Source organism: Tenacibaculum sp. TB-56, assembly GCF_059716275.2.
The window spans coordinates 2,419,558-2,763,087 of sequence record NZ_CM201367.1; the positions used below are offsets into that span (position 1 = coordinate 2,419,558).

Annotated in this window: 318 protein-coding genes, 2 tRNA genes, 1 other RNA gene, 10 pseudogenes and 2 riboswitches (1 of these 333 only partly in view); of the genes and pseudogenes, 164 read left to right on the plus strand and 167 right to left on the minus strand. The window is 32.4% G+C overall.

The features are described 5' to 3' along the window. Together AC3VI6_RS11595 and AC3VI6_RS11600 are read left to right on the plus strand one after the other, a co-directional pair. Positions 1–763, plus strand: partial view of a TonB-dependent receptor plug domain-containing protein gene (locus tag AC3VI6_RS11595; RefSeq protein WP_497706304.1) — the 3' end only. The gene continues 1,109 nt to the left of window position 1, outside the view; the window shows 763 of its 1,872 coding nt (coding positions 1,110–1,872); its start codon lies off the left edge, out of view; its stop codon occupies positions 761–763. A gap of 3 nt (positions 764–766) precedes the next feature. Continuing rightward, on the plus strand, positions 767–1,837 hold the full coding sequence (locus tag AC3VI6_RS11600; RefSeq protein ID WP_497706305.1) for a YncE family protein: 1,071 nt from the start codon (positions 767–769) through the stop codon (positions 1,835–1,837). 63 nt (positions 1,838–1,900) lie between these two features. Here the strand turns inward: AC3VI6_RS11600 and AC3VI6_RS11605 are convergent, their stop codons facing one another. Further along, positions 1,901–2,314, minus strand: a complete 414-nt coding sequence (locus tag AC3VI6_RS11605; protein WP_497706306.1) for a thiol-disulfide oxidoreductase DCC family protein — start codon at positions 2,312–2,314, stop codon at positions 1,901–1,903. Positions 2,315–2,463: 149 nt separating this feature from the next. Here AC3VI6_RS11605 and AC3VI6_RS11610 point away from each other — a divergent pair, with 149 nt between their 5' ends. Genes AC3VI6_RS11610 through AC3VI6_RS11625 form a run of 4 tightly spaced genes read left to right on the plus strand, consistent with a single transcriptional unit; the run spans position 2,464 to position 6,784 of the window. Then, positions 2,464–3,174 carry an ABC transporter ATP-binding protein gene (locus AC3VI6_RS11610; RefSeq protein WP_497706307.1) on the plus strand — a complete coding sequence of 237 codons (711 nt, stop codon included), beginning with the start codon at positions 2,464–2,466 and terminating at the stop codon, positions 3,172–3,174. Between the two features lies 1 nt (position 3,175). Then, complete coding sequence (locus AC3VI6_RS11615; RefSeq protein WP_497706308.1) at positions 3,176–4,405, plus strand: ABC transporter permease; 1,230 nt, start codon at positions 3,176–3,178, stop codon at positions 4,403–4,405. 2 nt (positions 4,406–4,407) lie between these two features. Beyond that, positions 4,408–5,652 (plus strand): ABC transporter permease, encoded by a 1,245-nt coding sequence (locus AC3VI6_RS11620; protein ID WP_497706309.1) that lies wholly within the window; start codon positions 4,408–4,410, stop codon positions 5,650–5,652. Positions 5,653–5,674: 22 nt separating this feature from the next. Further along, positions 5,675–6,784, plus strand: a complete 1,110-nt coding sequence (locus AC3VI6_RS11625) for an efflux RND transporter periplasmic adaptor subunit (RefSeq protein WP_497706310.1) — start codon at positions 5,675–5,677, stop codon at positions 6,782–6,784. Between the two features lie 248 nt (positions 6,785–7,032). On the opposite strand, the gene AC3VI6_RS11630 is transcribed toward AC3VI6_RS11625, so the two are convergent. From AC3VI6_RS11630 to AC3VI6_RS11655, 6 genes are all read right to left on the minus strand, one after another. Continuing rightward, positions 7,033–9,261 (minus strand): M1 family metallopeptidase, encoded by a 2,229-nt coding sequence (locus tag AC3VI6_RS11630; RefSeq protein WP_497706311.1) that lies wholly within the window; start codon positions 9,259–9,261, stop codon positions 7,033–7,035. A gap of 73 nt (positions 9,262–9,334) precedes the next feature. Next, the gene (locus AC3VI6_RS11635) at positions 9,335–9,826 is read right to left on the minus strand and encodes a DUF6702 family protein (RefSeq protein ID WP_497706312.1); all 492 of its coding nucleotides are present in this window, start codon (positions 9,824–9,826) and stop codon (positions 9,335–9,337) included. A 30-nt stretch (positions 9,827–9,856) separates the two neighbouring features. Next, the gene (locus AC3VI6_RS11640) at positions 9,857–10,654 is read right to left on the minus strand and encodes a carboxypeptidase-like regulatory domain-containing protein (protein ID WP_274635221.1); all 798 of its coding nucleotides are present in this window, start codon (positions 10,652–10,654) and stop codon (positions 9,857–9,859) included. Positions 10,655–10,729: 75 nt separating this feature from the next. Continuing rightward, positions 10,730–11,539, minus strand: coding sequence for a carboxypeptidase-like regulatory domain-containing protein (locus tag AC3VI6_RS11645; RefSeq protein WP_497706313.1), 810 nt, complete (start codon positions 11,537–11,539; stop codon positions 10,730–10,732). After that, entirely contained in the window at positions 11,536–12,354 is an 819-nt protein-coding gene (locus AC3VI6_RS11650; RefSeq protein ID WP_497706314.1) for a carboxypeptidase-like regulatory domain-containing protein, read from the minus strand. The genes AC3VI6_RS11645 and AC3VI6_RS11650 overlap by 4 nt, the downstream gene beginning before the upstream one ends. Before the next feature lie 4 nt (positions 12,355–12,358). Beyond that, positions 12,359–13,132, minus strand: coding sequence for a carboxypeptidase-like regulatory domain-containing protein (locus AC3VI6_RS11655; RefSeq protein ID WP_497706315.1), 774 nt, complete (start codon positions 13,130–13,132; stop codon positions 12,359–12,361). Positions 13,133–13,347: 215 nt separating this feature from the next. Between AC3VI6_RS11655 and pepE the strand changes: the two genes are divergently transcribed. Then, positions 13,348–14,055, plus strand: coding sequence for a dipeptidase PepE (gene pepE / locus AC3VI6_RS11660; protein ID WP_497706316.1), 708 nt, complete (start codon positions 13,348–13,350; stop codon positions 14,053–14,055). 221 nt (positions 14,056–14,276) lie between these two features. Here pepE and AC3VI6_RS11665 read toward each other — a convergent pair whose 3' ends face one another. The 6 genes from AC3VI6_RS11665 to AC3VI6_RS11690 form a co-directional block, all read right to left on the minus strand. Next, positions 14,277–14,939 (minus strand): hypothetical protein, encoded by a 663-nt coding sequence (locus tag AC3VI6_RS11665; RefSeq protein ID WP_497706317.1) that lies wholly within the window; start codon positions 14,937–14,939, stop codon positions 14,277–14,279. A 213-nt stretch (positions 14,940–15,152) separates the two neighbouring features. Continuing rightward, entirely contained in the window at positions 15,153–16,043 is an 891-nt protein-coding gene (gene folD, locus AC3VI6_RS11670) for a bifunctional methylenetetrahydrofolate dehydrogenase/methenyltetrahydrofolate cyclohydrolase FolD (protein ID WP_497706318.1), read from the minus strand. 397 nt (positions 16,044–16,440) lie between these two features. Continuing rightward, complete coding sequence (gene ffh, locus AC3VI6_RS11675; protein ID WP_028892076.1) at positions 16,441–17,769, minus strand: signal recognition particle protein; 1,329 nt, start codon at positions 17,767–17,769, stop codon at positions 16,441–16,443. Positions 17,770–17,988: 219 nt separating this feature from the next. After that, positions 17,989–18,456, minus strand: a complete 468-nt coding sequence (msrB, locus tag AC3VI6_RS11680) for a peptide-methionine (R)-S-oxide reductase MsrB (protein WP_497706319.1) — start codon at positions 18,454–18,456, stop codon at positions 17,989–17,991. Beyond that, positions 18,453–18,932 (minus strand): alpha/beta hydrolase, encoded by a 480-nt coding sequence (locus AC3VI6_RS11685; protein ID WP_497706320.1) that lies wholly within the window; start codon positions 18,930–18,932, stop codon positions 18,453–18,455. Before AC3VI6_RS11685 ends, msrB (AC3VI6_RS11680) begins: the two co-directional genes overlap by 4 nt. After that, positions 18,925–19,326: a hypothetical protein gene (locus AC3VI6_RS11690; RefSeq protein WP_497706321.1), complete on the minus strand. Its 402-nt coding sequence runs from the start codon at positions 19,324–19,326 to the stop codon at positions 18,925–18,927. The genes AC3VI6_RS11685 and AC3VI6_RS11690 overlap by 8 nt, the downstream gene beginning before the upstream one ends. Before the next feature lie 132 nt (positions 19,327–19,458). Here AC3VI6_RS11690 and AC3VI6_RS11695 point away from each other — a divergent pair, with 132 nt between their 5' ends. Together AC3VI6_RS11695 and AC3VI6_RS11700 are read left to right on the plus strand one after the other, a co-directional pair. Then, the gene (locus AC3VI6_RS11695) at positions 19,459–20,268 is read left to right on the plus strand and encodes a M48 family metallopeptidase (RefSeq protein WP_497706322.1); all 810 of its coding nucleotides are present in this window, start codon (positions 19,459–19,461) and stop codon (positions 20,266–20,268) included. A 65-nt stretch (positions 20,269–20,333) separates the two neighbouring features. Beyond that, the gene (locus AC3VI6_RS11700) at positions 20,334–21,629 is read left to right on the plus strand and encodes an MFS transporter (RefSeq protein ID WP_497706323.1); all 1,296 of its coding nucleotides are present in this window, start codon (positions 20,334–20,336) and stop codon (positions 21,627–21,629) included. Position 21,630: 1 nt separating this feature from the next. Here AC3VI6_RS11700 and AC3VI6_RS11705 read toward each other — a convergent pair whose 3' ends face one another. The 7 genes from AC3VI6_RS11705 to thrA (AC3VI6_RS11735) all read right to left on the minus strand — a co-directional run bounded on the left by AC3VI6_RS11705 (position 21,631) and on the right by thrA (AC3VI6_RS11735) (position 32,296). Continuing rightward, entirely contained in the window at positions 21,631–23,253 is a 1,623-nt protein-coding gene (locus AC3VI6_RS11705; protein ID WP_497706324.1) for an RluA family pseudouridine synthase, read from the minus strand. Between the two features lie 43 nt (positions 23,254–23,296). Beyond that, complete coding sequence (locus AC3VI6_RS11710; protein ID WP_497706325.1) at positions 23,297–25,069, minus strand: AMP-dependent synthetase/ligase; 1,773 nt, start codon at positions 25,067–25,069, stop codon at positions 23,297–23,299. Positions 25,070–25,141: 72 nt separating this feature from the next. Next, positions 25,142–26,914 carry an AMP-dependent synthetase/ligase gene (locus AC3VI6_RS11715; RefSeq protein ID WP_497706326.1) on the minus strand — a complete coding sequence of 591 codons (1,773 nt, stop codon included), beginning with the start codon at positions 26,912–26,914 and terminating at the stop codon, positions 25,142–25,144. 90 nt (positions 26,915–27,004) lie between these two features. Then, positions 27,005–28,285 carry a threonine synthase gene (thrC, locus tag AC3VI6_RS11720; protein WP_497706327.1) on the minus strand — a complete coding sequence of 427 codons (1,281 nt, stop codon included), beginning with the start codon at positions 28,283–28,285 and terminating at the stop codon, positions 27,005–27,007. A gap of 10 nt (positions 28,286–28,295) precedes the next feature. After that, on the minus strand, positions 28,296–29,225 hold the full coding sequence (locus tag AC3VI6_RS11725) for a homoserine kinase (protein ID WP_497706328.1): 930 nt from the start codon (positions 29,223–29,225) through the stop codon (positions 28,296–28,298). Beyond that, complete coding sequence (locus AC3VI6_RS11730) at positions 29,222–29,851, minus strand: class I SAM-dependent methyltransferase (RefSeq protein ID WP_497706329.1); 630 nt, start codon at positions 29,849–29,851, stop codon at positions 29,222–29,224. The genes AC3VI6_RS11725 and AC3VI6_RS11730 overlap by 4 nt, the downstream gene beginning before the upstream one ends. Positions 29,852–29,854: 3 nt before the next feature. Further along, positions 29,855–32,296, minus strand: coding sequence for a bifunctional aspartate kinase/homoserine dehydrogenase I (gene thrA, locus AC3VI6_RS11735; protein WP_497706330.1), 2,442 nt, complete (start codon positions 32,294–32,296; stop codon positions 29,855–29,857). 487 nt (positions 32,297–32,783) lie between these two features. Between thrA (AC3VI6_RS11735) and AC3VI6_RS11740 the strand changes: the two genes are divergently transcribed. Together AC3VI6_RS11740 and AC3VI6_RS11745 are read left to right on the plus strand one after the other, a co-directional pair. Next, positions 32,784–33,329 (plus strand): DUF7010 family protein, encoded by a 546-nt coding sequence (locus AC3VI6_RS11740; RefSeq protein ID WP_147862357.1) that lies wholly within the window; start codon positions 32,784–32,786, stop codon positions 33,327–33,329. Positions 33,330–33,476: 147 nt separating this feature from the next. Continuing rightward, the gene (locus tag AC3VI6_RS11745; RefSeq protein ID WP_497706331.1) at positions 33,477–34,490 is read left to right on the plus strand and encodes an alpha/beta fold hydrolase; all 1,014 of its coding nucleotides are present in this window, start codon (positions 33,477–33,479) and stop codon (positions 34,488–34,490) included. A gap of 334 nt (positions 34,491–34,824) precedes the next feature. Here the strand turns inward: AC3VI6_RS11745 and AC3VI6_RS11750 are convergent, their stop codons facing one another. After that, complete coding sequence (locus AC3VI6_RS11750; RefSeq protein ID WP_497704953.1) at positions 34,825–35,880, minus strand: IS110 family RNA-guided transposase; 1,056 nt, start codon at positions 35,878–35,880, stop codon at positions 34,825–34,827. Positions 35,881–36,119: 239 nt separating this feature from the next. Here AC3VI6_RS11750 and AC3VI6_RS11755 point away from each other — a divergent pair, with 239 nt between their 5' ends. Further along, entirely contained in the window at positions 36,120–36,851 is a 732-nt protein-coding gene (locus AC3VI6_RS11755; protein WP_497706332.1) for a DoxX family protein, read from the plus strand. A gap of 62 nt (positions 36,852–36,913) precedes the next feature. On the opposite strand, the pseudogene AC3VI6_RS11760 reads toward AC3VI6_RS11755, so the two are convergent. Then, positions 36,914–37,879, minus strand: a pseudogene (locus AC3VI6_RS11760) (IS110 family RNA-guided transposase). 350 nt (positions 37,880–38,229) lie between these two features. On the opposite strand from AC3VI6_RS11760, the gene AC3VI6_RS11765 reads away from it, so the two are divergent. Then, positions 38,230–38,727 (plus strand): hypothetical protein, encoded by a 498-nt coding sequence (locus AC3VI6_RS11765; RefSeq protein ID WP_497706333.1) that lies wholly within the window; start codon positions 38,230–38,232, stop codon positions 38,725–38,727. Positions 38,728–38,771: 44 nt separating this feature from the next. Here AC3VI6_RS11765 and AC3VI6_RS11770 read toward each other — a convergent pair whose 3' ends face one another. Together AC3VI6_RS11770 and AC3VI6_RS11775 are read right to left on the minus strand one after the other, a co-directional pair. Continuing rightward, positions 38,772–39,950: an aspartate aminotransferase family protein gene (locus AC3VI6_RS11770; protein ID WP_497706334.1), complete on the minus strand. Its 1,179-nt coding sequence runs from the start codon at positions 39,948–39,950 to the stop codon at positions 38,772–38,774. A 5-nt stretch (positions 39,951–39,955) separates the two neighbouring features. Then, a complete protein-coding gene (locus tag AC3VI6_RS11775; RefSeq protein WP_497706335.1) occupies positions 39,956–41,599 on the minus strand; it encodes an OstA-like protein in 1,644 nt (547 codons plus the stop codon). A 138-nt stretch (positions 41,600–41,737) separates the two neighbouring features. Between AC3VI6_RS11775 and AC3VI6_RS11780 the strand changes: the two genes are divergently transcribed. Further along, positions 41,738–43,171 carry a pyridoxal phosphate-dependent decarboxylase family protein gene (locus AC3VI6_RS11780; protein ID WP_497706336.1) on the plus strand — a complete coding sequence of 478 codons (1,434 nt, stop codon included), beginning with the start codon at positions 41,738–41,740 and terminating at the stop codon, positions 43,169–43,171. Positions 43,172–43,199: 28 nt separating this feature from the next. Here the strand turns inward: AC3VI6_RS11780 and AC3VI6_RS11785 are convergent, their stop codons facing one another. The 5 genes from AC3VI6_RS11785 to AC3VI6_RS11805 form a co-directional block, all read right to left on the minus strand. Then, entirely contained in the window at positions 43,200–43,733 is a 534-nt protein-coding gene (locus AC3VI6_RS11785) for a DUF1572 family protein (protein WP_497706337.1), read from the minus strand. Between the two features lie 34 nt (positions 43,734–43,767). Continuing rightward, the gene (locus tag AC3VI6_RS11790) at positions 43,768–45,039 is read right to left on the minus strand and encodes an adenylosuccinate synthase (protein WP_497706338.1); all 1,272 of its coding nucleotides are present in this window, start codon (positions 45,037–45,039) and stop codon (positions 43,768–43,770) included. A gap of 25 nt (positions 45,040–45,064) precedes the next feature. Beyond that, a complete protein-coding gene (locus tag AC3VI6_RS11795; RefSeq protein ID WP_028892056.1) occupies positions 45,065–45,514 on the minus strand; it encodes a Fur family transcriptional regulator in 450 nt (149 codons plus the stop codon). Positions 45,515–45,676: 162 nt separating this feature from the next. Next, positions 45,677–47,893, minus strand: a complete 2,217-nt coding sequence (locus AC3VI6_RS11800) for a RelA/SpoT family protein (RefSeq protein WP_497706339.1) — start codon at positions 47,891–47,893, stop codon at positions 45,677–45,679. A gap of 455 nt (positions 47,894–48,348) precedes the next feature. Beyond that, on the minus strand, positions 48,349–49,272 hold the full coding sequence (locus AC3VI6_RS11805) for a sterol desaturase family protein (protein WP_497706340.1): 924 nt from the start codon (positions 49,270–49,272) through the stop codon (positions 48,349–48,351). 123 nt (positions 49,273–49,395) lie between these two features. Between AC3VI6_RS11805 and rpsF the strand changes: the two genes are divergently transcribed. The 3 genes from rpsF to rplI are packed head-to-tail and all read left to right on the plus strand — an operon-like array spanning position 49,396 to position 50,499. Next, positions 49,396–49,737 carry a 30S ribosomal protein S6 gene (rpsF, locus tag AC3VI6_RS11810; protein ID WP_028892049.1) on the plus strand — a complete coding sequence of 114 codons (342 nt, stop codon included), beginning with the start codon at positions 49,396–49,398 and terminating at the stop codon, positions 49,735–49,737. A gap of 3 nt (positions 49,738–49,740) precedes the next feature. Beyond that, on the plus strand, positions 49,741–50,037 hold the full coding sequence (rpsR, locus tag AC3VI6_RS11815; RefSeq protein WP_028892048.1) for a 30S ribosomal protein S18: 297 nt from the start codon (positions 49,741–49,743) through the stop codon (positions 50,035–50,037). A gap of 15 nt (positions 50,038–50,052) precedes the next feature. Then, positions 50,053–50,499: a 50S ribosomal protein L9 gene (gene rplI, locus AC3VI6_RS11820; protein WP_274635017.1), complete on the plus strand. Its 447-nt coding sequence runs from the start codon at positions 50,053–50,055 to the stop codon at positions 50,497–50,499. A 482-nt stretch (positions 50,500–50,981) separates the two neighbouring features. Here rplI and lysA read toward each other — a convergent pair whose 3' ends face one another. The 3 genes from lysA to AC3VI6_RS11835 all read right to left on the minus strand — a co-directional run bounded on the left by lysA (position 50,982) and on the right by AC3VI6_RS11835 (position 54,852). After that, positions 50,982–52,187, minus strand: coding sequence for a diaminopimelate decarboxylase (gene lysA / locus AC3VI6_RS11825; protein WP_497706341.1), 1,206 nt, complete (start codon positions 52,185–52,187; stop codon positions 50,982–50,984). Positions 52,188–52,470: 283 nt separating this feature from the next. Next, positions 52,471–53,709 (minus strand): peptidase T, encoded by a 1,239-nt coding sequence (pepT, locus tag AC3VI6_RS11830; RefSeq protein ID WP_497706342.1) that lies wholly within the window; start codon positions 53,707–53,709, stop codon positions 52,471–52,473. A gap of 72 nt (positions 53,710–53,781) precedes the next feature. Beyond that, positions 53,782–54,852 carry a DUF3810 domain-containing protein gene (locus tag AC3VI6_RS11835; RefSeq protein WP_497706343.1) on the minus strand — a complete coding sequence of 357 codons (1,071 nt, stop codon included), beginning with the start codon at positions 54,850–54,852 and terminating at the stop codon, positions 53,782–53,784. Between the two features lie 127 nt (positions 54,853–54,979). On the opposite strand from AC3VI6_RS11835, the gene dnaB reads away from it, so the two are divergent. The 4 genes from dnaB (at position 54,980) to bshA (ending at position 60,037) form a co-directional block, all read left to right on the plus strand. Further along, positions 54,980–56,494 carry a replicative DNA helicase gene (dnaB, locus tag AC3VI6_RS11840; protein ID WP_274635283.1) on the plus strand — a complete coding sequence of 505 codons (1,515 nt, stop codon included), beginning with the start codon at positions 54,980–54,982 and terminating at the stop codon, positions 56,492–56,494. A 147-nt stretch (positions 56,495–56,641) separates the two neighbouring features. Further along, complete coding sequence (locus tag AC3VI6_RS11845) at positions 56,642–57,826, plus strand: asparagine synthetase B (protein WP_497706591.1); 1,185 nt, start codon at positions 56,642–56,644, stop codon at positions 57,824–57,826. A 61-nt stretch (positions 57,827–57,887) separates the two neighbouring features. Beyond that, positions 57,888–58,733, plus strand: coding sequence for a transketolase (locus AC3VI6_RS11850; RefSeq protein ID WP_497706344.1), 846 nt, complete (start codon positions 57,888–57,890; stop codon positions 58,731–58,733). Positions 58,734–58,882: 149 nt separating this feature from the next. Continuing rightward, a complete protein-coding gene (gene bshA, locus AC3VI6_RS11855) occupies positions 58,883–60,037 on the plus strand; it encodes an N-acetyl-alpha-D-glucosaminyl L-malate synthase BshA (RefSeq protein ID WP_435254883.1) in 1,155 nt (384 codons plus the stop codon). 29 nt (positions 60,038–60,066) lie between these two features. Here bshA and AC3VI6_RS11860 read toward each other — a convergent pair whose 3' ends face one another. The 3 genes from AC3VI6_RS11860 to AC3VI6_RS11870 all read right to left on the minus strand — a co-directional run bounded on the left by AC3VI6_RS11860 (position 60,067) and on the right by AC3VI6_RS11870 (position 61,291). Further along, complete coding sequence (locus tag AC3VI6_RS11860) at positions 60,067–60,519, minus strand: ferritin-like domain-containing protein (protein WP_497706345.1); 453 nt, start codon at positions 60,517–60,519, stop codon at positions 60,067–60,069. 73 nt (positions 60,520–60,592) lie between these two features. Next, positions 60,593–60,793 (minus strand): hypothetical protein, encoded by a 201-nt coding sequence (locus tag AC3VI6_RS11865; protein WP_497706346.1) that lies wholly within the window; start codon positions 60,791–60,793, stop codon positions 60,593–60,595. Between the two features lie 24 nt (positions 60,794–60,817). Further along, positions 60,818–61,291 (minus strand): hypothetical protein, encoded by a 474-nt coding sequence (locus AC3VI6_RS11870; RefSeq protein WP_299001644.1) that lies wholly within the window; start codon positions 61,289–61,291, stop codon positions 60,818–60,820. A gap of 157 nt (positions 61,292–61,448) precedes the next feature. On the opposite strand from AC3VI6_RS11870, the gene AC3VI6_RS11875 reads away from it, so the two are divergent. Beyond that, positions 61,449–62,489, plus strand: a complete 1,041-nt coding sequence (locus tag AC3VI6_RS11875; RefSeq protein ID WP_435254881.1) for a helix-turn-helix domain-containing protein — start codon at positions 61,449–61,451, stop codon at positions 62,487–62,489. An 18-nt stretch (positions 62,490–62,507) separates the two neighbouring features. Then, positions 62,508–63,305, plus strand: coding sequence for a patatin-like phospholipase family protein (locus tag AC3VI6_RS11880; RefSeq protein ID WP_497706347.1), 798 nt, complete (start codon positions 62,508–62,510; stop codon positions 63,303–63,305). Between the two features lie 40 nt (positions 63,306–63,345). Here the strand turns inward: AC3VI6_RS11880 and AC3VI6_RS11885 are convergent, their stop codons facing one another. Beyond that, positions 63,346–63,975 (minus strand): SOS response-associated peptidase family protein, encoded by a 630-nt coding sequence (locus tag AC3VI6_RS11885; RefSeq protein ID WP_497706348.1) that lies wholly within the window; start codon positions 63,973–63,975, stop codon positions 63,346–63,348. A gap of 247 nt (positions 63,976–64,222) precedes the next feature. On the opposite strand from AC3VI6_RS11885, the gene AC3VI6_RS11890 reads away from it, so the two are divergent. The 4 genes from AC3VI6_RS11890 to AC3VI6_RS11905 all read left to right on the plus strand — a co-directional run bounded on the left by AC3VI6_RS11890 (position 64,223) and on the right by AC3VI6_RS11905 (position 66,858). Beyond that, positions 64,223–64,384 (plus strand): DUF1328 domain-containing protein, encoded by a 162-nt coding sequence (locus AC3VI6_RS11890; protein ID WP_299010422.1) that lies wholly within the window; start codon positions 64,223–64,225, stop codon positions 64,382–64,384. Between the two features lie 310 nt (positions 64,385–64,694). Further along, the gene (locus AC3VI6_RS11895; protein WP_497706349.1) at positions 64,695–65,243 is read left to right on the plus strand and encodes a hypothetical protein; all 549 of its coding nucleotides are present in this window, start codon (positions 64,695–64,697) and stop codon (positions 65,241–65,243) included. A 173-nt stretch (positions 65,244–65,416) separates the two neighbouring features. After that, positions 65,417–65,917 (plus strand): Dps family protein, encoded by a 501-nt coding sequence (locus AC3VI6_RS11900; RefSeq protein WP_497706350.1) that lies wholly within the window; start codon positions 65,417–65,419, stop codon positions 65,915–65,917. 53 nt (positions 65,918–65,970) lie between these two features. After that, the gene (locus AC3VI6_RS11905) at positions 65,971–66,858 is read left to right on the plus strand and encodes a mechanosensitive ion channel family protein (protein ID WP_497706351.1); all 888 of its coding nucleotides are present in this window, start codon (positions 65,971–65,973) and stop codon (positions 66,856–66,858) included. 35 nt (positions 66,859–66,893) lie between these two features. Here the strand turns inward: AC3VI6_RS11905 and aroB are convergent, their stop codons facing one another. Next, positions 66,894–67,952, minus strand: coding sequence for a 3-dehydroquinate synthase (gene aroB, locus AC3VI6_RS11910; protein WP_497706352.1), 1,059 nt, complete (start codon positions 67,950–67,952; stop codon positions 66,894–66,896). A 103-nt stretch (positions 67,953–68,055) separates the two neighbouring features. On the opposite strand from aroB, the gene AC3VI6_RS11915 reads away from it, so the two are divergent. The 15 genes and pseudogenes from AC3VI6_RS11915 (at position 68,056) to AC3VI6_RS11985 (ending at position 82,518) form a co-directional block, all read left to right on the plus strand. Then, positions 68,056–69,219 carry a proline dehydrogenase family protein gene (locus AC3VI6_RS11915; protein ID WP_497706353.1) on the plus strand — a complete coding sequence of 388 codons (1,164 nt, stop codon included), beginning with the start codon at positions 68,056–68,058 and terminating at the stop codon, positions 69,217–69,219. Then, positions 69,219–69,527 (plus strand): LETM1 domain-containing protein, encoded by a 309-nt coding sequence (locus AC3VI6_RS11920; protein ID WP_497706354.1) that lies wholly within the window; start codon positions 69,219–69,221, stop codon positions 69,525–69,527. Before AC3VI6_RS11915 ends, AC3VI6_RS11920 begins: the two co-directional genes overlap by 1 nt. Before the next feature lie 228 nt (positions 69,528–69,755). Next, positions 69,756–71,525, plus strand: a complete 1,770-nt coding sequence (gene typA, locus AC3VI6_RS11925) for a translational GTPase TypA (protein ID WP_274634993.1) — start codon at positions 69,756–69,758, stop codon at positions 71,523–71,525. A 330-nt stretch (positions 71,526–71,855) separates the two neighbouring features. Next, on the plus strand, positions 71,856–72,713 hold the full coding sequence (gene hisG / locus AC3VI6_RS11930) for an ATP phosphoribosyltransferase (protein WP_497706355.1): 858 nt from the start codon (positions 71,856–71,858) through the stop codon (positions 72,711–72,713). A 47-nt stretch (positions 72,714–72,760) separates the two neighbouring features. Continuing rightward, on the plus strand, positions 72,761–74,050 hold the full coding sequence (gene hisD / locus AC3VI6_RS11935) for a histidinol dehydrogenase (RefSeq protein ID WP_497706356.1): 1,290 nt from the start codon (positions 72,761–72,763) through the stop codon (positions 74,048–74,050). Next, positions 74,043–75,101: a histidinol-phosphate transaminase gene (gene hisC / locus AC3VI6_RS11940; RefSeq protein ID WP_497706357.1), complete on the plus strand. Its 1,059-nt coding sequence runs from the start codon at positions 74,043–74,045 to the stop codon at positions 75,099–75,101. Before hisD ends, hisC begins: the two co-directional genes overlap by 8 nt. Positions 75,102–75,111: 10 nt before the next feature. Next, positions 75,112–76,244: pseudogene (hisB, locus tag AC3VI6_RS11945) on the plus strand (bifunctional histidinol-phosphatase/imidazoleglycerol-phosphate dehydratase HisB). Between the two features lies 1 nt (position 76,245). Then, positions 76,246–76,827 (plus strand): imidazole glycerol phosphate synthase subunit HisH, encoded by a 582-nt coding sequence (hisH, locus tag AC3VI6_RS11950; protein ID WP_497706358.1) that lies wholly within the window; start codon positions 76,246–76,248, stop codon positions 76,825–76,827. 50 nt (positions 76,828–76,877) lie between these two features. After that, on the plus strand, positions 76,878–77,597 hold the full coding sequence (gene hisA / locus AC3VI6_RS11955) for a 1-(5-phosphoribosyl)-5-[(5-phosphoribosylamino)methylideneamino]imidazole-4-carboxamide isomerase (protein WP_497706359.1): 720 nt from the start codon (positions 76,878–76,880) through the stop codon (positions 77,595–77,597). Between the two features lie 32 nt (positions 77,598–77,629). Next, positions 77,630–78,382, plus strand: a complete 753-nt coding sequence (hisF, locus tag AC3VI6_RS11960; protein WP_497706360.1) for an imidazole glycerol phosphate synthase subunit HisF — start codon at positions 77,630–77,632, stop codon at positions 78,380–78,382. Beyond that, positions 78,379–78,967: pseudogene (gene hisIE, locus AC3VI6_RS11965) on the plus strand (bifunctional phosphoribosyl-AMP cyclohydrolase/phosphoribosyl-ATP diphosphatase HisIE). Before hisF ends, hisIE begins: the two are co-directional and overlap by 4 nt. Before the next feature lie 18 nt (positions 78,968–78,985). Continuing rightward, positions 78,986–80,143: a class I SAM-dependent methyltransferase gene (locus AC3VI6_RS11970; protein WP_497706361.1), complete on the plus strand. Its 1,158-nt coding sequence runs from the start codon at positions 78,986–78,988 to the stop codon at positions 80,141–80,143. A 10-nt stretch (positions 80,144–80,153) separates the two neighbouring features. Next, positions 80,154–80,723 carry a Crp/Fnr family transcriptional regulator gene (locus AC3VI6_RS11975; protein ID WP_497706362.1) on the plus strand — a complete coding sequence of 190 codons (570 nt, stop codon included), beginning with the start codon at positions 80,154–80,156 and terminating at the stop codon, positions 80,721–80,723. Positions 80,724–80,800: 77 nt separating this feature from the next. Further along, positions 80,801–81,475 (plus strand): type 1 glutamine amidotransferase domain-containing protein, encoded by a 675-nt coding sequence (locus AC3VI6_RS11980; RefSeq protein WP_497706363.1) that lies wholly within the window; start codon positions 80,801–80,803, stop codon positions 81,473–81,475. Positions 81,476–81,594: 119 nt separating this feature from the next. Then, positions 81,595–82,518 (plus strand): EamA family transporter, encoded by a 924-nt coding sequence (locus AC3VI6_RS11985; RefSeq protein ID WP_497706364.1) that lies wholly within the window; start codon positions 81,595–81,597, stop codon positions 82,516–82,518. On the opposite strand, the gene AC3VI6_RS11990 is transcribed toward AC3VI6_RS11985, so the two are convergent. From AC3VI6_RS11990 to AC3VI6_RS12035, 10 genes are all read right to left on the minus strand, one after another. Next, positions 82,493–83,308, minus strand: coding sequence for a DUF1853 family protein (locus AC3VI6_RS11990; protein WP_435254866.1), 816 nt, complete (start codon positions 83,306–83,308; stop codon positions 82,493–82,495). The genes AC3VI6_RS11985 and AC3VI6_RS11990 overlap by 26 nt on opposite strands. Before the next feature lie 6 nt (positions 83,309–83,314). Next, positions 83,315–83,818 (minus strand): OmpH/Skp family outer membrane protein, encoded by a 504-nt coding sequence (locus AC3VI6_RS11995; RefSeq protein ID WP_299010358.1) that lies wholly within the window; start codon positions 83,816–83,818, stop codon positions 83,315–83,317. A gap of 67 nt (positions 83,819–83,885) precedes the next feature. Then, positions 83,886–84,794 (minus strand): tRNA (adenosine(37)-N6)-dimethylallyltransferase MiaA, encoded by a 909-nt coding sequence (miaA, locus tag AC3VI6_RS12000; RefSeq protein WP_435254865.1) that lies wholly within the window; start codon positions 84,792–84,794, stop codon positions 83,886–83,888. Further along, positions 84,795–85,610: an ion transporter gene (locus AC3VI6_RS12005; RefSeq protein WP_299001689.1), complete on the minus strand. Its 816-nt coding sequence runs from the start codon at positions 85,608–85,610 to the stop codon at positions 84,795–84,797. A 32-nt stretch (positions 85,611–85,642) separates the two neighbouring features. Then, positions 85,643–86,740, minus strand: coding sequence for an exonuclease domain-containing protein (locus tag AC3VI6_RS12010; protein WP_497706365.1), 1,098 nt, complete (start codon positions 86,738–86,740; stop codon positions 85,643–85,645). 31 nt (positions 86,741–86,771) lie between these two features. Next, on the minus strand, positions 86,772–87,437 hold the full coding sequence (locus AC3VI6_RS12015) for a YggS family pyridoxal phosphate-dependent enzyme (RefSeq protein ID WP_497706366.1): 666 nt from the start codon (positions 87,435–87,437) through the stop codon (positions 86,772–86,774). 28 nt (positions 87,438–87,465) lie between these two features. Continuing rightward, complete coding sequence (locus AC3VI6_RS12020) at positions 87,466–88,704, minus strand: DUF1015 domain-containing protein (protein ID WP_497706367.1); 1,239 nt, start codon at positions 88,702–88,704, stop codon at positions 87,466–87,468. 3 nt (positions 88,705–88,707) lie between these two features. Further along, positions 88,708–89,661, minus strand: a complete 954-nt coding sequence (locus AC3VI6_RS12025) for a D-2-hydroxyacid dehydrogenase (protein ID WP_497706368.1) — start codon at positions 89,659–89,661, stop codon at positions 88,708–88,710. A gap of 76 nt (positions 89,662–89,737) precedes the next feature. Continuing rightward, the gene (gene serC, locus AC3VI6_RS12030) at positions 89,738–90,802 is read right to left on the minus strand and encodes a 3-phosphoserine/phosphohydroxythreonine transaminase (protein ID WP_497706369.1); all 1,065 of its coding nucleotides are present in this window, start codon (positions 90,800–90,802) and stop codon (positions 89,738–89,740) included. A gap of 54 nt (positions 90,803–90,856) precedes the next feature. Then, entirely contained in the window at positions 90,857–91,918 is a 1,062-nt protein-coding gene (locus AC3VI6_RS12035) for an acyl-CoA reductase (RefSeq protein ID WP_497706370.1), read from the minus strand. Positions 91,919–91,988: 70 nt separating this feature from the next. Between AC3VI6_RS12035 and AC3VI6_RS12040 the strand changes: the two genes are divergently transcribed. After that, positions 91,989–92,339: a 4Fe-4S dicluster domain-containing protein gene (locus AC3VI6_RS12040; RefSeq protein ID WP_028892008.1), complete on the plus strand. Its 351-nt coding sequence runs from the start codon at positions 91,989–91,991 to the stop codon at positions 92,337–92,339. Between the two features lie 87 nt (positions 92,340–92,426). On the opposite strand, the gene AC3VI6_RS12045 is transcribed toward AC3VI6_RS12040, so the two are convergent. After that, entirely contained in the window at positions 92,427–95,114 is a 2,688-nt protein-coding gene (locus AC3VI6_RS12045) for a TonB-dependent receptor (protein ID WP_497706371.1), read from the minus strand. A 181-nt stretch (positions 95,115–95,295) separates the two neighbouring features. On the opposite strand from AC3VI6_RS12045, the gene ychF reads away from it, so the two are divergent. Both ychF and AC3VI6_RS12055 read left to right on the plus strand, forming a co-directional pair. Then, positions 95,296–96,387 carry a redox-regulated ATPase YchF gene (gene ychF / locus AC3VI6_RS12050; RefSeq protein ID WP_497706372.1) on the plus strand — a complete coding sequence of 364 codons (1,092 nt, stop codon included), beginning with the start codon at positions 95,296–95,298 and terminating at the stop codon, positions 96,385–96,387. 80 nt (positions 96,388–96,467) lie between these two features. After that, positions 96,468–97,142: a DUF2461 domain-containing protein gene (locus tag AC3VI6_RS12055; RefSeq protein ID WP_497706373.1), complete on the plus strand. Its 675-nt coding sequence runs from the start codon at positions 96,468–96,470 to the stop codon at positions 97,140–97,142. Here AC3VI6_RS12055 and AC3VI6_RS12060 read toward each other — a convergent pair. Continuing rightward, positions 97,139–98,476 (minus strand): MATE family efflux transporter, encoded by a 1,338-nt coding sequence (locus AC3VI6_RS12060; RefSeq protein ID WP_497706374.1) that lies wholly within the window; start codon positions 98,474–98,476, stop codon positions 97,139–97,141. The genes AC3VI6_RS12055 and AC3VI6_RS12060 overlap by 4 nt on opposite strands. An 89-nt stretch (positions 98,477–98,565) precedes the next feature. On the opposite strand from AC3VI6_RS12060, the gene AC3VI6_RS12065 reads away from it, so the two are divergent. Genes AC3VI6_RS12065 through AC3VI6_RS12080 form a run of 4 tightly spaced genes read left to right on the plus strand, consistent with a single transcriptional unit; the run spans position 98,566 to position 101,198 of the window. Continuing rightward, the gene (locus AC3VI6_RS12065; protein ID WP_435254855.1) at positions 98,566–98,952 is read left to right on the plus strand and encodes an acyl-CoA thioesterase; all 387 of its coding nucleotides are present in this window, start codon (positions 98,566–98,568) and stop codon (positions 98,950–98,952) included. Between the two features lie 36 nt (positions 98,953–98,988). Then, positions 98,989–100,107 (plus strand): DEAD/DEAH box helicase, encoded by a 1,119-nt coding sequence (locus tag AC3VI6_RS12070; RefSeq protein ID WP_497706375.1) that lies wholly within the window; start codon positions 98,989–98,991, stop codon positions 100,105–100,107. Beyond that, positions 100,108–100,728 carry a trimeric intracellular cation channel family protein gene (locus tag AC3VI6_RS12075; protein ID WP_497706376.1) on the plus strand — a complete coding sequence of 207 codons (621 nt, stop codon included), beginning with the start codon at positions 100,108–100,110 and terminating at the stop codon, positions 100,726–100,728. 8 nt (positions 100,729–100,736) lie between these two features. Then, entirely contained in the window at positions 100,737–101,198 is a 462-nt protein-coding gene (locus tag AC3VI6_RS12080; protein ID WP_497706377.1) for a MaoC family dehydratase, read from the plus strand. 48 nt (positions 101,199–101,246) lie between these two features. Here AC3VI6_RS12080 and AC3VI6_RS12085 read toward each other — a convergent pair whose 3' ends face one another. Continuing rightward, positions 101,247–101,678, minus strand: a complete 432-nt coding sequence (locus tag AC3VI6_RS12085; protein ID WP_274633654.1) for a hypothetical protein — start codon at positions 101,676–101,678, stop codon at positions 101,247–101,249. Positions 101,679–101,995: 317 nt separating this feature from the next. Continuing rightward, entirely contained in the window at positions 101,996–103,207 is a 1,212-nt protein-coding gene (locus AC3VI6_RS12090) for an RsmB/NOP family class I SAM-dependent RNA methyltransferase (RefSeq protein ID WP_497706378.1), read from the minus strand. A gap of 61 nt (positions 103,208–103,268) precedes the next feature. On the opposite strand from AC3VI6_RS12090, the gene AC3VI6_RS12095 reads away from it, so the two are divergent. Further along, positions 103,269–105,800 carry a DUF559 domain-containing protein gene (locus AC3VI6_RS12095; RefSeq protein WP_497706379.1) on the plus strand — a complete coding sequence of 844 codons (2,532 nt, stop codon included), beginning with the start codon at positions 103,269–103,271 and terminating at the stop codon, positions 105,798–105,800. A gap of 9 nt (positions 105,801–105,809) precedes the next feature. Here the strand turns inward: AC3VI6_RS12095 and nhaA are convergent, their stop codons facing one another. The 5 genes from nhaA to AC3VI6_RS12120 all read right to left on the minus strand — a co-directional run bounded on the left by nhaA (position 105,810) and on the right by AC3VI6_RS12120 (position 111,663). Then, a complete protein-coding gene (gene nhaA / locus AC3VI6_RS12100) occupies positions 105,810–107,147 on the minus strand; it encodes a Na+/H+ antiporter NhaA (protein WP_497706380.1) in 1,338 nt (445 codons plus the stop codon). 115 nt (positions 107,148–107,262) lie between these two features. Next, a complete protein-coding gene (locus AC3VI6_RS12105) occupies positions 107,263–108,735 on the minus strand; it encodes a hypothetical protein (protein ID WP_497706381.1) in 1,473 nt (490 codons plus the stop codon). Positions 108,736–108,790: 55 nt separating this feature from the next. After that, the gene (locus tag AC3VI6_RS12110; RefSeq protein ID WP_497706382.1) at positions 108,791–109,408 is read right to left on the minus strand and encodes a hypothetical protein; all 618 of its coding nucleotides are present in this window, start codon (positions 109,406–109,408) and stop codon (positions 108,791–108,793) included. Between the two features lie 109 nt (positions 109,409–109,517). Continuing rightward, positions 109,518–110,327, minus strand: a complete 810-nt coding sequence (gene fdhD, locus AC3VI6_RS12115; RefSeq protein WP_497706383.1) for a formate dehydrogenase accessory sulfurtransferase FdhD — start codon at positions 110,325–110,327, stop codon at positions 109,518–109,520. A gap of 148 nt (positions 110,328–110,475) precedes the next feature. Further along, a complete protein-coding gene (locus AC3VI6_RS12120) occupies positions 110,476–111,663 on the minus strand; it encodes a class I SAM-dependent methyltransferase (RefSeq protein ID WP_497706384.1) in 1,188 nt (395 codons plus the stop codon). 132 nt (positions 111,664–111,795) lie between these two features. Here AC3VI6_RS12120 and AC3VI6_RS12125 point away from each other — a divergent pair, with 132 nt between their 5' ends. Then, positions 111,796–112,659 (plus strand): outer membrane beta-barrel protein, encoded by an 864-nt coding sequence (locus AC3VI6_RS12125; RefSeq protein ID WP_497706385.1) that lies wholly within the window; start codon positions 111,796–111,798, stop codon positions 112,657–112,659. A 70-nt stretch (positions 112,660–112,729) separates the two neighbouring features. Here AC3VI6_RS12125 and AC3VI6_RS12130 read toward each other — a convergent pair whose 3' ends face one another. Continuing rightward, complete coding sequence (locus AC3VI6_RS12130) at positions 112,730–113,416, minus strand: hypothetical protein (protein ID WP_497706386.1); 687 nt, start codon at positions 113,414–113,416, stop codon at positions 112,730–112,732. Then, the gene (locus tag AC3VI6_RS12135) at positions 113,400–114,317 is read right to left on the minus strand and encodes an ATP-grasp domain-containing protein (protein ID WP_497706387.1); all 918 of its coding nucleotides are present in this window, start codon (positions 114,315–114,317) and stop codon (positions 113,400–113,402) included. The genes AC3VI6_RS12130 and AC3VI6_RS12135 overlap by 17 nt, the downstream gene beginning before the upstream one ends. Before the next feature lie 397 nt (positions 114,318–114,714). Here AC3VI6_RS12135 and AC3VI6_RS12140 point away from each other — a divergent pair, with 397 nt between their 5' ends. Beyond that, positions 114,715–115,377 carry a PAS domain-containing protein gene (locus AC3VI6_RS12140; protein WP_497706388.1) on the plus strand — a complete coding sequence of 221 codons (663 nt, stop codon included), beginning with the start codon at positions 114,715–114,717 and terminating at the stop codon, positions 115,375–115,377. A gap of 34 nt (positions 115,378–115,411) precedes the next feature. On the opposite strand, the gene prmC is transcribed toward AC3VI6_RS12140, so the two are convergent. Together prmC and AC3VI6_RS12150 are read right to left on the minus strand one after the other, a co-directional pair. Continuing rightward, a complete protein-coding gene (prmC, locus tag AC3VI6_RS12145) occupies positions 115,412–116,275 on the minus strand; it encodes a peptide chain release factor N(5)-glutamine methyltransferase (RefSeq protein ID WP_497706389.1) in 864 nt (287 codons plus the stop codon). Between the two features lie 42 nt (positions 116,276–116,317). Beyond that, complete coding sequence (locus tag AC3VI6_RS12150; RefSeq protein WP_497706390.1) at positions 116,318–116,809, minus strand: GNAT family N-acetyltransferase; 492 nt, start codon at positions 116,807–116,809, stop codon at positions 116,318–116,320. Positions 116,810–116,861: 52 nt separating this feature from the next. Here AC3VI6_RS12150 and AC3VI6_RS12155 point away from each other — a divergent pair, with 52 nt between their 5' ends. From AC3VI6_RS12155 to AC3VI6_RS12190, 8 genes are all read left to right on the plus strand, one after another. Then, positions 116,862–117,326, plus strand: coding sequence for an LEA type 2 family protein (locus AC3VI6_RS12155; protein WP_408035676.1), 465 nt, complete (start codon positions 116,862–116,864; stop codon positions 117,324–117,326). 4 nt (positions 117,327–117,330) lie between these two features. Then, positions 117,331–118,377, plus strand: a complete 1,047-nt coding sequence (ribD, locus tag AC3VI6_RS12160; RefSeq protein ID WP_497706391.1) for a bifunctional diaminohydroxyphosphoribosylaminopyrimidine deaminase/5-amino-6-(5-phosphoribosylamino)uracil reductase RibD — start codon at positions 117,331–117,333, stop codon at positions 118,375–118,377. Continuing rightward, the gene (locus AC3VI6_RS12165) at positions 118,370–118,981 is read left to right on the plus strand and encodes an HAD family hydrolase (RefSeq protein ID WP_497706392.1); all 612 of its coding nucleotides are present in this window, start codon (positions 118,370–118,372) and stop codon (positions 118,979–118,981) included. The genes ribD and AC3VI6_RS12165 overlap by 8 nt, the downstream gene beginning before the upstream one ends. Beyond that, a complete protein-coding gene (locus AC3VI6_RS12170; RefSeq protein ID WP_497706393.1) occupies positions 118,978–119,841 on the plus strand; it encodes an EamA family transporter in 864 nt (287 codons plus the stop codon). The genes AC3VI6_RS12165 and AC3VI6_RS12170 overlap by 4 nt, the downstream gene beginning before the upstream one ends. Next, positions 119,841–120,455, plus strand: a complete 615-nt coding sequence (locus tag AC3VI6_RS12175; RefSeq protein WP_497706394.1) for an IMPACT family protein — start codon at positions 119,841–119,843, stop codon at positions 120,453–120,455. Before AC3VI6_RS12170 ends, AC3VI6_RS12175 begins: the two co-directional genes overlap by 1 nt. 87 nt (positions 120,456–120,542) lie before the next feature. Further along, positions 120,543–120,908, plus strand: a complete 366-nt coding sequence (locus tag AC3VI6_RS12180) for a hypothetical protein (protein WP_497706395.1) — start codon at positions 120,543–120,545, stop codon at positions 120,906–120,908. Positions 120,909–120,972: 64 nt separating this feature from the next. Then, positions 120,973–122,016 carry an OmpA family protein gene (locus AC3VI6_RS12185; RefSeq protein ID WP_497706396.1) on the plus strand — a complete coding sequence of 348 codons (1,044 nt, stop codon included), beginning with the start codon at positions 120,973–120,975 and terminating at the stop codon, positions 122,014–122,016. A 76-nt stretch (positions 122,017–122,092) separates the two neighbouring features. Then, on the plus strand, positions 122,093–123,364 hold the full coding sequence (locus tag AC3VI6_RS12190; RefSeq protein WP_497706397.1) for a metallophosphoesterase: 1,272 nt from the start codon (positions 122,093–122,095) through the stop codon (positions 123,362–123,364). Positions 123,365–123,381: 17 nt separating this feature from the next. Here AC3VI6_RS12190 and cysM (AC3VI6_RS12195) read toward each other — a convergent pair whose 3' ends face one another. After that, entirely contained in the window at positions 123,382–124,257 is an 876-nt protein-coding gene (gene cysM / locus AC3VI6_RS12195; protein WP_497706398.1) for a cysteine synthase CysM, read from the minus strand. A 282-nt stretch (positions 124,258–124,539) separates the two neighbouring features. Between cysM (AC3VI6_RS12195) and rpsA the strand changes: the two genes are divergently transcribed. The 5 genes from rpsA (at position 124,540) to AC3VI6_RS12220 (ending at position 131,026) form a co-directional block, all read left to right on the plus strand. Beyond that, on the plus strand, positions 124,540–126,291 hold the full coding sequence (gene rpsA, locus AC3VI6_RS12200; protein ID WP_299001783.1) for a 30S ribosomal protein S1: 1,752 nt from the start codon (positions 124,540–124,542) through the stop codon (positions 126,289–126,291). 132 nt (positions 126,292–126,423) lie between these two features. Then, positions 126,424–127,818: a phosphoglucosamine mutase gene (gene glmM, locus AC3VI6_RS12205; RefSeq protein WP_497706399.1), complete on the plus strand. Its 1,395-nt coding sequence runs from the start codon at positions 126,424–126,426 to the stop codon at positions 127,816–127,818. Between the two features lie 123 nt (positions 127,819–127,941). Further along, entirely contained in the window at positions 127,942–129,408 is a 1,467-nt protein-coding gene (locus tag AC3VI6_RS12210; protein ID WP_497706400.1) for an aminotransferase class V-fold PLP-dependent enzyme, read from the plus strand. A gap of 1 nt (position 129,409) precedes the next feature. Continuing rightward, positions 129,410–130,465 (plus strand): M14 family zinc carboxypeptidase, encoded by a 1,056-nt coding sequence (locus AC3VI6_RS12215; protein WP_497706401.1) that lies wholly within the window; start codon positions 129,410–129,412, stop codon positions 130,463–130,465. A gap of 81 nt (positions 130,466–130,546) precedes the next feature. After that, positions 130,547–131,026: an Lrp/AsnC family transcriptional regulator gene (locus tag AC3VI6_RS12220; protein WP_274633680.1), complete on the plus strand. Its 480-nt coding sequence runs from the start codon at positions 130,547–130,549 to the stop codon at positions 131,024–131,026. Between the two features lie 57 nt (positions 131,027–131,083). On the opposite strand, the gene AC3VI6_RS12225 is transcribed toward AC3VI6_RS12220, so the two are convergent. Both AC3VI6_RS12225 and AC3VI6_RS12230 read right to left on the minus strand, forming a co-directional pair. Then, complete coding sequence (locus AC3VI6_RS12225) at positions 131,084–131,773, minus strand: pseudouridine synthase (protein ID WP_497706402.1); 690 nt, start codon at positions 131,771–131,773, stop codon at positions 131,084–131,086. 4 nt (positions 131,774–131,777) lie between these two features. Continuing rightward, positions 131,778–133,055 (minus strand): multidrug effflux MFS transporter, encoded by a 1,278-nt coding sequence (locus tag AC3VI6_RS12230; RefSeq protein ID WP_497706403.1) that lies wholly within the window; start codon positions 133,053–133,055, stop codon positions 131,778–131,780. A gap of 469 nt (positions 133,056–133,524) precedes the next feature. Here AC3VI6_RS12230 and AC3VI6_RS12235 point away from each other — a divergent pair, with 469 nt between their 5' ends. Continuing rightward, entirely contained in the window at positions 133,525–133,671 is a 147-nt protein-coding gene (locus AC3VI6_RS12235; protein ID WP_497706404.1) for a hypothetical protein, read from the plus strand. Positions 133,672–133,712: 41 nt separating this feature from the next. On the opposite strand, the gene AC3VI6_RS12240 is transcribed toward AC3VI6_RS12235, so the two are convergent. The 6 genes from AC3VI6_RS12240 to AC3VI6_RS12265 form a co-directional block, all read right to left on the minus strand. Further along, positions 133,713–134,030 carry a GNAT family N-acetyltransferase gene (locus AC3VI6_RS12240; RefSeq protein ID WP_497706405.1) on the minus strand — a complete coding sequence of 106 codons (318 nt, stop codon included), beginning with the start codon at positions 134,028–134,030 and terminating at the stop codon, positions 133,713–133,715. A 106-nt stretch (positions 134,031–134,136) separates the two neighbouring features. Next, complete coding sequence (locus AC3VI6_RS12245) at positions 134,137–135,009, minus strand: pirin family protein (protein WP_497706406.1); 873 nt, start codon at positions 135,007–135,009, stop codon at positions 134,137–134,139. Between the two features lie 15 nt (positions 135,010–135,024). Next, positions 135,025–135,369 carry a hypothetical protein gene (locus AC3VI6_RS12250; protein ID WP_299001969.1) on the minus strand — a complete coding sequence of 115 codons (345 nt, stop codon included), beginning with the start codon at positions 135,367–135,369 and terminating at the stop codon, positions 135,025–135,027. A gap of 167 nt (positions 135,370–135,536) precedes the next feature. Continuing rightward, positions 135,537–136,136 (minus strand): Crp/Fnr family transcriptional regulator, encoded by a 600-nt coding sequence (locus AC3VI6_RS12255; RefSeq protein WP_299001967.1) that lies wholly within the window; start codon positions 136,134–136,136, stop codon positions 135,537–135,539. A 41-nt stretch (positions 136,137–136,177) separates the two neighbouring features. Next, positions 136,178–136,732 carry a DUF4251 domain-containing protein gene (locus tag AC3VI6_RS12260; protein ID WP_497706407.1) on the minus strand — a complete coding sequence of 185 codons (555 nt, stop codon included), beginning with the start codon at positions 136,730–136,732 and terminating at the stop codon, positions 136,178–136,180. Positions 136,733–136,796: 64 nt separating this feature from the next. Next, entirely contained in the window at positions 136,797–137,363 is a 567-nt protein-coding gene (locus AC3VI6_RS12265) for a 1-acyl-sn-glycerol-3-phosphate acyltransferase (RefSeq protein ID WP_497706408.1), read from the minus strand. A 106-nt stretch (positions 137,364–137,469) separates the two neighbouring features. Here AC3VI6_RS12265 and AC3VI6_RS12270 point away from each other — a divergent pair, with 106 nt between their 5' ends. Then, positions 137,470–138,849, plus strand: coding sequence for a DNA recombination protein RmuC (locus AC3VI6_RS12270; RefSeq protein ID WP_497706409.1), 1,380 nt, complete (start codon positions 137,470–137,472; stop codon positions 138,847–138,849). Between the two features lie 67 nt (positions 138,850–138,916). Here AC3VI6_RS12270 and glyA read toward each other — a convergent pair whose 3' ends face one another. Then, the gene (gene glyA / locus AC3VI6_RS12275; RefSeq protein ID WP_497706410.1) at positions 138,917–140,191 is read right to left on the minus strand and encodes a serine hydroxymethyltransferase; all 1,275 of its coding nucleotides are present in this window, start codon (positions 140,189–140,191) and stop codon (positions 138,917–138,919) included. A 166-nt stretch (positions 140,192–140,357) separates the two neighbouring features. Here glyA and fahA point away from each other — a divergent pair, with 166 nt between their 5' ends. Beyond that, positions 140,358–141,635, plus strand: coding sequence for a fumarylacetoacetase (gene fahA, locus AC3VI6_RS12280; protein ID WP_435254821.1), 1,278 nt, complete (start codon positions 140,358–140,360; stop codon positions 141,633–141,635). A gap of 131 nt (positions 141,636–141,766) precedes the next feature. Here the strand turns inward: fahA and AC3VI6_RS12285 are convergent, their stop codons facing one another. Together AC3VI6_RS12285 and ytxJ are read right to left on the minus strand one after the other, a co-directional pair. After that, positions 141,767–143,323: a DEAD/DEAH box helicase gene (locus AC3VI6_RS12285; RefSeq protein WP_435254820.1), complete on the minus strand. Its 1,557-nt coding sequence runs from the start codon at positions 143,321–143,323 to the stop codon at positions 141,767–141,769. Between the two features lie 70 nt (positions 143,324–143,393). Beyond that, a complete protein-coding gene (gene ytxJ, locus AC3VI6_RS12290; protein WP_497706411.1) occupies positions 143,394–143,786 on the minus strand; it encodes a bacillithiol system redox-active protein YtxJ in 393 nt (130 codons plus the stop codon). A gap of 152 nt (positions 143,787–143,938) precedes the next feature. Here ytxJ and clpB point away from each other — a divergent pair, with 152 nt between their 5' ends. Next, the gene (gene clpB, locus AC3VI6_RS12295) at positions 143,939–146,548 is read left to right on the plus strand and encodes an ATP-dependent chaperone ClpB (RefSeq protein ID WP_435254818.1); all 2,610 of its coding nucleotides are present in this window, start codon (positions 143,939–143,941) and stop codon (positions 146,546–146,548) included. 45 nt (positions 146,549–146,593) lie between these two features. On the opposite strand, the gene AC3VI6_RS12300 is transcribed toward clpB, so the two are convergent. Continuing rightward, a complete protein-coding gene (locus tag AC3VI6_RS12300) occupies positions 146,594–147,316 on the minus strand; it encodes a DUF6503 family protein (protein ID WP_497706412.1) in 723 nt (240 codons plus the stop codon). Between the two features lie 135 nt (positions 147,317–147,451). Next, on the minus strand, positions 147,452–148,087 hold the full coding sequence (locus AC3VI6_RS12305) for an OmpW/AlkL family protein (RefSeq protein ID WP_435254816.1): 636 nt from the start codon (positions 148,085–148,087) through the stop codon (positions 147,452–147,454). Between the two features lie 120 nt (positions 148,088–148,207). Here AC3VI6_RS12305 and smpB point away from each other — a divergent pair, with 120 nt between their 5' ends. The 5 genes from smpB (at position 148,208) to AC3VI6_RS12330 (ending at position 151,648) form a co-directional block, all read left to right on the plus strand. Further along, on the plus strand, positions 148,208–148,663 hold the full coding sequence (gene smpB, locus AC3VI6_RS12310; protein ID WP_274633697.1) for an SsrA-binding protein SmpB: 456 nt from the start codon (positions 148,208–148,210) through the stop codon (positions 148,661–148,663). A 3-nt stretch (positions 148,664–148,666) separates the two neighbouring features. Next, positions 148,667–149,563 carry a UbiA prenyltransferase family protein gene (locus AC3VI6_RS12315; protein WP_497706413.1) on the plus strand — a complete coding sequence of 299 codons (897 nt, stop codon included), beginning with the start codon at positions 148,667–148,669 and terminating at the stop codon, positions 149,561–149,563. Then, positions 149,550–150,131 carry a Maf-like protein gene (locus tag AC3VI6_RS12320; RefSeq protein WP_497706414.1) on the plus strand — a complete coding sequence of 194 codons (582 nt, stop codon included), beginning with the start codon at positions 149,550–149,552 and terminating at the stop codon, positions 150,129–150,131. Before AC3VI6_RS12315 ends, AC3VI6_RS12320 begins: the two co-directional genes overlap by 14 nt. Before the next feature lie 54 nt (positions 150,132–150,185). Then, positions 150,186–151,136, plus strand: a complete 951-nt coding sequence (locus tag AC3VI6_RS12325; RefSeq protein ID WP_497706415.1) for a transketolase family protein — start codon at positions 150,186–150,188, stop codon at positions 151,134–151,136. Between the two features lie 110 nt (positions 151,137–151,246). Beyond that, entirely contained in the window at positions 151,247–151,648 is a 402-nt protein-coding gene (locus AC3VI6_RS12330; protein ID WP_497706416.1) for an outer membrane beta-barrel protein, read from the plus strand. A gap of 269 nt (positions 151,649–151,917) precedes the next feature. Here AC3VI6_RS12330 and AC3VI6_RS12335 read toward each other — a convergent pair whose 3' ends face one another. Further along, positions 151,918–152,823: an FKBP-type peptidyl-prolyl cis-trans isomerase gene (locus tag AC3VI6_RS12335; RefSeq protein WP_497706417.1), complete on the minus strand. Its 906-nt coding sequence runs from the start codon at positions 152,821–152,823 to the stop codon at positions 151,918–151,920. A gap of 79 nt (positions 152,824–152,902) precedes the next feature. Between AC3VI6_RS12335 and hslR the strand changes: the two genes are divergently transcribed. Continuing rightward, positions 152,903–153,292, plus strand: a complete 390-nt coding sequence (gene hslR, locus AC3VI6_RS12340; RefSeq protein ID WP_408035716.1) for an Hsp15 family ribosome-associated heat shock protein — start codon at positions 152,903–152,905, stop codon at positions 153,290–153,292. A gap of 26 nt (positions 153,293–153,318) precedes the next feature. Continuing rightward, positions 153,319–153,822 carry a phosphoribosyltransferase family protein gene (locus tag AC3VI6_RS12345; protein ID WP_497706418.1) on the plus strand — a complete coding sequence of 168 codons (504 nt, stop codon included), beginning with the start codon at positions 153,319–153,321 and terminating at the stop codon, positions 153,820–153,822. On the opposite strand, the gene AC3VI6_RS12350 is transcribed toward AC3VI6_RS12345, so the two are convergent. Then, positions 153,814–154,332, minus strand: coding sequence for a shikimate kinase (locus AC3VI6_RS12350; protein ID WP_497706419.1), 519 nt, complete (start codon positions 154,330–154,332; stop codon positions 153,814–153,816). The two genes, AC3VI6_RS12345 and AC3VI6_RS12350, sit on opposite strands and share 9 nt — an antisense overlap. A 107-nt stretch (positions 154,333–154,439) precedes the next feature. Here AC3VI6_RS12350 and AC3VI6_RS12355 point away from each other — a divergent pair. From AC3VI6_RS12355 to AC3VI6_RS12380, 6 genes and pseudogenes are all read left to right on the plus strand, one after another. Beyond that, positions 154,440–154,514: transfer RNA gene (locus tag AC3VI6_RS12355), tRNA-Lys, on the plus strand. Between the two features lie 35 nt (positions 154,515–154,549). Continuing rightward, positions 154,550–154,636 (plus strand) — tRNA-Leu (locus tag AC3VI6_RS12360). Positions 154,637–154,757: 121 nt separating this feature from the next. Then, a complete protein-coding gene (locus AC3VI6_RS12365) occupies positions 154,758–155,549 on the plus strand; it encodes a carboxypeptidase-like regulatory domain-containing protein (protein WP_497706420.1) in 792 nt (263 codons plus the stop codon). A gap of 82 nt (positions 155,550–155,631) precedes the next feature. After that, positions 155,632–157,065, plus strand: a complete 1,434-nt coding sequence (locus AC3VI6_RS12370) for a GFO_1087 family putative carboxy terminal peptidase (RefSeq protein WP_497706421.1) — start codon at positions 155,632–155,634, stop codon at positions 157,063–157,065. Positions 157,066–157,173: 108 nt separating this feature from the next. After that, a pseudogene (gene purL, locus AC3VI6_RS12375) lies at positions 157,174–160,841 on the plus strand (phosphoribosylformylglycinamidine synthase). A gap of 614 nt (positions 160,842–161,455) precedes the next feature. After that, entirely contained in the window at positions 161,456–161,881 is a 426-nt protein-coding gene (locus AC3VI6_RS12380) for a helix-turn-helix domain-containing protein (protein WP_497706422.1), read from the plus strand. 169 nt (positions 161,882–162,050) lie between these two features. Here the strand turns inward: AC3VI6_RS12380 and fabG are convergent, their stop codons facing one another. From fabG to AC3VI6_RS12420, 8 genes and pseudogenes are all read right to left on the minus strand, one after another. Further along, positions 162,051–162,797, minus strand: a complete 747-nt coding sequence (fabG, locus tag AC3VI6_RS12385; RefSeq protein ID WP_497706423.1) for a 3-oxoacyl-[acyl-carrier-protein] reductase — start codon at positions 162,795–162,797, stop codon at positions 162,051–162,053. 181 nt (positions 162,798–162,978) lie between these two features. After that, positions 162,979–163,852: pseudogene (sucD, locus tag AC3VI6_RS12390) on the minus strand (succinate--CoA ligase subunit alpha). A 74-nt stretch (positions 163,853–163,926) separates the two neighbouring features. Continuing rightward, positions 163,927–164,847, minus strand: coding sequence for a UDP-3-O-(3-hydroxymyristoyl)glucosamine N-acyltransferase (locus tag AC3VI6_RS12395; protein ID WP_497706424.1), 921 nt, complete (start codon positions 164,845–164,847; stop codon positions 163,927–163,929). 41 nt (positions 164,848–164,888) lie between these two features. Then, complete coding sequence (efp, locus tag AC3VI6_RS12400) at positions 164,889–165,455, minus strand: elongation factor P (protein WP_497706425.1); 567 nt, start codon at positions 165,453–165,455, stop codon at positions 164,889–164,891. Positions 165,456–165,500: 45 nt separating this feature from the next. After that, a complete protein-coding gene (gene lpxA, locus AC3VI6_RS12405) occupies positions 165,501–166,286 on the minus strand; it encodes an acyl-ACP--UDP-N-acetylglucosamine O-acyltransferase (protein ID WP_435254802.1) in 786 nt (261 codons plus the stop codon). A 1-nt stretch (position 166,287) separates the two neighbouring features. Next, positions 166,288–167,679 (minus strand): bifunctional UDP-3-O-[3-hydroxymyristoyl] N-acetylglucosamine deacetylase/3-hydroxyacyl-ACP dehydratase, encoded by a 1,392-nt coding sequence (locus AC3VI6_RS12410; RefSeq protein ID WP_497706426.1) that lies wholly within the window; start codon positions 167,677–167,679, stop codon positions 166,288–166,290. Continuing rightward, complete coding sequence (lpxD, locus tag AC3VI6_RS12415; protein ID WP_497706427.1) at positions 167,672–168,712, minus strand: UDP-3-O-(3-hydroxymyristoyl)glucosamine N-acyltransferase; 1,041 nt, start codon at positions 168,710–168,712, stop codon at positions 167,672–167,674. The genes AC3VI6_RS12410 and lpxD overlap by 8 nt, the downstream gene beginning before the upstream one ends. Positions 168,713–168,777: 65 nt before the next feature. Beyond that, positions 168,778–170,010: an HD domain-containing protein gene (locus AC3VI6_RS12420; RefSeq protein ID WP_497706428.1), complete on the minus strand. Its 1,233-nt coding sequence runs from the start codon at positions 170,008–170,010 to the stop codon at positions 168,778–168,780. A gap of 185 nt (positions 170,011–170,195) precedes the next feature. Here AC3VI6_RS12420 and porX point away from each other — a divergent pair, with 185 nt between their 5' ends. The 4 genes from porX to AC3VI6_RS12440 all read left to right on the plus strand — a co-directional run bounded on the left by porX (position 170,196) and on the right by AC3VI6_RS12440 (position 173,887). Further along, the gene (porX, locus tag AC3VI6_RS12425) at positions 170,196–171,743 is read left to right on the plus strand and encodes a T9SS response regulator signal transducer PorX (protein WP_497706592.1); all 1,548 of its coding nucleotides are present in this window, start codon (positions 170,196–170,198) and stop codon (positions 171,741–171,743) included. 73 nt (positions 171,744–171,816) lie between these two features. Continuing rightward, positions 171,817–172,230, plus strand: coding sequence for a tRNA (adenosine(37)-N6)-threonylcarbamoyltransferase complex ATPase subunit type 1 TsaE (gene tsaE, locus AC3VI6_RS12430; protein ID WP_497706429.1), 414 nt, complete (start codon positions 171,817–171,819; stop codon positions 172,228–172,230). 4 nt (positions 172,231–172,234) lie between these two features. Beyond that, a complete protein-coding gene (locus tag AC3VI6_RS12435) occupies positions 172,235–173,431 on the plus strand; it encodes an alanine dehydrogenase (RefSeq protein ID WP_497706430.1) in 1,197 nt (398 codons plus the stop codon). Between the two features lie 84 nt (positions 173,432–173,515). Then, complete coding sequence (locus AC3VI6_RS12440; RefSeq protein WP_497706431.1) at positions 173,516–173,887, plus strand: DUF4258 domain-containing protein; 372 nt, start codon at positions 173,516–173,518, stop codon at positions 173,885–173,887. On the opposite strand, the gene AC3VI6_RS12445 is transcribed toward AC3VI6_RS12440, so the two are convergent. The 3 genes from AC3VI6_RS12445 to AC3VI6_RS12455 are packed head-to-tail and all read right to left on the minus strand — an operon-like array spanning position 173,884 to position 177,113. After that, the gene (locus AC3VI6_RS12445; protein WP_520436294.1) at positions 173,884–174,510 is read right to left on the minus strand and encodes a YdeI/OmpD-associated family protein; all 627 of its coding nucleotides are present in this window, start codon (positions 174,508–174,510) and stop codon (positions 173,884–173,886) included. The two genes, AC3VI6_RS12440 and AC3VI6_RS12445, sit on opposite strands and share 4 nt — an antisense overlap. Next, on the minus strand, positions 174,477–174,902 hold the full coding sequence (locus tag AC3VI6_RS12450) for a VOC family protein (protein WP_497706433.1): 426 nt from the start codon (positions 174,900–174,902) through the stop codon (positions 174,477–174,479). Before AC3VI6_RS12450 ends, AC3VI6_RS12445 begins: the two co-directional genes overlap by 34 nt. A gap of 12 nt (positions 174,903–174,914) precedes the next feature. Next, a complete protein-coding gene (locus AC3VI6_RS12455) occupies positions 174,915–177,113 on the minus strand; it encodes a RecQ family ATP-dependent DNA helicase (protein ID WP_274634182.1) in 2,199 nt (732 codons plus the stop codon). Positions 177,114–177,451: 338 nt separating this feature from the next. On the opposite strand from AC3VI6_RS12455, the gene tatC reads away from it, so the two are divergent. From tatC to lptB, 3 genes and pseudogenes are all read left to right on the plus strand, one after another. Beyond that, entirely contained in the window at positions 177,452–178,273 is an 822-nt protein-coding gene (tatC, locus tag AC3VI6_RS12460; protein WP_435254794.1) for a twin-arginine translocase subunit TatC, read from the plus strand. Further along, a complete protein-coding gene (locus AC3VI6_RS12465) occupies positions 178,248–178,595 on the plus strand; it encodes a carboxymuconolactone decarboxylase family protein (RefSeq protein ID WP_028891915.1) in 348 nt (115 codons plus the stop codon). Before tatC ends, AC3VI6_RS12465 begins: the two co-directional genes overlap by 26 nt. A gap of 87 nt (positions 178,596–178,682) precedes the next feature. Next, positions 178,683–179,418: pseudogene (gene lptB / locus AC3VI6_RS12470) on the plus strand (LPS export ABC transporter ATP-binding protein); the annotation flags it as partial. Between the two features lie 534 nt (positions 179,419–179,952). Here lptB and AC3VI6_RS12475 read toward each other — a convergent pair. Next, entirely contained in the window at positions 179,953–180,702 is a 750-nt protein-coding gene (locus AC3VI6_RS12475; RefSeq protein WP_497706593.1) for a CDP-alcohol phosphatidyltransferase family protein, read from the minus strand. Positions 180,703–180,889: 187 nt separating this feature from the next. Here AC3VI6_RS12475 and AC3VI6_RS12480 point away from each other — a divergent pair, with 187 nt between their 5' ends. Both AC3VI6_RS12480 and AC3VI6_RS12485 read left to right on the plus strand, forming a co-directional pair. Further along, the gene (locus AC3VI6_RS12480) at positions 180,890–181,786 is read left to right on the plus strand and encodes a YheT family hydrolase (protein WP_497706434.1); all 897 of its coding nucleotides are present in this window, start codon (positions 180,890–180,892) and stop codon (positions 181,784–181,786) included. Between the two features lie 69 nt (positions 181,787–181,855). After that, complete coding sequence (locus tag AC3VI6_RS12485; RefSeq protein WP_497706435.1) at positions 181,856–183,043, plus strand: lipoprotein N-acyltransferase Lnb domain-containing protein; 1,188 nt, start codon at positions 181,856–181,858, stop codon at positions 183,041–183,043. Here AC3VI6_RS12485 and aroQ read toward each other — a convergent pair. Both aroQ and AC3VI6_RS12495 read right to left on the minus strand, forming a co-directional pair. Next, complete coding sequence (gene aroQ / locus AC3VI6_RS12490; protein WP_497706436.1) at positions 183,020–183,436, minus strand: type II 3-dehydroquinate dehydratase; 417 nt, start codon at positions 183,434–183,436, stop codon at positions 183,020–183,022. The genes AC3VI6_RS12485 and aroQ overlap by 24 nt on opposite strands. A gap of 96 nt (positions 183,437–183,532) precedes the next feature. Next, positions 183,533–184,024: a hypothetical protein gene (locus tag AC3VI6_RS12495; protein WP_497706437.1), complete on the minus strand. Its 492-nt coding sequence runs from the start codon at positions 184,022–184,024 to the stop codon at positions 183,533–183,535. Between the two features lie 98 nt (positions 184,025–184,122). Here AC3VI6_RS12495 and AC3VI6_RS12500 point away from each other — a divergent pair, with 98 nt between their 5' ends. Next, positions 184,123–185,046, plus strand: coding sequence for a tyrosine recombinase (locus AC3VI6_RS12500; RefSeq protein ID WP_497706438.1), 924 nt, complete (start codon positions 184,123–184,125; stop codon positions 185,044–185,046). A gap of 20 nt (positions 185,047–185,066) precedes the next feature. Here the strand turns inward: AC3VI6_RS12500 and ffs are convergent. Beyond that, an RNA gene (gene ffs, locus AC3VI6_RS12505) (signal recognition particle sRNA small type) lies at positions 185,067–185,165 on the minus strand. A gap of 175 nt (positions 185,166–185,340) precedes the next feature. Between ffs and AC3VI6_RS12510 the strand changes: the two genes are divergently transcribed. From AC3VI6_RS12510 to AC3VI6_RS12525, 4 genes are all read left to right on the plus strand, one after another. Continuing rightward, positions 185,341–185,862 (plus strand): DUF4199 domain-containing protein, encoded by a 522-nt coding sequence (locus AC3VI6_RS12510; protein WP_497706439.1) that lies wholly within the window; start codon positions 185,341–185,343, stop codon positions 185,860–185,862. A 78-nt stretch (positions 185,863–185,940) separates the two neighbouring features. Next, a complete protein-coding gene (locus AC3VI6_RS12515; protein WP_497706440.1) occupies positions 185,941–186,897 on the plus strand; it encodes a glycosyltransferase family 2 protein in 957 nt (318 codons plus the stop codon). A gap of 33 nt (positions 186,898–186,930) precedes the next feature. Then, positions 186,931–188,640 carry a phospho-sugar mutase gene (locus AC3VI6_RS12520; protein ID WP_497706441.1) on the plus strand — a complete coding sequence of 570 codons (1,710 nt, stop codon included), beginning with the start codon at positions 186,931–186,933 and terminating at the stop codon, positions 188,638–188,640. Beyond that, entirely contained in the window at positions 188,640–190,466 is a 1,827-nt protein-coding gene (locus AC3VI6_RS12525) for an ABC transporter ATP-binding protein (protein ID WP_497706442.1), read from the plus strand. The genes AC3VI6_RS12520 and AC3VI6_RS12525 overlap by 1 nt, the downstream gene beginning before the upstream one ends. 34 nt (positions 190,467–190,500) lie before the next feature. Here the strand turns inward: AC3VI6_RS12525 and AC3VI6_RS12530 are convergent, their stop codons facing one another. Genes AC3VI6_RS12530 through AC3VI6_RS12555 form a run of 6 tightly spaced genes read right to left on the minus strand, consistent with a single transcriptional unit; the run spans position 190,501 to position 196,195 of the window. Beyond that, positions 190,501–191,928: a CCA tRNA nucleotidyltransferase gene (locus AC3VI6_RS12530; RefSeq protein ID WP_497706443.1), complete on the minus strand. Its 1,428-nt coding sequence runs from the start codon at positions 191,926–191,928 to the stop codon at positions 190,501–190,503. 4 nt (positions 191,929–191,932) lie between these two features. Further along, entirely contained in the window at positions 191,933–192,484 is a 552-nt protein-coding gene (locus tag AC3VI6_RS12535) for an L-threonylcarbamoyladenylate synthase (RefSeq protein WP_497706444.1), read from the minus strand. Beyond that, positions 192,474–193,436 carry a stealth family protein gene (locus AC3VI6_RS12540; protein ID WP_497706445.1) on the minus strand — a complete coding sequence of 321 codons (963 nt, stop codon included), beginning with the start codon at positions 193,434–193,436 and terminating at the stop codon, positions 192,474–192,476. Before AC3VI6_RS12540 ends, AC3VI6_RS12535 begins: the two co-directional genes overlap by 11 nt. Before the next feature lie 56 nt (positions 193,437–193,492). Next, positions 193,493–194,452, minus strand: a complete 960-nt coding sequence (locus AC3VI6_RS12545) for a stealth family protein (protein WP_497706446.1) — start codon at positions 194,450–194,452, stop codon at positions 193,493–193,495. Between the two features lie 8 nt (positions 194,453–194,460). Further along, complete coding sequence (locus AC3VI6_RS12550; RefSeq protein ID WP_520436301.1) at positions 194,461–195,363, minus strand: ATP-grasp fold amidoligase family protein; 903 nt, start codon at positions 195,361–195,363, stop codon at positions 194,461–194,463. Between the two features lie 16 nt (positions 195,364–195,379). Next, entirely contained in the window at positions 195,380–196,195 is an 816-nt protein-coding gene (locus AC3VI6_RS12555; RefSeq protein ID WP_435254780.1) for a 2,3,4,5-tetrahydropyridine-2,6-dicarboxylate N-succinyltransferase, read from the minus strand. Positions 196,196–196,314: 119 nt separating this feature from the next. Here AC3VI6_RS12555 and ruvX point away from each other — a divergent pair, with 119 nt between their 5' ends. The 7 genes from ruvX to AC3VI6_RS12590 all read left to right on the plus strand — a co-directional run bounded on the left by ruvX (position 196,315) and on the right by AC3VI6_RS12590 (position 201,383). Next, on the plus strand, positions 196,315–196,725 hold the full coding sequence (gene ruvX / locus AC3VI6_RS12560; protein WP_299001870.1) for a Holliday junction resolvase RuvX: 411 nt from the start codon (positions 196,315–196,317) through the stop codon (positions 196,723–196,725). 57 nt (positions 196,726–196,782) lie between these two features. Continuing rightward, positions 196,783–197,367: a peptide deformylase gene (def, locus tag AC3VI6_RS12565; protein ID WP_497706448.1), complete on the plus strand. Its 585-nt coding sequence runs from the start codon at positions 196,783–196,785 to the stop codon at positions 197,365–197,367. A 29-nt stretch (positions 197,368–197,396) separates the two neighbouring features. Beyond that, complete coding sequence (locus AC3VI6_RS12570; RefSeq protein WP_299001866.1) at positions 197,397–197,819, plus strand: DUF5606 family protein; 423 nt, start codon at positions 197,397–197,399, stop codon at positions 197,817–197,819. A 3-nt stretch (positions 197,820–197,822) separates the two neighbouring features. After that, complete coding sequence (gene mazG / locus AC3VI6_RS12575) at positions 197,823–198,602, plus strand: nucleoside triphosphate pyrophosphohydrolase (protein WP_497706449.1); 780 nt, start codon at positions 197,823–197,825, stop codon at positions 198,600–198,602. Positions 198,603–198,797: 195 nt separating this feature from the next. Further along, positions 198,798–199,523 carry a (S)-benzoin forming benzil reductase gene (locus AC3VI6_RS12580; protein ID WP_497706450.1) on the plus strand — a complete coding sequence of 242 codons (726 nt, stop codon included), beginning with the start codon at positions 198,798–198,800 and terminating at the stop codon, positions 199,521–199,523. Positions 199,524–199,635: 112 nt separating this feature from the next. After that, on the plus strand, positions 199,636–200,736 hold the full coding sequence (locus AC3VI6_RS12585; RefSeq protein ID WP_497706451.1) for a GmrSD restriction endonuclease domain-containing protein: 1,101 nt from the start codon (positions 199,636–199,638) through the stop codon (positions 200,734–200,736). A 2-nt stretch (positions 200,737–200,738) separates the two neighbouring features. Then, positions 200,739–201,383 carry an MAE_28990/MAE_18760 family HEPN-like nuclease gene (locus AC3VI6_RS12590; RefSeq protein ID WP_497706452.1) on the plus strand — a complete coding sequence of 215 codons (645 nt, stop codon included), beginning with the start codon at positions 200,739–200,741 and terminating at the stop codon, positions 201,381–201,383. A 61-nt stretch (positions 201,384–201,444) separates the two neighbouring features. Here AC3VI6_RS12590 and priA read toward each other — a convergent pair whose 3' ends face one another. The 3 genes from priA to AC3VI6_RS12605 form a co-directional block, all read right to left on the minus strand. Then, the gene (gene priA, locus AC3VI6_RS12595) at positions 201,445–203,892 is read right to left on the minus strand and encodes a replication restart helicase PriA (protein WP_497706453.1); all 2,448 of its coding nucleotides are present in this window, start codon (positions 203,890–203,892) and stop codon (positions 201,445–201,447) included. 220 nt (positions 203,893–204,112) lie between these two features. Beyond that, the gene (locus AC3VI6_RS12600) at positions 204,113–204,334 is read right to left on the minus strand and encodes a VF530 family protein (protein ID WP_497706454.1); all 222 of its coding nucleotides are present in this window, start codon (positions 204,332–204,334) and stop codon (positions 204,113–204,115) included. Between the two features lie 18 nt (positions 204,335–204,352). Next, positions 204,353–204,898: a TlpA family protein disulfide reductase gene (locus AC3VI6_RS12605; RefSeq protein ID WP_497706455.1), complete on the minus strand. Its 546-nt coding sequence runs from the start codon at positions 204,896–204,898 to the stop codon at positions 204,353–204,355. Positions 204,899–205,118: 220 nt separating this feature from the next. Between AC3VI6_RS12605 and gcvT the strand changes: the two genes are divergently transcribed. Beyond that, positions 205,119–206,201, plus strand: a complete 1,083-nt coding sequence (gene gcvT / locus AC3VI6_RS12610; RefSeq protein ID WP_497706456.1) for a glycine cleavage system aminomethyltransferase GcvT — start codon at positions 205,119–205,121, stop codon at positions 206,199–206,201. A 62-nt stretch (positions 206,202–206,263) separates the two neighbouring features. Here the strand turns inward: gcvT and AC3VI6_RS12615 are convergent, their stop codons facing one another. Then, positions 206,264–206,698 (minus strand): hypothetical protein, encoded by a 435-nt coding sequence (locus AC3VI6_RS12615; RefSeq protein ID WP_497706457.1) that lies wholly within the window; start codon positions 206,696–206,698, stop codon positions 206,264–206,266. 140 nt (positions 206,699–206,838) lie between these two features. Continuing rightward, complete coding sequence (lon, locus tag AC3VI6_RS12620) at positions 206,839–209,295, minus strand: endopeptidase La (protein ID WP_497706458.1); 2,457 nt, start codon at positions 209,293–209,295, stop codon at positions 206,839–206,841. Between the two features lie 228 nt (positions 209,296–209,523). On the opposite strand from lon, the gene AC3VI6_RS12625 reads away from it, so the two are divergent. Then, the gene (locus tag AC3VI6_RS12625; protein ID WP_435254771.1) at positions 209,524–210,210 is read left to right on the plus strand and encodes a tetratricopeptide repeat protein; all 687 of its coding nucleotides are present in this window, start codon (positions 209,524–209,526) and stop codon (positions 210,208–210,210) included. Between the two features lie 31 nt (positions 210,211–210,241). Here the strand turns inward: AC3VI6_RS12625 and AC3VI6_RS12630 are convergent, their stop codons facing one another. The 4 genes from AC3VI6_RS12630 to AC3VI6_RS12645 all read right to left on the minus strand — a co-directional run bounded on the left by AC3VI6_RS12630 (position 210,242) and on the right by AC3VI6_RS12645 (position 214,823). Then, a complete protein-coding gene (locus AC3VI6_RS12630) occupies positions 210,242–210,856 on the minus strand; it encodes a LysE family translocator (protein ID WP_497706459.1) in 615 nt (204 codons plus the stop codon). Between the two features lie 3 nt (positions 210,857–210,859). Next, positions 210,860–211,894: a quinone-dependent dihydroorotate dehydrogenase gene (locus AC3VI6_RS12635; protein ID WP_497706460.1), complete on the minus strand. Its 1,035-nt coding sequence runs from the start codon at positions 211,892–211,894 to the stop codon at positions 210,860–210,862. Between the two features lie 64 nt (positions 211,895–211,958). After that, a complete protein-coding gene (gene pheT, locus AC3VI6_RS12640) occupies positions 211,959–214,385 on the minus strand; it encodes a phenylalanine--tRNA ligase subunit beta (protein ID WP_497706461.1) in 2,427 nt (808 codons plus the stop codon). A gap of 144 nt (positions 214,386–214,529) precedes the next feature. Next, positions 214,530–214,823 carry a hypothetical protein gene (locus tag AC3VI6_RS12645; RefSeq protein ID WP_435254766.1) on the minus strand — a complete coding sequence of 98 codons (294 nt, stop codon included), beginning with the start codon at positions 214,821–214,823 and terminating at the stop codon, positions 214,530–214,532. Positions 214,824–214,924: 101 nt separating this feature from the next. On the opposite strand from AC3VI6_RS12645, the gene AC3VI6_RS12650 reads away from it, so the two are divergent. The 7 genes and pseudogenes from AC3VI6_RS12650 to AC3VI6_RS12680 all read left to right on the plus strand — a co-directional run bounded on the left by AC3VI6_RS12650 (position 214,925) and on the right by AC3VI6_RS12680 (position 221,672). Beyond that, positions 214,925–215,551, plus strand: coding sequence for an NUDIX hydrolase (locus tag AC3VI6_RS12650; RefSeq protein ID WP_497706462.1), 627 nt, complete (start codon positions 214,925–214,927; stop codon positions 215,549–215,551). Positions 215,552–215,609: 58 nt separating this feature from the next. After that, positions 215,610–216,413 carry a lysophospholipid acyltransferase family protein gene (locus AC3VI6_RS12655; protein WP_299001816.1) on the plus strand — a complete coding sequence of 268 codons (804 nt, stop codon included), beginning with the start codon at positions 215,610–215,612 and terminating at the stop codon, positions 216,411–216,413. Positions 216,414–216,444: 31 nt separating this feature from the next. Further along, positions 216,445–217,533, plus strand: a pseudogene (locus AC3VI6_RS12660) (M42 family metallopeptidase). Between the two features lie 135 nt (positions 217,534–217,668). Next, positions 217,669–218,988, plus strand: coding sequence for a phosphoribosylamine--glycine ligase (locus AC3VI6_RS12665; protein ID WP_520436308.1), 1,320 nt, complete (start codon positions 217,669–217,671; stop codon positions 218,986–218,988). Then, positions 218,973–219,449: a GNAT family N-acetyltransferase gene (locus AC3VI6_RS12670; RefSeq protein ID WP_497706464.1), complete on the plus strand. Its 477-nt coding sequence runs from the start codon at positions 218,973–218,975 to the stop codon at positions 219,447–219,449. Before AC3VI6_RS12665 ends, AC3VI6_RS12670 begins: the two co-directional genes overlap by 16 nt. Continuing rightward, positions 219,442–219,984 (plus strand): NUDIX hydrolase, encoded by a 543-nt coding sequence (locus AC3VI6_RS12675; protein ID WP_497706465.1) that lies wholly within the window; start codon positions 219,442–219,444, stop codon positions 219,982–219,984. Before AC3VI6_RS12670 ends, AC3VI6_RS12675 begins: the two co-directional genes overlap by 8 nt. 77 nt (positions 219,985–220,061) lie before the next feature. Then, a complete protein-coding gene (locus AC3VI6_RS12680; RefSeq protein WP_497706466.1) occupies positions 220,062–221,672 on the plus strand; it encodes a class I SAM-dependent methyltransferase in 1,611 nt (536 codons plus the stop codon). 212 nt (positions 221,673–221,884) lie between these two features. Here the strand turns inward: AC3VI6_RS12680 and AC3VI6_RS12685 are convergent, their stop codons facing one another. Both AC3VI6_RS12685 and AC3VI6_RS12690 read right to left on the minus strand, forming a co-directional pair. Then, a complete protein-coding gene (locus tag AC3VI6_RS12685) occupies positions 221,885–224,389 on the minus strand; it encodes a PIG-L family deacetylase (RefSeq protein ID WP_497706467.1) in 2,505 nt (834 codons plus the stop codon). Positions 224,390–224,490: 101 nt separating this feature from the next. Further along, complete coding sequence (locus AC3VI6_RS12690; RefSeq protein ID WP_497706468.1) at positions 224,491–225,918, minus strand: ATP-dependent DNA helicase; 1,428 nt, start codon at positions 225,916–225,918, stop codon at positions 224,491–224,493. Between the two features lie 103 nt (positions 225,919–226,021). Here AC3VI6_RS12690 and AC3VI6_RS12695 point away from each other — a divergent pair, with 103 nt between their 5' ends. The 3 genes from AC3VI6_RS12695 to AC3VI6_RS12705 are packed head-to-tail and all read left to right on the plus strand — an operon-like array spanning position 226,022 to position 228,118. Then, positions 226,022–226,756 (plus strand): hypothetical protein, encoded by a 735-nt coding sequence (locus AC3VI6_RS12695; RefSeq protein WP_497706469.1) that lies wholly within the window; start codon positions 226,022–226,024, stop codon positions 226,754–226,756. Beyond that, positions 226,731–227,561, plus strand: coding sequence for a DUF3822 family protein (locus AC3VI6_RS12700; RefSeq protein ID WP_497706470.1), 831 nt, complete (start codon positions 226,731–226,733; stop codon positions 227,559–227,561). The genes AC3VI6_RS12695 and AC3VI6_RS12700 overlap by 26 nt, the downstream gene beginning before the upstream one ends. Next, a complete protein-coding gene (locus AC3VI6_RS12705; protein ID WP_497706471.1) occupies positions 227,561–228,118 on the plus strand; it encodes an RsmD family RNA methyltransferase in 558 nt (185 codons plus the stop codon). The genes AC3VI6_RS12700 and AC3VI6_RS12705 overlap by 1 nt, the downstream gene beginning before the upstream one ends. Positions 228,119–228,177: 59 nt before the next feature. Here AC3VI6_RS12705 and AC3VI6_RS12710 read toward each other — a convergent pair whose 3' ends face one another. Then, entirely contained in the window at positions 228,178–229,800 is a 1,623-nt protein-coding gene (locus AC3VI6_RS12710) for an ABC-F family ATP-binding cassette domain-containing protein (protein WP_497706472.1), read from the minus strand. Between the two features lie 177 nt (positions 229,801–229,977). Here AC3VI6_RS12710 and AC3VI6_RS12715 point away from each other — a divergent pair, with 177 nt between their 5' ends. Together AC3VI6_RS12715 and AC3VI6_RS12720 are read left to right on the plus strand one after the other, a co-directional pair. Then, positions 229,978–231,339 (plus strand): hypothetical protein, encoded by a 1,362-nt coding sequence (locus tag AC3VI6_RS12715; protein ID WP_497706473.1) that lies wholly within the window; start codon positions 229,978–229,980, stop codon positions 231,337–231,339. A 120-nt stretch (positions 231,340–231,459) separates the two neighbouring features. Further along, positions 231,460–233,274, plus strand: coding sequence for a DEAD/DEAH box helicase (locus tag AC3VI6_RS12720; RefSeq protein ID WP_497706474.1), 1,815 nt, complete (start codon positions 231,460–231,462; stop codon positions 233,272–233,274). 63 nt (positions 233,275–233,337) lie between these two features. Here the strand turns inward: AC3VI6_RS12720 and AC3VI6_RS12725 are convergent, their stop codons facing one another. The 8 genes from AC3VI6_RS12725 to AC3VI6_RS12760 form a co-directional block, all read right to left on the minus strand. Beyond that, a complete protein-coding gene (locus AC3VI6_RS12725) occupies positions 233,338–234,168 on the minus strand; it encodes a prohibitin family protein (protein ID WP_497706475.1) in 831 nt (276 codons plus the stop codon). A gap of 34 nt (positions 234,169–234,202) precedes the next feature. Beyond that, the gene (locus tag AC3VI6_RS12730) at positions 234,203–235,111 is read right to left on the minus strand and encodes a cation diffusion facilitator family transporter (protein ID WP_497706476.1); all 909 of its coding nucleotides are present in this window, start codon (positions 235,109–235,111) and stop codon (positions 234,203–234,205) included. A gap of 69 nt (positions 235,112–235,180) precedes the next feature. Further along, the gene (locus AC3VI6_RS12735; RefSeq protein WP_497706477.1) at positions 235,181–236,869 is read right to left on the minus strand and encodes a TonB-dependent receptor plug domain-containing protein; all 1,689 of its coding nucleotides are present in this window, start codon (positions 236,867–236,869) and stop codon (positions 235,181–235,183) included. Beyond that, entirely contained in the window at positions 236,757–237,335 is a 579-nt protein-coding gene (locus tag AC3VI6_RS12740) for a carboxypeptidase-like regulatory domain-containing protein (protein WP_497706478.1), read from the minus strand. The genes AC3VI6_RS12735 and AC3VI6_RS12740 overlap by 113 nt, the downstream gene beginning before the upstream one ends. 100 nt (positions 237,336–237,435) lie before the next feature. After that, positions 237,436–237,774: a hypothetical protein gene (locus AC3VI6_RS12745; RefSeq protein ID WP_497706479.1), complete on the minus strand. Its 339-nt coding sequence runs from the start codon at positions 237,772–237,774 to the stop codon at positions 237,436–237,438. Between the two features lie 42 nt (positions 237,775–237,816). Continuing rightward, on the minus strand, positions 237,817–238,209 hold the full coding sequence (locus tag AC3VI6_RS12750; protein ID WP_299003061.1) for an acyl-CoA thioesterase: 393 nt from the start codon (positions 238,207–238,209) through the stop codon (positions 237,817–237,819). A gap of 66 nt (positions 238,210–238,275) precedes the next feature. Continuing rightward, on the minus strand, positions 238,276–240,294 hold the full coding sequence (locus tag AC3VI6_RS12755; protein ID WP_497706480.1) for a VWA domain-containing protein: 2,019 nt from the start codon (positions 240,292–240,294) through the stop codon (positions 238,276–238,278). A gap of 82 nt (positions 240,295–240,376) precedes the next feature. Continuing rightward, entirely contained in the window at positions 240,377–240,784 is a 408-nt protein-coding gene (locus AC3VI6_RS12760; protein ID WP_497706481.1) for a group III truncated hemoglobin, read from the minus strand. 136 nt (positions 240,785–240,920) lie between these two features. Here AC3VI6_RS12760 and AC3VI6_RS12765 point away from each other — a divergent pair, with 136 nt between their 5' ends. The 3 genes from AC3VI6_RS12765 (at position 240,921) to AC3VI6_RS12775 (ending at position 243,086) form a co-directional block, all read left to right on the plus strand. Then, the gene (locus AC3VI6_RS12765; RefSeq protein ID WP_497706594.1) at positions 240,921–241,451 is read left to right on the plus strand and encodes a Crp/Fnr family transcriptional regulator; all 531 of its coding nucleotides are present in this window, start codon (positions 240,921–240,923) and stop codon (positions 241,449–241,451) included. 287 nt (positions 241,452–241,738) lie between these two features. Then, positions 241,739–242,278 carry a TPM domain-containing protein gene (locus AC3VI6_RS12770; RefSeq protein WP_497706482.1) on the plus strand — a complete coding sequence of 180 codons (540 nt, stop codon included), beginning with the start codon at positions 241,739–241,741 and terminating at the stop codon, positions 242,276–242,278. A gap of 163 nt (positions 242,279–242,441) precedes the next feature. Next, a complete protein-coding gene (locus AC3VI6_RS12775; protein WP_497706483.1) occupies positions 242,442–243,086 on the plus strand; it encodes an alpha/beta hydrolase in 645 nt (214 codons plus the stop codon). Between the two features lie 54 nt (positions 243,087–243,140). Here AC3VI6_RS12775 and AC3VI6_RS12780 read toward each other — a convergent pair whose 3' ends face one another. Further along, positions 243,141–244,106, minus strand: a complete 966-nt coding sequence (locus AC3VI6_RS12780; RefSeq protein ID WP_497705913.1) for an IS110 family RNA-guided transposase — start codon at positions 244,104–244,106, stop codon at positions 243,141–243,143. A gap of 460 nt (positions 244,107–244,566) precedes the next feature. Here AC3VI6_RS12780 and AC3VI6_RS12785 point away from each other — a divergent pair, with 460 nt between their 5' ends. Then, a complete protein-coding gene (locus AC3VI6_RS12785; RefSeq protein WP_497706484.1) occupies positions 244,567–245,010 on the plus strand; it encodes a hypothetical protein in 444 nt (147 codons plus the stop codon). Between the two features lie 335 nt (positions 245,011–245,345). Here the strand turns inward: AC3VI6_RS12785 and AC3VI6_RS12790 are convergent, their stop codons facing one another. Continuing rightward, positions 245,346–246,401, minus strand: a complete 1,056-nt coding sequence (locus AC3VI6_RS12790; RefSeq protein WP_497704953.1) for an IS110 family RNA-guided transposase — start codon at positions 246,399–246,401, stop codon at positions 245,346–245,348. Between the two features lie 255 nt (positions 246,402–246,656). On the opposite strand from AC3VI6_RS12790, the gene AC3VI6_RS12795 reads away from it, so the two are divergent. From AC3VI6_RS12795 to AC3VI6_RS12805, 3 genes are all read left to right on the plus strand, one after another. After that, positions 246,657–247,661, plus strand: a complete 1,005-nt coding sequence (locus AC3VI6_RS12795) for a redoxin domain-containing protein (protein ID WP_497706485.1) — start codon at positions 246,657–246,659, stop codon at positions 247,659–247,661. Between the two features lie 236 nt (positions 247,662–247,897). After that, positions 247,898–249,367, plus strand: a complete 1,470-nt coding sequence (locus AC3VI6_RS12800) for a hypothetical protein (RefSeq protein WP_497706486.1) — start codon at positions 247,898–247,900, stop codon at positions 249,365–249,367. A gap of 159 nt (positions 249,368–249,526) precedes the next feature. Continuing rightward, on the plus strand, positions 249,527–251,791 hold the full coding sequence (locus tag AC3VI6_RS12805; RefSeq protein WP_497706487.1) for an AAA family ATPase: 2,265 nt from the start codon (positions 249,527–249,529) through the stop codon (positions 251,789–251,791). A 337-nt stretch (positions 251,792–252,128) separates the two neighbouring features. On the opposite strand, the gene AC3VI6_RS12810 is transcribed toward AC3VI6_RS12805, so the two are convergent. Continuing rightward, positions 252,129–253,184: an IS110 family RNA-guided transposase gene (locus tag AC3VI6_RS12810; protein WP_497704953.1), complete on the minus strand. Its 1,056-nt coding sequence runs from the start codon at positions 253,182–253,184 to the stop codon at positions 252,129–252,131. 193 nt (positions 253,185–253,377) lie between these two features. On the opposite strand from AC3VI6_RS12810, the gene AC3VI6_RS12815 reads away from it, so the two are divergent. Together AC3VI6_RS12815 and AC3VI6_RS12820 are read left to right on the plus strand one after the other, a co-directional pair. Beyond that, positions 253,378–254,865: a S41 family peptidase gene (locus AC3VI6_RS12815; protein WP_497706488.1), complete on the plus strand. Its 1,488-nt coding sequence runs from the start codon at positions 253,378–253,380 to the stop codon at positions 254,863–254,865. A 166-nt stretch (positions 254,866–255,031) separates the two neighbouring features. Next, the gene (locus tag AC3VI6_RS12820) at positions 255,032–255,673 is read left to right on the plus strand and encodes a hypothetical protein (RefSeq protein WP_497706489.1); all 642 of its coding nucleotides are present in this window, start codon (positions 255,032–255,034) and stop codon (positions 255,671–255,673) included. A 338-nt stretch (positions 255,674–256,011) separates the two neighbouring features. Here AC3VI6_RS12820 and AC3VI6_RS12825 read toward each other — a convergent pair whose 3' ends face one another. After that, positions 256,012–257,067: an IS110 family RNA-guided transposase gene (locus AC3VI6_RS12825; protein WP_497704953.1), complete on the minus strand. Its 1,056-nt coding sequence runs from the start codon at positions 257,065–257,067 to the stop codon at positions 256,012–256,014. A gap of 187 nt (positions 257,068–257,254) precedes the next feature. On the opposite strand from AC3VI6_RS12825, the gene AC3VI6_RS12830 reads away from it, so the two are divergent. The 7 genes from AC3VI6_RS12830 to AC3VI6_RS12860 all read left to right on the plus strand — a co-directional run bounded on the left by AC3VI6_RS12830 (position 257,255) and on the right by AC3VI6_RS12860 (position 262,307). Then, a complete protein-coding gene (locus AC3VI6_RS12830; RefSeq protein ID WP_497706490.1) occupies positions 257,255–258,022 on the plus strand; it encodes a hypothetical protein in 768 nt (255 codons plus the stop codon). Between the two features lie 244 nt (positions 258,023–258,266). After that, the gene (locus AC3VI6_RS12835; RefSeq protein ID WP_497706491.1) at positions 258,267–258,824 is read left to right on the plus strand and encodes a DUF5655 domain-containing protein; all 558 of its coding nucleotides are present in this window, start codon (positions 258,267–258,269) and stop codon (positions 258,822–258,824) included. A gap of 2 nt (positions 258,825–258,826) precedes the next feature. Then, positions 258,827–259,243 (plus strand): SRPBCC family protein, encoded by a 417-nt coding sequence (locus tag AC3VI6_RS12840; RefSeq protein ID WP_497706492.1) that lies wholly within the window; start codon positions 258,827–258,829, stop codon positions 259,241–259,243. Continuing rightward, on the plus strand, positions 259,240–259,563 hold the full coding sequence (locus AC3VI6_RS12845; RefSeq protein WP_497706493.1) for an ArsR/SmtB family transcription factor: 324 nt from the start codon (positions 259,240–259,242) through the stop codon (positions 259,561–259,563). The genes AC3VI6_RS12840 and AC3VI6_RS12845 overlap by 4 nt, the downstream gene beginning before the upstream one ends. 145 nt (positions 259,564–259,708) lie before the next feature. Then, entirely contained in the window at positions 259,709–260,377 is a 669-nt protein-coding gene (locus AC3VI6_RS12850; protein WP_497706494.1) for a hypothetical protein, read from the plus strand. A gap of 791 nt (positions 260,378–261,168) precedes the next feature. Then, positions 261,169–261,435 carry a transposase gene (locus AC3VI6_RS12855; RefSeq protein ID WP_497706495.1) on the plus strand — a complete coding sequence of 89 codons (267 nt, stop codon included), beginning with the start codon at positions 261,169–261,171 and terminating at the stop codon, positions 261,433–261,435. Positions 261,436–261,467: 32 nt separating this feature from the next. Beyond that, the gene (locus AC3VI6_RS12860) at positions 261,468–262,307 is read left to right on the plus strand and encodes an IS3 family transposase (protein ID WP_497706496.1); all 840 of its coding nucleotides are present in this window, start codon (positions 261,468–261,470) and stop codon (positions 262,305–262,307) included. A 148-nt stretch (positions 262,308–262,455) separates the two neighbouring features. Here the strand turns inward: AC3VI6_RS12860 and AC3VI6_RS12865 are convergent, their stop codons facing one another. Further along, a complete protein-coding gene (locus tag AC3VI6_RS12865; protein WP_497704953.1) occupies positions 262,456–263,511 on the minus strand; it encodes an IS110 family RNA-guided transposase in 1,056 nt (351 codons plus the stop codon). A gap of 323 nt (positions 263,512–263,834) precedes the next feature. Between AC3VI6_RS12865 and AC3VI6_RS12870 the strand changes: the two genes are divergently transcribed. The 3 genes from AC3VI6_RS12870 to AC3VI6_RS12880 are packed head-to-tail and all read left to right on the plus strand — an operon-like array spanning position 263,835 to position 264,994. Then, complete coding sequence (locus AC3VI6_RS12870; RefSeq protein WP_497706497.1) at positions 263,835–264,209, plus strand: hypothetical protein; 375 nt, start codon at positions 263,835–263,837, stop codon at positions 264,207–264,209. A gap of 33 nt (positions 264,210–264,242) precedes the next feature. Further along, positions 264,243–264,785 (plus strand): DUF2975 domain-containing protein, encoded by a 543-nt coding sequence (locus AC3VI6_RS12875; RefSeq protein WP_497706498.1) that lies wholly within the window; start codon positions 264,243–264,245, stop codon positions 264,783–264,785. Between the two features lie 2 nt (positions 264,786–264,787). Next, positions 264,788–264,994, plus strand: coding sequence for a helix-turn-helix domain-containing protein (locus AC3VI6_RS12880; RefSeq protein ID WP_497706499.1), 207 nt, complete (start codon positions 264,788–264,790; stop codon positions 264,992–264,994). A 53-nt stretch (positions 264,995–265,047) separates the two neighbouring features. Here AC3VI6_RS12880 and AC3VI6_RS12885 read toward each other — a convergent pair whose 3' ends face one another. Next, positions 265,048–266,013 (minus strand): IS110 family RNA-guided transposase, encoded by a 966-nt coding sequence (locus AC3VI6_RS12885; protein WP_497705913.1) that lies wholly within the window; start codon positions 266,011–266,013, stop codon positions 265,048–265,050. A 354-nt stretch (positions 266,014–266,367) separates the two neighbouring features. On the opposite strand from AC3VI6_RS12885, the gene AC3VI6_RS12890 reads away from it, so the two are divergent. Together AC3VI6_RS12890 and AC3VI6_RS12895 are read left to right on the plus strand one after the other, a co-directional pair. Further along, the gene (locus AC3VI6_RS12890; RefSeq protein WP_497705926.1) at positions 266,368–266,778 is read left to right on the plus strand and encodes a hypothetical protein; all 411 of its coding nucleotides are present in this window, start codon (positions 266,368–266,370) and stop codon (positions 266,776–266,778) included. Further along, positions 266,768–266,941, plus strand: coding sequence for a hypothetical protein (locus AC3VI6_RS12895; RefSeq protein WP_497705925.1), 174 nt, complete (start codon positions 266,768–266,770; stop codon positions 266,939–266,941). Before AC3VI6_RS12890 ends, AC3VI6_RS12895 begins: the two co-directional genes overlap by 11 nt. 336 nt (positions 266,942–267,277) lie before the next feature. Here the strand turns inward: AC3VI6_RS12895 and AC3VI6_RS12900 are convergent, their stop codons facing one another. Continuing rightward, entirely contained in the window at positions 267,278–268,333 is a 1,056-nt protein-coding gene (locus AC3VI6_RS12900) for an IS110 family RNA-guided transposase (protein WP_497704953.1), read from the minus strand. A gap of 258 nt (positions 268,334–268,591) precedes the next feature. Between AC3VI6_RS12900 and AC3VI6_RS12905 the strand changes: the two genes are divergently transcribed. Next, a complete protein-coding gene (locus AC3VI6_RS12905; protein ID WP_497706500.1) occupies positions 268,592–269,575 on the plus strand; it encodes a YwqG family protein in 984 nt (327 codons plus the stop codon). Positions 269,576–269,740: 165 nt separating this feature from the next. Next, complete coding sequence (locus AC3VI6_RS12910; protein ID WP_497706501.1) at positions 269,741–270,517, plus strand: DUF6090 family protein; 777 nt, start codon at positions 269,741–269,743, stop codon at positions 270,515–270,517. A gap of 51 nt (positions 270,518–270,568) precedes the next feature. Here the strand turns inward: AC3VI6_RS12910 and AC3VI6_RS12915 are convergent, their stop codons facing one another. Next, entirely contained in the window at positions 270,569–271,534 is a 966-nt protein-coding gene (locus AC3VI6_RS12915) for an IS110 family RNA-guided transposase (RefSeq protein ID WP_497705913.1), read from the minus strand. A gap of 373 nt (positions 271,535–271,907) precedes the next feature. On the opposite strand from AC3VI6_RS12915, the gene AC3VI6_RS12920 reads away from it, so the two are divergent. Together AC3VI6_RS12920 and AC3VI6_RS12925 are read left to right on the plus strand one after the other, a co-directional pair. Further along, positions 271,908–272,141, plus strand: coding sequence for a hypothetical protein (locus tag AC3VI6_RS12920; protein ID WP_497706502.1), 234 nt, complete (start codon positions 271,908–271,910; stop codon positions 272,139–272,141). Positions 272,142–272,455: 314 nt separating this feature from the next. Next, the gene (locus AC3VI6_RS12925) at positions 272,456–273,379 is read left to right on the plus strand and encodes a hypothetical protein (protein ID WP_497706503.1); all 924 of its coding nucleotides are present in this window, start codon (positions 272,456–272,458) and stop codon (positions 273,377–273,379) included. 344 nt (positions 273,380–273,723) lie between these two features. On the opposite strand, the gene AC3VI6_RS12930 is transcribed toward AC3VI6_RS12925, so the two are convergent. Further along, a complete protein-coding gene (locus tag AC3VI6_RS12930) occupies positions 273,724–274,779 on the minus strand; it encodes an IS110 family RNA-guided transposase (protein WP_497704953.1) in 1,056 nt (351 codons plus the stop codon). 281 nt (positions 274,780–275,060) lie between these two features. Here AC3VI6_RS12930 and AC3VI6_RS12935 point away from each other — a divergent pair, with 281 nt between their 5' ends. The 5 genes from AC3VI6_RS12935 to AC3VI6_RS12955 all read left to right on the plus strand — a co-directional run bounded on the left by AC3VI6_RS12935 (position 275,061) and on the right by AC3VI6_RS12955 (position 278,685). After that, the gene (locus tag AC3VI6_RS12935) at positions 275,061–275,441 is read left to right on the plus strand and encodes a DUF1905 domain-containing protein (protein WP_497706595.1); all 381 of its coding nucleotides are present in this window, start codon (positions 275,061–275,063) and stop codon (positions 275,439–275,441) included. Positions 275,442–275,580: 139 nt separating this feature from the next. After that, positions 275,581–276,105, plus strand: a complete 525-nt coding sequence (locus AC3VI6_RS12940) for an endonuclease III domain-containing protein (RefSeq protein WP_497706504.1) — start codon at positions 275,581–275,583, stop codon at positions 276,103–276,105. A 219-nt stretch (positions 276,106–276,324) separates the two neighbouring features. Further along, on the plus strand, positions 276,325–276,651 hold the full coding sequence (locus AC3VI6_RS12945) for a hypothetical protein (RefSeq protein ID WP_497706505.1): 327 nt from the start codon (positions 276,325–276,327) through the stop codon (positions 276,649–276,651). Between the two features lie 395 nt (positions 276,652–277,046). Next, positions 277,047–277,301, plus strand: coding sequence for a hypothetical protein (locus tag AC3VI6_RS12950; RefSeq protein ID WP_497706506.1), 255 nt, complete (start codon positions 277,047–277,049; stop codon positions 277,299–277,301). Between the two features lie 268 nt (positions 277,302–277,569). Further along, complete coding sequence (locus AC3VI6_RS12955; RefSeq protein ID WP_520436318.1) at positions 277,570–278,685, plus strand: DKNYY domain-containing protein; 1,116 nt, start codon at positions 277,570–277,572, stop codon at positions 278,683–278,685. Positions 278,686–278,774: 89 nt separating this feature from the next. On the opposite strand, the gene AC3VI6_RS12960 is transcribed toward AC3VI6_RS12955, so the two are convergent. Both AC3VI6_RS12960 and AC3VI6_RS12965 read right to left on the minus strand, forming a co-directional pair. Then, a complete protein-coding gene (locus AC3VI6_RS12960; protein ID WP_497706508.1) occupies positions 278,775–279,065 on the minus strand; it encodes a chaperone modulator CbpM in 291 nt (96 codons plus the stop codon). A gap of 1 nt (position 279,066) precedes the next feature. After that, positions 279,067–279,976, minus strand: a pseudogene (locus tag AC3VI6_RS12965) (DnaJ C-terminal domain-containing protein). 111 nt (positions 279,977–280,087) lie between these two features. On the opposite strand from AC3VI6_RS12965, the gene AC3VI6_RS12970 reads away from it, so the two are divergent. Together AC3VI6_RS12970 and AC3VI6_RS12975 are read left to right on the plus strand one after the other, a co-directional pair. Next, positions 280,088–280,447, plus strand: a complete 360-nt coding sequence (locus AC3VI6_RS12970) for a hypothetical protein (RefSeq protein ID WP_497706509.1) — start codon at positions 280,088–280,090, stop codon at positions 280,445–280,447. A 2-nt stretch (positions 280,448–280,449) separates the two neighbouring features. Further along, positions 280,450–280,815 (plus strand): YchJ family protein, encoded by a 366-nt coding sequence (locus tag AC3VI6_RS12975; protein ID WP_497706510.1) that lies wholly within the window; start codon positions 280,450–280,452, stop codon positions 280,813–280,815. A gap of 119 nt (positions 280,816–280,934) precedes the next feature. On the opposite strand, the gene ilvA is transcribed toward AC3VI6_RS12975, so the two are convergent. The 6 genes and pseudogenes from ilvA to AC3VI6_RS13005 all read right to left on the minus strand — a co-directional run bounded on the left by ilvA (position 280,935) and on the right by AC3VI6_RS13005 (position 288,730). Further along, complete coding sequence (gene ilvA, locus AC3VI6_RS12980) at positions 280,935–282,200, minus strand: threonine ammonia-lyase IlvA (protein WP_497706511.1); 1,266 nt, start codon at positions 282,198–282,200, stop codon at positions 280,935–280,937. A 4-nt stretch (positions 282,201–282,204) separates the two neighbouring features. Then, entirely contained in the window at positions 282,205–283,707 is a 1,503-nt protein-coding gene (ilvC, locus tag AC3VI6_RS12985) for a ketol-acid reductoisomerase (protein ID WP_497706512.1), read from the minus strand. Between the two features lie 24 nt (positions 283,708–283,731). Continuing rightward, a complete protein-coding gene (ilvN, locus tag AC3VI6_RS12990) occupies positions 283,732–284,259 on the minus strand; it encodes an acetolactate synthase small subunit (RefSeq protein ID WP_497706513.1) in 528 nt (175 codons plus the stop codon). Between the two features lie 6 nt (positions 284,260–284,265). Further along, positions 284,266–285,999 (minus strand): biosynthetic-type acetolactate synthase large subunit, encoded by a 1,734-nt coding sequence (gene ilvB / locus AC3VI6_RS12995; RefSeq protein WP_497706514.1) that lies wholly within the window; start codon positions 285,997–285,999, stop codon positions 284,266–284,268. A 163-nt stretch (positions 286,000–286,162) separates the two neighbouring features. Beyond that, a pseudogene (gene ilvD, locus AC3VI6_RS13000) lies at positions 286,163–287,841 on the minus strand (dihydroxy-acid dehydratase). Between the two features lies 1 nt (position 287,842). Beyond that, positions 287,843–288,730 (minus strand): branched-chain amino acid transaminase, encoded by an 888-nt coding sequence (locus tag AC3VI6_RS13005; RefSeq protein WP_497706515.1) that lies wholly within the window; start codon positions 288,728–288,730, stop codon positions 287,843–287,845. A 901-nt stretch (positions 288,731–289,631) separates the two neighbouring features. Here AC3VI6_RS13005 and AC3VI6_RS13010 point away from each other — a divergent pair. The 10 genes from AC3VI6_RS13010 (at position 289,632) to AC3VI6_RS13055 (ending at position 300,631) form a co-directional block, all read left to right on the plus strand. Further along, positions 289,632–290,243: a GNAT family N-acetyltransferase gene (locus tag AC3VI6_RS13010; RefSeq protein ID WP_497706516.1), complete on the plus strand. Its 612-nt coding sequence runs from the start codon at positions 289,632–289,634 to the stop codon at positions 290,241–290,243. After that, positions 290,240–291,418: an argininosuccinate synthase gene (locus AC3VI6_RS13015; protein WP_497706517.1), complete on the plus strand. Its 1,179-nt coding sequence runs from the start codon at positions 290,240–290,242 to the stop codon at positions 291,416–291,418. Before AC3VI6_RS13010 ends, AC3VI6_RS13015 begins: the two co-directional genes overlap by 4 nt. Positions 291,419–291,421: 3 nt before the next feature. Continuing rightward, a complete protein-coding gene (argC, locus tag AC3VI6_RS13020; RefSeq protein ID WP_497706518.1) occupies positions 291,422–292,399 on the plus strand; it encodes an N-acetyl-gamma-glutamyl-phosphate reductase in 978 nt (325 codons plus the stop codon). Positions 292,400–292,409: 10 nt separating this feature from the next. Beyond that, positions 292,410–293,207 carry a pyrroline-5-carboxylate reductase gene (proC, locus tag AC3VI6_RS13025; protein ID WP_497706519.1) on the plus strand — a complete coding sequence of 266 codons (798 nt, stop codon included), beginning with the start codon at positions 292,410–292,412 and terminating at the stop codon, positions 293,205–293,207. Then, on the plus strand, positions 293,207–294,334 hold the full coding sequence (locus AC3VI6_RS13030; protein WP_497706520.1) for an aspartate aminotransferase family protein: 1,128 nt from the start codon (positions 293,207–293,209) through the stop codon (positions 294,332–294,334). The genes proC and AC3VI6_RS13030 overlap by 1 nt, the downstream gene beginning before the upstream one ends. Next, positions 294,331–295,269 carry a Rossmann-fold NAD(P)-binding domain-containing protein gene (locus tag AC3VI6_RS13035; protein WP_497706521.1) on the plus strand — a complete coding sequence of 313 codons (939 nt, stop codon included), beginning with the start codon at positions 294,331–294,333 and terminating at the stop codon, positions 295,267–295,269. Before AC3VI6_RS13030 ends, AC3VI6_RS13035 begins: the two co-directional genes overlap by 4 nt. 136 nt (positions 295,270–295,405) lie before the next feature. Next, positions 295,406–296,182 (plus strand): acetylglutamate kinase, encoded by a 777-nt coding sequence (argB, locus tag AC3VI6_RS13040; protein WP_497706522.1) that lies wholly within the window; start codon positions 295,406–295,408, stop codon positions 296,180–296,182. Beyond that, complete coding sequence (locus AC3VI6_RS13045) at positions 296,179–297,240, plus strand: M20 family metallo-hydrolase (protein WP_497706523.1); 1,062 nt, start codon at positions 296,179–296,181, stop codon at positions 297,238–297,240. The genes argB and AC3VI6_RS13045 overlap by 4 nt, the downstream gene beginning before the upstream one ends. A gap of 80 nt (positions 297,241–297,320) precedes the next feature. Continuing rightward, on the plus strand, positions 297,321–298,595 hold the full coding sequence (argH, locus tag AC3VI6_RS13050; RefSeq protein ID WP_497706524.1) for an argininosuccinate lyase: 1,275 nt from the start codon (positions 297,321–297,323) through the stop codon (positions 298,593–298,595). Between the two features lie 161 nt (positions 298,596–298,756). Then, positions 298,757–300,631 carry a tetratricopeptide repeat protein gene (locus tag AC3VI6_RS13055; protein WP_497706525.1) on the plus strand — a complete coding sequence of 625 codons (1,875 nt, stop codon included), beginning with the start codon at positions 298,757–298,759 and terminating at the stop codon, positions 300,629–300,631. A 223-nt stretch (positions 300,632–300,854) separates the two neighbouring features. Here the strand turns inward: AC3VI6_RS13055 and AC3VI6_RS13060 are convergent, their stop codons facing one another. From AC3VI6_RS13060 to AC3VI6_RS13105, 10 genes are all read right to left on the minus strand, one after another. Then, positions 300,855–301,853 (minus strand): DUF4302 domain-containing protein, encoded by a 999-nt coding sequence (locus tag AC3VI6_RS13060; RefSeq protein ID WP_497706526.1) that lies wholly within the window; start codon positions 301,851–301,853, stop codon positions 300,855–300,857. After that, positions 301,831–302,148 (minus strand): DUF4302 domain-containing protein, encoded by a 318-nt coding sequence (locus AC3VI6_RS13065; RefSeq protein WP_497706527.1) that lies wholly within the window; start codon positions 302,146–302,148, stop codon positions 301,831–301,833. Before AC3VI6_RS13065 ends, AC3VI6_RS13060 begins: the two co-directional genes overlap by 23 nt. Positions 302,149–302,168: 20 nt before the next feature. Continuing rightward, on the minus strand, positions 302,169–303,071 hold the full coding sequence (locus tag AC3VI6_RS13070; protein ID WP_497706528.1) for a substrate import-associated zinc metallohydrolase lipoprotein: 903 nt from the start codon (positions 303,069–303,071) through the stop codon (positions 302,169–302,171). A gap of 18 nt (positions 303,072–303,089) precedes the next feature. Beyond that, positions 303,090–304,577, minus strand: coding sequence for a RagB/SusD family nutrient uptake outer membrane protein (locus tag AC3VI6_RS13075; RefSeq protein WP_497706529.1), 1,488 nt, complete (start codon positions 304,575–304,577; stop codon positions 303,090–303,092). Positions 304,578–304,589: 12 nt separating this feature from the next. Then, positions 304,590–305,006, minus strand: a complete 417-nt coding sequence (locus AC3VI6_RS13080; protein WP_497706530.1) for a hypothetical protein — start codon at positions 305,004–305,006, stop codon at positions 304,590–304,592. An 88-nt stretch (positions 305,007–305,094) separates the two neighbouring features. Next, positions 305,095–307,980, minus strand: coding sequence for a SusC/RagA family TonB-linked outer membrane protein (locus tag AC3VI6_RS13085; protein WP_497706531.1), 2,886 nt, complete (start codon positions 307,978–307,980; stop codon positions 305,095–305,097). Positions 307,981–308,344: 364 nt separating this feature from the next. Beyond that, positions 308,345–309,460 carry a 3-isopropylmalate dehydrogenase gene (leuB, locus tag AC3VI6_RS13090; protein ID WP_497706532.1) on the minus strand — a complete coding sequence of 372 codons (1,116 nt, stop codon included), beginning with the start codon at positions 309,458–309,460 and terminating at the stop codon, positions 308,345–308,347. Between the two features lie 10 nt (positions 309,461–309,470). Further along, complete coding sequence (leuD, locus tag AC3VI6_RS13095) at positions 309,471–310,052, minus strand: 3-isopropylmalate dehydratase small subunit (RefSeq protein WP_497706533.1); 582 nt, start codon at positions 310,050–310,052, stop codon at positions 309,471–309,473. Position 310,053: 1 nt separating this feature from the next. Then, positions 310,054–311,436, minus strand: a complete 1,383-nt coding sequence (gene leuC / locus AC3VI6_RS13100) for a 3-isopropylmalate dehydratase large subunit (RefSeq protein WP_497706534.1) — start codon at positions 311,434–311,436, stop codon at positions 310,054–310,056. Beyond that, on the minus strand, positions 311,436–312,611 hold the full coding sequence (locus AC3VI6_RS13105; protein WP_497706535.1) for a 2-isopropylmalate synthase: 1,176 nt from the start codon (positions 312,609–312,611) through the stop codon (positions 311,436–311,438). Before AC3VI6_RS13105 ends, leuC begins: the two co-directional genes overlap by 1 nt. Before the next feature lie 132 nt (positions 312,612–312,743). Here AC3VI6_RS13105 and AC3VI6_RS13110 point away from each other — a divergent pair, with 132 nt between their 5' ends. After that, on the plus strand, positions 312,744–314,306 hold the full coding sequence (locus AC3VI6_RS13110; protein WP_497706536.1) for a hypothetical protein: 1,563 nt from the start codon (positions 312,744–312,746) through the stop codon (positions 314,304–314,306). Between the two features lie 113 nt (positions 314,307–314,419). Here the strand turns inward: AC3VI6_RS13110 and metF are convergent, their stop codons facing one another. The 4 genes from metF to AC3VI6_RS13130 all read right to left on the minus strand — a co-directional run bounded on the left by metF (position 314,420) and on the right by AC3VI6_RS13130 (position 320,236). Next, a complete protein-coding gene (metF, locus tag AC3VI6_RS13115) occupies positions 314,420–315,376 on the minus strand; it encodes a methylenetetrahydrofolate reductase [NAD(P)H] (protein WP_497706537.1) in 957 nt (318 codons plus the stop codon). Between the two features lie 228 nt (positions 315,377–315,604). Next, positions 315,605–318,259, minus strand: coding sequence for a methionine synthase (gene metH, locus AC3VI6_RS13120; RefSeq protein WP_497706596.1), 2,655 nt, complete (start codon positions 318,257–318,259; stop codon positions 315,605–315,607). 124 nt (positions 318,260–318,383) lie between these two features. Further along, positions 318,384–319,412 (minus strand): homocysteine S-methyltransferase family protein, encoded by a 1,029-nt coding sequence (locus AC3VI6_RS13125; RefSeq protein ID WP_497706538.1) that lies wholly within the window; start codon positions 319,410–319,412, stop codon positions 318,384–318,386. A 50-nt stretch (positions 319,413–319,462) separates the two neighbouring features. Beyond that, positions 319,463–319,567: riboswitch (SAM riboswitch) on the minus strand. A 165-nt stretch (positions 319,568–319,732) separates the two neighbouring features. Beyond that, positions 319,733–320,236, minus strand: coding sequence for an ecotin (locus AC3VI6_RS13130; RefSeq protein WP_497706539.1), 504 nt, complete (start codon positions 320,234–320,236; stop codon positions 319,733–319,735). A 351-nt stretch (positions 320,237–320,587) separates the two neighbouring features. Between AC3VI6_RS13130 and AC3VI6_RS13135 the strand changes: the two genes are divergently transcribed. The 3 genes from AC3VI6_RS13135 to AC3VI6_RS13145 all read left to right on the plus strand — a co-directional run bounded on the left by AC3VI6_RS13135 (position 320,588) and on the right by AC3VI6_RS13145 (position 321,644). Then, positions 320,588–320,896: a hypothetical protein gene (locus AC3VI6_RS13135; protein ID WP_497706540.1), complete on the plus strand. Its 309-nt coding sequence runs from the start codon at positions 320,588–320,590 to the stop codon at positions 320,894–320,896. 20 nt (positions 320,897–320,916) lie between these two features. After that, a complete protein-coding gene (locus tag AC3VI6_RS13140) occupies positions 320,917–321,087 on the plus strand; it encodes a hypothetical protein (RefSeq protein ID WP_520436331.1) in 171 nt (56 codons plus the stop codon). 98 nt (positions 321,088–321,185) lie between these two features. After that, the gene (locus AC3VI6_RS13145; RefSeq protein ID WP_497706542.1) at positions 321,186–321,644 is read left to right on the plus strand and encodes an SRPBCC domain-containing protein; all 459 of its coding nucleotides are present in this window, start codon (positions 321,186–321,188) and stop codon (positions 321,642–321,644) included. Positions 321,645–321,704: 60 nt separating this feature from the next. Here the strand turns inward: AC3VI6_RS13145 and cysM (AC3VI6_RS13150) are convergent, their stop codons facing one another. From cysM (AC3VI6_RS13150) to msrB (AC3VI6_RS13235), 18 genes and pseudogenes are all read right to left on the minus strand, one after another. Beyond that, complete coding sequence (gene cysM / locus AC3VI6_RS13150; RefSeq protein WP_497706597.1) at positions 321,705–322,592, minus strand: cysteine synthase CysM; 888 nt, start codon at positions 322,590–322,592, stop codon at positions 321,705–321,707. Positions 322,593–322,611: 19 nt separating this feature from the next. Next, positions 322,612–323,355: a serine O-acetyltransferase EpsC gene (epsC, locus tag AC3VI6_RS13155; protein ID WP_497706543.1), complete on the minus strand. Its 744-nt coding sequence runs from the start codon at positions 323,353–323,355 to the stop codon at positions 322,612–322,614. A 23-nt stretch (positions 323,356–323,378) separates the two neighbouring features. Next, positions 323,379–323,711: a 2Fe-2S iron-sulfur cluster-binding family protein gene (locus AC3VI6_RS13160; protein WP_497706544.1), complete on the minus strand. Its 333-nt coding sequence runs from the start codon at positions 323,709–323,711 to the stop codon at positions 323,379–323,381. After that, positions 323,711–324,766: an NAD(P)/FAD-dependent oxidoreductase gene (locus tag AC3VI6_RS13165; protein WP_497706545.1), complete on the minus strand. Its 1,056-nt coding sequence runs from the start codon at positions 324,764–324,766 to the stop codon at positions 323,711–323,713. Before AC3VI6_RS13165 ends, AC3VI6_RS13160 begins: the two co-directional genes overlap by 1 nt. A gap of 7 nt (positions 324,767–324,773) precedes the next feature. Next, positions 324,774–325,349 carry a precorrin-2 dehydrogenase/sirohydrochlorin ferrochelatase family protein gene (locus AC3VI6_RS13170; protein ID WP_497706546.1) on the minus strand — a complete coding sequence of 192 codons (576 nt, stop codon included), beginning with the start codon at positions 325,347–325,349 and terminating at the stop codon, positions 324,774–324,776. Beyond that, complete coding sequence (cobA, locus tag AC3VI6_RS13175; protein ID WP_497706547.1) at positions 325,349–326,116, minus strand: uroporphyrinogen-III C-methyltransferase; 768 nt, start codon at positions 326,114–326,116, stop codon at positions 325,349–325,351. Before cobA ends, AC3VI6_RS13170 begins: the two co-directional genes overlap by 1 nt. 15 nt (positions 326,117–326,131) lie before the next feature. Further along, positions 326,132–328,234 (minus strand): annotated as a pseudogene (locus AC3VI6_RS13180) (ferredoxin-like domain-containing protein). Between the two features lie 125 nt (positions 328,235–328,359). Continuing rightward, complete coding sequence (gene cysN / locus AC3VI6_RS13185) at positions 328,360–329,607, minus strand: sulfate adenylyltransferase subunit CysN (protein WP_497706548.1); 1,248 nt, start codon at positions 329,605–329,607, stop codon at positions 328,360–328,362. A gap of 80 nt (positions 329,608–329,687) precedes the next feature. Further along, the gene (gene cysD / locus AC3VI6_RS13190) at positions 329,688–330,593 is read right to left on the minus strand and encodes a sulfate adenylyltransferase subunit CysD (RefSeq protein WP_497706549.1); all 906 of its coding nucleotides are present in this window, start codon (positions 330,591–330,593) and stop codon (positions 329,688–329,690) included. A 10-nt stretch (positions 330,594–330,603) separates the two neighbouring features. Next, entirely contained in the window at positions 330,604–331,212 is a 609-nt protein-coding gene (locus AC3VI6_RS13195) for a phosphoadenosine phosphosulfate reductase domain-containing protein (RefSeq protein ID WP_497706598.1), read from the minus strand. An 11-nt stretch (positions 331,213–331,223) separates the two neighbouring features. Next, positions 331,224–331,478, minus strand: coding sequence for a DUF2061 domain-containing protein (locus AC3VI6_RS13200; protein WP_408035845.1), 255 nt, complete (start codon positions 331,476–331,478; stop codon positions 331,224–331,226). 117 nt (positions 331,479–331,595) lie between these two features. After that, complete coding sequence (locus AC3VI6_RS13205; RefSeq protein WP_299002628.1) at positions 331,596–332,003, minus strand: RrF2 family transcriptional regulator; 408 nt, start codon at positions 332,001–332,003, stop codon at positions 331,596–331,598. Between the two features lie 23 nt (positions 332,004–332,026). Further along, on the minus strand, positions 332,027–333,193 hold the full coding sequence (locus AC3VI6_RS13210) for an O-succinylhomoserine sulfhydrylase (RefSeq protein ID WP_497706550.1): 1,167 nt from the start codon (positions 333,191–333,193) through the stop codon (positions 332,027–332,029). Between the two features lie 102 nt (positions 333,194–333,295). Next, on the minus strand, positions 333,296–336,694 hold the full coding sequence (thrA, locus tag AC3VI6_RS13215; protein WP_497706551.1) for a bifunctional aspartate kinase/homoserine dehydrogenase I: 3,399 nt from the start codon (positions 336,692–336,694) through the stop codon (positions 333,296–333,298). 131 nt (positions 336,695–336,825) lie between these two features. Then, positions 336,826–338,118, minus strand: a complete 1,293-nt coding sequence (locus tag AC3VI6_RS13220) for an O-acetylhomoserine aminocarboxypropyltransferase/cysteine synthase family protein (protein WP_497706552.1) — start codon at positions 338,116–338,118, stop codon at positions 336,826–336,828. 132 nt (positions 338,119–338,250) lie between these two features. Further along, a riboswitch (SAM riboswitch) is annotated at positions 338,251–338,363 on the minus strand. Between the two features lie 184 nt (positions 338,364–338,547). Next, positions 338,548–340,113, minus strand: coding sequence for a protein adenylyltransferase SelO (locus AC3VI6_RS13225; RefSeq protein ID WP_497706553.1), 1,566 nt, complete (start codon positions 340,111–340,113; stop codon positions 338,548–338,550). A 6-nt stretch (positions 340,114–340,119) separates the two neighbouring features. Continuing rightward, the gene (gene msrA / locus AC3VI6_RS13230; RefSeq protein WP_497706554.1) at positions 340,120–340,650 is read right to left on the minus strand and encodes a peptide-methionine (S)-S-oxide reductase MsrA; all 531 of its coding nucleotides are present in this window, start codon (positions 340,648–340,650) and stop codon (positions 340,120–340,122) included. A gap of 2 nt (positions 340,651–340,652) precedes the next feature. Further along, the gene (msrB, locus tag AC3VI6_RS13235; RefSeq protein WP_435255619.1) at positions 340,653–341,099 is read right to left on the minus strand and encodes a peptide-methionine (R)-S-oxide reductase MsrB; all 447 of its coding nucleotides are present in this window, start codon (positions 341,097–341,099) and stop codon (positions 340,653–340,655) included. A 271-nt stretch (positions 341,100–341,370) separates the two neighbouring features. Between msrB (AC3VI6_RS13235) and AC3VI6_RS13240 the strand changes: the two genes are divergently transcribed. After that, complete coding sequence (locus AC3VI6_RS13240; protein WP_497706555.1) at positions 341,371–342,096, plus strand: DUF542 domain-containing protein; 726 nt, start codon at positions 341,371–341,373, stop codon at positions 342,094–342,096. 29 nt (positions 342,097–342,125) lie between these two features. Here AC3VI6_RS13240 and AC3VI6_RS13245 read toward each other — a convergent pair whose 3' ends face one another. Continuing rightward, complete coding sequence (locus AC3VI6_RS13245) at positions 342,126–343,409, minus strand: acetyl-CoA hydrolase/transferase family protein (protein WP_497706556.1); 1,284 nt, start codon at positions 343,407–343,409, stop codon at positions 342,126–342,128. Positions 343,410–343,530: the final 121 nt, after the last annotated feature.

Here is a 343,530-nt window from a genome sequence, read left to right on the forward strand (position 1 = left end):
TGTTAAGTTAAGAAAGGATTTTAATTCTGATTATAAGGTTCCGTTTGTTTATGCTGCTGGCATAAAAGTAACACCTATTTCAAAATGGTATGTAAGAGTTAACGGATCGAAAAATTATAGAGTACCAACATATAACGACTTGTTTTGGCCAGGGCAAGGAAATGAAAATTTAATCCCAGAAACCTCTATTCAAGGAGAGGTAGGGTTAGGCTACTCAAACAAAGGTTTAAACTTTGATGTTGGAGCTTATATGATTAATACAGAAGATAAAATTGTATGGACTCCTTCTGGCGATCCAAACAGACCAGGAGTTTGGACTCCAATCAATTTAAATGAAACTCAGAACAAAGGTATAGAAGCTAGTTTGAGTTATAAAGTTCAAATAGGAGAATATAAATTTAATGCAAGCTCTAATTACTCTTATGTTTTAGCGAAAGACAGCGAGACAGACAAGTATTTAACTTTTGTGCCTAAACATTTGTTGAATAATAACTTATCGGTAAACTATAAAAAAGTGAATTTGTTTGCTCAGTCACTTTTTAATGGAACTGTGTATACTACAGAAGACAATTCTAATGATTTTGTTGTTCCTAGCTTTTTTATAGTTAATGTGGGGACTGAGTATGAAATCCTTCAAACTCAAAAAAAACAATTACTATTAGGTATTAAGGTAAACAATGTATTAGGAGAGAAGTATATGGTTATGCCTAGGAGGCCTATGCCACAAAGAAATTTTAACATAAACATCAATTATAAATTTTAACAAATGAAAATAACTAAATTATTAGGAGTATTATTCTTAGGAGGTATCCTTTTTACATCATGTAGTGATGATGAAGCACCTAGTTCACCTAAAGTAGATTATGGAAACGGAATTTTGATAAGTGGTGAAGGTACTCAATCTGTTTCAGGGTCTGTTACTTTTGTATCTAACGATTTATCAGTTGTAGAGAATACAATTTATAAAAAAGTAAATAATGCTGAGTTTGGAGAGTACGTTCAGTCTATAGCATTTGACGACGATAGAGCTTATATAGTAGCTGATAACCAAAATACAGTAACAGTAGTAGATAAAAATACTTTTGAGAAGGCAGGAATCATTACAACAGGGTTATCAACACCAAGATATATGACTGTAGTAGGTAATAAAGGTTATGTAACTAACTGGGGAGCTACAGATAACGATAACGATGATTTTGTTGCAATTGTAGATTTAAACTCTTTAGTAGTAGAAGAAAAAGTAGAAGTAGCTTTAGGGCCAGAAAGAATTATTGCTAAAGACGGGAAATTATATGTTTCTCACTTAGGAGCATTCGGATCTAACAACAAAGTAGTTGTAATTGATATCGCTACAAAATCAGTAGTAAAAGAAATAACAGTTAAAGACAATCCAGATGAATTGTATTTAGACAGTTTAGGTAATTTAGTAGTTTTATCTCAAGGAAATACCGTTTATGATGAAAACTGGAATGTAATAGAAAATACATTAGCTGCCATTTCTTTTATAAATACAGCTAGTAATGAAGTTGTTTCAGAATTAGTATTCAATGAAGGAGAGCACCCTTCTCAAATGGTTTTAGAAGGTAATGATATTTATTACAATTTAGGAAATAGCATTTATAAAACAGATGTGAATGCTACTACTTTACCCGCATCTGAATTGTTCATTACAGATGCAGGATACCTTTATGGTTTAGGAGTAAGGAATAACGAAGTTTTTGTATTAGATGCTAACTTTTCAGGTAATAGTAAATTGGATATTTATGATTTATCAGCTAAAACTAAAAAAGATACGAAAGAAGTTGCTTTAGGAGCTTCAAAAATTTATTTTAATTAAGTCGTCCTCGAAAAAGGGAAATATTGCTATGTATAAGCTCACCAATTTGGTGAGCTTATTTTTTTATAAAAACTTTTCTTGGATTTCTTTAGAAGGAATCATACAAGCTTCTTTTTTTCCAAACCACTTGTAACGATTTTTAGCAATGTAATCGTATACAATGTTTCTGAGAGCCTCTGGAAAGACCAAAACAACTTGCGTTAATTTCCATATTCCGCCAAAATCATTCATAATTTTTAAGGCAGCAGTAGATTTAATATAATAAGCAACTGAAGGTTCATATAAAATAATAGAATCTATTTTTGACGTATCAACTCCTAGGTATTTAGTAATTTCCTTTCCTATGTCAGATTGAAGAGAGGTAAAAACAAACTGATTTTTAGTGTCATACTTTATTACTTTTAGCACACTATCGTTGCAGAAATTACACACACCATCAAATAAGATTACTTTTTTATTGCTAGGTATATTGTTCATTTATAGGTTTTTGTAAAAAAATAAAAGATTATATTGTAACATTATTCAAAAGTAAGCGTCTTGTAAGAAAGTAAATAGCGATTTAACAATACTTTAGGAAGTAATTAGGTAAATCAGTATGTACTTTTATTTAAAAATTAACTAAAACTATGATTCGAATAGAAAATCTTCACAAATCTTATCCTATAGGAAAAGACTCACTTCATGTTTTAAAGGGATTGAATTTACATATAAAAGAAGGAGAATTTGTATCTATTATGGGATCTTCAGGTTCTGGTAAGTCTACCTTATTAAATATCGTAGGTTTGTTAGATACGCATGATGAAGGAAAATACTACTTAAACGGACAGTTAATTGAAAACTTAAATGAAAAGAAGGCTGCAGTATTGCGTAATAAATTTTTAGGTTTTGTTTTTCAATCATTTAACCTAATTTCATATAAAACTGCTTTAGAAAATGTTGCTTTACCATTATATTATAAAGGTATAGGAAGAAAAGAACGTTTAGAAATAGCTATGGAATATCTAGAAAAAGTTGGTTTAAAAGACTGGGCAAATCATTTACCAAATGAACTTTCTGGAGGTCAAAAGCAGCGTGTAGCTATTGCTAGAGCATTGGCAACAAAACCTAAAGTTGTATTAGCTGATGAGCCAACAGGAGCATTAGATTCTGCAACAACCGATTCTGTAATGGACTTGTTGACAGAGATTAATAATGAAGGAATGACCGTTTTTGTAATTACCCACGAGGAGGAAGTAGCTGAACAAACTAATAGAATTGTTCGTTTAAAAGATGGAGTTATCATTAGTGATGAATTAACAGAAATGGCAACCAAAGCAAAAAACTCTAAAGCGGTATAATATGTTTGATATAGATCGTTGGAGAGAAATTTTTCAAAGTATAAGCAAGAACAAGCTACGTTCTGTTTTATCAGGATTTACTGTTGCTTTTGCCATTTTACTTTTTACCTTATTATTCGGAATTGTATCAGGATTACAAAATCAGTTTAAAACTGCTTTTGCTGATGATGCAACCAATGCGATGTTTGTAAGAGTATGGAAAACTTCAAAACCGTATAAAGGCTTACAAACAGGAAGAAGAATACAGCTAAAGAACAAAGATTTTGATTATGTTAAAGAGGAGTATGAAGATAAAATTCAACATTTAACTGCACGAATATTTAAGAGCGTAAACATAACGTACAAAAACAATCAAAATAATTATCAGTTACGAGCAGTTCATCCAGATCATCAGTTTTTAGAGAAAACAATTATAGATGAAGGAAGATATATTAACGAGTTAGATTTAAAAAATAACGCAAAGGTTATTGTTATAGGTCGTCTTGTTAAGCAAGATTTATTTGGAGAAAAACCAGCTTTAGGAAAAAGAGTTAATGTTGATGGGATTTCGTATAAAGTAGTCGGAATATTTTCTGATGAAGGAGGAGATAATGAAGAGCGTTTAACTTATATGCCTGTTTCCACTGCTCAAAAATTATATGGAAACAATGATTATATCAGCCAAATAAATATAGGTTATGATCCAAAATTAAATTTAGATCAAGCTATTACATTTGGAAATCGTTTAGAAAGAGATTTACGCGAAAAGTTAGATATTCACCCGGATGATCAAAGTGCTTTATCGGTTAGAAACATGGCAGAAGCAAACAAAGGAATTAACCAGTTTATGTTTGCCTTGTATTTCATCGTAATTTTTGTGGGATCTGGAACTTTAATTGCAGGAATTATAGGAATTAGTAACATCATGATTTTTGTGATTAAAGAACGTACTAAAGAGTTTGGAATCCGTAAGGCATTAGGAGCAAAACCATCTTCAATAATTGGTATGGTAATTCAAGAATCAATCTTAATTACAACCATTGCAGGATATTTAGGTTTAAGTTTAGGAACTTATATATTAAGCGCTATAGGTGATAGTCTTGAAAAATACTTTATCAAAGATCCAAGTGTGAGTCCTGGTATTGTAATAGGAGCTACTATTATTTTGATTTTATCAGGATTAATTGCTGGATACTTACCAGCAAAAAAGGCAGCACAAATTAAACCAATTGTAGCATTAAGAGCAGATTAATTATGAAGTTTTTATTTGATTCAGACACTTGGCAAGAAATTTACGGAAGTATTCGTAAAAATAAATTGAGAACGGGTATTACCATTGTTGGGGTACTATGGGGAATCTTCATTTTAGTAGTGTTATTAGGGGCTGCTCGTGGTATGGAGAATAATTTTAAAAGAATATTTGGAGATTTTGCAACCAACAGTGTTTTTGTGTGGACGCAGAGAACCGATATGCCTTTTAAAGGCTTTCAAAAAGGAAGAAGATTTAGCTTAACATTTAAAGATATTGAAGTTCTTGAAAAAGAATATGCTAAAGAAATAAAGTTATTAGCTCCTAGAAATCAAACAAGCGGGACTATTGTTAAGGATTTTAAAACTGGTGATTTTCAGGTAAGTGGAGATTATCCAGTGTTAGATCGCGTACAGAAGAAAGATCTTATGTATGGACGTTTTCTTAATCAAAATGATATAAAGAATAACTCCAAGGTTTGTGTAATATCTGAAGATATGTACAAACAACTGTTTGATAAGAAAGAAATGCCTGTAGGGCAATATGTTAAAATTAGCAACGTAAATTATAAGGTTGTAGGGGTATATAAACCTTCCAACACCATAGATATTGATGGAGATACCGCTTATATTCCGTTTACAACTTTTCAAAAAGTATACAACACATCCAATAAAGTAGATTGGATGATGATTACAGCTAATGAAGGAGTAGATATCAAACAAATGGAAAAAGATATCTTATTAACATTAAAAAGCCTGCACAAAGTACATCCAGAAGATAAACGAGCTTTTGGTAGTGTGAATTTAGGTGATCAGATAGATAAGTTAATGGGCTTTTTAACAGGAATGCAGTTTTTAACCTGGTTTGTAGGAATTGCAACCTTAATAGCGGGAGTTTTTGCGATTGGTAACATCTTATTAATCACCGTAAAAGAGCGTACTAAAGAAATCGGAATACGAAGAGCTTTAGGAGCAACACCCAAAAGTATTAGAAGACAAATCGTGCTAGAGTCGGTTTTTTTAACCACAGTAGCAGGAATGTTAGGAATTATTTTTGGAGGACTCGTACTATTCCTATTAGATTTTACGGTAGGAACTGGTGATGATCCTACATTAGTAAATCCAACCGTAAATATACCCATAGTAATGTTGGCATTTTTCATATTAGTTGTTTTAGGAACATTAATAGGGTTAATACCTGCATACATGGCAACAGTAGTAAAACCAATCGAAGCATTAAGAGAAGAATAAAAAAAGAAATAATCAATTAATCATGAGCAAAAGAGCAAAAATTATTTTAGGAATCGTAGCACTATTATTTGTAGTCATCCTAATTTGGTTAGGAAAGAAAAATCAAAAAAGTGTGGTTACTTACGAAACGGAAAAACCATTTAAAACAACTATTGTAAAAAAAGCAGTAGCCACAGGAAAAGTTGTTCCTTTAGAAGAAGTTGAAATCAAACCTCAAATAGCAGGAATTATAGATAAGATTGTGGTTGAAGAAGGAGCCATTGTAAAAGCAGGGGATTTGTTAGCAACGGTAAGAGTTGTTCCTAATGAGCAATCGTTACAAAGTGCAAAAGGGCGAATTAATTCTGTGCAAATTCAGTTGAACAATGCTCAAATTCAATACGAAAGAAATAAAAAACTTTTTGATAAAGGAGTTATTTCTAGTCAAGAGTTTGAAAACTCACAATTATCGTATAACCAAGCAAAAAATGATTTGAGAAATGCTCAAAACGATTATCAAATCATTAAAAAAGGTTCTGTTGGTTCAGCAGGAGCGAATACGAATATTAGAGCAACAACTTCTGGTATGGTGGTAGAAATTCCAGTAAAGAAAGGATACCAAGTTATTCAATCTAATAATTTTAACGAAGGTACTACCATTGCTACAATTGCAGATATGGAAAAGATGATTTTTGAAGGACAAGTTGATGAGTCTGAAGTAGGGAAGTTGGTAAAAGGATCTAACATTGAAGTTTCTTTAGGAGCTATTGAAAATAAAAAGTTCCCTGCGGTATTAAATTTTATTGCACCTAAAGGAACTGAAGAAAACGGAGCAGTACAGTTTAAAATTAAAGCAGATGTAAGCCTTGACGATAATTATTTTGTTAGAGCAGGGTATAGTGCCAATGCAGATATTGTTCTAGAAAAGAAAGACAGTGTTTTATCTATCAAAGAATTATTATTACGTTTTGATAAGAAAACTGAAGAACCATATGTAGAGGTGAAAAAAGGAGATGATGAATTTGAAAAGCGTGAACTTAAATTAGGAGTTTCAGACGGAGTAAACATTGAAGTGTTAGAAGGTGTTACTGCCGATGACGAGATCAAAATATGGAACAAAGCATCGAAAGATGATGAAAAGAAAAATAACTAAGAAATTAGATAAGTAAAATAATCAATGAAGCAGTTCTTTTTAAGAGCTGCTTTTTTTGTTTTAAGTTCATGAATAGTTGACTGTGGTGTGTTGGAAAAGTTTGTTTAAGCTATCGCAAAAGAAATAAGATGTATCTTTAATGTTTATCACTAATCAAGTACTTAATTTAAAGAAAAATTAAACCTCTTATTTAGAGGTATAAAAAAAGCAGCTATTAAAGCTGCTTTTCTTTTAATCTATATTCTAGATTAGTTTTTTGTTTTGTTTTTGAAAGCATCAAACTTGTTAGTCGTTTGCTTTGGCCAACTGTTGTTAGAAGTATCAATATCGGCTGTTTCTAAATCTGGATCTACAACAAAGCTTTTAATTTCTTTTGAAGAAGTAAATACTCTAAACACTTGATGCTCATTTTTATTCCATATTTGAGCAGGAAAAGTTTGACGCTCTTTTGTTCCGTCAGCATAAGTCATTTCAAGAATAATAGGCATTACTAATCCTCCAGGTTTTTCAAACTCAACTTCATAAATGTACTGAGGTAATTCTTTTAAGCTAGCTTTTTTGTCTTTCGGTAAACTGTTGATATACGCTTCTACTTCAGACTTATCAGCATCTTTTTTATCAGTAGTTAAGTAGACTAATTTTCCTAATTGAGCAAAGTAAGAAGGATACTGTGCTTGTAACTTCTTTGTTTCTTCGTTAGGTTTGTTAGTTAAATATAAAGGCTTCACTTCTTTAATACCTATATCAGTATAATCAGTTGTGTAGAACCAACCTCTCCAGAACCAATCTAAATCCATACCCGAAGCGTCTTCCATAGTTCTAAAGAAATCAGCAGGAGTAGGGTGCTTGAACATCCATCTTTGTGAATAAGTTCTAAAAGCGTAATCAAACAATTCAGGTCCCATAATGGTTTGACGCAACATGTATAAACCAGCAGCTGGTTTTGTGTATGCATTTGGTCCGAAATTATGAACGTAATCACCTTGAGACATGATAGGGCTTAATTTACTTTGATCTAAGCTCATGTAACGAACAATGTCTTTTGGTAAGTTACCTGTATTAAAGTTTGGATCGTAATCTAATTCAGCTAAAATTTCTACAAAAGAGTTTAATCCTTCATCCATCCATGTCCATTGACGCTCATCAGAGTTTACAATCATAGGGAAGAAGTTATGACCAATTTCGTGTGTAATTACACCAATCATTCCGTTTTTAACTCTATCAGAATACGTTCCGTCAGGGTTTGGACGTCCGTAATTAAATGAAATCATAGGGTATTCCATTCCTTGGCGTTTTGCATGTACAGAAATTGCCTTAGGATACGGATAATCAAAAGTCATTTTAGAATACTCTTCTAAGGTGTTTGCAACCACACGAGTTGAGTGCTCTTCCCATAACGGATTTCCTTCTTTTGGATACATAGAAACTGCCATTACAGTTTTACCGTTAATGTTAACAGCCATAGCATCCCAAATATATTTTCTTGAAGAAGCAAACGCAAAATCACGTACTTGGTTTGCTTTAAAGTGCCAAGTTTTTGTTTTAGTAGTACCTTTTTTTTCGTTTTCTTCAGCTTCTTTTTGAGAAACGATAAATACTGGGTTTTTAAAAGATTTTCTAGCCTCAGCCCAACGGTTACGTTGTTCTTTTGTTAATACATCTTTTTCGTTTTGTAAAACACCTGTAGCTTCTAAAATATGATCTTCAGGAACCGTAATTTTTACATCGTAATCACCAAATTCAAGAGCCCATTCACTACGCCCCCAAAATTGCATGTTTTGCCATCCTTCTACATTGTCATACACACATAATCTTGGGAAAAATTGAGCAATTGTATAGTTTTTATTTCCATCAGGGAATAATTCAAAACCAGAACGCCCACCATCTTCTACAGAGTTGTTAATCAGGTAATTCCACTTGATTTTAAACTTGAAAATTTCACCTGGAGCTAAAGGTTTTGGCAAATTAATACGCATCATTGTACGATTAATAGTGTGAGATAAATCTCTACCATCAGCATATTTTACTGCTTCTATTTTAAAACCAAAATCTTTTGGTTTGTCCATATTCTCTGCAACGAACTTATCTGGAGTTTGAAAACCACTCGCTTTTTTAGATTGGGCTAATGGAGATTTAGAATCTGGAGCTCGCATATTTTGATCTAGCTGTAACCATAAATACTCTAAATGATCTCTAGAATTGTTGTGGTATGTAATATCTTCTTCACCATAAAGTTTGTTAGCAGCTTCATCTAAACGCAAATCCATTACATAATCAACTTTTTGTTGCGTGTACGCATGACCAGGTGCACCAGAGGCGGTACGTTGATCGTTTGGAGTTGCTAGTACATCTTTTAACTGTCGGAATTTGTTTTGATCAGTATGACCTTGTTGATGCTCTTTTTTAGGTGCCTCTTGGGCAAATAAAGAAGCTGATACAAAGAGTGCTGAAAATAGTAGCGTAGAATATCTTCTCATTGTGTGCTTATTGATTTTTTTGAATAAATAAGCGGAAAGTTAATGAAAACTTATTATTAAAAAAATGTAAATGTTAAAACTTTAACAAACCTTTATCATTAGTATTAGACAAGAATAAACTTTTTCGTTTTTTATTGACGGTAGCCTTTATCAAATTTTGTTGATCTGGAAAGTGATCAACTAAAACATCATTTTGAATTTCGATAGAAGTTGGTGTTTCAACATTTTCTATTTCTAAATAAAAATAAACAATATCACCATCGTATTCTTTTCCAATGAATTTATAAGAAGTTTCTTGATTGTTGATAGTTACTTTAAAATGTTGTTGTAAGTATTTGTAAAAATAATCATCAATACTAGAAAGCTGATTTTTAGAAGCTATTTGTAAATTAGTGTTGTAGTCTTTATTAATGGCTAATTCTATATCATCCATAAAAATATTCATAATCATTTGAACGCTTTTTGAGTCTTCTTTATATTCTATTTCAGTTAAAGCAACGTAGTATTTATGTAGTGTAAACGATAGTAACGGAAGTACTAAAAGGATGATAATAACTTTTTTCATGGAGTATTTTAAAACAATTATTGCGCCAAATTACTGTTTTTTGATAATTTCTAAATAGCTAATGTGCTCTTTTCTTAAAATTTTAATAACCTCTAATACTTCACGGTTTTGATATAGTTTTTCAATACCTAACGGATTACAGTATTCAAGAAAATGGTAATAATTATTTACAGGAATTTTTAGTTCAACAAAAAAGAAATCTTCCCCTAATTCATTTAATAGTTTAGCTGGCAAACTTTCTTTAAAAGCTAATTCTTTACGAAGTTCTTGTATTTTTTCTGAGTCTTTTACAGGGAATGTATTGGTAGTTCCAAATCCTTCAAAATCTTTAGTAGGATCAACTCTAACTACATTGGGTTTTACATGTAAGCTAATATGATCATCGGAAGCATAGTTGTTATAATTTACTTTAGAAAAATCAGTAGCGTTGCTAGCGATTTCTAGATTTTTATCACGTTTTACTTTTCGTAAATCTTTGGTAAGCTCTCCTGAAAGTTCGTTGTTTCGTAGTAAAATTTCATCTAACTCATAATCTTGTTTTTCTAAAGTGGTTCTTTTTCGGTAGGTATTAAAATCTTCTTTGGTAAGAGTTTCAAAAATAGTTTTATATCCGATAGAGGTATATCTTATTGAATCGTTAGGTTTAGCAAAAATTCGATACTCACCATTTTCGTTAGAAAAAGTAGCTTGATTTGTAGAAAAATTAACAATATGAGCGTTTTCTAAAACACCATTTTCATCATAAACAATTCCGAAAAGTGTTTTTCGCTCTTCTTGTGAGAATGCAACTTGTGATAAAAGAAGTAAGGCTAAAAGAAATCGCTTCATAATGGTAAGTGTTGTAGGTTAGTGCTTACTTATAAAGGTACAAAATATTTTAAAATCAGATATTTAAATTCTGGACTACTGTTGGTTTGGTTTATAATTTTGCGGGTTTAATTTTTTAAATTCATCAGATTTTAATTTTAAAAAAGAAATCATAGTTATTTCATCAGCTAAAAATGAAGAAGAAAAATCATTGGTATTTTCAATAAAGTATATAAACCTTGTAAGATCTTCCGATATAATTTTTAATTCATGTAGTATATAAACTCGATAATTGTTACGTATATGTTGTATTCTCTTTTCAGTATCCTCAATAGCTTTTTCTTTTTTTAGCTTTTTTAGTCTACCTGATATGGAGTTAATAATATAATCTGTTGACAAAATAAAACCGAAACCTTCAAGTTTTAAAGGGCGTCCACCCATTCCTGTGTATAAACGCCTTTCGGCAGGAGTTAGAATTCTTGAGCCAGCGTAAGGAAGGTTTAAACTTTCTGCATTAATCTCTTTTTCAGTTTTAATATGTTTAGTGTCAGAAGAAATATATCCAAGTAAGTTATGCTCTTTTATTTCAACTTCATCAAGCTCTATTGCTACTTTTTTAAGTTCAATTTTGTTTTGTTGTATACCAAAATGCTTTGAATCAACTTTAAAAATTTTCGTTTCATAACCTACAAATGATATTTGTAAAGAGTCGTTTGGTTTTGCTAAAATCCTAAATTCACCATTATCATTCGTAAAAGTACCTTGTTTGGTGTTTAAATTGATAATATGAGTGTTTGATACAGCACCAATTTCATCATAAATTGAGACGTATAAAAAAGTTCTTCGTTCTTGGGATAGAATTTTAATAGATGAAACAAAACATAGTATAATTAATAGTTTCTTCATTCTTTTTCATTAATAATGTTTAAATAACTGACACTTTCTTTTCGCAAAATTTCGATTAGTTTTAAAACGTTTCCATCTTTATATAATTTTTCAATACCTAGCGGATTGCAGTATTCTAAAAAATGTAGGTACTTATCTTCAGGAATTTTCAATTCTTCAAAGAAGAAGTGTTCTCCAAATTCTGAGAGAAGCATTTTAGGAAAACCTTCTTTAAACTTTATCATTTTTCGAGTTCTTTTTTTTTGTTGAGCGTATTTATCAAGACCAGAACTAAAACCTGTACCCGCACCTGCAAAATTAGCTGTAGGATCAGTAGTTCTTATCATACTAGGAGGTTTAGATCTATCAACTTCGTCAATTTCTAAAATTACTTTTTCACTAAAATCAATCATAGAAAAATCTAGAGCGCTTTTAGCTTTATCCAAGCCAATATCTTTAGGAGTTTGTTTAGCATCTATAGCAATAAAACCTATTAAGTTGTGTTTTTTTACTTCCACTTCATCTAGTTCAATAGCTGTTTTTTTAAGTTCTATTGTATGTTTTTCAATTCCGAAGTGAGTCGTTTCAACTTTAATAATTTTCGTTTCGTAGCCTACAAATGAGACTTGTAAAGAGTCGTTGGGTTTAGCTAAAATCCTAAATTCACCATTATCATTCGTAAAAGTACCTTGTTTGGTGTTTAAATTGATAATATGTGCATTGGGTACAGATGCTACTTCATCGTGAACCGATGCATATAAGAATTTTCGATTTTCTTGAGCGGTTATTTGTAAGGTAAGTAATAAAAGTAAAGTGATGGGTAGTTGTTTTATCATGCAATTATTTTTGAGAGAGTCTTATATTTTCATTTTCTAATAGATAAGGAGAGTGTTTGCTGTTTTCAATTAAAACGGAAGTTAATTCAAGAACTTTATCCTTTCGATACAGATTGATAATACCTTTAGAAACACAACTTTCTAAAAATGAATTAATATGTTCTTCTTTAATTTTTAGTTGTCTTATAAAAAAGCCATCTGTATAATGTTTTCGGATGTTAGCTATGTTTTGATCTTCTATTTTTAGTTTTTTTAGTAGTTTTTTCTTTTTATTATTTCCGTTAAGTGCGTTTACAAGTCCAGAGAGTCCTATTGTTATTCCCGATTCAATTTTTATCGTTTTATCATCTTTAGGTTTTACGTTGGCGTAGGGGAGCTTTAATGTTTTAGCGTTTACTACAGGGGCATTGGTAAGAATATCATCATCTGTTTCAAAAATTCCTCTTTTTCTTTCTAAAACAACTTCATCTAGCATATGAGTTTTACTATCAACATAAATAACAATGTTTTTAGCTTTTATGTTTTCTTCACTCACAGTAATTTCTTTGTACTCTAAATTTAGATGAGAAATTAATAGTATGTTATTTTCTTCTGCTAAAATTTCAAATTGTCCGTTTTCGTTTGAAATAGTTCCTAAAGCTAGTTTTTTGTTGATGATATGCACATCTTGCGTAGGAATACTGTCGATAAAAACAGTTCCTTTGATAATTTTAGGAGGATTCTGTGCAAAAACGACACAAGAAAATAGCGTAAAAAGAATAAGTAAAAAGTTTCTCATATCACAAATAAACCACCTACTTGTCTTAAAAATGTTTTAATGACATGGTAAATTTTTGTTAATTTGAAAAATAATAGCACTAATTACCTTTTGAAAATTTAGAGCTGACACTAAGAATAATAGCGTTTAAATCAGATGAAACCAATATGTTTAAAATTATTATTTTAAACATGTAAGGTTACATTTGACCGTTGAAAAGCAATTAAAAATATCAAATGAAAAAACTTATCGTAGCAAGTACATCTACAGTACATGGAAGTGGATATTTAGCATATATTTTACCAACGTTGGTAGACTTTTTTAAAGAAGCGTCTACAGTTTTGTTTATTCCGTATGCACGTGCAAGTGGTAAAACCTATGATGAATATACTGAGATAGCTCGTAAGGCTTTTGCTACCATTAATAAAGAGGTAAAAGGGATTCATGAGTTTGATAATCCGAAAGAAGCAATACAGCAAGCGGAGGCAATTTTTACAGGTGGAGGTAATACGTTTGAATTGGTAAACCAACTATATAAAAATGATATTATTCCTGCTTTAACCAAAGTAGTTGAAAATGGAACTCCGTATTTAGGTACGAGTGCTGGTAGTAATATTTGTGGAGTAACGATGATGAATACCAACGATATGCCTATCGTGTATCCACCAAGTTTTAAAACTTTAGGGTTTATTCCATTTAATATTAATGCGCATTATTTAGACCCGAATCCAAATTCTACACATATGGGAGAAACTAGAGAAACCCGTATTAAAGAATATCATATTTTTAATGAAACGTCTGTATTAGGCTTACGAGAAGGAAGTTGGCTAGAAGTTAACGGAGACTCAATTGTATTGCGAGGAAACTATACAGCACGTTTATTTGAACAAAACAAAGAAGCGGTAGAGTTGGAGAGTGATAAAGAGATTAGTCAGTGTTTTTAATACAATTTAACAGAGAATAATTTACAAAGGAAATCTTCAAACTGCTGTTTGGAGTTTTTTTTACTTATAGTGTTATGATTATTTTATTTAAATAGTTGTTTTATTGATTGAATATGTGTTGTTTGGTTGATAATGAAAGCAAAGAATATTAGTAGAAAGTTTATAATTTAACTTAACATGTAAAATTTTCTTTTATTACTCATTATAAATTGAAGTTTGAGTTAACTCCATAGTTTTTTTAGTTTGTGCCAAAAACTTGAGTTATTTATAACTTTTTTTGACTTCAAAGGGGCAGTAATATTTCTTTCTGGATGAAGGTAGAAGTTTAAAAACTCTTCCTTTTCAACAAAATACTGTCCAAATCCCCATCTTTGGTCAGTAGAAGATATAAGGGCAGAGGTTAATTCAGCAATAGAAGCACTAATAATAGCACCACAAATATTTATAACTTTGTCCTTTTCATCTGAACGATGTAAAAACCAAGATCTGTTTATTTTTTTTGCTTTTTCAAGTTTATCTTCTAGATTAAGAATAGTCTTGGTTTCATTCTTATACGTATTTAATTTCCACCAAGGATTATCAGGGGAAGTTTCGGGGTCAAATATTACATCATAATCAGTTTTTATAACACCAGAAACTCCTTTAATAGAAAAGATGAGTAATTGATTTTTTTTCCATTCAAATATATCTGTTAAATCAACTTCGTGATAAGATTCCTTATTTTCAACTTCATCATAGTTTAGAATATGTATTTGAAGTTTAATTTTTTCTTTTAATTGAATTATATTTAGAGAGGAGTTAATGTATTTTTCAGACAGGTTTATTATCTCTCCAAAAGTAACTTCGGTATTTTCAGTTGGTATTATTTTTATAGTAGAACTCATAGTATTTTTTAAATGCTTATTTTATATAAACACTTTTAGTGTCCTTATATGTCCTAAAAAGGAAGTATAAATGTAATTATTGCAATTTTTAATTAGAGCTAGCTAATATAGCAAAAAAGGGTAATTAAATAGTAGAGTAAGAGAAATGTATAAGCTGTTTTCTATAAAAAAAGACCGCTTAAAAGCAGTCTTTTTTATATGTGAGTTGTATGGTTATACTAACTTATTTTCTTGTTTTCGTTCACAGGCTAATAAGGTGTTTTTTAATAGCATTGCAATCGTCATAGGGCCTACACCACCAGGAACAGGAGTAATGTGCGATGCTTTTTCAGCTACTTCGTTAAAAGCAACATCACCAACTAGTCTGAATCCGTTTTTCTTAGAAGCATCCGCAACACGTGTAATTCCTACATCAATAACTACTACATCTTCTTTTACCATATCACTTTTTAAAAACTCTGGAATACCAATAGCAGCTACAATAATATCTGCTTTTTGAGTAATTTCTTTTAAGTTTTTAGTTCTACTATGTGTTAAGGTAACGGTAGCGTTTCCTACTTTTCTTTTTTGAGATAATAAAATACTCATTGGGCTTCCTACAATATGGCTACGACCAATTACTACAACATCTTTACCAGAAGTTTCAATGTTGTAACGGTCTAATAACTCTAAAATACCAAAAGGAGTTGCTGAAATAAAAGTAGGAAGGTTTAAGGTCATTTTACCAACATTCATTGGGTGAAAACCATCTACATCTTTATCAGGATCAATCGCCATTAAAACTTTTTGCTCATCAATATGATCGGGTAGAGGAAGCTGTACGATAAAACCATCAATATCATTATCGATATTTAAAATAGCAATTTCGTTTAATAATTCTTCTTCAGTAGTTTCTTCAGGAAGACGAAGTAAAGTAGATTCAAACCCAACACGCTCACAAGCTTTAACTTTTGCGTTTACATACGTTAAACTAGCACCATCGTTACCAACAATAACAGCTGCTAGGTGAGGAGTTTTTTTGTCATTTGCTTTTAATTCTGCTACTTCTAAAGCAATTTCTTCTTTAATGTCTGCTGATGTTTTTTTACCGTCTAGTAAAATCATAGTCTTGTTAAGTTTTCAGTATACAGTTTTCAGTATACAGTGTTGTAATTGTTGTGTTGTTATATTCTAAATTTATCAGGATTGATAATCATATAATTGATTAGTTTCCCAACTTCTTCGCTTTTATTTTTAATAGTAATATTTTAAAAGTTCTTTCAGTAGAAGTGTTATTTTAGTTCAAATACTATATGTCAGTTCGAGTATCGACCGCAGGGAGATGTATCGAGAACCAGTTCCAAATGTCTCGATACAATTTATCTTCCTTTTAGTCAGAAAAATCACTCGACATGACATGGAGAGAACTTAATAGTTTTAAAACTCATATAAACTGCTTACTGAAGACTTAATTACTTGTAGACTAAAAAAAAAGACAGGCAAAGCCTATCTATTTTTTATATTATCTCATACCTTTCATCATTTGCATCATTTTTCTTCCGCCACCACCTTGCATCATCTTCATCATCTTGCTCATTTGGTCGAATTGTTTCATCAACTGATTTACTTCTTGAACCGAAGTTCCTGATCCTTTTGCAATCCTTTTTTTACGACTCGCATTAATCATAGAAGGAGTACTTCTTTCCGCAGGAGTCATAGAGTGTATAATAGCTTCAATTCCTTTAAATGCATCATCATCAATATCCACATCTTTTAATGCTTTTCCAGCACCAGGAATCATTCCAACTAAATCTTTCATGCTACCCATCTTTTTGATTTGATTGATTTGATTTAAGAAATCATCAAAACCAAACTGGTTTTTAGCAATCTTCTTTTGTAGTTTTCTAGCTTCTTCTTCGTCGTATTGTTCTTGGGCACGTTCTACTAACGAAACAACGTCTCCCATTCCTAAAATACGATCAGCCATACGACTTGGGTGGAATACATCAATTGCATCCATTTTTTCACCCGTACCGATAAATTTGATTGGTTTATCTACTACCGACTTAATCGATAAAGCAGCTCCACCACGAGTATCACCATCTAACTTGGTTAATACAACTCCGTCAAAATTCAATACATCGTTAAAAGCTTTGGCTGTGTTTACTGCATCTTGCCCTGTCATAGAGTCCACCACAAATAAGGTTTCTTGTGGACTTACAGCTTTGTGAATGTTAGAAATCTCCGTCATCATTTCCTCATCAACAGCTAAACGACCCGCGGTATCTATAATCACCACATTTTTACTGTTAGCTTTTGCATGCTTAATAGCATTTAAAGAAATTTCAACAGGATTTTGATTTCCTTCTTCAGCATAAACTTCTACACCAATTTGCTCACCAACTACACGTAGCTGGTTAATTGCCGCAGGACGATATACATCACAACCAACTAATAAAACCTGTTTTGATTTTTTAGTTTTAAGATAGTTAGCTAATTTACCAGAGAAGGTAGTTTTACCCGAACCTTGTAAACCAGACATTAAAATAACGGTAGGAGAACCCCCTAAGTTAATACCAACAGTATCGCCACCCATTAATTCAGTTAACTCGTCTTTAACAAGTTTAACCATTAATTGTCCTGGATTTAACGTAGTTAATACGTCTTGTCCTAAGGCTTTCTTTTGTACGGTTTTGGTAAACTCTTTCGCAATTTTAAAGTTAACATCGGCATCTAATAAAGCTCTACGAACTTCTTTTAGCGTTTCTGCAACGTTAACTTCGGTAATTTTTCCGTGTCCTTTTAGCGTATGTAACGCCTTATCTAACTTTTCGCTTAAATTATTAAACATGTATCGGCTTCATTTTTTAGAGGCACAAATTTAGTTATTAGTTGTTAGTTTTTAGCATTTTGTTGATAGAATTTTTTAGCTAAACCTTACTATTTATGATTGATTCTAGTTATAAGTAGAGAATTAAAGAGGAAAACGTTTTTTTAAACTATACATCAACCGTAAAATGTTACGTAGTTTTTCTTGATTCTAAGCGTAAGTTAGCCTTGTTTCTAAGTCTTATTTCTTCGGAATAAACTCTAAAGCAACTCCGTTAATGCAATGACGCTTTCCAGTGGTTTCTTTTGGTCCATCATCAAAAGAATGACCTAAATGCCCGCCACAATTCGCACATTTTAATTCAGTACGCGCATATCCAAGATTATAATCTGTATCTACATCAACATTGCCTAAAATAGCTCTATCAAAAGAAGGCCAACCACTACCTGAGTCATACTTATTTTCAGATTTATAAAGTGGCGTTTTACAAGCAGCACACACGTACAATCCTTTTTTATGATTGAAGTTTAAAGGGCTAGAATTAGGTCGCTCAGTACCTGCTTCTCTGAGTACAAAATATTGTTGTGGTGTTAGTAGTTTTTTCCATTCACCATTTTGCTTGTTGATTTTATATTTTTTATGCTTCTGAGCGTTTGCAGCATAAGAAACGAATAAAGCTAAAACGAATAGAAAGACTGTTTTTTTCATGATGGTTGTATAATAAAATCGACAATTTTAGAAGCTACTTTTGCATCACGAAGAATTTTGGTATGCCCTAGTCCTTCAGTAATTAAAAGCGTTCCGTTCTGTAAGTTTTGACGAATTTTTATAGCACAACTTACATCTACATCACCATCAAAAGAATCATGAACAATCAAAGTAGGAATATCTACATTTTTAGCTTTTACACTCGATGAATGTACATCGATATCACGTTGCCATTTTTTATCAAAAAAACGTTTCATTTTGTGGGCTATAATAGGTTTTACGTGTAGGTTTTTAGTAAAGTTTAAAATAACGTCTGATATTTTATCTGCTGCACCAATAGTTACTAGTTTTTTTACAGAGAAATCTTCAGAAAGAGCATTGTATAAACATACACCACCAAAGGAATGACCAATAGCTGCTTCAAAAGGGCCATATTGCTTGTCTATTTCAGCAATGGTTTCTAAAAAATCAGGCATTTCTGTTGTTTTTCCTGTAGATTTTCCATGTGCAGGACACATCAAAAGAAATAACCATATATCCTTTTTCTAGTAATTTATCAGCAATCATGTATAATTGCGTACTTCTTCCAGCCCAACCGTGTACCCATAATACTTTTTTGGTAGAGTACCCGTAAGATAGCAACTGAACATCTCTTGAAATAGTAGGGATATTTATAGTTTTAGTTTGAGCACTTTCTAACATCACTTTCTCTCTTTTTGGCATAGGAAAGCTAACAGGAGTTGTAAATAATTTTACTCCAAATTTTGTGGTTAAATTGTTAGAAATAAACTGTAAAAATTTAGCGGATAAAATAATTGGTTTCGGAATTTTAATACTAGGTAAAGTGTTTTTTGAATGTATAAAATCCATGAATTAGTTTTTTAGATAAAGATATAATTTGTAGCTTTAAACTCATAATTTATTGCCAGTTTTGTGACAAATAAATTAATTTCGTGTCATAAAATATACAACCAAGGATATAGAACTTTAAACTATTAAACAATGAAAAAAATCATAGGTCTAACACTTTTAGCTATTTTTTTAGTGGAATGTAGTACTGTACCAATTACAGGAAGAAAAAGATTAAACTTTGTAAATGATGCTGAAATACTACCAGCTAGTTTTGCTCAATATAAAGGATTTTTAGAAGAAAATAAATTGTCTACTAATACCAAACAAACGAATCAGATAAAACGTGTAGGTAAAAATATTTCGGAAGCGGTTGATCGTTTTATGCGTGCTAATGGAATGAAAACCGAAGCTGATGCTTATGAGTGGGAATTTAACTTAGTAGATGATAAAACAGTTAATGCTTGGTGTTTACCTGGTGGTAAAGTAGTTTTTTATACTGGTATTATGCCTATTTGTGCTAATGAAGATGGTGTAGCTGCAGTAATGGGACATGAAGTAGCGCACGCATTTGCAAAACACGGACAAGAGCGTATGTCTACAGGGCAATTACAACAATTAGGAGGAGTTGCTTTAGCATTAAGTACTCAAAATAGTAAGAATGCTGAAATGTGGAATATGGCTTACGGTTTAGGAACACAAGTAGGGATTATGTTGCCATTTAGTAGAGAGCATGAAACGGAAGCAGATAAATTAGGTTTAGTCTTTATGATTATGGCAGGATATAATGGAGAAGAAGCTGCTGAAGTATGGGTACGAATGAGTGAGCGTTCTGGAGGTGGAGCACCACCTGAGTTTATGAGCACACACCCTTCTAACCAAACACGTATTCAAACTTTAAGAGCATTTTTACCAGAAGCTAAAAAATTAGCAGCTAAATACAATGTAGCTCCCGCTAAGTAAGATTGATAAATTATAGTATATTGCGAACCGTTCATGAAAAATGAGCGGTTTTTTATTTTAAGAATATGTATAAAATAGGCGATAAGAAATTAATAAACGGATGGGCGTTTTACGATTGGGCAAACTCAGTATATTCCTTAGTAATTAGTACTGCGGTTTTTCCATTGTATTACAGTGCTGTAACAGAAGGAAAAGTAGTACGTTTTTTAGGGCAAGATTGGGAGCACCCAGATAGCTTGTATAGTTACGCCTTATCATTTTCATTTTTAGTAGTCGCTTTTATATCGCCAATATTATCAGGTATTGCAGATTATACAGGAAGCAAGAAAAAGTTTATGAAGTTTTTCTGTACATTAGGATCAATATCTGTGATGAGTTTATACTTTTTTGAAGGGATTGATACTGTTTGGATAGGTATTTTATTTACCATTTTAGCAAGTATTGGTTTTTGGGCTAGTTTGGTTTTTTACAATGCGTATTTACCTGAAGTTGCTCACCCTGAACAACAGGACAGAGCCAGTGCTAAAGGTTTTGTTTACGGATATATTGGTTCTGTAATATTACTTTTAATAAACTTAGGCATGATTATGTTTCCTGAAACATTAGGAATCAGCTCGGGTATGGCATCTAGAATTTCTTTTGTGATGGTAGGTTTATGGTGGCTAGGATTTGCTCAAATAACTTTTAAACGTTTACCAGAAAATGTGTATAACAAAAAACCAGAAAAAGACTATATCTGGAAAGGTTATAAAGAGTTACAAACGGTGATTAAAGAAGTGATGAACTACCCAACGTTAAAACGGTTTTTAATCTCTTTTTTTCTATTGAGTATTAGTGTACAGACTATTATTTTAATGGCTGCAATTTTTGGCTCTTCAGAACTTGGATTATCTTCAACAAGTTTAATTATTACTATTTTACTAGTACAAATAGTAGCAATAATAGGTGCAATTATTTTTTCTAGATTATCAGAAAAGTGGGGAAATATTACTGCTTTAAAAGTAACAATTATTGTGTGGATGTTGGTATGTTTTTGTGCTTTCTCTTTAGATAAGTCTCAAGAGTATGTAGACATCTACTTTTATGGTTTAGGAGGATTATTAGGGTTGGTACAAGGAGCAATTCAAACATTAACACGTTCTACCTATTCGAAATTATTACCAGAAACAGAAGATCACGCAACGTATTTTAGTTTTTATGATGTTACTGAAAAGATAGCCATTGTATTAGGTACAGCTGTCTATGGAATATTAAATGCCATAACTGGTTCTATGCAGTGGAGTGTATTGTGTTTAGCAATTTTCTTTTTAGCATCATTTATTATTTTAAGCTCATTAAAAAAGACAAAATACGTAGTATAAGTTAAAAGGGAGCAGGAGCAGTAAAGCTCACTTCTATTTTTGATGTAGGATGCTTAAATGTAATTTTTTCAGCGTGAAGGTATAATCGGTCAGATTTCTTTCCGTATAAATCATCCCCAACTATGGAAGTATTTAAACCTAATTGATGAGCAGCATGTACTCGTAATTGATGCGTACGTCCTGTAATAGGGTAAAAGTATACTTTGGTTTTTGTACCTATAGCTTCAATTGTTTCCCACTGAGTTAATGCTTTCTTTCCGTGTTCATAACAAACAAGCTGTTTAGGACGATCATTTAAGTCTACTCTTAGTGGTAGGTCTATTTTTCCTTCTTTTTCTTTTAAAACACCATCTAACAAGGCTACATACCGTTTTTGTATAGTTTTATTAATAAACTGTGCTTGTAAAGCTTTATAAATAGCTTCACTTTTGGCAATTAAGAGAATTCCAGAGGTAGACATATCTAAACGATGTACAACCAATGGTCCTGTTGCATTTGGATATAATTTTTGAATACGACTATACACAGAATCTTTGATTTCTTTTCCAGCTACCGATAATAAATCATGCGGTTTGTTGATGACTAATAAATCGGCATCTTCATACAGAATTTCAATTTCTTTTTCCTCTTTCAATTGCGCTTCTAAAGGATTTTTATCAATAGGAATCCCTTTTAACATATGTGTTAAAATGGGTTTACATTTTCCTGTGCATGCAGGATAAAAATATTGATGTTTTCTTATGGAAGTTTTTAGCGGTTTTCCCCACCAAAACTCAGCCATACAAACAGGTTTCAATTGATGTTTGAAAGCATATTGCAATAGTTTAGGAGCACAACAATCACCAGCGCCTGCGGGAATATTTTGAGTAGAATCTTTAAAAATAGTTAATAGGTTAGCAGTTTTATTTTCTACATTTAAAAATTGATATTGTTTAAATATTTCTTGTTGAGCCCAAGCAGAAAGATTTGCTCGCTGCTCTTTTAATTGATCAACTTTATTTTTTAACTGAAAACATGCTTTTTTTAAAGGTTCAATTTTATCAAGTAAATACACCTCGTATTCACGCAAATAAAACTCTTCGTTAATATTTAATTGATTGTTTTGTTGAGCAGATTCTTTTCTGAGTTTTCTGCGTTGCTTTATTTTCGTTTGTTCTTTTGATAGGAGTTTTTCGTGTATTTTTTGTGTTCTTTGATATACTTTTTCAGCTTTCTTAAATTCCGTACTATTTTCTAAAAGAGTAATTTCAGAATTTAAAGTATTAAGTTGCTCTTCTGTTTTGGGATAGAATCCATTTATATCTAACACATCAAAAACAGGAGGAACAAAATGTTTGTGTTGCGTGGTTTCGGCTAGTTTTCCTGAAAAAGCGGCTAAATATCCTAAGGTTCCATTTTGCTGTTGTACAACCAAGACACCGAACATTTTTCCAAGAGCATTTTTATCATTAGGATTCTTAATTCCGAAATTGTGAGTAAAATCAGTTTGACTACTTAAATATTCTTGTAGTTCTTTAGTGGCTATTTGGGCTAGAGTATGAGGTGTATAATTATAAGGGTAATCGAATTTTTTAGGCAATTCAATATTCGAAATATCCGAAGAAAAAAAAATAATTTTAGTCATACTTAAAAAGAAAAAAGTGTTGCTTTCACAACACTTTAAACGATTACTCTCTATAAATTTTATCGTATAAGTCTTTATACATTTCTTTAATGATGTTTCGCTTCATTTTCATGGTAGGGGTAAGCTGACCTCCGTCAATAGACCATTCTTCAGCGGTTAATTCAAACTTTTTAATAGTTTCCCATTTACCAAACTTAGTATTGGCATAATCTACTTCTTCTTGAATACGTTCTATTACTTTAGGGTTGCTTACCAAGTCTTTATTATCTCCTACGGTAACGTTATGTCTTTGTGCCCATTCACGTACAAACTCAAAGTTTGGTTGAATAAATGCAGCAGCCATTTTTTCGCCTTCACCAATAACCATTACTTGTTCAATAAAGCGAGATTGTTTTAATTGACCTTCTAATAATGGTGGAATAATATATTTACCACCTGAGGTTTTAAACATTTCTTTGGTACGTCCGGTTATTTTTAGGAATCCATCTTCACTTAACTTTCCTTTATCACCTGTGTGGAAGTATCCGTTTTGTAAAGCTTCAGCAGTTTTTTCAGGATCTTTATAATATCCTTGCATTACGTTTGGACCCTTTACTAAAATCTCTCCATTATCGGCTATTTTAACCTCAACACCATCAATCAATCTACCTACAGTTCCTAATCTAAAACCTCCATCACGCATATCGTTTACAGCAATTACAGGCGATGTTTCTGTTAGTCCATAACCTTCCATAACAGGCATTCCAGCAGCTGTAAATACTCTCGTTAAACGTGGTTGTAAGGCTGCAGAACCTGAAACCATTATCTTTAATTCACCTCCAAGAGCAGCTTGCCATTTAGAGAAAATAAGTTTTTTAGCAATGCTTAGTTTCTTTTCATACCACCATCCGTTTGCTCCGTATGGTTCGTATTGTAAACCTAATTCTATAGCCCAAAAGAATAACTTCTTTTTAATACCTGTTAAGTCGGCTCCCTTGGCATAAATTTTATCATAAATTTTTTCATGCAACCTTGGAACAGCAGTCATGACATGCGGCTTTATTTCTTGAGCATTTTCACTTAACTTATCAATAGCCTCAGCAAAATAGATAGAAATACCACAGTATTGATATAAATACAAAATCATACGCTCAAAAATATGGCAAACAGGTAAGAAGCTTAAAGCTCTTCCTTGACCATATTCTAACGGAACACGTTTTTCACTACTTAGTACATTTGAAACTACATTTTTATGACTTAACATAACTCCTTTTGGACGTCCTGTTGTTCCAGAAGTGTAAATTAAGGTAGCTAAATCATCTGTCTTAATAGCGTTTTTACGCTCTTCAACTTCATGCTGATTGCTTTCATCCTTTCCTAAATCTAAAACTTCTTGCCAGCTTTTTTCACCAGCAATATCGTCAAAAGTATATATTTCTTTAAGTTGAGTATTACCTTTAATTTGGTTTAGTTTTTCTAAAATAGTTTCATCAGAAACAAAGCAATAAGTAGCTTCAGAATGATTTAAAATATATTCGTAGTCTTCTTTTGAAATTGTAGGATAAATTGGCACATTTTGCGCCCCAGTTTGTAAAATTCCTATATCACAGATATTCCACTCGGTACGGTTGTTAGTAGAAATGACAGCTATTTTATCATTAGGTTGTACACCTAATCGCAATAAACCTCTACTTATAGCGTTTGCTTTGTTAATGTACTCGTTTGTAGAGATAGATTTCCATTCACCATTGTATTTTGTAGTGAACGCTTTGTCTAAATTATAATTTTCTTGTTGATAATAAGGAAAATCAAACAGGCGTGTGATTTCAATCGACATATATTCAAATTTTTGTGCTCTGCAATGTATGAAAAATACCCCGATTGCACAAGTTACACTTTACTGGTTGATTTATTGAGGATTATATATTTTTTGGTATAGATCGTTATATTTTTCTAAGATAATTTTTCGTCTCATTTTTAATGTTGGAGTCAAATGTCCCTCATCAATAGTCCATTCGTCGGGAGTAATTTCAAAGCGTTTTATTTGTTCCCATTTTCCGAATTTTTTATTGAAATAATCAATCTCTTTTTGAATTCGCTTACTAAGTTTTTCATCGGTAGTAATATCTGTAATAGCATGTTGATGTCGCTTAGCCCATTCTTGCACAAAATCGAAGGAAATTTGAATAAAAGCTGCTGGCATTTTTTCGCCTTCACCTATGACCATTACTTGTTCAATAAAACGTGATTTTTTTAGTTCACTTTCTATAATAGCAGGAGCAATGTATTTTCCTCCAGAAGTTTTGAAAATTTCTTTTTTTCTATCGGTTATTTTTAAGAACCCTTCAGAATCTATTTCACCAATATCTCCTGTATGAAAAAACTCATTAATAATAACTTCGTTAGTTTTTTCTGGAGCTTTGTAATATCCTAACATTACATTTGCTCCTTTGACTAAAATCTCTCCGTCTTCGGCTATTTTTACAGTTACATTTTCAATTGCCCTTCCAACAGTACCTATTTTAAATCCATTGTTTCGCATGTCGGTAACAGAAATTGCAGGAGAGGTTTCGGTAAGTCCGTAGCCTTCAAAAACAGGAATGCCTGCAGCTGTAAATATTCTTACAAGTCTAGCTTGTGTAGGAGCGCTTCCTGCTAACATAAATTCTAATTGTCCACCTAAAGCTTCTTTCCATTTAGAAAAAATAAGTTTACGAGCTATAGATAGTTGAAATTCATACCACCAACCGTTTTCTTTGTATGGTTTATAATGTTCTCCTAATTCTAAAGCCCAAAAGAATAACCGTTTTTTTATGCCAGATAAGTCACTACCTTTATCTACAATTTTATCAAAAACTTTTTCTAATAACCTTGGTACAACTGCCATGAAATTAGGCTGAATTTCACGTAAATTTTCACCTATTTTACCAATATTTTCAGCAAAGTGAATTTCAAAGCCCATGTATTGACAGTAATAAGAGGCAGCACGCTCAAAGATGTGACATATAGGAAGGTAGCTGACTACTTTTTTATGATTGTCTTGTAAATTTACTCTATTGCCTACAGCAAACACATTGCTAACAATATTACTATGAGAAAGCATGACTCCCTTTGGAGTTCCTGTTGTACCAGAAGTATATATAATGGTAGCCAAATCAGATGGTTGTACTGCTTTTTTTAATTCGTCAACTTTAGTTTGAAATGTTTCATCACTACCATGATTTAAAAATGAATTCCAACTGTAATCTGTATCTAATTCTTCAAAAGTAAATACTTTTTTAAGTTGTGTTTGCTCTTGAACTTTAATTACTTTTTGGTACAAATCTTCATCAGAAACAAAACAATACATACTATCAGAGTGGTTCAGAATGTATGCATAATCTTTTTCAGAAAAAGTAGGGTAGAGAGGAACATTTACCGCTCCAATTTGCATAATACCAATATCAAGAAAATGCCATTTAGGTTGATTTACCGAAGTAATTAAAGTTATTTTATCACCAGACTTAACTCCGAGTTTTAGTAAGGCCTTACTTACAGTATTTGCCTTGTTTATATACTCTTGGGTTGAAAAACTTTTCCAAATTGTATTCTCTTTAAAAACAAGACAGTTTTGTTGTGGATAATTTTCTAGTTGGTGATATGGAAAATCAAAAAGACGAGTAATTTTTGAGGGTTTATGCATGTAAATGGTTTTGTTGATGCATAAATCTATGAAAAAAATAATAGAAAACCGCTGTGACTTTTGTAGTTAATTTTCACAACGGTTTATACTTTAAGTATTTAAAAAACCTTTCAATTCTTGGTAAGAGCTAATTTGTATCGCTTTCTTTTGTTTGTCTATTACTGATACTATTTGAGGTGGAATTTCAACAGTTAAATTTAACACATCTTCAACAACATCTAAAAATTTTACTGGATGTGCTGTTTCTAAGAAAATTCCGAACTCGTTTTGTAATCCGTATTTTTTTAAGCCTAAATATCCTACTGCTCCATGCGGGTCGGCGATATAATTAGAGTTCTTATGGATGTTTTTCATAGCTTCACGAGTTTCATCATCAGAAAAAGAAAAAGAAGAGAATACTGATTTTAAAGTATTTAAATCATTATCAAATAATTCTTGTATCCTGATAAAATTACTCGGGTTTCCAACATCCATCGCATTTGATATGGTTGCTTTAGATGGTTTAGGGTGGTATTCACCACTTGCTAAATAATTAGGAACAGTATCATTTACATTAGTAGAAGCGACAAAATGTTTGATAGGTAACCCTAGTTTTTGTGCCATAATACCTGCGCAAATATTCCCGAAATTTCCACTTGGTACGGAAAAGATAACTTCTTTATGCTGTTTGTATACCTGTTTGTAAGCAAAGAAAAAGTAAAACATTTGTGGTAACCAACGGGCAATATTAATAGAGTTTGCTGAAGTTAACACTCGATTGATATCAGCATCTAAAAAAGCAGTTTTAACCATGTCTTGGCAATCATCAAAAACACCGTCAACCTCTAAAGCAGTAATGTTTTGTCCTAAGGTAGTCAATTGCTTTTCTTGAATATCACTCACTTTTCCGCTAGGGTAGAGGATGACCACATCTACACCTTTAACTCCTAAAAAACCATTAGCAACAGCACCACCAGTATCGCCTGAAGTAGCGACCAATACTGTTACTTGTTGGTCTTTATCGCGATTAAAATATCCTAAGCAACGTGCCATAAAACGAGCACCAATATCTTTAAAAGCCATGGTTGGTCCATGAAATAATTCTAACGCACCGATGTTTTCTTCAATAGATACCACTGGAAACTCAAAGTTGATGGTTTCTTTAATGATTTTTTGTAAAACGTCTTTCGGAATTTCATCACCCACAAATTGCTTGATGGCTTCATACGCAATTTCTTCATTAGAATATTCACCAATGTTATCAATAAATTCTTTTGATAGTGGCGTAATATTTTCAGGAAAATACAACCCTCTATCTGGAGCTAATCCGTTTACTACAGCTTCTTCAAAGCTAACTTTGGGTGATTTATGATTGAGACTATAATAGTTCATAATTTCGTGTTTAGTATTGTTCTAAAATTTTAATTCCTTCTGTGTTGATTTTAGAAAGAATCATGTTAAAATCAATTTGTTTGTCTTGATAGGTATTGTGAATGGTTTTGTAAACATTTTCAGCGGTTTCATCACCTCTACATAAAGTGAAAATTGTCGGGCCAGAACCTGAAATTCCTGCTCCTAAAGCTCCTGCCTTAATTGCTTGTTGCTTCACTTCATCAAAATGTGGAATCAGATGTTTACGAGCAGGTTCAACAATGATATCAGTTAATGAATCTGCGATTAATTGATAATCGTTGGTATGCAATCCACTAATCAATCCGCCAACATTGGCCCATTGCGTAACCGCATTATTCAAAGGAACTTCTTTAGGTAATACAGCTCTCGCATCTTTGGTTTTCACTTCAACTTGAGGATGGATTGCCACCACTCTTAAATCAGCAGGTACAGGAATTTTTACAATACTTAAAGGTTCATAACTACGTACCAATGTAAAACCACCATAAATAGCGGCAGAAACATTATCAGCTATTGGAGTTCCGCAAGTGGCTTCTTCTCCTAACATTGCAAACTGTGTCAATTCAAGAGGAGAGAAGCTATTTCCTAATAGCTGATTTACACCAAACGCAGCTCCCGCTGCACTGGCAGCACTACTTCCTAAACCACTTCCTGGAGTATATCCTTTGTGAATGGTGATGTCGATACCAAAATCAACTGGATGTTTTTCTAACATCGCTAACGCAACCACTCCCGCAGCATTTACTTGTGGATCAGAAGGTAAATCAGCCCCAGTTATTTGGGTAATTTTGACACCTTTTATAGCTGTTTTGGTAAAAGTCATGGTATCTCCAACAGTTTCGAGTGCTAAACCTAAAGCATCAAATCCGCAGGAAACATTAGCAACAGTTGCAGGTGAAAATATTTTTATATAATTCATTTTTTTGCGATTAAAAACAAGTCGGTATCACCACCTTCTTGATATAGTTTGGTGTAATTTTCTATAATTTTGAATTCTTGTGCTTCTAAAGCTTCAATCAAGTATTCTGGTTCATGATAATGAATAAACATCAAGTTTTTTCCATCTGAACTAGAGCATATACGAGAGTCTTTTTCATAATCTCCAATCATGGTGCTAATGTATAATAATCCATTAGGGTTTAACATCGTAGCAGCATCCTTTATAAGTTTTAGAGCATCCTCTTTGGTAAGATACGGAAAACAAAATCCGAAGATGATTACGTCAAAACCTTCTTGTAAACTAGTAATATCTCTGCAATCTAGTACCTTAAATGAAGCATTTGGATTGTTTTGTCGGGCTAAATTTACCATGTTTTCAGCAGCGTCAATACCTATAACAGAAAGTGTAGTGTTATGACGTAGTAGGTAATTGGTAATCTTACCAAAACCACACCCCATATCTAACACATTATGGTGAGTTGACTCCATATGTTTTAAAAGGAGATTATAACTATGATTGTACACGGTATCATTGGCAAATTTATCTTGATACGCCTGTGCTACATTGTTATAGATTTGTATGATATTTTGATAACGTTTTTCCATGTACTATTGATTTCCAATTCGTATCACATCAGCAAAAATTCCAGAAGCGGTTACTTCAGCACCTGCACCCGCACCTTTTATTTGTAGTGGATTTACAGGATACCTATCTGTAAAAAACAATACGATGTTGTCGCTTCCTTCTAAATTATAAAAAGGATGGTCAAACGGAATATGCTGCAAGCCTACACTCGCTTTTCCATTGTTAAATTCAGCTACATATTTTAAGCGACAATTTTTATCGGTAGATTCTTTGTATGCTTGTTGAAAATGTGCCTCAAACTCAGTTAAAGAAGCGTAAAAATCATCATTATTGGTAGTTTCTAAACTCTTTTTAGGTAAAAACGAATTGTTTTCAATATCAGAAAGTTCCAAATCATAACCACTTTCACGTGCTAGAATTAATATTTTTCGAGCTACATCCACACCACTTAAATCAATTTTAGGATCCGGTTCCGTATATCCTTGTTCTTGTGCTTGTTGTACGACATCATGAAAAGAAATACTTTCATTAAAATTATTGAAAACAAAGTTTAAAGAACCTGACAACACGGCTTGTATTTTATGCACTCGATCACCAGAAGCAATTAAGTTTTTAAGCGTGTCAATAATAGGCAAACCAGCACCCACATTGGTTTCAAACAAAAATGGCACACTATACTTTCGTGAAATGTGTTTTAACTTTTTATAATTATCTAGTTCAGAAGCACAGGCTATTTTATTACAAGTAACTACCCCAATATTGTTGGCTAAATAATGTTCGTATACCTCAGAAACTTTTTGATTAGCCGTATTGTCAATAAAAACCGAATTACGAAGGTTCAACGCTTTTGTTCTTTCAAAAAAGCGCTCTAAAGTACTTGCTTCTCCGTTTTGTAATTGTTCTTTCCACGATTTTAAGCTGATACCACCTTCATCAAAAACCATTTGTTTAGAGTTGGAAATCCCAACCACACGCACATTCAGTTTTAACTGTTCTTTTAAGTATTTTTTCTGTTGGTGGATTTGCGCCAAAAAGCGTTCTCCCACATTTCCTACACCTGTAACAAACAAGTTTAATTGCTTTATTTTTTCCTCAAAAAACTGCTCGTGTAGTGTGTTTAATGCTTTTTTAGCATCTGAACTGTTGATAACAGCAGAAATGTTTTTTTCTGAAGCACCTTGAGCAATAGCGCGAATGTTCACGTTGTTTTTACCTAAAGAGCTGAACATTTGTCCGCTTAAACCTCGGTGATTTCTCATTTTATCACCTACCAAAGCAATAATTGCCAATCCTTGTTCTACAATAATCGGATCTATTTTATGACGCTCTATTTCAAAAGCGAAAGCTTCGTTAATTTTTAGAGCTGCTTTTTCAGCATCTTCATCATAAATCCCTACACAAATAGAGTGCTCAGAAGAAGCTTGCGTGATTAACACTACATTGATGTTGTGTGTAGATAAAGTTTCAAACAAACGTTTAGAAATGCCAGAAACACCTACCATGCCACTTCCTTCTAAAGTTAGCAATGTAATATTCTCGATATGAGAAATTCCTTTTACAGGTTTTCCGTTTTCGGTAATTTTTGAAATGAGTGTTCCTACATTTTCAGGTTCAAATGTATTCTTTATTCGAATAGGAATTTCCTTTTCCAATACCGGTTGAATGGTAGGAGGGTAGATAACCTTTGCCCCAAAATGTGATAATTCCATGGCTTCTTGATACGAAATATGAGGAATAGGAAATGCCTGCTTCACCATATGCGGATTTGCAGTATACATACCACTAACATCTGTCCATATTTGCAATTCATTAGCATTTACAGCAGCCGCATAAATAGCTGCAGAATAATCGGAACCTCCACGTCCTAAAGTAGTTGATTTCCCTTCTTTTGTACGAGCTATAAACCCAGGTAACAAAGTTACTTGGTGCTTATTTTTGTCAAAATACTCCTTGCAATTGGCGTTGGTTAGTTGAAAATCAACTTGTGTTTTATCAAAAGCGTTGGAAGTGACGATTAACTCTCTACTGTCTTTATATACTACATCCAGTTCCTTACTAGCTATGTTTGCGATGATATAAGAAGATAGTAACTCACCAAATCCACTAATCGTAGCTAGTGTTTTGGGGGTAATTTCGTTTAGTAACAAACAACCTTCTAACAAAGTTTTTAGTTGTTTAAAAAGGGAAGTAATATACGTTTTAACTTCTTCTTGTTGATTTTTAGGTACTAATTTTTCAATTACTTCAAAATGCAATTGCTCAACTTCTTGGTAGCTTTCAAGGTAATTAGCATTATTTTGAGCAGCTTTTTCTGCCGAAGCAATAAGCTTATTCGTTGTTTTACCAAAAGCAGAAACTACCACAATAAGTGGACTGTTTACAGAGGTATTGGCAACGATTTGTACTACTTTTTCTATATTTTGAGGATTGGCTACAGATGAACCACCAAATTTTAAAACGGTCATTTTAAAAAGGATAATAAATTAAAAATAAGATTTTTTAAACTATTTATCTGTTTTCAAGTCTTTTGAAAAAATAAATATATACGGAAATACTATGTAGAAAAATAACCCCTAAAGGGTTGTAGTAATAATTGTAGTTGTAGTGCCAACAAAAGAAGCCGTAATATTTACAGCTGGAATAGAAATGATATTTCTTTTGTTGTTAAACATTGGGGTAAAATTATAAATTATTTTTAAAAAACAAGTATATGATGTTCTTTTTTTACGAAAAACCTCTTTGTATAGTACACAAAATACAACTATATTGCAAAAAAAATAAAAAGAATAAAATTGCTAAGAATTGCTGCATATCCTGCCAAAAAAGGAGTGTCACGGTAAGTTTATTCTGTATATAAACTAGTTGTGGTGCATTTAAAAACTGACATTTGCGAAAACATTGAGGTTTGAAAAATCATAAAATCTATAAGAAAAAAACTAACTGAATTAACCAATGAACAACAGAACACTTGAACAACAGCGGATTGAATTTATCAATCAAAAATTTCTTGCTACACCATTAGCTGGTTTGATTATATGGACTATAATTGGATTAATCGGAATCTTTTTTTCTGACTTTATAGCAGTTTGGTCAATTTTTATTGGAACCGGAAGTATTGTATATCTAGGTCTGCTTCTCTCAAAATTCACAGGTGAAAATTTCCTAGATAAAAGTAAACCGAAAAACGAATTCGACACTCTTTTTCTTTTTACGGCTGGACAAGCGATACTTGTCTATTCAATTGCAATACCATTTTTTCTGGTTGACTATTCTTCTCTTCCAATGACTGTAGGAATTCTGACTGGATTAATGTGGTTGCCATTTTCTTGGATTATAAAACATTGGGTTGGAATTTTTCACACCTTGACTAGAATCATTACAGTTCTAACTCTTTGGTATCTTTTACCCGAATATAGGTTTATAGCTATTCCTTTTGCAATTGTTTTAATTTATGTCATTACATTAATAATCTTAAAAAACAGAAAGAAAACTGAATAAAAACGACACCACAACAATGTATAACCGCAATTACGGCGGATTCGACTACGTCCGAATCCACTCGGAATTGCTAAAGTCAGTGCCAAACCGAAAATTAACGCATATTAATCCGTAACTGACGGTTATACGAGACCGTTGCCAATAATTATGAAGAACTTACTCACATTAATATTCTTACTAATTTCAAATCTTATTTTTAGTCAGAATGGATATTACGGAAATGAAAAACAAATTGAGAATTTTGAACAATATGTAAAAGAAGAAATTTCAGCCGGAGTTGATAAAGAAATCAAGATTTTTGGAACTCTTCTAATGCCAAAAAATGAATTTGATAAAATTCTTGTAATCATCTCTGGAACTGGACAAATTTCTCAAAATGGGCACAATCATCTGAGTGAATATCTTCTCGAAAATAATATTGCAGTTTTTAGATTTGATAAAAGAGGTGTTGGAAAATCTACAGGAACTTATGATGACCGAGCAGAAATCTATACAAATGATTTTATTAAAATTTTTAATCAATTAAAAACACTCAAGTCTGTTCAAAATAAAACTATTGGATTTATTGGGCATAGCCTTGGCGGGATTGTTTCAATTCAAGCAGTTGAACAAGATATAAAACCAGATTTTTTAATTCAATGGTCTACACCAATAGGAAAACCACGTGAATTAATAAAATATCAGATTAATAACGGAATTAAAAACTACGATAATCTAATTATTGGAAACACAGATAAAGACCAAATCAAAACTTTAGATTACATATTTGAATTAATTGACCAAAATCCCACATTGAATGCTTGGGAACTATGGAAAATTGCGAAAAAAGAGTCTAAAAAATATGGAATAAAAAAGAAAGCCTATTCAAATTATCTTCAACCACATAAAGTTGCGGAAGCAAGAATTGATAACTCTAAAAACTATAAGAAAATAGATTTTCCAACTTTAGTAATAATTGGAGAAGAAGATATTTTAGTTGACCCAATACAAAGTAAAAATGAATTGGATAAAATTGAAAATCCGAATATTGAGTTTAAACAAATAGACGAACTAAATCACTTTATGACAAAGAAAGGAGTTGATTGGAAAACAAACGAAATTTATAATGTTAATTTGGCTTTTAAAGAATACATTGTGAATTGGATTAATAACATAAAATAACTATTGGCAACAATGGCTCCTATGAAAAGCACTAGTCTAGTTTTTCAAAGTTACTATATTTATTTTTAATTCTTACATAATAATAATTTTAGGGTGTTGAATTGTTGATAATTCCGAAGGATTATCAATACTTCAATACCTTATAACTTGCTCCGCATCCTATATGTGATCAACTCTATTGGTCGTCACCAGCATCTGTATGATTATAAGTTATAATAAGTCCAGCCACTTGCTATAAAAATGTGATCTTCGGGTTAATTTTGAAGTCACCCACGTTGTTTTGTGATATGGACTCTAAATACTTCTTTTCTGAGCTTTGTTATTGATTTATATACTATTCTATAACTCCTATCTCATAAGGAGTCTCTGTTTTGATAACGGCCAAAGTTCTACTAAGTAACTTACGAGCTATCTTTATGATTATCTTCTTAGTATCCTTACCATAATGCTTTCGGTAATAATGCTGCATCACTGGGTCTGTTCGAATCGCCTGCCATGAGGCTTCTATAAAATATGATCGCATTAATCGATGTGCTCGTGGCGTTATACCTATCGTTTTATAATTATCACCACTCTGATAAATACCTGGAGCTAACCCTACATAACCTGCCAAGTGTTTTATGCTATTAAACCTGCGTAAATCTCCTAATTCACTAATAATTCCACAAGCTACAATTCCACCAATACCCGGTATGCTTCTAAGCAAATAATAATCTTTCTTAAAATGCTTACGACAATAAGCTCTTAACTGATTACTAACTAAACGTAAATCTTCATCTACAAATCGAAAATAACGCATCCTACTCTCTAAGCTTGCTTTTGCTATTGCATATTCAAATATTATATCATCTAACCACCCCCGAAAACCATGACTCCAATGGTCATTATCGTACTGTTCTGGAACTTTTATTCCAAAGTAGAGCAACTGCATTTTTATGTAACTCTTGATACGTCTAAAATCCTTTACCAAATCATTACGCCTACGAAATAAACTACGCAAAGCTTCACGATGCTCATCGGGCACATAAATACTACTTAATCGACCATCTTTCAATTCTCTACTAATCAACTGTGCATCTATACGATCGGTCTTTGTAAAACGCTCTTTCCCCTTACGATGGATATCGGCAGGATTAACTACTAAAGAGCGCCAGCCATAACTCTCAAAACAACGATGGGCATAATAGCCACAACATCCTGCCTCATAAGCTGTACTTACATCATATCCCGAAAAATGTCTATCAACATAAGCTTTCAATTGCAAAGGGTCTGGTGGCATACTAAAACTTTTGCCAGAAAATAGATCTGTTGAACAATGAACTTTCCAGCTGCGCTTGTGTATGTCAATTCCTATATATAATTTAGTGTCGGCAGTAATTTGAGTATTCATATCTTTATGTTTTTGTGAACTTTAAAGATACTCGTCTTACTGCTTTTTCATGGATGCTATAGTTCATTGCTTCTGACTTTCCTCGCGTAAAGTCCTCGCAAATTTGCTATATTCGGTTTACGGCGGAAAATCCTCGCGGATTTTCAGTTTGGTGTGTACTTGCAAAGTTTAGTGCTAAACCACGCAACTACTCATAGCCGAGACCGTTATGTGCGTAATCTAATAAAAATCGTGAATAATTGAACAATCTGACTAAATTCGACCAATTTTACCTGAAAATAAAAGCAAACAGATGGTATTGGTATTTTTCAATTTTTTGCCGACTGACTTTAGCTCTAGGATTTATAGTTGCGGGAATAACAAAAATAATTGACGAACGATTTGCTAGCGGATTGTCGGAAATTCATCCGATGGGAGCATATCTAACTGCACTGCATCGCACAGGATATTATTATCACTTCATTGGTTATGCTCAAGTTTTTTCAGCCGTTTTATTGCTAGTACCTCGAACTGTCACTTTAGGAGCAATACTCTATTTTCCAATAATAGTGAATATTTGTATTCTTTCTTTCGCTGTACGATTTGAAGGTTCATTTATTTCTGCACCATTAATGGTTTTAGCAAATTTGTATATTCTCGTTTGGAATTATGACAAGTTAAAATATATTTTACCATTTAAAAATATACCAGATTATGGTATTGTAAAGCGACCAAAAAAATGGAACAATAAATTCCCATTTCTGTTTTTTGGTGGAGTTGCTTTAACCTTTGGACTTACAATTTTAATATTTCTAAAAGGATTTGATATTATGCCAAGAAATTCATTATCCGATTGTAAAAAACAATATGCTAATACTAAATATGAGAATATTGGAAATGAATTTTGTGAGTGTATTCATTCAAAAGGCAATGAGTTAGATGACTGTTTAGAAAATTTTTCGGAAAATAAAAAAAGAATGGAAAATAATTAAAAGCGGAAAAGACTACGCATAACAAAGAACTGAGGTAAAAAACAAGTAAATTTTATACTTTTTTAAACCAAAGTACTTTTATAATTTGCATCATAAGGCAAACCACTTTTTACTATTGCAAAAGCTTGTTTTAGTAGCTTATTACACACCGCTATTAAAGCAAGTTTTTTACTCTTACCCTTAGCTACAATTCGGTCATAAAGTTCTCTACATGTTTTGTTGTATTTTCAAGCATTAAAACTACACATAAACAATAAATTTCTAAGCTTTGGATTACCCATTTTACTTATTCGAGGTCTTCCTTTTATACTACTGCCTGACTCTCTAATAACAGGAGTTATACCTGCGTAACTGCACAGCTCCTTTGCCGAAGTAAAGCGCTTAAATCCATCGGTAAAAACTAATAACATTAATGCTGTTTTACCCCCTATTCCTGGAATTGACTTTAATAAAGTCAATTCTTCTTGATAGCTCTTTTTTACATTCTCTAGCAACAAATCTTCTAATTTAACCATCTCTTTTTGTATATTTTTTAGTTGCCTTTTTAAGGAACTAACTACCAATTTTGATGGAGTTCCTAATACTGATTCGCCATGAAGCTTATTCTTTAATTGAGTAGATTGTTTCGTATAAACACTCAACAAACGTACTATTTGTAAACATTCTTGTTGTTCCTTGCTTTCTCCTTTCCATATAGAAGGGGCTTGACTTACACCATAATTATATAGCTGCTTTGCATCACTCTTATCCGTCTTTACTTTTGATAAATTCATTTGAATAAAACGTTTTATCTTCAACGGATTTTCTACTGATACCAAAACTCCTTTTTCTGTTAAAAAATAAGCTAATCGTACATGATAATACCCTGTGGCTTCCATTATACAATGAGTTAAATCACTTGTGATTAACAACAGCTCTTTAAAGCCTGATGAATCATTTTTAAACTGATACCAATTACCTTGATAATCATACACATCTAAAACATCTTTACTTACATCGATTCCTAAAAATTGTTTATTTTTACTCATAAGAAAAAAGGATTGGAAAGAAAAATAACTACTATCAATTCAACAACTTGAAATCGAGATCTTGGTCTCACAGAACTGAACGAATTTAAAGTAGTAAAGCGTAGGGATTATCAATGTTGACGAAATCTAGGTTTCAACGTATATCATAACCTTACTCTACGCTTTTTTCTTTCTGGTTTTTATTACTAAAGTTAAACAATTGCTAACTTAAGATGTATAAAATTAATTGTTAGTGCATATCTTTCTATAGAAAACCTTTTGGTTTTCAGGTTGGTATGTACTTGCAAATTTAAAAAGAGTAAATTACGCTAATACTCATAAACTAAACTGTTAGGTAATTCAACTAGACTATGATTATACGAAAAGAAATAAAAAATGATAATGAGCTTTATTTGTATTTTAATGGAAAATTAATTTACAAAAGGTGGTTGAATTTAGGTTACGGAAAAGTTTTTGATACATATGCTTTTGGAAAATATACTGATTATAGTATAACAGATTTTGATCTAGAAGAAACACCAGAATTAATTCATGTAAAAGCGAAACTAAAATTAATGTCTACTGAAGAAGGTGGTCGAAAAACAGGGATTAAAAGCGGATATAGACCTAATCACGTTTTTGAATATCAATCAAATGGACAGTTTAAGTATTCATACGTGGGAGATATTCAATTTGACGAAAACGAATGGATTTTGCCAGGAGAAACTAAAGAAGTTTTGATTAGATTTTTATCAAAACAACCAATAGACGAATACATGAATATAGGAAGAAAATGGTGGATTCACGAGGGACCAAACAAAATAGGAGAAGCAGAAGCAATTGAAATTCAATTTCCAATAAATGAATAGAAAATTACTTACAACGATATAAGATGCTATTGAGTCAAATTTTATTATAATTTATCCAATTCACTTGCAATAAGATCACATCCTTTTTTTAGTTCTTCATCAGAAATAGTTAGTGGAGGCGTAATACGAATTGCTTTTCCTTCAAAAAGTAGCCAGAATAAAATCAAGCCTTTGTCTAAACAGTTTAAAATTACTTGTGAGGCAGCTTCAGGAGTATCTACTAATAAAGCAAGCATTAATCCTTTTCCTCTAATTTCTTTAACCGCAGGATGATTTTTAAAGGCATTACGAATAATTTTTTCTTTTCGTAAGGCTTCTTTCATTAAGTTAGAGGAAGTGATTTCTTGTACGGTCGCCAATCCAGCACTCGCAATTATAGGATGTCCGCCAAACGTAGTAATATGTCCTAATTTCGGGTGCTCTTTTAAACAGTTCATCACTTCAGAAGAGGCAATAAAAGCCCCGATTGGCATTCCGCCACCCAAACCTTTACCCGTAATGATGATATCTGGAGTAACGTTGTAATTTTCAAATCCCCAAAATTTTCCTGTACGTCCGACTCCAGATTGGATTTCATCTAAAATCAATAAGGCACCAACCTCTTCACAGCGTTGTTTTACTTTTGTTAAATAATTATTTTCAGGTTCAATAAACCCTGCACCTCCTTGGATGGTTTCTAGTATAACACCCGCTGTATTGGTAGTGATTTTTTCTAAATCTACTTCGTTGTTATATTCAATAAACTTAGTTCCTGGAATTAACGGACGAAATGCACGGTTTTGTTGCTCTGCTCCGCAAACACTCATAGCACCTTGCGTATTTCCGTGGTAGGCGTTTTTAGCGGCAATAATTTCACTTCTACCAGTAAAACGTTTGGCTAATTTTAAAGCACCTTCAGTAGCTTCGGTACCAGAGTTTACCAAATAAACAGACGAAAGGTTAGGAGGTAAGGTCGCTGCTAAGGCTTTGCACAATTCTACTTGTGGTTTTTGAATGAATTCTCCATACACCATTACGTGTGTATATTGTGCTAACTGATTTTTTATTGCCTCGTTTACCTTTGGATGATTATGTCCTAAACTATTGGCAGAAACTCCCGCAACGAAGTCTAACATAGCTTTTCCGTTGCTGTCATAAATATAACTACCGTTAGCATGTGAAATTTCAATAGCTAAGGGATGCGGAGTAGTTTGTCCTTGGTGTTTTAAAAAATCGTCTTTCACAGGAATTATTTTAATTCTTTAAGATTTGGTTTTTTTCGCTCTTTGCTCTCTTTTTTAGAAGATTCCTTTAAAAAGTTTTCTTTTGCTTCTTTTACAACGTCTAACTCCTTTTTTTCTCTTATTGGAGCAGTGTTAGTGGTCTCTTTTATAAAAATGTCTTCAATACTTAAGGGTTGTTCATCACCACGCCATAAAAATCCTTTAAATTTATGTTCTTCTGAAGGGAATTCAGAGGGAGGGTAGGTGGTTCCTTCCGATTTTTTAAAGTATTTGGTTTGCGCAATTTGTCCGTCTTCTAAAATAAACTCAATATCACTTGCTATTTCTTTGGTAATGGTTTCAAGCTTATGCGTTTCATCATTATTATTGAAGTATAACGATTCAGCATTACCAATAACCATCATCGTGCGTAGTTCATCATCTTCAAACTTTCCATAGATATTTCGCCCTTTTATTTGGTTGAAATTTTCTTTATGAATTGAATCTTGCTGAATCATAAAAGCATTTTGAAGTACTTTTAAGGAATCTAGCTTATTGGTTTCTTTATTGGTTAATAATTGAATGCTATCTCCTGTAATTTGACTGTTTTTAGACCATAAAATAGGTCTTTTAAACATTCGTGTTAGCCCTGTTTCTTGGCTGGTGTGAATAGAATCGCACTTTCCTTGTAGATCCGATTTGAATATTTTTACGTTGTTAAAAATACGTGCAATTCGTTTTTCAGGTTTTCCGGTAAGTAAAATTTTATCACCAGCAACGTGCATCGAATCTTTTTCAAAAACAGAAATAGCAACGGCTCTATCAATAATGAATAAAGAATCTTTCTGCTCGTATAACTCTGCATAGTTTCCTTTTGCAACCATGTTCTGAACAGTATCAACCACTTTGATGTTGTTGGTAGCAGAAGCAAAGCCTTTTCGTTTATCATAATATAAACTGTCGGCAGAAACAGTACGTTCTTTTAAAAATAACTTGGCATTTTTTACGAAGTAAGAAATATCGGTATTGGTGTCGTAAAAACCTCTTTCAGAATATACTTTGGTGCTGTCTTTTAAATTGGTAATGGTACTAGACCCATATAAATAGGCTAACTGTGTGTTCGTATAATAATCTAAATGATCAGATTCTAAATGATTTTCAGGGTTAAGAACTGTTACTTTTGATTGCGCTGTGAATTTTTTATCTTTTAAAAGATAGGTTCCTTTTACACTTTTCAGCGTGTTTTTGGTGTCTTTAATCGTTCCACCACTAGGGTAATATAATATTTGGTTGATTCTATCAAAATGAAGCGTATCGGTTTTTAGCGTCATTTCTTTATCGTTAATTTCTACATTTCCCCAAGATTTCGCTTTTTTCGTATTTCCGTCATACGTAGCAAAATCACTGTATTGAATAATCGTGTCTCCTTGTTCAATTACTACTTCACCAATGGCTTTAAATAAGTTTTTGTCTTTATATAATAAGGCTCTTTGGCAATCTAGCGTAGCACCTTCGTGCGACATTTTAACTTTTCCTATCAATATAGTAGCTCCAGGGTATTTATTTTCATCAGCAGTTGCTTGTTCAGTAGAAAGGATTTTAATTTTTTTTGTTTGAGAAAAACTTACAACAGAGAATAATATAAAAGCTAGTAGAAATAGTTTTTTCAAAATAATACGATTTAATGCACAAAAATAATGAAAAGAACATGCCAAAATCTTAATAAAGAAATAAAATTATCAAGATAAATAAAAGGCTGTCTTTTAGTAAATGGTTAATTTTGTAGCAAATTAAAAAAACATAAAGATATGAGCGCTCATTTTGATTTATCAAAAGAAGAGATGAAATCTTACGGATATAAAATAGTTGATATAATTGCTGAACACTGGGATACTCTAGATCAGCAAAAACCTGTTGCAAGTGCTACCAGAAAAGAAATGGATAGTATTTTCTTACAAGAAGCACCTGCAGAAGGTATGCCTGCTGAAAAAGTGTTAGACTTTGTGATGGATAACGTAATGCCTAATAGTACCGTTGTTTCGCACCCTAAAGCTTTTTCATTTGTACCTGGTCCTAGTAACTTTATTAGTACGATGGCTGATAGTTTAGCTACAGGATTCAATATTTTTTCTGGTGGATGGATGGTTTCTCCAGCGGCAGCTGAGTTAGAAATTGTAACGATGAACTGGTTACTTAAAATGTACAATTTCCCTGTTGAAAAAGGAGGTGGTATTTTTACTAGTGGTGGTTCTATGGCAAACTTAACCGCTCTGGCTACAGCAAGACGTTTAAAGTGTGGAGATGACTTTTCAAAGGCAGTTATTTATTTGTCAGATCAAGCACACTCTTCAAACATTAAAGCGATTCGCGTTTTAGGATTTAAGAAAGAACAAATTCGAATTTTACCTACAGATATCGAATTCAGAATTAGTATCAACAAGTTAAAGAATGCGATAGCAAAAGACAGATTAGAGGGCTTACAACCATTTTGTTATATAGCTTCAGCTGGAACAACGAATACAGGTACTGTAGATCCTTTAAATGATATTGCAGATATTTGTGAAGAAGAAAATCTTTGGTTTCATATTGATGGAGCTTATGGTGGAGCAGCAATCTTATCTGAAAAAGGAGCTAAGGCTTTACGAGGTATAGAACGAGCAGATTCGTTGACGGTAGATCCGCATAAATGGTTTTATCAACCTTATGAAATAGGTTGCTTATTAGTAAAAGATTCTTCTTGGTTAAGTAATACATTTAGTGAAAAACCTGAGTATTTACGTGATATAGAAGGAAATGAATCTGAAATTAACTTTTATGACTACGGAATTCAGTTAACAAGACGTTTTAGAGCGTTGAAATTCTATATGTCTATTAAAACTTACGGATTAAATGTTTTCAAAGAAGCAGTAAGTTATAATATTCAATTAGCAGATGATGTAGAAAAGATGTTACGTAAAAGTAGAAACTGGGAAATTATTTCACCAGCTACCTTGGCGGTTATTAATTTTAGATACAACCCTATCGGATTAAACTTATCAGAAAAAGAATTAGATGAGTTAAATCAGAAAATATCTCAAAGAATTATGGATTCTAGAGAAGCATTATTAGTTACTACAATACTTAACAAGCAAGTAGTATTAAGAATGTGTTTAATTAATCCTAAAACCACGATGGAAGATATTAAAGAAACACTTTTATTGTGTAATAAATTTGGAGAGGAAATTTTAAATAGCAAGAAATAAAAAAAGGGAAGTTGATTAACTTCCCTTTTTAATTTGAGTTTTTTTCAAATTGAGCTTGTATAAACTCTTTAGATTTTCCTTTGGCAATAGAAGCTGTTTGCCATTTATCATTTAAAATCATTTTACCTACATAAGCAATTTGACCAATATGATAAGGGAAATGAGCTATTTGCCTCGTAATACTTTCAATTAATTTAACTTGTTTGTTTCTGATTACTATTGGGTGATTAAAATTCTCTTCATTTAAAGAGTTTAAGGCAGAGAACAAGCAATTCCATCCTTTTTCCCAGTGATCTATTAGTTCTTCTTTAGTTAAGTTTTGTGGCTCAAACTCAGCTTCTCTATCTCTCCAATCTTTTTCTCCATCAGAGGTGAAAAAATCAGTCCAACGAGATAGCATATTTTCTGACATATGAACAATAATAGCAACTATACTGTTGCTTTCTTCATTATACTTCCAGTGTAAATCTTTTTCTTCAAGTTGAGCAATCGTTTTATCAGCAACTTCTTTGTACGATTTAAATTGTTCTGTAATATTGTCTAAATATTCTTGTATCATCATAAAAAAAGGAGCTCTTTAAGAACTCCTTTTAAATTTATTTGTTAATTGTCTGTTTTCTATCAGGACCAACCGAAACGATCTTTACAGGTACACCTGTTTCCTTTTCGATAAACGCAATGTAATCTAATAAGTTTTGAGGTAACTCATCAGCAGAAGACATTTTTGTTAAATCGTCTTCCCAACCTTTAAACTCAGTATAGTTAACCGTTACGTTTTCTGGCTCGATGTTATATGGGAAATGAGAAATTTCTTCACCTTTATAGTTGTATGAAGTACATACTTTTAAGGTGTCAAAACCAGATAATACATCACCTTTCATCATCATTAATTGCGTAACACCGTTTACATCAACAGCATATTTTAAGGCAACCAAATCTAACCACCCACAACGACGAGGACGACCAGTTGTAGCACCAAATTCATGACCAACTTTCGCCATAGTAGCTCCGTCTTCGTCAAATAATTCAGTAGGGAAAGGTTCAGAACCCACACGAGTAGTGTATGCCTTAAAAATACCGAATACCTCACCAATTCTGTTAGGAGCAACTCCTAAACCAGTACAAGCACCAGCAGCGGTAGTGTTTGAAGAAGTTACGAATGGATACGTACCAAAATCAATATCTAATAACGACCCTTGAGCTCCTTCTGCTAAGATAGTTTTACCTTCTTTAATAGCGTTGTTTAAAAACTCTTCAGAATCGATAAATTGTAATGTTTTTAATTTATCAATACCTCTAGAAAATTCAGCTTCTAACTCATCTAAATCGTAATCGATTTGTACATCAAAGTATGCTAACATACTTAAATGTTTTTCAGTTAAAGCTCTATATTTTTCTTTCCAGTTGTCTAATTCTAAATCACCAACACGCATTCCGTTTCTACCAGTTTTGTCCATGTAAGTTGGTCCAATTCCTTTTAATGTAGAACCGATTTTTGCTTTTCCTTTTGAAGTTTCAGAAGCTGCGTCTAATAATCGGTGTGTAGGTAAAATTAAGTGTGCTTTACGAGAAATTAATAATTTAGATGTATAATCGATATTGTGTGCATCTAAATTTTCTAATTCTTTTTGAAAGATAACAGGATCGATAACTACTCCGTTACCCACCACGTTTAAAGCTGTTTTATGAAAAATTCCTGAAGGAATTGTGTGTAATACGTGCTTGTTTCCGTCAAAAATTAAGGTATGACCTGCGTTAGGACCTCCTTGAAAACGAGCAATAATATCGTAGTTTTTTGTTAATACGTCTACAATTTTACCTTTTCCTTCGTCTCCCCATTGTAAACCAAGTAATAAATCTACTGCCATTTAGTGTGTTGTTAAGTGTATGTTTTTATTTGTTGTTTCTCTTTGTTCCGTAGAAATAAAGTGAGTGATTGTGAATATCAATATCAAAAACATCTTCAATTGTTTTTTTGATGATTTGAATTCGTGGATCGCAAAATTCTTTTACCTCACCAGTATCTGTAAGAATTACATGATCGTGATTTTTATCGAAGTAACTTTTTTCATAACGCGCCATTGATTGTCCGTCAAACTGATGTTTACGAACCAATCCACAATCCAATAACAAATCCATCGTATTGTATAGCGTAGCTCTACTTACACGATAGTTTTTGTTTTTCATTTTAATATACAAAGATTCGATATCAAAATGCTCATCAGCATCGTAAATCTCTTGTAAAATAGCATAACGTTCTGGTGTTTTACGATGCTTGTTTTCTTCTAGAAAAGAAGTAAACACTTTTTTTACAATTTCTTGATTTTCTGCTGAATTACTCATTTATTTTAAAATTTTACTCACTAATTGAGATATACGATTCAAATATTTGTACTTATTAAAATGTATCTTTAATAAAAATCACATACGCTTATTTGCGATTTGAATTAAAGGGCAAATTTACGTTTATTTCTTGATAAAAAAACAACGATATTAAAATGATGTTTATAAAGTATTAACACGTTCAACTTTTTGTACACCTTCTACTTTTTTCATGCTACCTATTAACTTCTCTAATTGGTTTTTATTTTTTACACTTAACGATAGTTTTCCATCAAAAATTCCATTATCTCCAGAGATGTTAATGCTATGGATAAAAACATCCATACTGTTAGAAATTATTTTGGTAATGTTGTTAACAATTCCTTTATTATCAATACCTGAAAGGTGTAAAATAGCAGTAAATTCTTGCTTAGTAGAATCAATCCATTTTGCAGGCATGATTCTGTAGGCGTAATTTGACTGTAAAGAAATTGCATTCGGACAATCATTTTTATGCACTTTAATTCCTTCATTAATAGTAACAAAACCAAAAACTTTATCACCAGGAATAGGAGAACAACATTTTGCTAGCGTGTAATCCAACGTTTGTTCTTCTTTACCAAAAACTAAAGCATCATATTTATTAGTAACTTCTTCTTTTTCTAAAATTTCTTTAGAAGGATTTCTACGGAAGGTATTTTTGATAAAGCCCATAAAGCTACTGCTTCTTTGAGCAACAAACTGTTTAAGTTGTGTATTATCTATAGCGCCATTACCTACACGATAAAATAAATCGAAGCTGGTTTTTAAACCGAAATAACTAGCAAGTTCATGTACTACCTTTTCGTTATAATTAATTTTTAAATGACGTAGTTTACGTTGTAAAATAGCTTTTCCTTCTTCAGCTATTTTCTTTTCTTCTGCTTTTAAGGCAGATTTAATTTTAGCACGTGCTCTGGCAGTTAACACAAAATCTAACCAACGCACATTCGGTTTGTTGTTAGCAGCAGTAAGAACTTCTACCTGATCACCACTTTTTAATTCATGACTTAAAGGCACTAATTTACCATTCACCTTTGCACCACGACATTTTAACCCTACATCGGTATGTACAGAAAAGGCAAAATCTAGCGCAGAAGCTCCTTTAGGAAGTGATTTTAGTTCTCCCTTAGGAGTGAAAACATAAATTTCTTTAGCATAGAGATTAAGTTTAAAATCTTCAACAAAATCTACAGCATCTAAACTTTGGTTTTCTAAACTTTCTTTTAAACGGTTTAGCCAACCATCTAAACCATTTTCTTGAACATTTCCTTGTTTGTATTTAAAATGGGCAGCATATCCTTTTTCAGCAATTTCATCCATTCTATTTGAACGGATTTGTACTTCAACCCATTTTGCTAGTGGGCCAATTACGGTAATGTGTAAAGCTTCGTATCCTGTAGATTTAGGCTGAGAAATCCAATCGCGTAAACGAGCAGGGTTTGGTTTGAAAAAGTCTGTTACAATCGAGTATATTTTCCAAGCATCGAATTTTTCATCACCCGAAGTAGGTTCATAAATAATTCGAATAGCAAATTTGTCGTAAACCTCGTCAAAAGTTACGTTTTGCTTACGCATTTTTCTACGAATAGAGAAAATTGATTTAAAACGTCCTTTTATATCGTAATTAAACCCTTCTTTATCTAAGGCTTCTTTTAAAATACCAGTAAAGCTATCAATATACTTTTGTTGATCTTCTTTGCTTTCTTTGATTTTAGTTAAAATATCTTGATACACATCTGGCTCAGTATATTTTAAACCTAAATCTTCCAACTCAGTTTTAATGTTGTATAAACCTAAACGGTGGGCAAGAGGCGCATAAATGTACAAGGTTTCAGATGCTATTTTTACCTGCTTATGAGGAGGCATCGAATCCATGGTTTGCATGTTATGCAATCTATCCGCAATTTTGATCAAAATTACCCGAACATCATCATGTAATGTGAGTAACATTTTTCTGAAATTTTCAGCTTGTATAGAGTAGTCTTGCTCTTGTTTTAAATTCGATATTTTAGTTAAACCACTAACAATACGGGCAATGTTTTCTCCAAACAAACGCTCCATATCATCAATCGTATAATGTGTATCTTCAACAACATCGTGTAGTAAAGCTGCAGCAATAGAAGTAGCTCCCAAACCTATTTCGTCAGCAACAATTTTGGCAACGGCAATAGGATGGTATATATAGGGCTCTCCTGTTTTTCTTCGCTGTTTAGAATGTGCTTCTACAGCAATATCAAAAGCTTTACGAATCAGTTTTTTATCGTCTTCTGATAATGTTTGATACGTACCTTTTAATAATTTTTTATACCTACTAGCTATCTCTTTGTTCTCTTCTTCTATCGTTACATTATAACTCATACATTAAAAGCTCTTATTGGGTTTTTATGATCTAAAATAAAAGTAGTACAAAGAATTATATTGAGCAAGTTTTGAGAGTAAATGTTTACGGTTAGTTTTTTGCTTTTATAAACGATAATAACTACTAGAAGCAGAAATAATAATTATAGAGAAAGAACTAAAAATAATGTGCTAAACTACGTGTTGTTATTGCTTGATTTTTCAAATTATTGATTTTTAATGGAATACAATTTAATAAGAGGTTTTTCTAGTTTAGGAGTTAGTGAAGTAGGGATAAGTTAGTGAAACACTTAACTATATATTAAAATAATCTTAAAATTAATAACATCTAGGTTTTTTCCTGTAAGAATATTTATAGAGAAGGCGTAAATTTGTGGTATAATTCAGAGGAGCTGACTTTACAGTATAAGTCCCCCTGAAATATCATTTAAAGATGATATTCGAACCTCCAGCATTTAAAAAAAGCTGGAGGTTTTTTTCTTTTTAAGTTTTATTTTCTTGTTTGTTCTCCCATTCCTGCGTAAATCGGCAGAAAGTTTTCCTGTTCCGTCATGTTTCCATCCAGGAGGTTTTATAAAATATAAAAGCCTTTTTCCAATAGAAGTTTTACTTCTAAATACATCGGTAAACATGTTGTACCATTCAATAAAAGCAACCTTTATAGGGTTATAGGTGTTAATATTTGTTACCAAACCATATACAGGCTTTTCAACTTCTGGTTCAAAAGTACCGAAGAGTTTATCCCAAATAATAAAAATTCCAGCGTGATTTCTGTCTAAATACTGTGGATTGGTAGCATGATGTACACGGTGATGACTAGGCGTATTAAAAACAGCTTCAAACCATTTAGGCATTTTGTCAATCAATTCAGTATGAATCCAGTACTGATAAAGTAAACTAATACTCATTTGAGTTAATATCATAAGAGGATGAAAACCAATAATGGCTAACGGAGCCCAAAAGATAAAGGTATAAAAGCTTCCAGACCATGTTTGACGTAAGGCAGTACTTAAATTGTATTTAGTTGAAGAATGATGTACTACGTGACTTGCCCAAAATAAACGGCTTTCATGTGCAATTCTGTGATTCCAATAATAAGCAAAATCTTCAGCAAATAATAAGATAATCCACGACCACCAAGCAAATGGAATGGTAAATAAACGATATTGATATAAAAAAACAAATACACCTAAAATAATTCCTTTAGTAAGCAATCCTACAAAAACATTACCCAATCCCATAGTAATTGAAGTAGCAGCATCTTTAAATTCATAATCTTCTAATTTCACTTTAACGGTTAAAATAACTTCAATAATTACTGTTAAAATAAAGAAAGGAATAGCGTAATGAATTAGGTTAGGGATTTCAGGAATTTGCATAAATAAGTTCGTTTAGTTACAAACATACACAAAATCATGAAATTATTTAAAGTTAAGAGTTTGTTTATGCAGTAAAAAGCAGTATATTTGCAGGCTTAAAAATAAATTTTAAATAATTTAATTATGAATCATTACGAAACTGTTTTCATTTTGAATCCCGTTTTATCTGAAACTCAGATAAAGGAAGCAGTAAAGAAGTTTGAGGACTACTTACTTTCTAAAGGTGCAGAAATGATTTCTAAAGAAGATTGGGGCTTAAAGAAGTTAGCTTATCCAATCGAGAAGAAAAAAAGTGGATTTTACCACTTATTTGAGTACAAAGTAGCAGGTGAAGCAATCGCTCCGTTTGAATTAGAGTTTAGACGTGACGATAGCGTTATGCGTTATTTAACTGTAAAGTTAGACAAACATGCTGCAGCTTGGGCTGAAAAGAGAAGAGAACGTGTTAAATCTGCAAAAAAGTAAGAAATGGCATCTATAGAACAACAAGCAAAAGGAAATAAGCAAGGAGAAGTACGTTACTTAACTCCGCTTGATATTGAAACTAAGAAAGAAGCTAAATACTGTCGTTTCAAGAAAAACGGTATTAAGTACATCGATTACAAAGATGCAGACTTCTTAATGTATTTAGTAAACGAGCAAGGTAAAATTTTACCAAGACGTTTAACAGGAACATCATTAAAATATCAACGTAAAGTGGCTCAAGCTATCAAAAGAGCTCGTCACTTAGCTTTAATGCCATACGTTGGAGATATGTTAAAATAATAAAGAAGTAGAAACATGGAATTGATATTAAAACAAGACGTAGAAAACTTAGGTTTTAAAGACGATATCGTAACTGTTAAGAATGGTTACGGACGTAACTACCTAATACCTCAAGGATATGCAATTTTAGCTACTTCTTCAGCTAAAAAAGTATTAGCAGAAAACTTAAAGCAACGTGCTTATAAAGAAGCTAAATTAATTGAAGATGCTAACAAGTTAGCTGAAACTATTAAAGGTTACGAATTAAAGATTGCTTCTAAAGTAGGTTCAGGTGATAAATTATTTGGTTCAGTTAACAACATTGATGTTGCAGAAGCTTTAGTAAAAGCTGGTACTGAAATCGATAAGAAATTTATCAAAGTTACTGGAGGTAACGTAAAAAGATTAGGAAAATACAACGCTGCTGTACGTTTACACAGAACTGTTGTAGCTGACATCGTGTTTGAAGTAGTTGCTGAATAGTAACTAAATAAATACTTGTTAATAAAGTATAAATCCGCTCAACTGAGCGGATTTTTTATTTCTTAAATTATAGAAATATTAGATTTCCAGATGTTGCCCCTACTAGTTATGTACCTGATTATTAACAAGCTTCAATATATTTATTTACACCTAACTCAAACAAAACGTTTGGTTATGATTCAAGTTTATTATCTCAATGGCAAATGCAGTTAGGTTTACGATATATTTTCTAAATTAAAACTTTAATATACCTTAATTTAAATACAAAATGGCTTTCAAAATTAAAGGCTGTTTGTTATTTAGGGTGTTATTCTTATAGAAAAGGGGATTTTCCTATGATAATTATAAAATATTTCAATGATATTTGTAGTGTAAATAAAGATAGGGGACTTTAATTACAACGTTTTAAAATATAGTCTTTGAGGGGTTGATTATATTTTAAAAAAGCTCTGACCCAAAAAGGTCAGAGCTTTTAATTTTTATTATAATGTAATGTTTTCTTGATTTCTAAGAATATCTTCTATAGTTTCTCTTTTTCTAATTAAGTAATCTTTTCCTTTATAAATCATTACTTCAGCAGGTTTGTATCTAGAATTGTAGTTAGATGCCATCGAGAAACAATAAGCTCCTGCATTATGGAAACATAAAATATCTCCTTCAGAAATTTCATTAATTCTTCGGTTAGAACCAAAGGTGTCTGTCTCACAGATATAACCTACTACACTATAAAAGCGTTCTCTTCCTTTCGGGTTAGAAATGTTTTCTATGTGATGGTATGAGTTATAAAACATTGGACGAATTAAATGATTTAAACCGCTATCAATACCAGCAAATACAGTAGACGTAGTTTGTTTAATCACATTTACTTTCGCTAAGAAATAACCAGCTTCACTAACTAAAAACTTTCCAGGTTCAAACATTAAAGTAACATCTTTACCATAATCTTTACAAAATTGATTAAATCTAACCGATAGTTTTTCTCCTAACTCTTCAATATTAGTAGAAATATCATCTTTTTTATAAGGAACTTTAAATCCACTACCAAAATCTACAAAGTCGATGTCTTTGAATTGCTTAGCTACGTCAAATAAAATTTCAGAAGCACGTAAAAAAGTATCAATATCTAAAATATCAGAACCCGTATGCATGTGTATTCCATTAATATGCATTCCTGTATTTTCTACTACTCTTTTTATATGAGGTACTTGGTGAATTGAAATTCCAAATTTAGAATCAATATGCCCAACAGATATTTTACTATTTCCACCTGCCATAACATGTGGATTAATACGAATACACACAGGTATTGTTGGATGCTTTTGTCCAAATAATTCTAAAATAGATAAATTATCAATGTTAATTTGAACACCTAACTTAGCAACATCTTCTATTTCTTGAAGAGAAACACCGTTAGGAGTGTAGATAATTTCATGAGGTTCAAATCCAGCTAATAAACCTAATTTAACTTCCTGAATAGAAACTGTATCTAATCCGCTATTAAGCTTATTAAACACCTTTAATATATTAATGTTAGATAACGCTTTTACTGCATAATTAATTTTTACATTTTTCACTTTTGAAAATGCAGAGGTAATCTTCTTGTATTGAGAAATGATTTTTTCAGTGTCGTAAACATACAAAGGAGACTGATACTTATCTGTCAACTTTAAAAGGTCTCGTCTATTCATTTAATTATTATTTGCCACAAAAATAGATAGGTGTTGTTTTGCAAAAAATTAAATAAAAGAAATATACAAATTTGTGTTTTTTTGTGAAATAAGGGGTTTTTAAGATAGGTAAAAGGGAATTTTCCTGTTTCTAAGCTTTTTAAAAAGGTACATATTTGTGGTGAAATAAAGTTAAGGGGATTTATTTCAAAAACTATGATATTTTCTTTAAGGGGTAGATGATATCATTTAAAAAAAACTCTAGCTGCAGCTAGAGTTTTTAATTTTATAACGTAGTAATAGATTATTGGAATTTTACTGCTACTTTTTGAGCAATACCAACAATAACCTCACTAGCTTTTACAATACTTTCTGCAGGAACGTATTCATAACGTCCGTGGAAATTATGTCCACCAGCAAAAATGTTCGGACAAGGTAATCCTTTGTATGATAATTGAGAACCATCAGTACCACCACGAATAGGTTTGATTAACGGAGTGATTCCCATATCTTTCATTACCTCTTCAGCAATATCAACAATATGCATTACCGGGGTTACTTTTTCTTTCATGTTGAAATATTGATCTTTAATCTCAACAGAAACTAATTTTTGTCCACGTTTAGCATTCAATACTTCAGCTAAATCTAACATAGCTTGTTTACGATTATTGAATTGATCCATGTCGTGATCTCTAATAATATAGTGTAAAGTTGTTTTTTCAACTTCACCTTGCATGTGGTGTAAATGGAAGAAACCTTCGTAACCTGTAGTTTTTTCTGGTACTTCATCTTCAGGTAAAGCATTGATGAACTCACTAGCAATTAACATAGAATTGATCATTTTTCCTTTCGCGTATCCTGGATGTACAATTTTACCATTAATAGTAACTGTTGCTCCAGCAGCATTAAAGTTTTCGTACTCTAATTCTCCAATCTGACTTCCGTCCATTGTGTAAGCCCATTCTGCACCAAATTTTTCAACATCAAACATATGAGCTCCTTTACCAACTTCTTCATCAGGAGTAAAGCAAATACGGACTTTACCGTGCTTAATTTCTGGGTGTTGGATTAAGTATTCCATCGCTGAAACAATTTCTGTAACTCCAGCTTTATCATCAGCACCTAATAAAGTAGTACCGTCAGTAGTGATGATTGTTTGACCTTTGTATTGTAATAAATCCTCGAAATAATCAGGAGATAAAACGATGTTCTCTTCCTTGTTTAATAAGATATCTTTACCATCGTAATTCTCATGAATTTGAGGCTTAACATTAGCTCCTGTAAAATCTGGACTAGTATCTATATGAGCAACAAAACCAATAGTTGGCACTTCGTAATCTAAATTACTAGGTAACGTTGCCATTAAATAACAATTCTCATCTAATTCAACATCTTCCATTCCTATTTCCTTCAATTCTTTTTCAAGAACTTTGGCTAAGTCCCATTGTTTTTCAGTACTAGGAAAAGCAGGATTGTTAGGGTCACTTTCAGTATCAATAGTTACATACTTAATAAATCGGTCGATTATATGTTGTTTGTTCATCGTAGTATTTTTAAAGCCTCAAAAATAGCTATTTCAAATGTATTTAGTGAAGTGAAATAAGATGAATTTGTGTTAATATTCATTTTTAAAATAAGCAATCAATAAATCGACAACATAGCTATACGATTGTATTCCTTTTGATTGATTGTTGGCTTTTAAATAAGAATTGTACCCTTTTTTTAGGTAAGGTTCAATAGGGTTTTTAAATTGTTGCCAATGTACGTAACTAGCTTTATAATCTTTATAAACACCTTCATTTAACGTTTTAGCCAGTTCTTTCCCTAATTCTTTATCTCTTTTATACACTTGACGAATACAATAGTTGTAAGCCATACGGTAACCAGAATATTTAAAGTAGAGGTCATCATTTGCTACAGAAGCTAAAAACCCCAAAAAATTAGCATCATTTTCTGCTGCCCAGCCAATTTGGTGTGCTATTTCATGACAGGTAGTAGCTGGATAACCTGTTTTAGGAATCATATCATTTACTTGAGCTTCTCCAGTTATTGGATTAATATATCCTGAAGTTCCATTGTACGATTGAAATAAACTTACCAAAGAACTTTTTATTGATGAAGTTTGATAATTTAACTGTGGATAAATGATTGATAACGATTTAAAACCATTAGGAGCCAATTTATATATTTCTTTTTGAGAATAAGGAACTATCACTTTTACAGAATCGTTAGAGGTAATTTGTAGGTGAACAGCGTTTAATTCTTTAATAATATGTTCTGTTGTAGAAACTAATTCTTCGGTAGTGTAGTTGGATTGCTGTAAGCCTAAATTCTTAGCTAAAGGCTCTCTAAAATAATTTAACCCCCAAAAAGCATAAAAACAAAAATAAATTATTGATAAAGTAATGATAAAATTTAGTAATTTGGAAAACGAGTTTTTAAATCGGTTTTTTATCAAACTGTATAAAGCTTTACAAAAAACAATAATTAAAAATAAACCTAATGCATCACCAAATGAAAAAGGAATCCATCCCAGAATAGTCCGAAAAAAATGGGAAAGATATGGATAAATACCATTGCTATAATATTGCTCAATCCACAGTGGTTTTTGACTTAATAATTGTACCAAAACAATTTGAATCGGAAGTATCAACGCAATATAAAAATGTCTTTTTTGAAGCTTCATAAGCCCAAAAATAAGAAAGTTGATACGTTATCAACAAGTTAATAACACTTTTGTTTGCAAAATTGTGCAAAAAGAAATTTAAGAAATGCACCTACAAATATCATCTTAAAAATATACATTTGCTGCCATGGAAAGAACCCAATCTCTTAAAGGAACAAAAATTGATAAAGCTAGAATTATTAGCTTAGAAAAAGGAAAATTACCACCACAAGCCTTAGAATTAGAAGAAGCTGTTTTAGGAGCTATGATGATTGATAAAAAGGGTATTGATGAAGTAATTGATATTTTGCATCCTGAGGCTTTCTATGACAAAAGACACCAAGAAATTTATGCAGCAATCTATGCATTATTTCAAAATTCAGAACCAATCGATTTACTTTCGGTTTCTAATCAGTTAAAAAAGAACGGAAAGTTAGATATAGCAGGAGGAGATTTTTACTTAATTGGATTAACGCAAAAAGTAGCTTCTTCAGCGCATATTGAATTTCACTCGAGAATTATTCTTGAAAAATACATTCAAAGAAGATTAATAACCATTTCTTCAGAAATTATCGAAAACGCCTATGACGAAACCATGGATGTTTTTGATTTATTAGATGATGCCGAAGGAAAACTATTCGAAGTTACACAAGGAAACTTAAAAAAGGGAGCAGAGAGAGCCGATTCTTTAGTACAACAATCCATTAATAAAATCCAAGAAATTTCTACCAAAGAAGGAATGAGTGGTTTGGCAACTGGTTTTACCAAATTAGACGCACTTACTTCTGGTTGGCAGCCTACCGATTTAATTATTATTGCAGCACGTCCTGGTATGGGTAAAACGGCATTCGTAATTTCGATGGCGAAAAATATGGCGATTGATTTCGGACATCCTGTAGCATTATTTTCGTTAGAGATGTCTTCGGTACAGTTAATTACGCGTATGATTTCTTCGGAAACAGGATTAACTTCTGAAAAATTACGTAAAGGAAATCTAGAACCACACGAATGGGAGCAATTAAATGTAAAAGTTAAAAACCTTTCAGAAGCACCTATTTTTATTGATGATACACCTGCCTTGTCCATTTTCGATTTACGTGCTAAAGCACGTCGTTTAGTATCGCAACATGGAGTTAAAATACTAATTATTGATTACTTACAGTTAATGACAGCTGGTGGAGCAGGAGGTAACCGTGAACAAGAAATTTCGACGATTTCGCGTAACTTAAAAGCACTAGGTAAAGAATTAAATGTACCTGTAATTGCACTTTCTCAGTTATCACGTGCGGTTGAAACCCGTGGAGGAAGTAAGCGTCCGTTATTATCCGATCTTCGTGAATCGGGAGCGATTGAGCAAGATGCAGATATTGTATCGTTTATTTACCGTCCTGAATACTATGGTATGACAGAATGGGATGATGATGATCACTCACCATGTGAAGGTCAAGGAGAATTTATCGTAGCAAAACACCGTAACGGTGGATTGGACAATATCCGTTTGAAGTTTACAGGACACTTAGCAAAATTCTCAGATTTAGAAGAAGGATTTAGTAGTGAGTTCCAATCGAGTATGAACTCTGGATTTAACGATGAAGTAGCGTCAAGTAACTTCGCTTCACCAGAAGATGCTTTTGGTCCGAGTGACGATGATGTTCCGTTTTAGACTTTAAATAAAACTTAAAATATGATAGAATACACAATTGCTTCAAAGTAATTGTGTATTTTAGTTTTTTAAATGAAGCAATTTACATACATACTCACTTTTTTCTTGTTCTCAAACACGATTTGGGCTTCCTTTATTTATGTGCCAATGAGTAATGAAAATCAGAAAAATCATTTAAAGGCGTATGGAATTGTGTATTATGCACTCCAAAATGGATTAAAAGCAAAATGGTTGTTAAATTATGATGGTGGCGCTTTTTTAATTGAAAACAACGAAGCGGTTGAAAATGAGTGTAAAATCCGAGGTGTTTCCTATCAAATTATTTCAGATGCTAAATCACAGTTAATTTTAGAAGAAATTTCTTCACCTTCAAAAAATCAAGAAGCGGTAACTTTAGAAAAAGCTCCGAAAATAGCGGTGTATTCTCCTAAAGATAAAATGCCTTGGGACGATGCGGTAACCATGGTGTTGACCTATGCAGAAATTCCTTTTGATGTAGTATACGATGAAGAAGTATTAAATGATAAACTGTTATTGTATGAATGGCTACACTTGCATCATGAGGATTTTACAGGACAATATGGACGATTTTATGGTGCTTTTAGAACCGCACCTTGGTATATTAAACAAAAGAAAGATGCAGAAGCCTTAGCTACCAAGTTAGGTTATACTAAAGTGTCAGAAGAAAAAGGTGCCGTAGCTAAAAAAATACGTGATTACGTAGTTGGTGGTGGATTCATGTTTGCCATGTGCTCAGCAACCGATAGTTTTGATATTGCCTTAGCAGCTGATGGAGTAGATATTTGTGAAGCAATGTTTGATGGTGATGCTTCAGAGCCTAATTATCAATCTAAAATAGATTTTAATAAAACCTTTGCTTTTAAAGATTTTGAATTGATTCGTAATCCGACTACGTATGAGTTTTCATCAATAGATATGACTCGAAAACGAAGAATAAGAAAAGAAGTAGATTACTTTGTTTTAAAAGAGTTTTCTGCAAAATGGGATCAAGTACCGACCATGTTAACCCAAAATCATACCATGTTAGTGAAAGGTTTTATGGGACAAACAACATCGTTTGATCCTAATACTATAAAATCTACAGTTATTGTTTTAGGAGGAAATAAAACCAATGGAGAAGGACGCTATATTCACGGAACCAAAGGAAAAGGAATGTTTACCTTTTACGGAGGTCACGATCCTGAAGATTACCAACATAGGGTAGGAGATCCGAAAACAGAATTAGATTTATATCCAACTTCTCCAGGATATCGTCTAATTTTAAACAATGTACTGTTTCCTGCAGCTAAGAAGAAAAAGCAAAAAACCTAATAAAAGTAATTGCTCATTTTTGCATAATCAGTTACATTTGTGGGCATAAAACAAAACAATAATGCCAACAACACAACAATTACAAGATTTTACACAACAAGTTCGTAGAGATATTGTACGAATGGTACATGCTGTAAATTCAGGACACCCAGGAGGTTCCTTAGGATGTGCAGAATTTTTCACTTGTTTGTATCAAGAAATTATGGATTATTCTACCGATTTTACCATGGACGGTACAAATGAAGATTTATTTTTCTTGTCAAACGGACATATTTCACCTGTATATTATAGTGTACTAGCTCATAGCGGATTTTTTCCTGTAGCTGAGTTGGCAACTTTTAGAAAGTTAGACTCTCGTTTACAAGGTCACCCAACTACGCACGAAGCCTTACCAGGTATTCGTATTGCCTCAGGATCGTTAGGACAAGGAATGAGTGTTGCTATCGGTGCTGCTGAAGCAAAAAAGTTAAATGGAGACGATAAAATTGTATATTCATTACATGGTGATGGAGAGTTACAAGAAGGTCAAATTTGGGAAGCTGCTATGTATGCTTCTGCCAAAAAGGTTGATAACTTAATTTCTACAGTTGATTTAAACGAAAAACAAATCGATGGTTCTACTGATGAAGTATTACCTATGGGAAGTTTAAAAGCTAAGTTTGAAGCTTTTGGATGGGATGTTGTAGAAATCAAAGAAGGAAATAATGTAGAAGCTATTTTAGTAGGAATGGCAGAAGCAAAATCTCGTACAGGAAACGGAAAGCCAGTTTGTGTATTATTACGTACTGAAATGGGTAATGGTGTAGATTTTATGATGCACACTCACGCATGGCATGGTAAAGCACCAAATGATGAACAATTAGCATCTGCTTTAGCTCAAAACCCTGAAACATTAGGAGATTATTAAATTACAGATAATTTATAGATTAAAAACGCCATTACAAACTACGTAATGGCGTTTTTATTTTATGAAATTCTTTACATATAAACGTAAGTAATACCGTAAATTTACGTCATTAACTATATTCTAAACTTAAAAATAATCAAACAGTAAACATGAAAATAGGAATTGTATGTTATCCAACCTTTGGTGGAAGTGGAGTTGTAGCAACTGAATTAGGAATGGCTCTTGCTGATAAAGGTCACGAAGTACATTTTATAACTTACAATCAACCTGTTCGATTAGATTTCTTTTCACATCGTTTACACTTTCATGAAGTTGTTTTAGAGGAATATCCACTATTTCAATACCAACCTTACGAATTGGCTTTGTCTAGTAAAATGGTAGAGGTAGTAGCAAAATATGAACTTGAAGTTTTACATGTACATTATGCTATTCCACATGCCTATGCAGCTTATATGGCAAAAAAAATGTTAGAAGATAAAGGTATTGATGTAAAGGTGGTAACAACGTTACATGGTACTGATATTACTTTGGTAGGAAGTCATCCAACGTATAAGACAGCGGTAGAATTTAGTATCAATAAATCAGATGAAGTTACAGCGGTTTCTAACAGTTTAAAAGAAGATACCCTTCGTTTATTTAATATTGAAAAAGATATTAAAGTTGTCTATAATTTTATTGATGGTGAAAAGTATGATAAAGCGCATGAAGGAGAGTGTAAAAGAGAAGCACTAGCGAAACCACATGAACGAATTTTAACACATATTAGTAATTTTCGTCCTGTAAAACGTACCGATGATGTAATTCGAATTTTTAATAAAGTTCAAAAAGAAATACCTTCAAAATTATTAATGGTTGGTGACGGACCAGAACGTTTAAAAGCTGAAAACTTAGCGAAAAAACTAAAAATAGAAGATAAAGTACTATTTATGGGAAATAGTACTGAAGTAGCTAAAATTTTATGTTATACCGATGTGTTTTTATTGCCTTCGGAAACAGAAAGCTTCGGATTGGCAGCTTTAGAAGCTATGGCGGCAAGCACGCCAGTAATTTCTACCAATACAGGCGGGTTATCAGAAGTAAATATTCAAGGAGAAACAGGTTTTTTAAGTGATTTGGGTAATATTGATGAAATGGCAAATAATGCTATTAGCATTTTAAAAGATGAAGCTGTTTTAAATCAATTTAAAGAAAATGCGAAAGAACATATTAAATCCTTTTCATTAGAAAATATTTTACCTGTGTATGAAGATATTTATAAAAGTTGCTCTAAAAAAGCGGTAGACATAAGAAAAGCAGGTGTTTAACCTGCTTTTTAAAAACTATCTACTATTTATTATTCTACTTCTTCTAGCTTTTTAACGAATATGGCATCATTTAAAATCATATCTCGTTGAGATTTGATTAAGTTTAAAGTAGATTCTGGTAAATGTAACTCCGAGTTAATAACTTCGTTATACTCTTCTAGAGCTGCTTTTTCTCCTCTTAAAGCTTCTTCTAGCATAGCTTCTTCGTCTTCATTAGAAAAGAAAGCTTTGGTGTCCATCCACATTCTGTGGGCTTTACCAGTAATACTTCCGCCTTTATCAGGTTTTTGGTTAAAAGATGTTATTTCTGCTTTAAGTTCTTTTCCAAAATCATTACGTTCATTAGCTCTTCGATTAAAAAAGTTTGTTAAAGATTCACTTTTAACATTATTTGCAGCTGTTTCATAACCTTTAACTGCATCATAATTCTTTTCTAAAAGGTTATTTAATTTTTCGGCAACTTCTTGTGTGTAACTATACATAATTTAAGATATTTTAATGTTAAGAGTATGTTCTTTTTTGATGCTTACTCATTTTGCATCAATACTATTCATTCTATTTTTTTGATGTAAAAAAAGATACTAGTAAAACAACTATACCTAAACCAAGTGTTATATAAGCATCTTTGTTGTTTTGTTCTGTAAATTCTGCGATTCCTATATCAACAGATGCCTCTGGAGATACAATTTTAAATACTCCATATAGTGTTAATACTACACCTATTACTATTAGAATTAATTTTATAGTCTTGTTCATTTTTTTGGTTTTTATTAATTATTATTAAAATTGGTATCTAATACCTAATGCGATATCTAAATCTAAATCATCACTATAATCATTGGTTAAACCTAACTCAGGTCTAACATCAAGTGAGATTACCCAAGGGGCATCAAAATTATATTCAATACCAACATCACCAGCAACTAAAGCAAAAATCCCATCGTTATTAGGTGTTTCATACGATCCAACACCTGCACCCGCACCAATAAACCAATTAAATCTCCCGTCTAATTTATTTACCCATTGGTATAAACCAACTAATTTAAATGCATCTACATTGTTAGAGTTTCTAAATCCTAAATCAAATTCTAATCGATTATTTTCTTTTAAATAATGTTGATATGAGATTTCACCTCCAAATCCGTCATTATCACCTAATCTAACACCTAACGCATTTTTAGATATCTGTTGAGCTGATGCTCCAATTGTAAAGAATAATAATGCTCCTGCTATTGCTGTCTTTAATAATTTCATTTTTATGTGTTTTAATATTATAACACAAAATTATATGAAGATAAGAGTTTGCATTTGCTCATATCTTTTTAATCTTTGCTCATTTACAACAAAACGTTTATTTTTTTTATTTAATTATTAAACAAAAAGTATTAATTTTATAGCATACAGCTATAGCATGACTACAATTAATATTACTGCTAAAGATACCAAGGGTACCGTTGAGCAAATTCGAGAAGTAATAGGTGGTACTATTACCGAACGATGGGGTGAGTACATTTTAAATGTTGATAGTGAATTTGCCAAAGGAACTATTACTTTTTTAACTTTTAGTTGGGGTGGAAGCTCACTTCAATACGACATTACTTTTTTAGACGATGTAACACTTGTAAAAGACGCTTCAGAATTTAACCCAATTCTTTTTAATTATACAGTAGAAGGACACAGTTATCACAGGTTTGAACTAGAAAACAAAAAGAGAAAGCTAGATCAATACCAATCTGTTATTATTACTAGTAAAGATGGTGGATATAATTATATGTATTTACAAAAAAATATAAAGCTTAAAATCCATCAGATACAAATAAATAGGGTAAAGTTTTTAAAGAAGCGTTTAAACGATGCTTCTTTATTGAATAAGAGACTTTATGAAGTTTTTCACGATCAACAGCATGAAAATGTTTTTGCTTATTTTGGAACCTATAATTTAAAATTAGCAAATCTAGTAAAGCAATATAATAAGATTAAACAAAAGGGAATGATTCGTATTTTGATAAAAGAAGGTATTGTATACCAAATTTTATCAGAGCACATGTTGCAACACAATAAAGATGTTAAAAGAAAAAGAAAACCAGAAACTACTTTAACAAAAAAAGAAATTAGTTTGATTAGAAAAACAGGTCAAAAAATTCTTAATAATGTTGCAGAAGAATATAATGTAGAAGAATTAGCTAATGAAATTGGACTAACGCAGGCTAAATTGCAAGAAGGTTTTAAATTGTTGTTTTCTAGAACTGTGATAGAATATATTAGACACGTACGCTTAGAGAAAGCTCGAGATTTAATGAACTCAACAGATTATAACATCTCACAAATTGTATATTCGATAGGATTTTCAAGCAGAAGTTATTTTTCTAAAATATTTAAACGTAAATACGGAATTAGCCCCAGTGAATTTTTAAAAAATAAGCAAGAAATTAGTGCAGTTAAAATAGCTTAACAAAGAAGAAAACAAAAAATGATAAAAGAAAAGTATGGGTGTTCTATTGAAAAATTAAAAGATTTAGACCCTAAAACCCCTATAAATTTGGTATTAAGTGGAGGTGCAGAAAAAGGAGTAGCTCACGTAGCATTACTAGAAAAGTTAGAAGAGTTACATATTAAAATCAACGCTATATCTGCCTGCAGTTCTGGTTCGTTAGTAGGATCTATGTATGCATCGGGTATGAAACCTCAAGAAATATTAAATTTTTTCAGGACTACTGAAATTTTTCAATATTCGTGGATTACAATTGCTAAACCCGGAATCTTCAATTCGTATAATTATGCTAGGCTAATTCAAGATAAAATAAAGTCAACTTTTGAAGAATTAGAAATTCCTTTAACAGTATCGACCACCAATTTGAATAAATGTGCTACACAATATTTTTATAAAGGAGAACTGTTAAAACCTGTTTTGGCTTCATGTGCAGTACCCGGACTGTTCAATCCTATAAAAATAGATGACATGTTATATTCTGATGGAGGTATTATTGATAATTTTCCTACTACACCTTTTGAAAACTCAGAGTACCCAGTTATTGGAAGCTATGTAGTTTTTCCTTCAGCAAAAGAAAATAAAGAGTTAAACACAACAATTAAAGTATTGGCACATACCTCTAAATTGTTGATGTTATCATCTGAAGAATACAAGTTTTTTAGCACCTATGCAACTATTTGTTATCCATTAGGAGAGTTTAGCGGATTCAATATTAAAGAGGTAGACGCTATTTACGAAACAGCTAAAAAATATATCGAAGATAAATTTGCAAAATAAGTAAGAACTAGCTCTATAAGATAGTTAGTTCTCTTTGTTTTCAAGTTATTATCTTCTGAATATTGTATTTAGTGTCGTACGGATTGTTAATTAAATACTCTACATCACTCATATCGGTAGAACGATCTAACCACATCTTTTTAAAGGTTCTTGGTATTTGAAGTGGCATTATTTCATACAGATTATTAAATGAATTTAATTCTTCTGTTGTATTTGTATTGATTACTGAGCAAGTAACAAAACCGTCTTCGGTGGTATTATAAACCCCAGCTAAATAAAAAGGCTCTCGTTTATCTTTTTCTACTAAATAATTTTCAATACTGCCATCAATTACTTTATGGGCGTAAAACCCCGTAACAATTAACAAACATCGTCTAAAAAGCAATGCTTCTTTAAATAAAACACTCTTCTTAATCTCTTCCCTTCTAACGTGTAACGTACGCTTTATTTGCTGAAACTTATTCCAATTATCAGCGTAATTCTGAGGTAGCATTCCCCATATTCCTTGGGTGATTTCTAATGGATTATCCATAGTGATTATGTTTACTGTCTGCTCTTTCAATCCATTAATCTTACGCCTCGGTTTATGTAAATGCGGATACTTAAAATTAAGTTTAGTAAAATCTTTAATTCTTTCTTTACTTGCTATGTTAGATAGCTTATAACTCATCGTATACTTATTTATTTACATTCATAAAAATCATTACAAGTAGTTGGTAACTACTCAATTAATCCACTACAAATTTACATGAAGAACACAGGTAAAGTTTGTTCAAAAGAAATAAACTTTAGCTCATTTCCTTGTTTTCAAATGAGTTAACATTCTTATCAAATGAGTAAAAGAAGACTCTTAATCGGTTATAATTTTGTGGTGTACAAAAGATGTACTTCAAATTATTAACCTAAAAACTAAAATTATGTTACGTTGGACAATCACATTTATTATTATCGCAATTATTGCTGGAATCTTAGGTTTTGGTGGAATTGCAGGAGCAGCTACAGGATTTGCTAAAATCGCATTCTTTATTTTCTTAATACTATTTGTAATATCATTACTTACAGGTAAAAAAAGAGTATAATCAAACCTTAACAGCTAAGCAAACTCAAAATTATGTAAGCACGAATTTTATTTACATATTTTAAATGTACCTCATATATGTTTGCATAAAATTGATTTAAAACACGAAAAATACCCTCTATATTATGAAATGAACAAAAAACAAAATTAAATGAGCTAAATAACTTAATACATCTCAGCTAATTTTGTACAAGACAAATAACCTAAGTTCAAAGTCATAAAAAAGAATAGAGATTTAAAATATATCAGATGTTAAAAAGTAGACATCTTAAAAACAAGCTACTTATAATTTTAATTTAAACATAGTAAAAATGAAAAATTTAATAGTAGGTTTATTGTTTATCGCAGGTATTATGACGGTAAACGCACAAACAGAAGTAATCAAAACCACAGAGGTTAAAAAAGCTAAAAAAGTTAACGAAAAAGGTGAAACTTACGATACCAAAGTAAAAGTTGTAACCACAAAAGAGAAAAAAGTAAAGTTTGACCCTAAACAAAAACACCAGTTGAATCAAGATGTAATCGAAACACCTGTTGCAGTTGAAAAAACAATTATGGTTGATAACGATAAAGATCCATTTTACGATTCAAAAACTAAAGTAAATTACTTTAAATATAAAGGTGAACAATATGGTTTTTTAATTGATCAAAAAGATTTATTAATTACCCGCAAAGTTAATAACGAAGACGTTACTTCAGCCAGAGCTTATAGATCGATTAATAACGATTTTTATGTAGTACAAGGTGATGAGTTTAACGGAGTAGGATACTTTAATAAATACGGTGATTTTATTATTGAGTATAGAAATAAAGAAACTAACAAGCTTGAATATGCAATTTTCGAAACAGTTAAAATGTAATATTTAAGAAATCGATAAACAAAAAGAGGTGAATTAATTCATCTCTTTTTTTATACAATTCTTTTTAATTTTTTGAAATGAGCAAACATCAAAATTGATAGAGCAAAACAACACTGTATTTATAAATTAATTTTGTAATAAACTTATTATTAACCTAAAAAACATATAAAATAATGAATTATTTAAATATGCAGAACGAAAACATATTACCTGTAGCAAAAGAGTTAAATCAATTGTTAGCAGATTACCATGTATATTATCAAAAACTAAGAAACTTTCACTGGAATATTGTCGGGAAAAATTTCTTTGAGTTACATGAAAAATTTGAAGAAATGTACGTTGACGCAAGAAGTAAGATTGATGAAATTGCAGAACGTATTTTAACCTTACAATATCACCCAATAAGTAGATACAGCAGGTATTTAAAAATAGCTACAATATCAGAAGAAAGTCCTTTTCAAACAGATTCTGACATGGTATATATTTTATTAGATGATCATAAAACATTATTAACTCAAATGTCTACCGTAATTAAAAAAGCAGAAGAAGCTGGTGATGAAGGTACAATCGATTTAATAGGTGGTTATATCGCTTCTTTAGAAAAAACTAGCTGGATGTTAAGCGCATGGACAAAAAGCACCGTAGAACAGTTAAAAGAAGACTTGGTAATGTAATTTATGTAAATCTAATTTCTAGCAACACTAAGTAATAACATTAAAAACAATAAATGAACTTTAATAACACTATAAATAAAATCAAAACAGCAACTGAAGAGTATTGGAATGAGTTTGTGTCTCAAATACCCGGTATTATAATCGCAATAATTATAATTGCTTTAGGTATTTTGTTAGCAAATTTTATTTCATCGCTTTTTAGAAAAACGATATCTAAAAAAACTCATGATCCTTTAATGACAAATTTTTTAAGTAAAACTATTAAAATAGGGTTAATTACTCTGGTTTTAATGTTGGGGTTAAAAATAGCAGGATTAGGTAGTATAGCAACCGGTTTATTAACAGCAGCAGGTGCATCAGCTGTTATTTTAGGTTTTGCTTTTAAAGATGTTGGAGAAAATTTTATTTCAGGTGTTATTTTATCTTTTAACAGACCTTTCAATGTAAATGATACAGTTAAAATCGGAGATATTTTTGGAAAAGTAAAGATGATGGAGTTTCGATTTAGTAAACTAAAAACCTTCGATGGAAGAGATGTATATATTCCGAATAGTGACATTGTAAAAAAACCAGTTTATAACTATACTGAAGACGGATTTTATCGTTCAGATTTTGTTGTTGGTATTGATTATGATGACGATATTGATACTGCAAAAAAAGTAATTATTGATGCAGTAATTAGCACAAAAGGAGTAATAAATACCGATGAACATCAATGTTTTGTTACGGTTGATAGTTTAGGTGTTAGTACCGTTAATCTAAAGATAATTTTTTGGACAAAAACTAAAGAATACAAACGTGGTACTTTAGAAATAAAAAGTGATGTTATTAAAAGTGTAAAAAACGTAATTATTAAAAACGGATTAAATATGCCAGCCGATATTACTGAGATCAAGTTATACGGTTCTCAAGATAGTATTCCGATTACCGTTACCAAATAAAATAAAAAAAGAGCAACTTTAAAGTTGCTCTTTTTTTATGCGTTATAAAATGCTAAACTTTCATTAATTAATTCTTCGGAAGCTTTGCAGTTGATTTTAAAATCTTCATAGTCATTTAATAAAACAAAGTTTATTTCACCAGCCACATTCTTTTTATCATGCTTCATCAACTCAATAATAGACTGAAAATCGTCTTTATCGATCGTTACTTTTCCGTAAATCTTAATAATGGCTTCTTTTATTTCTGATACTTTTTCCTTTGAAAAACCTAAAATTTCAGAGGACAGATAAGCCTCACAAACCATTCCAATGGCAATAGCTTCACCATGTGTTAGAGCTTCCTTTTTCGGGTTCTCTAAAAAATAAGACTCTACACCATGCCCAATAGTATGTCCCCAGTTTAAAACCTTACGAACACCTTGTTCTTTAGGGTCTTCTATAACAACTTCATTTTTTATTTCAATTGAACGATGGATTAAATCCACAATATTTACCTGGTCGTTATCTTTGATTTCATTGAATAATTGAATGTCATGTGTCATTCCATACTTAATAATTTCAGCAGTACCTGAACGAATTTCACGTGCAGAAACGGTATGTAAGTACTCAGCATCAATCACAATCATCTTTGGGTTTGCAAAAACACCAATCTGGTTTTTTAAAACACCTAAGTCAACACCTGTTTTTCCCCCAACAGAAGCATCTACCATGCTCAATAAAGTGGTAGGGATGTTCACAAAATCAATCCCTCTTTTAAACGTTGAAGCAACAAAACCACCTAAATCTGTAATAACACCGCCTCCTAAAGTAATAAGTAAACTTTTTCTATCGGCGCCCAATTCAGTCATTACGTTCCAAACCCCCATACAAGTTTCGATGTTTTTATGAATTTCACCAGCATCAATTTGAATGACTTCAATAGGCTTATCCGTAGCAAATAATTGCATAAATCGAGGATAACAGTGTTCTAAAGTATTATCATCAACTAAAATTAATACTGATGAGTAATTTTTTTCAGAAACTAAAGAAGTTAATTCGTTATAAGCTTTTTCATCAAAATGAATAGGATATGTTGCTGCGTTAATTGTAGTCATTGTTATTAAAAATATACAGCGAAATTAAACAGAAAAAATTAAAATATATCACTCTACTAATTTATATTTGTCTTTAAATATAAGACATTAATATACCTCGACAATGAGACTTTTTGACAACACCGAAACTGCTTTTAAATTAAAATCTGATTCAGAGCTAGAGCGTGCCTTTTTTTTATTTAAAATGATTCAAAGCCAACCAATGGTTCGTATTGGTACTGCGGTAACTAATTTTGCTTTGAAAGCTCATTTACCAGTTGAAGGTTTAATCCGCTCAACAGTTTTCGACCATTTTTGTGGAGGAGTAACAGAAGATGACTGTTTACCTAACATCGAAAAGATGTATGAAAAAGGAAACGTTCATAGTATTTTAGATTATTCTGTTGAAGGAAAAGAAGATGAAGCACAGTTTGATGATGCTTTAAAAATGACCTTAAAAACAATAAATTTTGCTGAAGAAAAAGCAGCTATTCCTTACGCTGTTTTTAAACCTACAGGTTTTGGTCGTTTTGCTTTGTATCAAAAATTAACTGAAGGAAAAGAATTAACTTCTGAAGAAAAAGTAGAGTGGAATAGAGTAGTAGAGCGTTTTCATACAGTATGTAAAGCTGCGGTTGCTAAAGATGTACCACTATTAATAGATGCAGAAGAAAGTTGGATGCAAGGTGCAGCAGATGATTTGATTGAAGAATTGATGGAAATTTATAACAAAGAAAAAGCCATCGTTTTTAACACGTTACAAATGTATCGTCATGATCGTATGGATTATTTGAGAGACTTACATCAAAGAGCCCACCAAAAAGGATACCATATTGGTATGAAAGTAGTACGCGGCGCATACATGGAGAAAGAGCGTGAGAGAGCTAATGAAAAAGGATATGAATCTCCAATTTGTGTAGATAAACAAGCTACTGATGATAATTATAACGAAGCAGTTCGTTATATGATGGATCATAAAAATATGGCAATTTTTGCTGGAACTCACAACGAAGAAAGCTCTTATTTGTTAATGGATTTAGCAAAAGAACACAACATAGCAGCTGATGATAAGCGTATGTGGTTTGGTCAATTATATGGTATGAGCGATCATATTAGCTTTAACTTAGCTAAAGAAGGATATAATGTAGCAAAATATGTTCCTTTCGGACCTGTTCGTGATGTGATGCCTTACTTAATTCGTAGAGCAGAAGAAAATACTTCTGTAGCAGGACAAACTTCAAGAGAGTTAAACTTACTTAAAACTGAAAAAGCCCGTCGTAAGCTGTAATGAATACAGTTGATGAAATAAAAGAGGCTATCTATAAAAATAAGAAAAGATTAGCTAAAGAGCTTCAAGAAAGCAAAGAGCTAGTCTTTCTTATTAGAAAATCATTAACTACATCGTTAACCAATGAAGAAAAGGCAAAAGTAAAGCAACAAACACTCGATATTTGTAAAGCAATACCTGCTTTTACTGTGTTTATGCTTCCTGGTGGAGCCATACTTTTGCCTTTACTAATCAAATTAATACCCGACATACTTCCTAGTGCTTTTAGAGCAGATGATGAAGAATTAGAAGATACAAAACCAGAATAATGTATCTCTAAATAACTAAAAATCGAGTATTTACTTCACTTTTTCCATAGAAAAAAGGCAATCAATTAAAACTACAACATCCCTTAAAAAGCAAAGAGAAAGTATATAAAGATGTTATAAAAAAGTACTATTTCTAAAGCTTTAAATTGAATATTACGAATTCAGTAATAAAAAATCGTGAATCGTAAACAATAAAATACTACTTTTGCAGCTTCAAAATAAGCACGAATGCAATCAATAAGAAACATTGCTATTATAGCACACGTTGACCACGGTAAGACAACCTTGGTTGATAAAATTATAGATCAAGCTAAAATTTTAGACGAGCGTAAAGAGCGTACAGATTTATTGCTAGATAACAACGACTTAGAGCGTGAAAGAGGAATTACCATTTTATCTAAAAACGTATCAGTAAATTACAAAGGTGTAAAAATCAACGTAATTGATACTCCGGGTCACGCCGACTTTGGTGGAGAGGTAGAACGTGTATTAAAAATGGCTGATGGTGTTTTATTATTGGTTGATGCTTTTGAAGGGCCGATGCCTCAAACACGTTTCGTATTAGGAAAAGCTATCGAATTAGGATTAACACCTATCGTAGTAGTAAACAAGGTTGATAAAGAAAACTGTACTCCAGATTTAGTACACGAAAAAGTATTCGACTTAATGTTTGCTTTAGAGGCTACGGAAGAGCAGTTAGATTTTACAACTATTTACGGTTCTGCAAAGAATGGATGGATGAGTACAGATTGGCAAGATCCTAAAGAAGATTTAGTTGATTTATTAGATGCTGTAATCGAGACAATTCCTGAAGCTCCATACCGTGAGGGATCACCTCAAATGCAAATCACGTCTCTAGATTATTCTTCATTCAAAGGAAGAATTGCGATTGGTCGTGTTTTCCGTGGAGATTTAGAAAAGAACAAAGATTACATGCTTTGTAAAGCAGACGGAACTACTAAAAAAGTTCGTATCAAAGAATTACACGTTTTTGAAGGAATGGGTAAAGTTGAAACGGATAAAGTTCGTAGTGGAGATATTTGTGCTGTTACCGGAATTGATGATTTTGAAATTGGAGATACGATTGCAGATTTAGAGAATCCAGAAGCATTACCAAGAATTGAAGTTGATAAACCAACGATGAGTATGTTATTTACCATTAACAACTCTCCATTCTATGGTAAAGAAGGAAAATATGTAACTTCTCGTCACTTACGTGACCGTTTATATAAAGAAACTGAGAAAAACTTAGCTTTACGTATCGAGGATACTGATACAGAGGATAAATTCAACGTTTTCGGACGTGGAATTCTACATTTATCTGTATTAATCGAAACTATGCGTCGTGAAGGATATGAATTACAAGTTGGTCGTCCACAAGTAATTTTAAAAGAAATTGACGGAGTTAAATGTGAGCCATATGAAACTTTAGTAATTGATGTACCTGAAGATTTAGCTAGTAAAGCTATTAACTTAGTAACAATGCGTAAAGGTGATTTATTAGTAATGGAACCTAAAGGAGACTTACAACACTTAGAGTTTGATATTCCTTCTCGTGGTTTAATTGGTTTACGTAATAAATTATTAACAGCTACACAAGGTGAAGCAATCATTAACCACCGTTTAAGAGGATACGATGCTTACAAAGGAGAGTTTTCTGATTTAGTAAACGGAGCAATTATTTCTTCGGAATCTGGTAAAGCGACTGCTTATGCTATCGACCGTTTACAAGATAGAGGACGTTTCTTCATCGATCCTAACCAAGAAATCTATAAAGGTCAGGTAGTTGGTGAAAACGCAAAGCAAGATGATTTAGCGGTAAATTTAATCAAAGGAAAGAAGTTAACAAACGTACGTGCATCAGGTTCTGATGACGGAGTTAAAATCGCTCCTAAAGTAGACATGTCTTTAGAAGAATGTATGGAATATATTAAAGATGATGAATACTTAGAAGTAACTCCTGAAAGCTTACGTATGCGTAAAATAGATTTCAGATAATAGAATAATTGTTTTGCTAAACTCGATTTAGCATGACAGAACAATACTAAAACCACTTGATATTCAGGTGGTTTTGTTTTTTTTTATAAAAAAACTTGCACAATTAAATTTTTATTTCAAATCTTTGTAGCAACAATACAAAAGACATGAGTTTTATTCAATTACATCATCATCATTTTCATACTTGCACTCAGGCGAGCTGAAAATGTATTGAATAAAGTCAAGATATATTTTAAACCCGTTTGAGTAAATCAAACGGGTTTTTTATTTTCAACAAGGCGCCACGAAAATACTTCTCAAAAGATTTACTCAAACCTATTCAAAATTAAAATGAGTAAATTAAAAATAGCCATACAAAAATCAGGAAGACTTAACGAAGATTCCTTACAAATACTGAAAGACTGCGGTATTTCTATAGATAATGGAAAAGACCAATTAAAAGCTTCTGCAAACAATTTTCCTTTGGAAATCTTTTATTTAAGAAACGGAGATATTCCTCAATATTTAAAAGATGGAGTTGTAGATGCTGCCATTATCGGAGAAAATTTATTGATTGAAAAAGGAAATGGAATTCAATTTATTGAAAAGCTAGGTTTTTCAAAATGTAAAGTTTCTTTAGCTATACCTAAGGGAGAAAACTACAACGGGATTAGTTATTTTCAGAATAAAAAAATAGCGACTTCATATCCGAATACAGTTCAAAATTTTCTAGATAAAAATAATATTCAAGCACAATTACACATTATTAATGGATCTGTTGAAATAGCTCCAAATATAGGGTTAGCCGATGGTATTTGTGATATCGTTTCAAGTGGATCAACACTCTTCAAAAACAATTTAAAAGAAGTAGCAATTTTATTGACTTCGGAAGCTGTTCTAGCTGTTTCTCCTCAACTAGGAAAAGAACAACAAGATATTCTAAACAAATTGCAGTTCAGAATTCAATCAGTTTTAAAAGGGAGACAATCAAGATACGTCTTATTAAACGCCCCGAATGACAAGTTAGAAACAATTATCAAAATCTTACCAGGAATGCGTAGTCCAACGGTATTGCCATTAGCTGAAAAAGGTTGGAGTTCGGTACATTCGGTACTGAATAAAAATGAGTTTTGGGAAATCATAGATGAGTTAAAAAATAATGGAGCAGAAGGTATTTTGGTTTGTCCTATAGAAAAAATGGTTGTTTAATCGCAGGGCGATAGCCAAGGATAGTTAAAAACAATAAAACTAAACAGATGAAAATTATAAATAATCCAGCAAAACAAACTTGGGAGTCATTGTGTAAAAGAGCAACAATCAATGAAAATAGTTTGAAAGAAACAGTACAAACCATCTTAAACGATGTGAAAAATAATAAAGACAAAGCATTAACAAAATATGCTCAGTTGTTGGACAATGTTTCTTTAAACTCTTTTAAGGTTACTCAGGAAGAAATAGAGAAAGCTGAAAATTTGGTTTCCGAAGAGTTACAGCAAGCCATTCAATTAGCTAAAAGTAATATTGAAACATTTCACAATTCACAAAAAGAAGTTCCTAAAAAAGTAGTTACAACAAACGGAGTTACTTGTTGGAGAAAAAATGTAGCTATTGAAAAGGTAGGATTGTATATTCCAGGAGGTTCAGCTCCTTTGTTTTCAACAATTTTAATGTTAGGAGTTCCTGCAAAAATTGCAGGATGTAAAGAAATTATTTTATGTACACCGCCTAATAAAGAAGGAACTATCAATCCTGCAATTTTATATACGGCTTCTTTAGTAGGTATCACACAAATTTTTAAGGTAGGAGGTGCTCAGGCTATAGGTGCCATGGCATATGGAACTGAAACAATCCCTAATGTGTATAAAATTTTAGGCCCAGGAAATCAATTTGTTACGAAAGCAAAAGAATTTGTACAACAACAAGGTGTAGCTATTGATATGCCTGCAGGTCCAAGTGAAGTACTGGTTATAGCTGATCAAACAAGTAATCCGGTTTTTGTAGCTGCCGATTTATTATCGCAAGCGGAACACGGGTCTGATAGTCAGGCTATTTTAGTGACTACTTCAAACGATGTAGCTCAAAATGTTATAACAGAACTAAACGAACAAATAGAAGAGTTACCTAGAAAAGAATTAGCTAAAAAAGCTATAGAAAACAGTTTCACAGTTATTTTAAATTCTTCTGAAGAATGTATCCAATTTAGCAATGAATATGCTCCAGAGCACTTAATTATTGCTTCTGAGAAAGCTTCTGAATATATCGGAGGAATTGTAAATGCAGGTTCAGTATTTTTAGGGAACTACAGCTGTGAAAGTGCTGGTGATTACGCTAGTGGTACCAATCACACCTTGCCAACCAATGGCTACGCAAAAAATTATAGCGGAGTTTCGTTAGACAGTTTTGTGAAAAAAATCACTTTTCAAGAAGTGACTAAAGAAGGTATTAGCACCATTGGAAAATCAATAGAATTAATGGCTGAAGCTGAAGGTTTGCAAGCACACAAAAATGCCATTACTGTTAGATTAAAAGAAATTAGAGATGTTTAGTTTAGAAAAAATAGTACGTCCTAACATTCAGGAGTTAAAGGGGTATTCTTCTGCTAGGAGTGAATTTAAAGGAGAAGCAGAAGTGTATTTAGACGCTAATGAAAATCCGTTTGGAACTTCAAATCGTTATCCAGATCCACAACAAATAGCTATCAAAGAGCGATTATCAGCAATTAAGGGTGTTGATAAAAATCAAATTTTTATAGGAAACGGAAGCGATGAAGTTATCGATGTAGCCTTTCGTATTTTTTGTGAACCTGGTAAAGATAAAGCGTTAACTTTTGTTCCTTCTTATGGAATGTATAGTGTTTCTGCTGCTATTAATGATATTGAATTGATAGAATTGCCCTTAGCACCCGATTTTCAAATAAACGTAGAAGAACTGAATCCATACTTGAAAGATGAAACGCTGAAACTCATTTTTATCTGTTCACCTAACAATCCAACAGGTAATTGTTTTGAAGATAAAACTATACAGAACATTCTTAGAGAATTTAAAGGAATTGTAATTATTGATGAAGCCTATATTGATTTCAGTAGGGAGGAATCTTATATATCATTGCTTAATGATTATCCTAATTTAATCATTAGTCAAACATTTAGTAAAGCTTGGGGCTTAGCAGGAGTTAGAGTAGGAGTAGCCTATGCAAATTCGGCAATTATAGAAGTATATAATAAGGTAAAACCTCCTTATAATATCAGCACTTTAAATCAAGAAGCTGTACTTAAGAAACTAGACAACTTGGCACAATTTGAAATTGAGAAAAACATCATTTTAAATGAAAAAGAAAAGTTAGAAAAACAACTGCAAGAAATTGAACTCATAAAAAAAGTATACCCATCTGAAGCAAACTTTCTTTTGATTGAAGTATCAAATGCTAATGAAGTGTATAATCAACTTGTAAACCAGAAGATTATCACAAGAAATAGAAGTAACTTAGTAAACAATTGTTTACGAATTACTATAGGTAGTGAAATAGAGAATAAAAGATTGTTAAGGGCTTTACAATTTATAGATGTTCCATTGAGTAATGTTGAGAGTTCTTTTTAAAATTAAAAAAATGAAAAAAGTATTATTTATAGATAGAGACGGAACCCTAATTAAAGAACCTGTTGATGAACAAGTAGATTCTTTCGAGAAATTAGTGTTTTACCCAAAAGTTTTTCAAGGCTTAGGAAGAATAGCCAAAGAACTAGATTTTGAACTGGTTTTGGTAACCAATCAAGATGGACTGGGAACGGAAGTGTATCCAGAAAATACCTTTTGGCCAGTACACAATTTTGTGATGAAAACACTTAAAGACGAAGGAATTGTATTTGCTGAAGAAATTATTGATAGAACTTTTGCTAAAGACAATCAACCTACCAGAAAACCCAATACAGGTTTGTTAACCAACTATTTTTCTGACGAATATGATTTACAAAATTCTTTTGTAATAGGTGATCGATTGACTGATGTTGAATTGGCAAAAAATCTAGGAAGCAAAGCTATTTATATCAATGATGAAACCTATTTAGGCTCTGATGAAATCACCATAAAAAGAACAGAATTAGATCAATATATCGCTTTAGAAAACAATGATTGGAATGCTATTTATGAGTTTTTAAAACTAGAAGAACGTTCAGCATCTATTGAACGAAATACGAATGAAACTCAAATTAAAATTGATTTAAACTTAGATGGAACTGGAAAAAGTACAATAGATACAGGTATTGCTTTTTTAATCATATGCTAGATCAAATAGCACGTCATGGTCAAATGGATCTAAATATACAAGTGACAGGTGATTTAGAAGTAGATGAACACCACACCATTGAAGATACAGCGATTGCTTTAGGAGAAGTATTTAACAAAGCTCTTGGTAATAAATTGGGTATTGAACGTTACGGATTTTGTTTACCTATGGATGATTGCTTAGCACAAGTAGCTATTGATTTTGGAGGAAGAAACTGGTTAGTTTGGGAGGCTGAATTTAAAAGAGAAATAATAGGAAAAATGCCAACAGAAATGTTTTTCCACTTTTTTAAATCGTTTACCGATGGAGCTAAGTGTAATTTAAACATCAAAGCAGAAGGAACAAACGAACATCACAAAATAGAAGCCATATTTAAAGCTTTTGCCAAAGCTATAAAAGTAGCGGTAAAAAGAGATGTTGATAAGATGATTTTACCATCAACAAAAGGAGTTTTATAAAATGATAGCCATTATAAAATACAATGCAGGTAATATCCGATCGGTACAAAATGCGATAAATCGTTTAGGATATGAAAGCATTATTACTGATGATCCAACTAAAATTAAGGCAGCAAGTAAAGTAATATTTCCTGGAGTAGGAGAAGCAAGTTCTGCTATGGAGTATTTAAAAGAGCGGAAATTAGACGAACTAATTGTTTCTTTAAAACAGCCTGTTCTTGGAATTTGTTTGGGCTTACAGTTAATGTGTCAATCTTCTGAAGAAGGAAACACTACCTGTTTAGGAATTTTTAATACACAAACGAAGCAATTTCCTCCAAAAGATAAAGTACCACACATGGGATGGAATAATTTTTCAGAACTAAAATCTTCGGAAATACTTAAAGATGTAAAATTAGAAGATGATGTGTATTATGTTCATGGTTATTATGCAGAACCTTGTGAAAATACGTTGGTTCTTTGTAATTATATTGTTCCTTTTAGTTCAATTATAAAGAAAGATAATTTTTACGCTATGCAATTTCACCCAGAGAAATCAGCAGATGTAGGAGAACAATTATTAAAAAACTTTTTAAACCTCTAAACAGATTAACTTTTAAACTTTACAACTTTCAGCTTTCTAACTAATAAAAGATGAGAATTATACCAGCAATAGATATTATAGAAGGAAAATGTGTTCGGTTGACCAAAGGAGACTATGCAACACAAAAAATATACAATGAAAACCCATTAGAAGTAGCAAAAGAATTTGAGGCTAACGGAATACAATACTTACATTTAGTTGATTTAGATGGCGCAAAATCCAATCGTATTATAAATCACAAAGTATTAGAACAAATAGCTACTAAAACCAATCTAAAAATCGATTTTGGAGGTGGTTTAAAATCAAAAGATGATGCACGTATTGCTTTCGAAAGTGGAGCTAATCAAATAACAGGAGGAAGTATCGCTGTTAAGAATCCTGAAATTTTCATGGAGTGGATTACCCAATACGGACGTAATAAAATAATCCTTGGTGCCGATTGTAAAGATAGAAAGATAGCTACTCACGGTTGGTTAGAGACTACAGAACTCAATGTTGTTGACTTCATCAAACAATATGAGTTAAAATCGGTAACAAACTGTATATGCACTGACGTAGCCAAAGATGGAATGTTGCAAGGAGCTTCTGTAGATTTATACTTAGAGATCTTAAGTAAAACTGCTATCAACTTAATTGCAAGTGGAGGCGTTTCTAGCACTAGTGATTTACTTCGATTAAAAGAAATAGGCTGCGAAGGTACTATTATAGGAAAAGCTATTTACGAAGGGAATATCAGTTTAAAAGAGTTACAACAATTTGTAATCCAATAATCTAATCATCTAACAATCAAATAATCTAGAACATGTTAAAAAAGAGAATCATTCCTTGTTTAGATATTAAAAATGGAAGAACAGTAAAAGGTGTCAACTTTGTGGATATAAAAGATGCAGGAGATCCTGTTGAGTTAGCCAAACAATATGTAAAAGAAGGAGCAGACGAGTTGGTGTTTCTAGACATTACTGCTACCTTAGAAAACAGAAAAACATTCGCAACATTGGTAGAAAAAATAGCTAAAGAAATTAACATTCCTTTTACAGTTGGTGGAGGCATTAGTACTGTTGAAGATGCTTTGGCGTTAATACAAGCTGGGGCTGACAAAGTAAGCATCAATTCTTCCGCAGTAAAAAATCCGCAACTAATTACTGATTTAAAAAATCGATTCGGAAGTCAATTTGTGGTAGTTGCGATTGATACGAAAAATGTAAATGGTAATTGGAAAGTGTTCACTAAAGGAGGTACTTTTGAAACCGAATTAGAAACGGTAAGTTGGGCTACAGAAATTGAAAAGTTAGGTGCAGGCGAAATTCTATTAACCTCTATGAATAGTGATGGTACAAAAAACGGATTTGATATTGAGGTAACCAATGTAGTAAGCAAAGCTGTAAATATTCCTGTGATTGCTTCTGGTGGTGCTGGAAAAGTAGAACACTTTACTGAAGTATTTACTAAAACTCAAGCTAGTGCAGGATTAGCTGCTAGTATTTTTCACTTTGGTGAAATCCCTATACCTGTACTAAAAAACAAATTAAAAACACAAAACATGCCCATACGATGAATATAGATTTTATAAAAGGAAACGGATTAGTTCCAGTTGTAATTCAAAATAATATTACTTTACAGGTGTTAATGTTAGGTTATATGAATGAAGAAGCATTAGCTAAAACACAAAAAGAAGGTAAAGTTACTTTCTATAGCCGAACTAAAAATAGGTTATGGACAAAAGGTGAAGAATCAGGAAATTTTTTATGGGGTAAAAGACATTCAAGTTGATTGTGATAATGATACGCTATTGATTAAAGCCACTCCTGGGGGGCCAACCTGCCATAAAGGAACTACATCTTGTTTTGATGAGGAGACTTCTAAAGGTTTTTTGTACTCATTAGAAAGCATTATTGCTGATAGAATTGACAATGATGTAGAAACTTCTTACACGAATAAACTTTTTAAAAGAGGCATTAATAAAGTAGCTCAAAAAGTAGGAGAGGAGGCTGTAGAAGTAGTTATTGAAGCGAAAGACAATAATGATGAGTTATTTAAAAACGAAGCAGCCGACTTATTATATCACTATTTAATTTTACTAAAAGCTAAAGGTTTTACAATTACTGATATTGAAGAAGTTTTACAAAGTAGAGTAAAATAAAGATAGTATTTTTGCTACATGAAAGAAGCCTTACATCAACTGTTTACTGAATTTCAAAATAGTATTCAAAAAAATGATTTTGTAAAACTAACGGTAAGTAAACCTATTCGTAAAAGTGACGAATTGTCAAATGTGTATGTTCGACAAATTGAATTAAAAGGAGAAACACATTTTCAGTTTTTATATAGATATACTACAAATGACCAAGTTAAAAACTATGATTTTGAAGAAAGTGTAGAAGAGTTAACAAATTTACTTTCTGAAAAATTTAGAGCTGCAACTTTATTTACACTATCGAACGATTTGTTGGTCTTTATATCAAAAAAGAAAAAGGTGAGCTTTAAAACTACAAAACCAAGTTTTAAAAATAAATTACCTGAAACACACGATAAACCTAAAGAAAAGAGAGCAGAAAATAGTGCGTATTTGTATCACTTAGGTGTAACAGATAAAGAAGGAAGGGTAATTCCTAAAATGGCGGATAAATACCGTCAAATTAACAAGTATTTAGAAATTATCGAAGCGCAGATACAATCGGTTAAGTTACCTAATCATATCAATATTGTTGATATGGGGTCAGGAAAGGGGTATTTAACTTTTGCTTTGTATGATTATTTGGTGAATCAGAAAGGGTATACAGCAAGCGTTACAGGTATTGAGCTACGAGAAAGTTTGGTGAATTACTGTAACGATATTGCCAAAAAGTGTGATTTTAAGGGCTTATTGTTTGTAGCACAACCTATTCAGGAGTATGACAATGATAAAATAGATATTTTAATAGCTTTACATGCTTGTGATACAGCTACAGATGATGCTATTTACAAAGGTTTGGTTTCTAAAGCTGAATTGATTATTTGTGCACCGTGTTGTCATAAACAAATTCGTAAACAAGTAAAAGGAAAAGAACAGGAGAGTCCCTTATTAAAATATGGAATTTTTAAAGAACGTCAGTTTGAAATGGTTACTGACACCATACGCGCTTTAATTTTAGAGAAGAATAATTATACTACGAAAGTTTTTGAATTTATAAGCAACGAACATACACGTAAAAATGTAATGTTGATAGGTGCTAAATCATCTAAAAAAGTAGATAAAAAACGTATTGAAGCTAAAATTTCAGATTTAAAAGAAACTTATCAAATAGAGCAACACTATTTAGAGGGATTACTACTATAATGTTTTTATAATGTGTACATCTGTTAGTAATGTATTTAAAGATCTTCAATTAGAAAATGAAGAATTAAAAGTAGTTGAGAGTATTTTTTCGGAAGTAACCTATAAAAAAGGGGATACCATTTTACATACTAACGAAAAAGTATACTATCAATACTATGTGGTAAAAGGGTGTTTACGAACATTTTTTATGGATGCTAAAGGAAAAGAGCACACGATACAATTTGCTATTAATGATTGGTGGATTAGTGATTATATAGGTTATTTTTCCGAATCAGAATCTGTACTTTCTATTGAGTGTATTACAGATGCTACTGTGTTAAAAGTAGCCAAGAGTGATTTGGATAGTATCTATGAAAAAGTACCCAAAATAGAACATTTTTTTAGAAAAAAGTTAGAACGTTCAACGGTACGATTTCAGAAGAGAATTCTAAATAACTTAGTATTATCAGCTAAAGAAAGGTATCATTTATTTTTACAAACCTACCCAAATATAGAGCAGCAAATTAAAAATTATCATTTAGCATCTTACTTAGGAATAACAACCGAAAGTTTAAGTAGAATACGAAAAGAAACTTTATAAAAGCCTTTATTACCATACATCAATTTTTTTTCACCTTTCATATACTAATTTTGAGGTAACTTAAAAATAGAAATAATATGAAAAAAGTAGTATTTGTGCTTACTAGTCATGAAGAATTAGGAAATACAGGAGAAAAAACAGGATTTTGGATTGAAGAATTTGCTGCACCTTATTATTTATTAAAAGATAAAGGAGTAGAAGTAACTTTAGCATCTCCAAAAGGAGGACAACCACCAATTGATCCAAAAAGTAACGAACCAGATTTTCAAACACCAGCTACACATCGTTTTAATAAAGATGAAGAACTTCAAGCTGTATTGGCAAACACAATGAAATTGAGTGAAGTTAAAGAAGGTGATTATGATGCAATTTTTTACCCTGGAGGACATGAACCTTTATGGGATTTAGCTGAAAATAAAGATTCTGTAGCTTTAATAGAAGCTTTTTATGCTAATAGTAAGCCAGTAGGGGCTGTTTGCCATGCACCTATAGTATTAAAAGATGCTAAAGTAAATGGAGTTCCTTTAGTTAAAGACAAAAAAGTAACTGGTTTTTCTAATACAGAAGAAGATGCAGTGCAATTAACTTCAATTGTACCGTTTTTAGTAGAAGATGAGCTAAAAAATAATGGTGGTATTTATAGCAAAGCAGGAGACTGGCAAGAATATGTAATTGAAGATGGTCTTTTAATTACAGGACAAAATCCAGCATCATCAGAACTAGTAGCTGAAAAGTTATTAGCAAAATTATAATTATGTAAGAATAAATATTTAATCAAAATCGTTTGAAAATATTTTCAAACGATTTTTTCTTTTTCAAGAACAAGCAAAAAGGTTTTATTGTACTTTTAGCGCATTAGAATATAGATAAAATGAAAGAATCTAAACCGCTCGTTATAGCTGCTTTTATAGCTATTTATGTTATTTGGGGATCAACTTATTTACTGAACAAAATAGTTGTTACAGAAGTTTCACCATTGTTATTAGCAGCCATTCGTTTTTCTATATCGGGAGCGCTAATAATGCTAATAGCTAAACTTTTAAAAAGAGAAATAAAAGTGACTAAAAAACAACTTTTAAATTCTGCGATAGCTGGTTTTCTTTTTTTAGTATATGGAAACGGAATGTTTGTTTGGGCACTGAAGTTTGTAGATAGTGGTTTTGGGGCATTATTAGCAGCTACACAGCCTTTATTTGTATTGTTACTTTTACGTTTGATTGATGGAAAGAAAATGCAAAGACAATCTATTATTGGAGTTGTTTTAGGAATCATAGGAATGTACTTATTAGTGAGTCAAAATGAAATAACAACTTCAAAAGATATGTTAATAGGAATTTTTATGATTTTTTCATGTGTATTAAGTTGGAGTTATGGTAGTGTATTTGTGGCTAAAGCAAAACTTCCTAAGAACTTTTTTGTGAGTACAGGGTATCAAATGCTCTTTGCAGGAGCTTTTCTCTTTATAGGTTCTTTTTTACTAAAAGAAACTTGGTCTTCCCCTTTAGATTGGTCTTTTAAAGCACAAGGAGCTATGTTTTTATTAATTGTTTTTGGAAGTATTGTAGCCTTTACATCTTTCAATTATTTATTGAAAATTGTTCCTACTGAAAAAGTGTCAACATCAGCGTATGTAAACCCTGTTGTAGCCTTGTTTTTAGGATGGTATTTTTTAGATGAAACTTTAACAACGCAATCAATTATTGCATCAGTAGTATTGTTGTCTGGAGTTTATTTTATTACTTCAAGAAAGCGAATTTCAAAATTGAAAGTTACCACCAAACCACAAAAAATTTAAGGAATTCTCCATTGGTTTTTTTCAACCAACAAAGAGGTGCATTTTCTTCATTTAAAAACTGTTGAAGTTTATTTTGATACGATTCAAAGTTTAACCAATCAACGTTAGGGTGTGGATTAACCAACCAGTTGTGTTTGTTAGGGATGTAAAACTTGTAATCAGAAAATTGAACTAATTCCTTTGGGTAAATATAAAATCCGTAGATACATTCCTTATTTACCAAAGAAAATTCTTTGTTTATATCTTGAAGAGGTACAAATAATTGTGCTTTAAAATATACTTGTTGCGTAATTTCAGTTCGGTCTAAACCCAATTCATCTAAATACTTTTTAGATTGCTTAGAGTAGAGTAGCGGTAATTGTTTTTCTTTTAATTTACTTAGTTTTTGAACGAAAGAATCTCGCCTGTTAGGACCAATCCAATGCTCAATCTCAGAATCTCCAACAGTAGCATCATACAAATAGAACTTGTAAACTATTTCTAAATGAATAGGTTTTTCGTTTTGTTTTAGAATACAATCCAATTCACCCAAGGTTATTTTTTCTTGCTGAATTTGAATGTTTTCTGTGAGAATGGTTATTGAGGAATCTTGCTGTAAATCAAAAGAAACAAAACGTTCTACTAACTTACCTAAGCGTAATTTCTGTGTAATTTCTTCGGAAAAAGAAGAGGTTATAACTTTTGAAACACAAAATTGTTCTAAATCAAAAACACCTTTTCCATGCCATAGAAAAGGTGTTTGTAAAAATCCTTCGTATTGTAATTGTAAGTCTTTTTGTTTTTGGTACATAAAGAATTACTCTTTAATTCCTAGTTTGTCTAATACCAATTTTGTGATATCAAAACGCTCATCAAGATATCCAAATTCATTTCCTGTAGTTGTTAAAATTTGGGTATAACCATTTTCTTTAGCTACTTCAGCAATTACTTCACTTACTTTTTTATATAACGGACGTAAACTTTGTTCTCTTTGAATTTGCATCATTGCTGTTCCGTTTTGACGAAATTTAGCCATTTCTTGTTCAAGCACCTGTATTTCTTGAAAACGTGTTTTTTTATCATCATCCGTCATTATTTTTTCTTCCGCTTTAAAAGAATCTACCTTTGTTTTATACTCTGTAGCTTTAATTTGAAAACTAGAATCTAATTGTTTACCATAGTTTTCTACGCGTTGTAAAACACCTTTCATTTGCGGCATTTTACTAATAATTAATTCACTGTCTACTGTACCTACTTTCGTTTGTGCATTTGTAAATCCGATAAAAAATAAAGCGAGTATAAATGTGATTTTTAATTTCATAAATTTCTGTGTTTTGTGACAAATATAAAAAAGTGGTTAATGTACGAACCTTAAAATTCGTTAAATTTTACTTTTTACTCTCAATGTTTGCGATAATGTTATTTACATCTTCTTGAAAATCGAACCAAATAATTTCAAGGTCTTTACGGAACCAAGTTCCTTGGCGTTTGGCAAATCTTCGAGAGTTTTTCTTGATTTCTTTAATTGCAAATTCTTTAGTAAAGTTACCTTCGAAATATTCGAATAACTCTCGGTATCCCACTGTTTGTAATGCATTTAACTCTTTATGTTGGTGCAATTTTTGGGCTTCTTCAATCAAACCGTTTTCAATCATAATATCTACTCGACGATTTATACGGTCATACATGATTTCTCTATCTGCTTTTAAACCAATTTTTATAGTTTGAAAGTTGCGTGGAGCTTTTGGCTTGTTTTTAAAAGAACTGTATGTTTTTCCTGTTCCGAGACAAATTTCTAAAGCACGAATTAATCGATGCGGGTTGTCAATAGCAATTGTATTGTAGGTTTCAATATCTAATTCTTTTAATTGCTGTTGAAGATGTTCAATTCCTTTGTTTTCAAGCTCTGCAGTTAAATCAATTCTAATTTGAGGATCTACATCTGGAAACTCATCAAAACCTTTTAAAACCGCATCAACATACAATCCACTACCACCTACCATGATTTGAATAGGATTCTTAGCAAATAGTTCATCAAGCTTAGCTAAAGCGTCTTTTTCAAACTGACCGACTGAATAATCTTCAAAAATGCTACGATTTTGAATAAAATGGTGTGGGGCAGCAGCAAGTTCATCAGCATCTGGAACTGCTGTTCCTATAGTCATTTCTTTATAAAACTGACGAGAATCGCACGAAACAATATCACAGTTAAAGTGTTGAGCTAGTTTAATACTTAGTGCTGTTTTTCCTATAGCCGTAGCTCCTACAATGGTAATTAAGGTGTTTGTTTGTGGCATTTAGTTCAGTTTTGTTCCGCAATGATAACAAAATTCGGCATCATCTTTATGACCTTCGTATGAGCAATTCGGACAAGATTGTGTGTTTAAATCTACTTTCTTTTTTGTCATTTCAGAACTTACAATTCCTGTTGGAATGGCAATAATAGCATAACCTATAATAACTGTTATACTAGCTATAAATTGCCCTAAAGCTGTTTGTGGAGCAATGTCACCATATCCAACTGTGGTAAGAGTTACGATAGACCAATAAATACTTCTAGGAATGCTGGTAAAACCATTTTCTGCTCCTTCAATAAAATACATGATAGAACCTAAAATGATACAAATAATGAGTACAAAATAAAGAAATACTCCAATTTTTGCTTTACTGGCATTTAATGCTTTAATAAGTTGATTAGACTCACCTATATATCTTGATACTTTAAGGATTCTAAAAACCCTTAATAAGCGTAAAGCTCTTAAAGCTATTAAACTACTATGAGAACCTACAAAGAAGAAGGTTAAATACATAGGAATTGTAGATAAGAAATCTATTATACCATAAAAGCTAAAAATATATTTAGTAGGTTTATTAATAGATATGATTCTTAGGATGTATTCTATTGAAAAAAGAATTGTAATAATCCACTCAGATACATATAAAAAAGTATGATGTTTTTTATCAAAACTATCTACACTTTCTAGCATTACTAATATAATGCTTGCTAAAATAGCAAACAATAAAACGATATCAAATAACCTTCCAGCAGGTGTGTCTGCTTCATAAATTATTTCATGTAATTTATCTCTCCAATTAAGTGATTTTTCTTCCAAAACAGTAAATTATTGAGTGGTTTACAACAATATTACAAATTATTTTCAACTTGTAATCGCACAATTTTAGACACTTTGTTTTTTAACAAGTAGTTCTTAATTATTGTTTTTGCTAGTTCTTTATTTTCAATAGGAGTTAGCATTGATTTTAAGATAGATAACTGATTTTCTTGAAAAGCTAAGTTTGTATATGTATAACCTATAACCTCGTTGTTTTCTATTAAAATTACAGCATGTTCTTCAGGAATACGACCTTTATCGATAATCATCATATGATCATGATTAAAGTTTCTATCCGCAATTTTTTTTCTTCTGATAATATTGTATTTAGGTCTTATTTTTTCTAGCTCTAAATGATATTTAAGACGTGTAAAAAGTAAATTACCAGTTTCGTTAAAAGTAACTTCCGAAGCTCTTTTTACTATTTTTAATCCTTTTGTAGTTTCCGTTAAAAAAAGTTTATTTACTTCGTGTTTCATATTGTTTCCTCTACCGATGTAAATAATACTTCCTTCTTTATTGTGTATATAAAACACTCCTTGTTTTTCAGGAAGACTGTCTAATATTTTTTGAATTCGAAATTTCTCATGTCGATTATCAAAATACTTGATAGATTGTTGGATAATCTCTTTTTCGGTGTCTTTTTCTAATAATAACTTGAATAACTGTACTGTTGCCAATGCATCTCCTGTTGCTCTATGACGATCAGACATTGGTATTCCTATAAACCTACACAACTTACCTAAACTGTGCGATGGAGCTTCAGCAATTAATTTTTTACTAAGAGTTACAGTACATAAGGTATTACGCTTATAATCATAACCTAAACGGTTGAACTCTGTGCGTAAAATTCGATAATCGAAGTTAGCATTATGAGCAACCACAAAACAATCTTCAGTAATTTCAACGATTCGTTTAGCTATTTCATAAAACTTAGGTGCATTACGGAGCATTTTGTTGTTAATTCCTGTTAGTTTAACAACAAATTCTTGGATATCTCTTTCCGGATTCACTAAACTAATAAATTGATCTACGATTTGATGTCCATCAAATTTATAAATAGCAATTTCAGTAATTCCTTCTTCGTTATACTTTCCTCCAGTAGTTTCTATGTCTAAAATAGCGTACAATTCTCTCTTTTTTTAGCAGATTTATGTAAATCTAAGCAATATAATTTCTAACTCCAAAAATTGAGCTTCCTATTCGTACCATATTACTTCCGTTTTTAATGGCTAAATCGTAATCTCCACTCATTCCCATAGAAAGGGTAGTTAAATTCGGATATTTTTCCTGATTTTTATTGAAAAAGCTCGCTAATGATGAAAACTCCTCTTGTAATTGCTCTTGATTCTCAGTAAACGTTGCCATTCCCATCAATCCAACAATTTTGATGTTCTTTAATTCTTTTAATTCATCGGAAGCTAAAATTTTTTCTATTTCGTTAAAAGGTAAACCAAACTTAGTGTCTTCTTTAGCTATACGAGCTTGTAATAAACAATTAATAACCCTATCGTTTTTCTTCGCTTGTTTATCAATTTCTTGTAAGGTTTTAAAGCTATCTACACCGTGAATTAAATGCACAAAATGTGCCATGTACTTAACTTTATTACGTTGTAGGTGTCCAATCATGTGCCATTGAATATCTTTAGGAAGTTCATCATACTTGGCAACCATTTCTTGGATCTTGTTTTCTCCAAATACGCGTTGACCCGCATCGTAAGCTTCCTGCAAATCGGAAACAGGTTTCGTTTTTGAAACTGCAACTAGCGTTACATGTTTTGGTAAACTTGATTTTATTTTTTGAAGATTTTCTTTAATTCCTGTCATGATAATAACTGTATGTGCTGATATGGTACTAAAATTCGTAAATAGTTAAAGCACTTCGTAATTTAGGCTCTATATAGGTGGTTTTAGGAGGCATCATTAAACCAGCATCTACGATTGTTTTTAACTCTGCTATGTTAGTAGGAAGCATTCCAAAGGAAACTTTAAATTCCCCACTATCTACCTTGGTTTTAAGTTCTAATCCGTCTGATTTATTTTGCGAATACACAATTTTAGAAGCGTTTCTAATGTCGTCTATTCCTAAAATAGGTTGTAATACGGTTGTGTATAAAATATAGGCATCTAGCTCGCTTAAACAATCAGTGAATTTGTAAAGTGATTTACGTAAATACAAGGCATAAAACTCACCGTTTAAATACATACTAAAGTGATGCTTTTCTTTTGGTTTGTAGAGCTCTTGCCCACGATTTTCTATTCTAAAATGTGTGTCTAATTCAATCAGTAATTCTTCAGGAGTTAATCCGTTTAAATCTTTAATAAATCGATTGAATTCATAAATTTTCAACTGACTTTCAGGTAATAGATAACTCATGAAATAGTTGTAATCTTCTTTACCTGTGTGCTCTGGATTGTTTTCTGCTAAATTTTGAGCCAATAAACAAGAAGAGGTAGAACGATGATGACCGTCAGCAATATATAAAGTGTTAACTTGTTGAAATGCCTTAGAAATTTTAGCTACATCGTTGCTGTCATTCACCACCCATAAAAAGTGTAAATCTCTATCAGACGTAGAAAACTCGTACTCTGGTCGTTGCTTCTGGTATTTTTGTATAATTGAATTTATTACATCATTATCAGGGTAGGTTAGTAGTACTGGTTCAGCATTAAAGCCTGTGTTTTTTAAGTAATTTTCAAACAGTAACTCACGTTCTCTTAAAGTATCTTCATGTTTTTTTATCACATTATTATGATAATCTTCAACAGAAGTTGCTGCTATAATTCCGCAGAAATTATCTGAAGGAGTTATTTTTTGATATACATAAAAAGCGGAAGTTTCATCTTGCTTGAAAACCTCATTTTCTTTAAATTCTAAATAACGGTTGTGTACCAATTTAAAACGTTGTTCACCGGTTACATCTTGTTTATGGTATTTATATCCAGGGTTAATTACATGTAAAAATGTATACGGATTAAAGTCTAGCTTTGCTCCAATCTCTGCAGGAGTATAAATTTCATATGATTTAGAGGAAACTAACGCCACTTTATCACGCGTAGCTCTTACCGCTTTAAAAGGTTTTACAATCGCCATGAATTATTCGCTTAATAGTTTTATAATTTTATTGGCTAATTCAACTCCAATTCTTTCTTGTGCTTCAATAGTAGATGCACCAATATGTGGTGTCATAGAGATTTCTGGATTCATCAATAATTGAATTTCAGGTGTTGGCTGATTCTCAAAAACATCTAATCCAGCATATTTAACTTTACCACTTTCAATAGCATTTACTAAATCAACTTCATTTAAAACACTACCTCTTGAAGTGTTGATAATTCCAACTCCGTCTTTCATTTGATCAAACTGAGTAGCAGCTATAACGTACTCTTCTTGTGCTGGTAAATGCAAGGTTACAAAATCTGATTTAGATAAAACCTCTTTTAACGATTGAGTTTCTACGGAAAAATTAACTACTTGTCCATCGAAAAAAGGAATTGTAATAGTAGCATTTTCTACTTCAGTGTCCGTAGCAATTATTTTCATTCCTAATCCTAATGCCATTTTAGCTACCTCTTGTCCGATATGACCAAAACCTATAATACCTAAAGTTTTACCTCTTAATTCAATCCCTTGAGAAAACTGTCTTTTTAAAGAGTTGAAGCTTATGTCACCTTCTAAAGGCATTTCTCGATTCGATTGATGTAAAAAGCGTACCATACCGAACAAATGCGCAAACACCAACTCAGCAACTGAAGGAGCAAATGCACTTTGAGCGTTTACAACATGTACACCATTATCGATAGCATATTCAACATCAATATTATCCATACCAACACCTGCACGACCAATTAATTTAATACTTGGGCAAGCTTCTATCAATTCTTGACGTATTTGCGTAGCACTTCTTACTATGATAGCATCAATACCGTGTTCATTTATATAGTTTTCAAGTTGTTCTTGAGCAACTTTTGTATTTAATACTTCAAACCCTGCTTTTTCCAAAGCCTCAATTCCGCTAACGGAAATTCCATCATTCGCTAATATTTTCATCTAATTTTGTTTGAAAGTTAAAAATTGAAAAATTAAAAAGAGCATTGCTTCATTTTCAAATTTTCAAATTGATTCATTAACTAGTTCTTTCTAATTCCTGCATTACATCTACCAACGCTTGAACGCTGTACAAAGGTAATGCGTTGTACATACTTGCGCGATATCCACCAACACTTCTATGACCGTGCAATCCATTAATATTGGCTTCTTGCCACATAGTATCAAACTTAGCTTGTAAGCTTTCATCGGTTAAAGTGAATGTTGCATTCATATGGCTGCGATCTTCTACAGCTGCAACTCCTTTAAATAAAGGGTTTCTATCTATCTCATTATATAGTAAAGCTGATTTCTTCTCGTTTACTTTTTCAATAAATTCAATTCCCCCTAAATCTTTTAACCAATCCAATGTTAACATAGATGTATATACTGGAAATACAGGAGGTGTATTAAACATGCTATCTTTATCAATAAACACTTGATAGTTTAACATAGAAGGTATTTGACGTTCTACTTTTCCTAAAATATCTTCTTTTACAACCACTAAAGTTGTACCTGCTGGCCCCATATTTTTTTGAGCTCCGGCATAAATCAAATCAAATTTTGAAAAATCTAATTGACGAGAAAAAATATCAGAACTCATATCACATACCATAGGAACTGAAGTTTCAGGGAAACTCTTCATTTGTGTTCCGAAAATCGTATTGTTACTAGTACAGTGAAAATAGTCTACATCCGTAGGGATTTCATATCCTTTTGGAATGTAGCTGAAGTTTTTATCTTTTGAAGAGGCAACTTCTACCAATTCTCCAAATAGTTTTGCTTCTTTAATCGCATTGCTACTCCACGTTCCGGTATTTAAATACGCAGCTTTTTTATTCAATAAATTGTAGGCAACCATTAAAAATTGCATACTTGCACCACCTTGTAAAAACAATGCTTTATAGCCTTTATTTTCTAGTCCCAATAACTCTAAGGCTAAACTTCTTGCTTTTTCAATCACCTCTACAAAAGGTTTACTTCTATGAGAAATTTCAATTAAAGACAAGTTATCATTATTAAAATTGACAACTGCTTCAGAAGCTTTTTGAAGCACTTCCTCAGGTAAAATACAAGGACCTGCGCTAAAATTGTGTTTTTTCATTTGTGTTGTTGTGTTTTGTTACACAAAGGTGCAAATTTATATAAAGAGGTTGTTCTAAATTTTTGATAAAAATTCTAGTGTATTTACACCATCAGCATAGTCCCATAACTTAGGATGTTGCGTTTGCCCAAACTCAATTTCATTTTCAATAAAATTGTTAGCCACCACACATTGAATTTGCTCCCTATCTTCCCAAAGTTTTATCTTCAAATCATCAGAATTGTCGTAGTATTCATAGAAAACAGAAGCGATAGGAGAGGCGTAACTCTCATCTTCTTTAATCATTAAAAAACCATTCTCTAAAATATCAAACTCACTCATTAAATACACCGCTTTGTTATAATCGTAATTATTAGCGTACTTAACATTATTGATGATTTCGCGTTGTTGATACATTCCATTGAAAAAAGCGTCGAAATTATAGTCTTTCGGAATGAATACTTTTGAAACTGAACGACAGCCTAACCCGAAGTAACGAAAAACATCTTCACTTAAATTTTGCATTTGTTCTTCCGATTCATTTCCTGTCAATACTGCTACAGAATTTCTATTTTTTCGGATAATACTCGGTTTACCTTTAAAATAATACTCAAAATAACGAGCCGTATTGTTACTTCCTGTAGCAATCACCGCATCAAAACCAGTCAATTTTTCTTCTGTGAATGATATTTTACCTTTCAATTCAGGTTCTACATATTCCAAATACTTAGCTAAAAAAGGTAATAAATGTTTGTCGTTAGACGATTGCTTTACTAAAACTGAATGCCCAGAGATTAATACTGATAAAAAATCGTGAAATCCAACCATAGGAATATTTCCAGCCATAATAATAGCAATTAACTTAGCGTCGTTTTTTCCTAAATCTTCTTTAGAAATCCATTCAGTTAAATTATCTGTGGTCAAGGCTTTTGCCCAGTTTTCTACTGAAAACAACAGGTTTTCTTTCGTAAACCACGTATTGTTTTCTCCTGCTATTTTAAGTTGATGTTTCAATCCATCAAAAAATAACTCATTATGTTCTATATTTTCTTTTTTCTCAACTTTTTCTTGAGAAAACTGACTTAAAAATTCTCCTAGTTTATGAAAAGCGTTAATTCTACTTTTTATACTATCCATTTATTTGGTTCTAAATTAAATTGGAACTATTTTTGCAAATGCAAAGTTACAAAACTGAAAGAGATTAATTATGGCAATTATAATAACAGATGAATGTATAAATTGTGGGGCTTGTGAACCTGAATGTCCAAACACAGCTATTTACGAAGGAGCAGATGATTGGAAATATGCAGACGGTACTGATTTAACAGGAAATATCGTTTTACCAAACGGTAAATCTGCCAATGCCGATGAAGATCAAGAACCAATTTCTGATGAAATTTATTACATTGTTGCTGACAAGTGTACTGAGTGTAAAGGTTTTCATGAAGAGCCACAATGTGCGGCAGTTTGCCCTGTAGATTGTTGTGTTCCTGATGAAGATAATGTTGAAACAGAGGAGGAGCTATTAGCGAAACAACGTTTTATGCATAACGAATAATCTAAGAGGTTAGACCTTTAGAATTAAGATAAAAACAAAAAATCCCGAGAATATTATCGGGATTTTTTGTTTTGTATATGTTCTGTTTTAAAGTTTAAAACCTAATCTAGTAAAGAAATAAGCACCGTCTGACCCCATTTGTACAGAATCTGCTAATCCTCCTTGATCTGTCCATGCATCAAATTGTGGAGTAGGGTACAGATTAAAAATGTTGTTACCTCCAAGTGTAAAAGTAATTTTATCTGTAAAAGCATAGCTTAAACTTAAATCGGTTGTAATTTTACTCTTATAAACATCAGTTGCTACTGGAAATAATGCATCTGCTTCTGCCTGTGTAGTTGCAGGTGAGTCTACCCATTGAAAATCTTGTAATTGTACCTCACTAAACTTAGTGAAATTTAAAGCTACATCTAACTTTTTGTATCCATAATCTAAATTTAATCCAAATTTATGATCTGGAGCGGCTGCTTTTAAATAAGCTTCAGAAAACGGGCTAAAGAACGTAAATTTATTCAGGTTACCATTTTTGATTTTTTCAATTTCAGTATCGTTAAAGTTTCCTACTAAACCTACATTAACTCTGTGTTCATCAAAGGTTCTTTTATAGTTTAAAACAATATCTATCCCTTGGGTTTTCGTGTCCACTCCATTGGCAAAGAACTGGGCAGCATCAACTCCTAAATTTAGTCCAGAAGCATCAAAATTATCCGTTAAAATAATACGATCATCAACTGTAATTGAATACGCATCAATCGTTGCTGTAAATCCGCCTATCTTATAAGTAAAACCTAAACTAGCATTAAAAGCAGTTTCTTCTTTTAATTGCTCGATACCAAAAGCTTTAGTTACAGTACTATTGTTAGCAGACAATAATGAAGGAAGTGATTCTCCGTTTACAATATTGGTGAATTTTAAATTGTAATATAATTGAGCTAATGATGGGGCTCTAAAACCTGAAGAAATAGAACCTCTTAAGGTTAAATTGTCATTTGCTTTAAACCTTGAAGCTAACTTAAAGTTAAAAGTACTTCCAAAATCGCTATAATCTTCAAAACGGAGAGCTGCACCAACTAAAAACTTTTCAGTGAAATTAAATTCAGAATCAAAATAGATACCCACATTACTTCTAGAACGATCTACTTCATTATCTGGTCCGTAACCTGGAAATCCTTGAGAGCCTCCTACTAGTTCTTCTCCATTGCCATCTACAGCAACGGGTTGTACCGCAGGATTCGCCATTAAAACTCCGTTATCATCATATAATCCGTATGAGGCAGCTTCACCTGAAAAAATGATAAAGTTTTCTGTTCTATACTCCAATCCAAAAGCGAAGTTAACTCCACTCATTAAATCTTCTAAATATTTAGAGAAATCCAGTCCTGTAGTATTTTGTGATAAACTATGTCCACCTGCATTAAAATCAGTAGGAGAGGCATCTTTCATCGAAGCGTTATTAGAATCTTTTATAAAATAATGGAACTTGTTTTCTCCGTAGGTATTGTTAAAATCAACTCCCCAACCATTATTTAATTTATGTTTAATTCCTGCTGATACTGAAATATCTGTAATGTTAGAAGTAATTCTTGGAGTAAACCCATTAGGATGTATACTAGGAACACTTCGGTTATCGCCATCTGCATAACTATCTCTTGAAAAAGCATAAGCATCGGTATCTCTATAATTTCTTCCCCCAAAAGCATATACTTCCGTGTTATCATTAATTGGTAAACTAGCATTTACCATAAAATTGAATCCGTCAATACCTGCGCTACCATATCCTTTTCGCCAAGAAAACCCTGGTCTTAACGTTCTTTCTTTTGATAATAACTCAGTTGTAAAGTTTACAAAACCTCCTTTATCATTCAACTTTGCTCCGTAGTTTAAATCTAGCTTAAAAGTACCACCATCAAAACTTTTATTTTCACCATCCAATCTATTTTTTCCTTCTACATTATATAAAGTTTCACCAGTAGCTTCAGCCCAACCATCACCAATTGCAGTACTGTAAGCTCCATACCCTAAACTTCCTGAAACTCCATCTGTATTATCTTTTAAAACAATGTTGATTACCCCAGCAATGGCATCAGAACCATATTGGGCAGAAGCTCCATCTCTTAAAACTTCTATTCTTTTAATAGCTGCGGAAGGAATTGCGTTTAAATCTGTTCCAGAATTTCCACGTCCACGCGTACCAAAAATATTAACTAACGAAGATTGATGACGTCTTTTACCGTTGATAAGGACTAAAGTTTGATCAGGACCTAAACCACGTAAAGAAGCTGGTACGATATGATCAGCACCATCAGAACCCGATTGTTTTGTAGCGTTAAACGAAGGTGCAGCATATTGTAAAATATCATTGACTTCTACTTTACCGCTTTTCGTTGCTAAATCACCTACGTCAATAACATCAACTGGTACAGGAGTATCTACCGCTGTTCTTCTTGTATTTCTAGATCCAACAATAATAACTTCGTCTAGTTCTAACCCTTCTTTCAAAACAATATCAAAGCTAGTTTTTCCATTGATAGGGATTTCCTGTGTTTCAAAACCTGAAAAACTTATGATTAGGGTTCCGTTAGGATCAGCACTTAGAGAAAACTCTCCATTGAAATCACTAGATGTTCCATTGGTTGTTCCTTTTTCTAGAATGTTAGCTCCTGGTAAAGGTTCGTTATTAACACCCTTTACAGTTCCTTTTATTTGTATTTGAGCATTTATTACTTGTAAACCAAGAAATAAAAAACAAATAACAAAGAGTTTTTGTTTAGACATAAGAGAAGTTTTTAGTTTATTATTAGCTAAAAATAGTTAAAATCAGTTAACTTATTAAATAAATGTTAATTTTTTAATTAAGTAACAATGAATTAAAGTAATTAATGAGTTTTAAATAAATAGTGTTTTTAGAAAGCAATGCATTATATTTGCACTCGCAAAATTTCAATAAAAACATAGAATGAAAGCTGGAATTGTAGGATTACCTAACGTAGGGAAATCAACCTTATTTAACTGTTTATCAAACGCGAAGGCACAGAGTGCTAACTTTCCGTTTTGTACCATTGAACCAAACTTAGGAGTGGTAAATGTACCAGATACTCGTTTAGAAAAATTAGAAGAATTAGTTAACCCTGAAAGAGTATTACCTGCAACTGTAGAGATTGTAGATATTGCAGGATTGGTAAAAGGAGCAAGTAAAGGAGAAGGTTTAGGAAATCAATTCTTAGCAAACATTCGTGAAACAGATGCTATTTTACACGTATTACGTTGTTTTGATAACGATAATATTGTGCACGTTGATGGATCTGTAGACCCTATCCGTGATAAAGAAACTATTGATATTGAACTTCAATTAAAAGATTTAGAAACAGTTCAAAAACGTTTAGAGCGTGTAAAAAGAACAGCTAAAACTGGTAATAAAGAAGCGCAAGTAGAATTAGAAATTTTATTGAAAGTTGAAACTACTTTATTAGAAGGAAAGTCTATACGTTCTATTGAATTTACTGAAAAAGAAGAAGAGTTTGTACATCCATTACAATTCATTACTGCAAAACCAGTATTATATGTATGTAATGTTGATGAAGGATCAGCAGTTTCAGGAAATGCTTATGTTGATAAGGTAAAAGAAAATGTAGCTCACGAAAATGCTGAAGTTATTGTGTTAGCAGTAGGTACAGAGGCTGATATTACAGAATTAGAAGACTACGAAGAGCGTCAAATGTTTTTAGCAGATATCGGATTAGAAGAAGCAGGTGTTTCTCGTTTAATTCGTTCGGCATATAAGTTATTAAACTTACAAACTTATTTTACTGCAGGTGTTAAAGAAGTAAGAGCTTGGACAATTCCTGTTGGAGCAACTGCACCACAAGCTGCAGGAGTAATTCACACCGATTTTGAAAAAGGATTTATCCGTGCAGAAACTATCAGTTATGACGATTATGTTGCATTTGGTAGCGAAGCTAAAGTAAAAGAAGCTGGTAAAATGAGAGTAGAAGGAAAGGAATACGTTGTTAAAGATGGTGATGTAATGCATTTCAGATTTAAGGTGTAATCTACACCTAATATAAAATACAAACTCCACTAGATGATAGTGGAGTTTTTTTCTACCTTAGAATCTCAAATTCGCTTAAAATGCAAATAGATAAACAAACATTTCAATTTTTAAAAGACTTAAAAGAAAATAACAATCGTGATTGGTTTACTGAGCATAAAAAAGAATTCACCAAAGCTCAAAACAATGCAAAAGAGGTGTACAAAACCATTCAAGATAATTTGAATAAACACGATGAAGTTGATAAGCACAAGTTGTTTAGAATTTATAGAGATGTTCGTTTTTTAAAAGATAAAACCCCTTACAAAACACATTTTGGAGGTTCTTTTCATAGAAAAAAACCTGAGTTAAGAGGTGGTTATTATTTGCATATTTGCCCTGGAGATAGTTTTCTGGCGGGTGGATTTTGGGAACCAAATAAAGAGGATTTACTTCGTATTCGTAAAGAATTTGAAATGGACGCTTCTGAAATTAGAGAAATTTTACAAGAGAAAAATTATGTACAATATTTTGGAGGTAAGCTTGAAGGAGATGAACTAAAAACAGCTCCAAAAGGATTTGACAAAGAACATCCAGATATCGATTTGATTCGCAAAAAAGGGTATATTGCTATTCAACATTTTTCTGATAAAGAAGTTCTTGCTCCAGAATTTTTAACAAGAGTAGATGATGCTTTTAGAGCACTTCGACCTTTCTTTGATTATATGAGTGATGTTTTAACCACGAACTTAAACGGAGAAAGTCTTTTAGATTAATTTAAGTTCAATCGAACTTCTCTTTTTAAATAAATATAAGTAACCAAAGTTGATGAAATATCTGCGATAGGAAACGACATCCATACACCGTTTACCCCATAAAATTGAGGTAGTATATACACCAAAGGAATTAAAAAGATTCCTTGTTTTAAAAGTGTTAAAAGTAAAGCAGGCAACGCTTTTCCTGCTGCTTGAAAATAGGCCGCACCAATTAATTGGGTTGTAATTACAGGAGTTGCTAAAAAAGCAATAATTAACGCATTGGGTGTGCTGTTTAACAGTTCTTTATCTTCAGTAAAAATACTTACCAATTGAGTTGGAAACAACATGATAGCGATAAAAATAATAATAGCTATTCCTGTACCAAAAAGTATCGAGGTTTTAATACTCTCTTTAACACGTTCAACGTTGTTTGCTCCATAATTATATCCTGCAATAGGTAAAAATCCTTGAGTTACTCCTAAAACAGGAAAAAGGGCAAACAACATAACTCTGTTGATGATACCATATATTGCAATAGATATTTCCCCTCCGTATTTAAAAAGTGTGTAGTTTAAAACAATAGTAAGCAAACTTATGGTTCCTTGCCTTACTACCGTTACACCACCTAAAGAAACAATTTCTTTTACGATGGAAAAATTGAGTTTAAAATATTTTGGAATGACTTTTAGTTGAGTATTCTTAGAAAAGAAAAACCATAAAATAAATAATCCGCTAACAGCATACGATATAGAAGTTGCTAATCCTGCACCAAACATTCCTAAATTCATGAATTTTATAAAAACAACATCTAAGAATATGTTAGCAATGGCAGGAAATAACATAGTAAGCATCGCGTAATTAGGTTTTCCTACAGCTCTAATTACAGGATTTCCCATCATAGCAAAAGCTAAAAAAGGAACTCCCCAAACAATTACATTAAAATAATCAGTAGCAGGTACAATTATATCTCCATTCGCACCAAAAAGTTGTAAGATAGGCGTGCTAAAGAAGGTTCCTAAAAGCACAAATATTACTGAAAGTACAATAGTAAGTGATATCTGATTTCCGAAGACTTCAAAAGCCTTATCAGATTTATCAGCACCCAAAGCTCTTGAAATAATAGAGCTTCCTCCAATTCCGACTCCCATTCCTATAGATGAGATTAAAAAAGCAATAGGCAGCACAACAGTAATTGCAGCAATAGCTAAAACACCTATCCATCTTCCAACAAAAATAGTATCTACTATCATGTTAATCGACATTACTAAAATTCCAATAGAAGCAGGAATAGCTTGTTTTAAAAGAAGTTGACTAATACTTTTTGTTCCTAAGTCGTCAGCGATTCTATTCATGTTGCCTAAATTAACACGAATTATCGTTCTAATTTAAAATCTACGTTATATTTAAGTAATAATTAACATCAAACCTGTAAGTTTGTTATATGAATGTATTTGAACAAAAACATATTGTAACAGCTAATGAAATAGATGAGTATAACCATGTGAACAATGTGGTATACGTGCAATGGATGCAGAATATTTCTGATGCCCATTGGAAAGAGCTATCAAAAAAAGCGACAAATATTGATTATGTTTGGTTTGTTATTCGTCATGAAGTTGATTATAAAAATCAAGCTGTTTTGGGAGATGAAGTAACGCTTAGAACTTGGGTTGGTAAAACCGAAGGAATAAAATCTATTCGTCATTTTGAAATATATAGAGGCGAAACTTTATTAGTAAAATCTCAAACCACATTTTGTTTATTAGATGCTACTACTAAAAAACCAAAAAGAATTACGAAAGAAGTAACAAACTTATTATTACCGTAAAAAAGAACAATATCTTTGCACTTATAAATTTATACAATGACAACATTTACCGCATTAGGAGTACGAAAAGAGTATGTAAAAGGATTAAAAGAGTTAGGAATAACAACTCCTACTGAAGTGCAAGAAGAAGCGATACCTTACTTGCTTGAAAATAATTCAGATTTTATTGGATTAGCACAAACAGGAACTGGTAAAACAGCTGCATACGGTTTACCTATCTTACATAAAATAAATCCTTCTAAAGGCCATATTCAAGCGTTGATTTTAGCTCCGACTAGAGAATTAGCACAACAAATAAAAAAGCAATTATTTAAGTTTACAAAATATGTAGACGAACGAATTTTTGTAGAAGCTGTTTTTGGAGGTGAAAAAATTGATCGTCAAATCAATAGTTTAAAGAGAACTACTCATATCGTGGTAGCTACACCAGGTCGTTTAATTGATTTGATTGAGAGAGGTGAGGTTGATTTAAAAAATATCAACACTATTGTACTTGACGAAGCAGATGAAATGCTAAGCATGGGATTCAAATTAGAATTAAACCGTATTTTAAAATATACTTCAGGTACACGTAAAACATGGTTGTTTTCTGCTACAATGCCAGAAGAAATCAGAAGTATCATAAAAAAATACATGAGTTCTTCTGCTAAACAAGTAGAAGTAAACAAGAATTCTTTGGTGAATGCTAATATTACGCATCAGTTTGTAACAACTACGATTCCTGAAAAAACCGATGTTATTGTTAAGTTTTTAGAAAAACGACATACTGAAAGAGGTATTATATTTACAAGAACCAAAGCAGGAGCTCAAAAGTTAACAAAAGATTTAAAAGAAGAAGGATTTTCAGTAGAAGCTCTAGAAGGTGACATGCAGCAAAAAGAGCGTGATAAAGTAATGCGTGCTTTTAAAAATGAGAGTCTTCAAGTATTAGTTTCTACTGATGTAGCTGCAAGAGGAATCGATGTTCAAAACTTAGGTTTTGTACTACATCATCAATTACCAGAAAAGTTAGAATATTATACACATCGAAGTGGTAGAACAGCTAGAGCTGGTAAAAGAGGTGTGTCTTTAGTTTTAATTCTTCAAAATGAAAGAAATCGTATTGCTGAAGTGGAAAAAGAATTACAAATACAAATTTCAGAAATATCAATATAAATGAGTATCATCTACGCCATAGACTTAGCTGGAACTTTCGCCTTCGCCATTAGTGGAGCATTAGTGGCTATTCGAAAAAAGTTTGATGTTTTTGGTGTGCTCATTATAGCTTTTGTTACTGCTATTGGAGGTGGTATGACGCGTGATGTTCTTATTAATGCGCATCCTATAAATTGGATTGGTGATATCAATTATATCTGGATAATACTCACAGCAGTAGTGGTTACCTTTTTATTTAGAAGTAAAATAGCTCCACTAAGAAAAACAATGTTTTTATTCGATACGATTGGTATTAGTGTATTTACATTAATAGGCGTTCAAAAAGGATTGAGTTTTAACCTACATCCGTTTGTAGCGTTAGTTATGGGGATGTCTTCTGCTGTTATGGGAGGAGTTATTAGAGATGTGCTAACGAATGAAATTCCGCTGATTTTTCATAGAGAAATTTATGCTTCCGCCTGTTTAGCAGGAGGAATGGTGTACTTACTTTTACATCCTTTTAATATAAATGAAGATTTACTTTTTGTAATTTCTGCCGGAATAATTGTTTCTATTAGAACCATTGCTGTACAATATAAATTAGAATTACCTAGAATTAAGAAGGATATTTTTGGAAAATAATTTACCTTATGAAAAAACTAGTTTTTGAAAATTTAGAAGAACTTTCTAGTTTAGAAGGAAAACAATTACCGGTAGGAGAGTGGTATACTGTTACACAGCAAATGATTAATGATTTTGCCAATGCAACACTCGATAAGCAATGGATTCATATTGATGAAGAAAAAGCATCAAAATATTCTCCTACAGGAACAACCATAGCTCACGGATTTATGTCGGTTTCTATGCTTTCTGAATTAATTTCAAAGCAATTTGAGGTTAAAAGTATAAAAATGGGATTGAATTATGGATTGAATAAAGTACGTTTTCCAAACCCAGTTCCTGTTAATAGTGAATTGCGTTTAGTAAGTTCATTAAAACATTTAGAGGATTTTCAAAACGGAAAAAAACTCACATTTGATTGTACAATAGAAATAAAAGGACAAGAAAAACCCGCCTGTGTTGCTGAGTTTATCTTTGTCTTATTCGAATAAAAAAGCTGCTATAAAAAGCAGCTTTTTTATTGTAATTTGTGTTTTAGGTTAAGATAACCAGCCTTTTTCAATAGCTTTTTTAGAATACATTAATAAAAAGACTCCAATAAGAATAACCATCACAGGCATAATAACTCCACCAGGACCATATACTTCGGCAGCTTTACTCATAAATAAATTGTAAGACATTTGTGCTAGAATTGCTATTAAAGAAATTAGAAAAACAAATCTAGCTGCTTTTTTTCTCGCTAATAAGAAAATGCTGCCTAACAAACCAGCAAAGACTGCTATAGCAAATGCGGCTGTTACCCAAGCAGGAATGTTTTCGTATAAAGCTCTTTCAGTTTCTGGTAAAGCAGCTTTTACTTCATCTGTCATAAAAGCTTGTCCGATGTAAGACATTACACCTAAACCATTCCAAATAAGTGCAGCAACACCAATAATCCAAAACAATGTAGTAGGTTTGTTTGAGTTTGTCATAAAAATAGGTTTAAAGTTAGTTGTAGTTAAATGTAGGTACAAATAACTAAAAAAACAAAACAAACTGTAAATCAATACTTAACAAAATAGGTTTTTAAACGCTTTCTTAAAATAATGTTAAAGCTAAGAAGCTTGTGTAACGAGCCGTAAAAACAAACGTCTTATGAGTATATAATTACTTAACAAGTAATGTTTGGTGATTAGTTAGTTTTTAATAGTTGATTGAAAAAGGCTCGAGATATTATCCCGAGCCTTTTTTATATTTATTTTCTTGATATAGAAATCTAAGAATCTAACAATCCAAAAATCTAATCAGTTTATTTTCTTTCTAAAAGAGCCATATAAAATCCGTCATAACCAGATTTGTGCGACAATACTTTTTCATCTTTTACAAAAGTAAAATCTTTACCTTCATCAGATGCTAAAAAGAATTCTACTTGTTGTTGATTTTCTGAAGGTAATACTGAACAGGTTGCATATACCAATTTACCTCCTGGTTTCACCATCTTTGAGTATTGTTGCAATACTTCTTGCTGTGTTTCTCTAATTTGATCTAAAAATTCTGGTTGTAATTTCCATTTACTATCAGGATTTCTACGGATAACTCCTAAACCAGAACAAGGAGCGTCGATTAAAACTCTATCTGCTTTTCCATGTAGTTTTTTTATCACTTTAGTAGAATCAATTACACGAGTATCGATGTTATGAACACCGTTTCTACGAGCACGAACTTTTAACTTTTTCAATTTACTCTCATAAATATCCATCGCTATAATTTGCCCTTTGTTTTTCATTAAAGAAGCTAAGTGTAACGTTTTACCTCCAGCACCAGCACAAGTATCAACTACTTTCATACCTGGTTCAACATCTAAATAAGCAGCAACTAATTGTGAAGAAGCATCTTGTACTTCAAAAAAACCTTTCTTAAAAGCTTCCGTTTTAAATACGTTTGCTCTTTCAACCAATTTTAAAGCATCATCATATCCTTTGATGAATTCAGTGTCAATTCCCTCAGAAGCTAATTGTTTTTGTAAATGAGCTTTGGTGGTATTTAACGTATTTGTACGTAATATAACTTCTGCTTGTTTATTTAAAGCCGCTATTTCTTTGGTCCAAACTTCTTCTCCTAATTCTTGAACTCCAACTTCATCAATCCAATCAGGAATAGATTCTCTAAATTTTCTAATTTTTAATAATTCATCAAATTTCCCTTTAATTCTTCGAGATGGAGTAGGTTCTATCTGATTCCAATCTGGTAATTGAATTCCCTTTAACACACACCAAACAGCGAACAATCTCCATAAATCAGGACGGGAGTAAGGAGCTTTTACATTCGCAATTTCAGAATACAATCGTTTCCAGCGAACAATATCATAAATCGTTTCCGCAACAAATTTTCTATCACGTGCTCCCCAGCGTTTATCTCTTTTTAACGCCTGCTCTACAGCTTTGTCAGCATATACATCTTCATTAAAAATATCGCGTAAACTATCTATAACCGCGAAAACTAAATTTCTATGTAATCTCATTTGATGAATTTAAGAGTGCAAAGATAGTTGATTTTAATGGCTTTTTGTATTTTCGTTCTCAATGAATTTAAACCATCCAGTAACATACATAAAAGGCGTAAGTGTAGCAAGAGCTGAGTTGTTATATAGTGAATTAGGTATTAAAACCTGTGGGGACTTGTTACACCTGTTTCCGTTTCGATATATAGATAAAACACAGTTTTACACTATTAGTCAGTTGCAACAAAACTCTGCTGAAGTTCAAATTGTAGGAAAAATTACAGGAGTAAAAACCGTAAAACAAAAAAGAGGAAGTCGATTAGTAGCTACTTTTTCTGATAATACAGGTTCTATGGAATTGGTATGGTTTAAAGGAGCGAAATGGATAAAAGATAGCTTGAAAGTAGAAGTTCCATATGTAATTTACGGAAAGTTAAATTGGTATAACGGAACTCCGAACATGCCGCATCCAGAAATGGAAACGGTAAAAGAATACAAAAGCAAGCTGCAAATGGCTATGCAACCTGTGTATCCATCAACTGAAAAACTCGGTACAAAAGGAATAAGCAATAAAGTTATGCGTGGCATGATTCAGAATTTGTTTCAGCAGGTGTATGGTAGTATTGAAGAAACTTTTCCGCAATATTTTATAGAAGAACATCAGTTTTTAGGCAAAAAAGAATCACTATTAAATATTCACTTTCCTAAAAATCAAGAATTATTAGCCAAAGCACAATATCGATTAAAGTTTGAAGAATTATTTTTTATACAACTCCAGTTATTACAAAAAAAGCTCATTCGAAAATCGAAACTAAAAGGATTTATTTTTGAGCATGTAGGAGAGGAGTTTACTAATTTTTACAACAATCATTTACCTTTCGATTTAACAGGAGCTCAAAAACGTGTATTAAAAGAAATCCGTAAAGATGTTGGTTCTGGAGCTCATATGAACCGCTTATTACAAGGTGATGTAGGTTCAGGAAAAACGATTGTAGCTTTATTAACTATGTTGTTAGCAATTGATAATGGTTATCAGGCTACGATTATGGCTCCTACAGAAATTTTAGCTATACAGCATTATAATGGGATAGTAGATTTATTGAAAAACACGAATATTCATGTTGATTTATTAACCGGATCTACAAAAACCAAAAAGCGTAGAGAAATTCATGAAAGTTTAGAAGATGGTTCGCTACATATCTTGATAGGAACTCATGCTATTTTAGAAGATAAAGTACAATTTAAAAATCTAGGGATTGCTATTATTGATGAGCAACATCGTTTTGGAGTAGCACAACGAAGAAAGTTATGGGAGAAGAGCCCAACCCCAGCCCTTCCCAAAGGGAAGGGAGAAGAAGTTCGTAAGAAGTATATGACAGCTCGTCCTTCAACATATAAACTTTTAAAAGAACTACAAGAGCAACGTAAAAAGCAAACAACACCTGCTGAGCGAGCTTTATGGGAAAGTTTAAAAACAAAACAACTAGGATATAAGTTTAGGAGACAACATATAATAGATGAATTTATAGTTGATTTTGTTTGTTTAGAGAAAAAACTTATCGTTGAAGTAGATGGGAAATATCATGAAAACCCTGAGCAACAAGAAGCCGACAATTTACGTACTGAAATTTTAACTGATTTTGGATATAGGGTAATTAGATTTACCAATGAAGAAGTTATTGGAAACACCGATAATGTTCTAGAAAATATAAAAGAAACTTTAAAAAGCCTCCCCTTAGGGGAGGTTGGAGGGGCTATTGTTCCTCCACATATTTTAGTGATGACAGCAACACCTATACCAAGAACATTAGCAATGTCGGTATATGGTGATTTAGACATTTCTGTGATTGATGAACTGCCTCCTGGTCGTAAAGAAATAAAAACGGTACATCGTTATGATAGTAATCGTTTAGGTGTTTTTAAGTTTTTGAAAGATGAAATAGCTAAAGGGAGACAAGCTTATGTGGTATATCCTTTAATCCAAGAATCTGAAGCGATGGATTACAAAGACTTAATGGATGGTTATGAGAGTATTTCTCGAGAATTTCCTTCTCCAAAATACCAAATAAGTATTGTTCATGGTCAAATGAAACCAGCTGATAAAGATTATGAAATGGAACGATTTGCCAAAGGAGATACTCAAATTATGGTAGCTACTACAGTTATTGAAGTGGGAGTGAATGTACCAAACGCCTCTGTGATGGTTATAGAAAGTGCTGAACGTTTTGGGTTGAGTCAATTGCATCAATTGCGAGGTAGAGTAGGGCGTGGAGCTGAGCAAAGCTACTGTATCTTATTATCGAGTTACAAATTATCTTCTGATGGAAAAACTCGATTACAAACTATGGTAGAAACTACAGACGGTTTTAAAATAGCCGAAGTGGATTTAAAACTTCGTGGTCCCGGAAATATTATGGGAACACAACAAAGTGGAGTGTTAAACCTTAAAATAGCGGATGTTGTTAAGGATAGTCCAATATTACATGTAGCACGTAAAGCTGCCATAAATTTACTTCAAGAAGATCCTAGTTTATCTAAAAAAGAAAATGCCAACTTGCTAAAAACGTATGAAAAACTACGCAAAACAAGTGGCATATGGAGTAATATTAGTTAGAATTAAGTGCTAGCTGGAGCTAGTACTTAACTCTTCATCATTCATAGTGTTATCAGTTTTATTATACCTTAATATCAGATATCCAATTATAGCTGAAACAAGAGACCCTAGTAAAACACCGATTTTAGCTGATCCTAAAAACTCTGGGCTTTTTGCAAAGGCCAAACTAGCAATAAAAATTGCCATGGTAAACCCGATTCCTGCTAAAAACGATACACCTACAATATGTTGCATATTAATATCTTTAGGAATCTCTATTATTTTAAGCTTTTTAACTATGGTAATAATTGTAGTAATACCAATACTGTTTCCTAAAATTAAGCATAAAGCTATATGTATTATTAATGCTGAATCTAAATGCGCATTGCTATCAAATATTAAAACTCCGGCATTAGCTAAAGCAAAAATTGGAATAATTACATAGGCAACAATGTCGTGCAATTTGTGCTCTAAAAGCTGAAGAGGTGATTGATAATCTTCTATCCAATGATCTAAATTATCTATTTCAGAAATTTGTTCCTTAGAAAGTATTGGCATAGAGGTATCCTTAGCACTTTTAATGTTTTTTATTATTTGCGATAAGTTATCTATGAATTTAGGTGTGTCTACCTTTTGTCTAATAGGAACTGCAAAAGCCATTAAAATTCCCGCAACAGTTGGATGTATTCCTGCTTTAAGGAATAATACCCAAATAACTGTACCAAACATAAATGTTATATAATGAGAATAAAAACCTCTGTGAGCAATAAAATAAAGGAAAGCTAACAACCCTATCGCAATAGAAATTAAGGTAACATCAATACTACTGCTATAAAAAAGAGCAATTACTAATACAGCACCTATATCATCAACAATTGCAAATGCAGTTAAAAATACTTTTAAACTCAGAGGAACCCTGCCACCTAAAGTATTTAAAACAGCTAACGAAAAAGCAATATCTGTAGCCATAGGAACACCCCAACCATGAGCTGTTTCTGGATCTTCATTTAAAATAACAAAAAACAAAACAGGAAACAACATTCCACCTACAGCTCCAAAAAGTGGGAATGCTAGTTTCTTTGTAGTGTTTAATTCACCTATTAAAAATTCTCTTTTAATTTCTAATCCAATTAAAAAGAAGAATACTGCCATTAAGCCATCATTTATCCAAAGTATAAGCGGTTTGTATAATTCAAAATGCTCAGACTTGAACCCTATTTTGTATTCCCAAAGAGCTTGATAACTGTCTTTAAAAGGAGAGTTTGCCCAAATAAGGGCTAATAAAGTAGCTGCTAATAGCAAAATACCACTAGCACTTTCTGTTTTTATAAATTTTTGCAGTGGAGATATAATCCTCTTTTTAATCATACGTATATATAAATTGTGCTTTACTAATATTTGAAAAAAGTAAAGATATTAATTCTTTTTGTTTTTGAGAGCGAAGATAATTTATCAAATTTTAACGAAAGGTTAAATTTTTAAATTACTTAACACTTAAAAAGGAAAAACGATACGAAATTCCTAAATTTAATTGAGTGCTACTTAAGCTTCCTCCTCTTGCTTTTACATAACCAGCACCTAACCTGATGTTTAAGTTATTCGTTAGTTTGTGATTAACACCAACACTAGGTTTAATTATTAATCCTTGTCCTGTACTAATGCCACCACCACCAGCTGCACCACCTAATACTTGTGCAAAAAGAGAGGTTTTACCATTAAAAAACTCATTGGTTTGAGCTCCTAATCCTACAATTCCTTCAGCATAAGCTCCTGCATCACCAAAATCGGCAAATGAGGTTTGACCTGCTGCATACAAATACTTATTTAAGAAGAAGTTTAGCTGTAATGAAATTTGATGCATGTTTTGATTAAATCCACCATCTCTTGCTGCATCTAGGTATAAATCTTGCTTAATAATAGTTTCAAAACCTTTAAACTTACCTTCTGTAAATTTTCTTTCCTCAGGTAAAACACCATCTCTGTCTACATAATATTTTAGCCCTAAACCGAAAGTAGATGAAACGAAGTGTGAGTTAGGACTCATCATATACCCTTTATTAATTGAGGCGTAAACATTATCAAATAATTTTTGCTCTAAAGAAATATCAGGATAAATTAAAAAACCTCCTTTGGTATCAACTCCGCCACCGCCTCCGGCGCCTACACCAAATTTAGTTAAAATATTCGTACGATTTTTATTCATTGATAAATGATATCCACCACCTAAGAAAATATCCATATAACCTGCTTTAATTCCGTGGTACGCACCATCAGCCTTTACAAAAAAGAAAAAGCTATCTGTGATATAGGAATTTAGCTCAAAACCGGCTAAACGTATTGTGTTTCCTTCATAAGAACCTTTGGTTACTTTGGCGTTATTTAAGTGAACCAATAAAGAAATTCGATTACTTAAAGTGTTCCATGAGGTGGTTTTTAAATCTTCAATAGAGAAAGAGTTTTCTCTGTCTTTGAAATCAGCTGTTTTAAAGGATAAAGGAATTTGTAAAGCTACATTAAGTTGACTTCCGTTAATTGTTCCTCCGTCAAAAAAATCAACATAACTATATCCTGCTGTGGCTGAAAAGTGTTTAAAATCGTACCCTAAATTAAAGTGAGGTAAAATGAATGCACCGCCACCATCAGGAGCTGATGCGCCTCCACCACCACCAAAATGAAGTCCAGCATCTACAAATAACTTATCCGTTATTTTTTGTTGAATTCCAGCATTAACTCCCAAGGTAAAAAAACCACCACGAATACCGCCTACAGCACCATATAAACCAACTCCTGCATAACTCCAATCATTAAGTTTCAGGTTGTAATGGAGTCCTGTATAATCCATATTTTGTTCTCCTTCAGGCATTTTAATAGACAAGAAATCTATTTGTCCAAAACCTACTTGTGTTTTTTGCTCTGGAATGGTGCTCGTTTGAGCATAAAAAAAATGAACACTCATTAGTAAATTTACTATGAGTGCTCTTTTAAAAAAAATGTTTAGCATTTTAGCTTATTTAATTATGTATTTGCTGACGCTCTCCATTTATATATGAAGCAATAAAAGCATCTTCAAATCCTACTTTAATTAGTTCTTTCTTTAATTCTCTTGCTTCCTCTAAGGTTAAGAATAACCCTAAAGAATATTTAAAATAACCGTCTGCATTAGCTACTATTGAAGGAATAACTTTTGAAGACAATAAAGGGTATTGATTGTTTGATAACACCCCTATTTGAACAGAGTAAATAGTTTCTCCTCTTGTTTCTTCTGCTATTTCATTTGTAGCTGTTTCAATATCAATGTTAGATATTTCTGCATCTCCACTTCTTGCAGCTCTTGCATTAGCTCTACTAATACTATCTAGTACTCTGTATGCCTCTTGTTTTTTTACTGATTCAATATCTACATTATTAATAGCACTGTTACCGCCGTAAGCATAAAAATAATAAGCTGCTCCTGAAGCTATTCCTAATAACAGTCCTAAAAAGATTGATAATCCTCTTGAACTTTTCTTAAATGAAGAGAATTCTTCTTGAGTACTGGCTAATTCATTTTCAGCTTCCTCTCTTTGTAATTTTGAATTGTCTAAGTCTTCTTGTATTAACTTAAACTTTTCTTCTTCTATAAAAGGCATAAGTATGTGGGTTGATTAGTTAATATTCTGTGCACTAAAATACAAATCTTTTTTTTATCGTTAAGTTGTGATGAAAAACGTTCTTTTTTTATGGTAATATCCTTTAAACTTAAGATAAAAATTGAGGATTTGCATAAACAGTCATTTTATCACCTCTGCGAAAACCAATTAAGCAAATTCCGAATTCTTTGGCAAAATCTACTGCTAATGATGAACAAGCTGAAACAGCTATTATAAACGGTATTTTTGCTAAAAAAGCTTTCGATACTATTTCGTAAGAAACTCTACCGCTTACTAACATATATTTAGCTTCTTTAAGTTTCGAATTACTTATTAAATCACCTACACATTTATCAACTGCATTGTGGCGACCAATATCTTCTTGTATTGTTAAGAGTTCATGTTTTTTATTGAAGATTGCGCAAGCATGGCTTCCTCCGGTTGTTTTAAATATTTTTTGTAATTCTTTCATTTTTAAAAACATACCGTCTATAACATAAATAAAAGATTTAATATTTTTAGAATCTTCATTTTCCAGAGAATTTCCTGATACTTTTAAATCTTTTAATTCTTTTTTTCCGCAAATACCACAAGAAGAAATAGATAAAAGAGTACGTTTGTTTAAATAGCCCTTTCCTAATTTTTCTTTCGCAATAGTTACATTCATTATGGTAGAAAAATCTTCTTCTGTTTTTACAACACTCAGTTTGAAGTCTTCATTTTTCTTACAAATATCTTCTGCAAATAATAAGCCTTTTATCAAGGCTTCATCACTTCCAGGAGTACGCATAACAACCGTGTAAGGCTCATTATTTATATTGATTTGCAAAGGAGCCTCAATAACAAGAGAGTCTTCTATTTTAACAGAAGAGTTCTTAGATAACTTTACAGATTGATATATGCTTGATTGTTTCGTCATAAAACAAATTTATATAAAAGGTAGCTAAAGAAAAAAGCCTTGATTTAAGTATCAAGACTTTTAAAATATTTTGCTTCCCCTAATAACAAAATATTTCTTAAATATAAGGAAGTTATGTTAGTTAGGCAACTTTATTTTTTACGTAATACTATGGAATAGTAGTTTTTACACAATTAACAACTATTAACTCATTGTTTAAATTTGTTGAAAAGAAAAGAAATGTATCTCCTCCATCTTTTAATTTAGTTTCTTTTCTTATTTGCGCCACTGTTTTCGGAAAATTACGGGTCGTGATATTGGCTTTATCTACTTTTATCTCTCTTTTTAGTTTCTTTTTGTTATATGGAAAAACAGAAATAATTTCAAAAATCCTTCCAGGGAAATCTTCGATTAATTTTTCAGAAGTATACAAGTGAGAATGTTGATGTAGTTTATGTACTTTTAATTGACTTGCAACTTCATTAAAACCTCCAGACTTTAAAATAGCTACATTAGGTTCGTATAAGTATTTTTGAGGGAGCCAATATTCTAAATCAATCTTACTTTCTAAAGAAAAATCAAGATGTTGATTATTGTTTTTCAAGAAGTTAACTGTTTTTATTTCAATATTTTCTTTAAACCTATTTTTTAACAGAAAAAGTAACTCTTTTACCTCATTATTAACAGCTACGATGTGAATTTCTTTAACAAATTTTAATTCATTTATAGTTGAAGTTATATCTAAAATAGGAGAGTTCTTAATTAAAATAGTCTCTGATTTATCGAATAAAAAATCCAAATTTTCAGGTACATTTGGTAAACAATCTTTTAACAAAAAGACCTTTCCTTTTATATCACTTCTTCGAGATGGATCTATATAAATACAATCAAATTTTAGAGATGTATCTTTTAAGTATTCTAATCCGTCACCAGCTATCGTTTTTATATTTGAAACACCTAATTGCTTGTAATTATGAGCAACAATTTCAGATAAATCATTATTAATCTCACAATGAACAACTTTTTTAAACGTTTTAGAAAAAGCTAAACAATCTACACCAAAACCTCCGGTAATATCAATAATAGATTCTCCCTGTACCAATTTTGACTTATAATCAGCTGTAATTTCTGAAGAAGTTTGTTCAATACTAATTTTTGCGGGGTAATAAATGTTTTCCGTAGCAAACCAAGTGGGTAGTTTTTTCTCAGACTTCTGCTTTGCGACTAGTTGATTTGCTAATTCTTGCACGGTAACATCCTCAAAAGGACTCCCTTTAAAAATTAATTCTTCAATATTAGCGCGTAAGTTTTTGTTAATATAACTCTGAACCTCAGTATGTAATATATTTTTATTCAAAAAAAATGATTTATTGAGTACTCCTTACTGCAATAATACTAATAATTTAACAGTTCTTATACGCAGCTAATCCTAGATTTTTACTAGGTTTGTTTACTTAATTATCAATTTAAAGTTAACAAATAATTTATTATGAAAAAAAGTATTTTAATGCTTGCTATGATTTTAATTACAGCAAGCGCAAGTGCTCAATTTTATGTTTCTGCTAGTGGAGGTTATTCAATTGGAAGTGCAGGAGTAAGATTTGGAACTGAAACAACAACTGCAGGAGTAGAGAACACTTACGGTAGTTATGGAGAAGGTATACACACTCAATTAAGAGGTGGGTATTTTTTTAATGACACTTTTGGTGTAGAAGTAGGTGTTGGGTATTTAAATGGAGCAGATCAAACTATAAACAAAGTTAATCTAGCAGGTCAACCTGAAATTGATATTTACTCAAGAGGTAGAGCTTACGGTGCATCTGCTTCTTTAATTTATAAGTTTACTAATAACATCTATGGTAGAGTAGGTTTTTTAACAAAAATAGGAGGTAGAACTGAAGCTGTTGGAAAAATGCATGGAATTAAATTACCTGCAGGAACACTACCAGGTGTGCCAGTAGAAACAACTTTAGATGTTGATTTTGTTCATGATTTTAAAGGACGTTTTCCTTTAGGTGCTATTGCAGCAATTGGTTATAAGCATGATTTATCTAAAAATGTAGCTATTTTTGGTGAATTTGAGTATATGGGAATTAGTGTTACTAGAGATACTTCTAAAATGTCTGAGTTTTCAGCTTCTATTAGAGAAAATGGAGCAACATTAAATATCGATCAGGTAAGAGGTATTTTAACAGCAGGAGGAAATTCTGCAGCTGCATTATTTCATGATAATATAGAGTATGTTGATGAGTTACCTTTAGGAAACACAGATACTTCTAAGCAGTTATCTCAAAAAGTACCATATTCTTCTTTTGGTATTAACTTCGGAATATCTTACAGCTTCGGAAAATAATTTTTTTTATTATAACAAAAAAGAGCAGCGATATCGCTGCTCTTTTTTGTTATAATAATTTTTCACTAGGTTAATTGTATCCTTTAACATCTCCCATATCTAACACACCTACAGCCATTTCATGTTTTGTTGGTAGTATTGCTCCCGATTCTGTAGTTACCCAATCGCTCCAAGTAGCTTCCATTCCGCCAGTAGGAATTATAGAAACCCACATTTTATAACTAGTAGGTTTACCACTTTCATCTAAAATCCATAAATACGAGTCTCCTGGTGTTGAACCACCAGTTGTATAAGTAACTAATAAAGCATCTTTGCCATCATATTGCACCAGTCTTCGCTCTATACCATCGTCAAAAACTTTATATGGAGCAACTAACCAAAAACTATCATTATTAAAATAATCGATTGATTTTTGAAGAATTTCTTTGTTGTTATTTTCTTTTCCATCAATCAAAACAATACTCTTTTCAGGTTCTTTGGTGTGTAATATTACTTTGTTGGTATCCCAAGATACTTCAACTATGTTTTTTTGTTTATCCCATTTATAAAAGCGTTTTCCTCTAAAACTCCATTCTATAAAACGTGTGTTTTTATATGCTTCATAATTTAATGCATTCAGCATTTTAGTAGCTAATTCATTCGCTTTAGGCCCCTGTTTTCCTGAAGGAAGACTTTCGTTATTCTTAAAGTAGAAAACAACTAAAACTATCCCTCCAATTAAAAGTAAACCACCCAGTATTTTAAATAGCTTTTTCATCTTTATTGATTAATTGTTTAATTCCTTTAGCTAATTCATCAGCTGCAGCTGGTTGTTCTCTAAACCATAGTTCTGGCTCTATCAATTCTAATTCAGCAATAGCCAATTTATCATTATTATCAGTAAACACATCTACCCGAGCATAAATAGGCAACTCTATACAAGCTTTTACAGCATTCTCAGCAAAGTCAATTTCTTCTTGAGTAGGAGAGTAGCTATGTACAGATCCTCCAAAATCATCTTGTACTCTAAAGTCTCCTGATTTGGCTATTTTTAATACAGCATGTGTAAACTTACCATTCATTACCATTAATGATATTTCACCTTTTTTTACAATGTTATACTGAAAAGGTTGAAGAATCATAGCTTCTTCAGCTATCAATTCAGAAAAAACAGTTTCAAAAGTCTCTATGTTTTCTGGATTGATTTTATAGGTATGTCTTGCTGCTCCTGAAATACACGGCTTTAAAACAAACTCTTTTAAACCAAACTGATTTGAAAGTTCTTTAAGGGTTTGAGTAGTGCCTTGTTCTATAAAATATGATTCACAAATATGCACTCCGTTTTGTTGCAAATCTTGCAAATAATGTTTGTCAATATTCCAACGAATTATTTTTTCTGAATTTAATAAAATTGTTTGCTGACTCACATTATTTAACCATTCAGAAAATTCAGAAAATCGATCAAAATAGTCCCATGTAGTTCTAAATAAAATATAACGAGTTGTTGACCAATCAAAACTAGCATCATCCCAAGAAAGACGATCAACTTTTAAATCTTGATTTTCAAGAGCTATTTTTACATAATTGTCTTCATCAAGTACGTTTTTAGTGTATGCGTTAATTTCAGTTGGATTTACATATCTTTTATCTGTTAAGATAATTACATCGTATTTTTTCATATTCGCAATGTAGTTCAATTTTAAATTTGATGTAGTTTTAAATAATAAAAAAAGAAAAGTACTTGATTTTACTGATAAAATGCAAAATTAACTTAAAAAAAATGACACTTAAAGAATTAAAGATCTAGTTTCTTGATAAGTATGTAATCTTAAATTTTTATTTAACGTTAATATAACTTTATCTTGATTTAATAAACAAAATCTATTAAAATAGTATGATTTTTGTCATGTTTTTTAGAAAAGTTGATCTTTAGGTTTGTGCCAGCTGTGATAAGAAAACTTCATTATAATGCTATGTTTTTCTTTCAGTAAATTGTTTTTAAGTCCCCGAATAATCTAAATATAAATCTCAAAACCAAATCTTTAAATTACAAAAACACAAATCAATTTAATAAATATGACAACTAACTCAGAAAGAAAGTGGGATACTTTGAAAAGAAATCCAAAACTACCAACTCCAACTCCTGTAGATCGCGAAATTATTTTAGATGAAAATGCTATTCTACTTAGTATAACAGATACAAGAGGTGTAATTGAATATTGTAATGAAGATTTTGTCGAATCTTCTGGTTATGAAGAATACGAATTAGTAGGATCTGGTCACAATGTTGTTAGACATCCAGATATGCCACGAGTAATTTTTAAGCTTATGTGGGAGCGCATTCAAAAGAAACAAAACATAATTGCTTTTGTTAAAAACATGGCTAAAACAGGTAGGTATTATTGGGTAATGACTGATTTTGTTGTAAAAGAAAATGAAAAAGGTCAAGTAACAAACTACAAAGCTTTACGAAAACCAGCTCCTAGAAAAGCTATACAAGAAGTCATCCCTTTGTATAAGAGATTAAGAGAAATAGAAGACCTTAATGGAATTGAGGCTTCAGAAAAATTCTTGAAAGGTTTTTTAGATTCTAAAAACACTGATTATGATTCTTATATAGAAAGATTAATTACCGATAATTTAGGTAGTTTTTCAGAAAGTAACACTCCTCAAGAAGTTGGAGGAACTACTGAAAAGAAAAAAGGATCTTTCTTTAAAAGATTCTTTGGAATAGAATAACACTCAAGATCATTCCCCAGTAAAGGTTTTATGTTTAATAAGTTACTTTAATCATCCGATTGTTACCAAACAAATCTTTTCGAAGTTCAACTTTGGTAAAACCTTTACGCTTTAACATTTCTATAGTTTCAGAGCCTAAATACTGATTGATTTCAAAAAAAAGCAATCCGTTTTTAGTTAACGACTTAATAGCTAAATCGGCTATTTTTTTATAGAAAATCAACGGATTATCATCATCAACAAATAACGCTAAATGTGGTTCGTTTTCTAAAACATTGTTTTTGATTTCTACTTTTTCTAATTCGCGCACATAAGGTGGATTAGATACTATCACATTGTATTGTTCAGATAAACTCTCAGTTTGTAATATATCTTGAAGTATAAAAGTAACTTCAGCTTTGTTTAACAAAGCATTCTCCTTAGCCACTTTTAAAGCTTCCTCAGATACATCAATAGCGCTTACTTTTGCACCTGGAAGCTCTTTTTTTAAGCTGATAGGAATACAGCCTGTGCCTGTTCCTATATCTAAAATAGATAATTGCTGTTTGTTATTTTCTAAACCTAATTCTTTTACCTTATTAAGAATCCATTCAACTAATTCTTCGGTTTCTGGTCTCGGAATTAGTGTGTTTTCATTTACCTTAAAAGGATATCCATAAAACTCTGTTTTTCCTAATATGTACTGAATAGGTTCTTCTTTTTGTAATCTAGTAAGAGCCGTGTTTAAAAGATCATACTTTTTTGAAGGGATTTCTAAAGTTGGTTGTAAAGTAAAGTCTATTCGTTGTAATCCTAAATATTCTTCTATCAACAAAAAAAAGAAAGTATCTATTTCTGTTTTAGGAAATATACTTTCTAATTTTTCCGTAAAATAAACTCTAAAGTGTTTTAAATTCATTAAAATTTCTTTTCTAAAAATCCAGTAATCCAACTATCTATACTACAAATCTTTTAGCATCCAAACATTACACGAATAATGACCTGTGTTTCCCATAGGTTTATCAAGATTTATGAATCCGTTTTTCGTATATAAAGCTCTCGCAGCTTCCATGTATGGCATGGTTTCTAAATAACATTGCTCATAACCTTGTTGTTTGGCCTTATCTAAGCAATAATCAATTAATTTACTTCCTAAACCTTTTCCTCTAGCAATGGGCAAGAAGTACATTTTTTGAAACTCACATACGTTACCTTCAAAATTGTCTAAAGGAGCAAAACCAGCACCGCCAACAACTTTTCCTTGATGCTCTATTACAAAATAACCAGCCTTATCTTTTTGGTAAGTTTCGTACATCTCATCGGTAGCTTTATCTTCATAAGCTGTTCCTACCTTAGGAACTCCAAATTCGATTAATACACCGCGTATAACTGCTGCTAATTCCGCATTATCTTGCGGTTTTACTTCTCTAATAATAAAATCAGAAGGTATCATAAGAATATAGTACTTTTGCTAAAGCAAAGTACCCAAAAAAACACGAGTTTTCATGAAGAAAATCATATATTTTTTACCTTTTTTACTTTTTGTAGTAAGTTGTTCTGTAAAACAAAAACCTATCTTCTTAAAAGTTGATGATATAAAACTACTATCGGCTACTACCGATACTATTAGAGTAGGGGCAAATGCATATTTTAAAAACCCTAATGATATTGGTGGTAAAATTGCTACTGATGAAATTAAAGTTTTAGTAAATCAGGTTCAAGTTGCTCAGGTATCTTCAGAAGAATTTAAAGTTCCTGCTCGTAAAGAATTTTCTATTCCTTTAAAAGTAGTGATTCCTGCCAAAAAAGTTTTTGAGAATAATAAAAACGGAGTTTTAGGTGGACTTCTTTCTTCTTTACTAAACCAAAGTTTAAAAGTTCAATTTAAAGGAGATTTAAAATATAAAGTGTTAGGTTTTTCGCATGTATACCCAATTGATCAAATTGAAGATGTAAAAATAAAATTATAACAATTTGAATCACGAAACATATATACAACGTTGCTTACAATTAGCTAAAAATGGTATTGGCACAACACGTCCAAATCCATCTGTTGGCGCTGTAATTGTTCATGAGAATAAAATTATAGGAGAAGGATTTACCTCGCCTTATGGTGGGCCTCATGCAGAAGTCAATGCTATTCGTTCTGTACAAAATCAAGAATTATTAAAAGAAGCTACTATTTATGTTACACTAGAACCTTGCTCTCATCACGGAAAAACACCACCATGTGCTGATTTAATCATAGAAAAAGGAATTCCGAATATAGTAATCGGTAGCGTAGACACCAATAGTTTAGTAGCAGGAAAAGGTATTGAACGGTTAAAAAAAGCAGGAAGAAATGTAACAGTTGGTGTTTGTGAAAAAGCTTGTAAAGAACATCATAAACGTTTTTTTACGGTTCAAAACAAAAAGCGTCCGTATATTATCTTAAAATGGGCAGAAACCAAGGACGGATTTATAGCTCCTTTGACCAAAGATGAGCAAAAACCTGTGTGGATTTCAAACGCTTATTCTCAACAGTTAGTTCATAAATGGCGAAGTGAAGAGCATGCCATTTTAGTAGGAACCAATACGGTGATAGCTGATAATCCATCATTAACTGTTCGTAGTTGGTCAGGAAATAACCCTGTGAGAATTGTTATTGATAAAAACTTACGAATTCCTTCAGAAGCAACTATTTTAAATGGAGAAGTTAAAACGATTGTTCTTGTTGATAGAGAGATAAGAGAAACGAGAAACGAGAAACAAGAAGTTTTTTACGAAGAAATAGACTTTTCTTCTCAAGTAGCGGAGGAAATTTGCGATGTATTGCATAAACATCAAATACAATCGGTAATTATTGAAGGAGGTGCGCAAACCTTGCAAACATTTATCGAAGCCAATTTATGGGATGAAGCTAGAGTGTTTATCGGTGATGTAAACTTTGGAGCAGGAGTTAAGCATCCTGTTTTCAATGCAAAACTTTCTTCCGAAGAAAAAATAACTAACGACATATTAAGAATATATAAGAATGATTAAAAACATCATTTTTGATTTTGGTGATGTATTCATCAATTTAGATAAAGAAGCAACATACAAAGAACTGGCAAAGCTTGGAGTTACTGAGATAAGTGAAGAAATGATGCAACAATACTATCAGTATGAAATGGGATTAATTTCTACGGATGATTTTATTGATTTTTTCTACAATAAATTTAATATTCCTAAAGAAAAACTAATCTACTCTTGGAATGCTATTTTGTTAGATTTTCCAAAGCATCGTTTAGATTTTTTAAAGAAACTTGCTGCAACGAATAATTATCGATTGTTTTTATTAAGTAACACGAACGATATGCATATTTCTTGGATTCAAAACGACTGGGGAGAAGAGCTTTATAATGAATTTAAAAGTTATTTTGAACAGTTTTACTTATCGCACGAAATCAATCTAAGAAAACCAAATACTAACATTTTTGAGTTTGTTTTAAACGAAAATAATTTACAGGCTTCTGAAACTATTTTTATAGACGATACCCAAGAAAACACCAAGGCTGCACAACAGTTAGGTATTCATGTATGGAATAATTGTCCGAAAACGGAAGATGTGGTAGATTTACTAAAAAGAAAGGAGTTTATAGCATGATATTCTTAATTTTCAGTGTTTTTATAACAAGTTTACTCTTTGTAATCTTTAAATTGTTTGATGTTTACAAAGTAAATACATTTCAAGCCATTGTTTTAAACTATGCGGTAGCATTGTGTTTCGGCTTTGTGCATTCAGAAATTTCACTTTCTGTAACACAAATACCACAACAACCTTGGTTTTTAGGAGCTACCATCTTAGGTTTCTTATTTATTACCGTATTTCTTGTAATGGGAATCACAGCTCAAAAAAATGGACTCTCTGTTGCTTCTGTGGCTGGAAAAATGTCGGTCGTAATTCCTGTTGTTTTAGGAATTTTTCTATACAATGAAAGTATTGGTTTTATAAAAATTATCGGGATTATACTTGCGCTGGTAGCAGTGTATTTATCTTCAGCAAAAAGTGATATTGCTCCTGTAAAATTTAAAAACTTATTGTTTCCTATGTTACTCTTTTTAGGGTCTGGAAGTATTGATACTTTATTGAAGTATACAGAGGACACCTATGTTTCTAAAGCAGCTGTACCTATGTTTTTATCTACCATTTTTGGTTGCGCCTTACTTTTTGGAATCTTCTTTAGTTTACTACAATTTTTCAACAAGAAGGTTAAGTTAGAGTGGAAAACACTTATTGGAGGAATTGCTTTAGGAGTTCCAAATTATTATTCGATGGAATTTTTACTAAAAGCATTACAAACAGAAGGACTTGAAAGCGCTACTATTTTTACGATCAACAATGTTTCGGTAGTCGTTTTAACTACGGTATTTGCTTTGTTATTTTTTAAAGAAAAGCTCGTTAAAAAGAATTGGATTGGTATTGGACTTGCCATAATTAGTATTTTATTAGTAGTTTCGGCGTGATGAATGAGATAAAAGACACTTATAAAACCATTACAAAACCTTCTGAAGAAACCTTGTTTAAAGACCGAAACAGTAAGTTTTTCGGCTATGCGTTTCCTGTTTTTTCTGAAGAGGATATTAAAGAACGATTAGAAGAACTTCGCAAACAGCACCATACAGCACGTCATCATTGTTATGCATGGCAATTAGGTACAGAAAACACTCGTTTTAGAGCCAATGACGATGGTGAACCTAGCAACTCTGCAGGACAACCAATTTACGGACAAATACAAGCCTTTGAGGTTACCAATATCTTAATTGTTTCAGTACGTTATTTCGGTGGAACCAAATTAGGAGTAGGAGGGTTGATTAATGCCTATCGTAGTTCTGCACAATTGGCTTTAGAAGCTTCTGAAATTGTAGAAAAAACGATTGATGTTCATTACAAGCTCACTTTTGGCTACGATATGATGAATAAAGTGCAACGTATTATTAAAGAACGAAACTTAGATATTATCAATCAAAAACTTGAGTTAGACTGCGAATACACGATTTCTGTACGTAAAAAAGAAGCAGAAAGTATTTTTGAAGTTTTTGATAATTTGTTTAAGGTGGAAATTAAGGAAGTGGAGTAGTCTATTTTTTAAGTAAAAGTATTTTACATTTTGATTTTAAGTAAATTAAAATTACTTTTACCTCAGGTTTAACTTAAAAATATGAAAATGAAAAAACTAACCTTTATTGTATGCCTATTCATGTCTTTTCAACTTTTTTCGCAAGTGCAAGCTGAAGCAACTAAAGAAAACATTTGCAAAGGAGCTGCTATTAGTGTCGTAGCACATGTAAAACCTTTTTTAGAAAATGGTATTCCTAAATCTGAGGTTTTACAAATGGGAAAAGAATTGGTAAAAGAAGTAATTAAAGATTCTCCTGAAAAAGCATATAACTTATTAAAAGCAAATAAATCAAGTGATGAAGTCATTGAAATATTGTACAATGATTTTATGAAGTTAGACGAAAAAACGGTGCTGCAATTTTTATTAAAGCCAGATAATGATGGTTTTGAAGATGAGGATGAGTATGAGTAAAATCAAACCACACTAAAAAACTTTCCGCAAAAACAATTAAAACTAAACCTAAAGCAAAATTAAAATGAAAAGAATTTGCACCTTAAGTTTATTTTCTGTACTTGCAATTTCAGCTTGCAAAAAAGATAAAGAAACTAAATCAGATCCAGTAGTAGAATCAACCCAAACAGAAGCAGCCGTTGTTGATGAAAACAAATCTACAGGAGTAAAAACTAACTTAGAAAATAATAAAGAATTTTCTTGGGATGCTATTCCAGAAGTAACTCAGGATATTGGAGCGTACCCATATATAACCTCTCCAAAAGGTATGATTGTAAATGAAGGTACAAGTAGTACCGAATCATACAATTTTCACAAACTTGAAATGTTTGATGGAAAATCTTTTTTTGATATAGAAGGACGAGTTGATAAAATGGGAATTATGATGGAAGGTGATGAGAAATGGAATCAGTACTATTTTGATAAAAGTGTAAAAGATTATCTCAATTCTATTGGAGCAAAACTTATTTTTGAAGGTAAAATTCCTAATGAGTTAATTAATCAAAAAGGAGAAACTGTAAATGATAGATATACGTATTTTAATGACTTTTATGTGGGAGATGTTGTAAATTATCCTATACGTATGTATGTATTAAAAACACCAAACAAAAAAATAGGAATTCAGGTCTATTCAGATGGTGTCAACGCACAAATTGGAGTAGTAGAGTCACAGGAATTTGAACAGACTATTGAAAAAATAACAGCAGATAAAATCCTAGATGAAATTAATGCTAAAGGTTTTGCTACTTTACATATTAATTTTGATACTGGTAAATCTAGAATTAAATCAGAGTCTTATGAAGTAGTGAGGGAAATTGTTAAAATGATGAAAGCTACTACTGATTTAAAAATTAGTGTAGAAGGTCATACTGATAACGTAGGTGATGAAGCATCAAATATGAAATTATCTAAAAATAGAGCTAAAGCAGTTGTAATGGCACTTGTAGATGAAGGTATTGATGAGTCTAGATTAAAAAGCGAAGGATTTGGACAAACCAAACCTGTTGGCGATAATACAACTGAAGAAGGAAAAGCTCAAAATAGAAGAGTTGAGTTAAGAAAAATCTAAAAACACATTTTATTTTAATTATAAGTGAGAGTTGTCATTATGATAACTCTTCATTTTTTAATAAAATATATTATAAATGAAAAAAATAAAATTTATTTTTAAATATGGTGTCATTATTAGTGTTGCATATTTTGTTCTAACTACTTTGTTTTTAGGATATCAAGAATCTAATTATGAAAAAGGTGTTCATAATTTTTATTGGTCAGGATTAAATGCTTTATGGAAATCTAATAAAGCTTTTGGCATCAAAATTAATGAGGTTATTACTACCAAATTTGATGGACTAGATGGACCATATGTGTTTTCTGATAATGTTTATTTTGTAAATGAAAATAATGAATTGATAAAGAGAAGACTAGATTCAAGTAAAACAATAAAAGTCGTAGTCTCTAATGACAAATTAAACGAATTTACGGTCAAAATAAAAGATAGTTTATTTCTTGAGAAAGAAATATATGAAGAATCACAAAAATTAATAGCTATATCTGATATTGAAGGGAATTTTGATGGATTCTTCAGTTTTTTATTTCACAATAATGTTATTGATCAAGATGCTAATTGGACTTTTGGAGATGGACATTTAGTGTTGAATGGTGATTTTTTTGATAGAGGTAGTCAAGTAACACAAGTTTTATGGTTGATTTATCATTTAGAGAATCAGGCAGAAAAACAAGGAGGTAAAGTTCATTTTATAATAGGAAATCATGAATTTATGAACTTATATGGATACGTAAAATATAATGACGCTAAATACATTCATGTTGCAAAACAAATAAGTAAATTAGGTTATTGGGATGAGTCGTTGAAATATCTATACTCAGAAAATTCTGAATTAGGTAAATGGTTACGTACAAAAAATATTGTTGAAAAAATAGGGAATGTTATTTTTGTTCACGGAGGATTAAATAAATTCCATTTAGAGGAAAAATATTCAATAAACGAATTAAATACCATTGCTAAGCAATATTATGGAGTTCAACAAACAAATGGTAACTTATTAAAAGAAAGAGACAGATTAGTGATTAGTGGCGTTGATAGTCCGTTTTGGGATAGAAGACTTAATTTAGATTTTAAACACAAAATGGCTTTAAGGGCAGAAGGAATAGATGCTGAACCTACTACACAACGAGAATTAAATGCAATTTTGACTTATTATAAAGCTTCAAAAATTGTTATTGGACACTCAATTGTAGAAGATATTTCTGCTGATTATGAAGAAAAAGTAATCAAAATAGATGTTAAGCATAGTAATCAGTACTATTCAGGAAATACCAAAGGAATTCTTATAGAAAATGACACTATATTTATAGTTGATGATAAAAGAAGAAAAAATATATTAATAAACTAAAATTAGTTTAATTTTTTTCAAATAAGGTCAGAGGAGAGGTAACGATCTCCTCTGTCACAAATAATACATACAATTACACTGCTATCCATTTTACTTACTAATTTTAAAGCTGCAGCAGTAGCTCCTCCGCTGCTCATACCTGCAAAAATCCCTTCTTCTTTTGCTGGCTTACTTGCCATGTCTATTGTTTCATCACTACTAACTTCAATGGTGTTATCTATTTTAGCTAGACTGAAAAACTTGGGTAAATATTCTTTATGCCATTTTCTTATACCTGGTATTTTAGAATTATCGGTAGGTTGAACACCAATAATTTGTATTTCATTGTTTTGTTCTTTTAAAAAAGTTGAAGTACCTATTATGGTTCCTGTGGTTCCCATAGCCGAAACAAAATGAGTTATTGAGCCTTTAGTGTCTCTCCAAATTTCAGGTCCGGTTGTTTTATAATGCACTTTCCAATTATCATCATTTGCAAATTGATTAAAGCTGTAGTAACCTTCATTTTCTACTTTATCTATAGTATAATCTCTAGCGCCTTCTATCCCGTCAGGGTGTAACGTAACTTTTGCGCCATAAGCTCTCATAGTTTGAACACGCTCTTTAGTGGCAGTTTTAGGCATCACTAATTCAATATCAAGTTTAAATAAACCTGCTATCATAGCTAATGCAATTCCAGTGTTACCACTAGTCGCCTCAATAAGTTTAGTTGATTGATTAATAGAGTTGGATTCCAAAGCACATTTAATCATGTTGTAAGCAGCTCTATCTTTTACACTTCCTCCAGGGTTGTTGCCTTCTAGTTTAAAATATAAATCAACATTCGGATTTGTATTTAATACCACTGATTTTACAAGAGGAGTATTTCCTATTTGATCAAGTAAAGTGTTGTTCATTTGTTTTACTTTTACTCTTTAAATTATTATCAACTTTAGTCTTATTAAAACAAATAAAAGAATTTTTAATTAAAAATAGTTTACATTCTTTTAGTAGTAGGTTTCTCTTAACCAACTAAAAACCAAAACTTTTAGGTTACTTCAAGAATTATTCGTAAATTTGCACGCCTTTTTACGAGTACAGATTTAAAAAAGGTTTAATTTTTTTTATAAAGTTTAATTTCTCTTGGCGTTAGCATCGTTAAAAATCTGGTTAACAAAAAGATACAAATTATTTTCAGAATGTCTGAAACAAAAGTAAACCCACAAGAATTTTTAGCTGACTTTGATTGGCACAAGTACGAACAAGGTATTGAAGCTGTAGATGAGGCTAAATTAAAAGAATTTGAAACTGCGTTAGAAGGAACTGTAGGTTTCGTTAACGAGCGTGACGTAATTGAAGGTGAAGTAGTACGTATTACTGATCGTGATGCTATTATCGACATCAACTCTAAATCAGAAGGAGTAATTTCGTTAAACGAGTTCCGTTATAACCCAAATTTAGCAGTGGGTGACAAAGTAGAAGTATTAGTTGACAAAAGAGAAGATTCATCTGGTCAATTAGTATTATCTCACAAAAAAGCACGTGTAATCAAAGCTTGGGATCGTGTTAACAACGCACACGAAACTGGTGAAATCGTTAACGGTTTTGTTAAGTGTAGAACTCGTGGAGGTATGATCGTTGACGTATTTGGTATTGAAGCTTTCTTACCAGGTTCTCAAATCGATGTGAAGCCTATCCGTGACTACGATCAATACGTAGAGAAAACTATGGAATTCAAAGTTGTTAAAATCAACCACGAATTTAAGAACGTAGTAGTATCTCACAAAGCGTTAATCGAAGCTGATTTAGAAGATCAAAAACGTGAAATTATCGGTCAATTAGAAAAAGGACAAGTATTAGAAGGAGTTGTTAAAAACGTAACTTCTTACGGTGTATTTGTTGACTTAGGAGGTGTTGACGGATTAATTCACATTACTGATTTATCTTGGTCTCGTATCAACCACCCGAATGAAGTTGTTGAATTAGATCAAAAATTAAACGTTGTAATCTTAGACTTTGATGATAACAAGTCTAGAATTCAATTAGGTTTAAAACAATTATCTGCTCACCCATGGGAAGCTTTAAACTCTGACTTAAAAGTTGGTGATAAAGTAAAAGGTAAAGTAGTTGTTTTAGCTGATTATGGTGCATTTGTAGAGGTTGAAGAAGGAGTAGAAGGATTAATCCACGTTTCTGAAATGTCATGGTCAACTCACTTACGTTCTGCGCAAGATTTCGTAAAAGTTGGTGATGAAGTAGAAGCTCAAATCTTAACATTAGACCGCGAAGAGCGTAAAATGTCTTTAGGTATGAAGCAATTACACCCAGATCCATGGACTGATATTACTACTAAGTACCCAGTTGGTTCTACACACACTGGTACTGTACGTAACTACACTAACTTTGGTGTGTTCGTTGAGTTAGAAGAAGGTATCGACGGATTAGTATATATCTCTGATTTATCTTGGACTAAGAAAATTAAGCACCCATCAGATTTCGTAACTGTTGGTGATCAATTAGAAGTACAAGTATTAGAATTAGATGTAGAAAACCGTAAGTTAAACTTAGGTCACAAGCAAACTCAAGATAACCCTTGGGATGCTCATGAAGCTACGTATGCTATCGGGTCTATGCACGAAGGTACTATTAAAGAGAAAAATGATAAAGGTGCAACAGTAGTATTTGCTGACGGAATTGAAGCTTTCGCTCCAACTCGTTTCTTAGAAAAAGAAGACGGTAGCAAATTAGCTAAAGGTGATGTTGCTCAGTTCCAAGTAACTGAATTCAGTAAAGAGTACCGTAGAATCGTTGCTTCTCACACTTCTATCTTTAGAGAAGAAGAACAAAAGAACATTAAAGCTGCTGCTGCTAAAGCTCAAGAAGTAGAAAAAACTACTTTAGGAGATATCGGTGGATTAGCTGAGTTAAAGAAGAAAATGGAAGGAAAATAATCCTAACAACTTCTTAAAAATTATAAAACCGTTAAGCTGTAAAGTTTAGCGGTTTTTTTAGTTTCTTATCCTGCAGAATCCAAAATCATAACTTGTAAATCAATATATTTGCTCATCAATAAAAAAATTAACATGACACTTATTAAATCTATATCAGGTATTAGAGGTACCATAGGCGGAAATACAGGTGATAATTTAACTCCGATTGATGCGGTAAAATTCGCGGCAGCTTACGGAACATTCATAAAAAAGAAAAACGCAGGAAAAGAAAAAATTACCATTATTATTGGTAGAGATGCTCGTATTTCGGGTAAAATGATAAGCAACTTAGTAGCCAATACTTTAGTTGGTTTAGGAATAGATGTTATCGATTTAGGGTTATCAACTACACCTACGGTGGAAGTTGCAGTTCCTTTAGAAAAAGCTGATGGAGGTATTATTTTAACTGCTTCTCACAACCCAAAACAGTGGAATGCGTTAAAATTATTGAATGAGAAAGGAGAGTTCTTAAATGGAAAAGACGGTGCAGAGATTTTAAAGATTGCTGAAAACGATGCTACTATTCAGTTTGCTGAAGTAGACGATTTAGGATCATACAGAAAAAAGAAAAACTACATTAAAAAGCACATTAAAGAAGTTTTAAAACTTGATTTAGTTGATACAAAAGCCATCAAAAAAGCGAAATTCAAAGTAGTTGTAGATGGAGTTAATTCTACAGGAGGAATCGCAATTCCTGCTTTATTAAAAGAATTAGGTGTAAAGTGTATTGAATTGTACTGTGAGCCTAACGGACACTTTCCACATAACCCAGAACCTTTAAAAGAGCATTTAACCGATATTTCTGAATTGGTAGTAAAGAAAAAAGCTGATTTAGGTATTGTGGTGGATCCAGATGTTGATCGTTTAGCGTTAATTTCTGAAGATGGTTCTATGTTCGGTGAAGAATATACCTTAGTTGCTTGTGCCGATTATGTTTTAGGTCAATTAGGTGGTGGTAATACAGTTTCTAACCTATCATCTTCAAGAGCATTACGTGATGTTACCGAAAAACATGGCGGAACTTACACTGCAAGTGCAGTAGGAGAGGTGAACGTAGTACAAATGATGAAAGATACCAACACTGTTATTGGAGGAGAAGGTAATGGTGGAATTATTTATCCTGAGTCTCATTACGGTCGTGACTCATTAGTTGGTGTAGCGTTATTTTTATCACATTTAGCACATAAAAAAATGTCTTGTAAAGAGCTAAGAGATTCATATCCTAGTTATTTTATGAGTAAGAATAAAATCCTGTTAACACCACAAATTGATGTTGACAAGATTTTAGAAACGATGGCTAGTAAATATAAAAACGAAGATGTTAATACAATTGATGGTGTAAAAATTGATTTTGCTGAAGAGTGGGTACACTTACGTAAGTCAAATACCGAGCCTATCATCAGAATTTATACAGAAAGCACTAGTCAGGAAAATGCAGATGCTTTAGCTGAAAGATTTATCACTGAAATAAAAGAAATTATAGCGTAAAGACCGTAAAAATTACGAGCTTCTAACAAAATGTTATAAATACGTTAATATTCTAATTATTTTAGGCTACCTAGTGGCATACGAGTAATTTTATCACCACAACAAACAACACAGATTATAATTATGGATTTAGAACAGTATTTTGATAAGTTCAGAAGAAATATTGTAGGAATTGACCAAACTTTTCAAACACCTTATGGCGAAAAGAAAATGGTATATACTGATTGGACTGCTAGTGGAAGATTATACAGACCTATCGAAGAGCAATTGTTGCATAAATTCGGTCCTTTTGTAGCCAATACACATACAGAAACGTCTACATCAGGAGCAGCTATGACACTTGCGTATCATGAAGCTCGTAATATTATAAAACGTCATGTAAATGCTTCTGCAGATGACGTGTTAATTACCGAAGGTTCTGGTATGACAGGAGTTGTAAATAAATTCCAACGTATTTTAGGACTCAAAGTATCTGAAAATCTAAAGGAAAATACTCAAGTTCCTGATGAAAAAAGACCTATTGTTTTTGTTAGCCATATGGAACATCATTCAAACCAAACTTCTTGGATTGAAACTATAGCTGACGTTGTAGTTGTACCATGTAACGAAGAAGGTTTAGTGTGTTTAGATAAGTTTGAAGAAACGATTAAACAATATTTAGATAGACCTATCAAAATTGCGTCAATTGTAGGTGGATCTAATGTTACAGGAATCAAAACTGACTACCATAAAGTAGCCTCTCTAATTCACAGATATGGTGGCTTATGCTTTGTTGATTTTGCTTGTTCTGCACCGTATGTAGACATTGATATGCATCCAGAAAATGAAGAAGAGTATTTAGATGCTATTTTCTTTTCTCCACATAAGTTTTTAGGAGGTCCAGGTACATCGGGAGTATTGATTTTCAATAAGAAATTATATAAAAATATGGTTCCTGATAACCCAGGTGGAGGAACTGTGAGTTATACAAATCCATGGGGACAACACGATTATTTTGATGATGTTGAAACTCGTGAAGATGGAGGTACACCAGCTTTTTTACAAACGATAAAAATAGCATTGTGTATTCAGGTAAAAAATCAAATGGGTACCGATAAAATTAAAGAACGTGAGGATGAAATTAATCCGATCATTTTTAATTGTCTAGAAAATCTAGAGGGAGTTCAAATTTTGGCTCCAAACCATAAAGATCGCTTAAGTATTTTTTCTTTTTACTTTGAAAAATACCATTTTAACTTAGTAGTTAAATTATTAAACGATCGTTTCGGTATTCAAACCAGAGGAGGTTGTTCTTGTGCTGGAACTTACGGACACTTTTTATTAAATGTAGATCAAACCAGATCAAATGAAATAAAAGGACAAATTTTAGGAGGTTGTAGTACAGAAAAACCAGGTTGGGTACGTTTATCGGTTCACCCAACTATTACAAATGAAGAAGTACAATTTGTTTGTGATTCGTTAAAATCGTTAGCTGAAAATATTGAAGAATGGTCAAAAGACTATGAGTACGATATGGGCAAAAACGATTATGTACATAAAACTGTTGAACCTATTGAAAAACGGCTAGTAGCTGATTGGTTTTCGTTATAATATGACACACATTAGTAGCTCTTTTTTAGAAGAAAACTATTTAAAAATTAAAGAAGACTCTATATCTGGAAGGTGGATTACCCTAACAGATATAGAGCCTTTGTATTTTGACTTACAAAATTCTAAAATTGAAACAAAAATAATTGGTGAATCAGAGCAGCAGAGAGCTATTTATCAGTTGAAATTTGGAACAGGAGAAAAGAGAATTCTTATTTGGAGCCAGATGCACGGTAATGAAAGTACCGGAACCAAAGCTGTTTTCGATTTTTTAAACTTTATTCAGCGTTTTCCAGACCATGAAATTACTAAGGCAATTGTAAACAATTGTAGTATTACCATCGTTCCTATGTTAAATCCTGATGGAGCACAAGCCTATACACGTGTTAATGCTAATAATATTGATTTAAATAGAGACGCTGTTGAGTTACAAGCGAAAGAAAGTAAGTTATTACGTAAAATTTTAGAAGAAGTTAATCCGCAGTTTTGCTTTAATTTACATGATCAAAGAACCATTTTTGGAGTAGAAGGTACTACCAATACCGCTACGATATCTTTTTTGGCTCCTTCTGAAGAAGAAACACGTAAAATTACTGAAGGCAGAAAAAAAACTATGAATGTTATTGTAGCAATGAATAAATTGTTGCAAGAAATTATACCAAATCATATTGGTCGTTATACGGATGAATTTTACCCAACCGCTACAGGAGATAATTTTCAAAAGTTAGGACACAATACAATATTAATTGAAGCAGGACATTTTCCTGATGATTATGATAGGGAAGAGGTTAGAAAGTATAATTTCTATGCATTATTACAAGGAATTTACCATATTTCAATAAATAACGACTTTAGTTCTTATCAAGATTATTTAGCTATTCCTAACAATATCAAGAATTTCTACGACGTAATTTATCGCTCAAAAAATAATGAAAAAGATGTTGCTTTTCAGTATGTAGAAACTATAGAAAATGGTAAATTTGCACTGGTTCTAACAAAAGAAAAAGAAGGAAATTTATCTTCATATTTAGCTCATAAAGAATTCACAAAAAATAGTTAAAAATTTATTTTTCCTTAAACAAAACTTAAGTTTTTTATAAAAAATCTATATTTTAGCAATATTACTTGAAGAAAACAAAAAATGAAGAAGTTCATACTAGATGAAATCGATCATCAAATTTTAGACATTTTAATTGAAAACGCTCGTACACCTTTTACAGACATTGCAAAAAAGTTGTTAGTATCTGCTGGTACTATCCATGTACGTGTAAAAAAGATGGAAGATGAAGGTATTATTCAAGGGTCAACATTAACCTTGAATTATGAAAAAATGGGATACTCGTTTATTGCCCATGTAGGAGTTTTCTTAGATAAAACATCTATGACTCAACATGTACTAGACAATTTACGTTTAATATCTAACGTTACAGTTGCTTATGTAACAGCAGGAAAGTATAATATTTTCTGTAAAGTTCGTGCTAAAAATACTGCAGACGCAAAAGATATTATTTATAGAATAGATGATATTCACGGAGTAAATAGAACTGAAACTATGATAGCGCTTGAAGAAAGTATTAACGATAAAAAACGTTTAATGCACGCTATTTTCCAAGATATTTAATTTGAAAAGTATTTTTCACAAAAAGGGTTACGAATTTCGTAACCCTTTTTTTATTTTTTACCAACCAAATCTTTCAAAGACTGTATTCCAATCTTGTGGTAATTCAGCTATGATTTCTAGTTTTTCATTTGAATAGGGATGAATAAATTCTAAAGAACGCGCATGCAAAAAGAGATTTTCACAATTAAAATTTTCAAGAAACATCATATTATGATTTTTATCTCCATACTTAGGATCTCCAATTAACGGGTGACTAATTTTATTCATGTGAATACGCAGCTGATGTAATCTACCCGTTTTAGGCATTAATTTCACCAAACTATACCTTGAAGTATCGTACGGTTTCACAGGAATATCAACAGTAACTGTTTTTAACGTTTCTAAATGAGTTTCTGCATCTTTATGCACATTTGCATCTCTTCCTTTTACTGGCGAATCGATAATTTTTGTTTCAGAAGCATGTCCTCTTACAATTCCGTAGTATGTTTTTTGAATTTGATTATTCGTAAACAATTCTTGAAACTTAGCAACATACTCACTTTTTTTAGCTAACAATAGTATTCCTGATGTTTTTCTATCAAGACGATGTATAGGATACATTTTTTCACCACATTGCTCTTGTAATAACTGCAATAATGAAGCTTCATCAGCTACATTTCTAGAGTGATGAGCATGGTGTACAACCACATTATTAGGTTTTGATGCACACACTATATAATCGTCTTCGTAAAGAATTGATACATTCATAATATTAATTTTCCTGTTTAAGTTTTGTTAGGTTTACTAGCGCTAAAGATAAAGCGCCGCAAATAAAAAATCCGATAAAAAGTGGAAGGGTAGTGGTACTAACAAATCTACCTATTACCGTTGCAATTGGCACTGCCATAATCGTTGATACAAATCCGTTAATAGCAGCCCCAATGCCCGCAATATGCCCAACAGGTTGCATTGCTAAAGCACGTAGGTTCCCGAATAAAAATCCGATAGAAAAGAACTGTAACGCAAAGAACACCAATAAAATTGTTATGCTAGGATTCTCTTTTTGGTAAAATAATGCCACATAAATTAAAGGTACTAAGGTAAATATGATTAAGAAGAACGACACCAATTTGTGCATTCCGAATTTCATTACAAATGAACCGTTTAAAAATGTAGCAAATCCAACAGAAATAGCCAACCCAGCAAAAATGAACGGAAACTCATCTACTAATAAATACTGCTCTTGAAAGATTTGTTGAGAAGCACTTAGATAAACCATAAAGGATCCTGTTATAAAACCGGAAATTATGGTAAACACAGTTGCTTGTTTGTATTTTATAAATTCTTTTAATCCGTCTGAAAATAAACCAAAAGAGAATTTAATTCTATTTTCTTCTTTAAGTGTTTCTGGTTGACGTTTCCATAACCAAAACATAACTAAAACTCCAAAAATTAACTGACTATAAAAAATAGATTTCCATCCGTAAGCATCGAGCATAATTTTTCCCAGGGCAGGAGCCACTACAGGAACTAAAATGAAAATAACAACAATAAATGACATAATTTTTGCCATATAATTACCACTAAAACTATCGCGAACCATCGCAATACTTATAGTTCTTGGTGCAGAAAGTCCTATTCCTTGTAAAATTCTTCCAACAACCATCATTTCTAAACTTGTTGCACTAACGCAAATAAAACTAGCGATTACAAAAAGTACAAATCCACCGTAAATAACTGGTTTTCTTCCTAAAGTATCAGAAATTGGTCCTGAAATTAACTGACCAAACCCTAGTCCTAAAAAAATCATTGTTACTAACAACTGACTATCGTTGGAAGATTCTTGAACATTAATACTAATACCTATGTGTTCTAAAGCGGGTAGTAATGCGTCTATTGATAGTGCTACAAGCGACATTAAAGACGCCATTAGAGCGATAAACTCTAACTTTGATTGATTATTTTCTTGCATTAAGCAAAAGTACTGCCTTTGTTTTTGTTTAAAGTTAAAATTGTATAAAAAAAGGCTGTAAAAACAGCCTTTAAACAAACAATATCACGACTTTCAAAGTCTAATTAAATTTTGACGCTGTTAGGAATAAATTGTAGTGAAACAAAAAAATGTATAGGTTGAAGGGGTCTTTCCTAAACAGCGTCTAATATTATAAATACATCTTACATAACATAAAACAGGAATCTTTTAATAAAGCCTACTTTTTTTGTTAAAAAAAACTATTTTTTTTATCTTTTCTGAAAGTAGACAAACGATGAACAAAAATTATATAATTAAATAAAGAGGTTTTTCAGCTATTTTTCTTCTTTAAACAACTACTATTTAACATAATATTAATTATAGAACAAATATAGATAATTGATTTTGTAAGTTATAATTCTATACTATTATGTGAAATATCCTATAACCTTTATTCATTCTTTACAATATTTTAGTACTTGGATCATTAAAAATTCAAATACACGATTCTATCAGCTAAACAATAGATTGCTTTTATAAAATCAAAATGCTTATCTTTTCGGTATTAAATCAATCGCCTTCAGCTATTAAACTACGTTTGTATCAAACACTTTCTAACATTGCTGTAGAGAAAAATACAACAATTTTATTCCCTTTCCCTGAGGAAGTATTACCTAAAAAGAACTCTAAATAAACCTTACAAAATGCAACTCTACTTCTCTTCTATTTCATTCTTTACAATTTATCATAACCATTAAAACGTTTATCTACAATACGCTTCCATTCTGGATGTTTTTTTATGTAAGTGAATACATAAGGACAAAATGGTAACAATGAATTATGGTGTTCTTCAAGATAGTTCAACGCTTTTTCTACCAAAGCTGCAGCAACACCTTTACCTCCTATTATTTCTGGCACTTCGGTATGTACCAAAGCTATTTGGCTATGTGTTTCTTTATAATCTATAAAAGCAATGATTCCTTCAACTTCTATCTCAAAACGATGTTCCTTTTCGTTTTTTACAAGCGGTATGTTTAGAAATTCTTCTTTCATTTTATAAATAGGTTTTATAAGGCTGCTAGAAACTTCTAAACAGACCTCTTTTATTGTAAATTTAAAAAGCAACTCGTTGAATTTGAGTTGCTTTTTAAATGTAGAGTTAATCTTCTAAATATCCAAACTTTCCTGTGTTGAAGTCCTGAAATGCTTCCACCAATTCCTCTTGAGTATTCATTACAAAAGGACCATAAGCTGCAATAGGCTCATTTAGCGGTTCACCACTTAATACTAAAACAACAGTGTCTTCTAGAGCTTCTAGTGTAAAAGTATCTCCATCATTTGCAAACAAAGCAAAGTGATCTTGCAAAACATTTTCCGTTTCATTTACCTTTACACTTCCTTCTACAGCTAAAATTGAAGTAGTATAATGCGCAGGAAATGTTAATTGTGTTTTTGCTCCTTTTTTTAATCGTACATTAAACATGTTTACTGGAGAAAATGTTGAAGCTGGCCCTTTATTACCCTCATATTCACCTGCTATTACCTCTACTTCTCCTTCATTATTTGGTAAATGAACTTTAGCCATTTCAGTATTTGCAATTGCTTGATATTTTGGCGGACTCATTTTATCCTTTGCAGGAAGATTTACCCACAATTGTACCATTTGAAACTCTCCTCCTGTTTTGCTCCATTCAGTTTCATGAAACTCTTTATGTAAAACTCCAGAAGCTGCTGTCATCCATTGTACATCACCTTCACCAATAATTCCCCCTCCTCCTGCACTATCTCCATGCTCTACACGTCCTTTATAGGCAATCGTTACCGTTTCAAAACCTCTATGCGGATGTACTCCTACGCCTTTAGGTTTATCTGTTGGAGGAAAATTATATTTTGAATTATAATCTAACATAATAAACGGATCCATACACTGCATACTTGAGCTTCCTGGAATAAAATTATGTACTCTAAATCCGTCTCCTACAAAATGTGGCGTTCCTGGCTTTACGACTCTTTCTATACTTCTTGTTTTCATCTTTCTATCCTTTTATTAATTTAAACTACATGCTAGTTTTATTTCAAATGAATTATCTAAATAATTACGTTGTGCTCCTGGTTTGTTTTTAGACCAATATGCTTTTTTTACATTTTCTGAAAGTGTTGTTTCTTCTTTATAAGTAACTACAATCGCTTCAGGAAATAGTACTGTAATTATTTTCTTTAATTTATTTCTATCTATTTCATTTATTTCTTCTGAAATAGCTAGCACACTATACGGTTGTTGATGTAATTTTTCAATGGCTGTTTCGACATTACTAACAGTTGAAACTTGCCAGTTTAAAATTTTAGGCATTGTTGTACTTTCTGTTACAACTAATGTTTTTAAATGTCTCATAATAAATCCTTTTTTACCCATTAAATGGGATTAATTATTCGATGATTAACATCGAAATGAATTCAGTTTATTTTTTCTGAAATATTAAGTGAGTTGACCTCTACTTTTTATTTACTGTAAAATTACTGCAACAAAAAAGGATATGCATTGACCTATGGTAAGAAGTGTTATTTGTGTGGTTTGAAGTTTTCTTCTGCAAGTGCTTTACGAACTCGACTTAAGCTTTCTGGGGTAATTCCTAAGTAAGAAGCAATCATCCATTGAGGTACCCGAAGCATAATATCGGGGTACATACTCACAAAATCTAAGTAACGACTTTTTGCTGACACCCCTAATAACTGACTGATACGTTTATATAAATGTCGAATATGATTTTGTAATAACTGCTCGTTTTTTTCTCTAAAATCAGTGTTTATTTTTGATATTTCATTTATAAAATGCTCGTCGAACATCACAACCAGTGTATCTTCAACAGCATCAATAAAATACGTAGAAGGTTCTTGAAAAAAAACACTCCCTCTGTCGCTTACTATCCATCCTTCTGTAGCAAATTGTAAAATATTTTCTTTTCCCTCTTCATTTAGCGCATACATACGTAACAAACCTTGTTCTACAAAAAAGAAATGCGAACAAATTGCTCCTTGCTTTAATAAGAAGTCGTTTTTAGAAACCTTTTTTGTTTGAATATATGATTGTATTGAGGCATAATCTTTTTCAGATAATCCTCCTTTTTCAATAAAATGTTTCTTTAAGTTGGGTAACTCCATACATCTAATATATGCTATCAAGAATATTTACACAACTGTGTTTATTCTTTTGGAGTTTTGTTAACTACCCTACCACGATAATTTATAGACTTTTTTTGATTACTCATAACATAAATAGAAGTAGATAAACTAGGATATACTCTAACTATTACATTGTAATTTTCGGTAATATTATTTTTATCTTTTATTTTGAAGTTAATTTTATAACTATTCTCTTTGGCTTCAGTTATCGTTAAGTTTTCTGGCTCTCCTTCAAACACAATTCCAATATCTGTACCACCGTAAGATCCATCTGCTTGACGTTCTCCAAAATAAGGTAAATAGGCTGAAACAGTATCTCCTTTCATTTTAAAGAAATTAGCGTTTCCTATTAAATTTATATTTCCTGCACTACTCCCATTAGGTAACATTCCTGCATTAGCTATTTGTGTCATCGCAAGCGTAGCTTGAGGCTCTGCCCATTCAGATTCTATCTCGAAAATTTTACTTTCAATAAGAGCTTTTAAATTATCTATTTCTGCTTGAGTTGCTGTTCTTGAAGAGGCGCAACTAAACAGTATAAAAACTACACCTACTAAAATGCTATACCTTTTCATATTATATAGATTTTAAAACCTATACAAGATACTCAAATCTGAGGAAATTTTCAAGAATACTAAACTATTTAACGTTTGTTTTACTCTTTTCTGGTACGTAAAACAATTCGGGTTTTGCTCCTTTTATATCTCTGTAAAAATCATAAATATGATTCATATCAAAATTCATATCCTCAGTTAAGTAATATGGAGGAGCTACTATAATTTGTTTATTTTCAAAATCGAAAGCAAACATTACTACTGGTACATTGGCTCCTTTAGCAATATAATAAAAACCTGTTTTCCATTCTGTTATTTTCGCTCGAGTTCCTTCAGGAGATAATGCTAAACGAAATTCATCGTGTTCGTTAAACAAATTCACAATAGCTTCTACCTTATTGGTGCTTTTACTTCTATCAACTGGTGAACCCCCTAACGCTCTAAAAATAAACCCGAATGGCGGTTTGAATAAGGAAGCCTTTCCTATAAAATTGATTTTAACGCCATAAGTGTTTCTTGCTAAAATAGCAATAGGAAAATCTTTCCAACTCGTATGCGGTGCTCCTATAACCACATACTTTTTTAAATCTCTAGGAAAATCTCCTACCAACTTCCAGCCTAAAACTTTGTGAAATATAAATTTAGATATCATTCTAACAGTTATAAGGGTCAATGATACGGTTTTCCTTATAAAAATCAAATAAATTTAACCTATCTTGTCCTATATTTGTTCATTCAATAAACTTTTAAACAACCTAATGAATACCACTCTTTTACTGATTTTAATTGCTATTAGTACCCTTGTTATTGGGTTTATTATTGGAAATCTGCTTTCTAAATTAAAGTTTAAACAACAAACTACCGATTTAGAAAAAGAGATTGCTTCGTTACAAAACAATCAGGCCAATTTTGAGGTTCAAAAAAGAGAAAAGGAAGTCCTTTTTTCTCAACAAAAAGAAGATTTTTTAAAACGATTAGATGAAAAAACTAAAGAAAATGGTGAATTACGTCGTGAAAAGGAATTTTCTTCTAATGAATTGGCTAGAAAAAATGAAGAATTAAAAAATTTACAGCTAAAACTAAATGAGAATAAAGAAGAAGTAGAAAAGCTACAAGATAAATTCACCAAAGAGTTTGAAAACTTAGCTAACAAGATTTTAGATGAAAAATCGAATAAGTTTACAGAACAAAATAAAAAGAACATTAAGGATATTTTAAATCCGCTTCAAGAAAAAATACAAACCTTTGAAAAGAAGGTTGAAGACACTCAAAAAGAGAGCATTTCGATGCATTCTGCTTTAAAAGAACAGTTATTAGGTTTAAAAGAATTAAATGCTCAAATGAGTAAAGAAACGATTAACCTTACCAAAGCTTTAAAAGGAGATAGTAAAACTCAAGGAAACTGGGGCGAATTGGTTTTAGAACGTGTTTTAGAAAAATCTGGTTTAGAAAAAGAGCGTGAGTATTTTGTTCAACAATCTTTTGTTAACGAAGAAGGTAAACGTATTATGCCCGATGTGGTAATTCATTTACCAGACAACAAAAAAATGGTTGTCGATTCTAAAGTATCATTAACTGCTTACGAGCAATTTATTAATACTGAAGATGATATAGAAAAAGAACGCTTTTTAAAAGAACATGTAAATTCATTAAAACGTCACGTAGAGCAACTTTCAGAAAAGAAATATGAAGACATCTACAAAATAGAATCCCCTGATTTTGTGTTGCTTTTCGTGCCTATTGAACCTGCTTTTGCAGTAGCTTTAAATGAAGACAACACCTTATATAATAAAGCTTTTGAAAGAAATATTGTGATTGTTACTCCAACCACGTTATTAGCTACGTTACGTACTATTGATACGATGTGGAATAACGAGAAACAACAACGTAATGCTTTAGAAATAGCACGTCAAGCAGGTGCTTTATACGATAAATTTCAAGGGCTATTAATCGATTTAGTGAACATTGGTAAGAAAATAGATGGCACAAAAGCCGATTATTCCGCTGCTATGAATAAACTCGTAGAAGGTCGTGGAAACTTAATTACAAGTGTAGAAAAACTCAAAAAAATGGGAGCCAAAGCTAAAAAAGCACTTCCAGAAAAAATTCTTGAACGAGCTCAAGATAATGACGAATAAAAAAAGGTCGCTCTAAAATATTTTAGAGCGACCTTTTTATTTATACCTTATTCGAAGGCATCGCCTTCTACATGATAAACAAACGTCTGTGGTGCATTAAATCAAATACCTTCTCTCCTACGGCTTCTAATACCTCTTCGTTGTCAGCATTCATTAAAGCTTCATCAATTAAGTCTACAACAACTTCCATGTCTGCTTCTTTTAAACCACGAGTGGTAACAGCAGCAGTACCTACACGGATACCAGAAGTTACGAATGGAGACTCCGTGTCAAAAGGAACCATGTTTTTATTTACCGTAATCTCCGCTTTTCCTAATGCTTCTTCGGCAGCTTTTCCTGTAATATTTTTGTTACGTAAATCGATTAACATACAGTGGTTATCTGTACCTCCAGAAATAATTTCATATCCTTTTGCTACAAATGCTTTCGCCATTGCTTGCGCATTTTCTTTTACTTGAATTTGGTAATCTAAGAACTCATCTGTTAATGCTTCACCAAAAGCAACCGCTTTAGCAGCAATAACATGCTCTAATGGTTCACCTTGATTTCCTGGGAAAACCGCAGAATTAATCAATGTTGACATTTTCTTTAATTTTCCAGATTTTAATTTTTCTCCAAATGGATTTTCAAAATCCTTTCCAATCATAATCATACCTCCACGTGGTTCACGTAACGTTTTGTGAGTTGTCGTAGTAACGATATGACAATGTGGTAATGGGTCTGATAAAATTCCTTTAGCAATTAACCCTGCTGGGTGCGAAATATCAGCCATTAAAATAGCTCCTACGCTATCAGCAATCTCTCTAAACTTCTTAAAATCGATATCACGAGAATATGCCGAAGCTCCTGCAATGATTAATTTAGGTTTATGTTCTTTAGCTTGTTGCTCTAAGTGGTTATAGTCAATATAGCCAGTTTCTTTATCAACTCCATAAAATACTGGGTTGTATAATTTACCAGAAAAGTTTACTGGCGAACCGTGAGTTAAGTGACCTCCGTGAGATAAATCAAATCCTAAAATAGTATCTCCTGGTTGTAAACATGCAGCAAAAACGGCTGTGTTTGCTTGACTTCCTGAGTGAGGTTGTACGTTTACATACTCAGCACCGAAAAGTTCTTTAGCTCTATCAATAGCAATTTGCTCTACGATATCTACTACTTCACATCCACCGTAATAACGTTTTTGTGGATATCCTTCAGCATATTTATTTGTTAAAACCGATCCTTGAGCTTCCATTACTTGTTCGCTTACAAAATTTTCAGAAGCAATCAACTCTAATCCGTTTAGCTGACGCTCTTTTTCTTCTTGAATTAAATCAAATATTTGATGATCTTTTTGCATGTTGTGTGTTGTTACATAAAGAGCCAAAAGTACTAATTTTATTCTTCAATTTTTACAGATTTTACAAGAAGTGTTTCTAAATATACTTTCACATTTTTTTTACTCATCTTTTTGGGGTAAATTGAAAAAAATATGTAGGTTTGATGAAAATATAACAAAACGATAAATGGAAATAACTGCTAATAATCCGAATAGAAAATCTTGGTTAACTGTGGCTGAAGACTCAGATTTTCCTATTCAAAACATACCTTTTGGGGTTTTTCTAACTAAAGATGATATTATAACTATTGGTACTAGAATTGGTGATTACGCTATTGATTTAGGTGCCTTACACCAATTAGGGTACTTTGACGGAATCCCATTAACAGATGACATTTTTTTACAAGATACTTTAAACGATTTTATTGCTGATGGACGCAAAACTTGGCGTTTAGTTCGTAATAGAATTGCAGATGTTTTTGATGTTAAAAACAGTGCTCTACGTGATAATGCTGAGCATAAAGACAAAATCATCTTTAGAATGGATGAAGTTGAAATGCAACTTCCGGTAGCTGTAGGTGATTATACTGACTTTTATGCAAGTAAAGAACATGCCACTAACGTAGGAAGCCTATTTAGAGATCCTGAAAACGCTTTATTACCAAACTGGTTACAAATTCCTATTGGTTACCACGGAAGAAGTTCTTCAATCGTACCATCAGGAACTCCAATTCGTCGTCCTGTAGGGCAACAACGTCCTAACGAAGGAGAAACTACGCCTAACTTTGGACCTTCAAAATTATTAGATTTTGAATTAGAAATGGCCTTTATTACAACAGTAGCAAATGACTTAGGAGACAGAATTCCTATTGAAGAAGCAGAGGAATATATCTTTGGATTGGTATTATTTAATGACTGGTCTGCTCGTGATATTCAAGCTTGGGAATATGTGCCTTTAGGGCCTTTCTTAGGAAAAAACTTTGCATCAACAATTTCTCCTTGGATAGTTACTTTAGATGCTTTAGAGCCTTTTAGAGTAGACAATCCTAAACAAGTATTTGAACCATTACCTTACTTAAAAAAGGAAGGAAAAGACAGTTACGATATTAATTTACAAATGGCTATTCAACCAGAAGGAAAAGAAGAGACTGTTGTTTGTAACTCTAATTTCAAGTACATGTATTGGACAATGGTACAACAATTGGCGCATCACACGGTAAACGGATGTCCTGTAAATGCTGGAGATATGATGGGTAGTGGTACTATTTCTGGTCCAACACAAGATAGTTTTGGTTCTATGTTAGAATTAACTTGGAGAGGTCAAAACCCTATTAAAATGAATGATGGTAGCGAGCGTAAATTCATCAATGATAATGACACTGTGATTATGCGTGGATATTGTAAAAATGATAAAGTTCGTATAGGTTTTGGTGAATGTTCTGGTAAAGTTTTACCTGCAAAATAACCAGCCAAAAAGTATAGAAAGCAAAAAATCCGATTCTTTTTAAAGAGTCGGATTTTTTTGTTGGATTCTTGGATTGTTAGATTATTAGAAAATTTAATTTTTCACTTTTAGTTTTTCACTTTCTAACATCCCTACTCCTCTTCTGGTGGTGGATGACCATGGATTTGCTCGTATACCTCGTCAAAATTACCACGTAAATACGTGTTTAATTTTTTTCGGTAATCATCTTGTAACCAATCAATAAAGTTATGAGTACTTTTAGAAATACATTTTGAATATCTGTAAATTCTATCATCAATATCTCCTCCTAACATTTTAGCTAGTATCAAAGCATCAAAAACATCTTCACTGTTTTCAACACACATTTTAGCATGATGTTCAATAGATTTTTCTAGTACTCTTTTAGAAGATTCACCTCCTTGTATCGTGTCTCTATATACTTTTTTAACATCAAAGTATAAATCTTCAGAATTAGCAAACTCAGCTTTTACCTCTTCTGGAAGTTCATATCTAAAATCACTTTCTATCTCTTCATCAGATAATAAATTATCTAAATAGAAGTTAGGCGCTCTAAACATTTTTTGCCAATCTAAATCTGCTCCCCAAGGACCGAAACGGTGGAAGTTGTTTCCTAAGTCAATTACATTAAAATCAGATTTACCTTTTAACACACGCGAACCACGACCAATCATCTGATAATAAAGTGTTAACGATTTTGTAGCTCTGTTTAAAATGATTGACTTAACTGATGGCTCATCAAACCCTGTTGTTAAAATACTTACTGAAGTAATTATCGCATTTGGTGTTTTATGGAACCATTTTAATATTAAATCACGTTCTTTCTTAGTATTTGTATTATCTAAATGCGCAATAGGATATCCTGCTCTTTTAAACGTATCAAATACGTGTAAAGAAGTATTAATACCATTGTTAAAAATCAACGTTTTAGTTCCTTTTGCACGCTCTTCATAAGCTTGTAATAACTTAGAAAGCATGTCGGTGTTGGTATATAAATCTTCAGATGATTTTACGGTATAATCTCCGTTTGCTCCTACTTCTAAAGAAGTTAATCCAACGTTGTAAGAAAAAACATTTGCTTTTGCTAAGTATTCATTTTCTATTAAAGAACCTATACTCTCCCCTACAATCAACTCATCATAATTATCTTTCATAGGAAGTTTAATATTAGAACTCAAAGGAGTCGCTGTAACACCTAAAATGAAAGACTTTTCAAAAAACTTGAATAATTTAGTAAATGAATTGTAGTGCGCCTCATCAATAATTACCAATCCAACATCAGAAATATCTAACATATCGTCGTTTAAACGATTGTTTAATGTTTCTACCATCGCCACAAAGCAATCATATTTGTCTTGATCTTCTAAGCTTGCTTTACTATCTATAATTTTATTCTCAACACCAAATTCAGTAAGCACTTTTGCAGTTTGCTTACATAACTCAATTCGGTGGGTCATTATCAATACTTTCTTTTGATGGTGTTTTAAATATTGACGTGTAATTTCAGAGAAAATAACTGTTTTACCACCTCCTGTTGGAAGCTGATATAACAAGTGGTAATTCTCTGGAGCATCTTCAAAACTTTTAAAAATTTTGTTTAATGCTTCTTTTTGATAATAGTATAAATTTTTTCCTTTCTTTGGTTGTGAAGTTGCTGTTTCGTTACTCAAATCTCTATAATTTTGAAATATGCAAAAATACGAGGTATTTAAGGAAATCCCACTAAAATCAGGAGTTTTTTTAGATTTTTTTCAAATCTACTTTTGAAATATCATAATGAGAAGCATGTGCTACTACCGCTCCTTTTTTAATTACCAATAATTGAGGAGATTGGTGTATTACTTGAAATTGAGCCGAAATTTCATTCGAAATATCTCTATAACTCAACAAGTCTAAATAATATACTTTTAAATCTTTCAATTCTTCATCAAAACTATTTTCAAAACCTTTAATAACCATGCTACTAATACCACATCGAGTAGAATGTTTAAAAATAGCCACAGGTTCATTTTCTGATTGATTTTTAACTACTTCTAACTGTTCAAAAGTCGTTAACGGAATCCATTTTATAAACGATCCTTTATCTGATTTATCTATTTTTTTATTTCCAAAAAAACTATTCAACATTCCCATATATTTCTTAATTTAATATCAACTTAACTATCACTACTCTGTATCAGTCAAAAAGTCAGTTTAAACACACTTTTAAAAGACAAAATGTCGTTTTTAACGTTAAAAATAGACTTGGTATTGATTTTGACTTTTACAGTGAAAAATAAAACGATATGAATTTTAACAATTATACAATAAAATCACAAGAAACCATACAGCAAGCGCAACAATTAGCGCAAAGCTATGGTAACAACCTTATAGAAAACGAACACATTTTTAAAGCTTTACTTTTAGTCGATGAAAATGTGCTTCCTTTCATTTTAAAGAAACTTAACATTAATATTGATGTTATACAGCAAATTTTAGACAAACAACTAGAAAGTTTTTCTAAAGTTACTGGAGCAGATTTAATGCTTTCTCGTGAAGCAAATAAAACATTGAACGAAGCTGCTATTATCGCAAAAAAAATGAACGATGAGTACGTTTCAATTGAGCATTTAATCTTAGCTATTTTCAAATCGAAAAGTCAAATAGCTCAAGTATTAAAAGACCAAGGTGTTACTGAAAAGAGTTTAACAGCTGCTATTGAAGAATTACGTAAAGGCAATCGTGTTACTTCTCAAAGTGCAGAAGAAACCTACAATTCCTTAAATAAGTATGCTAAAAACTTAAACCAGTTAGCACAAGACGGAAAATTAGACCCTGTTATTGGTCGCGATGAAGAAATTAGACGTCTGTTACAGATTTTATCACGTAGAACTAAGAACAACCCTATTTTAGTAGGTGAACCAGGTACTGGTAAAACTGCTATTGCTGAAGGATTAGCACATCGTATCATCCGTGGTGATGTTCCTGAAAATTTAAAAGATAAACAAATTTTTTCTTTAGACATGGGAGCTTTAATCGCTGGTGCGAAATACAAAGGTGAATTTGAAGAGCGTTTAAAGTCGGTAGTAAAAGAAGTATCTAAATCTGAAGGAAACATTGTTCTTTTCATTGACGAAATCCACACTTTAGTTGGTGCTGGTGGTGGCCAAGGTGCCATGGATGCTGCAAACATTTTAAAACCAGCCTTAGCACGTGGAGAATTGAGAGCAATTGGGGCTACTACCCTAGACGAGTATCAAAAGTACTTTGAAAAAGACAAAGCGTTAGAGCGTCGTTTTCAAAAAGTAATGGTAGATGAGCCAGATACTGAAAGTGCTATTTCTATTTTACGAGGTATTAAAGATAAATATGAAGCACACCACAAGGTTCGTATTAAAGATGAAGCTATTATTGGTGCGGTAGAATTATCACAACGTTATATCACCAATCGCTTTTTACCAGACAAGGCGATAGATTTAATGGATGAAGCTGCTTCTAAATTACGTATGGAAATCAATTCTAAACCAGAAGAATTAGATGTCTTAGATCGTAAAATAATGCAGTTAGAGATTGAAATTGAAGCGATTAAACGTGAAAATGACGAACCTAAACTAAAGTCCTTAAATGCTGATTTAGCCAATTTAAAAGAAGAGCGTAACGAAATCAATGCGAAATGGCAATCAGAAAAAAGTGTGGTTGATACTATTCAAAGCTTAAAAACTGATATTGAAAACTATAAACTAGAAGCCGAAAAAGCTGAACGTAATGGTGATTACGGAAAAGTAGCTGAATTACGTTACGGGAAAATTAAAGAAGCACAAGAACAGCTTGATGAGCAACAAAAAGTATTAGCTAGTCAACAAGAAAACTCTCTAATTAAAGAGGAAGTTACCTATGACGATATCGCTGAAGTAGTTGCTAAATGGACAGGAGTGCCTGTAACTAAAATGTTACAATCTGAACGTGAAAAATTATTGAAGCTAGAAGATGAACTTCACAGACGTGTAGTAGGACAAGAAGAAGCAATAGAAGCTGTTTCTGATGCAGTTCGTCGTTCAAGATCTGGGTTACAAAACCCTAATAAACCTATTGGGTCATTCTTATTCTTAGGAACAACAGGAGTTGGTAAAACAGAGCTAGCAAAGGCTTTAGCTGAATATTTATTCGACGATGAAAATGCCATTACTCGTATTGATATGAGTGAATACCAAGAACGTCATTCGGTAAGTAGATTAGTTGGTGCACCTCCTGGATATGTAGGTTATGATGAAGGCGGACAATTAACTGAAGCTGTACGAAGAAAACCGTATTCTGTTGTGTTGTTAGACGAGATTGAAAAAGCGCATCCTGATACTTTTAATATTTTATTACAAGTATTAGATGAAGGTAGATTAACCGATAATAAAGGTCGTGTTGCAGATTTTAAAAACACCATCATCATCATGACCTCAAACATGGGAAGTCATATTATTCAAGAGAAATTTGAGAACATGAAAGGCGACATCCATACAACTATGGATTTAGCTAAAACAGAAGTATTAGGATTATTAAAACAATCTGTGAGACCTGAGTTTTTAAATAGAATTGATGATATTATTATGTTTACTCCGCTTTCAGAAGAAAACATTAAAGAAATTGTAAAACTACAATTAAACAGTGTTAAAAAGATGATAGCGAAACAAAACATTACTTTTGATGCTACAGATCAAGCTATTGACTACTTAGCACAAAAAGGATATCAACCCGAGTTTGGTGCACGCCCGGTAAAACGTGTGATTCAAAAAGAGGTTTTAAATCAATTATCGAAAGAAATTTTATCAGGAAAAGTTTCTACTGATAGTATTATTTTATTAGATGCTTTTGATGATCAGTTGGTTTTTAGAAATCAATCTGATTTGGTTGGAAACGAAGAATAAAAAAAGGGAGTTTTAAAACTCCCTTTTCTTTTTTATATATAAATCTTATTCCACAGTTATATTCTCTAAAACAATTTCAGAAAGCTTTTTCAGCCTTCCTTCTTCATATAATTTATCAATTGTATAAAAATCAATTTCTTTATCTAAAGGCTTATAATTGTTATAATCTGCAAAGCGAATTCCGTCAACCAACTTTTCTTCTTTTACATCTCTAAAACGAACTCCTCCTCCATTTGTATGATATTTATAGGCTAAATAATCTAATTGAAAGTTCTCTTTAGAAAACCAGTAAAGAAACACATCATCAAAATCTTCTCCTCCTCCTTCTTCAGTAAAAGTAACTCTAACTTTATAATATTCTTTTCCCTTAATAGTTACGGGATCTAATAACTTTTTTTGAACAGCTTTATCGTTCAATCCAAATGGTAACACAGAAAAGTAATGAACAGAATTTACCGAATTACTGTACTTATTTTTATCTTCTTCTGAAAGGTTAACCAAACTATCATTAACAAAACGTTTAAATCCGTCATTAAACAATACATCTTTTACAGTTGCTGTATCGTTTTGCACAACTCGTGTTAATTCAAAAGTTCCGTTGTTTCGTATAGCTTTGTAATTGTTATCTCTAAAAGCAAAAGAAATAGTTGCATCTGCTATGTTATTGGACTTAGAGTACGCTAACGATTGATCTATTACTTCTTGCGCTGTATATTTTGGTTTACACGAGACTAATAATATTAATAGTGAAATATATAAGTACTTCATAAAATTTTGATTCTTTAAAAAATTGTCTTGCGCGCAAATTTATAGGAATTCAATCACATTCACTTTAAAATTCTGTTAATAACAAAAAAAGAGCTGCAAAATTGCAGCTCTTAACATGCTCGCTTTCAAATTGGTTTAGAATCTTACTCCTACACCAAAGCCTATTAATAATGGATTAATATCTACTTCTGCAGGAACAGTTGCAATACCTGCATCAACAGTTACATCAGTACTTAACCCGATATACTTAGCATCTACGTTTAAAAACCAAGTATCGTCTAAATCATAGTCAAAACCTAATTGTAACGCATATCCGAATCCGTTTTTATAATCTACATCTACTACAGCACCAGGATCAGCATTGTAAAAAATAGTATAATTTACACCTGCACCAACATAAGGTTTAAAATCGCTGATATTAAAATGGTATTGTAATGTTAATGTTGGAGGCAATAACCATACATCACCCAAATTAACATCTCCTAAAGCGGTTCCTACTGCTTTTACATCGTGATTTGTAGTTCCTAAAATTAACTCCGCTGCTATATTTTCAGTAAAGTAGTACGTAAAATCTAGCTCAGGAATAAAACTTTTACTAATCTCAACATCTCCTCCAATAGTTCCTATGGTAGCTGATTCATTTGGCATTACACTAACCCATCTAAAACGAGCTTGCCATCTTTTAAAATCATCTGCTTTTGTAGTTTCTTGTGCAGCTGCATTGCTAAAAAATAAAATTCCAAATACAGCACTTAATATAATTTTTTTCATGATTATAAGTTTAAATTTTAAGCAAAATTACCCTTGCAATCCCCTTTAAAACATGACTTAAATCATAGCTTAATAATTTTATTTAACAACTTAAAATTATAGTTATATTTGTGTTTCCTTATGCAAAAAAACATTAACATACAGAATAAAAAAGCTCGTTTTGAATACGAGATACTTGACAAGTACACAGCAGGAATACAACTTACTGGTACTGAGATAAAATCGATACGACAAAGTAAAGCTAGAATTACTGAAAGTTTTTGTGAGTTCAATGACAAAGGAGAACTTTTTGTGGTTAATATGTACATTGAAGAATATGCCTTTGGACATCATTACAACCACAAACCAAAAAGCGAACGTCGTTTATTATTAAATAAACGTGAACTAAAGAAACTTGAAAAAGAAGTAGAATCAAAAGGTAACACCATTGTTCCTTTACGTTTATTTATAAATGAAAATGGATGGGCTAAATTAGAAATAGCGCTTGCCAAAGGAAAGAAAACTCACGACAAGAGAAATACTATTAAAGACCGTGATAATAAACGTGATTTAGCCAGAATAAAAAAGGCTTTTTAATTAATGAAAAATTGTTTCTTAAATAATATTCAATGGAAGAAGATTGTCTACTTCACTTTCATGTTATTTTTATTTAAGTTTTGTTTTTTACATGGTTATGGTTTTAAAACAACACTTTCTTTTTTTGATTTAGGGCTTTTATCAATAGCAAGTGCTTTTTTATTAGCCTCTGGATATTTAAAAAGTTTTGCTTACAGAAATCAACATAAAAAAATAAAAATTGATTTAGAAAAGACAAAAAAATGTTCTTTTTGGTTTGCTATAATCGGTGTTTTAGTTGGAGTTCTTCTATCATTTAAAATACAAAAACCATGGTACGGAATCTTATTTGTTGTTTGTCCAATCATTTCACATTTTTATATGAAAAACAACATTAAAAAGACCTTTATTAGTAATATAGTTACTGCTTTTCTTAAACCTTTTGCTTTGTTAACTTTATTGTGGTTTGACCTCCCTGTCGATTTAACTCAAGAACAATGGACTTTATTTTTTAATCTTCAACTAATTACAATAGCTTACATAATAATGTCTTTCTTAAGTAATATTGTTTTTGAAATGATTCTTGATTTAATTAATGTAAATGAAGATAATCTAAACAAACAAAAAACACTTCCCATTTTATTAGGAAGAAAGAGAGCTAAAGATATAGCTTTACTACTTTCCATTATCGGTTGTTTTTTTATCTTTTCTATTGCCTTAGCTTTTTCTGATTATACATTCGTTTTTGCAACCCTAATGTTATTAGGAGTTCTTCCTTATTTATATTTTATTTACTACTTAATGAAAGCTTCTGAAACAAAACATTACAAGTACCTTATTAAAATTAGTTACTTTAATTTTATACTGGCGCTTATAAGCATTCCTACAATAGCTTATTATTTAAAATATGTTATCAACTAAATTATTAAAGTACAATGTAATTTTAGCTTCTAACTCACCTAGAAGACAAGAATTAATCAAAAGCTTAGACATTCCTTTTTCAATAAAAACTAAGGAAGTAGAAGAAATATATCCTACAGAACTACAACACAGCCAAATAACAGATTACTTAGCTGCTTTAAAAGCATCTCCTTTTACAACTGAATTAAAAGAGAATGACCTGTTAATTACTTCAGATACTATTGTTTGGTTAAATAACAAAGCCTTAGGTAAACCTAAAGATTATAACGAAGCGTTTAGCATGTTAAAAGAGTTATCTAATACAACTCATGAAGTTATTACTTCTATATGTCTTACAAGTAAGAATTTTCAAAAAACAATTAATGACGTCACAATTGTTACTTTTAAAGAATTACTTGATGAAGAAATTGATTATTATATAAATACCTATAAACCTTTCGATAAAGCTGGTGCTTATGGAATTCAAGAATGGATTGGTAAAATAGGAATTACAAAAATGGAAGGAAGCTATTTTAACGTTATGGGATTTCCAGTTCATAAACTTTACAAAGAATTATCAAAATTATAAGGCTAGCTTTTTATAAAAGATTATTTTTGACACGTATTTACACAACACAAACTGATGAAAAAATATACTTATACTGAAAAAAAAGATACCCGATCTGGGTTTGGTGATGGTTTAACCGAATTAGGGAAAACAAATCCTAATGTTGTTGCCCTTTGTGCTGATTTAACTGGCTCTTTAAAAATGAATGAGTTTGCTAAAAATCACCCAGAACGTTTCTTTCAAGTTGGAATTGCTGAAGCAAACATGATGGGAATTGCAGCAGGATTAACTATTGGTGGAAAAATTCCTTTTACAGGTACATTTGCTAACTTTTCTACAGGTCGTGTATACGATCAAATTCGTCAATCTATCGCGTATTCTGATAAAAATGTAAAAATTTGTGCTTCTCACGCAGGATTAACTTTAGGTGAAGATGGAGCTACGCACCAAATTTTAGAAGATATTGGGTTAATGAAAATGCTACCTGGTATGACGGTTATCAATACTTGTGATTATAGTCAAACCAAAGCAGCTACGTTAGCTATTGCAGAATATGAAGGACCAGTATATTTACGTTTTGGAAGACCTAGTGTTCCTGTTTTTATGACAGATCAACCTTTTGAAATTGGTAAAGCAATTCAACTTACAGAAGGTACAGATGTAACCATTGTTGCAACAGGACATTTAGTTTGGGAAGCGTTGCAAGCTGCCGAGCAATTAGAAGAAAAAGGAATTTCAGCAGAGGTAATCAATATTCACACTATTAAACCTTTAGATGAAGAAGCTATTTTAAAATCAGTAGCTAAAACTGGATGTGTAGTTACTGCTGAAGAGCATAATAAATATGGAGGTTTAGGTGAAAGTGTTGCTCGTTGTTTAGCTACTAACAACCCTACTCCGCAAGAATTTGTAGCTGTAAATGATAGCTTCGGAGAATCTGCAACTCCTGCAGAGTTAATGAAGAAATACGGATTAAATGATGAAGCCATCGTAAAAGCTGTAAAGAAAGTAATTTCAAGAAAATAAACTCTGTTTTATACACAATAAATACATCACTTTTTAGGTTTAAAGTGATGTATTTTTTTTTATAAAAAAGTAATATAACCCCCAATTATTAATAAATAAACCCTAAACAAATGAAAAAAGCAGTTTTAATGATATTCCTTTTTGTTGGAGGAATTCAATTAGCACAAAGTCAAATCCAAGGAGGTATCAAAGGAGGTATTAACTATAACTCAAATTCTTTTACTGATGTAAAAAACGATGTAGTTTTTGATAATGCTAAAAGTAAAACAGGTTTCCACGCTGGTGCTTGGTTACGTATAAACTTACCTGTTACCAATTTATACTTAAGACCAGAATTAGTGTATACTCAGTTAAGCAATGAAGTTTCCTACGCTCTTAACGAATCAATAACTGCCAAAACTACCACCTATGATTTCCAAAAGATTGATATTCCTGTTTTAGTTGGAATGAAATTCTTAAAAGTAGCACATGTTTTTGGAGTAACCTTCTTTTCAATATATTTTAGATTCTGATTTTAATATTGAAGACCTTAAACAAGTAGATTCTGACGGTTTCTCAGTTGGAGTACAATTTGGAGCAGGTATCGAACTTGGTAAGTTAGGATTAGACGTTCGTTGGGAAAGAGCTTTGTCTGATACTGAAGCTAAATTCATCGATTCGAACATTAACGATGTTAATTTTGACACTCGTGTAAATCAAATCATTGTAGGATTATCTTATAGATTCTAAAACAAACAATCACATATAAAAAACCGAAGTTTTTAACTTCGGTTTTTTTGTTTTAATATTTTACTCTAATATCTCTATTTAAATAATCAGGTACACTTGGCTTATTCGGATCATTAAAATCATTTCTTGGATCTCCATCACCATTTTTATCTTCATTTTTAGTTAAAACACCATCGCCATCATCGTCTATATCTAAATAGTTAGGAACATTATTCTTGTCAGTATCATCATTCCTAGGGTTTCCATCCTCATCCAAATCTTCATAAATAGAAGGAATACCATCGTTATCATGATCTGTATCTACTACGAAGTCTAATAAATCAATATAAAAAATCAATTGTGAGTTAGAAGGAATACCACCGTTAGGAGTGTTTCTATAAGCCAAACCTGAAGGAATGATTAAAATTCCTTTTCCAAAGTTTTCATAAGTAATAGGTTCTCCTGAAGTAGGCACATTAATCCCTGCTTTTAAATTAGGAATTCCATAAGTCCAACCTCTAATAGGAGATGGTGCATCCTGACGACTTCCAGATTGTGTTAAATTCCACCAAATAGGTTCAGTTCCTGTCTGACTTAATTCTAATTGATCTGCCTTTGTTGAATACCAAACTTGATATTTCGTTAAAACAGAATCTAATTGAGTAGGATTACCTTTTGGCGACTCTCCTTCTTTAACAATTAAATGATATAAATCATACTCAATATCATTTTCTGTGTGCGTTTTTTTAATAAGTCTATCATCTTCTAATAAAGGAGTTTTACCTGAAACCATAGGCTTTATAGAGTCTACAGTATCATCAAAATAATAGTTTTTTAAAAACTTTGCAATAGTATCTTTATCCTTAGCAGCTTGCGCTTCATGGTCAAAATTTTCTATTCTTGGATTACTATCAGTTCCGCATGCATACAAAAGAGTACCTACAGCAACCGTATATAATAAATGTTTAAATTTTATCATTTAATTCTGAAATTTTAACGCGCAATTTACCATTTTTATACCTTTGTAAAAAACGAAACGATAAAAATTAACTTTTTATATGAGAATTGACAAATATTTGTGGTGCATTCGATTATTTAAAACCAGAAGTATTGCCACAGATGCTTGCAAAAAAGGGCACGTGAAGATTGAAGGAACCAATTTAAAACCTTCCAAAGAAGTTTTTGGGAATGAAGAAATTACCATCCGTAAAAATCAAATTAATTATAAGATAAAGATACTAGACATCCCTCCTAACCGTGTGGGTGCTAAACTGGTTGATTTATATCGAAAAGATTTAACCCCGAAAGAAGAGTTTGAAAAAACTGAGTTATTAAAGTACTCTAAAGACTATTATCGTAAAAAAGGAACAGGACGACCTACCAAAAAAGATCGTCGTGATATTGACGATTATTACGAAGATTCTGAAGAAAATGATGTTAATTTGTAATTCCTTTGTTTTAAACTAAAAGAAAAATGACCAACACTAACAATATCATCCTAAACAACACACAAATAGAGCAAAAAATTCGTAGAATGGCTTTTCAAATCTACGAAAGTAATAGTGAAGAAAAAGAAATCATTATTGCAGGTATTGCTGATAACGGTTTTTTTCTTGCTGAAAAAATTGCGGATGCAGTAAATAAAATCTCACCTTTAAAAGTTACCCTTTGTAAAGTTTTTATCGATAAGAAAAAACCTACAACTCCAATTACTACTTCAATAACTAGTGACGAGTACAAAAACAAAGCGTTAGTATTGGTTGATGATGTTTTAAACTCAGGTACTACTTTGATTTACGGCGTTAAACACTTTTTAGAGGTTCCTTTAAAAAGATTTAAAACTGCCGTGTTAGTCAATAGAAATCACAAAAAATATCCAGTAAAAGCAGATTTTAAAGGTATTTCTTTATCTACCTCTATTAAAGAACATGTTGTTGTTGAATTTAAAGCGAATGAAACTATTGCTTATTTAACTTAGTATAACTTGGAGATTCTCCACTGTTTCATTCACATCTTTATTATCAACTACTAGTTTATGAGTAGCTTGATTGTAATAATAACTACGTTCAAATAAGTGTTTGGCTATAAACTCTGCCAATTCATCTTCATTTAAGCGAGCTACTAACGGACGTTGGCTTTTTTCATTTACCAATCTTTCCATTATGGTTTGTATAGATGTTTTTAAATATATAGAAGTCACATCATCATAACTTAATAATACATTCATGTTTCCTGCATAACATGGTGTACCTCCTCCTAAGGATAAAACAAAGTCTTCTTTTTTATCTAAAAGTTCCTTTAGATAAACATGCTCTTGCTTACGAAAATAGATTTCTCCTTTCTCTTTAAAGACATCAGAAACCGACATTTTTTCTTTTTCTTCAATATATGTATCTAAATCTATGAAAGAAATCTTCATTTTTTCGGCTAAAATCTTACCAATTGTCGATTTCCCACTGGCCATGTATCCCAATAACACAATTTTCATAAACTAGTAATTAAGTAGTTACAAATATCTATAAAAAATATTACAAAAAAGCTTTTTTCATTTAAAGAACAGTTGTATATTTGCAACCGCTTTCACAAGGAAGCAATGACCGGGTAGCTCAGTTGGTAGAGCATCTCCCTTTTAAGGAGAGGGCCTGGGTTCGAGCCCCAGCCCGGTCACCAAAAAGTTAAGCGAAAGCTTAACTTTTTTAGTTTACGCACATATGGCGGAATTGGTAGACGCGCTGCCTTGAGGGGGCAGTATTCTTAGGAATGTGGAAGTTCGAATCTTCTTATGTGCACCAACAATAAAAAACACAAGCTTTTATATAGTTTGTGTTTTTTATTCCACAATATCTTGTACTCACCATATCAATTTCACAGATAATTAACTAAATAAAATCTATTTATGCTTATTATTGCATTATGCAAAAAAAATATACTTTTTTATTGTTATTACTTGTTTCATCATTTATAACAATAGCTCAAAGCACTCAAAAAAATAATCTTAAAGGACAAATTATAGATTCTGAATCTAAAAAACCTTTAAGTGCTGCACATATATTAAACTTAAATACTGTAGTAGGTACAATTACCAACGAACAAGGAGCTTTTGATCTAATAGCAAAAGCAAATGATACTGTGCTTGTATCTTATTTAGGATACTCTTCTATAAAACTAAAAGTAACAAACGATCTTTTAAAAGGTAATGAAGTGGTAATTTCTTTAGAGGAAAAACCTGAAGAGGTTAAGGAAGTCGTAATTAAGTCTACAGAGCTTATTGGTGTTTTAGAAGTTGATGTAAAACAAGTACCTAAAGATCGTTTTACAAGAATTCATATTAACGGTTTGCCACAAACCTATGAAGTAGGAAAACCTCAAAAGACCTCCTCTCCTATTGCTAAACTCTTAAATCCTGTCGATTTAGTGTATAATCACTTCGGAAGCAAACCTAAACAGCTAAAAAAACTGAAAAAACTGAAACAAGAAGACGATTTACGTAAAATGTTAGCTGGCAAATTTGATAGAGAAGTAATGATGGAATATCTAGAAATGGACAGAGCTGAGCTAAACAAACTACTCTCTGATTGTAACTATTCTGAATATTTCATAAAAAAGGCTAGTGACTTACAACTTATCGAAGCCGTTTTAAACTGTTACGAAAACTACAAGGCTGTTAAAAATGGTAAAATAGAACGAGACAGAATACCTAAATAACATCTTTTATGTTAGAAAAACGGGATTTTCAATAATTTATCTGTTATATTGTTTAATAACTAACAAATAATTATATTTAAAAATGAGAAAAACCATATTATTATCTTTTCTATTTGTTATGCTTTTAAGCTGTAATAAGGAAGATATAAATCCGCCCGTTCTTGACAATCTAGCTAATGATTTCGTTTGGAAAGCTATGAACTCATGGTATAACTGGCAAGGCGATGTTCCAAATTTAGCAGACAGTAAGGATGATAATAAAAATAATTATTACACTTATCTTAACTCTTACAGTACTCCTAGTTCATTATTTGAAAGCCTAAAGCACACGAATGATGATTTCTCTTGGTTTATTGAAGATTACGTTGCTCAACAACAACAATTTCAAGGTACTTCTAAAACTTTTGGTTTTAGACCACAATTAGTTCAAGTTGGTACAACAAATTATGTTGTCATGTATATTCAGCATGTTTCTAAAAATTCTCCTGCAGATTTAGCTGGATTTAAAAGAGGTGATATTATTAATGCTATAAATGGAACTGTAATGACTTTGAGTAACTATAAAACCGTTTTTAATGGTTATTACCAAGAAACTTCAGAGTTTTCGTTTACAGAAAAAGACGGTCAAACTTTTAAAGAAAATAAAACAATTTCACAAGCTGAAGTATCTGACAATCCAGTACATTCAACTAATATTATTGATGTTGATGGCACAAAAGTTGGTTATATACTATATAATGGGTTCAGATCATCTTATAATGATGAATTAAACGCTGCTTTTGGCGAGTTGAAGTCTGCTGGTGTTCAAGAATTAGTATTAGATTTAAGAATTAATGGTGGTGGTTCTGTAGAAACATCTGCATATTTAGCAAGCATGATACGTGCAGAAGCTGGTACTGATAAATTTGCTGAATTAAAGTTTAATAGTAAACACTCTCAATACAATGATCCTTACTATTTTGATAATACGTTAAATGTTTATGGGGCTGATGGAAAAAAGACCCATGAAGAAACCATTAATAGACTGTCTGGTATTGAAAGATTATATGTTTTAACTTCTGGTAGTACAGCATCTGCTAGTGAAATGATTATAAACGGATTACGTCCTTTTATTGATGTTAAAGTAGTAGGAACCAAAACAGTAGGTAAAAACGAGGGATCTATAACACTTTATGACTCTCCAATTAGTGATTATACAAATGTAAACTCTGCTAATTCTTCTCATAAAATGGCTATGCAACCGATAGTTTTTCAGATTTATAATAAGCTTGGTCAAAATGATTATGGTGATGGATTTGAGCCTAATATCTTAATCGAAGAATGGAAACATTGGGATAACATCTTACCTTTTGGTGATGAAAATGAAATTGTGCTTAAAACAGCACTAGATGATATAAGAGGTGTATCGGCAAAATCTACATACGAAGTAAAAAGTTTTGAACGTATTGATATAAATGTATCAACAAACAAGTTTGAACAAGAAATGTATATTGACAGTCATTACTTTAATAAGTAAAATTACCATAAAAAAAGCAGCAAAATTTTGCTGCTTTTTTTATGCTTCTATTTCATCCAAAAGAATTAAATTTACACCTTTCAAAAACACACACAAACACAACTAATAATGATTCATTTCTTTGGAAACGTAAACAGCAAGGTTTTTGCTGTTCAAACAACAGAAGAATTAACATCTGAAACAATTTCGAAGTTAACTTGGTTATTTGGCAACCAACCGAAAATAAATGCGGCGTCTCTTGACGCCTTTTTTGTTGGCCTAGAGCAGCAATGATTACTCCTTGGAGTACCAATGCTGTTGAAATTACTCAAAATATGGGAATTTCTGGAATTATCAGAATTGAAGAATTTGATGCAGTAGCTAATGATTTTTCTGACTTCGACCCTATGATTTCTCAAAAGTTTGACGGATTAAACCAAGAAACTTTTACAATCGATATTCAACCTGAACCAATTTTAGAAATTGAGGATATTGCGGCTTATAATGAGCAAGAAGGGTTGGCTTTAAGTGATGAAGAAATTGTGTATTTAGAAGAAGTAGCTACTAAGATTGGTAGAAAATTAACCGATTCTGAAGTATTTGGATTCTCTCAAGTAAACTCAGAGCACTGTCGTCATAAAATTTTCAACGGTACTTTTGTTATTGATGGTGAAGAGATGCCTACTTCATTATTCAAATTAATTAAAGAAACGTCAAAGCAAAATCCGAATGATATTGTTTCTGCTTATAAAGACAATGTTGCTTTTGTTAAAGGTCCAAAAGTAGAGCAATTTGCTCCTAAAAGTGCAGATAAACCTGATTTTTACGAAACAAAAGAGTTTGAATCTGTTATTTCATTAAAAGCTGAAACACACAACTTCCCTACTACTGTAGAACCTTTTAATGGGGCTGCAACAGGTTCAGGAGGTGAAATTCGTGATAGATTAGCTGGTGGAAAAGGATCATTACCATTAGCAGGTACTGCTGTATATATGACTTCGTATTCTCGCTTAGAGGAAAATCGTCCTTGGGAAAAAGGAATGGATGAACGTAAATGGTTATACCAAACTCCAATGGATATCTTAATCAAAGCATCTAACGGAGCTTCTGATTTTGGTAATAAATTTGGTCAACCTTTAATCTGTGGTTCAGTTCTTACTTTTGAACACGAAGAAGATGCTCGCAAACTTGGTTTCGATAAAGTAATCATGCAAGCTGGTGGTATCGGATATGGTAAAAAAGAACAAGCATTAAAAGATACTCCACAAGAAGGAGATAAAATAGTAATTCTAGGTGGTGAAAACTACCGTATTGGTATGGGAGGAGCTGCAGTTTCTTCTGCTGATACTGGAGAGTTTTCAACTGGAATTGAATTAAATGCAATTCAGCGTTCAAATCCTGAAATGCAAAAACGTGCAGCCAACGCTGTTCGTGGTATGGTAGAAAGTGATGAAAACTTTATTGTTTCTATTCACGATCACGGAGCTGGTGGGCACTTAAATTGTTTATCAGAATTAGTAGAAGATACTGGCGGAAAAATCGATTTAGATAAATTACCTGTTGGAGACCCTACGCTATCTGATAAAGAGATTATCGGTAACGAATCTCAAGAACGTATGGGGTTAGTTATTGCTGAAAAGCATATCGACACCCTTAATAAAATTGCTGAACGTGAGCGTTCGCCAATGTACACAGTAGGTGATGTTACTGGGGATCACCGTTTTACTTTTGAATCTAAAACCAATGGTAACAAACCAATGGATTTAGCTTTAGAAGATATGTTTGGAAGTTCTCCAAAAACGATTATGACTGATAAAACAGTAAATCGTAATTATGCTGATGTTGAGTATTCTAAAGAAAACTTTGCTCAATATTTAGAGCAAGTTTTACAATTAGAAGCCGTTGCCTGTAAAGATTGGTTGACGAATAAAGTTGACCGTTGTGTTGGAGGAAAAGTAGCCAAACAACAATGTGTTGGTTCTTTACAAATTCCATTGAACAATGTCGGTGTAATGGCGTTAGACTATAAAGGTAAAGAAGGAATTGCTACTACGATTGGGCACTCTCCTATTTCTGGATTAATTGATCCAGAAGCAGGAAGTAAAAATTCAATTGCTGAAGCATTAACTAATATCGTATGGGCTCCTTTAAAAGATGGTTTACAATCGGTTTCATTATCAGCAAACTGGATGTGGCCTTGTAAAAATGAAGGTGAAGATGCTCGTTTATATAAAGCAGTAAAAGCTGTTTCTGATTTTTCTATCGATTTAGGAATCAACGTTCCTACAGGAAAAGATTCTTTATCAATGAAACAGAAATATCCAAATGAAGAAGTAATTTCTCCAGGAACTGTAGTTATTTCTGCTGCGGCTAACTGTAACGATATTACTAAAGTAGTAGAACCTCTTTTACAAGCAAACAAAGGAGATATCTATTATATCAACTTATCACAAGATGATTTCAAATTAGGAGGAAGTTCATTTGCACAGATACTAAATAAATTAGGTAACTCTGCTCCTACGATTACTAATAATGAGTTCTTTAAATCAGCATTTAATGTTTTACAGAATTTAATTAAGGAAGGAAAAATCGTTGCTGGTCACGATGTTGCATCTGGAGGATTGATTACTACCTTGTTAGAATTGTGTTTTGCAGATGTAAATGTAGGTGCAAACTTAGATTTATCTACTTTAAATGAAGCTGATAGTATCAAGTTGTTATTTGCTGAAAACTCTGGAATAGTTTTCCAAGCAATCGACGCTTCTGTAGAACAAACTTTAACTAATAATAATATTGAATTCTTTAAAATTGGTTCGGTAACTGAATCTGATCGATTAAATATTAAAAACGGATCTGATGTTTTTGCTTTATCGATTGCTGAATTAAGAGATACTTGGTATAAGACTTCGTATTTATTAGATCAAAAGCAAACAGCAAATGGTTTAGCTAAAGATCGTTTTGATAATTATAAAAATCAACCTTTACAATATACATTCCCAACGCATTTTACAGGAAAGCTTGCTGACACTCTGGGTACTGTAACTAACAGACCTAAAGCTGCTATCATTCGTGAAAAAGGTTCAAACTCTGAACGTGAAATGGCAAATGCCATGTATTTAGCTGGTTTTGATGTAAAGGATGTTCACATGACAGATTTAATTTCTGGTCGTGAAACTTTAGAAGATATACAATTTATTGGAGCTGTTGGTGGTTTTTCAAATTCAGATGTTTTGGGTTCTGCTAAAGGATGGGCTGGAGCATTTTTATATAATGAAAAAGCGAACACAGCTTTGAAAAACTTCTTTAAAAGAGAAGATACTCTTTCTGTTGGTATTTGTAACGGATGCCAGTTATTTATGGAATTAGAATTAATCAATCCAGAACATAACGAACATGGCAAGATGTTACACAACGATTCTAAAAAGCACGAAAGTTCATTTACATCTGTAAAAGTTCAAGAAAATAATTCAGTAATGTTATCTAGTTTAGCTGGCACTGAATTAGGAGTTTGGATTTCTCACGGAGAAGGAAAATTCAATTTACCTGAAACTGAAGATAATTATAATATTGTTGCTAAGTATGGATATGAAGGATACCCTAACAATCCAAACGGTTCAGATTATAACACTGCAATGCTATGTGATAAGACTGGTCGTCATTTAGTAACTATGCCACATATTGAGCGTTCTACTTTCCAATGGAACTGGGCTAACTATCCACAAGACAGACAAGATGAAGTTTCTCCTTGGTTAGAAGCTTTTGTTAATGCTAGAAAATGGATAGATAATAAAAAATAAGTAGAATACTACATTCTCAACTACAAAAAAGCACTCTGTAAACAGGGTGCTTTCTTTATTTTACAAAAGTAAACAACAAAACACGTGATTTACATTTGTTAATTATTAAATTGTGGTAACATTTGTAATATTCTTCTCTTTCAACTTCTATTCTGCATATATAATATGTTTATATAAGTAATTTAAAGTAGTTATATAAGTAGTATAAAGTTTATAGTCTGATTCATATTTATTTAGACATAAAATACCGCAACATCATTATTATTCGCCTTAAAGTTGCTTATTTGACGTTTAAGTCAGTTAAATAAGGATAAATGGTCATTTAAATACATCATATTTATCAAAAAAAGAGGTTTTTTACATTTGTAACCTCAATAAATCAAGCAATTAACTTGATTACAAATGTAAATAATAACATTTACCAAAAGAATAAATTTCTTCTATTACAACGACTTAAAAAACTGTTTTACAAAGACTTAAGTACTTTTTTCTAAAGTGTTTAATAGTCTTGTTTTAAATTATTTTGAAAAAATATTAAATTTTTCTTGTTTACAATTATAAAAATCATATATTTACAATAGTAAACAACTTCTAGTGTTTACATAAGTAAACAAATGATTGAAAGATTAAAACAGATATTAGACTATTACAATTTATCGGCGTCAAGCTTTGCAGATAAAATTGATGTTCCAAGATCTAGCATTTCTCACCTGCTATCAGGAAGAAATAAACCAAGTCTAGATTTTATTATAAAAGTTGAAACGGCTTTTGATGAAGTTGATTTAAATTGGTTAGTGTATGGTAAAGGTAGTTTTCCTCCAAATACACAAATCCAAGAGAAAGAGGTAAAAATAGAAAAAAATGAAGCTCCTTCTCTGTTCGCTGAAAATATAGTATTTGACCAAGAACCCGAAAAAAAATCAAATATGCAATTCTCAGAGAGTACTATAAAACCAAAAGAATCGGCCGCTTTTAGAGAAATTAAAAATATTTTGGTTCTATATGATGATGGAACCTTTGAAGATTACAAAAAAAGATGATACTATAAATGATTCCCAAAAAAAACCAAAGAATTTAATGAGTTGTGAAATTCAAATAACCCCTCGTGCTTGCACCCCTTAACAAGCAAACACAACTCCTTAAAAATAAAAGAAGCCTGTATTATAAAAATAACACAGGCTTTTTTGTTTTTTATAAGTAAGTCAAATTTTATGTTAACATTCCTCCGTCAACTGATAGTGTTTGACCAGTAATATATGAACTCATATCTGATGCTAAGAATACACAAGCGTTAGCAATGTCTTCTGGAGTTCCTCCTCTTTTTAAAGGAATTTCATTTCTCCAACCTTCAACTACTTTTTCATCTAATTTTGCAGTCATTTCAGTTTCAATAAAACCTGGAGCAACTACATTACTACGAATATTACGAGAACCTAATTCTAATGCTACAGATTTTGAGAATCCTAAAATTCCTGCTTTTGAAGCTGCATAATTTGCTTGACCAGCATTTCCTTTTAATCCAACAACTGAACTCATGTTGATAATTGAACCTGCACGTTGTTTCATCATCGGACGAATTACTGCTTTGGTTAAATTAAAAACAGATTTTAAATTTACTTCAATTACTTTATCAAAATCTTCTTCAGAAATACGCATTAACAAATTATCTTTTGTAATACCTGCGTTATTTACTAACACATCAATAGTTCCGAATTCTTCTAAAACGTTTTTAGCCAATTCTTGTGCTGCATCAAATTCAGCTGCATTTGATTGGTATCCTTTTGCTTTTACTCCTAATGCTTTCAACTCATTTTCTAAGGCAGTTGCTGCTTCAACAGAAGAGCTATACGTAAATGCAACGTTACATCCTTGATTTGCAAACTCTAAGGCAATTCCTCTACCAATTCCTCTAGTAGCACCTGTAATAATTGCAGTTTTATTTTCTAAAAGTTTCATTTATTAGTTGTTTTAATCGCAAGGCCATAGCCAAGGGTTTTATTCCCAAAAGCTTGCCTCTAAATTCTTACATATTTTTTTTGATACCCAAGATGCTTATATCTGGGTAGTTTATTGGATTCAAATATAAAAATAAATTCCCGTTAAAAACGGGAATTTACTCTAATATGTATGTAGTTTCTTATGCTAAAACTTTAGCTACCATTTCTCCAATTTTAGCAGGAGACTCTACAACGTGAACTCCATTTTCAGCTAAAATTTTCATTTTTGCTTGAGCAGTATCATCAGCACCACCAACGATAGCACCTGCATGTCCCATTGTTCTACCAGCTGGAGCAGTTTGACCTGCAATAAAACCAACTACTGGCTTACGGTTACCGTCAGCTTTAATCCAACGAGCAGCTTCAGCTTCTAAGTTACCTCCAATTTCACCAATCATTACGATTGCTTCAGTTTCATCGTCATTCATTAATAACTCCACAGCTTCTTTAGTAGTAGTTCCAATAATTGGATCTCCACCAATACCAATAGCTGTAGTAATTCCGTAACCTTGTTTTACAACTTGATCAGCAGCTTCATAAGTTAAAGTTCCTGATTTAGAAACGATACCTACTTTACCTTTTTTGAAGATAAATCCTGGCATAATTCCAACTTTAGCTTCTTCTGGAGTAATTACTCCTGGACAGTTAGGTCATTACTAAAGTACAATCTAATTGATCAATATAAGCTTTTACTTTTACCATATCAGCAGTAGGAATTCCTTCAGTAATACAAATGATTACTTTAATTCCTGCTTCAGCAGCTTCCATAATAGCATCAGCAGCAAATGCTGGTGGTACAAAAATAATAGAAGTATCTGCTCCTGCTTTTTGTACAGCTTCATCAACTGTATTAAAAACTGGCTTTCCTAAATGCTCTTGACCTCCTTTACCTGGTGTTACACCTCCAACTACGTTTGTTCCGTAATCGATCATTTGGCTAGCGTGGAAAGTTCCTTCGCTTCCTGTAAAACCTTGAACTATAATTTTTGAATCTTTATTTACTAAAACACTCATTGGTTTGCTTTTTTTTTATTTTTTAAGACAGACAAAAATAACTTTTTAATTGTGTTTTCACAATTAATTTTAGGTTACTTTTTTTCTTTATTTGTTGCATTCTTTAAATAGATGACTTCTCTAAGAGTTTGACGGTATTCACGCTGTGGTGTTCCGAAGTATACTCCTTTTTTTAAGGATTTTGTAACTCCTGTTTGTGCCATTAAAACGGTACCTTTTTCAATAGTTAATCCACTAATAATACCTACTTGACCCCAAATTGTTACTTCATCTTCAATAACAGTACAACCAGCGATACCTGTTTGCGCTGCAATTAAACACTTTTTACCGATTACAGTATCGTGACCAATGTGAACTTGGTTATCAATTTTTGATCCAGCACCTATTAATGTATCTCCTGTTACTCCTCTATCAATAGTACAAGAAGCTCCTAAATCTACATTATCTTCAAGTACTACTCTACCTCCAGAAATTAGTTTATCAAAACCTTCTGGTCGATTTTTGTAATAGAAAGCATCTCCTCCTAAAACTGTATTGGCGTGAATTGTAACATTATCACCTATTACGCAGTTATTATTGATTGCTACGTTGGCGTGAATTAAACAATTTTTTCCAATCGTTACATTTTCACCAATAAAAACATTTGGTTGTATAATTGTTCCTTCTCCTATAATAGCCGACTCAGCAATACTACTTTTTGAAGCTATAAAAGGATTGAAATGTTTTGTTATTTTATTGAAATCTCTAAAAGGATCATCAGAAATTAATAATGATTTTCCTTCAGGGCATTCTACTTTTTTATTAATTAAAATAGTAGTTGCAGCAGAGTTTAAGGCTTTATCGTAGTATTTAGGGTGATCTACAAAAACAATATCTCCTTTTTCTACTACGTGAATTTCATTAATTCCTAAAATAGGAAAATCGTTTTCTCCTACAAATTCTAAATTTAATAGAGCTGCTATTTGCTCTAAAGTTTGAGGCTGTTTGAATTTCATCTTTAAAAAGAAATTCCCGCTAAAGAGCGGGAATCGTATATTTATTCTTTAATTCGCTCTGTATATGCGCCTTTTTCTGTGTCGATTTTTATTTTGTCTCCTTCATTAATAAATAAAGGAACATTAATTCTAGCACCAGTTTCAACAGTTGCAGGCTTTGTAGCGTTTGTTGCTGTATTACCTTTAACACCTGGCTCTGTATGAGTTACTTCTAAGATAACATGCGATGGCATTTCTACAGATAATGGCATATTATCTTCAGTATTAATTAAAACAGTTACAACCTCTCCTTCTTTCATTAAATCTGGAGCGTCTAATACTGATTTTTGAAGTGTAATTTGGTTATAATCTTCAGTATTCATAAAGTGATAAGTATCTCCTTCTGGATATAAGTACTGAAATTTATGAGTTTCAACACGAACGTCTTCTATTTTATGTCCTGCAGAAAAAGTATTATCTAAAATTTTTCCTGTAGTAACACTTTTTAATTTTGTACGTACAAAAGCTGAACCTTTACCAGGTTTTACATGTAAAAACTCAATAACTTTATAGATATCGTGATTAAACTTTATACACAATCCTTTTTTAATATCTGATGTTGTTGCCATTTATTTTGATCTTTATAATTGCTCAATCAAGTGCAATTTTACTAATTAATTTGCTTTAAAATATCCTTTCATTATTCCACGATGCGAATCTTTGATAAACTGAATGATTTCATCACGCTCTGAAGTTGCTTCCATCTCAGCTTCAATAATATCTATCGCTTGTGAGTTGTTGTAGTTTTTCTGGAATAAGATTCGGTATATGTCTTGAACTTCTCTAATCTTTTCAGTAGTGAAACCTCTTCTACGTAATCCAACAGAATTGATACCTACATACGATAATGGCTCTCTAGCGGCCTTAACAAACGGAGGTACATCTTTACGAACCAAAGATCCTCCTGTAACAAAAGCATGATTTCCTACAGAGGCAAACTGGTGTACAGCTACCATACCCGCTAAAACTACATTATCACCGATGGTAACATGACCCGCTAACGTTGAATTGTTTGAAAAAATACAATTATCACCCACTTTACAATCATGAGCTATGTGACAATATGCCATAATTAAGCAATTATCACCAATAACTGTTTTCATTCTATCAGAAGTACCTCTGTTAATAGTAACACATTCTCTAATAGTTACGTTATCTCCTATTTCTACAGTGGTTTCTTCGTCGTCAAATTTTAAATCTTGAGGAATTGCAGAAATTACTGCTCCTGGAAAAATTCGACAGTTTTTACCGATGCGCGCACCTTCCATAATTGTAACGTTAGAACCAATCCAAGTTCCTGAACCTATTTCTACATTTGCATGAATGGTTGTAAAAGGCTCAATAACTACATTACGAGCTATTTTTGCTTGTGGGTGTACGTACGCAAGTGGTTGATTCATATTATTTTATTTTTGAAATTTGAGCCATTAATTCTGCTTCACAAACCAGCTTACCATTTGCATAAGCATACGCTTGCATATGTGCAATACCTCGTCTTATCGGTGTAATTAATTCACTCTTAAATATTAATGTATCTCCTGGTAATACTTTCTGTTTGAACTTTACGTTGTCCATTTTCATGAAATATGTTAAGTAGTTTTCAGGATCTGGTACTGTGTTTAATACTAAAACTCCACCACATTGTGCCATTGCTTCTACTTGTAAAACCCCAGGCATTACAGGTGCTCCTGGAAAATGTCCTACGAAGAAATCTTCATTCATCGTAACATTTTTCATTCCAACCACATGTTTGTCAGATAGTTCAATAATTCTATCAATTAATAAAAATGGTGGTCTGTGAGGTAAGATATCCATGATTTTATGAATATCCATTAATGGTGGTTGGTTTAAATCAAAAGTAGGAACGTTGTTTCTTTTCTCTTGTTTAATGATTTTAGCCAACTTTTTAGCAAATGTAGTATTTACTGAATGTCCTGGTTTATTAGCAATTACTTTACCTTTAATACGAGTTCCTGTTAAAGCTAGGTCTCCAATAACATCTAATAACTTATGACGTGCAGCTTCATTAGCCCAATGCAACGTTAAATTATCTAACACTCCGTTAGGTTTTACGGTAATATTTTCTTTATTAAAGGCTTTTTTAAGTTTTTGCATTGTGCTGTCTGACAACTCTTTGTCAACATAAACAATGGCATTATTTAAATCTCCTCCTTTAATTAAATCATTCTCTAATAAAGTTTCAATTTCGTGTAAGAAACTGAATGTTCTTGCTGCTGAAATTTCGTTTTTAAAATCAGAAATTTTATCTAAAGTAGCATTTTGAGTTCCTAAAATTTTAGTTCCGAAATCTACCATAGTAGTAATTTGGTACTCATCAGCTGGCATTAAAATAATTTCACTACCAGTTACTTCATCTTTGTACGAAATAATTTCTTTTACAACATATTCTTCTATTTCAGCCTCTTGCTCTACAATTCCTGCTTCTTCTAATGCTTCAATAAAAAACTTTGAAGAACCATCCATAATTGGTGGTTCTGAAGCGTTAACTTCAATAAGTAAATTATCAATATCTAAACCTACTGCAGCAGCTAATACGTGCTCAGATGTTTGAATTTGAACTCCGTTTTTTTCAAGGTTAGTACCTCTTTGTGTATTTGTTACGTATTCAGCTTTTGCTTCAATTATTGGGCTTCCTTCTAAATCTACACGCTTAAAAGCGAATCCGTGATTTTCTGGTGCTGGTTTAAAAACCATTGTAACTTGATTACCTGTGTGTAACCCTACACCTGATAATGTTATTTCGTTTTGTATTGTTTTTTGTTTCTTACTCATTGTTTGAATTTTGAGCATTCAACTCTTTTTCTATTTTATGTACCGTTGTTGCTAACTTTGGTAAGTTTTTAAAGTGTACATACGATTTACTATAGTCAGAATATCCGAAGGCAGGAGATCCCTGAACAACTTCGTCATCTTTTAAACTTTTTCCTATTCCTGCTTGCGCTTGGATTTTTACATTATTTCCAATAGTAATGTGTCCAACAATACCTACTTGACCTCCAATCATACAGTTTTCTCCTATTTTTGAAGAACCTGCAATTCCTGTTTGAGAAGCTATTACGGTATTTTTTCCTATCTCAACATTGTGAGCTATTTGAATTTGGTTATCTAACTTTACTCCTTTACGAATAATTGTTGAACCTAAAGTTGCTCTATCTATAGTTGAATTTGATCCTACATCAACATTATCTTCTATAATAACGTTTCCAATCTGTGGAATTGCTTTATACTCTCCATTTTCATCAGGAGCAAAACCAAATCCATCTGCACCTATTACAGTTCCTGAATGAATCTTACAATTTTTACCTATAACTGTTTCTGAATAAATTTTTACTCCTGCGAAAACAACCGTATTGTCTCCAATAACTACATTGTCTCCAATATAAGAATTAGGGTAAATTTTCACATTATTTCCAAGCACCACATTTTCACCTATGTAAGCATAAGCTCCAATGTATTCATTATCTCCAATAGTCACAGAATCTGCCATAAAGTGAGGATTTTCTCTTCCTACTTTATTGTTCTTCACTTCGTTATAAAACTCTAATAATTTTGAAAATGATTTGTATGCATTTTCAACCTTGATTAAAGTTGTTTCTATTTCCTTTTCAGGAACAAAACTTTTATTAACAATGGCTACAGTTGCCTTTGTTGAATAGATATATGAATTATATTTCGGATTAGATAAAAAGGTTAATGACCCCAAGGTACCTTCTTCTATCTTGGAAAGTTTAGATACTTCAGCTTCTGGGTTTCCTACAATTTCACCCTCCAAAATATCGGCTATTTGTTGTGCTGTAAATTTCATTAAGTGCAAAAGTAATTATTTTTGTTCAATTACCTCTCCATTCGTATTTGTTTCTAATACTTAGTCTAAGTGATTTTTTTAGGATAACATAGATAATGCTTTACTACAGGCTTCGTTAACGCTTTCAAATTTAGTTGATCAGATGCTTTTGCAATATCTTTTAACTTACCTTTTTTTGTGTAAATTTTTATAGGCTTATCAGAATTATAAGCTTGATGTTTAATTTTATTTGAAAAAACAAAATACTCTAACTCCTCATCGGTTAGATTTACTAGCTTTTGAAGTTTTCTCCTTCTTTTTTCAATATATTCTTCTGAAAATGGTTTCTCTTGAATTTCAATCCTTAAAAGATTTCTATCTATAATTTTCTTTGCTAAGGTAGATAACACAAAATCTTCATGATTTTTCCATTCTTTGATAGCCGAAAAGATGTCATAATCATCTAACTCAGAAAATATCTGTAAGGTTTTCCCTGAAAAATTTTCACTAGTTATTTGGTTGTACAAAAAGTATTTTAATGCTGAACTTGCTGGCAGCTCTACTCCTTTTGTGGCTAAGTCTTTTGCTCGTTTTAAGATGCTAACTAAAAGATTTTCTGCTACTAATCCTGTTTTGTGTAAATACACCTGCCAATACATTAAACGACGTGCAATAATAAATTTTTCAACAGAATAAATTCCTTTTTGTTCTATTACCAATTCATTATCTACCACATTCATCATCGCAATTAAGCGATCAGAAGAAATATTTCCTTCGGCAACACCAGTATAAAAACTATCTCTTTTTAAATAATCTAATCTATCAATATCTAATTGGCTTGATATTAATTGATATAAGAATTTACGTGGATGTTTTCCTTCAAAAACTTCAATGGCTAAACTTAATTTTCCGTCAAACTCCTCATTAATAGCTTTCATAAACTTTAAAGAAATCTCTTCGTGAGTAATTCCGTTTACAATACTATGCTCTAAAGCGTGTGAAAAAGCTCCGTGACCAATATCGTGCAGTAAAATAGCTATGTATAAAGCATTCGCTTCATCTTCAGAAATTTCAACATTTTTTACGCGCAATACACGAACTGCTTTTTGCATTAAGTGCATACAACCAATTGCGTGATGAAAACGTGTGTGATTCGCCCCTGGATACACCAAATTTGACAATCCCATTTGAGTTACTCTACGTAATCTTTGAAAGTATGGATGCTCAATAATGTCAAAAATTAGTGAGTTTGGTATTGAGATAAATCCGTAAATCGGATCGTTAATTATCTTTAGTTTATTGGTTGTCGATTTCTTCAAAATGTATAATTCCTTGAATTTTAAACAAAAAAATCATAATTTATCAACAAAACCAAATTAACAAGCGTTTAATTAACGTATTTTTAGCTTTTAAAAACGCAACAAAACTCCTTTTAGACGTTATTACTTGTATAGTCTACTATGACAACGATTTTGTTTTAGTAAAAATTTGATGAAAAATTATGATGAAAAACATACATATTCTTTGGGTTGATGATGAAATAGATTTATTAAAACCACACATATTATTTTTAGAGAAAAAAGACTACAAAGTAACTACTTGTACTAACGGAGCTGATGCAATTGACATGGTTGATGAAAACAGTTTTGATATTGTTTTTTTAGATGAAAATATGCCAGGTATTACAGGCTTGGAAGCCTTGTCTGAAATAAAACAGAAAAACCCTAACCTTCCTGTAGTAATGATTACCAAAAGTGAGGAAGAGTACCTTATGGAAGAAGCTATCGGATCTAAAATTGCTGATTATTTAATTAAGCCAGTAAATCCGAACCAAATATTATTGAGTTTAAAAAAGAATTTAGATCATTCTCGTTTAGTTTCAGAAAAAACCACTTCAAACTACCAACAAGAATTCAGAAAAATCTCAATGGATTTAGCCATGGTGAATTCTTATGAAGAATGGAGTGAACTCTATAAAAAACTAGTACACTGGGAGCTTGAATTAGAAGATATTAATGATACAGGAATGTTAGAGATTTTAGAATCTCAAAAATCGGAAGCTAATTCTCAGTTTTTTAAATTCATTAAAAAGAAGTATCAAAACTGGTTAACTAGCAACGATAAACCTACATTTTCTCATACTTTATTTAAAGATTATGTCGTTCCTAACTTGTCTAAAGAACAAGGAGTTTTATGGGTGGTAATCGATAATCTTCGTTATGATCAATACCGAGTTTTAGAGCCATTTATCAATAATTATTATAAAAAGGAAGAAGAGTACTCTTATTACAGTATTTTACCTACTGCTACGCAGTATGCTCGTAATGCGATATTTTCTGGACTCATGCCTTCAGAAATGGAAAAAAGATTCCCTAAAGATTGGAAAAATGATACTGATGAAGGTGGTAAAAACTTATTTGAAGCTGAATTTTTAGACGATCAAATTAAACGTTTAGGATTAGATATTAAACATGAATATTACAAAATTGTTTCGCTAAAAAGCGGAAAAGATTTAGCCGACAATTACAACGGAACAAAGCAAAACGATTTAACAGCTGTTGTTTTTAACTTCGTTGATATGCTTTCACATGCTAAAACTGAAATGGAAGTAATTAAAGAATTGGCGGGTGATGATAAAGCATATCGTTCTTTAACGGTAAGTTGGTTTAAAAACTCTCCGCTATATGACATCATTCAAAAGGCGCAAAAATTAGGTCAAAAACTTATTATTACTACTGATCATGGTACGATAAACTGTAAACATCCTACCAAAGTTATCGGTGATAAAAATATCAGCTCAAACCTACGTTATAAAACAGGTAGAAGTTTAAGTTATGAAGATAAAGATGTATACGCAGTTAAAAATCCAAAGGATATATTTTTACCAACTGTAGCAATTAACAGTCCGTTTATTTTCACAAAAGAAGATTTGTTTTTTGCCTATCCTAATAACTACAATCACTTTGTAAAGTATTATAAAAACACCTATCAGCATGGTGGAATTTCTTTAGAAGAAATGATTATTCCCTGTGCAGTTTATAATCCAAAGTAATCTAAAAAAGGAAAATTAACTAACGTGTAAATTCTACTAGTCAAAACAAGTTTTCTTCTTTATTTTTGCTTTTATGAACAAAAACTATTCATTAAACGAATTAACAGCTATTGCTGAAGAAATCGTTACAACAGCACCACATAAAATATTGTTATTTTATGGAGAAATGGGCGTTGGTAAAACTACATTAATCAAAGAATTATGTAAAGTTTTAGGGGTTGAAGACATCGCTAGCTCCCCTACCTTTTCTTTAGTTAATGAATATAGAACGACCACCAATGAAACGGTTTATCATTTCGATTTTTACCGTATTGAGGATGAAGAAGAAGCCTATGACATGGGTGTTGAAGATTATTTTTACAGTAATAATTGGTGTTTAGTAGAATGGCCAGAAAACATTAAAAATTTACTACCTTTAGATACTGTTTCCATCTCAATTAGCTTATTAGAAAACGGGCAACGAAACATTCAATTAAAAACCAACTAATTACATGGGGTCTATTTCACCTTTTACCAAAGAGCAGTTAATGCCACAAACCGAAATGCTTGAAATTAAAAAGCAAAAAGGCGAATTGTTTATCGGTTTACCAAAAGAAACCCATTTTGAAGAAAAACGAATTAGTTTAACCCCTGATGCTGTAGGTGCTCTTGTTGCCCACGGACATCGAATTGTTGTTGAAACTGGTGCCGGAGACGGTGCAAATTACAGTGATAAAGAATACTCTGATGCTGGTGCAAAAATTTCGTACGATGTTAAAGAAGCTTTTGCTTGTAATATTGTTTTAAAAGTTGAACCGCCTTCTTTAGATGAAATTCAGATGTTAAATCCGCAAACGGTGTTAATTTCTGCATTACAACTTAAAACACAAGACAAAAAATACTTTGAAGCTTTAGCTAAAAAACGAATTACCGCTATTGCTTTTGACTATATTAAAGATGAACATGGTGTTTACCCTATTGTAAAATCATTAAGTGAAATTGCAGGAATTGCTTCAATGCATATTGCTGCTGAACTTATGACAGCTTCTTCTGGAGGTAATGGTTTACTATTAGGAAATATAGGAGGTGTACCTCCTACCGATGTAGTTATTTTAGGAGCTGGTACCGTTGGTGAATTTGCTGCTAGATCTGCTATTGGTTTAGGTGCAAGAGTTAAAGTTTTTGATAATTCAATAACTAAACTTAGAAAGCTACAAAGCTGTGTGAGTTCTCCTATTTACACTTCTACAATTCAACCAAAAACCCTTCAAAAAGCACTAATGCGTTGCGATGTGGCTATTGGAGCTATTAGAGGTAAGGATCGTTCGCCAGTTGTTGTTACCGAAGAAATGATAGAGCAAATGAAAGATGGCGCTGTAATTGTTGATGTAAGTATTGATAGAGGTGGTTGTTTTGAAACTTCTCAAATCACAACACATAGCAAACCTACTTTCTCTAATCATGGCGTAATTCACTATTGTGTTCCTAATATTCCCTCTAGGTATTCAAGAACAGCATCTGTATCTATTAGTAATATTTTCACTCCTTATTTGTTAGAAATTGCTGAAGAAGGAGGCTTTGAAAATGCCGCTCGTTTTGATAAGAGCTTACGTAATGGTATGTATTTTTATCACGGAATTTTAACGAATAAAACAGTAGCTGATTGGTTTGATTTACCCTATAGAGATATCAACTTACTCTTTTTCTAAAGTTTCAAAAACGAGATATAATAAAGTAAAAATGTTACCAAAAGAATAATATAAGTTATTACTTTTGCCTTTCAATTTTAAAGTATGCAGTGGTTAAAACGTTTTGGTTATTATTTAATAGGTATTGCCCTAGGTAGTTTAGTAGTTCTTTTTATCTGGAAAGGAAAAGATGTTTCTTTTGACTACGGAATGGATGCTCGTACTTTAAAAACGATCAGAATTAAAGAGCGTTTATTTTCTGAACAAGCTCAACAAGTATTAGCTACCTCTAAAATTGACACTACTACAATTTCAACTATTTTAACCCATGGTGATGTTGACTTTGGAAAAAGTAAACCTCGTTTAAAACCTTGTGCTGAGTATTTTATTACTGGAAAAGATAGCTTAAAACATATTGATTTATACGTAATACGCTGCGGTTCTACGTCAACTATCGGTAAAATTACGATTAACTAACAGTTTTTGTATTTGTCATATAAGCCTACTCCATTCAAAATCATCGGGATAATTTTTTCTAATCGTTTTTGTTTGGTAGCTTCTCTTTTTGCTTCAGATATATAATCTGAAAACTCTCTTTGTTTACTTAAAGAAAAAACGTTGAAAGCCTCTTTTAATCTCTCATCTTTATCAAACTCTAATTGAAGCTCATCAGGAATCGACAAAGGTTTTGTATTCCTTTTAACCTTTAATTCTTTTCCTTCTTCAGAATTTTTAATTGCTTCTAAAGCATATTGTTTTACTAAATCAGGCTGAATATCTTCTACTGTAAAAAACCTCCATTGACGCATCGCTTGTGTTTTTCCTTCTTGCGCATTGACCAACTTTTTTTGTTCATCAATTAAAAAACTTCCTTGAAAAAACCACAATCCGCAATAATTTTTAAAAGCAGAGAGTCCTACTATATTTTTTCCTTTATGAACATATACGGGCGCTCCCCATTTAACAGTTTCTTCAAAACCTACTTCTAACAAAACAGAACGCAAGAGATTTAACTCTTGCGTCCATGTATTTTTTTTATTGATATATTCTGTTACTTTAGCATTCATTAAGCTATCGACTCTTCTAATGAAACCATCCAATTTACACCATATTTATCTCGTAACATTCCAAATTTACCACCCCAAAAAGCTTCTTCAAGAGGCATCATTACAAAAGCTCCTTCTGAAAGTCCATTAAAAATGGCTACAGCTTCATCTTCGTCTTCAGTATTTATACTAACTGCAAAGTTATTTCCATTGGTAAAAGCCTCATGTTCATTCAAATAATCAGAAGCCATAAGAGCAATATTTCCTGCTTCTAACATACAGTGCATTGTTAATTCCATAGCCTCAGCAGGTACATTTTTACATACTTCTTCTGGTGCATCTTTAAATTGCATTAACATGGTTACTTCTCCACCTAATACATCAGCATAAAAAGTCATTGCTTCTTTGCAGTTTCCGTTAAAATGTAAATACGTACTTGCTTGCATATTAGTTGTTTTTTAGTTAGCTATATCACTTGTAAATTTTATACGCATTAAACGTAATTCATCATCATCATAATCGCCATCAAACTCATCTAAAGCATCTTGAATTTTATCTGTTTCAGCTTCCATAAAATACTCATGGATTTCTTCTTGCTGATCTTCATCTAATAAGTCATCAATTGCATAATCGATGTTCAACTTAGTACCAGAAAACACAATAGCTTCCATTTCTTTAATCAACTCAGACATTTCTAAACCTTTTGAACTTGCTATATCTTCTAAAGGTAGTTTTCTATCTGTATTCTGAATAATATATAGTTTTAATCCTGAATTTACTCCTGTACTCTTAACGATTAAATCATCAGGACGCATGATATCATTTTCTTCTACATATTTAGATATCAATGCAACAAAGTCTTTACCATATTTTTTAGCTTTTCCTTCTCCAACACCATGAACTTTTGCTAACTCATCTAAATCAATTGGATATTTTAAAGCCATATCGTCTAAGGATGGATCTTGAAAAACTGCAAAAGGAGGAACTCCTAATCGTTTCCCTACAGTTTTTCTTAGATCTTTCAGCATTGCCACCAACTTATCATCAACTCCTCCAGCATTTGACTTTTCGTTTGTTATTATGGTACCGTCATCAGCTGTTTCGTAGACATGGTTTTCAGTCATCATAAAAGAAACAGGATTTTTCATAAACTGTTTACCTTCTTTTGTGATTTTTAAAACCCCGTACTGTTCAATCTCTTTTTTGATAAGATCTGCTACTAATACCTGACGAATTAACGCCATCCAATAGTGATTATCTTTAGCTTTTCCTACTCCAAAAAATGGTTGTTCGTTTGTTTTGTGAGACTTTAGTAATGCATTTTCTTTACCTATGATAGTATTTACTATTTCTTTAGGCTTATACATTTCACTAGTATTTTTAATAACCGATAATAAGGTTACTACTTCGTCTTTTGCTTCGTGTTTTTTCTTCGGATTACGCATATTGTCATCCATATCAGCTCCTTCACCATTTACTTCATCGAATTCTTCTCCAAAATAGTGTAACAAATATTTACGCCTATTCATTGAAGTTTCTGCATATCCTACTACTTCTTGTAACAATGCATGTCCAACCTCTTGTTCAGCTACTGGCTTATTAGCCATAAATTTCTCAAGCTTTTCTATGTCTTTATATGAATAGAAAGTTAAACAGTAACCTTCACCTCCATCTCGACCTGCTCTACCTGTTTCTTGGTAATAACTTTCTAAACTTTTAGGAATATCATGGTGGATAACGTAGCGTACATCTGGTTTGTCGATTCCCATACCAAAAGCAATAGTAGCAACAACAACATCACAGTCTTCCATCAAAAACATGTCCTGATGCTTTACTCTCGTTTTAGCATCTAAGCCTGCATGATACGGAACTGCATTGATACCATTTACTTGTAAAACCTGAGCTATTTCTTCTACTTTTTTTCGACTCAAGCAATAAATAATCCCTGATTTACCTTGTCGTTGTTTTATAAAACGAATGATATCTTTTTCTACTTCTTTAGTTTTTGGACGTACTTCGTAAAATAAATTGGCTCTGTTAAAGGATGCTTTGAAGACGTTTGCATCCGTCATTCCTAGTGTTTTTAATATATCTTCTTGAACTTTCTCAGTAGCTGTAGCAGTCAAACCAATAATTGGCACATTATCAATTTGCTTAATAATACTACGTAAATTTCGGTATTCAGGTCTAAAATCGTGTCCCCACTCTGAAATACAGTGTGCTTCATCAATTGCTACAAAAGATATTTTTTGGTTTCTTAAAAAATCTACATATTCTTCTTTAATAAGTGATTCTGGAGCTACATATAATAATTTAGTAACACCAGACTCTATGTCAGATTTTACTTGGGCAATCTCCGATTTGTTTAATGAAGAGTTTAATACATGGGCTATTCCATGATTTTCAGAAATACCTCTAATAGCATCTACCTGATTCTTCATCAAAGCAATTAAAGGTGAAATTACAATAGCTGTACCTTCTTTCATTAGTGCTGGTAATTGGTAACACAGCGATTTACCTCCCCCTGTTGGCATGATTACAAATGTGTTATGATTTTCTAACACACTATTCACTACAGCTTCCTGTAGCCCTTTGAACTTATTAAACCCGAAGATCTTTTTTAATGATCCATATAAATCCGTCTGCTCTTTATTCATCTTCTAATATCAAAAATTAAAAACGAGAACTAATTTACAAAAAATCCTAACAATAAACAGCCGAAACTTTCTTTTTATTAAAAAGATTTTCTTCCTAAATATTCCTATTTTTACACTCTAAAAATTTCTTAAAACTTTTTTAACTTGAAAGACGCAAACGCTACTCTCTCAATAGCAAAAGAAACTATACTTATAAAAAGTAATACTCTTGCTAATTTAGCAAAATTATTAAATAGCTCTTATACAAGTGTTGTAACTTTATCGTTAAGTTTAAAGATAACAACAGCTATACTAACACGATTCTCTTTCAATATTAATTAAATACGAAGTTTTCTAATATGGCAGAAAAAGAAATGTCTTTTTTAGATCATCTTGAAGAATTAAGATGGCATTTAGTTAGAAGTTTTACTGCAATTTTTGTGGTAGCAATTGTCATTTTTGCAAATATCAAGTTTGTATTTAATGAAATTTTATTAGCACATTTAAAACCTGATTTTGCTACCTATAAATTCTTCTGCAAAACATTTACAGCTATAGGAATTGATAGTAGTTTTTGTAACATAAGTTTTAATCAAACACTACAAGCTTTAAACCCTACTCAGCAATTAATGACGGGAATTTGGTCTTCGCTAATTTTAGGTTTTGTGGTTGCTTTTCCATATGTTTTATGGGAAATATGGCGTTTTATAGCTCCTGGTCTTCATCAAAATGAAAGAAAGAAATCTAAAGGATTTATTTTCACTTCCTCTTTCTTATTTTTCTTAGGAGTTTTATTTAGCTATTACGTTATTTTACCAATGTCTGTTTATTTCTTTTACAATTTTGAAATATCAGATGCTATCCAAAATAACTTTAAAGTTGATGCTTATATAGGTCTAATAACCAATACTCTTATAGGAGTTGCTGTATTTTTTGAGTTGCCTGTAGTAATTTATTTCCTTTCTAAAATAGGATTGATTACTCCTGAGTTTTTACGAAAATACCGTAAACATGCATTAGTTGTTGTCTTGATTTTATCAGCAATTATAACACCTCCTGACGTTGCAAGTCAAATAATTGTATCGGTTCCTATCATGATTTTATATGAGATTAGTATTTATATCTCAAAGTTTGTAATAAAAAAACAACAAAAGAATGTCACAAAAAGTCCAAGAGTTTAATGAGTACCGTTCAAAAATGAACGAGAAAATTCTAGCATCAGATAATAAAGTAATCAAACGTATTTTTAATCTAGATACTAATGCTTATGCAGAAGGTCATTTGTCAGTAAAAACTAAAGAATTATTAGGTTTGGTTGCTTCTGCTGTATTACGTTGCGACGATTGTATTGCTTATCATTTAGAAACAGCGTACAAAAATGGCGTTACCAAGGAAGAAATGATGGAAACTATGAGTATTGCTACTTTAGTAGGCGGAACCATTGTGATTCCTCATTTACGAAGAGCTGTAGAGTTTTGGGAAGCTTTAGAAAACGAAGCCTAACTTTATCGTGCAATTGTTTAAGAGGATTTTAAGAAACTGTTTTGTTACTTTTACACTTTTAAACAATTCCACTTTCAACTATAAGAAATGAAATTAAGAGCAGATAACATACAAAAAGTTTACGGTAACAGAAAAGTTGTAAAAGGTATTTCTTTAGAGGTAGAGCAAGGTGAAATTATCGGATTACTAGGTCCGTAACGGAGCAGGAAAAACGACTTCTTTTTATATGATTGTTGGTATGATTAAGCCAAATGACGGTCATATATTTTTAGATGATGAAGAAATAACTACTGATGCAATGTACAAACGTGCTCAAAAAGGAATTGGTTATTTAGCGCAAGAAGCTTCTGTTTTTAGAAAATTATCTGTTGAAGATAATATTATGTCTGTTTTAGAATTTACAAACAGAACCAAAACCGAAAGAAAGCAACGCTTAGAAGAATTAATTGATGAATTTAGTTTAGGTCATGTTCGTAAAAACCGTGGTGACTTATTATCTGGTGGAGAACGTCGTAGAACAGAAATAGCTCGTTGTTTAGCTTCTGATCCTAAATTTATTTTATTAGATGAGCCTTTTGCAGGTGTAGACCCAATTGCCGTAGAGGATATTCAAGGAATCGTTGCTCAATTAAAGAATAAAAACATCGGAATTTTAATTACAGATCACGATGTACAAGCTACCTTAGCTATTACTGATAGAACTTATTTAATGTACAATGGTGGTATTTTAAAAGAAGGTACCCCTGAAGAGTTGGCAGAAGACGAAACAGTTCGTAAAGTATACCTTGGAAAAGATTTTGAACTGAAAAAGAAGAATTTTGAGAACAATCACGCGATTACTCAGAATCATTTTATAATTGAGAGTGCTAAAGAAGATGAAATTCTAGCCTCTTTTTCAGAAGTTTATCATAATCACAATTTAAAAGAAGGATTCAAACTATACAGAAAAAAGGGAAATACCAGTTCTTTCCTTGTAATACCTTCTGATAAAACAGACTTTGTTGATTTTTGTAACATCTGTATTGATATTAAAAATATAGATGTGAAAGGAAATATTAAAGTTTCTGATCACAGTTACAGTAAAATAGCTAACTATAACGATTGGTGTAATTTCAAAATAGACACTGATAAAGTTATATTAACGAATAGAAACAATGAAAATTGGGACATCTTCAAAGGCGGAGACTATTCAAAAAACAAACATATAAGTAAACCTTTTGCAGAAGATAAATTATCCTTAGATAACTACCACTTCATAATGGATATTTATGATCCTGAAAAAAGTAATTAATACAAAAAACCACGTTGTTAACAACGTGGTTTTTTTATGACTTCACTCTTCTACTCGAGATTGTTTTTATACTTTTGACGAAAGTTTTTTATCTGAATTATTTACAAGAGATAACACTACATATGAAAGAATAATCATAGGTACTGCAACTATCTTTAAGGTAATAATTAACACTACAGACAAAGCTAAGAACACATATTTTATCACATTATCTTTAAAATAAAAATTTTTAAACTTTAAAGAAAATAACGGAATTTCAGCATTCATCAAATACGTAAATAATGCAGTTATAGTCAATAAAAAATATTGATTTTCTATCAAACCTTTAAAAAACGATTCTTTATCAAACTGAGCTATTAATGGTAATGAAATTACAAATAAACTCATTGCTGGTGTTGGTACACCAATAAAACTATCCGATTGACGTTCGTCGATATTAAACTTAGCCAAACGATACCCAGCCCCTAGTGTTAATATCAACCCTAAATATGGCAAATTACTACCAGTAGCCCCATATGTATCAACACCAAAGTAACCAACAGCATCAACATCAAAAGCATTTACCAACATTTGCATCATCACAATTCCAGGTACTACACCACTCGTTACCATATCTGCTAAACTATCCAATTGTTTTCCTAACTCTCCTTGTACATTTAACATACGTGCTGCAAATCCATCAAAAAAATCAAAAAGAATTCCTGTCATTACTAAAATTGCCGTTGCAAAAAAGTCTCCTTTAATCGCAAAAACAGTAGCAATTGTACCACATAACAAGTTTCCTAAAGTCAATAAATTTGGAATGTATTTTTTGATATTCATAGTGTTTCATAATTTACAGCTAAAATAAGAAATCATTTGATGAGTTTTATGTTTTAGCTATTTTTTGTCATATTTGTTATAAATGCTATAACGCAGTATTATGCCAATTATTTCAGACATATTTTCACCCAGCCTACCTTTTAAAAATGGGCATTTTAACACAATATATCGTCCTTTGTTCATGAAAAACACAATTGTGTATGACCGAACAAGAGTAACAACTTGGGATGCTGATTTTATAGATTTAGATTTTTCTTTCGTAGGTTCAAAAAGCTTAGTATTGTTAATTCATGGATTAGAAGGGAGTTCACAATCAAACTATATGATTACCACTTCTAATTACCTTAATAAAAAAGGGTTTGATACTGTTTGCATGAATCTGAGAGGGTGCAGCGGAGAAGACAATTTACTTTTAGGAACATACCACAGTGGTAAAACTGATGATGTTGATTTTATTATAAAATACCTAAATAAAAATTACAGTTATGATGAAATTATTCTTGTCGGATTTAGTTTAGGAGGAAACCTAACGTTGAAATATTTGGGTGAATATAGCGACATTCCTTCGGAAGTAAAAGGAGGTGTAGCTGTTTCTGTACCTGTTGATTTAACCTCTTCACAAGCTGAATTGAACAAGCTAAAAAACAAAATATACCTGAATGAGTTCTTAAAAACAATGAAATTAAAACTTTTAAAAAAAGCTGAAAAATTTCCTGATTTTAAACTCAACAAAGAATTGTTATTTAAAGCAAGTAAGTTTCGCCACTTAGAAAAACAATACACAGTTCCTGTCTTTGGTTTCGAAAGTTCTGAAGACTATTGGCAAAAAGCAAGCTCAAAACCTTTTATTCCTGAAATAAAAGTCCCAACATTACTTATAAATGCTTTAAATGATAGTTTTTTATCAAAAGAGTGCTTTCCTACAAAAGAAGCCAAAAACATGAAGAACTTTTATTTGTTAACCCCAAATTATGGCGGACATGTTGGTTTTATATCATCTTTTACCAATACTGAAAATGACTGGTTAGAAAAACGTATTGCTCAATTTATAGAGGAAACTATTGGAATTAAACATTAACCTAAAAATTCATAACTATATGAATCGGTTTTATGATATTTGTAAAACACTCATGTAGTTTAGCTTTTTATGATGATAAAAAAATTTGCTTTCATTTTACTTACTTTATTAAGTATTACCGTAGGAATTTCTCAAAACACGAATACTTTAACTTTATCTAAATTTTCACAAATAAGTGTAATTACCTCAGGACCAGGAGAAGCTTTATATGAAAAATTTGGGCACACAGCGGTTCGTGTAAAAGATCCTGTTTTACAAGTTGATTTAATCTATAACTACGGTATTTTCGATTTTGAAGATCCTAATTTTTATATCAATTTCACAAAAGGATTTATGAAATATAAATTGGCTCGCTACCCATTTTATTTATCCTTAAAAAGCGCACAACAAGATGGTCGTTGGGTTAAAGAACAAGTTTTAAACTTAACACAACTTCAAAAATATGAGTTTTTTAAGTTTTTAGAAAACAATGCGCTTCCTGAAAACGCAAGTTACTTCTACGATCCTTTTTTTGACAATTGCGCTACCAGACCTCGTGATATCATCCAAAAAGTAGTAGGAGACAGTTTACTTTTTAAAGATGATTTTGTTTCAGAAGATTTATCACTGAGACAATTAATGAATAAAGAAATCAACCCGAATACATGGGGAAGCTTAGGAATCAATATAGCATTAGGAAGTAAACTAGATAAAACAGCAACTCCTTCAGAATATTTATATCTACCTGATTATGTTTTTGAAGCTTTAAAGGTTTCCAAGATTATCAAAGGTGATAAAGAAGAAGATTTAGTTCAAAAAACAAATATTTTACTAGATTTTGAAGAAAAAGAGGCAAAAAGTGATGCTTTTAGTCCTTTTTTAGCAATTTTACTCTTTTCTCTATTAGGACTATTTATCACCTATAAAGACATAAAAAACTCAAAAAGAACCAAATGGCTTGACTTTACGTTGTTTTTTACAACAGGAATTTTAGGTTTATTAATTGTATTCTTATGGTTTTTTACCAACCATTCAACAGCACCAAATAATTTTAATTTTTTATGGGCATTTGCTCCAAATATAATAGTAGCTTTTTTCTTATTAAAAAAAGAACCACCTATGTGGATTCGTAAATACTGTTTAGTTTTATTAGTTTTTTTACTATTTATTCCTATAGTATGGCTAACTAAAATACAGCTATACACCTACCCTATGATTCCTTTATTTATACTATTAGGAATTCGTTATTGGTATCTACAAAAAACTTTGAAGCGCTAATTCATACCCTTGTAAACCAAATCCGAAAAGTACACCTTTTGCATTTGGTGCGATATAACTTACATGTCGAAACTCCTCTCTTGCATGTATGTTAGAAATATGCACTTCAACCACTGGGGTTTCAATTGCTTTTACAGCATCACCAATACCTACAGAGGTATGTGTGTAGGCGGCAGCATTAAGTATGATTCCATCATAATCAAAACCAACTTCGTGTAATTTGTCTATTAACTCACCTTCTATATTCGACTGAAAATACTCTAATTCTACAGCGGTATATTTGTTTTTTAAATCTTTAAAAAAGTCTTCAAAAGAATTTGAACCATAAATGGTTGGCTCTCTTTTTCCTAATAAATTTAAGTTAGGTCCGTTAATTATAATTATTTTTTTCATTCTTAATATTTCTCGTAAAAATAGCTTTTTTAACTTTTTAGCATAAAAAAAGGAAGCAAAATTGCTTCCTTTTTAAAGTTTATTTTAAGGTACTCCTTAGAAATATAAAGCAAATCCTACAAGTCCTTGGAATACACCATCTTGATCATCTAAACCTACATTATATCTAAGGGCTGGTTTTAAACTTACATTTTCTCCTAAAAACCAAGCATAACCTGCTTGTAATCCTAACCATTTTAAATCACTGCTAGTGTTTCCAGTAAAATCTACACTCACAGGAAACTGACTTCCTATGTAATATTCTGCTCCAATCTTATATACAAAAGCATCAGCAAAACCATCATCTCCATAACCAAGACCAGCTTTAACAGCTAAATCATCAGCTACAAAATAACCACCATCTAAACCTATACTCCATGATGTATTTCCGTTTGATGTTGCTAAAGAGAAAGATGTATTTCCTGTAGTTGCTGAGCCTGTATTAGCTTCAATAACCCACTTTCCTTTTGCTGTTTGCCCGTTAGCCTCTTGTGCATTAGCTGTAAAACCTGCAGCTACCATAGCAATTACTAATAATAATTTTTTCATAATTTTTAAATTTATAATTTTAAGTTTGTGCCACAAAAGTAAACTAATTTTTCATTTTTTAATATTTTTTTTTTACAAAATCTCACAACTATACAGTAATGTCTTGGGAACAAACAATATCTGATTATACTAACTTTTTAAAAATTGAAAGAGGTCTTTCTAAAAACTCGATAGACAGCTATAAAAGAGATATAAATAAGCTTTCTTTGTTTGTAGAAAATCTAGAAAACGCTCCTTCTCCAATTCATATAACTACAGAAACTATTCAACAGTTCATTTATGAAACTAGTAAAAGTATCAATGCTCGTAGTCAAGCTCGATTAATTTCTGGTCTTCGTAGTTTTTTTGATTATTTAGTTTTTGAAGATTATCGAAAAGACAACCCAACCGATTTAATTGAAAGCCCGAACATTACGAGAAAACTTCCTGATACGTTAGAAAAAGAAGATGTAGATGAGTTAATTGCTGCTATCGATTTAAGTCACCCTCAAGGAGAACGCAATAAAACTATTATAGAAACTATTTACAGTTGCGGACTCCGTGTAAGTGAGTTAATCAATTTACAACTCTCTGATTTATTTTTTGATGAGGGCTATATTCAAGTTCTTGGAAAAGGAAATAAATACCGTTTTGTACCTATTCATATTACCACTATTCATCGATTGAACTTCTATATTAATGAAATCAGATCTCAAATAACTCCTAAAAAGGAAGATGAAGACACTGTTTTTCTAAATAGAAGAGGTAATAAGCTAACCCGTCAAATGATTTTTATTATTTTAAAAGAATTAGCTCAAAAAATCAATCTTAAAACAAGTATTGGTTCACACACATTACGACACTCTTTTGCTACTTATTTACTAAAAAACGGAGCAGATTTACGTGTTATCCAACAATTATTAGGTCACGAAAGTATTACGACTACCGAAATTTATGTCCATTTAGACAATAGTTACCTTAAAGAAGTGGTTGAGTTACATCACCCTAGAAGTGGTTTTAATTTAAATGAAGATGGAAAATAAACGAAAGTTTTGGGTACAAAAAAAGGCAAGCTACCTACATCACACCGCTACGACCTAATACCCTTGCTGCGTTCCCGCCCTGGGGGATTCAAAGGGAGCTGGTTGTGTAGGACTTGCCGATGCAAATTTACAACCATTTTTCCGTAAAAAACAACAAAATTTGCATAAAAAATCTGTAACATTTCTAAGTTTTTGAATACTAATAGGTTGTTGCTTTTATTTTTTGCTTTTAGCAGTATTAAATAAACGTAACATTAAAAAGAATATATTTGTATCACTAACTAAAATTACACAATGGAAAATCAAGCAAACAGCAAAAGCACAATTTTAAACTACGGATTATATCTAGGTATTATTGGAGTTTTTATTCATTTAGCTTTTTATGCAACAGGTACCTTAATTAAATTTGGATGGTTAAATGGAATCATTAGCTTTGTAGCAATGGTTGCTATCATCATTTTAGGAATCAAAAAATTTAAAACCGATAATGACGGGTTTTTAACCTTTGGACAAGCTTTAAAAGTAGGAGTTGGTATTGCTGTTATTAGCGCTGTAATTACTAGCGTTTACACATTATTATTTACAAATGTTATTGAGCCAGATTTTCAAACTCAAATGATGGAAGTACAAAAACAAGCATGGTTAGATGCAGGTATGAACGATGAACAAATTGAAGCTTCAGAAGCTATGGCTGAAAAATTTAGTAGCCCTGTAATAACTATTCCGGTGTCTTTAGTTGTTTCAGCTTTCTTCGGATTTATCATTTCTGCAATTGGAGGCGCTATCATGAAAAAAACAGAAGAAGAACAATATTAAAACATAGTTTAAACAGGTTAAAGTTTTACATAAAAGTAATACTTCGTAACTTTACCTGATAAATTTTGAACTAATTATATGGATATATCGGTAGTAATACCTCTTCTTAACGAAGAAGAGTCTTTACACGAATTACACGATTGGATTGGAAACGTCATGCAATCCAATCAGTTTTTATACGAACTCATTTTTATAGATGATGGTAGCACAGATACTTCTTGGAGTGTTATTGAAGAGTTATCAGCTAAAAACAAATCAGTTAAAGGAATTCGTTTTCAAAAAAACTACGGAAAATCTCAAGCGTTAGATGCTGGTTTTGGTATAGCACAAGGGCAAGTGGTTATTACCATGGATGCTGACTTACAAGACAGTCCAGATGAAATTCCTGAATTATATAAACTCATTACAGAAGACAACTTCGATTTAATTTCTGGTTGGAAGAAGAAGCGCTACGACAATGTTGTAACCAAAAATATTCCTTCAAAGTTATTCAATTGGGCGGCTCGTAAAACATCAGGGTTAAAATTACACGATTTTAATTGTGGATTAAAAGCTTATAAAAATGAAGTGGTAAAAGCGGTAAAAGTAAGTGGTGAAATGCACCGTTACATTCCTGTTTTAGCTAAAAATGAAGGTTTTAATCGTATTGATGAAAAAGTAGTACAACACCAAGCTCGTAAATACGGAGTTACCAAGTTTGGTATGGATCGTTTTGTAAACGGTTTTTTAGATTTAATTACTATTTCCTTTTTATCTAAGTTTGGTAAGCGCCCTATGCACTTTTTTGGTTTATGGGGAACCTTAATGTTTATTTTCGGATTCTTGTCTGCTTTTTTTATTGGAGTGATGAAAATTTACCACCTTACTGTGGGAGTAAAAGCAATACTAGTTACAAATAACCCTTGGTTTTACATAGCCTTAACTTCTATGATTTTAGGAACTCTTATGTTTTTAGCAGGATTCTTAGGTGAGCTAATAATTAAGAGCAATCCACAACAAAAACATTACAAAATTAAAGACCAACTGAATTTTTAAACTCGTACCTTTGTACGTTTTTTAATTTGATACATGAAAGAGATTTTAAACAACGCTAAACAGTGGCTTTCTGACGCTTTCGATTCGGAAACACAACAAGAAATTCAGCAATTAATTGACGCTAATGCTGAGGATTTAGCTGATCGTTTTTATAAAAATTTAGAATTCGGAACTGGTGGAATGCGCGGAATTGTAGGCGCAGGTACCAACCGAATTAACAAATATACTTTAGGTAAAGCAACTCAAGGCTTAAGTAATTATTTACACAAAACATATCCTGATAAAACATTAAAAGTAGCTATCGGTTACGATTGTCGCCACGACAGTGAATGGCTAGCTAAAGTGGTTGCGAATGTTTTATCAGCAAACAACATTCAAGTGTTTTTGTTTGAAGATATGCGCCCTACTCCAGAGTTATCTTTTGCGGTAAATTACTTAGGATGTGATGCTGGAATCGTATTAACCGCTTCACACAATCCACCAGAATATAACGGATATAAAGTATATTGGAATGATGGTGGACAAATTGTTCCTCCACAAGATACTGAAATTATCGACGAAGTAAACTCATTAGACTTTTCTGAAATTAATTTCAATGCAAAAGAAGAATTGATAACTTCTATCGGAAGCGAAATAGATGAAGCATTTTGGAAAGCTTCTTTAGCAAATGGAACTTTTGATATCAAAGGTCGTGAAGACTTAAAAATTGTTTTTACTTCGTTACACGGAACCTCTATCAAGTTAATTCCTGAAGTTTTAAAACGTGCAGGTTATACTCAAGTTCATATTGTTGAAGAACAAGCTATTCCTGATGGTGATTTCTCTACGGTAGAATCTCCAAATCCTGAAGAACCAGCAGCTCTTAAAATGGCGGTAGATTTAGCTAATAAAATTGACGCTGATATCGTATTGGGAACCGATCCTGATTCAGACAGAATTGGAATTGCTGTTAGAGATATAGAAGGGAACATGACCTTGTTAAACGGAAATCAAACCATGAGTATGATGACCGATTTCTTAATCAATGATTGGAAAAAACAAGGAAAACTAAACGGAAAGCAATTTGTAGGCTCTACAATTGTTTCTACCAATTTAGTGAATGAAATAGCCGATTCATACGGGGTTGAAACCAAAGTTGGTTTAACTGGTTTTAAATGGATTGCTAAAATGATTAAAGACCACCCTGAACTTGATTTTATTGGTGGTGGTGAAGAAAGTTTCGGTTATATGGTAGGCGATTTTGTGCGCGATAAAGATGCGGTTACCTCTGCCCTACTAGCTTGTGAAATCGCTGCTGATGCAAAAGCTAATAACAGTTCTTTCTATAAAGAATTATTAAACTTATATACACGTCATCATTTATATAAAGAACATTTAATTTCTTTAGTAAAAAAAGGAATGGACGGTGCACAACAAATCAAACAAATGATGGTTGATTTACGCAACAATCCTTTAATTGAAATCGACGGTTCTAAAGTTGAATTCTTGTATGATTATCAATCTTCAACAAGAAAAAACTTAATCACTGGTAAAGAAATAACAATAGACATTCCTAAATCGAATGTATTAATCTATCACACAGAAGACGGAACTAAAATTGCGGCACGCCCAAGTGGTACAGAACCAAAAATCAAATTCTATTTTAGTGTAAAAACTAAATTAAACACTATTAATGAATTTATTCAAGTAGAAAATGATTTAGACGCTAAAATCCAACGTATTATTAAAGATTTAAACTTATAATGAATTACTTTAAAAAGATTATTAAATATGCCATTCCCTACAAAAAGTATGGTTTATTAAATGTACTATTTAATATCTTGTATGCTTTTTTTTCTACTCTTTCTTTTTTAGCATTAATACCAATGCTAGATGTTATTTTTAAACCTGATTCTCCTAAAGTTACTGTAAAACCAGTATTTGAAGGTGTTTCAAAAATAATCGAGTATTTTAAAGAAACTATATCTTTTTATATATACCAAGTTGCTGGTGATGATAAAGCTAAGGCATTAATGCTTGTTGTTGGTTTAGTTATTATTACTTTCTTTTTTAAAAATATTTTTAATTACTTAGCAATGTATTTTATTACATTTTTAAGAAATGGAGTTTTAAAAGACATTAGAAACGAACTGTATAAAAAAACAATTGAGCTACCTCTTGCTTATTTTTCAGAAAAAAGAAAAGGCGATACTATGGCAAGAATTGGTACAGATGTATTAGAAATACAACATTCTTTTTTATCTATTTTAGAAATGTTGGTACGAGAACCATTAACCATCGTTTTTACCATTGTAGCTATGGTTGCTATTAGCTTTAAACTAACGCTTTTTGTTTTTATTTTCATCCCTCTTTCTGGGTATATCATTTCTTTAATAGGTAAAAGTTTAAAGCGAAAATCAGATAATGTACAAAAAGAGCAAGGGTATTTTTTATCATTATTAGAAGAAACTTTAGGCGGACTGAAAGTTATTAAAGGATTTACTGCTGAAAAAGAATTTCAGCAAAAGTTTGAAGACTCAACCAATCGATTCTATCACTATTCTAACACGTTATTAAACAGAACGAACTTAGCAAGTCCTGCAAGTGAATTTTTAGGAATTGGAGTTATTGCGGTGCTACTTTGGTATGGAGGTCAGTTAGTTATTACAGATGGTTCTTTAGATGGTGAAGATTTTATTGCTTATATGGGATTAGCCTACAATATTTTAACTCCTGCTAAAGCTATATCTAAAGCAAGTTACAATGTAAAAAGAGGAAATGCAGCTGCAGAACGTATTTTAGAAATTTTAGAAACTAAAAACCCTCTTGAAGATATTGAAAATGCAGTTGATAAGAAAACTTTCGATACCGAAATCACAATAAATAATATCTCTTTTAAATACGAAGACAATTACGTTTTAAAAGATTTTTCTTTATCCATTCCTAAAGGAAAAATGGTAGCTTTAGTTGGACAATCAGGAAGTGGAAAATCAACCATAGCAAACCTATTAACTCGTTTTTATGATGTAAATGAAGGAGCAATCCTAATTGATGGAACAGATATCAAAAACATCAAAAAACATTCACTACGCCAATTAGAAGGACTGGTTACTCAAGACTCTATTTTGTTTAACGATACCGTAAAAAACAATATTACTTTAGGAATTGAAGGTAAAAGCGACGAAGAAATTATGGACGCAGCAAAAATTGCCAATGCTCATGAGTTCATTAAAGACTTACCTAATGGTTATGATACTAATATTGGTGATAGCGGAAATAAACTTTCAGGCGGACAAAAGCAGCGTTTAAGTATTGCTCGTGCGGTTCTTAAAAACCCACCAATTATGATTTTAGATGAAGCTACTTCAGCTTTAGATACTGAATCAGAAAAATTGGTACAAGATGCATTAGAAAAAATGATGCAAAACAGAACTTCTGTAGTTATTGCGCACCGTTTGTCTACCATTCAAAAAGCAGATTTGATTGTGGTTATGCAAAAAGGAAAAATTGTAGAGCAAGGAACACACGAAGAATTGATTTCTAAAAGTGGAATTTACAAGAAACTTGTTGACATGCAGTCGATAGGATAAAAAAAGAGAAGCAAATGCTTCTCTTTTTTTATCCTTATTCTTGATTTATCTTTAATCCTAACTGCTCTCCTTTTTCAATCATAAATTGATAGGAAGCATCGTGTTCATTCGGAATTTTACCATCTAAAATAGCTTCTTTTATCGCTTCTTTTATCTGACCAATTTCTCTACAAGGTTTCAAATTAAAAGCTTCCATAATCTCTTCTCCTGTAATTGGAGGTTGAAAATTACGAACTCTATCACGTTCTTCTACCTCTTTTATTTTTTGACGAACAAGCTCAAAATTTTTATGATAACGTTTAAATTTCTTCGGATTTTTCGTCGTAATATCTGCTTCACACAATGTCATTAACGACTCAACATCATCTCCTGCATCAAAAATTAAACGGCGTACAGCAGAATCTGTTACTTCACTTGCTAAAACAATCGGACGAGAACTTAACATCACCATTTTTTGAACAAATTTCATCTTATTGTTCAACGGCATTTTTAAACGTTTGAATAACTTATACACCATCTTCGATCCCACAAATTCATGAGAATGGAACGTCCATCCTATTTTTTTGTGATAACGTTTCGTTGGTGCTTTTCCTATGTCGTGTAATAATGCTGCCCAACGAAGCCAAACATCCTCCGTATTTTCAGCAATGTTATCAACTACTTCTAAGGTATGATAAAAGTTATCTTTATGCTTTTGTCCTTCTACCTCTTCTACTCCTTTTAAAGCAATTAGTTCTGGTAGAATTCTCTCTAACAATCCCGTTTTTTCTAACAATAAAAACCCTACAGAAGGCACTGGAGATTCTATAATCTTATTCAACTCAACCACAATACGCTCACGAGTAATAATATCAATTCTCGAAGCATTTTTTGTAATTGCATTTAAAGAGTTCTCTTCTATTTCGAAATTCAACTGGCTAGCAAACCTGATGGCACGCATCATACGTAATGGATCGTCAGAATACGTAATATCAGGATCTAACGGTGTTCTGATAATTTTAGCTTCTAAATCTGCTATACCTCCAAAAGGATCCAATAACAATCCGAAATCTTCTTCATTCAAACTCAATGCTAAGGCATTAATCGTAAAATCTCGTCTGTTTTGATCGTCTTGTAAAGTTCCTTCAGAAACTTCAGGATTTCTACTCTCTTCTGAATATGATTCTTTACGAGCGCCTACAAACTCCACTTCAATATCTTGAAAACGCAACATGGCTGTTCCGTAAGTTTTAAACACTTGAACTTTTGGTTTGTTTGGTAGTAATTCGGCAACTTTTTGAGCTAACTCTATCCCACTTCCAACAGCAACCACATCCACATCTTTGGCTGCGCCTCGTTGTAAAATAAAATCACGTACGAAACCGCCAATTACGTAGCTTTCTAGTTGTAATTCTTTAGCTGCTTGGGATATATATTGAAATATTTCTGCGGAAATTGCTTCCTTAAAATATTGTTTTTGCATACAATTATTCTCTAATCACGATAACATCGTCACCTTCAATTTTTAAAATAGTTGAAGACTTCTCTGCTACTTTCTCTTGATGCAAATTTACCACATAATCTACATTCTTTAAAATTGCTTCGCTTATTTCTGAAAAAGACTTAGGTGTAGGCTCTCCACTAACGTTGGCTGAAGTAGACACAATAGGCTTTCCAAACTCTTTAATTAACTGAATACAAAACTCTTCCTTCGGAATTCGGATAGCAATCGTATTATCAGATGCAATGGTATTTGGTGCCAATCCTTTCGGATTATTATAAATAATAGTGGTTGGTTTTTCTGATGTTTTTAAAATTTCTAAAGCCTTTTCGGGAATATTATCTACATGATTTTGCAACATTTCAATAGAATCTACCAAAATAATTAGACTCTTCGATTCTTCTCTATTTTTTAATTGATAGATTTTCTCAACAGCTTCTTGGTTAGTTGCATCACAACCTAATCCCCAAACTGTATCAGTTGGGTAAAGAATTGTTTTACCAATTTTTATAATATTTATTAATTCATTAAAGTTCATTTGCAAAATTAGAATCTAATTTTTTATCTATCCATTTTAGTAAAAATCTTAATTTAGATTTACTAGCTGTTTCTAAACTTTGTAAGCACATGAAAAGAACTTTACTACCTTTTACATCTGCTTTATATATCCTTTTCAATATTTTATTCCAACCATATTTATGGGTATAAAACAACGATAACTCTCTTGTTAAAACACTACTTTTATTTTTTATTTCAACATGATTTATTAAACATTGTAACAAAAATTGATTTTCATGCCTGAATTTATGTTTTAAATTTTCTTCTAATAAATTAGGGTTGTCTTCAAAAAACTTTTTGATAGTTTTTTTTCTGAGAGGATAAGGAGTATGGTGAAAGTTATAGTATTGTTTGAAGCCAAGTAATTTAGCTGAATATTCTTTTCTATATCTATGTGCAGATAAATCCTTTTTCTTTTTAGAAAATATTCTTTTAGAAAACCTATCTTCATCGTACTTTAACCAACTCCCCCTTAAAACAGGTTTCCCATCTATAAAAAAGTCTTCAGGTTTAGTTTTATTAATTATAAAGAAATCATCATTTAAGTAGATAAAATGATCTGCTAAACCTTCAATCTTATACATTAAAGCTTCAACACCTCTATTGTTAAACGTAGGTAAGTACTTTTCATTCCCTACAAAAATATCTTTGTGGTCTATTAACTTTAAATTAATATTATTTTTATTTGCTAATTCTTTAAGATTATCAAACTTCTTGGGTTTTTGATTATCTGTTACCAAAAAAATATTTCGTACAAAAGAAGCATTTTTTACAACAGATGTTATCGAAATTTCTATTTCGTTTATGGAATTATACCTTGTGGATTCCTCTTTATTCTCCCAGTCAATTTTTTTCTCTAAGTATTGGTTTATCTTATTTCTCCATACTTCATCTGAGCTATCTACCCATAAAACTACTACATCTATATCCATTTAATACTCTTTATTTTGTAAATACTTTAAAAACTAACCTTCATTAAAAAATTATTTTATAACTCATTAGCAAAATTAGAATCTAATCTTTTATCTATCCATTTTAATAAAAACCTTAGTTTAGTATTACTCGCAGTTTCTAGATTTTGAAGACATAAAAATAATTGCTTATTCTTTTCAGCTCTATATATTTTTTTAAAAATCTTATTCCATCCATATTTATGCGTGTAAAAAAGTGATAAATCTCTTGTCAATATGCATGTCTCTTTTTTTATTTCAATGTGGTTAGCTAATACTTGTAAAAGAAATTGATCCTTATGTCTAAACTTAAATTTTATATTATGTGTTAATAATTCAGGTTTTTTCTGAAAGAATTCTTTTATAGTAGATTTTCTTAAAGGGTATGGTGTATGGTTTATGTTAAAGTAGCTATTAAATCCTAACAATTTAGCGGTATCTTCTTTTACATATCTATAACTAAATACTCTCTTCTTTTTGTGTGAATTGAATGCCTTTTTATACCATATATTTTCATCAAATTCTTGCCATTCCCCTCTTAAAACAGGATATCCCTCATTGAAAAAGTCATCTGAAGTTGTTTTATTAATTAAAAAGAAATCATCATTGAAGTAAACAAAATGTTCTGATAAATTTGGAATTCTATAAAGCATAGTCTCAATAGTTTGAGAATTGAATACAGGCAAGTACTCTTCATATTCTCTAAACAAAACTTTATGATCTACCAGTTCTAAATTTACTCCCAAACCATAAGCTTTATTTTTTAATGCAATAAAGTTTTTAGGGGTTTGATTGTCAGTTACTACATAAATGTTTTTAATAAAAGTAGCGAATTTTAGAATAGAAGTTATGGTAATTTCTATTTCATTGATAGAATTATATCTTGTTGAATCTTTTTTATTGTCCCAATCAATTTTTTTTTTCAAATATTGATTTATTTTGCTTCTCCAAGCTTTATCAGAGCTATCTACCCAAGTAATTACCGCATCAATCTTCATAAAGTAAACTATTCTTTAAAGGTAGTTATCTCTTTCCTTCCTTTTAAATCTGGAAGTTTAATCATGTCACCTATAATTTTATTGTATTTATCTGGATAAAGATCTTTTCTTGCATCTGATGGATAAAAAGTCATTTCTCCAAAAATAATTTTATTTTCTATCGAATAAAAATCTACTCGAACAAAAGGTAAACCTACTGATAACTTTTCCGATAATTCTATCATTTTATTTAAACTAGCTGGTTTTTCAATTTCTTCTTTAATAGATTCTTCTTCAGAAACATACCTAAAAGGTAATTTTTTAAAATCAAAATCATAAAAAGCTCTTTTATGATTTTCTGCTCTATCTAAATGAACTTCAAGAAATTCAGCTTTACCATTAAAACAATAGAACTTATAATCTATTAAAGAATCTCTTTCACTATTCTTTAAATACTTTTCAATAATTAATTTAGGGACAACATCTTTATAAGCCCATTCTTGACCTGTTCTATGATACTTATTATATTTTAGCCATTTCTTTGTGCTTTTTTTGATATTTTTAAAGTCAAGATCCTTTTTGTCTTTACAGATAATATTGCATGCACTAGAATGAACAGCTTTTAAAACAAACTTTTTTGGAATTTTTTCAAAATCTATTTCTTCAAAAGAGTCATAAACGCCGTATAGCTCGTTTAAATATTCTTCTCCTATTTTTTCAATTACATATTCTCTTACTGCATATTTATCTACTAATTGATTTAAAATTTTAGGGTGATAATACGCTTTTAACCATTGGAGTTTTGCATTGAATTCTATCGGATTTTTTAAATTGAGTTTTTTACCTGTAAAATGTTTATATACCACTGGTAAGTATATTCTTTCAGGTAAAAAAGTCATTTTTTTAAAGTACTTAAAAAGTATTCTGTTCATAACTTACAAATTACAATTACACAGCCACATCATACTCTCTAAGAGCATCGTTTAATGATGTTTTCTTATTCGTACTCTCTTTACGTTTACCAATAATTAAAGCACAAGGCACTTGATATTCTCCAGCAGCAAACTTCTTTGTATAACTTCCAGGAATTACCACAGAACGTGCAGGAACTACTCCTTTCATTTCTACTGGCTCATCTCCAGTTACATCAATAATTTTAGTACTCATTGTTAATACTACATTCGCTCCTAAAACCGCTTCCTTCTCTACTCGAACTCCTTCTACAACAATACAACGAGAACCAATAAAAGCTCCGTCTTCAATAATTACAGGTGCTGCTTGCAAAGGCTCAAGAACTCCACCGATTCCTACTCCACCTGATAAGTGTACGTTTTTACCAATTTGTGCACAAGAACCTACTGTCGCCCATGTATCAACCATCGTTCCTTCATCAACATATGCTCCAATATTTACATAACTAGGCATTAAAATAGTTCCTGCTGAAATATAAGCACCGTGACGTGCTACTGCATTAGGCACCACACGAATTCCTTTTGCTTCGTATCCTCTTTTTAGTGGAATTTTATCGTGATATTCAAAAATACCTGCCTCTAAGGTTTCCATTTTTTGAATTGGGAAATATAATACCACTGCTTTCTTTACCCATTCGTTAACCTGCCATCCATTTTCAGTTGGCTCAGCAACACGTAAATCTCCAGTATCTAATAAGTCTACAACTTTTCTAATTGCGGTAATTGTAGTTTCTTCTTTCAATAAATCGCGGTTATCCCACGCTTTTTCTATAATTGATTGTAATTCTGTCATTTTTAAAATATTTTTCAGCAAAAATAAAGTTGCTTTCAAGAATATACCGCGAAGATACATTTTTTAAACAGATATTCCTCCCTTGTTTAATTTAGCTACCTTTGCAAAAAACTTTTTTAATGGGCAGAATACTAGCCATAGATTTTGGAAAAAAAAGAACAGGAATTGCTGTAACTGATGAACTTCAAATTATAGCTTCGGGATTAACAACTGTTGACACTTCTGAATTGCTAACCTTTTTAAAAAACTACATACAAAAAGAAAATGTTGAACTCTTTTTGGTAGGTAAACCTAAACAAATGGACAATTCTGACAGTGAAAGTGAAGTTCTTATCCTTCCATTTCTAGAAAAACTTGAAAAAGCAATTCCTTCTATTCCTATCAAACGGGTTGATGAGCGTTTTACTTCAAAAATGGCTTTTCAAACAATGATTGATAGCGGTTTAAAGAAAAAACAACGTCAAAATAAAGCCTTAGTAGACGAAATTAGTGCTACAATTATCCTACAATCGTATTTGTACAACAAATAAATTTTCTAACACAGTGCTTTCTTTGTATTTTTGCATTCCTTAAAAATTAAAAAGTAGATGATTTTACCCATTGTTGCCTACGGAGACCCCGTATTACGTAAAGTAGGAAAAGAAATCGATAAAGATTATCCGCAGTTAGAAAAACTAATTGCCGATATGGAAGAAACTATGTACAACGCCAATGGTGTTGGTTTAGCAGCTCCTCAAATTGGAAAAGACATCCGTTTGTTTATCATCGATGCTTCTCCTTTTGCTGAAGATGAAGAATTAAGCGAAGAAGAGCGTACGGTTTTAGAAGGTTTTAAACGCGTTTTTATCAATGCTAAAATTGTTAAAGAAGAAGGTGATGAATGGGCTTTTAGTGAAGGATGTTTAAGTATTCCTTCAATAAACGAAGATGTTTTCCGTCAAGAAACCATTACTATTGAGTATCAAGATGAAAACTTTGAAAAACACACAGAAACTTTAAGCGGATTACCTGCACGTGTTTTTCAACATGAATACGATCATATTGAAGGAGTTTTGTTTACCGACAAACTTTCTTCTTTAAAGAAACGATTAATTAAAAAGAAATTAGAGAATATTTCGAAAGGAAAAGTAAATGCAGGATATCGCATGCGTTTTCCAAATGCTAAGAAATAATAAGTAGTAATACACTAAAAAATTAAGACATGGAATTTAACAAAATTATAGCTGTTACTGGTAAGCCAGGTTTATATGAAATTTTATCACAAACCAAAACTGGTGTTATCGTAAAATCAATCGTAGATGGTAAACGTTTTCCTATTACAGCGACTCACAATGTAAGTTTATTAGAAAACATCGCTATTTACACATACGAAGAAGAAGTGCCTTTAGCACGTGTATTTAAGAACATTGCTGAAAAAGCAGAAGGTAAAGAAGCGATTTCTCACAAAGAAAGTGCTGCTAAATTAACTGAGTACTTTGGTGAAGTTTTACCAGATTTTGATCAAGAGCGTGTATATGCTTCAAACATTAAAAAAGTAATTCAATGGTACAACACATTAGCGCAAGCTAATTTTGATTTTAGTACCTTAGTTGAAGCTGAAGAAACAACTGCAGAAGAAGCCTAAACCGTGAATACTCGTAAGCAACAGTTAGCCGCCTTTAATCGTTTGTTAGACATCATGGACGACCTTCGTGAGAAATGTCCGTGGGATAAAAAACAAACCTTACAAAGTCTACGTCATTTAACTATTGAAGAAACTTACGAATTAGCAGATGCTATTTTAGACAACGATTTAGAAGAAATAAAAAAAGAACTAGGCGATGTGCTTTTGCACATCGTCTTTTATGCTAAAATAGGTAGCGAAAAACAAGCTTTTGATATTGCCGACGTTGCCAATTCAATTTCAGACAAATTGATCGATCGCCATCCTCATATTTATGGTGATGTGGTTGTTGAAAATGAAGAAGAAGTAAAACAAAACTGGGAAAAACTAAAACTGAAAGAAGGGAAAAAGTCGGTTTTAGAAGGAGTTCCTAAAAGTTTACCTGCGGTAGTAAAAGCAAGCCGTATTCAAGACAAAGTTGCTGGCGTTGGTTTTGATTGGGAAGAACCGCATCAAGTGTGGAAAAAGGTTCAGGAAGAGCTTTCTGAATTGAACGACGAAATTAAAAACAACAACAAAGAGAAAATAGAAAAAGAATTTGGAGACGTACTGTTCTCCATGATTAACTACGCCCGTTTTATTGGAGTGAATCCTGAAAATGCACTGGAAAAAACCAATAAAAAATTCATCAATCGTTTTCAGTATTTAGAAGAAGTGGCTAAAAAAGAGGGAAAACAACTTTCTGACATGACCCTCGCTGAAATGGATGTGCATTGGGAGAATTCGAAGGAATTTTTCAAATAACTTCAGTTGGGAAAACTCAAAAGAGTTTTTCAAATAACTTCAATTGAGAGAATTCGAAAGATTTTTTTAAGTAACTGACTACCGTCATCCTGAATTCATTTCAGGATCTCATCAAACTTTCAAACATATTTTGTGTGATTCTGAAACAAGTTCAGAATGACGTGAACTTATATTTATTTCCTTACTTTTACTCTTATGAACATCATTATCATTACCGGAGGAAGTAAAGGAATTGGTAGAGCCTTAGCCGAAAAATACGCACAAGAAAACTACAGAGTATACTCGTTATCGAGAAGTATTGCTGATTTGCAAAATGTTACACAGGTACCTGTTGATTTATCGGATACCAAAGTAACACACAATACATTTAAAATGCTGCTAGACGAAATTAAAGAACTAGATGTTACCTCAATTACTTTAGTGAATAATGCAGGGCGCTTAGGCGTTATTTCTAACCTAGAAAATATTCCTTCGGAGGATATTGCCCAAAGTATTCATTTAAACACCACTACTCCACTTATTTTATCTAGTTTGTTTATTGAAGGGACAAAACACCTAAACTGTAAAAAACAAATCATTAGTATTTCATCTGGAGCTGCGATAAAACCGTATGAAGGTTGGAGTATTTACTGTACGTCTAAAGCTGCGATTGATATGATGACCAAAACCATTGCTGCGGAACAAAACGAGCTTACAAATGGGGTAAAATGCAATGCCATTTACCCTGGTGTGGTAGATACCAACATGCAAACCCATATTAGAAGCACCGATGAAAAAGATTTTAAAAACCTACAACGCTTTATTGATTTAAAAGAAAACGACCAGCTTTACACTCCTGAGTATGTTGCGGAAATCATTTTTACCATAGACACCCAAAACAAACTTAAAAATGGGGACATTGTGGATATTCGGAATTTTTAAAAAGTTAATTTTGATTTCAATTTACTTTCTAGTAATTTGGCTAACATAAAATATAAATCATTAAAACGGGTTCATATTCTTCAAAGAGTTAAGTATAATTAAATTTGAATTAATGTTAGAACAAGAAATTGTAGCAAAGAAAAATGAAATTAGTACAGATGGTTATCCAATGTCAATCGGTGAAATTGCTAACCTATACAGAGATAATGAAATTGATATACATCCTGAATTTCAAAGGTTTTTTCGTTGGTCAACTCTACAAAAGACAAAATTGATAGAGAGTATATTATTAGGTATCCCTATTCCATCCGTTTTTGTTTCTCAAAGAGAAGATGGCGTATGGGATGTTGTTGATGGGCTACAAAGGCTTTCAACCATTTTCGAATTTATGGGTATTCTGAGAGATGAAAATAATAATCTATTACCTCCAAGCAAATTAGTTAAAACCGACTATTTACCATCGCTTGAAAATAAATTTTGGGAAAACGAAGATACTTCTAACTCATTTACACAGGCTCAAAGAATAGCTTTCAAAAGAGAAAAACTTGATCTCAAAATTGTTAAGAAAGAAAGTGGTGAAAATGTGAAATATGAGCTTTTTCAAAGATTAAATACTCTAGGCTCTAAACTATCGGATCAAGAAGTTAGAAACTGTCTTTTAGTGATGATTAATAAAGAGTTCTACAATTGGTTACGAGAACTTTCCTTAAACGAAAACTTTTTAAATGTTCTTTCCTTACCTGAAAGAATGATAGAAGAACAATACAACATGGAATTAGCTCTTCGCTTTATTATTTTTAGACATATTGACGTTACTGAAATCAAAACTACTCAAGATTTAGGTTCATTTATTACCGATAAAATGATTGAGTATACTGAACCAGGTAAATTGGATTTGATGATTGAGAAAGATATTTTCGATAGAACTTTTAACTTCCTTAACTCAACAACCTCAGAATCAACCTTTAAAAGATTCAACCAAACAAAAGATAGGTTTGAGGGTAAATTTTTATTGTCAGCCTTTGAAGCAATTGGTGTTGGTTCTGGAACGAATATTGATTCACTAGAGAACAAAACACCTGAAGAATTTTCTGATAAATTAAAAGAAATATGGAATAATAACACTTTCACAGCAAAAACAGGAAGCGGAATAAATGTGACTTCAAGAGTACCTGTTATAATCCCATTAGGAATAGAAATGTTGAATTTTTAATTATGAAGATTCGATCAAAAGAGCAATTCTACAACATATTGTCAGATGATTTAGCATGGCGTAAAAAAGAACTGAGCACTATTCGATCAAGAGTTGACTTAGCAAAATCTAAGCAACAAAATACAGAAATACGTTCAGCAGTACTTCTTCTCTATGCTCATTGGGAAGGATTTAATAAAACAGCATGCGAGACATATCTTGAATATGTTAAACAACTTAAACTAAGCTATTCAGAACTATCATCAAACTTACTTGCATTATCTATTAAGTCAGAAATAGTTGATATGGAGTCCACTAACAATCACGAAAGACATACTAAATTTTTGGAATTTGTTCAAGGTGAATTACATAAAAGAGCAAAATGGAATCTCGATAAAGCAATTGACACAAAATCAAACTTAAACTCTGAAATTCTTAAAAATATATTATCTGTAGTTGGTATTGATTACAAAGCTTTTGAACTTAAGGAAAAATTAATCGATGAACAACTACTTAGTTCACGAAATACAATTGCTCATGGTAACTATTTATTGATTGATAAAAAAGAATATATGTCTATTCATTCAGAAATTATGACTCTGATGCAAATAATATTTGACGAACTCTCAAACCTTGTAACCTTAAAAAAATATAAAAAAAGTGCCTAGAAAAACCTATAAACAATGTCATTTGAACACTATCATATAATCTAAATAATGTTAAAACCATCTAATAAGCATCCACATCAATAATAAAGCGGATCGGTCTAAAATCTTTTACGGCTTCAAAGGTGTTTTTAATTTTTTGTAGCTGCTCTTTTGTTTTTCCTAAGGATTGTTTTGGCGGAATTTTAATCACTAAATTCTTAATATACTGGTTTCGAATACGAGAAACCGTAGGTGCTGAAGGCCCCAATACATTCTCTTTAAATACATTTTGTAAGGCTTTCGCTAACCAGTTAATACCACTATCTACCTTGGTATAATCCTTATGTTTCAGCGTAATTTTTATCAAACGATAGTACGGCGGATAATGAAACTGCCAACGATCTTGTTGTTGTTCTTGGTACATTTCAATATAATTCGTCGTAGAAACCTGCTGTAATATTTGATGATACGGGTTATAGGTTTGAATGGCTACATTTCCTTGTTTTTTAGTACGTCCTGCCCTACCCGATACTTGTACCATCAACTGAAAAGCACGTTCGTGGGCTCTAAAATCAGGGAAGTTTAGCATAGCATCTGCATTTAAGATTCCTACCAAAGAAACATTATCAAAATCCAGTCCTTTAGAAAGCATTTGTGTTCCTACCAAAATATCAATCTCTTGGGCTTCAAAAGCACCAATAATTTTCTGGTAACCATATTTCCCTCTTGTGGTATCCAAATCCATTCGTCCAATAGTATGATTCGGAAATAGTTCTTTAAGTTCCAATTCTATTTGCTCAGTTCCAAAACCTTTGGTGTCTAAGGTAGCACTTCCACAAGCCCCACAACTGTTCGGCATCGAACGTTGGTAATGGCAATAGTGACATTTTAATTCCCTTCGGAATTTATGATAAGTTAAGCTCACATCACAATTCGGACAATGCGGAGAAACTCCACAAGTAGTACACTCTACTACAGGCGAAAATCCACGTCGGTTTTGAAATAAAATTACTTGTTCTTTTTCGTCTAGGGCTTCGGTAATCATTTTCAGCAAACGATCAGAGAAATGACCTGTCATTTCCTTTTTTCGATGCTTTTCTTTAATGTCTATCAACTCAATTTTAGGTAACTGAATATTCCCAAAACGACGTTTTAATTCAATAAATCCGTATTTGTTTTGTTGTGCATTAAAGTAACTTTCTAATGACGGTGTTGCTGACCCCAACAATACTTTCGCTTGGTGTAAATGCCCTAAAACTACCGCTGCATCACGCGCATTGTACCGTGGTGATGGTTCAAATTGCTTGTACGATGTTTCGTGCTCTTCATCCACTACGATCAATCCTAAATTTGAAAAAGGTAAAAAAACTGAAGAACGTGCTCCTAAAATAATTTGGGCTTTGGGTTTGCTTTCCAACACATTATTCCACACCTCTACACGTTCGTTCATGGAATATTTAGAGTGAAATACCGAAATAAAATTTCCAAAATAGTTTTGTAAACGGGTAATAATTTGCGTAGTCAAAGCTATTTCGGGCAACAAAAACAAGACTTGCTTCCCTTCAGCAATCACTTCTTTTATCAATTTTACATAAATCTCCGTTTTTCCCGATCCTGTAACTCCGTGTAACAGACTTACATTCTGAGCTTCAAAAGAGCTCTTTATTTGTGTAAACGCTTCCTGTTGAAATTCATTAAGCTCTTTAATCTTATTCGTTTCTCCTTGATAATTGATTCGATCGGTTTGAATATGGTAAAACTCGAAAATATCTTTATCAACCAGCGCTTTTAATACCGCTGATGAAGTTCCCGATTTTTCTTCTAAATCCTTCGCTTTTATAGGCTTTTTAGACGCTGCTAATTGAAAATATGTCAACACAGCATCGCGTTGCTTTTTAGCTCTTGAGAGCTCATCTAACAACGCTTGTAAACCTTCATTTGAAGCATAATTATTATGCAAACGCACATATTTTACCAACTTAGGTTTATAGGTCTCGTAAATTTCTTCTTTAATGTATACCGCACTCTTTTCAATTAAACCGTTAATAATTGGTAGTACTGTTTTTTTACCTAAAATATCCGAAACCTGGTGAATGGTTAATTGTGAATGATGCTGTAAGGCTTCAAAAATTAAAAATTCATCATCGGTCAACATAGTTTCCTCTGTGAATTCCTCATTTTTATAAATAATGGTTTCGCTTTCTAACAAAAACGCTGACGGTAAAGCAGCTCTATATACATCACCCAACGAACACATATAATAGCTCGAAAGCCATTGCCAATGCTGTAACTGACGTTCATTTACAATAGGACGGTCATCTAAAATTTGATGAATGTCTTTGGCTTCGTATAGTTCTGGTGCAGATTGATGAATATTAAATACCAAGGCAGTATAAATCTTACTTTTTCCGAAAGAAACAGCCACACGCATTCCTTTTTTTAAAAAAGAAGCTTCCGCTTCAGTTACCATATAGGTAAATGTTTTCTGTAATGGAATCGGTAAAATAACGTCGATGAAATGTGCTGTCACTTTTTAGTGATTTTGTAACTATAATTTGCAAAACTATACTGAGAAGTCAGCTTTGTAAGGTTCTCGATACAAAATTGCATTGCAATTTCACTCGAACTGACATTCTACTAAACATAAAAATCAAAACTACACAAAAATGTGTACATTGTAAACACCAAAGCTTCTATATTTATGACTTCACCGGAATGGAAAAATAAGGTAAGAAAAAACAGGTTAACAATTAACCACTTATCATTTCTAAGTACAACTTTTCTACTTTGGCTCTTGCCCAAGGTGTTGTTCTTAAAAACTTTAAACTCGATGTATAGGTTGGATTCTTTTTAAAGACATTTATATTCAACATTTCTCCCATTTCTTCCCAACCATACTCTAGGTATAACTCTTCTAAAATTGTGGCTAGTTTTATTCCGTGAAGCGGATTATTTGGTTGTTCTTGACTCATGCTACAAAGGTAAATATTCTATTGTAGTAATTCATCTAACAAAATTCTAATTTTATCACTATTCCAATCGGCAGGTCCTTTTTTATCTACGACAATAGTTCCGTTTTTATCAATAACAAATGTCGCTGGAATGGAATTACTCACTAGTTGATCTGGTACTTTTGATAAAATATTATAGGTTGGTAAATCGTAACCTTTATCTTTATAAAAAGTATCAATAGTTGTCCAATCTTCATTACTTATAAAAACAAACGCTACCTTATCTTTATAATCATCGTATAACTTTTGAATACTTGGCATTTCAGCAACACAAGGTGGACACCAAGTAGCCCAAAAATTTACAAACACTACTTTTTCCTTTAACGAGTTAAAATCAACAGTCTCTGTATTTAATCCTTTTAATTTCCAGTTATAATCGGCTAATTCTTCTCTTTTTTCCTCAGTAATAGTTGACGGAGCAAAAGAAACTAATCGAATAAAATATACTTTAGTTGGCGGATATAACAGTAATCCTATTAAGATTACAAATATGATATTGGAAATTGTTTTTCTATTAAGTTTCATCAAATTATTTTTAAGGTAGAATTGTCGTTTCAAATACTAATACATTACAACAATTACTTTTCTTTAATCTTTTCTCAAATCTACCACTCTTAGGGAAGACAAAGAAAATATTAACAAACATTTGGGTAATATCGTTCTATAATATTAAACACATCCGTCCTTTTTGTTTGCTAATTTTTCAATACTTTAGCAACACTTTTTAAACAAACATAACTTAAGAATGAAAAATACAGCTTTATCACATGTACATGAAGCTTTAGGAGCAAAAATGGTTCCTTTTGCGGGATACAATATGCCTGTGCAATACGAAGGAGTAACTATTGAACACGAAACTGTTAGAAATGGTGTAGGTGTTTTTGATGTGAGCCATATGGGAGAGTTCTTCTTAAAAGGAGAAAATGCGTTGGCTTTAATTCAAAAAGTTTCTTCTAACGATGCTTCTAAATTAACTCCAGGAAAAGCTCAATATAGCTGTATGCCAAATAACGATGGTGGTATTATAGATGATTTAATTATTTACATGATAGCTGAAAATGAGTACATGTTAGTAGTAAATGCTTCTAATATTGAAAAGGATTGGAACTGGATTTCTCAGCATAACGATTTAAACGTTGAAATGGAAAATCGCTCTGAAGATTGGTCTTTATTAGCTATTCAAGGTCCAAAAGCAGCAGAAGCTATGCAATCGTTAACTTCTGTTGATTTATCGAATATTAAATTCTATACGTTTGAAATTACCGATTTCGCAGGAATTCCTAACGTTGTAGTTTCTGCTACAGGTTATACGGGTTCTGGTGGATTTGAAGTATATGTAAAAAATGAAGATGTTGAGCAACTTTGGAATAAGGTTTTTGAAGCTGGAAAAGATTGGGGTATTAAACCTATCGGATTAGCAGCTCGTGATACTTTACGTTTAGAAATGGGATATTGTTTATATGGTAATGATATTGACGATACTACTTCTCCTTTAGAAGCTGGTTTAGGTTGGATTACTAAATTCACCAAAGATTTTGTAAACTCTGAAGCTTTAAAAGCGCAAAAAGAAGCAGGTGTTACTCGTAAATTAGTTGCTTTTGAATTAACTGAACGTGGTGTTCCTCGTCATGATTACGAAATTGTTGATGCTGACGGAAACAATATTGGTCGTGTTACTTCAGGAACTATGAGTCCATCTTTAGGGAAAGGAATTGGTTTAGGATATGTTACTATTGAAAACTCAAAAATTGATAGCGATATTTTTATTCAAGTTCGTAAAAAACAATTAGCTGCAAAGGTGGTTAAATTACCTTTTTATAAAGGATAAAATAAAAACTCAATTAAAAAAGCAGCTCATTTGAGCTGCTTTTTTTGTTCGTATTTGTTCTCTTAAATGCTAAACAATCTATTTACTTCATCGTATGTAAGTAATTTAGAAACCGTCATCACATCTGGATCTCTGCTTACATATTGCTGAATTTGTAACAATACAATCCCATCTTCTTTAGTGTACTTTAACCAAATAACATCTCCGTTTGCTTTAATTTTGTACGGATCTCTTGGTTTTTCATCAAAACCTTTCATTATTATTTGATGTAACTTTTGCGCATCATTATCTAAATTTTTAAAAGAGAAATGTACATATTCATGAATTGGATCGTTAATGTTTTTGTAATAGAAGTTGTAAGCTTCATCTCCTACTTTTTCTAAGTAAACGTATTCTACTTTTCCTACTATTTCTGTTTTAGTAGTTTCAATAAATTCAATTTGAGAATACGATGCAATCGAAAACAAAAGTGCTGTTGCCAAAAGAAGTTTCTTCATAGTTTAAGGGTTTAAAGTTTGATTTTATTTTTAATTTTCTAAATATAACTAAAACAACAACGCCTTATACAACTAAAAAGTATTTTATCTGTTAGAATTATTTCTTCAATAAAAAAGCTCCTTTTAAAAGGAGCTTTTTACTATACTAATTTCTTAGCATTCTTAACTTTTTGCTTGGTAAGTGCAATATCAATTACCTCGCTCATGTCTGTTACGTAATGGAAGGTTAACCCTTTTAAGTAACTTTCCTTAATTTCATCAATATCTCTTTTATTATCGGCACAAAGAATTATTTCTTTAATATTAGCGCGCTTGGCAGCTAATATTTTTTCTTTAATCCCTCCTACTGGTAATACTTTTCCTCTCAATGTAATTTCACCAGTCATTGCTAATTTATTTTTCACCTTACGTTGAGTAAATACCGATACTAACGACGTTAACATAGTTATACCAGCACTTGGTCCATCTTTTGGTGTAGCTCCTTCTGGTACGTGGATATGCACATCATATTTATCTAATACTTCAGGATTAATTCCAAATTCTTCAGCATTCGATTTAATATACTTCATTGCAATGGTAGAAGATTCCTTCATTACCGTACCTAGGTTACCTGTAATAGAAAGGTTTCCTTTTCCTTTAGAAATAATCGATTCTATAAATAAAATATCTCCTCCAACACTTGTCCATGCTAAACCTGTAACTACACCAGCTACATCGTTATTTTCATATTTATCACGTTCTAAACGAGCTGGCCCTAGAATAGTTTCAATATCCTCATTGGTAAGCGTAACATTATATTCATCTTCCATAGCTATTGATTTTGCTACAAAACGAACCACTTTTGCCACTTGCTTTTCTAAACCACGAACTCCAGATTCACGAGTATATCCTTCAACAATTTTTTCTATCTGCTTTTTACCAACTACCAAGTGTTCTTTTGATAATCCGTGTTCTGTTAATTGCTTCGGAAATAAGTATTTCTTAGCTATTTCTACTTTTTCTTCAATCGTATATCCTGTTACATTGATAATTTCCATACGATCTCGTAATGCCCAGGGTATTTGATTGATATTATTCGCAGTAGCTATAAACAATACCTTAGAAAGGTCATACCCAACTTCTAAATAATTATCGTAAAAATGTGTATTTTGTTCAGGGTCTAATACTTCTAACATTGCTGAAGAAGGATCTCCTTGATGACTTTGCCCTAATTTATCAATCTCATCTAACACAAAAACCGGATTGGAAGTTTCTGCTTTTTTGATATTCTGAATTAAACGCCCTGGCATTGCCCCAATATACGTTTTACGATGACCACGAATCTCAGCTTCGTCACGTAAACCTCCTAACGACATACGAACATACTTACGTCCTAAAGCCTCTGCTACCGATTTACCTAACGATGTTTTACCAACTCCTGGAGGTCCGTATAAACAAATAATAGGCGATTTCATATCTCCACGTAGCTTTAAAACTGCTAAATGCTCAATGATACGTTCTTTTACCTCTTCTAATCCAAAATGATCTCTATCTAATATTTTTTGAGCTCTTTTTAAATCAAACTTATCCTTAGAAAACTCATTCCAAGGTAACTCTAACATTAATTCTAAATAGTTACGTTGAATGCCAAATTCAGCCATTTGGGGATTCATACGTTTTAAACGACTTAACTCTTTTTCAAAAGTTTCAGCAACTTCTTTACTCCATTTTTTCGACTTCGCTTTTAAACGCATTTCATCAAGCTCTTGCTCGTGAGAAACGCCTCCTAGCTCATCTTGAATCGTTTTTAATTGCTGATGTAAATAATACTCACGCTGTTGTTTATCTAAATCAGAACGTGTTTTCGATTGAATGTCGTTACGTAATTGTAACTTTTGAAGCTCTTTATCTAAGTTCTTTAAAGTTAATAACGCACGCTCTTTCAAGTTATCTTTTTCTAATAATACTTGCTTTTGCGATACGCTTAACTCCATATTTGATGAAATAAAATTCACCAAAAATGAACTTGATTGAATATTTTTAATTGCGAATGAAGCTTCAGATGGCAACATCGGATTTTCTTTAATAACCTCTAAAGCTAAATCCTTAATAGAATCGATAATTGCATCAAATTCTTTTTGATCGTCAATTTCACGCTCATCTACTGCTTCTTTTACCTTTGCTTTTAAATAAGGCTCTTCTTGAATAACTTCCTCAATTTCAAAACGCTTTTTACCTTGAATGATAACCGTTGTATTACCATCAGGCATTTTTAGTACACGTAAAATTTGTGCTACGACACCTGTTTGATAAATATCATCTATTCCTGGATCTTCAACTTCGCTATCTTTTTGTGCTACTACTCCTACAACCTTATCTCCCTTGTTGGCATCTTTAATAAGTTGAATAGACTTATCTCTACCTGCTGTAATAGGAATTACCACACCAGGAAATAATACAGTATTTCGTAAAGGAAGAATAGGTAATTCTTCAGGAATACTTTCTTGATTTATTAATTCTTCGTCCTCTGGCGTTAATAAAGGGATTAATTCTGAATCTTCATTAAAAACATCTTGAAGCGACAAATTGTCTAAATGTAATATTTTTGATTTGCTCATATCTTATATATTCTGTCATAGTGGCACTTTTAAATATTTTCAAAAAGAAATACCACTTTTTTAAAATCATAAATAACTAATAAACAGAAAGATAAAACCATCTAATTGCTTATCGTATTAACTATAAGTCAATTCTTATGCCATTAAAAACTATGTTTCATTTAATTTGTAACTATTTTTAATGTTAGTCGTCATATAGGTATCTTATCAACAAAAACTAATCAAAAAATGAAAACTAAACTTTTGTTCCTTTCCCTATTACTTTTAATCATTAGCTGTACTTCTAAAACAAATTCTTCTGAATTCATAGAAAAAGCTTCTGGACGTTATTATTTTAATGCTGATGAAATTATTGAAGTTACTTTTGATGAGGACAAAAAATTACGCTTAAAATGGCGTAACCAAGATTTAGAACCATTAAAAGTTGACGATACTTCTTTTTACGTTAGAGAATTAAACGAAAAACTAATTTTTAATACTGCTGAAAACAAAATAGAATTAGCCGAAAAGAGAGAACATGAGGGAGAAAAATATGTTTTTAAAAAATTAAAAAAAGGAGAAAAAACACCTAGCGAATATTTAGCTGAAGGTAATTTTAAAGCTGCTTTAGAAGGTTACAAAGCTATTAAAGAAAAGGATAGCTTAACCCCTGTTATTAGAGAGCGAAACTTAAACAGATTAGGTTATCAGTATCTTAGAAATAATGAATATGAAGCTGCTATTCATATATTTAAAATTAATATTGAATTATATCCTAATAGTTCAAATACATACGATAGCACTGGTGATGCTTATACTAAAATGAAAGATACTGCAAATGCTATTGAGTACTATAAAAAAGCATTGGCTATTAACCCTGAAAACAGAAGTTCAAAACGCGCTTTAGAAAAACTGACTTCTAAAAAAAAGGAATAAGTACTCAGAAAGAATTGGTTGTAAAAACTTTTTAAAGTAGAATCAATAAAGCAATCCCTACAAAAACCACTATTTGTGCCCATTTTAGGTATACTCCTACTTTATTGTGCTGTTTAATGTAATCAGAAATTTTTCCTGCTAAAATAGCTATTGAAGAAAAAATTAAAAACGAGGTTAGTATAAACAAACCTCCTAACACATAAAACTGAAGTACGTTTGACAAGCTGTCAGAAAACAAAAACTGTGGAAAAAATGCTAAAAAGAAAATCGTAACCTTCGGATTTAATACATTCATCCAAAAACCTGTTTTGAATAATTGTAATGTTGATTTTTTCTGAACATTCTCTGTAGAAAATGCAATTTTAGCATCACTTTTATACACTTGATATGCTAAATACAGCAAGTATCCTGCTCCAAATAACTTGATGATAAAAAATAAACTCGGATTCTGTTTGATGATTTCAGATACTCCAAAAGCCACCAAAGTTGTATGAATAATACATCCAGTCATTAAACCTACAACTGTAGCTAACCCGTATTTTTTACCATTGACAATGCTTTGGGTTAATACAAAAATATTGTCAGGTCCTGGTGAAATAGCTAAAGTGGCTGTAGCAAATACAAAAGAAATGAGAATTTCTAGCATGAATTAACTTTCAGCTAAAATAGCCTTATTGATTCTTTTTACCAAGCTTGGTCCTTCATAAATAAAGCCTGTATAAATCTGTACTAAGTCTGCTCCTGCTTTTAGCTTTTCTAAAGCATCTTTTTCAGAATGAATACCTCCGACTCCAATAATAGGAAATGCTTTGTTAGAATTATCAGCTAAGTATTGAATCACTTTGGTACTTCTCTCTTTAACCGGCTGTCCGCTTACACCTCCGTTTCCAATTTCTTGTAAACGTTCTTGAGAAGCTTTTAAATTTTCTCTATTTACCGATGTGTTCGACGCTATTACTCCATCAATCTTGGTTTCAGCAACCAACTCAATAATTTCATCTAATTGTTGGTTGTTCAAGTCTGGAGCAATTTTTAATAAGATTGGTTTTTGTTGTGCTTCAGCATTATTTAATTTCTGAACTTCAGTAATCAATTCCTTCAAATAATCAGCATCTTCCAATTTTGCATGACTCGATACGTTTGGACAACTTACATTCAGTACAAAATAATCTACATACGGATGCAGCCCTTTAAAACAAGTTACATAATCTTCAGTATAATTTTCAGGAGCTGTATTGGTATTTTTCCCAATGTTTCCTCCTATGATGATTTTTCCTTTATTCTTTTTTAATTGTTCAATCGCTGCTTCTAATCCTTCATTATTAAATCCCATTCGGTTAATGATTCCTTTATCCTCTTTTAAACGGAATAAACGTTTTTTAGGATTACCTACTTGACCTTTAGGTGTAACTGTACCAATTTCTACAAAACCAAAACCAAAATCTGCCAATTCATTATACAAAACTGCATTTTTATCAAATCCTGCTGCTAATCCTACAGGGTTTTTAAAAGTTAGCCCAAATAAATTACGTTCTAGCTTTTTATCATTTACTTGATACATTCCTCTAAAAATAGCTGAAACCCCAGGTATTTTCGATAAAAATTTAACTAGCGAAAAAGTAAAATGGTGAATCTTTTCTGGATCAAAAAGGAAGAATATTGGGCGAATAAGTAATTTGTACATCGATTTTAATTATAATCTTTCGTTTATTAAATATAAAAAAAGCTCCAATAAAGGAGCTTCTGAATTATCGTAATACAGCGTCTAAATTCTTTTCGAATGTTTGCTGTAGTTTCTGCATTATTTTATCTATTTGTTTGTCTTCTAAGGTTTTGTTTTCATCTTGCAATACAAAACTTACTGCATACGACTTTTTACCTTCTGGTAATTTATCTCCTTCGTATACATCAAACAAATCTACTTCTTTCAACAGTTTTCTTTCTGATTGAAATGCCAAGTTATAAATATCTTTAAACTCTACTTTATTGTCTAACAACAATGCTAAATCACGTTTTACCGCAGGGAATTTAGGCAAATCAGCTACTTTAATTTTCTTGTTTCCTACTAAACCTAAAATAGTTTGCCAGTTAAAATCAGCAAATAACACTTCTTGTTTAATAGAAAATTCTTTTAAAATTGCTCTTTTCACAACTCCTAACTCTACCAACTTCATTTTTCCTAAACTTAAGATAATTCCTTCAGAAAACACATCTGACTTTATTGGTGTTGATTTTAAGTTATCAATTCCTAAACGACTTAACAAGGCTGTTACAATTCCCTTTAGATAAAAGAAATCTGACGCTTGCGAAGCTACCTTCCAGCTATCTTGTGTTCTGTTTCCTGTTACAAATAAGGTTAAGTGTTTATCTTCTTGATATCCGCTTTCGTACTTATGATAGGTTTTACCAAACTCATAAAACTTTAACGAATTTTGTTTTCTATTGATGTTGTAAGCAACAGACTCTAATCCACTAAATAATAATGACTGACGCATCACCTTTAAGTCATTACTTAACGGATTTAACATCTCTACACTGTGCTCTGGATTCAAATTCTCAGATAACTCTAAGTAATCCGCCTTGGTTAACGAATTTGCCATAGTTTCGTTGAATCCTAGTGATGATAGTTGGTCTGCCACAATGTTTTCTACTTTTACATTGATATCACTATCAAAAGAAATAGAAGTATTTAACTTGTGAGAAAACTCTATATTGTTATATCCGTAAACACGTAAAATTTCTTCAATAATATCTGCCTCGCGTTGTACATCGGTTCTGTATGATGGTACTACCAATCCTAATCCTGCTTCTGTAACACTATTGATTTTAATATCTAAAGAAGCTAAAATCTTTTTAATCGTTTCTTTAGGTATTTCTTGACCAATTAATTTATACGCATTTTCAAATGATAAGAATACTTCAAAATCTTCAACCTTTACTGGGTAAAAATCTAAAATATCTGATGACATTTTTCCACCAGCATACTCTTCAATTAATAAAGCAGCGCGCTTTAAAGCATATTTTGTTGTGTTAATATCAATTCCTCTTTCAAAACGGAAAGAAGCATCTGTATTTAATCCGTGACGTTTTGCTGTTTTACGAACAGACACAGGGTTGAAATAGGCACTTTCTAAGAAAATAGTATGGGTACTTTCAGTAACTCCTGAATTTGCTCCTCCGAAAACACCACCAATACATAATGGTTTACTATCAGCATCACAAATCATAATATCTTCAGAAGATAATTCTCTTTCTACATCATCTAAGGTAGTAAACTTGGTTCCTTCTTCTAAGGTTTTCACTACCACCTTACCTCCTCTAATTTTAGAAGCATCAAAAGCATGTAATGGTTGTCCTAATTCATGTAGCACATAGTTTGTAATGTCTACAATATTATTTTTAGGAGTTAAACCTATTGCTTTTAATCGGTTTTGAATCCACTCTGGAGATTCTTTTACTTCAACATCGGTAATTGTAATTCCACAATAACGTGGCACCAACTCTTTATCTTCTACTTCAATATCAATCTTTAACGTACGCTCATCAACATGAAAATCAGAAACAGAAGGAGATATTAATTCTATGTTTGTTCCTTGTTGAATTAATCCTGCACGTAAATCACGTGCAACACCATAATGACTCATTGCATCTGAACGGTTAGGAGTTAACCCAATTTCAAAAACATAATCTGTTTCAATATTAAACACATCAGAACATGGTGTACCAGGAGCTAAACTTTCGTCTAATATCATAATTCCGTCATGACTTTTTCCAAGACCTAATTCATCTTCGGCACAAATCATTCCGTGACTTTCTTCTCCTCTAATTTTTCCTTTCTTAATCTTAAAGCCTTCGCCTTTTTCATCATACAACATCGTGCCTACAGTTGCTACAGGCACTTTTTGACCTGCATCTACATTCGGCGCTCCACAAACAATTTGTACAGGAATACCGTTTCCTAAATCTACCGTAGTAACTTTTAGTTTATCTGCGTTAGGGTGTTTTATACAGGTTTTTACTTCACCAACAACTACGCCTTGTAAGCTTCCTTTTATACTTTCAACCTTCTCTATACCTTCAACTTCAAGACCTAAATCAGTTAGTAATTCGCCTGTTTTTTCAGCTTCCCAGTCAGTTTGTAAAAATTGTTTTAACCAATTGTATGATATCTTCATAATCAATCTCTAAATTTAGCGTGCAAATTTACGTAAAATAAAGGAAAAAAATAACACCTTGTTCCTGATAGCTGCTACGATACTGATTGTTAATCTTTTGGTAACACAAAAAGGCGATTTCCTTGATTCTATTTATAGTCAGATTTAAACTTCTATTGTCTTTTTTGATTCTTTGGATGAAAACACATAGGTAAACAACCACATTAACGTAAAGGTTGGTACTACATCTAACCCTGGCATAGCTTCTTCAATAAAAGTTATTGCCCCTGCTATTTTACCTTTGTTTCCTTTATACATTTTTGTCATTAAGTATGCCGATGCTGGTGCCCAAACAATGTCGGACAATTCTCCTATTCCCGGTATTAAATACGATACATATCCTATCGCGTCAAACAACAAACTCAATGCTAGTTTTTGGTATTTTTTTTCTTTATTCATTTATCTAAAATTAATTCAACACTACAAATCAAAATTCAAGCCAAAACATCTTATTTTTGTCTTGTAAATTGATAAGTTTGTTCTAAAATACTAAAAAACAAATGATTTTTTCTGATTTCATCAATCAAATAGAAAAATTACAACAAAAGCAATTAGGCGGTTTAACCTCGCAATTTAAACTAGCTCCTAAACTTAGAATGCGCTATTCAGAAGAGTTAATACTTAGCAAAAACCCGAAAAAAGCAGCTGTATTAGCTTTGTTTTATCCTGACAGCAATAATCAAACACGTTTTTTATTAACCGAAAGAGCTAGTTATAATGGCGCGCACTCTGCTCAAATTAGTTTTCCTGGAGGGAAGTTTGACAAAACAGATGACAATTTAAAAACTACTGCACTCCGCGAAACTTACGAAGAAGTTGGCGTGCCTTTTGATGCTATACAAATTATCAGGCAAACATCAGATGCTTACATTCCTCCTAGTAATTTTTTAGTAGCCCCTTTTATTGGAATTTCTAAAAAAACACCTCTTTTTATTCCTAATGAAGAAGTAGCGGAAGTAATTGAAGTTTTGGTTAGTGATTTATTAGACGATGAAAATTTAACATTTGTTGAAATGGAGACCTCATATATGAAAAATATCGAGGTACCTTGCTTTAAATTAAACGATTACATTGTTTGGGGAGCAACAGCAATGATATTGTCAGAAATTAAAGATTTATTAAAATAAGGCTATTCTATAATTCTTTTGTAATTTAGCTTATTCGACTACTAAAAAACCAATAACAATGCCTTTATTTAAAAGGAACCCTTTCGGACATATACTATTCATTAAACGCTTTTTAATTCAAACTTTAGGATTAATTTCCCACGGTCGTTATCGTAAATTTAACGACTTACAAATAGAAGGTATGGATGTTCTAAGAAGCCTTCCAGATCAAAAAGTACTTTTTATTTCTAATCATCAAACCTACTTTGCTGATGTTGCTGCTATGTTTCATGTTTTCAACGCTGCTTTAAAAGGACGTGATGATAATATTAGAAATATAGGTTATTTATGGAAACCTAAATTAAACATGTACTATATTGCGGCTGGTGAAACCATGCGTGCAGGTTTACTTCCTAAAATATTTGCCTACGTGGGTTCTATTTCAGTTGAAAGAACTTGGAGAAGTGCTGGTAAAGACGTTAATAGACAAGTAAAAATGTCTGACATTTCTAACATCGGTAAAGCCTTAGATGATGGTTGGGTAATTACCTTTCCACAAGGTACTACTACCCCTTTTAAACCTATTCGTCGTGGTACAGCTCACATCATTAAAACTTATCAACCTATTGTAGTTCCTATTGTTATTGACGGATTTAGACGTTCTTTTGATAAAAAAGGACTTTTAATTAAAAAACGTAACGTACTACAATCAATGGTTATAAAAGAGCCTTTAGAAATTGATTATGAAAATGAGCCAGTAGCTGATATAGTTGAAAAAATTGAATATGCTATTGAGCAACATCCATCATTTTTAAAGGTATTAACACCTGAACAAATTAAAGAACAAGAAGAATTAAACGAAAAACGAAAGTTCTGGAGTTAATTCAGATATAAAACTTTTAATCATATAAATTATGGCTAAAAAATCAATTTTAAACAAAAAGTCGATAGACTTTTTAGAGAAATATTTAAACAATGCGGCTCCTACTGGATATGAGTGGGAAGGTCAAAAAATATGGATGGACTACCTAAAACCGTATGTTGATGAGTTTATCACTGACACGTATGGAAGTGCGGTTGGTGTTATTAATCCTGATGCTAAATATAAAGTAGTTATTGAAGGACATGCTGATGAAATTTCTTGGTATGTAAATTACATTTCTGACAACGGATTAATCTACGTAATTCGTAACGGAGGAAGTGACCATCAAATCGCACCAAGTAAAGTAGTAAACATTCATACTAAAAACGGAATTGTAAAAGGAGTTTTTGGTTGGCCAGCAATTCATACACGTAATAAAGCTTCTGAAGAAGCTCCAAAACCTGAAAACATCTTTATCGATTGTGGTTGTGCAACCAAAGAAGAGGTTGAAAAGTTAGGAGTACATGTAGGTTGTGTTATTACCTATCCTGATGAATTTCATATTTTAAACGGAGATAAGTTTGTTTGTCGTGCTTTAGACAACCGTATGGGAGGATTTATGATTGCTGAAGTAGCACGTTTATTACACGAAAACAAAAAGAAATTACCTTTCGGGTTATACATTACCAACTCAGTACAAGAAGAAATTGGTTTACGCGGAGCGGAAATGATTACGCAAACCATTAAACCTAATGTGGCTATTGTTACTGACGTTACTCACGATACCACGACTCCGATGATCGATAAGAAAAAAGAAGGTCTTTTAGAGTTAGGAAACTAACCTGTAGTTGCCTATGCTCCTGCGGTTCAACAAAAACTACGTGATTTAATTATTGAAGCTGCTGAAGCAAACAAAATTCCTTTCCAACGTTCAGCGTTATCAAGAGCAACTGGTACAGATACTGATGCTTTTGCTTATAGCAACGGTGGAGTTGCCTCTGCTTTAATCTCATTACCTTTACGTTATATGCACACAACAGTTGAAATGGTGCATCGTGAAGATGTTGAAAACGTAATTAAAATGATTTACGAAAGTTTATTAAAAATTAAAGATGGAGAAGACTTCTCTTACTTTAAATAATCTCAAAAAGCCTGTTTAATTAAGCAGGCTTTTTTTCTTTCTTTCCATTAATTTTTGCATCAAATTATTTAGTAATTTCGTAGTAAATATTGTATCACTTTAAACTATATGATTTTACTTTTTTGCTAGGTCTATATGGCATCTCTTCAAAAAGCTAAAACAGACCTAAAAACGAATGAGAAATTGAATTTTTTATTCGTTTCTAAATGGGGCGAATCACTTGATATCGCTTACACCATTAAACAAGAAGGACATTTGGTAAAAATGTTCATCGAAGACAAATCTTCTCGAGAAATTGGTTTCGGATTTATTACAAAAGTAAGCGACTGGAAAAAACACATTGACTGGGCTACCATTATCATTTTTGATTACACTGGATATGGGAAAATATGCGATGAGCTTAGAAATAATGGAAAACTTGTTTTTGGTGGATCTGAATATACCGATATGCTTGAATTAGATAGAAATTTCGGACAAGAAGAATTAAAAAAACATAAGATTAAAACACTTCCTTCTAGAGAATTTTTCAATTTTGAAGAAGCTATAAATTATGTTGAAAAAAATCCAGATGCCTATGTGGTAAAACCTTGTGGAGAAACACAAGACTTAAAGCAATTATTATTTGTAGGCTCTGATGATAAAGGCTTAGACGTAATTAGAATGCTAAAGGCCTATAAAAAATCTTGGGGAGATAGTTTTGGAAATTTCCAATTACAACGAAAAGTAAAAGGTGTAGAAATAGCTGTTTCAGCTTTTTTTAACGGAGCTCATTTTATTCAACCTTATAACATTTCTTTCGAACATAAAAAGTTCTTTCCAAAAGAATTAGGAGTATCTACCGGCGAAATGGGTACAAGCATGTTTTGGACAAAAGATTCTCCTATTTTTGAATTGACGCTTGGTAAATTCGAACATACTTTAGCAAAAAAAAGATTTGTAGGACATCTTGACATCAACTGTATTGTAAATGGTAATGGAATTTACCCTCTTGAGTTTACTTCTCGTTTTGGATATCCACAAGTATACATACAAAGAGACGGGATTAATGAACCTATAGGCGCTCTTTTTTACAAAATTACTACAGGAAAGCACTTTACTATCAACACTAAAAAAGGTTTTCAGGTAGGTGCTTATATGGTAGTTCCTCCGTTTCCTTTTAAGGATAAAAAGAGTTTTGAATTGTTTTCAAAAGATTCTGTAATTCTCTTTAAAAAAGAAATGAAGGAAGGAGTACATCCTATCCATATAAAACAAATAAATTCTGAGTGGTTAATAACAGGTAATGATGGAATTGCTCTTTTGGTTACTGGTACTGGTGTTACTATGAAAGACGCTCAAAAAATGATGCAAAACCGAATAAATAACATTATTATTAACAATAGTTATTATCGAACTGATATTGGTGATCGTTGGCTAGAAGATTCAGACAAACTATGGGCATGGGGACTCTTATAAAGAAATCAGACTCCATACTAATTAAAGTTCTTAATGATGAAACTCATTATTTTTCTATTTTATCTAATGAATGGCAAGAATTGATAATTCCAGTTTGGAAAAAACATAAAACCACTTCAAAAATAGTGGGATTATATATAAACAATCAACTTATAGGAGGAGGTATTTTGTTTAGCAAAATGCCTCCTTATGCTACTAATTTTGAAAAAAGTAATGCTATTTTATTTGAAAAAGGATATCTATACATCGGTTATATTTGGATTAGTGAAAAATATAGGAATAAAGGATATGCAAGTGCATTTTTAACCCTATTAAAAAAAGAAAATCCACATCAAAAGTTTTGGTTGACGATTGAAGAAGGAAATCTTCGTTATTTTTACGAACAGAATGGTTTTACGATGCATGCTGAAAGTGATGATATAACAACTACTAAAGAATGGATTTTAATATACAATGGATGAATTAATAGATATCGTTGATGAAAATGGAAATTACACAGGAAAAACATGTTTAAAATCTGAGGCTCATACACATGGCTACTTCCATCCTACTATTCATGTTTGGTTATATACCTCAAACAAGCAAATCTTACTTCAAAAAAGAGCTTTAACTAAAAAAGTATTTCCTGGTTTATGGGACATTTCTGTAGCAGGACATATCGCTGCAGGTGAAGATATAAATATTGCTGCTCTTAGAGAAGTAAAAGAGGAAATTGGTTTTGATATACTTCCTGAAAACCTACACAAAATAGGTACCCGTAAACACATGGTAAATCACCTAAACGGAATTATTGATAATGAATTTCACCATGTATTTATTGCCGAATTAACAATTCCTGTTGAAGACTTAACATTGCAAGTAGAAGAGGTTGCTGAGTTAAAGTTATTCGATTTAGAGACCATTTTACATATTAAAGATTTCGAAAACTTTTTACTTCCTCAATATCAAGATTACTATTCTTTTGTACACAAACAAATTGTAAATGCCATAAGCTAGATTATATTTCGGCTTCAATAATTTAGTTTCCATTTTAAAAATCAAATAGTTATCTTTAGAATGAAAACTATCGAACTATGTTATCAAAAGAGGATAAATCTGCATTAAGAAGTAGGTTGTTTCGTCATTTAGACGGAATTGTGACTTGTCCCGCAGCCTATACTTTACACGAAAAAGGAATTACAGAATATTTGTTAGATAAAAAGTCAGTTAGTTTAACTGAAATCACCAATCATTTCAAAGCCAATGATGGCTATTTAAATGTCGCCTTAAGAACACTCTGCTCACAAGGTTGGCTAACACAACATGTAGACAATGCTCAAAATAAAGTTCAGTTTGAAGTAAATAAAGCTTCTGCTATCGCTTTTTCATACTTTCACTTGTATAAAGAAGCTTTTTTATTGTTGAAATTTTCAGAAAATTATAGCGCTCGAAAATTTGAAATTGAGCCTTTTGATAAGTTGGAAAGCTTGTATCAAAATTTCACCAATAATTTCGGAATAGAGCCTCCTTCAACTTCTGAAGAAAAAGAAATTTTAAATCAAATCCTCACCCATATTGAAGGAATTATTGTTGGCCCTACTACCGTCTTGTTAGGAATGAGCGGTATATTTCATAAATATTTTATGCAAACCAAATTTCAGGCAGATGAATTTCACAAAGACGCAGAAAACTTTGGTCGACTACTTGATTTATTAACCAATTTAGGTTGGTTTTCCAAGACTAAAGACTCTTATGAATTTACTGATGAAGGGTTATTTTTTGCTCGAAGGGCAAGTGCTTATGGGGTTACCGTATCTTACATTCCAACACTTAGAAAACTAGACAAACTCATTTTTGGTAACCCTGATATTTTTAGAACTTCGGAAATAGGAAACGACGAAATTCATGTTGACAGAGAAATGAATGTTTGGGGAAGCGGTGGTGCACATTCAACCTATTTTAAAGTGATTGATGAAATTATCATCAACCTATTCAACAAACCTATTAACGAACAACCTAAAGGTATTTTAGATGTTGGCTGTGGTAATGGTGCGTTTTTAAAACATTTATTTAATGTGATTGAAAACCAAACCAAAAGAGGTACGATGTTGGAAGATTATCCATTGTTACTTATTGGTGTTGATTACAACGAAGCTGCGTTGAAAATAACTCGAAAAAACTTAGTACAAGCAGATATTTGGGCAAAAGTAATTTGGGGAGATATTGGAAACCCCAAAGCCATGTCAGAAGATTTGCAAAACAAATACGGAATTAACCTTTCTGATTTATTGAATGTTCGTACGTTTTTAGATCATAACAGAATTTGGCAAGAACCAGCTCCTACCAACAATTTGACGATTACCAAATCAACAGGAGCTTACGCTTATAGAGGAAAACGTTTGAACAATAACTTGGTAATAGAATCTTTAAAACAGCACTTCACCAAGTGGAAACCCTACATAAGTAAATTTGGCTTACTATTAATTGAGTTACACACCTCAAAACCAGAATTAGTTGCTAAAAACTTAGGAAAAACAGCGGCAACTGCCTACGATGCTACGCATGGTTATTCGGATCAATACATTATTGAATTGGATGAATATATGAACGCTATGAAATCTGTGGGGTTAACTCCCGATAAAAATACTTTTAAAAAGTTTCCAAACTCGGAGTTAGCAACAGTTTCTATTAACCTTTTTAAATAATTTATTGTTTCGTAAAAATTTTAAAAAAGCTTTTTATTCCACCCCACTAGCACAAGCATCTAGCTTGTGCTGCCTACAACGTTATAGTTTAAATTATTTCTGTAAACATATCTTCTTTTTTCTTTACATGCCTTTACTTATCATACCATCACGAGCAAGATGCTCGCGCTAGCATCATAGGAAAGCTAGTAAACATTAAAGTTTAAGCTATCCTAATTTTCATCAGCCCTATTTTCTTTTACCGATAACAAATTCGCAAATAACTTATACGCTCCAGAAACACCAGCAGGTAACTCCCTAAAAAAGCTTAATCCTGTATAGATGTAATTTCCTTTTCCATATTTAGCTACTAACAAACTTCCTTTTTTAGCTACTTCTCCTTTGTCGTGCATTGATAATATTGGTGTGTATTCTTTACTCCATTTATTCGGAAAATACAATCCGCGTTCTTGTACCCATCCGTTAAAATCAGCTTCAGTAATTTTATTTGGATAATTTAAAATCGAATGTTCTTTAGCTAACAAGGTTACTTTAGAATGTTCGTCTGTTACTCTATCACGTGATAATTCTAATTCATACGGCGCTTGTACATCTACTCCTCTATTCGTGTTGTATTGCACTATTAAATTTCCTCCATTTTTCACATATTCTAGCAAATATTTCTGCTTAAACTGTAATTCTTCATTGGTGTTATAAGCGCGAATACCTATAACTACAGCATCAAATTGATCTAAATTACCGTTGATTTCATTTACATTCAATTCTGTTACCTCATAACCAATTTGTTGCAAACTTTCAGGAATAGCATCACCTGAACCTTGAATATAACCTATTCGTTTTCCGTTTTTTTCGATATTCAAACGAACTACTTTCGCCTGTGATGGCAACAATACCGATTGTTTTGGAATATGGTTATAATTGATTTCTATCAACTCTTTGTCATAGGTTTTGCCATCAACCGTAGCGATAACTTTTAATGCTCCTTCTGATTCATTTTGAGTTGGAGTTACCATAAATTCCACAAATTGAACATCTCCTTTTTGTGCGATTGAAAAATCTACTGCTGTTGGAGATACTTTCCATCCTTTTGGAGCTTGTAAGCTTACTTTTCCGTTAATATTTGCATCTCCTGCTCTTACTTCAACAGATATCTTTTGGGCTTCCGAAGTAGAAAAAATCAGTACTTTATCGTTTAATTTTGTAGTTACTTTCGGTAATACCTCAAAAGGCTCATAAATTTCTCCAACATCACTTTTAGCATATCTATGCACTACCGGAATGGTAAAAGCAACTGGTTGATCTTCAATGATAACATTGTATTGAATTTGAATAGGTCTTGGAGATTCTGGATTTCCAATCAATTTTTGGTCATTCACCTTATACATTCCTAAATCCCAAGGAGTATTTAACCAATACGGTGAAGAGTAAGGAACATCTTTACCAATATTGATTTTATTTTTAAAATTTTGTTTGCTATTAGGAGCCAAATCCAGTTCTTTTTTGATGTTTTTTCCTTTGGGAAGGATGGTAATAGATGATAACTCCATAGAAATAGTGCTTCTGTTTAACACTTCAAAATCTACATCAATAGTGCTGCTTGGAGTTGCACTAGAACTTACAGCCGATGCTTCTAAATACAAACCTGCACAAGCCTTGATAATTTCATTTAACTCTTTGGTTTTAATAGTTCTCCAATGTGCATCTTTCAATTGTCGAACCATTTTGTAGGCTTGCAACAACTCTGGTAAGTGTTTTTCTGGATTTACAAAATCGAAATCATCTTCAATTTTATATAAAATATCTCCAATCTCTCCACCTCCTTCTATACGATTCCAAGTTGTATTGATTCCTGAAAAAATATCTTTTTTATCCTTCGGAAAATCTCCTTTTAAAAACTCTACATATTCTGTTTGACTTCCTCTAGTAGTCAATCTACCAAAACCCTGACATAAATGTTGGCTACTTGCAATAGCAGCCACCTCGTTATTTGACAATCCTTTCAAAGGATAATACGCACCTATACCAAAACTTAACATGTTACTTTTATCAGCTTTTGAAAAAGCTTCTTCACTCCCATAAAACCACCACGAAGTATTAAAAAACAACCTATTAGGTTGCCATGTGCTCGTAGATTGTAGCTGTTCTGGATATTTTGTTTTATCAGCTGCCAAATCAAATGCTTCAACACTTAACATTGCTGAAGATGTATGGTGCCCATGCGTAGAACCTGGTGTTCTGTGATTAAAACGATTGATAATTACATCTGGTTTAAACGTACGGATTGCCCAAACTACATCAGCTAACACTTTATCTTTATTCCAAATTTCTAAAGTTTCATCAGGATGCTTTGAATACCCAAAATCATTTGCTCTTGAAAAACGTTGTTCTCCTCCATCTACTCCTCTTGCTGCCAACAATTCTTGAGTACGGATAACTCCTAATAATTCACGCATTTCTGGACCTATCAAATTTTGACCTCCATCACCACGAGTTAACGATAAATACGCTGTTCTTGCATTTTCATGGTTAGATAAGTAAGAAATTAATCGGGTATTTTCATCATCAGGATGTGCAGCTATATACAAAGCCGAACCTAAAAAGTTAAGCTTTTGTATTTTTTCGTAAATCTGATTAGAAGTTAACTTTTGTGGCTTTTGTGCATTTATTGTTAGTGAAATCAATAAAAATGATAGAACTAAAAGTACTTTTTTGTGCATTTTTAATAGTTTGAATACTACACAAATGTAACTTTTTTAACGAAAAAACGAGTTACATTAACAAAATGCTAACGTTTTTATTAAAATCGATATTTATAAGTTTAGTCTAAAAAATATTCATCTTTAAATCCTATCAAATACAATTTTTCTTGAGCACGCGTAACTGCTGTATATAACCAACGTAAGTATTCTACTGAAGCCCCATCAGGTAAATAAGGTTGTTCTATAAAAACAGTTTTCCACTGTCCACCTTGTGATTTATGGCATGTCATAGCGTAAGAAAACTTCACTTGAAGTGCGTTGAAGTACTTATTATTTTTCACTCCCATAAATTGTTTGTACTTCGATTTTTCTTGAGCAAAATCTTCTTTTACAGCTTCGTATAAGCGATTCGACTCTTCATACGTTAATGACGGACTCTCGCTAGTAAGCGTGTCTAATAGCAAAACCGTTTCAAAAGGTTTCATATCAGGATAATCAATCATACGAACTTCAACTTCAGCAAACTTAAATCCGTATAAATCTTTAATTTCATTAATACGCATTACCTCACAAATATCTCCGTTGGCTATAAACCCTGCAGAAGACGAGTCTTTTAACCAATAGTAGTTATTTTTCACCACCATTACATAATCACCTGTAGAAATTTCGTTTTCTTGTCCGCGAATTTTGGTGCGTATTTGTTGATTGTATTGGTTAGCTCGTTTGTTAGAACGTACAATAATAGCAGTATCTTCTACTCCTATATCTCCGTCATAAGCAGAAGTAATCGCATCTTGGATGTCATACCCATCTTGTAAACGAATAATATCAGGATAATTTAAATCGAACTGGAAATGAGTAGATTCATTTTGGATTAACAAGCGTAAATCTGTTGCGTTGGCTAAAATCCCTGAACCTTCTTCTTGACGTACTACTTCATCTAGCTCTATTTCGGTAACTTCTTTATTGAATTCAAACGAAAGTTTATCGGCTTCTAAAGCTGGACTCATCGTCAACTTTACTGGAGGTAACTGAGCCGTATCACCTATAAATATGATTTTACAATTCTTTCCTGAGTACACATAGGAGATTAAATCATCTAATAATGAACCATTTTCAAACAATTTAGCACTCTGTTTTTCATCTGAAATCATCGAAGCTTCATCAACAATAAAAAGAGTATCAGTATGCTTATTAGGCTGCATAACAAAACTTACTCCGCCACTACTTTGCTTTTTAGGAAAGTATATCTTTTTATGAATGGTAAATGCTTGTCTATTCGAGTACCCTGAAATCACTTTAGCTGCACGACCTGTTGGAGCTAATAAAACTGCCTTCTGACCAATCTTCCATAAATTATGAACAACTGTACTTATAATGGTAGTTTTTCCCGTTCCTGCATATCCTTTTAATAAAAACAAAGCACGATTATCATCTGAAAAAATAAAATGCGTTAAAACATCTAATAATTCACCTTGTTTTTGTGTAGGGGCATAAGGAAATTTTTGAAGTATCTCTTTATAGAATTTTGGGGCGGTTTGTATCATATTTTAAATAATGTTCAAAGATAAATGTATTTACAAAATAATTATTTTCATCATTGAAAAAAAATTGTAGATTTGCGAATATCATATATTAAAAATTAAAAAAATGAGTTTATTATTAATGATTTTGGTGGCTGTTGTGGTTGCTTTTCTTTTAGCTGTACTTGTAGTTAAATTTGTACCTCTAAAAATGAGATGGTTAGTTTCAATATTTCTTTTAGGTGCATCTGTCTTTTTAGTATATAAAATTTACGGTGGAATTATGGAGCCTATTAACTTTAACAAAGACAAAAAAGTACGTTACGCTAAAGTTATTAAGAATTTAAAACTAATTCGTGATGCCGAAGTAAAATATAAAGAGGTTTACGGAACTTATACTAACAGTAAAGATTCTTTACTTAATTTTATTCAAAATGGACAGTTAGCTTTAACAGAAACTAAAAACATTGAAGTAGAAGAAGACAGAGGTGGAGGTATTAAAGTTAAAGTTTCTAAAAAGCAAGTTGATACTATTGGATATGAGCCTGTATTAAAATACTTTGAAGGTAAAGAATATACTAAAATGTTTGAAGTACCAGGTACTACAGAACAATTTGAATTAGCTACTGGTAGAGTTGAAAAAGTAGCAGGTTTAGAAGTTCCTGTATTTGAAGCTAAAGTTTCAAAAAAGCCTATTTTAAAAGGAATGAACCCTTCGTTAATTAAAGCTGAATTAGAAGCAATTGAATCTGATCAAATTAAAGGTGAGTTTGTTTCTGTAGGTTCTTTAAATGAAGTAACTACTGGTGGTAATTGGCCTCCTTTTTATGATAAAGGTGAAGCAGTTGCAAAAAAAGACTAAAAAAACAAGCGCTATAGCGCAATATAAAGATCTATCCATCCAATTTAGTTTGGATGGATTTTCTTTTTGTATCTCTAACTCAGAAACGAAAGCTTCATTACTTTTTACCAAGTATACTTTTGCTGCTTCAAGCACTACACCTGAGTTATTATTAGAAGAAATTATACGTGTTTTTAATACCGATAAAGATCTACAACAAGATTTCTCTTCTGTTTTTGCCATACATCAAAACAACCTAGCTACTTTGGTTCCTAATAAACTTTTTGACCGAAACAATTTAGCTCCGTATTTAAAATACACCGTAAAAACCTTAAAAACAGATTTTATTACTTACGATTTACATGATATTATAGCTGCTAACACAGTTTATATACCTTATGTAAACATTAATAATTACCTGTTTCAAAACTTTGGAGAATTTGAATACAAACACCATTCAACTGTGTTAATAGACAAGCTACTCTCCTATTCTCAAGAAAACTCTGATCAACAGTTTTTTGTACATGTTTCTCCTAATGATATGGATATTGTAGTTTGTAAAGAAGGTAAACTTATATTTTACAACTCCTTTTCATACAGTACCAAAGAAGATTTTATTTACTATATTCTTTTTACTGCGGAACAATTACAAATGGATCCAAATAATTTTCAATTAACTTTTATTGGTGACATTGAAAAAGAATCAGAACTATACACCATAACCTATACTTACGTTCGAAATATTCATTTTATGAATCCTGTTGATAATTTCTTTGCTGATAGCGATGATTTTTCGAACCATTCAAATTTTATACTTATTGCCTAATGCGAATTATTTCTGGAAAATATAAGAGTAAAAGAATTTCTGCTCCTAAAAACTTACCTGTACGACCTACGACCGATATGGCTAAAGAGTCGTTATTTAACATCTTAAATAATTTGTATTATTTCGACAATATTTCAGTATTAGATTTATTCGCTGGTACAGGGAATATTAGTTACGAATTTGCTTCGAGAGGTACAGAAACTATTTATGCTGTTGATGCTCATTTTGCGTGTATCAAGTTCATCAATCAAACTTCAAAGGAGTTAGATATGGACATTACCTGCTATAAAAGTGATGTATATAAGTTTTTAGAGAAAACTCCGCTAAAAACGGATGTTATTTTTGCAGACCCTCCTTACGATTTTGAAGAAGCGCAATTTTTAAAAATAGCAGATATTATTTTTGAACGTGATTTGTTAAATGAAGATGGTGTTTTAATTATTGAACATTCAAAACATACCGACTTAACTAAGCATCCAAATCATAGTTATGATAAACGTTATGGTGGTAATGTGTTTAGTTTTTTTGAAGCTATTAGCGATGACGAAGAAGAATAAAAACTTTTAATAATTAAACAAAAAAGGGAACCAATTTGGTTCCCTTTTTTGTTATTGTATTAAGAATACATTTGTTCTCTTAATTCTTTTACCTTAGGATCATCTAAATAATCATCAAAAGTTGAATATTTATCAATGATTCCTTTTGGTGTAATTTCTATAATTCTATTAGCAACCGTTTGAGCAAACTCGTGGTCATGCGTAGTAAACAACACAGTTCCTTTAAAGTTAATTAACGAGTTGTTTAATGCCTGAATAGATTCTAAGTCTAAGTGGTTAGTTGGTTCATCTAACATTAAAATGTTCGCTCTGGTCATCATCATACGAGATAACATACAACGTACTTTTTCTCCTCCTGATAATACATCACTCTTTTTTAATGCCTCTTCTCCAGAGAAAATCATTTTCCCTAAGAAACCTCTTAAAAACACTTCTTCTCTCTCTTCTTCAGTTTGTGCATATTGACGTAACCAATCTACTAAATTCAATTCTCCATTTTGGAAATATTCAGAGTTATCAGCTGGCAAATATGATTGTGTAGTAGTTACACCCCAATTGTATTTTCCTGAATCAGCTTCTTCATTTCCTGAAATTACTTGATAAAATGCTGAAGTAGCTTTTGAGTTCTTTGAAATAATAGCTACTTTGTCTCCTCTATTCAAGTTAATATCTACATTTGAGAATAATAACTCTCCTTCTGCATCCTTTTTTGATAAACCTTCAATATTTAAAATCTGATCTCCAGCTTCTCTATCTCTTTCAAAAATAATAGCAGGGTAACGACGTGAAGACGGCTTAATTTCATCTACATTTAATTTCTCTATCATCTTCTTACGAGAAGTTGCTTGTTTAGACTTTGCAACGTTTGCAGAGAAACGACGGATAAACTCTTCTAATTCTTTCTTTTTATCTTCTGCTTTTTTGTTTTGTTGCGCTCTTTGTTTAGCTGCTAACTGAGAAGATTCGTACCAGAATGTATAGTTACCAGAAAAATGGTTGATTTTTCCAAAATCGATGTCAGAAATATGTGTACAAACTGCATCTAAGAAGTGACGGTCGTGCGATACTACGATTACGGTGTTATCATAATTTGCTAAGAAATTCTCTAACCAAGAAATTGTTTCAAAATCTAAGTCATTGGTAGGCTCATCCATGATTAATACATCAGGATTACCAAACAACGCTTGCGCTAATAATACACGTACTTTTTTCTTCGGATCAATCTCAGATAGTAAAGTATAATGATCTTCTTCTTTAATCCCTAAGTTTGATAGTAAACTTGCAGCTGAAGCATCGGCATTCCACCCGTCCATTTCTTCAAAACGAACTTGTAACTCACCTATTATTTCTGCATTTTCATCAGTATAATCAGCATACAATGCATCTATTTCCGACTTAATTTTATGCAGTTCTTTGTTTCCCATTAATACTGCTTCTAAAGCGGTATATTCATCAAAAGCGTAGTGATCCTGTGTTAAAACAGACATTCTTTTTCCTGGCTCTAGGTGAACGCTTCCTGATGTTGGATCTTGTTTTCCTGATAAAATCTTTAAAAAAGTTGATTTACCCGCTCCATTTGCTCCGATAATTCCGTAGCAATTTCCTTGTGTAAACTTTGTGTTTACTTCATCAAACAAAACACGTTTCCCAAACTGAACTGATAAATTAGAAACTGATAACATGTATAGTATTTTAAATTCCGTGCAAAAGTATAAAAACTAAAGAGTATAAAAGAATTTGCATGAAAGTTTTTAACATATTACTTTTGAGACTTTTTAATTCATTTTAACAGCGAATTAACAGCCTTATTAAGAAGAGTTCTCTATTTTTGAGCATTGATATTTAGGGTAATTTCAAGCATGATTAAGTATTTAATACCTCTCTTATTAGTTACACTTATTGGATGTAAAAATTCTGATAATCAAAAACCTACCTATTTTGGGGGTAAAATTATCAATCCTAAATCTGACTTCGTTATTTTATCAGACAATTACGAATTTAAAGACACAATTCCTTTAAATAAGAATAATACCTTTTTAGGAAATTACACCAATATTAAAGAAGGTTTGTATATTTTTTATCATGGTAATGAGCATCAATACGTGTTCTTACAACCTTCTGATAGCACTTTAATCAGGCTAAATACGTGGGATTTTGATGAATCTTTAGTTTTTAGCGGTAGTAATGCAGAAAAAAACAACTTATTGATAGAAGCTTTTTTACAGTATGAACAAGATGAAAAAGCAATTGCAAGATACTTTCATTTACCACAAAATCACTTTACTCGAAAAATGGATTCTTTAAAACAGATTAAGGATGCCATTTTAACAAAACACAATGAAAGCGACTTAAACCCTTCTACAAAGTTTTCTAACCTTTTAGATATTGCTTTAAACTACCCTATATATACAAACTTAGAAAAGTACGCTATTAAAAATGCTACTAAAAAAGAACCTCAAACTTTAGCTAACTCTTACTATAGCTATCGTACTAAAACTGATGTTTGTAATGATTCCTTAATGTTTTTTGGTCCGTATTATAGATTTATAATCGAAAAAATATACAACGATGTATATCAAAAAAACAGCGTTAAGAAATTAGATAATTTTACAGTAGAACTACTTAATTCAATTGATAAAAATATTGATTCCGAAGAAGTTAAAAACAGATTATTATATAACGCAGTTGTTGGTCACTTTTTTAAAGAACCTAACTACGAAAAGAAAAATGAAACTTTCTTTACCTTCTTTAAACTTAATACCGACAACGAGCAAAAGAAAACTATACAACGTTTAATTAACGATTTAAAACTCTTAAATAAAGGAGAAACACTTCCTTCTTTTGATTTAATTTCAGCTGATGGAGGACTTGTTGATATTAAAAATGTTGCTAAAGGAAAGAATACAGTCGTTTTATTTAAAAATTATAAATATGCCTCTGACGACTGGGTGTCTTCCAGGTTTAATCACTTAATCAAAAATAACCCTGATGTTAATTTTGTTTTAGTAAACCTATGCGATACCTCTAGAAGATACACTAAAAATATTGATATTAAATATCAATACACGCTTCCAGAAGAAAGTCCAACTTGTGAATATTCTTCGAGTAAATTTTCTCGTTTGGTTTTAGTTGATAAAAATGGAATTATCCAAAACGGATATACTAGCTTATCTTCTTCAAGTATCAACCAAGAAATCAATAACTTACAAAATTTAAAATAGTTAGCTGCTATTCATTTTATTTAGTGTACTTTTGCACCGTCCAAAAAAAATCGTAATTAACGATTAATAATATTAATAGAATTCGCGGAGGGGCATCTGTGAGTTCTCTAAAAACACAGTATGTCTACATTTTTAGATTTAGGTTTGCAAGAACCTATCAATAAGGCATTGACCGATTTAGGTTACGAAAAGCCAACAGTAATTCAAGAAAAAGCAATCCCACAAATCCTTTCTTCTTCCGAAGATTTAAAAGCTTTTGCACAAACAGGTACCGGTAAAACAGCTGCTTTCAGCTTACCAATTATCGAGCTTGCTGATCAAACAAGCATGCACACCCAAGCAATTATCCTATCTCCTACTCGTGAGTTAGCGGTGCAAATAGGTAATAATATTGAAGAATTTTCTAAATACTTACCTAACTTAAAAGTGGTTACCGTTTACGGTGGTGCTAATATTGAAGAGCAAATAAAAAAATTAAAAAAAGGAGCCCAAATTGTTGTGGGTACTCCTGGTAGAACAGTAGATTTAATTAAAAGAAGAGCCTTAAAACTTGGTAATGTTAAGTGGTTAGTACTTGATGAAGCCGATGAAATGCTTAACATGGGGTTCAAAGACGAGTTAGATCAAGTTTTAGAAGCTACTCCTGAGAGCAAACAAACATTATTATTCTCTGCTACTTTCCCTAGAGAAGTAGAAGATATTGCTAAGAACTACATGAGAAATCCTGTTGAAATTGCTTCAGGACAAAAAAATCAAGGTTCAGATAATGTAAGTCATGAATATTATTTAGTAACCGAAAAAACACGTTACCCAGCTTTAAAAAGAGTTGCAGATTTAAACCCAGATATCTACGGAATTGTTTTTTGTAGAACTCGTAGAGAAACTCAAGAAGTTGCTAACAACTTAATTAAAGACGGTTACAATGCTGATGCGTTACATGGTGATTTATCTCAAGCGCAACGTGACTCGGTAATGGAGAAATTCCGTGAGAAAAATATTCAAATATTGGTAGCTACTGATGTTGCTGCTCGTGGTTTAGATGTTAATAACCTAACGCATGTTATTAACCATAAATTACCAGACCAAATAGAAAACTATAACCACCGTAGTGGTAGAACTGGTAGAGCTGGTAACAAAGGAATTTCAATTGCATTAGTTACTAAAAAGGAACAAGGTAAATTACGTCCTATTGAGCGTATTATTAAAAAGGAATTCATCCACACTCCTGTTCCTTCTGGTAAAGAAATTTGTCAAAATCAATTATTTCATTTAATTGATAAAGTGCATAATACTGAAGTAAACACAGATCAAATTGAAAACTTTTTACCAAGTATTTACGAAAAATTAGAAGATTTAACCAGAGAAGAATTGATTCAGAAGTTTGTTTCGTTAGAATTTAACACCTTCTTATCATATTATGAAAATGCTCCTGACTTGAACAACTTATCATCTAGAGATAATTCAAGAGGACGTTCTTCTAGTGAAAACATGACTCGTTTCTTCATCAATTTAGGAAGAAAAGACCGTTTAAATCCAGCTAAATTAATCGGATTAATTAACGATCAAAATATTGGTGATAAAATTGAAATTGGTGCGATTGATATTTTAGACACTTTTTCTTTCTTTGAAATAGACAAGAACTACGAAAAAGAAACTTTAGATGCTTTTTCTGATAACGAACCAGATTTTAACGGTCGTTCAGTAAATGTAGAAATTACAAAAACCGATCGTGGTAACGGCGGCGGTGGTAGAAAACCTCGTAGAAGCGGCGGTGGAGGTAATTTTAGCGGAAAAGGTCGTAGAAGCAATGATAGAAATGACAAACCTTCTGACTCTAAAAAAAGTTTTGGTAGAAGACGTAGCAACGAACCTTCTTCTAGAAAAGGAGATAACAAACCTGCTACTGGATTCGGAAGAAAACGTAGAAGAGGTTAAAACTCATCATAAATAAAAAAGCAGCTCAATGAGCTGCTTTTTTATTTATAGAATTGGAATTAACTATTGATTTCCTAAAATAATTGGCATTCCACTTTTTCCAGAACCAATAATAACTACTTTACTATTTTGAGAGTTAGCTAATCTATTCGTAGCTTCTATTCCTTTATCTTGTAAAATTTTATCAGTTAACGAAGCACTTAAAATTTTGTTCGCATCAGCTTTACCTTTTGCTTCAATAATTTGTTTTTCTGCTTCTTTTTGAGCTGTTACCAATCTAAATTCATATTCTAATGACTCTTGTTCTTGTTTTAATTTACGCTCAATAGCTTCTTTAATGGTTGAAGGCAATGTTACATCTCTAACAAGAACTTCATTTAATTGAACGTATTGAGATTCTAAAATCTTTTTTGTTTCAATAAAAATTTCATCTTGAATAGCGTCTCTTTTACTTGAATACAATTGTTCTGGTGTATAACGCCCTACCACACTACGTGCAGCTGAACGAATTGCAGGCTGAATTACACGCTGTAAATAGTTTTCTCCTAATACCTGATGTAATTTCCCTAAATCGTTATAAACTGGCTTGTACCAAGCTGAAGCATCAATTTTTATCTCCAACCCGTTAGACGATAGCACCTTCATCTTTTCAAAAAGCTCTTGTTGTCTTACTTCATAAACATGTACTTTGTTCCAAGGAGCAACTATGTGAAATCCTTCTCCTAACGGTGGTTCATCTGTTACAACTCCTCCTCCAAACGTTTTATACAATACTCCTGCTTCTCCTGAATTGATGGTTACTGTAGATTTCGCTATAAAAATTATTAAAACAATTACTACAGGTATTAACATACCGAACTTAGGAAACTTTAATTCTACTTGATTTCTTGTCATTTTTTTGTGTTTTATACTCTACTCAAATGTACAACTAAATTAAAGAACCACAGTTTTCATATTCACATTCATGAGCTGAGATCTCAAGCTCTAAAGTGATATGTTCTAAATGAAAATCATCATGTAATAACTTTTTTACCTTTTGTTTAATTTGTTTGGCTTCTTCCCAAGAAAAGCTACGCTCCTTTAAAATTAAATGTGCCGTAAAAATATTGTATTCTCCATCCATTGTCCATAAATGACAATCATGTACCCCTTCAATTTCGTCCAAAGACAATAAGTTCTTTTTAATATCATCAACCGAAATTCCTACAGGTGCTCCTTGTAAAATAATACGCAAACTTTCTTTGATATTTTTGTACACGTTAAACAATACAAAACCTGCAATAGCAATTGATAAAATAGGATCTAACACTGGCACATCCCAAAACTGCATTACAATACTTGCTACTAAAACGACTGCCCAACCTAATACATCTTCTAATAAATGTAACGATACGACTCTTTCGTTGATTGATGTTCCTTTTTTCAGTTTAAGAACAGCTGCACCATTAACAATGACACCTAAAACTGCTAACCACATCATTCCTTTAGCATCAGCACTTTCTGGAGTAATAATTCTTGGAATTGCTTCTTTAATAATAAATACAGAACCTATTACCAATACGATTGAGTTTATGATAGCTCCCAACAATGAAAATCGTTTATACCCGTACGAGTATTTTTTTGTCGGTTTTTTAGTCGATTTCTTTTGAAAATACCATGACAATCCTAAACTTAAACTATCACCTAAGTCATGTAACGCATCAGACATAATAGCCAAGCTATTGGTATAAAAACCTCCAATAAATTCAATAATTGTAAATGCTAAATTCAAGAAAAAAGCAACGGCTATATTCTCTGTTGAGCTTCCGTGTGAATGATGGTGATGATTGTGTCCCATGTTTTTATTAATTGACTTTAAATGTATTAAAAAGATGCAAAAAGAGGAGTTTTTTAACTCCTCTTCCTCTTATAACTTCACCAAGATACCTGCATTGAAAATAAATCCGTCTGTTGGTGCCCAAATATCTGTAAAAGATGGATCGTGATGCATATCTTCTATCATGTCTTGATAGTTTTGTTGTTTGGTGTCTGTAAAGTTTTCGAAATTAGCATACAAACTAATTTTCCCAAACGTTCTCATTACCATAAAGCCCATCGTCCAATAATCTGGAGTTTTAGTTAAATTATTTCTTAACTGTGAGCCCTTATAATATGCTTCATATCCTATTCGCCATTTATCATGTACTTCATACATTAATACGCCACCAAAGCTATGTTTTGGTGTCAGCGCTTTTTGATTATTGTCGATTTCAACATTGTTATAAGCATAGTTTGTAAACAGTACAAAATCTTTATACTTTAACTTTAAATTAGTTTCTGCTCCATAACTATTTAATCGACTTAAAGCATTCACAAATTCATAATTGGCTCCATTTTCTTGCAATAAAAGTGTATTTTTTAACTGTGTATAAAACACTAATTGATTAAAAGACAATGATACATTATCATTAAAAATTTTTGTTTTATAGTTTACATCTGCATTAAATCCGATAGACGTTTCTGCTTCAAAATTGGTCAAGTTAATTGGCATTACATTTTGATACGAACGCAATTCTGCATCTTCTGTAAAAATTGTAGGTATTTTATATCCTAAACCTCCTCCTATTCTACTTGATACCTTGTCATTATACTTAATAAACAAAGAAGCTCTAGGCAACACAAATGTTCCGTAGTGATCGTTATAATCTGTTCGTAAGCCACTTTCTAAAGTTAAACTGTTTGAAAGTCTCCAGTTATTTTGAGCAAACCCTCCAAAAGTAAACTGCTCGTAACTTCTATCTAAATTAGTTGTTGGATTTTCTGTAAAGTTTTCAGTGATGATATTTCCTCCAAAAACCCAATCAGAGCTAGTATTATACAAGTTATACGTTGCTTCAGTAAATGTAGCCCATTGTTTTCCATCAAACTCATAATCAGGTAGGGTTAAATTTCTTTTGAAATAACTCACACTATTTTTAAAATTAAAACTTTTAGTTTCTGAAATATCATTAGAATATGATAATTGTGTTGAGTAGCGTTCTGATTTATTTTCTTCAAAAAAACTGTGATCAGGCGTCATATTTCCTGCAATCACATCAGCATCCCCTCCAATACGATCTTCTATTGTCGTTCCGAAATTCAAACGCCACTCTTCCTTTTCATTCGGATAGTAGAATAATGACGGATTGATACTAAAACTTCTCACTTTTGGAATATCAGAAAAATGATCGTCATTCACATCAGTAGCTTGTTGTCTGTTTGCAGATCCGTATAAACTAACTCCAAATTTATTGAAACGTTCGCTATAAAAAGCGTTTAACGTACTTCCGTTACGAGAAGTCTGATCGAACATTAGGCTAATTTCTCGTTCTTCTTTTGGTTTTTTTGACACCAAATTTACCAAACCTGCAATAGCTCCTCCTCCATATAAAGTAGAAGAACTTCCTTTGATAATTTCTACTTGCTGCAAATCTAACGGAGGAATTTGCATAATACTCAATCCACTAGAAAAACCTCCAAATAACGGAAATCCGTCTTTTAGTAATTGCGTAAAACGTCCATCTAACCCTTGGATACGAATACTTTGATTGGCAGAGTTTGCAGAAGTTTGCTGCATCTGAATTCCTGTGCTTTCTCGCACGAACCATAGCAATATTTGCTGAATTCATTACTGCTTTTTCTCCTAACTCTTCTGCTCCGACAACTTCTATCCTTGTAGGTATCTCAGCAATCGTCCTTTTACTTCTTGTTGATTGAATTACAACCGCTTCTAAAGTTTCTTCATCTTCATGAAGTTCTACTACAAATTGCTTTTTTGTTGTTGGAAATTGAATAGTTTTTTCGACTGTTTCAAAACCTATAAATGATACTACAAAAGTTTGTTTTCCATTATGAATATTATTAATAATTGCAATTCCATCTAAGTTAGTTTCTGCTCCAATAGTGGTGTTTTTCACATACACCGAAGCACCTACAACAGGCTCCTTTTCATCAGAAATTACTTTAAATTCAATTGAGTTTTGTGCTGTTATTTTAACTGCAGATAGCATGATAACTACTGCTACTATTATATTTTTTAACATGTGTTATTTTTAAATTAATTATATAAAGGAAGACATCTCTTTTTCTAAAAAGATGCATAAAAACTTTCTATTTTTTGAAAGCAAATACTGAATAATTAATTTAAACTCTGGGTGGTTGGAAAATTCCTTTTAAGAAAGAAAAGTTATAAGGAACTTGGTAAAAACCAATTGTTTCTCTTATTTCAAAAAAAGGAATAATTTCGAAGTAATATTCAACAGGTACAAATTCTGCTGTAAGATTCACCACCGTACAATGATGATGATGTTCTTTGTTTCTCTCTTCTTCTGTATCATTTTGATGATGTTCGTGCTGATGTTCGTCGTTCAATACATCAAAATGCCCTTCTATTTCATCAACAAAAACTACTGCATCAGTATGCGCCTGAACTGGAGGCACAATTAACAACAAGGTTAACAATATGATGCAGAAATTTTTCAATACATTAATTTTATAGGTACAAAAGTATAAAATTTAAAGACGCTACTCTTCTTCTAGCCTATCTTTAACATATTCTATCTTGTTTTTACCATGTGCAAAAGGCTTACCTTCTTCATCTAAACTTACCATGATAATTTTATCGATTGCAATTATGGTTTTTCTAGTGATCTTATTACGAACCTCACAACATAGAGTAATTGATGTTCTTCCAAACTTCACTACGTCAATTCCTATTTCTATAATATCTCCTTGTTTTGCTGAACTTACAAAATCTATTTCAGACATAAACTTAGTTACTGTCTTCGGAATTTCTAATTGAATAATAGCATATAAGGCTACTTCTTCATCAATCCATTGTAATAATCGTCCTCCAAAAAGAGTTCCGTTAGGATTTAAGTCTTCGGGTTTTACCCATTTACGTGTATGAAATCTCATATTTTTTTCTTTTGATACAAATTTCGGCAAGAATTGAAGAAAAACCAATCTATTTTAATCGGTTTCTTAAATTTTACCATAGTATTTTCTGATAAACCACTCAATACTTAAAAAAGTAACTATCAAAAATAAAATCCATTTCCAGTCAATTAAATTTTGCTCTTTTGTGGTAGATTTTTGTGTAGTATAATACGCTTCATCATTTACCAAATCTTGCAATAATTGAGTTGTTGTATTCGGATAGAAAACTACTCCGTTTGTTTTAGATGCTAATGCTTGTAGCTTCTTTCGATTTGCATTCGTAAACTGCTCCTCGATCTGATAATCAGTTATTTTAAACTCACCATAACTCGTAATATTTTGATTTACTACGGAAACTTCATAGGTATAATCACCTGACAACAACCCTTCAACAGACACTTGATATGAGTTATTTACCAGTGAAAATGGTAGCTTCTTTTGCTCCTTTGTTTCTTTATTTGTTAACGTCAGTTCTAAATTGGCTCTGTTATCAAATTGGTAGTTTTTATCTACATAAAACGCAGTAATCGTAATAGGCGCATTGGCAGGATACAATCGTTCAGAAGTAACTTCTAATCGCTTTCGTTTTTTGTTAGAAGCTAAATACTGCGCTAAGTTTCCTATAAACGTGTCGAAACTTTCAAAATTTTGTTCTTTTAAATAACTAGATGCTCTCCACTTCCAAACACCTTCACCAAATAACATCGCATATTTCTTGTCATTTTCTTCAAAAGTTGTAAATAATGGTTGTGTGGTTTCAACTCCTGCAAATTTCTGATATAATAAACTTTGTGCTTCCTTTTTCAACTGAACCTCTCCAAACTTATCTTGTAGTGGTGGAAAATGTGTAAAACCAATATTTTCTTGAAAAAATGGTAGAAAATCAGCATTATAGAGAGCACTATATTCTTCCTTTTGATTAATAACTTTCTTTGCTACTCCTAAATTTTGACTATTAATAAAATTCCAATCGGTTTTTGTTCCTGTAATGATTAAATAATTGGATGTTATCTTCTCAAACACACTTTTGAAAGAACTGTTAGGTTGATACAATACATACAACTGATAATCATCAAATTTTATGTTTTTGTCTTGAATTAAAGCAATATCAACCTTGCGTTGTTTATTGCTTTCAATCGCTTTTTTCAGCGCTCCTAAATCAGGATGTAAAAAAGAACCTAATAATAAAACCTTGGTTTGTTCATCAAATACTTCAACTGAAAAGTTTTTGTAGTTGTTTTTAATGTTCTTTTCGTTTGGTATTTTACTGATGGATGCCGTGTAATATTGTAACCCTTTTGTTTTAGACAGCAAGTTAGTAGTAACTGTTTGTGTGGGATTATTAGGAGAAAATTCTAATTGTTTAGAAAATACTCTTTGTCCGTTTTGAAGAATTGAAAAAGTAGTAGTTATCTTGTCTTTACCTTCATAATACAACAAGGCTTCTACTGGAAACTTATTTTGTAAATAGCTGTATTTATTTACATTTAGCTGAGCTATCTGTATATCTTGATACTGCGTAGTATCGCCCACAATTATTGGAAATATTTTGTTTGTTGATGTACTAAACTCATAATCGTTTCCTTGAGTTTGATTACCATCAGTAACTAAAACTGTTGTTGAAATTTTGCCTTTATTCAACTCATTAACAGCTGTAATCGCTTTTGAAATGTTTGTTTGCGTGTCAGAAAACAATAAACTATCTAAAACACTGACCTCTTTTCCGAAGGAAAAATATTGAACATCAAACTTTTCTTGAATCCCTTCATCTTCCTTTATTTCAGAGAGCACTTTTCTTACGTTTTCTTCTTCTTTAAAAAACTGTGTAGAAAGTGAATTATCTAACAATACAGACAATATTGGTTTGCTGTTCTGAATCTCTAAAGTTCTAATCTTCGGATTGATAAAAAGTAAGCCTATTAAAAAAAGACTCAATGCTTTTAGAGCAAAAAGTAAAATATGTGTTTTTGGAGTACTTTTTACTTTGTAGAAATATTGAAAAAAAGCAATAGCTACGCTTATCAAAACGGCTAATACAATGTAAATGATAGTTATAGACTCCACTCAGCTTATTTTAGTCTGTGAAGATAAAAATATCTATTAAATAAATTGTCAAATTCTAAACTTCATTCTTTCTCTTTAAATTTTAAAGAGTGCTTTTAGGTTTGTCTTCAAACATTCTAAAAAAGAGCATAGAAGCTATGTTTCGTGCTCTTTCTTTGGCTTCGTGAGCTTTTACTCCATCGAAAAGTTCATCAACCGTTTCAAACCATAATTGTAACCAGCGACCGAAATGTTCTTGGTAGATAGAATAATCGAAATCTCTATCTACATCTTTGTGTGCTCTCATCGGATTTCCTTTAAACTTTCGCACAAAAAACAAATTGGTCTCCCAAAAATCGGTGAGCTTTTGTAAATGAGGTTCCCAAGTATCTTCAGGAATTGTTTTCAAAAAGATAGGCCCTATAAAATCATCCTTTCTAATTTTATCATTATAAAAGGTTGATACCAGTTTATACACATCTTCTCTATTTTCTATATCTCTTTTATCCATTTACAAATCGTTGTTAAAATACACCACAAAAGTATATCTTTAGCCTACCGCAATTTATGACTTAAATCATAATGATTCCAAAAGAACTCTTATTAAAATATAACGCAAAACCAAAACTTTTCAAAAAGACGAAATTATTTTCTCTGAAAAACAAACCGCACACTACTACTATCAAATAGTAACTGGAGCCATGAAAATGAATAATTTCAACGATAATGGTAAAGAGTTTATTCAAGGGATATTTTATAAAAATCAAAGTTTTGGAGAACCTCCTTTGTTTATTGATGTTACCTATCCTGCCAATGCGGTGGCTATTTCTGATAGCACGATTCTAGCTTTAGCTAAAAGTGATTTATTTAAATTACTACAAGACAACCCTGAAATTCATTTAAAAATCACTCAAAGTTTAGCCAAACGTTTGTACTACAAAGCTATTATAGCTTCAGAAATTTCAAGCCAAGAACCTGCGCATAGAGTGCTTCGCTTTATTGATTATTTAAAAGACGATGTATATAAAGTTGAAGGAAAGTACTCGTTTAAAGTAGCCTATACGCGTCAACAAATAGCCGATATTTTAGGCTTGCGTGTAGAAACGGTTATTCGGGTCATCAAATCTTTAGAAAAAAAGGGCGAAGTAAAAATTAGCAAACGAAAGGTATATCGTTAAAACTTTTTTAAAGAAACCTTTTAATGAAGTATCGATACATCATAAAAATTAATAGGTTTATGGAATTCCGTAAGAATTTGTACACACCTTGTAGTAAGGTCGCTATGATTGTATAATTAATTAACAAATAACGATAACTCGTTAATAACTTTATTTTAGGTAATTTATTGGTTTTTACTATATTTGAAAGCGTATAAAAATTGCTAAAAACTCCGCTTATACTACCGTTAAGAGAATATAACAGTAATTTTATTACATATATAAACAAGTTGCCAACAATACGAAAAATGAAAATCGGAACTAAAATATTAATCCTTTTCTTGACTTTAAATTTTCTTTCTTGCAAAGGAATTGCTCAAGAAACGGAAACTAAAAAACCGACAACTGAAATTGATTTTTCGGACAAGGAAAAAAGTTCTATTCCGAAACCAATTGGAATTATAAATGATTACGGACAAATTTTTACGGAATCAGAACGAACTGAACTATCAAAAATTCTTTATGATTACGATATTGAAACGACAAGACAAATTGTGGTGGTTACAATTGACAGCATAAAACCTTATAACGACATCCAAAAATACGCAACGGATTTAGGACAAACTTGGGGAGTTGGAACTGCCGATAAAAATAACGGATTGACAATTGTTGTGTGTAATCCTTGCAGACAAATCGGAATTGCAACAGGAACTGGAAACGAATTGATTTTGACTGACGAAATTTGTAAAAAAGTAATTGAAGAAAAAATAATACCTGAATTTAAAAACGGAGAATTTTATAGCGGAATTAAAAAAGGTGTGATAGAATTAATAGAAAAGTGGAAATAAGTACTGTTGGCAACACCGTATATAATTTATTGCTAGTTCTAGCCTACTTACGAAAATCCTCGCGGATTTTCTATTCGGTTTTTATTTGCTAAATTAGGTGCTTAAACCACGCAACAAACCATATACAAACACGTTGCCCACAATTTGAGAAAATCGTAAATCAATGAAAATAAAGTTATTAATTGGAATTCTTTTTTTCTCAATTTTATTTGCGTGTGGAAACAAAAATGATGACCGATTTATTTTCTTCCTTCATAATCGATTTTTAGAAGAACACGAACTGAATGAATTGCATCCTGAATTCGGACGAACTGAATATAACGAAATTATAGCTGAGTTTAAAAAAAATGGATTTAAAGTAATCAGCGAAAAAAGAAACGGAAATGTGAACGCTCGTGAATACGCCATCGGAATCGCCCACAAAATTGACAGCTTGATAAACAACGGGATCGAACCTGAAAAAATAACAATAGTCGGAACTTCAAAAGGTGGATATATTGCACAATACGTTTCGACCTTGGCAAACAACCTTGAACTGAATTTCGTTTTCGTAGCAAGTTTTAGAAATGATGATTTGGAAAATATCCCCGAAATCAACTTTTGCGGAAACATTTTGACCATTTACGAAAAAACCGACCCGTTCGGAGTGTCCGCAATCAAAAGAAAAGAAAGCTCAACCTGTGAAATAAGGAACTTTAAAGAAATCGAGTTAAATACTCGAATGGGACACGGATTTTTGTTCAAACCATTAAAAGAATGGATAGAACCGACAATAAAATGGGCAAATGGAAATTATGGGCTGGAATAAAAAACTGTGGGCAACAAAGAACTGAGGTAAAAAACAAGTAAATTTTATACTTTTTTAAACCAAAGTACTTTTATAATTTGCATCATAAGGCAAACCACTTTTTACTATTGCAAAAGCTTGTTTTAGTAGCTTATTACACACCGCTATTAAAGCAAGTTTTTTACTCTTACCCTTAGCTACAATTCGGTCATAAAGTTCTCTACATGTTTTGTTGTATTTACAAGCATTAAAACTACACATAAACAATAAATTTCTAAGCTTTGGATTACCCATTTTACTTATTCGAGGTCTTCCTTTTATACTACTGCCTGACTCTCTAATAACAGGAGTTATACCTGCGTAACTGCACAGCTCCTTTGCCGAAGTAAAGCGCTTAAATCCATCGGTAAAAACTAATAACATTAATGCTGTTTTACCCCCTATTCCTGGAATTGACTTTAATAAAGTCAATTCTTCTTGATAGCTCTTTTTTACATTCTCTAGCAACAAATCTTCTAATTTAACCATCTCTTTTTGTATATTTTTTAGTTGCCTTTTTAAGGAACTAACTACCAATTTTGATGGAGTTCCTAATACTGATTCGCCATGAAGCTTATTCTTTAATTGAGTAGATTGTTTCGTATAAACACTCAACAAACGTACTATTTGTAAACATTCTTGTTGTTCCTTGCTTTCTCCTTTCCATATAGAAGGGGCTTGACTTACACCATAATTATATAGCTGCTTTGCATCACTCTTATCCGTCTTTACTTTTGATAAATTCATTTGAATAAAACGTTTTATCTTCAACGGATTTTCTACTGATACCAAAACTCCTTTTTCTGTTAAAAAATAAGCTAATCGTACATGATAATACCCTGTGGCTTCCATTATACAATGAGTTAAATCACTTGTGATTAACAACAGCTCTTTAAAGCCTGATGAATCATTTTTAAACTGATACCAATTACCTTGATAATCATACACATCTAAAACATCTTTACTTACATCGATTCCTAAAAATTGTTTATTTTTACTCATAAGAAAAAAGGATTGGAAAGAAAAATAACTACTATCAATTCAACAACTTGAAATCGAGATCTTGGTCTCACAGAACTGAACGAATTTAAAGTAGTAAAGCGTAGGGATTATCAATGTTGACGAAATCTAGGTTTCAACGTATATCATAACCTTACTCTACGCTTTTTTCTTTCTGGTTTTTATTACTAAAGTTAAACAATTGCTAACTTAAGATGTATAACCGCAATTACGGCGGATTCGACTACGTCCGAATCCACTCGGAATTGCTAACGTCTGTGCTAAACCGAAAATTATTAACATTAATCCCGTAACTGACGGTTATACGAGACCGTTGGCTGTCATTATTTAAAATGAAATATCTAAGTTTATAGTTTTTATTTTAGGATTAATAAGTTGTAATTCGAGTTTAAATAATGAGAAAAAAGAATCTGAATTAGGCAGATCAAAAAATGATAATAGTATGAGCATTCCCATCACAAAAAAACTCTCAGAAGATAAATTAGGTAAAATATCAATAAAAGAAATTATTTATGCAGAATTTGCAGAAGGCGGAGCAATGGGAAATGCTGGAGGATCAATTTTTTACATTATTGAAAATGAGGATGTTATTTGTTATGAAACTAATTTATCAAATAATGCAGATTTGTATTTGGAAATAAGAGAAGCTCTTATTCAACACCAAAATGTATTAAAATATGATAATATTGAAAAAAAGGAATTGATTTTTGATTATCATTATGGTGGTATGGGTAATCATGTATTCATAAATAAGAATATTTCGTTGAATAAAGAAAAAGATTATTTTGTATACCAAACAGGTAAAAATAGCTATGCGATTTATTGCTCTGTTTTAGGAGTATTTGATTATGTTGTAAATTCTATTGATAATTCATCGAATAAATAACGAACAGCTAACAACGCCTCCTATGAAAAGCACTAGTCTAGTTTTTCAAAGTTACTATATTTATTTTTAATTCTTACATAATAATAATTTTAGGGTGTTGAATTGTTGATAATTCCGAAGGATTATCAATACTTCAATACCTTATAACTTGCTCCGCATCCTATATGTGATCAACTCTATTGGTCGTCACCAGCATCTGTATGATTATAAGTTATAATAAGTCCAGCCACTTGCTATAAAAATGTGATCTTCGGGTTAATTTTGAAGTCACCCACGTTGTTTTGTGATATGGACTCTAAATACTTCTTTTCTGAGCTTTGTTATTGATTTATATACTATTCTATAACTCCTATCTCATAAGGAGTCTCTGTTTTGATAACGGCCAAAGTTCTACTAAGTAACTTACGAGCTATCTTTATGATTATCTTCTTAGTATCCTTACCATAATGCTTTCGGTAATAATGCTGCATCACTGGGTCTGTTCGAATCGCCTGCCATGAGGCTTCTATAAAATATGATCGCATTAATCGATGTGCTCGTGGCGTTATACCTATCGTTTTATAATTATCACCACTCTGATAAATACCTGGAGCTAACCCTACATAACCTGCCAAGTGTTTTATGCTATTAAACCTGCGTAAATCTCCTAATTCACTAATAATTCCACAAGCTACAATTCCACCAATACCCGGTATGCTTCTAAGCAAATAATAATCTTTCTTAAAATGCTTACGACAATAAGCTCTTAACTGATTACTAACTAAACGTAAATCTTCATCTACAAATCGAAAATAACGCATCCTACTCTCTAAGCTTGCTTTTGCTATTGCATATTCAAATATTATATCATCTAACCACCCCCGAAAACCATGACTCCAATGGTCATTATCGTACTGTTCTGGAACTTTTATTCCAAAGTAGAGCAACTGCATTTTTATGTAACTCTTGATACGTCTAAAATCCTTTACCAAATCATTACGCCTACGAAATAAACTACGCAAAGCTTCACGATGCTCATCGGGCACATAAATACTACTTAATCGACCATCTTTCAATTCTCTACTAATCAACTGTGCATCTATACGATCGGTCTTTGTAAAACGCTCTTTCCCCTTACGATGGATATCGGCAGGATTAACTACTAAAGAGCGCCAGCCATAACTCTCAAAACAACGATGGGCATAATAGCCACAACATCCTGCCTCATAAGCTGTACTTACATCATATCCCGAAAAATGTCTATCAACATAAGCTTTCAATTGCAAAGGGTCTGGTGGCATACTAAAACTTTTGCCAGAAAATAGATCTGTTGAACAATGAACTTTCCAGCTGCGCTTGTGTATGTCAATTCCTATATATAATTTAGTGTCGGCAGTAATTTGAGTATTCATATCTTTATGTTTTTGTGAACTTTAAAGATACTCGTCTTACTGCTTTTTCATGGATGCTATAAGCAATAGCGGGTTAAGTGTTTAATTTAAAGTTAAGTACATTTTAGTCGCTACTTGCAAATTCATTTCCTTTTCGTAAATTTAGCAAATGAAATTTGCAAGTAGCTTACGTCAGTCTAAACCGAAAAGTTCGGCTTCCAAAATCCGCTACTGCTCATACACGATACCGTTAGCAACAAGCAAAGACGAACATCGATGAGAAACACAATCTTTGGGATAATTTTAATATTGTTTAGTTCTTGCAACGATAAATCAAGTGCTGATTTTTCTCTGACAGGAAAAACGAAAGGAATTGAAAACGGAACAATGATTTATTTAGATAATGCTGATAGCCAAACTATTGACCTTATCGATTCTACAAAAGTTGAGAACAATTCGTTTGTTTTTAATACAGAATTACCAAATTCACCTTTACACGTAGTTTTAAGAACTAATGACGATTCTCATTATAGATTCTTATGGTTAGAAAATAAATCTATGACTTTTGACGCATCACAAAATGACTTTGAAAATGCAATTGTAATTGGTTCAAAAGTGGAAAATTCGGCTCAATCTTTAAGAAAAGAACTTGAAAATCTTTCAGAAGAAAACCAGAGAAAAAAGGAGATAGAATTTATAAAGAAACATCCGAATAGCATTGTAAGTGCAGAAACACTTTCGACCTATTTAACGACTTTTGGTAAAAACGAAACCAAGGAACTTTTTGACCTATTTTCGGAAGAAAACAAGCTATCAAAATACGGAAAGATAATTTCGTCCTACCTTGAACTGAAAGAACAAGCCGAAATCGGTGGACAATTCATAGATTTTGAAATGGTTGACAAAAACGGAGAATTAAAAAAACTTTCAGACTTAAAAGGTAAAATCATTTTTCTTGACTTTTGGGCTTCTTGGTGTGCACCTTGCAGAAAAGAAAACCCGAATTTGGTAAAAACTTACGAAAAGTTTAAACCAAAAGGATTTGAAATATTTGCTGTTTCATTGGACGAAAACAAAGAAAATTGGATAAAAGCAATTGAGAAAGATAAACTGAATTGGTATCACGTTAACGATTTAAAAGGAAACGGAAATAAGGCCTCTCTAATTTATGGAGTTGAGGGAATTCCTGACAGTTTTTTAATTGACCAAAATGGAATAATTGTAGCGAGAGATTTACGAGGAAAAGAGTTGGATAAAAAGTTAACCGAACTAATGGAATAATGCCAGTTGCTAACAACGTATATAGCTCATAGCTAGTTAGTTGCTTAATCGAAGTTAAGGTATATTTGCAAGTCCGCCAAATTTTTTAATTTGGCTTATTGAAAAGAAAAAGTAATAAGAAAATTAAAAAATTCGGCTCGTGCTTAACCGAAAAATAATCGCTAATTTGCACGCTACGAGCCATATACAAGACCGTTGTGCATAATACGAGAAAAACCGAAACTAACTTGAATTAAATGGAAGAAAGAAGAATCTTAACAGAGCCTGAAAAATTACAATTATTAGAAAATCACACCAATTGCTATTTGTGTCAAAAAACTTTAGAAGGCTATTCTCGTGAGGAAATCCAGTTTGACCACATTTATAGTTATGCAGATGGATTTCCACAAGACATAAGTAATTTTGCACCAGTTCATTCTTCAAAAATAGAAGGAAAACAAAATTGCCATAAGGCAAAAGGAAGAAAAAAACCAGTTGACTATCGAGAAGAATTAAGAATTTTAAACGAACTTGATAAAATTGACGGGTTAAAGGATTTAAGACCAAAGGCAATCGAATCTGTTTTTTCAATTAGTGAAAATCGAGATAAAATTACTTTTAACGGAATTGAATTACCTCTCTATAATCAAAAAATCGGAAGTGAGGATAATTATTACTTTTTTCACGAAGTAGAAGTAAAACACATCGAAAATGATGAAAAAATACAATTACGTCCTTTAGAATCTAAAATATTACCATTAATATTTAACCTAAAAAAATCGGTACAATTACTTCCTTCTCTTGGAAGACTTGACAATAAAGAAAAGAAAGTTAAAATATTTGACGGTCAGCATAAAGCAGTTGCACAAATCATTGGAAACAACAGAAAGAAAATACCTTGCTTGGTTTTCGTTGAACCAGAAGTCTCGAAGTTAAGAGAAGTCATTTACGAAGCTCATACGTCTTTCGTTCAACAGAGATATAAAAAATCTCATATGGATGCAAAATTGGCTGATATGTATCGCCAAAAAATTGAGGACTTTAGAAAAAGAGTTGGCGATAACGAAGCACCATATTCCGAACAAGACATTTTAGGAGACAAAACATCTGCACAAAAAAGGAATTTTATTATTTCATCAATAATTGACGAAGTAAAAAATGAATTGAATTTTGTTCAAAATCTTGTGGCACAGGACAAAAAAGAACAAAAGACTAAACCAATGTTATGGCAAAGTTTGGAACGATTAATACAAGTATTTTGCAATTCAAAGTTAGTAGATGTTCCAACTGACAGTAATAAAAACTTTAGAAGTCAAGAAATTGAAAACATCTGTTTTATAATTAATGAAATTCATCGTTCTTCTATCGTAAATAAATGGAATCCAGAGAATCAAGATGATTCAAACCATATTTTGTGTAGAACTTATTATTACCGAACTGCTTTTAATAATTGGAGTCAGATTTTAGAAAAAGCACTAAAATTCTCGCTTGAACAAATGCTTGGTCACGCTGTTCAAGGAGATTTATGTTATCGAGAAACTTTTTCATCGACAACAAAAGCAAGATTTTCGACTATAATCTCAAAACTATTTAATGCACCACTTTGGGTTTTAGAAAATAATCAAAAACAAATTTCGGGTGCTAACAAAGATTCAATTGTTCAAGAATTATTTCAAAATGAACATTTGGACTATATATATTTAACAAGTATTGGAACATCGAACTAAAAAAGTACTATGCACAACAATGGCTATAAGTAATTGCTTGTTCTAGCCTACTTCTGAAAATCCTCGCGGATTTTCAGTTTGGTGTGTACTTGCAAAGTTAAGTGCTAAACCACGCAACTACTCATAGCCGAGACCGTTGTAGCTAATGCAAACCAAACTATGATAAATAAAATTTCAAGAATAAAAAACTTTGGAATCTACAAGGATTTTTCTTGGAATCAATTGGATAATTTCAAAAAGAAAAATCTCATATATGGCTGGAATTATTCAGGTAAAACAACTTTATCTAAACTTTTTGAACTTTTAGAATTTAAGAATGCTGAAAGGCATTTTCAAGGCTCGGAATTTGACTTTGAAATAGAACATAATGAGAATTCTATTTCAGTAAATCAAGAAAACATAACAGATTGCCCTTTCATAATTAAAGTTTTTAATTCAGAATACATTAAAAGGGTTTTTACTTGGGATTTACCAGGCTCAGATATTGAACCTATTTCATTTTATTTGGGTGACCCAGCTGGAGATATTAAGTCTAAACTTGAAAGACTTGAAAACGAAAATGAAAGACTTGTCAAAATAAAGGACGAACGATACAAGAAAATTGTAAATCGATTTTCAGAATATAATAAGCCTAACGGCAAATTTTCTGACCAAGCAAAAGAGGTTCGTGAGGAATACTTACCAAGATTATTTCAAACTCACGAGTTTAATAAATCCCATTTCCAAACTAGAGCTAATACTGTTAAATCCGATTTAGATAAATACATTTTGGATTCGACAAAGAAAAATGAAACCAAAGAACAAGCATTATCACAAAATACCTTCTTAGAACTAAATGATAATTTTGAGTTCAGCGAAAATTTAAATTCATTAACTTCTGATGTTAAAAAAATTCTAGAAGATTCTGCACCAAAAGCAATTCCATTCCCAGAATTAGATAAGGATAAAGAACTTTTTGATTGGGTTCAGAAAGGACTTTCTCTTCACGAAAATGAAGAAAATTGCAAATTTTGCACCAACAGTTTACCTGAGAATCGAATTGAAAACTTAAACTCTTATTATTCTGAGAAACTACAAGAGATTCAAGATGAGATTGCTAGAATCAAAGAAAGAATTGAGAATGAAAAAGAGATAGTTTCTTTGACATTTGAAAATGAGTTAAAATTAGGTGAGGCCTATAGAAAGGAATATCAAGAGAATATTTCTACTTACAAAGTCAATCTTAAAGCTTATAAAATTCAACTCAAGAAACTAAAGAAAGACCTTGAATTAAAAGGTCAACACATTTTCAATTTTATTTCAGCATCAGATATAGATGAAGTTTCTTTGAATAGAGATGTCACAAATATTGAGTCTATTCTTAAAAAGCATAACACTTGGCTTTCTGAATTTGATGAAAGAAAACAGAAAGCGGTGAATAAAATATTAAATCACTACGTTGCAGAATATCTAAAATCAGAAAACTATTTATCTAAAGAAAAAGAGAGTAATTCAGCAAAATCCATAATTGACACAATTGAAAAAAGAATAACTGATAACGATAAAGAAATTTTGAGCTTGAATTCTCAACTAAGTGATAAAGTAAAAGGCAAAGAGGAACTAAATTCAAGTTTGGAATTATTACTAAATAGAGACGATATTAAAATTGATATTTCGGATGACAAGTTCATTCTAAAGCGAGATATATTTCCCGCTACCAATTTAAGCGAAGGTGAAAAATCTGCGATTGCTTTTTCTTACTTCTTAACAGAACTTAAATCGCTAAATGAGGAATCAAAGCTAGACAAAACTATAGTTTTTATTGACGACCCAATATCAAGTTTAGACAGTAACCACATTTTTCAAGTTAGGTCTTTAATTCACAATTTTTTTTCAAAAAACAGTTTTAAACAACTTTTTATTTCGACACATAGTTTTGAATTTTTATCAGTTTTATTAGACACTAGATTGTTTGGTCCGACTAACAAAGAAGCTGGCGAAAATAAAAGACCACTATACTATATTCAACGTTTAAAAGAAAATAAAGCAACTATAAAGAAGCTACCAAAGGCGTTCAGTAGCTATAAATCTGAATACGTAGGATTATTTGAGATATTAAAAGATTTCTCAGAACTAGAAGATAAAGAAGATTTTCCAAACATCTTAATATTGCCAAACGCAGTTCGAAGATTTTTAGAGTTATATACATTAATGAAGTATCCAAGTGAAAAAGAAATTGACCGTAGAGTCAAAGAGGTATTTAATCCAAATGAAAGACCATATCATAACACTAAACTTCTTCATTGGTTTTCACATCAAAATCAAGTAGAAAAGATTCAGCAACACGATGATAAATTACTTCAAATTGAAGGAGCTGTTGAAGAACTTTTAGCACATATAGAAAATAACGATGAAATGCATTGGAAAGGATTAATAGGAGAATAAGCACTAGCTACAACAATGTGTCCTATGAAAAGCACTAGTCTAGTTTTTCAAAGTTACTATATTTATTTTTAATTCTTACATAATAATAATTTTAGGGTGTTGAATTGTTGATAATTCCGAAGGATTATCAATACTTCAATACCTTATAACTTGCTCCGCATCCTATATGTGATCAACTCTATTGGTCGTCACCAGCATCTGTATGATTATAAGTTATAATAAGTCCAGCCACTTGCTATAAAAATGTGATCTTCGGGTTAATTTTGAAGTCACCCACGTTGTTTTGTGATATGGACTCTAAATACTTCTTTTCTGAGCTTTGTTATTGATTTATATACTATTCTATAACTCCTATCTCATAAGGAGTCTCTGTTTTGATAACGGCCAAAGTTCTACTAAGTAACTTACGAGCTATCTTTATGATTATCTTCTTAGTATCCTTACCATAATGCTTTCGGTAATAATGCTGCATCACTGGGTCTGTTCGAATCGCCTGCCATGAGGCTTCTATAAAATATGATCGCATTAATCGATGTGCTCGTGGCGTTATACCTATCGTTTTATAATTATCACCACTCTGATAAATACCTGGAGCTAACCCTACATAACCTGCCAAGTGTTTTATGCTATTAAACCTGCGTAAATCTCCTAATTCACTAATAATTCCACAAGCTACAATTCCACCAATACCCGGTATGCTTCTAAGCAAATAATAATCTTTCTTAAAATGCTTACGACAATAAGCTCTTAACTGATTACTAACTAAACGTAAATCTTCATCTACAAATCGAAAATAACGCATCCTACTCTCTAAGCTTGCTTTTGCTATTGCATATTCAAATATTATATCATCTAACCACCCCCGAAAACCATGACTCCAATGGTCATTATCGTACTGTTCTGGAACTTTTATTCCAAAGTAGAGCAACTGCATTTTTATGTAACTCTTGATACGTCTAAAATCCTTTACCAAATCATTACGCCTACGAAATAAACTACGCAAAGCTTCACGATGCTCATCGGGCACATAAATACTACTTAATCGACCATCTTTCAATTCTCTACTAATCAACTGTGCATCTATACGATCGGTCTTTGTAAAACGCTCTTTCCCCTTACGATGGATATCGGCAGGATTAACTACTAAAGAGCGCCAGCCATAACTCTCAAAACAACGATGGGCATAATAGCCACAACATCCTGCCTCATAAGCTGTACTTACATCATATCCCGAAAAATGTCTATCAACATAAGCTTTCAATTGCAAAGGGTCTGGTGGCATACTAAAACTTTTGCCAGAAAATAGATCTGTTGAACAATGAACTTTCCAGCTGCGCTTGTGTATGTCAATTCCTATATATAATTTAGTGTCGGCAGTAATTTGAGTATTCATATCTTTATGTTTTTGTGAACTTTAAAGATACTCGTCTTACTGCTTTTTCATGGATGCTATAATTCATTGCTAGTTATAGCTTACTTACGAAAGTCCTCGCGGACTTTCTATCTGTGATTTATTTGCTAACTTTAGTGCTTAAACACGCAACGAAATCATACACAAACACGTTGGCTACAATTTGAACACATTAATGAAAATTATTACTAAATTCATCATTATTTCAAGTTTAATTTTACTGATTTCCTGTAAATCGGAAAGAAAAAAACCTGAATTAACAGAAAACTATTCTCTATCAAAACAGGAGATGCTTCAAGACTTTGATGTTTTCAAATCAATTTTTACAGAAGCTAATGCAGGACTTTATAAATATCGCACTAAGCACGAAATTGATAGTGCTTTTAGCAAAAATAAGACGGAAATAAAAAGCAATATTTCTTATAGAGAATTTTACAATATTTTGTGGAATGTTATTGATTATACAGGAAGCTGTCACAACGAATTAACTTATCCCGACTCTTTAGATAACCACTTGAGTAAACAAAAAATATTCTTTCCAATACCACTGAAATATCTTGAAAATAAAATTTACACAAACCTTAATTACGAGAACATTCCTGTAGGAAGTGAAATTGTTTCTGTAAACAACATAAATTCAAATCAATTTGCTACTTCAATAGCAAAATATGTGAGTACGGACGGATTTAATAAAACAGGTAAATACGCTAAAATAGAAACAGACTGGTTGCCTTTTTATATTTATTTGGCAGTGGGAAAACAAAGTCAATTTGAAATTGAGTACAAATCACAAAATTCTAATAACCTTCAAAAAAGTACAATCGCAAGCATTACGTACAAAGATTTTTATACGAATTACAATAATCGATACTCTAAAGAATTTGAGAATAAATTAGGTAAAAATTATTCTTATAAATGGTTGGATAGCATAAATACAGGACTTTTGAAAGTTCATACATTTGCGATGGGTGAACCAGAAACCGATGGACATACACAGTATGCTACATTTTTGGATTCTGTATTCACAACACTTCAAGCCAAAAAAGTTAAAAACCTAATTGTTGATGTGCGAGGAAATGGAGGTGGAAATGACCCGAACGATTTATTATTATACTCATACTTAACTCAAAGAGAATTTAAAGAAAACACTTCTGCTTTTACACTATTTCAAGAAATACCTTTTAAAGAATATTATGTTTACGATGATGTTGAAGAACTGACAAATGACCTTAAAAAAGAACATTCAATATTAAAAGAAGATAGATACTACCAAAATGATACATTCAATGAAGTATGGAAACCCCAATCAAATGCTTTTCAAGGAACTATCATTTTATTAATTGACCCATACGTGGCGTCTGCGGGTTCATTATTTGCAAGTTTGGTAAAGAGTGATGAAAACACCATAGTCATTGGAGAGGAATCATTGGGTGGCTATTACGGTCATACTGGACATATTCCAATGACTTATGAACTTCCAAATTCAAAACTTCGACTGACATTTTCGATTGTAGACCTTGAACAAGATGTAAAAGAATTATCGGATCAAAAATTTGGCGATGGAATTTTACCTGACTTTAAAGTTGTTCAAACCCACGAAGATTTTATAAATAATAAAGACATTCAACTGAATTTTGCGATTGGAAAAATAAAAAAACTGTAGCCAACATTGTATAAGCGTAATGCGGGCTAAAGTACTAAATTTGAACGAAGTGGAATTCAACAAACTAAATGGTTAAGCCGAAAAGAAAGTGCCTGTAATACCGCACTACGCTTATACGTTACCGTTGTAACACATTTGCGAAAAACATTGATAATCTGACAATTATATGGAAGAAATTTTTAAAGAGTTAGGTGTATTTGGAATTATTAGCGGATTAATAACTTTAATAATCCACAATTTTATCAATAAGTATTTTAATAAAAAATCTACTCTTTTTGAACTCGAATTAAATAACAAATCGGAATTATTTAAAAGCGAATTAGAAAAGCAATCTCAAAAATATAGAAGTGAACTTGATATACATTTGACAAAAGCTTCAAGATTTCACGAAAAACGACTTGAAACAATATCTGACTTGTATAAATTAATAGTTGATGTTAGAATTAATTTGGCAAATTTAACTTCTTCTTTTACTGTTTCGACTGGTTCTGACCAAAAAGACTTAGAGCAAAAAGAACAGCGGAAAAATAACGCTGGAAAAAGCTATGATGAATTTAGAGATTATTACGACAAAAAGAGAATTTTCATTCCAGAAAAAACGTGTGAATTAATTGACAATTTGAAATCTGAATCATTTGCTGTTTTGTCGGATTATCATTTCAGAGAGAATGTTTATGGAGATACTTACACGGAATTTAGCCGAGAAATGATAAAAGAAATGAGAGAAAGAGTTAGAGATACAATCCCTTCTATTTTAAAAGAACTTGAGCTTCAATTTAGAAAAGAAGTGGATGTAGAAAGTAATTAAAAAACGTGTTACAACAACGTATCCTATGAAAAGCACTAGTCTAGTTTTTCAAAGTTACTATATTTATTTTTAATTCTTACATAATAATAATTTTAGGGTGTTGAATTGTTGATAATTCCGAAGGATTATCAATACTTCAATACCTTATAACTTGCTCCGCATCCTATATGTGATCAACTCTATTGGTCGTCACCAGCATCTGTATGATTATAAGTTATAATAAGTCCAGCCACTTGCTATAAAAATGTGATCTTCGGGTTAATTTTGAAGTCACCCACGTTGTTTTGTGATATGGACTCTAAATACTTCTTTTCTGAGCTTTGTTATTGATTTATATACTATTCTATAACTCCTATCTCATAAGGAGTCTCTGTTTTGATAACGGCCAAAGTTCTACTAAGTAACTTACGAGCTATCTTTATGATTATCTTCTTAGTATCCTTACCATAATGCTTTCGGTAATAATGCTGCATCACTGGGTCTGTTCGAATCGCCTGCCATGAGGCTTCTATAAAATATGATCGCATTAATCGATGTGCTCGTGGCGTTATACCTATCGTTTTATAATTATCACCACTCTGATAAATACCTGGAGCTAACCCTACATAACCTGCCAAGTGTTTTATGCTATTAAACCTGCGTAAATCTCCTAATTCACTAATAATTCCACAAGCTACAATTCCACCAATACCCGGTATGCTTCTAAGCAAATAATAATCTTTCTTAAAATGCTTACGACAATAAGCTCTTAACTGATTACTAACTAAACGTAAATCTTCATCTACAAATCGAAAATAACGCATCCTACTCTCTAAGCTTGCTTTTGCTATTGCATATTCAAATATTATATCATCTAACCACCCCCGAAAACCATGACTCCAATGGTCATTATCGTACTGTTCTGGAACTTTTATTCCAAAGTAGAGCAACTGCATTTTTATGTAACTCTTGATACGTCTAAAATCCTTTACCAAATCATTACGCCTACGAAATAAACTACGCAAAGCTTCACGATGCTCATCGGGCACATAAATACTACTTAATCGACCATCTTTCAATTCTCTACTAATCAACTGTGCATCTATACGATCGGTCTTTGTAAAACGCTCTTTCCCCTTACGATGGATATCGGCAGGATTAACTACTAAAGAGCGCCAGCCATAACTCTCAAAACAACGATGGGCATAATAGCCACAACATCCTGCCTCATAAGCTGTACTTACATCATATCCCGAAAAATGTCTATCAACATAAGCTTTCAATTGCAAAGGGTCTGGTGGCATACTAAAACTTTTGCCAGAAAATAGATCTGTTGAACAATGAACTTTCCAGCTGCGCTTGTGTATGTCAATTCCTATATATAATTTAGTGTCGGCAGTAATTTGAGTATTCATATCTTTATGTTTTTGTGAACTTTAAAGATACTCGTCTTACTGCTTTTTCATGGATGCTATAATCCATTGCTAGTGAGAGCCTACTTACGAAAATCCTCGCGGATTTTCTATTCGGTTTTTATTTGCTAAATTACGTGCTAAACCACGCAACGTATCATATACAAGACCGTTGCCAGTAATGTGAGAAATGAGAATAATTGAAAACAATAAATCAGTTTTAGAAAACAAAAAGTCTTTAGGAAAACTGATTGACTCACATTTGGAACCTTTGCTTACCGACAGAAGAAAAAACCAACAAAAGATTCTTGAAATTTGTCACGTTGGGAAATTCTTAATGTTCTTTGAAAATAATTTTGAAATATCAAAGGTTACTGAAAAACCCGATTTTATCTTGACTAATGGGACTGAATTAGTAGGACTTGAACATCAAATTCTTGTCGACAATAAATCAAAGGAAAGAGAAGGTTTTTTTAAAAACATATTTGACTTAGCGGAATTAGAATTGAAAAAAGATAATAGCTTACCTAATTTCCTTGCAAACTGCTACCTACTGCCCTACGTTAACTTTAAAATTTCCGAAAAGGAAGAATTAATAGCTACTGTTGTTCGAGTAGTAAAAAAATATGTTCTGACTGACATTTTAGAGGAAAATCCAATTATTGAAAGAATATTTAAAATGCCTCATTCCGGAATTAATATTTCCGAAAATTTAGGAGCTTGGTGGCAAAAGGATTTAACGAATGAAATATTAATAAAAGCAATTACGAAAAAAGAGAAACTAATTTCAAAATACAAAGAAAATAGTACTGAAAAACAATGGTTACTTATTGTTATTGGAAGCAATGGAGACAGTTCATATCTGATTGACCGAAACATAAAATATAGTGTGAAATCAGAATTTGACAAGGTTTTTGTACTCGAAGATTTTAATAATAATCTATATGAGATTAAATAAAAAACACTACTGGCAACAATGTATAACCGCAATTACGGCGGATTCGACTACGTCCGAATCCACTCGGAATTGCTAACGTCTGTGCCAAACCGAAAATTAACGCATATTAACCCGTAACTGACGGTTATACTAGACCGTTATCTGCAATTTGAACAAAAATCAAAAAATTTATCAATTTGAATTTTGTGTAACCAAATAGTTTCATATATTTGTGTAACCAAATAGTTACTTAAATATAAGAAATATGGCTTTAGGACCAAAACAGATGGGAGAAGCAATCATTCGCAATCTCAAAGAAAAAACGGGAAAATCCATTGATGAATGGATAGAAGTTCTAACAAAAAAAGAACTTCAAGACAAAAAAGAAATCATTGCATTTCTGAAAACGGAGAACGGACTTGGACATTTTCAAGCCCACAAGGTGTTTGAGCATTTTAACGGAAAAGACAATTACGAAGACCCTTCAACTTTTGCCGATACAATCTTTAACACGAAAAAATCAAAGGAACTTTACGAATTTTCCAAATCCAAGATTTTAGAAATAGCCAAAGACATTCGCATTCAACCTTGCAAAACCTATATCCCATTTTATAGAAAAAATCAATTCGCCATTTTGACAAAGACGAAAGACGAGGCATTAATATTGGGCATAAATCTTCCCGAAAATCAATCAAACCCAAGATTTTCGAATAAGCAAACAAAAGGCAGTATCAGAATTAATGCCCAAACAGTTATACAAAGCAAAGCAGATTTTGACAATGAAATTATTTCAACATTAAAAGAGGCATATAAAGCCAACTGAATATGAGCAAATCAATAACACTGACCAAAATATATGATTTTCCTATAGAGAAAGTTTGGCAGGCACTTACTAACAAAGAAGCTATGAGCGAGTGGCTTATGCCTTGTGATTTTGAACCATTAGTAGGACATAAATTTGAATTCAGAACAAAACCCTATCCCGGATTTGATGGTATTACTAAATGTGAAGTTCTTGAAATCAAGCACAATGAATTGCTCTCATTTAGTTGGAGCGGAGGTTCTTTAAAAAACACTATTGTTACGTTTAAATTGACGCAACTGGACAATAAGACAAGATTAGATTTTAAACATAGCGGATTTGAGGGATTTGTGAACAGCCTAATTGTGAGGAAAATACTATCGAATGGTTGGAAAAAGAAAATTCTTTCTATCCAACTTCCAAAATACCTTTCAAAATGAGTGATGTTTTTAAGGCGATTGCCGACCCCACAAGACGACAAATATTACTTTCCCTTGCCAAAAAACCTGAAAATGTAAATACCATTTCAGAACTGTTTGATATGTCAAGACCAGCAGTATCGAAACATATTAAAATATTGGCTGAAAGTAATCTTATCAGGATTGAACAAGACCAAACAGATAGTAGACAAAGAAATTGTTTTGCCCAACTGGAAGCTCTAAATGAAATAACTCAATTTCTTAATCAATTGGAGGTTTTCTGGAAAGATAAACTTGACGGACTTGAAAGTTATTTAAAAAAAGAGAAAAACAGCAGATAACACGGTGTATAAGCAATAGCGGTTTAAGTGCAAACTTGAACCGTTTTTCTTTTAAATAATGTATATTGTAATCTAAAAAGTAGTTGCTTAAAACCCGCTACTGCTCATACACAAACCGTTACCTGCAAGCTGAAAACCGAATTATATGAAAAAAATCTTGATTCTATTATTATTTATATCAACTAATATTTATGCTCAATGCGACTGGAATTCTTTCTTTCCATTTCAAGCAGGAAATTCAAAGTTTGACGTTGCTCGAATTAAAAGTACAAACCCAACAGTTGCAGACACAGAGGACAAATATGGAATTAGAGATGCAATAGAAAAAGCTAATAACGGATATCAAAAATTTGACTATTTAAAAGATAGTGTCTATATCAATGTAATTAATCTTCGATTTGTGAATAATGAGTGTTTTAAAGGCTCAAGTAACCGAATTCAAATCACTCTATCAGATGACAAACTTCACAAAGGAACTGTCGAGTTAAACTATGATGACTATGACACAATGAAGAAACAATACGATGAATTACTGGAATTAGTGCCTAACGAATATGGTTACACAGTACCATTTGAAATAACAAATAGGAAAACTAATGAAAAAACTGGAGAAGGACTTTGGTTTGTGACTAAACCCGAACCAGAAGAAGGTGATAAAATAAATAGAATTGGAATAAGCTATAGTTTTGAATTTAAAATGGTTTGGGATAAAGAAAAGAAGGAATATTATCGCACAAACGAAATTGAATCTTATACTATAGAAATTGATTTTGCGGATTTAAGACAATCAAAACTAACAGGAAAAGGATATTAAATAAAGCCAGCAGGTAACAACGGCTATAGTTCATTGCTTCCGACTTTCCTATCGGAAAGTCCTCGCAAATTTGCTATCTTCGGTTTACGGTGGAAAATCCTCGCGGATTTTCACGCAACGAAACCATAGCCAAGACCGTTAGCTTTAATGCTGGAGCAAGTTTGCGGCTTGAAAAAACCTGGTTTATTTTTCGATTTTTTTTTAGAATTTTAAGGTAGATAAATCAGAAAAACTGTGTGCGGAATTTTGAAAATTTTCGGAATTATCACTCAAACGTGGAATGAAATAAAACAGCGGAATTGCTCACTCAAACTCTGAATTGAATTACGGTTGACTTTTTAGCTTGTTTGCGCAATCAGAACTGGAATAATAACGCTGGAATTGCGCACTCAAACCTGAATTAAAAAACGGTCGGAATTTGAGCAAGTTTGCGGAATGAATTAAACGCAGAAATTAAAGAAACCTGAATAAAAAGTTGACCGAAAAAACAAAAAACGGAATGAATTATAAAAGCACTAAAAGCTAACAACGGCTCCTATGAAAAGCACTAGTCTAGTTTTTCAAAGTTACTATATTTATTTTTAATTCTTACATAATAATAATTTTAGGGTGTTGAATTGTTGATAATTCCGAAGGATTATCAATACTTCAATACCTTATAACTTGCTCCGCATCCTATATGTGATCAACTCTATTGGTCGTCACCAGCATCTGTATGATTATGTAGCCTTCCCTAAAAATAAGACAGTTTAAAATTCGAAATTATTAACTTTAAACTATTAAACTGTCCGATGAAAAAAAGTAGATTTACCGAAAGTCAGATCATTAAGGTCTTAAAGGAAAACGAGCAAGGTCGAGCTATAGGAGATATAGCTCGCGAACTGGGGATTGATAAGAGCACCATCTATTATTGGCGCAAGCGATACGGAGGCATGGAATCAAGTCATTTAAAGCGTCTTAAGGAGCTAGAGGAAGAAAACCGCAAGCTCAAGCAAATGTATGCTGATGCCAGTTTGGATAACCAAATGCTCAAAGACATACTCTCAAAAAAGTTCTAAGGCCTTCCGACAAAAAGCATAGAGCGACTTATTTGATTAAGGAATATCAGGTTTCTATACAGAGAGCCTGTGGTGTTGTGGATTTAACTCGTTCGATGTGGTATTACCAAACCAAGCGTGATGATCGTGAAGTAATTGACAAGCTCTCTGCCTTGGCTACAGAATTGCCGACCAGAGGCTTTGATGAATACTATAAACGAATACGTCGTGAAGGCCACCCATGGAACCGCAAACGTGTTTTACGGATTTATAGGCAAATGAAATTAAAGCTAAGACGTAAGCACAAAAAGCGTATTACGGGAAGAGTAAAGCACCCTTTGGAAGTTCCCAAGTCATTGAATGAAGTCTGGAGCATGGATTTTATGTCCGACACACTTTCTGATGGAAGAAAGGTACGTATACTAAACATTATGGATGATTGTAACCGAGAAGTACTAGCTATAGATCCAGGATTAAATTATCCAGCAAGAAAGCTGGTAGAGACCTTAGAGCAATTAGAAGAAGAAATAGGGCTACCACTAACTATTCGGTGTGATAATGGTCCTGAATTCATATCCAAAACATTTAGTCAATGGTGTAAAAACAAACGTGTTGAAATCCGTCATACCCAGCCAGGAAAACCCATGCAAAATGGATATATAGAACGTTTAAACAGATTTTATAGAGAAGATATATTAGATGCATATTGGTTCAATGATCTGCATCAATTACGATCTTTAAGCAATAAATGGATGGAAGATTATAACACCAATCATCCACATCAGTCTCTTGGTAATAAACCGCCTAGAGAATACAAACCCAGATTTGGAGAAGAATTCTTCTCCAAATCTGATGATATTAATGAAAATTTATTGAATTTAGCCGTGTCTTAATTTGGGTAAGGCTACAATTATAAGTTATAATAAGTCCAGCCACTTGCTATAAAAATGTGATCTTCGGGTTAATTTTGAAGTCACCCACGTTGTTTTGTGATATGGACTCTAAATACTTCTTTTCTGAGCTTTGTTATTGATTTATATACTATTCTATAACTCCTATCTCATAAGGAGTCTCTGTTTTGATAACGGCCAAAGTTCTACTAAGTAACTTACGAGCTATCTTTATGATTATCTTCTTAGTATCCTTACCATAATGCTTTCGGTAATAATGCTGCATCACTGGGTCTGTTCGAATCGCCTGCCATGAGGCTTCTATAAAATATGATCGCATTAATCGATGTGCTCGTGGCGTTATACCTATCGTTTTATAATTATCACCACTCTGATAAATACCTGGAGCTAACCCTACATAACCTGCCAAGTGTTTTATGCTATTAAACCTGCGTAAATCTCCTAATTCACTAATAATTCCACAAGCTACAATTCCACCAATACCCGGTATGCTTCTAAGCAAATAATAATCTTTCTTAAAATGCTTACGACAATAAGCTCTTAACTGATTACTAACTAAACGTAAATCTTCATCTACAAATCGAAAATAACGCATCCTACTCTCTAAGCTTGCTTTTGCTATTGCATATTCAAATATTATATCATCTAACCACCCCCGAAAACCATGACTCCAATGGTCATTATCGTACTGTTCTGGAACTTTTATTCCAAAGTAGAGCAACTGCATTTTTATGTAACTCTTGATACGTCTAAAATCCTTTACCAAATCATTACGCCTACGAAATAAACTACGCAAAGCTTCACGATGCTCATCGGGCACATAAATACTACTTAATCGACCATCTTTCAATTCTCTACTAATCAACTGTGCATCTATACGATCGGTCTTTGTAAAACGCTCTTTCCCCTTACGATGGATATCGGCAGGATTAACTACTAAAGAGCGCCAGCCATAACTCTCAAAACAACGATGGGCATAATAGCCACAACATCCTGCCTCATAAGCTGTACTTACATCATATCCCGAAAAATGTCTATCAACATAAGCTTTCAATTGCAAAGGGTCTGGTGGCATACTAAAACTTTTGCCAGAAAATAGATCTGTTGAACAATGAACTTTCCAGCTGCGCTTGTGTATGTCAATTCCTATATATAATTTAGTGTCGGCAGTAATTTGAGTATTCATATCTTTATGTTTTTGTGAACTTTAAAGATACTCGTCTTACTGCTTTTTCATGGATGCTATAAGTAATTGCTTCTACTCGCCTACTTCTGAAAATCCTTGCGGATTTTCAGTTTGGTGTGTACTTGCAAAGTTAAGAGCTAAACCACGCAACTACTCATAGCCGAGACCGTTGTGTGTAATTTAAAAAAAACGGCTCTGAAAATCAAATAGATAAAAATAAATTCATTGATTTTTAATGTTTAATTATTGTTTTACGATAATTTATTATATATTTGCAATAATAATTTGTTGTTATAATTAAATATTAACTTAAAAATCAGAATATGAAACTTATTGAATTTGAAATCCAAAACAAAAAGGTTTTACTTGAGAGAAACCTTATCGGAACAGAAACTATTTCCGTTGACGGAGAAGTAATCAACAAAAAATGGAATTTATTTAGCACAAATCATAATTTTAGGTTAAATAATAAAGATTACAACCTTAAATATATCTACAAAGATGGTTGGAAAAAATTTATCGGAACCCCAATCTTTCAAATAAGTACTAATGAAAACATAGTCTCAGAATATCAGATTAAGAATGTACCTTACTTGACTTTTCAATTCGGTTTAGGACTTTTAATAGCCTATGTAGCTATTTCTTTGTTGTTTTCGTTCATCGAATCTGCAAAAAGAGGATTCGTTTTTCATGCTTAATAATCAAACTCTACTAATCAAAGTCTTATCATAATGAACAGTAAAACAAAAACAATCAAAGGTCTAAAAGCATTTAATACTTTTTGCTTTTTAGGAATAGCATTTGCAGTTATTAAGTTGCTTACCTATTTGACTTGGGTTTTTCAACTCATAAAAGATTGGAGTTTACCAGAAACACCTTTCTTTTCTAAAGTAAGTTTAGTCAATAGCAAAGTAGAAATAACACCTACAATTTATGTGATTTTTGCTCTTGCTTACATTATTATTTTTTGTTTCATAATAATTGGTTTATACCAATTAATTAAAGCCACAAAATTATTAGCAAATAATCAAATTTTTAAAGAAGGAACTAGTATTGCTTTCAAAAGAGCTGGTACATCATTTCTTATTTTCGCATATGGAACATTTATTATTGATTTCATATTTCTTCTTTGGGGACAAACGTCCAACAAGTTATTTAACTTATTATCAACAGAGTTAATTCTATTCTTAGTTTTAGGATATTTAATGTACTTTTTTTCCAGTATTTTTAAAGAAGGAGAGGTTATCAAGAAAGAAAACGATTTAACGATTTAATTATGGCTATCATTGTTAATTTGGACGTAATGCTTGCAAAACGAAAAATGCAATCGAAAGAATTGGTTAAAATCCTCGGAATTACTCCAGCAAACCTTTCAATATTAAAAACAGGTAAAGCAAAAGCGATTCGATTTACAACTTTGGAGGCAATTTGTGAGGCACTTGAATGTCAACCAGGCGATATTTTAGAATATAAAAAAGAATAAAAACTACACACAACAAAGAACTGAGGTAAAAAACAAGTAAATTTTATACTTTTTTAAACCAAAGTACTTTTATAATTTGCATCATAAGGCAAACCACTTTTTACTATTGCAAAAGCTTGTTTTAGTAGCTTATTACACACCGCTATTAAAGCAAGTTTTTTACTCTTACCCTTAGCTACAATTCGGTCATAAAGTTCTCTACATGTTTTGTTGTATTTACAAGCATTAAAACTACACATAAACAATAAATTTCTAAGCTTTGGATTACCCATTTTACTTATTCGAGGTCTTCCTTTTATACTACTGCCTGACTCTCTAATAACAGGAGTTATACCTGCGTAACTGCACAGCTCCTTTGCCGAAGTAAAGCGCTTAAATCCATCGGTAAAAACTAATAACATTAATGCTGTTTTACCCCCTATTCCTGGAATTGACTTTAATAAAGTCAATTCTTCTTGATAGCTCTTTTTTACATTCTCTAGCAACAAATCTTCTAATTTAACCATCTCTTTTTGTATATTTTTTAGTTGCCTTTTTAAGGAACTAACTACCAATTTTGATGGAGTTCCTAATACTGATTCGCCATGAAGCTTATTCTTTAATTGAGTAGATTGTTTCGTATAAACACTCAACAAACGTACTATTTGTAAACATTCTTGTTGTTCCTTGCTTTCTCCTTTCCATATAGAAGGGGCTTGACTTACACCATAATTATATAGCTGCTTTGCATCACTCTTATCCGTCTTTACTTTTGATAAATTCATTTGAATAAAACGTTTTATCTTCAACGGATTTTCTACTGATACCAAAACTCCTTTTTCTGTTAAAAAATAAGCTAATCGTACATGATAATACCCTGTGGCTTCCATTATACAATGAGTTAAATCACTTGTGATTAACAACAGCTCTTTAAAGCCTGATGAATCATTTTTAAACTGATACCAATTACCTTGATAATCATACACATCTAAAACATCTTTACTTACATCGATTCCTAAAAATTGTTTATTTTTACTCATAAGAAAAAAGGATTGGAAAGAAAAATAACTACTATCAATTCAACAACTTGAAATCGAGATCTTGGTCTCACAGAACTGAACGAATTTAAAGTAGTAAAGCGTAGGGATTATCAATGTTGACGAAATCTAGGTTTCAACGTATATCATAACCTTACTCTACGCTTTTTTCTTTCTGGTTTTTATTACTAAAGTTAAACAATTGCTAACTTAAGATGTATAACCGCAATTACGGTGGATTCGACTACGTCCGAATCCACTCGGAATTGCTAACGTCAGTGCTTAACCGAAAATCATTAACTTTAATCCCGTAACTGACGGTTATACGAGACCGTTGTGGTGCATTAAAAAAACGAAATGAAAATCAAGAAAAGTAATCTTCTTTTTATAATATTTATGTTATTCTTTAGTATTTACACTTTTCGGAATTACATAGTTGCTTTCTATTACACTCATTTAAATGAGAATAAAAAAATAGAAATTTTAGAAATAGATGAAAATCAGTTCAATAAATATCAAGACATATTAAAGATTACTAAATTTAAAAATAAACCTAGTTTTATATATTTCAATACTAGATTTGACTTTGAAAGATTGGAAAAAGATGCACCAATATTGAGAAGTATTTATAAAGAATATGGCGAAAAATTAAACGTTATATTCATAGCAAATGGACTAGATGATGAGCCTGAAGAAGAAAAAAGGTGGATTGCCAAAATAAACAAACTTAATCTCAAAGGAATCCATATATATCAGTTTGACAGATGATTACAAAGATTTTGATACATATTTCAAAGAAGTAAATCATTCAGTTGGAAAAAGCACAACCTATATACCTCATTATCTTCTTGCAAATAGAGTTGGAAATATAACCGACACAATATTTGAAGGAAAAATTGATTTAGTAAAAATTAAACAAATGACAGAATAAAACGCACCACAACAACGGCTCCTATGAAAAGCACTAGTCTAGTTTTTCAAAGTTACTATATTTATTTTTAATTCTTACATAATAATAATTTTAGGGTGTTGAATTGTTGATAATTCCGAAGGATTATCAATACTTCAATACCTTATAACTTGCTCCGCATCCTATATGTGATCAACTCTATTGGTCGTCACCAGCATCTGTATGATTATAAGTTATAATAAGTCCAGCCACTTGCTATAAAAATGTGATCTTCGGGTTAATTTTGAAGTCACCCACGTTGTTTTGTGATATGGACTCTAAATACTTCTTTTCTGAGCTTTGTTATTGATTTATATACTATTCTATAACTCCTATCTCATAAGGAGTCTCTGTTTTGATAACGGCCAAAGTTCTACTAAGTAACTTACGAGCTATCTTTATGATTATCTTCTTAGTATCCTTACCATAATGCTTTCGGTAATAATGCTGCATCACTGGGTCTGTTCGAATCGCCTGCCATGAGGCTTCTATAAAATATGATCGCATTAATCGATGTGCTCGTGGCGTTATACCTATCGTTTTATAATTATCACCACTCTGATAAATACCTGGAGCTAACCCTACATAACCTGCCAAGTGTTTTATGCTATTAAACCTGCGTAAATCTCCTAATTCACTAATAATTCCACAAGCTACAATTCCACCAATACCCGGTATGCTTCTAAGCAAATAATAATCTTTCTTAAAATGCTTACGACAATAAGCTCTTAACTGATTACTAACTAAACGTAAATCTTCATCTACAAATCGAAAATAACGCATCCTACTCTCTAAGCTTGCTTTTGCTATTGCATATTCAAATATTATATCATCTAACCACCCCCGAAAACCATGACTCCAATGGTCATTATCGTACTGTTCTGGAACTTTTATTCCAAAGTAGAGCAACTGCATTTTTATGTAACTCTTGATACGTCTAAAATCCTTTACCAAATCATTACGCCTACGAAATAAACTACGCAAAGCTTCGCGATGCTCATCGGGCACATAAATACTACTTAATCGACCATCTTTCAATTCTCTACTAATCAACTGTGCATCTATACGATCGGTCTTTGTAAAACGCTCTTTCCCCTTACGATGGATATCGGCAGGATTAACTACTAAAGAGCGCCAGCCATAACTCTCAAAACAACGATGGGCATAATAGCCACAACATCCTGCCTCATAAGCTGTACTTACATCATATCCCGAAAAATGTCTATCAACATAAGCTTTCAATTGCAAAGGGTCTGGTGGCATACTAAAACTTTTGCCAGAAAATAGATCTGTTGAACAATGAACTTTCCAGCTGCGCTTGTGTATGTCAATTCCTATATATAATTTAGTGTCGGCAGTAATTTGAGTATTCATATCTTTATGTTTTTGTGAACTTTAAAGATACTCGTCTTACTGCTTTTTCATGGATGCTATAGCTCATTGCTATTCAATTGCTTAATCAGAAGTAAAGGCATATTTGGAAAGTCGCCAAATTTTTAAATTTGACGATTTCCAACAAAAAAGATAAATAGTAAAATTTAAAAATCTGGCTTGTGCTCAACCGAAAATTAATCGCTAATTTGCGCGCAACGAGCCATACACAAGACCGTTACCACCAATTAAAACCCAACGATGAAAATAACATTTTTTATAGTTATTTTAATTTTATCAGTTATTGTTAAAATACTTTCTGAAAAAAATAAACAAAAATCCGATTCTAATAGAAAAAGAATGGAACAAAAAGCTATTGAAGTAAAATATGAAAAACAGATTGGTATAATTAACTCAAAAGAAAAAATAGAAACATTTTTCAATCAATTTAATTTAGCAAAACATTGGAATAATTTTGAACCTAAAATAAGAAGTGAAATAAATATAGAAACATTTGAAAATAGCAATATTGAATTAGGAAAATCAAAATTTGGAGGACAGCCTGACTTACCTAAAAATGTAGAGTGGTTTAAAGAAAAAAATGGAAAATCATTATCTTTTATTGCTCAATTAAATTTGAGCGAAATTAAAAATTTGGAAAGTTCTATAAGTTTACCAAAAAAAGGTATAATTTATTTTTTTTATTCTTCAGAGCAAGAATCTTGGGGTTCAGATTATAATGACAAAGATAAATTCAAAGTATATTATTCAAACGACTTGAATAATCTTGAAAAAAAACAAATCCCATCAGATTTTAGTGAATTTGGAATTTATAAGTCCTGTGAATTAACTTTTTCAAATTCTTACAGCTTACCAAGTTGGGATAATGATTTTGTTTCAAAAGAATTAAATCGAGAGGAAAAAGATATATATAACCTTATAACTTATCCTCAAGTTAACCATAAAATTTTGGGATATTCTAATAATGTACAAGGAGAAATGGAGTTAGAATGTGAATTAGTAACTAAAGGTCTTTATTATGAAGACTATAGAGCTTTTGATTCTCAAAAAAAAGAGGAATTCGAAAGAAAAGAAAAAGAGTGGAAACTTCTTTTACAAATTGATTCAGATGACAAAACAGAAATGATGTGGGGAGATTCTGGAAGATTATATTTTTGGATTAAACAAAAAGATTTAGAAAATTTAGATTTTGATAAAGCTTGGTTTATTTTACAATGTTATTAAAAAAACTGGTGGTAACACCGTATATAATTTATTGCTAGTTCTAGCCTACTTACGAAAATCCTCGCGGATTTTCTATTCGGTTTATATTTGCTAAATTTAGTGCTTAAACCACGCAACAAACCATATACAACAACGTTGTGCTTCATTATCAGAAACCGCTAACCAATGATTAAATTCTTTAGAAAAATTAGACAAAAAATGCTGACTGAAAATAAATTCAGTAAATATCTACTTTATGCTATTGGAGAAATTATTCTTGTAGTTATTGGAATTTTGATTGCACTTCAGATTAATAATTGGAATGAAAATCGAAAAGTAAAAAAACAAGAAGCTCAAATTTACACAGAACTAAGAAGTGATTTACTACAAACAAGAAATGATATAAACGAAACAATTTCCAAGCATAAGGAAATATTCAAATCAAGTCAACAACTTATAACTGACATCTATGATAAGAAATCAAATTCTCAAACAATTTATGAGTCATTGACAACTTCTAGTGCTGAATTTCAAATTATTCCTAAAACAAGTGCTTTTGAAAATTTAAAAAACATCGGATTAAACACTTTATCTAATGACAGTCTACGTATTGCCATAACCAATTTATTTCAATTAAATTTAAAGCGATTAAATGATGAACTTGGGATGAAACAAGCTGAAATTAATATGACAAAACTTATTCAGCCTTTTCTATTCAAGTATTTGATTGCGGATTATAGTCAACCAACAAAATATGGATTTATACATTCTGACTCTATATCTATTTACAAATTGAGAATAAATAATTACGATAAATTTTTAAATGACAATGACCTTATGAAGGCTTTACAGTTATCACTCTACAATAGAGGTAAAATAATTGATGAAGAAATAGAGACTGTTAAGGAAATAGATATCGTGATTTACAGAATTGAAGAAGAACTTAAAAAATTGAAAAAATAACGAAAGCACAACAAAGAACTGAGGTAAAAAACAAGTAAATTTTATACTTTTTTAAACCAAAGTACTTTTATAATTTGCATCATAAGGCAAACCACTTTTTACTATTGCAAAAGCTTGTTTTAGTAGCTTATTACACACCGCTATTAAAGCAAGTTTTTTACTCTTACCCTTAGCTACAATTCGGTCATAAAGTTCTCTACATGTTTTGTTGTATTTACAAGCATTAAAACTACACATAAACAATAAATTTCTAAGCTTTGGATTACCCATTTTACTTATTCGAGGTCTTCCTTTTATACTACTGCCTGACTCTCTAATAACAGGAGTTATACCTGCGTAACTGCACAGCTCCTTTGCCGAAGTAAAGCGCTTAAATCCATCGGTAAAAACTAATAACATTAATGCTGTTTTACCCCCTATTCCTGGAATTGACTTTAATAAAGTCAATTCTTCTTGATAGCTCTTTTTTACATTCTCTAGCAACAAATCTTCTAATTTAACCATCTCTTTTTGTATATTTTTTAGTTGCCTTTTTAAGGAACTAACTACCAATTTTGATGGAGTTCCTAATACTGATTCGCCATGAAGCTTATTCTTTAATTGAGTAGATTGTTTCGTATAAACACTCAACAAACGTACTATTTGTAAACATTCTTGTTGTTCCTTGCTTTCTCCTTTCCATATAGAAGGGGCTTGACTTACACCATAATTATATAGCTGCTTTGCATCACTCTTATCCGTCTTTACTTTTGATAAATTCATTTGAATAAAACGTTTTATCTTCAACGGATTTTCTACTGATACCAAAACTCCTTTTTCTGTTAAAAAATAAGCTAATCGTACATGATAATACCCTGTGGCTTCCATTATACAATGAGTTAAATCACTTGTGATTAACAACAGCTCTTTAAAGCCTGATGAATCATTTTTAAACTGATACCAATTACCTTGATAATCATACACATCTAAAACATCTTTACTTACATCGATTCCTAAAAATTGTTTATTTTTACTCATAAGAAAAAAGGATTGGAAAGAAAAATAACTACTATCAATTCAACAACTTGAAATCGAGATCTTGGTCTCACAGAACTGAACGAATTTAAAGTAGTAAAGCGTAGGGATTATCAATGTTGACGAAATCTAGGTTTCAACGTATATCATAACCTTACTCTACGCTTTTTTCTTTCTGGTTTTTATTACTAAAGTTAAACAATTGCTAACTTAAGACGTGTATAGCTCATTGCGGCTGAATTCCTAATCGGAATTCATTGCAATTTGCTATCTTTCGGTTACGGCGGAAAATCCTCGCGGATTTCCCGCAACGAGCCATACACAAAACCGTTGGCATTCATTGGCGGAACGAAATATAAATCGAAAAATATAAAGAATGAAAAAAGGTGTGAAAATTATTTCTGAAATTTCAATTATTTTATTTGTTATTTCTTTAATTGTAAGCAAATTTAATGAATCAATTGAATGGAATAGTAATGGATTGAGAAATATTCTTGTTTTAATTTACTTAATTACAAGCTTATATTATTCTAAAATGGAAATTAAAGATAAGAATAGAGAAATTCAAGAACTGAAATTAAAACTGAAACAAAGCAAAAAGGAAATATAATAAGAAATTTAGCCAGTTGAGAAATTACGTACTCAATTGGAATTGAAAAAGTTTGCGGAATTGAAAATTGAATTGAAAAGCAAAACTTGAATTTAGTGCGGAATTTATCAAAATGTTGAATTACTCACTCTATAACAATTGAAAAGGTTTGCGGAATAAAAAAAACGAAATGCCAACACAATATATAATTTATTGCTGGCTTATTGCTTACTTACGAAAATCCTAGCGGATTTTCAGTTCGGTGTGTACTTGCAAAGTTAAGTGCTAACCCACGCAACTACTCATAGCCGAGACCGTTGTAGCCAATTTGAGAAATGAAAACACTAACCAAAATTATATTATTGACTTTTATGGGATTATTTACCTCTTGTTTTGGACAGAAAGAAGAACAACATATTTATTTGGCAGGTTGGGAAGCTGAATTTAACGGAGATGAACAATGCCAAAAATTTCTCGAAACACAAGTAGTGGATAAAGAAACTGCAAACAATATTTGGAGTTCAATCGACCTTGTTTTCAAAAACGGAAAGCTCGTAAAAGCATACAATAATGATGAGGGTTTTAAATCTGAAAGAGAATTAAAAGAAAGTGAAATCGGTTTTGAATTTCAAAAATTAAAACCAAACCAAATTTATAGTCTTAATCAAGTATCAAAATCTGAAAGCTATTTAGGTGGCGAAATTCCAGTAGAATTCAACATCCCAAAATTTGAATTTAATGCACCATTTCAATATTTAGGGAAATTCTCAAAATCTGAAGAAGCTTTTAATTGGCTTCCGTTCGATTTGCATATTGCAGCACCAATTTACTTGAATTTTAACAAGCTATTTATAGATTATTCCGACCCTTTAAATCCTAAAGTGTTAAATATCGAGGAATTAAAACAAACGGACAATTCGTATGACGATTTAAGACCAGATTCGGAAATAGTTTACGAAAAAGTTTACATAACAACCGAAAAAGAAACTAACTTTGGCGGAATTGGACATACGGCAGTTCCTAATTGGATTCAATATCCTGACATTCCTTCTTGCCCAAAGACAAAGAAAACAATGCAATTACTTTGTCAGCTAACTTATGACGGAGTCGATATAAAAACCAATCGGACAAACGTTGAACCGAAAGAGGAATGGTATAAACAATATTTTGAAAATATGAACTTTTGGGGAGACGGAGACTTATATATATTTTTTGAACCCGAAAGCAAAATAATGTGCTTTATAATTCAACATACATAAATAAAAAAAACTGGCTACAACAATGGCTCCTATGAAAAGCACTAGTCTAGTTTTTCAAAGTTACTATATTTATTTTTAATTCTTACATAATAATAATTTTAGGGTGTTGAATTGTTGATAATTCCGAAGGATTATCAATACTTCAATACCTTATAACTTGCTCCGCATCCTATATGTGATCAACTCTATTGGTCGTCACCAGCATCTGTATGATTATAAGTTATAATAAGTCCAGCCACTTGCTATAAAAATGTGATCTTCGGGTTAATTTTGAAGTCACCCACGTTGTTTTGTGATATGGACTCTAAATACTTCTTTTCTGAGCTTTGTTATTGATTTATATACTATTCTATAACTCCTATCTCATAAGGAGTCTCTGTTTTGATAACGGCCAAAGTTCTACTAAGTAACTTACGAGCTATCTTTATGATTATCTTCTTAGTATCCTTACCATAATGCTTTCGGTAATAATGCTGCATCACTGGGTCTGTTCGAATCGCCTGCCATGAGGCTTCTATAAAATATGATCGCATTAATCGATGTGCTCGTGGCGTTATACCTATCGTTTTATAATTATCACCACTCTGATAAATACCTGGAGCTAACCCTACATAACCTGCCAAGTGTTTTATGCTATTAAACCTGCGTAAATCTCCTAATTCACTAATAATTCCACAAGCTACAATTCCACCAATACCCGGTATGCTTCTAAGCAAATAATAATCTTTCTTAAAATGCTTACGACAATAAGCTCTTAACTGATTACTAACTAAACGTAAATCTTCATCTACAAATCGAAAATAACGCATCCTACTCTCTAAGCTTGCTTTTGCTATTGCATATTCAAATATTATATCATCTAACCACCCCCGAAAACCATGACTCCAATGGTCATTATCGTACTGTTCTGGAACTTTTATTCCAAAGTAGAGCAACTGCATTTTTATGTAACTCTTGATACGTCTAAAATCCTTTACCAAATCATTACGCCTACGAAATAAACTACGCAAAGCTTCACGATGCTCATCGGGCACATAAATACTACTTAATCGACCATCTTTCAATTCTCTACTAATCAACTGTGCATCTATACGATCGGTCTTTGTAAAACGCTCTTTCCCCTTACGATGGATATCGGCAGGATTAACTACTAAAGAGCGCCAGCCATAACTCTCAAAACAACGATGGGCATAATAGCCACAACATCCTGCCTCATAAGCTGTACTTACATCATATCCCGAAAAATGTCTATCAACATAAGCTTTCAATTGCAAAGGGTCTGGTGGCATACTAAAACTTTTGCCAGAAAATAGATCTGTTGAACAATGAACTTTCCAGCTGCGCTTGTGTATGTCAATTCCTATATATAATTTAGTGTCGGCAGTAATTTGAGTATTCATATCTTTATGTTTTTGTGAACTTTAAAGATACTCGTCTTACTGCTTTTTCATGGATGCTATAAGTAATAGCGACTTGGTTTTTTAATTCAAGTCGCTATTTTTTTTATTTTGTAAATTACTTTCCGAAAGTGATCGCAAAAATTTCGCTAATACTCATACACAAATACGGTTATATGCAAGCAAGGATAAAAAACGGATGTAGATTGAAAAAACTGATTGACAATAAACAACTCGAACTAATATATGAACGAGGCAAAGGTGCTTGAACCTATCATATTGTTATTCCAAATACTGCCGAAATTGAGGGCAAATGGGGCTCACTAAAAGTTTCAGGCAGAATAGATAATTACGAGTTAAAACCAATGAATTTGGCACCTCGTAAGGAAAAGGATAAAATGATTTCAATAAACAAGGAAATCAGAGATGAGATTGGCAAAGGTGGTGGAGACAAAGTTATGGTAACATTATTTTTACACACAAAAAATAGAATTAACGAAGATTTAGAAATTTTTCAATGTTTTAAAGATGCAGGCGTACTTGACAAATTTCAAGCTCTAAACGATAAGAGAAAAAAAGAGATTATTGTCAGCATATACGAGCAAAATACAGAGGAAGAACAGATAGATAAAATAAACACAATTATTAATCAATTACTAAACTAAACATTTGAAAAGTGGCAAAAAAAAAATTGAAAAAATTTACGAGAAATTAAGCGACGAATACTAAATCTTCGCTGAAAACGACAACGAGTGGGAAAAAAACGGACTGAACAGTACCGATTTTAAAATTTTAGTGTCAGTAATGCTCTCGACAATGACCCACACAAAAAGGGTAATCAGAGCTTGCAATGCTCTTTACGAAAAAGCCACAACGCCAAAAGAAATATTGGACTTAAGCGATGATGAACTGACCGAGTTGATTAAGCCGGTTGCATACTACAACAGAAAGACAAAACATCTAAAGGAAATGTGCCTAAAACTAATTGACAATCACGATGGAAAAGTCCCACGTACTGAAAAAAAACTTTTGGAATTACAAGGCGTTGGACGAAAATGTGCGGACATCTTAATGAACTTTAACTTTGGTGGCGACACCATCGCAGTTGACACACACGTCCACAGAGTTTTGAACCGACTTGGAATTGTGGACACCAAAACTAATGAACAGACCGCTGACGAAATCAACGAACTGACACCGAAAAAATACAAAAAGCACGCTCACGAATGGCTCATACAGCACGGAATGAACATCTGCAAATCGAGAAAGCCAAATTGCGAAGAATGTATCGTTTACGATTTATGTGGCTACTACGAAAAGGCAAGTTAAAAGCAACAAAAAAACAAAAAATACTGCAGGTAACAATGGCTATAAGTAATTGCTTGTTCTCGCCTACTTCTGAATCCCGAAGCGTCGGGACTCGCGGATTTTCAGTTTGGTGTGTACTTGCAAAGTTAAGAACTAACCCACGCAACTACTCATAATCTAGTCCTTTTTCCTCAATATGAAAAAATTGCTCGTAATATTGGTTATTCTATCATTGAACTCTTGTTTTATGTTCAAAAAAACGGAATTGAAGTAAAAATTAAAAACGAATCAAGCGAACCGATAACTAATGTAGAATTTACAACATCGGAAAAACTAGACGTAATAAAAATTGACCGAATTCAACCGAATGAAAGTGTGACAAAATACTTATCGATGTGGAAAAATGAATCAGACGGAACTTACTTGCTAACTTTTACTCGCGCAAACGGAAAAACAGAAATTAGTGGTGGTGGCTATTATTCTAACGGAAGTTCACTTGACCATTGGGTTGACTTTAGTGTGAAAGACGACACCACCATTGTTAAATTTGATGGTCCTATTTACTAAATTAAGGGTGAGTCTTCTGGTTTTTCCTTTCGAAAAATCCGACAAACGATAAAGATTATCTATTTTTAACTAACTTAGTACAAGACCAACACAGCGGAGTTGGACTTCTTTAAATCAATTTAAAATGAGAAATCTTATAATAATCATCTTTATTTCCTTAATCATTTTTTCTTGTGCACATGAGACTAACAACAAAAAAGAGGATTCAAAAATAAGTAGCAAGGATGAAACTGAAATTCTCAACACGGTAAACAATGTTTATAATAACATCATAATCGAGTCCAACAAAAACCCTGACTTCAATACAATTAAAAAACAATTCGCTGAACATACACGTTTGGGTTACATAAAAATGATTCATTGGTTCTTAAAAACCAGTTGAATATTTCAACAACATGGAAAGCATGCTTTCTAAAAACAAACCTGAATACTTGAAAGAATGGGAAGTTAAGGGAACGACAAAATTCTTTGGAAAAATAGCTCAAAGAACTAGCTTATATGGTGTACATTTCAATACAACTGATAATCTCGCTGAAAAAGGAATCATTAATTTTCAGCTAGTCAAAATAAATGATGAGTGGAAGATTCTATCAATGATATGGGAATCAGAAAAAAAAGGATTATTGAAATCTGATAATTATTTTGATTAAAAACGAAATGTTAATACTATATATCCCATTATTCGGATTCAAAATTTCATATCAAACCCAATAACATACCTTATAACTGTACATTTTTGTACGGTTTTTTGTTTTATCTTAGCTTTTGCTAAATAGAAAAGAACAAAAATTGCTGCTACTTCCTTTTATTCTTTCTTTGAATAAAGAAGATAGTAAAAATCCCAACTAAATCCTAAGTTGCTTGATGAACTTATTTACACAACATCCCTATATATCAATCACGTTAATTATACTTATTTTGAATTCTATAATTAAAAAAATTACACGTGCTGAACACTCTCCTATAGCAAAATTGTCCTTCTTTATAATGGCAATTATTGTGCAAGCTTGTAGTCCTTTTGATGGCCCTGTTGATAAATCTATTTCAGATTCGTATTACTACTCAAAATCAAAAAAAGAAATTCGTTATTCTCCTATGGGAAATTGGTTTTCATTAGGAAACACCAATCTAAATGCCGATGTTAAAAGTTTTAAGGTTTTAGGAAGAGACTTTGGAAAAGACAAAAATCATTTATACTTCAAGACTAATATTATAGATAATGAGGTAGATGTCGCTACTTTTTATGTAGCTAAAGACGATTACACCTGTTTTGACAAAGACCATGTATATATTGCTATAAACTACATGCCACAAGAAATAGATGGATTACATCAAGAGAAAAAACATCTATGGAAGGTAGCAAAAGCCAATCCTAAAACATTTCAAAAAATTGATCAGGATTGGTCTAAAGACGATAAACATTATTTTTATAATTACGTTCCGGTAAATGTAGATTATGATTCTTTTAAAGTTTTGAATAAAAGCTTTGCCAAAGATCAAAATCAGGTGTATTTACTAAAAAGCTACGAATTATTAGTTGCCACAACAATAGACCCTACAACAAGCAAAAAAATCAATGATCGATATATTGTTGATAAAAATGGAGTTCACGACTTTCAAGAATATAAAAACGGTAAAAAGGTAGACTCTCTAACGTCAATCCCTTACCAAAACATTGAGGATTTAACAATCTTAGAAGACAAATATTTATTGTTTGATTCCAACATTATTTATGATGGAGCTAAAATTGAAAATGCGGATATTTCTTCTTTTAAAGTCATCCAATTTCCTTACGCTAAAGACAAAAATCATGTGTTTTATTTTGGGGAAATTATTGAAGAAGCTGATCCTGAAACATTCAGTATTTTTGAAGTTTCTTATTATTCAAAAGACAAAAACCATGTATTTGCTTCCGGAAAATTATTAAAAGAAGCAGATGTAGCTACTTTTGGTCCTTCAAACAAAAAACACTCTTTATTATACAAAGATAAAAACCACACGTATCGTGGTGATCAAATTGTAGAAGACAAGTAAGCCTAATAAAAACTTCCAAACTTTATCTGAATATGTTTTATCATTGATATCGTTTGGAGTTTTTAATCAATAGGTTTTCTAACCCTATTTTACTCATATAATTTAAGCTTGTTTTCTAATTGTTGAATGGTTTTACGCATCATATCCATTCTATCCAACATATTATTAATCACATCAATACCTTGCATATTCACCTCTAAATCGTAATACAATCGAATAATTTTTTCTAAAGTTGGTAGTTGATCTACATACACATACTTATCTGTGTCTTTTACCACAAATTCTATTAATTGAAAAGACTCAATACTCTCTATAAATTGTTCATCTAAATTATGATGAACAATCACTTTCTGTATACTTATTAGTTCTTTGTTGCTCATCTTATTTTAATTTAGAAAGTTTTGTAAATAAATCTCGTTGCTCATCTGTCAAATTCGTTGGAATATCCACCTTATAAGTAACATATAAATCACCAAACTGACCTTCTTTTTTATACTTCGGAAACCCTTTTCCTTTCAATCTAACCTTCGTTCCATTTTGAGTTCCTTCTTTTACCTTCAGCTTTACTTTATCTGTAAAAGTATTTATAACCACCTCTCCTCCTAACACTGCTGAGTATAAATCAATAGTTTGCTCTGTGTACAAATCAGTACCATCACGTTTAAAGTTTATATCCGGAGCTATTTCAAAAGTAATGTATAAATCTCCTTTAGGTTCGTCCGTTCAATCCCTCACCTCCATGTCCTTTTATCTTAATGGTTTGTCCATTTTCTACTCCAGCGGGAATCGTAATTCGTATTTTCTTGTCATTTACCGTCAATACTTGTTTTTGTGATGTATATACATCTCTTAAGTTCAAGTGCAACGTAGCGTTAAAATCTTGACCTCTAAATTGAGATGAACGTCTGCTAGAACCTCTTCTTCCTCCACCTCCAAAGGCAGAATTAAAAAAGTCAGAAAAATCAGTTCCATCAAAATCTGAGGATGAGTATTGTTGATAAGAACCTCCACCACCAAATCCGCTTTGATACCCTTGTTGTTTTTTAGCTTCTTCATAAGCATCGGCATGTTGCCAATGTTCACCATACTCATCGTACTTTTTTCGATTTTCAGGATTACTCAACACTTCATTTGCTTCGTTTATTTGCTGAAACTTCTTTTTAGCTTCTTCATCATTCGGATTCGTATCAGGATGGTATTTTCTGGCTAGTTTACGGTAGGCCTTTTTGATATCAGCAGCAGTCGCTGTTTTATCTATTCCTAGAACTTTGTAATAATCTATAAACTCCATAGTATTGATAACTAATATAAAACACTCGAAAATATACGAAATATTATCATGTTAAACTAATTATAACCTCCACTTAATTTATTCTTATTTTTGCATTTTTAAGAAGATTTCATGACGGTAGAAGATTTAATAGGAACCTACAATATTATTGGTAGCAACCAAGACGAAAGTACCAACACGTACAAAGGAACACTTTCTTTGACTCTTGACGAGAATAACAGAATCGTTGCCAAATGGTTAATTAATAACGAACAAGAACAATTTGGAACTGGCTTCTTTAAAAATAATATTTTAGCTATCAATTTTAACTACTTAGGTGATGATAACACTATCTACAAAGGTGTAGTAGTATATTCTTGTCTTTCTAAAGATATTTTAGACGGATTTTGGTCTGAAAAACATGGAAATCCTTTATTTCTTGGTGAAGAACGTTGCTTTAGAGTACAAGAACAACCTGAATTAATCAATTAATTATGCAGTGTCCATGTAATCCTAACAAACAATATCATGATTGCTGTCAAAAGGCACATCAAAATATTCATTCAGTAACCTCTGCTGAAGCTTTAATGCGTTCAAGATATAGTGCTTTTGTGTTAGCAAATATTGATTACTTACAAAAAAGTCACCATAGCAGCACCAGACCTTCTAAGCGTGAAAAGAGAGAAATTTTAGCTTGGACAAAAGCTGTTAATTGGATAAAGTTAGAAGTGCTACATGCAACAGAAACTACTGTTGAGTTTAAAGCTTTTTTTATGGAAAATGGCAATGTTGATGTGATTCATGAAAACTCTGTTTTTTGTAAAGAAAAAGACCATTGGGTGTATCTTGGTCAAAAATAAGACTGTCAAAAACATCATTTCTACCAAAGGGAGAAATCTTTTGAATATTTGTTACTCATTTGTATGAGATTCCTCCTCGTTCCTCGTTCGGAATGACATTTTATACAGTCGTATTTATATTACACTAAGAATTCAAATAAATTAGGTTTATCGTTTAAGTATTCACCATAAAAGTTTCGCTGTTTCATTCGATGAATTAATGGTTGTAAATCTTCTTTTCTCTCTAGTTCTATACCAACAACAGCAGGACCATTTTCTCTATTGGTCTTTTTAGAGTATTCAAAAAAAGTAATATCATCATTTTCACCCAATACCTCAGCTACAAACTCTTTTAACGCACCTGCACGTTGTGGAAAACGAACAATGAAATAGTGCTTCAATTTACTGTATAACAATGCACGTTCTTTTATTTCAGCGGTACGAGTAATATCATTATTACTCCCACTAATAACACACACTACATTTTTACCTTTCAATTCTTCTTTGTAAAAATCAAGTGCACTTATCGTCAAAGCTCCAGCAGGCTCTACTACTATTGCTTCTTTGTTATACATTTCTAAGATAGTTTGACACACTTTTCCTTCGGGAACGGTAATCATATCCGATAAATTTTCTTTACAAATTTTATAGGTCAACTCCCCTACTTGCTGTACCGCCGCTCCATCAACAAACTTATCTATATTTTCTAGTACAACATTTTTGTTTTCTTCTAACGACTTTTTCATAGAAGGTGCTCCAGCTGGCTCTACTCCTATAATCTTTGTTTTTGGTGACAACAATTTAAAAACACTTGATAAACCAGAAGCCAATCCACCACCACCAACAGGTACAAAAACATAATCTATAGGTTGTTGTGCTTGTTCTAAAACCTCTAAGCCTACTGTGGCTTGTCCTTCAATAATTTTTTCATCATCAAACGGATGTACAAACGTTTTTTGTAAACTATCCGATAAGAGTTTTGCTGCTTTATAAGCGTCATCAAACGTATCACCTATCAATCGAATATCTACAAAATCACCACCAAACATTTTCACCTGTTCTACCTTTTGTTTTGGTGTTGGTACAGGCATATAAATAGTTCCGTAGATTTCTTTTTTTCTACATGCTAAGGCAACTCCTTGTGCATGATTTCCTGCACTAGCACACACAATTCCATTTGCCAGTTCCTCTTCTGTTAAAGAACTAATTTTATTGTAAGCTCCTCTAATTTTATACGAACGAACTTGCTGTAAATCTTCTCTTTTTAAAAATATATTTGCACCGAATTGTCTAGATAAGTTGAAATTTTCTTGCAACGGAGTAACCGCCACAACTTCATGTAAAGTTGTAGCAGCTTGCTCTATTGCTTCTAATTTAGGAAAATACGTTTCTTTTTGAACTTCCATACGATTATGCTAAAACGGGTTCTTCATGACTGACATTGGTTTTGATAACCTTCATAGCAGTCATTGCTTCTCTCAATTCTGCTCCTACTTCTTCAATTGGATGGTTACGAATTGCTTTATTCACTTTTATTAATTCCAGATTATCTACCTCATTGGTAGTACTGTATTCCGTTCCGATAACATCAGTACTTACTGATTTCATAAAATCAGTTAATAATGGTTTTGCTGCATGGTCGAATAAATAACATCCGTATTCAGCAGTATCAGAAATAATACGATTCATTTCAAACAACTTCTTACGTGCTACCGTATTGGCTATTAACGGTAACTCATGTAACGATTCGTAGTATGCCGATGCTGAGATAATTCCTGATTTCACCATGGTTTCAAAAGCCAACTCAACTCCTGCTTTTACAAAAGCAACTAATAAAGTTCCTTTATCAAAATAGGTTTGTTCTGAAATTTCTTCAGAAGTAGCAGCTGTTTTCTCAAATTGCGTTTCTCCAGTAGCTGCTCTCCATGTTAATAGATTCACATCATCATTTGCCCAATCTTCCATCATAGTTTTTGAAAAATGTCCTGACATAATATCATCCATATGCTTGTTGAATAACGGAGCCAATACTTCTTTTAATTCTTCAGAAAGTTGGTAGGCTTTCAATTTTGCTGGGTTAGACAAACGATCCATCATATTAGTTATTCCTCCATGCTTTAACGCTTCGGTAATTGTTTCCCACCCGTATTGAATAAGTTTAGAAGCGTATGCTGATTCTACTCCTTCTTCTACCATTTTATTGAAAGACAAAATTGACCCTGTTTGTAACACTCCACATAAGATCGTTTGTTCACCCATTAAGTCTGATTTTACCTCAGCAACAAACGACGATTCTAACACTCCTGCTTTATGACCTCCTGTAGCATAAGCATAGGCTTTTGCTTGTGCCAATCCTTTATTTTCTGGGTCGTTTTCAGGATGTACCGCAATTAATGTAGGTACACCAAATCCTCTCAAGTATTCCTCTCTAACTTCTGTTCCTGGACACTTAGGCGCTACCATAATTACGGTTAAATCCTTACGGACTTGCATTCCTTCTTCAACAATATTAAATCCGTGAGAATACGATAAGGTTGCCCCTGATTTCATTAATGGCATCACTGCATTTACTACCTGTGTATGTTGTTTATCGGGTGTTAAATTACACACCAAATCAGCAGTAGGAATTAGTTCTTCATAGGTACCTACATCAAAACCGTGTTCTGTTGCATTTTTATAGGATTGACGTTGTTCTTTAATAGCTACTTCTCGTAATGCGTATGAAATATCTAACCCTGAATCGCGCATGTTTAACCCTTGATTCAATCCTTGTGCTCCACATCCTACAATTACCACTTTTTTTCCTTCTAATGCAGCTATTCCTTCTGAAAACTCTTCAGCATTCATAAATCTACATTTTCCTAATTGTTCTAACTGCTCTCTTAATGATAATTGGTTGAAATAATTTTTCATTTCTATTGTATTTGTGTTGTTTGTTTATGCTGTTATTAATTGTAATAATTTTGATACTGGCATTTCATCTTTTGTAATAGCTATTCTACCAGATCGAACAAATTGCATGATACCATGCTTATCTAAAATGTGATATAGTTCTTCGACTTCTTCTTTGGTTCCTGATTTTTCAAGAACAAAAAAGTTTTTATTTATATTGATAACTCTTGATTTACTTTGATTGATAATTGTTTGAATTTCATCATTATCTGTTAGCAAATCCGTACTTAGCTTGAATAAGCACGATTCTTGGTAAATCGTCTCTTCATCCGTATGATAAAAAGCTTTGATTACCTCTACTTGCTTTTCAATTTGACCAATGATTTTTTTTACTTGCTCTTCAGTTACCTTCACTAAAAGTGTAATTCTTGATACACTTTTAATTTCTGATGACGAGCTATTAATACTTTCAATATTGATATGTCTTCGTTGAAATATTGCTGATATTCTATTCAATAATCCAATATTATTTTCTGTATAAATAGAAACCGTATAGGTGTTTTTTGTATTCATATTTTATTATTTTAATCGAACATCTGATACTGATGCCCCTGTTGGAATCATTGGAAACACATTGTCTTCTTTCTCTACACAAACCTCTAAGAAATAAGCTTCTTCAGACTGTATCATTTCTTGAACAGCTGTTGCCAATTCTTCTCTTTTAGTAACTCTATTAGCTACCATATGATATCCTTTAGCTATGGCTACAAAATCAGGATTTGTCATTACTGTAGAAGCATATCGTTTGTCAAAAAACAACTGCTGCCATTGTCGTACCATTCCTAAAAACTCATTATTCAGTACTACAATTTTAACCGCTGCTTTGGTTTGTAAAATCGTTCCTAGTTCTTGTATAGTCATTTGATAACCGCCATCACCAATAACAGCTACTACTTCTCGCTCAGGAACTCCCATTTTAGCCCCAATCGCAGCAGGTAAGGCGAATCCCATAGTTCCTAATCCACCTGAAGTAATATTACTTTTTGTTTGATTGAATTCTGCATAACGACTTGCTATCATTTGATGTTGACCTACATCAGTAACTATAATGGCTTTTCCTTCAGAGGCTTCGTTTATTTGCTTGATAACCTCTCCCATTGTTAAACCTTCTTTCGTTGGGAACAAATCATTTTTTATCACGTTATCAAACTCGACTGCATCGAGATTTCTAAATTCTTGTAACCACTCTTTATGTGAGTTTTCTTCTAAAAGAGGAAGTGCTTCTGCTAAAGTTTGTTTTACATTTCCTAAAACAGCTACATCTGTTTTTACGTTTTTATCTACTTCCGCAGGATCTATTTCAAAATGAATTATTTTGGCTTGCTTTGCATAACGGCTTAAATCCCCTGTAACACGGTCGTCAAAGCGCATTCCGATAGCAATTAATACATCACATTCATTCGTTAGTTTATTTGGACTATAATTACCATGCATTCCTACCATACCAACATGTAACGGGTGCTTAGTTGGTAAAGCTGATAAGCCTAATAAAGTACTTGCTGATGGAATTCCTGCTTTCTCTATAAAAGCTTTGAATTCTTCTTCTGCTTCTCCAAGTATTACTCCTTGTCCCCAAACAACAAACGGTCTTTCAGCATTGTTAATCAACTCAACAGCTGCTTCAACGCTTTGCATATTCATATTCGGAACAGGCTGATAACTTCGTACCGATGTGCATTTTTTATATTCATAATCAAACTCTTCGAACTGCGCATTTTTAGTAATATCAACCAAAACAGGTCCTGGTCTTCCTGAACGAGCGATATAAAATGCCTTTGCCATTACTTCAGGTATCTCACTCGCTTTCGTTATCTGATAATTCCACTTAGTCACGGGAGTTGAAATTCCAACGATATCCGTTTCTTGAAACGCATCAGAACCTAATAAATGTGCTCCTACTTGCCCTGTGATACATACCATTGGAGTAGAATCTATCTGCGCATCAGCAATTCCTGTGATTAAATTGGTCGCTCCTGGACCTGAAGTTGCTATCGCTACTCCTACTTTACCTGTAGCTCGGGCATATCCTTGTGCCGCATGCGTTGCTCCTTGCTCGTGACGTGTTAATACATGATGTAATTTATCTTGATATTTATACAACTCATCATATACAGGCATAATAGCTCCTCCTGGATACCCATATAATAAATCGACTCCTTCTGCTTGTAAACATTTAATTACAGCTTCTGCACCTGTAATGGTTACTTTTTGTGTTATTGCTTGTTCTGTTTGTTGTTTCGTTTTTGTTTCCATAAACTTAGCTTTATGTCTTTAGCCTTTGGCCATACGTTTATTTCAATTAGTATCGTTTTACACGATTCAAATCACTTTGAATCATGTTTCTCTTTTCTTTTTCTAAAATCAACCACCTCTAAGCAAGCCTTAAGAAACTAATCCTCTGGCTATCGCCCTGCGATTAAAATTCGTCGGTTACACATCCGTTAGATGCTGATGCTACTGTTCTTGCATATTTATATAGTACTCCTCTTTTAACTTTTAAAGGCGGAGCAGTCCATTTTTGTTTTCTTTTGTTTAATTCTTCTTCCGATACATCTACATGAATCGTGTTGGTTTCTGCATTAATAGTTATGGTGTCTCCATCTTTTACTAAAGCGATTACACCTCCTTCTTGCGCTTCTGGTGTAATGTGACCTACTACAAATCCGTGGGTTCCTCCTGAGAAACGTCCATCTGTAATTAGAGCAACATCCTTACCTAATCCTGCTCCCATAATAGCAGCTGTTGGTTTTAACATTTCTGGCATTCCGGGTTAGTCCTTTCGGCACCTTCATAACGAATTACTACAACGTCTCCTTTTTCAACTTTTCCATCTCGTATTCCGTCATTAGCCTCATATTCTCCTTCAAAAACTTTTGCTTTTCCTGAAAAATACAATCCTTCCTTTCCTGTTATTTTCGCTACTGAGCCTTCCTTTGCTAAATTTCCGTAAAGCATTCGCAAATGACCTGTAGCTTTTATAGGTGTTTCTAAAGGTTTTATTACATCTTGTCCTTCTTTTAAACTTGAAACTGCTGCTAAATTTTCAGCTAACGTTTTTCCTGTTACAGTTAAACAGTCTCCATGTAACAACCCTTTTTCTAACAAATACTTTAAAACTGCTGGTGTACCGCCTACTTTATGTACATCCTCCATCAAGTATTTTCCACTAGGTTTTAAATCGGCTAAGAATGGAGTTTCATCAGAAATACGTTGAAAATCTTCTAAAGTGAACTTCACATCTGCTGCTTTTGCTATGGCTAAAAAGTGTAAAACTGCATTGGTAGAACCTCCCATAACTGTTACCAATCGCACTGCGTTTTCTAACGATCTTTTGGTAACGATATCAGATGGTTTGATATCTTTCTCTAATAACACACGTAGTGCTTCTCCTGCCTTAGCACATTCTTCCTCTTTGTGATTACTTATTGCAGGATTCGATGAATTGTAAGGCAAACTCATACCCAAGGCTTCAATTGCTGAAGCCATCGTATTAGCGGTATACATTCCTCCACAAGCTCCGGCTCCTGGGCATGCTTTTTCAATCACATTTTGATATTCTTTCTGAGTAATGGTTCCTGCAACTTTCTCTCCCCAAGCTTCAAAAGCAGATACCACATCTAACTTTTTTCCTTCATGACACCCTGAGGCAATGGTTCCTCCATATACTAAAACTGAAGGTCGATTTAAGCGTAGCATTGCCATTAAGGCTCCTGGCATGTTCTTATCACACCCCACTACGGTTACCAATCCGTCATATGACATCGCTTGCACTACCGTTTCCATAGAATCGGCAATGACATCACGAGAAGGAAGTGAATAGCGCATTCCTGGTGTTCCCATAGATATTCCGTCAGAAACACCGATGGTATTAAATATCAACCCTACTAAATCGACATTTTTAGTTCCTTCTTTTACCAATTTTGCTAAATCGTTTAGGTGCATGTTACACGGATTTCCTTCATACCCTGTACTTGCAATTCCGATTAATGGTTTTTCTAAGTCTGATTTTGACAATCCTATGGCATGCAACATAGCTTGTGCTGCTGGTTGTGTATCGTCTTGTGTTACTTGTTTACTAAATTTGTTTAGTTCCATCTTAGCTTGCTTTGCTTGTTTGACGTAAGCCTAATACTTCGTCTTTATATAATTTCATTAGTTTGTATCCGTGTGATTTTTCCCATGCTAGTGGAAATTGATAATCGTCTAACGATTGTAATCCAACTACTTCGGCTGCAGTTCCTGTAAAAAAGCAAGCATCTGATTTTTTTAATTCTTCTAAAGTGAAGTGTTTTTCTTCAACAAAGATTCCTTCTTCTTCACATAACTCAATTACCGTAGCACGGGTAATACCTGCCATGATATGGCCTCTAGGTGGTGTATATAGTTTCCCTTCTTTCTCCATAAAAATGTTAGCTCCTGAACACTCTGCTACATTACCATTCATATCTAGCAACAGTGCTTCATCATAACCATTATTTTTTGCTTCGTTCGTTGATAGTATTGAATTAATATAATGCCCTGTTACTTTAGCTTCTACAAAACATGACTTCGGATTCGGACGTTGGAACGAAGACGTTTTTACACGTAGTAATTTATCTCCCATATATTTTCCCCATTCCCAGCATTGAATAACTAAGTTGGTTTCTTTAGAAGTAAATAAACTCATATCTGATCCTGTGGTTACCAACGGACGGATATAAGCATCTTTTAAACCATTACGCTCTAACAATTCGTAAGTAATTTGCGTTAGTTGTTCTTCAGAATAATCCAATTGAATATTCATGACTTCTGCTCCGTATTTTAGCCTTTTGTAATGCTCATACGACTTAAAGACTTTAGTTCCTTCCGTTGTATTATAAGCTCTGATACCTTCAAAAACTCCGTTCCCGTAGTGTAAACTTTGGCTATACAAGTTAGCGCTTGCATCTGTGGCTTTGATAAACTCTCCGTTGTAAAAAATTACTGTTTCCTCGTTATAGTACATTTTTAGTTGTTTTTACTGTTCAAAATTATTTTTCGCTTTTTACTTTAGTTTCTATTTTTCAATACTTTAATGATTTCTAACCTATCTTTTAAAAACATAATAACTTAAAAATCAATTAATTAATATTTTTGTCTTATGATATTCACGGAATAAAAAAAAGCCTGTATCTAGAGTTAGATACAGGCTTCCTTATAGGCAAAAACTATCTGTATCAACTCGGAGGAGAGCTAATAATGACAATAATAATCACCACGATGTTAAAAAATTGATTCATGTTTTTTGTAACTAAAAAAGGCTTCCTAAAATTTAGGAAGCCTTTTTAAAATTTATATAATTTAATAATAAAATACCACTTCCCTATCCTTGCGAAATAATCACAATGACAATAATAATAGAAATGATATTTAATACTTGTTTCTTCATTTGATGCCACAAATATTTGAAATTATTTTTTAGTTTTCCTAATATTTTTTATTTTTTTTATTTCTCACCATAAAAAACCAGCTCATAACATACTGCTTTACTTGTAATTATAAAAATTCTTATTTTTTATTTAGCATTTATCAAAATTTATTTTATAGATTTGTGGCATCATGCAAACAAGTAAAATATACAATAATACACCCAGTTTTTTAGTGCGGTCTTATAACCGACGCTAGTCTTCCTTTTGTCCTAAACTGAGTATTGTATAATTTTATTTTTATCGTTGTGATTTCAATCATTTACATTTTTTTATTGTTACAAATTAGTGTTATTACTTTCAATAACGCAACTACTGTACGCACTACTTTTATCCGACGTCGCCCGTAAGGGTATTACTTCTTTTTGGGAACTTAGGTGCGTCCGGTTCTTCTTTCAAACCAAGGATTATTAACAGAAAATATATTTAAAATCAATTTCAATGAGAGTTGTTATTGCTGATCAATCGCATAGTAAGTATGCAGAAATTATTTGTCAAACTATTGACGAAGCTGCGCTGGTTAGAGGTACAGGAATTGCCAAAAGAAAACCAGAATATATTATTACAAAACTAGAAAATGGTAATGCTGTTATAGCGCTAGACGGAGACAAATTTGCTGGGTTTTGTTATATCGAAGCCTGGAGTCATGGCAAATTTGTAGCTAATTCAGGGTTAATTGTACATCCAGATTACAGAGGTATCGGTTTAGCAAAAAAAATTAAAAAAGTAGTTTTTGAGCATTCTAGAACCAAGTTTCCTAATGCCAAAATATTTAGCATTACTACTGGTTTAGCGGTAATGAAACTTAACAGCGAATTAGGCTATAAGCCAGTTACTTTTTCTGAACTTACAGAAGATCAATCTTTTTGGAATGGTTGCCAAACCTGTAAAAACTATGATGTTTTGCAACGTACACAGCAAAAAATGTGTCTGTGTACTGGTATGTTATACGATCCTAACAAAAAACCTCAAAACGTAAAAGTTAAGGAAAAAGTCTTTCAAAGACTGAAAAGAATAAAGGAAACCATCTTCCTAAAAAAAGACAAAAAATGAAAAAATTAGTAATTGCTTATAGTGGCGGATTAGATACTTCGTACTGTGCAGTAAGCTTATCAAAACAAGGATATGAAGTTCATGCAGTTAGCGTAAATACTGGCGGATTTTCTTCAGAAGAAATTAAAAAGATTGAACACAACGCGTACACCATGGGTGTGGCTACCTATAAAAACATCAATGCGGTAACTGATTATTATAACAAAGTAATTAAGTACTTAATTTTTGGTAACGTGTTAAAAAACAATACATATCCGCTTTCAGTAAGCGCTGAAAGAATTATACAGGCCATTGAGATAGTAAACTACGCTAAAAGTATTGGTGCTAGTTATATTGCGCATGGTAGTACAGGTGCAGGAAACGATCAGGTAAGGTTTGATATGATTTTTCAAACGATTGCTCCTGAAATTGAAATCATAACCCCTATCAGAGATTTGCAACTTTCAAGACAAGAAGAAATTGAGTACTTAAAAAGTAACGGCATTGATTTGTCTTGGGAAAAAGCTAAATATTCTGTCAACAAAGGTTTATGGGGAACCAGTGTGGGAGGTGAAGAAACGTTAACCTCAGAACATCCATTACCAGAACACTCCTACCCTTCTCAAGTAACAAAAACAGTACCTGAACAAGTAAAACTGTCGTTTGTAAAAGGTGAATTACTGGCTGTTAATGATGACGAAAAAGCTCCTGTACAAAACATTGAGCAATTGAATGAAATTGCCTCAAAATTCGGAATTGGTAGAGATATTCACGTGGGCGATACTATTGTAGGGATTAAAGGAAGAGTTGGTTTTGAAGCTGCTGCGGCATTAATCACTATTAAAGCACATCACTTACTTGAGAAACATACCTTAACCAAATGGCAATTACAACACAAAGAATATTTGGCGAGTTTTTACGGTATGCACTTACATGAAGGTCAGTATTTAGACCCTGTGATGAGAGATATGGAAGCTTTCTTTACAAATAGCCAAGCAAAGGTAACTGGAGATGTTTTTGTAACGCTAAAACCATATCATTTTACACTAGATGGAATTGATTCTCCTCACGATTTAATGAATGCTAAATTTGGTAGTTACGGTGAACTAAACAAAGGTTGGACAGCTGAAGACGCTAAAGGTTTTATCAAATTATTAGGAAATCAGAATAAGATATATCAACAAGTAAATAGCTAAATTATGATACAAGTAGGAATTATCGGAGGTGCTGGTTATACAGCAGGAGAATTAATTAGGCTTTTATTACAACACCCAAAAGCTACTATTAATTTTGTATATAGCACTTCTAATGCCGGTAATAAAATAGCGAATGTCCATCAAGATTTGGTGGGGAGTACCGAATTAACCTTTACCAATAAAATCAATGCTTCTATAGATATGCTGTTTTTATGTTTAGGACATGGAAACTCAAAAAAGTTTTTAGAAGCACATACCTTTTCAAATCATACAAAAATTATTGATTTAGGAAATGATTTCAGACTAAAAGCTGATAACACTTTTCAAGGAAAAGAGTTTGTATATGGTTTACCTGAATTTCAAAAAGAAGCAATACAAAAAGCATCTTATATTGCCAATCCTGGATGTTTTGCTACCGCTATCCAACTAGGATTACTACCTTTAGCTAATGCAGGTTTGTTACAAAATGATGTACACATCAATGCGGTTACTGGCGCTACTGGTGCGGGAACTTCACTATCAGCAACTACTCATTTTACATGGAGAGATAATAACTTTTCGTACTACAAGCCTTTTACCCACCAGCATTTAGGAGAAATCAATCAAACTATACATACACTTCAAACCAGTTTTGAATCAGAGGTATTGTTTCTTCCTAACAGAGGAAATTTTTCTAGAGGTATTTACGCTACTCAGTACACTCATTTTGAGGGAAGCTTAGACGAAGCGAAACAATTATATACAGAGTATTATAAAGATGCTGTTTTTACGCATATGGCAGACCAAGAGCTACATTTAAAACAAGTCGTCAACACCAATAAGTGTTTAATTCATGTACACAAACATGGTGATAAATTACTAATTACCAGCGTTATTGACAATTTATTAAAAGGAGCTTCTGGACAGGCAATTCAGAACATGAACTTGATGTTTGGTTTTCAGGAAGACACAGGATTACAACTAAAAGCAACTTATTTTTAAAATAAAAGACATGAAAATAGCAATTATAGGTACAGGTAACTTAGGAAAATCGATCGCTAAAGGATTGACACAAAACAATTCGTTTTCTCAACTTTTCTTAACCAAGAGAAATATTGAAGAACTCAATGAATTTAAAGAGCTACCCAACGTTTTCATTAGTTCTAATAACAAGGAAGCAATCACAGCATCTGATGTATTAATTTTTGCTGTACAACCAACACATTTAGAAGCTCTTTTAAAAGAAACTGCTCCTCTGTTATCAGACAATCATTTAGTGATTTCTACAGTTGCTGGTTTTTCTATTGAAAAAATGGAAGCGCTTATTGGTTCAGATACTACTATTATCAGAGCCATGCCTAATACTGCTATTGCCGTTGGAAAATCGATGACTTGTCTTAGTGGTAATACTCAAAAGAAGGAAGATTTAGAAATAGCTACAACTATTTTTAATCAACTAGGGACTTCAATGATTATTCCTGAAGATCAAATGCAAGCAGCCACCGTAATATGTGCTAGTGGAATTGCTTTTTGGATGCGCTTAATACGGGCAACTACACAAGCTGCTATTCAGTTAGGTTTCGATGCCAAAGAAGCACAAGAATTAGCGATGCACACCAGCGAAGGCGCTGCCAGTTTATTAATCGCTACAGGAAATCATCCTGAAGAAGAAATAGACAAAGTTACCACCCCAAAAGGCTGTACTATTGAAGGTTTGAATGAAATGGAACACAAAGGTTTAAGTGCTGCCTTGATACAGGGAATGGTTGCCTCATTCAACAAAATTAACACCATAAAAAAAGAAAACTAATGAGTTTATTTGACGTATATCCTCTATATGATATTACCCCAGTAACTGCCAACGACGTATATGTATATGACGATAAAGGCACTAAATATTTAGATTTATATGGCGGACACGCTGTAATATCTATCGGGCACTCACACCCTACTTATGTTAAAAATATTAGCGAACAAGTGAGTAAGTTAGGTTTTTACAGCAATGCTATTCAAAATCCGTTACAGGTTGAATTGGCTGACCAATTAGAAAAACTATCGGGTTGTAAAGACTATCAGTTATTCTTATGTAATTCGGGTGCCGAAGCCAATGAAAATGCTCTAAAGCTAGCCTCTTTTCACACAGGTAAACAAAAAGTAATAGCTTTTAAAAACTCGTTTCACGGACGTACTTCTGCCGCGGTGGCTGCTACTGACAATCCAAAAATCATAGCACCTATCAATGCACAACAAGAGGTTATCTTTTTAGAATTTGAAGATTTAGCAGGTGTTGAAAAGGCTTTACAGGACAATAATGTTTGCGCCATTATTATTGAAACTATTCAAGGTATTGGAGGATTAGACGAAGTTTCTACAACTTTTTATCAAGGATTAGAAAACCTATGTAAACAACACAACACCGTGCTTATTGCTGATGAAATTCAGTGTGGATTTGGTAGAACTGGTGATTTTTTTGCTTTTCAAAAGCATGGAATTACGCCACATATCCTTTCTATCGCAAAAGGAATGGGGAACGGATTCCCTGTTGGGGGAATTTTAATCCATCCAAGCATTCAAGCTTCTCATGGATTGTTAGGAACTACCTTTGGTGGTAATCACTTGGCTTGTGCAGCTTCTTTGGCGGTATTAGATACGATAGAAAAAGAACAGTTGATGAAAAACGTACAAGAGGTTTCCGCTTACTTTATCGAACAAATTTCAACCATTCCACAACTAAAAGCTGTAAAAGGTAGAGGTTTAATGTTAGGCTTAGAATTTAATTTTCCTATTGCTGAGCTAAGAAAAAACCTAATATTCAAACATCACATTTTCACAGGGAGCGCTAAGAATCCAAACTTGTTAAGAATTCTTCCCCCCTTAACCATTCAAAAGCAACATATCGATGTGTTTTTCGAGGCTTTAAAAAAGGAACTGTCATGAAAAAATATACCACTATAAACGATATTGAGAATCTTTCAGATACCATTCAAAAAGCAACTCAATTAAAAAAGAACCCTTATCAGTTTACTGATTTGGGGCAACACAAAACCTTAGTCATGCTTTTTTTCAATACCAGTTTACGTACTAGATTAAGTACTGAAAAAGCAGCTAAAAACTTAGGAATGCAAGTAAGTGTATTAAACGTTAACAATGCATGGAATATGGAGTTTGAGGATGGAACTGCAATGAATTTAAACACTTCTGAACATATTAAAGAAGCTGCTAAGGTGATTTCTCAATATGCCGACATTATTGCGGTTAGGGCTTTTCCTACTTTAGAAAACAAGAAAAAAGACAGAGCCGAAACAGTACTCAACAGTTTTGTTAAATACGCCACAGTGCCTATTGTGAATATGGAAAGTGCTACTGACCATCCGTTACAAGCGTTGGCAGATGCGATTACCATCACCGAAACTAAAACAGTTAGTAAACCAAAAGTAGTACTGTCATGGGCTCCACATCCAAAAGCCTTACCTCATTCCGTAGCCAATAGTTTTGTACACTTGATGCATAAAATGGAAGTCGATTTTGTAATTACCCATCCGAAAGGATATGAACTAGATCCAGAAATCACACAACAGTTTCCTATTGAGTACGACCAAGAGAAAGCTTTTGAAAATGCCGACTTTATCTATGCTAAAAACTGGAGTTCTTTTAATGAATATGGTAAAATACTAAATGAAGACCCCAACTGGATGATTACTCAGGAAAAAATAGGTGCTGCTAAATTTATGCACTGTTTACCCATTAGAAGAAATGTAGTAGTGGAAGATGCTGTTTTAGATGGTGAGAATTCTCTGGTTATTGAACAAGCCAACAACAGAACTTTTGCAGCACAGATAGTATTAAAAGAGATTTTAACTCATTTAAGTTAAATTTTAACTTGTCAGTTCGAGTGTCGACCACAGGGAGATGTATCGAGAACTACTTGAAAACGTCTCGATACAATTTTTCTTCCTTACAGTACGAAAAATCACTCGACTTGACATTAAACTAAACGATAATTGACAAATGAAAACCATAAAGATTGTTAAAATAGGCGGAAACATTATTAACGACGAAAAAACTTTGAACAATTTCTTAGCTAAATTTGCTCAGTTAAAAGGGCCGAAAGTATTAGTTCATGGTGGAGGAAAATTGGCTTCTGAACTAGCCAGTCAGCTCAACATTCCGGTAACAATGATTGAAGGCAGACGTGTAACCGATACGCAAACTTTAGATTTGATTACTATGGTATATGCCGGAAAAATCAACAAGCAAATTGTTGCGCAGTTACAAGCGCACAACGCCAATGCAGTGGGGTTTACAGGAGCCGACGGAAATACTATTATATCAACCAAACGTCCTGCTGAACCTATAGATTACGGATTTGCGGGCGACGTTGTTACCGTAAATACGCAAATACCAACAATACTAATTAATAATGAAGTAACGCCTGTGTTTTGTTCGATTACGCACGATGCAAACGGACAGTTACTGAACACAAATGCAGATACCATAGCCTCAGAAATTGCTATAGGTTTATCTGCACATTTTAATACAGAATTGTATTACTGTTTTGAAAAACCAGGGGTATTAACCGATGTTGATAACAATGACTCAATTATTGAACACATCAATACTGAAACCTATACTCAATTAAAAACTAACGGTGTTATTTTTGAAGGAATGCTTCCTAAATTAGACAATTGTTTCCATGCCTTACAACACAACGTACATAAAGTGTATATAGGTAGTACTTATATGGTATTCAATCCAACTATTAAACACACCTCTTTAACATTATGACGATACAAGAACTTACTATAAAAGCCATTGGCCTATTAAAAAATCTGATAGAAACGCCTTCTTTTTCTTCGGAAGAAGACCTAACCGCACAACTGTTAGAAAACTGGTTTAAAGAGTATGATATTCCATACACTAGAACTCAGAACAACGTGTGGTCGGTAAACAAATATTTTGATGCTAACAAACCTACGTTATTACTCAACTCGCATCACGATACCGTAAAACCTAATAACGGCTATACTAAAAATCCTTTTAAAGCTATTGTAGAAGATGGCAAACTCTACGGATTAGGAAGTAACGATGCTGGTGGATGCTTGGTTTCGCTATTGGCGACCTACACCTATTTTTATGCCCAAGAAAACCTACAATACAACTTGGTATTTGCAGGAACAGCGGAAGAAGAAAGTAGCGGTCCTAACGGTTTAAATGGATTGCTAAAAACCTTACCAAAGATTGATGTAGCTATTGTGGGTGAACCTACACTGATGCAATTAGCCATAGCAGAAAAAGGTTTGGTCGTTTTTGATGCTGAGGTAAAAGGAACCCCAAGTCATGCCGCACATCCGAACCACGACAATGCTATTTACAACACTATTGAAGTATTACAGTGGTTTAAAGATGTTGAATTTGAAAAAACCTCGGAAACCTTGGGAGATGTAAAACTCACAGTAACAGAAATCAATGCTGGAAAACAACACAATGCTGTTCCTGCAGAAGTAAAATTGGTAATAGATGTTCGTGTAAACGATCAATATACCAATCAAGAAATCAGTGACTTTTTACAAGAACACGCACCTTGCAACATACAACCACGCAGCTTGAATTTGAACTCCTCATCTATTCCAGTGGAACACCCATTAGTACAAGCAGGTATTACTTTAGGAAGAAAAACCTATGGTTCTCCTACCCTATCTGACCAAGCAGTATTAAGTTGTCCGTCATTAAAATTAGGTCCTGGAGATAGTACTCGATCACATACCGCTGATGAATTTATTTATCTGAAGGAAATTGAAGAAGGGATTGAGTTGTATATAAAATTATTGAATAAAGTATTGTAGAAGAAAATAGAACAAAGAGTCAAGAACAAAGACTTATGCGAAGCGATTTATTCTCTTGGCTTTAAAAAAACACTAAGATTATGAAACTTTGGGACAAAGGATTATCCATAGATAAAAAAATAGAACATTTCACTGTTGGTAATGACAGAGAGATAGACATACACATTGCTCCGTATGATTTGCAAGCATCATTAGCACATGCTAAAATGTTAGCATCCATCGGTATTATTACTTCTGAAGAGTTAGCACAAGTAACTGCTGGAATTACTACACTACAACAGCAAGTTGAAGACGGTACTTTTATAATTGATGCTCAATTTGAAGATGTACATTCTAAAATTGAGTTCGAATTGACTAAAATGTATGGTGAAGTTGGCAAGAAAATTCATACAGCACGTTCAAGAAACGATCAAGTTTTAGTGGCATTACAATTGTATTACAAAGATAACTTACAGTTGATTTCTGAGAAAACAAAAACGCTTTTTAACACCTTATTGCAATTAGCAGAGAAATATAAAACAAAGCTATTACCAGGTTATACCCATTTGCAAGTGGCTATGCCTTCCTCATTCGGATTGTGGTTTTCTGCCTATGCTGAATTGTTAATTGACGATTTGCGCATGGTTAATGCAGCCTTAAAAACGGTAGATCAAAATCCGTTAGGTTCAGCAGCTGGGTACGGAAGTTCGTTTCCTATTGATAGAGAATTCACTACTAAAGAATTAGGATTTTCTACTTTAAAATACAATGTAGTAGCAGCACAAATGAGCAGAGGTAAAAGTGAACGTACACTAACTATGGCATTAGGAAGTGTAAGTAATACATTAGCACGTTTTGCGATGGATATTTGCTTATATATGAGTCAGAATTTTGATTTTATTTCTTTTCCTGATGAATTGACTACTGGTAGTAGCATTATGCCGCATAAAAAGAACCCTGATGTGTTTGAATTGATTAGAGGAAAGTGTAATAAAATTCAAGCGTTGTATACCGAAACCTTATTAATCACCAACAATTTACCGAGTGGATATCATAGAGATTATCAGTTATTAAAAGAAAACATCATCAATGCTTTTGAAGAGTTAAAAGATGTACTAGATATTTTTGATTATGCTATTCAACAAATTATTGTGAAAGATGTGGATTTGCAAGATGAAAAATACAAATACCTTTTTACGGTTGACAACATCAACACACTAGTAGAAAACGGAATGAGTTTTAGAGAGGCTTATCAAAAAATTGGTGGTGAAGTAACCAATGGAACGTACACTCCTGACACCTCTAAAAAGCACACGCATGTAGGAAGTATTGACAATTTATGCTTGGATAAAATCCGTGAAAAATTAACTTACTAATCCTATCAAAACAACAATGCTTCCATGTGGTATCAGCATTTCTATCGCATGGAAGCAATGCTTTTTAAGTCTTTCTAATATCATTTTTGTAAATTAGCTTTTTAGGTGAATCGTCATTTAAGAATCATTTCAATTTATATAAAATTTGTAATTATATTTTAATGTTCAATTGGTATAAACACTTTTTCTTACATAAAAAAATAGGAGCATTACTACTCATTTTTTTATTGACAGCCACAACTTTACATGCTCAGGTTGACGATGATGCTAAAATTATTGACAGTCTTGAAACTAAATTAAAAGAAGTTACCAAAGAAGAAAAGTTAAACATTCTTTTACAGCTTTGTAGTTTTTATGTTGAAAAAGACTCAGGAAAATGTGTTTTATACGGAAAAGAAGCTTTAGAACTTTCAAAAGAACTCAACAATTCTAAAGCAGAAATTGAAGCGCTTATTTTTTTAGGGCGCGAAAACTCTAACCGAGGAAATTATTTTGAAGCCCTTCAAAAATTTAAAACGGCGCAGAAAATTGCGATTGATAAAAACCTAGGTGACAATCTTATTAGCGCACTGAACGAAATAGGAATCACCTATTTTCATTTAGGAATGTACAACAATGCTTTAGAATACTACTTTGAATCGTTGAACAAAGCAAAAGAATTAAATAGAATTGATAGAGTCGCACAGCTTCAAAACAACATCGCTATTATTTATTCAATTTATGAAGATTATGACAATGCGTTAAAATGGTTCAACAGTCTTGTAGATATTTACACCAAGGAAAATAAGGAAATGCTAAAGGCAAAAACCTTGGTAAACATTTCAAATATTTACACCTTAACGGGCGATTACGACAAAAGTATGGAACACATAGAAAAAGCCATACCTGTGTTTACCAAGCTAGGAGAAAGCCAAATGCTGACCACCGCTTTTAATAGTTTAGGTGATATTTTTTTAGGGAAAGAAGATCTTATCAAAGCATACTTAAACTACAATAAATCGCTAGAAATTTCAGAAACCATCAAGTATGCTCGAGGAATTATTGTCGCTTCTCACAATTTAGGAAGATATTATCTAGCTTCTAAAGATTATACTAAAGCAATACTATTTTTTGAAAAATCTTTAGCGCTCTCAATCCAAAATAAAGATCGTGAGCATATAAAAGAAAACTACCGAGAACTAGCCGATGCTTACACCCAATTAGGCGACTATAAAAAAGCGTTGGACAGTAAAAATCAATTTATTGTATACAACGATCAGATTTATAATGACAAAACTCAAAAGCAGATTAACGAGCTTAAAATTAAATATGAAACTGAAAAGAAAGAAGAAGAAATTAAAAATTTAGAGTTCAATGTAAAACGCCAACGACGAAACATAATTATACTTGCGGTTGGACTCTTGGTTATTTCTTTTTTAGTTTTTAGAAACTTACAACGCAAAAACTTATTGCTTGAACAAGAAAAAGAAATAGACAAATTAGCTTTTGAAAAAGTAAACGCTGAAAAAAAGAAACAAGATTTAGAAAACTTGCGTTTACAAGAAGAAATACAAGCTAAAGAAGAAATAAACAAATTAAGAAAGCAGAAATACAAAACCGAAATAAAGCTAAAAGAACGAGAACTTACCACAAATGCGCTTCATATAGTTAATAAAAATGAAACGCTGCAAACTATTAAAACATCGGTTTCTGCTGCCATGGCAGACGCCAAAAGTACTGAGGTAAAAAAAGCTTTGAAAGACCTTATTAAAGGGATTGAAAGTAATATCAATTTAGATAAAGATTGGGAGAATTTTAAAATTCATTTTGAAGGAGTTCATCAAGGATTTTTTAAAGAGTTACTAACGAAACACCCTGATTTGAACAATAACGAACTTCGTTTTGCAGCCTATTTACGCCTTAATTTAGATACTAAAGAGGTGGCTAGAGTACTTAATATTTCAGTAAATGCTGTTGAAAAAAGACGTTACCGACTTAGAAAAAAATTCGAATTAGCCCCAAAAGATAGTTTGTACGAATATTTGAGTAATTTTTAATCGTAAGGCGATAGCCAAGGGTTTAATTCCTCGAAATATTTAAAATAGTTCTCAATAAAAATCACTCGAACTAACATTATATAGTAGTTTCTATATAAACTACTTAATTCAAGATTTACAGTACTTTATTGAAATAGGTAAGGGCATTAACACCCCAAAGTTAACACCCCTACCCTCAATTCAAATTAATTAACACAATTTTTTTTCTTTTTCAACACAACTATTATTCGAAAACATCACTATCGAAACGCATGTAAATACTCGGATCTGAGTTACTTACTAAATAGCATCGTTTACCAAAATCGTCTTTAGTAATAGGAACAGCTGTCCATCCGTTAGGATCAAAAAGTATATTATATAAAGCTTGTACTCCTGTATTTGCCATCATAGTAGCTTCATCATACTCCCAACTGCTAAAACCTCCATCGTGAAAAACAACACTATCTTCTCCTGTTATTTCAAATTCTGAAATATCCCAAGAAAACGAAGAATAGTCTTTGAAATACGTTTTAAACTCCTGATAAGCAGGAAGAGCTCTATAAGCAGTGTAATAAAAATATTGAAGTTCGGCAATCGTAAACATTTCTTCAATTGATGACATTAGTTTTGGACTATTGAAAGAACAATAACTAAACAATACTGAAAAATAAATGTCTGCTGCATCTTTAAATATTACTGGTGATTCTTCTTTAAAAACAACCTCACCATTTACTCCTGGATCAACAACAACATATTTACTATTTGCTTCATCAAACTTAAAGCATCTTACCATTTTTCCGCCTCCCATATCAATAGGTTCGTAAAATTCAAACCCTTCTGCTGAGAAGTTTACTCCCATATTTAGCTCTGCTGGCTGCCCACTCTCGTTCATATAGTAGCAAAATACGCGACGTGCATCTTCATAAAATACTAATACGTACTCTCTCGTACCTCCTTCAACAGATAATACTTTATAGAATGGATGCACTCCTGGAACTTCTTTTAAAGTGGCTTCCATCGTTTTAAAAAGATGAATATCTTGCCATGCTTTTTCTTCAGCCTTGGTAAATGTTACAGGTACTCCTCTAATTTTTCCTTTAAAATAAAGTTCGTTTCCATCTGCTGATGCACCTTGATAAATTAGCTCTTGCTCTCCTCCTAATCCTTGACCTGCTTGTCCTACTTCAGGATCAGTCATTTTTGAAAACAAAGAATAAGTATCAAACTTTAATGTTGGTTCCATCAACTGCTTTTACCGAATAATAGCTTACATTATCTTCATCTCGAATATCCCAAGCCATTTCTACGGTTTCGTCTTCATTAAATTTGAATACGAAAGAGAAACCTCCAAACACATCAGGATTTGGGTAATAATTTGTAGTCCATCCGTGTTCTGAAGATACTAATAAATTCTTTAGTTCTGTTATTTTCTCAGTAACTCTTACATCGGCAGGAGCATCGAAAACCTCTGTAGTATTTTCACTACAACCGTATAGTAAAAATGTAATACTGGTAAGTATATATATTATTTTTTTCATGGTATTTTGTTTAAGTTTTATTATGGTAATCTGTTTGAAACCTCTTCTTGTAAATCGAATATGTTAATATTCCAAACCTGAGTAAAATAGCTAGTCATAATGTCTTGCTTTGTTCTTAACAGTTGCTTTGCTTCTCTGGTTTTTTCTTCATCAATCACATAGGTGAAAGTTGTCCAGTCGAAAATTGGATTTCCATACTCATCAAGCTCGTATACTTCAATTCCATCAATATGCGCATCCCACTCATCTTTTGAACGCAGTAAAAATTCTGAAACCATCTCTACAAAATCTTCATCAGGACTTTTCATTGCATATGGTGTAATAAATCCTTTACTCAATGCTTCTTTATTAGAAAAGTTAAACCACGTAGTTGTATATTCTGGAGTTAAATCTTGGTACTCTACCGAATAGGTTACTTTTTGGTGTAAAATATGTGCAAACTCGTGATGAATGGTTTTTAAACTGTTTAATAACTCTTTATCATCATCTTCTTCCATATAATTCAAATCGAAAATGGTAATTTTTCTACCTCCTTCTGCTTGTCCTAATACAATTGAACCGTTGGCATTGTAGTTATGACTACCCACCAAAACAATCAATTTAGGAATGTACGTTTTTACAAAATCTGCTCCACCATGAATAATATAAGGTTCTATCCAAAGCTCTTTAATCGATTCTAAAAAAGGGATTACTCTATGAGCTTCTGGCGGTGTTAACGGACGAGAATTGTCTAATTCTGAATCATCCCAACGGTATTTTACTTCAATATTATACGGTGTGGTATAATTATCACGAATCCATTGATCTATTGGGTTCAATTGTGGTGTAGAAGTATCAATTAATGAATCTCCTAACTCTTCTTCTTGTGTACATGAAGTTATCAACATAACTCCTGTAAGTAAAAGGCATATAAATTTTTTCATAATTAGTAGTTTTAAAGATTAACGAGGGTTTGGAGTAATACCTGATGCAATTGCAGATGATGGTATTTGTAACACTCTTCTTAAATCATTTCCTGGTAATACCATTTCGTTGCCATCAAAGGTTTTGTGTACTACTGGTATGTGGAATCTTTTGATGTCAAACCATCTCATTCCTGAGTGAATAAAGTCTCTACGTCTCCAGTCTAAAATAAATTTTAAGAAATCCACTTTGTCTTCAGCAATCGGATAATGTGCTGTTAACTGAGTGTCATCATTCTCATATATAGCTCTAATTTCATTTTCTTCAATAGGACCCGAAGTACTATAACTTGTCGATCTTTTACTGTAGAAAGCGTCTAAATCTACCAATGCTGAACCATAATCACCTTTCATTACGTGTGCTTCTGCTCTATTAAAAAGCACTTCTTCCATTACAAATAACGGAGCCATTAACATCGGATACCCTACATTAGCATTAGCACCTCCTACCCTTTTAAAATATTCTTCATATTTATGAATGTGGAAAAGCGTTTCTGAACCTACTACCTTGTACCCAAGGTTAAAAGCATTGATAGGAGAATCGAACAATTCTTCTTTAATATCGTTTACCAAAGCATATCTGTATACAATGTAGCCTCTTGCCCATAATGAGTTTGTACTTGCTAATAATAAATTAGCTGGTTCTTCAGCTTTGGTATACGCTGCTCCCATTTCGTTAACAGTATAAGTTTGGTATACACCGTTCCAATCTCTTAATTTACTCGCAGGATTAGCTCCTAATACTAAATCAGCATGTTCAATTACTTTATCCCACTCACCTTTATACAAATAAAAACGACTTGCAAAAGCATGTGCTGCAGCTTGGTTAAAATGATATTTTGGTACGCTATAAACATCATCTTTAATTAGCTTAAGTCCTTCAACAATATCTTTTTCTAAATGAGTGTAAATCTCTTCAACTGTTGCTCTTTTATACGATTTAAATACAGTTGTTTCTGGCTCAGTTACTAACGGAACACCTAAATCTGAACTTGCAGTAGCAGGATCGTAATGTTTTGCAAATAAATTCACTAACATAAAGTGTGAATATGCTCTTGCTAACAACGCTTCTCCTTTTTGTGCTGAATAGTTTTCAGGGTCTTCTACTCCTTCAATCATGTCTAAAGCTTCATTGGCATGTGCAATAGCTTTATAACAAGCGTTCCAGTAAAAAGTTGGTGTACCGTGTTCTACTGTGGTATGATCTTTCCAAAAGAATGCTTCAGAATTTTCTAATCTGTCTTGAATATAATCTCCTTTCTCCTTGTCGCCTGCATTATCGGTCATGGTTTCAGTAAAGTTCATGTACGTTGCATCAGGATAAGCAGATACTAATAATTCACTTACTTTTTCAGGTGAATCTAAGGTTGCTCTATTATCTGGAACGGTATCTAAATAATCACTGCACGAAAAAAACAATCCGCTAGCAACCATTAAAAACCATATGTATGTTTTAAAATTTTTCATAATTTCTATAGTTTAAAATCCTACTTTTAATGATAAGGTATACTGCTTAGATACTGGCATTGCTACACCCCCAGCTCTAAAGAATTCTGGGTCTTGACCTTTTAATTTTTTGTCTGAATACAGTAAAAATAAATTCGATCCTTGCAACCTTATTTGTCCGTTAGTAATACCAAGGTTTTCTAAGACTAACTTTGGAAAATCGTACGATAACGATATTTCTTTCATTCTTATAAAAGACCCATCTGCTACTCTTGCATCTGAATAATTATAAGCATTGTAAGTTCTTTCATAGTTTACATCGTAAGCTCTGTTTGAAAGAATTACAGGCACATCGGTTACTTCTTCATCTCCTGCTAACACCCAACGGTTTTTAAACTCTTCTGGTAACGCATCTAAATCTGAATAACGTGCTTTAAATGATGGATGCAAACGAATCTTGTTTCCGTATTGGTACGAGATAAAAGCATTTAACGTAAAGTTGTTGTACTTAAAGCTGTTGGTAAGACCTCCTGTTACTTTAGGGTCGATTGGTCACTTCATACTTTAAGAAATCTGTATTTTCTGATTGGAAGTTTATATCTGTTGAAACTTCTCCGTCTTCATTAATAAATGTTGGAATTCCATCTTCATTTAATCCCGCAAAAGGAATAGAGAACAATCCACGAACAGGATATCCTTCTAACGCCCCTCCTGTACTTTGAACTAAATCGAATACGTTTGGTGATGATTTTAAATTCGTAATCTCATTTTCGTTATACGCAAAAGTTAAGTTTGTGTTCCAAGAAAACTCTTTTCCTTGAATATTTTTAGTTCCTAAAGTAAATTCAACTCCTTTAGACTCCATATCTGCGTAATTAGCAAACTTGTAAAACTCACCACCAATACCCGAAGTACGGATGTTACCAATTAAATCAAATCCGTTTCTTTTATAAGCATCTAAACTTAAATTGATTCTGTTATTGTACAACCCTAAATCAACCCCAACATTGGTTTCATACTGCTTTTCCCAAGTCAATTCGCTGTTTTCTAAAGACTGAATAAACATTTGAGATTCTCTTTCTGAATCGTAAGGACGGTCAGCAACTTGGTTCATTAATATTAAACTAGAGTTTCTTGCAGGTCCCATACTTGCTGTTAATCCGTAAGTTCCACGGAATGTTAAGTAAGAAATTACATCAGAATCTGCTAAAAAGTCTTCTTCGTGTGCATTCCATGAACCACTCAAGTTCCAAGTTGGTAACCAACGGGCACTTTTCGCTTTTCCTAAAAGGTTAGAACCATCGTATCTAAATGTTCCGTTTAAGGTATATTTTCTGTCAAAAGAATAACTTCCTGTTGAAAAATACGCTAAGAATCTATCACGGTATTCTTGCATTCCGTAGTAACTAAATCCTGATTGTACTTGTTGTTGAATAAATCGATAATCGATAAAAGGAATTCCTCCTCTATCATATTGATATCCAACTCCGTCAAAAAATGAATTTTCCCTGTTTGAATACTTTAATTCTTGCCCTACTAACACATTTAAAATGTGTTTGTCGTTATAAGTTTTATTCCAGTTTAAAGTATTTCTGAAATAGTAATTGAATAATAAATCGTCTTTTCTATTGTAAAAACCTCCTTTTGGTAATACTACTACTGGTAGCGCGTCTGGATTTGCTAAATCAGAAAATAAAAATCTGTTTGATGAAGCTATTTCATAAGTATCATCTGCTCTATAGGCATTTGCTAAATTTGATTTTTCAGTAATTTTATGCTCTTGGGTAGATTTTACATAACGTAACGACCCTACGAAACTATAGTCTAAATCATCCGTGATTTTATAATCTAAATTTCCTTGAATTTTTAAGTCAAGTACATCCATTTCTATCTGGTTGTTCTGTAACTCTTCAATAATATTGAAAGGAGCATAATTCATACGATAGTATTCAAAACTACCATCATCTTCATACGGCTTTAACACTCTACTGGTATTCAACGCAAAACTAAATGGGTTGATATCGAAATTACGATCGAAAGCACCATCTACAGGATTTCTATTTCTTTTAAACGTACCTGGAGCTGTTTGCTGACGAATAGACCCTCTTGTTAAAAACCCAATTGATAATTTATCTGAAGCTTTTACATTTCCTTTCGCATTAACGGTAAAACGAGATACGTCGTCAGCTAAAGTCCATCCTGCATCATCATAAAAGCTTGTTGAGAAATAAAAGTTCCCTTTATCAGTTCCTCCTGATAAGCTTAAGGAGTGATTTTGAATAATTGAGTTTTTAAATAATACATCAAACCAATCAGTATTGTTTCTTTCATAAGACTGTAAAAACTTCGCACGTGCTTCTGGAGTGTTTTCTAATCCGAACTTTCCAGTTTCTGGATAGTACGTATTGATTAAATCGTACATTTTTTTGTACACCCCTCCGTTACTTTGTCTTGAAATTTCAGCATGATTTAACCAACCTTTACTTTCTAACTCACGGTAAACAGACATTTGGTCTACCGAATTCATAATATTGTAGTTGTTATAGGTTGGTTTAGCACGTAAGGTTTGCTCTCCTGAATATGAAATAGTCACCTTACCTGTTTTACCTTTTTTAGTGGTAATTACAATTACTCCGTTCATTGCACGTGCACCGTATAAAGCTGTTGCCGAAGCGTCTTTAAGAATTTGGAAACTTTCAATATCATCAGCATTTAAACCTGCTACTGACGAACCAATTAGTGTAGCCGCATCACCCGATGATAATTGGTCTGGAGAAACATCAACCACATCTTCTAAAACAACTCCATCAACTACCCATAAAGGTTTGGTGTCTCCAAAAATAGATGAAGCTCCACGCACACGAATTTTAGGCGCAGCACCAAAAGTACCAGAAACGTTTTGTACAGAAACCCCTGCTACTTTTCCTTCTAAAGCTCTACTCACATCTGCCATACCTTGTAAAAGGTCATCTTTTTTAACTTTGGTAGCAGCACCTGTAAATAAACGACGGTCTATTTTTCGGTATCCATCAGAAGTAATTACTACTTCATCTAATTGTTCTGAAGCTTCTGCCAATGTAATATTCACTACTTTTTGGCTCGCCGATACTACTTTCTCTTTAGTTTCCATTCCTAATAAAGAGAATACTAAGGTTACTTGATTTCCTGAAGCTACTTTTAAGGTATACTTCCCATCAAAATCTGTCGAAACACCAATTGTTGTTCCTTTAATGACTACTGTCACTCCAGGTAAAGGCATTCCATTTGCATCTGTAACAGTTCCTGAAACCTCATAAGCTTGCTGATCTTCTACAGTAAAAAACTCATTGCTTCGCTTATCAATAATTGTTTCATGGTTGTTTGAAGCGTTTAATAAAAAAGGAGCAATTAGCATACCTATAAACAACAATGATTTATGGGGCATACAGGAAAGTACTCCGAGATTAAAACATTTTTTCATAATCGTGTAATTATTTGTTGAACTTTGTTTTTTACAAGTAAAGCTTGTTGCTTTTTTACTTGTTTTTAGATAGTAACCGCTATAAAATCAACGGGTTAAAATCTCGTTCACAAAATTGACGACTAATCTCGTAACTCCCTAATTTTCAGTATAGACAAAAGGGGTCGAACCCTATTTTTATACCCAGACAAAAGGGGTCGTTTGTAAGTTTTTATGATTTTTTTGAAGATAAATGCAAAAAAGACTTGCATTCTTTAAAAGATGTGTAAAATAAAAAAGTGAAGGTTAAAAAACCTTCACTCTTCATTATTATAATGTTTTGACATCGTTAAATGATTGTGCTCTGACCCATGTGTACATTTTGAAAATTAATGTTACTATCTTCTTGGTTGTGAATATAGTCGGCAATAAAATCACCTACTTTACTCGTTCCAAAATGTTTTTCTGAATTGATATCTTCAGTCGTGATTCCTAATTCTAACGATTTTTCAACTGCTGCTTCTACGACTTGAGCTTCTTGTAATAAACCTAAGTGTTTTAATAACATCGCAGCTGATAAAATTGAAGCTAACGGATTGGCAATATCTTTTCCTTTTGCCTGCGGAAAAGAACCGTGAATCGGCTCAAACAGTGCGTTTTCTTTTCCGATAGACGCCGACGCTAACAAACCAATTGAACCACCAATAACACTAGCTTCATCTGAAAGAATGTCTCCAAAAAGATTTTCTGTTAAAATTACATCAAACTGTTTCGGATTTAATATTAGCTGCATCGCTGCATTGTCTACAAATAAAAAGTCAACTTCTACATCAGGATACTCACTTGCCATAGTTGTAACTGTTTTACGCCATAATCTTGAAGTTTCTAATACATTAGCTTTGTCAACCAAAGTTAGCTTTTTACGTCTTTTTTGAGCTGACTGAAAAGCTAAATGTGCCATTCGTTCTATTTCTTCAACCGTATAAGAACAACCATCAAAAGCATGTTTTCCATCATCGCTAAGTTCTTTTATTCCGAAGTAAATACCACCTGTTAGTTCTCTGTAAATATCAATATCAGTTCCTTCAATTCTTTCTTTCTTTAAAGGTGAATTATGAATCAACGTATCATATGCTTTTACAGGACGTACATTACAAAACAAGCCTAACTCTTTTCGTAAACGTAACAACCCTTGCTCTGGACGCACCTTAGCTGTAGGATCATTATCATACTTTGGATCGCCAATAGCTCCGAATAAAATAGCATCACTTTTTTTACATGATTCGATAGTTTCATCAGGTAACGGATTTCCTGTTTTATCAATAGCACAAGCTCCCATTAAAGCTTCTTCAAATAAAAATGTATGATCGAATACATCTCCTATGGCTCTTAACACTTTTTTTGCCTGTTCTGTTACTTCTGGTCCTATTCCGTCTCCTGGAATTACGGTTATATTGTACTTCATATATTTCTTTTTATACCATTTGTGCTTCAAAAGCAGTTATTTTATCTTTTTTACTAATTAAGAAATCAATGTCATCATACCCATTTAACAAGCATACTTTTTTATACGAATTGATTTCAAAATCTACATTCCCTACAGGTGTTTTTAGCACCTCATTTTCTAAATCGACAATGATAGTAGTGTCTGGTTCTTCTGTTACTTTTTTCAACAATTTTGCTAAATATTCCTTCGGAACTTGTATCGGTAAGATTCCGTTATTGAGGGCGTTTCCTTTAAAAATATCTGCAAAAAAACTACTGATAACTACCTTAAAACCATGACCTGCTAACGCCCAAGCTGCATGTTCTCTACTAGAACCACAACCAAAATTATCTCCTGCTATTAAAATACTTCCGCTATAATTATCATTATTTAATACAAAATCTTCATTTAAACTTCCATCCTTTTTATAACGCCAATCTCTAAACACATTATCACCAAAACCATTTTTGTCAGTCGATTTTAAAAAGCGTGCTGGTATAATTTGATCTGTATCAATATTTTCTGTTGATAATGGTATGGCTGTATCAATCAGTTTTACAAACTTTTCCATCTTAATTTAAGTGTTTAGTAATGTCTATTATTTTACCTTCAATAGCTGTTGCTGCTGCTACAAGCGGACTTGCTAAAATAGTACGTGCTCCTTGTCCTTGACGTCCTTCAAAATTTCTATTAGATGTAGAAACACAATATTCTTTTGCTGGAATTTTATCATCGTTCATTGCCAAACATGCGGAGCATCCTGGTTGACGTAATTGAAAACCTGCTTCTTCAAAAATGGTTTGTAATCCTTCTAACTTAATTTGTTTCGCCACTTGTTGTGAACCAGGCACTAACCATGCATGCACATTAGATGCTTTTTGCTTCCCTTTTACATAATTAGCAGCGACTCTAAAATCTTCAATTCGAGAGTTTGTACAACTTCCAATGAACACATAATTAATCGGTTTATCTATTAAAGATGTTCCTTTTTGAAAATCCATGTATTGCAGTGACTTTTCAAAGGAAATATCATTTAAAAGGGGAATATTTTCAGAAATTTTTATACCCATTCCTGGGTTGGTTCCATAAGTTACCATTGGTTCAATATCTTCTGCTTCAAACGAATATTCTTTATCAAATACTGCGTTTTTATCCGTTTTCAACGTTTTCCAATACGCTACTTTTTTATCAAACTCCTCTCCTTTTGGAGCAAACTCACGTCCTTTTACGTAATCGAAAGTAGTCTCATCTGGAGCAATCATACCTCCTCTTGCTCCCATTTCAATACTCATATTGCAAACGGTCATACGTCCTTCCATAGACATTTCTTCAAACACATTTCCTGCATACTCACAGAAATATCCAGTCCCTGAATTTGTCCCTAGTTTTGCAATAATATATAAGATTACATCTTTTGGTAATACGCCATTTTTCAACTTTCCATTCACGTTTACACGTAAACTCTTAGGCTTTTCTAACAACAAACATTGGCTTGCAAATACCTGTGCAACCTGACTTGTACCGATACCAAAAGCAATAGTTCCAAAAGCACCATGAGTTGAGGTATGGCTATCGCCACATACCATGGTCATTCCTGGTTGTGTAATTCCTAATTCAGGAGCCATTACATGGACAATTCCATTATAACGATGACCTAACCCATATAAAGTGATGTTGTTTTCTTCACAGTTTTTGGTCAACTGTTCCAGCTGATTTCGAGACAGCTCATCTCTTATCGGTAAATGCTGATTTACTGTTGGTGTATTATGATCAGCCGTTGCTACAATCTTATCAGGTCGTGCAATCGGAATATTACGTTCTTTTAATTCATTAAATGCCTGTGGACTTGTTACTTCATGAATTAAATGCTTGTCGATATATAGAATCTGTGGTCCGTCTTTAATGCTATCAACCACATGCACATCCCAAACTTTATCAAATAATGTCTTTCCCATTAGGCTATGGCTATTTTTGAAATGTTGTTAACTTGTTTCATAATTTGATGAATATCTTCATCTATCACTTCTTTTTGTCTATCAGCAAACTGCAAGAAGGTTTTATAAGCAGTATCTAATTGAATTTTGGTTAATTCGTATCCAATTTTTTTGGCACGATATGCTAAAGCTGCTCTTCCGCTTCGTGCTGTTAACACAATAGCACTTTCATTAACCCCCACATCTGCTGGATTGATAATTTCATAAGTCTCACGATTTTTAATCACTCCGTCTTGATGAATTCCTGAACTATGCGCAAAAGCATTGGCTCCCACAATGGCTTTGTTAGGCTGAACAGGCATTCCCATTTTTTCGCGAACCATGATACTCGTATCATATAACAATTTGGTATTAATATCTGTTTGAAGATTTAAATATGGATGTTGTTTTAAAATCATAACCACTTCTTCTAACGCTGTATTTCCTGCACGCTCACCAATTCCGTTAATTGTACATTCTATTTGACGTGCTCCATTAATAGCTCCTGCGATAGAATTGGCAGTAGCTAATCCTAAATCATTATGACAATGGCAAGAAATAATCACATTTTCAATCCCTTTTACGTGTTCTTTTAAATACTTTATTTTTGCTCCGTATTCTTCTGGTAAACAATACCCTGTAGTATCAGGAATATTCAATACTGTTGCTCCTGATTTAATAACCTCTTCGCAAACTTTTGCTAGAAAATCGTTATCTGTCCTACCAGCATCTTCAGCATAAAACTCTACATCGTCTACAAAATTCTTCGCATACGAAACTGCTTCTTTAGCTCGTCTAATTACTTCGTCTTTTGAAGCATTAAACTTGTATTGAATATGAGAGTCGCTAGTACCAATACCTGTGTGAATTCTAGGTTTATTAGCAAACTTTAAAGCATCAGCAGCCACTTCAATATCTTTTTTTACAGCTCTGGTTAATCCGCAAACTGAAGCGTTTTTAACCAATTTAGCAATTTCTTGTACCGACGTAAAATCACCTGGACTCGACACAGGGAAACCTGCTTCTATTACATCAACTCCTAAAAAATCAAGTCTTTCGGCAATAATTAATTTTTGTTGGGTATCTAATTTACATCCTGGGGCCTGTTCCCCGTCTCGTAAAGTAGTATCAAAAATTTGAATTTTATCGTTGTGCATAAATCTAACTATGATTATCAGAATAAAATCCAAATGTATATATTGGCTTTTCTAACAAACTCTTTTTAAATGGGTTAGTTACGATATCAAAACAACAAAAAACAAAAACAAACTACTGAAAGACAAAAAGTTATGCGTAAACCAATTACATTCTCCAACCAACAAAATGACGCATTATTTGTTTTGATAAAGTCGTTATCAAAATCAGAAAAACGTCAATTTAATTTATATGTAGGTCGTTTAGGTGGTAATGTAGATGCGAAATTCTTTACCCTTTTTAAATTGTTAGAAAAACAAAAATGTTACAACGAAAAAGCAATTATTGATAGTGGTGTTGTTAGTAAACAACAACTTTCCAATTTAAAAGCGCATTTATATAAGCAAATACTTATTAGTCTTCGTATGAATCCTGCTCATAAAAACATCAGAATTCAAATACGTGAGCAGTTAGATTTTGCTACTGTTTTATATCAAAAAGGATTGTACAAACAAAGTTTAAAATTGCTTGAAAAAGCAAAAAATATGGCAATTGAAAATGAAGAAAAAAATATTGCCTATGAAATTGTTGAGTTGGAAAAAGTGATTGAAAGTCAATATATAACCCGAAGTATCGACACGCGTTCAGATGAGTTGGCTATTCAAGCAAAAGAACTCAGTCAGCAAAATGTAATAGCTAGTAAACTATCTAACTTATCACTGCAATTGTATGGAACCTTATTAAAAAACGGGTACGTAAAAAATGATGAAGAACTGCAACGCGTAAATTCTTATTTCAATTCTAAGTTACCCGAATATTCGTATGAAAAATTAGGATTTAGAGAAAAATTATGGTTATACAAAGCACATTTATGGCATAGTTTTTTGACACAGGATTTTTTACAGAGTTACAAGTACGCCAACAAATGGGTAGATTTATTTAAAAATGATGCTAAGAATATTTCTTTACACCCTGTTTTTTATTTAAAAGGGAAAAATTATCTATTAGAAAGCTTATTTTTTATCAAGCACTATGATAAATTTAAAGAAGAACTTTCTTTATTTGAAGATGAGATTGAGGCTAAAACTATTCCTCAGAATAGTAATACTGAAATCCTTACCTTTTTATACTATTATGCCAATAAATTACACCTACACTTCCTAGAAGGCAACTTTTCAGAAGGTGAATATTTAGTAGACATTATCAATGAAAAAATTGATGAGTATAAAGATCGTTTAGACACGCATCATATTGTTGTATTTTACTACAAAATAGCATGTTTGTACTTTGGTATGGGCAAAAACAAAGAATGTATTTTATACCTAAATAAAATTATCAAATCTAAACATATTGATGTAGCACAAGACTTACAATGTTTTGCCAGAGTATTGTGTTTAATTGCTCATTATGAATGTGGATTGGATTACGATTTAGAACGACAATTTAAAGATACCTATCGCTTTTTACTAAAAATGGAGAATCTTCAAGAGGTTCAAAAGGAGTTTATTTCTTCTATAAAAGCATTAGGCGATGTATATCCTCATCAAATAAAAAATGAGTTTAAGAAAATATACGATCGCTTAAAAGTATATGAGAATCATCCTTATGAAAAAAGAGCTTTCTTGTATTTGGATATTCTTTCTTGGCTGGAAAGCAAAATAGAAAACAAACCTGTAGCACAAATTATTCAGGAAAAATTTGTTGCTGTTCAGAAGTAACTCTTCAACTGCTCTCAGTGTCCTCTATTTCAAACAAAATAGACCCCAAAACATACGTTTTTTAATGAGATTTCTCACACTTCGTTTCACTCGGTTCGAAATGACACTTTTTATTAGAAAACTGCCTCAGCAATTTGTTGAATATTGGTTGATCTTCCCATTGAGTAATAGTGTAAAATAGGAACCCCTCTTTGTTGCAGCTCTTTACTTTGTGCAATACACCATTCTATTCCAACTTGTCGTACTTCACTATTGTCTTTACATTTAATTACTTCTTTTATCAACGCATCTGGTAAATCTACTTTGAATCGATGTGGAATTAAATTCAATTGTTTTTTAGTTGAAATTGGTTTTAATCCTGGAATGATAGGGACTGTTATACCTTCTTCTCTACATTTATCTACAAACTCAAAGTATTTTTGATTGTCAAAAAACATTTGTGTTACTATATAACTGGCTCCGTTTTTTATTTTTTTCTTTAAAAAATGAATATCAGAATCTAAACTTGGTGCTTCCATGTGTTTTTCTGGATAACCAGCTACACCGATACAAAAATCAGTTTTTGAGGAGTTTTGCAAGTCATCATCCAAATATCTTCCTTTATTTAAGTTCTCAATTTGAGTTACTAACTCACTTGCATACGCATGTCCGTCCTTTTCTGGCTTAAAATAAGTTTCGCTTTTTACAGCATCACCACGCAACGCAACTACGTTATCGATACCTAAAAAATCGAGGTCTATTAAGAAGTTCTCGGTATCTTCTTTGGTAAATCCTCCACACAAAATATGTGGAACAGCATCTACTTGGTATTTATTTTGAATTGCCGCACAGATACCTACCGTACCTGGGCGCTTTTTTACTACTTGCTTTTTTAACAATCCGCTTTCTAACTCTTTATACACGTACTCTTCTCGGTGATAAGTTACGTCTATAAACGGCGGATTGAATTCCATTAACGGATTAATATTTTTGAATATCGAATCAATATTATCTCCCTTTAACGGTGGAAGAATTTCAAACGAAAACAATGATGTTCCGTTAGCTTTTTCTAAATGTTCTGTTACCTTCATAAGTATAGCTTATAAAGGCATATTTAACTTACATCAGCGAAGCTGCAAACAACGATAAAACTGCCATAATTGCTAGTTGAATTGCAAACCTGATTTCTAATTGATATTTCTTCATTACATCTGATTTTTATACTGCAATATTACTATGTCTTTTTAGCTTTTATCTTAGCTTACTTAAAACTTATTGTTAATTAAATACGCTCTTTTTATTGGTTTTTTAATTTATTATTAATTGTCTGATATATTTGGATGCAACCATTTTCTGGCTTTTTCTAAAGGAATGTTTTTTCGCTCTGCAAAATCTCTTACCTGATCGTCTGTTATTTTACCCAAACCGAAATATTTAGCTTCATTATTGGCAAAATAATATCCTGAAACAGCTGCTGCCGGCCACATAGCTAAACTTTCTGTCAAGGTTACTCCTATATGCTCTTCAACTCCTAACAATTCCCATATCGTCTCTTTCTCAAGATGATCAGGACAAGCTGGATACCCAGGTGCAGGACGAATACCTTTATATTCTTCTTTTATCAATTCATCATTGGTTAAATTTTCTTCGGAAGCATAGCCCCAGTGTTTCGTTCTTACTCGATGATGTAAATATTCAGCAAAAGCTTCAGCAAAACGATCGGCAATGGCTTGTGCCATAATAGCATTATAATCATCGTGATTTTCTTTGTACTGTAAGGCTAATTCATCAGCTCCAAAAATGGCGGTACAAAAAGCTCCTATATAATCTGTTCTTTCTGTTTCCTTTGGAGCAATAAAATCTGCCAAAGCAAAACTTGGTTTTCCTTCTCGCTTTTTTAATTGCTGACGTAAGGTTCTAAACACTGCGATTTCTTTTCCTTTCTTTTGAACTGAAATATCGTCGTCGTTAATTGTGTTTGCTTCAAACAAACCGAAGATTGCTTTAGGTTTTAATGCTTGTTTTTCTATGATGAGTTGTAACATCTTCTGAGCATCTGCAAACAAATTGGTTGCTTCTGTACCTACTACTTCATCTTCTAAAATATCAGGAAACTTTCCGTGTAAATCCCACGAGCGAAAAAACGGACTCCAGTCAAAATAAGGTACCAAGTCTTTTAAACTTACTTGTTCTAATTTTTGTACGCCTAGTTCTTTTGGTTTACTAATATTAGTAGTGTCCCAATCTATTTTGAATTTTCGCTCTCTAGCTTCCTCAATTGGTATGTAGTGCTTCTGTTTTCCTCGTTTTAAGAATTTATCTCGAAACTCTTCGTAATCTTGCTTCAACTTGGCAACATATTCGTTTGAGGTTTCTTTATTTAGTAAATCTCCTACTACAGTTACCGCTCTTGATGCATCGTTTACGTGTACTACTGCGTTTTTATACTGTGTATCAATCTTTACAGCAGTATGTGCTTTAGAAGTTGTTGCTCCTCCTATTAATAAAGGAATCTCCAAATTTTGACGTTCCATTTCTTTGGCTAAATACACCATTTCATCTAACGAAGGTGTTATCAATCCGCTTAAACCAATAGCATCTACCTTTTCTCTTTTGGCAGTTTCTATGATTTTTTCTGGAGGAACCATTACTCCTAAATCTACAATCTCATAATTGTTACAACCTAATACTACAGATACGATGTTCTTACCAATATCATGCACATCTCCTTTTACGGTTGCCATTAATATTTTTCCAATAGCTTTTTGCTCCTCACTTTTTTCTGCTTCAATAAAAGGATTCAAATAGGCTACGGCTTTTTTCATTACTCGGGCAGATTTTACAACCTGAGGTAAAAACATTTTTCCTTCACCAAACAAATCACCTACCACATTCATCCCGGTCATTAAATGTCCTTCAATTACATGTAGAGGTTTTGCAACACTCAAACGAGCTTCTTCAGCATCTTCTTCTATAAAAGCGTCTATTCCTTTTACTAAAGAGTGTGTAATACGTTCTTGAAGTGGGAAACTCCTCCATTCTAAAACCTGCTCTTTGTTTTCTGCTTTAGTCCCTTTTACCGTTTCGGCAAATTCTAATAAACGTTCAGTAGCATCATCTCTTCTATCTAAAACAACATCTTCAATATGTTTTAATAAATCATTCGGAATATCATCGTAGACTTCTAACATCGTAGGATTTACAATTCCCATGTTCATTCCTGCTTTGATAGCATAGTATAAGAATACCGAGTGCATCGCTTCACGAACAACATCGTTTCCTCTAAAAGAAAACGACACGTTACTTACTCCACCACTCACACTTACATGCGGTAAGTTTTCGCGTACCCATCGGGTAGCTTCAATAAAATCCAACGCATTTTTTCGGTGTTCTTCCATTCCTGTTGCTACAGGAAAGATGTTTAAATCAAAAATGATATCTTCTGGTGGAAAACCGACGATGTCGGTTAATATATTATAAGAACGCTCTGCAATTTCAATTCTTCGCTCGTAAGTATCTGCTTGTCCTACTTCATCAAAAGCCATGATAATTACAGCAGCTCCGTATCTTTTTATCTGGGTAGCTTCCCAAATAAATTTTTCTTCACCTTCTTTTAAAGAAATAGAGTTTACTACCGATTTACCTTGTACTACCTGTAAACCAGCTTCGATAATTTCCCATTTAGAACTATCAATCATAATAGGAACTCTGGCAATATCAGGTTCAGAAGCTATCAGGTTTAAAAAACGTACCATCGCTTCTTTCCCATCAATCAAACCATCATCCATATTAATATCGATGATTTGTGCTCCTCCATCTACCTGATGACGTGCAATTGCCAAGGCTTCATCAAATTTTTCTTCTTTTATTAATCGAAGAAATTTACGTGATCCTGCTACGTTTGTTCGCTCCCCAACATTGATAAAATTACTTTCTGGAGTAATAATCAGTGGTTCTAACCCCGATAATTTCATGTATCTCTGCCCCTCTCCAACCTCTCCCAAAAGGGAAGAGGCTTTTGTTGTAGTATTTTTTATATCTCTATCACTCATCTCTATCTTTACTGTTTTTTATGAAATACACCATTCTTAATCATCACTAACTTAACTTCCCTTCCCTTTTGGAAGAGACTGAGGGTTGGGCATTTCGTGGTTTGTACTTCGCTGCTACTGCTGCAATCGCTGAAATATGTTTAGGCGTAGTACCACAACATCCACCTATGATATTGATTAAATTTTTCTTTAAATATTCTTCTATCTGATTGGCAGTTTCTTCAGGAGTTTCGTCATATTCTCCAAAGGCATTCGGTAATCCGGCATTTGGATGTGCAGAAATGGCAAAGTCCGTTTTAGAAGCAATCGCCTCTAAGTGCGGTTGTAATAAATTGGCTCCTAAAGCGCAATTAAATCCTACGGATAACAACGGAATATGAGAAATCGAAATCAAAAACGCCTCGGCTGTTTGTCCTGATAACGTTCTACCTGAAGCATCGGTTATCGTTCCTGAAACCATAATAGGCACTTCTATATTTCGCTCTGCTTTTACCTCTTCAATGGCAAATAAAGCAGCTTTGGCGTTTAGAGTATCAAACACGGTTTCTACCAACAAAATATCTGAACCACCATCTAACAAAGCTTCTACTTGTTGCTTATAGGCAATGCGTAATTCATCAAAAGTTACCGCTCTATATCCTGGGTCATTTACATCAGGAGACATACTTGCCGTGCGGTTTGTAGGTCCGATAGAACCTGCTACAAAACGAGGTTTATGTGGTTCTTTTGAAGTGAATTCATCAGCTACTTCTTTGGCTATTTTGGCAGATTGGTAATTTAACTCATATACCAACTCTTCCATTTGGTAATCTGCCATGGCAATGGTGGTTCCAGAAAAAGTGTTGGTTTCTACAATGTCTGCTCCTGCCGCAAAGTACTTTCTGTGTACTTCTTTTACGGCTTCGGGTTGCGTGATGGATAACAAATCATTGTTTCCTTGCAACGGAGTTGGGTATTCTTTAAAACGTTCTCCACGAAAATCTTCTTCAGTAAACTTATATTCCTGAAGCATGGTTCCCATAGCACCATCGAGCACGAGGATTCGTTTTTGTATTTCTTGATAAATGTTTGACATTCCTGATATTTAGTGTACTGTTATCAGGAAAAGAGGAAGTAAAATTCTTTTCGTTATCTCTCTGCCAAAGCAGTAGAATGTAGCACCTTCTTTGTTTTCACAAAGGGTTGCTAAGGTTTCAAAGGGTCTATTCCCTCCACCTTTCTTGATAACATCAATACGTTAATGAACGGAACAAAGTTATAGTATTATTTTTTAGTTAACAAAATTAAAATAGATAAAAGAAAAAAAGTAGTGTATTAATTCTAAAAAGGAAAAGCAGCAAATAGTATTTGCTGCTTTTCTTATATAAAGTTGTAATAAATCACAGCGCTTTAAGTTTATTTCTGTTTTACCTCACTTGCATGATACACATCATCTTCTGCCTTGAATATCTTAAATTGAACATCGTAACCTTCTGGTACATAAATAACAATAGGTAATTTTCCGTTGTATCTTACTGTTGTTGGTTGACTGGTAACAAACTTTCTAACTGTGCTATTTTCAAAACAAGCCATTTGAGTAGATATAACTCCACCATCTGTAGTAAAATCATAATACGAATATCCCCATCCTTTAAGATCCTTTTTCTCTATACTTCCTACAAGTCCGTGCTTATTACAAGTATCTACTTCCATCCACTTTCCAATAACAAATTCTATTTTTTTGTTACTATCATTAGCTGAATGAGGAACTTCTATAACCATTTGTTTAAATCCTTTCTCTGGTTTAGGGTATATTGATAAATCCACTTTCTTTAAAGATGTTTGTCCTACTGCCATAGAAGTAATAGTTAAGAATGTTATTAAAAATAATTTGCTGATTTGCCCTGAAATTGTTCTCATAATAAAATAATTTTCCTAGAGCTTTTCAACATGTATGCCAAAAGTTAATCTAATCAAGACTTTTACATTCATCGTTAAATCATTTACCATTCTTTTAACAACTATGGAAAATGGTGTTAGAATACAAAAACATTGTCTATTAGCTTGTTAGATAATTAATTATTATATCTAAAACTTACTAATATAACCATACATTTTTTGTTCGCTTTTTTATTTTGTTTTATATTGGAGACTTGTAACAAAAAAAAATAAAATTGCTAAAAATTCTACTTATCACATTTAGATACATAGGTAAAAGAAGTTTTAGTTCTTTTATAACGAGTTGGCAATAATTAAAACCAAGAATAACCTATGATTTACGATGTATTGATTATAATAGTCTTCAAATTAATCCTGATAATAGGATTTACTTATTTATTAACTAAATGGAAAACAAAATCAGGCAAAAGGCTTCCTGCAATTATATATTGGATTTTAGGACTTTTCTTTGTATTTGTAATGTCATTTAACATTATTGAATGGTTATTGAATTACTTTTTCTACGAAGAAGGAAGTCTTCTTGCTGACAAAGACTCTCTAAATTCCTTGAGTGCTTTAATGGGATTAGTAGTGTACTTAATAATCGGAATAAAATACTTTGGCAAGAAAGCTAAAAAATAGTGAAATCTTAAAAATAAAATATGACACCGAAAGAATTAACAATTGAAATCAGCTCTTTGAGCGAGACAATTTCAGGATTATTATTAGAAATTAAATATTTAAGAAATGACTTAAAGAAATCTCGTGACGAAAGTGAAGGTTTAAGATTTAGACTTTCAGAATTAGAATCTGCGATTAATAGAATTGAATAGAAAATAACTATTGCCAACACCGTATAAAAATAATGCGTAGTTTTAGGCTTAACCGTTGACATGCTTTTTAAAAAAACACTTATATTATTATAACCTTCATGAAAAAGCTACAATTTAAAAAAGACATTAACGCTTCTGCTGAAAAGGTGTACAACACCATGTTGGGTATTGATACTATTGAAACTTACCAGCAATGGACAGCTGAGTTTAATCCGACCTCAACCTATGAAGGGAGCTGGGAAAAAGGAAGTAAAATCTATTTTGTAGGAACGGATGAAAATGGTAAAAAAGGTGGAATGGTTTCTGAAATTGTAGATAATATTCCTTTTCAGTTTATTTCCATTCGTCATAACGGAATGTTAGACGGTGAAAATGAAATTACCGAAGGTCCTGAGATTGAAAAATGGGCAGGTTCACTAGAAAATTATTCATTCCACGAACAGAACGGTATCACCACAGTAACAATAGATTGCGATGTAGCAGACGACTACCTTGATTATTTTAACTCAACTTGGGATAAAGCGTTGAATAAACTTAAAGAGATTTCAGAAAAATAGCGTACGAATAACATCCGTACGCTATATATAAAATCGTTTGTTTAAATAAGTAAAAACAATCTACTGAAACAAATCCGAAGATAAATAACGATCTCCTCGGTCGCAAATAACAGCTACAATTACGCCTTTATCAATGGTTTTGGCTATTTCTAATGCTACATGTACCGCTCCTCCACTACTCATTCCTGCAAAAACACCTTCTTCTTGTGCTAGTCTTCTCGTCATGTTTTTAGCATCGTTTTCGTCTAGTTCAACCACCTGATCCACCTTACTTTTGTTAAAGAATTTTGGTTGATAGGCTGGTGTCCACTTGCGAATTCCTGGAATTTTAGCTCCGTCTTTAGGTTGCGCACCTATAATTTGTACCTCAGGATTTTGTTCTTTTAAATAAGTAGAAACTCCCATGATGGTTCCTGTAGTTCCCATGGCAGATACAAAATGTGTTACTTCTCCTTCAGTATCGTTCCAAATTTCTGGACCAGTGGTTTTATAATGTGCTTTCCAGTTATCGGTATTTTCAAACTGGTTCAACATAAAATAGCCTTTTTTATAACGTAATTCTAAGGCAACATCTCTAGAACCTTCAATACCTTTTTCTGCATCCGTTAAAATAACCTCAGCTCCGTATGCTCGCATGGTTTTTACACGTTCTTCTGTAGAATTTTCAGGCATAACCAATACCATATTTACTCCTAATATTTTTGCCATGAGCGCTAACGCAATTCCTGTGTTTCCACTAGTTGCTTCTACTAAATAATCTCCTGAACGGATATTTTTCCTTTTGATAGCTTCAGCAATCATATTAAAGGCTGCTCGGTCTTTTACACTTCCACCAGGATTGTTTCCTTCTAATTTTAGCAATAACTTCACTCCTTCTTTTTGAAGGATGTTAGAAACTTCTATTAGTGGTGTATTTCCTATGCTATCTATTATCGTTTTAGTTTTCATGGTTACTTTTCTACCTACATTATTTAACATAGGATTTTCTAGTGGTTATTTTATTTTCTGACTCATAGGTTACAATAGATCCTTCGGGTACAGAGGTGGTTACGCAAACATTTGCACCTATAATGCTATCTCGTCCTATCACTACATCGCCTCCTAGGATAGTTGCATTGGCGTAAATGGTTACATTATTTTCAATCGTTGGATGCCTTTTTGTGGAAGCCAATTCTTTCTTTACTTGAATCCCTCCTAAGGTAACTCCTTGATATATTTTTACGTTTTCTTTAATAATCGTGGTTTCTCCAATCACAATTCCTGTTGCGTGATCTATAAAAAACGAATCACCAATGGTTGCTCCTGGGTGAATATCCGTTCCTGTTAATCCATGTGCATATTCGCTCATCATTCTTGGTAAAATCGGAACTTCCATTTTGTACAATTCATGACTCAAACGATATACGGCAATCGCATGGAATCCTGGATAGGCTAAATACACTTCTCCTAAGCTTTTACAGGCAGGATCTGTCTTTTCAAATGCTTTGGCATCTAAATCTAACTTTTCTCGTATTTCACAAAACGTTTGTTGATATGCTGCCCATACTTCCGAAGTATTTTCAATAGCTAAACCCTTTAAAATTTTTTCAAACTTTTCTTTTAAATGATTTGCTTTTTCTTGGCATACATCATTAAACAAGGCATAAAATAATTGTTTTGTAAAAACTTCTACATCATCTTTTAATGATAAATCGTACTGCTTGAATCCCATGTGATAAATTTTTACAAAAATAATTAACTTTCAGGAGCTAACTCAACTTCTAATCCTTCTAATTCAGGAGTTATATGAATTTGACACCCTAATCGGTTATTTTCTTGCACATAAAACGCTTCTGCTAGCATTGCATCTTCATCATCATTCATTTCTGGCAATTCATGATTCGACTTCACATAACACTGACAAGAGGCACACATTGCCATTCCACCACAAATACCAATAGTTCCTTCAGGAGCTAATTCGTACGATCGAACCACCTCCATTAAGTTCATTGCCATGTCTGTCGGAGCAATTACCTCGTGCAATACGCCATCTCGATCGGTAATTTTAATTGTAACATCCTGCTCCATTACTGAATCGCTTTTACTACTGCTTTTGGTGCTTCTTTTCGAGTTCCATCAAAACCATCTACGCCTCCTACTGTGGTATATTTCATCACATATTTTTTATCTGGATGGATACGCTGATAAGCACTTTGGCACATTAACGTTGCTTCGTGGAATCCACATAAAATCAATTTTAATTTTCCTGGATAAGTATTCACATCACCAATCGCATAAATACCTTCAACATTCGTTTGATAATCTAACGCATTGTTTACTTTAATGGCATTCTTCTCAATTTCTAATCCCCAATTGGCAATCGGTCCTAACTTTGGTGCCAATCCAAATAATGGAATGAAATGATCTGTATCAATGATAAATGGTTCTTTACCTGTTTCCTCTACTACAACTCCTGTTACGTGCTCTTTCCCTAACACTGCTTTTACCTCAGCAGGCGTTATCAAATTGATTTTTCCTAAATTCTTTAATTCTTGAACTTTTTCTACAGAATCCAACGCTCCTCTAAATTCGTTTCTTCTATGAATTAAGGTTACCGATTTAGCCACATCTGTTAAGAAAATAGACCAATCTAAAGCAGAGTCTCCTCCTCCAGCGATTACCACATCTTTATCACGATACAATTCTGGTTCTTTAATCATGTACTCCACTCCTTTATCTTCAAAATCGATAATATTTGGGATGATAGGTTTACGTGGCTCAAAACTTCCTAACCCACCTGCAATCGCTACCACAGGTGCTTGATGTTTTGTTCCCTTATTGGTAGTTACGATAAACATTCCGTCGTCTTGCTTTTCAATAGTATCCGCTCGTTCTCCTAAGGTAAATCCTGGTTCAAATTGTTTGATTTGCTCCATCAGGTTCTTGGTTAAATCTCCTGCTAAAATCTCTGGATATGCCGGAATATCGTAAATAGGTTTCTTCGGATAAATTTCTGAACACTGCCCACCTGGTTGCGGTAAGGCATCAATTAAATGACAACGTAGTTTTAATAATCCTGCTTCAAAAACTGTAAATAGTCCTGTTGGACCCGCTCCAATAATTAATATATCTGTTTGTATCATGTTCTACTTATTTCACTAAACTCTCGGTTAGCTTATTTAATGTTTCTACTTTTTGTTCAAAGTTTCCTTTGATGGTTTTTCTGTAAGTATTCAAATTTTTCACTAATTGATTGATGTCTTCTGGAATTACTTCTTCAAAAAACTGACGCAATCTCTTAGCGGTTGTGGGTGATCTTCCATTGGTTGAAATAGCTACTTTTACGTTCCCTTTGGTAACAATTCCTCCCATATAAAAATCACAATACGGCGGATTATCAGCTACGTTCACCAATTTATGTTGACTTCTACAATCTTTATACACCTGCATATTAACTTCAGGAATATTGGTAGTTGCAATCACCAAATGTTTTTCCTTTAAATAAGTATCATTATAGCTATCTACTATCGTGCTCACCTCTCCTTTTTGAGCTACTTCAATAGTTTCTTCTCTAAAAAAAGGAGCGACCATCGTTACTTTAGCATCTGGACTTGATTTTAATAAAAATCGTAGTTTTTCTTCTGCTACAAATCCTCCTCCAACAATTAGCACTTCCAGTTCTTTAGTCTTTAAAAAAATTGGGTATAAATTATTTCTTTCTTCCATTACACCACCTCTTTTAAAGCTACTTCTTGTTGTACTTGTAACAATTGCTGTCTGTGATTTACCACATCTCCTAACAGAATAATAGCAGGGTTGCTCAAATTGTTTTTTGCCACTACTTCTTCTATAGTATCTACGGTACCAATTCCTATTTTTTCTTTAGGAGTTGTTCCATTTTGAATAATAGCTACTGGTAATTCATTCTTTCCTTCTGCTTTAAAAAGCTGAATAATTTCTGAAAGTTTGCCCATTCCCATTAAAATAACAACCGTCGCACTCGATTTTGCAGCTAAGGCAACATCGTTTGATAATTGGTGCTGTTTTGTAGTTCCAGTAATCACCCAAAAGCTTTCTGAACTTCCTCTTTTTGTCAATGGGATATTCTGATACGCTGGCACTGCTAGCGAAGAAGAAATTCCTGGCACTACAACAACCTCTAATCCGTGTTTTGCTGCATACTCCATTTCTTCTGCTCCTCTACCAAAAATAAAAGGGTCACCTCCTTTTAAACGTACTACATGTCCGTGAGAAAATCCTCTTGCAACAATCAACTCATTGATTTGTTCTTGTTGATAACGGTAGCACCCTCTTCGTTTTCCCACAAAAATTAATTCTGCATTCGGGTTTACGTACCCTAACAGTTCGTTATTCACCAATGCATCATACAATACCACATCGGCTTGTTCTAATACTTTAATGGCTTTTAAGGTGATTAAATCAGCATCTCCTGGTCCTGCACCTACTACGGTTAATTTCGGTTGATTTTTCATTGGACTCTCCTTTTTTTAACTTTCTACAGCTGCCTTTCTATAAACATCTACTGTTTTATAAAATGCTGTTGCACTTTCTAAATATCCTTTTGCAAAGGCTTCCGTAGGTTCATTTTCATTGATTTGATAAATCAATTCTGCAAATGAACTTGATAACTCTATTTTTTTATTTGCTACAAACAGTTCATCAAAATTGGTTATAATTCCTGCTTGTGTGTTTGTTTTTGCTCCTTCTGCTGTTAACAAAGCTTTGGCTGTGTTTACCATAGCTGCATAAGCGTGGTAAATACTATCTGACCATTGTTGACTACTCAAGGCTTCTAATGCATTTTCTAGCTTTTCTTCGCTTTCAAATAATAAGGTTGCTACTAAGTCTATCACCACTCCAGCACATTCTCCTACTCCTATAGCTTTTACATAGTTTTTATTGTGTCCCCAATCAATAAAATCGTCTTCTGTTAAATTGGTAGTGTCTGATAGTTCTTTTAAAAGATCATAGAAATACGATTTTCCTTGTCTATCATAATAATTTAAAAAGTCTTCCGCTTCTTGTTTATTACTTTCAAAATCGTTTAACAAAACTCGTAAGGACTCTGGTCATCTTTTACTTGGAATTTTCACTAACTTATCAGAGAAACGTCCGCTTCCACCTCCTAAAACTCCACCGCCTACTAATACTTGTAAGGCAGGAGCTAACAATTTACCTACTTTTACAGACATTCCTTGAAAACCAATATGTGCCATGTTGTGTTGTCCACATGCATTCATACACCCACTAATTTTAATGGTAATATCTTTGTTATTTACATACTGTGGGTATTCAGCTTTTAACACACGTTCTAACTCTGCTGCAATTCCTGTACTACTTGCAATACCTAAATTACATGTGTCGGTTCCCGGACATGCAGTAATATCATTCAAACTATTATATCCTGCGTCTGCAAAACCTAACTTTTGTAGTTCCGCATAGAAAAATGGTAAAAACTCCTCTCTTACGTGACGAATCAAAATATTTTGACGTAGCGTAAAGCGTAACTCATTTGCACCATATTTCTTGATTAAGTCAGCCAATAAACGTGCTTTATCGGTATAAAAATCTCCTAAATGTACTTTGATACCTATCGCGTACAATCCTTCTTGCTTTTGCTGAATTACATTGGTTTCTTTCCAGTTTTGATATGCCTCTTCATCTTCTATGACTACAGATGGAACTTCGTTGGTTTCAAAAACAATGTCTTGTTCAAAGTCGGTAGTATTTATCGGGTACGTTTTATATGCTAATGCATTTCTTTCAGCTGCAACCAGTTCTAAGAAAGCATCAACACCTAAATCTTTCACTAAGAATTTTAAACGAGCTTTGGCTCTTTTTGCACGTTCTCCATAACGGTCGAACACACGTAACACTCCTTCAATAGTTGGTATCAATAAATCTGCTTCTAAAAACTCATAAATTACATCGGCATGACGTGGTTGTGACCCTAATCCTCCTGCCAATAATACCTTGAATCCTTTTACTTCTTTACCGTCAACTGTTTTCGTTTTTGCAATGAATCCTAAATCGTGAATAAAACTCAATGCGGTATCTTCTTCTGTTGCAGAGAAAGACATTTTGAATTTTCTTCCCATTTCTTGACAGATTGGATTACGCAAGAAAAATTGAAAGGTTGCATGTGCATACGGTGTTACATCAAACGGTTCTTTCGGATCGATTCCCGCAGTTTCTGAAGCTGTAACATTACGTACTGCATTACCACATGCTTCACGTAACGTAATATCGTCTTTCTCTAACTGTGCCCATAATTCAGGGGTTCTGTCTAAACTTACGTGGTGAATTTGAATATCTTGACGTGTGGTAATATGTAAACGCCCTCTTGAATATTCATCAGAAACATCTGCAATTCTGTGTAATTGTTCGCTTGTAACTTTACCATACGGTAATTTTATACGAATCATTTGTACCCCAAACTGACGTTGCCCGTAAATTCCTCTGGCTAGACGTAAGCTTCTAAAACGTTCTTCATCTATTTTTCCTTCGTTAAACAAACGTATTTTACGTTCTAACTCTAGGATATCCTTTTCTACTAAAGGGTTTTCTATTTCTGATCTAAAACTTTGCATGTGGTTTTTTAATAGTTGTTTGCTTATAAAAGCGTTGTTATTCGTTATGTAAGAACTCTACATGTGCTTCATCTGGTACGCAACAATCTACTGGACATACTGCCGCACATTTTGGCTCATCATGTTTACTTGATAAAACCAACTCCTGACGTGGTATTGGTTTTTGGATTGATGATTATAAACGCTCCGTTTGCTTTGTTTTCCTCATATGAATCAACAAACAAAGGCTTGCTAACTTTTAAACTCACTTCGCCTATTTCGTTTAATGCTAACTTAGCAGGTGCTTCTTCTACTCCAGAAAAATCAGTACGAATGATTGTTTTTAACTCTGTTATTTTCGCTTGTACATCGTTTACTCCATGTTTAATGTAATACTTTTCTGAAGCTTGCAGTGGAGTTTTGTCCATCCAACAAATGGTAGCTTCTAATTGTTTTACTACAGATGGTTCTTCTCCTTCTTTTACCAACATATCTCCTCTGCTCACATTTACATCATCTTCTAAAGTGATGTTTATCGAACTTCCTCGTTTTGCTCTTGCATATTCTTTATCAAAAAATTGAATGCTCTTTATCGTAGATTTTGTTGCTGATGGTAATACCGTTACGCTATCTCCTACTGCTAAATCACCTCCATACAATTTCCCTGCATATCCTCTGAAATCGTGATATTCGTCTGTTTTTGGTCGAATAACCGTTTGCACTGGGAAACGTGCTTTTGATACTTCTTGCGTATCTTCAGACCCCAAGTTTTCAAGGTGATTCAATAATGTTTCTCCTTTATACCAAGGGGTGTTTTCTGAAGACTTCACAACATTATCTCCTTTCAAAGCTGAAAGAGGTATGAATGTGATATTTTGATTTTGATAGTCACTCTTCTTTGCTAAATATTCTATCTCACCTTTAATCTGGTTAAATTTCTCTTCTGAAAAATCTACCAAATCCATTTTGTTTACAGCGACTATTACATCTTTTACTCTTAGTAAATTATTGATAAAGAAATGACGATAAGTTTGTTCTACTACACCGTTTCTAGCATCCACCAAAATGATAGAAGCTTGCGAATTCGATGCTCCCGTAACCATGTTTCTGGTATACTCAATATGACCTGGAGTGTCGGCTATGATAAAGCTTGTTTTTGGTGTTGAGAAATATATGTGAGCCACATCAATAGTAATTCCTTGTTCACGTTCTGCTACCAATCCGTCAGTGGCTAAAGAAAAATCTAAGTAATCAAATCCGCGCTGTTTACTTTTTTCTTCTATTGCTTCTAATTTATCTTGGGTTAATGATTTTGTATCGTATAAAATGCGTCCTATTAGTGTACTCTTTCCGTCATCTACACTTCCTGCTGTTGCTATTTTTACTACGTTCATGTTGTTTTAGTATTGAGTGATTAGTATTGAGTTTTGAGTGTTTTTTCTCATTACTCTATACTAAATACTAGGTTTTCTTTTTAAAAATATCCTTGTTGTTTGCGTTTCTCCATTGCTGCTTCTGAGCGTTTATCGTCTATTCTTGCTCCTCTTTCTGATATAGTTGATTCTCTAATTTCGTCTACTACTGTATCAATGTCTATTGCATCAGATAAAACTGCTGCCGTACAACTCATATCCCCTACGGTTCTAAATCGTACCATACGTTCTTGTACTTCTTCTTCCTCTTCTCTATACACAACTTCATCGTTTGCAGACCAGATTAACCCGTCTCTAATAAACGTGGCTCTTTTGTGAGCGAAATAGATGGATGGAATTTCAATTTGTTCTTGTTGTATATATGACCAAACATCTAATTCTGTCCAGTTAGAAATTGGAAAAACACGTACATTTTGACCTAAATCGATTCTTCCATTTAGCATATCGAACAACTCTGGACGTTGATTTTTTTCATCCCATTGTCCAAAATCATCTCGTACTGAAAAAATACGTTCTTTAGCTCTCGCTTTTTCTTCATCTCTACGCGCTCCACCGATACATGCATCAAAACCAAATTCTTCAATGGCATCTAATAACGTTTCGGTTTGTAGCATGTTTCGGCTCGAGTACTTTCCTGTTTCTTCTTTTACTTTACCAGCATCAATATTATCTTGTACTTCTCTTACGATTAATTCTACTCCTAACTCCTCTACCAATCTATCTCTAAATTCAATAGTCTCTGGAAAATTATGTCCTGTATCAACATGTAATAAAGGAAATGGAATTTTCGCTGGATAAAATGCTTTTTGAGCAAGTCGCACCAGTGTTATGCTATCTTTGCCCCCCGAAAACAATAACACCGGTTTTTCAAATTGCGCGACTACTTCTCTTAATATATATATGGCTTCACTTTCTAAAGCTCCTACTTGTATCGTTTCTGTGTTCATAATCCTATTTTTAAATATGTAAACCACATTCTCTGTTACTTTCTACTTTTGTGGGATCGAAGTATTTAAACTCGTTTGGTAATTGGTGTTCTTCTAAATACGCATCTAACTCTTCATCTGACCAATGGTAAAATGGACTTACTTTTAATACTCCATCTTTACTTTTTGAAACAATATCAATGCTATCTCTAAAAGCAGTTTGCCCTTTTCTTAAGTTGGTAAACCACACATCTGGTTTGTGCTCATTCATTGCTCTTTTGAAAGGCTCCAACTTCACTTGCTCAGTAAAAACTGCATGTTTTGGATCGTCAACTGTTGGTAAACCTAATGTGATGTTTCTATGCGCTACCGTTTGTTTAGGAACATACAACTGAACGTTTAACTGCAATTTTTCAATTAACTCTTCAGCGTGTTTATAGGTTTGTGGAGTATTATACCCTGTATCGCACCAAATAACTTCTATATTCTTTTTAACTGACGATACGGCTTGTAAAATAGCTCCTTCATAAGGGCGAAAGTTTGTGGTTACTACCGCCTTGTTAGCCTGTTGTAATGCCCAAACAATAATCTCTTTTGGAGATTTGCTTTTTAACGCTTCGTTTACTGCTTCTAAATTCATTGTTTCTATGCTCATTTTTTACCCCATTTAATACTATTCCAAACTCTTTCGTGAAAAAAATACAATAGCATTTTTGTTACTAATTCTATCGCTCCAATTGAAAAGGCTGTTTTTACTTGTCCGGTAATTATCCATGAGATTAATATGGTATCCATGGTTCCTACAACTCTCCAACTAATTGATTTTACAATGCTTCTTATTGGTTTTTCAGAAAGCTTATCGTCTCTATAATTCGTTCTATTTTCTACTATTTGTTCTGCGATCATTTTTAAAATACCTTTACCCTATCGGAATACTAGGTTTTAAGTCAGCAAATATACAGATGCGTTTTAATTCTCCAAGGAGAAATCAAAAAAATATTTGAATTTTACAATTTGTTAATACTACACTAAATCTGCAAGTGTGTTATTACGAAGTACTTGCAGCGTGTTATCTCTAACTTGAATCATTAATTTGTGTACTGAGCATGCTTCTTCATCTGGGCAGTCATCACACTTTTCATAATAATTCAAACTAACACATGGTACCATTGCAATAGGTCCTTCAAGTGTTCTAATAACCTCAGTCATTTTAATTTCGTTGGATGGCTTAAGCAAATAATAGCCTCCACCCTTTCCTTTTTTTGCTCCTAAAATTCCTGATTTTCGTAAGGTAAGTAATATGCTTTCTAAAAACTTATGCGAAATATTTTCATTTTCTGAAATGGTCGCAATTTGTACCATAGTGCCCTTTTCTTGCCTAGCAATAAAAGTAAGCGCCTTAATTCCGTATTTTGTTTTCTTAGAAAGCATATTACAAATATATACTTTACTTCCTAATTATTTAATGCTTGATTTAAATCGTTAATTATATCCTCTACATTTTCTAATCCTACCGAGCATCGTACCAATCCATCTGTTATTCCTACTTCTAATCGATCTTCTTCACTTAACTTACTGTGAGTGGTTGATGCTGGATGTGTTACAATCGTTCGTGTGTCTCCTAAATTTGCTGATAATGAGCATACTTTTATACTATTCAAAAATTTACGTCCAGCATCAATACCTCCTTTTACTTCAAAAGCGACAATATTTCCTCCCAGTCGCATTTGTTTTTTTGCGATTTCATACTGTGGATGTGATTTTAGAAATGGATACTTAACCAAATTCACTTTTGGGTGTTCTTCTAAAAACTGTGCTACCTTCAACGCATTCTCGCAGTGCTTTTCTACTCGTATCGATAAGGTTTCTAAACTCTTAGACAATACCCAAGCATTGAATGGTGACATTGCTGGTCCAGTGTTTCTTGAAAACAAATAAATCTCTCTGATTAATTCCTCTTTTCCAACTGTTACTCCTCCTAAAACACGCCCTTGACCGTCTATTAACTTCGTTGCTGAATGAATGACCAAATCTGCTCCAAACTTGATTGGATTCTGTAAATAAGGCGTTGCAAAGCAATTATCAATTACCAACAATAAATTGTGCTTCTTTGCAATACTTCCCAACAACTCTAAATCTAAAATATCTACTGCTGGATTGGTTGGAGTTTCTGCATATAATATTTTGGTATTTGGCTGAATTAAACTTTCAATTCTATCTACTTCATTAATTTTAAAGTAACTCGTTTCTATATTCCATTTAGGTAAATACTTTGTAAACAAACTATGAGTTGACCCAAAAACAGAACGACATGAAACTATATGATCCCCTGCATTTAACAAAGCCCCAAACGTTGAAAACACCGCAGCCATACCTGTTGCAAAAGCATATCCTGCCTCTGCTCCTTCCATTGCTACCATTTTATTAACGAATTCTGTGGTATTCGGATTTGAAAATCGACTGTATAAATTCTTCTCCTTTTCTTCGGCAAACGATGCTCGCATATCTTCAGCATCATCAAACACAAAACTTGAGGTTAAGTATAAGGGTGTTGAATGTTCTGAAAATTGAGTGCGCTCTGTTTGCGTTCGTATGGCTTGGGTTTCGAAATGTTGACTCATGTTGTTTTTTTAGATGTTAGACCGCTTCGCTGTTAGAACAAAGAAGTGAGACTCTCTTATTTTTTTCTCTCTCTATTCTCACTTCTTTATTCTCTAGTCTATCTAGTTATTATTCTTTGCTAATCGTAAAATATCTCCAAATACGCCTCTTGCAGTAACTTTTGATCCTGCTCCTGCTCCTTGTATTACTATGGGGTGTTCTCCATACGATTCTGTGTAGATTTCAAATATAGCATCTGAACCTTTTAGACTTCCTAAAGGTGAATTTTCTGGTACAGATACTAATTTTACATCTAACTCTCCTTTTGTTTGTTGTAAGTCTCCATGTAAATCTCCGATATATCTCAGTACCTGTTTCTCTTCTTGTGCTTCTTTTTGCTGTTGAAATGTAGCATCTAGTTTTTCTAAGTTTCCTAAAAACTCATCAGAAGATATTTCTCTAAACTCCTCTGGAATCAAGTTTTCTATCTGAATATCTTCAAATTCGTTTTGTAAATCTAATTCACGTGCCAAAATCAATAGTTTTCTAGCAACATCATTTCCACATAAATCTTCACGCGGATCCGGTTCTGTAAACCCTTTATCAATGGCTTCTTGTAACACCGTTGAAAATGTTACGTCTTCCGAAGAAAATTTATTGAATAAATAACTTAATGATCCTGAGAACACTCCTCGAATTCTGGTTATATTCTCTCCTGAACCGTGCAATAATTTAATCGTATCAATCAATGGTAAACCTGCACCAACATTGGTTTCATACAGGTAACTCTTCTTATTTTTATCTAAGGTTTTTCGTAACTCTTTATAAAAATCATACGAAACGGTATTGGCTATTTTGTTAGAAGAGACTAAGTCAAACCCAGCATCGACTAACGGAATGTAATTTTCTATAAAATCTACACTTGCTGTATTGTCTACTGCTATTAAATTTTCTAAATGATGTTCTTTTGCATAGTCAATTACACTATCAACTGTATGCTCATCTCCTACTGCTTTTTCAAGCTCATTCAACCAATTAGCTCCAACTCCATTTTTCTCTAATAATACTTTTTTAGAATTAGCAATCGCAAAAATGTTCAGGTGTATTTTACGTCTTTCTAAAATCGATTTTGAGTTCTCTAGAATTTGTTCAATCAAAGTTCCTCCAACTAATCCTTTACCAAAAACAGCAATATTTATCTTTTTAGCAACCCCAAATACTTGACCGTGAATCACGTTCAACGCCTTGTGTAATTGCTCTTTTTTAACCACCAAGCTCACATTTTTACCTGTAATGGTATTGTTAAACAATAACGGTACTATTTGGTTCTTAATTAAAGCGTTGTATGGCTGATGAAACTCACTTAAATCTTGACCAATTATTGAAATTACCGATACTTCATCTTGAATCGAAATCTGGTTTACATCTTTTGTTTGTATATCATTTTCAAACTCTTGCTCTAAAGCTTTTACTGCTGCAATTGCATTCGATTTATCTACCACCAAACCAATACCTCTTTCTGATGAACCTTGTGAAATGATACTCACGCTAATTCCATGATTACTCAATGCTTTAAAAATACGTGCATCTACTCCTACTTTACCTAACAAACCTCTTCCTTCAAAATTGATTAAAGCAACCTTGTCTAAAACCGATAAGGATTTAATGCCTTTTAAAGTTGATTTTGCTGTAATCAATGTACCATTATCATTAGGATTGAAGGTATTTAAAATTCGTAGGTTGATATTCTTCTCCAACAATGGAATAATTGTTTTAGCATGTAAAATGTTCGCTCCGAAGTTTGCTAATTCATTCGCTTCAGAAAATGACAATACTTCTATCTTCTTAGCATCAGCTACTAAATCAGGGTTTGCGGTAAAAATTCCATCTACATGGGTATAATTTTGCAACTCTTCAGCATCTAAATAGTTCGCTAATAACGAGGCTGTGTAATTACTCCCGTTTCTACCCAACGTAGTAGTTTCGTTTTTTAAATTCGATGCAATAAATCCTGCTACTACATTCACTATTGTTCCGTTGTGTTGCTTAAAGTGATTTAACACATTTTCTTTAGAAATTTCAACAATCGATTGCCCTTTTCCAACTATCTCATCTGTTTTTAACAGCTCTCTTGAATCCGTTGCATGCGCGTTAATTCCTTTTTGTTGCAACAAGTCGGTTACCGTTTTTATAGACAATAACTCACCTTGTGCTAGTACTTCATCTTTTATTTTTTGACTATAATCACCTAACAAGCTCACTCCTTCAAACAACTTCTCCAAGCGATTAAATTCCGTAGAAAAATCTACCAACGGCGTTAATTTCGTTTGCTCATATCGAAACGCTTCTAATTGCTCTTTAAAAGCTTCATTTTTAGCAGCTCTTTCTAACAGTTCTTCCAACTCATCCGTAGCATTTCCTCTTGCAGATACTACTACAGCTATCTTTTCTCCTTCATTAATTTTCTGTTCTATGATAGATACTACATTTTGTATCCCTTCATTCGACAAAGATTTTCCGCCAAACTTTAAAATTTTCATTCTTTTATGTGTTGATTTTTGATTGAATATCGGTTCAATAATTTTTTCTAATTGCTTGTATTCTATTAAGAAAGCGTCATGCCCATGATCTGAATTAATTTCATTATAGGTTACATTCGCATGAGCAGATGCCAGTTGTTTGTGTGTTTCTCTGTTTTCTTCTGCAGTAAAAAACAAATCGGAATCTACGCCAACAATATGGATGTCTGCTTCGATGGTTTCTAATACATCCAACCCTTCTCTTCCCTTGGTTACATCGATGGTTTTTAATAACTGATTCATCAATTTGTAAGAAGCTAATTGGTAGCGCTCTTGTAACTTTTTTCCATGGTGTAACAACCAACTTTCTACATTAAAAAGCGTGGATTCTTCATTTTTTGAACGCTGAAAACGTTTTTTAAACGATTCTGGTGTTCTGTAACACAACATTGCGTGCATACGTGCATCGTGCACCGGATTGCTAGAATTGATTAAAAATTGCTCTTGTATTTGACAATTCGCTATCAACCAATCGGTCGATTTCCAATCAGTCGCTACAGGAATAAAATGCTCGGTAATTTTCGGATTCAACACAGCCATTTCCCATCCAATTCCTCCTCCTAAAGAACCTCCTATCAATGCAAATAACTTTTCAATTTGCAACTGTTGTAGTCCTTGTAAAAAGATGTTGGCAATATCGCGTGCTTCAAAACTTTTATAGTTATCAATTAAAAAATCGTCATACCCATTTCCAGGTATGTTAAAGCACAAAATGGTATACTCATTAGTATTAATAACCTTGTTTTCTCCTATTAAATCTTGCCACCAACCTTCGGCTCCAGCAACATTGCTATTTCCTGTAAGCGCATGGTTAATAAGCACCACAGGAGCGGTACCCAATGCTTTTCCAAAAACTTGATAGCTCAACGGAATTGTATCGAATTGTGTACCGCTTATGGTGGTGTAACTAAGAATATGTATGTGTTGTAAATCGCTTTTCATTACCGATATTTTTTGGGCGTTCCCCTAAAGGGTCGGGCTTTCCGTTTCAATCTTTTTATGTTGCTTTCTTCGACAAGCTCAGAATGACAACACAAAAAGGATTTCCACTTCAATCCCTAACGCAAGTTGTTTTAAACCAATACTTCTTTAGGGATTTGAGCAAATGCTTCTTGTAAATCGGTTTTTAAATCTTCAATATTTTCCAAACCAACTGATAAACGGATTAAGTCTTTAGTAACTCCTGTGCTTTCTTGAGCTTCATCACTCAATTGTTGGTGTGTGGTACTTGCTGGATGAATAATTAAAGATTTGGTGTCTCCAATGTTGGCTAGTAATGAAAAGAGTTTGGTATTGTTAGCAATGGTTTTAGCGGCTTCGTAACCTCCTTTTACACCAAAAGTTACCAATCCACTTTGACCTTTTGGTAAGTATTCATCTGCTAAAGCTTTGTATTGGTTTCCTTCCAGTCCTGGATAGTTTACCCAAGCAACTTCTTCTTGCTCTTGTAACCACTTCGCTAATTCCAAAGCACTTTCACTATGCTTTTTAATTCTCACGTCTAAGGTTTCCAATCCTTGGATAATATTAAAAGCATTTGTAGGACTTAACGCTCCTCCAAAATCACGTAAACCTTCTAAAATTAATTTAAACGTGTACGATGCTGCTCCTAAAGCTTCGTGATATACCAATCCGTGATATCCTACTGAAGGCTCTGTAAACTCAGGAAACTTACCATTTGCCCAGTTAAAAGTTCCAGCATCAATAATAGCTCCTCCTAACGAGTTTCCTTGTCCGCCAATGTATTTTGTTAAAGAATGGATTACAATGTTAGCCCCATGCTCAATCGGGTTTAACAAAGCTGGAGTTGCTACGGTATTATCTACAATAAAAGGCACTTCTGCTTTTTTAGCGTGAGCAGAAATCGCTTTTAAATCCAATACATCCAACTTCGGATTCCCTAAAGATTCTACGAAGAAAGCCCTGGTATTCTCTTGTACTGCTGCTTCAAAATTATCAGGGTTTGAAGCATCTACAAAGGTTGTGGTAATTCCTAATCTTGGGAGAGTAACATTTAATAAATTGTAGGTTCCGCCGTACAAACTACTCGAAGCTACAATATGATCTCCTGCTTTTAACAAGGTTAACAATCCTGTTGAAATTGCTGCCGTACCCGAAGCAAAAACTACAGCGCCAATACCTCCTTCAATAGCAGCTAATCGATCTTGTAAAATTTGATTGGTGGGATTGTTTAATCGGGTGTAAATAAACCCGAGTTCCTTTAACGAAAATAAATTTGCTGCATGTTCTGCATCGTTAAAAACATACGACGTAGTTTGGTAAATTGGAACTGCTCTGGTTCCACTTGTTTGTGTTACATCATGACCTGCGTGCAACGCGTTTGTTGCGAATTTTTGTGTACTCATTTTTCTTGTTTTTTGAGTTAATAAAAAATTAAACCAAAAGCCAAAACACATCTACTTTTAGATGTTGCTTACTAGAAAAATGTTATTAAGAAATTATAAGGAGTTTCTTGTAGTTATTAAAGAAACTTCTTTGGGTTATCTATCCTCGAGTTTTGCACTCTGGTAGAATTTAGCACCTTCTTTGTTTGCACAAAGGGTTGCTAAGGCTTCATAGGGTCTAATCCCTCCACCTTTCTTGATAACATCGTCAATAAGTGTTTGAACTTTTACGAGCACAAATATTCAATTATAAAAATGGATTTTCCAAATTTGTTTTGAATTTTATTAAAAAAATCTTTTTAAATTATTTTTAAAACAAAAAATAAAAACACTCAAAACCAGTAACTTAAAAACAACAACTTAAATAATTTGTTTAACACCTGTTTTATCTTAAGAACTACAAGATAACATGGAGCATCCTACTTTATTTCGAGCCCATTCTGGTCGTTTAGCAAACCATTTTTCGTTTTCTGGTTGCTCATCGTAAGGATTTTTAAGTAACAAATATAACTCATTTAACAGCGAATAATTTCCTTTATCGGCATCATCAATTGCTAGTTGAGCCATATAATTTCGAAGTACATATTTCGGATTTACAGCATTCATTTTAGTCACCTTCTCCTCATTTGAAACAGTTTCACTTTGCAATCTATCCAAGTAATTTTGAAACCAAGTTTCCCAAAATAATTTAACTTCATCAACAATTTCTGATGGTGTATAAAATGCTTTTTCTATTTTTTTGATGGCATTTTCAACTGTATCCTCTTTTGAAATTTCTGCCAATAATCGGAAAAAAATAGTCATATCCGTTTCTGTTTTTTGAAGTACTTCTTCAAGATCTGAAACTAATTTTCCATCTGATTCATTTGAAGAAAAAAGTCCTAATTTATCTCGCATCATTTGCATATACTTTTCAGGAAATTTCTCTTGATAATATTCCAAAACAGCCTCTAAAGGTTCTGCTTCTTCAATTAAAAGATACAAGGCATTTGCTAGCTGGTATAAATTCCATAAAACTATTTCTGGTTGCGAACCATATCGATAACGTTTGTGGGTATTATCGGTGGTATTTGGCGTCCATCCATGGTCATAACCTTCTAACCATCCGTAAGGACCATAATCAATCGTTAACCCAAGAATCGACATGTTATCAGTATTCATTACTCCATGTACAAATCCAACGCGCTGCCAGTGAATCACCATTTCTAAACTGCGATCTGCAACTTCTTTAAAAAAGGAAATATAGGTTTCTTTTGAAGGTTTTCCTAAATGAGAAAAATGATGGGTAATTGTATAATCTACCAGTGTTTTCAAGGTTTTCACATCTCCTCTAGCTGCTAAAATTTGATAGTTTCCAAAGCGTAAAAAAGATTCGGCGGTTCTACAAACAATAGCTCCTTTTTCATAGGCAGCATTTCCGTTGTACATCACATCTCTTAACACTTGATCTCCCGACAATGCCAACGACAATGCTCTTGTAGTAGGTACCCCTAAATAATACATGGCTTCACTACACAAATACTCACGAATAGAAGAACGTAATACTGCTAATCCGTCTGCTGTGCGTGAATACGGTGTTTCCCCTGCTCCTTTCAATTGTAATGCCCAGTTTTTATTATTATGAACTGTTTCAAACAAATTAATAGCTCTACCGTCTCCTAACTGACCTGCCCAATGCCCAAACTGGTGTCCTCCATAACACATCGCATACGGTTCTGTATTCGAATACACTTCATTTCCTGTAAAAACATTTTTAAACTCTTCAGAAGTTATTCCTTCTGATGAAAGCCCTAATTCTTTTGCCATTTCATCAGAAACATGTAAAACTTTAGGGTTGGAAGTATTTTTAGGCGTCACATACGAAAAACAAGCTCCTGTTACCTGTCTTCTTGTATTTTCTTGAATTGGATCCGAAGGTAATTCGTTTGTAAAAGTATTTTGTATATTGAATTTCAACACGTTTTATTGTTCTTTTAATTTACTTGCATACAGTTTTCTTAGTTTAGCCAATTTAGGCGAAATCACTGCTGCACAATACATCTGTTGCTTATTATTTTCATAGTAGTTTTGATGATACTCTTCCGCAGCATGAAATGTGGTAGCTGGACTAACTTCTGTAACAATAGGACTTTCAAAATAAGGTTTTAACTCCTTAATTACTTGTTCTGCTATTGCTCGTTGTTCATCAGAATGATAAAAAATAACCGAACGATATTGAGTTCCTACATCGGCTCCTTGTCTATTTAAAGTTGTAGGATCGTGACTCGTCATAAAAATCACCAATAGCTCTTCATAACTTATAATCTCAGGATTATACGTTACTTGAATTACTTCTGCATGTCCTGTTAATCCAGAACATACTTCTCTATAGGTTGGAGTTCCTGGAACAGTTCCTCCCATATAACCAGAAACTACTTTTTCTACACCTTTTATTTGGTTAAAAATGGCTTCTACACACCAAAAACAACCACCTCCAACAGTTAGTACTTCCATATTCATTCGGTATCTAATATCATTGATGCAGAGTTGATACAATAACGTAAGCCACTTGGTTCTGGTCCATCAGGAAAAACATGACCTAAATGCGCATCGCAAGTATTACACATCACTTCTACTCGCACCATACCAAAAGTAGTGTCTTTTTCATATTGAATGACATTTTCTTTAATGGGTTGTGTAAAACTAGGCCAACCAGTACCTGAACTAAATTTAATCGTTGAATCAAACAAAGGAGTACCACAACATACACATTTATACTTACCTGCATCGTACACACTACATAAAGCTCCAGAATTTGGTCGCTCTGTTCCTTTTTCTCTTGTTATTCTAAATTGTTCAGGAGTTAGTATTGCTGCCCATTCTTCAGGAGTTTTTTCTACTCTGCTATCAGGTGTTGGATTTCCGTTTACAGCAAAGTAAATAATATCTTTCCACGTTAATATTTTATCGCTCATTCCTAAAAATTCTATTATTATCTTATTAGTAGCTTCTTTTTATTACTACTTACAAATCTATGATACTGACTAAAGCTTTCGAATAAATTTAACAGAAACCTTAATTATTTTTTCAAGGATGATTTATATCATGTTTTAAATGATCTTTTACCTATTAATTTGTAATAAAAACTATTATTCCCCGTGCTTATAACATAATTTTAGTTAAAATAATCACAAATTACAAAATTATATCAGTATTTATTAAAATAAAAAAACAATGAATGTCTTAGGAAATAGAACAGTCGCTGATTATGTAATAGAGAATATAAAAACAGCTCCTATTTTTAAGAAATATGGAATTGATTTTTGCTGCAAAGGAAATATAACAATAAACAAAGTCTGCCAAAAGAATAAAATAAACTTAAATGCGTTAAAAAGCGAATTGGAAAATGTTGAAAGTATTAGTGATGTACTTCAAGATTATAACACTTGGAGTTTAAACTTTTTAATCCTTTATATTGAAAGTGTACATCATTCTTATGTAAAAGAAAGTTTACCTATAATTTCTCAATATATAAATGAAGTTATAAAAACCTATGGTGATACACATCCTGAACTATTAAAAATTAATAAACTATTTAGAAAAGCTTCTTCTGAAGTTATATCTCACCTTCAGAAAGAAGAACAAATACTTTTTCCTTATATAAAACAGCTAATAGCAGCTGACAAAGAGCACAAAAAAATAAGTATTCCTTCATTCATCACCATACATACTTCTATAAAAATGTTAGAGCATGAACATGAAGAAATTAATAATCTTTTCAGAGAAATAGCGAAACTAACAGATAACTATTCCATTCCAGAAAGTGTCTCGAATACGTATAAAGATCTTTACATTAAACTTGAAGAATTTGAACAAGATTTATACCATCATATACATTTAGAACACAATATACTGTATAAAAAAGCACTAGAATTAGAAAAAAGAACCAAATTATTATAAAAAAGGGAGTATTTAAACACTCCCTTTTTTTATAGCTTTTTAAATCGGTTAAAAGCTTCTCTTTCTAACTCCTCTCTAAAATTAGGATGCGCTATAGAAATTAGTGCTTTTGCTCTTTCTTTTAAACTTTTTCCAAACAAGTTAACAACTCCGTATTCTGTTGCAACATAATGCACATGTGCTCTGGTAGTAGTTACACTTGCTCCTTCTTTTAAAAATGGGGTAATTTTAGAAACTCCTTTGTTAGTAATAGAAGGCATTGCTATAATAGCCTTTCCTCCTTTTGATAAAGAAGCGCCTCTAATAAAATCCATTTGACCACCAACTCCAGAATATTGGTATTGCCCAATAGTATCAGCGCAAACTTGTCCTGTTAAATCTATTTCAATTGCACTGTTTATAGCAGTTACTTTAGGGTTTTTCTTAATAATAGAAGTATCATTTGTATAACCAGCTTCTTTAAAGTGAACTAAAGGATTGTCGTCTATAAAATCGTATAATTTTTGTGAGCCTACAGCAAAACAAGTTACTATCTTTCCTGTTTTAATTTCTTTTTCTTCACCAGTAATTACACCTCTTTCTATTAATGGTAATACTCCATCAGAAAACATTTCGGTGTGAATTCCTAAACGTTGATGATTGGTTAAGTTATGTAATACAGCATTTGGTATATTTCCAATTCCCATTTGTAATGTAGCTCCATCTTCAATCAATCCTGCTACATTTTTTCCTATTTTAGTTTCTATTTCAGAAGGAGTTCCTGAAACCGATTCGTGTATTGGTGTATTTACTTCAACAGCATAATCGATATTACTTACATGAATAATTCCGTCTCCATGAGTTCTAGGTACATTCGGATTTACCAAAGCAATTACTTTTTTAGCAGTTTGAATAGCAGGTAATGTAATATCAACTGATGTACCTAACGAGCAATAACCGTGCTTATCTGGCGGAGAAACCTGGATAAAAGCTACATCTAACTCGTAAATGTTACGACGAAATAACCAATGAATTTCGCTTAAAAAGATAGGAATATAATCTCCATTATTCGTATTTACTCCTTTTCTTACATTATCGCCTACAAAGCAACTTATAAGCTTAAAAGACTTACTATAAGGCTCTTCTAAATACTTAGCATTACCATGCGTATGTATTTGAATGATTTCTACATTTGATAGCTCTTGATAGCGATTACATAAACTATCTATTAATAAATTAGGAGTCATTGCTGCTCCTTGAAAAAAGATTTTATTATTTGATTGTACAGATGCTACTGCTTCTTCAACAGTAACCATACTCAATTTATTTGCCATGAATTTTTAGTTTTAAAATACAAAGATCCATATATAATTAAGTTAAATGAATGACAAAAATCATACATAGATTTATTTTTAAGCAAAAAATTATTTCAGAGCTATTCTAAAATCCATCTGT

What these genes read in the sequence shown, in the direction of transcription:
- AC3VI6_RS13085 (WP_497706531.1), bottom strand. Translation starts at nt 307,980, where the DNA reads ATGCCCCATAAATCATTGTTGTTTATAGGTATGCTAATTGCTCCTTTT.
- AC3VI6_RS12600 (WP_497706454.1), bottom strand. Translation starts at nt 204,334, where the DNA reads ATGAGTCAAGAACAACCAAATAATCCGCTTCACGGAATAAAACTAGCC.
- AC3VI6_RS13070 (WP_497706528.1), bottom strand. Translation starts at nt 303,071, where the DNA reads ATGAAAAAATTTATATGCCTTTTACTTACAGGAGTTATGTTGATAACT.
- AC3VI6_RS12805 (WP_497706487.1), top strand. Translation starts at nt 249,527, where the DNA reads ATGATAAATAAAATTTCAAGAATAAAAAACTTTGGAATCTACAAGGAT.
- cysM (WP_497706398.1), bottom strand. Translation starts at nt 124,257, where the DNA reads ATGAACAACACTTTACTTGATCAAATAGGAAATACTCCTCTTGTAAAA.
- AC3VI6_RS11785 (WP_497706337.1), bottom strand. Translation starts at nt 43,733, where the DNA reads ATGATGATACAAGAATATTTAGACAATATTACAGAACAATTTAAATCG.
- pepE (WP_497706316.1), top strand. Translation starts at nt 13,348, where the DNA reads ATGAAAAAACTTATCGTAGCAAGTACATCTACAGTACATGGAAGTGGA.
- AC3VI6_RS12435 (WP_497706430.1), top strand. Translation starts at nt 172,235, where the DNA reads ATGGGGTCTATTTCACCTTTTACCAAAGAGCAGTTAATGCCACAAACC.
- AC3VI6_RS11600 (WP_497706305.1), top strand. Translation starts at nt 767, where the DNA reads ATGAAAATAACTAAATTATTAGGAGTATTATTCTTAGGAGGTATCCTT.
- AC3VI6_RS11605 (WP_497706306.1), bottom strand. Translation starts at nt 2,314, where the DNA reads ATGAACAATATACCTAGCAATAAAAAAGTAATCTTATTTGATGGTGTG.
- AC3VI6_RS12670 (WP_497706464.1), top strand. Translation starts at nt 218,973, where the DNA reads ATGGGGACTCTTATAAAGAAATCAGACTCCATACTAATTAAAGTTCTT.
- prmC (WP_497706389.1), bottom strand. Translation starts at nt 116,275, where the DNA reads ATGAATTTAAAACACTTTAGAGTTTATTTTACGGAAAAATTAGAAAGT.
- AC3VI6_RS12635 (WP_497706460.1), bottom strand. Translation starts at nt 211,894, where the DNA reads ATGTACAAATTACTTATTCGCCCAATATTCTTCCTTTTTGATCCAGAA.
- AC3VI6_RS12015 (WP_497706366.1), bottom strand. Translation starts at nt 87,437, where the DNA reads ATGACAGGAATTAAAGAAAATCTTCAAAAAATAAAATCAAGTTTACCA.
- AC3VI6_RS12730 (WP_497706476.1), bottom strand. Translation starts at nt 235,111, where the DNA reads ATGGGACACAATCATCACCATCATTCACACGGAAGCTCAACAGAGAAT.
- AC3VI6_RS11875 (WP_435254881.1), top strand. Translation starts at nt 61,449, where the DNA reads ATGACTACAATTAATATTACTGCTAAAGATACCAAGGGTACCGTTGAG.
- AC3VI6_RS13035 (WP_497706521.1), top strand. Translation starts at nt 294,331, where the DNA reads ATGAAAAAATATACCACTATAAACGATATTGAGAATCTTTCAGATACC.
- AC3VI6_RS12940 (WP_497706504.1), top strand. Translation starts at nt 275,581, where the DNA reads ATGCTCTCGACAATGACCCACACAAAAAGGGTAATCAGAGCTTGCAAT.
- AC3VI6_RS12330 (WP_497706416.1), top strand. Translation starts at nt 151,247, where the DNA reads ATGAAAAAAGCAGTTTTAATGATATTCCTTTTTGTTGGAGGAATTCAA.
- hisH (WP_497706358.1), top strand. Translation starts at nt 76,246, where the DNA reads ATGATAGCCATTATAAAATACAATGCAGGTAATATCCGATCGGTACAA.
- AC3VI6_RS12625 (WP_435254771.1), top strand. Translation starts at nt 209,524, where the DNA reads ATGAAAACTAAACTTTTGTTCCTTTCCCTATTACTTTTAATCATTAGC.
- AC3VI6_RS12265 (WP_497706408.1), bottom strand. Translation starts at nt 137,363, where the DNA reads ATGATATCTAAATTTATATTTCACAAAGTTTTAGGCTGGAAGTTGGTA.
- AC3VI6_RS13200 (WP_408035845.1), bottom strand. Translation starts at nt 331,478, where the DNA reads ATGATCGCAGAACAAATAGTAGAAAATAGAACGAATTATAGAGACGAT.
- AC3VI6_RS12090 (WP_497706378.1), bottom strand. Translation starts at nt 103,207, where the DNA reads ATGAGATTACATAGAAATTTAGTTTTCGCGGTTATAGATAGTTTACGC.
- AC3VI6_RS11990 (WP_435254866.1), bottom strand. Translation starts at nt 83,308, where the DNA reads ATGTACCAAAAACAAAAAGACTTACAATTACAATACGAAGGATTTTTA.
- AC3VI6_RS11765 (WP_497706333.1), top strand. Translation starts at nt 38,230, where the DNA reads ATGATTATACGAAAAGAAATAAAAAATGATAATGAGCTTTATTTGTAT.
- AC3VI6_RS11920 (WP_497706354.1), top strand. Translation starts at nt 69,219, where the DNA reads ATGAATACAGTTGATGAAATAAAAGAGGCTATCTATAAAAATAAGAAA.
- tatC (WP_435254794.1), top strand. Translation starts at nt 177,452, where the DNA reads ATGGCAGAAAAAGAAATGTCTTTTTTAGATCATCTTGAAGAATTAAGA.
- bshA (WP_435254883.1), top strand. Translation starts at nt 58,883, where the DNA reads ATGAAAATAGGAATTGTATGTTATCCAACCTTTGGTGGAAGTGGAGTT.
- AC3VI6_RS12855 (WP_497706495.1), top strand. Translation starts at nt 261,169, where the DNA reads ATGAAAAAAAGTAGATTTACCGAAAGTCAGATCATTAAGGTCTTAAAG.
- AC3VI6_RS12740 (WP_497706478.1), bottom strand. Translation starts at nt 237,335, where the DNA reads ATGTTAAAAAATATAATAGTAGCAGTAGTTATCATGCTATCTGCAGTT.
- AC3VI6_RS12060 (WP_497706374.1), bottom strand. Translation starts at nt 98,476, where the DNA reads ATGAATAGAATCGCTGACGACTTAGGAACAAAAAGTATTAGTCAACTT.
- miaA (WP_435254865.1), bottom strand. Translation starts at nt 84,794, where the DNA reads ATGCCACAAACAAACACCTTAATTACCATTGTAGGAGCTACGGCTATA.
- AC3VI6_RS12690 (WP_497706468.1), bottom strand. Translation starts at nt 225,918, where the DNA reads ATGATACAAACCGCCCCAAAATTCTATAAAGAGATACTTCAAAAATTT.
- AC3VI6_RS12380 (WP_497706422.1), top strand. Translation starts at nt 161,456, where the DNA reads ATGATTGAAAGATTAAAACAGATATTAGACTATTACAATTTATCGGCG.
- AC3VI6_RS12450 (WP_497706433.1), bottom strand. Translation starts at nt 174,902, where the DNA reads ATGCAAGCAAGTACGTATTTACATTTTAACGGAAACTGCAAAGAAGCA.
- AC3VI6_RS12465 (WP_028891915.1), top strand. Translation starts at nt 178,248, where the DNA reads ATGTCACAAAAAGTCCAAGAGTTTAATGAGTACCGTTCAAAAATGAAC.
- AC3VI6_RS13030 (WP_497706520.1), top strand. Translation starts at nt 293,207, where the DNA reads ATGAGTTTATTTGACGTATATCCTCTATATGATATTACCCCAGTAACT.
- AC3VI6_RS12875 (WP_497706498.1), top strand. Translation starts at nt 264,243, where the DNA reads ATGAACAGTAAAACAAAAACAATCAAAGGTCTAAAAGCATTTAATACT.
- argB (WP_497706522.1), top strand. Translation starts at nt 295,406, where the DNA reads ATGAAAACCATAAAGATTGTTAAAATAGGCGGAAACATTATTAACGAC.
- AC3VI6_RS12885 (WP_497705913.1), bottom strand. Translation starts at nt 266,013, where the DNA reads ATGAGTAAAAATAAACAATTTTTAGGAATCGATGTAAGTAAAGATGTT.
- fahA (WP_435254821.1), top strand. Translation starts at nt 140,358, where the DNA reads ATGGAAATAACTGCTAATAATCCGAATAGAAAATCTTGGTTAACTGTG.
- AC3VI6_RS12325 (WP_497706415.1), top strand. Translation starts at nt 150,186, where the DNA reads ATGAAAAAATATACTTATACTGAAAAAAAAGATACCCGATCTGGGTTT.
- AC3VI6_RS12750 (WP_299003061.1), bottom strand. Translation starts at nt 238,209, where the DNA reads ATGAGATTTCATACACGTAAATGGGTAAAACCCGAAGACTTAAATCCT.
- AC3VI6_RS12655 (WP_299001816.1), top strand. Translation starts at nt 215,610, where the DNA reads ATGCCTTTATTTAAAAGGAACCCTTTCGGACATATACTATTCATTAAA.
- AC3VI6_RS11610 (WP_497706307.1), top strand. Translation starts at nt 2,464, where the DNA reads ATGATTCGAATAGAAAATCTTCACAAATCTTATCCTATAGGAAAAGAC.
- AC3VI6_RS13015 (WP_497706517.1), top strand. Translation starts at nt 290,240, where the DNA reads ATGAAAAAATTAGTAATTGCTTATAGTGGCGGATTAGATACTTCGTAC.
- AC3VI6_RS12350 (WP_497706419.1), bottom strand. Translation starts at nt 154,332, where the DNA reads ATGAAAATTGTGTTATTGGGATACATGGCCAGTGGGAAATCGACAATT.
- AC3VI6_RS12840 (WP_497706492.1), top strand. Translation starts at nt 258,827, where the DNA reads ATGAGCAAATCAATAACACTGACCAAAATATATGATTTTCCTATAGAG.
- cobA (WP_497706547.1), bottom strand. Translation starts at nt 326,116, where the DNA reads ATGAAAAATCAACCGAAATTAACCGTAGTAGGTGCAGGACCAGGAGAT.
- AC3VI6_RS12080 (WP_497706377.1), top strand. Translation starts at nt 100,737, where the DNA reads ATGAAAAAACTAGTTTTTGAAAATTTAGAAGAACTTTCTAGTTTAGAA.
- AC3VI6_RS11790 (WP_497706338.1), bottom strand. Translation starts at nt 45,039, where the DNA reads ATGGCAGTAGATTTATTACTTGGTTTACAATGGGGAGACGAAGGAAAA.
- AC3VI6_RS11805 (WP_497706340.1), bottom strand. Translation starts at nt 49,272, where the DNA reads ATGCAAATTCCTGAAATCCCTAACCTAATTCATTACGCTATTCCTTTC.
- AC3VI6_RS13170 (WP_497706546.1), bottom strand. Translation starts at nt 325,349, where the DNA reads ATGGAAGAAAGAAATAATTTATACCCAATTTTTTTAAAGACTAAAGAA.
- AC3VI6_RS12605 (WP_497706455.1), bottom strand. Translation starts at nt 204,898, where the DNA reads ATGAAACTTAATAGAAAAACAATTTCCAATATCATATTTGTAATCTTA.
- leuC (WP_497706534.1), bottom strand. Translation starts at nt 311,436, where the DNA reads ATGGGAAAGACATTATTTGATAAAGTTTGGGATGTGCATGTGGTTGAT.
- leuB (WP_497706532.1), bottom strand. Translation starts at nt 309,460, where the DNA reads ATGAAGTACAATATAACCGTAATTCCAGGAGACGGAATAGGACCAGAA.
- msrB (WP_497706319.1), bottom strand. Translation starts at nt 18,456, where the DNA reads ATGAAAAAAACAGTCTTTCTATTCGTTTTAGCTTTATTCGTTTCTTAT.
- AC3VI6_RS11745 (WP_497706331.1), top strand. Translation starts at nt 33,477, where the DNA reads ATGAAGAACTTACTCACATTAATATTCTTACTAATTTCAAATCTTATT.
- AC3VI6_RS11845 (WP_497706591.1), top strand. Translation starts at nt 56,642, where the DNA reads ATGAGTAATGAAAATCAGAAAAATCATTTAAAGGCGTATGGAATTGTG.
- AC3VI6_RS13005 (WP_497706515.1), bottom strand. Translation starts at nt 288,730, where the DNA reads ATGTACTATAACGAGGAAACAGTAATTTTTTACAACGGAGAGTTTATC.
- AC3VI6_RS13210 (WP_497706550.1), bottom strand. Translation starts at nt 333,193, where the DNA reads ATGAGTCAACATTTCGAAACCCAAGCCATACGAACGCAAACAGAGCGC.
- AC3VI6_RS12880 (WP_497706499.1), top strand. Translation starts at nt 264,788, where the DNA reads ATGGCTATCATTGTTAATTTGGACGTAATGCTTGCAAAACGAAAAATG.
- AC3VI6_RS12170 (WP_497706393.1), top strand. Translation starts at nt 118,978, where the DNA reads ATGATATTCTTAATTTTCAGTGTTTTTATAACAAGTTTACTCTTTGTA.
- AC3VI6_RS11890 (WP_299010422.1), top strand. Translation starts at nt 64,223, where the DNA reads ATGTTACGTTGGACAATCACATTTATTATTATCGCAATTATTGCTGGA.
- AC3VI6_RS11725 (WP_497706328.1), bottom strand. Translation starts at nt 29,225, where the DNA reads ATGAATTATATAAAAATATTTTCACCTGCAACTGTTGCTAATGTTTCC.
- AC3VI6_RS12155 (WP_408035676.1), top strand. Translation starts at nt 116,862, where the DNA reads ATGAAGAAAATCATATATTTTTTACCTTTTTTACTTTTTGTAGTAAGT.
- cysM (WP_497706597.1), bottom strand. Translation starts at nt 322,592, where the DNA reads ATGAAAACTAAAACGATAATAGATAGCATAGGAAATACACCACTAATA.
- AC3VI6_RS12715 (WP_497706473.1), top strand. Translation starts at nt 229,978, where the DNA reads ATGATTAAGTATTTAATACCTCTCTTATTAGTTACACTTATTGGATGT.
- AC3VI6_RS12825 (WP_497704953.1), bottom strand. Translation starts at nt 257,067, where the DNA reads ATGAATACTCAAATTACTGCCGACACTAAATTATATATAGGAATTGAC.
- AC3VI6_RS13220 (WP_497706552.1), bottom strand. Translation starts at nt 338,118, where the DNA reads ATGAGTACACAAAAATTCGCAACAAACGCGTTGCACGCAGGTCATGAT.
- AC3VI6_RS12870 (WP_497706497.1), top strand. Translation starts at nt 263,835, where the DNA reads ATGAAACTTATTGAATTTGAAATCCAAAACAAAAAGGTTTTACTTGAG.
- AC3VI6_RS12710 (WP_497706472.1), bottom strand. Translation starts at nt 229,800, where the DNA reads ATGTTATCAGTTTCTAATTTATCAGTTCAGTTTGGGAAACGTGTTTTG.
- AC3VI6_RS11915 (WP_497706353.1), top strand. Translation starts at nt 68,056, where the DNA reads ATGAGACTTTTTGACAACACCGAAACTGCTTTTAAATTAAAATCTGAT.
- AC3VI6_RS11850 (WP_497706344.1), top strand. Translation starts at nt 57,888, where the DNA reads ATGCCAACAACACAACAATTACAAGATTTTACACAACAAGTTCGTAGA.
- AC3VI6_RS12910 (WP_497706501.1), top strand. Translation starts at nt 269,741, where the DNA reads ATGATTAAATTCTTTAGAAAAATTAGACAAAAAATGCTGACTGAAAAT.
- AC3VI6_RS12315 (WP_497706413.1), top strand. Translation starts at nt 148,667, where the DNA reads ATGAAAAATTGTTTCTTAAATAATATTCAATGGAAGAAGATTGTCTAC.
- AC3VI6_RS12320 (WP_497706414.1), top strand. Translation starts at nt 149,550, where the DNA reads ATGTTATCAACTAAATTATTAAAGTACAATGTAATTTTAGCTTCTAAC.
- AC3VI6_RS12065 (WP_435254855.1), top strand. Translation starts at nt 98,566, where the DNA reads ATGAATGTATTTGAACAAAAACATATTGTAACAGCTAATGAAATAGAT.
- AC3VI6_RS11985 (WP_497706364.1), top strand. Translation starts at nt 81,595, where the DNA reads ATGAAAGAATCTAAACCGCTCGTTATAGCTGCTTTTATAGCTATTTAT.
- AC3VI6_RS12240 (WP_497706405.1), bottom strand. Translation starts at nt 134,030, where the DNA reads ATGAAAGAAGAATTTCTAAACATACCGCTTGTAAAAAACGAAAAGGAA.
- argC (WP_497706518.1), top strand. Translation starts at nt 291,422, where the DNA reads ATGATACAAGTAGGAATTATCGGAGGTGCTGGTTATACAGCAGGAGAA.
- hisF (WP_497706360.1), top strand. Translation starts at nt 77,630, where the DNA reads ATGTTAAAAAAGAGAATCATTCCTTGTTTAGATATTAAAAATGGAAGA.
- AC3VI6_RS12130 (WP_497706386.1), bottom strand. Translation starts at nt 113,416, where the DNA reads ATGAAAAAGCTATTTAAAATACTGGGTGGTTTACTTTTAATTGGAGGG.
- AC3VI6_RS12140 (WP_497706388.1), top strand. Translation starts at nt 114,715, where the DNA reads ATGACAACTAACTCAGAAAGAAAGTGGGATACTTTGAAAAGAAATCCA.
- AC3VI6_RS11865 (WP_497706346.1), bottom strand. Translation starts at nt 60,793, where the DNA reads ATGAACAAGACTATAAAATTAATTCTAATAGTAATAGGTGTAGTATTA.
- AC3VI6_RS11905 (WP_497706351.1), top strand. Translation starts at nt 65,971, where the DNA reads ATGAACTTTAATAACACTATAAATAAAATCAAAACAGCAACTGAAGAG.
- ytxJ (WP_497706411.1), bottom strand. Translation starts at nt 143,786, where the DNA reads ATGGGAATGTTGAATAGTTTTTTTGGAAATAAAAAAATAGATAAATCA.
- porX (WP_497706592.1), top strand. Translation starts at nt 170,196, where the DNA reads ATGAAAAACATACATATTCTTTGGGTTGATGATGAAATAGATTTATTA.
- AC3VI6_RS13125 (WP_497706538.1), bottom strand. Translation starts at nt 319,412, where the DNA reads ATGTCAAACATTTATCAAGAAATACAAAAACGAATCCTCGTGCTCGAT.
- AC3VI6_RS12395 (WP_497706424.1), bottom strand. Translation starts at nt 164,847, where the DNA reads ATGAAATTCAAACAGCCTCAAACTTTAGAGCAAATAGCAGCTCTATTA.
- smpB (WP_274633697.1), top strand. Translation starts at nt 148,208, where the DNA reads ATGCAAAAAAACATTAACATACAGAATAAAAAAGCTCGTTTTGAATAC.
- AC3VI6_RS12780 (WP_497705913.1), bottom strand. Translation starts at nt 244,106, where the DNA reads ATGAGTAAAAATAAACAATTTTTAGGAATCGATGTAAGTAAAGATGTT.
- thrA (WP_497706330.1), bottom strand. Translation starts at nt 32,296, where the DNA reads ATGACCGTTTTAAAATTTGGTGGTTCATCTGTAGCCAATCCTCAAAAT.
- ilvC (WP_497706512.1), bottom strand. Translation starts at nt 283,707, where the DNA reads ATGAAAAATTATTTCAACCAATTATCATTAAGAGAGCAGTTAGAACAA.
- AC3VI6_RS11615 (WP_497706308.1), top strand. Translation starts at nt 3,176, where the DNA reads ATGTTTGATATAGATCGTTGGAGAGAAATTTTTCAAAGTATAAGCAAG.
- AC3VI6_RS12810 (WP_497704953.1), bottom strand. Translation starts at nt 253,184, where the DNA reads ATGAATACTCAAATTACTGCCGACACTAAATTATATATAGGAATTGAC.
- AC3VI6_RS13055 (WP_497706525.1), top strand. Translation starts at nt 298,757, where the DNA reads ATGTTCAATTGGTATAAACACTTTTTCTTACATAAAAAAATAGGAGCA.
- AC3VI6_RS12555 (WP_435254780.1), bottom strand. Translation starts at nt 196,195, where the DNA reads ATGACAGAATTACAATCAATTATAGAAAAAGCGTGGGATAACCGCGAT.
- ychF (WP_497706372.1), top strand. Translation starts at nt 95,296, where the DNA reads ATGAAAGCTGGAATTGTAGGATTACCTAACGTAGGGAAATCAACCTTA.
- AC3VI6_RS13130 (WP_497706539.1), bottom strand. Translation starts at nt 320,236, where the DNA reads ATGAGAACAATTTCAGGGCAAATCAGCAAATTATTTTTAATAACATTC.
- AC3VI6_RS12525 (WP_497706442.1), top strand. Translation starts at nt 188,640, where the DNA reads ATGAATTACTTTAAAAAGATTATTAAATATGCCATTCCCTACAAAAAG.
- AC3VI6_RS11795 (WP_028892056.1), bottom strand. Translation starts at nt 45,514, where the DNA reads ATGAGTAATTCAGCAGAAAATCAAGAAATTGTAAAAAAAGTGTTTACT.
- AC3VI6_RS11700 (WP_497706323.1), top strand. Translation starts at nt 20,334, where the DNA reads ATGTATAAAATAGGCGATAAGAAATTAATAAACGGATGGGCGTTTTAC.
- AC3VI6_RS12590 (WP_497706452.1), top strand. Translation starts at nt 200,739, where the DNA reads ATGAAGATTCGATCAAAAGAGCAATTCTACAACATATTGTCAGATGAT.
- AC3VI6_RS12180 (WP_497706395.1), top strand. Translation starts at nt 120,543, where the DNA reads ATGAAAAAACTAACCTTTATTGTATGCCTATTCATGTCTTTTCAACTT.
- AC3VI6_RS12025 (WP_497706368.1), bottom strand. Translation starts at nt 89,661, where the DNA reads ATGAAAATATTAGCGAATGATGGAATTTCCGTTAGCGGAATTGAGGCT.
- ruvX (WP_299001870.1), top strand. Translation starts at nt 196,315, where the DNA reads ATGGGCAGAATACTAGCCATAGATTTTGGAAAAAAAAGAACAGGAATT.
- AC3VI6_RS12210 (WP_497706400.1), top strand. Translation starts at nt 127,942, where the DNA reads ATGGATTTAGAACAGTATTTTGATAAGTTCAGAAGAAATATTGTAGGA.
- AC3VI6_RS12900 (WP_497704953.1), bottom strand. Translation starts at nt 268,333, where the DNA reads ATGAATACTCAAATTACTGCCGACACTAAATTATATATAGGAATTGAC.
- AC3VI6_RS12650 (WP_497706462.1), top strand. Translation starts at nt 214,925, where the DNA reads ATGATTTTTTCTGATTTCATCAATCAAATAGAAAAATTACAACAAAAG.
- AC3VI6_RS11980 (WP_497706363.1), top strand. Translation starts at nt 80,801, where the DNA reads ATGAAAAAAGTAGTATTTGTGCTTACTAGTCATGAAGAATTAGGAAAT.
- hisC (WP_497706357.1), top strand. Translation starts at nt 74,043, where the DNA reads ATGTTTAGTTTAGAAAAAATAGTACGTCCTAACATTCAGGAGTTAAAG.
- AC3VI6_RS12580 (WP_497706450.1), top strand. Translation starts at nt 198,798, where the DNA reads ATGAACATCATTATCATTACCGGAGGAAGTAAAGGAATTGGTAGAGCC.
- AC3VI6_RS11975 (WP_497706362.1), top strand. Translation starts at nt 80,154, where the DNA reads ATGTGTACATCTGTTAGTAATGTATTTAAAGATCTTCAATTAGAAAAT.
- AC3VI6_RS13145 (WP_497706542.1), top strand. Translation starts at nt 321,186, where the DNA reads ATGAAAAAGCTACAATTTAAAAAAGACATTAACGCTTCTGCTGAAAAG.
- AC3VI6_RS12775 (WP_497706483.1), top strand. Translation starts at nt 242,442, where the DNA reads ATGAAAATAAAGTTATTAATTGGAATTCTTTTTTTCTCAATTTTATTT.
- rplI (WP_274635017.1), top strand. Translation starts at nt 50,053, where the DNA reads ATGGAATTGATATTAAAACAAGACGTAGAAAACTTAGGTTTTAAAGAC.
- efp (WP_497706425.1), bottom strand. Translation starts at nt 165,455, where the DNA reads ATGGCAACAACATCAGATATTAAAAAAGGATTGTGTATAAAGTTTAAT.
- AC3VI6_RS11650 (WP_497706314.1), bottom strand. Translation starts at nt 12,354, where the DNA reads ATGATAAAACAACTACCCATCACTTTACTTTTATTACTTACCTTACAA.
- AC3VI6_RS12175 (WP_497706394.1), top strand. Translation starts at nt 119,841, where the DNA reads ATGAATGAGATAAAAGACACTTATAAAACCATTACAAAACCTTCTGAA.
- AC3VI6_RS13160 (WP_497706544.1), bottom strand. Translation starts at nt 323,711, where the DNA reads ATGGAGCAGGATGTTACAATTAAAATTACCGATCGAGATGGCGTATTG.
- AC3VI6_RS12520 (WP_497706441.1), top strand. Translation starts at nt 186,931, where the DNA reads ATGAAAGAGATTTTAAACAACGCTAAACAGTGGCTTTCTGACGCTTTC.
- AC3VI6_RS12335 (WP_497706417.1), bottom strand. Translation starts at nt 152,823, where the DNA reads ATGATAAAATTTAAACATTTATTATATACGGTTGCTGTAGGTACTCTT.
- AC3VI6_RS12835 (WP_497706491.1), top strand. Translation starts at nt 258,267, where the DNA reads ATGGCTTTAGGACCAAAACAGATGGGAGAAGCAATCATTCGCAATCTC.
- rpsF (WP_028892049.1), top strand. Translation starts at nt 49,396, where the DNA reads ATGAATCATTACGAAACTGTTTTCATTTTGAATCCCGTTTTATCTGAA.
- AC3VI6_RS12495 (WP_497706437.1), bottom strand. Translation starts at nt 184,024, where the DNA reads ATGAAAAAATTATTATTAGTAATTGCTATGGTAGCTGCAGGTTTTACA.
- AC3VI6_RS12190 (WP_497706397.1), top strand. Translation starts at nt 122,093, where the DNA reads ATGAAAAAAATAAAATTTATTTTTAAATATGGTGTCATTATTAGTGTT.
- AC3VI6_RS12305 (WP_435254816.1), bottom strand. Translation starts at nt 148,087, where the DNA reads ATGAAAAAAATTATATTAAGTGCTGTATTTGGAATTTTATTTTTTAGC.
- hisA (WP_497706359.1), top strand. Translation starts at nt 76,878, where the DNA reads ATGAGAATTATACCAGCAATAGATATTATAGAAGGAAAATGTGTTCGG.
- thrC (WP_497706327.1), bottom strand. Translation starts at nt 28,285, where the DNA reads ATGAACTATTATAGTCTCAATCATAAATCACCCAAAGTTAGCTTTGAA.
- thrA (WP_497706551.1), bottom strand. Translation starts at nt 336,694, where the DNA reads ATGAAAAGCGATTTACAACACATACATATTCTTAGTTACACCACCATA.
- AC3VI6_RS12905 (WP_497706500.1), top strand. Translation starts at nt 268,592, where the DNA reads ATGAAAATAACATTTTTTATAGTTATTTTAATTTTATCAGTTATTGTT.
- AC3VI6_RS11715 (WP_497706326.1), bottom strand. Translation starts at nt 26,914, where the DNA reads ATGCATAAACCCTCAAAAATTACTCGTCTTTTTGATTTTCCATATCAC.
- AC3VI6_RS12530 (WP_497706443.1), bottom strand. Translation starts at nt 191,928, where the DNA reads ATGCAAAAACAATATTTTAAGGAAGCAATTTCCGCAGAAATATTTCAA.
- AC3VI6_RS12370 (WP_497706421.1), top strand. Translation starts at nt 155,632, where the DNA reads ATGAGAAAAACCATATTATTATCTTTTCTATTTGTTATGCTTTTAAGC.
- AC3VI6_RS12975 (WP_497706510.1), top strand. Translation starts at nt 280,450, where the DNA reads ATGCAGTGTCCATGTAATCCTAACAAACAATATCATGATTGCTGTCAA.
- AC3VI6_RS12455 (WP_274634182.1), bottom strand. Translation starts at nt 177,113, where the DNA reads ATGAATAAAGAGCAGACGGATTTATATGGATCATTAAAAAAGATCTTC.
- AC3VI6_RS12950 (WP_497706506.1), top strand. Translation starts at nt 277,047, where the DNA reads ATGGAAAGCATGCTTTCTAAAAACAAACCTGAATACTTGAAAGAATGG.
- AC3VI6_RS11645 (WP_497706313.1), bottom strand. Translation starts at nt 11,539, where the DNA reads ATGAAGAAACTATTAATTATACTATGTTTTGTTTCATCTATTAAAATT.
- AC3VI6_RS12035 (WP_497706370.1), bottom strand. Translation starts at nt 91,918, where the DNA reads ATGGATAGTATAAAAAGTAGAATTAACGCTTTTCATAAACTAGGAGAA.
- AC3VI6_RS11740 (WP_147862357.1), top strand. Translation starts at nt 32,784, where the DNA reads ATGAACAACAGAACACTTGAACAACAGCGGATTGAATTTATCAATCAA.
- AC3VI6_RS12645 (WP_435254766.1), bottom strand. Translation starts at nt 214,823, where the DNA reads ATGAATAAAGAAAAAAAATACCAAAAACTAGCATTGAGTTTGTTGTTT.
- AC3VI6_RS12760 (WP_497706481.1), bottom strand. Translation starts at nt 240,784, where the DNA reads ATGGATAAAAGAGATATAGAAAATAGAGAAGATGTGTATAAACTGGTA.
- AC3VI6_RS11630 (WP_497706311.1), bottom strand. Translation starts at nt 9,261, where the DNA reads ATGAGAAGATATTCTACGCTACTATTTTCAGCACTCTTTGTATCAGCT.
- AC3VI6_RS12830 (WP_497706490.1), top strand. Translation starts at nt 257,255, where the DNA reads ATGAGAATAATTGAAAACAATAAATCAGTTTTAGAAAACAAAAAGTCT.
- AC3VI6_RS12665 (WP_520436308.1), top strand. Translation starts at nt 217,669, where the DNA reads ATGGCATCTCTTCAAAAAGCTAAAACAGACCTAAAAACGAATGAGAAA.
- pheT (WP_497706461.1), bottom strand. Translation starts at nt 214,385, where the DNA reads ATGAAGATATCATACAATTGGTTAAAACAATTTTTACAAACTGACTGG.
- cysN (WP_497706548.1), bottom strand. Translation starts at nt 329,607, where the DNA reads ATGAACGTAGTAAAAATAGCAACAGCAGGAAGTGTAGATGACGGAAAG.
- AC3VI6_RS11885 (WP_497706348.1), bottom strand. Translation starts at nt 63,975, where the DNA reads ATGAGTTATAAGCTATCTAACATAGCAAGTAAAGAAAGAATTAAAGAT.
- folD (WP_497706318.1), bottom strand. Translation starts at nt 16,043, where the DNA reads ATGATTTTACTAGACGGTAAAAAAACATCAGCAGACATTAAAGAAGAA.
- AC3VI6_RS12510 (WP_497706439.1), top strand. Translation starts at nt 185,341, where the DNA reads ATGGAAAATCAAGCAAACAGCAAAAGCACAATTTTAAACTACGGATTA.
- AC3VI6_RS11780 (WP_497706336.1), top strand. Translation starts at nt 41,738, where the DNA reads ATGAGCGCTCATTTTGATTTATCAAAAGAAGAGATGAAATCTTACGGA.
- AC3VI6_RS12735 (WP_497706477.1), bottom strand. Translation starts at nt 236,869, where the DNA reads ATGCAGCAAACTTCTGCAAACTCTGCCAATCAAAGTATTCGTATCCAA.
- AC3VI6_RS12245 (WP_497706406.1), bottom strand. Translation starts at nt 135,009, where the DNA reads ATGAAAACAAGAAGTATAGAAAGAGTCGTAAAGCCAGGAACGCCACAT.
- ffh (WP_028892076.1), bottom strand. Translation starts at nt 17,769, where the DNA reads ATGTTTAATAATTTAAGCGAAAAGTTAGATAAGGCGTTACATACGCTA.
- clpB (WP_435254818.1), top strand. Translation starts at nt 143,939, where the DNA reads ATGAATTTTAACAATTATACAATAAAATCACAAGAAACCATACAGCAA.
- AC3VI6_RS11750 (WP_497704953.1), bottom strand. Translation starts at nt 35,880, where the DNA reads ATGAATACTCAAATTACTGCCGACACTAAATTATATATAGGAATTGAC.
- AC3VI6_RS11640 (WP_274635221.1), bottom strand. Translation starts at nt 10,654, where the DNA reads ATGAAGCGATTTCTTTTAGCCTTACTTCTTTTATCACAAGTTGCATTC.
- tsaE (WP_497706429.1), top strand. Translation starts at nt 171,817, where the DNA reads ATGAACAAAAACTATTCATTAAACGAATTAACAGCTATTGCTGAAGAA.
- AC3VI6_RS11880 (WP_497706347.1), top strand. Translation starts at nt 62,508, where the DNA reads ATGATAAAAGAAAAGTATGGGTGTTCTATTGAAAAATTAAAAGATTTA.
- AC3VI6_RS12480 (WP_497706434.1), top strand. Translation starts at nt 180,890, where the DNA reads ATGAAAAACACAATTGTGTATGACCGAACAAGAGTAACAACTTGGGAT.
- AC3VI6_RS12500 (WP_497706438.1), top strand. Translation starts at nt 184,123, where the DNA reads ATGTCTTGGGAACAAACAATATCTGATTATACTAACTTTTTAAAAATT.
- AC3VI6_RS12815 (WP_497706488.1), top strand. Translation starts at nt 253,378, where the DNA reads ATGAAAATTATTACTAAATTCATCATTATTTCAAGTTTAATTTTACTG.
- AC3VI6_RS11635 (WP_497706312.1), bottom strand. Translation starts at nt 9,826, where the DNA reads ATGAAAAAAGTTATTATCATCCTTTTAGTACTTCCGTTACTATCGTTT.
- AC3VI6_RS12705 (WP_497706471.1), top strand. Translation starts at nt 227,561, where the DNA reads ATGCGAATTATTTCTGGAAAATATAAGAGTAAAAGAATTTCTGCTCCT.
- AC3VI6_RS12345 (WP_497706418.1), top strand. Translation starts at nt 153,319, where the DNA reads ATGACCAACACTAACAATATCATCCTAAACAACACACAAATAGAGCAA.
- AC3VI6_RS12045 (WP_497706371.1), bottom strand. Translation starts at nt 95,114, where the DNA reads ATGTCTAAACAAAAACTCTTTGTTATTTGTTTTTTATTTCTTGGTTTA.
- AC3VI6_RS12220 (WP_274633680.1), top strand. Translation starts at nt 130,547, where the DNA reads ATGAAGAAGTTCATACTAGATGAAATCGATCATCAAATTTTAGACATT.
- AC3VI6_RS12095 (WP_497706379.1), top strand. Translation starts at nt 103,269, where the DNA reads ATGAATTTAAACCATCCAGTAACATACATAAAAGGCGTAAGTGTAGCA.
- lon (WP_497706458.1), bottom strand. Translation starts at nt 209,295, where the DNA reads ATGAGCAAATCAAAAATATTACATTTAGACAATTTGTCGCTTCAAGAT.
- AC3VI6_RS12890 (WP_497705926.1), top strand. Translation starts at nt 266,368, where the DNA reads ATGAAAATCAAGAAAAGTAATCTTCTTTTTATAATATTTATGTTATTC.
- AC3VI6_RS13140 (WP_520436331.1), top strand. Translation starts at nt 320,917, where the DNA reads ATGACACCGAAAGAATTAACAATTGAAATCAGCTCTTTGAGCGAGACA.
- AC3VI6_RS12570 (WP_299001866.1), top strand. Translation starts at nt 197,397, where the DNA reads ATGGAATTTAACAAAATTATAGCTGTTACTGGTAAGCCAGGTTTATAT.
- AC3VI6_RS12135 (WP_497706387.1), bottom strand. Translation starts at nt 114,317, where the DNA reads ATGAAAAAATACGATGTAATTATCTTAACAGATAAAAGATATGTAAAT.
- AC3VI6_RS12820 (WP_497706489.1), top strand. Translation starts at nt 255,032, where the DNA reads ATGGAAGAAATTTTTAAAGAGTTAGGTGTATTTGGAATTATTAGCGGA.
- AC3VI6_RS12040 (WP_028892008.1), top strand. Translation starts at nt 91,989, where the DNA reads ATGGCAATTATAATAACAGATGAATGTATAAATTGTGGGGCTTGTGAA.
- AC3VI6_RS12020 (WP_497706367.1), bottom strand. Translation starts at nt 88,704, where the DNA reads ATGGCGATTGTAAAACCTTTTAAAGCGGTAAGAGCTACGCGTGATAAA.
- AC3VI6_RS12630 (WP_497706459.1), bottom strand. Translation starts at nt 210,856, where the DNA reads ATGCTAGAAATTCTCATTTCTTTTGTATTTGCTACAGCCACTTTAGCT.
- AC3VI6_RS11730 (WP_497706329.1), bottom strand. Translation starts at nt 29,851, where the DNA reads ATGGAAAAACGTTATCAAAATATCATACAAATCTATAACAATGTAGCA.
- AC3VI6_RS12845 (WP_497706493.1), top strand. Translation starts at nt 259,240, where the DNA reads ATGAGTGATGTTTTTAAGGCGATTGCCGACCCCACAAGACGACAAATA.
- AC3VI6_RS11705 (WP_497706324.1), bottom strand. Translation starts at nt 23,253, where the DNA reads ATGACTAAAATTATTTTTTTTTCTTCGGATATTTCGAATATTGAATTG.
- AC3VI6_RS13075 (WP_497706529.1), bottom strand. Translation starts at nt 304,577, where the DNA reads ATGAAAAATTTTAAAACATACATATGGTTTTTAATGGTTGCTAGCGGA.
- AC3VI6_RS12410 (WP_497706426.1), bottom strand. Translation starts at nt 167,679, where the DNA reads ATGAGTAAGAAACAAAAAACAATACAAAACGAAATAACATTATCAGGT.
- ilvA (WP_497706511.1), bottom strand. Translation starts at nt 282,200, where the DNA reads ATGGAAGTTCAAAAAGAAACGTATTTTCCTAAATTAGAAGCAATAGAG.
- gcvT (WP_497706456.1), top strand. Translation starts at nt 205,119, where the DNA reads ATGAAAAATACAGCTTTATCACATGTACATGAAGCTTTAGGAGCAAAA.
- AC3VI6_RS12960 (WP_497706508.1), bottom strand. Translation starts at nt 279,065, where the DNA reads ATGAGCAACAAAGAACTAATAAGTATACAGAAAGTGATTGTTCATCAT.
- AC3VI6_RS12165 (WP_497706392.1), top strand. Translation starts at nt 118,370, where the DNA reads ATGATTAAAAACATCATTTTTGATTTTGGTGATGTATTCATCAATTTA.
- msrA (WP_497706554.1), bottom strand. Translation starts at nt 340,650, where the DNA reads ATGGAAGTACTAACTGTTGGAGGTGGTTGTTTTTGGTGTGTAGAAGCC.
- AC3VI6_RS13010 (WP_497706516.1), top strand. Translation starts at nt 289,632, where the DNA reads ATGAGAGTTGTTATTGCTGATCAATCGCATAGTAAGTATGCAGAAATT.
- rpsR (WP_028892048.1), top strand. Translation starts at nt 49,741, where the DNA reads ATGGCATCTATAGAACAACAAGCAAAAGGAAATAAGCAAGGAGAAGTA.
- AC3VI6_RS12925 (WP_497706503.1), top strand. Translation starts at nt 272,456, where the DNA reads ATGAAAACACTAACCAAAATTATATTATTGACTTTTATGGGATTATTT.
- AC3VI6_RS11695 (WP_497706322.1), top strand. Translation starts at nt 19,459, where the DNA reads ATGAAAAAAATCATAGGTCTAACACTTTTAGCTATTTTTTTAGTGGAA.
- AC3VI6_RS12085 (WP_274633654.1), bottom strand. Translation starts at nt 101,678, where the DNA reads ATGACAAACTCAAACAAACCTACTACATTGTTTTGGATTATTGGTGTT.
- AC3VI6_RS12485 (WP_497706435.1), top strand. Translation starts at nt 181,856, where the DNA reads ATGATGATAAAAAAATTTGCTTTCATTTTACTTACTTTATTAAGTATT.
- AC3VI6_RS12185 (WP_497706396.1), top strand. Translation starts at nt 120,973, where the DNA reads ATGAAAAGAATTTGCACCTTAAGTTTATTTTCTGTACTTGCAATTTCA.
- AC3VI6_RS12550 (WP_520436301.1), bottom strand. Translation starts at nt 195,363, where the DNA reads ATGAACAGAATACTTTTTAAGTACTTTAAAAAAATGACTTTTTTACCT.
- typA (WP_274634993.1), top strand. Translation starts at nt 69,756, where the DNA reads ATGCAATCAATAAGAAACATTGCTATTATAGCACACGTTGACCACGGT.
- AC3VI6_RS12440 (WP_497706431.1), top strand. Translation starts at nt 173,516, where the DNA reads ATGCAGTGGTTAAAACGTTTTGGTTATTATTTAATAGGTATTGCCCTA.
- hslR (WP_408035716.1), top strand. Translation starts at nt 152,903, where the DNA reads ATGAGAATTGACAAATATTTGTGGTGCATTCGATTATTTAAAACCAGA.
- AC3VI6_RS11620 (WP_497706309.1), top strand. Translation starts at nt 4,408, where the DNA reads ATGAAGTTTTTATTTGATTCAGACACTTGGCAAGAAATTTACGGAAGT.
- AC3VI6_RS12545 (WP_497706446.1), bottom strand. Translation starts at nt 194,452, where the DNA reads ATGAAGATTGATGCGGTAATTACTTGGGTAGATAGCTCTGATAAAGCT.
- AC3VI6_RS12055 (WP_497706373.1), top strand. Translation starts at nt 96,468, where the DNA reads ATGCAAATAGATAAACAAACATTTCAATTTTTAAAAGACTTAAAAGAA.
- leuD (WP_497706533.1), bottom strand. Translation starts at nt 310,052, where the DNA reads ATGGAAAAGTTTGTAAAACTGATTGATACAGCCATACCATTATCAACA.
- glyA (WP_497706410.1), bottom strand. Translation starts at nt 140,191, where the DNA reads ATGCAAAAAGATCATCAAATATTTGATTTAATTCAAGAAGAAAAAGAG.
- AC3VI6_RS12865 (WP_497704953.1), bottom strand. Translation starts at nt 263,511, where the DNA reads ATGAATACTCAAATTACTGCCGACACTAAATTATATATAGGAATTGAC.
- def (WP_497706448.1), top strand. Translation starts at nt 196,783, where the DNA reads ATGATTTTACCCATTGTTGCCTACGGAGACCCCGTATTACGTAAAGTA.
- AC3VI6_RS11970 (WP_497706361.1), top strand. Translation starts at nt 78,986, where the DNA reads ATGAAAGAAGCCTTACATCAACTGTTTACTGAATTTCAAAATAGTATT.
- fabG (WP_497706423.1), bottom strand. Translation starts at nt 162,797, where the DNA reads ATGAAACTTTTAGAAAATAAAACTGCAATTATTACAGGTGCTACTAGA.
- hisG (WP_497706355.1), top strand. Translation starts at nt 71,856, where the DNA reads ATGAGTAAATTAAAAATAGCCATACAAAAATCAGGAAGACTTAACGAA.
- fdhD (WP_497706383.1), bottom strand. Translation starts at nt 110,327, where the DNA reads ATGACGAAACAATCAAGCATATATCAATCTGTAAAGTTATCTAAGAAC.
- AC3VI6_RS12260 (WP_497706407.1), bottom strand. Translation starts at nt 136,732, where the DNA reads ATGAAAAGGTATAGCATTTTAGTAGGTGTAGTTTTTATACTGTTTAGT.
- AC3VI6_RS11625 (WP_497706310.1), top strand. Translation starts at nt 5,675, where the DNA reads ATGAGCAAAAGAGCAAAAATTATTTTAGGAATCGTAGCACTATTATTT.
- AC3VI6_RS11860 (WP_497706345.1), bottom strand. Translation starts at nt 60,519, where the DNA reads ATGTATAGTTACACACAAGAAGTTGCCGAAAAATTAAATAACCTTTTA.
- AC3VI6_RS12970 (WP_497706509.1), top strand. Translation starts at nt 280,088, where the DNA reads ATGACGGTAGAAGATTTAATAGGAACCTACAATATTATTGGTAGCAAC.
- AC3VI6_RS13110 (WP_497706536.1), top strand. Translation starts at nt 312,744, where the DNA reads ATGCGTAAACCAATTACATTCTCCAACCAACAAAATGACGCATTATTT.
- AC3VI6_RS12615 (WP_497706457.1), bottom strand. Translation starts at nt 206,698, where the DNA reads ATGAAGAAACTTCTTTTGGCAACAGCACTTTTGTTTTCGATTGCATCG.
- aroQ (WP_497706436.1), bottom strand. Translation starts at nt 183,436, where the DNA reads ATGAAAAAAATAATTATAATTAACGGACCTAACTTAAATTTATTAGGA.
- lysA (WP_497706341.1), bottom strand. Translation starts at nt 52,187, where the DNA reads ATGAATAGACGAGACCTTTTAAAGTTGACAGATAAGTATCAGTCTCCT.
- AC3VI6_RS12770 (WP_497706482.1), top strand. Translation starts at nt 241,739, where the DNA reads ATGAAAATCGGAACTAAAATATTAATCCTTTTCTTGACTTTAAATTTT.
- AC3VI6_RS12110 (WP_497706382.1), bottom strand. Translation starts at nt 109,408, where the DNA reads ATGCCTTTTATAGAAGAAGAAAAGTTTAAGTTAATACAAGAAGACTTA.
- AC3VI6_RS12585 (WP_497706451.1), top strand. Translation starts at nt 199,636, where the DNA reads ATGTTAGAACAAGAAATTGTAGCAAAGAAAAATGAAATTAGTACAGAT.
- AC3VI6_RS12125 (WP_497706385.1), top strand. Translation starts at nt 111,796, where the DNA reads ATGAAAAAAAGTATTTTAATGCTTGCTATGATTTTAATTACAGCAAGC.
- argH (WP_497706524.1), top strand. Translation starts at nt 297,321, where the DNA reads ATGAAACTTTGGGACAAAGGATTATCCATAGATAAAAAAATAGAACAT.
- AC3VI6_RS12785 (WP_497706484.1), top strand. Translation starts at nt 244,567, where the DNA reads ATGAGCATTCCCATCACAAAAAAACTCTCAGAAGATAAATTAGGTAAA.
- AC3VI6_RS12800 (WP_497706486.1), top strand. Translation starts at nt 247,898, where the DNA reads ATGGAAGAAAGAAGAATCTTAACAGAGCCTGAAAAATTACAATTATTA.
- AC3VI6_RS12540 (WP_497706445.1), bottom strand. Translation starts at nt 193,436, where the DNA reads ATGGATATAGATGTAGTAGTTTTATGGGTAGATAGCTCAGATGAAGTA.
- AC3VI6_RS12075 (WP_497706376.1), top strand. Translation starts at nt 100,108, where the DNA reads ATGAGTATCATCTACGCCATAGACTTAGCTGGAACTTTCGCCTTCGCC.
- AC3VI6_RS12680 (WP_497706466.1), top strand. Translation starts at nt 220,062, where the DNA reads ATGTTATCAAAAGAGGATAAATCTGCATTAAGAAGTAGGTTGTTTCGT.
- AC3VI6_RS11835 (WP_497706343.1), bottom strand. Translation starts at nt 54,852, where the DNA reads ATGAAGCTTCAAAAAAGACATTTTTATATTGCGTTGATACTTCCGATT.
- AC3VI6_RS12215 (WP_497706401.1), top strand. Translation starts at nt 129,410, where the DNA reads ATGACACACATTAGTAGCTCTTTTTTAGAAGAAAACTATTTAAAAATT.
- AC3VI6_RS11995 (WP_299010358.1), bottom strand. Translation starts at nt 83,818, where the DNA reads ATGAAATTAAAAATCACATTTATACTCGCTTTATTTTTTATCGGATTT.
- pepT (WP_497706342.1), bottom strand. Translation starts at nt 53,709, where the DNA reads ATGAACAAACAACATATAATCGACCGATTTATTAAGTATGTAACTATT.
- AC3VI6_RS12235 (WP_497706404.1), top strand. Translation starts at nt 133,525, where the DNA reads ATGCTTATCTTTTCGGTATTAAATCAATCGCCTTCAGCTATTAAACTA.
- nhaA (WP_497706380.1), bottom strand. Translation starts at nt 107,147, where the DNA reads ATGATTAAAAAGAGGATTATATCTCCACTGCAAAAATTTATAAAAACA.
- AC3VI6_RS12300 (WP_497706412.1), bottom strand. Translation starts at nt 147,316, where the DNA reads ATGAAGTACTTATATATTTCACTATTAATATTATTAGTCTCGTGTAAA.
- AC3VI6_RS11690 (WP_497706321.1), bottom strand. Translation starts at nt 19,326, where the DNA reads ATGGATTTTATACATTCAAAAAACACTTTACCTAGTATTAAAATTCCG.
- hisD (WP_497706356.1), top strand. Translation starts at nt 72,761, where the DNA reads ATGAAAATTATAAATAATCCAGCAAAACAAACTTGGGAGTCATTGTGT.
- AC3VI6_RS12695 (WP_497706469.1), top strand. Translation starts at nt 226,022, where the DNA reads ATGAGTTTATTATTAATGATTTTGGTGGCTGTTGTGGTTGCTTTTCTT.
- rpsA (WP_299001783.1), top strand. Translation starts at nt 124,540, where the DNA reads ATGTCTGAAACAAAAGTAAACCCACAAGAATTTTTAGCTGACTTTGAT.
- AC3VI6_RS11870 (WP_299001644.1), bottom strand. Translation starts at nt 61,291, where the DNA reads ATGAAATTATTAAAGACAGCAATAGCAGGAGCATTATTATTCTTTACA.
- cysD (WP_497706549.1), bottom strand. Translation starts at nt 330,593, where the DNA reads ATGAACACAGAAACGATACAAGTAGGAGCTTTAGAAAGTGAAGCCATA.
- dnaB (WP_274635283.1), top strand. Translation starts at nt 54,980, where the DNA reads ATGGAAAGAACCCAATCTCTTAAAGGAACAAAAATTGATAAAGCTAGA.
- aroB (WP_497706352.1), bottom strand. Translation starts at nt 67,952, where the DNA reads ATGACTACAATTAACGCAGCAACATATCCTATTCATTTTGATGAAAAA.
- AC3VI6_RS12850 (WP_497706494.1), top strand. Translation starts at nt 259,709, where the DNA reads ATGAAAAAAATCTTGATTCTATTATTATTTATATCAACTAATATTTAT.
- AC3VI6_RS12675 (WP_497706465.1), top strand. Translation starts at nt 219,442, where the DNA reads ATGGATGAATTAATAGATATCGTTGATGAAAATGGAAATTACACAGGA.
- AC3VI6_RS12795 (WP_497706485.1), top strand. Translation starts at nt 246,657, where the DNA reads ATGAGAAACACAATCTTTGGGATAATTTTAATATTGTTTAGTTCTTGC.
- AC3VI6_RS12150 (WP_497706390.1), bottom strand. Translation starts at nt 116,809, where the DNA reads ATGATACCTTCTGATTTTATTATTAGAGAAGTAAAACCGCAAGATAAT.
- AC3VI6_RS12515 (WP_497706440.1), top strand. Translation starts at nt 185,941, where the DNA reads ATGGATATATCGGTAGTAATACCTCTTCTTAACGAAGAAGAGTCTTTA.
- AC3VI6_RS11800 (WP_497706339.1), bottom strand. Translation starts at nt 47,893, where the DNA reads ATGAGTTATAATGTAACGATAGAAGAAGAGAACAAAGAGATAGCTAGT.
- AC3VI6_RS13245 (WP_497706556.1), bottom strand. Translation starts at nt 343,409, where the DNA reads ATGGCAAATAAATTGAGTATGGTTACTGTTGAAGAAGCAGTAGCATCT.
- ilvN (WP_497706513.1), bottom strand. Translation starts at nt 284,259, where the DNA reads ATGAATACAAAAAACACCTATACGGTTTCTATTTATACAGAAAATAAT.
- metH (WP_497706596.1), bottom strand. Translation starts at nt 318,259, where the DNA reads ATGAAATTATCGGGGTTAGAACCACTGATTATTACTCCAGAAAGTAAT.
- serC (WP_497706369.1), bottom strand. Translation starts at nt 90,802, where the DNA reads ATGAAAAAACACAATTTTAGCGCAGGTCCTTGTATTTTACCTGAGGAA.
- AC3VI6_RS12790 (WP_497704953.1), bottom strand. Translation starts at nt 246,401, where the DNA reads ATGAATACTCAAATTACTGCCGACACTAAATTATATATAGGAATTGAC.
- AC3VI6_RS11655 (WP_497706315.1), bottom strand. Translation starts at nt 13,132, where the DNA reads ATGAGAAACTTTTTACTTATTCTTTTTACGCTATTTTCTTGTGTCGTT.
- AC3VI6_RS12365 (WP_497706420.1), top strand. Translation starts at nt 154,758, where the DNA reads ATGCAAAAAAAATATACTTTTTTATTGTTATTACTTGTTTCATCATTT.
- AC3VI6_RS13135 (WP_497706540.1), top strand. Translation starts at nt 320,588, where the DNA reads ATGATTTACGATGTATTGATTATAATAGTCTTCAAATTAATCCTGATA.
- AC3VI6_RS11895 (WP_497706349.1), top strand. Translation starts at nt 64,695, where the DNA reads ATGAAAAATTTAATAGTAGGTTTATTGTTTATCGCAGGTATTATGACG.
- AC3VI6_RS13205 (WP_299002628.1), bottom strand. Translation starts at nt 332,003, where the DNA reads ATGCTTTCTAAGAAAACAAAATACGGAATTAAGGCGCTTACTTTTATT.
- AC3VI6_RS12250 (WP_299001969.1), bottom strand. Translation starts at nt 135,369, where the DNA reads ATGAGACATTTAAAAACATTAGTTGTAACAGAAAGTACAACAATGCCT.
- AC3VI6_RS12255 (WP_299001967.1), bottom strand. Translation starts at nt 136,136, where the DNA reads ATGGAGTTACCCAACTTAAAGAAACATTTTATTGAAAAAGGAGGATTA.
- ilvB (WP_497706514.1), bottom strand. Translation starts at nt 285,999, where the DNA reads ATGGAAACAAAAACGAAACAACAAACAGAACAAGCAATAACACAAAAA.
- AC3VI6_RS11900 (WP_497706350.1), top strand. Translation starts at nt 65,417, where the DNA reads ATGAATTATTTAAATATGCAGAACGAAAACATATTACCTGTAGCAAAA.
- AC3VI6_RS12915 (WP_497705913.1), bottom strand. Translation starts at nt 271,534, where the DNA reads ATGAGTAAAAATAAACAATTTTTAGGAATCGATGTAAGTAAAGATGTT.
- AC3VI6_RS11685 (WP_497706320.1), bottom strand. Translation starts at nt 18,932, where the DNA reads ATGCCTGATTTTTTAGAAACCATTGCTGAAATAGACAAGCAATATGGC.
- AC3VI6_RS13105 (WP_497706535.1), bottom strand. Translation starts at nt 312,611, where the DNA reads ATGCACAACGATAAAATTCAAATTTTTGATACTACTTTACGAGACGGG.
- AC3VI6_RS12685 (WP_497706467.1), bottom strand. Translation starts at nt 224,389, where the DNA reads ATGCACAAAAAAGTACTTTTAGTTCTATCATTTTTATTGATTTCACTA.
- lpxD (WP_497706427.1), bottom strand. Translation starts at nt 168,712, where the DNA reads ATGAAATTTACAGCACAACAAATAGCCGATATTTTGGAGGGTGAAATT.
- AC3VI6_RS13240 (WP_497706555.1), top strand. Translation starts at nt 341,371, where the DNA reads ATGAATGTCTTAGGAAATAGAACAGTCGCTGATTATGTAATAGAGAAT.
- AC3VI6_RS12725 (WP_497706475.1), bottom strand. Translation starts at nt 234,168, where the DNA reads ATGACAAGAAATCAAGTAGAATTAAAGTTTCCTAAGTTCGGTATGTTA.
- epsC (WP_497706543.1), bottom strand. Translation starts at nt 323,355, where the DNA reads ATGGGATTCAAGCAGTACGATTTATCATTAAAAGATGATGTAGAAGTT.
- metF (WP_497706537.1), bottom strand. Translation starts at nt 315,376, where the DNA reads ATGAAGGTAACAGAACATTTAGAAAAAGCTAACGGAACATCATTGTTT.
- proC (WP_497706519.1), top strand. Translation starts at nt 292,410, where the DNA reads ATGAAAATAGCAATTATAGGTACAGGTAACTTAGGAAAATCGATCGCT.
- AC3VI6_RS12270 (WP_497706409.1), top strand. Translation starts at nt 137,470, where the DNA reads ATGAATACCACTCTTTTACTGATTTTAATTGCTATTAGTACCCTTGTT.
- AC3VI6_RS12535 (WP_497706444.1), bottom strand. Translation starts at nt 192,484, where the DNA reads ATGAACTTTAATGAATTAATAAATATTATAAAAATTGGTAAAACAATT.
- AC3VI6_RS13065 (WP_497706527.1), bottom strand. Translation starts at nt 302,148, where the DNA reads ATGAAAAAAATAATATATATACTTACCAGTATTACATTTTTACTATAC.
- AC3VI6_RS12930 (WP_497704953.1), bottom strand. Translation starts at nt 274,779, where the DNA reads ATGAATACTCAAATTACTGCCGACACTAAATTATATATAGGAATTGAC.
- AC3VI6_RS11710 (WP_497706325.1), bottom strand. Translation starts at nt 25,069, where the DNA reads ATGTCGATTGAAATCACACGCCTGTTTGATTTTCCTTATTATCAACAA.
- AC3VI6_RS12105 (WP_497706381.1), bottom strand. Translation starts at nt 108,735, where the DNA reads ATGAGTGTTCATTTTTTTTATGCTCAAACGAGCACCATTCCAGAGCAA.
- lpxA (WP_435254802.1), bottom strand. Translation starts at nt 166,286, where the DNA reads ATGAATCAACCACTTGCGTACGTACACCCACAAGCAAAAATAGCTCGT.
- AC3VI6_RS13060 (WP_497706526.1), bottom strand. Translation starts at nt 301,853, where the DNA reads ATGGAACCAACATTAAAGTTTGATACTTATTCTTTGTTTTCAAAAATG.
- AC3VI6_RS12070 (WP_497706375.1), top strand. Translation starts at nt 98,989, where the DNA reads ATGACAACATTTACCGCATTAGGAGTACGAAAAGAGTATGTAAAAGGA.
- glmM (WP_497706399.1), top strand. Translation starts at nt 126,424, where the DNA reads ATGACACTTATTAAATCTATATCAGGTATTAGAGGTACCATAGGCGGA.
- AC3VI6_RS12920 (WP_497706502.1), top strand. Translation starts at nt 271,908, where the DNA reads ATGAAAAAAGGTGTGAAAATTATTTCTGAAATTTCAATTATTTTATTT.
- AC3VI6_RS12720 (WP_497706474.1), top strand. Translation starts at nt 231,460, where the DNA reads ATGTCTACATTTTTAGATTTAGGTTTGCAAGAACCTATCAATAAGGCA.
- AC3VI6_RS12225 (WP_497706402.1), bottom strand. Translation starts at nt 131,773, where the DNA reads ATGAATGTATCAATTCTTTACGAAGACGATTATATAGTGTGTGCATCA.
- AC3VI6_RS13045 (WP_497706523.1), top strand. Translation starts at nt 296,179, where the DNA reads ATGACGATACAAGAACTTACTATAAAAGCCATTGGCCTATTAAAAAAT.
- AC3VI6_RS13195 (WP_497706598.1), bottom strand. Translation starts at nt 331,212, where the DNA reads ATGAATTTAGAAGCAGTAAACGAAGCGTTAAAAAGCAAATCTCCAAAA.
- AC3VI6_RS13165 (WP_497706545.1), bottom strand. Translation starts at nt 324,766, where the DNA reads ATGATACAAACAGATATATTAATTATTGGAGCGGGTCCAACAGGACTA.
- AC3VI6_RS11665 (WP_497706317.1), bottom strand. Translation starts at nt 14,939, where the DNA reads ATGAGTTCTACTATAAAAATAATACCAACTGAAAATACCGAAGTTACT.